At 34.5% G+C, this 461,373-nt stretch carries 393 protein-coding genes, 4 tRNA genes, 2 pseudogenes and 2 riboswitches (2 of these 401 running past the window's edge); of the genes and pseudogenes, 201 read left to right on the plus strand and 198 right to left on the minus strand.

Annotated elements, in window-relative coordinates; all coding sequences use genetic code 11:
• The 3 genes from ACFSTE_RS16260 to ACFSTE_RS16270 form a co-directional block, all read left to right on the plus strand.
• A protein-coding gene (locus tag ACFSTE_RS16260; RefSeq protein WP_378254376.1) for an InlB B-repeat-containing protein crosses the window boundary here: on the plus strand, nt 1-1,909 show its 3' portion. It extends 980 nt beyond the left edge of the window; only the last 1,909 of its 2,889 coding nucleotides appear in the window; the start codon falls outside the window, past its left edge; it ends in the stop codon at nt 1,907-1,909.
• Nucleotides 1,910-2,202: 293 nt separating this feature from the next.
• Nucleotides 2,203-2,721 (plus strand): GNAT family N-acetyltransferase, encoded by a 519-nt coding sequence (locus tag ACFSTE_RS16265; protein WP_378254378.1) that lies wholly within the window; start codon nt 2,203-2,205, stop codon nt 2,719-2,721.
• A gap of 85 nt (nt 2,722-2,806) precedes the next feature.
• On the plus strand, nt 2,807-3,310 hold the full coding sequence (locus ACFSTE_RS16270) for a MepB family protein (protein WP_176030599.1): 504 nt from the start codon (nt 2,807-2,809) through the stop codon (nt 3,308-3,310).
• A 94-nt stretch (nt 3,311-3,404) separates the two neighbouring features.
• Here ACFSTE_RS16270 and ACFSTE_RS16275 read toward each other — a convergent pair whose 3' ends face one another.
• Both ACFSTE_RS16275 and ACFSTE_RS16280 read right to left on the minus strand, forming a co-directional pair.
• Complete coding sequence (locus ACFSTE_RS16275) at nt 3,405-4,028, minus strand: hypothetical protein (RefSeq protein WP_378254380.1); 624 nt, start codon at nt 4,026-4,028, stop codon at nt 3,405-3,407.
• A 242-nt stretch (nt 4,029-4,270) separates the two neighbouring features.
• Nucleotides 4,271-4,693, minus strand: coding sequence for a hypothetical protein (locus tag ACFSTE_RS16280; RefSeq protein ID WP_176030597.1), 423 nt, complete (start codon nt 4,691-4,693; stop codon nt 4,271-4,273).
• Nucleotides 4,694-5,451: 758 nt separating this feature from the next.
• Here ACFSTE_RS16280 and ACFSTE_RS16285 point away from each other — a divergent pair.
• The 11 genes from ACFSTE_RS16285 (at nt 5,452) to cobN (ending at nt 21,999) form a co-directional block, all read left to right on the plus strand.
• The gene (locus ACFSTE_RS16285; protein WP_176030596.1) at nt 5,452-7,281 is read left to right on the plus strand and encodes an IucA/IucC family protein; all 1,830 of its coding nucleotides are present in this window, start codon (nt 5,452-5,454) and stop codon (nt 7,279-7,281) included.
• A gap of 35 nt (nt 7,282-7,316) precedes the next feature.
• Nucleotides 7,317-9,131: an IucA/IucC family protein gene (locus ACFSTE_RS16290; protein WP_378254382.1), complete on the plus strand. Its 1,815-nt coding sequence runs from the start codon at nt 7,317-7,319 to the stop codon at nt 9,129-9,131.
• 564 nt (nt 9,132-9,695) lie between these two features.
• Nucleotides 9,696-10,853 (plus strand): hypothetical protein, encoded by a 1,158-nt coding sequence (locus ACFSTE_RS16295; protein WP_378254384.1) that lies wholly within the window; start codon nt 9,696-9,698, stop codon nt 10,851-10,853.
• 529 nt (nt 10,854-11,382) lie between these two features.
• A complete protein-coding gene (gene tssD, locus ACFSTE_RS16300) occupies nt 11,383-13,476 on the plus strand; it encodes a type VI secretion system tube protein TssD (RefSeq protein WP_378254386.1) in 2,094 nt (697 codons plus the stop codon).
• 86 nt (nt 13,477-13,562) lie between these two features.
• Nucleotides 13,563-14,072 carry a hypothetical protein gene (locus ACFSTE_RS16305; RefSeq protein WP_378298294.1) on the plus strand — a complete coding sequence of 170 codons (510 nt, stop codon included), beginning with the start codon at nt 13,563-13,565 and terminating at the stop codon, nt 14,070-14,072.
• A gap of 73 nt (nt 14,073-14,145) precedes the next feature.
• On the plus strand, nt 14,146-14,391 hold the full coding sequence (locus ACFSTE_RS16310; RefSeq protein ID WP_378254398.1) for a hypothetical protein: 246 nt from the start codon (nt 14,146-14,148) through the stop codon (nt 14,389-14,391).
• Nucleotides 14,392-14,481: 90 nt separating this feature from the next.
• Nucleotides 14,482-14,679 carry a hypothetical protein gene (locus ACFSTE_RS16315; protein ID WP_378254400.1) on the plus strand — a complete coding sequence of 66 codons (198 nt, stop codon included), beginning with the start codon at nt 14,482-14,484 and terminating at the stop codon, nt 14,677-14,679.
• A gap of 280 nt (nt 14,680-14,959) precedes the next feature.
• Entirely contained in the window at nt 14,960-15,190 is a 231-nt protein-coding gene (locus ACFSTE_RS16320) for a hypothetical protein (RefSeq protein WP_378254402.1), read from the plus strand.
• Between the two features lie 101 nt (nt 15,191-15,291).
• A complete protein-coding gene (locus tag ACFSTE_RS16325) occupies nt 15,292-16,953 on the plus strand; it encodes a VWA domain-containing protein (RefSeq protein ID WP_378254404.1) in 1,662 nt (553 codons plus the stop codon).
• 10 nt (nt 16,954-16,963) lie between these two features.
• Nucleotides 16,964-18,262, plus strand: coding sequence for a cobyrinate a,c-diamide synthase (locus ACFSTE_RS16330; protein ID WP_378254406.1), 1,299 nt, complete (start codon nt 16,964-16,966; stop codon nt 18,260-18,262).
• On the plus strand, nt 18,253-21,999 hold the full coding sequence (gene cobN / locus ACFSTE_RS16335; protein ID WP_176030583.1) for a cobaltochelatase subunit CobN: 3,747 nt from the start codon (nt 18,253-18,255) through the stop codon (nt 21,997-21,999). The genes ACFSTE_RS16330 and cobN overlap by 10 nt, the downstream gene beginning before the upstream one ends.
• A gap of 25 nt (nt 22,000-22,024) precedes the next feature.
• Here the strand turns inward: cobN and ACFSTE_RS16340 are convergent, their stop codons facing one another.
• The 11 genes from ACFSTE_RS16340 to ACFSTE_RS16390 all read right to left on the minus strand — a co-directional run bounded on the left by ACFSTE_RS16340 (nt 22,025) and on the right by ACFSTE_RS16390 (nt 34,859).
• Nucleotides 22,025-22,966: a sirohydrochlorin chelatase gene (locus ACFSTE_RS16340; protein ID WP_378254408.1), complete on the minus strand. Its 942-nt coding sequence runs from the start codon at nt 22,964-22,966 to the stop codon at nt 22,025-22,027.
• Between the two features lie 165 nt (nt 22,967-23,131).
• Nucleotides 23,132-23,860 (minus strand): uroporphyrinogen-III C-methyltransferase, encoded by a 729-nt coding sequence (gene cobA, locus ACFSTE_RS16345; RefSeq protein ID WP_176030581.1) that lies wholly within the window; start codon nt 23,858-23,860, stop codon nt 23,132-23,134.
• Nucleotides 23,860-24,672: an SDR family oxidoreductase gene (locus ACFSTE_RS16350; RefSeq protein WP_176030580.1), complete on the minus strand. Its 813-nt coding sequence runs from the start codon at nt 24,670-24,672 to the stop codon at nt 23,860-23,862. The genes cobA and ACFSTE_RS16350 overlap by 1 nt, the downstream gene beginning before the upstream one ends.
• Nucleotides 24,662-25,486 carry a (2Fe-2S) ferredoxin domain-containing protein gene (locus ACFSTE_RS16355; RefSeq protein WP_378254410.1) on the minus strand — a complete coding sequence of 275 codons (825 nt, stop codon included), beginning with the start codon at nt 25,484-25,486 and terminating at the stop codon, nt 24,662-24,664. The genes ACFSTE_RS16350 and ACFSTE_RS16355 overlap by 11 nt, the downstream gene beginning before the upstream one ends.
• Nucleotides 25,487-25,764: 278 nt before the next feature.
• Nucleotides 25,765-25,957: riboswitch (cobalamin riboswitch) on the minus strand.
• Nucleotides 25,958-25,966: 9 nt separating this feature from the next.
• Nucleotides 25,967-27,421, minus strand: coding sequence for a PepSY domain-containing protein (locus ACFSTE_RS16360; RefSeq protein ID WP_378254412.1), 1,455 nt, complete (start codon nt 27,419-27,421; stop codon nt 25,967-25,969).
• Nucleotides 27,422-27,517: 96 nt separating this feature from the next.
• Nucleotides 27,518-29,845 (minus strand): TonB-dependent siderophore receptor, encoded by a 2,328-nt coding sequence (locus ACFSTE_RS16365; RefSeq protein ID WP_378254414.1) that lies wholly within the window; start codon nt 29,843-29,845, stop codon nt 27,518-27,520.
• A gap of 107 nt (nt 29,846-29,952) precedes the next feature.
• Nucleotides 29,953-30,163: riboswitch (cobalamin riboswitch) on the minus strand.
• 12 nt (nt 30,164-30,175) lie between these two features.
• Complete coding sequence (locus tag ACFSTE_RS16370; protein WP_378254416.1) at nt 30,176-30,700, minus strand: AAA family ATPase; 525 nt, start codon at nt 30,698-30,700, stop codon at nt 30,176-30,178.
• A 4-nt stretch (nt 30,701-30,704) separates the two neighbouring features.
• Nucleotides 30,705-31,631 (minus strand): adenosylcobinamide-phosphate synthase CbiB, encoded by a 927-nt coding sequence (gene cbiB / locus ACFSTE_RS16375; protein WP_378254418.1) that lies wholly within the window; start codon nt 31,629-31,631, stop codon nt 30,705-30,707.
• On the minus strand, nt 31,610-32,635 hold the full coding sequence (locus ACFSTE_RS16380; protein ID WP_378254420.1) for a pyridoxal phosphate-dependent aminotransferase: 1,026 nt from the start codon (nt 32,633-32,635) through the stop codon (nt 31,610-31,612). Before ACFSTE_RS16380 ends, cbiB begins: the two co-directional genes overlap by 22 nt.
• Nucleotides 32,632-34,098, minus strand: coding sequence for a cobyric acid synthase (locus tag ACFSTE_RS16385; protein ID WP_378254422.1), 1,467 nt, complete (start codon nt 34,096-34,098; stop codon nt 32,632-32,634). Before ACFSTE_RS16385 ends, ACFSTE_RS16380 begins: the two co-directional genes overlap by 4 nt.
• Nucleotides 34,099-34,433: 335 nt before the next feature.
• Complete coding sequence (locus tag ACFSTE_RS16390) at nt 34,434-34,859, minus strand: hypothetical protein (protein ID WP_176030572.1); 426 nt, start codon at nt 34,857-34,859, stop codon at nt 34,434-34,436.
• Between the two features lie 301 nt (nt 34,860-35,160).
• On the opposite strand from ACFSTE_RS16390, the gene ACFSTE_RS16395 reads away from it, so the two are divergent.
• Nucleotides 35,161-35,388 carry a hypothetical protein gene (locus ACFSTE_RS16395; protein WP_176030571.1) on the plus strand — a complete coding sequence of 76 codons (228 nt, stop codon included), beginning with the start codon at nt 35,161-35,163 and terminating at the stop codon, nt 35,386-35,388.
• Nucleotides 35,389-35,469: 81 nt separating this feature from the next.
• Here the strand turns inward: ACFSTE_RS16395 and ACFSTE_RS16400 are convergent, their stop codons facing one another.
• From ACFSTE_RS16400 to ACFSTE_RS16410, 3 genes are read right to left on the minus strand one after another with little or no spacing between them, the layout of a single operon-like run.
• Complete coding sequence (locus tag ACFSTE_RS16400; protein WP_176030570.1) at nt 35,470-35,700, minus strand: ferredoxin; 231 nt, start codon at nt 35,698-35,700, stop codon at nt 35,470-35,472.
• Nucleotides 35,700-36,944, minus strand: coding sequence for a peptidase U32 family protein (locus tag ACFSTE_RS16405; RefSeq protein WP_378254425.1), 1,245 nt, complete (start codon nt 36,942-36,944; stop codon nt 35,700-35,702). The genes ACFSTE_RS16400 and ACFSTE_RS16405 overlap by 1 nt, the downstream gene beginning before the upstream one ends.
• Before the next feature lie 44 nt (nt 36,945-36,988).
• Complete coding sequence (locus ACFSTE_RS16410; protein ID WP_378254426.1) at nt 36,989-39,136, minus strand: acetate--CoA ligase family protein; 2,148 nt, start codon at nt 39,134-39,136, stop codon at nt 36,989-36,991.
• A 125-nt stretch (nt 39,137-39,261) separates the two neighbouring features.
• Between ACFSTE_RS16410 and nadA the strand changes: the two genes are divergently transcribed.
• Nucleotides 39,262-40,200 carry a quinolinate synthase NadA gene (gene nadA / locus ACFSTE_RS16415; protein ID WP_378254428.1) on the plus strand — a complete coding sequence of 313 codons (939 nt, stop codon included), beginning with the start codon at nt 39,262-39,264 and terminating at the stop codon, nt 40,198-40,200.
• Nucleotides 40,201-40,206: 6 nt separating this feature from the next.
• Complete coding sequence (gene nadB, locus ACFSTE_RS16420; protein ID WP_378254430.1) at nt 40,207-41,781, plus strand: L-aspartate oxidase; 1,575 nt, start codon at nt 40,207-40,209, stop codon at nt 41,779-41,781.
• Here nadB and ACFSTE_RS16425 read toward each other — a convergent pair.
• The 3 genes from ACFSTE_RS16425 to ACFSTE_RS16435 all read right to left on the minus strand — a co-directional run bounded on the left by ACFSTE_RS16425 (nt 41,771) and on the right by ACFSTE_RS16435 (nt 45,224).
• Nucleotides 41,771-42,472, minus strand: coding sequence for a hypothetical protein (locus ACFSTE_RS16425; protein WP_378254432.1), 702 nt, complete (start codon nt 42,470-42,472; stop codon nt 41,771-41,773). The genes nadB and ACFSTE_RS16425 overlap by 11 nt on opposite strands.
• 121 nt (nt 42,473-42,593) lie before the next feature.
• Nucleotides 42,594-44,399 (minus strand): hypothetical protein, encoded by a 1,806-nt coding sequence (locus ACFSTE_RS16430; protein WP_254884047.1) that lies wholly within the window; start codon nt 44,397-44,399, stop codon nt 42,594-42,596.
• Between the two features lie 270 nt (nt 44,400-44,669).
• The gene (locus ACFSTE_RS16435) at nt 44,670-45,224 is read right to left on the minus strand and encodes a hypothetical protein (RefSeq protein WP_176030564.1); all 555 of its coding nucleotides are present in this window, start codon (nt 45,222-45,224) and stop codon (nt 44,670-44,672) included.
• Nucleotides 45,225-45,550: 326 nt separating this feature from the next.
• Here ACFSTE_RS16435 and ACFSTE_RS16440 point away from each other — a divergent pair, with 326 nt between their 5' ends.
• Nucleotides 45,551-46,222, plus strand: coding sequence for a DUF4377 domain-containing protein (locus ACFSTE_RS16440; protein WP_378254434.1), 672 nt, complete (start codon nt 45,551-45,553; stop codon nt 46,220-46,222).
• An 83-nt stretch (nt 46,223-46,305) separates the two neighbouring features.
• Here ACFSTE_RS16440 and ACFSTE_RS16445 read toward each other — a convergent pair whose 3' ends face one another.
• The 8 genes from ACFSTE_RS16445 to ACFSTE_RS16480 all read right to left on the minus strand — a co-directional run bounded on the left by ACFSTE_RS16445 (nt 46,306) and on the right by ACFSTE_RS16480 (nt 59,453).
• Nucleotides 46,306-47,556 (minus strand): phosphatidylserine decarboxylase, encoded by a 1,251-nt coding sequence (locus tag ACFSTE_RS16445; protein WP_378254436.1) that lies wholly within the window; start codon nt 47,554-47,556, stop codon nt 46,306-46,308.
• Between the two features lie 300 nt (nt 47,557-47,856).
• Nucleotides 47,857-48,813, minus strand: coding sequence for an FHA domain-containing protein (locus ACFSTE_RS16450; protein ID WP_176030561.1), 957 nt, complete (start codon nt 48,811-48,813; stop codon nt 47,857-47,859).
• 253 nt (nt 48,814-49,066) lie between these two features.
• On the minus strand, nt 49,067-50,347 hold the full coding sequence (locus tag ACFSTE_RS16455) for a hypothetical protein (protein ID WP_378254439.1): 1,281 nt from the start codon (nt 50,345-50,347) through the stop codon (nt 49,067-49,069).
• A gap of 47 nt (nt 50,348-50,394) precedes the next feature.
• A complete protein-coding gene (locus ACFSTE_RS16460; RefSeq protein WP_378254441.1) occupies nt 50,395-52,527 on the minus strand; it encodes a TOMM precursor leader peptide-binding protein in 2,133 nt (710 codons plus the stop codon).
• Nucleotides 52,520-53,326 (minus strand): phytanoyl-CoA dioxygenase family protein, encoded by an 807-nt coding sequence (locus tag ACFSTE_RS16465; RefSeq protein ID WP_176030558.1) that lies wholly within the window; start codon nt 53,324-53,326, stop codon nt 52,520-52,522. Before ACFSTE_RS16465 ends, ACFSTE_RS16460 begins: the two co-directional genes overlap by 8 nt.
• 11 nt (nt 53,327-53,337) lie before the next feature.
• On the minus strand, nt 53,338-53,775 hold the full coding sequence (locus tag ACFSTE_RS16470; RefSeq protein WP_176030557.1) for a hypothetical protein: 438 nt from the start codon (nt 53,773-53,775) through the stop codon (nt 53,338-53,340).
• A 5-nt stretch (nt 53,776-53,780) separates the two neighbouring features.
• Nucleotides 53,781-57,863 carry a TOMM system kinase/cyclase fusion protein gene (locus ACFSTE_RS16475; protein ID WP_378254443.1) on the minus strand — a complete coding sequence of 1,361 codons (4,083 nt, stop codon included), beginning with the start codon at nt 57,861-57,863 and terminating at the stop codon, nt 53,781-53,783.
• A gap of 645 nt (nt 57,864-58,508) precedes the next feature.
• On the minus strand, nt 58,509-59,453 hold the full coding sequence (locus ACFSTE_RS16480; protein WP_176030555.1) for an FHA domain-containing protein: 945 nt from the start codon (nt 59,451-59,453) through the stop codon (nt 58,509-58,511).
• A 561-nt stretch (nt 59,454-60,014) separates the two neighbouring features.
• On the opposite strand from ACFSTE_RS16480, the gene ACFSTE_RS16485 reads away from it, so the two are divergent.
• Entirely contained in the window at nt 60,015-60,317 is a 303-nt protein-coding gene (locus ACFSTE_RS16485) for a hypothetical protein (protein WP_176030554.1), read from the plus strand.
• Nucleotides 60,318-60,325: 8 nt separating this feature from the next.
• On the opposite strand, the gene ACFSTE_RS16490 is transcribed toward ACFSTE_RS16485, so the two are convergent.
• A complete protein-coding gene (locus ACFSTE_RS16490) occupies nt 60,326-60,523 on the minus strand; it encodes a hypothetical protein (RefSeq protein ID WP_378254446.1) in 198 nt (65 codons plus the stop codon).
• Nucleotides 60,524-61,663: 1,140 nt separating this feature from the next.
• Here ACFSTE_RS16490 and ACFSTE_RS16495 point away from each other — a divergent pair.
• The 3 genes from ACFSTE_RS16495 to ACFSTE_RS16505 all read left to right on the plus strand — a co-directional run bounded on the left by ACFSTE_RS16495 (nt 61,664) and on the right by ACFSTE_RS16505 (nt 63,528).
• Nucleotides 61,664-62,191, plus strand: a complete 528-nt coding sequence (locus ACFSTE_RS16495; protein ID WP_378254448.1) for a UpxY family transcription antiterminator — start codon at nt 61,664-61,666, stop codon at nt 62,189-62,191.
• A gap of 333 nt (nt 62,192-62,524) precedes the next feature.
• Nucleotides 62,525-63,067, plus strand: a complete 543-nt coding sequence (locus ACFSTE_RS16500) for a glutathione peroxidase (RefSeq protein ID WP_378254450.1) — start codon at nt 62,525-62,527, stop codon at nt 63,065-63,067.
• On the plus strand, nt 63,067-63,528 hold the full coding sequence (locus tag ACFSTE_RS16505) for a tryptophan-rich sensory protein (protein ID WP_176030550.1): 462 nt from the start codon (nt 63,067-63,069) through the stop codon (nt 63,526-63,528). The genes ACFSTE_RS16500 and ACFSTE_RS16505 overlap by 1 nt, the downstream gene beginning before the upstream one ends.
• A 154-nt stretch (nt 63,529-63,682) precedes the next feature.
• Here the strand turns inward: ACFSTE_RS16505 and ACFSTE_RS16510 are convergent, their stop codons facing one another.
• Entirely contained in the window at nt 63,683-64,330 is a 648-nt protein-coding gene (locus ACFSTE_RS16510) for a transglutaminase-like domain-containing protein (RefSeq protein WP_378254452.1), read from the minus strand.
• Entirely contained in the window at nt 64,323-65,321 is a 999-nt protein-coding gene (locus ACFSTE_RS16515; RefSeq protein WP_378254454.1) for a D-cysteine desulfhydrase family protein, read from the minus strand. Before ACFSTE_RS16515 ends, ACFSTE_RS16510 begins: the two co-directional genes overlap by 8 nt.
• A gap of 416 nt (nt 65,322-65,737) precedes the next feature.
• Between ACFSTE_RS16515 and ACFSTE_RS16520 the strand changes: the two genes are divergently transcribed.
• The 4 genes from ACFSTE_RS16520 (at nt 65,738) to ACFSTE_RS16535 (ending at nt 72,185) form a co-directional block, all read left to right on the plus strand.
• Nucleotides 65,738-68,419 carry a S8 family serine peptidase gene (locus ACFSTE_RS16520; protein ID WP_378254456.1) on the plus strand — a complete coding sequence of 894 codons (2,682 nt, stop codon included), beginning with the start codon at nt 65,738-65,740 and terminating at the stop codon, nt 68,417-68,419.
• Between the two features lie 248 nt (nt 68,420-68,667).
• On the plus strand, nt 68,668-69,300 hold the full coding sequence (locus tag ACFSTE_RS16525; protein WP_378254460.1) for a Crp/Fnr family transcriptional regulator: 633 nt from the start codon (nt 68,668-68,670) through the stop codon (nt 69,298-69,300).
• A 909-nt stretch (nt 69,301-70,209) separates the two neighbouring features.
• Nucleotides 70,210-70,935, plus strand: coding sequence for a M949_RS01915 family surface polysaccharide biosynthesis protein (locus ACFSTE_RS16530; RefSeq protein WP_378254462.1), 726 nt, complete (start codon nt 70,210-70,212; stop codon nt 70,933-70,935).
• Nucleotides 70,936-71,291: 356 nt separating this feature from the next.
• The gene (locus ACFSTE_RS16535; protein WP_378254464.1) at nt 71,292-72,185 is read left to right on the plus strand and encodes an alpha/beta hydrolase; all 894 of its coding nucleotides are present in this window, start codon (nt 71,292-71,294) and stop codon (nt 72,183-72,185) included.
• Between the two features lie 13 nt (nt 72,186-72,198).
• Here the strand turns inward: ACFSTE_RS16535 and ACFSTE_RS16540 are convergent, their stop codons facing one another.
• Entirely contained in the window at nt 72,199-72,762 is a 564-nt protein-coding gene (locus ACFSTE_RS16540) for a hypothetical protein (RefSeq protein WP_378254466.1), read from the minus strand.
• 387 nt (nt 72,763-73,149) lie between these two features.
• Between ACFSTE_RS16540 and ACFSTE_RS16545 the strand changes: the two genes are divergently transcribed.
• The 4 genes from ACFSTE_RS16545 (at nt 73,150) to ACFSTE_RS16560 (ending at nt 79,902) form a co-directional block, all read left to right on the plus strand.
• The gene (locus ACFSTE_RS16545) at nt 73,150-76,992 is read left to right on the plus strand and encodes a hybrid sensor histidine kinase/response regulator transcription factor (protein ID WP_378254468.1); all 3,843 of its coding nucleotides are present in this window, start codon (nt 73,150-73,152) and stop codon (nt 76,990-76,992) included.
• A gap of 101 nt (nt 76,993-77,093) precedes the next feature.
• Nucleotides 77,094-78,047, plus strand: a complete 954-nt coding sequence (locus ACFSTE_RS16550; RefSeq protein WP_176030541.1) for a helix-turn-helix domain-containing protein — start codon at nt 77,094-77,096, stop codon at nt 78,045-78,047.
• 224 nt (nt 78,048-78,271) lie between these two features.
• Entirely contained in the window at nt 78,272-78,808 is a 537-nt protein-coding gene (locus ACFSTE_RS16555; RefSeq protein ID WP_378254470.1) for a hypothetical protein, read from the plus strand.
• A 224-nt stretch (nt 78,809-79,032) separates the two neighbouring features.
• On the plus strand, nt 79,033-79,902 hold the full coding sequence (locus ACFSTE_RS16560) for a type IV pili methyl-accepting chemotaxis transducer N-terminal domain-containing protein (protein ID WP_378254472.1): 870 nt from the start codon (nt 79,033-79,035) through the stop codon (nt 79,900-79,902).
• A gap of 88 nt (nt 79,903-79,990) precedes the next feature.
• Here ACFSTE_RS16560 and ACFSTE_RS16565 read toward each other — a convergent pair whose 3' ends face one another.
• Both ACFSTE_RS16565 and ACFSTE_RS16570 read right to left on the minus strand, forming a co-directional pair.
• Nucleotides 79,991-80,479, minus strand: coding sequence for a hypothetical protein (locus ACFSTE_RS16565; RefSeq protein ID WP_378254474.1), 489 nt, complete (start codon nt 80,477-80,479; stop codon nt 79,991-79,993).
• Nucleotides 80,480-80,757: 278 nt separating this feature from the next.
• A complete protein-coding gene (locus ACFSTE_RS16570; RefSeq protein WP_176030537.1) occupies nt 80,758-81,456 on the minus strand; it encodes a TapB family protein in 699 nt (232 codons plus the stop codon).
• 589 nt (nt 81,457-82,045) lie between these two features.
• On the opposite strand from ACFSTE_RS16570, the gene ACFSTE_RS16575 reads away from it, so the two are divergent.
• Genes ACFSTE_RS16575 through ACFSTE_RS16585 form a run of 3 tightly spaced genes read left to right on the plus strand, consistent with a single transcriptional unit; the run spans nt 82,046 to nt 84,649 of the window.
• On the plus strand, nt 82,046-82,705 hold the full coding sequence (locus ACFSTE_RS16575; protein ID WP_378254476.1) for a TetR family transcriptional regulator C-terminal domain-containing protein: 660 nt from the start codon (nt 82,046-82,048) through the stop codon (nt 82,703-82,705).
• Nucleotides 82,706-84,016 carry an ABC1 kinase family protein gene (locus ACFSTE_RS16580; protein WP_378254478.1) on the plus strand — a complete coding sequence of 437 codons (1,311 nt, stop codon included), beginning with the start codon at nt 82,706-82,708 and terminating at the stop codon, nt 84,014-84,016. It begins immediately after the preceding gene.
• A gap of 9 nt (nt 84,017-84,025) precedes the next feature.
• The gene (locus tag ACFSTE_RS16585) at nt 84,026-84,649 is read left to right on the plus strand and encodes a flavin reductase family protein (RefSeq protein ID WP_176030534.1); all 624 of its coding nucleotides are present in this window, start codon (nt 84,026-84,028) and stop codon (nt 84,647-84,649) included.
• 6 nt (nt 84,650-84,655) lie between these two features.
• Here the strand turns inward: ACFSTE_RS16585 and ACFSTE_RS16590 are convergent, their stop codons facing one another.
• The 4 genes from ACFSTE_RS16590 to folE all read right to left on the minus strand — a co-directional run bounded on the left by ACFSTE_RS16590 (nt 84,656) and on the right by folE (nt 87,654).
• Nucleotides 84,656-85,090, minus strand: a complete 435-nt coding sequence (locus tag ACFSTE_RS16590; protein ID WP_378254480.1) for a hypothetical protein — start codon at nt 85,088-85,090, stop codon at nt 84,656-84,658.
• Nucleotides 85,080-86,324, minus strand: a complete 1,245-nt coding sequence (locus tag ACFSTE_RS16595) for an ABC transporter permease (protein ID WP_378254482.1) — start codon at nt 86,322-86,324, stop codon at nt 85,080-85,082. Before ACFSTE_RS16595 ends, ACFSTE_RS16590 begins: the two co-directional genes overlap by 11 nt.
• Entirely contained in the window at nt 86,321-86,902 is a 582-nt protein-coding gene (locus ACFSTE_RS16600; protein WP_254884046.1) for an ABC transporter ATP-binding protein, read from the minus strand. The genes ACFSTE_RS16595 and ACFSTE_RS16600 overlap by 4 nt, the downstream gene beginning before the upstream one ends.
• Nucleotides 86,903-86,991: 89 nt before the next feature.
• Nucleotides 86,992-87,654: a GTP cyclohydrolase I FolE gene (folE, locus tag ACFSTE_RS16605; protein ID WP_378254484.1), complete on the minus strand. Its 663-nt coding sequence runs from the start codon at nt 87,652-87,654 to the stop codon at nt 86,992-86,994.
• Between the two features lie 504 nt (nt 87,655-88,158).
• Here folE and ACFSTE_RS16610 point away from each other — a divergent pair.
• Nucleotides 88,159-88,893, plus strand: coding sequence for a hypothetical protein (locus ACFSTE_RS16610; RefSeq protein ID WP_176030529.1), 735 nt, complete (start codon nt 88,159-88,161; stop codon nt 88,891-88,893).
• A gap of 213 nt (nt 88,894-89,106) precedes the next feature.
• Here the strand turns inward: ACFSTE_RS16610 and ACFSTE_RS16615 are convergent, their stop codons facing one another.
• Both ACFSTE_RS16615 and ACFSTE_RS16620 read right to left on the minus strand, forming a co-directional pair.
• Nucleotides 89,107-89,943, minus strand: a complete 837-nt coding sequence (locus ACFSTE_RS16615; protein ID WP_176030528.1) for a hypothetical protein — start codon at nt 89,941-89,943, stop codon at nt 89,107-89,109.
• A 19-nt stretch (nt 89,944-89,962) separates the two neighbouring features.
• On the minus strand, nt 89,963-91,513 hold the full coding sequence (locus ACFSTE_RS16620) for an FAD-dependent oxidoreductase (protein WP_378254487.1): 1,551 nt from the start codon (nt 91,511-91,513) through the stop codon (nt 89,963-89,965).
• Between the two features lie 617 nt (nt 91,514-92,130).
• Between ACFSTE_RS16620 and ACFSTE_RS16625 the strand changes: the two genes are divergently transcribed.
• From ACFSTE_RS16625 to ACFSTE_RS16650, 6 genes are all read left to right on the plus strand, one after another.
• Nucleotides 92,131-93,636: a GH3 family domain-containing protein gene (locus ACFSTE_RS16625; protein WP_176030526.1), complete on the plus strand. Its 1,506-nt coding sequence runs from the start codon at nt 92,131-92,133 to the stop codon at nt 93,634-93,636.
• Nucleotides 93,637-94,112: 476 nt separating this feature from the next.
• Nucleotides 94,113-94,604, plus strand: a complete 492-nt coding sequence (locus tag ACFSTE_RS16630) for a TlpA family protein disulfide reductase (RefSeq protein WP_378254491.1) — start codon at nt 94,113-94,115, stop codon at nt 94,602-94,604.
• 333 nt (nt 94,605-94,937) lie between these two features.
• Nucleotides 94,938-96,077: an amidohydrolase gene (locus ACFSTE_RS16635; RefSeq protein ID WP_254884045.1), complete on the plus strand. Its 1,140-nt coding sequence runs from the start codon at nt 94,938-94,940 to the stop codon at nt 96,075-96,077.
• 104 nt (nt 96,078-96,181) lie between these two features.
• Nucleotides 96,182-96,976: an HNH endonuclease gene (locus tag ACFSTE_RS16640; protein WP_378254493.1), complete on the plus strand. Its 795-nt coding sequence runs from the start codon at nt 96,182-96,184 to the stop codon at nt 96,974-96,976.
• A gap of 184 nt (nt 96,977-97,160) precedes the next feature.
• A complete protein-coding gene (locus tag ACFSTE_RS16645) occupies nt 97,161-98,837 on the plus strand; it encodes an amidohydrolase (protein WP_378254495.1) in 1,677 nt (558 codons plus the stop codon).
• A 50-nt stretch (nt 98,838-98,887) separates the two neighbouring features.
• The gene (locus tag ACFSTE_RS16650; protein ID WP_378254497.1) at nt 98,888-99,328 is read left to right on the plus strand and encodes a DUF4952 domain-containing protein; all 441 of its coding nucleotides are present in this window, start codon (nt 98,888-98,890) and stop codon (nt 99,326-99,328) included.
• A gap of 178 nt (nt 99,329-99,506) precedes the next feature.
• Here ACFSTE_RS16650 and ACFSTE_RS16655 read toward each other — a convergent pair.
• From ACFSTE_RS16655 to ACFSTE_RS16665, 3 genes are all read right to left on the minus strand, one after another.
• Nucleotides 99,507-99,580 (minus strand) — tRNA-Arg (locus ACFSTE_RS16655).
• 23 nt (nt 99,581-99,603) lie between these two features.
• A tRNA-Pro gene (locus ACFSTE_RS16660) sits at nt 99,604-99,678 on the minus strand.
• Between the two features lie 23 nt (nt 99,679-99,701).
• Nucleotides 99,702-99,785, minus strand: a tRNA-Ser gene (locus ACFSTE_RS16665).
• A gap of 251 nt (nt 99,786-100,036) precedes the next feature.
• Here ACFSTE_RS16665 and ACFSTE_RS16670 point away from each other — a divergent pair.
• The 3 genes from ACFSTE_RS16670 to ACFSTE_RS16680 all read left to right on the plus strand — a co-directional run bounded on the left by ACFSTE_RS16670 (nt 100,037) and on the right by ACFSTE_RS16680 (nt 103,993).
• Nucleotides 100,037-101,662 (plus strand): hypothetical protein, encoded by a 1,626-nt coding sequence (locus ACFSTE_RS16670; RefSeq protein WP_176030521.1) that lies wholly within the window; start codon nt 100,037-100,039, stop codon nt 101,660-101,662.
• Between the two features lie 286 nt (nt 101,663-101,948).
• Nucleotides 101,949-102,665, plus strand: a complete 717-nt coding sequence (locus ACFSTE_RS16675; RefSeq protein ID WP_176030520.1) for a hypothetical protein — start codon at nt 101,949-101,951, stop codon at nt 102,663-102,665.
• Between the two features lie 566 nt (nt 102,666-103,231).
• A complete protein-coding gene (locus ACFSTE_RS16680; RefSeq protein ID WP_378254499.1) occupies nt 103,232-103,993 on the plus strand; it encodes a hypothetical protein in 762 nt (253 codons plus the stop codon).
• A 710-nt stretch (nt 103,994-104,703) separates the two neighbouring features.
• Here the strand turns inward: ACFSTE_RS16680 and ACFSTE_RS16685 are convergent.
• On the minus strand, nt 104,704-104,835 hold the full coding sequence (locus tag ACFSTE_RS16685) for a hypothetical protein (RefSeq protein WP_303246385.1): 132 nt from the start codon (nt 104,833-104,835) through the stop codon (nt 104,704-104,706).
• 24 nt (nt 104,836-104,859) lie between these two features.
• Between ACFSTE_RS16685 and ACFSTE_RS16690 the strand changes: the two genes are divergently transcribed.
• Both ACFSTE_RS16690 and ACFSTE_RS16695 read left to right on the plus strand, forming a co-directional pair.
• Nucleotides 104,860-105,660 (plus strand): sensor histidine kinase, encoded by an 801-nt coding sequence (locus ACFSTE_RS16690; protein WP_176030518.1) that lies wholly within the window; start codon nt 104,860-104,862, stop codon nt 105,658-105,660.
• Between the two features lie 30 nt (nt 105,661-105,690).
• Nucleotides 105,691-106,362, plus strand: a complete 672-nt coding sequence (locus ACFSTE_RS16695) for a response regulator transcription factor (protein ID WP_176030517.1) — start codon at nt 105,691-105,693, stop codon at nt 106,360-106,362.
• Nucleotides 106,363-106,370: 8 nt separating this feature from the next.
• Here the strand turns inward: ACFSTE_RS16695 and ACFSTE_RS16700 are convergent, their stop codons facing one another.
• The 5 genes from ACFSTE_RS16700 to ACFSTE_RS16720 form a co-directional block, all read right to left on the minus strand.
• Nucleotides 106,371-107,555: a THUMP-like domain-containing protein gene (locus tag ACFSTE_RS16700; RefSeq protein WP_378254503.1), complete on the minus strand. Its 1,185-nt coding sequence runs from the start codon at nt 107,553-107,555 to the stop codon at nt 106,371-106,373.
• A gap of 41 nt (nt 107,556-107,596) precedes the next feature.
• Nucleotides 107,597-108,685, minus strand: coding sequence for an AI-2E family transporter (locus ACFSTE_RS16705; protein ID WP_176030515.1), 1,089 nt, complete (start codon nt 108,683-108,685; stop codon nt 107,597-107,599).
• 386 nt (nt 108,686-109,071) lie between these two features.
• Entirely contained in the window at nt 109,072-109,464 is a 393-nt protein-coding gene (locus ACFSTE_RS16710; protein ID WP_378254506.1) for a rhodanese-like domain-containing protein, read from the minus strand.
• An 89-nt stretch (nt 109,465-109,553) separates the two neighbouring features.
• Nucleotides 109,554-110,078 (minus strand): TrmH family RNA methyltransferase, encoded by a 525-nt coding sequence (locus ACFSTE_RS16715; protein ID WP_176030514.1) that lies wholly within the window; start codon nt 110,076-110,078, stop codon nt 109,554-109,556.
• A 41-nt stretch (nt 110,079-110,119) separates the two neighbouring features.
• A complete protein-coding gene (locus ACFSTE_RS16720; RefSeq protein WP_176030513.1) occupies nt 110,120-110,764 on the minus strand; it encodes a DUF4159 domain-containing protein in 645 nt (214 codons plus the stop codon).
• Nucleotides 110,765-110,830: 66 nt separating this feature from the next.
• Here ACFSTE_RS16720 and ACFSTE_RS16725 point away from each other — a divergent pair, with 66 nt between their 5' ends.
• A complete protein-coding gene (locus ACFSTE_RS16725) occupies nt 110,831-111,562 on the plus strand; it encodes a DUF1223 domain-containing protein (protein ID WP_378254508.1) in 732 nt (243 codons plus the stop codon).
• Here ACFSTE_RS16725 and ACFSTE_RS16730 read toward each other — a convergent pair.
• From ACFSTE_RS16730 to tsaD, 3 genes are read right to left on the minus strand one after another with little or no spacing between them, the layout of a single operon-like run.
• Entirely contained in the window at nt 111,554-112,261 is a 708-nt protein-coding gene (locus ACFSTE_RS16730) for a 16S rRNA (uracil(1498)-N(3))-methyltransferase (RefSeq protein WP_378254510.1), read from the minus strand. The two genes, ACFSTE_RS16725 and ACFSTE_RS16730, sit on opposite strands and share 9 nt — an antisense overlap.
• A gap of 20 nt (nt 112,262-112,281) precedes the next feature.
• Nucleotides 112,282-112,608 carry a TfoX/Sxy family protein gene (locus tag ACFSTE_RS16735; RefSeq protein WP_176030510.1) on the minus strand — a complete coding sequence of 109 codons (327 nt, stop codon included), beginning with the start codon at nt 112,606-112,608 and terminating at the stop codon, nt 112,282-112,284.
• Nucleotides 112,609-112,612: 4 nt separating this feature from the next.
• Entirely contained in the window at nt 112,613-113,635 is a 1,023-nt protein-coding gene (gene tsaD / locus ACFSTE_RS16740; RefSeq protein WP_176030509.1) for a tRNA (adenosine(37)-N6)-threonylcarbamoyltransferase complex transferase subunit TsaD, read from the minus strand.
• A 131-nt stretch (nt 113,636-113,766) separates the two neighbouring features.
• On the opposite strand from tsaD, the gene ACFSTE_RS16745 reads away from it, so the two are divergent.
• From ACFSTE_RS16745 to ACFSTE_RS16775, 7 genes are all read left to right on the plus strand, one after another.
• Nucleotides 113,767-118,155: a translocation/assembly module TamB domain-containing protein gene (locus tag ACFSTE_RS16745; protein ID WP_378254512.1), complete on the plus strand. Its 4,389-nt coding sequence runs from the start codon at nt 113,767-113,769 to the stop codon at nt 118,153-118,155.
• Nucleotides 118,156-118,211: 56 nt separating this feature from the next.
• The gene (pfkA, locus tag ACFSTE_RS16750) at nt 118,212-119,198 is read left to right on the plus strand and encodes a 6-phosphofructokinase (RefSeq protein WP_176030508.1); all 987 of its coding nucleotides are present in this window, start codon (nt 118,212-118,214) and stop codon (nt 119,196-119,198) included.
• A gap of 165 nt (nt 119,199-119,363) precedes the next feature.
• Nucleotides 119,364-121,586: a nitric-oxide reductase large subunit gene (locus tag ACFSTE_RS16755; protein WP_378254515.1), complete on the plus strand. Its 2,223-nt coding sequence runs from the start codon at nt 119,364-119,366 to the stop codon at nt 121,584-121,586.
• A 60-nt stretch (nt 121,587-121,646) separates the two neighbouring features.
• Nucleotides 121,647-122,111 (plus strand): hypothetical protein, encoded by a 465-nt coding sequence (locus ACFSTE_RS16760; protein ID WP_176030506.1) that lies wholly within the window; start codon nt 121,647-121,649, stop codon nt 122,109-122,111.
• Nucleotides 122,112-122,358: 247 nt separating this feature from the next.
• Nucleotides 122,359-124,461, plus strand: coding sequence for an alkaline phosphatase D family protein (locus tag ACFSTE_RS16765; protein ID WP_378298298.1), 2,103 nt, complete (start codon nt 122,359-122,361; stop codon nt 124,459-124,461).
• Between the two features lie 432 nt (nt 124,462-124,893).
• Nucleotides 124,894-126,342: a catalase gene (locus ACFSTE_RS16770; RefSeq protein WP_176030504.1), complete on the plus strand. Its 1,449-nt coding sequence runs from the start codon at nt 124,894-124,896 to the stop codon at nt 126,340-126,342.
• Between the two features lie 118 nt (nt 126,343-126,460).
• The gene (locus tag ACFSTE_RS16775) at nt 126,461-127,000 is read left to right on the plus strand and encodes an ankyrin repeat domain-containing protein (protein WP_176030503.1); all 540 of its coding nucleotides are present in this window, start codon (nt 126,461-126,463) and stop codon (nt 126,998-127,000) included.
• An 89-nt stretch (nt 127,001-127,089) separates the two neighbouring features.
• On the opposite strand, the gene ACFSTE_RS16780 is transcribed toward ACFSTE_RS16775, so the two are convergent.
• Both ACFSTE_RS16780 and ACFSTE_RS16785 read right to left on the minus strand, forming a co-directional pair.
• Entirely contained in the window at nt 127,090-127,470 is a 381-nt protein-coding gene (locus ACFSTE_RS16780; protein ID WP_176030502.1) for a RidA family protein, read from the minus strand.
• 80 nt (nt 127,471-127,550) lie between these two features.
• Complete coding sequence (locus ACFSTE_RS16785) at nt 127,551-130,340, minus strand: putative LPS assembly protein LptD (RefSeq protein WP_378254520.1); 2,790 nt, start codon at nt 130,338-130,340, stop codon at nt 127,551-127,553.
• A gap of 185 nt (nt 130,341-130,525) precedes the next feature.
• On the opposite strand from ACFSTE_RS16785, the gene ACFSTE_RS16790 reads away from it, so the two are divergent.
• From ACFSTE_RS16790 to ACFSTE_RS16820, 7 genes are all read left to right on the plus strand, one after another.
• A complete protein-coding gene (locus tag ACFSTE_RS16790) occupies nt 130,526-131,632 on the plus strand; it encodes an N-acetylmuramoyl-L-alanine amidase family protein (protein ID WP_176030500.1) in 1,107 nt (368 codons plus the stop codon).
• 85 nt (nt 131,633-131,717) lie between these two features.
• The gene (locus ACFSTE_RS16795) at nt 131,718-132,668 is read left to right on the plus strand and encodes an MlaD family protein (RefSeq protein WP_378254524.1); all 951 of its coding nucleotides are present in this window, start codon (nt 131,718-131,720) and stop codon (nt 132,666-132,668) included.
• A 12-nt stretch (nt 132,669-132,680) separates the two neighbouring features.
• Entirely contained in the window at nt 132,681-134,024 is a 1,344-nt protein-coding gene (locus ACFSTE_RS16800) for a 4Fe-4S dicluster domain-containing protein (RefSeq protein WP_378254528.1), read from the plus strand.
• A 78-nt stretch (nt 134,025-134,102) separates the two neighbouring features.
• Complete coding sequence (locus ACFSTE_RS16805; RefSeq protein WP_176030497.1) at nt 134,103-134,549, plus strand: LNS2 domain-containing protein; 447 nt, start codon at nt 134,103-134,105, stop codon at nt 134,547-134,549.
• A 66-nt stretch (nt 134,550-134,615) separates the two neighbouring features.
• Entirely contained in the window at nt 134,616-135,407 is a 792-nt protein-coding gene (locus ACFSTE_RS16810; RefSeq protein ID WP_176030496.1) for a (Fe-S)-binding protein, read from the plus strand.
• 108 nt (nt 135,408-135,515) lie between these two features.
• Nucleotides 135,516-136,001 (plus strand): ABC transporter ATPase, encoded by a 486-nt coding sequence (locus ACFSTE_RS16815; protein ID WP_176030495.1) that lies wholly within the window; start codon nt 135,516-135,518, stop codon nt 135,999-136,001.
• Between the two features lie 6 nt (nt 136,002-136,007).
• The gene (locus ACFSTE_RS16820; protein ID WP_378254531.1) at nt 136,008-138,932 is read left to right on the plus strand and encodes a glycoside hydrolase family 3 N-terminal domain-containing protein; all 2,925 of its coding nucleotides are present in this window, start codon (nt 136,008-136,010) and stop codon (nt 138,930-138,932) included.
• A gap of 60 nt (nt 138,933-138,992) precedes the next feature.
• Here the strand turns inward: ACFSTE_RS16820 and ACFSTE_RS16825 are convergent, their stop codons facing one another.
• Both ACFSTE_RS16825 and ACFSTE_RS16830 read right to left on the minus strand, forming a co-directional pair.
• The gene (locus ACFSTE_RS16825; RefSeq protein WP_378254533.1) at nt 138,993-139,826 is read right to left on the minus strand and encodes a hypothetical protein; all 834 of its coding nucleotides are present in this window, start codon (nt 139,824-139,826) and stop codon (nt 138,993-138,995) included.
• Nucleotides 139,827-139,966: 140 nt separating this feature from the next.
• Nucleotides 139,967-143,077 (minus strand): CHAT domain-containing protein, encoded by a 3,111-nt coding sequence (locus ACFSTE_RS16830; RefSeq protein ID WP_378254535.1) that lies wholly within the window; start codon nt 143,075-143,077, stop codon nt 139,967-139,969.
• Between the two features lie 156 nt (nt 143,078-143,233).
• Between ACFSTE_RS16830 and ACFSTE_RS16835 the strand changes: the two genes are divergently transcribed.
• A complete protein-coding gene (locus tag ACFSTE_RS16835; protein WP_176030492.1) occupies nt 143,234-143,818 on the plus strand; it encodes an RNA polymerase sigma factor in 585 nt (194 codons plus the stop codon).
• Between the two features lie 6 nt (nt 143,819-143,824).
• Complete coding sequence (locus tag ACFSTE_RS16840; protein WP_378254537.1) at nt 143,825-144,571, plus strand: tetratricopeptide repeat protein; 747 nt, start codon at nt 143,825-143,827, stop codon at nt 144,569-144,571.
• Between the two features lie 327 nt (nt 144,572-144,898).
• Here ACFSTE_RS16840 and ACFSTE_RS16845 read toward each other — a convergent pair whose 3' ends face one another.
• The 3 genes from ACFSTE_RS16845 to ACFSTE_RS16855 are packed head-to-tail and all read right to left on the minus strand — an operon-like array spanning nt 144,899 to nt 146,893.
• Complete coding sequence (locus ACFSTE_RS16845) at nt 144,899-145,441, minus strand: RsmD family RNA methyltransferase (RefSeq protein ID WP_176030490.1); 543 nt, start codon at nt 145,439-145,441, stop codon at nt 144,899-144,901.
• 2 nt (nt 145,442-145,443) lie between these two features.
• A complete protein-coding gene (locus tag ACFSTE_RS16850) occupies nt 145,444-146,268 on the minus strand; it encodes a DUF3822 family protein (protein WP_378254540.1) in 825 nt (274 codons plus the stop codon).
• Entirely contained in the window at nt 146,249-146,893 is a 645-nt protein-coding gene (locus ACFSTE_RS16855; RefSeq protein WP_176030488.1) for a hypothetical protein, read from the minus strand. The genes ACFSTE_RS16850 and ACFSTE_RS16855 overlap by 20 nt, the downstream gene beginning before the upstream one ends.
• 138 nt (nt 146,894-147,031) lie before the next feature.
• Between ACFSTE_RS16855 and ACFSTE_RS16860 the strand changes: the two genes are divergently transcribed.
• The 5 genes and pseudogenes from ACFSTE_RS16860 to ACFSTE_RS16880 all read left to right on the plus strand — a co-directional run bounded on the left by ACFSTE_RS16860 (nt 147,032) and on the right by ACFSTE_RS16880 (nt 151,553).
• Nucleotides 147,032-148,459: an ATP-dependent DNA helicase gene (locus ACFSTE_RS16860; RefSeq protein ID WP_378254542.1), complete on the plus strand. Its 1,428-nt coding sequence runs from the start codon at nt 147,032-147,034 to the stop codon at nt 148,457-148,459.
• Nucleotides 148,460-148,471: 12 nt separating this feature from the next.
• A complete protein-coding gene (locus ACFSTE_RS16865; protein WP_378254544.1) occupies nt 148,472-149,041 on the plus strand; it encodes a DUF4126 domain-containing protein in 570 nt (189 codons plus the stop codon).
• Nucleotides 149,042-149,115: 74 nt separating this feature from the next.
• Nucleotides 149,116-149,838: pseudogene (gene kdsB, locus ACFSTE_RS16870) on the plus strand (3-deoxy-manno-octulosonate cytidylyltransferase); the annotation flags it as partial.
• Nucleotides 149,839-149,907: 69 nt separating this feature from the next.
• Nucleotides 149,908-150,969: an iron-containing alcohol dehydrogenase family protein gene (locus tag ACFSTE_RS16875; protein WP_254884149.1), complete on the plus strand. Its 1,062-nt coding sequence runs from the start codon at nt 149,908-149,910 to the stop codon at nt 150,967-150,969.
• A gap of 29 nt (nt 150,970-150,998) precedes the next feature.
• Entirely contained in the window at nt 150,999-151,553 is a 555-nt protein-coding gene (locus tag ACFSTE_RS16880; RefSeq protein WP_176030485.1) for a 1-acyl-sn-glycerol-3-phosphate acyltransferase, read from the plus strand.
• On the opposite strand, the gene ACFSTE_RS16885 is transcribed toward ACFSTE_RS16880, so the two are convergent.
• Nucleotides 151,540-152,040: a hypothetical protein gene (locus tag ACFSTE_RS16885; RefSeq protein ID WP_378298300.1), complete on the minus strand. Its 501-nt coding sequence runs from the start codon at nt 152,038-152,040 to the stop codon at nt 151,540-151,542. The genes ACFSTE_RS16880 and ACFSTE_RS16885 overlap by 14 nt on opposite strands.
• Nucleotides 152,041-152,752: 712 nt before the next feature.
• On the opposite strand from ACFSTE_RS16885, the gene ACFSTE_RS16890 reads away from it, so the two are divergent.
• From ACFSTE_RS16890 to ACFSTE_RS16915, 6 genes are all read left to right on the plus strand, one after another.
• On the plus strand, nt 152,753-153,298 hold the full coding sequence (locus ACFSTE_RS16890) for a YybH family protein (RefSeq protein WP_176030484.1): 546 nt from the start codon (nt 152,753-152,755) through the stop codon (nt 153,296-153,298).
• 406 nt (nt 153,299-153,704) lie between these two features.
• Nucleotides 153,705-154,976 (plus strand): diaminopimelate decarboxylase, encoded by a 1,272-nt coding sequence (lysA, locus tag ACFSTE_RS16895; RefSeq protein ID WP_176030483.1) that lies wholly within the window; start codon nt 153,705-153,707, stop codon nt 154,974-154,976.
• 117 nt (nt 154,977-155,093) lie between these two features.
• On the plus strand, nt 155,094-155,357 hold the full coding sequence (locus ACFSTE_RS16900; protein WP_176030482.1) for an acyl carrier protein: 264 nt from the start codon (nt 155,094-155,096) through the stop codon (nt 155,355-155,357).
• A 298-nt stretch (nt 155,358-155,655) separates the two neighbouring features.
• Complete coding sequence (locus tag ACFSTE_RS16905) at nt 155,656-157,230, plus strand: class I adenylate-forming enzyme family protein (RefSeq protein WP_378254551.1); 1,575 nt, start codon at nt 155,656-155,658, stop codon at nt 157,228-157,230.
• Between the two features lie 2 nt (nt 157,231-157,232).
• A complete protein-coding gene (locus ACFSTE_RS16910; protein WP_378254553.1) occupies nt 157,233-158,129 on the plus strand; it encodes an alpha/beta hydrolase in 897 nt (298 codons plus the stop codon).
• A 3-nt stretch (nt 158,130-158,132) separates the two neighbouring features.
• Complete coding sequence (locus tag ACFSTE_RS16915; protein WP_176030479.1) at nt 158,133-158,855, plus strand: DUF6733 family protein; 723 nt, start codon at nt 158,133-158,135, stop codon at nt 158,853-158,855.
• A 6-nt stretch (nt 158,856-158,861) separates the two neighbouring features.
• Here the strand turns inward: ACFSTE_RS16915 and ACFSTE_RS16920 are convergent, their stop codons facing one another.
• Nucleotides 158,862-158,984, minus strand: coding sequence for a hypothetical protein (locus ACFSTE_RS16920; protein ID WP_378254555.1), 123 nt, complete (start codon nt 158,982-158,984; stop codon nt 158,862-158,864).
• 161 nt (nt 158,985-159,145) lie between these two features.
• Between ACFSTE_RS16920 and ACFSTE_RS16925 the strand changes: the two genes are divergently transcribed.
• Entirely contained in the window at nt 159,146-160,615 is a 1,470-nt protein-coding gene (locus tag ACFSTE_RS16925) for a CoA-acylating methylmalonate-semialdehyde dehydrogenase (RefSeq protein ID WP_378254557.1), read from the plus strand.
• Nucleotides 160,616-160,942: 327 nt separating this feature from the next.
• Here ACFSTE_RS16925 and ACFSTE_RS16930 read toward each other — a convergent pair whose 3' ends face one another.
• The 8 genes from ACFSTE_RS16930 to rlmH form a co-directional block, all read right to left on the minus strand.
• Nucleotides 160,943-161,200 (minus strand): hypothetical protein, encoded by a 258-nt coding sequence (locus ACFSTE_RS16930; RefSeq protein WP_176030478.1) that lies wholly within the window; start codon nt 161,198-161,200, stop codon nt 160,943-160,945.
• Nucleotides 161,201-161,511: 311 nt separating this feature from the next.
• Entirely contained in the window at nt 161,512-162,183 is a 672-nt protein-coding gene (locus tag ACFSTE_RS16935) for an acyloxyacyl hydrolase (protein WP_378254560.1), read from the minus strand.
• A gap of 813 nt (nt 162,184-162,996) precedes the next feature.
• Nucleotides 162,997-163,719, minus strand: coding sequence for a YebC/PmpR family DNA-binding transcriptional regulator (locus ACFSTE_RS16940; RefSeq protein ID WP_176030476.1), 723 nt, complete (start codon nt 163,717-163,719; stop codon nt 162,997-162,999).
• Nucleotides 163,720-163,791: 72 nt separating this feature from the next.
• A complete protein-coding gene (locus tag ACFSTE_RS16945; protein ID WP_378258891.1) occupies nt 163,792-164,082 on the minus strand; it encodes a 4a-hydroxytetrahydrobiopterin dehydratase in 291 nt (96 codons plus the stop codon).
• Nucleotides 164,083-164,124: 42 nt separating this feature from the next.
• Complete coding sequence (locus ACFSTE_RS16950) at nt 164,125-165,081, minus strand: septum formation inhibitor Maf (RefSeq protein WP_378254562.1); 957 nt, start codon at nt 165,079-165,081, stop codon at nt 164,125-164,127.
• A 39-nt stretch (nt 165,082-165,120) separates the two neighbouring features.
• Entirely contained in the window at nt 165,121-165,708 is a 588-nt protein-coding gene (locus ACFSTE_RS16955; RefSeq protein WP_378254564.1) for a Maf-like protein, read from the minus strand.
• Between the two features lie 6 nt (nt 165,709-165,714).
• Nucleotides 165,715-166,605 (minus strand): geranylgeranylglycerol-phosphate geranylgeranyltransferase, encoded by an 891-nt coding sequence (locus ACFSTE_RS16960; RefSeq protein ID WP_378254566.1) that lies wholly within the window; start codon nt 166,603-166,605, stop codon nt 165,715-165,717.
• Nucleotides 166,606-166,731: 126 nt separating this feature from the next.
• Nucleotides 166,732-167,205, minus strand: a complete 474-nt coding sequence (rlmH, locus tag ACFSTE_RS16965) for a 23S rRNA (pseudouridine(1915)-N(3))-methyltransferase RlmH (protein ID WP_176030472.1) — start codon at nt 167,203-167,205, stop codon at nt 166,732-166,734.
• 51 nt (nt 167,206-167,256) lie between these two features.
• Between rlmH and nadC the strand changes: the two genes are divergently transcribed.
• From nadC to ACFSTE_RS16990, 5 genes are all read left to right on the plus strand, one after another.
• Entirely contained in the window at nt 167,257-168,114 is an 858-nt protein-coding gene (nadC, locus tag ACFSTE_RS16970; protein ID WP_176030471.1) for a carboxylating nicotinate-nucleotide diphosphorylase, read from the plus strand.
• 4 nt (nt 168,115-168,118) lie between these two features.
• Nucleotides 168,119-169,042 carry a YihY/virulence factor BrkB family protein gene (locus tag ACFSTE_RS16975; protein WP_176030470.1) on the plus strand — a complete coding sequence of 308 codons (924 nt, stop codon included), beginning with the start codon at nt 168,119-168,121 and terminating at the stop codon, nt 169,040-169,042.
• Between the two features lie 27 nt (nt 169,043-169,069).
• Nucleotides 169,070-169,630: a chalcone isomerase family protein gene (locus ACFSTE_RS16980; RefSeq protein ID WP_176030469.1), complete on the plus strand. Its 561-nt coding sequence runs from the start codon at nt 169,070-169,072 to the stop codon at nt 169,628-169,630.
• A 140-nt stretch (nt 169,631-169,770) separates the two neighbouring features.
• On the plus strand, nt 169,771-170,331 hold the full coding sequence (locus ACFSTE_RS16985) for a chalcone isomerase family protein (RefSeq protein WP_378254570.1): 561 nt from the start codon (nt 169,771-169,773) through the stop codon (nt 170,329-170,331).
• 230 nt (nt 170,332-170,561) lie between these two features.
• Nucleotides 170,562-171,131, plus strand: coding sequence for a chalcone isomerase family protein (locus ACFSTE_RS16990; protein WP_378254572.1), 570 nt, complete (start codon nt 170,562-170,564; stop codon nt 171,129-171,131).
• Between the two features lie 97 nt (nt 171,132-171,228).
• On the opposite strand, the gene ACFSTE_RS16995 is transcribed toward ACFSTE_RS16990, so the two are convergent.
• Complete coding sequence (locus ACFSTE_RS16995) at nt 171,229-172,758, minus strand: DUF3472 domain-containing protein (RefSeq protein WP_378254574.1); 1,530 nt, start codon at nt 172,756-172,758, stop codon at nt 171,229-171,231.
• A 259-nt stretch (nt 172,759-173,017) separates the two neighbouring features.
• Between ACFSTE_RS16995 and priA the strand changes: the two genes are divergently transcribed.
• Entirely contained in the window at nt 173,018-175,471 is a 2,454-nt protein-coding gene (priA, locus tag ACFSTE_RS17000; RefSeq protein ID WP_378254576.1) for a replication restart helicase PriA, read from the plus strand.
• 18 nt (nt 175,472-175,489) lie between these two features.
• On the opposite strand, the gene ACFSTE_RS17005 is transcribed toward priA, so the two are convergent.
• Entirely contained in the window at nt 175,490-176,209 is a 720-nt protein-coding gene (locus ACFSTE_RS17005; RefSeq protein ID WP_176030464.1) for a LytR/AlgR family response regulator transcription factor, read from the minus strand.
• A 171-nt stretch (nt 176,210-176,380) separates the two neighbouring features.
• On the opposite strand from ACFSTE_RS17005, the gene rpsF reads away from it, so the two are divergent.
• The 5 genes from rpsF to ACFSTE_RS17030 all read left to right on the plus strand — a co-directional run bounded on the left by rpsF (nt 176,381) and on the right by ACFSTE_RS17030 (nt 181,378).
• Nucleotides 176,381-176,719, plus strand: a complete 339-nt coding sequence (gene rpsF / locus ACFSTE_RS17010; protein ID WP_176030463.1) for a 30S ribosomal protein S6 — start codon at nt 176,381-176,383, stop codon at nt 176,717-176,719.
• Nucleotides 176,719-177,018, plus strand: coding sequence for a 30S ribosomal protein S18 (gene rpsR, locus ACFSTE_RS17015; RefSeq protein WP_176031169.1), 300 nt, complete (start codon nt 176,719-176,721; stop codon nt 177,016-177,018). Before rpsF ends, rpsR begins: the two co-directional genes overlap by 1 nt.
• 16 nt (nt 177,019-177,034) lie before the next feature.
• Nucleotides 177,035-177,484: a 50S ribosomal protein L9 gene (gene rplI / locus ACFSTE_RS17020; protein ID WP_378254578.1), complete on the plus strand. Its 450-nt coding sequence runs from the start codon at nt 177,035-177,037 to the stop codon at nt 177,482-177,484.
• A gap of 111 nt (nt 177,485-177,595) precedes the next feature.
• Entirely contained in the window at nt 177,596-180,811 is a 3,216-nt protein-coding gene (locus tag ACFSTE_RS17025; RefSeq protein WP_378254580.1) for a TonB-dependent receptor, read from the plus strand.
• A gap of 87 nt (nt 180,812-180,898) precedes the next feature.
• Complete coding sequence (locus ACFSTE_RS17030) at nt 180,899-181,378, plus strand: DUF6495 family protein (protein WP_176031168.1); 480 nt, start codon at nt 180,899-180,901, stop codon at nt 181,376-181,378.
• A 10-nt stretch (nt 181,379-181,388) separates the two neighbouring features.
• Here the strand turns inward: ACFSTE_RS17030 and ACFSTE_RS17035 are convergent, their stop codons facing one another.
• A complete protein-coding gene (locus ACFSTE_RS17035) occupies nt 181,389-182,624 on the minus strand; it encodes an ABC transporter permease (RefSeq protein WP_176030460.1) in 1,236 nt (411 codons plus the stop codon).
• Between the two features lie 154 nt (nt 182,625-182,778).
• Between ACFSTE_RS17035 and hisS the strand changes: the two genes are divergently transcribed.
• The 14 genes from hisS to ACFSTE_RS17105 all read left to right on the plus strand — a co-directional run bounded on the left by hisS (nt 182,779) and on the right by ACFSTE_RS17105 (nt 195,570).
• A complete protein-coding gene (hisS, locus tag ACFSTE_RS17040) occupies nt 182,779-184,158 on the plus strand; it encodes a histidine--tRNA ligase (protein WP_378254582.1) in 1,380 nt (459 codons plus the stop codon).
• A gap of 97 nt (nt 184,159-184,255) precedes the next feature.
• Nucleotides 184,256-184,738, plus strand: coding sequence for a hypothetical protein (locus tag ACFSTE_RS17045; RefSeq protein ID WP_176030458.1), 483 nt, complete (start codon nt 184,256-184,258; stop codon nt 184,736-184,738).
• Between the two features lie 263 nt (nt 184,739-185,001).
• Entirely contained in the window at nt 185,002-186,906 is a 1,905-nt protein-coding gene (locus tag ACFSTE_RS17050; RefSeq protein WP_176030457.1) for a tetratricopeptide repeat-containing sensor histidine kinase, read from the plus strand.
• A gap of 99 nt (nt 186,907-187,005) precedes the next feature.
• Nucleotides 187,006-187,635 (plus strand): hypothetical protein, encoded by a 630-nt coding sequence (locus tag ACFSTE_RS17055; RefSeq protein ID WP_378254585.1) that lies wholly within the window; start codon nt 187,006-187,008, stop codon nt 187,633-187,635.
• Between the two features lie 398 nt (nt 187,636-188,033).
• Nucleotides 188,034-188,894 carry a helix-turn-helix domain-containing protein gene (locus ACFSTE_RS17060; protein WP_176030455.1) on the plus strand — a complete coding sequence of 287 codons (861 nt, stop codon included), beginning with the start codon at nt 188,034-188,036 and terminating at the stop codon, nt 188,892-188,894.
• Nucleotides 188,895-189,145: 251 nt separating this feature from the next.
• A complete protein-coding gene (locus ACFSTE_RS17065) occupies nt 189,146-189,634 on the plus strand; it encodes a peroxiredoxin family protein (RefSeq protein WP_378254587.1) in 489 nt (162 codons plus the stop codon).
• On the plus strand, nt 189,631-190,146 hold the full coding sequence (locus ACFSTE_RS17070) for an N-acetyltransferase (protein WP_254884042.1): 516 nt from the start codon (nt 189,631-189,633) through the stop codon (nt 190,144-190,146). The genes ACFSTE_RS17065 and ACFSTE_RS17070 overlap by 4 nt, the downstream gene beginning before the upstream one ends.
• Before the next feature lie 38 nt (nt 190,147-190,184).
• Complete coding sequence (locus ACFSTE_RS17075; RefSeq protein WP_378254589.1) at nt 190,185-190,442, plus strand: peptide methionine sulfoxide reductase; 258 nt, start codon at nt 190,185-190,187, stop codon at nt 190,440-190,442.
• On the plus strand, nt 190,439-190,906 hold the full coding sequence (locus ACFSTE_RS17080; protein WP_176030452.1) for a carboxymuconolactone decarboxylase family protein: 468 nt from the start codon (nt 190,439-190,441) through the stop codon (nt 190,904-190,906). The genes ACFSTE_RS17075 and ACFSTE_RS17080 overlap by 4 nt, the downstream gene beginning before the upstream one ends.
• Before the next feature lies 1 nt (nt 190,907).
• A complete protein-coding gene (locus ACFSTE_RS17085) occupies nt 190,908-191,852 on the plus strand; it encodes an aldo/keto reductase (protein ID WP_378254591.1) in 945 nt (314 codons plus the stop codon).
• A 10-nt stretch (nt 191,853-191,862) separates the two neighbouring features.
• Nucleotides 191,863-192,147: a DUF427 domain-containing protein gene (locus tag ACFSTE_RS17090; protein ID WP_176030450.1), complete on the plus strand. Its 285-nt coding sequence runs from the start codon at nt 191,863-191,865 to the stop codon at nt 192,145-192,147.
• A 100-nt stretch (nt 192,148-192,247) separates the two neighbouring features.
• Entirely contained in the window at nt 192,248-193,468 is a 1,221-nt protein-coding gene (locus tag ACFSTE_RS17095) for a bifunctional alpha/beta hydrolase/OsmC family protein (RefSeq protein ID WP_176030449.1), read from the plus strand.
• Between the two features lie 3 nt (nt 193,469-193,471).
• Entirely contained in the window at nt 193,472-194,626 is a 1,155-nt protein-coding gene (gene egtB / locus ACFSTE_RS17100) for an ergothioneine biosynthesis protein EgtB (RefSeq protein WP_378254594.1), read from the plus strand.
• Nucleotides 194,627-194,628: 2 nt separating this feature from the next.
• Nucleotides 194,629-195,570, plus strand: a complete 942-nt coding sequence (locus tag ACFSTE_RS17105) for an L-histidine N(alpha)-methyltransferase (protein WP_378254596.1) — start codon at nt 194,629-194,631, stop codon at nt 195,568-195,570.
• A gap of 80 nt (nt 195,571-195,650) precedes the next feature.
• Here the strand turns inward: ACFSTE_RS17105 and ACFSTE_RS17110 are convergent, their stop codons facing one another.
• From ACFSTE_RS17110 to ACFSTE_RS17120, 3 genes are all read right to left on the minus strand, one after another.
• Entirely contained in the window at nt 195,651-196,964 is a 1,314-nt protein-coding gene (locus ACFSTE_RS17110; RefSeq protein WP_378254597.1) for a sensor histidine kinase, read from the minus strand.
• A 119-nt stretch (nt 196,965-197,083) separates the two neighbouring features.
• Entirely contained in the window at nt 197,084-199,993 is a 2,910-nt protein-coding gene (locus tag ACFSTE_RS17115; RefSeq protein ID WP_378298302.1) for a sensor histidine kinase, read from the minus strand.
• A complete protein-coding gene (locus tag ACFSTE_RS17120) occupies nt 199,990-200,736 on the minus strand; it encodes a LytR/AlgR family response regulator transcription factor (RefSeq protein ID WP_176030445.1) in 747 nt (248 codons plus the stop codon). Before ACFSTE_RS17120 ends, ACFSTE_RS17115 begins: the two co-directional genes overlap by 4 nt.
• Before the next feature lie 295 nt (nt 200,737-201,031).
• Here ACFSTE_RS17120 and ACFSTE_RS17125 point away from each other — a divergent pair, with 295 nt between their 5' ends.
• From ACFSTE_RS17125 to ACFSTE_RS17170, 10 genes are all read left to right on the plus strand, one after another.
• Nucleotides 201,032-201,619 (plus strand): hypothetical protein, encoded by a 588-nt coding sequence (locus ACFSTE_RS17125; protein ID WP_176030444.1) that lies wholly within the window; start codon nt 201,032-201,034, stop codon nt 201,617-201,619.
• 329 nt (nt 201,620-201,948) lie between these two features.
• Nucleotides 201,949-202,605, plus strand: a complete 657-nt coding sequence (locus tag ACFSTE_RS17130; RefSeq protein WP_176030443.1) for a DUF2589 domain-containing protein — start codon at nt 201,949-201,951, stop codon at nt 202,603-202,605.
• Nucleotides 202,606-202,674: 69 nt separating this feature from the next.
• Nucleotides 202,675-203,289, plus strand: a complete 615-nt coding sequence (locus tag ACFSTE_RS17135; protein ID WP_176030442.1) for a DUF2589 domain-containing protein — start codon at nt 202,675-202,677, stop codon at nt 203,287-203,289.
• 14 nt (nt 203,290-203,303) lie between these two features.
• Complete coding sequence (locus ACFSTE_RS17140) at nt 203,304-203,504, plus strand: hypothetical protein (RefSeq protein ID WP_176030441.1); 201 nt, start codon at nt 203,304-203,306, stop codon at nt 203,502-203,504.
• Nucleotides 203,501-203,965, plus strand: a complete 465-nt coding sequence (locus ACFSTE_RS17145) for a DUF2589 domain-containing protein (protein ID WP_176030440.1) — start codon at nt 203,501-203,503, stop codon at nt 203,963-203,965. The genes ACFSTE_RS17140 and ACFSTE_RS17145 overlap by 4 nt, the downstream gene beginning before the upstream one ends.
• Before the next feature lie 215 nt (nt 203,966-204,180).
• Nucleotides 204,181-204,960 carry a hypothetical protein gene (locus ACFSTE_RS17150; RefSeq protein WP_378254606.1) on the plus strand — a complete coding sequence of 260 codons (780 nt, stop codon included), beginning with the start codon at nt 204,181-204,183 and terminating at the stop codon, nt 204,958-204,960.
• A gap of 35 nt (nt 204,961-204,995) precedes the next feature.
• A complete protein-coding gene (locus tag ACFSTE_RS17155) occupies nt 204,996-206,267 on the plus strand; it encodes a glutamate decarboxylase (protein WP_176030438.1) in 1,272 nt (423 codons plus the stop codon).
• Nucleotides 206,251-207,333 carry a hypothetical protein gene (locus ACFSTE_RS17160; RefSeq protein ID WP_378254608.1) on the plus strand — a complete coding sequence of 361 codons (1,083 nt, stop codon included), beginning with the start codon at nt 206,251-206,253 and terminating at the stop codon, nt 207,331-207,333. The genes ACFSTE_RS17155 and ACFSTE_RS17160 overlap by 17 nt, the downstream gene beginning before the upstream one ends.
• Before the next feature lie 12 nt (nt 207,334-207,345).
• Nucleotides 207,346-208,725, plus strand: a complete 1,380-nt coding sequence (locus tag ACFSTE_RS17165; protein WP_378254610.1) for a PDC sensor domain-containing protein — start codon at nt 207,346-207,348, stop codon at nt 208,723-208,725.
• A gap of 22 nt (nt 208,726-208,747) precedes the next feature.
• Entirely contained in the window at nt 208,748-209,878 is a 1,131-nt protein-coding gene (locus ACFSTE_RS17170; protein WP_378254612.1) for an MFS transporter, read from the plus strand.
• A gap of 492 nt (nt 209,879-210,370) precedes the next feature.
• On the opposite strand, the gene ACFSTE_RS17175 is transcribed toward ACFSTE_RS17170, so the two are convergent.
• The 4 genes from ACFSTE_RS17175 to ACFSTE_RS17190 form a co-directional block, all read right to left on the minus strand.
• Nucleotides 210,371-211,120 carry a LytR/AlgR family response regulator transcription factor gene (locus ACFSTE_RS17175; RefSeq protein WP_176030434.1) on the minus strand — a complete coding sequence of 250 codons (750 nt, stop codon included), beginning with the start codon at nt 211,118-211,120 and terminating at the stop codon, nt 210,371-210,373.
• Entirely contained in the window at nt 211,107-211,802 is a 696-nt protein-coding gene (locus tag ACFSTE_RS17180) for a sensor histidine kinase (protein WP_176030433.1), read from the minus strand. Before ACFSTE_RS17180 ends, ACFSTE_RS17175 begins: the two co-directional genes overlap by 14 nt.
• Nucleotides 211,803-212,410: 608 nt before the next feature.
• Entirely contained in the window at nt 212,411-213,859 is a 1,449-nt protein-coding gene (locus tag ACFSTE_RS17185; RefSeq protein ID WP_378254614.1) for a GH25 family lysozyme, read from the minus strand.
• Between the two features lie 1,270 nt (nt 213,860-215,129).
• Nucleotides 215,130-215,657: a hypothetical protein gene (locus ACFSTE_RS17190; protein WP_378254616.1), complete on the minus strand. Its 528-nt coding sequence runs from the start codon at nt 215,655-215,657 to the stop codon at nt 215,130-215,132.
• A gap of 370 nt (nt 215,658-216,027) precedes the next feature.
• On the opposite strand from ACFSTE_RS17190, the gene ACFSTE_RS17195 reads away from it, so the two are divergent.
• The 3 genes from ACFSTE_RS17195 (at nt 216,028) to ACFSTE_RS17205 (ending at nt 218,747) form a co-directional block, all read left to right on the plus strand.
• Nucleotides 216,028-217,245, plus strand: coding sequence for a DUF418 domain-containing protein (locus ACFSTE_RS17195; RefSeq protein ID WP_378254618.1), 1,218 nt, complete (start codon nt 216,028-216,030; stop codon nt 217,243-217,245).
• A 242-nt stretch (nt 217,246-217,487) separates the two neighbouring features.
• Nucleotides 217,488-218,066 carry a Crp/Fnr family transcriptional regulator gene (locus tag ACFSTE_RS17200; RefSeq protein ID WP_378254620.1) on the plus strand — a complete coding sequence of 193 codons (579 nt, stop codon included), beginning with the start codon at nt 217,488-217,490 and terminating at the stop codon, nt 218,064-218,066.
• A gap of 78 nt (nt 218,067-218,144) precedes the next feature.
• Nucleotides 218,145-218,747 (plus strand): hypothetical protein, encoded by a 603-nt coding sequence (locus tag ACFSTE_RS17205; protein WP_176030428.1) that lies wholly within the window; start codon nt 218,145-218,147, stop codon nt 218,745-218,747.
• 173 nt (nt 218,748-218,920) lie between these two features.
• Here ACFSTE_RS17205 and ACFSTE_RS17210 read toward each other — a convergent pair whose 3' ends face one another.
• The 7 genes from ACFSTE_RS17210 to ACFSTE_RS17240 form a co-directional block, all read right to left on the minus strand.
• Nucleotides 218,921-220,201: a hypothetical protein gene (locus tag ACFSTE_RS17210; RefSeq protein ID WP_378254622.1), complete on the minus strand. Its 1,281-nt coding sequence runs from the start codon at nt 220,199-220,201 to the stop codon at nt 218,921-218,923.
• A gap of 110 nt (nt 220,202-220,311) precedes the next feature.
• Nucleotides 220,312-221,022 (minus strand): hypothetical protein, encoded by a 711-nt coding sequence (locus tag ACFSTE_RS17215; protein ID WP_176030426.1) that lies wholly within the window; start codon nt 221,020-221,022, stop codon nt 220,312-220,314.
• A gap of 3 nt (nt 221,023-221,025) precedes the next feature.
• The gene (locus tag ACFSTE_RS17220; protein WP_378254624.1) at nt 221,026-221,634 is read right to left on the minus strand and encodes a hypothetical protein; all 609 of its coding nucleotides are present in this window, start codon (nt 221,632-221,634) and stop codon (nt 221,026-221,028) included.
• Nucleotides 221,635-221,650: 16 nt separating this feature from the next.
• Complete coding sequence (locus tag ACFSTE_RS17225; RefSeq protein ID WP_378254626.1) at nt 221,651-222,685, minus strand: hypothetical protein; 1,035 nt, start codon at nt 222,683-222,685, stop codon at nt 221,651-221,653.
• Between the two features lie 48 nt (nt 222,686-222,733).
• Nucleotides 222,734-223,651, minus strand: a complete 918-nt coding sequence (locus ACFSTE_RS17230; protein WP_378254628.1) for a hypothetical protein — start codon at nt 223,649-223,651, stop codon at nt 222,734-222,736.
• Between the two features lie 139 nt (nt 223,652-223,790).
• Nucleotides 223,791-224,813 (minus strand): kelch repeat-containing protein, encoded by a 1,023-nt coding sequence (locus ACFSTE_RS17235; protein WP_378254630.1) that lies wholly within the window; start codon nt 224,811-224,813, stop codon nt 223,791-223,793.
• 367 nt (nt 224,814-225,180) lie between these two features.
• On the minus strand, nt 225,181-228,228 hold the full coding sequence (locus tag ACFSTE_RS17240) for a hybrid sensor histidine kinase/response regulator transcription factor (protein WP_378254632.1): 3,048 nt from the start codon (nt 228,226-228,228) through the stop codon (nt 225,181-225,183).
• A 330-nt stretch (nt 228,229-228,558) separates the two neighbouring features.
• On the opposite strand from ACFSTE_RS17240, the gene ACFSTE_RS17245 reads away from it, so the two are divergent.
• Nucleotides 228,559-230,109, plus strand: a complete 1,551-nt coding sequence (locus tag ACFSTE_RS17245; protein WP_378298305.1) for a hypothetical protein — start codon at nt 228,559-228,561, stop codon at nt 230,107-230,109.
• A 76-nt stretch (nt 230,110-230,185) separates the two neighbouring features.
• On the opposite strand, the gene ACFSTE_RS17250 is transcribed toward ACFSTE_RS17245, so the two are convergent.
• Together ACFSTE_RS17250 and ACFSTE_RS17255 are read right to left on the minus strand one after the other, a co-directional pair.
• On the minus strand, nt 230,186-231,121 hold the full coding sequence (locus ACFSTE_RS17250; RefSeq protein WP_176030419.1) for a hypothetical protein: 936 nt from the start codon (nt 231,119-231,121) through the stop codon (nt 230,186-230,188).
• Nucleotides 231,122-231,370: 249 nt separating this feature from the next.
• A tRNA-Met gene (locus ACFSTE_RS17255) sits at nt 231,371-231,444 on the minus strand.
• A gap of 151 nt (nt 231,445-231,595) precedes the next feature.
• On the opposite strand from ACFSTE_RS17255, the gene ACFSTE_RS17260 reads away from it, so the two are divergent.
• Entirely contained in the window at nt 231,596-231,988 is a 393-nt protein-coding gene (locus tag ACFSTE_RS17260) for an START-like domain-containing protein (protein ID WP_176030418.1), read from the plus strand.
• 66 nt (nt 231,989-232,054) lie between these two features.
• Nucleotides 232,055-232,903, plus strand: a complete 849-nt coding sequence (locus ACFSTE_RS17265; RefSeq protein WP_378254634.1) for an aminotransferase class IV — start codon at nt 232,055-232,057, stop codon at nt 232,901-232,903.
• On the opposite strand, the gene ACFSTE_RS17270 is transcribed toward ACFSTE_RS17265, so the two are convergent.
• The 5 genes from ACFSTE_RS17270 to ACFSTE_RS17290 all read right to left on the minus strand — a co-directional run bounded on the left by ACFSTE_RS17270 (nt 232,900) and on the right by ACFSTE_RS17290 (nt 237,449).
• Nucleotides 232,900-233,460, minus strand: a complete 561-nt coding sequence (locus ACFSTE_RS17270; RefSeq protein WP_378254636.1) for a YqgE/AlgH family protein — start codon at nt 233,458-233,460, stop codon at nt 232,900-232,902. The genes ACFSTE_RS17265 and ACFSTE_RS17270 overlap by 4 nt on opposite strands.
• A gap of 134 nt (nt 233,461-233,594) precedes the next feature.
• On the minus strand, nt 233,595-233,867 hold the full coding sequence (locus ACFSTE_RS17275; RefSeq protein WP_176030415.1) for an HU family DNA-binding protein: 273 nt from the start codon (nt 233,865-233,867) through the stop codon (nt 233,595-233,597).
• 185 nt (nt 233,868-234,052) lie between these two features.
• A complete protein-coding gene (fmt, locus tag ACFSTE_RS17280) occupies nt 234,053-235,000 on the minus strand; it encodes a methionyl-tRNA formyltransferase (RefSeq protein WP_378254638.1) in 948 nt (315 codons plus the stop codon).
• A gap of 7 nt (nt 235,001-235,007) precedes the next feature.
• Entirely contained in the window at nt 235,008-236,900 is a 1,893-nt protein-coding gene (locus ACFSTE_RS17285) for a RecQ family ATP-dependent DNA helicase (RefSeq protein ID WP_176030413.1), read from the minus strand.
• Between the two features lie 12 nt (nt 236,901-236,912).
• On the minus strand, nt 236,913-237,449 hold the full coding sequence (locus tag ACFSTE_RS17290) for an AAA family ATPase (protein WP_176030412.1): 537 nt from the start codon (nt 237,447-237,449) through the stop codon (nt 236,913-236,915).
• A gap of 133 nt (nt 237,450-237,582) precedes the next feature.
• Between ACFSTE_RS17290 and ACFSTE_RS17295 the strand changes: the two genes are divergently transcribed.
• From ACFSTE_RS17295 to murA, 3 genes are all read left to right on the plus strand, one after another.
• On the plus strand, nt 237,583-237,876 hold the full coding sequence (locus ACFSTE_RS17295) for a DUF493 family protein (RefSeq protein ID WP_176030411.1): 294 nt from the start codon (nt 237,583-237,585) through the stop codon (nt 237,874-237,876).
• Nucleotides 237,877-238,002: 126 nt separating this feature from the next.
• Nucleotides 238,003-238,641 (plus strand): DUF4290 domain-containing protein, encoded by a 639-nt coding sequence (locus ACFSTE_RS17300; RefSeq protein WP_176030410.1) that lies wholly within the window; start codon nt 238,003-238,005, stop codon nt 238,639-238,641.
• A 23-nt stretch (nt 238,642-238,664) separates the two neighbouring features.
• Nucleotides 238,665-239,978: a UDP-N-acetylglucosamine 1-carboxyvinyltransferase gene (gene murA, locus ACFSTE_RS17305; RefSeq protein ID WP_176030409.1), complete on the plus strand. Its 1,314-nt coding sequence runs from the start codon at nt 238,665-238,667 to the stop codon at nt 239,976-239,978.
• Nucleotides 239,979-239,995: 17 nt separating this feature from the next.
• Here the strand turns inward: murA and ACFSTE_RS17310 are convergent, their stop codons facing one another.
• On the minus strand, nt 239,996-240,289 hold the full coding sequence (locus ACFSTE_RS17310) for a hypothetical protein (RefSeq protein WP_378254641.1): 294 nt from the start codon (nt 240,287-240,289) through the stop codon (nt 239,996-239,998).
• A 229-nt stretch (nt 240,290-240,518) separates the two neighbouring features.
• Here ACFSTE_RS17310 and ACFSTE_RS17315 point away from each other — a divergent pair, with 229 nt between their 5' ends.
• Entirely contained in the window at nt 240,519-241,163 is a 645-nt protein-coding gene (locus tag ACFSTE_RS17315) for a hypothetical protein (protein WP_378298307.1), read from the plus strand.
• A gap of 99 nt (nt 241,164-241,262) precedes the next feature.
• Here the strand turns inward: ACFSTE_RS17315 and hutG are convergent, their stop codons facing one another.
• From hutG to hutH, 4 genes are all read right to left on the minus strand, one after another.
• The gene (gene hutG, locus ACFSTE_RS17320) at nt 241,263-242,207 is read right to left on the minus strand and encodes a formimidoylglutamase (protein ID WP_176030405.1); all 945 of its coding nucleotides are present in this window, start codon (nt 242,205-242,207) and stop codon (nt 241,263-241,265) included.
• A 120-nt stretch (nt 242,208-242,327) separates the two neighbouring features.
• Complete coding sequence (locus ACFSTE_RS17325) at nt 242,328-244,328, minus strand: urocanate hydratase (protein WP_176030404.1); 2,001 nt, start codon at nt 244,326-244,328, stop codon at nt 242,328-242,330.
• 62 nt (nt 244,329-244,390) lie between these two features.
• On the minus strand, nt 244,391-245,641 hold the full coding sequence (gene hutI / locus ACFSTE_RS17330) for an imidazolonepropionase (protein ID WP_378254645.1): 1,251 nt from the start codon (nt 245,639-245,641) through the stop codon (nt 244,391-244,393).
• A gap of 60 nt (nt 245,642-245,701) precedes the next feature.
• Complete coding sequence (gene hutH / locus ACFSTE_RS17335) at nt 245,702-247,282, minus strand: histidine ammonia-lyase (protein WP_378254647.1); 1,581 nt, start codon at nt 247,280-247,282, stop codon at nt 245,702-245,704.
• Nucleotides 247,283-247,366: 84 nt separating this feature from the next.
• Here hutH and ACFSTE_RS17340 point away from each other — a divergent pair, with 84 nt between their 5' ends.
• Complete coding sequence (locus ACFSTE_RS17340) at nt 247,367-248,245, plus strand: LysR family transcriptional regulator (protein WP_378254648.1); 879 nt, start codon at nt 247,367-247,369, stop codon at nt 248,243-248,245.
• Nucleotides 248,246-248,274: 29 nt separating this feature from the next.
• Here ACFSTE_RS17340 and ACFSTE_RS17345 read toward each other — a convergent pair whose 3' ends face one another.
• The 4 genes from ACFSTE_RS17345 to ACFSTE_RS17360 all read right to left on the minus strand — a co-directional run bounded on the left by ACFSTE_RS17345 (nt 248,275) and on the right by ACFSTE_RS17360 (nt 251,754).
• Complete coding sequence (locus tag ACFSTE_RS17345) at nt 248,275-249,573, minus strand: cryptochrome/photolyase family protein (protein WP_378254650.1); 1,299 nt, start codon at nt 249,571-249,573, stop codon at nt 248,275-248,277.
• A 42-nt stretch (nt 249,574-249,615) separates the two neighbouring features.
• Complete coding sequence (locus tag ACFSTE_RS17350) at nt 249,616-250,311, minus strand: SDR family NAD(P)-dependent oxidoreductase (protein ID WP_176030399.1); 696 nt, start codon at nt 250,309-250,311, stop codon at nt 249,616-249,618.
• Between the two features lie 112 nt (nt 250,312-250,423).
• Entirely contained in the window at nt 250,424-250,888 is a 465-nt protein-coding gene (locus ACFSTE_RS17355; protein WP_176030398.1) for an SRPBCC family protein, read from the minus strand.
• A 200-nt stretch (nt 250,889-251,088) separates the two neighbouring features.
• Nucleotides 251,089-251,754 carry an MIP/aquaporin family protein gene (locus ACFSTE_RS17360; RefSeq protein WP_176030397.1) on the minus strand — a complete coding sequence of 222 codons (666 nt, stop codon included), beginning with the start codon at nt 251,752-251,754 and terminating at the stop codon, nt 251,089-251,091.
• 121 nt (nt 251,755-251,875) lie between these two features.
• On the opposite strand from ACFSTE_RS17360, the gene ACFSTE_RS17365 reads away from it, so the two are divergent.
• Nucleotides 251,876-252,718: a DUF2911 domain-containing protein gene (locus tag ACFSTE_RS17365; RefSeq protein ID WP_176030396.1), complete on the plus strand. Its 843-nt coding sequence runs from the start codon at nt 251,876-251,878 to the stop codon at nt 252,716-252,718.
• Nucleotides 252,719-252,818: 100 nt separating this feature from the next.
• Here the strand turns inward: ACFSTE_RS17365 and ACFSTE_RS17370 are convergent, their stop codons facing one another.
• From ACFSTE_RS17370 to ACFSTE_RS17400, 7 genes are all read right to left on the minus strand, one after another.
• Nucleotides 252,819-253,790, minus strand: coding sequence for a Gfo/Idh/MocA family protein (locus ACFSTE_RS17370; protein WP_378254653.1), 972 nt, complete (start codon nt 253,788-253,790; stop codon nt 252,819-252,821).
• A complete protein-coding gene (locus tag ACFSTE_RS17375) occupies nt 253,783-255,483 on the minus strand; it encodes a sodium:solute symporter (RefSeq protein ID WP_378254655.1) in 1,701 nt (566 codons plus the stop codon). Before ACFSTE_RS17375 ends, ACFSTE_RS17370 begins: the two co-directional genes overlap by 8 nt.
• A gap of 236 nt (nt 255,484-255,719) precedes the next feature.
• The gene (locus ACFSTE_RS17380; RefSeq protein ID WP_378258894.1) at nt 255,720-258,218 is read right to left on the minus strand and encodes a PIG-L family deacetylase; all 2,499 of its coding nucleotides are present in this window, start codon (nt 258,216-258,218) and stop codon (nt 255,720-255,722) included.
• A gap of 290 nt (nt 258,219-258,508) precedes the next feature.
• Nucleotides 258,509-259,030: a hypothetical protein gene (locus ACFSTE_RS17385; RefSeq protein ID WP_378254657.1), complete on the minus strand. Its 522-nt coding sequence runs from the start codon at nt 259,028-259,030 to the stop codon at nt 258,509-258,511.
• A gap of 399 nt (nt 259,031-259,429) precedes the next feature.
• Nucleotides 259,430-259,951 (minus strand): phosphoribosyl-AMP cyclohydrolase, encoded by a 522-nt coding sequence (locus tag ACFSTE_RS17390; protein WP_176030392.1) that lies wholly within the window; start codon nt 259,949-259,951, stop codon nt 259,430-259,432.
• Between the two features lie 229 nt (nt 259,952-260,180).
• On the minus strand, nt 260,181-260,747 hold the full coding sequence (locus tag ACFSTE_RS17395) for a uracil-DNA glycosylase family protein (RefSeq protein WP_176030391.1): 567 nt from the start codon (nt 260,745-260,747) through the stop codon (nt 260,181-260,183).
• A 389-nt stretch (nt 260,748-261,136) separates the two neighbouring features.
• On the minus strand, nt 261,137-263,914 hold the full coding sequence (locus ACFSTE_RS17400; protein WP_378254661.1) for a S8 family serine peptidase: 2,778 nt from the start codon (nt 263,912-263,914) through the stop codon (nt 261,137-261,139).
• An 852-nt stretch (nt 263,915-264,766) separates the two neighbouring features.
• Between ACFSTE_RS17400 and ACFSTE_RS17405 the strand changes: the two are divergent.
• Nucleotides 264,767-264,960: pseudogene (locus tag ACFSTE_RS17405) on the plus strand (IS1595 family transposase); the annotation flags it as partial.
• A 287-nt stretch (nt 264,961-265,247) separates the two neighbouring features.
• On the opposite strand, the gene ACFSTE_RS17410 reads toward ACFSTE_RS17405, so the two are convergent.
• A complete protein-coding gene (locus tag ACFSTE_RS17410; protein ID WP_378254663.1) occupies nt 265,248-267,419 on the minus strand; it encodes an endonuclease MutS2 in 2,172 nt (723 codons plus the stop codon).
• 92 nt (nt 267,420-267,511) lie between these two features.
• Here ACFSTE_RS17410 and ung point away from each other — a divergent pair, with 92 nt between their 5' ends.
• Nucleotides 267,512-268,177 carry a uracil-DNA glycosylase gene (gene ung / locus ACFSTE_RS17415; RefSeq protein WP_176030388.1) on the plus strand — a complete coding sequence of 222 codons (666 nt, stop codon included), beginning with the start codon at nt 267,512-267,514 and terminating at the stop codon, nt 268,175-268,177.
• A 24-nt stretch (nt 268,178-268,201) separates the two neighbouring features.
• On the opposite strand, the gene ACFSTE_RS17420 is transcribed toward ung, so the two are convergent.
• Together ACFSTE_RS17420 and ACFSTE_RS17425 are read right to left on the minus strand one after the other, a co-directional pair.
• Complete coding sequence (locus ACFSTE_RS17420) at nt 268,202-268,363, minus strand: hypothetical protein (RefSeq protein WP_176030387.1); 162 nt, start codon at nt 268,361-268,363, stop codon at nt 268,202-268,204.
• A gap of 409 nt (nt 268,364-268,772) precedes the next feature.
• The gene (locus tag ACFSTE_RS17425; protein ID WP_378254665.1) at nt 268,773-269,624 is read right to left on the minus strand and encodes a substrate-binding domain-containing protein; all 852 of its coding nucleotides are present in this window, start codon (nt 269,622-269,624) and stop codon (nt 268,773-268,775) included.
• Nucleotides 269,625-269,788: 164 nt separating this feature from the next.
• Here ACFSTE_RS17425 and ACFSTE_RS17430 point away from each other — a divergent pair, with 164 nt between their 5' ends.
• Nucleotides 269,789-269,932, plus strand: coding sequence for a hypothetical protein (locus tag ACFSTE_RS17430; RefSeq protein WP_176030385.1), 144 nt, complete (start codon nt 269,789-269,791; stop codon nt 269,930-269,932).
• A 23-nt stretch (nt 269,933-269,955) separates the two neighbouring features.
• Here ACFSTE_RS17430 and ACFSTE_RS17435 read toward each other — a convergent pair whose 3' ends face one another.
• From ACFSTE_RS17435 to ACFSTE_RS17450, 4 genes are read right to left on the minus strand one after another with little or no spacing between them, the layout of a single operon-like run.
• A complete protein-coding gene (locus tag ACFSTE_RS17435) occupies nt 269,956-270,831 on the minus strand; it encodes a nucleoside phosphorylase (protein ID WP_378254667.1) in 876 nt (291 codons plus the stop codon).
• A gap of 1 nt (nt 270,832) precedes the next feature.
• The gene (locus ACFSTE_RS17440) at nt 270,833-271,771 is read right to left on the minus strand and encodes a DUF1835 domain-containing protein (RefSeq protein ID WP_176030383.1); all 939 of its coding nucleotides are present in this window, start codon (nt 271,769-271,771) and stop codon (nt 270,833-270,835) included.
• 10 nt (nt 271,772-271,781) lie between these two features.
• Complete coding sequence (locus ACFSTE_RS17445) at nt 271,782-272,111, minus strand: translation initiation factor (RefSeq protein ID WP_176030382.1); 330 nt, start codon at nt 272,109-272,111, stop codon at nt 271,782-271,784.
• A 9-nt stretch (nt 272,112-272,120) separates the two neighbouring features.
• Entirely contained in the window at nt 272,121-273,071 is a 951-nt protein-coding gene (locus ACFSTE_RS17450; protein WP_378254670.1) for an isopenicillin N synthase family dioxygenase, read from the minus strand.
• 263 nt (nt 273,072-273,334) lie between these two features.
• On the opposite strand from ACFSTE_RS17450, the gene ACFSTE_RS17455 reads away from it, so the two are divergent.
• The 11 genes from ACFSTE_RS17455 to asnB all read left to right on the plus strand — a co-directional run bounded on the left by ACFSTE_RS17455 (nt 273,335) and on the right by asnB (nt 288,138).
• Nucleotides 273,335-275,347, plus strand: coding sequence for an alpha-ketoacid dehydrogenase subunit alpha/beta (locus ACFSTE_RS17455; protein WP_378254671.1), 2,013 nt, complete (start codon nt 273,335-273,337; stop codon nt 275,345-275,347).
• Between the two features lie 236 nt (nt 275,348-275,583).
• Entirely contained in the window at nt 275,584-276,582 is a 999-nt protein-coding gene (locus ACFSTE_RS17460) for an SDR family oxidoreductase (RefSeq protein WP_176030379.1), read from the plus strand.
• A gap of 30 nt (nt 276,583-276,612) precedes the next feature.
• Entirely contained in the window at nt 276,613-277,896 is a 1,284-nt protein-coding gene (locus tag ACFSTE_RS17465) for a nucleotide sugar dehydrogenase (RefSeq protein WP_378254673.1), read from the plus strand.
• Between the two features lie 51 nt (nt 277,897-277,947).
• On the plus strand, nt 277,948-279,453 hold the full coding sequence (locus tag ACFSTE_RS17470) for a lipopolysaccharide biosynthesis protein (RefSeq protein ID WP_378254675.1): 1,506 nt from the start codon (nt 277,948-277,950) through the stop codon (nt 279,451-279,453).
• A 10-nt stretch (nt 279,454-279,463) separates the two neighbouring features.
• Nucleotides 279,464-280,741, plus strand: coding sequence for a hypothetical protein (locus ACFSTE_RS17475; protein ID WP_176030376.1), 1,278 nt, complete (start codon nt 279,464-279,466; stop codon nt 280,739-280,741).
• A gap of 47 nt (nt 280,742-280,788) precedes the next feature.
• Nucleotides 280,789-281,769, plus strand: a complete 981-nt coding sequence (locus ACFSTE_RS17480; protein WP_176030375.1) for a polysaccharide pyruvyl transferase family protein — start codon at nt 280,789-280,791, stop codon at nt 281,767-281,769.
• A gap of 3 nt (nt 281,770-281,772) precedes the next feature.
• The gene (locus ACFSTE_RS17485) at nt 281,773-282,876 is read left to right on the plus strand and encodes a glycosyltransferase family 4 protein (protein WP_378254677.1); all 1,104 of its coding nucleotides are present in this window, start codon (nt 281,773-281,775) and stop codon (nt 282,874-282,876) included.
• Nucleotides 282,876-284,087: a glycosyltransferase gene (locus ACFSTE_RS17490; RefSeq protein WP_176030373.1), complete on the plus strand. Its 1,212-nt coding sequence runs from the start codon at nt 282,876-282,878 to the stop codon at nt 284,085-284,087. The genes ACFSTE_RS17485 and ACFSTE_RS17490 overlap by 1 nt, the downstream gene beginning before the upstream one ends.
• 22 nt (nt 284,088-284,109) lie before the next feature.
• The gene (locus tag ACFSTE_RS17495) at nt 284,110-285,204 is read left to right on the plus strand and encodes an EpsG family protein (RefSeq protein ID WP_378254679.1); all 1,095 of its coding nucleotides are present in this window, start codon (nt 284,110-284,112) and stop codon (nt 285,202-285,204) included.
• Nucleotides 285,197-286,210, plus strand: coding sequence for a glycosyltransferase family 2 protein (locus tag ACFSTE_RS17500; RefSeq protein ID WP_378254681.1), 1,014 nt, complete (start codon nt 285,197-285,199; stop codon nt 286,208-286,210). The genes ACFSTE_RS17495 and ACFSTE_RS17500 overlap by 8 nt, the downstream gene beginning before the upstream one ends.
• A gap of 29 nt (nt 286,211-286,239) precedes the next feature.
• Entirely contained in the window at nt 286,240-288,138 is a 1,899-nt protein-coding gene (asnB, locus tag ACFSTE_RS17505) for an asparagine synthase (glutamine-hydrolyzing) (RefSeq protein WP_176030370.1), read from the plus strand.
• A gap of 92 nt (nt 288,139-288,230) precedes the next feature.
• On the opposite strand, the gene ACFSTE_RS17510 is transcribed toward asnB, so the two are convergent.
• Nucleotides 288,231-290,171 (minus strand): hypothetical protein, encoded by a 1,941-nt coding sequence (locus ACFSTE_RS17510; protein ID WP_378254683.1) that lies wholly within the window; start codon nt 290,169-290,171, stop codon nt 288,231-288,233.
• A gap of 456 nt (nt 290,172-290,627) precedes the next feature.
• Here ACFSTE_RS17510 and ACFSTE_RS17515 point away from each other — a divergent pair, with 456 nt between their 5' ends.
• The 10 genes from ACFSTE_RS17515 (at nt 290,628) to ACFSTE_RS17560 (ending at nt 300,825) form a co-directional block, all read left to right on the plus strand.
• Nucleotides 290,628-291,788, plus strand: coding sequence for a glycosyltransferase family 4 protein (locus ACFSTE_RS17515; RefSeq protein ID WP_378254685.1), 1,161 nt, complete (start codon nt 290,628-290,630; stop codon nt 291,786-291,788).
• Between the two features lie 23 nt (nt 291,789-291,811).
• Nucleotides 291,812-292,843 (plus strand): sugar-transfer associated ATP-grasp domain-containing protein, encoded by a 1,032-nt coding sequence (locus ACFSTE_RS17520; protein ID WP_176030368.1) that lies wholly within the window; start codon nt 291,812-291,814, stop codon nt 292,841-292,843.
• Between the two features lie 62 nt (nt 292,844-292,905).
• Nucleotides 292,906-294,165: a CoF synthetase gene (locus ACFSTE_RS17525; protein WP_378298309.1), complete on the plus strand. Its 1,260-nt coding sequence runs from the start codon at nt 292,906-292,908 to the stop codon at nt 294,163-294,165.
• 173 nt (nt 294,166-294,338) lie between these two features.
• Nucleotides 294,339-294,953, plus strand: a complete 615-nt coding sequence (locus ACFSTE_RS17530) for a sugar transferase (RefSeq protein ID WP_378254688.1) — start codon at nt 294,339-294,341, stop codon at nt 294,951-294,953.
• Complete coding sequence (locus tag ACFSTE_RS17535; RefSeq protein ID WP_378254690.1) at nt 294,931-295,527, plus strand: formyltransferase family protein; 597 nt, start codon at nt 294,931-294,933, stop codon at nt 295,525-295,527. The genes ACFSTE_RS17530 and ACFSTE_RS17535 overlap by 23 nt, the downstream gene beginning before the upstream one ends.
• Nucleotides 295,528-295,536: 9 nt before the next feature.
• Entirely contained in the window at nt 295,537-296,634 is a 1,098-nt protein-coding gene (locus ACFSTE_RS17540; protein ID WP_378254692.1) for a hypothetical protein, read from the plus strand.
• Nucleotides 296,635-296,676: 42 nt separating this feature from the next.
• Nucleotides 296,677-298,173 carry an AMP-binding protein gene (locus tag ACFSTE_RS17545; protein WP_378254693.1) on the plus strand — a complete coding sequence of 499 codons (1,497 nt, stop codon included), beginning with the start codon at nt 296,677-296,679 and terminating at the stop codon, nt 298,171-298,173.
• A 22-nt stretch (nt 298,174-298,195) separates the two neighbouring features.
• A complete protein-coding gene (locus ACFSTE_RS17550; RefSeq protein ID WP_176030362.1) occupies nt 298,196-298,438 on the plus strand; it encodes an acyl carrier protein in 243 nt (80 codons plus the stop codon).
• A gap of 24 nt (nt 298,439-298,462) precedes the next feature.
• Nucleotides 298,463-299,074, plus strand: a complete 612-nt coding sequence (locus ACFSTE_RS17555; protein ID WP_176030361.1) for a sugar transferase — start codon at nt 298,463-298,465, stop codon at nt 299,072-299,074.
• Between the two features lie 5 nt (nt 299,075-299,079).
• Nucleotides 299,080-300,825, plus strand: coding sequence for a NeuD/PglB/VioB family sugar acetyltransferase (locus tag ACFSTE_RS17560; RefSeq protein WP_176030360.1), 1,746 nt, complete (start codon nt 299,080-299,082; stop codon nt 300,823-300,825).
• Nucleotide 300,826: 1 nt separating this feature from the next.
• Here ACFSTE_RS17560 and ACFSTE_RS17565 read toward each other — a convergent pair whose 3' ends face one another.
• Nucleotides 300,827-301,771 carry a hypothetical protein gene (locus tag ACFSTE_RS17565; protein WP_378254696.1) on the minus strand — a complete coding sequence of 315 codons (945 nt, stop codon included), beginning with the start codon at nt 301,769-301,771 and terminating at the stop codon, nt 300,827-300,829.
• A 4-nt stretch (nt 301,772-301,775) separates the two neighbouring features.
• Entirely contained in the window at nt 301,776-303,224 is a 1,449-nt protein-coding gene (locus ACFSTE_RS17570) for an MBOAT family O-acyltransferase (protein WP_378298311.1), read from the minus strand.
• A gap of 605 nt (nt 303,225-303,829) precedes the next feature.
• On the opposite strand from ACFSTE_RS17570, the gene ACFSTE_RS17575 reads away from it, so the two are divergent.
• From ACFSTE_RS17575 to ACFSTE_RS17590, 4 genes are all read left to right on the plus strand, one after another.
• A complete protein-coding gene (locus tag ACFSTE_RS17575; protein ID WP_378254699.1) occupies nt 303,830-304,963 on the plus strand; it encodes a DegT/DnrJ/EryC1/StrS family aminotransferase in 1,134 nt (377 codons plus the stop codon).
• Complete coding sequence (locus ACFSTE_RS17580) at nt 304,960-306,885, plus strand: polysaccharide biosynthesis protein (protein ID WP_176030356.1); 1,926 nt, start codon at nt 304,960-304,962, stop codon at nt 306,883-306,885. Before ACFSTE_RS17575 ends, ACFSTE_RS17580 begins: the two co-directional genes overlap by 4 nt.
• 124 nt (nt 306,886-307,009) lie before the next feature.
• The gene (locus ACFSTE_RS17585; RefSeq protein WP_378254701.1) at nt 307,010-307,798 is read left to right on the plus strand and encodes a polysaccharide biosynthesis/export family protein; all 789 of its coding nucleotides are present in this window, start codon (nt 307,010-307,012) and stop codon (nt 307,796-307,798) included.
• Nucleotides 307,799-307,806: 8 nt separating this feature from the next.
• The gene (locus ACFSTE_RS17590; RefSeq protein WP_176030354.1) at nt 307,807-310,182 is read left to right on the plus strand and encodes a GumC family protein; all 2,376 of its coding nucleotides are present in this window, start codon (nt 307,807-307,809) and stop codon (nt 310,180-310,182) included.
• A 79-nt stretch (nt 310,183-310,261) separates the two neighbouring features.
• Here ACFSTE_RS17590 and ACFSTE_RS17595 read toward each other — a convergent pair whose 3' ends face one another.
• The 5 genes from ACFSTE_RS17595 to ACFSTE_RS17615 all read right to left on the minus strand — a co-directional run bounded on the left by ACFSTE_RS17595 (nt 310,262) and on the right by ACFSTE_RS17615 (nt 314,021).
• Complete coding sequence (locus tag ACFSTE_RS17595; RefSeq protein ID WP_176030353.1) at nt 310,262-310,999, minus strand: tyrosine-protein phosphatase; 738 nt, start codon at nt 310,997-310,999, stop codon at nt 310,262-310,264.
• A gap of 122 nt (nt 311,000-311,121) precedes the next feature.
• Nucleotides 311,122-311,856, minus strand: coding sequence for a head GIN domain-containing protein (locus tag ACFSTE_RS17600; protein WP_378254704.1), 735 nt, complete (start codon nt 311,854-311,856; stop codon nt 311,122-311,124).
• Nucleotides 311,857-311,888: 32 nt separating this feature from the next.
• Nucleotides 311,889-312,992, minus strand: a complete 1,104-nt coding sequence (locus tag ACFSTE_RS17605; RefSeq protein WP_378254706.1) for a hypothetical protein — start codon at nt 312,990-312,992, stop codon at nt 311,889-311,891.
• Entirely contained in the window at nt 312,973-313,539 is a 567-nt protein-coding gene (locus ACFSTE_RS17610; RefSeq protein ID WP_176030350.1) for a hypothetical protein, read from the minus strand. The genes ACFSTE_RS17605 and ACFSTE_RS17610 overlap by 20 nt, the downstream gene beginning before the upstream one ends.
• Entirely contained in the window at nt 313,536-314,021 is a 486-nt protein-coding gene (locus ACFSTE_RS17615) for an RNA polymerase sigma factor (protein ID WP_378298313.1), read from the minus strand. Before ACFSTE_RS17615 ends, ACFSTE_RS17610 begins: the two co-directional genes overlap by 4 nt.
• 291 nt (nt 314,022-314,312) lie before the next feature.
• Between ACFSTE_RS17615 and lon the strand changes: the two genes are divergently transcribed.
• Nucleotides 314,313-316,763 carry an endopeptidase La gene (gene lon, locus ACFSTE_RS17620; protein ID WP_378254708.1) on the plus strand — a complete coding sequence of 817 codons (2,451 nt, stop codon included), beginning with the start codon at nt 314,313-314,315 and terminating at the stop codon, nt 316,761-316,763.
• A gap of 234 nt (nt 316,764-316,997) precedes the next feature.
• Nucleotides 316,998-317,705: a (d)CMP kinase gene (gene cmk / locus ACFSTE_RS17625; protein ID WP_176030347.1), complete on the plus strand. Its 708-nt coding sequence runs from the start codon at nt 316,998-317,000 to the stop codon at nt 317,703-317,705.
• Between the two features lie 81 nt (nt 317,706-317,786).
• Here the strand turns inward: cmk and ACFSTE_RS17630 are convergent, their stop codons facing one another.
• The 4 genes from ACFSTE_RS17630 to ACFSTE_RS17645 all read right to left on the minus strand — a co-directional run bounded on the left by ACFSTE_RS17630 (nt 317,787) and on the right by ACFSTE_RS17645 (nt 325,924).
• On the minus strand, nt 317,787-318,152 hold the full coding sequence (locus tag ACFSTE_RS17630; RefSeq protein ID WP_378254711.1) for a hypothetical protein: 366 nt from the start codon (nt 318,150-318,152) through the stop codon (nt 317,787-317,789).
• A 225-nt stretch (nt 318,153-318,377) separates the two neighbouring features.
• Nucleotides 318,378-321,698, minus strand: a complete 3,321-nt coding sequence (locus ACFSTE_RS17635; protein ID WP_378254713.1) for a reprolysin-like metallopeptidase — start codon at nt 321,696-321,698, stop codon at nt 318,378-318,380.
• A gap of 242 nt (nt 321,699-321,940) precedes the next feature.
• Complete coding sequence (locus ACFSTE_RS17640; protein WP_378254715.1) at nt 321,941-325,291, minus strand: reprolysin-like metallopeptidase; 3,351 nt, start codon at nt 325,289-325,291, stop codon at nt 321,941-321,943.
• A gap of 252 nt (nt 325,292-325,543) precedes the next feature.
• Nucleotides 325,544-325,924, minus strand: coding sequence for a LysM peptidoglycan-binding domain-containing protein (locus ACFSTE_RS17645; RefSeq protein ID WP_176031163.1), 381 nt, complete (start codon nt 325,922-325,924; stop codon nt 325,544-325,546).
• 148 nt (nt 325,925-326,072) lie between these two features.
• On the opposite strand from ACFSTE_RS17645, the gene ACFSTE_RS17650 reads away from it, so the two are divergent.
• Entirely contained in the window at nt 326,073-326,861 is a 789-nt protein-coding gene (locus tag ACFSTE_RS17650; RefSeq protein ID WP_176030343.1) for a tRNA pseudouridine synthase A, read from the plus strand.
• 139 nt (nt 326,862-327,000) lie between these two features.
• The gene (locus tag ACFSTE_RS17655; RefSeq protein WP_378254717.1) at nt 327,001-327,807 is read left to right on the plus strand and encodes an aldose epimerase family protein; all 807 of its coding nucleotides are present in this window, start codon (nt 327,001-327,003) and stop codon (nt 327,805-327,807) included.
• 10 nt (nt 327,808-327,817) lie between these two features.
• Here ACFSTE_RS17655 and recQ read toward each other — a convergent pair whose 3' ends face one another.
• The 3 genes from recQ to epsC form a co-directional block, all read right to left on the minus strand.
• A complete protein-coding gene (gene recQ / locus ACFSTE_RS17660; RefSeq protein ID WP_378254719.1) occupies nt 327,818-329,926 on the minus strand; it encodes a DNA helicase RecQ in 2,109 nt (702 codons plus the stop codon).
• Nucleotides 329,927-330,018: 92 nt separating this feature from the next.
• A complete protein-coding gene (cysM, locus tag ACFSTE_RS17665) occupies nt 330,019-330,903 on the minus strand; it encodes a cysteine synthase CysM (protein ID WP_378254721.1) in 885 nt (294 codons plus the stop codon).
• Complete coding sequence (epsC, locus tag ACFSTE_RS17670; RefSeq protein ID WP_176030339.1) at nt 330,903-331,694, minus strand: serine O-acetyltransferase EpsC; 792 nt, start codon at nt 331,692-331,694, stop codon at nt 330,903-330,905. The genes cysM and epsC overlap by 1 nt, the downstream gene beginning before the upstream one ends.
• A 290-nt stretch (nt 331,695-331,984) precedes the next feature.
• Between epsC and ACFSTE_RS17675 the strand changes: the two genes are divergently transcribed.
• Nucleotides 331,985-332,665: a DUF2461 domain-containing protein gene (locus tag ACFSTE_RS17675; protein ID WP_378254724.1), complete on the plus strand. Its 681-nt coding sequence runs from the start codon at nt 331,985-331,987 to the stop codon at nt 332,663-332,665.
• A 106-nt stretch (nt 332,666-332,771) separates the two neighbouring features.
• Entirely contained in the window at nt 332,772-333,773 is a 1,002-nt protein-coding gene (gap, locus tag ACFSTE_RS17680) for a type I glyceraldehyde-3-phosphate dehydrogenase (protein WP_378254726.1), read from the plus strand.
• A 57-nt stretch (nt 333,774-333,830) separates the two neighbouring features.
• On the opposite strand, the gene ACFSTE_RS17685 is transcribed toward gap, so the two are convergent.
• Together ACFSTE_RS17685 and ACFSTE_RS17690 are read right to left on the minus strand one after the other, a co-directional pair.
• Nucleotides 333,831-334,703 carry a sugar phosphate nucleotidyltransferase gene (locus ACFSTE_RS17685; protein WP_378254728.1) on the minus strand — a complete coding sequence of 291 codons (873 nt, stop codon included), beginning with the start codon at nt 334,701-334,703 and terminating at the stop codon, nt 333,831-333,833.
• A gap of 12 nt (nt 334,704-334,715) precedes the next feature.
• Nucleotides 334,716-335,801: a mevalonate kinase family protein gene (locus tag ACFSTE_RS17690; protein WP_176030335.1), complete on the minus strand. Its 1,086-nt coding sequence runs from the start codon at nt 335,799-335,801 to the stop codon at nt 334,716-334,718.
• Between the two features lie 174 nt (nt 335,802-335,975).
• On the opposite strand from ACFSTE_RS17690, the gene ACFSTE_RS17695 reads away from it, so the two are divergent.
• Nucleotides 335,976-337,010 (plus strand): LacI family DNA-binding transcriptional regulator, encoded by a 1,035-nt coding sequence (locus ACFSTE_RS17695; protein ID WP_378254730.1) that lies wholly within the window; start codon nt 335,976-335,978, stop codon nt 337,008-337,010.
• 62 nt (nt 337,011-337,072) lie between these two features.
• On the opposite strand, the gene ACFSTE_RS17700 is transcribed toward ACFSTE_RS17695, so the two are convergent.
• The 3 genes from ACFSTE_RS17700 to ACFSTE_RS17710 all read right to left on the minus strand — a co-directional run bounded on the left by ACFSTE_RS17700 (nt 337,073) and on the right by ACFSTE_RS17710 (nt 341,046).
• Complete coding sequence (locus ACFSTE_RS17700) at nt 337,073-338,794, minus strand: DUF3472 domain-containing protein (RefSeq protein ID WP_378254732.1); 1,722 nt, start codon at nt 338,792-338,794, stop codon at nt 337,073-337,075.
• Between the two features lie 289 nt (nt 338,795-339,083).
• Nucleotides 339,084-339,833 carry a C40 family peptidase gene (locus ACFSTE_RS17705; protein ID WP_176030332.1) on the minus strand — a complete coding sequence of 250 codons (750 nt, stop codon included), beginning with the start codon at nt 339,831-339,833 and terminating at the stop codon, nt 339,084-339,086.
• Nucleotides 339,834-339,867: 34 nt separating this feature from the next.
• Complete coding sequence (locus ACFSTE_RS17710; RefSeq protein WP_176030331.1) at nt 339,868-341,046, minus strand: acetyl-CoA C-acyltransferase; 1,179 nt, start codon at nt 341,044-341,046, stop codon at nt 339,868-339,870.
• A gap of 145 nt (nt 341,047-341,191) precedes the next feature.
• On the opposite strand from ACFSTE_RS17710, the gene ACFSTE_RS17715 reads away from it, so the two are divergent.
• Nucleotides 341,192-343,243, plus strand: a complete 2,052-nt coding sequence (locus ACFSTE_RS17715) for an HD family phosphohydrolase (protein ID WP_176030330.1) — start codon at nt 341,192-341,194, stop codon at nt 343,241-343,243.
• Nucleotides 343,244-343,345: 102 nt separating this feature from the next.
• On the opposite strand, the gene ACFSTE_RS17720 is transcribed toward ACFSTE_RS17715, so the two are convergent.
• The 5 genes from ACFSTE_RS17720 to ACFSTE_RS17740 form a co-directional block, all read right to left on the minus strand.
• On the minus strand, nt 343,346-343,618 hold the full coding sequence (locus tag ACFSTE_RS17720; RefSeq protein ID WP_176030329.1) for a DUF3817 domain-containing protein: 273 nt from the start codon (nt 343,616-343,618) through the stop codon (nt 343,346-343,348).
• A 68-nt stretch (nt 343,619-343,686) separates the two neighbouring features.
• A complete protein-coding gene (locus ACFSTE_RS17725) occupies nt 343,687-344,925 on the minus strand; it encodes a mechanosensitive ion channel family protein (RefSeq protein WP_378254735.1) in 1,239 nt (412 codons plus the stop codon).
• An 18-nt stretch (nt 344,926-344,943) separates the two neighbouring features.
• Nucleotides 344,944-345,561: a YqaA family protein gene (locus tag ACFSTE_RS17730; protein WP_176030327.1), complete on the minus strand. Its 618-nt coding sequence runs from the start codon at nt 345,559-345,561 to the stop codon at nt 344,944-344,946.
• A gap of 217 nt (nt 345,562-345,778) precedes the next feature.
• Complete coding sequence (locus tag ACFSTE_RS17735; RefSeq protein WP_378254737.1) at nt 345,779-348,430, minus strand: hypothetical protein; 2,652 nt, start codon at nt 348,428-348,430, stop codon at nt 345,779-345,781.
• A 496-nt stretch (nt 348,431-348,926) separates the two neighbouring features.
• Complete coding sequence (locus ACFSTE_RS17740) at nt 348,927-349,310, minus strand: hypothetical protein (RefSeq protein ID WP_176030325.1); 384 nt, start codon at nt 349,308-349,310, stop codon at nt 348,927-348,929.
• A gap of 436 nt (nt 349,311-349,746) precedes the next feature.
• Here ACFSTE_RS17740 and menA point away from each other — a divergent pair, with 436 nt between their 5' ends.
• The 5 genes from menA (at nt 349,747) to ACFSTE_RS17765 (ending at nt 354,504) form a co-directional block, all read left to right on the plus strand.
• On the plus strand, nt 349,747-350,676 hold the full coding sequence (gene menA / locus ACFSTE_RS17745; RefSeq protein WP_176030324.1) for a 1,4-dihydroxy-2-naphthoate octaprenyltransferase: 930 nt from the start codon (nt 349,747-349,749) through the stop codon (nt 350,674-350,676).
• A 30-nt stretch (nt 350,677-350,706) separates the two neighbouring features.
• On the plus strand, nt 350,707-351,384 hold the full coding sequence (locus ACFSTE_RS17750) for a metal-dependent hydrolase (RefSeq protein ID WP_176030323.1): 678 nt from the start codon (nt 350,707-350,709) through the stop codon (nt 351,382-351,384).
• Entirely contained in the window at nt 351,381-352,433 is a 1,053-nt protein-coding gene (locus tag ACFSTE_RS17755) for an o-succinylbenzoate synthase (RefSeq protein ID WP_378254740.1), read from the plus strand. The genes ACFSTE_RS17750 and ACFSTE_RS17755 overlap by 4 nt, the downstream gene beginning before the upstream one ends.
• Complete coding sequence (locus ACFSTE_RS17760; protein ID WP_378254742.1) at nt 352,434-353,324, plus strand: CPBP family intramembrane glutamic endopeptidase; 891 nt, start codon at nt 352,434-352,436, stop codon at nt 353,322-353,324.
• Between the two features lie 73 nt (nt 353,325-353,397).
• A complete protein-coding gene (locus ACFSTE_RS17765) occupies nt 353,398-354,504 on the plus strand; it encodes an AMP-binding protein (protein ID WP_378254744.1) in 1,107 nt (368 codons plus the stop codon).
• A gap of 333 nt (nt 354,505-354,837) precedes the next feature.
• On the opposite strand, the gene ACFSTE_RS17770 is transcribed toward ACFSTE_RS17765, so the two are convergent.
• From ACFSTE_RS17770 to ACFSTE_RS17800, 7 genes are all read right to left on the minus strand, one after another.
• Nucleotides 354,838-355,275 (minus strand): thiol-disulfide oxidoreductase DCC family protein, encoded by a 438-nt coding sequence (locus tag ACFSTE_RS17770; protein WP_176030319.1) that lies wholly within the window; start codon nt 355,273-355,275, stop codon nt 354,838-354,840.
• A gap of 394 nt (nt 355,276-355,669) precedes the next feature.
• Entirely contained in the window at nt 355,670-356,557 is an 888-nt protein-coding gene (locus ACFSTE_RS17775) for a sterol desaturase family protein (RefSeq protein WP_378254747.1), read from the minus strand.
• 2 nt (nt 356,558-356,559) lie between these two features.
• Nucleotides 356,560-357,084 carry a hypothetical protein gene (locus ACFSTE_RS17780; RefSeq protein WP_378254749.1) on the minus strand — a complete coding sequence of 175 codons (525 nt, stop codon included), beginning with the start codon at nt 357,082-357,084 and terminating at the stop codon, nt 356,560-356,562.
• A gap of 64 nt (nt 357,085-357,148) precedes the next feature.
• On the minus strand, nt 357,149-357,712 hold the full coding sequence (locus ACFSTE_RS17785; RefSeq protein ID WP_378254751.1) for a Crp/Fnr family transcriptional regulator: 564 nt from the start codon (nt 357,710-357,712) through the stop codon (nt 357,149-357,151).
• A gap of 2 nt (nt 357,713-357,714) precedes the next feature.
• On the minus strand, nt 357,715-358,110 hold the full coding sequence (locus tag ACFSTE_RS17790) for a hypothetical protein (RefSeq protein ID WP_254884039.1): 396 nt from the start codon (nt 358,108-358,110) through the stop codon (nt 357,715-357,717).
• A 110-nt stretch (nt 358,111-358,220) separates the two neighbouring features.
• The gene (locus ACFSTE_RS17795; protein ID WP_378254753.1) at nt 358,221-358,961 is read right to left on the minus strand and encodes a hypothetical protein; all 741 of its coding nucleotides are present in this window, start codon (nt 358,959-358,961) and stop codon (nt 358,221-358,223) included.
• Nucleotides 358,962-359,215: 254 nt separating this feature from the next.
• On the minus strand, nt 359,216-359,716 hold the full coding sequence (locus ACFSTE_RS17800) for a hypothetical protein (RefSeq protein WP_176030313.1): 501 nt from the start codon (nt 359,714-359,716) through the stop codon (nt 359,216-359,218).
• Nucleotides 359,717-359,936: 220 nt separating this feature from the next.
• Here ACFSTE_RS17800 and ACFSTE_RS17805 point away from each other — a divergent pair, with 220 nt between their 5' ends.
• The 4 genes from ACFSTE_RS17805 to ACFSTE_RS17820 all read left to right on the plus strand — a co-directional run bounded on the left by ACFSTE_RS17805 (nt 359,937) and on the right by ACFSTE_RS17820 (nt 363,326).
• The gene (locus ACFSTE_RS17805; protein WP_378254755.1) at nt 359,937-361,283 is read left to right on the plus strand and encodes an NAD(P)-binding domain-containing protein; all 1,347 of its coding nucleotides are present in this window, start codon (nt 359,937-359,939) and stop codon (nt 361,281-361,283) included.
• Nucleotides 361,284-361,361: 78 nt separating this feature from the next.
• A complete protein-coding gene (locus ACFSTE_RS17810; protein WP_176030312.1) occupies nt 361,362-361,532 on the plus strand; it encodes a hypothetical protein in 171 nt (56 codons plus the stop codon).
• 193 nt (nt 361,533-361,725) lie between these two features.
• The gene (locus ACFSTE_RS17815) at nt 361,726-362,268 is read left to right on the plus strand and encodes a sigma-70 family RNA polymerase sigma factor (protein ID WP_378254757.1); all 543 of its coding nucleotides are present in this window, start codon (nt 361,726-361,728) and stop codon (nt 362,266-362,268) included.
• Between the two features lie 2 nt (nt 362,269-362,270).
• Nucleotides 362,271-363,326 (plus strand): ArsO family NAD(P)H-dependent flavin-containing monooxygenase, encoded by a 1,056-nt coding sequence (locus tag ACFSTE_RS17820; RefSeq protein ID WP_378254759.1) that lies wholly within the window; start codon nt 362,271-362,273, stop codon nt 363,324-363,326.
• Between the two features lie 94 nt (nt 363,327-363,420).
• Here the strand turns inward: ACFSTE_RS17820 and ACFSTE_RS17825 are convergent, their stop codons facing one another.
• From ACFSTE_RS17825 to ACFSTE_RS17905, 17 genes are all read right to left on the minus strand, one after another.
• Nucleotides 363,421-364,584, minus strand: coding sequence for a DUF3179 domain-containing (seleno)protein (locus tag ACFSTE_RS17825; RefSeq protein WP_378254761.1), 1,164 nt, complete (start codon nt 364,582-364,584; stop codon nt 363,421-363,423).
• 68 nt (nt 364,585-364,652) lie between these two features.
• Nucleotides 364,653-365,216 carry a Crp/Fnr family transcriptional regulator gene (locus ACFSTE_RS17830; protein ID WP_378254763.1) on the minus strand — a complete coding sequence of 188 codons (564 nt, stop codon included), beginning with the start codon at nt 365,214-365,216 and terminating at the stop codon, nt 364,653-364,655.
• Between the two features lie 77 nt (nt 365,217-365,293).
• A complete protein-coding gene (locus ACFSTE_RS17835) occupies nt 365,294-365,977 on the minus strand; it encodes a DUF3592 domain-containing protein (protein ID WP_378254765.1) in 684 nt (227 codons plus the stop codon).
• Between the two features lie 411 nt (nt 365,978-366,388).
• Nucleotides 366,389-367,534: a helix-turn-helix domain-containing protein gene (locus ACFSTE_RS17840; RefSeq protein WP_176030303.1), complete on the minus strand. Its 1,146-nt coding sequence runs from the start codon at nt 367,532-367,534 to the stop codon at nt 366,389-366,391.
• A 237-nt stretch (nt 367,535-367,771) separates the two neighbouring features.
• Nucleotides 367,772-368,905 carry a DUF6688 domain-containing protein gene (locus ACFSTE_RS17845; RefSeq protein WP_378254767.1) on the minus strand — a complete coding sequence of 378 codons (1,134 nt, stop codon included), beginning with the start codon at nt 368,903-368,905 and terminating at the stop codon, nt 367,772-367,774.
• Between the two features lie 69 nt (nt 368,906-368,974).
• Complete coding sequence (locus ACFSTE_RS17850) at nt 368,975-370,012, minus strand: fumarylacetoacetate hydrolase family protein (RefSeq protein ID WP_378298315.1); 1,038 nt, start codon at nt 370,010-370,012, stop codon at nt 368,975-368,977.
• 140 nt (nt 370,013-370,152) lie between these two features.
• Complete coding sequence (locus ACFSTE_RS17855) at nt 370,153-370,968, minus strand: hypothetical protein (RefSeq protein ID WP_378254769.1); 816 nt, start codon at nt 370,966-370,968, stop codon at nt 370,153-370,155.
• 45 nt (nt 370,969-371,013) lie between these two features.
• Nucleotides 371,014-371,385 (minus strand): hypothetical protein, encoded by a 372-nt coding sequence (locus ACFSTE_RS17860; protein ID WP_378254771.1) that lies wholly within the window; start codon nt 371,383-371,385, stop codon nt 371,014-371,016.
• Nucleotides 371,386-371,658: 273 nt separating this feature from the next.
• The gene (locus ACFSTE_RS17865) at nt 371,659-371,874 is read right to left on the minus strand and encodes a hypothetical protein (RefSeq protein WP_378254773.1); all 216 of its coding nucleotides are present in this window, start codon (nt 371,872-371,874) and stop codon (nt 371,659-371,661) included.
• Nucleotides 371,864-372,703: a class I SAM-dependent methyltransferase gene (locus ACFSTE_RS17870; protein WP_378254775.1), complete on the minus strand. Its 840-nt coding sequence runs from the start codon at nt 372,701-372,703 to the stop codon at nt 371,864-371,866. Before ACFSTE_RS17870 ends, ACFSTE_RS17865 begins: the two co-directional genes overlap by 11 nt.
• A gap of 290 nt (nt 372,704-372,993) precedes the next feature.
• Nucleotides 372,994-373,728 carry a YqjF family protein gene (locus ACFSTE_RS17875; protein ID WP_378254777.1) on the minus strand — a complete coding sequence of 245 codons (735 nt, stop codon included), beginning with the start codon at nt 373,726-373,728 and terminating at the stop codon, nt 372,994-372,996.
• A gap of 47 nt (nt 373,729-373,775) precedes the next feature.
• Entirely contained in the window at nt 373,776-374,552 is a 777-nt protein-coding gene (locus tag ACFSTE_RS17880) for a DUF6090 family protein (RefSeq protein WP_176030296.1), read from the minus strand.
• Nucleotides 374,553-374,762: 210 nt separating this feature from the next.
• The gene (locus tag ACFSTE_RS17885; protein WP_378254779.1) at nt 374,763-375,692 is read right to left on the minus strand and encodes an alpha/beta hydrolase family protein; all 930 of its coding nucleotides are present in this window, start codon (nt 375,690-375,692) and stop codon (nt 374,763-374,765) included.
• A gap of 152 nt (nt 375,693-375,844) precedes the next feature.
• Nucleotides 375,845-377,263: a glycosyl hydrolase family 28-related protein gene (locus ACFSTE_RS17890; RefSeq protein ID WP_378254781.1), complete on the minus strand. Its 1,419-nt coding sequence runs from the start codon at nt 377,261-377,263 to the stop codon at nt 375,845-375,847.
• A 435-nt stretch (nt 377,264-377,698) separates the two neighbouring features.
• A complete protein-coding gene (locus tag ACFSTE_RS17895) occupies nt 377,699-377,851 on the minus strand; it encodes a hypothetical protein (RefSeq protein ID WP_176030294.1) in 153 nt (50 codons plus the stop codon).
• Nucleotides 377,852-377,943: 92 nt separating this feature from the next.
• Complete coding sequence (locus ACFSTE_RS17900) at nt 377,944-378,414, minus strand: hypothetical protein (RefSeq protein WP_378254783.1); 471 nt, start codon at nt 378,412-378,414, stop codon at nt 377,944-377,946.
• A 99-nt stretch (nt 378,415-378,513) separates the two neighbouring features.
• A complete protein-coding gene (locus ACFSTE_RS17905; protein ID WP_378254785.1) occupies nt 378,514-380,028 on the minus strand; it encodes a S41 family peptidase in 1,515 nt (504 codons plus the stop codon).
• Between the two features lie 309 nt (nt 380,029-380,337).
• On the opposite strand from ACFSTE_RS17905, the gene ACFSTE_RS17910 reads away from it, so the two are divergent.
• From ACFSTE_RS17910 to ACFSTE_RS17920, 3 genes are all read left to right on the plus strand, one after another.
• Nucleotides 380,338-382,245 (plus strand): T9SS type A sorting domain-containing protein, encoded by a 1,908-nt coding sequence (locus tag ACFSTE_RS17910; RefSeq protein ID WP_378254787.1) that lies wholly within the window; start codon nt 380,338-380,340, stop codon nt 382,243-382,245.
• A gap of 243 nt (nt 382,246-382,488) precedes the next feature.
• Nucleotides 382,489-384,537 carry a vWA domain-containing protein gene (locus ACFSTE_RS17915; RefSeq protein ID WP_378254789.1) on the plus strand — a complete coding sequence of 683 codons (2,049 nt, stop codon included), beginning with the start codon at nt 382,489-382,491 and terminating at the stop codon, nt 384,535-384,537.
• 167 nt (nt 384,538-384,704) lie between these two features.
• Nucleotides 384,705-385,784 (plus strand): M12 family metallopeptidase, encoded by a 1,080-nt coding sequence (locus ACFSTE_RS17920; RefSeq protein ID WP_378254791.1) that lies wholly within the window; start codon nt 384,705-384,707, stop codon nt 385,782-385,784.
• A gap of 175 nt (nt 385,785-385,959) precedes the next feature.
• Here the strand turns inward: ACFSTE_RS17920 and ACFSTE_RS17925 are convergent, their stop codons facing one another.
• A complete protein-coding gene (locus ACFSTE_RS17925) occupies nt 385,960-387,588 on the minus strand; it encodes an acyl-CoA carboxylase subunit beta (RefSeq protein WP_176030288.1) in 1,629 nt (542 codons plus the stop codon).
• Between the two features lie 487 nt (nt 387,589-388,075).
• Here ACFSTE_RS17925 and ACFSTE_RS17930 point away from each other — a divergent pair, with 487 nt between their 5' ends.
• The 4 genes from ACFSTE_RS17930 (at nt 388,076) to ACFSTE_RS17945 (ending at nt 392,009) form a co-directional block, all read left to right on the plus strand.
• The gene (locus tag ACFSTE_RS17930; protein ID WP_176030287.1) at nt 388,076-388,258 is read left to right on the plus strand and encodes a CAL67264 family membrane protein; all 183 of its coding nucleotides are present in this window, start codon (nt 388,076-388,078) and stop codon (nt 388,256-388,258) included.
• 54 nt (nt 388,259-388,312) lie between these two features.
• Nucleotides 388,313-390,004 (plus strand): energy-dependent translational throttle protein EttA, encoded by a 1,692-nt coding sequence (gene ettA, locus ACFSTE_RS17935; RefSeq protein WP_176030286.1) that lies wholly within the window; start codon nt 388,313-388,315, stop codon nt 390,002-390,004.
• Complete coding sequence (locus tag ACFSTE_RS17940) at nt 390,004-390,696, plus strand: HAD family hydrolase (protein ID WP_378254794.1); 693 nt, start codon at nt 390,004-390,006, stop codon at nt 390,694-390,696. Before ettA ends, ACFSTE_RS17940 begins: the two co-directional genes overlap by 1 nt.
• A gap of 488 nt (nt 390,697-391,184) precedes the next feature.
• Entirely contained in the window at nt 391,185-392,009 is an 825-nt protein-coding gene (locus ACFSTE_RS17945) for a M12 family metallopeptidase (protein ID WP_176030284.1), read from the plus strand.
• A gap of 278 nt (nt 392,010-392,287) precedes the next feature.
• Here ACFSTE_RS17945 and ACFSTE_RS17950 read toward each other — a convergent pair whose 3' ends face one another.
• Together ACFSTE_RS17950 and ACFSTE_RS17955 are read right to left on the minus strand one after the other, a co-directional pair.
• Nucleotides 392,288-393,412: a histidine decarboxylase gene (locus ACFSTE_RS17950; RefSeq protein ID WP_378254796.1), complete on the minus strand. Its 1,125-nt coding sequence runs from the start codon at nt 393,410-393,412 to the stop codon at nt 392,288-392,290.
• 329 nt (nt 393,413-393,741) lie between these two features.
• A complete protein-coding gene (locus tag ACFSTE_RS17955; RefSeq protein ID WP_378298317.1) occupies nt 393,742-394,533 on the minus strand; it encodes an MBL fold metallo-hydrolase in 792 nt (263 codons plus the stop codon).
• A gap of 366 nt (nt 394,534-394,899) precedes the next feature.
• Here ACFSTE_RS17955 and ACFSTE_RS17960 point away from each other — a divergent pair, with 366 nt between their 5' ends.
• Nucleotides 394,900-396,615 (plus strand): SulP family inorganic anion transporter, encoded by a 1,716-nt coding sequence (locus ACFSTE_RS17960; protein WP_378258896.1) that lies wholly within the window; start codon nt 394,900-394,902, stop codon nt 396,613-396,615.
• A 46-nt stretch (nt 396,616-396,661) separates the two neighbouring features.
• Here the strand turns inward: ACFSTE_RS17960 and ACFSTE_RS17965 are convergent, their stop codons facing one another.
• Nucleotides 396,662-397,636 carry a carboxypeptidase-like regulatory domain-containing protein gene (locus tag ACFSTE_RS17965; protein WP_378254800.1) on the minus strand — a complete coding sequence of 325 codons (975 nt, stop codon included), beginning with the start codon at nt 397,634-397,636 and terminating at the stop codon, nt 396,662-396,664.
• 237 nt (nt 397,637-397,873) lie between these two features.
• Nucleotides 397,874-398,125: a hypothetical protein gene (locus ACFSTE_RS17970; RefSeq protein WP_176030280.1), complete on the minus strand. Its 252-nt coding sequence runs from the start codon at nt 398,123-398,125 to the stop codon at nt 397,874-397,876.
• Nucleotides 398,126-398,401: 276 nt separating this feature from the next.
• Between ACFSTE_RS17970 and ACFSTE_RS17975 the strand changes: the two genes are divergently transcribed.
• The 10 genes from ACFSTE_RS17975 to ACFSTE_RS18020 all read left to right on the plus strand — a co-directional run bounded on the left by ACFSTE_RS17975 (nt 398,402) and on the right by ACFSTE_RS18020 (nt 407,230).
• Nucleotides 398,402-398,974 (plus strand): hypothetical protein, encoded by a 573-nt coding sequence (locus tag ACFSTE_RS17975; RefSeq protein WP_176030279.1) that lies wholly within the window; start codon nt 398,402-398,404, stop codon nt 398,972-398,974.
• Between the two features lie 99 nt (nt 398,975-399,073).
• Complete coding sequence (locus ACFSTE_RS17980) at nt 399,074-399,778, plus strand: hypothetical protein (protein WP_378254804.1); 705 nt, start codon at nt 399,074-399,076, stop codon at nt 399,776-399,778.
• A gap of 113 nt (nt 399,779-399,891) precedes the next feature.
• A complete protein-coding gene (locus ACFSTE_RS17985; protein ID WP_176030277.1) occupies nt 399,892-401,181 on the plus strand; it encodes a cation:proton antiporter domain-containing protein in 1,290 nt (429 codons plus the stop codon).
• A 161-nt stretch (nt 401,182-401,342) separates the two neighbouring features.
• On the plus strand, nt 401,343-402,167 hold the full coding sequence (locus tag ACFSTE_RS17990) for a M48 family metallopeptidase (RefSeq protein ID WP_176030276.1): 825 nt from the start codon (nt 401,343-401,345) through the stop codon (nt 402,165-402,167).
• An 87-nt stretch (nt 402,168-402,254) separates the two neighbouring features.
• Nucleotides 402,255-403,547, plus strand: coding sequence for an MFS transporter (locus tag ACFSTE_RS17995; protein ID WP_176030275.1), 1,293 nt, complete (start codon nt 402,255-402,257; stop codon nt 403,545-403,547).
• Between the two features lie 168 nt (nt 403,548-403,715).
• Nucleotides 403,716-404,408, plus strand: coding sequence for an OmpA family protein (locus tag ACFSTE_RS18000; protein ID WP_378254807.1), 693 nt, complete (start codon nt 403,716-403,718; stop codon nt 404,406-404,408).
• 43 nt (nt 404,409-404,451) lie between these two features.
• The gene (locus ACFSTE_RS18005) at nt 404,452-404,934 is read left to right on the plus strand and encodes a lipocalin (RefSeq protein WP_378254809.1); all 483 of its coding nucleotides are present in this window, start codon (nt 404,452-404,454) and stop codon (nt 404,932-404,934) included.
• Between the two features lie 177 nt (nt 404,935-405,111).
• Nucleotides 405,112-405,816 (plus strand): OmpA family protein, encoded by a 705-nt coding sequence (locus ACFSTE_RS18010; protein WP_378254811.1) that lies wholly within the window; start codon nt 405,112-405,114, stop codon nt 405,814-405,816.
• A gap of 344 nt (nt 405,817-406,160) precedes the next feature.
• Nucleotides 406,161-406,595: a 3-hydroxyacyl-ACP dehydratase FabZ family protein gene (locus ACFSTE_RS18015; RefSeq protein ID WP_378254813.1), complete on the plus strand. Its 435-nt coding sequence runs from the start codon at nt 406,161-406,163 to the stop codon at nt 406,593-406,595.
• A gap of 257 nt (nt 406,596-406,852) precedes the next feature.
• The gene (locus ACFSTE_RS18020) at nt 406,853-407,230 is read left to right on the plus strand and encodes a hypothetical protein (RefSeq protein ID WP_378254815.1); all 378 of its coding nucleotides are present in this window, start codon (nt 406,853-406,855) and stop codon (nt 407,228-407,230) included.
• A gap of 4 nt (nt 407,231-407,234) precedes the next feature.
• Here ACFSTE_RS18020 and ACFSTE_RS18025 read toward each other — a convergent pair whose 3' ends face one another.
• A complete protein-coding gene (locus ACFSTE_RS18025) occupies nt 407,235-407,810 on the minus strand; it encodes a YceI family protein (protein WP_378298319.1) in 576 nt (191 codons plus the stop codon).
• Nucleotides 407,811-408,011: 201 nt separating this feature from the next.
• Here ACFSTE_RS18025 and ACFSTE_RS18030 point away from each other — a divergent pair, with 201 nt between their 5' ends.
• On the plus strand, nt 408,012-408,893 hold the full coding sequence (locus ACFSTE_RS18030; RefSeq protein ID WP_378254819.1) for a hypothetical protein: 882 nt from the start codon (nt 408,012-408,014) through the stop codon (nt 408,891-408,893).
• 678 nt (nt 408,894-409,571) lie between these two features.
• On the opposite strand, the gene ACFSTE_RS18035 is transcribed toward ACFSTE_RS18030, so the two are convergent.
• From ACFSTE_RS18035 to ACFSTE_RS18050, 4 genes are read right to left on the minus strand one after another with little or no spacing between them, the layout of a single operon-like run.
• The gene (locus ACFSTE_RS18035; protein ID WP_378254821.1) at nt 409,572-409,742 is read right to left on the minus strand and encodes a hypothetical protein; all 171 of its coding nucleotides are present in this window, start codon (nt 409,740-409,742) and stop codon (nt 409,572-409,574) included.
• Nucleotides 409,739-411,406, minus strand: coding sequence for an N-6 DNA methylase (locus ACFSTE_RS18040; protein WP_378254823.1), 1,668 nt, complete (start codon nt 411,404-411,406; stop codon nt 409,739-409,741). The genes ACFSTE_RS18035 and ACFSTE_RS18040 overlap by 4 nt, the downstream gene beginning before the upstream one ends.
• A 1-nt stretch (nt 411,407) precedes the next feature.
• Nucleotides 411,408-414,476, minus strand: a complete 3,069-nt coding sequence (locus ACFSTE_RS18045) for an Eco57I restriction-modification methylase domain-containing protein (RefSeq protein WP_378254825.1) — start codon at nt 414,474-414,476, stop codon at nt 411,408-411,410.
• 7 nt (nt 414,477-414,483) lie between these two features.
• Nucleotides 414,484-414,690, minus strand: a complete 207-nt coding sequence (locus tag ACFSTE_RS18050; protein WP_378254827.1) for a helix-turn-helix transcriptional regulator — start codon at nt 414,688-414,690, stop codon at nt 414,484-414,486.
• Nucleotides 414,691-414,880: 190 nt separating this feature from the next.
• Here ACFSTE_RS18050 and ACFSTE_RS18055 point away from each other — a divergent pair, with 190 nt between their 5' ends.
• Nucleotides 414,881-415,075, plus strand: coding sequence for a hypothetical protein (locus tag ACFSTE_RS18055; protein WP_378254829.1), 195 nt, complete (start codon nt 414,881-414,883; stop codon nt 415,073-415,075).
• Between the two features lie 237 nt (nt 415,076-415,312).
• Here the strand turns inward: ACFSTE_RS18055 and ACFSTE_RS18060 are convergent, their stop codons facing one another.
• Entirely contained in the window at nt 415,313-415,774 is a 462-nt protein-coding gene (locus ACFSTE_RS18060; RefSeq protein ID WP_176030263.1) for an Lrp/AsnC family transcriptional regulator, read from the minus strand.
• Between the two features lie 157 nt (nt 415,775-415,931).
• Between ACFSTE_RS18060 and ACFSTE_RS18065 the strand changes: the two genes are divergently transcribed.
• The 4 genes from ACFSTE_RS18065 to ACFSTE_RS18080 all read left to right on the plus strand — a co-directional run bounded on the left by ACFSTE_RS18065 (nt 415,932) and on the right by ACFSTE_RS18080 (nt 420,679).
• Entirely contained in the window at nt 415,932-416,954 is a 1,023-nt protein-coding gene (locus ACFSTE_RS18065) for a DUF1852 domain-containing protein (RefSeq protein WP_378254831.1), read from the plus strand.
• 28 nt (nt 416,955-416,982) lie between these two features.
• On the plus strand, nt 416,983-418,011 hold the full coding sequence (locus ACFSTE_RS18070) for a methionine synthase (RefSeq protein ID WP_378254833.1): 1,029 nt from the start codon (nt 416,983-416,985) through the stop codon (nt 418,009-418,011).
• Nucleotides 418,012-418,157: 146 nt separating this feature from the next.
• A complete protein-coding gene (locus tag ACFSTE_RS18075) occupies nt 418,158-418,994 on the plus strand; it encodes a sulfite exporter TauE/SafE family protein (RefSeq protein WP_176030261.1) in 837 nt (278 codons plus the stop codon).
• Between the two features lie 359 nt (nt 418,995-419,353).
• Nucleotides 419,354-420,679 carry a serine hydrolase domain-containing protein gene (locus tag ACFSTE_RS18080; RefSeq protein WP_378254836.1) on the plus strand — a complete coding sequence of 442 codons (1,326 nt, stop codon included), beginning with the start codon at nt 419,354-419,356 and terminating at the stop codon, nt 420,677-420,679.
• Nucleotides 420,680-420,799: 120 nt separating this feature from the next.
• Here the strand turns inward: ACFSTE_RS18080 and ACFSTE_RS18085 are convergent, their stop codons facing one another.
• Nucleotides 420,800-422,185 carry an RtcB family protein gene (locus ACFSTE_RS18085; protein WP_378254838.1) on the minus strand — a complete coding sequence of 462 codons (1,386 nt, stop codon included), beginning with the start codon at nt 422,183-422,185 and terminating at the stop codon, nt 420,800-420,802.
• A 164-nt stretch (nt 422,186-422,349) separates the two neighbouring features.
• Here ACFSTE_RS18085 and ACFSTE_RS18090 point away from each other — a divergent pair, with 164 nt between their 5' ends.
• A complete protein-coding gene (locus ACFSTE_RS18090) occupies nt 422,350-423,360 on the plus strand; it encodes a helix-turn-helix transcriptional regulator (protein WP_378254840.1) in 1,011 nt (336 codons plus the stop codon).
• Nucleotides 423,361-423,650: 290 nt separating this feature from the next.
• Here the strand turns inward: ACFSTE_RS18090 and ACFSTE_RS18095 are convergent, their stop codons facing one another.
• Nucleotides 423,651-425,306 (minus strand): hypothetical protein, encoded by a 1,656-nt coding sequence (locus tag ACFSTE_RS18095; RefSeq protein WP_378254842.1) that lies wholly within the window; start codon nt 425,304-425,306, stop codon nt 423,651-423,653.
• Nucleotides 425,307-425,711: 405 nt separating this feature from the next.
• Here ACFSTE_RS18095 and ACFSTE_RS18100 point away from each other — a divergent pair, with 405 nt between their 5' ends.
• Nucleotides 425,712-426,851 carry an MBL fold metallo-hydrolase gene (locus ACFSTE_RS18100; RefSeq protein ID WP_378254846.1) on the plus strand — a complete coding sequence of 380 codons (1,140 nt, stop codon included), beginning with the start codon at nt 425,712-425,714 and terminating at the stop codon, nt 426,849-426,851.
• 31 nt (nt 426,852-426,882) lie between these two features.
• Complete coding sequence (locus tag ACFSTE_RS18105; RefSeq protein ID WP_176030259.1) at nt 426,883-427,818, plus strand: helix-turn-helix domain-containing protein; 936 nt, start codon at nt 426,883-426,885, stop codon at nt 427,816-427,818.
• Nucleotides 427,819-428,069: 251 nt separating this feature from the next.
• Here ACFSTE_RS18105 and ACFSTE_RS18110 read toward each other — a convergent pair whose 3' ends face one another.
• Entirely contained in the window at nt 428,070-428,477 is a 408-nt protein-coding gene (locus ACFSTE_RS18110; RefSeq protein ID WP_378254850.1) for a hypothetical protein, read from the minus strand.
• A gap of 174 nt (nt 428,478-428,651) precedes the next feature.
• Between ACFSTE_RS18110 and ACFSTE_RS18115 the strand changes: the two genes are divergently transcribed.
• The gene (locus tag ACFSTE_RS18115) at nt 428,652-429,410 is read left to right on the plus strand and encodes a helix-turn-helix transcriptional regulator (RefSeq protein WP_378258898.1); all 759 of its coding nucleotides are present in this window, start codon (nt 428,652-428,654) and stop codon (nt 429,408-429,410) included.
• A gap of 95 nt (nt 429,411-429,505) precedes the next feature.
• Here ACFSTE_RS18115 and ACFSTE_RS18120 read toward each other — a convergent pair whose 3' ends face one another.
• The 6 genes from ACFSTE_RS18120 to ACFSTE_RS18145 form a co-directional block, all read right to left on the minus strand.
• A complete protein-coding gene (locus tag ACFSTE_RS18120; protein WP_378298321.1) occupies nt 429,506-432,733 on the minus strand; it encodes a WD40/YVTN/BNR-like repeat-containing protein in 3,228 nt (1,075 codons plus the stop codon).
• A 455-nt stretch (nt 432,734-433,188) separates the two neighbouring features.
• Complete coding sequence (locus ACFSTE_RS18125) at nt 433,189-434,853, minus strand: S41 family peptidase (RefSeq protein ID WP_378298323.1); 1,665 nt, start codon at nt 434,851-434,853, stop codon at nt 433,189-433,191.
• A 138-nt stretch (nt 434,854-434,991) separates the two neighbouring features.
• Nucleotides 434,992-436,050: an AraC family transcriptional regulator gene (locus ACFSTE_RS18130; RefSeq protein ID WP_378298325.1), complete on the minus strand. Its 1,059-nt coding sequence runs from the start codon at nt 436,048-436,050 to the stop codon at nt 434,992-434,994.
• Nucleotides 436,051-436,154: 104 nt separating this feature from the next.
• The gene (locus tag ACFSTE_RS18135; protein WP_176030253.1) at nt 436,155-436,559 is read right to left on the minus strand and encodes a hypothetical protein; all 405 of its coding nucleotides are present in this window, start codon (nt 436,557-436,559) and stop codon (nt 436,155-436,157) included.
• A 231-nt stretch (nt 436,560-436,790) separates the two neighbouring features.
• Nucleotides 436,791-438,719 carry a hypothetical protein gene (locus ACFSTE_RS18140; protein ID WP_176030252.1) on the minus strand — a complete coding sequence of 643 codons (1,929 nt, stop codon included), beginning with the start codon at nt 438,717-438,719 and terminating at the stop codon, nt 436,791-436,793.
• A 221-nt stretch (nt 438,720-438,940) separates the two neighbouring features.
• Nucleotides 438,941-439,657, minus strand: a complete 717-nt coding sequence (locus tag ACFSTE_RS18145) for a sugar isomerase domain-containing protein (protein WP_378254860.1) — start codon at nt 439,655-439,657, stop codon at nt 438,941-438,943.
• Nucleotides 439,658-439,771: 114 nt separating this feature from the next.
• Between ACFSTE_RS18145 and ACFSTE_RS18150 the strand changes: the two genes are divergently transcribed.
• Complete coding sequence (locus tag ACFSTE_RS18150) at nt 439,772-440,620, plus strand: AraC family transcriptional regulator (protein WP_176030250.1); 849 nt, start codon at nt 439,772-439,774, stop codon at nt 440,618-440,620.
• A 4-nt stretch (nt 440,621-440,624) separates the two neighbouring features.
• Here the strand turns inward: ACFSTE_RS18150 and ACFSTE_RS18155 are convergent, their stop codons facing one another.
• A complete protein-coding gene (locus ACFSTE_RS18155) occupies nt 440,625-441,896 on the minus strand; it encodes an NAD(P)/FAD-dependent oxidoreductase (protein WP_378254862.1) in 1,272 nt (423 codons plus the stop codon).
• 200 nt (nt 441,897-442,096) lie between these two features.
• On the opposite strand from ACFSTE_RS18155, the gene ACFSTE_RS18160 reads away from it, so the two are divergent.
• Nucleotides 442,097-443,068: a helix-turn-helix domain-containing protein gene (locus ACFSTE_RS18160; protein ID WP_378254864.1), complete on the plus strand. Its 972-nt coding sequence runs from the start codon at nt 442,097-442,099 to the stop codon at nt 443,066-443,068.
• Here ACFSTE_RS18160 and ACFSTE_RS18165 read toward each other — a convergent pair.
• The 3 genes from ACFSTE_RS18165 to ACFSTE_RS18175 form a co-directional block, all read right to left on the minus strand.
• A complete protein-coding gene (locus ACFSTE_RS18165) occupies nt 443,050-443,955 on the minus strand; it encodes a hypothetical protein (RefSeq protein WP_378254866.1) in 906 nt (301 codons plus the stop codon). The two genes, ACFSTE_RS18160 and ACFSTE_RS18165, sit on opposite strands and share 19 nt — an antisense overlap.
• A 6-nt stretch (nt 443,956-443,961) precedes the next feature.
• The gene (locus ACFSTE_RS18170) at nt 443,962-445,008 is read right to left on the minus strand and encodes a hypothetical protein (protein ID WP_378254868.1); all 1,047 of its coding nucleotides are present in this window, start codon (nt 445,006-445,008) and stop codon (nt 443,962-443,964) included.
• Nucleotides 445,009-445,095: 87 nt separating this feature from the next.
• A complete protein-coding gene (locus tag ACFSTE_RS18175) occupies nt 445,096-447,276 on the minus strand; it encodes a DUF5916 domain-containing protein (RefSeq protein ID WP_378254870.1) in 2,181 nt (726 codons plus the stop codon).
• A 236-nt stretch (nt 447,277-447,512) separates the two neighbouring features.
• Between ACFSTE_RS18175 and ACFSTE_RS18180 the strand changes: the two genes are divergently transcribed.
• The 5 genes from ACFSTE_RS18180 (at nt 447,513) to ACFSTE_RS18200 (ending at nt 452,228) form a co-directional block, all read left to right on the plus strand.
• Nucleotides 447,513-448,586, plus strand: a complete 1,074-nt coding sequence (locus ACFSTE_RS18180; protein ID WP_176030244.1) for a sensor histidine kinase — start codon at nt 447,513-447,515, stop codon at nt 448,584-448,586.
• Nucleotides 448,583-449,284 carry a LytR/AlgR family response regulator transcription factor gene (locus tag ACFSTE_RS18185; protein ID WP_378254872.1) on the plus strand — a complete coding sequence of 234 codons (702 nt, stop codon included), beginning with the start codon at nt 448,583-448,585 and terminating at the stop codon, nt 449,282-449,284. Before ACFSTE_RS18180 ends, ACFSTE_RS18185 begins: the two co-directional genes overlap by 4 nt.
• 80 nt (nt 449,285-449,364) lie before the next feature.
• On the plus strand, nt 449,365-450,264 hold the full coding sequence (locus ACFSTE_RS18190; RefSeq protein ID WP_378254874.1) for an EamA family transporter: 900 nt from the start codon (nt 449,365-449,367) through the stop codon (nt 450,262-450,264).
• Between the two features lie 115 nt (nt 450,265-450,379).
• Nucleotides 450,380-451,216 (plus strand): hypothetical protein, encoded by an 837-nt coding sequence (locus ACFSTE_RS18195; RefSeq protein WP_378298329.1) that lies wholly within the window; start codon nt 450,380-450,382, stop codon nt 451,214-451,216.
• 10 nt (nt 451,217-451,226) lie between these two features.
• A complete protein-coding gene (locus ACFSTE_RS18200; RefSeq protein WP_378254880.1) occupies nt 451,227-452,228 on the plus strand; it encodes a S41 family peptidase in 1,002 nt (333 codons plus the stop codon).
• A gap of 100 nt (nt 452,229-452,328) precedes the next feature.
• Here the strand turns inward: ACFSTE_RS18200 and ACFSTE_RS18205 are convergent, their stop codons facing one another.
• From ACFSTE_RS18205 to ACFSTE_RS18250, 10 genes are all read right to left on the minus strand, one after another.
• Nucleotides 452,329-452,547, minus strand: coding sequence for a VF530 family protein (locus ACFSTE_RS18205; RefSeq protein ID WP_176030239.1), 219 nt, complete (start codon nt 452,545-452,547; stop codon nt 452,329-452,331).
• An 11-nt stretch (nt 452,548-452,558) separates the two neighbouring features.
• A complete protein-coding gene (locus tag ACFSTE_RS18210) occupies nt 452,559-453,866 on the minus strand; it encodes a DEAD/DEAH box helicase (RefSeq protein ID WP_378254883.1) in 1,308 nt (435 codons plus the stop codon).
• A 228-nt stretch (nt 453,867-454,094) separates the two neighbouring features.
• Complete coding sequence (locus tag ACFSTE_RS18215; RefSeq protein WP_378254885.1) at nt 454,095-455,141, minus strand: Rieske 2Fe-2S domain-containing protein; 1,047 nt, start codon at nt 455,139-455,141, stop codon at nt 454,095-454,097.
• Between the two features lie 17 nt (nt 455,142-455,158).
• Entirely contained in the window at nt 455,159-456,037 is an 879-nt protein-coding gene (locus ACFSTE_RS18220) for a class I SAM-dependent methyltransferase (protein WP_378298331.1), read from the minus strand.
• Nucleotides 456,030-456,623, minus strand: coding sequence for an FcoT family thioesterase (locus ACFSTE_RS18225; protein WP_378254889.1), 594 nt, complete (start codon nt 456,621-456,623; stop codon nt 456,030-456,032). The genes ACFSTE_RS18220 and ACFSTE_RS18225 overlap by 8 nt, the downstream gene beginning before the upstream one ends.
• Before the next feature lie 28 nt (nt 456,624-456,651).
• Entirely contained in the window at nt 456,652-457,572 is a 921-nt protein-coding gene (locus tag ACFSTE_RS18230) for a TauD/TfdA dioxygenase family protein (protein ID WP_176030234.1), read from the minus strand.
• Between the two features lie 354 nt (nt 457,573-457,926).
• Nucleotides 457,927-458,688 carry a LytR/AlgR family response regulator transcription factor gene (locus ACFSTE_RS18235; protein WP_378254891.1) on the minus strand — a complete coding sequence of 254 codons (762 nt, stop codon included), beginning with the start codon at nt 458,686-458,688 and terminating at the stop codon, nt 457,927-457,929.
• A 6-nt stretch (nt 458,689-458,694) separates the two neighbouring features.
• Entirely contained in the window at nt 458,695-459,717 is a 1,023-nt protein-coding gene (locus ACFSTE_RS18240) for a sensor histidine kinase (protein WP_378254893.1), read from the minus strand.
• Between the two features lie 237 nt (nt 459,718-459,954).
• Complete coding sequence (locus ACFSTE_RS18245) at nt 459,955-460,617, minus strand: hypothetical protein (RefSeq protein ID WP_176030231.1); 663 nt, start codon at nt 460,615-460,617, stop codon at nt 459,955-459,957.
• 355 nt (nt 460,618-460,972) lie between these two features.
• Nucleotides 460,973-461,373, minus strand: partial view of a hypothetical protein gene (locus tag ACFSTE_RS18250; RefSeq protein WP_378254895.1) — the 3' portion only. Its footprint extends 328 nt past the window's final position; the window shows 401 of its 729 coding nt (coding positions 329-729); its start codon lies off the right edge, out of view; it ends in the stop codon at nt 460,973-460,975.

The raw sequence follows: 461,373 nt of genomic DNA on the forward strand, positions 1-461,373 counted from the left end.
AGGGGAAGGATGCTGGGGAGCACCGCTTAGATCAAATAATGATAGCAAAAGCTGGACGAGAAATTCATCGAGATTCAATCAGTTTAAATGGATATTTGTTGATGAAAATAAAATAGAAACGCGAACGATTAAGGTTGATAATGCATCTCAGGTAGGAGAAGTGTCTAATTCTGATGTTTTTCAAATACCAGCAAATTTGGATATTTGGAATCCTTCTAATGGAAGTGTGATTACAATTAGTGCAAGTTCAGTACCTTCTTATACTGTAACTACAAATACAACAGGAGAAGGAAGTGTTGATGGAGGAGGAGTCTATAAAGAAGGAGAACAGATTACATTAACCGCAACACCACAAGCCGGTTGGGAATTCGAAAAATGGACAGGAGGAGCGACAGGAACAACAAATCCAATACAATTGACTGTAACAAGTGATCTTACAGTAACTGCAGTGTTTAAAAAAATTAATGGGGGAAATACGGGTACCCTAGGAATCATAACAATCGGAGATAAAAACTCAAGACATGCTACCCGAAGAGCGATGCCCTATACAATGACTGAATCAGGAACACTAAAAAGTGTAGCCCTTCATGTAGAAGGTGGTGTCGGAAGTGTTCAGGTAGGAGTGTATAGAGATCAAAATGGAGTTCCTGGGGACCGAATAGGAAAAACAGCTGTAACTGCAGTACGGTCTGCTAGGGGGTGGCAACATATTCCATTAGAAACTTCTGTACGTATTACTTCAGGAACAACCGTTTGGTTAGCATGGATTTTTTCTGATAATCCAGGGATTGCATATGTCAGTGGAACTCCGGGAAGATATCAAGCGACAAACTCTTCATGGTCTTCTAGTGGTAATAATATGCCGACATCTTATGGAAATGGATCACAGAGTAATTACCGATATTCGATCTATGCAGTATATGAGAAGTCAAGTGTGTCAGAATACACTGTAAGTACTTCTGTATCGGGACAAGGAACTGTTGATGGAGCTGGGGTATATGCTTCAGGGACACAGCTGAGCCTGAAGGCAACTCCCCAACCAGGTTGGAAGTTTGATTCCTGGAGTGGAGGAGCTTCAGGAACAGAAAATCCATTGACGATTACGGTAGATTCAGATGTTTCTGTGACAGCTGTTTTTAAGGAAAATACAGGAGGAACAACCGCTACTTTAGGAATCACTACAGTAGGAGATAGAACCTCAAAACATGCTACCAGAAGAGCAATGCCATATACGATGTCAGAGTCCGGAATTTTGAAAAGTGTTTCCCTACATGTAGAAGGAGGAAGTGGAAGCGTACAAGTAGGTGTATATGAAGATGTGAACGGAGTGCCAGGAAACCTATTGGGTAAGACAAGTATGACTGCTGTGCAGGGAACCAGAGGGTGGCAAACAATTTCCTTGATCAATCCGGTTACTGTTTCTTCGGGATCTACGGTATGGTTAGCATGGATATTTTCTAACAACCCGGGAATTGCATACATAACAGGAAGTCCGGGAAGGTATCAGGCTACAAATTCTCAGTGGGTAGCCGGACAGGATAACATGCCGACAGCATATGGTAGTGGTTCTCAAAGTGATTATAAATATTCAATTTATGCTACCTATGAGGTAAGTAATAATCTCACAACTTCATCGGTTGAAAGGAACGAAGATACTCCATCAGAAATAGCACTGTATCCCAATCCGTTTACGGCAGATTTATATCTAGATATTCCTTCTGATGCCGTAAAAAAGGTGTTTATTGAAGTGAGAAACCTAAATGGCAAAACAGTGTATCATACTGTAGTAACCAAGGTATCTGATAGAGTCGAATTACCAGTACAAAACCTAAAAAAAGGAGTGTATTTTATCGTATTAAAAAGCCAAACAGGGAATACACTTTTATCAGATAAAATCATAAAAAGATAAGAAGTATTCTTATTGACAGATAAATAATAAAAATAAGCAGAACAATTTTGTTCTGCTTATTTTTATGATGTCTATTGATGAAGTGGTTTAAACTTTTTTGATTTAAATGAAAAAGTTTAAACCACTTCGATAAATGCTATCAGTAATTTTGTTTTGTACATTGTAGATTCAAGCTATTTTCTCTCTCATAGAATGAGTGAGAGACTTAGTAACAAATTGCTTTTGAATAAAAGCAATGTCTTCTTCATTTGTTTTAAAAGTAAGTTAATGGAAAATAATAAGTTTAGATCCTCATGCGAATTCGATCTGTAGAGAAAAAAGAAGCTGAACAATTAAGGGTAATTGGTATTGCAACCTTTGAAGATACATATGGGAGTTTGAATACTCCGGAGAATATGAAAATTTATCTGGAAAAAAACTTCTCGAAAAAGCAACTATTGAAAGAGTTAGATAACCCGGATTCAAAATTTTATTTTTTGGAAGAGCAAGAGAAGGTGCTCGGTTATCTGAAAATAAATGTAGGAAGTTCTCAGACTGAATACTGCCTGGATGAGGCATTAGAAGTAGAGCGTATTTATATTTTATCTATATATCAGGGAAGAGGGTATGGAAGTAAATTATTGGATAAAGCTGTAGAAATAGCAAAGACAGCAGGAGTAAAAAACATTTGGTTAGGCGTTTGGGAAAAAAATCTCAAAGCGATTAATTTTTACCAGAAAAATGGGTTTGTAGTATTTCATACTCATATATTCAAATTAGGAGATGAAGAACAAACTGATCTTTTGATGAAAAAAGTAATTTTAGACGAATAGGGTAAAATGGAATTTTGTACCCTATGGCTGTATAAAGTACTTTTTATTTATATGTTTGCTTTCCGAATAAAGAAACATTTGTATTTTGACGATATCTGACCCCACTGTTTTATGGCTAAAAGAACAGGTATATGATTCCTGTGGTTTTGAGCTTACCGCGTATCAGGAAGAAGAAGAAAGTAGTGCCTATTGTGCAGCACGTTTTAAGTTAAATGGAAAAACAACTATTTTTAGAAAAGCAAAAATTACTCCTAAAAAAACAGGTCAGTTTGTAACTGTTTGGAAAAGAAATGAAAAAGGGGTTACGGTCCCTTTTCAGGAAACGGATCAGATTGATTTGGTCGTAATATTTGTAGCGAGTGGTCATCAAAAAGGAACGTTTATTTTTCCAGGTCGGATACTCATAGAAAAAAAGATTATTTCATCAGCTCATATAGAAGGAAAAAGAGGAATACGTGTTTACCCACCATGGGATGCTCCAAAAAGCAAACAGGCAATACAAACACAAAAATGGCAATGTCTTTATTTCGTTTCTTTGGATTCCCTTTTGACGACAGAAATAGAACAATTAAAAAAGAAGTATAAATAAATCATTTCGGTCGCAAGTATGCGCGGTATTATTAAGAAAATGGATGATATTTAAGCTAAGGATGTACGTTACAACTATTTAATAAATAAAGTTGCTATTGTATTCTTTCATATTCATAAGAAGCATTGTATTGATATCCAGCAGCAAGTATTAATAATATGGCTCCTTCGTTTCCAATAGCTTCATTCACAATTAGATTGTTGTCTTTGGTCATTCCGATTCTTCTCTTGTCACTTCGATAGCCTCCAAAAAGAAAAGGAATCCCATGTATGCTAATATCTTTGTTATCCAGATAAAACATTCCATTTTTGTACTTTCCGGATAATGTGGTGTCTCTTATGATAGTTGTGTTTTCGATCAGCTTGATACGTAAGTTTTTATTGTCTTTAAAAGTTAAAGCTACGCTATACGTATTGTTATGAGTACATAAAGAGTCCGCTTTTCTCTCAGAGTTCCAGTTTTCATCAACTATGTTTTGATAGAGGTTGGTGTACCGTATGCAATTGTCAGTGCTTGTTTCTTTTTGAAATCGCTTGATAGGATATAGTTTAAATTTTCCGTTAAGCATATGAAGAGTATGTTCATTTAACTTTATATACTCCTTTCTAAACTCTTTTTTAGAATAGGAGACACATCCATATAATGAACAATAGAGCAGGGCTATCAGGAAATAGTTACGAATCAACTTGGCTTTTTTCAAAATTATAAACAAACTCATGTATATATGTTTTGAAGATGTTAAATGTTACCTGTTTTTATTGACACTGCTAAACAGGTATAATATCCTCAAGACTTCCCTTTAAATCGAAAGTTTGACTCCAGCGAATGCCTCGTGAGTTTGCCCCACGGTGGTTTACAGGACCATTGGGACCCGAATGTGTTTTGAATTATACCATTTATGTATGGATAAAAAGAACCGCTAAATAGTTGTTTAGTGAATCTAATCTCGAAGACTGTACATTATGTAATAACCTTAGTATTTTTAGATGCAATTTTCCCACCGATCCATGCCATTGGAATATATGCACAAGCAAGATCAGTAATTATAAACCAGGTTGGTGCTGGTAACATATAACTGGCTAATATACCGCCAATAAGAAAGAGTACTCCAATCCCTAGTGCAATTTTCATTTTGTGAGTAGCAGCGATTAATGCAGCGACCAAAGCTCCTCCTAAAGTACCTAGAGCATGTGCTACGAATGGAAAGATAAAATGTTTAGCATCCAGAGTAGGCATAATAGTCGCTAATTCTTTCAGATTATTTGTGTCGATATTCTCGATAGGGAGTAGTGTATGACCAATTTTTACGATGCTCATATTGACAATACTACCCACTAACCATCCGGCGATAATAGCTAGGATATTTCTTATAATAGGATTCATATATGATGTTTTTAGTAATTATTCTTAAGTGTTGATTTATTGATGGTTGCATAAAAATACCTATTTAATTGTGGAAAACCTTTCTCATAAGATAAATTCTGGCTTATTCCCGTTTTTGATTCTTGCTCAAATTATTTTTTAATAATCGATATGTAAGCTGTGTTACGAAAGAGAAAACTAGCTGAAGTTTATCGTTTTTTGATTAAACAGCGAGGTAGATAAAAACGAGTTAAAGTTTTGTTAAAAATTAAATCGGTTTTACCTCGATAAACCCCTGTTTTTTCGTTGATTCACCAAGTTAACAGCTTGTTTTATATGACTTTAAAATTTTGTTAATCTTTTGGTTGATGACTTTGCCTCACTAAAATTGAGTTAAAATTATTTAGAAGAAGAAGGATTATTGGTTAAGTTTTTTATCTTTATTTAGAATAAATTAAAATTAATTTAAAAATATATACTAAAAACACGAGATCTTCTGTGCTTTTTATAATGAAAAACGAAAGAAATTATAAATAGCTAACAGGAGAATTTTACGTGTGTACTATTACTCCATATATTATTTTACCTAGCTGTGATATGAAATGTAAGTTGTTTGTAATTAGGATGTTTGATTCTTTTTTGTTAGAGGGGATAATGAACCCATTTGTTTTCTTTTAGCACGGTAAATTAATTGATTGAGATAATGAGTAGCGTATAAAACATAAGTTCTGAACAATCGATTTTTAATATAAATATATTCAAATATTACTCAGGTAAAAATGATAACAACCAACGTGAATAATTATGAACAGGAGAATTATAAAAATACTGTTCCACATCTAGAACCAGAAGTTTGGGAAAGGGTCAACAGACTACATATTCGAAAAATTATTTCAGAATTTGCTCATGAACTTCTACTCACTCCGGAATTACAGTCCAAAGAAGGGGATTGGGGAGTGTACACATTGCCGATTTCGGATACAGCGATTACTTATCATTTTAGAGCTCAGGTATTGAGTTTAGATCATTGGCATATCGAAACTACCTCTATAGAAAAGTATGAAGAGGGAAAAAAAGTTCCTTTAGACTCATTAAGCTTTATTATAGAAGTTAAGGATATTGTAGGTATAAATGAAGATATTCTTCCATTGTATATGGAAGAAATCAATAGTACTTTATGCGGAAGAGCCTATGTGTATTCTCAAAAAAAGACCACATCAGAGGACTTGGTTCATGCTGATTACCAGGATATAGAACATGCTATGATTGAAGGGCACCCTTGTTTTGTAGCGAATAATGGTCGAATTGGATTTGATTTGGTAGATTATAAAAAATATGTACCGGAGGCAGCGGCTCCTTTTTCTTTATTATGGGTTGCCGGTCATAAGGATAATACAGGCTTTACTACCGTGAAAGGAGTGGATTATGAACAGATAATGAGCTCGGAATTGAGTGAGGAAACTCGTACTGCTTTTGAAACGATCTTACATAATAAAGGAGTTAAATCATCTGATTATTTTTTCATTCCAATACATCCCTGGCAATGGCATAATAAACTAGCTATGATATTCGCTCCGGATATTGCTAATAAAAAATTAGTACTACTAGGATATAGTGAAGATAAATATAGACCTCAGCAGTCTATTCGTACATTCTTTAATATCAGTAATCCGACAAAGCACTATGTCAAAACAGCACTTTCCATACTTAATATGGGATTTATGAGGGGATTGCCTCCTTCATATATGATTACTACTCCTCCAATAAATGATTGGGTATCTGAGATTGTGACAAATGATGCTTATTTAGAGAAAAAAGGATTTACAATTTTACGAGAAACGGCAACAGTAGGATATACCAATACATATTATTACAATGCCGGGAAAGATACAGATTATAACAGAATGCTTTCTTCATTATGGAGAGAAAGCCCTATGACTAAATTGCGTTCCGGAGAAAAGCTAATGACAATGGCTGCTCTGTTGCATATTGATAAAAATGGAACAGCTCTTTTACCCTTATTGATTAGAGATTCAGGATTAGATACAACTAACTGGTTGAGAAAATACCTGGATGCTTACTTAAGTCCGTTGCTTCACTGTTTCTATCATCATGATATCAGGTTTACACCTCATGGAGAGAACCTTATTTTAATTATGAAAAATAATGTCCCGGTACGAGTTATTATGAAAGATATAGGAGAAGAAGTGGGATTTGTTAATAACGATGTAGCACTACCTGAAGCAGTACAGCAAATGAGAGTTCCGGTATCAAAAGAACTAAAGATATTATCGATCTTTACGCAGATATTTGATTGTTATTTCCGTTTCCTTTCTCACATCCTTGTAGAACACGATAATTACCCTCAAGAAAAATTCTGGGAACTGGCTGCTGATTGTATTACCACATACCAGCAAGAAAATCCTCAATTAGAAAAGAAATTTGAAGAGTGTGATCTGTTTGCAGATGAGATTATCAAAACATGTCTTAATAGATTACAATTGCGAAATAATAAAAAAATGGTTGATTTAAGTGATCCGTTTAAAACTCAGCAATTTGCAGGAACCTTTAAAAACCCTTTAGCGGCTTATAAAAAAGTAGCACTTTAATTCACTTTATTTACTATCATCTACGATAACAAAACATGGAAGCAATTCAAGAAATAGCACCAGAAGAAGCTATATCACATATAAAATCAACTGTTTGGGAAAAAGTTAACCGAATACACATAAAAAAAATCCTTTCGGAATTTTCTCATGAACGTATTATAACCCCGGAACTTACAGGACAACATGGCGAATGGGGGCAATATGTAGTAAAAGAAGAGCACTCAGATGTCGCATATCATTTCGAAGCAAAGGTATTACACTTAAATCACTGGTACATATCAGAAGAGAGTATCAGAAAATACAAAGGAGGAAACCCGGAAGTACTAGATTCTTTAAACTTTATTGTAGAGTTTAATAAACAGCTGGGAATCGATGAAAAATCTCTTTTAGTATATATGGAAGAGGTAGGGAATACCCTCTATGGAATGGCTTATATGCATGAAAAACATAAAAACTATACTACAGAGTTAACTGCCATTGATTATCAGAAAATCGAAGGTGCTATGACCGGACATCCCAGGTTTATAGCCAATAATGGCAGAATTGGATTTAATGTTACGGACTATATAGCCTATGCTCCGGAAACAGCAAAACCCTTTTCTCTTGTTTGGCTGGCTGCACATAAAGAAAGAGCAAAATTTACGACAGTTCCTTCATTAGATTATAATAAACTGATGAAGCAAGAACTGGGAGAAGAAGCAATACATCATTTTAATACAATTGTAGAACAACGAGGAGTGGCTTCAGATGATTATTATTTTATCCCAATTCACCCCTGGCAATGGACGAATAAGTTATCTCATGTTTTTGCAGCAGATTTAGCATTAAATTACTTAATCTTTTTGGGAGAAAGTGAAGATAAATACTTGCCACAACAATCAATCCGAACATTCTACAATGTTTCGAATCCAGATAAATTTTATGTCAAAACGGCTTTGTCTATTTTAAACATGGGGTATGTGAGAGGATTATCTCCTTATTACATGCAGACAAATCCAGCTATTAATGATTGGTTAAAAAACCTTCTTGAGAGCGATGCTTATTTGAGTGAAAATGGGTTTAGTGTACTCAGGGAAATAGCGACTATAGGGTATGGGCATTCTCACTATGAGAAAGCGATAAAAAATGGAAGTCATTATAAAAAGATGCTTGCCAGTCTATGGAGAGAAAGCCCGGCAGATAAACTAGATGAAGGGCAGGAGCCAATGACTATGGCGGCTTTATTACATATAGATCCGGATGGGAAAGCATTATTACCAGCTTTTATAAAAGCTTCTGGTCTGGATACAGATACCTGGCTGAAACATTATTTCAAAGCATACCTATCACCTCTTATTCATTGTTTTTATACCTATGATCTTGTGTTTATGCCACATGGAGAAAACCTGATTTTGGTCATGGAAAATAATATTCCTGTCAAAGCAATAATGAAAGATATCGGAGAAGAAATATCTTTAATAAATACGGACATGGAAGTACCAGAGGTGGTCAATAGAGTCTTGACGACAGTAGAGGAAGCGGCAAAAACCCTTCCTATATTTACGCAGCTGTTTGATTCATTTTTCAGGTTTATGTCAGCTATTTTGGTAGAACATACTGAATATTCAGAAGAAAATTTCTGGGCTTTAGTCGCAGAAACCATAATAGCATATCAGGAAGCTCATCCGAATCTTCAGGCAAAGTTTGATACCTATGATCTCTTTGCTCCGAGTTTTGATCCTGATGCTTTGAATCGTTTACAATTGAGAAATAATCGTCAGCTAAGAAATTTGGAAAACCCTTTTGGAGATTTGAAAACAGTAGGAGTTTTAACCAATCCAATTGCTAAGTACGCTCCTAAAAAATCATAATATTTATCATCAGAGAGATCTTTTTGATTACTCGACTATAATAAAAACACCATTGACTGTATAATGTCAATGGTGTTTTGTAATACCATTTCTGCTTTGAGAGCACCCAAATAGAAAGAAGATATTTTTTGTTTAGGTAATTAAGAAATAGAAATGGTATAAATGAAGAGGTTTAAACTTTTTTGAGTTAAGTGAAAAATAGTGGTTTTGTGTTCAGGTGAAATATTTTTTAGTTGCATAGCAAGGCTACGGAAGTCAAAAATTGTGAAACATGAGCGCAAGGAGACATTTTTTAAACAAATTGGAAAAAGTTTAAACCACTTTCAATATCTCCAATGTAAAACCAATGCGATTTATCAGATGTTTTTTTACAATGAAGAGATTTAGACTTTTTTGATTTAAGTGAAAAATAGTGGATTTGTGTTCAGATGAAGTATTTTTTTAGTCGCATAGCAAGGCTACGGAAGTCAAAAATTGAGAAATATGAGCACAAAAAGACATTTTTTTAGCAAATTGAAAAAAATTAAATCACTTCAATAAATCGCTTAAAAATAATACTCGATAATGAGTTATATTATTACCTCTCCGGCAGTACGATCCAGAAGGATTTTGTTCGGAATTGTTCTATCATTAGCTGTTTTAAGTCATACCAGGATATTTTTTTATCAGTGGTATACCGATCCTACCAATCTGGAAACCACCAATATTGGATTGTTTTTTGTTCAATTTATAGCGTATACATTTGCACCGGCTACTTATATTCTTTGCGGGATTCATTTATATCTCAAGAATCAACATAAAGAAAAAACAGCCATAGCCGGATCTATTGCTAAGAAAGGATTAATTCTTATTGTTTTAGAACTTACGCTAAATAGTTTTTTGTGGAATTTTGACCCGTATTTTAGGACGATAGGAGTGCTGATTTTAGGGAGTTTGGGAATTGCATTTTTGGTTCTTGCATTCTTGCAGTTCTTGCCTAAAAAGTTTTTAGCAGTATTGGGGGTTCTTATTATTACAGCACATCATTTTTTGGATGGAATTGTAATGAAAGGACACTCACTTTTATCGATCATTTGGTATATAATTTATCAGAAACAATTTATTGTCATAGAAGAGCAGTTGTTTATTTTTAGTTATACATTGCTCCCCTGGTTGGGATTACTATTACTGGGGTATGCTTTTGGAAACTATTTCAATACGGGATTTCCGGCTCATATACGAAGAAAAAGAATGCTAATTACCGCAGGAATATTGATCACTCTTTTTTTTGTAATTAGAACTATTAACGGGTATGGAGAAGTACCCTGGAAATATCAGAAAGACACAATTACAACTGTAATAGACTTTTTTAATATAACCAAATATCCCGCTTCTTTAGCATTTATAACCATAACAACAGGAATCGTACTTCTCTTATTGTATAGTGCTGAAAGGTGGAGATTTAGGGGGTTTCATTTTTTTGAAACACTGGGTAGGTTTCCATTGTTTACTTATTTGTTAAGTACCTTTGTTATACATTTTACAGCGATGCTTTTTTATCGGATTATGAACGGTTCCTGGGATTTGATGACCATTACCGTTACTTCATATGCTCCTACCAGTCCATTAATGTCTTATGGATATCCATTATGGGTTGTATATATGTTTTGGGGGGTATTTATGGGAGTATTATACGGTTGCTGTCGGGTCTGTAACAAGAAAATCCACAGTTGTATACAGTAAACAAGGGAGCTCCCCCCTCCAGGCATGGGGTCTAGCCCAGTAAAAAGTATTTCGAAGTATTAATTTAATACTTCGAAGGCTTCCGAAACGGGTTCTGAGCCTTTCTATTAATAGCTGTTTGCCCAAAATAATAGAAAAAAGGGCTTTCGTTAAGGGGTTTCTGTCCAAAAATGTGGATAGGCAAGAAATAAATGAATGCTTTGATTGATTAAAAGCATTCTTCGAAGCAGTTCAGGAATCCTTAGAACGGGTCTTATAGGAGGCTTTATGCGGTGTAAGAAGCCATCGAGCCTCTATGAGATGGGCTATAAGGGGCAGCGATGAGGGAGTCTCTCCCTGTCTAAGTGTGTATTTTATTCTTTTTTACATAAAATACTGTTTTTATTCCCTTACGTACTACTTCTTCTTAATAAATAGCTATTAACCAGCATCATTTATAAAAATCACAATGCGCTTTATATACGGGGTATCTGCTAATAATTTACTGAAACTACTGCAAAAAGATGGATAATATTATATATAGTATTGTATGATTAGTTATATTGTGCTATCAATAGAATCACAAACACAAATCATCAATAGTATGGGCTTTAAAGCAGAACTAACTATAGACAATAACGTATATCCGCTATTGTTCTGTCATTATGAAGTCTCACAGACAGCAGATCATACAGGTCGTCCCAATCCCTATATCACAGCAGGGATTATCGATATTCGGCTTCCTATGACCCGGGACGATCTATTAGTAGATTGGGTATTGCAACCTTCTCTAATGAAGAAGGGAACCATCACCATTTATAGATATGATATGAGCGCCGTAGAAACCACTATTCATTTCTATAATGCTTATGGGTTACATTATCACCTGGAGTTTGATGCCGAATCAGCACAAACTGCTTATATTGATTTTAGAATTGGTGCAGGAGAATTACACCTTAATGAGCTGATCCATGAGAATAGATGGAATCCGGAGAGATATGAAGCTCCGATAGCACAAAACACTACAACCATGCTCACTCCTGTAATCAATACCGTACAATGGGTACATCCGGAAACACAGGAATCTATAGAACAAACCACGTATAATGAGACCGTCTCACTAAGTGGTAGCATCCAACACCCGGAGGGGAATGCTTTCCAAATACATATTCGCAAAAAAGACGGAAGCCTAATAGAAGAAGGCAGAGAAGAACTGGTATTTAGTGAGACCTTAGATAGTGACGGAACTTTTGAACTCACCGCCATAGAAATCAAAGAACAATGGGCGGATTTTAAACAGGGGGAAATAGATGAACTTATCGCCAGGGTAACCCATGGAGGAATTACTAAGAAAAGTGCCCCTCTGCAACTTACACCTCCTCCCAAAGTTATTGTAGATTTTAGACCAGGTAAAAAATACAACGGGGAGTATGGTTTTGACTATATGCGGGATAAAAAGACTAAAGACGACCTCCTTACTTATAAAGATATTCTAGGTACAAACAAATCTATTAATGGTGTAAATAAATTCACAAAATATACTACAGATACAAAATACAACGATTTAAAAGACAACCACTACAAAACTATTACTTTTCCTTGGCACAAAGATAGCAAGGGTAAAGAAATAGAATATATACAAAGTTGGTTAACTGTATACCCAAAACAAACCGTAACATTGAGTTTACAGGTAGATACTATCGAAAATCTTAACGAAGTAACTATGTGTTTAGAATACGATACCGACTTATTTACCTTAAGTACAGATACCATACCCGCACAAGGCAAAAAGAATACTAAAAAACGACTAAAAGACTTTTTAACCTTAGAGTGTAAAAAAGAATTTGATACCGACCAAATTATAAAAGTAACGTATGGCAACCGCCAACTAGGGCAACTAAACATACTAGCCAATGCTAAAGCAAAACGTAAAAAAGCGCAAGTAGTATTTGTTAAAGTTACAACAGAAATAGTTGCTGGAAATGACTTAACAGGTAATACAACCAACAAAACAGGAAAATCTGAAAAGGAAATGTTAGAGCGCTTTTTAAAACAAGCGTACACAAAACTAGAGTTAAAAGAAGTTGAGTTTGATATGACTATTCTAGACTCCAACACTAAAAAACCTAAGTACTCTAATTTTAATAAAGATTATACTTTGCTGGATACTGTGACTAATCCTATTTCACCTCCTAAAATACTCAATAAATATCATAATACTCAAGGCGGGGATAATTTAGCCGCTTACATGGAAGATATTTTTAATAGAGAAAAGCCAGAATATAAAGATTATTTTAAAGTGTTTTTCTTTGGTGATAGGGGTGGAAGGAAAATATATAAAATAACAAAAGATACTAGAGGTAGAAGAATTGTTACAGATACAGGAAAAATAAAAGAATTGGCAGGCTACGCTAAAGACTTTAATACACAATCTGCCATTATGTTTACCAGAAAACGCAAAGCAACCGTAACCCACGAATTATTACATTGTATGGGCTTACACCATAGTTTCGATAATAGTGCAACTTATGAATATGAAATGAAAGCCACCCAAAATATCATGGATTATGCTACCACAAGAAAGCATATATGGCTATGGCAATGGAAGAAATTGTGGACGAATAATGATCTTAAAAATGAATAAAAATGAAGATAAAATTTATATATACATTACTACTAGTAGTATGTGTTAGTTGTAAGGCTCAAAAAAAAAACGAAGAAAAAAGTACAATGAAAACATTTGATATAAAAACTTTTGAAAAGAACAAAAATCATTTGAATGAATATATATTTCTTGAAAAAGACAGTACAAAAATTTTTCAAAAAAAGAGGCATTCAGAGTTCAAAGAAGTTATAATCTCTTCCAATTCTTATTTTCAAACTATCAACAGATATTACCTTTCGGGAAAATTCAAGTCTTCTGTAAAGTATTTCCCTAACCAATTTCTAAAAGGCTTACTTAAAGAATATGACGAACAAGGTAACTTAATAAAAGAAACTAATTATGATGCTCCCTATAAATTTACTTGGGAAGATATTTTAAAACTTATTAAAGAGAGAAAATTAGATATGGATGCCTATGGTTTTTTGATTACAAGAGGAACTAGTGACAATGGAACTGCTTGGTCTATAACCTATAATAAAAGTGAAGAAGATATGCTTTTAGGGGTTATCATAATAGATGGTATTACGGGTAAAATTATTAAAGAATTTGATGAACCTTATCCATCTGAAGAATAAAATGAGACATTTAATTCTATTCTTGTTTTCTTTTCTAGTTGTTACATCGTGTATAGCACAAAAACAAAACACTATGAAAACTTTTGATGTAGAGCAATTTAACAAAAACAAGATAAATAACCGATATACTTATATTTCTAAAGATAGTACTAAAGTAGAACAAAGTACTTGGCAATTTGGTTATGAAGAAACTATAACGAAGCAAAATGATTTTTTTCAAGTATATAACAAATATTTTAAAGACGGTACGTTAAAAATTACGGGGAAATTTTTCCCAGATGATTTTTTAAAAGGAGTTTGGAAAGAATATGATGAATAGGGTAGTTTAGTAAAAGAAACTGATTATGATGCACCTTATAAGTTTACTTGGGAAGATGTTTTAAAACTAATTAAAGAAAGGAAAATTGATATGTCTCATGAACAGTTTCAGGTAAATAGAAGTTTTGGTTTTGGTACTGAAAATATCGGAAAGAAAACAGGAAGACCTTTTTGGGCAGTAACCTATCATAAAAGTGAAGAGAATATGCTGTTAGGGGTTATCATAATAGATGGTATTACAGGTAAAATTATTAAAGAATTTGATGAACCTTATCCTATAGAAGAATAAAGTTTGATGGGTAAGCCTAAACGCCCAAATACCCAATAAACATCATAATACTACAAAAAAACAAAACGTTAGTTACTGTTGCAGAAAGTGAATTTAAACAAAGCTGCCCTCATTTATACCACCATTTTAAAGTATTCATTTTTGGAGTGACCTTCTCCCATTTTTAAGACGGCAAGTTTAGGTGTAACGTTAACGCTGTACTTATGAAAAAACGGAAAGAACATATTATTCCGGTAGATGTAAAGTGTAAATGGTATAACCTTGCAGTATTCGCGTTCCTATGACCCGAGACGATCTATTCGTAGCTAGGGCATTGCAGCTCTCCCTAATGAAAAAGGGAACCATCACCATGTATAGATATGATATGAAGACCGTAGAAATCACTATAAATTTCTATAATGGGTATGGATTATATTATTATCCGGAGTTTGATGTCGAATCGGCACAGACTGCTTATATCGATTTTAGAATTGGCACAGGAGCATTACATCTACAAGAAAGTACAGGGTAAAAAAGAACATTACGATATTTTCTTTTGGTAATATTTTGTCCGGTGATAAATCCTTATTTTAGCGATATTATTACAATTACTAGAAGATATAGATTATCGTAATGAAATCCACCATATACAAGTATCCTTTTACGGCAATTTTGGCCCAGGAGGATTTGAAGTTATGTTTGTTACTTAACTTAGTTGATCCGTCAATCGGAGGAGTATTAGCTACAGGAGATAAAGGGACTGCAAAAACAACCACTGTACGGGCACTAAGTCAATTAATGGGCGAGGAATTCCCCTTTGTTAATCTTCCTATCGGAGCGACAGAAGATCGAGTTTTGGGAAGTATTAATTTAGAAGCACTAATTAATCAAAAACAGACGGTTATTGATAAAGGATTATTGGCAAAAGCAAATAGTGGCTTTCTGTATATTGATGAGGTAAATTTGCTCAATGATTATTTGATGGATGTATTATTAGATGCATCAGCAAGTGGAGGATATAACCTGGAGCGGGAAGGAATTTCTCAATGGCAGGAGAGCAGGTTTTGTTTGGTCGGTACTATGAACCCTGAAGAAGGGGCTTTACGACCACAGTTATTGGATCGTTTCGGACTAAGTGTAACGGTTAATACCCCTGATCAAATAGCCATACGCAAAAAAATAGCGATGCTTCGATTGACATACGATAGTGATCCTACTCTTTTTTATAAACAATACGAAGCAGAAGAGCAAGATATCAGAGATCAGGTCCTGAGAGCTAAAAAGCGCTTACATGCAATAAAGATTCCTGATGAAGTACAGGAAATTTGTGCCAGATTAACGCTAAAATATCAGGTAGAAGGAATGAGAGCAGATATTCTTTTGCTTAAAACAGTAAGAGCGTATGCTGCTTTTATGAATGAATCCCAGATCACAGAAGAGATGGTACATATAATAGCTCCGTATGTATTGGCGCATAGGAGTAAAGAATATACTCCCCAAAAAGAAGAAGAAACGCCACCTGATGATTCTTCTTCAGAGCAAACAAGCAATGAGCAACAACAAACGACAGCTAATAAAGACGCATTTCAATTGCCACAATCGGTACAAAGCGGACTGAAGTTTATGACCAGGCATACAGCCAAAAAGAAAGAAGTTTCTTTGGATATGTTGGATCAGTATATTGACGGGAGAAATTATGAAACTTTTGTAGAAGAGATTGCGGTAAGCTCAAGTGTTAAAAAATATATGGCCACAGGAACCTTTGAAGCCATACGCAAGCGAATTACAAAAAGAACACAAACCAATGTAGTGTTTTTGGTAGATACTAGTAGCTCAATGACAAAAAATACCCAGATTGCTTTTATCAAAGGAATCATTGAGCGAACACTGATGCAATATCCGGGAAAGAAAATACAATATGCTATTGTAGGGTTATATCAGCATACAGCCAGAATTATTCAAGGTTTTACAACTGATTCCAAGCAAATACTAAAAGAAGTGTATTCCCTGAGAACAGGAGGAAAAACAAATCTGGGAGCGGCTTTTTTTAAAGTATATGAATTATTAAAATCGATTTCCTTTAAAACAGTCCAGCTTTTTGTCTTTACAGATGGAAAGATTAATACAGGTTCAGGGAGTCCTTTTTCATATGCTATAGAAACCTACAAAAAATATTTGTCCAAAATACCTCAGGCAACCATAGTCGATACAGAAAATGGTTTCGTAAAATTAGGACGTTCAAAAGAAATAGCTGCTCAGCTGCAACTGAAGTATCTTTCAATAAGCGACTTATAATTAACTACATATGTCCAAAGCTTTTTTAATTGCAGCTCCCTGGAGTAACTCAGGAAAAACTACTGTCACACTTGGAGTATCTCGTTGGTTTAGTAATCAGGGGTATAAAGTACAGGCTTTTAAATGTGGTCCTGATTATATTGATACAATTCATCATACAACAGCTTCTAGACGACCCGCTGTCAATCTGGATATGATGATGATGCCTCCTTCACACCTGAAGCAAGTATTTGAATCATATAGCAAAGATGCAGATGTTTCCATTGTAGAAGGAGTTATGGGGCTTTTCGACGGTGCAGTAAAAGACAAAGGAAGTTCTGCTGCCATTGCCAAAGCGCTTGATATTCCGGTAATATTAATAGTGAATGCATCAGCAATGGCATATACAATTGCTCCTATTTTGTATGGGTTAAAGAGTTTTGATCCTGATGTGAAAATAGCGGGAGTGATTTTTAATTTTGTAAACAAACCAACGCATTACGCATTGTTAAAAGAAGCATGTGAGTCTGTTGAAATTCCGTGCCTAGGGTATATTCCTTCCAATGAAGATATTAAAATTCCCTCAAGACATTTGGGATTGCAAATCAATGGCTCTTATGAAGAAGTTATAGAAAAGGCTGCCGTTCATGTAATGTCACACCTCCCTTTAGTGTCTATTTTAGAATGTGCAAAGAAAGTAGAGGTAGATCATCAGGAAATAGAAGATACAAGCGATGTCAAAAAGAAAAACTATAAGATTTTAGTGGCTAAAGATGAGGTGTTTTCTTTTACCTATCTGGAGAATATTAAGTGGCTGGAACAGCTAGGAACGATTCATTATTTTAGCCCTCTTCAGGATACAGAATTACCTGTTGCAGATATTATTTATTTAGCAGGAGGCTATCCAGAACTATATTTAGAGCAGTTGTCAGGAAATACAGCAATGTTAAAACAATTAAGAGAAGCCTCAGAAAAAGGAATACGGATTATTGCCGAATGTGGGGGGATGATGTATTTGGGAAATGAGATTATTGATGAAAATGGTATTGCGTATCCAATGGTAGGGATTTTTCCTTTTAGAACTTCTATGAAACATAAAAAACTAACTTTAGGATATAGAAGAGTACTAATAGAGGGAATAGAGATATGGGGTCATGAATTTCATTATTCCAAGGTAGAAAAAGATGAGGGATTAGAAAGTATTGCCCAGGTTTTTTCAGCCAGAGAAATAGAAGTTCCGGTAAAAGTATATAAACATAAAAACGTATATGCCAGTTATATTCATTTATACTGGGCAGCGTTATCAGAATCAGTTTTTCAATGCATTTAATAGCGACGATACCCGGAGGATGGAATCCGGATGATGATGGAATATTTTATATTGATCAACAACCCGGAGATATTGTATTTCTCAGTGCGGGAGATACGGAGATTCATTCTATGAATGAAGCATATAAAGTATTGCATAACCGAGAGAGAGGAAAGTTACCAAGCTTGAGAATGACCAATCTGGTGTATCTGAAACAAGAATTAACTATAGATACCTATTTAGAGGAAGTTGTAGAAAAGGCAAAGGTAGTCATATGTAGTATGTTGGGGGGATTGAGCTATTATAAATATCTGGTGGAATCACTAGTGGCGCTTCAGAAACATGTAGGAAATACACTGATTTTGATTCCTTCTCATGAACCAGATGTAGAATTAATGAAATTATCTTCTGTTTCTCTGGATAAAGTACATCAGTGTCGTCAATATCTGCAAGAAGGAGGAAAAGAAAATTCAATAGCTTTATTACAATATATACAGGCGATTAGTTTTGAACAGTCGGGGAAAATAATTGCACCAAAAACGGTTTCAGATGTGTTTCTGTATATTCCGGAAAAAGGAATTGTTACACAGGAGACACTGGATTTGCATAGTACAGATGATCGCCCGATAGCATTTATATTGGCCTATAGAGCACATTATTTAGCGAATAATATGGAACCCTTGGAGGTACTTAGTACTTCACTTAAGAAACAAGGAATAAATGTTTGTATTGCCTTTGCTCATAATCTAAGAGATACTAGGTTAGTAGAAACACTTTATGATATGATAATAGATGAGGGAAGGCGAAGCATACATGCTATTATTAATACGACAGGTTTTACGATTAAACCAATGGATGGGACCTCTTTTATTTTCGAAAAATTAGGAGTTCCTGTTTTTCAGGCGATATTGTCGACTACCAATAAAACCGTTTGGGAAGAAGGATTGTTCGGACTTCCTCCGACCGATATAGCAATGAATATTGCACTTCCGGAGATTGATGGTCGAATTATCGGCAGAGCTATTTCTTTCAAAAAAGAAATCGAAAAAGACCCGTTGACAGATAGTGCAATTGTAAAATACGAAGCCTATCAACCTGCCTGTGATTTTACAGCTGCGTTGACTAAAAATTGGATTCGTTTACAGCAAATTTCAAATGCAGATAAAAAAGTAGCGATTATTCTTCCTAATTATCCGAATAAAGATAGTCGTTTAGCTAATGGAGTAGGGTTGGACACTCCGCAAAGTTGCGTAGAAGTATTAAATAAATTAAAAAGAGAAGGATATACTGTTGGATCAGCTGTACCAGAAACAGGAACAGCATTAATGCACTGGATAACGCAGGTGACGACTAATGATGTTACAACGCTCGAAACCAGACCGCATGCAATAAGGTATGCAAAACCAGATTTTGACAAAAGATTTTCTTCTTTGTCGGATCAGCTCAAAAAAGATATTTTGGAGCAATGGGGACCAGCTGAAGACGATCCGTATTTTGTAGGAGATGGTTTTGTAGTATCGGGATTTTTACTGGAAAATATTTTTGTGAGTATTCAGCCTTCAAGAGGATATAATCAAGACCCGCAGGCAATTTATCATTCACCGGATCTACCTCCTACCTATCAGTATCTGGCATACTATTTTTGGTTACAAGATGTATATCGGGCAGATGCCGTTATTCATTTAGGAAAACATGGAAACCTGGAATGGCTTCCGGGAAAGAGTGTGTCTCTTGACGAAACAAGCTGTTATCCGGCAGCAATTTTTGGTCCGTTGCCTCACTTTTACCCATTTATTATTAATGATCCAGGAGAAGGAACACAGGCTAAAAGAAGAAATCAGGCAGTGATTCTGGATCACCTCATTCCTCCTATGACCAGAGCGGAAACATATGGGAGTTTGATAAAACTGGAACATCTTGTTGATGAATATTATGAAGCCTCTTCTGTAGATCCTAAAAGAAGTAGGGTGTTAGAAGGAGAAATAGCGGCTTTGGTCAAAGAAACAAAGCTTCATGTTGATCTTGGGATCGCTACAGATGATGTAGATGAATTACTGGTAAAACTTGACGGGTATCTATGTGAATTAAAAGAAGCGCAAATTCGGGATGGGTTACATATTTTTGGGAAAGCTCCGATAGCAGAACAATATATTGATTTATTAATAGCACTTCACAGAGTTCCTGTGTATGGAAAAATGGGAATTACGCAGGCATTAGCAACCGATTTAGGGATTACACAAAATATTCTGGAGATTCCTTATGAAGAAGTATTAGAGGTGGTTATTGATGAGGTACGCTATAGATCTGCTGGTGCTGTCATTGCTAGATTAGAAGAAAAGGTCAAAACATATGTTATTGCTTATCTGGAAGAAGGAGTTTTACCCACAGCACTTCCTAATACAATATCCGTATTAGAATATATTAAAAATGAGACAGCACAAGCTGTAGCAAAAACAACAGATGAATTAGATTTCTTAATCGATGGATTAAACGGGAAATATATTCCATCTGGTCCTTCAGGAGCTCCGACAAGAGGGAGAGTAGATCTGTTGCCGACCGGTAGAAACTTTTATTCGGTAGATGTTAGAACCATTCCGACAGAAACGGCATACCGATTGGGAGAAAAGAGTGCTTTATTGTTAATAGAACGGTATTTACAGGAGAATGGGGACTATCCGGAAACGATAGGGATTTCTGTATGGGGGACGTCTACCATGAGAACTGGAGGAGATGATATTGCACAGGCATTTGCTTTGATGGGAGTACGTCCCATCTGGAAAAATGCAAATAGGAGAGTCAGTGATTTTGAGATCATTCCTTTGTTTATGTTAGGAAGACCGAGAGTAGATGTTACTTTGCGTATTTCCGGTTTTTTTAGAGATGCATTTCCCGATGTGATTAATTTGTTTAATAAGGTGGTAGCTAAAGTAGCCTCGCTGGAAGAGCCTTTGGAGGAAAATCCTATTCGCAAAAGGGTTTTAGAAGAAAGTGCTTATTGGAAAAAACAGGGACTGTCTGAAGAAGTGGCAAATGACCGTGCTTTATACAGGGTCTTTGGTTCTAAACCGGGAGCTTATGGAGCAGGATTACAGGCTGTCATAGATGAAAAGAACTGGAAAACACAAGAAGATCTTGCAAAGGTCTATATAAACTGGAGTGGATATGCATATGGAAGTGCCAGAAAAGGAGTGTCGGCACATGAAGCGTTTCGCAATCGTCTGAATGCTATGCAGATTGTTTTGCAAAATCAGGATAACAGGGAACATGATATTCTGGATAGTGATGATTATTACCAGTTTCAAGGAGGGCTGGCAAATGCCGTAAAAACTACAAAAGGAGAAGAGGCGACAATCTATTTTGGGGATCATTCCCGACCAGAAACCCCAAAGATAAAATCATTAAAAGAAGAATTGCATAAAGTATACCGATCAAGAGTTGTAAATCCGAAATGGATTTCGGGAGTACAGCGGCATGGGTATAAAGGAGCCTTTGAAATGGCAGCTACACTGGATTATTTATTTGCATATGATGCAACTACTAATCTGGTTGATGATTTTATGTATGAAGGGATAACTGCTTCTTATTTATTGGATCCTGAAAATAAAAAATTCATCAAAGAAAATAATCCATGGGCATTACGGGATATGAGTGAACGTCTGCTGGAAGCTATTCAGCGTGGGATGTGGGAACATCCATCTGATGAAATTAAAAATCAGTTAGAAGAATTGTATATAGAAGGAGAGGGGCAGGTAGAGTAAAAGAACACCGGACCCTCAGAACAAACTATATTCCCAGAACCTTTTTTATTTTATGACCTAGCGTATTTTTCTTTTCTCCGGGCTTTTCATCTTCTTCAAATAAAATTCCTTTGACATTGAGATGATGACCGATTTGTTCTTTTCCATAATCAGATTCAAAACCTATTACTTGTTTCCTGTATTTGCACAATTGGCAGTTCATATTGGCAGTTCCGGTTTTGGCTTCTTCCAGTCGCTCATCAAAAGCTTTAAGGAGGAGCTCATCCGTTCCAAAAGGATCTGTATAGATAAATTCCTGATCCGCAACCTTGTCATCCATAGCTGTTACCTGACTGTATATTCGTTCTAGTAGTACCCCCGTAAAGAAAAAGAATGGGATGACAATAGTTCTTTTAAAACCTAATTTTTCTGTAAGAAGGAGAGATTCTTTTACAGAAGGGTAGGCAGTTCCACTATAGGCAGTAGTAGCAAATCCGTACCCCAAACCTTCCCAGAGCATACTGGTTAATTTGCAGACATCACTATTCGCATCAGGGTCAGTTGTTCCACGTCCTACGACTACCAGGCAACTTTCTTTTCTGTTGAAACCAGGGATGGTAGCTTCAGTTTCTTTAATTCGTTTTGCAGCAAGGTCCAGTAAAAAAGAATTAACACCAATGTGTTTTGCCATGGCAATATGAAGATCCTCATAATATGATTGTATTGTATTTAGCTCATACGGGATATCATTCTTGGCATGAGAACCGGCAAATAAGATAACGGGGAGTGCATAGATTTTTCGGATACCATTGAGGTACATCCGCTCTACAGCTGCTTCATAAGTAGGATGGTTAAACTCTAAAAAACCATAATCCACTTCATAACTGTCCTGATAACGATCTTTTAAAATTGTAACCAAACGTTTGAAGGATGCGACAGCAGCTTCCCTTCTGCTTCCATGACCACATAGTAAAATGCCTTCTTTCAATTTCGAATTTACTTTGATATTGCCATCTCTGACAAATGATTTATAACGTAGCGCAAAAATACATTAAAACTGTATTTTATGCCACACTAGTTGTACAAAAGAAATAAGGAAGTAGTAAAATATATACCTCACTTCATAAACTGAAGTAAGGTATATAGGGTATTTTTATAGATGATTAATAGATGTTGCTCCTATGATAAGAACTACCGGCATCTCTGGTTGTTGTTCTTCAATTAGTTGCTCGATAGTTCCAAGAGTGCCTATTATGATTTGCTGATTGGATCTCGATGCATTAGAAACAGCATTTACTGGGATGGTATCATCATTACAGGCTTCCATTAATTTAGGAACTATCCGATGAAGGCTTTTAAGTCCCATGTAGATAGAAATAGTGTTTCCTGCTTTGAGCATATGGGCAATGCCATTTAATTGCTCAAAAGAATAATCAGCAGTATGAGCGGTACAAATCAGATTAGCATTTGATTTGTTTCTTTCTGTTATCGGAATATTGAAAATACTTGCTGCAGCTAAGGAAGCGGTTATTCCGGGAACCACTTCAAAAGGAATATTGTGTTCTGTCAGATAACGGGCTTCCTCGGCAGCCCGACCATATATATATGGATCACCTGATTTTAATCGAACTACCTTTTTTCCATCTTGCTGAAACTTGCAAAGTAATTTATTAATCATCAGTTGTCGTTCTATTTGATCTGTATTATCTCCGAACTTTCGACCAACATATATTTTTTTGCAATAATTGTTGATGGTCATAATGGCATCGGAAATCAGGTTGTCATGAAGAATGACATCTGCTTGTTCAATTAGATGATGTGCTTTTACTGTCAGTAACTCCGGATCTCCAGGTCCGGCTCCTACGATTGCTATGGGGTACATTATAGTAGTTTTAAAGGATCGGGGTGAAGGTATTCATAGGCGAGTACTTCCTTGCTTTTTGCATTGGATATTAGCTTGTATGCAGTGTCTTTATGATTAGAAAAAGTAGGTGGAGTTAAGCCTATTTTTTCTGCTGCCAAGGTATAATATTCTTTGCGCAGCGGATGTTTATCGGCACAGCCGTTAAATATTTCGCCCCAATTGTTAGTATTAATTACAGATTTGATAATGCCTAAACAATCATCTCGATGTATCACATTAATAGGAGCATCTCCATTGGGAACTTCTTTTTTATTAGCAAGAAACCTTCCCGGAAGACGATCATAGCCTATTAAACCAGATAATCGAATAATTGTAAGATGATGTTGAAGTTGAGTATGCAATATCTGTTCTACCGCAGCTACTGCCTTTCCGGATTCTTTTTCCGGTTGTGTATGTCGTATTTCCGTAACCCAGTCATTTGTGTTTTCGTACACAGAGGTTGAACTAATGAAAATCACCTTTTGGTTGTTGCCAATATAAGGTAAAATACTTCGAATTTGTTGTTGGTATACTTCTGTGATGTTTGGAATTCTCCTGGGTGGGAAATTGATAATAAGTAGTTCACTTTCAGATAAAAAATCTAAATAAGTTGCAGAGGAAGCTTCCCCTAAGGTCAGTAGGTAAGGAGTTATTCCACTTTGTGTTAATATGTCGATTTTATCAGGAGAAGTAGTGGACCCCTTAACAGAGATCCCTTCTTTTATAAAATCTTTAGCTAGTGGAAGTCCTAACCATCCGCAACCTAAAATACTTATTTGTTTAAGGTTCATTTTTTATTCTTATATGTTCTGGGTTCATTCCCAGATAAATAGATAGGATATGATGCCATGAAGCAATATCTTCCTCTTTTATCCAGCAGGTTACCAGATGATTACCTTTTTTATTTTTTAGCCTAATTGCTTTGGTAAAGATAGCTGTTTTTTTCAACCAGATTACTTCTGCCGAAGTAACTTTTCTTTCTACAAGGTTATCATCAGCATCTTTTGGGATACCTGCAATTGCTAATTTTATATTGATTTGATCTCCTGTTATAGAGAGATCGTATTTTTCATGATATGATATTACATGAGGAGTTTTTATATCAAAAAACATGCCATCATTGAGTTTTATTGCGATTTTTTTATCTTTTTGAAACAAATATTGAAATAATGGATATAAATGCTGGTCAGAGGCAAATGCTTTGGCAATGAGAGCATCTCCTAAATGAGGATCTGTCTTATGCGCAAATGAAGTCAGGGTAACTTTACGTTCTTTATCTGTTTTAATAGTATCCCATCCTTCTTTGTATAATAGATGTTCTTCAACTTTTTCCGGAGTATTATTCAAATGGCAGGATACGATATCGATTGCCTTTTCAGGACTAAGGTTTTTATACCAGAAATTACCAGGTTGTACAATCCATGTAGGAGCATTTTCACATCGTCCGTTGCATCGGGTTTTAATCGTGTGTATATCATTCCATGCTCCTTCATTACGCAAGTATGCTCTTGCTTCTCGTATTGCAATTTCGCTATTGGCACGCTGGCAAGATCCTCCGTCACAAAACTGAAAAGTAGTTTTTACGTTTGTTAAGTTTTTTCCCATGATGATTAAGAGTTAATAAATAGAAAATGGATAAAAATAAAAGCAGAAAAGCATGCTTTTATAGATGCTCTAGTACGACTTTCAGAAGAGGATATGAAATGTATTGACCGATTGAAGTTATAGCAGAATTTCATACCACATAACATTAGTTTTTTCATATAAAAATTAGTGTTAGGTGGGAAAAAGTTATAGAAATAAAAAGATAGTATGTATACTACCATACGTCTCCTATGTCTAACCCTTTACCCGAGAGTTATTAAATAGTACCAAATTCATTTGGTATCATAATTTTGGTGGCAGGTCTCCTGACTTAGCTATGCATATAATACCTTCCCATATCATAGAATTGTATACAGTGGTTTATGGATATATACATTGATCTGAGCTTCACAGTTGCGGGAACAGTTTTGGAATCACACCAAATTCCCTTTTCATCTTAGTAGAATAAGAACCACAAAATCAGCGCAAATATAAGCGATTTTATTTTTTCCTTTTTTTTCGGCGCTTTTTGAGCTTTCTTTTATAAAACTTCCATCCCAGAACAACTCCTGTACCACTGATTATTGTTCCTCCTAGTAATAAAAAGATTAGGGTTATATCCCATAATGGGCGGTTCCATGCTAAAAAAGAAAAATCCAGACTGTGCAATCCATGGTACAACCAGCGTTCTATTTTGTTTTTAGTAGATGATTTAAATAAGAAACTGGCAGTGTCAGGATCTATATAATATGTAATATCTTGCTCGGTGTTGATTCTCAAAACAGGAAGTTTCCTCGTATTGTGCCTGCTATAATAGTAAGCATCATATTCGGTTAACAAAGAAATATCCTCAATTTTATTTTTTAGAGAAAAGAGTTGAATAATAGCAGCAAAATTCTCTTTGGTATACGAGAAATCAGTAGTATTCAAGAAAGATGTATGTGTATTGGAAGCTGTAATAAAATGAGTTAGTATGTCCCCCTGAAATTTAGAAAATACAATTTCTCTAGCGGTATTTACTTTGGAGGATTGACCAAAAAGTTGCCAAGTGATATCTTCAAAGTCTGTTAGTACGAATGGGTGTTTTTTCCATAATTGTTGCTCTGTTTTAGAAAGAGAGGTACTGGGAGTCCAATTTAAGGGAGTCATGCTCATCATTCCGCTAAATGTCCATGTACAAACAAACACTCCAAAAATAAGCCCGAAATAATAATGTAGGTTATACCATTTGTTTTTGAAACGTTGGAATCGTTTTTTAGGCTTTTTTTTGTATCGGATAATTCCGGTATACATCCCGGAAATGGTCATGATAAGTCCAAAAAAAGCTAACCAGGTTACCAATTGATACCATAAGGTATTGTGCACTCTTAGATCTCTGAAATAAATCCAATGAGGGATGGCTCCTAACCACGTCCAAAAACGTTCTTTCTGAGTTGTTTTTTGTAGTAATTCACCCGTTAGAGAAGATACATACACATGCGTTTTTGAAGGATCTTCAAAGGTAATTTTATAAATAGGCAGATGTGACAGGAAATGAGTCCTTGGAATCCATTGATCCAGTTTTGTCAAGGAAGTAATTTCAGATACAGCAATTATTTGTGTGGCAGCTGTTGCTATATCTAACGCCCTTTTAGATGAGATGTCTAGGAGGGCTCCAGTGTCCGCATATCTGGAAATTGTTTTTCCGGTTGTTGTTTTTAGGTGAAAAACCGGACGATGTAATTGTTGCTGTAATCGCAGTGAAGTGATTTCCTGTACACTGTCTTTTTGAAAAATATGAAACGGAGATAGTAGTGTTCCTGTAATTCCTTTCTCTTGTAAGGAAATCCGTTCTTTTCCTGATAGTTTAGGAAAGCTTTGATACATCATAACAAAGCCTGATAAAAACCAGCAAAGAAATAAAACACAAAAAAAAGAACCTAACCAGTGGTGTATATTGATGATCAGTTTTTTCATTACATAGGAGTTTGTTTATGAAGAGAAAGTTATGCTCTTCCTTAAAATACAAAGACCAGTATTATTGCGATATACTGGTCTTTGATGTTATTTATTCTAAAAAGAATACGATAAACTTATCTTATAGTTGCGTTCCTGCCCCACAAAGTATTGATTGGCATATATAGCATCTGTAAAATATAATTCATCTGTGATATTATTGAGATTAAAAGCGATTCGTGCATTCTTTATTTCATAAAAAAGAGTCCCGTCTAATGTAGTATATGCGGGTAATTCATAGGTGTTATCTGAATTGGTGTAATTAGCAGAAGTATGGTTCATCCCGAATCCAATTCCCAATCCTTTGAATTTTGTAGTAGGCAATTTATAACTTACCCAGGCATTGGCGAGATGTTTTGGAGCAAAAGGAAGTTGATTTCCCTCTGGGGTGGTTTGCAATTCTCTATTATAATCACTGATAGACGCATCAGCAAATGCATATCCCGCTTTAATAAATAATCCATTAATAGGATGAGCTTGAATATCGAATTCTATCCCTTTAGAGTCCGCTTCACCAATCTGTCTGTAATCTTCAACACTTGTTTTTTCTACAATATTGTTTTTTAGCATGTAAAAGGCAGAGAAAGTGGCAGCAAGTACTTTGTTTTGATATTTAATTCCGGCTTCTGTCTGATATCCGGTTTCAGGATCAAAAACTTGTCCATTAGGAGCGATTCTTCGGGTTGGCTTAAAATAATCAGAATAAGAAGAGAATATACTAATATGTTTGGTTGGCTGATAAACTAATCCGGAACGAAGTGTAAAAGCAGTCGAAGGAATTTTTGTTTTTTCACCGTATTCCAAAACGTTTCTGTTATTATCGATTTCATCTCGGTAGTAGGTACCATTAAAAATGTCATACCTCATACCGATCATTACTTTTACCTTGGGAAGTAGGTGGATTAAATCCTGAATAAAGAAAGAATTGACAAATTCTTCTTTGACATCTACTCTTTTGTCTACAGCTTCAATATGTCCCTGGTTTAATATAGGGTTTTGAACTGCAATCGTGCTAAAAGTTCCTTCTCCGATAACCTCACCTCTAAATGTTTTTCGATCCAGATAACTAAGGCTATACCCAGCAACTGAGGTATGAGATATTTTTCCTGTTTTGAATATATATGAAAGGTCTAGTTGATTTTGTAGTGTTTTGGTCGTATGATTAAAATAGAAAGGAAATGCTCTGGTGATAGAGTCTTTGGTCTCGTTTACTTCTAAAAATTCTGTCGAAAGATAATCAATATCATCGTCAGAATAAGAGAGGTGATTCGAAAGCTTTAGATCATCTGAAAAAGTGTGTGTGTATTTTAATTGATAATCAAAACGCTTGTGCCTCAGATAATCCTGGGGATCATTGTATCGGGTTTCAGGATCCATTCCTTTTATAAGAGATCCGTCTTTATCGACAGGAATTCCCGTATCGGTGTCATAAACATCATTATTTGCCTGAATATAAAATTCAAAAGCATCTTTTTGAGTAGGAGTGAACTCTAGCATAAGAGCTCCGTTATTGGTTTCTACTCCATAATCTCTCCAGCCATTTGTTCGGGTAATTCCAAAATCAGCTCTGTACTTTAATGTTTTACTAATCGGACCTCCAATACCAAAAGAAGCGTTATAGGTATCAAAACTTCCGTATGTAGCTGTAACATTTCCGGTTTGTTGATCCGTAGGTCTTTTTCGTACCAGATTAATGATTCCTCCTAGAGCAGAGTGTCCGTATAAGACTCCTGCGGGTCCTTTTAGTACTTCTATATAATCTACATTTGCCAAATTGGTAGAAGGGGCACTGGTAGATAGGTTATGACGTTCATCCCGTACTCCGTCAATTAATAAAACAAAGTTGTTAAACCCTCTTATTCTAAAAGTTTGAAATCCTCCGTACCGGTTGATTGGTCTAACTCCTGTCACACTTTTGACAGCATCTCCTAAATCGGTAACATTACGTTGTTCCATTACTTTAGGAGAGAGGGTATTAATTACGATAGGGTTGTCTAAGTTTTCAATATTTAATTTTCCGACTTTAGGGCGATTGTGTCGGTTTGTTGAATGACCAATTACTACCTGAGATAGAGAGGTTACACTTTTTTGTAAACTGATATTAAGTGTTTTTGAAGCAGATGAAATATTTGTTTGTAGTGTTTTATCCTCATAGCCAATAGCTGTAATTACTAATGAGATTTCTCCCGTAGGAACGGTGATCGAATAATAACCTTGTTGATTTGTAGCAGTACCTTTTTGAGCATTTAAAATACTGATAGAAACATTAGGGATTCCTTTAGACGAATCCACATCGGTAATTATTCCTTTTAGTGTTGCATTTTGTTGAGCATAGCCAATGAGGTGTAACAAGATCAATGCACCACATAACATAATTTTTTTCATTATTAAAAATTAAAGTTAGGTGGGAAAAGTTGTAGAAATAATAAGACTACCTATTTCTCTATTCATAGGAGCTTTGTTATATCTAACCCTTTACCCGAGAGTTAATACTGTTATGATGAGATATGGCAGGTCTCCTGACTTTACACTTTAGCTATCACCTTCCCATATTTAAATACAGTGGTTATATCGATAGTAATTTTTAGCATGTATTACAGTTGCGGGAACAGTTTTGGATTTGCACCAAATTCCCTTTTAATTTTTACTAAAGCGAAATATTTTTCACTTTATGTGTAAAAAACCATAAATCGGCTGCGAATATACTCGTTTTGTTTATATGAGTGAGAGGATAATCTCTTTTCTTTTTGTTAATGTAGTTTTAGGAAGTGTTTCTATGTTGAAAGACAGGTTTTTATAAGTTTTTATAAGATGCTCATGTATTTGCATTGCTTCCTTGAAAGTTTGCGGACGTTGCGGATCATTTACATAAATTTCTTTCCAAGGAGGAAGTAGAAATACCGTGTTTTTATAATATTTCTTATAAGGAAAATGTTGTAGATATCCCGGGATGAAATAAGATTGCGATGTCAGATAGGCGGTCATATCTGCGAGCCCTCTGTCTACAAAAGATATTTCATTAACAGGGGATTTTAATTCTTCTATCGTTTTTTGATAGATCAATTCTGCAAAACCGAGAATATCTCCCCAGGGAGTTTTATTTCCTTTTAGTTTTTGTTGATGCTGTATCACTTTCCGGGATAATTCAGAAAAGCAATGAATTCCTTCTTTCTGTAATTGAAGAAGTAAACTGCTTTTACCGGTACCGGGAGCTCCTGTTATAATATACCTTTTACTCACTAGGTTATAGGAAATAATGTAAACTACAAATTAAAACGACAAAAGTAAGGGTTACTTTTTGATTTATGGCCGCTACCTTTTTTATTTCATAATCTTTAATATCTCTAGGATTAGTGCCGATATAGGGTTTCTCTACTAATTGTCCGTGATAATAATTTGGTCCACCAAAACGGCAATCTAATACGGCTGCAAGTGCTGCTTCAGGGTACCCTGCATTCGGACTGGAATGTTGTTTCCCATAGGTAATTACAAATGGAAGTTTATGTAGTTTAAACGACACCAGAAGAATTAAAAAAGCTGTTATCCTAGCGGGGATATAATTAACGACATCATCTGTATAGGCTGCAAATTTTCCAAACAAAAAATAACGTTCATTTTTATAACCAATCATGGAGTCCAGTGTATTGATCATTTTATAAGTCATGGCCCCGGGGATTCCCAAAATAGCATAGTAAAATAAAGGGGCAATAACTCCATCACTTAGGTTTTCGGACAAAGTCTCAAAAACGGCAGTTTTTATTTCTTGTGGAGAAAGTTTATCGGTTTGTCGACCAACAATCCATGAGAGTCGTTTTCGTCCTTCTTCCAGACTAGAAGCCAGTGCTCTGAAAACAGCCTTTCCTTCCTGAATCAAGCTCATATTGGCAATACTGTAGAAAACAAAAACCGCAATAAATGGATACTGTAGTATCGGATAAGTACTCAAAAAAGATGCTGTAAAGAAAAAGAAAGCAAATACTCCAGTTGATAAGGTTATGGTAAGGAACATTCCTTTGAAAAAACGTGCCGGAGCGGTATTCAGGTTACGTTCTGCTTTATAGATCAAGGTTCCAAAGGTACGAATGGGGTGAGGAAGCCATCTGGGATCTCCTAATAATAAATCTAAGAGGTATCCGGCTATCAAGGGAATTATGAGGTATAACTTATCCACTGTCGTAATGCGTTAATGAGTAGTTGATTTTTGGAGGTATCCTGACTGGCAACTCTAAAATAGTGAGCATCCAATCCTTTAAAATTAGAGGCATCTCGTATAAGAATCTGATGCTTAAAAATTAAATATTCCTTTAGCGCTTTTACCTGCGGGGTATTCATCTTTACTAAAAAATAATTAGTTGAAGAAGGGTGTACAGAGAAACCATTGAGTTGCTGTATTTGTCTTTGTAAATCAAGACAGTTATCTAGTACATCAGATATGGGAGGGTACAAAGTATTGTAATTTGCATAGATGTACTTTCCTGCTTCAATTGCAATAGTATTGACACTCCATGGCATTTTAACTTGTTCTATCTTGTTTTTTAAAGAAGAGGAACTAAGTAAATACCCTAATCGGATTCCTGGGATAGAGAATACCTTGGTCAAGGAGCGTACAATAATCAGATTATCATATTTTTCTATTAGCGATATACATGATTGTATAGATAGTGAAAAATCGATATAGGCTTCGTCAATGACGAAAGTAGTGGCAGGGTATTTTTCGAGAAGGGTTGCAATTTCTGCCGGAGTATTGCTATATCCGTCTGGATTATTAGGATTGCAGATGAAAGCAATTTCTTCATTGAAACTTTCCTGAAGAATAGCAGATCTTAGATAATGGCGTACAGTTACTTTATTCGCCTGGCATGCATCCTCATACTCAGAAAAAGTAGGGGATAGTATTGCAGCATGCATTCCGGAAAAGGCATTAGCTATCAGGTAAAATGCTTCTGTTGCTCCATTAGTAATGAGTACCTGGTCAGAAGTAACCTCATGGTGCTTTGCGATTATAGTTGCTAACTCATCTGCTCCTGGAGAAGGATAGTTTCCTATAGACGGAAGTTGAAGCGAGAGATAAGTTAATAAAGCTTTGGAGGTTCCAGCATGCCATACATTAGAACTAAAGTTTGCTTTAAAATTTATATTGTAACGATATCGGTCGTCCCCGTGCCCATAAATCATATCTCTACTTGCATTTCTTTTATAATACGATCAATATCCATTGTTTTCTCTAGTAAATCAGCTAATTTATCATAATTTTCCTGCTTGTATTCTTCATAATCAAATGCTACTTTTTCTTGAGAAAAATCCTGTAGTAGATCATCGATCACAATTTGGTTGTCCAAAATTCCATGAATGTATGTCCCCCAGCAATTATCTAGAATCACTCCTTCATGGGTTTGGTTGAGTTGGTTTAGAAAAGGAATACCTTTATCTGTAGTCGTATTTCCCATATGAATTTCATATCCTTTACAGGCTTCTTTATATTGTTTGAATGTAAACTCACATTGGGTCGTTACTTTTTCTCTGGTCAGCACTGTTTGGATAGGAAGTATTCCGAGACCGGGTATTGTTTTGATGCTACTCTCTACATGGTACGGATCTGTAATTACTGTCCCAAGCATCTGATATCCTCCACAAATCCCAATAATTTTTTTCCCGTTTTCATGTGCGAAAAGAATTTCTTTAGCCAGTGTTTTGTCTCGCATAAATTGTAAATCTCTGATCGTGTTCTTACTACCAGGAATAATGATAATATCTGCATTTTTAATCCCTTCAGGGGAGTCTGTATAATACAAATGTGTTCTGGGATCTTTCTCCAATACATTAAAATCTGTATAATTAGAAAGATAAGGAAGCAGCACAACCGCTATATTAATGGTTCCGTCTTTTGCCGTGGTATTTTTTTGAAGTAACCCTACAGAGTCCTCCTCTTCTATATAGATATCACTGGCATAGGGAACGATTCCGATAACGGGGATTCCTGTTAGTTTTTGAAGTATTTGTTTCCCTTCTTCGAAGAGTGAAATATCTCCTCTGAATTTATTGATTACAATACCTTTAACCAATTCTTTTTCCCAGGGTTCTAATAAAGCAATACTACCATATACACTGGCAAAAACACCTCCTTTGTCAATATCAGCAACCAGATATACATTGGCATTAGCCGCTTTGGCCATCCTCATATTCACAATATCCCTGTTTTTTAGGTTTAATTCACTAATGCTTCCAGCCCCTTCTAATACAATAGGAGAGTACATTTTTGCTAAGGATAGAAAAGCTGTCGTAGCTTCTGAGAATAATTGTTCTTTGTTATTGCCTAAAAAATACTCTTTAATGGTCTGATCTCCGATTGGTTTTCCATGCAGTACTACCTGTGAGGTATTAGAACCAGATGGTTTTAGTAATACGGGATTCATATTAGTAGAGCAAGGGATACCACAAGCTTCTGCCTGTACAGCCTGAGCACGTCCTATTTCCAGTCCTTCGGGAGTAGCATAGCTATTCAAAGACATGTTTTGAGCTTTGAAAGGGGCAGGAGTATATCCTCTGTTTTTTAGAACTCTGCATATTCCGGTAACTAATATACTTTTACCCACATCAGAGCCTGTACCCACAAACATAATAGGTCGTGATTTTTTCATGTATTTATTCCTGTACAGTTATACATATCATTTCTCTATACGATGGAAACAAAATATTTCCTGTTTAAAGAATTTCAAAATTAATTATTTTGAATTGTTATTTTACATTTTGAAAATATAATCCCGCAATAAAATAGGATCAGTTCGTTTTTGAGACGATATAATTTCCTCGATCATAGAAGGGTAGAAGCCTTAAGGAGAATTGTATAGAATATCTGATTGTTTGATTTGCTATTTCGTATAGATATACAGAAAAGTGTATCCGTTGCTCAATACGGATTAAGTTACTATAGCATTAGAAAGAAGATTGAGAGAACTGATTATTTGTGCAGGAATTAGTGTGTTCTTACAATGTTATTCTGCTTCATAAATCCGACTTTTCTAAATCGCATTCCCATCCAGGTATTATTGATGGATAGGTGATCCACCGGACGCAAATTATAATCGCCTAGCACGCCCCATCCGGTTTCTTTGGAAACTTGATAAGGTCCTTTTGTCGAATATTTTTTGGGATAAGCAAACCACAAAATGGCGTCACCTACTAATTTCGGGTAAATAGTCTCTATTCGGTTCTCTATTTGTTGCTTATGAGTAACAAAAACCAACGCAAAATCTACTTCAGAAACCTGGATTAAGGATTCTTTTATAGTAATGTTTTGTAATTTCTCTAATTCCTGATTAAACCCTTCAGGTTCATTCAGAATTAAAATTTCATCAAAGTTTTTTGGTAGCTGTAATTTTTGAAAAAGAGGAGTTGTCATAATCAAGTATTTTAAAGGAAAGAAGTCTCTTAAAGATACTAAAAAAAAGTGTAAATACCTATCGGTATATACTAGATTAGGTGGTTTTTAAAGGAAAGAAGGAAGGAGTAAGCAGATTTTAATTTATTAAAATTAACAATTTTAGTTAGAAATAAATAATAGATGGGCGCTTTTTGTTTTAAATCGACAAAAAGTGTCATTAATCGAGGAATATGTGTTTTGTATAGCGGTTATTTTGCCGGTTAGAATCCTAATTTGGTACATTCATTATTTCATAGCAAAAGGTATAAAATAAGATGTGATGAAAAATGATGAATTAGAAATTACTGATTTAAAAGAAATTATACGGAAATTGATTTCTTTTATAGTTGTTGACGGAAAAAAGTATATTAGTGATGATGCCCAAAAGAGGGCGTATGTATTAGGGTATTTACATTTATTAGCCAAAGTCATTAATTTTATAGAAGAGGAAGACGAATTCACAGCGGTAGAAAACATAGCTGATGATATTTCAACATATATAGAATAGTGAGAAATAGCGATACTTTTCTAAACTTATCTTTTCGTCCTGAGAGCAGCGCAGCGTTAAGGGGGAGCGCTTTACTATCGGCTACACTATTTTTGTTGATATAATCTTTACAGGACATGCTTTTGCTGCAAGATCACAACCTTCATAGATTTCATTATCTTCTGATTTTATTGTGTAGAACCCTTTTTTTTCTACTGATTTTAGCAATACAGATTTCCCGTCTTTCTTAGACATTTGGAATTGTTCCGGGGCGAATTCTACACAATAATTACACCCGATACATTTTTTTCTTTGTAGTGTGACTACTACCATTATTTGTTTTTAACGATTTTGTATAATTTATCTGAAAGTCGGATTCTAAAATCCAAAGGAATGGTACAAGAATCTCCTTTTTTTGCTGTTTGATGAGGTTCATCATTAACGAGCATTTCTGTAAGTGTAAACTCTTTAACTCCTGTAGTAGGACCAGTGATGAGGAGCGTATCTCCTATGGTAAGATCGTAGGCTTCTATCTTGAATTCTCCAATTTTATTTTTAGGAAAATAATGCTGACCTTTTCCAATATAGACTTTCTTTTGAGTAGCTTTAGAACCGTCTATATTACTCCATTCTCCTAGTTTTTGACCTAAGTAATATCCGCTCCAGAATCCTCTGTTGTACACTTTACGTAAGCTATCCATCCATATGGAAACTTTTGCTTTTGTAAAATGCCCTTCATAATATGCATCAATAGCTTCTCTATAGGTAGCGATTACCTGAGCAACATATTCGGGAGCCCGTCCTCTTCCTTCAATTTTTAAGACTTTAATTCCAGTATCAATAACCTGATCCAGAAAATCGATAGTGCATAGGTCTTTTGGAGACATCATGTATTCATTATCCAATTCTATTTCTAATCCGCTATCCTGATCAATCACCGTATATTTTTTTCTGCAGTTTTGCTTACAGGCACCTCTGTTGGCAGAAGCGTTGTGTGAATGAAGACTGAGATAACATTTTCCGGAGACGGCCATACATAATGCACCATGACCAAATATTTCGATTTCTATCAGGTTGCCCGAAGGTCCGGTGATTTGTTCTTTTTCTATCAGAGAAACTATTTTTCGAACTTGTCGCAGGCTTAATTCCCGGCTTAAAACCATAGTATCGGCAAACATGGCATAAAACCGGACGGTCTCAATATTGGTTATATTAATTTGAGTAGAAATATGGACTTCCATGTCAATCTGTCTGGCATAGGAAATAACTGCTTGATCCATTGCAATTACTGCTGTCACTCCAGCTACTTTTGCAGCATTGAGTACTGTTTTTATAATAGACAAATCATGATCGTATATAATCGTATTAAGGGTAAGGTATGTTCGGATGTTTTTACTATAGCATCTTCGGGTGATTTCTTCTAAGTCGTCTATTGTAAAGTTGATACTGGCACGAGCTCGCATATTTAATTGTTCAACTCCAAAGTATATGGAATCAGCCCCGTTATCAATAGCTGCTTGCAATGATTCAAAATTACCGGCAGGTGCCATTAGTTCTATTTTACCAGATGATGTCATGATACGTTTGTTTAAAATCTTTTAGTTTTTTGAAGAAAGGGAATTTATGTTATAATAAGGGATGATGGTTCATCTATTGTTTTGCAAATTTTAATGCGAACATCAACAGCTGTAATTCCTTTAGAATTCCCTATTAACGGATTGATATCCATTTCTGAAATCTCGGGAGCTATTGATACTAATGCTGAAATACGTTGGATGATATCTATAAAGTAGGTTTCGTTGATTCCTTTTTTTCCTCGGGTTCCTTGTAGTATTTTATATCCTTTGAGTGATTGAATCATACGAGAAGCTTCTGTCTTAGAGATTGGACTAAGTCCGGCGGCTACATCGTTTAGGATTTCGATAAAGATTCCTCCCAGACCACATAAGATTGTATGAGTAAATCCTGTTTCTTTTTTAACCCCCACAAAAAGTTCTATTCCTGAGATCATAGGTTGTGCCATCACAGCGATTGCTCCTTTAATTGACATTAATTGATCGAAGGCAGTCTCCGCTTCTGTTGCGGTATTGATATTAAGAAGCACGCCTTGATGATCAGATTTATGGATTGGTCCTACTACTTTCATTACCATAGGAAATCCAATTTCCTTACTTTTTTTTAGAAACTCTTTTTTGGATGCATCTATAATTTCAGGAACTCGTGGAATTCCTGTTGCATCAATTAGGGAAATGGTTCTTTCCGGAGAGAGGTAACCGTCATCAGAAGCATCAATGAGATGTCGAATCGTTTCTTTGTCTATTTCGGGTAATGTGACTTCAGAAGGAGTAGGGGCTGGAGTTTTGTATACTTGTGCTAATGCTTTTCCGAGAACGACTTCATCCGGGAAATTGATATTTCCTTTGGCTAAAAAGGTTTGGATTTCTTTTTGAGCATTGACAATAGAAGGAAGCACAGGGAAAATAGGCTTCTTACAGATGTCAAGTTTTACACTTAATACATTGTATACGTTTTCCACATCAAATAAGCCAGGACTGCCAAAAACGACAACCATAGCGTCGATATGGTCAAATTTATGCTCACAATAATCAATAATAATTCCGAGTTGTTCTGCCGTACCTGTTGCTAAAAAATCAATGGGATTATTAACAGAAGACCCTGGATGCAAAAAATGCTGCAATGCTGTTGCCTCTTCTCCTGTAATCGGTGGAATTTGTAACCCTCCTTTGGAGAGTACATCGGTGAGCATCACTGCAGAGCCACCTGCATGCGTTATAATCGCTATATTTTTTCCTTTTAGCTCTTTATAATTAAAAATAGAGGCAACACTTATCAATTCTTCTCTACTGCTACAATATACAATTCCTGCTTTTTTAAACAAGGCTCTAATCGTCATATCAGAACTGGCAATTGCTCCTGTATGAGATGTTGCCGCTCTGCTTCCTTCAGATGTGCTTCCTGCCTTGATTGCCGCTATTTTGGCTCCTTTATTGATTAAAGAAGAAGCGTGTTTCAAAAATTTTCCAGGATTTTTAATCGTTTCCAGGTAGAGAAGCTTTACAGGAGGAGATACAGTATGTACATAGTGCATATCCATATATTCTAGTATTTCTTCTGCTCCGATTTGCGCTCCATTGCCAATAGAATACATAGAAGCAAATTTTACCCCAAGGGGAATTCCAGCTTCCATAATAAATACCGCTGTGGCTCCAGAACTGGAAATAAGGTCACAGCCACCCGCGTCAAAAGGAGGAATGGGAGTAGTGAACACACCTTTGTAATGGTTATTGGAAACACCAATACAATTAGGTCCTATAAGGCAGGCATTATGCTTGTGAATTAAGGTACTAATTTTCTGTTCTAAGACAGCCCCCTCTTCATCAGCTTCCGAAAAACCAGCAGATATGATGATAAATGCTTTTGTGTTTTTTTCTTCGAGGAGCATTTGTACACTGCTCAGACAGTATTTTGCAGGAATTGCCAATATAGCTAACTCTGTGTCAGGAATATCTTTTATATTTTGATATGAAGGTATTCCCTGTACCTTGTTTTCTTTAGGATTGACAATAGATAGTGTCCCCTGATATCCACCATCAATACAGTTTTTTACAATTTTACCTCCTGGTTTTTTAATATCGTTAGATCCACCAACAATAACAATGCTTGCCGGATTGATGAGTTGCTCGTTTACCATAAGTTGATTTATACAGCCGGTAAAAGTAGGTTTGACAATAAAGGTAATAAATGACAAAAGTCATGTTTGTATGAAAAAGAAAAATGTAGTAAAGATCAGATATAAATTCTTTTGAATACTATGATTTAAATCATATGTAAAGGAAATTGCTTCTTATAATTTTGTTTTTATAAAACAAAAGATTGGTTTATAACGTGGGGATTAAAGAAAAGATAGCGCGATTAAAAAAACAAAAGAATGCAGTTATTTTAGCGCATTATTATCAGGATGAAGCTATTCAGGAAATAGCAGATTATGTAGGAGATAGTCTGGGATTATCTCAAAAAGCGGCAGCAACAAAAGCTGATATTATTGTTTTTGCCGGGGTACATTTTATGGCAGAGACTGCAAAAATATTAAATCCAGAAAAAAAGGTGGTATTGCCAGATATGACAGCGGGTTGTTCTCTGGCAGACTCATGTCCTCCTGATGCTTTTAGGAAACTAAAAGAGGCACATCCGGATCATACTGTAATTACCTATGTAAATTGCAGTGCAGAAATTAAAGCAATGACGGATATTGTGTGTACTTCATCCAATGCACTGAAAATAGTTAATTCGATTCCTGAAAATCAACCGATTCTTTTTGCACCCGATAAGAACTTAGGAAAATACATTATAAAGGAAACAGGAAGAGACATGGTATTATGGGATGGGAGCTGCATTGTACATGAAGCTTTTTGTATCGATAAGTTATTGGATCTGTACAAAAAACATCCGGGTGCAGTTATTATAGCGCATCCTGAGTCTGAAGAACATATACTGAAAACAGCAAGGTATATTGGTTCTACCGCAGGAATGATTCAGTATGTAAAAGATCATCCTGATAGTACATTTATTGTAGCGACTGAAGTTGGGATTTTGCATAAAATGAAAGAAGAAGTTCCGGAAGCAGTTCTTATTCCTGCTCCTGTAGAAGAAGATAATACCTGTGCATGTAGTGAGTGTGGTTATATGAAAGTCAATACGCTACAGAAGCTATACAATTGTCTGGAGAAAGAAAGCCCATCGATAGAAGTTGATCCGGTTATTAGAGAAAGAGCATTACTTCCGATTCAAAGAATGTTAACACTATCTAAATAGTTCCTTATGATATATACAGATTATTTGGTCATAGGTTCTGGAATAGCGGGGCTTACTTATGCGATTAAAATTGCCTCGAGATTCCCTACGCGGAATGTAACAATTATAACAAAAATGAGCGAGGAGGAATCAAATACTAAATATGCACAAGGAGGCGTCGCGGTTGTTCTTAATAGAACAACAGATTCTTTTGAAAAACATATTTCTGATACCTTGATAGCAGGGGATGGGTTGTGTGATGCGTCAATTGTAAAATTAGTTGTAAAAGAAGGTCCCGAATTATTGCAGGAACTAATCAATTGGGGAGCATCGTTTGATACGGGAGAAAATGGAGAATTTGATTTGGGAAGAGAAGGAGGGCATTCTGAGTATCGAGTACTACATCACAAAGACAGTACTGGTTATGAAATAGAAAAAACATTGTTGCAACAAATAGATGTGCTACCTAATATAACATTACTAACACATCACTTTGCAATTGATCTTATCACAGCGCATCAGGTGTATTCAACAGCCAAAAATATCCAGAAATGCTTCGGAGTCTATGTTTTTGACCAGAAAACCAACACGGTAAAAACGATAAAAGCTGGGAATACATTATTGGCATCAGGAGGGATTGGTCAGGTATATGGGCATACGACTAACCCTGCAATTGCTACCGGGGATGGAATTGCAATGGCATATAGGGCAAAGGCGAATATACAAGATATGGAATTTATTCAGTTTCATCCAACTGCGATGTATTCTAAAAATAAAGGAGCCTCTTTTTTAATATCGGAAGCTGTTAGAGGATTTGGTGCTTTTTTAAGAAATGTAAAAGGAGAACGTTTTATGCTGCAATATGATACCAGAGGAGAGTTAGCTTCCAGGGATATCGTATCTCAATGCATTGATAAAGAGCTTAAAAAAACGGCAACTACATACGTGTTTTTAGACTGCACTCACTTGGAGGTCTCTGCTTTTAAAAAGCATTTTCCTATGATTTATGAAAAATGTATTGAGTGTGGTATTGATATTAAGAATGATTGGATTCCTGTTATTCCAGCGTCTCATTATGTTTGTGGAGGAATTGTAGTGGATGAAAACGGGAAGACTTCTTTAGATAATTTGTATGCCTGTGGAGAATGCTCGAGAACAGGACTGCATGGAGCAAATCGTTTAGCATCAAATTCTCTATTAGAGGCATTGGTATTTGCAGATAGGGTTTATAAGCATCATACTACTTTACTTCCTGAAACTATGGAGAACATAGATATTCCTGATTGGGTAGAGATAGAAATACCTACATTGTTGGATATAAGAATTATAGAAGTATATAGAAAGAACTTGCAAAAATTGATGAGACAATATGCAGGAATTGTTCGCAGTAATAAGGAGTTAGAAATAGCAGTGTATTCCCTTGCTGAAATTTATAAAAAAGTAGAAAAATTATACAAGCAAAATAGCATCCATGTTGAGTTATGCGAACTACGAAATATGATTAATGTAGCACATATGATCATTACGCAATCGATTGCCAGAAAAGAGAACAGGGGAGGGTATTATAATAAAGATCTCGTCACAGAGAAAATCACCAGGTAAGCTTTTTTTCCAAATCAATTGTTTTTGGATGTAATATATTTTGTTCTACAAAAGCATAGTGCTGTATAACTGCCTCAATTTCGCGGCTTTTTGTTAGTAAATACAAAGCCGGTTTAGCAAATGCCGGAGTATTGGAAAGCGATTGCAATAAAAGATCGATTTTCTCTAGAGAACTCTTTATGGCTGTGTATTCCTTTTCTATATTGAATATAGGGTTTGTAACAGTGGCAAATTTAGGAAAGGTTAATAACATTCCTGATTTCTGAACACTAACCATTTCTTTTATAAAAGGATAGAGGATGAGTTCTTTTTTTTCGATATGAGTTGCTAATTGATTAGCGAGATCGTAACATATATTTTCGGTTTCTATTAAAGTTTCTGAATCAAAACCTACGTTTTTTTTATTGAATAGTCTTAATAATCGGATAATTTGTTGGGTGAGATGAAGGTGATGATGATGTATGATGTGTTCTACCAATGCATCTAATGACCATTGATCGTATTCCAAGCTCTTATGTCTATTGATGAAATCCTGTTGTATTTTCTCAAAAACAATTCCATTACGATCACAAATAGTTCCGATTGGTATATGTTTGGAAGAAGAGTAATCAATTTTATAAGTATTGAGAATATCAAGCGTATATCGATATTCTTTAATAAGTTCTAAAATGATTTTTTCTTTTTCTATCATTAAGGGGATTTTCTACTAAGGGTTTATTTTGTGTTAAAATTACAAAAGTATAATAAGGATAATAATAGGAGCTGTTATTATCCTTAAAATATTTTAAAAAGTATTGAAAAAACAAAAAACTTTAAGAGGTTGCGCTTGTGTTCGTGATATCGATAAGGATTTTCTGTAATTTTTTTTGATTTTCTTCTAATGCTTTCAGAATTTCCTTTTTAGAGGAAGTAAAATACGATTCGATATTCGTAAATAATGCTTGATAATAGGAAATTCCTTCTTTTAGGTTATTACTAAACGTACACAGATACTTTTGTTGTTTTTGATCCATTTGATGTTTAGAGTTGTCAAATGTTTTTTTGAGGTAATTGATATAAATTCCTAGTTCTTTGATAAACAGGTTGGGACGATCTGTTCGGGAAATCATATTATCACGACCATAGATGTGATCTGTCATTTCCCGTAATTTCATAACTTTTGAAAAGTAGGCCATATTAGGACCGGGACAAACAGAAACTCCGGTTCCCTCTTTTTTAGTATCAAGGTTATATTTTAAAAGGGCAGAGGTTCCCAAGCCGACACAGGTACAGGATTTTTCTGTGATTTTAGCAAGTTCTTTTTGATAGGTCTGCTCAGAAAGTCTAGCACCTTGTAGTTCCTTTATCTTTAGATATTGATATTGTCTGGAAGCAGTACAGAGTCCTTTATCATTATGCTCTTTATTAAGTGCAACAAATTTTTTGGGACATGAACTTCCCGGTCGTCCTTTTTTTATGTTGTTTTCTTTTTCTTCGTCTTTGGTGTTTCCTTTGAGATTATTAAAAGGAACTCCAAGAGGAGAAATATCACTGAGATATAAGTCTTTTTCTCTGGCAGCTGCTAATTGGTTCATTGTTTTCTCATCTACGGTTGTCGATTCAGGAACCAATAAGAAAGGGGAACCCCAGCCTACAGAATCTACCTGGTAATGATCCAGAATAAAGTGATGTTCCTCGGAGGTACCTACTCCTCCTTGAGCAGTAATTTTTACAGCAAATGGTTTTTGAGGAGGAGAGAATCCTTTTTGTTCCAGTGCAGGAACCAATGTTTGATACACCGTTTGAATCAATGCTTCACGTTTTTCTTTGAATTGCTCGAGAATAGGTCCCATTAAATATCCATCTGTGGCAAAGGCATGACCCCCACAATTAAGCCCTGATTCTATTCGATATTCAGATACCCATAATCCCTTTTTGGCTAAAAAACGTCCTTGAATTAAAGCTGAACGATAATCACTGACCTTGAGGACTAATTTTTTCTTTAATACCCCGTTTTTATCGGGATAAAAATCTTCAAAATTCTCAATATAACTATACAATCTGGGATTCATTCCTGCTGATAAGATTAAAGAGGAGTGAAGGGTACTGTTAGCATAGCCCCTTAGTGCTGCATGAGCATCATTGTATGCAGTAGGTAGTTTCTCTTTCTTGTTATAATTATCCTTATCCACTTTAGTCATGATATTCACATCAATACTACCTAACGAAAGATGCTCCTTAAACCATGTTTTTATATCTGCCTGAGAGAAATATTGATGGGTCAGCTGATTGAATTCTTTTTTTATCTCAGAAGAATCAGGAAGCATCTGGATATACTCTTTTATTTCTTTTGTTGTTTCGAAAGTTGCATTTTTGATTTTTTCGAATTTTTCTTCAGCCAGTTTGTGGATTAAATTCAGATAAGAAGTAATTCGTTTTGCTCTAAAATCATCAATTTTATCTGTAATTTCTTTATATGGAATTTCGAATTTAGAACAGTACATTTTTCTGAGCTTTTCTATGAGGATATCATCTACCAGCGATATGGCAGAATCAATACCTAGTGGAGCAACTTTGAGGGGAGTGTCAATGGTAAAACCAATACCCATCACAGGAATATGAAAGGTGTGTGTCTTCATGCGTATGATCTGAATTAAATTAATTTTAAAAGGTTGATATCAGATGAGAGATAGGTGTTTTGAATAGCTCTCCATACATTTTAGAGAAACTACATAACCATAAAATGGTACTAAACTCGTAGTATACCTGATATAAACGATGCAAGGTAGGGGATGAAGGGGAGGCAAAATATGATAAAAATCATATTTAGGGTGTTGTTTAGAGGAAAGAAAGAATAAAAAAAGCCATACCAATTGCGATGATATGGCCGTATTTTATTATAAATGAGGTTATTTTATTATTGTTTCGATTCCTTGAATTAAAGGAGAACCACTAATAGATTCATGAATGGTAATAAGTGTAATATGGGTATGGGTATTTTCATATAACCCTTTACTATAGCATAAAAATTTATAGAAAAATCCCTGATTTACCAGGATAGATACAGCAATAGGTTTATAGTGAACCCCAGGAAGTTCTTCAGTTGCTTCTTCAAATATTTTCCCGGTGATAGAAGTTATCGGTTCATAATATGACCATCCTGTAGAAAGGTTTGTTCCGTCGAATGTTTTTTTCTCAGTAATATAGGAATAACCATGTAATGGTTCATGAATAGAAAGCAATGAATAGAAGGTATGACTATCTTTTGAAGCGGTTTCTACTTCACAAAAGAATTTATAATTAATTCCTGCCAGAACCTGCCTGGTTACGTATAAGGGTTTGTAATAGACTCCTGACAGATTTTTGGTAATGGTGTGTATGACATTTTTAGAATCACTATCCGCCGGGGTACAAGTAGACCACATCCCCCATGCGGTTCCTTGTGGTTGATCTAATACTTTCATGTTCTTGTTGTTTATTTTGTTTAAAATGTATTCAATACTCAAATATATCGCTTGTAAAGTGATAAAATATTTCATGATATTTCAATACAGTTTTGGGGTGTTTATTGCTGAGATAGTTGACTTATAAAATGATATTAATCAGTAAGTTTTGAAAGTAAACAAATATCTTTGCAAAATATAATACAGCATGTTTGTAGAATGATGAGCAGGGGATACCCTGCGAATGGATTATTATTCCAGAAAGGAGTTGTTATGTTGGCAGATTTAGCTTTTACAAGTTGTTGAATTAGAGTTTGATAAATAACTATTAACTAAAGAATAATCATATGAATAAGGTATTAACAATACTGTTTGTGTTTGTATTTTTGGGATGTGCATCTTCTAAAAAAGTTGGAAAAGAAGAAATATTATGGATACATAGTGCTAAAGTTCCTTGTATGGGAGTTGCACCTATGAGCTGTTTTTCTGTTAAGAAAGAAGGAACAGGAGTATCTCAGGACTGGGAGTTATTTTATGATACGATAGAAGGGTTTTCATATGAACCGGGATATTTATATAAGATTAAAGTAGGAGTAACAGATATTCCTGCAGAAATGGTTCCTGCAGATGCCTCTTCTGTAAAATATAAATTAATACGGGTGATTTCTAAAGAAAAAGAAGAGGGATTACGATTGTCTGATAGCTGGAAGTTGATAAAACTAAAAGAAACTAGTATCCCTAAAAATGCCAAACCTTATATGGAAATAAATATCGCAGAAAATAAAGTGTTTGGTATGGGAGGATGTAACCGATTCTCGGGAAGTATCCAAAAAGCTACTAAAACTCAATTGCAATTGGGACCTATGATGAGTACAAAAATGTTATGCGAACAGGCGGATATGGAGCATCAGTTTTTCAAAGCTTTAGAAGAAGTGATGTCGTATCGTATCGAAAACAACAAATTATACTTATTAGATGCGAATCAAAAAGAAATATTAATTCTGGCGAAGTTATTATAATAGAAAGAGGCTCTTTTTAGAGCCTCTTTCCGTTCTTAGGTTGTTAGTTGACATGTGTTAGGAAATGAGAAAATAGTAAATAACTAGCTGGTTTGGAAAACTCCGATTTTGTTTCCTGCAAGTTTTTTCTTTTCATTACCAATTTCTAATTTAAAATTACTTTTTTCCTGGTATAGAAGAATAATATCAGATCCTCCGAATAAGAAATATCCAAATTCTTGTCCTTTGAATAGATGTACCCCGGCAGTAGCATTCATATTTACGGAAGACACCTGTGCCATTCCAACAGGTATTACAGCTACTAGTCCGTTTTTCTCTCCGGTATCTAAAATTAATACGCCACGAGTTTGCTTAAACTCATACCCATTACTTGCATTATCAGGTGCATCGAATTCTCCATCATCAGTAATTGTTACTTCCAGAAACACCTTTCCCTGAATCGCTTTGGAATACTTTACTTCTCCTGCTACTGGGGCACAAAAACGATGCAAATCATATGGAGATAAAAAAGAATGCATATAAGTTCCATTGGCAAAAGCATCTTCATATCCACTTCCGGCAATTAATTCTTTGATTGAATAGGCGTGTGTCCCTTTAATACGCTTGGTTTTTAGGGAGGCTTTTCCATCGATGATAATTTCGGAATTTTCATTAATTGGGAATTCTTCTTTGAATTCGGCATCAGCTGGGGATACTACTACCTGATCATTCCTCATCTCATCAACAGGTCTCTTTCCAGGGAGTGCTTCTCTGGCAAAAAATTGATTAAATGTTAGCCATCCGCTAGCGTTATTAGGAATCGCTCCTTTACCTTCTGGAGTATATGCTCCTGGAGGGATCATATAGTCTTCCATTTTAAATAACGGCTGGTTGATAAAAGACTGTAAACTTTCTGGGGTAATGGATTCTGGTGTATTCAGGAAACTTCCCCAGTCATTGGCAAAGGTGACCAGCCACTCGGAGAAAACAGGAATATTTTGTACATGATTGATTAACCAGTAAAAATGACATAGCTTATTCATAATTTCCTGATCGTAATTTTCTTTAGAACTGATATCGGCTTCAGTAGGAATCCATCTTACAAACCGGTCCAGATAGCTGTAATATTCATTAAGGGTCTGAGGCCATTCAAACTTATCCATGTTCTTTAATTTTTTTTCGACAGCAATTTTTTTTGCTGCGATAAGAGAAGCAGTGATCGCATCTCCAAGCATCGGATGGTTATGAACTATTTCCTGTAATTCTACAACGACTTCTTCGTGTCTGTAGATGATTGCTTTTTTAGGTTTTTTAGCAACTCCTTTTTGTAGTACATCAATAAATGTGCTTTCCATTTTTTTTGGTTTTGGTTTTAAGATTTATGTGTTGTTGTATTGGCAGAGGGTACTGCCTACACCTTACTAAGGTATTTAATAAATCATTATTGAGGTTGAGGGGAAATCATAAATAAAGTATTGGTTTTTAATAGTTTAAAAAGAGTTGTTTCGTTCAAATGATTAAGGCTGAGGGGATCGGTGTTATTTTTTATCAAATTGAATCATTAAAAAGAAATAGACGTAGCACTTGCAGGAAGATATTAGCCATAAAAAAGCCTGCTATTGCAGGCTTTTTCTACTTGTTTTTTTATGCTTTTGTTATACTGATAGGATTTCTCCTATAGCTTGTCCTTCTTTGATGATTTTGAAATAGCGATGTACAAATCGTATTTTTCCATTTTTTCGTTCTATAACATTAGAGAAAAGGTAGCCATAAGGTTCCAGTTTTATTAAAAACTTTCTCAGACGATGAATCTGAAGATTTACATAATAAATATCAATTTCTTTTCCGAATTCTTTCGTTAAATCAATGGTTAGATCTGTTAAGGATACCCACCCTTGATCATCGAATACATAACCTAAGTTAGCATCAGATAATCGTTGTCTGGCGAGGGTAAGTAGTAAATAATTATGAACTCGGGTTCCAAGATCTAACTCCAGCTCATTCATCACTATTTTGATATGGCTATTTTCTTCATCGGCACTCAGTGTGAATACAAAATATGCACGATCAATAATCTGCCTATAGTCAATAGTTTCGTCGAGACTACTATTTTCTATAAACATCCATTCTTCATTATTAAATTCTAAGGTTATCCCCTGAAAAAGCTCAATAGTTTTACCCCCTTTTTCTGCTTTCCATTTCATGTCCTGTGTACAATAGAATGTAATTTCAGGATCTTCTTCATTGCATAATTCCAGGCAAGAGGACAACGATAGAATTTTATTTTCATAGGTCAATGATTTTAGATAACAGCTAGGTGTATCGTCATCGACCATTTCCCATTTAGTGGTATTGCTTCTACCGTATTGTACAGTATCTCCTTTAGACAATTTTACAGTAGTATGTGTAATGTATTTTCCATTAATTAACGTACCGTTTCTGCTATGATCTTTGATATACCAAATCCCACATTTCCAGAAAATAGTTGCATGAGACTTGGAAACGTCATTTTCCTGAATATGTGTATTAGCAGTAAATTGATTTCTACCAAATACATGATGTGTATTTAATACTACAATGTCTCCTAAGGTATTATTTTTTAGAACTGCCATGGTTAAGAGATTTTAATTGTATAACTAATTGTATTACAGGTTTTTTCGTTTGACAACTTAAAGTAATACAATTCTGAACAGACTGTTTTTTAGTTCTTGTAAACCAAAAATACTTGTATTAATGTTTAAGATATACAAATAAAAACTAAAAATGTAATAATTGTACTACAAATTTAAAATTAATTTTTTCAGCTTTAAATAAGTAAAAATACCTGATAATTTCACTTCTTTAATAAGATACGTATTTTGTAGTTTATAAAGAAATTGTATCTATTTGTTTTTCCTCAAACAATTCAAAAAGATTTTCAGGACCCTTCGTGTCTTTATCATATTGCAATAATTTGATACTACCTTCTCCATCTGTATAGGGAGGAGCTTGTAAAGATTTTAATACAAAATATTTTTGATCATTTATATCAATAGTTCCATCAATTAAGATTTTGTGTACGTCATTAACAAATACAGGACCTCTAGCTGTACGACTCATACTTGAAGTTTGTTTTTGTGCCTCTTCAAATATATGGAGTGCTTTATCTAAAGGAATTTTAAAACAACTTTCTTTATTGTGATCTGCTTCCATAAGCATATAAAAAGGAATTAATCCCAACTCTATTTGTTTGGTCCATAAGTTGACCCAAGCCCCTGTTGAGTCATTTATATCTCTAACTAATGGTCCTTGACATCGTATAATAGCCCCAGTTCTTTTTATACGTTGAGTGGCTTCTTTGATTATTTCTCCTTCTAATTCCTGGGAGTGTGTAAAATGAGCTAATATATTAAGATGTTTTCCCTTAGAAATAATATATTCAAATAAATTAAGGAGCTCATAAGAATCAACATCTGTAATGAATCGATAGGGCCACCACGCCAAAGATTTGGACGTTATATTAATTACTTTAACAGATTCAATATCTAAAATCGGATCTATATATTTTTTTAAAGTATCAGCTTTTATAATTAAAGGATCAGCTCCGGTGAATACAACATCTGTAATTTCCTTATGTTCTTTTAAATAAGATACGGGAGCTAAAGGGAAATCATATGAAGAAGCATTTTGCATTTCGTAATCGTTAAAAGTTACCCATCTAAAACAATAAGAACAATAACTATGGCATGTTTTTACCATTGGATTAGGGTAAAGAGCTAAAGTTGTTTTAAAAGACCGGTAAGCTCCTTTTAGTAAACTTCCATTATGGATAGGAACACAATTCTCATTGTAATTGATTTTCGGAAACATTTTATTTTTTACATGATTTATAAAAATCAATAACTCAGTTTCAGAACCACTTTCCTGTATTTCTATGAGTTTCAAATAATCATTTATATGTAACATTTCTTTTCTAGGAAAGACAAGCTTATATATTGGATCATTTGGTACTTTTTGCCAATTGATTAATGTATCAATAACATAATTATTAATCTTGAAATGAAAAACTCGAGTTAATACATCAAATACTTTGCGTTCTTCCACAGGTAAATTTGAGTAATAAGTAGTTTTTTTAAAGGTTTTACTTGTATAGGATTTAAATTTCATTTTGACGTTGTTCCTTGATCTATTATATTTTAATAAGTGGGGTATGATTACACATATAACCCCATTTCATTTAATTCACATTCTTGTAACTTTTGTTTTGACCAACCAAGTTTTATAGGCAGATTGTAAAGCCTTTCATTTCCCAATTGAGGCCAAATAAAACATAATCCAGGAATAGTAACTTTGACTGTTTTGATAGGTAAATCAGGTCTGCTGTAGTTTGTGACTAGTAGTTCAAAACCAAGTGTTTTAGCCTTGTTTATTCCCCATATAATATCATTTTTGATATCTTTACTTTCATTATTTTGATAGCTAGAAAGTTTCTTTTTATTTCCATTTCCTTTAAGAAATTGTTCTTCTTCGATAGCATTAAAGTCAAAGGGTGCATTTTTCTGTTCTCGAACAGGTATTAATTGGCATAATTCTGTTAATGCTCGTGTACATGCTGTTTCTATATTTAAGTGGCACCCAAAGCCAAAACAAAATACTCCAGTTTTCTTGTGTTGAGCAATAGCTGCAATTGTAGGAATATCAAAATCATTTGTAATATCAAGTGCCCAGTAATCCCATTCATCTTTAAGTGTTTCATGAATTTTGAACACCTTACCTTCTTGTATAGTCGATAAATCAATTAGTGGTCGTTCTATTTTATTATACCACCATATAGCAGAAGCATCTCTTTCTATAAGTTCATAGAATCCTTGAATGATCGCTTCTTCTATTGAGTTTCCGGCAGCGCATCCATTGGAACTCCAATGTATATATTGTTTATCATGATCAAAAGGTGTATTTGAAAAGCAATGATTAAATGGTAGGTAGACAAACTCTTCTTTTGTTAAAGACCAAGTGAGGGTCCAATGCAAAGGAATGGTTGTATCATATATATTCACTAAATGATTAAGGATATTAGAAGGTAACTTGTTATCTATATAATCTTGATATTGGTTTTTACTGAATTTGGCTAATTGAGAAGGTAAGTAGTACCTTTTATTTAGGTTGTCAGGAGCTGATTTTATATAGAATTCATCACCTTGATAGAGTGCAGCATATCGCTCAATAGATTCACACAAAGCACTGACTTTTGATTGGTCATTAACAATTCCTTTACCTAATGAAATTTGTCTAAACGATGAATTATTAATTATTTCTTGAGGACTAGGGGTTTTAAAATACACACTTTTATAGATAGTAATTGTATTTTGTTTTTTCTCTGATATAAAACTTAAACCAGAAATAACACCGGTTATTGGACTTATGTATTTATCTAGTTTTTCTAAAGTTTCATCAGGACTCATTGAACGCGATCCTCCATCCATTTTTTCTTTCTTCAAACAACTATGCAGATTTACTGGGGATTGAAGTTGTTTTTTTAGAAGTAGTCTATCTCCGCAAATTGAGCATTGGGGTTTATTATGAACAATGTGTTTTTTTAGAATAATATTGTTTTGTAAGTTGATTTCAAAGCAGGTATTTTCATTTTTAATTGTATCATTTATTACTGTTGTAACCCATTTTAAATCTATTTCTACATTCTGAAGATATATTGGGTGAGAGATATAGTTTTCTACATTTTTTTTTAATAGAAAATTGAGGATCGGACGATTTTGAAGTAGTTGATTAGATAAACATTTCCAACATGGTTGTTTTTTTTTCATAGATAGAAATGGACCTATCATTGGTTTTGAACCTGTCAATTTAATAAGCACATATGGGCGTTGAGAGTGAACATGCTTTTTATTAATCAGATGTAATCTTGGGTCTAAATAATTATCAATAAATATAAGTGAGATATTTTTTTTTGATATTGAAATATTTTGAAGAAGTGTACTACTTATATGTGATAAGTTATAGATAGTTACATCATCATGTATTTCTATATCTTTTGTTTTTTTTGGAAGATGGTAGAGCGTTTCTTTTTCGCTTTGTAAAGGAGCTAAAATTTCTTTATCAATAAGGGTTTTAATAGAGTAGAGGAAGGAGGCTTTTTCTATAAAGCTTGGAATTTCATCAATAAATTGAGAAACTTTTTTACTTCCATTAGCAAGATTAATTATTCTTTTGTGTTTGTCATTTGTAAATAGGTGGTCATTATTTTCGCCAATCAAAATAATTTCATTCCTAGAAATAACTTTTTTGGTAAATTTTGGGTGCCAGCCAATTTTTCTATCAAGATCAATCATTTAGTGGGGTTTGTGTTCTGTCATATATTACTATAGGGGAGTTATTACTTTCTGAAATAGGCCATAATTTATTTGTTATAGATGTAAGTTTCTCTAATTGATTGTCTTCTTCTATAAAAAGAGCTATCGAAATACTCATTCTATCCTCGGAAGAAGTATTTTCTTGACTATAATGCCAGACATTGTTATGATGAAAACTCAATCCACCAGACTTAGAGATCATAGGAGTTTCTTCCCATTTATAATTAACAGGAGCTTCTTTTTGTATTATAGTAGCTTGCTTTTTAAGGTTTCTTTCCATTCCATCGTTAGCAGGAGATATATTATTCTGTTTCCAAAAGTGAGATTTTTTTAAAAAGGTTAGAGTCCCGGAGTCATCAGAGACATCACTTATAGGTATCCATGCGCCTAGTAATGTTCCATTTTCGAAATCAACATATTTAGAGTCAGTATGCCATCCTATATTACCTAACATACTTCCATTACAAGGCTTAAAAAAGAAATGGGTAGCACAGATTGATATTCGAGTTGCATTTGTAATCTCCGCAGCTTTTTTACCAAAAACATTACTTTTTAACAAGTTTAGTATTAATGGATCATAGAGATGAGATTGATCTATTTTTTGAATTAAATCGAGATTTCCAATATTCCAACAATTCTTTAAAGGAAAAGAATGATTTTCCTTTCCTTTAAAGATGTTTGTATACTTATGACGAATTAACTCCAAACTTTTTTTATCAAATAAAGGGTCAGAAAAAATAATAAACCCATCTTCATTGAATTGTTTTTTAAGAGTCATTTCGATAAAATTTAGGCAATTGTGAAAGGATATGCTTTTCCAGCAGCCATATAATCAGTTACAGCAGCAGCAAGGTCCTCATCGTTTTCAGGTTTGGGAGGTACCATCATTTGGACAGTTGAAAAATAAGCATTTTCTGAATTATTATCCTTCAATACTTCATACCATCCATTAACCTTCTTTTCTTCTAAATTTCTTTTATACGATTTTTGTCCTTTGTATTCTGTAAGTGTAATACGAAGATTAGATGGAGGAGTGTAGTTATATCGATTAATAAAAAGTTCCCGAATCTCTTTAAAATCCATTTCATAGACATCTTTTCCATTTATGTTTTTATTACTCCAAATATCACAGACTAAACGAAGAAATGCAGTTTTCCATTCATCATTGTCTTTGATTCCAATTAATATATTTTCATCACCTTCGTACTCATCTTTGCTATTGATCATAGTGTTTAATTTTTGTTGTTTATAATTAATTTTAATGAATGTTTATATAAAGGAGCTTCCGTTGTTTGGGGAAACTCATTGACTAAAGGAGTTAATAATTCTAAAGCTTCTTCTTTTTTATTTTCTTTAATTAAAAGATCACAATAAGAATAAGTTATATTTAATTCAATCCATTTAGCTCCTTGATTTTTAGCTTCTTGTATTCCAAGTAAGAAATGTTTTTTACATTCTTCAGAAATGTACCCCTTTTCTTTAAAAAAAGCTTGACTTAAAGATTTATGAACAAATGGAAGTCCCCATTTTTCATTTAATTCTTTTGCTCTGACTAATGTGCTTTTCATTCGTTTAATGGCATATTGATGCGCCCCAATATTTGAATGAATCTCTCCTAGTAAGGACTCCCATATAGATAATCCTCCAACTCTTTTTTGAAGTATAATATTATCTATAAATGATTCTGAATATTTATTAGAGTTTTTTGCCCATTCATATAGTAAAATTCCATAAGAACCAGCCCATTCTTTCTCACTCTTATTAGTCTTTATAAAATAAGAAGAGATTGTCTCATCAATTTTTTCTTTATCATTACATACATAAGCAATCCAACATGAGAATACTTTTCCAAAATCACTGAACATTGAGCACCCTATTTTTTCTGACCATTCATACCCTTCATTACATAATTTGTATGCATTATCAATTTCACCTAAACAACATTTTAAAAAACCTAAGATATATAAGCTATTAGCTTTAGCCTCTATACCAAAAGTTTTCCATAGTTCTTTATCTTCATTATCATTGTATAGTTTTAATCCTGTATTTAAAAGTTGTTCAGCCTTTGTTAAGTTTCCTTTAATGTGATATGTCTGAGCAAGACTAGGTAGGACTAATATTTTATAATGTCTATTTTTCAAAACTTCTGATTCAGCTAAAATTTCTTCTCCTATTTCTATAGCAGCGTCATAATTACCTGTATATAATTCATTTTGTAATAAAGTAAAAGAATTAAGAAATCTCGTATTAAATTGATCTTTCTTATGCTCAAAATAATTTTTCGAAGTTAGAAAATTATCAATTTCATTATTCCTAGTACTAAGATTGGTTAATTCTTCATGACCTATTCCATGTATTGCTGTGATCGATGGGTATCTTAAAAAATTGACTTTGAATTCAATAGCGTTTTTTACTATTTCGTCATTTATTTGTGGAACCCAATTAAGTAAAGAATTAGTTATTGATTTTATTTCTAAATTAGAAGAATGTTCTAGAGAATTTTTGGCTGCTTTAATCCCATATTCACAAGCTTCTTCATATTTTTCGGCTTCAGCAAGGTGCGTCGCAATTAAGAAAGCATCTATAAACGTTTGTGTTTCGAATTCATTTTTTAAGGCATCGGCAATTCTCAGATGGACTTCTTTTTTATAAGAAGAAACCATCCCGTCATAAGCGGCATCACGAATTAATGCGTGTCTGAAAATATAACTTTCTCCTTCTACTTTTCGTTGACGATAAATTAAATCGGCACTGACCAGAATATCCAAATCATTTTGTACCAGTCCTTCATCTCGTAAGGAAGATTTTATCAGAATGTCATAGGAGAATTCTCTTCCGATTGCAGCAGCTAATTGTGCAGTTTCTTTGGCAAACCCAAGAGTATCTAAGCGAGCATTTAATAAATCTTTTAAGGTAACCGGAATATTCTTGATTGCTTCTTTTTTGATTAGTTGGTATAAGTTATCTTCCTGAGTCAAATAACCTTGATCATGAAGCATTTTAGTAAGTTCTTCTATATAAAGAGGAATTCCATCTGTTCTTTGTGCGATATAGTTCAAAGTTTCCTGATCGAGTTCTCCTCCTTCTAATACACCGAGTATCAGATTACGGGTGTATGTTTTAGAGAGTGTTTTTAATGAAATATCTCGATGGTATGTTTGCTTCCATTCATGAGTAAATTCCAGCCTGGCTGTCATGATCATCAATAATGAATGATCGGAGAGATCACTTAGTAAGAATTCTATAAATTCCTTACTGGTGGGATCAGTCCAATGAAGGTCTTCTATAATAAGAAGAAAAGGAAGATCGTTTCCTAAAGAGAGGATATAATTTTTTAATATCGAAAACAGGATGTTTTTTTGTTGTTCAGGCGGACTGGGAGTAATCGTATAAGAGTCCGGTAATGGAATGGAAAGCCAGGAGCAGAGGATAGGCATACTCTCGGTTAATTCACAACCTATTTTTTCTAATTCCTTTTCGAGTATAGCAATGGTTTCTACCACTGTTTGTATGGTGTCAATTTCCCAATGATTACGAAGCATATAAAAGAAAGGATATAAGGCATTATTTTGGTGCTCCGGGAGACACCTGCACTCTTTTATAGCGTATTGTTGTTGATGGATTTCTTTTTTTATCTCATAAATCAACTTGGATTTTCCGATACCAGCTCTCCCTTTTATCAATATAGAGGAACCGTTTCCTGTGATTGTATCTTTCCATGCAGATAGAATTGTGTTTTTTTCTTTAATACGACCGATCATTGCTCTATTAGCACTCCATGGACGTAAGAATGAAGAAGCTTCCATTTGGTGTTCCCCAACCAGTTCATAAATAGGGATGGCTTCATGAGAAAAAGCTAATTGTATATGGGTAGGTTTTTTAAAAACAAGATACGGGTCTAATAATTTTTTGGAAGTTTCAGTAACCTGAACGGAATTATCACGTGTTTGATATAAAAGATCAAATGCGGTTCCAGGGACTTTTCCGTCAGGAGTTGCATTGGGGTTGATCATTACATCTCCAGAGTGAATAGCGATTCTAATATGAAATTCCAGACCTTGTTGCTGTAGCAAGGTTTCTCCTCTTCGCTTTATCTGAGATATGATTTCCAGAGCAGTTCTTCCTGCTCTTCGCGCATCATTATCACTTACTTGAGGATATCCGAAATAAATAAGCAGGTTATTCGTAATTTTTCCGGCAGTATATCCTCCATAGCGAATAGCAATATCTTCACAATTGCGAAGTTGATCTTGGTGAATTGTCTCTATAGTTTCTGTGTCAAGTGCACATTGTTTGGTTACTGTCATCCCGAGCTTAATCGCCAGAACGTTGATTTGTCGTTTTTCATTAGCAGTTGGAGTCCAAACCATTTCATTGACCTCGGTATCACTATCAATAGCGTGTGTTACTTTTTTCTCACTGAGGTTACCAACCAGTGATTGGAAATTTATTTTGATAAAATCATTGTACAATCGGGTTGCATCTCCAATTCGGGTACGGGATTTTTTGTCAAGTACTTTTCTTAATATATCAGCTATTTCATGACCTGCCAGCGATGCGGGCAATACAATATTACTGGGATGTAATTGTTGTTGGAAAATTTCTGCAACTGAGTTTCCGTGGATTACCGGCTGCCCGGTAAGGCACTCTATTAATACCAATCCCCAGGCATATAAATCGGATTTTACGGTAGGTGCTTCTCCCCGTAATTGCTCAGGAGCACTATAAGCAGGAGTCCCTACCATTTCTTTAGTTAGAGTAAGGCTCATATAATCTTTGGATCGAACCTCATGAGTAATCGCTCCAATACCAAAATCCAATACTTTTGCCACTGGGGCAGCTCCTGTATTGGTTACCATGATATTTTGAGGTTTTAGATCCCGGTGTACAATTCCTTTCTTATGAGCACTGACCAATGCATCCAGAACTTGCCCCATAAGAAGTGCTGCTTTTTGAGGAGCAAGACCATTGTTTTTTATAATTAAATCTTTTAGGGTAACTCCTGAAATATATTCAAATACGGCAAAAGGCTCTCCAGTAGTTGTATAGCCCTTATCTAACATTTTTACAATATTAGGATGACTGATTTCAGCACAGAGTTTAGTTTCTCTTTCGAAACGATGTATCTGCTGTTTCTTTTTATTTTCGTCTAGTGTTAGACTAAACTTAAGTAGTTTGATAGCTACGGTCTGTTCTGTACTTTTCTGAAGTGCTTTATATACTTTTCCATAACCACCTTCCCCAATAAGTTCAATAATGGTATAGTTCTTTATTTCTAGGTCCGAATCAGCCTTTTGATTGTTAGATGTATTCATTGTGAAAAATTATTAGCAAGATTTTTTAGTATCGTTGTGAGAATTGCTCAAAAACAATTCGTTAGGATGCAGTAGTACTACCTTATAGCGACAATAGATTGTAACCAAAACCTTAAAAAAGAGATTCTTATAGAAAATAGAGGTATGAATGTGCTTGAAAAATGCTCCCGAAGATTGAAGCCCTGCTTTCTGAAAATTCTTTTTTTTGCTAATACAATCACTGTTTTTTTACAGGGAATAGTATTGAGTAAAGATAAAAAGCAAGTACTTTTTCTTTTTTGATAATAAGTAACATTGTTTTTATAGTTCATCATTTCAAAAAAATGAAATGATATAATACCAGTTACTGAAAGTAAATTGTTGTGTAAAGTACTCATTTTTAGGGTAGGTTTATTAATAGGTTTTATATTACATTTTATTTTTAAAAAGGATAAAAATGGCTACAAAACCGCATACAATTTACTATTTTTTTAGATTATCAAAATTTTATTTTAAGATTTTTTATGTAATATAATTACTACATTTTTTATTTTTATGAAAGTTAATTCTTACTTTTTTGTTATAAATTGTCAGATATACAGAAATATAGGGTGTGATAGTTCATTGTTATTTTTTTATAATATGAGTTTGTTGTTTTTTACTTGTTTAATCTATTTTTAATGATGTTGATGATTCTGTAATAGCAATGCGAGAATGATTAAAGCGAATTCGTGCATTTTTCTTTTCGATTAGACTACCTAATAGATGACCATAGTTCTCAATCTCGTATAATTCTTTTCTTACTTGATATAGCTGTTCATTGATGAAATGACTATCAATATGTCCAGAGATAGATTCATTGAGAACATCGATGAGCGTTTCGGTTTTTATCCATCCGATATGGGATGAAGGGATTTCCAGAGACATATCTTCCTGTACTTTTTTAGCTAATAAAAGTAAAATAAGGTGAGATGAAGATGCGCCTAATACGATTTTATAATCATTGATTAAAACCGTAATAATAACTTCATTATAAGAGGGGCATACTTCGAATAAGAATGTGATATTTTTTAGGATGTTTTTAGAGCGTACTGTATCTTCAAGGTCTTCATTTTTATGAAATATCCAATGTTGATTTTGAAAACGGATAAAGTCCCCATCATTAATGATCATAGATCGTTCATCATTTTCTAAAATCCATTTTTTGTCCTCATTAATGTATAACATACAATCTTTTACATCATTATTAATTAATAATACTCCGAGATCTAATTCTATATAAGAAGCATCAAAAATATTTTGAATATAACTACAGGGTTTGTTGAGATTTGTAATTTTCCAAAAAGAGTCATTTCGTTGGGTGAATTTTATTTTTTGACCAACTTTTAATTGAATAATATCATTGTGAATAAATTTGTTATCTACAAGTGTTCCATTTTTGCTTTGATCTTGTAAATACCAGGAATCCCCTTTCCAAAATATAATAGCATGACTTTTTGAAACATCATTTTCCGGTAAAAAAGTGTTTACTACGGCTTTATTTCTACCAAATAGATGCTGGGTGCTTAGCACAATAACTTTACCAAGTTGATTATCTTTTAGGGTTGCCATTTTTGGGGTTGTTAATAATAATTGAACCTATATAACTTGAGAATGGGAGTAGGTTTCTTATCAAGTTTATAAAATATTTTATGTTTTCAAACGCAGGTGTTTTTATAAAATGATTGATTAAAAATACGTACGAACAGGTATAGGTTTAAAAGTAAAACAAATCTAATTTGAAAAGTATCATGTTCCAATAGGTGAAAATACCTGTTGTATATCTAATAATGATGGTTTTTAGGAAAAGTAGTGTAGCGGTAGTATATAAAAGTCTCTGTCTTAATTTTATTAGTATACGGTTACTTCGTAGTAATTACAATAGTGTGTAATATTATACTATTGTGTATAATATTGTGGTTGAATATTCTTTTTTTATGTAAATTTGTAAAAAATATAATGTAAGGAGTTTCACACTGTTTTTTTAAGGTAAAAGTATCCTTTATAAATATTAGTTATATAAATAAAGTATGCACATTGATTAATTTAAAAAAAGTAAAAAGCATAAAACAAGCAATAGATGTAGATTGTTTTGTATAGTAAATAACAACCATCTTAGAAAAAATAGAACACATGAGAGACAAAGAACTGATCATTGAGCTGATACGTCAGGATTTAAAACACAATCAATTGGTATACGGATTAGAGAGAATAGGATTGGAAGGAGCCAGGCTTCACCATCTGGAGATCTATGATATGATTCACCGTTTTATGGAAGTGCCAGAAGGCTTAGTCGGAAATCGATGGGGGATGACGTATGCTAATTTTATGAAGGATGCCGTAAATTACCCCATAACACCTAAGGGAGATTCACTTACACCTTTAGCGTATGCTTGTTATACACAGTTAAAAGAAGTGTTGGAGGAGTCGAAGTAGTGTGTGTGCTACCTCATGTAGAGAAAGCCTCTGTGATATATATCAGAGGCTTTGTTTTGAACAGGATTAATACCAGAAGCAGTAGCGACCGTTGATGCACCTTCCTGCATCACAAAATTCACCCCATTGTGTTTGAACGCAGCATCTGGATCCAGAACCGGTACATCCACCTCTTCCGAAACCACCACTGATTTTCTTTTGCTCATTTTTATTGATTTCTTGAGCTCCTGATAAATTTAAGATGTTTTTTAGCATGATAAAATGATTTATTGTTAAACACTAACTACTCAAATATAAGTAGATTGTTAATCAAATAGTTACGCTTTTTCATCAGTATTGTTATGGTAATTATTTTAATTATTTATGTTTATAACTCACTAAACTCTCTGGTTATTAGCTGTTTTTTTTTAGTTTATGTGCTGATTATTAATGGTTTATTGGTTTTGGTGAGAAATGTAAATAATGCCCTTATTCAGTAATCAAATCTTACTTTTGTAGATTAACACCTTTGCTGTTTTTTACTTAAAAAATGTTAAAATTTAGAATCATATAAAAATATCCGTGTGTTTAAATTGTTGTTAAACAGTTGTTTAAATATGTTTTTTTGTTAGGATTAAATGTTACCGTATTTTTTTTGTGTTTTTACCGTAAACTTAGTTTTTCCCAAAACATTACATTTGAAACGTATAATATAGAAAAAGTAATTTTTCATTTCTTTTATATCGAGCCCCTCAAGATTATGTAAAGAATTAATTGATTGACAAACATTCATTTCAATATTATGTAGAAATGATGGGACTCAAAGTAGCGGAGCTTTGCTTTTAAATAAAAGAATACTTCTCTTACTCATCTTTCCTTTTCATTTCTAAGAAAAAGAGAATACAATAAATATATGTTACATCCGTATTAAATAAGGTAATAACTTAATATTTATTTTACATTTTAGTTGTATACTAATTACTTTTTTTTCTGAAGTTTGCATTGAATGTTTGCTCATTCTGTCTTTTTTCAAAGATATTATGCAGTACGTATAGTGATTAGTAGTATGAATTAATTGTTTGTGTCTCTACACTATAAGAATTTAAATTTACTTTGATTAGTTGATGTTTTGAGAAATGACATTTTCTTAAAAGAGAAATATACCAACCCCACTTTCTATCAAAGCATCAGCGATATTTTATAAATGTATAACCTTTAATAGTAACTGTATAGCTGTATTAAGTGAATACCCCCTACCGTCACAGAATATGGTTTTATGTAAAAACAAAAAAATTAAAAAACAATCATTTTATAACGTCAGTTTAATTACACACATTGATTATTACCCTTAAAACACAATGTCATTTATGAATAAACCTATAAAGAGCGGTTGGTATGTCCTCTATGTAAGATCAAGACATGAAAAAAAAGTAGAAAAACTCCTAAAAGAAAATCAAATAAAAGCGTATTTACCTCTGATTAAAACGATTAGAAAATGGAGTGACCGGACGAAAACAGTAGAATTGCCATTATTCCCATCGTATGTATTTGTATATATTAATTCTTCGATGGATTTTTATAAAACACTGTCCATAGAAGGTACGGGGGCTTGTATTCGATTTGGATCAGATTATGCAATTGTAAAAGAAAATGAGATAAAAAAAATAAAATTATTAACCAGTACTGAAGAGATTACTAATATTGAAAAAAAACTGGATATGCCCAAAGTAGGGGAAATCAAAACAATAGAACAAGGACCTCTGTGTGGTTTGGAATGTGAAATAGTAAAAACAAATAATGAAAATAAAATTGTAGTAAGGATAGATTCTATTCAGCAAAATATCACTGCGACAATACCTTCATACTATTTGTCAAGTTCATTATGTGTTAATTAGTTTTTAGGTATCAAAATATACACAATCAATCAAAAATAAAACATATTTATACAAAAGGAGCAATAGCTCCTTTTTTGCTACTTAGAGGTTTTGTCGAGTTATACAAAATGATTTTTATAACGCTTTTTTTAGGGAATATTAACTGCTTTTATAAAAATTAAAAATGATAAAAAAAACGTCTAAATTTAACGGATATACAATGAGGTTATTTAACAGAAAAGTTATAATATCACTGAATCATAATTGTAGCTGTTAAAGCAGTCATTCTAAACTTTAGATACGAATTCAATAGCTACATTTGAATAATAAGATAACTTTAATCAACCACCACTAATGAAATATTTTTATAAGCTATTACTATGTATTGTGGTAACAATTAGCTGTAATCAAAAAAAAGAAGCTAAAAACCCCAGTATATATGATATAGAGATTCAATCTATTACAGGAGAAACAATGAAGCTTTCCGATTATAAAGGAAAAAAAATACTGATTGTCAATGTAGCATCAAAATGTGGTTTTACTAAACAGTACAAAGGATTACAGGCTCTATACGAAAAACACCAGGATTCTCTTGTTATTATAGGAGTACCCTGTAATCAATTTGGACAACAGGAACCAGGAACCAAAACTGAAATACAATCTTTTTGTAAGTTAAATTATGGTGTTACATTTCCATTAACAGAAAAACTAAACGTACAAGGAGAGGAGCAACACCATTTGTATCAGTGGTTAACAGATAAAACCTATAATAAAAGTAAAAACTCTAAGGTAAAATGGAATTTTCAAAAATACTTGATAAGTGAACAAGGAACATTACTAGATGTTTTTTCCTCAGAAATTCCTCCACTAAGTAATCAAATAACAAAATACTTATAATGAAGTACCTTTTTTTTCTGATCATCTTTTTGATCATAAACTTTGCAGCGCTGGGAATAGGAGTCTATTTAATGAATAATGGACCAGTATCAGAATGGTATATATCACTAAATAAAGCACCTTGGTCTCCACCAAATTGGTTATTCGGAGTTGCCTGGTCTTTTATAATGGTATGTTTTTCTTTTTATATGGCAAATCTCGTTGTTGTTCGAATAAATAAACAAATAATAGTGCTGTTTTTTGCACAATTCTTTTTGAATTTTTTCTGGAATTTTGCCTTTTTTAATCAGCACTGGGTCATGGAAGCTTTTATTATATTACTAGTACTGACAGCTATTTTAGGATTTTTCCTAATCAGATATGCACGGGATGTAAAACAATTTTCTTTATTGGCATTACCCTATTTTGTATGGTTGTTATTGGCGTGTTCCCTAAATGGATATGTAGTGTTTAATAATTAATGAGCGCTTAACAAAGTTGTTATTAGAGTTATGTTATTTCGATAAAGGGAAGTAACTTTAGCTGGTACCCTAGACCTAGGTGTTTTGAGAATTGTCTCGAAATTGCAATGTATCCTCATTAGAATCCTTATGTATTCGTCTTTAGGACATATATCTATAGTTGTATTTCATTCGAGCCTTCGAAGATTTTATATATGTGAGGATAATTTGCTTTGAAATTTTCAAAAATGAATTCTGTTGGAATATCTTCAAAATGACCGTAATCATCTAAATATTCCATGAATAGATTCCCTGTATTATCATATTGTTGAAAGATCGCATCCTTTTTTCCATCAAAATCTAGTGGAGGGACATTGCATTTATAACAGAGTTCTTTATTAAATGCAGGGGATACTTTAACCCATGAACCCTCTAAAAAAAGATTCACCATTCCATGTGGTGTAATTTCATTGGTACCGAATTTCTCTGTAAGACGCTCCACTGCGATATGATTTTTTACTTTGGCAAGATGAATTCTGGCGGGAATGCCAACAGCCCGAAGACATGCAATAAGTAGTATAGATTTATCAACACAATGTCCTTCCTTTTTGACAGCTATTGTACTTGCTTTATATGCATTCTTAGTAAAGCTGAGATGATAGGGATTGTACCTCCATTGATCTCTGACTGTTAGATATAACTGTATAGCTATTTCTTTTTGAGAATAGGATTGGTTGAGAAATGCACCTACGATTTGTTGGATTTCATCAGTGCGATAATCAATATATCGGGTTGGCTGTAAGTAAACTTCTATATTATTCATAAGCAGCTTTCGTTTGTGGGCTTAATGCTTCCGTAAATTTAAAAATTGCAGGAAATCCTCCTGTATGCCAAAACAGTACCTTAGAATTTACCGGTATCTTTTTCTTTTCCAGGTGATCGATCATTCCATAAAATGCTCGTCCAGTATATACAGGATCCAAAAGAATCCCTTCTTTTTGTGCCAGGGTAGTGATGGCCTTATTTTCTTGGTGCGTAAATACACCATAACCAGCCTCATCATATTCTTTATTTAGTGGAATATCGTCAATAGTATAGCTGCGATTAATAGGCAGTGTCTTGCTGCCTTCTCGAATAATGTCCAATACCACTTGCTCTAAAGCTGTTCCATGAGTTTCATCTTTATCGATATTAATAGGGATTAAGGTTGTATTTAGATCGTATATTTCACACCCCATTGTTACCCCGGCCTGCATTCCTCCAGAACTGGAGGCAAAAAAGATGTAATCTATTTGTACCTGTTGAGAGGAAAGCTGTGCTTTTAGTTCTTTTATAGCGTGGACAAATCCCATTGCCCCAATACTATTAGATCCTCCATATGGAATTATATAGGGTTTTTTCCCTTGTTGTTCTAATTGTTTTTTTAAGGAAATAATATCTTCTCCTTTTCTATTGTCTCCTGTAAAATGAATGGTAGCTCCAAGAATCGAGGATAGCAATAAATTCCCATCAAATTGATCCGGGCGTGTACCTCCGAGCATTAAATGACATTCTAGATTAGCTATAGCACAGGCAGCAGCCGTTTGACGACAGTGATTAGATTGTTGCGCCCCTGCAGTAATTATCGCATCACACCCTTGATGCAAAGCTTCTTGTAATAAGTATTCAAGTTTTCTGGTCTTATTTCCTCCAGTAGCCAAACCTGTTTGATCATCACGTTTTATATAGATAGTATAATTGTCGTATAACGTAGAAAGTGTTTTTAATTCATGAAGAGGTGTCGGAAAAAAACCGAGATTATATTTTGAAGTCATTTCAGTCATGTGTATCTATAATAATTGGTTTGCACCCTCTAAAATAATGTAATCTATAGCATAGAGATGTTAATTTTTCGTAAAAAAAGATGATATGATCATGTGCATATCAATGATATGTCGAAAATTAGAATACGAAGAAAAGAAAAATAAAAAATGCTAGCACTCTGGTTTTTTGAATTGTGAGAAAAGAATATTCAAAGCATTGGGGAATATATTTTAAAAAAAGCATTAGGGATTGTTTAACATTTTTAACGTTAAAAGCACTTAATAACAGTAGGAGTTTGTAGTTCTTTTTTGATAATCGTATTAATACTTCTTAATGAAATAACAATTAATCGTTAATCTTATTTTTCACAGGACTAAAGAGTATCTGAGCGACTAATTTTGAGGTATTAACTAATTTAAATATAACGATGAAACAAACTCAAAAAAATCGCTTCTCTAGGTATAGAGAACTTTTTAGAAAAAGAAAAAACATCAACAAGTTAGCATGCTCATCCTTATTCATTTTTTCGATGGGAATGTATGCTCAGACACCTGCTCAGCGATCAGTCATTACACAAAAGAGTAATATGAGTGTATTGCATCAATTGCAAACGGGACTTGATCAGCAGGAATCTACAGAAAAAAAAGAAGCCTTACGTCTGGCCCGAAAAAATCATTGGGAAGTAGAAATGTATTTGGAAGATGGGAGTTACGCCGAGCTTCAAAAAATAGGAAAAAACGGTACTCCTTTGTACTATACAACCTATAACACAGATGCAGCAAAATCAACAAGAACGGATCACTTAAATACAGGAGGAACTTTAGGACTTCAATTAGATGGACAGGGCATGACCGCATATGTTTGGGATGGAGGACATGCGAGAATAACACACCAGGAATATGATGGAGCAGGAGGAAATGACAGAGTAAGTATAGAAGATGCAGCTTCAGAAGGAGGAGTAAAGTTAGACTATCATGCAGCACATGTGACAGGAACTATTATAGCTTCTGGAGTAGTTGCTAAAGCAAAAGGAATGGCTCCTATGGCAAAAGTAAAAGGCTACAAATGGAATAAGGATAAGTCAGAAGCAACAGCAGCAGCAGCTAATGGAATGTTAGTATCCAATCACTCTTATGGGTGGAAAGTGCGCGATCGAGACGGGACTCCATTATTACCTGATTTTTATTTTGGAGCATATGTAGATGAATCGAGAGCCTGGGACGAGATTATGTATAATGCCCCTTATTATTTGATGGTCTCAGCAGCTGGAAATAGTGGACGAGATAATACCGTAAACAGTAAGCCTTTAGGAAATAATACATTTTATGATAAACTTCATGGTCATGGAACTTCTAAAAATAATCTGGTGGTTGCTAATGCCCAAGATGCTGCAATTACTCCTGATGGAACATTAACAAATGTAGTTATAAACGAAGGGAGTAGTGAAGGTCCCACAGATGACCTGAGAATCAAGCCGGATATAGCTGGAAATGGTACAGGAGTGTATTCAACCTTTGAAAACAGTGATACTGCTTACAGAAGCATTGGAGGAACTTCTATGGCTTCGCCCAATGTAGCAGGTACATTATTGTTATTACAGCAACATCATAACAATGTGTATGGAAGTTTTATGAAAGCGGCTACGCTAAAAGGATTGGCACTACATACAGCCAGCGATGTGGGGGATAAAGGACCCGATGCTATTTTTGGCTGGGGGTTGTTAAATGCGAAACGAGCAGCTACAGTAGTATCAGAAAAGGGAAAAACGACTAAAATAGAAGAACATACCTTAACCAATAATCAGACTTATACGATTACAGTAGAATCTGATGGAGTATCCCCGTTGATGGCATCCATATCATGGACCGATCGACCAGGAACACCTACTACAGAATTAAATTCCCCAACAGCAAAATTGGTTCAGGATTTAGATATTCGGATAACACAAGGAACAACTACCTATAATCCGTATAAATTGATTAGTATAACAGCAAATGGGACAGGAGATAATACGGTAGATCCTTATGAAAGAATCGATGTAGTAAACGCTTCGGGAGTATATACGATAACAGTAACTCATAAAGGAACTCTCGTAGGAGGAAGTCAGGATTATTCTCTTATTATTTCTGGTATTAAGGGAACAGCAGCTACTTGTACAGCAGGCACCCCTGAGAATATAAACTTTACGGATGTAACAGAAACTTCAGCAGTGGTTTCCTGGAATGAAGTCCCTAATACCACATATGAGTTGCAATACAGAAAGAAAGGAGCTTCTCAGTGGACAGAAGTAACATCAGCCAAAACAACATATTCTTTGCAAAACTTAGCATCTTCTTCAGTATATGAGCTACGATTGAGAAGTCTTTGTACAGATGGAAGTATGTCTTCATATAGTGAAATGCGAACGTTTACCACCAATGGAGGACAAGTAGTTTATTGTGCGACCCAAGGTAATGATGCTAGTTATGAGTATATAGGAAATGTAATTATTGGGAAAATAGACAATACCTCACAGGGAAAAGGGTACAGTGATTTTACATCCATATCTACAGCGGTGACCAGAGGAAGTACTCAGGAAGTTCAGCTTACTCCCGTGTGGACATCGGGGAGGTATAACGAAGCATATAGTATCTGGATAGATTATAATCACGATGGAGATTTTGAAGATCCGGGAGAACAGGTTTGGACTCAGGCAGCAACAAAAGTTACTCCTGTAAAAGGAAGTTTTACGATTCCTGAATCTGCCAGATTAGGAGCTACCAGAATGCGTGTAGCAATGGCTTTTAGAACCGTATCAAGTCCATGTGGAGTATTTGATTTTGGAGAAGTCGAAGATTATACAGTTACCATTGAAGCACCAGCGACAACTGATGAAGATGAAGAAGATAATGAAGAAGAAGCTTTTACGATATTTCCTAACCCTGTTATCAATAATAAGCTTCATGTTCAGCAATATGAGAAGAAGCATGATACCTTTGCTATTTATAATAGCCATGGATATAAGGTGATATGGGGTAAATTTATAGACGCAATCGATGTCAGTAAACTGGATCCAGGGATGTATCTTATTAACATAGATGGACACCTAAAACGTTTTATAAAACAATAAAGAAGTCAGTGTAGTAATAAAAATCCCTAAAACACCTGTTTTAGGGATTTTTTTGTGCGTCCTTTTTTATCCAAGGAAATAGATGAAGAAATCATCATCATTTCATTTTTTGTAAAAAGTAAATTGTTGAAGAGAAAATGAAAATCTTATCGTAAATTTATAATAAACAAAATGTTAGTTTTCTACCCGGAAAATTGAGAAACCCCATTTCAATGCATGAGCAATATTAACAAATTAAAAATAAGCCTATGGAATTAGAGTTAAGAAGGGAGTATGGGAATATTTTCGAAGAGGAATTAATACGTGAAATTATTCAGGTAAGTGTTTATAAAGAAGTCCCGGCAGGGGTTACTATGATGGAAATAGGACAGTATGTGAAGGTAATGCCTTTGATACTTCAGGGAGCTATTAAGATTTTGAGAAATGATAAAGATGGTGATGAATTGCTTTTGTATTTTTTAGAAAAAGGAGATACCTGTGCAATGACATTGAATTGCTGTCTTGGAGAAACTAAAAGTGAAATAAGAGCCATCACAGAAAAAAAGACACAACTACTTATGATTCCTATTGAAAAAATGGAAGAATGGACATCTCGGTTTAAGAGTTGGCGTACTTTTGTTTTCCAAAGCTATCATACTAGGTTAATGGAAATGCTAGAAGCAATAGACAATATTGCTTTTTATAAAATGGATGAACGTTTATTAAAATATTTAAAAGAAAGTTCTAAAGTACATGATAGTACTATAGTACATCATACACATCAAGAAATAGCATATGATCTTCATACATCCAGAGTGGTTGTTTCTAGAATTCTTAAAAAACTGGAAAATCAGGGAAAAATTTTTTTAAATAGAAATAGTATTCAACTCCTCTTTAATTAAAGTAGTATTAAAAACTCATTCATTAATGGATAAAAGTACATTTCAACTGAAAATATAAGAAGTGTAACTAATGTTACTGTATATTTCATCGATTGTATATATCTTTAGAATAAGTTAATGAAATATTGAGGGATTGATCATTTAACAAGGTCATTAAAAGCAGAACGAAGAAAAAAGCAATACAACCAGAAAATTTTATGAAAAACTAATGATTGCGGGAACATTCGTTTTTTTAAAGAATCAAAAATGGGGTAAGATTGACTTTTAGGATACATTTTTCGTTCTGCTTTTTTATTGTAGGCTATTTATGATCTACAAAAATCATAACAAAAAGTTAGAAGTTATCCTATAAACAAATGCAATACCTAAAAGAATAGTTAAAGAATACTAATGATCGTTAAACCCTTATTCTATAAGGATAAAACAATTTACTTTTGTCCCTGTTAAGGTAGACGATTTTATTTGATTGATTAGGTTTATTGCGAAATAGTAAAATTGTAAAAAAAACTACCAAAGACACTTACATAGGAGTTGTAAAGAGCTGTTTTATACAGCTCTTTATTTTTTTATACCTGTATATTTTTAATTGCTAAAAAATGACAGTTTTTTACACAATATACTATTTGGTAGACCGCATTCCATATCAAGAGGGCAAAGTTCCTCTTATTTTTTATCTACAGCTGTGGAGATAGTGAGGTGAACTATAAAAAAAACTGTAGTAGCTGAGTATAATAAATGAAGTAAGTATCTTATAGACAGTATGCTATATGATAGGTGTTAATTGTTGTTTCAAGAAGAGGATACATTTTTTGTACAAAATATTAACAAATTTTATCAAAATCAGATTAGGAAGACACTTTATTCTCGGATACTTTTACACCAGATAAACTAATACCTAATCCGTTAAAAATGAAACATATCTATTTTCTTATCTGTTTACTTTGTACCTCTGTTTTTTCTCAAACAGTCATACAGGAAGATATGCTACAACCCTATTTGCACATACCGATTCTGGATGAAGTGCATTCAGAGTCTTCTCTAAAATTAAAAAAGATAGGGTATGATGAAATCCCTTTGCATATTGAATTTAGAGGAACTTTGTTGGAAGCAGTAGCATGGGAAGATAAAGAAGGAGCGCATATTCTTCTTTTTTCAAAAACGGGAACGTTCGCTTACAAAGCTTATGAAGATATATCCAAAACCAGATATACTTTTCAGGATAAGGCAGCATTATATGTCTACATGTTTACGAAGACAAAAGGAGATGATATCTATAAAAGACAATGGAGAGTGTATGATTATGCCAAAAACTATGGAGTAGATATGTATGTAGGATTTATAAAAAAAGCAACAACGATTACAGATGTTGATCAAGATGGGACAGTAGAAGTAAGTATCCCATATCGATTAATTGTTCGAGGGGGGATTGATCCAGGAGTGATGAAAATTATTGTATATGAAGGGACGAATAAATATGCTCTCAGAGGAGAAACAGCTATTTGTTTGACGAAAAAGAAACAGGAAACACAAGAGTTCGGAGGAACGTTTAAAGCTGATAAAAAAATACAACAGCATAAGAAACTGTTTAAATTTTTAACAGAGCGGTGGGAACAACATAAATGTGAGGCATTTTGAATGTATTGTCAAAATAACCATAGATTGATAATGCATTATCGGTATAATCATAAACATTACAAAGACTCATAATTAAAAAGCCTCTAAACAAAAACGTTTAAAGGCTTACTAACTTATTAAAGAGAATGAGAGATGAGTTGGCTTTACTTAATTAAAATCAATTCCCTGTCCATAAAACAAGCACAAGATAGTTACGAATCTGTTTAACGATGTAAGATGTATATTAAGGAATTATCAAAAAATGATTGACAAAAATTAATATCTCTTTTTCCTGAATGTCTTTAGTAGCTATAACATCATATTTTGATTAAACGATTCGAAATGTAAGCAGTCTAATTAGGTAAAAACAGTATCATATGAGATATATCTTCCATATCATTTTCTACTTTTTTATCAGTTGCGATTCAGGAGAAAGTCAAAACGAATCCTTTATAGAAAACAAGGAAATAACCATTCAGTATAAGCAGCTCCCAGAGGAGGACCCTAATCTATTGAGTTTAGATATATATTATACCACAGCAGTATCAGAGAAGAAACCGGTAGTAATATATGTGCATGGTGGAGGATGGAGTTTAGGGGATAAAAGAAATCAATTAAAAAACAAAATAGCACTGTTTCGATCACTGGGGTATGTTTTTGTGAGTATTAACTATCGATTAAGTCCTTTTCCTTTTAATATTACTAACCCTGATCGAATTAAATACCCTACGCACAATAGAGACTTGGCAGATGCTATCGTATGGACATATCATAAAATTGGAGTTTATGGAGGAGATAAAAATAATATAGTGTTGATAGGACATAGCGCTGGGGCTCATCTCGTAGCACTAACGGCAATAAATCAACATTTTATTACAGAATCAGGAGGAAATCCAGCGATGATTAAAGGAGTCGCAGTTATTGATACAGAAGGGTATGATGTGGGAGAACAGGTAAAAAACGGTGTATTAAAGAAAATGTATCTAAATGCGTTTGGAGGGGATGAACAACTGTATAAAGAAGCTTCTCCATTGCATATGATAAAAAAAGAAAATAGACACCCCAGATTCTTTATCGCGAAAAGAGGAAATTCCAGCAGGTTAGAGATCGCGGAGAAATTTATAAATAGATTGCAATCCAATGGAATAACAGTTGATCAGGTAGATGGAAGTATATATGATCATGAAAGAATTAATACAGCAATAGGAGCGGCTGGAGAGGAAGTCATTACAAAACCGCTAACATTGTTTTTGTCTTCTTGTTTTGAGTAGTGGGTGGTATTTTCTATTTAGGGGTTAGTTCAAAACAATGAATCATTTGTGTTATTTTAGGAGATAAGCCGTATGGCTCCCAGATAAGCTTATCATTTTTGAGTATGGAGGGATTCTGACCAGATGTGATATATTCTTTTACAGAGGTAATAATTGCATCATCATTCCTATGAATAGGTAATATAGACCCTGCACCGGGAATACAATAGGCATCCTCATAGGCATAACAAAAAACAAGCACGGCATCAGCTTCATTCAGATGACTGCCATAAAAGCAATCTGAAACAAATACTTTTTCACCCTGGTACTTCTGTTTTGCTAATGTTGTACTGTAAAGAACCTCTTCTATTGAGATACTACCTTTCTGAGAGGTATATGTATTAGTATGAATAGGAGTTTCTTTGATGCTTTTTATATGCCCTTTGAATACTAAAGCATAGGGCTCTCCACACAAACCAATAAAGGGACCTGATTCACTCCACCAATATGTATATCCAACTGTCAGCGTATCTGATTGCTGTCCATGAATCAATAGGAAAGTGAAGTAGCTGAATATAAAAAAGAGAATACGTTTCATAAATGATAAGATGTTTTCTGTTTTTTTATAGGTGTTCTCGATACAGATCTCGGAGTATTCATATCTCAGTGATCGAATAAACGTTTGTTTAAATATATTGTTTTAATAAGAAAACGATCCAAAAGGGTGAACATTGTGCATAAGAAGTAATAATCATCTTATAAAGGGGATATTCCTTGTTTTAGTAAGGGGGATTTCCCTGGTGCTAAAAAAATAAGAGCGTTTTAATGTGTGTTTACTATTTGTGAAAAAATGTTGAAATAAAGGGAAGAATCAGTGCTATTCCCATGTATGATGTAATCTATAAGAAAGGATATTGGATAAATATACTAGAACGATACATAGAGAAAAGAAATTTAGTAGATTAGAGTGTCAAATAAATCAAAAATGATTGAAAAATTTCTGTTGTGGATTCTTTTTTTGGGTGTGCTGTGGAAAGCAAAAGCTCAGGAAATGCTCTTTTTTAATCAGATAGAAACATTATCTAATGAGTGGATTACGGATATCGCTCAGGATGAAAAAGGATTTATTTGGATTGGTACTGAAGATGGGATAAACCGGTATGATGGTTATAAATTGCAGTTGATTCGTCATGTAATAGAAGATAAGAATTCGATGGCAGCTAATGCGATTCATGAAATAGCCATGATTAAAGATACTGCATATTGGATAGGGACACAGGGAGGAGGGATTTCTGTTTTTTATCCAAAAGAAAGACGATTTGAAAACCATAGAAAACACCCGAAAGGAATATTTTCTTTTGTATATAAAATTATTCAGGTAGCTTCTGATACACTGGCAATAGTAACGGATGAAGGAGTATTTCTGTATACGATGAGTACAGGAGAGACCCATCAGATAGAAGAAGGAAGTACCACTAGCAAAATAGCAACAAGTAATGGAGTACTATGGATAAGTACCAATAATGTTTTATACGGCTATGATGTGCGTAAAAATACCATAGTAACAAAACAGGTTTTTGAGCAGAATATAAGAATGATTTCCGTACTCCAGAAAAAGGTACTTCTCTCTTTTACAGATCACATATTATTGCTGGATAAAACTAAAGAAGAGAAAAAAATACCGGTTACAGATGCGATACGGTACATGACCAAAAATGGAGATATCGTATTCCTGGCGTCTGAAAAAAAGATATATACTTTTGATCCTGATCAGGAAAATATTAGGATGATAAACACTGCTCTTCCACTGCATCAGGCAGATATAACCAGTCTTTTTTTAGATCAACAACAGTTGTTATGGGTCGGGACATCCAAAGGATTGTACAAAGAAAAAAATAAGGTTGCTATTTTTAAAAACCCCAGCATATCATTACATGCACGACGTATCATCAAGTATAAAGGAGCAATTTATATAGCAGGAGAAACTGGATTATACAAGATCGATAAAAATAAAGAGATGCAGAAATTGTTGGCTGGTGATATGCTGGCATTGCACGCATCAGAAGAACAGTTGTTCGTAACGAACCGAAAGGGAACACTTTTTACTATTAGGGATGACCAAATAGAAAAAGAACAACAAATACAGCGTAGTGATTTCAAAAGATTTAGTGCTTATGGAATCGCACAAGATGCACAACATAGAATTTGGGTAGGAAGCTGGGCTTCCGGAATTTTTGTGTTCGATGCGTCAGGTAATTTTTTGCAGGAAATCAAACTGGATACAAATTCGGATAAGGGAGAATCAAAAATATTGCAGATGTACCTGGATCATAAGGATCGCTTGTGGATAACAACTGCGGCTTATGGGCTTTATATGCTTGCCAATGCTTCTTCTACAGACCTTACTACTCCTGTCCCTTTTCAGCAGTATACCAGTACCAGAAGTGATACGACTTCCTTGACATCTAATGTTTTGTTTTCCGTTGCAGAGGATCAGAAGGGAACGATTTGGATAGGATCTGATATGGGAATAGTTGCCTATCAGGAAAAAAATAACGCTTTTTTGAGATTAAAAAAAGACGCAAAGCTATTCGATAAAAAAGTAATGGCTTTAGAAGCTGATACATTGAATAATTTATGGATTACGACAATTAATAGTGGTGTATATGTATACAACCTGATATCGAAGGAATGGATGCATTATACTACAAAAGATGGGTTGATTTCAGATGCGTTTTTATTTACATCAATGTATTATGACCAGAAAGAAGAACGATTGCTAGCAGGAACCAATAACGGGATACAAACAATAACAGTTGATACCGAAGTAAAAGTTCCTGACTTTCCTCCTGTAATAGTTACTGCTGTCAGGGTTCATGGAGAGCCTTCTGATTATTTGGCAGATTTTAAAACTCCTTTTGATCAAGATATTCAGTTATCGTACTTGCAAAATGATTTTTCAGTCCGCTTTTCTAACCTGGATTACAAACATATCCCTAACATACGATATGCATATTCCATGGATGGGGGAAAGTGGAAAGAAACTGATGTAGAAACGGCGTATTTTTCTAATATTGCTTATGGAGTACATGAACTTAAAGTAAAACCAGTGTACAATTCTTACCCAGCAGAGACGGTACCTGTAAGTATTCTAAGCATACGAATACATCCTCCCTGGTATCAGACTATAGTAGCTTATGTAGGGTATGGACTTTTGTTTATCCTCATCGGAACACTAATTATTTACTATTTTCTGAAAAGCAAATTAGCTACCCTTAGAGCAGAAAAAACAAAGGAGGTTAATGAATTGCAATCCAGGATGTTTGCTAATATATCTCATGAGTTCAGAACCCCTGTAACTATTATAAAAGGATTCGCTAATACAATATTGAAACAAGAAAAAAAAGAAGAGCTGGAAGAAAAAGTAATGGGGATTACAAAATCAAGTGATCAGATATTAAATTTAGTCAATCAGATGTTGGATTTGGCCGCATTAGATGAAAAGAAAGTAGCACTGAATTATATAAATACGAATATTATCGCATTTATAGAAAAATGTGTGAAACTATACACTCCCTTGGCAACTTCCAAAGGAATTGCAATGAATTTTCAAGCAGAATTTCCAGAAGTATGTATGGATTTTGATGATGATAAAATTCAAAAAATTATCAATAATCTATTGTCTAATGCCATTAAATTCACTCCGGAAAAAGGAACTATTAAAATAGAGGTAAAAGTAAGAGAAAATCAATTAGTACTAATCGTATCAGACACAGGTATTGGCATTAAAAAAGGACAATTACCTTTTGTTTTTGATCGGTATTATCGGGCAAATCAATTTACAGAAACCATGGGAAGTGGAATCGGCATGGCATTGACCAAAGAATTGGTGGTTTTATTAGAAGGAATAATTGAGGTACAAAGTGAGCTGGGACAAGGAACTACTTTTGTGATTTATCTGCCGATACGAAATGCATACCCCTCAGCGAAGGAAGCAGTACATACAATGCCGTTTATCAGTCGGCAAATGAAAGCAAAGGAAGAAGAGCCTTCTAATACTATCCGGTCAGAAGTATGCATTCTGGTAGTAGAAGACAGTGATGAGATCAGATCGTATATGAAAGAACTATTGGGAGCAAAGTATACCATATTAACAGCGAATAATGGAAAGGAAGGACTCATAATTGCTCAAAAAAGAGCAATAGATTTTATCATTAGTGATATTATGATGCCGGTTATGGATGGTTTTGAGTTCTGTAAGCAATTAAAAAGCGATGTAGGAACCTCTCATATTCCTTTTGTTATTCTCAGCGCCAGAACAGAAGCATCGGACAAAGTGAAGGCATATCAGTATGGTATTGATGCCTATTTGCCAAAGCCTTTTGACGAGGAGGAACTAATGGCGATTATTGCTAACCTGATCAAAAAGCAAGAAGAAAGGAATCGTTATTTTGGAAAATTATTACAACTGAAAGAAACTGCTATTGAAGAGAAAGACATAAAAAAACAAGAACTTGATTTTATTAAAAAGGTACAGGAATATGCCTTGCAAAAAGATCAAAAACTAAGTATTGACCAGTTGGCTAAAGAATTGTATACCAGCCGTACCCAATTGCATCGAAAAGTTAAAGGGCTAACAGGAAAGTCAACCACACATTATATCAATCATATTCGCATAGAAAAAGCCAAAGAATTATTACTGACTACTTCTTTGCATATTGCGGAAATCTCATTTGAGGTAGGTTTTGATACCCCAGCATATTTTTCAAAAATATTTAAGAAGATAGAAGGAAGGTCCCCATCGGAGTATAGAAAAACGAAAGAATAACCCATCAGAAACAATAGTACTACTCATTGGAACAATAGCTATAGTAAAAAAAAAGGCAGTAATATAGGTTTGTATGGTACAATCAAAACTATGCAAGCTATATGTATTTTGACACAGATAACAAGCAAGGGTTACTTCAGTTTTTTGAGGAAGAAATAGTAAAGACAATAGGGAAGGAGCATATACAAGCATTATCCATACTTAATTATTTTGCCACTTCCTTATTTGATAAACATTCGGTACATGAGGTATTGTGGAGCATTACAGAAAACTGTATCTCCCAACTCAATCTGGAAGACTGTGTTATTTATATATTGGATCATAAGTCGAATACATTGGTACAGAAAGCAGCCTATGGCAAAAAAAACAAAAAGGAAAGAAAGGTAGTAAGCCCAATTGTAATCCCGTTACGTCAGGGAATTGTGGGACATGTTGCGACGAGTGGAGTTCCAGAGATTGTAGATGATACAGAAGATGATGAAAGATATATTATTGATGATAAGCCCCGAAGTTCAGAATTAACGGTTCCTATTTTTTGTAATAACCAAGTGATAGGAGTGATTGATTCAGAACATTCTGAAATAGGTTTTTTTACCAAACACCATCTACAGATGTTTCAACTGATAGCACAGTTATTAGAAAAAAAAATGACCCACCTATTCGCACGTAAAAAAAACGTTTATACAGATGATAATTCTTATTTCCAGGCTTTTTTAACGCTTGTGGAAACAAAAAAAATATATAAAAATCAAGATGTGAGTTTATCCATGGTAGCAAATATGCTGGGAATCAGTGCTAATTACTTATCTCAGCTGATTAATAAGCTTACTCATGAGAATTTTACCCGATGTATTAATACTTATAGAGTAGAAGAAACATGTAAAATGCTTAGAAGAAAGGAATATGCACATTATTCTATTACGGGGATTGGTTTGGAGTCCGGATTTAAATCCAAATCTACTTTTTATAAAGCATTTAAAAGAATTAAAGGAATCACCCCCCGGGATTATAAGAACAAAAGTGCCATACGATCCTCTCATTTTTTAGAAGTATAACTTCAGCATGCTTTTTTATATAAAGAATACCAGTAAATATTGAATCTGATATTTCTACATATATATTATAGGATAGGTTTCACAGGGAGGTGACACATTTATTTTTTTATGACGTCTTTGTAGTATTAGTTAAAGGGAAAATCTATATATGAAATAAGATGAAATATTTCTTTTAGACCACTTTCGTAGTTTTATTCCCGAATCACAAATCAATCAATGGCCGTATGAAGGTTTACACTACATTTTTTATAGGATTAATCTGGGTATTTTTTTTAGGTTGTGACCGAATACATACGACTATGTTATTAGACTATGCTGAATATGCTGAACATACAATGCCAATTGCACCACTAAAAGAAGGAAGACATACAAGAATACTCAATACTACGATAGAACAATATGGTGAATCCATACGATTAGATAAGAAAACAGGCATTATATCGCTATCACCAGGATCCTATAATATTAGTGTTAGCTCAACACTTACAGATTCTTCAATGCCAGCCATAGTATTAAAGAAAGGAGGATATTGTTTATTGCGGTATGTAGGAGTAAGCGATGATGAGCCTATTGCAATTGGATCGATATCAAAAACCACTAAAGAAGCGAGTACGATTGATACCTATTTTAATACAGATGTACCGGTTCGAATCTTTTTGTCATATGAAGTAGAAGATTCATTAGAAAAAATAAAAGAACAAGTAAAAAGAGAAAAGGAGCAAAAGATGACATTTTCTCATATAAATATTCAGCAATTATAGTTCTTTATCATCAGTATGACCTAGATACTTAACTTTTTCTTTCCTAATTTTTATGACATGTTATTTTTTCTAGTTTCCACATGATATTTATCATATCTGAAATGTAAGAGAGATATTACTTTTGTTTATATATAATGGCTAAATAACCCCACTCTTTTCCTGACATGATTTCTAAGTCAAAAATAGCTAAGTAAACAAATTGTAAATCTTAAAACTTATATTAAATGAAATTAACACTCGCCCCAAACAAAAAAATACAATACCTGCTGATCATTAGCTTGGTGTTTTTAGGAACCAGTATTTCAGCTCAATTAAACACCAAATATGGTTCTTTAACATATAATAATGCAGTAAATGTAGCAGGAAAACAACGGATGTTAAGTCAAAAAATGTCTAAAGCATATTTATTTTTATTAAGTAAGCCGAATGCGCAACAAGCAAAAAAGGATCTACTTTCTAGTCAGATCATATTTGAAGAGCAAAATCGTGTATTATTACAAAATGCAAGATCTAAAAGAACTAAAGATCGAATAGAAGTAGTTAATCAGATGTGGACAGATTTTAAGAAGTTAATAGAATCTACCCCTAATTATGAAAATGCAAAAAAGATAATAGATACAAATACAGACTTATTACAGGCATCTAATGCAGTAGTGTTATCAATTATATCAGACGCTAAAGAGTCTCATAAAAATATTTCTAATGAATTAGAAAAAACATATTCTGTAGAAGATGAATTGGAACTAAATATGATTATAGATATATCGGGAAGACAGCGAATGTTATCCCAGCGCTTAGCTTTTTATTATTATGCAAATCAAATAGCTCTGAAAGATAAAAACTCCAATCAAATGCTTACCAATGTTTTCCATGAATTAGATGGCTCAATTAATAAGTTATTAATTTCGAAATTTAATACTCCACAAATAGATGAAAAGATAGGTTTAGCTTTTTCTAAATGGAATTCAATAAAAAAGAATAGATTAAAATTGATGGATCATGGTTTTGATGTGAATGATATATATAAAATTAGTAATGAATTAACCAGTGTATTTAATGAAATCACAGTTTTATATGAGAAAGTAAAACTGTAAACTTTTAAAAAAGGATACAGATTTAAACAAACATTTTTTAAGCTTAACAAAAAGAGCGCATTACATGCGCTCTTTTATTTCTATGTTTCTAATTGTTTATTACAGTAACCTTCTTTTTAAAAGAGTAGGTAAAGAATGAATTATTTTTGTGATACATCGAATAAATAATTCTCCATTTTGCTTTATTATTAGTTCCGAATTTTGGAAATTTTAAGGTGGTAATATTCGAATCGACTTCAAAAGAAGCAACAGGATCCCATTCTACGTCCGGTTTTGCAGGGTTTTTTACCTGAAAATAAATCTTATACCGTCTTTTATTAGGAGGAATATTATTCAATGCTGTTGGATGTCCGTGATATGCATACGTCACGTTTTCCAATGCTTTAACCTTTTTGGGACCATATAAACCCGGGGCAATTCCAATCACCAGATTTTTATTTTCTTTGCTATCTATGATTTCTACCTGTCCGGTTTTTTCATCTTGTTGGAAATCCATAGACTCGTTTACTTCATCCTTATTACAGGCGGTTAATGCCATGATTACGGATACTACGGATAGATACATTAATTTTTTCATTTTAGTTCGTTTTTTAAATAATGATTTGCCTCTGTGTGTTTTTATACAGATAACAGAAGATAATCTGTTTTTAGAACCACTGATTCTAAACAAGTGTTGAGACAAATGTATATATGCCGTATAGATTGAGATTCCAGCATTATTGAACTTCAATATAATGGGAATCGTTAGCGTCTTTTTCCTCTAAAATACAGGGGGAAATCCCCTATATACGATATAAAAAAAGAGCATGATACATGCTCTGATATAGGAAGGAGGGTAGTAAGATTTGTTTTTTATTAGATCGTATTCATTTTTGTTAATTCACGAACCCATTTTAATTTTCCTTTTTTCGAATAACTCTCTGTACGAATGATACCGATGCCTTCTACGTACCATTCTACACCAGATCCTCGAAACTTAATAAAGCCCATTTCGAACAGGTAATCAAATTTCATTTTATATCCTTTAAAAGTTCCTGCGGGAGTTGTAAGGTCACTTCGTTCTATTACTTTTCTGTTTAGGACCTTCATTTCGGAAATAGAGAGAGAAGCATCGCTATCTCCAATTTGTAAAGAAATAGTCCCGTCTTTTAGTACTGTTTCTGTAGTCATATTAGGAGGAAATTCTAAAAAATCTCCCTTAGCATTGATACTAAATGATCCCTTCTGTCCGTTTTGGTTATGAGAGATATAATTAGCCATATCGATAAAAAAATTTCCATCTTCACATCGCAGAATATAGGTATTATTCCCCGCTTTATTTTTTCCTTTAAGCATGGAAGTTTCTATATGAATAGCTAGATTTCCACTAGTATGATTGACTTCTTTTATAAAATGTTTTTCGACAGAGGTAACTTTACCTTTTTTATTGTAATTCGTGTACTCTAATGACATCCCCTTTTTATAAGGAGAAATGGCTTCGCAGTTTTGAGAAAAAGAAAATTGGATACAGAACAATAGTAATACTGCAAGAAGAGAAGCTCTCTTTTTTTTCATAAAAGTTCGTTTTGTGATGTTTTGTTTTCCTTTGAATTGATTAAAGATAAAGATACATTAAAAATGAGTATTCAAAACAACAGATGTGAATTCACTATTAGAAGGTTAGGAATTACATGAATTTACATGGAATTTCATTTTATGTTTAAACAAGAAAATACTTAAAATTATCTAAGGTATTGGAAATTAGTCTTGTGTTGGTTTTGCGCTGATAAGAAACAAGTATTACACATAAAAATTGTATGGATAAACTATTTTTGAGTCAGGATGAATATTAATACCTTAGAAGTATCATAAATGAAATCCTTTAAATGATACGTTTTTTACTTCTTTTGTTAGTGTCATTTAACTAAAAGAACATCACCGTAAAAAGTGGTGTTTTTTTGCTTTATAGCATACTAGAACTGTCAGTACACAGGGGCAGTGTTTATCGATTGTATCACGCGTAATTATATAAGAACCTGGTAGGGCAATAAATATGTACATGATAAGGTATTTATTCTTTGAATGATATGTTTTGTTTAATGTTTTTTTAAAAAGATTAAACAATTTTTGTAACTTTGTAATGAACGATTTAAAATAAAAAATTATGAGTCAGCATGTTGAGGTGTCGGATAAAATGAAAATAATGGAGCATTATATGGAATATGTGCTTACAAATGGGAAAGCTCCTGATAATGTATTTGTATTTGCAGCTCATTGTGATATTTCAGAAGCCACATTCTATGCTTCATATACTTCTTTTGAATCGATTGAAAAAAGTGCATTTTCTGCATTTTTAGAACATACGTTACAATTATTATCAGAAAATGAAGCATACAAAGATTTTCAGCTAAAGGATAAGTTACTCAGTTTTTTCTATACTTTTTTTGAAATTTTGACGGCTAACAGAAGCTTTGTGCTTTTTGTTTTAGACAAGCAAAAGACCCCGTTAAAAAGCATTCATTTTTTCTCGCAATTAAAAGAAGAAGTGAAAGCATATTCAAAAGACTTAGCGTTTAGAAAAATAGATTTCAAGAATAACAGACTCAATACGTTTCAGGATAAAGGCTTTGATGAAATGGTGTGGGGGAAGCTGGTTATGTTTATCAATTTTTGGAAAAACGACACTTCTCCTGGTTTTGAGAAAACAGATCTTTTTATAGAAAAGTTGCTAGTTGCTTATTTTGATTTGGTTCGTATAGAACCTGTTAAAAGTATTGTAGACTTAGGGAAGTTTTTATGGAAAGAAACATTAAAAAAGTATTAGATGAAGACAATTAATTCTATTCCGATAGGGAAAATACAACGAGCTTCAAAATTACTTCAAACAGGCGCAAAAGTTGGTGTTAATTACATTAAGTATTATGGAGATCGCTTTGCTGGTGATGAAGACAAGGCAAAACAAAAGTTGGATAATGCAAATGCAGAAGATATTTATGATAGTCTGAAAAACTTAAAAGGAAGTGCATTAAAGGTAGCTCAAATGCTAAGCATGGAAAAAAACTTACTACCAGGTGCTTATGTAGAGAAGTTTTCATTATCTCAATTTTCTGTTCCTCCGTTATCCCCTCCATTGGTTATAAAAACGTTTAAAAAATATTTTGGAAAATCCCCCCAAGAGCTGTTCGATAGGTTTGATACTAATGCTATTAATGCCGCAAGTATAGGCCAAGTCCACCTGGCAGAAAAAAATGGAAAAAAACTTGCTGTGAAAATTCAATATCCAGGTGTGGCACAAAGTATTGTATCTGATTTAGCATTAGTCAAACCTATTGCTATTAAAATGTTTAATATTCAGGGGAAGGGGTCTGATCAATATTTCAAAGAAGTTAGAGAAAAACTAGAAGAAGAAACGGATTATATTTTAGAGGTTTCCCAAAGTGAAGAACTAGCCAAAGCATGTGGCCACATTCCCAACATTTCTTTTCCTACATATTACCCTGAATTATCCGGGAAGCAGATTATAACCATGGATTGGATGGAAGGAGTGCACCTGTCAGAGTATACTGCATCAAATGTGTCTAGAGAAAAAGCTAATATTATAGGACAGGCGTTGTGGGATTTTTATATGTTTCAAATTCATGAAGTCAAAAAAGTTCACGCAGATCCTCATCCCGGGAATTTTCTGGTGACAAAGAATACAGAACTGGTGGTATTGGATTTTGGATGTGTTAAGGTTATACCAGATACTTTTTATGTGCCTTATTTTGAGTTAGCTAAAAAAGAAAATCTCAATAATGCTGATTTTTTTAGAAAAAAACTATTCGAACTGGAAATTCTAAAAGAAGAAGATAGCCAGGAAGAAGAACAATTTTTTATATCGATGTTTCATGATATGCTCAGCTTATTTACACAACCCTTTCATGTTTCGCATTTTGATTTTTCTGACCCTGTTTTTTTTGAAAAAATAGCTTCTCTGGGAGAACGTTTTTCAAAAGATACCACACTTCGTAAAATGAATGGAAATAGAGGATCAAGACATTTTATTTATATGAATAGAACCTTTTTTGGGTTGTATAACCTGATGCATGATCTGAAGGCAGACAACATAGAGATCAATCGTTTCTCACAATTATAAATTTACAGGATGAAAAAAAAGATATCAAGAGCGGAAATCGATGCAATGGAACATCTGTATAAGATTAATCTGATTAATAGTTGTTCAGGTTTTAAATCAGCAAACCTTATCGGATCTGTTGCAGCAAATGGAGATACGAATGTTGCTGTTTTTAGCTCTGTTGTCCATTTAGGATCTAATCCCCCTTTATTAGGAATGATATTTCGCCCCTTAACGGTTCCGAGAAATACCTATGACAATATAAAAGAAGGGAGCTACTATACGATAAACCATATACATAAACCGTTGATTGAAGCAGCGCATCATACATCTGCTAAATACCCAAAGGAGATTTCTGAATTCGACAAAACAAACTTAACTCCTGAATATAAAAGTGGATGTATGTTGCCTTTTGTAGCAGGAGCTCCAGTACAAATGTTGATGAAGTATGTCGAAGAGTATACGATAAAAAGTAATGATACAATTTTATTAGTAGGAGAAATAAAAGAATTATTTGTCAATGAAGAATTGCTTACCGATGAAGGGTTTATTGATTTGTCTAAAGCGCAAGTAGCAACCATTAATGGACTGGATGGATATGCGATACCCGAAAAGAGCAAAAGATTACCGTATCAGCGTGTTAAGGTAAACTAGAGGAATTTATTTGCGAACCACCTTGCAATCAGTAAGGATGTAATTAAAATGTTCTATATCATCTGCATTTAATTTTAGTGTGCCAGATATGGATAGGATATCGTCTGTTTTGAAGGATTGCTTTTTTTTGAATTGTACTTCTATAGCAGTCTCAGGACCTGCCATTCCACAAAAAAAACAAGAGGCCATTGGTTTTTGCGATAATATATACAAGTTTTCTTCTGGTACTATATTGAGAAAATATCCTCTGATAACGACCTGTTTGTTTTCTAATTTCTTCACGCTTTCCCCATAGGAGGGGTATAAAAAATATTCTCCATAAGCTGGGAAAAATTTTTCGGTAAAAGTAACATCAGCAAGATCTTTCCAGGTAATTTTTTGTTGACCGAAAAGCGTTGTGTGGCATAGGAAGGCTCCTAGAATAAATAAACTAATTCTCATTATTTAAAATTTTAGAGATGTTCATCTTGAAAATCGGAAGAATTGAAAACAAACATGCAATTAGGATGACCAAAAGAATCATTCCTGTTATTAAAGCAATTTCTGTAATAGGAAGTGAAAATTCAATATGTTGTTTGTATGCTTGTTCTATGCTGTTTTGCAGGTAATATATCCCAATTTGAGAAATAAGTACGCCTATCATAGTAGCTGCAAGTGCTAGTATGATTCCTTCTAATAAAATTAATTGGATTAACTGCCAATGACCAGCTCCATAGGTTCTAAAGAGGGCAAGCTCAAAAGAACGGTCTTTCACCATTCTATACAGGTTGACAAATATGATAAGACATGAAATACCTAAAATACCATAAGCAATAAGGGTAATTGTCTTAATTCCGGTGCCTGTGTACTGATAGAGTTTCTCTAATTCATATTTAGGAATAGCAGCTTGCATATTCGTTTTTTTATTGATGTTTCGCGGAAGTGTCAAAAAAGCTCTTGGGTTTCTGAAGGTGATAAGCAAAGAAGTAATTTCTTGAGGTTCCTCAGTTGTAATAGAATCGTTTTGATGAGAGGGAAGATGTGCCTCTTTCTTATGAGGAGTATGTGAGTGATGACCTTTATGATCATGAATATCCCAGATGGTTTCTAAATTAGTAAGAATAAGACGATCTATGACATTATTAGTAGGAGCATAAATGCCGGTAATCGTCAGTGGGGTAGCGTGTATGTCTATTGAATTTTCTAATAATCCATGACTGCTAAAAAAAGTATCTCCTACCTGAAGCTGTAGTTCTGTTGCTACAGTATGTCCGAGTATTACTTGCATAGGCTTTTCTATGCGATTTCCTTCCTGTAGATGCGCATTGAACAGTTTTGCATAGTCCTCCGTAGTTCCTAAAATTCGATACCCTTTATAATTATCACCATAAGAGATAGGGATGGCAGTGGAAATCATAGGGTTTTTAGCAATTTTTTTAGCTTTGTTATAGGGGATATTCCCGGTAGGAGTATCTATATGCAAAACAGAGGATAAAACAAGCTGTAAAGGGCTCCCTTTAGCACCTACAACAAGATCAACCCCGTAAGAAGTATTGAGCAATTGATGCTGTAAAGAAACATGTATTTGCTGAATCCATATAATGAGTGCAATACTCATAGAAAAAACAAAAACACTTAAAAAACTATGTAATGGTTTATCCGTAATTGAAGCCCATACTATTCTTAATAGATTCATAGGGTAATTGATTTGGTAAATAAGGGCTTAATCCGATCATCATGCGTGATTACAATTAGATTGGCATTATGTTCTTTAGCTTCTTCCAGTAAAAGTTGCATCATATTATTGCAGTTTTCAGTATCCAGACTAGAGGTCGGTTCATCGGCTAAAATTAATGTTGGTTGATGTATGACAGCTAATGCAATACTCAGTCGCTGTAATTGCCCCTGACTAAGTTGTCTGATTTTTTTGTGTTTATAAGGATATAACTGCACGCGTTTTAATAAAGCATTAATACGTTTTGAATCTATGGGTTTTTTAGAAAAAAAGAGACGAGCTTTAAGACTATCTAATAGAGATAAAGAGGGAATCGCCAGATTTTTTTGAAAAACCAGCCCTATTGAACTGCCTCGAAAGGTATCCAAAGCACGATTGGATAATAAAGAGATGTCAATATTCCCGATTTTTACAGATCCCTTGTTAGGTTTTAAAATACCAGCAAGAATATGAAGAAAAGTTGTTTTTCCAATACCGGATACTCCTAAAATGAGTAGGTGTTCTTGCCTTTCTAAATGGATATCAGGGAATCGAAACATTTTTTTTTCCTTTTTATATTGGAAGTGTATGTTTTGTGTTTGAATCATAAATTCAGATGTCAAATTTTGTTTTTAGAAAAAGAAATACACTATATATCAGGGCATTTTAGAATGGTAAAGAATTCATTTCTTTCATTTTGATTTTGGAAGACGCCACCATATTCTATAGAAGTTGTAAAGCTTTCCTTGTCTTTAATTCCCCGGGAAGATACGCATAGGTGTTTCGCTGTGATTACTACAATGACATCCTGGGTGTTTAAAGTGTTTTGAAGATCCTCTAATATCTGAGTACATAAACGTTCCTGAACCTGAGGTCTGTGCGCATAATAGTCAACCAGCCGATTGATCTTGGATAATCCAATAACCCGTTCTTTGGGGATATACCCTATATGAGCCTTTCCTACTATAGGTAAGAAGTGATGTTCACATGAAGAGTTAATTTCAATATCTTGTTCTACGAGTATTTTTTTGTAATTATATTTATTAGAAAAAGTCGAGATAGTTGGTCTGGCAATAGGATTTAGCCCATAGAACAATTCCTTAACGTACATTTTGGCAACCCGGTAAGGAGTACCCGATAGGCTGTCATCAGTAATATCTAATCCAAGCTCTTCCATTATCTTAGCAAAATGCTGTTGAATATTTTTAATTTTTTCATCATCCGATTTATCAAAAGCATCTTTTCGAAGAGGAGTTTGCGAGTTACTTGATATATGGTGTTCCCCTATAAATTCTATAGCATTTTTATCCATTGGTATTCATCTAATTTATTAATGCGACTTTGTTGCAAATATAGATAATATTTTAATCCCATGGGTGTAGGGAAATCCTAAAATAATTGGAGAGTTGGGTGTATATGGATCAGGATAGGAAGTATATACCAGAAGAGGAAAGGGAATAAAAGAGGAGAAAATAACCTATAGTGTATTCTCATATTACTTAATTGAGAGAGGAAGAGATGAGATAGGGCATAAAGTGTTATGAAACATAGAAACTTCAATTATAGAATGAACTTACGTATAAGAATGACTGACAGCCGTATAAATAATTTTAAAAAAGCGACAGGCAGAAACCTATACTAAATTGGTATCCAAAAGATGATTACTTTCGACAAGGGATTACAATAAGATTTCTTGGACAAGTTACAGATCGTTTAAAACATCCTTCTTTTAGATAGTTTTATCGAAACTAAAATATTTTGTTAAATTCAATAGCATGGTGTTATATTGTTAGCGGTAAAGAAAACAAAAAAATCGATGAAATTAATTCGAAAAATAAGACAAGAAATAATCGAAAATGGAAGTTTAAAAAATTACATAGTTTTTGCAATTGGGGAAATTCCTCTCGTGATGTTAGGAATACTATTGGCTTTACAAGTAAACAATTGGAATCAACATCGAATTGAAAGTAAAAAAGAAGAGAAAATTTTAATAGATTTACAGAAAGAGTTTACATTAAATAAGGAACGAATAAGAGAAAAACAGTTATTAAGAACTTCAATAGCGCCGAAATTAAAAAAATATATCGAACAAATTATCACAGGAAAAGCAGGCTATAGCTCCTTTGAGGAATTTCATTCGAATCAATTTATGTTTGGAATGACCAATCCTTCCAAAGGAGTCATTAACACATTAATATCTTCTGGTGAAATCGCATTAATATCAAATGATTCATTAAAATATTTTATAGCAGATTGGAAAAATCAGACTGAAAACCTCTATGAAAATGAGCAAATACTTTGGAATTCTGGACTTGAATATATTCAATCTTATTCAAATAAGATACCTATCCCAACTCACCAATGGCATGACTGGAACGATAAGAAATTAGCAGTAGCTTTTGGTCACTTAATTTCAGACATAGCATACAAAAACCACTTAATTGGTTTTGAAGGAGTTAATACCATTGTTGTTGAGGAGTGTAATGCAGTGATAAAATTACTGGAAAGGATTTTATCGCTTTTAGAAAATGAAATAAAGAAAAACAGATAATCGCCATAAACAAAGTACTAAATATCTTATTTCTTGATGGAAAAAGTAGTCTTATTAGATAATAGAATTCGTGTGGTGGCTCTGATAGAATCAGAAGGGGAAAAAGGAATAGAAAAGTATAGACAAGGTAATACCTATTGATTTTCAGTAGGTATTACCTTGTTTACTAATTTTAAGTGTTTTGCTTTCTAAGCTTTTATTCAAAGATAAAAATCAGCTTAGAAATTTATGTATTAGATGAATTACTAATATACTAAGAGCTAATATATTTAGGATTATTGATAACCCCATATAATACGTAGAATTCTGTTTAAACTTCTCTAAATAGGAAATACTAGCATAAGAAGTTCCTCCCCAATGTTGATTTTTATAAACAAATATGCAATTAAGAACAAACAGATGACTTGCTGTTAAAATCCTAGCGTGAAAGAACTCTTCAGAATTGTACGCGACTATAAAGGAAGCAATATGAGCTAGTACAACGGTTAATTTAGGAAGTAAAGCACGATACTCCACCAGTAAAATGTTTAGTAACCATAAGAAATAAATCAATTGTAAATGTTTAGGAGCATTTCCGCCCCAAAACTGGATTTCATTATTTGCAGTGATTAGCACCCCGCTTCCGCTTAAGTTCCATAAAATAATTGAAATAGCTAATGCTATAGAAGCAGGAATACTGGTCCAGGTCTTTTTCTTAATTTGAGAAACGATAAACCCCATTATTTGTAATAGAAAAAAAACAGAAAAAGCAATGTCAAGCGTTTTTGACCATATAGGGATATCAAGAGGTGAAAATTTAGTAATTAAGCATAAAACATTAAATGTGGTTTCTAAAATTAACAACCTCCTGATCTCCGCAAAATTATCTGTTTTTTGAAAGAAAGGAAGTCCAATTAGAAGTATGAGAATCGTTATCGATAATTCAAACCATACACTTGCTTTAGCTAGAGATACAATCCCATGGCAATAGATAAAAGCCATAGAAAAGAAAAGTAAAGATGTTATGAGTGGATAATAACTGTTTTTTTGAAGGGTTATTTTTGTAATCATATAAGGTACAAGAATTAATTTATACTAGTGTTGCTTCTTTCATGACATCATTTACACAAAGTTGTGCGTTTTCCATACTCCTTTCTATTGTAGAAGGGACAGTCCATTTTTGCTGAGGATGATTAAGCCATTCTCCAGCAATAAAAACATTGGAAGCTAAACAAGAGTCGGTAGATACACCATTGGAACAAGTTGGGTTTTCTAACTGGTTTTGCACTAACCAATGAGCAGCATTTCCATAAGGGTCTATAATTTCAGGTCCTTTAAACCAATTTTTATATTTTGGGTTATTGGCTTCTTGTTTTCTGACAATTAATGCTCCTGGTCCGGCTTGTATTGTATTAAAAAAACAATCGTTAAATTCAGGAGAGAATAATCCCAATTGGGCTAAGATTTCATCATGTATTTCCTGTTGGTTACACTCTAGAAGTGTTTTGTGATACAAAATCCCTTTTGCGTGTTCCATTCTGGTAGCAGTTATAGAAAGTGTTGCCTGTATGTTTTCTGCAAAGACAGTATTATTGTATTTTCCGCTATGATATAGCTTGTAGCTAAGTCCCCACGCCGAATCAATTATGATCCCAATTGATTTATTTTTGAAGGTACTAGGAATTTTTTTTAGATGCAGTTGAAAACCGTGACTTTTTACACTTTCAACCTTTAAAAGAGGTTTTAATTCCGGAAGGATATTTAATGTTTGATATGGAGGGATAGCAATAATAAAAAAGTCAGCCTGTACTGTGACTCCATTGTCTAGAATAGCATACTGACATTTTGAATTTGACAATTTTATATCTTTTAATGCCGTATTAAAATGAAAGTTTACTCCTTGTTCTTTTAAATATTGATACCAGGGAATAATTAGTGTGTCATTGATAGGTCCGTTTAGGGTGACACTATATGTTGCAGGAGATAAGGAGGAGGGAGGTATTTTTTTGTTTAAAAGTAATTGTAGAATATCTCCTGTTCTTGTATTGTCCGTTGCTGCAATCCAGGAAGAAAGCACCTTCCGTAAGAAAGAAGCTAATAAAGGGCGCTTGTCATACTCTAAATAGCTGGAAACTGGAGAATTCATGTCAGATTTCTGGATGACTTTAGCTGATAATCGAGTACGAAACCAATAAACATCTTTTATAGGGACCCCATCAACAAGCATGGACCATGCAGATTTTAAATTATAAATAAGCTCCGTAAATACATTAAAATGTTTTTGAGAAAAATGAACAGTTTTGTTTTTTTGAGCCCATACAAATTGAGCCTTAGGAAGTGGCTCGATTTTAGTCATTAAGTTGTCTCCTTCTGAAGTCGATATTTCTTTTAATGTATTTAATAGAACCGGGTTTGACGAAAACATTTGACGATGTGTCAATTCGTATGGTAATCCCGAATTCATAAAACCGATACACTTTCCTCCGGGTTGTTCTCTGGCTTCATATATTGAAACACGAAAGCCTTTTTTTATACATTCATGAGCAGTTTTTAATCCAGAAATACCTGCTCCGAATATAGCGACATGAGGTATAGGGTTACTGTTTGAATCGGTGTTTGTTTTAGGTAATGGTGTTAACATTTTTTGGTTTTTTGAGTAGAAGCATTCCTTAAAATGAGTTCAGGGAATACTTTTTAATTAGTCTTAAGATTGTAAATTATCTGATGATAAAACCTGTTAGATTTGATTTTGGGGATTGTATTAATAAGCCTGTTTGAGATTGAGTAACTCCGTAAAAAATAGCTTATAGATAATAAGTAGAAAAAAGATAGTAATTCATGGTTCTGTCAGGTTTTTTTAGAGTGAATAAGAAGGCTAATATAGAAGGCTTTTTTGTTTTGAAATACCTAATAAGAATAGTTAACAATTAATTATATTTTTTTGCTATCCTTTAAGATATATGCAAATTGAATACTTCTGTCTAAAACTAACTGTGATACTCCAGATCGGGAGAAGGTAATCCAGCCTGTTTCTGTTTAACTAAAAATTAACAATAAGTAACAGGAACTCCGGAACTCTCTGAATACTAATGACTGTAATTATGGTCAATTCCTAATAAAATACTAATTTTTTAGGATAGGTCTTTATTTGATTTGAAAAGCTTTATTTTGGCACTACTTCATTAAAAAGCAATGATAAACCTGATGCAAACAGTAGTTTATCAAGAACTAAAATTCACACATAACATAAAAAATATAATGGGTATACTTAATGTCATTTTTAGATATAAAGAAATTACGTATGAAAAAAATGAAATTACTAAACAACAGTGGAAAACGTTAAAAAAGATATTGAACCTTTCCGATAAATCAGAATTTGGAAAGAGATATGATTTTGAATCAATTGATTCAATTGAAGAATATCAAAAGCGGGTTCCTGTGATGCATTATGAAGATATTGCTCCCTATTGGGATCGGGAAGGAGCCGGAGAAAAAAAAGTGATATTTAATAAAAGACCAGCATATTTTGTCGAATCATCCGGTACTACAGGTGTTAAAAAATTAATTCCAATAACGAAACATCTGATAGGAGCTATCCAGAAGTGCAAAAAGACGATGATAAGTATTGCTATGCAAAAAAGACGGCAATACAATTTTATCGCCAAGAAACATTTAATTATATGTTCTCGTATAGAAACAGGAAAAACCTCAGGAGGTATTCCTATTGGAATGATATCAGGTCTTATCACTCATAAAAAGACTCCTAAACTTATCAAAAAATTATTGATCCCTTCAGAGGAAACGGTGAATTGTATCGATTTAAAAGAAAAGTTTTTTCGATATAAACAAGAGGTGATTGGTCATAAGTTTGGTACAGTTGCCGGGATACCTGCTTCTGTTGTTGAACTTTTTACCTATTTAAAAGAAAACCTCTCGAAAGAGGAATATGCATATTGTTTTGATGATGTTGACCTCTTAATGACTTCGGGAGTTAATTATCGACCCTATAAGAAAAAGCTTGAAGAGTTATTGGGTAAAAACTTTTCTTACCTGGACTCATATGTTAGTAGTGAAGGTTTTTATGGAGGAGAAGCTGTAGAGAATCCAGATGTTTTTCAGTTTTTTCCAACAGTAGTATTTTTTGAATTTATTCCGGTTAAAAACTATTGGAATAATGATTATTCAAAACGATTACTTATGCATGAGCTTGAAGTTGAAGAAAAATACGTTATAGCTGTGACCACAGGAAATGGAACTTTTAGTTACGTCTTAGGAGATGTTGTGCAATTGTATTCTAAAAAGCCACTTCGTTTTAAAATTGCCGGACGTACTTTATTAACACTAAACCTTGTTTCTGAAAAAACGTCAATTACACAGGTAGAAAACGCTATTGCACAGTTTACGGCTGTGCACGGGATAGTTTTTAAGGAGTTTTTCTTAGCAGAGAATTATGATAGTGATAAACCTTCATATTGCTGGTATTTCGAGGAAACAGACTTTTTATCTAAACTCGACAAGTCTTCTGAAAAAGAGTTATGCATGGCACTTGATAAGGCATTATGCGAAGCAAACCCTCTTTATGACTATTTTTTAAATGAAATTCAAACAATGAACTCAAGTAGCCTTCATGTTGTTCCTGGTGCCGATATAGATCAGTGGTTTAAAGAAAAAAACAGTGATCCAATCCATAAAAAACTACCGAGAATTATTTTAGATAAAGAAATTGTTTATGCAATTGTCAAAAACAAAAAAACTATAGTTTAGAAGGGATTAGATTTTTGTTAGAGCACCGTATTAAAACCGTTTTAAACAGCTCTTTATTTTTTTAGATTCATACAGGTTTTTACCTAAATATAGCATTGATACATGATCCATTATAAACGATGCATAGGACGTATAACCTACCAAAGACTTACTTTTTGGGTAAGTCTTTGTGATGAAATAGACTGTATTTTTATTCATTTCTAATGTAATCAAAGAAATAGCTCTTTTTTGATTTGTAAATTCTCATAGATGGGAGATATATACTTTTTTTTGTTGTTAGAAGTAATTAAATTATAAAAGGAAGCTGTTACATTTATTGGTATTAAACGTCTGATAGATATTAAGAATACAAAAACGATAAGAAAATGAATAAAAAAACAAGTTTCGTAGTTGGATTGTTAGTTGGTTTTATATGCCTTTTAGTAGTAACGGTTTTTGTATTCCTAATTTTTGGTAATCTCTCAATAAAATAAATTATGAATAAAAAATCATTTTGGATAGGGTTTACAGTTGGAGGGTTTTTGTTTGTACTTACGGTCATCGTTCTTTATTTCAAATTCGTTACTCAACCCGATATTTCTTTAAACCAAGTTGAAGTCTCAAACTTAAACGGAACCAAAGTTGAATTAAATGAATATTTGGGAAAACCTTTAGTTGTAAATTATTGGGCGACTTGGTGTGTTCCTTGCATTAAAGAATTTTCATATTTTGAAGAGGTAAAAAAACAAGTAGGAGAAAATGTGAATTTCATAATGATTTCAGATGAGTCTCTTGCTAAAATTACTAAATTTTCTGAATCGAAACCTTATAACTTTAAGTACCTAAAAAGTATTAAAAAATTGTCTGAATACGGTATAAATACAAGACCAACTACTTATTTTTATAACGCTCAAGGAAAACTAATTACTAAACACACGAGTAATTTGGATAGTGAATCTTTAAAAAAAATAATTAAAAAAATAGAATAACTACTGGCAACGCGGCGTATAAGTAATAGCGATTTAAGTGATAAAAACGTACTTATAAACTAAGACAAAAGCCATTGAAAAACAGAAAGGTTGGGGAGTGAAATTTCTCAACTACTGATAGCTGATATCGTTAGCAATAAGAAGAACCCATCTATAAAACAACTAAATAACCGCTTAAGCAACTCATTGTAAGTTAATTTTTTAATCGTATTCATTGCAATTCATTATCTTTAGATAACGGCAGAAAATCAGCTATGATTTTCCGAAACGAGTCATACACAAAATCGTTGTGCCCAATTTCAGATAAAGATTCAAGCAAAAGAATAAATACAATTGAATAATAAAGAAATAATAGGATTACGAAGAGAACTTCACTCAAAAGCAGAGTTGTCTAATGTAGAGTATACCACAGCATCGATAATTAAAAATTTTATAAAAGGGCATAATCCAACCAAAATAATAGAGGGTATTGGAGGAACTGGTTTAGCGGTGGTGTATGAATATCCTGAAAAAGGGAAAACGATAACGATTCGTTGCGAACTAGATGCGCTTCCAATCCAGGAAGATACCCCGATGGATTACAAATCAATCTACAAAGGAGTTTCTCATAAATGTGGACATGATGGTCATATGGCAATTGTGACTAGTTTGGTGTATTGGTTAAAGAATAGTGAATTGAATAGGGGAAAAGTAATCTTATTATTTCAGCCAGCAGAAGAAACAGGAGAAGGAGCAGCGAAAATAATGAGTGATGAAAATTATAAAAAGCTTAAAACAGATTATGTATTCGCCCTTCATAATATCCCTAAAGAACCACTTCATAGTATTATACTATTAGAAAGCGGTTTTTCTGCAGAAGTACAAAGTTTTATAGTAAAAGTAAAAGGAAAGGAATCACATGCATCGGAACCAGAAAATGGGATAAATCCAGCATTATGTATGTCGGAGATGGTGCGTTTAATTTCAAAACTCAATGTTACGAATCCGGAAGAAAGTTCTTTTGCCATATTGACACCTGTTCATATCATTATGGGGCAAGAGTCTTATGGGATATCACCAGGAAGAGGAGAATTGCATTATACAATACGTACTTGGAGTAGTGAAAAAATGGATAGCTTAAAATCAACAATTAAAAAGATATTAGATGAGACAAGTGAGGATCATGGGATAGAATATGAGTTAAAATGGTTAGAATATTTTCCAGCCAGTAAGAATGATCAGGAAAGTAACATCTACGTAAGAAGAGCAGCTATAGAAAATGAATATAAAATAACAGAGAGAAAATACCCTTTTAAATTTGGAGAAGATTTTGGCTGGTATTCACAGTCAACTAAAACAGCTATGTTTGGTTTGGGGGCAGGGATATCAACTCCGGCATTGCATAATGCGGACTATGATTTTCCTGATGAATTAATTCGTACAGGATATTCGATGTTTAAATCAATAATTCTAAATATTTTAGAGGAAAAATAAAAAACACACATAGTAAAAATTAAGATGTCAATGCTGCTATAACAGTTATTGCGTTTAGCAAATTCCTGATATAAATAGTCTAAAACCAAATTCTCTAAAACTAAATGACCGCATTAACCCCGAACAGAATAATATTCAATACGGCTAAAAAAGTTTATGAAGGAGAATTGTCTAAATCTGAAGGTATAAATATGCTTGTTGGAGAATTGAATATCAATAAAGGCTCTGCACAAATGATAATTGTACAGATTTTCCCAAAACTTCTAGACGGGGAGCAGTTTACAAGGACTTTAAGTGTCGATTTATTCAATAGTTTTTTAAAATTCATCCTTGAAGATTATGGAGAGGATAGATTGAGAAACTCACTATCCGCTCTGAAAATGCATATCGATTACATTAAAGAAAAAGGAGATGCTAAAATAACTTTGCGTAAAATTTATCAAGGGTATTTAGATAGTTTAAAGACCGGTGGTACTTCTTCATTACAGGATGAAATTGAACAATCGGAAATAGTAAATCAACTTAAAGACAAAACCAAAAATGAACTAGCAAGCGAATTGGAAAATTCAGAAAATGATACTTCAGAAAAGGTTACTATTAATCATAAAAGTTATAAGAGAAACAATAAAATAATTGCATTAATAAAAATACTTAGGAATTTCGAGTGTCAAATTTGCGGAAAATATATTTTGAAAAAAGATGGTTTAAAATACGTTGAGGCAGCTCATATTATTCCAAAACATAAACAAGGTAATGAACACCCTAAAAACATACTATTACTTTGTCCGAATCATCATAAGGAATTTGATCTCGGGAATCGTGAAGTAATAAATCATACAGAAAAAGAAATTGAGTTTAAGCTCAACGGAGTTAGATATTTAATATCCCTGGAAATTTAATAAAATAAAAAAAGCAATTGTATTTAATACATAATTAGGTTGGATTCGATTACATTCGGATTCCCTCTGGAATTGTTAAAGTCAGTTCTAAACCAAAAATAATCGCTAATTTAACCTGTAACAGACCATTGTATCAGGTTGTTAGCGAACTATTAAAATGATCACCAAAATATATGAATAATATATGAAGTTAATACTTCTGTCAATACTTATTAGTTTATCATCTTGTAAAAAGGACGATAACAGAACCGGACCGAATCAAAACAACGAACAATTGTACACAAATGGGCAGATTTACACCGTAAACCCAAATCAAGAATGGGCAGATACGATGTTGGTTCGTGATGGAATAATTATCGCAATAGGAACAAATAAAGAAGTAGAAAATCAAGCCTCAGAAAATGCAGAAATCATAGACTTGGAAGGTTTAATGGTAATGCCAGGAATCCACGATGTACACTTGCATCCCTTGGAAGCAGCTTCAGATAATTTTCTATTTGTCTTAGATGCTCAGGAAACAGCCCCTGAAAACTATGCCACTGATATCATACAAGCAATAAACCAGAACCCTGACTCAGAATGGATTTTGGGATGGGGTTTTGACATTTATACACTTTTTGATGCAAGCCGAGAACCGATTAAAATTTTGGATGATATATCAACTACCAAACCAATTGCGATAATGGAACAAACGTCGCATTCTGTTTGGGTAAATTCTAAAGCCTTAGAACTTGCTGGAATTAATAAAAACTCTGCTAATCCAGTTGGCGGAATCATTATGAAAGATGATAATGGAGTACCCAACGGATTGTTAATTGACAATGCAGGAAATTTAATTATCGATTTAGCGATAGCGTCCATTCCTAATAATGAACAAAACGATTATGCTGGATTGGTAAATTATGCTTTACCTGAATTAGGAAAAAACGGAATTACTTCCGTTTGTGATGCGAGAACGTATTGGAAACGAAATCATCATAAAACTTGGCAACAGGCAGAAAGTGAAGGCAAGCTAACAGTAAGAGCAAATCTTGGGCTTTGGTTATATCCAACAGAGGATGATGCAGCACAAATTAGCAGGATTCGATCATTATATTCAAACGATCCAAACAGTTTCCTGAAAATCAATCAAATCAAACTGTATTCGGATGGAATAGTCATTAATACCACATCAGCAATGGAGGGTGATTATCTTATCGACTTGTTTAACTTACCTACGAACAATGGTTTAAATTATGTCTCCCAAAATAGAATTTCTAAATATATTGCTGCATTAGAACCCATAGGTTTTGATTTTCATATTCATGCTATAGGTAATCGGGGTGTTAATGAAGCTCTTAATGCAATAGAGCAAAGTAGTAATGGAAATGGGAGGCATAGGTTGACACATGTAGAATATGTTTTGCCATCTGATTATTCAAGATTTAGTCAATTAAATGTAACAGCAGATGCGCAAGTTGCCGGTGATTTTACACATCCAGAAAATTGGCACGAAACTGATTCTCTAATTAACTCATCACTGAACAATGCTAATATTCCGATTAAGAGTTTGGTAGCAGCTAATGCAAGATTAACATTAAGTAGTGATTGGGATGTAAGTAAATTAAATCCTTTTATTGGAATACAAAATGCAGTAACCCGCGCACCTCAAAATATATCACTGAACGAAGCTATTAAGGCATATACCATAAATGCAGCTTACATAATGAGACAGGAGCATAAAGTTGGAACACTGGAAGTTGGTAAAGAAGCAGATTTTATAGTTTTAAGTCAGAATTTATTTGATATTCAGCCTAACCAGATTAAGCAAACTCAGGTATTAAAAACATATTTGAAAGGAGAGTTAGTGTATAAACGATAATATTAATAATGACTTCCTAACGATGTCTATAGATAATTAAAACTCAAAAAATGAAATATCTGCAATTACTGGTATTGTTTTTTCTATCGAATTTTTGTTTTTCTCAAAATTTGGAATGTGGAGATTTGCTGGAGCAATATGGAATAGAACTCAATAAAGTTGAATTCACTGGATGTACGCCCGGAACTGGGCAAATTATTTTAGAAGCTGATTATAAAGTTCTAGGAAAAGATTCCGGAGAAATTGAAAGAATTCTAATTGAGAAATTTGGAATGGGCAAACTGAAATTTGTTTGTTGTGGTTGGGAACCTGAAAACGGAAAGAGGGGGTATGTTGATAATAAACAGTTAAAAGCAATAAATCAAGATTACTTTTTTGAGATTTCAATGTTTGCCAATGCAGAAAAGAAAAGTAAAAAAGGTGGAATTGAAATAGAATTTGACAGAAGTAAAATTGATTTCAATTTAAAAGTTAGCATATTAGAAATATAAAACACCCCAAATATTCCAGGGAGTAAAATAGTTTGTCTTTTATGATCGCTTTGTAAAGGATCGTATCTAAACAAGACGTACGTATTGATATCGATGTGATTAAATCAAGTAAGGGTAAAAGGAATAAAAAGCCTATAAACAAAGAAACCTACTGAAAAAATCAGTAGGTTTTGCCTTGTGATCGCGACAGGATTCGAACCTGTGACCGTCTGCTTAGAAGGCAGATGCTCTATCCAGCTGAGCTACGCGACCAGAATATATTTTTAATCTTATTGTCGGGGTGGCAGGATTCGAACCTGCGACCTCCGCGTCCCAAACGCGGCGCGATAACCGGGCTACGCTACACCCCGAATTTTAGATTAAATAAACACTGCGGAGAGACAGGGATTCGAACCCTGGCAACACTTACGCGTTGACAGATTAGCAATCTGCTCCATTACCACTCTGGCACCTCTCCAAACAATTATTTTCTTAAGAACGGCTGCATTACTGTTTCAAATGCGGATGCAAATGTATAGGATATTAGGGTATGAAACAACATTTTTCAGGAATTATTTTTAAAAAAATGTGATCTTTTTTTTAAAAGATTGAAAATCAGTTTTTTTTAATGCAAGCTTTTTATCCTTTTTTTTAATTGAAATTTCATTAGAACCTAAATACTCCCAGAAGTATTATATATTTGTGTAATCTTGACCTAATTATAATATTATGAATAGCCCTAATAAGCAGTTTAAATTTGTAAAAGTTCTGGTAGTTATCGGTACTACTTTATTTGGAGGAACTTTGTTTGCACAAAAACCGGTATTGTCAGAAGATTTTGATTTTTCTATTGGAGAAAAATACAAACACATAAAAAACTATACGACCTACTACGTAGGGAATGGAAGCCGGTTTATGTCAATTAAAAAAGGAAGAAAAGACATCACTATTCAGCGTTTTTCTTTAAAAGACATGAAAGAAGATGTAAAAAAACGACAGGTAATAGAAGATAAAGGGGATTTTAATGGCGCGATGAATCTGGATGGAAAAGCGGTTGTTTTCTATAGTAAAAAAAATAAAGCCTTTGCACAGGTAATCTCCCTTACAGGAATTGTAGCAGGAAAACCAGTGCAATTAGTAAGCGAAAAAGAAAATATTAGCGACGATTTTGGTTTTAAAAGTACTTATGGTTTTGATGCAGGAGGACGTATCAATAAGTTTGTTTTTAAAAAATCTCCGAATGGAGAAAAGTTATTGGTGCTATTTAGAGTAAAAACCCCATCTGATGAAGGAGATAAAATAGGGATTAGTGTTTTTGATTCTGAGCTGACCCGACTCTGGACAAGAAAAGTGACATTGCCCTATCCAACAAAGAAGATCAGAGCAGAAGACTTTCTTATTAATAATGAAGGAACGTTTTTTATGACTGCTTCGATTTTTGCAGAAGAGTCATCTGATAAAGATAAGCTGAAAGAAACATATAGAACAGAGTTCTTTAAAATAACAGCAGATGATAAAGAAGTTGTAAAAGCATCAATAGGAGTTCCTAATAGAGCAATTGCTGATGCAGTATTAGGTATTGATGCAGCCGGATTAATACGAGTTACCGGTTTTTATACAACCAAAGATAATAAGGCAATAGCTACGGGACTTTTTTCTACAAAAATAGATAGCCTGGGGAAAGTGGTAGAAACTATTTCCAGTGATATTCCTGGAGAGTTGAAGGAGCAATTTGCAGCTGCCAGAGAAACAAGAATTAATGAAGGTACCCAAAAGAAAACAGATAAAGATGATTTTGAAGACCTACATGTCAATTCATTGTCCTTTAATGCCGATGGAAGTGTTGTTATTCTTGCAGAACAACGATATGTTACTTCGCAGACGACATCGAGTTCTTCTGGATCAAGAACAATATATAAGTATTATTACAGGAATATAGTGGCTTCTAAATTGATGACTTCTGGTAAAATAGAATGGATGCATATTCTGCCTAAATATCAAATGGGAACAAGAGGAAAATCAAGTATGTCCTATTTTACATTCAAAGAGTACGGAAAACATTATCTGTTTTATATAGATGATTTTACAAATCTAAAAAGAGGGTTTGAAGAGTTTCCGGCAAAATATTACGATCGAAAAAAAGAGTTTTTATACCTGACAGCATTTGTGATTAATGATGGGACAGGAGAGGTTGTTAAAGAACCGATTCTTACCGGAAGCGATATTAGAAATTCACGCCTTGATTTCCTGAGAGTTAGTCAGGCGGTACGTTTAAGAAATCGAGATATCATTTTTGAAGCTTTTGATGGAAAAAAGAATAATTTATTATTAAAAATCTCTGATACAAAAGAGTAATTTCGTTCTCCAGTCATCCGAGGTTTAAATACCTCGTGTATTTGTATCTGGGAAGTATACTTATACAAACATAAAAAAGCATTTTATAAGGCCTTATAAAATGCTTTTTTATGTATTTCTAAAAAGTGTTAAATATAGCTAAATTTTAAAATCTTCTTGTTTTTTACGGAATAACAGTAATGTTTTGATGTTAAGTTATTTATTGTTTAAATTTTAATATTAAAGATGTGTTTTTATAGGTATAAAATGTTAAATTTATCAAGACTTTTATCTAACTGGCATATCAATGAATATTAAAACTACACGATTAACAAGTGTACTATTATGTACCTATCTTTTTATTTCATGCAAACCAAGTAATTCCGTAGCTGTAGAATCTGAAATAGACAATATTTTTTCTAATAATTGGCAAAATGCCGATTTGACAAATTATTTTTTAGAGGAAGAAATAACATATCAACTAACACCAGAACAACTTTTGACACTGATTCACGCCAATGGGAAAAAAGAATTTAGAATTGTTCCGGGTATCCTGGATGAAGATATTTATCTAAAATTTCACGCAATTGATAAAAAAGGAGCTATTACAGAAGAAGAATGGGCTAAGAATACTATTGAGGTTTCTCCTATAGCGTACCTGAATCTTTTACAACAAAAAGAAAGAGATACAATTGTAGAAAATATGACCGATACACCATATAGGATAACAATAGAAGAAGCCAGAAAGTACAAAGATGCCTGGTATAGAAAGAAGAAAGAAGAAATCAATGAAATAACAAAAGTAAATGGAGAAAGAGTAGCGTACTTTACCTTATCCGAAGAACTCGTTCTGCACCTTTCTAATTTAGAAATTGATCATATCAATATATCATGGGGAATAAATAATACTAATACATTAGTAGGGGTTCTTATTCCTATCGGAAAAGATAAAATAATGAATCGAGAAGATGTATACATCATCAATACCCCTACCTCCTCAAGATACGCAAGTAAAAAAATATAGAAAATAATAGTTTATCATACTCAATAGAGAGTAAGCTATTCATAAAATTTTAAAAAGATCACACTACTAGGTGTGATCTTTTTTAGTTTATACAAATCCCCTTTGACTCTAACAGGAAAGCTTTGTTATGAAATATAATGAAATATTTTTGTTGGTTTAGCTACTTACCTTTGTAATATCAAAATAGAATAGACAAACTGTAAAATTTCAAGACGTATAGATTTTTCATTTCTTTTTTGACTCGAAATCTTCGGCCGAAGATGAGATATCACGAATGCTTACTAAGCATTATTAGATCGCATTAAAAGAACATGGGGGGCATTTTCTTTTACTACGCTGTAATGTAAAAAAACATCCGGGATCTCTTTTTTTAAACATGTTTACATACCGATGTGGCCCATAAACATGGGTACATAGTTAGCTGCCTTTTTTAGTGAAAAAGGGAAAGGGGCTTCTTTCTAGTGCTAACATCTTAAGTAGTATTAACCAATTTGTTGTTAAAGGGCTTATTAATGCATCTAAGGTTGATTTAGGGTCCATAACATCAAATTAAAAATTAGCAGATTATGGATAAGGTTATAAAAACAATAATTATTTTATTCAGTACACTTTTTATTTCATGTAGTAATGATGAAACAGTAGTAATTGATTCAGAAAACAACAAAGAACAAACCACCGATTTTGGATGGAATTATAATGATATTTCAACAGTATTTGATCCGCAAAAAGGATACTATATACCTACTAAAAAACTACAAGAAATTGTAGCTTCAGACCAGGTAGTACAAGTTCGGTTTATTCCGGGAGTAATAGAAAATAAGTTGTGGGTCAAAATAGTTAGTTTAAACAGTAAAGAAGAAATTATAGGTCAGTTTTTGGTAGCTCCAAAAGGAACCGATGATATAAAATCAAAATTAGTAAGTATACAGTCCAAACGCTTTAATAAAAATAGTGAAGCAAATAAAATTGTAGCAAGTCATATCTTACAACCTAATGAAGCGATTGATTACCTGAATTCCTGGGGAAGAAAATCTACAACAGATATTGATGATGTAACCATATTAAATGGAGAAAGAATACGGCATTATAGTTTGTCTCCTGTAGTCGTACGACATATGGCAAATCAACCAGTATCCACAATTTATCTGTCGTGGGGAATTAACTACGAGAATAAATTAACTACTGTATTTACTCCCATTGAGAATCATAAAATAAATCTATTTTCAAAAGGGAGTAATAGAGAAAGAGAAAATGCATATATCTATGATTTTTCCCGTCCGTGTCCAACCATGTGTGACATCGGAGGAGATGATAGAATAGGAGGGTAGTGGGCTCCTTTGTATCAATAGATATTGTATTGTATTAAATTGATCAAAAAGGCTTTTATCTCTTGTTTGAATAGGAGCCTTTTTTTTATGTAATGAAGTACTTTTTTGCCAATACATAAATACAATCATAAATAATTATTATACATTAGTAGTAACATAACCCCTAAAAATTGCATATGTTTAAAAGATTGAGAAATTCTTTAGAATTCCCTTTAGAGATTGATAATGTATTAATACTTACTAGCAGTGATTCTCTAAAAATAGAAATTGATGTTTGAGAATTTAGTTGTCTATTTTGGGTATTTGTTATTGATTAGTAATATCTGCCTGTTTTCCTTAAAAATATCAAAGTTAAAAACGGTTTATAAAATTTTTTATGCGTACTTACTTCTCACATTTATAATTCAACTGAGTACCGAAATTTTATTTTTAAATGGAAAAAACAACCTGTTTTTATCACACTTTTATTTAGTAGGACAATTTGTATTACTGAGTTTATGTTATAAAATGCTATTTATACGAAAAAGATTAAAACAATGGGTTTTTTGGACCACACTACTTGTTTTGATAATATTATTTATACAATATATACTGAATCCTGAACTATTTAAGGTTTTTAACCTTACTGAGGTTCTAATTACTGCGTTGGTATTGACTACCTATGCAATCTTATTTTTGTTTAGAAGCCTGGATAGTTCTACTGAATTTATTTATATTAATATAGGCACCCTGATATACATACTTTGTAGTGCCTTGATATTTGCTTCAGGAAATTTAATGACAGAATTAGACCCGATGGTCAATAAGGTAGTTTGGGTGGTTAATGGAGTCTTATATATCATATTTCAAATTTTTATTTTTATAGAATGGAGAAAAAACTGTTAGCAGAAGATTCACAGATTATTGTCATCATTTTGGTGGCTATTACAGTACTATTATTAATGGCTGTAGCATTGATTATTTTCTTTTTCTTTTCAAGAAAGAAAATTGTAGCTGTAGAATTGGATAAAGCTAATCTGCTAATATCCTATCAGAAAGATGTACTTCATGCTACCTTAGAAACCCAGGAAGAAGAACGAAAGCGAATTGCACAAGATTTGCATGATGCAATTAGTGCAAAACTCAATGTAGTTAGTCTAAGTACGAATATGTTAATTGATGGGAGCTTGAACGAACAAGAACAAAAAGATATGATGGAACATATTCTTACTGTGACGACCAATACCCTTGAGAGCTCCAGAAGACTAGCTCATAACTTATTACCTCCAATATTAGAGAACTTTGGATTACAAGCAGCTTTAGAAGAGTTATGTGATGAATTTATACAGAGTAAGCAACTAAAAGTAGATTATAAAATCACGTATAATAACTCGTTGGAAAAGAAGGAAGAACTCCATATATTTCGGATTGTTCAGGAGTTTTTGAATAATGCCGTTCGTCATGGAGAAGCTACAGAAGTCTCATTGATAATGGAAGATGGCAAAGAGGGAATCAAAATCAAGTTTACGGATAACGGAAAAGGTTTTGACCTAAAAGAAATAAAAAAGAGAAAAGGAATAGGGCTTAAAAATATAGAAAGCCGCATTGAAATATTAAAAGGCGCTATCGAATACTTTAGTGAAAAAGGAGAAGGAGTCACTTTTAATATTACAATCAAAAAAATATAGATCAGAATAACCAACTTATATTGATACACGATGAAAAAGGAAAATATACGATTAGCCATTGCAGATGATGAGACGTTGTTTAGACAAGGAATCGCTTTTATTTTAGATAAAGAAACCAATATAGATATTTGTTTACAGGCAGAAAATGGAAATGATCTTATCCAGCAACTTAATGATATGAGAGAATTGCCGGAAATAATCCTGATGGATTTAAAAATGCCTTATTTAAATGGGGTAGAAACGACTAAAGAAGTACGAAAAAAATTCCCGGATATTAAAATTATCGCCTTGACGAGTTACTATTCAAAACCATTTATCAGTAATATGATCCGTCAGGGAGCCGTTGCGTATTTAGCCAAAAATGCATCACCAACAAAAGTAATAGATACAATTAATCAGGTGGCTTTAAAAGGCTTTTATTACGATGATAATGTGATGAGCATTATACAGGAAGCATCGCTAAAAGCAGATAAAAGCAAAAAGTATGATGAAGAATTTCTGACCAAAAGGGAACGAGAGGTATTAAAACTAATTTGTGAGCAGAAAACAACTATAGAAATAGGAGAACAGCTTTTTATTAGCCCGAGAACAGTAGATGGACATCGCAATAATCTTATGATAAAGACAGGATCTAAAAATATAGCAGGTTTGGTTATTCACGCAATAGAACATCAGATTTTTATGAGTAATCTGGAGTTGTAAACAGCTAATTACGCTTTTTTGCAATGAATACTAATTTTTGCTCCGGTAGCATCTGTGGTAAAAAATAAATAATCTGTTCCTCCGTCTTTTATTTTTAATTTTTTACGAAGGTTAGCCACTGTTTCATTAAAATTCCGCACAGTAATATTTGCTTTGGTAATGGCATTAGCTTTTAAATTTTTCTTATGATAGGGAGCATGTGATATAATTTCAAAACGCCTTCCTGGAAAATCAATGAGCATGTCAGATGTATACAAGTGAGAATGCGGATGAAGTTTATCCAGTCCATAACGAGTTGCAACACATTTAAATGCCCCGCTTTTTAAGATTGCAGCATTAGGCTCATATAAGTATTTTTTAGGAGAACTAAAGGAGCAAGAAGCAGTGACTTCTTCCTCTATGGAAAAAGAAAATAATTTCTGTTGGTCATTAGTAATATTGCAACTCGTAATGTGTACTTTTCCTATATAATCTTTGGACAATACCCATATTAACTCCTTGACTTCATTCTTAACAGCAACACAGTGAATTTCTTTTACGAATTGTAGTGACTTAATTCCGGTTTGAATATCCAGCAGAGGAGATGTTTTTATTAAAACGTTGGTACTTCGCGAAAATAACAAATCAATATGTTTAGGAACATCTGGTAAACAATCTTCCAGAAAAAAAACCTTTCCTTTGATATCATTTCTTCTCGAGGGATCAATATAAATCCAGTCATATTGATATTCCTGATTTTGCAAATAGGAAATAGCATCTCCTGTATGAGTAACAATATTTGAAGCACCTAAAGCACTAAAATTATGAGTGGCGATAAGACTTAGTGATTCATTGAGTTCACAATGGGTTACTTTATTAATGACTTTAGAAAAATAATAATCATCAATACCCAACCCCCCTGTAAGATCAATTAATCGCTCCCCGGAAACTAATTTGCTCTTATACAGCCCTGTCAGTTCTGAAGAAGTTTGTTCCATATTAATGGAAGGGGGATAATAAATCCCCTTTGTATGATACCAAAGCGAAAGCTTATCCTTCGCCTTTAAACGCCCTTTTATCTGTTGTGCTAACTCTTGACTGGAAATGTCTGAGAAGGGACTACCGGAAAGAATAAGTTTACTAATATCAATCGGCTTAGAAGATTTTTCATGTATAAAATCTTGCACTTCTCGTCGTAGAATAGCAGCATTCACTGGCGTTTTATTTTTTGATTAGAGGAAATTACTGATTAGGATTATAGTCCTTTTGTTAGTTGCTTAACGATTTTGTATTCGGATAAGAATTCTTTAGAAATAACCTTAATAGCAGTATAAAAAGGAACAGCGACAATTAAACCGCTGATCCCGAATAAGGATCCGAATATGAGTATAGCAATAAAAATTTCCAAAGGATGTGATTTAACACTGTTTCCGAATATAAGAGGTTGATTGGCAAAATTATCGATCAGTTGAATGATAAGATACCCGATAAGAATGTATGTTAGTTTAGGAAGAATCACTGTAGAAAAATCCATACCCAGATTACTTGTTGTAGCAAGGATTAACACCAATATACCGCCAAATAAAGGACCTATATATGGTATTAAATTAAAAATGGCAGCTATAAGTGCTACAGCAATAGGATTGTGTACTCCAAATATCAAAAACAGAATTGTATATAGGGTGAATAATATCAATACTTGTAATAACAGTCCGACAAAATAACGAGATAATAAATCTTTAATCTTGGTAAAGGCTCGCATAAATTTTGTTTCGTCTTCTTTTTTAGCAAAAACCAATAAACTATTTTCTAGCAATTGGCTGTCTTTTAATAGAAAAAAAGAAATGAATAGTATGGAGAAAAGACCTATTAAAACAGCTCCAAACCCACTTAAGAAAGAATTGATAAGATTAGGAATGATTTTTAAATCCAAATATTTCATCAAATCAGTCTGCTTCAGTACTTCTAATAAATTAAGTTTATTTATGTTGAAATAATTACTCACTTCCTCATTTAGTCTGTCGAGATCATCTCCGATTTTATTAATATTTATTTCACCTATCAATTGTCCTTGTTCCGTAATGATAGGAACAAATAGTAAAAATATACTTAGAAACAGGGCAATAGTAATAAATAGGGTAAAAACTACAGCAAGTGTATTATTAAACTTTAATTTTCTTTTGAGAAATAATACCAAAGGTCGCCCCATTAGAGAAATTACAGCAGCAAAAGCGATATATACGAGTATGGATTGTATTTTATAAAGAAACCAGAGAAGCAATAGAATCCCTATAAGTATGCTTACTGCTCTAAGGATACCATACGCAATCGTTTTTGAATTCATAAGTAAGGAGTTATTTACTTTTTAATAGTATTAGTAAGGATAAAAATACAAAAATGTAGGAGATGTCGGTAAGAAAAAAAGATTCCGAAATATCATGGTACTGTAGATTTGATATTTCGGAATCAGAACTCTAATAAACCGTTTTAGTGGTTTATTAGTCGTAAGTGTAAGTGAAAACTTTCTTTTTGTTTCATTTATATATAGATTTTTTTATAAAAAAATAAAGAAAACCCATTGTTTGCAGGGGATGGCAGCTTAATAATGAGCTGTTTTTTTCTGGGATTTTTTTTGATATGTTCCAAAGAACCGATGCCAGAACCTTTTTTCTAACTTAGTATGCTGATCAAATTAGGAAAAGTTCTTACTAAATGCTCAATATAATAGTTTTAGCATGTGCAATGGATTGTTGTTCTTTCCTGTTTTCGGGTGCCTTCTGTAGCATATCCGTCAAATTTCCACCATTCTATACCTCCTAGAAGTTCTTTTACAGTAAAACCTAATTGTGCCATTTTTAAAGCCCCTTTTGTAGAGGCATTACACCCAATTCCATCACAATAGCAAATGTAAGTTGTTTTTTTATCCAGATGGCGCGTTGTTATTTCATTCATTTCTGCATGAGGAATATTAATAGAATTAGGGAGGTGTTCCTGAGTGTAACCAGAAGCCTTTCGAGTATCAATGATGATTATATTATCTTTATTCTCAATAGCGAGAAATAAATCAGCAGCATCTATTTCATATGCAAGTTTGTCCTGATAGTATTTAATTTGTTCTTTCATGATAATTATGTATTGAATGTGTAGTAAAACTACAATCAGTAGATCGGTCTGTCTAGAAAGAACGATGAATTAAAATACACCTAAGCTGATTATTTTTCAGGCATCAGTTTTTTAGTAATTTCATGAAGGGCAATTGCTGTGGCAGTTGCTACATTCATACTACTGTTATTGCCATACATGTTGATATGAATACTGCTATCAGAGATATTGAGTACGCTTGGAGATACTCCCATGTTTTCCTCTCCGATCACTAACGCAATTTTTTGATTTTTTTGGATAGAGCAGGTTTGAACAGGGATGCTGTTTTCTGTAATTTCTAAGGATAAAATCGTATATGCCTGTTCTAATAAGGTATCAATAACTTCTGTGATAGTATCTGCTTGTTCATATGCTATATATTCATGGGTGGATCTGGCTGTTCGTTGCATCCGTTTACTGATAATAGTAATATCTTCTCCACAGAAATATATTTTTTCGATACCAAAACTATCTGCAATTCTGAATAAACTTCCAATATTAGCTGGAGAATTTACAGCATCACAAACAAGAACAATTGGAAACCTTTTTTTGATGAAGGTAGTTTCTGCACGATGGTGTTGTAGCTGAGAATTCATAGGGAGGTACTTTTGTTTAAATAATAAAAAAAGAGGAATGCTTAGTTTTCAAAAGCATATTTAATGATATTAGCACCCATTTGTAGGGCTTTTAACCGTACTTCCTCTGGGTCATTATGAATCTCCGGATTTTCCCAGCCATCTCCCAGATCACTCTCGTAAGTAAATAAGAGAATTAATCGATTTTCATGTATAATTCCGAATGCCTGCGGTCGTTTTCCATCGTGTTCATGAATTTTAGGGAGTCCTTTCGGGAAGGTATAAACGGTAGAGAATATAGGATGTGTATTAGGAATCTCTACCAATTCCTTATCTGGGAATACCTTGACTAATTCTTTTCGGATGTATGGATTCATCCCGTAGTTATCGTCAATATGTAAAAAACCACCACTGAGTAAATATTTTCTAAGGTTTTCAGCATCATTTTCTGAAAAGAAAACATTACCATGTCCTGTCATATGTAAATAGGGGTACTGAAAAATATCAACACTCTCCGGTTTTACAGTTTTAGGCTTAGAGGCAATGGTTGTTTGTATCTGTCTGTTACAAAAAGTAATTAGATTAGGTAAAGCAGTAGGATTGCTATACCAGTCTCCACCTCCTTTGTATTGTAATATGGCAATATCCTGACCAAAAGAAAGAAACGAACATAAAAAAACAATAAAAAGAGCTGTAAGTTTAGTCATTGTTGACGTCTAAATTTATAGAAATAAAAGTAGTAAAATTAAATAAATACTGCGAAAAAACGGAATATGTATATAAAGAAGTTGTTGATTTGTATAGGAAGTATTGTTTTGATGAGTTATCAAAGTGTTGCACAGGAAGAAAAACCATTTGTTTTGTTAGAGTTATTCACTTCTCAGGGGTGTAGTAGCTGTCCCCCTGCAGATGACCTGCTTAAACAAATAACCAAAGTCTACAAAAATGAAAATGTATACGCATTATCATATCATGTAGATTATTGGAATCGATTGGGGTGGAAAGACCCTTTTAGTAAAGAAGTGTATACTGATTATCAACGGGAATATGCATATGAATGGAATAGTCGATCCGTGTATACTCCGCAATTGGTTGTCAATGGAACAGCGCATTTTGTCGGGTCTGATAGTAAAAAGGCAGAACAGTCTATAGCACAATTTTTATCCAGAAAACCGGATACTGGGATAGACTTAAAAGTTACAAAGTTATCAGATGAGGAAATTAAAGTTACTTATTCTACAGTTAATACTACTGATAAAGATAAAATAGCTATCGTATTAGTGGTAGAAAATAGAACAACAACTGTAGTTCGCGGAGAAAACAGAAATAGAACATTGGAAAACAGCAATATTGTAGCTTATAAAAAAACAACTTCAGAGTTAGAAGGAGAATGTATAATAGTGATTCCAGATTGGGTGACAACAAAAGATAAACTGGCTATTGTCGGGTTTACTCAGAATCCGAAGCTGAAGATTACTGCTGCTGCCAGAGAACAATTACAATAGGTTCAGGAATGAAACTGTATGAGTAGCCACAATGGCAGCAGTTTCAGTTCGCAATCGTGTTTCACCAAGTGTAATAGGAGTAAAGTTATTTGTAAGCGCAAGGTCAATCTCTCTGGGAGAGAAATCTCCTTCCGGGCCAATAAGTATTAAAGTGTTTTTACCGGATTTTAAGGTATCTTTTAAAGATTGTTTATTCGTTTCCTCGCAATGAGCAATAAATAATTGATCTTCATCTTTAGAACGGGTTATAAAATCAGTAAGTGAAATTGCAGGATTTAATGTAGGAAGATGCATCTGTAGGGATTGTTTCATAGCACTCTGAATAATGCGTTCAAATCGTTCAGACTTGATCACTTTTCTTTCACTGTGATCACAAATAATAGGGGTGATTTCATCAATACCAATTTCAGTAGCTTTTTCTAAAAACCATTCATAGCGATCGTTCATTTTTGTAGGGGCTACAGCCAGGTGTAATCGATAGGGTTTTGAAGGATATTTTGTTTCTTCAGAAATCTGAACAACACATTTATTGGGAGTACAGAAAGTGATTTCTCCGGTAAATAAAGATCCTTTTCCATTAGTGATTTGTAATATATCTCCTTCTTTTTTTCGCAAGACTTTGGTAATATGTTTGCTTTCTTCTCTAGAAAAAGTGTATGTCGAAGAAGCTAAAATATCTGCACTAAAAAATAATTGCATAAAATAATAATAAAAAAGTGTTACAGTTTGCTTTTGGCATGTTCTAATCCCAATTCAATCCATTCCTGAAGTTGCATTTCTGTAATGAACCCTTCTTTAGCGACATAAACAAATTCTTTCATAGGTCGTTTAGTAAAGTCCATTGGTCTTACGAATGGAAGAGATAGTTGTTTTTCCATTTTATCAGCTAAAACCCTCACAGCGAGCTCTTCTTTAATAATTCCCAGAGTCATTTTTCCTTTGTATAAAAAAGCGAGTCCTCCAAACATTTTCTTCTCACTGAATTCTTCAGGGAATATAGATAAGGCAGTTCGAATGCGAGTTGCTAAATGTTCGTTGTAGCTCATAGAGTTATATTTTTATACGGGCTTGTGCAATAGCACTCATATCAGTAAAATCCTTCTTCAGGTATTTCAGGTACCCCACAATTGCGATCATAGCCGCATTGTCTGTAGTGTATTCAAATTTAGGGATATATGTTTTCCACCCGAATTTATGTTCTCCGCTTTTTAGCGCAGCTCGTATTCCGGAGTTAGCAGAAACACCTCCACCAATTGCTATTCTTTTAATTCCGGTTTCTTTAGAAGCTTTTTTTAATTTATCAATTAGGATATTAATAATAGTATATTGGATAGAAGCACAAATGTCTTCCAGGTTTTTCTCAATAAAATCAGGGTCATTTTTTGTTTCCTTTTGAATGAAATAGAGGATGGCTGTTTTTAGCCCGCTAAAACTGAAGTTGAGACCATCTACTCTGGGTTTGGTAAAAGAAAATGCCTTAGGGTTTCCTTGCTGTGCGTGTTTATCAATCAAAGGTCCTCCCGGATAAGGAAGTCCGAGAATTTTAGCACTCTTGTCAAAAGCTTCTCCTACGGCATCGTCAATAGTTTCCCCGATAACCTCCATATCAAAATGGCTGTTCACTTGTACGATTTGTGTATGCCCTCCACTAATGGTCATGGCGATAAATGGGAATTCAGGAATGTCATATCCCTCTTCTTTTATGAAATGAGCTAAAATATGTGCCTGCATATGATTAACATCAATTAATGGGACATCTAAAGCTAATGCCAAAGATTTAGCAAAAGAAGTTCCGACAAGTAAAGACCCCATTAACCCGGGACCTCTGGTAAATGCAATTGCATCGATTTGCTCTTTGTTAATATTTGCTTGCTTGATCGCCTGATCAATTACGGGAACGATATTTTGCTGATGTGCTCTTGAGGCCAGTTCTGGAACAACCCCACCATATTGTTCGTGTATTTTTTGAGATGCAACAACATTAGATAATATCTCGTCATTATGAAGTACAGCAGCTGATGTATCATCACAAGAAGATTCTATTCCTAGAATATAAATATTTTGTCTGTCCATTATGAGGAAAAGGGCATAGAAATTGTTAATATTGTCAGCAAAGTTAAAAAATAATACGGATCAGAAAATCAGGGAAAATATTGATCAGGGTCTTTTTAGGCCTATTACTGTTTTTTATAGCAATAATTATATTGTTTTCTATTCCCCGTGTCCAAACTTTTATAGCAAAAAAAGCGACAAATTACCTTAAGGATACGTATGATGTAGAGCTGGAAATTGGGCGAATCGGTATTGGGTATTTAGGGAGTGTTGATCTAAAGGAAGTTCTGGCATTGGATCATCATGGCGATACATTGCTTTATGCCGGAAGCATACAAACCTCTATTCTCAATCTAAGGGAGATCAGTAAAGGACAACCCGAATTAGGAGAAGTCGCTATAAAAGATTTATTTTTTAACATGAAAATTTACAAAGGGGAGGATAGCGATAATCTCATGACCTATATACGTAAATTTAATACCGGGAAAAAGAAAACATCCAATGCTAAATTTATATTGACCTCTGGTCGTGTCACTATCCAGAATGGACGATATTATTATACGGATGAAGATTTACGATCCCCAGAGGTAATACGATATGATGATATTATATTAGATTCGGAAGGGATTCGGATAGATGACGGAGATTTTTATATCACTACCAATGTATTGTCTTTTAAGGATAGGAGGGGACTTGTTGTATCTAACTTGCAAACGTCATTTTCTATCAAACCAGATCAGATGCATTTTGAAAACCTGATACTGGAAACCCCTGACTCAAAAGTAAAAGCCGAAATTGATTTTTCTTACCAACCAGAAGACTTGATTGATTTCGAAAACAAGGTACAAATTAAGGCAGATTTTAAAGAAGGAACAGTGTCGACTAATGATTTGATTCCTTTTTATGGAGAGTTTGGCAAGAATCAGATGCTGAATATCAAAAAGACAAGATTAACAGGAACTCTAAATGATTTTAGATTACATAAGGCATTTATAAAAGGATTGGACCGATCAGTCATTAAAGGAGATATCCATATAGAAAACGCACTATCTGATGATGTTAGTAAATTTAAATTAGAAGGAGAATTTACAGAACTCACCACGAATTATTATGATTTAATAAACCTATTGCCGGAACTACTGGGAACTTCACTTCCCAAAGAGCTATACAAGTTTGGGAATGTACGGGCAGAAGGGAATGCTATTGTTACCAGAAATGTAGTCGATGTAGATATGGATCTGTTTTCTCATTTGGGGAAAGTCAATGCTTTTGTATTATTAGGAAAACTAAATGATGTAAAGAATGCTACATATAATGGAAATATAATCTCTTCTAATTTTAATATAGGAAAACTAATCGGTAGAGAAACAGTAGGGAAAGCTGCTTTTAATATCCATGTCGATGGAAGTGGATTCGAAATGGCAACAGTAAATACCAAAGTAGAAGGAGATATAAATTCTTTAGTAATAAACGGATATGGATATTCCAATATCAAAATATTAGGAAGCCTGAGAGATCCGGTTTTTGATGGTAAATTAACGTCTAATGATCCGAATGCAAATTTTAGATTTAATGGGATTATAGATTTTTCTGAAACGATTAACACCTATGATTTTGTAGCCAATGTAGACCATCTTGATTTGCATAAACTTGGTTTTATCAAAAAAGATTCAACTTCTATTCTCAAAGGGGACGTGATCATGGATGTCAAAGGGACAGGGATTGATGATGCTTTTGGAACGATCTCCTTTGCACAGACCTCATATGAAAATAAAAATGGGGCGTATTATTTTGAAGATTTTGATATCACTTCTAAATTTGATGAAGAAGGAGTGAGAACAATTTCTATGAATAGTCCGGATATTATTGAAGGAAATGTAAAAGGCGTTTTTAGAATAGAAAATGTGTATGATTTATTCCGTAACTCTATCGGAAGTTTATATACGAATTTTGAAGCAAATGAGATAACAGACAATGAATTCATGGAATTCAATTTTAATATCTATAATAAAATCATAGATGTTTTTATTCCCGAAATAGAATTTGCCCCCAATACATTTATAAAAGGAAAAGTAGAAAGTGACGATGCTGAATTTAAACTCACTTTTAAGTCTCCCTCGATACAACTATATGATAATACGATGCATATGGTCGATATTCAGGTAGATAATAAAAACCCGATATTTAATACGTTTGTATCTATCGATAGTGTTGACTCAAAGCATTATAAAGCCTCTGAATTTAATTTGGTGAATGTAACTCTGAATGATACACTCTTTATTCGTTCTGAATTTAAAGGAGGAAAAGGAAATGAAGATAGCTTTAATCTCGAATTGTATCATACGATTAATGAAGATAATAAATCTGTTGTAGGATTTAGAAAATCAGATCTAACATTTAAAGGTTATACCTGGTATGTCAATGAGCGAAAAAGCAAGCGGGGTAATAATGTAATCTTTGATAATAAATTTACAAAGGTGGATATTAACTCTATTGTCTTAACTCATAAAGATGAGCAGATACGTGTCAATGGAGTTATTGATGGAAAAGACGATAAAAATGTAGAAGCGTCTTTTATCAAAGTTGATCTCAATAAAATTATACCTGATATAGAAAATCTATTACTTAATGGAGAAGTCAATGGGAATGTGACGATTTTTCAGGAAGGCGGAAAGTATTTTCCTTCTTCTACCATTAAGATTGATAGCCTGGAAGTAAATAAACATTCTCTAGGAGAGCTGAGAATGAATATTGCGGGAAATGAATCACTAACCCAGTATAGAATCAATAGTAGATTACTCGATAAAAGTCATAAAAAGACATTCTCAGCCTTAGGGATGGTAGATGTACAGGAATCAGGTTCTGATATGAAGATAAATGTTGATCTTAATGAGTTTGATATCTCGTGTTTTAGCCAATTAGGAGGGATTGTTTTTGAAGATTTAAGAGGATTGGTTTCAGGAAAAGCAACCATTAATGGAAGTTATAAAGATCCTGCGATTGATGGCATGGTTACACTTAAAAAGGCAGGATTAAAAATTCCGTATCTCAATGTGGATTTTGATTTTGAAGAAAATGCAAGAATGCTCCTTCAAAAGCAACGTTTTGTTTTTGATGAGATTAATATCATGGATACCAAGTATAAAACCAGAGGTATTTTAGGAGGCTATATTGAACATAAACAATTTTCTGATTGGTATTTAGGGTTAAATATTTTAGCAGATAGGATGGTTGCGCTGGATACAGAAGAGGAAGAAGAATCCTTGTACTTTGGAACAGCTTTTATTAGTGGAGATGCTTCTATAAAAGGACCAATTAATGGATTAGTTATCGATGTTAATGCCCGGTCAGAAAAAGGAACTATCTTCAAAATTCCATTAAAAGACTCAGAGTCATTAGGAGATAACTCCTATATCCACTTTCTCAGTCACGAAGAGAAAAAAGCACGATTAGAAGGCAAAGATATCATTGTTGAAGACCTGAATGGATTAGCGATTAATTTTGATCTTGATGTAAATGATAACGCCGAGGTAGAAATCGTAATTGATAAAAAGAATGGAAGTTCTCTAAAGGGGAGAGGTGCAGGAAACTTATTGATTGAATTAAATACAAATGGGAAATTCAATATGTGGGGAGATTTCCACGTATATGAAGGAACTTATAACTTTAGATATGGCGCTTTAATAGAAAAAGTATTTACAGTTAGTAAAGAGAGTGATAATAACAGTATCAACTGGGATGGGAGTCCTACACGTGCGATTCTGGATCTGAATGCTATTTATAAAACAGAAGCCAATCCCGTAGCATTGCTGGAAAATTCAACGATTAACAGAAAAGTACCTGTTGAGGTAGTTGTTTATCTAAAAGGAGAATTGATACAACCAGAATTGAATTTTGATATCCGTTTTCCGAATTTGAGTTCTGTTATAAAAAGTGAATTAGAATATAAATTAGAAGATAAATCTACAAGAGATTTTCAGGCACTGTCACTTCTTACACAGGGGCAGTTTTATAACGAGTTAAACCTGGGACAAAACTTAATTACAGGAAACCTGGTAGAACGCGCATCCAGTTTAGTAAACGATATTTTTGCAGGCGAGGATGATAAGTTCAAAGTGGGACTAAATTATGTGCAGGGAAATAGGGGGATCGATAGTGAAACTTCTGATAAGTTTGGAGTTACCTTATCTACTAAAATAAGTGATCGAATCTTGATTAATGGTCGTGTTGGGGTTTTAGTAGGAGGAGTAGACGAATCTGTAGTGGTTGGTAATGTAGAAGCCGAGTATTTGTTTAATGAAGAAGGAACTCTGAGAGGAAAGATATTTAATCGGGAGAACGAAGTACAATATGTAGGAACTCCACAAGGGCATAAACAAGGGATAGGACTTTCTTATTCTGTAGACTTTGATAATTTCAATGAATTGTGGAGAAAAATTTTTAAAAATAAAAAACAACGGGATTCTATTCCTAAAATTAAAGACTCTACAAAGATAAAAGCCCCAGATTTTATTAATTTTACTAAAAAAGACGAAAAGTAGAACGAGATAGTAACTGTTTTTTTAGAAGACAGATGCATATTGACGAAATATAATATATGGCTAAAAGTATTAAGACAATTGGAGTAATGACATCGGGAGGAGATTCTCCCGGAATGAATGCGGCGATACGTGCAGTAGTGAGAGCATGTGCCTATTATGGGATTAGGTGTGTAGGGTTTTATAGAGGATATCAGGGAATGATCGAAGGAGACTACACAGAAATGACTGCCAGAAGTGTTCAGAATATTATTAGCAAAGGAGGAACCATATTAAAATCAGCACGTTCGGAAGAATTCAGAACCAAAAAAGGGAGAGAAAAAGCAGCAGCACAATTAAAAGAAATTGAAGTAGATGCAATGGTGTTGATTGGAGGAGATGGGACCTTTACTGGAGGGCGAATTTTTAGTAAGGAATATGAAATACCTGTAATAGGTGTACCAGGTACAATTGATAATGATATTGCCGGAACCAATTTTACGATAGGATATGATACAGCCTTAAATACGGTGGTTGATGCAATTGATAAGATCCGAGATACTGCGAGCTCTCATAATCGATTATTTTTTGTAGAAGTAATGGGGAGAGATGCCGGCTTTATAGCATTAAATAGTGGAGTAGGAGCAGGCGCAGAAGAAATTTTGATACCAGAAGAAGACTTGGGACTCGAACGCTTGTTAGAATCTTTAAAAAGAAGTAAGCGCTCAGGGAAATCTTCAAGTATTGTAGTAGTAAGTGAAGGAGATAAAACCGGGAAAAATGTGTATGAACTGGCAGATTATGTGACAGAACATCTTCCAGATTACGATGTAAGGGTAACTGTATTAGGGCATATGCAGCGAGGAGGAAAACCATCTTGTTTTGACAGAACCTTAGCAAGTAGATTGTGTGTCAAAGCAGTAGAATTACTCTTGGATGGTAAAGAAAACCTGATGGTTGGGTTGGTCAATAATCAGGTAACTACAAGTGAATTTGATAAAGATTTCAAAGAAGGTCATGGGATTAATAAAGAATTATTGAGGATATCAGATATTCTATCCGTATAGGAACCCCTTCATAAGAATTTTTTTTAAAAAAAGTGGTAAAGGAGCAATCTTTTATCACTTTTTTTGATTCCTGTAAGTGTCCGTACCTTCCATATGATTTAGATCATAAATACATGGTGTTTTCAGCATATAATTTTGTGATATAACATAAAAACAAAAATGATTATGAAGAAAATATGGATAGGATTTATAGCCGTTGTAGCACTATCTTTTATGATATTGATATGGGTGGGCGTTAAGATTTATCAGGAACAACCACCAATACCAGAACAAGTCATAGTAGAACAAACAGAAGAGGTGCTTTTTACGAAAGCACATATTATGAGAGGACAAAACGTATGGGAGTCCATTGGGGGAATGGAAGTAGGTTCCATATGGGGGCATGGGAGTTATGTAGCTCCGGATTGGAATGCAGATTGGATTCATAGAGAAGCTGAATTTTTATTAGAGCGATGGGCAAGACCGTTAGGAAAACCATATAAAGAATTATCTGAGGAAAAAAAAGGAATGCTCAAAGGGAGGTTAGTGTCTCAGATAAAAACCAATACCTATGATACCATAAGTAAGACGATCTCTATATCCCAGGATAGAAAAGAAGCTATTGTAGCTAATATGCAGCATTATTCGTCTATTTTTTCAAAAGGGCATGAGGAATATGCAATCCCCAAAGAAATGCTTACGGATGCCTCTAAATTACATGATTTGAACGCTTTCTTTTTCTGGACCTCTTGGGCGGCATCTACAAATCGAATGGAGGATGTTATCACGTATACTTCTAACTGGCCATATGAACCACTCATCAATAATACAGTATCCGATGATTCATTAATATGGTCCGGTTTTTCAGTTATATTACTCTTATTGTGTATTTCTCTTATGGTGTGGTATCATATAAAAAGTCAACATGCCAATGAAGAACAAGTAGAAGTTCCGTCAATTAATCCTTTAAGCTCCATTGTTTTAGTCAGGTCCCAAAAAGCAGTATTGAAATATTTCTTTATTGTTACACTTTTAATTGTTTTACAAGTAGTATTAGGAATCGTAACCGTGCATTATGCTGTAGAAGGACAAGCATTTTTTGGTTTCGAATTATCTAAATTTTTGCCCTATACAATCAGTAGAACCTGGCATACACAATTAGCTATTTTCTGGATTGCTACCGCCTGGTTAGCAACAGGGTTGTTTATCGCTCCTATTATAAGTGGAAAAGAGATGAAATTTCAGGTTTTTGGAATTAATTTTCTGTTTATAGCATTACTTATCATCGTAGTAGGATCCATGATAGGAGAGTGGCTTGGAGTAAAACAATATTTAGACTTGACACTTAATTTCTTCTTTGGTCATCAGGGATATGAGTACATGGATCTGGGACGATTTTGGCAAATATTTTTGGCAATAGGTTTGATCTTGTGGATGTTTTTAGTCGGGAGACATATTGTGGTTGGAATTAAACGTAGAGATGACTCCAGAAACTTATTGATTCTTTTTCTTATTTCAGTAATTGCGATTGGTTCCTTTTTCTTCTCAGGTTTGATGTATGGAGAAAACTCTTCTTTATCAGTGATTAATTATTGGAGATGGTGGTTAGTACATCTCTGGGTAGAAGGTTTTTTCGAAGTATTTGCCACAGCTGTGATTGCATTATTATTCACTAAAATGAAATTGTTACATGAAAAAACAGCGGGACGGGTAACAGTCTTATCAGCCATTATATTTTTGGCAGGAGGGATTATAGGAACCCTACATCACATTTATTTTTCAGGAACACCAGTACATGCAATCGCTTTTGGAGCAACTTTTAGTGCCTTAGAAGTAGTACCTCTGACACTTGTAGGGTATGAAATTTGGGAAAACTGGAGCTTGTTAAAATTAAAAGATTGGGTAAGACAGTATAAATGGCCTATTTATTTCTTTCTATCGGTATCATTCTGGAATATGCTGGGAGCGGGGATTTTCGGTTTCTTGATTAATCCCCCGGTAGCGTTATATTACATTCAGGGATTGAATACAACGGCAGTTCATGCACATACAGCTTTATTTGGGGTGTATGGAATGTTGGGAATGGGATTGGTCTTATTCTGTGTGCGAATCGTCTCAAAGACCGTATGGGATGATAGATTATTGAAAATAGGATTCTGGTCATTAAACATAGGATTATTGGCAATGATGGTTTTTAGTGTACTACCACAAGGGATTATACAAGCCATTGCTTCTATGAAACACGGATATTGGTATGCCAGAAGCTCAGAATTATTATACTCACCATCAGTTCAGATAATTAAATGGTTGCGAATGATAGGAGATATTATTTTCTCTGTCGGAATAGGGTGTTTTTGTTGGTTTGTAGCAAAAGAAACACTATTTAGTATGTTAGGAAGAAAATCATAAATATAATGAAAAGAGCATCGCTGTATTTTTAGACAGTGGTGCTCTCTAAATAAGTTAACAATGAAAAGAATTATTCCCTATTTAGTAATTATCACTTTTATTTGGTTAGGATTTGTACTGGCCATTAGTTTTATGGAAGCTCCACTGAAGTTTAAAGCTCCTTCTGTTACTATGGCAATAGGAGTAGATATTGGTCGCTTGGTATTCGGAGCATTAAATAAGGTAGAAATCGTATTTAGTTTGGCATATCTTTTTGGAATTAGGTACTATTATATCATAGAGAAAAGAATAGGATATATTATGCTTGTAATACTTGTAATTGTACTAATTCAAACAGTTTACTTACTCCCGGTTTTAGACAAGTATGCCTTGTTAGTTATATCAGGAAAAGAATCTCCTTCTTCAATACCTCATATTGTATATGTGGTTTTCGAAATAGGGAAGATAGTATTACTAGCACTGATAGGATATAAACAATTACTAGTATTTAGAAATGTTGGAAAGAAGAGGATCTATCAGCATTAAGATATAAAATAATATCTATATAAAAATGAAAAAGCAGTTATGATTTTACTAGCTAAATGAAAAGAAAAATCTGGAATATTAAGCTTGTATTAAGAACAGAAGTAGTCGTTTTTTAATTGATGAATTCCTATAGTTTCGCGGAATTATTAATTAAAAATTTAATAAAATGAAACAAAACTTCACACTAATTGTTTTTTTATTGTTAAATATGTGTTTTGGGTATTCCCAGGATATGAACACATTTCTGATGAAAATCGAACGAGATAATTCAGACCAGTTAGAAACTTATTTTGATACTCGTTTAGCTCCTTTTTATCATGGGGTAGCTTCTGGAGACCCACTAGAAAATGCAGTAATAATTTGGACTAGAATTACTACGAATAAAGAAGCGGTTTCGGTAGGTTGGAAAGTAGCTACAGATCCTGAAATGAAGCAAATCGTTAAGAAAGGAGAAATTGTCACAAATCAGGAAAAAGATTATACGGTTAAGATAGATGTAACAGGTTTATCTTCATATACAACTTATTATTATCAGTTCGAAGCGATGGGAGTGTCGTCAATTATAGGAAAAACAAGAACCACTCCAGCAGCAAATGAATTAGTCGATAACGTAAGATTTGCAGTGGTATCTTGTTCTAATTATCAGAATGGGTACTTTAATGCATATGATAAGATTGCCGATAGAAGTGATATTGATGCAGTGATACATTTAGGTGACTATATTTATGAATATGAATCAGGAGGGTATGGATACAACAGCAATTTAGGTAGAGGACATCTGCCTAAACACGAAATTATAAGCTTGCAAGATTACAGAGTGAGATATTCGTATTACCGATTAGATCCAATGCTCAGAAATATTCATCAGCAACACCCATTTATCAATATTTGGGATGATCATGAGTTTGCCAACGATGCAAATAAATATGGAGCACAGAACCATAGCCCGCTGACAGAAGGAGACTGGGAAATAAGAAAAAATAATGCATATAAAGCATACTTTGAATGGATGCCAATACGTGCGAATTCAATAGATCAGTACAGATTATATAGAAAAATTTCATATGGTAAGTTGATGGATCTCATCATGCTGGATACAAGAATTGAAGGAAGAGATACACAGATTAGTAGTTCCAAAAATTTAATCAGTGCAGCAAGCTCAAATAAAGAGTTTAAATCATATGCCAAGAATGTCATAGCTGCCAAGGATATTACGAATGAATCAGATGTTAGAGAGATTTTGTCTAATGTACTTCCTTTACTATTAGAAATCTCAGATGTGCCATCTAAAAAAAACGGTCTGTCAGAAGAGGAATTCGAGAGAGTAGTAACACTGTTTACAAAAACAATTCTCCAGCGTAAAAAATTAGACAGATCCGATAGAGAAGTAATAGAATTAGATGGTTTGCTTAAAAAAGGTATTAAATATGATACATCATATAATACCGATAAAAACACTAGAAATTATAAGTCAATCTTAGGGAAAGAGCAATTTGATTGGTTAGTAGAAGAATTAACCGCATCTAAGGCAAAATGGAGAATAATAGGAAACCAAGTAATGGTGATGCCATGGAAAGGAGTTCCTTCTAATGATGCATGGGATGGCTATAAAGAAGAAAGGAACCGGTTGCTAAAAAAACTTAAGGAACATCAGGTGGATAATACAGTAGTCCTGACAGGTGATATTCACAGTACGTTTGTTGGAGAAATAGCTTATGAAGGAGAATGTCAATTATGTGAATTTGTCGTTCCTAGTGTAACTTCTCAAAATCTGGATTTTCTGGGAAATATTATTAGTGCAGCTGCAGAATATTATACCAAATTAATAAACAAACATATCAAAGATGTAGATATGGACAATCATGGATATTTTATTTTGGACGTAAAGGAAGATAAGGTACAGGCAGATTGGTATGATATTGAGGAATTGAAAAAGCCGGTATCAAAAGAAAAAAGATCCAGAAGTTGGTATGTAATAGATGGAGTGTGCAAATTACAGGAAGCAAGGACTTCAGCAGTTGCTATAAATGGGGTAAAGAGGTATCCGGATATTTTGGAAAATAAAATAGAAAAAAATCATAAGCAAGAAGAAGATTTTACGGTCATTGGCGTATATCCTAACCCGATGTATCGCGAAGGAAATATCCATTATATCGTACATAAAGAAGGGCAGGTGAAAATTTCTTTGTATGACACTTCAGGAAGGTTACTGCAACTATTATCCGATAGAAGAACAGTGGCAGGAATTTATAATTTATCTGTTGATATCAATGCAATTCAATCAGGACAATATATTCTCAAATTCGAATCGGGAAAAAATACTGCTCAAAGAAAAATCATTATAAAATAAATTTGCAGTATATGAATTACTTCAGAAAAGGAGATTAAATATCATATATGGAAGAGAATTTTAATTTTGAGACTCATTCCGGTGTATGTAGCTCTCAATTATCTAAAAAAAATATAATTAAAAAGGTTTTTTATTTATAAAGATAAAAAACCTTTTTAGCTCTGTTATGTAAGTTATTGATATGTAGTAATATAAAATACATAGAAAAAGTATGTTAAAACCTCAATAATAGATTTTTCTTATCATGGTATTTGTAATTAATAGTATTAAGCAATTGTCGGGCGAAGTGATTATGTAATTTTGTAATGTAAAATGATCATTTACATTATTTATTAACCCTTATTAATAATATTACTTATGTTTTCACACTCTAAGATTTATGTACTAATATTTCTTGGTTATTTAGGATTTTTTCAGGGCGTTTCTCAAACAATGACAACAAATGGGGGAGTTCCGGTAGGAGATAATCAAAATTCACAGACTTTAGGACATAACGGTCCTGTATTACTTCAGGATATTCACCTGATAGAAAAATTAGCAGCTTTTGACAGGGAACGCATCCCGGAAAGAGTTGTACATGCAAGAGGAACCGGAGCTTTTGGGTATTTTGAAGCGACAGCCGATATGTCTGCATATACCAAGGCAGCTCCATTTCAAAAAGTAGGAAAAAAAACAGATTTGGCAGTTCGTTTCTCTACGGTAGCTCATGGAAAAGGATCTTCTGAGACAGCGAGAGACCCTAGAGGTTTTGCTGTGAAATTTTATACAGAAGAAGGGAACTATGATATTGTAGGAAATAATCTTCCGATCTTTTTTATCAGAGATGCAATTAAATTTCCAGATTTTATTCATACAGTAAAGCCTTCTCCGGTAACAAATAAACAAGATCCGAATCGCTTTTTTGATTTCTGGAGTTTATCTCCCGAGGCAACTCATATGGTAACTCGTCTATATACGGATTTAGGAATTCCTAAAGGCTATCAGTATATGGATGGAAGTAGTGTTCATGGATTTAAATGGGTAAATAAAAAAGGAGAAGTTGTTTATGTCAAATATACCTGGAAAACAAAACAAGGCATTAAAACAATGACTCCCGAAGAAGCTTCTATGGTACAAGCTAAAAATGTAGGACATGCTACAGAAGATCTTCGTAATGCTATAGAAAGTAAGAACTATCCGAAATGGGATTTATATGTACAATTTATAAAACCAGAAGATTTGGATAAGTATGATTTTTGGCCTTTGGATGCGACAAAACACTGGTTTGAAGATGAATTTCCTTTGGTAAAAATAGGAACGATGACACTCAACAGAAATCCGAGAAACTTTTTTGAAGAAGTGGAGTCAATAGCAATGGCGCCGGGTAACCTGATTCCAGGTGTAGAAGCTTCAGAAGATAAAATGTTACAAGGTAGATTATTCTCATATTTTGATACACAGCGACATAGACTGGGGGGGAATTTCCAGCAATTACCAGTGAATCAACCTAAAAACAAACCAGTAAACTACAATTCTGATAGTTGGGGAAGTCAGGGTAATGACAGGTACGCTAGTGCAGAAATTAATTATGAACCGAGTAATCACGTAGATGTAAAAGAAGATAATGAGTTTAGAATGGCTCCTTTTACAGCCTCTAAAGAAATGAAAATTGTACAGGCACCGATTAATAAAACGAATAATTATGGACAGGCAGGGCAATTTTATAATTCACTCACCGAAACAGAAAAAAAACATTTGATTGCTAACCTGGTAGGAGATCTTAGTCAGGTGAAAAATCAACGAATTCAAAAAAGAATGATTACACATTTTTATAGAGCAGACAGAGACTATGGAATGCGTGTAGCAAAAGCATTGGGTTATTCAGCAAAAGATTTTATGTGATAGTAAAATCTCTTCCCCCAATTTGAGTATTGTTTTAAATTGAAAATAGGAAATTATGAATTAAACATTCATAATTCCTATTTTCATATATGTGTAATCATCTTATAAATAAATCAGTATGAGATTATTTAGAGTAGCAATAATTGTATTGATCTGTGGTCTGGGATACGGGCAACAAAATTTTGAACTTTTAGAAAATGTTGTCAGAACAGGAAAACTAGAGGTTTTAAAACAGGCAATTGATAAAAATCCTGATTTATTGACCTACGAAAATCATCACGGATACACTTTATTGATTTTAGCAGCTTATAACGATCAACCGGAGATTGCCACCTATCTACTGAGCAAAGGAGTAAATGTAGATGAGGCAGATACATCTGGAAATACAGCATTAATGGGAGCCGCTTTTTTGGGAAATACAGCAATGGTTGCACTATTACTAAATGCAAAAGCGAATGTAAACTTGCAAAATTATAATGGAGCAACTGCTTTGCATTTTGCTTCTACTTTTGGGAAAGTAGATGTCGTCAATACATTGCTGGCAGTAAAAGCAAATCCGTTTTTAAAAAATAACCTGGGTGATACGCCTTCAATGTCTGCTATAAAACAAGGAAATAAAGAAATGGCGGATTATATAGAGAATTATAAAGTAGAGTAGTTTAGTTTGTGTAATTTTTTTTACATGGATTACTAAAAAAAGCCCTGAATTCTTAAATTCAGGGCTTTTACTATTTATTTTTATGACTCTTATTTAATGGCAATAGTCGATATTTCTACGTTTACTGATTTTGGTAATGTTTTTACGGCAACAGTTTCTCTGGCAGGTGCAGTATCCTCATTTAAATAACTACCATACACTTCATTAACTTGTGCGAAATTATCCATGTCACTTAAAAATATAGTTGTTTTAACAACGTTTTCAAAAGTCATACCAGCGGCAGCCAATACTTCTTTTAGATTCTCCATAACTTGTTTCGTTTCCGTTTTAATATCATCTAAAACCAATTCACCAGTTTCAGGATGCAAAGCGATTTGCCCTGAAGTATATAAAGTATTACCATGCAAGATAGCCTGATTGTATGGTCCGATTGGAGCAGGAGCTTTTTTTGTCGTTATGATTTGTTTCATTTGAAGAAGTTTTTGTTTTTTCTAAAAAAAATTATAGCGTAAAAATAGTGTAAATTAATGGAGAACTAAAAGGCACTATTTTATAAGTTCCTATCCGGTTGGCTTCGCTTATCATATTTAATGTCGCTAAGAACAGAAGATTTAATTCCAATAAAGAAACTCCAGGAAGCTTGTTGGCTAAATGGAATCCAGTTAAAACTCATTCGCCAGCTTTCCAGATCTCGTTGAAACCTGAGATTGGTGTATGTAAATCCGGGATTTTTAAAATCATATCCAGAAGAAACACCGACAGACCATTTTGGAGAGAATTCCACATCTCCGGAAAACATAAGGGAGTGCGAAGATATCTCATTTTGCCTTCTGTTATTAGAATAGTTTACGGTATAAGATAAGCGCAAATTCCAGGGGATTTTATAATTGTAATTTTCAAAATCACTATTGGAAGAACTTTTCCGTTCCCGGTGAACATCCTCATCGTTGACAATGTCTAGCGTACTACCAAATAAATTATCAGAACGCCCTCCATTCCTCAGGGTTTCGTTTTGGAATGGGTCATCATTTTTCTTTGTTCGTTTAAAATCCTTACTGGAAAAAGAATATCCAAAGTTGGCACTGGCACGAGTTAAACGAAATAAACTTCCTCCGTTATCAATATTCCAGACATCAATTTTAGTGTTGTTATTATCCAGAGCGTAGGGATCTAGTTCCGCGTTAAAGTTAATATCTAACTTATTTTGAATAATAGGGATATTACCACTAACAGCTAATGGACTTAGCTTAAGAGAATCTCCCGCAAGATTATAAGCAGTTCTAAACGATAAGTTATTTAATATTTTAATTTTTTTGGCCTCTGTAGCAGTAGAGTCTTTACTTTTTACTTTGGCTTCCAGATTATTACTCAATGAAAAACCAATACTACTCGAAAAGGTGTTATTAGGAGCTCCAAAGTAGCCACCTGTGAATCTGGAGTACGAAACTTCTTTAGCTTCGTCTTCCGGAGTCTCTGGATTATCAGGGATTGTATAAGAATCGTAATATTGATCAAAAGCCGGATTGATATTATAACTTATAGAAGGGCGCATGGTATGCCGTATCGCTTCAATTTTACTTCCTTTTTTGAATTTAAAAGTACCGTATATTGTCGTTCCTACACTTGATGAGAAATTGTAAGTTCTAAATGCATCAAAGCCTTTAATTGTATCATTCACAACATCTCCGGCTCCATTATTAGCATCCTGATCATAGCTTTGCCTAATCGTTTCAAAAACCCAGTTCTCCTGAAAGTTCGTTCCTGCTGTAACACTTAAATATTTAAGTATTTTGAAATTGGTTGTCAATGGAATGGTATGCTGCATTCCCATTCTACTGTTTTCAAACATTCTGGAAGTAAATAAATCATCATCAGTAGTTTCGATTTTATTTTCCCCTCTGAAAGTGTATTGCGTATTAATATTGTGAATAATTCCTTTTTTAACACCAACTTTTGGAGCAAAAGGAAAAATTCTTGCCACATTGATATTAGCGTTAGGAAGTGATAAATTAACCACCCCAGTATTGGTATTGGAGTTATGAGTAGCAGCTAAACTAATATTTACCTGTGGATCCCCTGGAATCGTTTTTGAATATGATACAGAAGAACTCAATTGGTTGTTCAGGAAATTTCCAGTATTATTCTGGTTTGTAGATTCTTTGTAGTAATTACTACTACCAAAATTTACAGATGCAGAAAACCTGGAATTAGGATTAGCTTTTGCATCCTGGCTATGCGACCATTGTATATTATAGGTAGTAGAACGAGAGTAGTCAGGGAAACCTCGCTCACTCTGTAAGTTGTTCTGATACCTGAATCGCAAAGAACCTCTATAGCGATATCGAAGTGCATAAGCAGACTCCAAAGCAAGATTGTAACTACCATTGGTATAATAATCTCCCAGAACCGTTAAGTCGATATAATCACTGATGGCAAAATAATATCCTCCGTTTTGTAGAAAATATCCACGATTACTATCTTCTCCGGGATTAGGTATGATAAAACCAGAAGTTCTGTCTTCCGTTAATGGGAAATATCCAAAAGGAAGCCCTAGGGGAGTAGGAACATCCGCAATATACATATTTACCAATCCTGTAATGATCTTTTTTTCGGGAACAAGCTTAATTCTTCTGGCATAAAAATAATAGTCTGGATTATCAATATCTTCAGAAGTAGTGAACTTTACATTACGCATGTAGATTACCGAGTCATTTACCCGTTTAGAAACCTCATTCTTAATTTTGATTTCTCCCTGTTCTGTTCGGGAATTATAAATTAAAGCTTTTTCTGTATCGAAATTAAAACGTATGGAGTCCGGCTCTACAACATTTTGTCCTTGTTTAAAAATAGGAGTCTGCACATATTCTCCGAGAGAATCCTTAATACCGTAAGCATATACTTCACTTTTATTATTATCCAGAATAATAAGACCGGCATTAATTGTCATATCTCCATAAATAACTTCTGCTTCATCGTGCAGATACATCTTGTTTTCCTTTCTGCTAAGGCGCATATAGTCCGTAGCCTTATAGGTCACTTTATCTGTCAGGAAAGAAGATTCGGCAACAACGGAATCCTTTTTAGTGGTGTCTTGTGCTTTTTCAGATAAGAGCTCTTCGGGAGAGATTGTAATCTGATCCTTATTTTGTTTTTGAGAAATAGAAGTGGAGTCCTTTTCTGCAGGAATTGGAATACCTGAAGTTTTGATCGTTTCTTGTGCTGTCGTAAAACAAATACAAAAAAGTGAAAAACTTAGCGAATAAAGTATGTTTCGTACCGTTGTTTGCAATGGTTTATATCCTATTTTTGTGTAACTATGGCTTAGTTTTTGAAGTGCCAAAATTACATATATTTTTTATCTAGAGATTAGTATTATCAAAAAAATAAAAAATTATAATACATACTGCTCTCTTTTTAATTAGTATTGCACTAAGAATTAGTGTTATTTTTACAGTTATCAAAAACTATACTAAATACGGTGGTGAAGGGACAATGTTTCAAATTATAGAAATTTTATTAGTGTTAATGAAAAGAATAAATAGGTATATTGTTGTTTTGGGAGTGATACTTTCTTTCATTTTATGCTCACAAACAACCGCTCAGGAGAGCAAGAAAAAATTTGTAGTAGTTTTAGACGCAGGGCATGGGGGACATGACTCTGGGAATAGGGGAAATGGATACATAGAAAAAAATATTGCTTTGAAAGTTGTATTGGGAATCGGAAAAGAATTAGAAAAAGATCCTCATTTTAAAGTAGTGTATACCCGAAAGACAGATAAATTTATAGAACTTCACGAAAGAGGGAAGATAGCGAATAAGGCAAAAGCAGATCTGTTTGTATCCATTCACTGTAATGCACATCACTCTCAGGCATCAGGTACAGAAACCTTTGTATTAGGACTTCATGCAAATGATGAAAACTTTAATGTGGCAAAAAATGAAAACTCTGTAATTTTATTAGAAGATAATTACGAAGCAAATTATGACGGTTTCGACCCTAATTCCCCCGAGTCGATTATCGGATTAACCTTGATGCAGGAAGAATACCTCGATCAAAGTCTCACATTAGCGAGTTATGTACAAAGCAGATTTAAGAAATCATTAAAAAAGAAAAGCAGAGGAGTAAAACAGGCAGGTTTTGTCGTACTTCATCAAACATATATGCCCAGTGTATTAATAGAATTAGGTTTTCTTACTAACATAAAAGAGGGGAAATACCTGAATTCCAAAATCGGGCAAAAAGAAATGTCAGCTTCTATTATTAAATCGATAAAAGATTATAAGAAAAGCCTGGATGCGGTTTATTTTGTAGAAGACCCCGTTAGTGATACACCGGAAACAACTACAGCAAGTTCTGCAAACGGGATTGCCTTCAAAGTTCAGATTGCAGCAGGTACAACAGCCATTGCATTACAGCCGCAAAATTTTAAAGGATTAAAAGAAATATCCAAAATTAAAAATGATCGACTGTATAAATATTACTATGGAAATACGCCCGATTATAATGAGGCTCAGGAACTTCGTAAAAAAGCAGTAGAAAAAGGGTATGACTCTAGTTTTATTGTCGCTTTTAAAGGAGAACAAATAATTTCCATTAAAGAAGCTTTAAAAGCTAATTCTTCTTCGAATTAGTCTAAATAAAATCTGATAGTTCATTGAATAATTATCAGTAAAAATGTATTTTTTATCATAAATTTGTCATTAAAACCTCAATATTTTGAAATTTACTCGAGAAGTCAAGACAGGAATCTTAGCAGTTTGCGCGATTGCTCTTCTTATTTTTGGATATAGTTTTTTAAAAGGAAAGAATCTTTTTGAAAATAATAGAACTTTATACGCTATCTACGATAATGTAGAAGGGTTGATACCTTCCTCACCAGTAACAATTAATGGATTGGTAGTAGGAAAAGTGGTAGCCATCGATTTTTTTGATGCTTCGGGAAAACTAATTGTTAAGTTTAGTGTAAACAACGATTTTAAATTTTCTAAAAACAGTTTGGCTAAAATATCAGGGAGTGGACTTATTGGGGGAAAATCATTAGCAATTATCCCCACCTATCAACAGGGACTGGAAGCAAAAAATAAGGATACGCTAAACGGAAAAGTAGAAGGAGGAATTATAGATCTAATGACTTCTAAGTTAACGCCTCTTCAGCAAAAAATAGAATTAGCAGTAATGAATGCGGATTCATTGTTAGTATCAATTAATAAAGTACTATCAGAAGACACGCAAAATAACATTAATACTATTTTTAGTGATTTAAGTACTACTGTACGAAATTTTAAACAAGCCTCAGGTTCTTTGAATGCTATGTTAAGTGGTAACGAACAGAAATTGAATAATACATTTACGAATTTAGATCAGATGTCTACTAACCTAAATAAGTTTTCGGGTTCATTATCGCAGGTAGATGCGGCTAAATTGAGTAGAGAATTAGAAGCGGTGCTAGTGAATTTTAATAAAATTTCCAGTGATATCAATGCAGGGAAAGGAACCGTAGGAAAACTGCTGAAAGACAAGAAATTGTATACGAATTTAGAACAGGCCAGTAAGCAACTGGAGACATTGTTAGAAGACCTGAGACTAAATCCAAAAAGATATGTTCATATTTCCGTATTTGGAAAAAAGAACACTCCTTATGTAAAACCAACAGATTCAATACAGTAAACTAAATAACACATGCAATATATACCGAACATACTTTTTGTACTTGTTTTAGTAGCAGGGATAGGATATTTTACTATGAATATCCGAAAAGTTATTAGAAATGTACGATTAGGAAGAAGTGTAGATCGATCTGACAATAAAAAGGAACGATTTAAACAAATGGCGATGGTGGCGATGGGGCAGACCAAAATGGTAAGACGCCCGGTAGCCGGAATATTGCATTTGGTGGTATATATCGGATTTATCATTATTAATATAGAAGTACTGGAAATTATTATAGATGGTATTTTCGGGACTCATCGTATTTTTAGCTTTTTAGGAGGATTGTACGATTTTCTGATTGGGTCTTTTGAAATTCTTGCATTTCTGGTCTTGGTAGGGGTTATCGTTTTTTGGATTCGAAGAAATGTGATCAAACTAAAACGTTTTTGGAATCCGGAAATGAAAGGATGGCCCAAAAACGATGGGAACCTTATTTTGTATTTCGAAATGGTTCTTATGACATTGTTTTTAGTAATGAATGCAGCGGATTTACAATTGCAAGCACTAGATGCAGCGCATTACGTAAAAGCCGGAGCATATCCAATAAGTCAGTTTATCAGCCCGTTATTTAGTGGGATGTCAGAAACAGCATTAATTGTTTTGGAAAGAGGAGCCTGGTGGTTGCATATTGTAGGGATACTAATCTTTCTGAATTATTTGTACTACTCAAAACACCTGCATATAATGTTGGCATTTCCTAATACCTACTATGCCGACCTAAATCCCAAGGGACAATTAGATAATTTAAAAGCGGTAACAGATGAAGTAATGCTGATGATGGACCCTAATGCAGATCCGTTTGCAGCACCGGCAGAAAATGAGGGAGAAGAAGGAGAAGAGGCTGTTCCCGAAAAATTTGGAGCCTCTGATGTTGCAGATTTAAACTGGGTACAATTATTAAACTCGTATACATGTACGGAATGTGGACGTTGTACAAGTGAATGCCCTGCCAATCAAACAGGAAAAAAATTATCTCCTCGTAAGATTATGATGGATACCAGAGATCGATTAAAAGAAGTAGGAGATAATATTGATAAAAATGGAGGAACTTTTGTAGATGATGGAAAGCAGTTGTTAAATGATTATATCTCTACAGAAGAATTATGGGCATGTACAAGTTGTAATGCCTGTGTAGAAGCTTGCCCAATAGGAATAAGTCCCTTGTCAATTATTATCGATATGAGACGATATCTGGTGATGGAACAGAGTGCAGCACCTTCAGATCTTAATAATATGATGTCTAATATAGAGAATAACGGAGCTCCATGGCCATTTAACCAGATGGATAGATTAAATTGGAGTGAGGAATCTTAAAAAATAACCAGTAACTTGCTAACCATAAGTTATAAATATAGTTAACCGACAATTTTTTAAAAAAGAAAACTAAAAGTTATGAAAAAAGAAGAAGTAGAGAAGCTCTTACACGATAAGATAGAAGAAGGACAGCATATCAGTCCTGTATTGCCGGAAGGTATTAAAAACTATTTAATCGATATCGATGGAACCATTACAGAAGATGTTCCTAATGAAGAGCCAGAACGAATGGGAACTTGTAAACCCTTTCCAGATGCCCTGGCGACTTTAAACAAATGGTATGATGAAGGTCATATAATTTGCTTTTTTACTTCCAGAACAGAAGAACATAGAGAAGTGACCGAAAACTGGCTGAAAGAGCATGGATTTAAATATCACAGTATGTTAATGGGGAAGCCAAGAGGAGGAAACTATCATTGGATAGATAATCATTTAGTCAAAGCGACGCGATATACTGGTAAATTTACAGAACTGGTAGAAAGAGTGGTGACGATAGAGGTATTCGATGACGGAAAACACGATTAATAAAATGATGTACTCATCCTAATCTTTCTCCAGGATGAGTACTTCTTTAAGAAATAAAATAAAAGTATGAGTGAAGCAGTAAAAGTGTCAACAATGGCAGAGTATATGGCAGCAGGAAAAATGCCAGAGGTATTGTTTTGGGTTGGATGTGCTGGAAGTTTTGATGATCGAGCCAAAAAAATAACAAAAGCCTTTGTCAAACTCCTACATAATGCTCAGGTTGATTATGCTGTTTTAGGAACAGAAGAAAGTTGCACCGGAGATCCTGCCAAAAGAGCAGGGAATGAATTTTTGTTTCAGATGCAGGCAGTTACGAATATAGAAGTAATGAATGCATATGAGATAAAGAAAGTGGTAACAACCTGTCCTCATTGCTTTAATACATTAAAAAATGAATATCCGGCATTGGGAGGAAACTATGAAGTAATGCATCATACGGAATTCTTAAAGTCACTTTTGGAAGAAGGTAGATTAAAAGTAGAAGGAGGAAAGTTTAAAGGAAAGAGAATTACATTTCACGATCCTTGCTACTTAGGAAGAGCTAATAACGTCTATGAAGCGCCAAGAGATTTACTTCGTAAGTTAGAGGTGGAATTGATAGAAATGAAACGATGTAAACGAAATGGTTTATGCTGTGGAGCTGGAGGTGCACAAATGTTTAAAGAACCCGAACCAGGAAATAAAGATGTTAATGTAGAGCGAACAGAAGATGCTTTGCAGACTAAACCTGATATTATCGCAGCAGGCTGTCCGTTTTGTAATACCATGATGACAGACGGAGTAAAAAGTAAAGAGAAAGAAGATAGCATTGATGTATTAGATATAGCAGAACTAATAGCTTCTGCCCAGGATTTATAGTAGGTGATTCCTGTATTAGAGCTGTTAAAAAGATATATTATATTAACATTTTATTATGATATATATTAGGAATAGTTTTTGTTACTTTCCATTATAAAAAGTTAGCTGATGATAGTAGATTTTAAAGAACTACCTGATGAGTCCAGAATATGGATATATCAGGCTAATAGATCATTTTCCGCAGAAGAATTAGAAGAAATAAATAAAAAAGCAAACTCTTTCCTGGAACAATGGACTGCTCATGGTGCAGACCTAAAAGCTGGATTCGAAATAAAATACAAACGATTTATCGTAATAGGGCTGGATCAAAAAGTAAATCAAGCTACAGGGTGTTCTATTGATGCTTCCGTACGTTTTATTCAAGATTTAGAAGCAGATTATAATGTGGATCTTATGGATAAGATGAATGTTTCCTTTAAACAAGGCGAGTTCGTAGCGTATAAGCCATTAGTAGATTTTAAGAAAATGGCTAAAAACAAATCTGTTTCACCTAATACGATTGTTTTTAATAACCTGGTAACGAATATAGCAGAGTATAAAACTAGTTGGGAAGTTCCGGCAAAAGACAGCTGGCACAATCGATTCATTAAATAAAGTCCTGTGAAAAATATAATTGTCCCTACTCTATATTGCATAGCTTTTCTGCTACCATATGCTATTTTTTCTCAGGAAGTAAACCCTTTATATACCGCAGATAGAGAAGCTCAGGAAAATTGGGTGAATACGATCTATAACACCATGACCCTACAAGAGAAAGTTGGGCAGTTGTTTATGGTGGATGTATTTTCTTCCAAATCCAAAAAAGAAACTGATAAAATCAAAACTCTTATAAAAGAATATCACATAGGTGGTATTATTTTCTCTAAGGGAGGACCACAAAGACAAGCCAAGTTGAGTAATGAGTATCAGGAAATTTCCAAAGTTCCGCTCATGATGGCTATGGATGCAGAATGGGGATTATCAATGCGTTTGGATTCAACACATGCATTTCCCTGGAATATGACCTTGGGAGCAATAAAAGACACTTTGCTGATAGAGGAAACAGGAAAGGCAATAGGGAGGCATTGTAAGCGTCTAGGGGTGCATATGAATTTTGCACCAGTGGTCGATATTAATACCAATCCTAAAAATCCTATTATAGGGAATCGATCCTTCGGGGAAGAAAAAGAAAATGTAACTCAAAAGGCAGCAGCTTTTATGAGGGGAATGCAGCAGGCAGGAGTTTTGGCCAGTGCGAAACACTTTCCTGGGCATGGTGATACAGATCAGGATTCTCATAAAACATTGCCGACTGTAGAGTTTGATGCAAAACGGATTGATAGCATAGAATTATATCCGTATAGAAAGCTAATAAAAGAAGGAGTAGCAAGTGTTATGGTAGCACACCTTAATATTCCTAGTCTGGAAACACGATCTAATTACCCTTCTTCTATTTCAGAAAAAATAGTGACAGGGTTGCTTAAGGATAGTTTAGGGTATAAAGGACTTATTTTTACCGATGCGCTGAATATGAAAGGAGCTTCTAATTTTAGTGAACCAGGCGATATTGATTTAGCAGCTTTTAAAGCAGGAAATGATATACTACTTATTTCTGAAGATGTGCCAAAGGCGACTCAGAAAATTATAGCCTCATATTATGCAGGAGAGATAACAGAAAAACGTTTGTCTCATTCTGTAAAAAAGATTTTACTGGCTAAATATAAGGCAGGATTACATCAGTATAAACCAATTGATACAACAAATTTATACGAGGATCTCAATGACTTAAAGACACAATTATTGCAGCATAAACTGGTAGAGAATTCCCTGACGGTTGTAAAAAATGACAGAGCTGTTCTACCGGTAAAGAATTTGGATATCAAAAATGTAGCCTATGTGTCATTAGGAGATGATGACGGAACTCCATTTTATCAAACATTACAAAAATACACCAAAGTAGACTGGGTAAAAGCTGATAATCTGGCGGATATGATAGAAAAGCTAAAACAATATAATTATGTGATTGTAGGTTTTCATAAATCAAATGCACATCCGTGGAAAGGCTATAAATTCAAAGATAAAGAATTGGTTTGGTTGTATGAGATTGCTCGTTTGAATACTACAATTTTAAATGTTTTTGCCAGACCTTATGCGATGCTAGATCTCAAAACAACAACCAATTTGGATGGGATTATTATGGCGTACCAGAATAGTGAGGTAGCTCAGGAGAAAACTGCTCAATTATTATTCGGAGCAATAGAAGCAAAAGGAACATTACCGGTGAGTATTGGAGAGGGATTTCCAGTTAATACGGGGATAAAAATGCGCTCATTACACAGGTTGTCATATGGTATTCCAGAGAGTGTAGGAGTGAATTCAGAAAAACTGAAGAAAATTGATTCAGTAGTAGCTGTTACATTACGAGAAAAAATGGCACCAGGTTTACAGTTGATTGTAGCCAGAAAAGGAAAGGTCATTTTTGATAAAAACTACGGATACCATACTTATGCTAAAAAACAAGAAGTAAAAGGGACTGATATCTATGATTTGGCATCATTGACTAAAATTTTGTCAACACTGCCTTTGACAATGGAACTTAAAGATAAAGGATTGGTTTCTTTGCAAACAACTGTTGGAGAGATGCTTCCGGATTTTAAAGGTTCAAATAAAGAAAACACTTCTATAAAATCAATGCTTTCTCATTATGCGAGGTTTAGATCGTGGATTCCATTTTACCTAAAAACATTGGATACAGTAACAGGTAAACCTGATACAAAGTATTATAGAAAAAAGGAATCAGATGAATTTTCGATTCAGGTAGCTAATAATTTATATCTGAGAAGTGATATGAAAGATTCATTATTGCTGAGAATCAAAGAAAGTCCTTTGAGAAATCGCTTGCGATATAAGTATAGTGATCTGCCATATTATTTATTGAAAACCTATTTAGAGAATCATTATGGGAGTTCGTTGGATGAGCTGACACAACAACATTTTTATAAATCATTGGGAGCGAATAATACCGGCTATCTTCCGATACATAAGTTTGGTAAAAAGAGAATTATACCAACAGAAAATGACCAGGCATTTCGGGGACAGGTGATTCACGGATATGTACATGATCAGGGAGCTGCAATGTTTGGAGGTATAGGTGGTCATGCAGGGTTGTTTTCCAATGCCAATGATGTAGCCAAAATAATGCAAATGTATCTCAACGGGGGAACGTACGGAGGAAAGAAATATATTACTTCAGAAACCTTGGCGGAATTTAATAAATGTCATTTTTGTCATAAAGACGTACGTAGAGGTGTAGGATTTGATAAACCACAATTAGGAGAAGTGGGACCTACCTGCGGGTGTATTTCTATGACTAGTTTTGGACATAGTGGTTTTACCGGGACATTCACCTGGGCAGACCCTAAAGAGGAAATTGTATATGTATTCCTTAGTAACAGAACATTTCCGGATGCTGCTAATAGAAAATTAATTTCTAATGATATTCGATCTGAGATTCAACGAATTATTTATGAGGCAATAAAAAAATAAATTTTATAAAAAAAATCAAAGAAGCGTCATCAAATTTTTGGTGACGCTTTTTATTTGCAATTATAGTTTTAATTCTAATCCCAGATGAATTCCTGGCATATTATGAGAACCAATTTCATAATAGTTAAAACCGGTACTGATGGCAGTGTTTTTTAAGTAATATTTTAGGTGGAGTTTATATTCGTCGATACTACTGTGATTAATAAAGCTTTGTTTCCAGGATGTAAATAAACTAATTGGTTTTATGGGGAAAATTTCTATCCCCAGTTGATAAGCAAAACCAAAATGATGTACTTCATTAGCTACATAACTAGCACCAACTCCCCACCAGGCAGATATATGTTTTTCTCGTACTCTGTGATAGTTGATAAGCAAGCTGGAAATATCCAGGTTTTCATTGGCAATAACATCTCGTTCAAAAAAGTGAAGATGACTTCCTTCAACACTAATTAACGGATGGAATTTATACTGAAGTTGAAGAGCAGTAGCACTGGTGGACTGGTCATTAGCAAAAAAAGAACTCTTTATATGAAGGTTGTACGAAGCACCAGTTGCTGTGCTATCGAACAGATAATGACCATAGCTGTGTTCTCTGTATGGGTAGTGATTCATAGTTCTGGGAGCCCCTTCACCGATTAAAGTTCCATATGTAACCATACCCGCTACATAAGCAATGCCTAAAAAAATACCTTCTGCAATAGAATTAGCTATATAGCTATCAAAACTATCATCATAGGAAGTGTAGGTTTCATAAGCTTGGTCTGTGTTGCCAGATCGGCTACCGGACTGCTTTTCTTTTCTTAATTCATTTTTTGCTTTAGAAAGTTTTCCTTGAGCCAATCCATTTGAATATCCCAATAATAGGGATATAAAGATTAGAAATACTTTTTTCATTCGTTAGGTTTATTGTATTATATGAATATGTCGAATAAAAAGTACACTTCCCCTATATAGAGAAGCTATTTTTGTTTTTTTTTAAACAAGAGTTAATGGTGTTTAAGAAATAAGATAATGCCTTAATAGTTCGAATTGTGTTAGCTGTTTTTCTTTCTTCTGTATATATATAGACCTGCTAGCCCTAGTAATAGAACTGTTGCTAATAAATACCAGGTATTAATAGGATGGTCAAAAGGGATGGGGGTACTATCACCTACCAGATAAAAACCTCCCCAGTAAAAAGGATGAATACTGTGAATATCTGAGGTTTTTAGATAAGCTAATTTGGCTTTTTGGAGTGCTTTAGCTTTGTTCATACCAGAAGATAGGTTTTTGTAAAATTGCTGCATGATAAAAGGAGAAGCCTTATCAGAAACCTCCCAGTGACTTAGCAATAAACTTTTAGTTCCAGCATATTGAAAAGCATTTCCAAGACTCATGACTCCTTCTCCTTTAGCTATTTTTCCAGTTCCGGTATTACATGCGCTTAGAACTGTTAGTTTTGATGGAATGTTCATGGCGAACAGTTCATGACTGTATAAGATATTGTCTTCTATAGAGTCTTTGTTTTTTGTAAATAATAATCTGGAGTTTTCTGGATTGTTGTTGTCGACTTCTCCGTGTAATGCGAGATGCAAAATAGCATAGGTATTTGCATTTTTTTTGAAGTTTTTTTCATTGGCATCTTTCCCATAAAAATAATTTCCTCCAATAATATTAGAAATGGCTTTAATTTCTTTTCTCGTACCAGGTAAATCATCTCCTGAATCTCTTAAAGTAGCCAGTTTTATAGTAGTAGGATTCTCCGAGATACTAGTCGTGTCAGAAAAAGAAAAAGCAAGGCATTCTTGTTTTATATCAGGAGTTGTTTTTTTTGTAGAATTAGTAAATAACATACTTGCAGCATTTGCATAAGAAATGGCATACTCCTCCAGAAGATAAGGGAAATCCTTTTGGTTATTTGATTCGGGAACCATTGTTAATAACAGCTCGAAAGGAACATGCCACAAATATTCATCAGGGATAATAATTAATTGGTCTCCGGTTAGTTGGTTTTTTATAGGAGCAATTAGCTGTGTATACAATGAATGTGCTAGTGATATGTAGGTAGTGTGTTCTTTATTTGATATCGCATGTTGTAATTGTGCAATTTGTTCTTTAAGAGAGGATATGTTTAACTGTTGTGCATAAACCTGTTTTTTATTGATTGTAAATGCATATAAAATACTATCGTTGGTAAAATATTCCAATAAAGTGGTTCGGGAATCTAATCGTTGTTGAATTTCTTCAATACTACTAGTGGTTGTATTGTATTTTAACTGATGGTATTGAGGATATTTTTTCTCAATGACAGTAGTTAAAGAGTCCTGTATTTTTGTAATATCAAGTAAAGAACTTTCCAATGACATGATTTGTAGAGAATCCTCCTTTTTTTTGCTGTCAAGTTTTTCAATTTTAGAAGTGTATTCGGCATATTTCTTCTTGTAATGCTCCTCAGCAGAAGTGATTGTTTCCGGTAACTCTAAAAATTGCTTGGCATTACTGATACTTAGTAGTTCCCTGAGTGTGTTGTATTTGGATTTTTCAGAAATGTAAAAAGCATTATGTATAGCACTATTGTTATGAGGGTTCTGAAGAGAACTAAGAATTGATTTGGTATAGATACTTTTTACTCTTTTAGAAAAAACTATCTTATCTTTATAAGAAGTCAGTAATTGCCTGCAATCTGTAATCAGGTCACCTACTTGTTGATGATAGAGGTTACTTTCTTCTAATAATGATGCATTTTTAGTAGTGATATATTGTTGGTATTTTATATCTGCCATCCCTTCTAAAGAGATAAGTAGTTGGTTGGGATTAAAATAGAGCGTAGGAGAGAAGCTGGTTGTTTGAACCGCTTTATTGTGTTCTAATGCAATATGAAAATGTTTTGAAGCTCTTTTGAAATCCTTCATTTTCAGATAGATCAATGCCAGGTCATTATGAGCTTCTATAAAATCAATCAGGCGTTCATTCATATGGGAAGTAAAAATCTCCCGTACCTTATGTTGATATTCCAGAGCTAGGGTATAATTTTGTTGTTGTAATGCTATTTTTGATAGATTTTTATAGGTATATGCATAACTGGGATGGGATGTATCTGTAAATATTTTATGTAATATATCTAAAGATTTAGTACAGTTTTTTATAGCATTATCTACTTGTTTTTTTTTGAAATATGCATATCCGATATTGTTATAAAAAGTGGCGTAATCAGGCTTATCTTTCATACCTCCATCTTTTTTAATCATATAATGAATAGCTTTGTTATAATAAGATATCGCTTTATCATATTCACCCATTTCCTTATAAAGTGTTCCAATGGAATTACTAATAACAGGAACATATTGTTCTGATTTTTCACTTAAGATATCCAGTGTTTTATTGAAGGAGAGTAAGGCCTTATTATATTGCCCCATTCTTTTTAGAAGAATTCCTATATCGTGATATTGATAAGCAACTTGATGATGATCTTTACCCAGCACCTTTTTTTTAATTTCTAAAGATTTTTCCTGTAAGTCAAGAGCCTTACTATATTCTCCCTGAAGCTGGTATGTAAGCCCTATGTTAGCATATACATATGCGATACTGATGGGTTCAGTGTCTTTATGGGATAAATACATTTTAAGGGAAGATCTGAAATAGTTACTGGATTTCTCATAAGAAGCCATATTTCGGCATGTAATTCCCATATTATTATATAAACTTGCTATTTTTAAAGCGTTTTTCTCAGGATCATTCTTTACTACTTCTAATGCTTTGTCAAAATAATCAAGCGCTGTAGGATAATCGTATAATACTTCATCGTAATAAAAAGCGAGATTGAGGTATGTAGAATATCGTTCAATATGATTAGGTAAATACGTTTGTAATATAGTCAGTGCTTTGTTTGCATGCAGTAATGAAAGATCCCCCTTTTCTAAATAGGAGTAGTTTTCGGATAAAAGATTATGGCATTTGGCAATTTTTTCCCAATGGTTGATTTTTTGATAGATAGCTAAAGCCTTTTGAGTATAGTCAACTGAGGGAGCGCATTGATATTTATTAATTAGTGAATCTGCTTTTTTGAGATATATGTTAGCACTAATAGTGTCTTGCTGGGCATAAGTAAAAGTTGTAAAACAAATAAAAATTAAAAAAATATTTATAATTTTTAAAAAATAGTTCATTTATACTGTCAATTTGATATTAGTAGTTAGAGAAGGTTTCCTTTTTTTTAATAGAAGAAAAGAATACCTGAGTGTTTAAAAATACTATTTTTGTAAATATTGACATATACTCCCTATATTAAAAAGTAACATTTGGCTTAGTTGTAACATTAATCTATGATAGAAACCGAAGATAAAAAGATTTTGACAGGTATTATTGCGGGAGATGAAACCGTTATTAAATCCTTCTACAAGAATAATATCCCGTACATTAAGGGGTATGTGCTAAAAAATTCTGGGAATGAACAGGATGTAGAAGATGTTTTTCAAGATGCAATTGTATTTGTCTATCAAAAATTTAAAACGGACCCCTTAGATATTCGATATTCTTTGAAAACTTATTTTTATGCAGTTTGCAAGAATATATGGAGAAATCGATTGAGAAAAAATAAGCGGTTACAATTTAAAGAAGAACCATTGATGATATCTGAAATAACTGAGCAATCAATTCAAGAAGAATTAGAAAAGAAGGAGCAGGAAAGTCTATATAGAAAGTACTTTTTGCAATTAGGGGATCGTTGCCTTGAAGTTTTAAATCTCGTTTTTGAAGGAAAAAGTATGCGAGAAATTTCAACGATTACAGGATATTCAGAAGGGTATGCCAGAAAAAAGAAATTCGAATGTAAAAAACGATTATTGGAGATGATAGAAAATGACCCAATGTATGATGAATTAAGATATAGTAATACGGAAAGGAGTTAGAAGATAATGGAAAGGACACAAGAACTTTTTGAAAGAATTGAAGCATATCTGGAGCATGATATGTCAGATCAGGAAAAAATACAGTTTGAACATGAGATGACGAATGATCAGGCATTGCAAATTGAAGTAGAGAAACATCGTTATTTACATACAGTATTAAAAGACAGGGATACAATAGATTATACGAGAAAAATAAAAAAAATAATTTCTGAGTCAGAAGAAAGTCATGCGGATACAAATAAGAAGACACTCTTTTCGGAAAAGAAATGGTTTTTCTTGAAGATAGCTGCTTCTGTTCTTTTGGTTATCGGATTAGGAGTTGCTAGTTGGAATATCTTTGGAAAACAAGAGACGCCGGAGGAAATATTTGCTTCTGTATATGTACCCTATCCGGTAGAAAGTGTAACAAGAGGAGAGGAGCACGATAAAGAATTACATCGACTATATCAGTATTATGCTCACGAGAATTATGGTCGGGTAGTTTCATCTGTTACAGATAGAATTCCCCGTACAGCTTTATTGTATATGTATATGGGAAATAGTTATTTGAATACCGGAGAGATACAAAAAGCAATAGAGCAGTTTTCTGCTATAAAAAAGAAAGACTCTTTATACGAAGCAGCTTTATGGTATCTGTCATTAAGCTATATAAAAGATCGTAAGCTTTCGTTGTCTAAAGAAACGTTGGAGAAACTAATCAAATATGACGGAGTTTATAAAGAAAAAGCAAAATATTTACTAAGAAGATTATAGAAAGAAGGCTTCTTTTTCTTAATCTAAAAACGAATAAAAATGCAGGAAATAAACTTTTCTGCATTTTTTATTGAAAATTAGGGTAACAAATCGGTGATTAATGTCATTAATAGATATAAGGGTATCCAATGTGTAATGCTATATTACATAATTGATACGATACGTAAACCTGAGCTACAGTGCGCGTGGGGTACGCTGTGGCTGGGTTTATTTATAATAATAAAAAACCTCAGGCGGTAATAACTACGCTGAAGTAAGTACGAAACATATGATAAAAGGGGACCTGAAATGAGTACTTCTTTTCTAAAAGTGACACAGGAATTCTATTTAACTTGTTTTTTCGAAGAAACTAAATACAGAACCTCCATATCCTCTGGCATAAGAAAAGTGAGGAGTAGTTTCTAATGATGTATGTTTGGAGTGCTCTATAATTAAAACACCATCATCCTCTAGTAATTCATGTGTAAATACTAATGAAGCAATCGTTTCAAATTGTTCTTGTGTAAAATCATATGGAGGATCAGCAAAAATAATATCAGCCGTTTTTTTAACTTTCTCTAGATAGGAGTATACATCACTTTTGATGGTATCAATAGAAAAATCCAGCGATTGAGCAGTGTTTTTTATAAATCCCACACATCCGTAATGAGCGTCAACAGCTGTAATATGCTCAGTTCCTCGAGATGCAAACTCAAAACTGATATTACCTGTACCAGCAAATAAATCAATAACGTTGATTTCTGTAAAAGAATACTGGTTATTCAATATATTGAATAAGGATTCTTTTGCCATATCAGTTGTTGGACGAACGGGGAGCTTTTTTGGAGCTTGTAATCGTTTTCCTTTATGAGATCCCGAAATAATACGCATATCTAGAAATGATTTAGTAAAGTATAATGTTGATGTGGTTCAAATGTAGGGAACATTCCAGGGTTCTTTAAGCGAATGTTACTTTCTCCAAAGCGAATATTCCGAATGTAAGTGTAGGCAATGTTGTATAGTTCACTGTCTTTGGTAATGGCTCCTAGAAACACCAGTTCAAATTCTTCAGGGTTTAACTGTAGTTGTTCTGCCGTAAAAAGAAGGTAATACAAAAAATCTTCTTTAGTTTGATATATATATGTATTTCCTAAAACAAACTTCCCTTTGTTGATAACGATGATTTCAAATGTTTTTTTCGAAACATGTACAAACATTTTTACGGTTTCACTATGTTTTTCCTGTGTGAGTAACCGGTCAGCTAATACAGTGCTTATATGTTTGTAAGTAAAAGATCCATAGGTGTCAAAAAAGAAATTATTGATATTGGCATATGGCACATATACAGTGATGAGCTCGTGTTGTTCTAAAGCATCATATGTAATAAAATCCGTAGCCAGTATTTTTACGTTATAACGCAGGTATTCTTTTAATAAAACTTCTGAAAATAAGGCTTTAGGAACAAAAGTATATAAGTCATTAGCATAGAGAACTTCTACGGTAGAACACGCCTTATGTAATACCGTTTGTGTGTTAAAAGTATCTTTTATGACTTTTAAGGTTTGTTCGGGCGATAAGTATGTCCCAAAATCTTTTTCGTATAAATACAAGATTTCATTATCCTCATTTGCCGTACAAAAAGAAAGTCCATTCAAGCTTACTTGAATGGACAGTCGATGTATTGTATTATCTGTAGTATTACTGATCGTTTGATCCATAAGATTTTGGCCAGTTACCAGAAGTGTTTACTTCAGTCATTGATCCTACGGAAAGGTGAGTACCATTAACACCATCTACAGAACGTACTTCTTTTTCCTGTGCTAATAAATCAGAATCTTGATCATGTAATAAGATGTCTTTAGCAACTTTTGCTTCAAAAACAGCAATCTTAAGATCGTTTTTCTCTATGAAACCAGAATTCAGTTCAAAATTAGCATCTTTTCCTTCCACAGGAACTTTAAACATATTTTTATAATTATCATTTTTGAATAAAGAATCTTTTACAGATGCATATCCAAGAGTATCTATAACAACTGTATCTCTTGGCTCATCAATTTTAAGAATTTTATTAAAACGAATAAAACTAGAATCTCTTCTCTGTGTAAGTGTAAACTTAGCAGTGTCTATAAACGCAATTAATTTCGCCGGATCTTTTTCGAATTTCCCTGTCACTGTTTTATAAGCTAATTCAGCCTTTCTGATATCCTTTAAGTTTTCAATAGCTTTAGCATAACGTACTTTCTTAACCTGATTGAATTTAACGGGACCGTTGATAGAATTGAATACTAGGTAACCTAGAAAAGCGATAACTACCCACAGAACTAATTGAAGAACAATTTTCATTTTATAATTTAGCTTTTAAACATTAGTGTATACGCAAATCTACAATTTTTTTTTAATCGTAAAAGTTTATTCACAAAAAATCATTATTATCTTTGATTTATTAACAACATATATGTACAAAAAGATTAATATTTTTTTATGAGGGAAACAGAATTTTACACACTATTAAAAAATGATTTTCCCTTCCAACCTACTATAAAACAGGATGTCGTTCTGCAAAAAATAGCACAATTTGTGTTGTCAGATGATAAAGATGGTCTTTTTTTGCTAAAAGGATATGCAGGAACAGGAAAAACGACATTGATAGGAACCTTGGTCAAGAATTTGTGGAAAGCAAAATTAAGTCCGGTATTATTAGCACCTACAGGTAGAGCTGCTAAGGTGATCAGTAATTACTCGGGAAAACAAGCACAAACAATTCACAGAAATATCTATTACCCCAAAAAAAACGGATCAGGAGGTATGGCTTTTCAGCTAAAACAAAATAAAAAAAGAAATGCCATTTTTATTGTGGATGAAGCCTCCATGATATCTGACGCGCCAAGTGAAAGTAAATTATTTGAGAATGGATCCTTATTGGATGACCTGATGATGCACGTGTATTCTGGTCATAGATGTAAGATTCTTTTTATAGGGGATACTGCTCAGTTGCCACCAGTAAAATTAGAAGTAAGCCCTGCATTAGAAGTAGATACTTTATCATTAGGTTTTAATAAAGAAGTGACAGCAATAGAACTAGATGAAGTAGTACGACAAGCAGAAGATAGTGGGATTCTAATGAATGCTACCCGACTAAGAGAATTGCTTAATGAAGGGGTTTATGATCATTTTCAGTTTGACATACAAGGATATCCGGATGTGATTCGACTTATAGATGGACATGAGATTATGGATGCTTTAAATGATTCATATGCCAATGCCGGACATGAAGAATCCGTAATTGTAGTTCGCTCCAATAAAAGAGCTAATATTTATAATAAACAGATTAGATCCAGAATTTTATTTCAGGAAGAAGAGTTATCCGCAGGAGATTACTTAATGGTCGTAAAAAATAACTATTATTGGTTGGATACCAAGAGTGAAGCAGGTTTTATAGCTAATGGAGATACGATTAAAGTATTAGAAATTTATGGAATAAAAGAGTTGTATGGTTTTCGTTTTGCAGAAGTGAAGATCAGTATGGTTGATTACCCGAATCAAAAACCATTTGACACAGTATTGGTATTAGATACTTTAGAAGCAGAAACTCCCTCATTGACATATGAAGACTCCAATCGGTTATATCAGGAAGTGATGAAGGATTATGAAAATGAAACTTCTAAATATAAAAAGTTTATGAAGGTTAAAAACAATAAGTATTTCAATGCACTACAGGTCAAGTTTTCTTATGCGATTACATGTCATAAATCTCAGGGAGGACAATGGGATACGATCTTTATAGAGCAACCCTATCTGCCAGATGGAATATCAAAAGATTACCTAAGATGGTTGTATACAGCTGTAACAAGAGCGAAAGAGAAGTTATACCTCATAGGGTTTAAAGATGATTTTTTTATAGAGAATTAGTATTTTTAGAAAATGCAAGAAACAATTATAAGTATCTGTCTGGGAATAGGATTGGCAGTTTCTGTTGGGTTCAGGGTGTTTTTACCCTTATTAGCAGTAAGTTTAGCTGGTTATTTTCAGATTATACCATTAAACGAAGAATGGCAGTGGGTAGGGAGTAATGCTGCTATTATTACATTGTCAGTAGCTACTATCGTAGAGATCTTCGCCTATTACATTCCCTGGTTTGATAATTTATTAGATTCCATTGCGATCCCATTAGCAGCAATTGCAGGAACCGCTGTAATGGTATCTACAGTAGCAAATTTGGATCCCTTTCTTACATGGTCGCTTGCGATTATCGCAGGAGGGGGGACTGCAGCTTCTGTGAAGAGTACGATGGGAGCCTCCCGCTTAACATCGACGGCAACCACAGGAGGATTGGCAAACCCTGTAGTTGCGACCGTAGAAACAGGAACTGCGACTGTTATGTCAGTAGCTTCTGTATTTGCACCTCTTATTGCTATCGTATTGGTTATCGGATTATTTTTTCTCTTTAGAAAGATGTACAAAAAACTATTTAAAGGTTCAAAAGAAAAATAATGATAAAAAAAAGTATTTTTGACGCTGAGAAAAAGCAAACCATTTTGAATAAAGTTAAGTTGAGGACCATTGCTATGATTCCGGCGCGCTACGCTGCATCCCGTTTTCCTGGAAAGTTAATGCAAGATCTGGAAGGAAAAACAGTGATTAGAAGAACCTATGAAGCAGCAGTAGAAACAAAGTTGTTTGATGATGTATTTGTAGTGACTGATAGTGATATTATTTATACAGAAATTACATCGCATGGAGGAAAAGCAATCATGAGTAAAGAAGAACATGATTGTGGAAGTGATCGGATTGCAGAAGCCGTAAAAGATATGGACATCGATATTGTAGTGAATGTCCAGGGAGATGAGCCCTTTACAGAACGAGAAAGTTTAGAGAAAGTACTGGATGTTTTTTACGGAGAAGATGCAGCACGTATTGACTTGGCTAGTCTGATGATCCCAATGAATGATTGGGATGAGATCGTAAATCCGAATAGCGTCAAAGTAATAGTTGATAAAAATGACTATGCATTATACTTCTCCAGAGCACCTATTCCATATCCAAGAGACAAAGAAATAAACCACACCTATTATAAGCATAAAGGAATTTATGCCTTTCGAAAAGAAGCTATTTTAAATTTTTATCAGTTGCCTATGAGGACACTAGAGGCATCAGAAAAGATAGAGTGTATTCGCTATCTGGAATACGGTAAGAATATAAAAATGGTAGTGACGCACCAAGAAGGTGTAGAAATTGATACCCCTGAAGATTTAGAAAAAGCAAAAAAACTACTTAACAAAAAGAATCTTTTGAGTACTGAAGCTAACACTATTGAAAAAAAAGAAGTATCGAATACTTCCGGGTATAAAAATTTTCCGATGGTCCCCAGAGTGATATTTGGGGCAGGATCTTTTAATCAGTTACATGAGATTATAAGACCGGAAAGAAAAGAAGGAGCACCATTTATTTATTTAATAGATGATGTTTTCGAAAATAAACCATCCGTTATAGCAGAACGATTGCCTATAGAAGGTCAGGATACAATTATTTATATATCCACTAAAGAAGAACCAAAAACCAGTCAGGTAGATGCTTTAGTAGAAAAATTAAAAGTCGACTACCCATATATTCCCAGCGGTATTATTGGAATAGGAGGTGGATCTGTATTGGATTTAGCCAAAGCTGTATCAATTATGTTGACGAATCATGGGAAAGCTTCTGATTATCAAGGCTGGGACCTGGTTACAAATAAAGCGGTGTACCATATGGGAATCCCGACTATTTCAGGAACAGGAGCAGAGGTGTCCAGAACGACTGTGCTTACAGGACCGGAAAGAAAATTGGGAATAAATTCTGATTATACTCCTTTTGATCAGGTCGTATTAGATCCGGAATTATTATCAGGAGTTCCGGCAGATCAATGGTTTTATACCGGAATGGATTGTTATATCCATTGTGTAGAATCATTAAATGGAACCTATTTAAACGCTTTTAGTCAAAGTTATGGAGAAAAAGCATTGGATTTGTGCAAGGAAGTTTTTCTGAAAAACGAGTTGACTACAGAAGAAATGAACGCCAAATTGATGATGGCATCTTGGCACGGAGGAATGAGTATTGCGTATTCTCAGGTAGGAGTTGCACATGCTATGAGTTATGGATTGGCGTATGTACTGGGTACAAAACATGGATTAGGTAATTGTCTGGTTTTTGATAAACTAGAAGCCTATTACCCGGAAGGAGTCGCTTTGTTTAAAAAAATGAAAGAAGCACACCGTATTACATTGCCAACAGGGATCTGCAAAGATGTTACAGAAGCACAATTGGATACAATGGCCTCTATTGCATTGGGATTAGTACCTTTATGGGAAAATGCTTTGGGAAAAGATTGGAAAGAAAAGATTAATGCGGATAAGCTCAAAGAGATCTACAGAAGCTTATAAAGCACAACTACGTACTTATTGAAAAAAATATGAAAACCCTATCATCTTTTATTTACTATCGTTTGATGAAATGGAAAATGATAGGTTCTTTTAAGGAAGATACGATCAAAAAATGTATAATAATTGTTGTACCACATACTAGTTGGCATGACTTTTATATCGGTTTGTTAGTTCGAAAAATAGCAGGAATCAAAATTAGTTTTATAGGAAAAAAAGAACTGTTTAGATGGCCTTTTGGATGGTATTTTAAGAAAGTGGGAGGGATTCCTATTGATCGAACCCGTGGACAGAATAAGGTAGAACTCATTGCAGAGGAGTTTGCAAAGAGAAAAGAACTTAGAATCGCATTAGCCCCAGAAGGAACCAGAAAAAAAGTGTCTTCATGGAAAACGGGTTTCTATTATATCGCTCAGAAGGCTCAGATACCGATTATCATGGTTACTTTTGATTTTGGAAAAAAACAAAATGTAATATCAGCACCTTTTTATCCAACTGATGATATAGAAAGTGATTTAGCGTATATGTATCAATTTTTTGATGGTGTCAAGGGGAAAGTTCCTGAATATAGTTTTACAATCGATTGATGTGTGGCTGCTTTTGAGATGGAGCATTTTTTTTAAGAATACTTTTTCCTCCGAATAAAAAGCGAGTGCTGGAAAATGTAGTCCCAAAAGTCACAGCTGCCTGATAGACCTGATCTATAGCACTTACTAAAAGTTGTGTATTGGTTTCTCTTAATGGATGAATGTATACAGACCAAACAATTCCATTAGAAATAGCATATCTGACATCCAGCGCAGAATGAAAATTTGCAGTCATGGCATCTAATAATAACTCTTTATTTAGTTGAGATGACTCAGTAATAGGACTCATAAAACGCAAACGATTGCTATTAATATCTGTAATACATATCATCATTACATTCTGATATTTGAATTGCCAATTTCCCGTAGATCCATGAACCGTATCCGTATGTGCTTTTATAATTTCCAGTAATTTTTCATTGGTCATGTCTTGCGAATGAACAGTAAGTAACATAAGAGAAAGAAATAAAAACAACAGATTTTTCATAAGCACTTTGGTTTTATCCATTAGTCGCTATATAGAAACAAACATAACAACTGTAGCTTAGGTAAATTATCTATGTATAAGAGTAGAAGATAATTCTACAGAAAATAAAGGCTATTTCCTATTGGTATATAGTGTAGATGCCAAAAAGAAGTTTTATGAAAACATTATAAAAAAAGCAATTAATAGTTAAAATATAGATAAATTTTATTCTATTAGATTATAAAACAAATAAAATATGGAATAACCACACTATTAAATATAGTTATTAAGTAATTTTTTTGCGGAGTAAATATCAAAACCTCTTATTTATACAAAAAAATAACAATATAATCTGTTAGATCCCTTAAAGTGAAGCTGATGATAGTGAATTAATATTGTACCAACCATATCACACAAATTTATTAATTAAAAAACTCAGCAAATATGAAATTTACTCATTTAACCTATTTCTTACTGTGATTTCGATCAGAAATTAAAAAACCACCAATTTTTTATCAATAATAACCACAGGAGAAACTTCAAATGAAGTATTCTTTCTGGATCAACTATACAATACTGTTCTCATTGCACCTTCAATTAAGAACAGGAGCATTAGTAGAGTATCTATATAATCTAGTAGCATATTATATAAGGTAGCCATACATCTATTAATGACACTCAGTATTGTTGAGATCCATCATCTAAAATGTTTAACTAAAATTATAATCAAGTTATGAAAACAGTAAATTTTAAACTTGTAATGGCAGTAGCGATCGTTCTGATAGCCGTTACAACTGTAGTTTCTTTTACTACATATGAAAAATCAAAAACAATAAAGATAGAGTATAAGAGCTCTGTAGTCAGCTATTTTGGAACAAAAACAGTCAGTAAAGCAGATCTATTAAAAAATGCAAAGCTTATTGATATAGCAGATCGTCGTTTCGAAACGAAATGGAAAAATAAAGATCCAAAAGGAATTTCTGAAGAATATACCGTAGAAGGATCTGTTTTTATGAAACCAGGAGTGAAGCCTAGACTGGGAAGAGCTGAAATAGAAAGAGAATTTACAGAAAGTGTAAAGGGAGTTGATAGAGTAGAATTTTTTCAGGATGAGTTAGAATTTTATGGAGAAATGGATGTAGCATTTCAGCGCTGCCATATGCTTGGATATGTAAATAGTAAAAAAGAGCACATTTTTGAAGGTTCTTACATTATTTTATGGAAAAAAGTAAATGGAAACTGGCTTATTCAATACGATATGTTTAATGCCGATAAATAAGATCAAAGCACTCACTCAAATAAATAATCATAATTGAAAGTTCATAAAGTATTGTTAATGAATAGGTTTTTAACTAAAAACTAACGTTTTCGAATATAATAGTTGTCCATGTATGTTTTACCTTTGAATAACTTCTTATAAAATTCCTTCGAAGTGAAAACCATCATCTATTAAGAAGAATACCCCATATACATAATTAACATGAAGTGTTTTATTTATCCGGATTTAAATAACTAGGATAGGGTATACTATGGAGTATTCACAGAAAACAATTCAATAAATACCATCATTAAAATAATAACATTTATGAACCTGCTTCTTTATGAAAAGACAGCTGATATACTCTGTATGGCGAGTATTCATCTGGTCATAAAGAAATGAAAAAGAAAAATTAAAAAACAAAATCATGCAAACACACAAATCAAAAATTTTAAAAGCTGTAGAAGCTCATGGAACCCCTTCTTATGTATATGATGGAGAGCAACTAGTACATAACTATCATAATTTAGTCAATGCACTTCCAGACTGCGTCGATGTTTTTTATGCGCTAAAAGTAAACCCAAATGTGTCTTTAGTCAAGTTGTTGAGATCAGAAGGAGCCTGTACAGAAGTATGCTCGGTAACTGAGATGGAAATAGCATTAAAAGCAGGATCAACTCCTCAGGATATTGTATATCTGGGACCTTGTAAAAAGGATTATGAGTTGAAACGAGCAATTGAACTAGGAGTTTTTGCGATCGTTATAGAATCGGAAACTGAATTATATAGAGTTTCTAAGTTTGCAGAAGCAGCAGGGAAAGTGGTAGAGGTAGCAATTCGAATAAACCCTGATTTTTCAGCAAAAGGTTCTCCGTGGAAAATGGGAGGAAGACCTACTCAATTTGGGATAGACGAAAAACATGCAGTAAAAAATTTCGGATCGTATCTAAAAGTTCCTCATGTTCATATAAAAGGAATCCATGTTTACAACGGTACTAATATCCTGGATGCCCAGTCAGTATATGAAAATTCAAAATACATTTTAGGATTATACGAACAAATAAGTGAAAAATACCAGGTAACGTTTTCTATGGTAGATGTTGGAGGAGGAATGGGAATCCCTTATTTTCCGAATCAGGTAGCATTAGATATAGATGAATTCAGAAGTTTGATGGTTCCTTTATTTAGTGATTTTCATAAAAAATATCCAAATACCAGAATCATTATGGAGTCTGGGAGATTTATCATAGGTACTGCAGGCTATTTTGGAGTTACAGTGAACAATATTAAAGTAAATCACGGAAAAACATTTGTAGTAACAGATGGAGGAACGAATTGTCATTCTGCCTCTGCAGGAGCAGGAAGAGTGGTGAAAAGAAATTTCCCAATGGAAAATATTAGTTCAGACAGCGAAAAAACAAAGGAATATCAAGTAGCGGGACCACTTTGTAGCCCTGATGATATTATCGGTAGAAATATGATGCTAAAAGAAACCAGAGAAGGAGATGTATTGGTCATATCAGGTTCTGGAGCATATGGACCAAGTTCTTCCCCAGGGCTTTTCCATAGCCACGGATTTCCGGCAGAAGTATTAGTATATCAGGATAAGGTACACCTGATAAGAAAAAGAGATACTTCTGCAAGTATTATAAGTCAACAAGTGGAAGTAGATTTTTCAAAAGAAGTAGTATTACAGTAAACTACCTCGGGGTAACCCCATGAGGCATTAGCCGGGAAAAAATAAATTTCAAAGCAAGCCTCAGGGTATTACGTCCTTTAGAGGTGCCAAAACATAAAAAATAAAAAAGAAAAAGACATGAAAACAGCAATTTTAGAAACGATAAAAGACGGATTAGTAGATAGTATTGCGAATCTTACAAAAGAACAAATCCAATTAGAATCTCATTTAAAAAATGATTTAGGGATAGATTCCCTTTCTTCTATGTTTTTTCTAACCTATTTAGAAGATAATATAGAAGGTTTTGAAGTCAATGCAGATACAATAGAAGCCAGACATTTTAATACATTACAGAGTATATATGACTATGTACAGTCTGAGTTAGGTGTATTAGCTTCATAAAAAATCTAAACATAGCAAATTTTACGAATTTTATGTTTTCTGTTCATAAAAGATATTGATCAATAGAAATTTGCTGAGAGTTTGAGAAGGCGTCAATAGCTACGTTGATGCCTCTCAAATAATCAATTGACCGGGAAGCTTTCTTTCGGTCTCTATTCCCTAAAAAAACAGAGCTCTTCATTTACTTTTTTAGACGATAACAGGCAATTATCCAGATAAACTGCCCAGCGTACCTATGCATAAAAAATCGTAAAAAAAGAAGAGGAAAATCATTTAATAATTACATAAAAAATAAAAAATGAGACCATTACTTCATAATTTTCTAAAAGAAAACGTGCAGTGTCATCCGGCTAAAGTAGCTGTGACAATGGCAAAAAAAGAATATACATTTAACGATATTAATACACAGTCTGATCAGATAGCAGCTTACCTGCAGAAAGCAGGTGTTAAAAGAGGAGATAGAGTCGTGATTTTATTAGGAAATACAGTGTATACTGTAACCTCTTTCTGGGCAATACTAAAAGCAGGAGCTGTGGTTATTCCGGTAGGAATGGAGTTAAAGCCCGAGAAAATAGAATACATTTTACAAGATTCGGGGGCTACAGTTTTAATAACCAATAAAGAAGTGGTAGCTCAAAACAAAGAGATGTTAGAAAGCACTCCATTATTTAAGGTAATTATGGTAGATGAGACAAAAACTTATAAAGAAAACCTCTATGCCAATATGGAGACTGTTCTGGCAGATAAAGAATATGAACTTTCTCCTGTAGATACGATAAGTATTGACCTGTCTGCAATCATTTATACATCAGGATCAACAGGAGAACCCAAAGGAGTAATGCTTACCCATGAAAATATGGTAACAGCAACAAATTCTCTCAATGCATATTTGGGATACACGGTAGAAGATAAAGTGCTATGTGCGTTGCCTTTATCATTTGATTACGGACTGTATCAGATGATTATGTGTATTTCTACAGGAGCGACATTAGTGTTAGAAAAAGAATTCACTTGGCCTATTTTCTTATTGAAGAGTATAATAGCACATCAGGTAACAATTTTACCCGCAGTACCAACGATGGTTATGTTATTACATGAACAAAACAAAAAGTCAAAATTAGATCTGTCCAGTGTCAGAGCCGTGACCAATACAGGAGCAGCATTAACAGAGACGAATATCGGAATGGTTAAAAACTTATTTTCCCAAGCAAAAATATTCTCAATGTATGGACTTACAGAATGTAAACGATGCACCTATCTCCCACCTGAGGATATCGATAAAAAACCAAATAGTGTAGGAATTGCAATCCCTAATACAGAGTTATGGTTAGTCGATGACGATGGGTTCGTTATTAAAGAACCAAACCAAATAGGTCAGTTGGTTATCCGTGGAGCTACAGTCATGAGGGGATATTGGAATAAACCTGAAAAAACAGCAGAAAAACTGAAAGAAGGGCTTTTCCCAGGAGAAAAGGTATTGTATACAGGTGACTATTGTTCATTAGATGAAGACGGATATCTTTATTTCAAGGGGAGAATGGATCATATGATTAAATCCAGAGGAATAAAAGTAAGTCCAAAAGAAGTAGAAGACTACATAAGTAATATTCCTGAAATAAATTCGGTATTAGTTACAGGAGTACCTGATGAAGATTATGGAGAAGTATTGTTTGCTTTTGTTGTATTAGAAGAAGGAAAACAACTTTCTAAGGAAACCATTATAGCATTGTGCAAACAAGATCTGGAAGCTTATAAAGTCCCTGAGTATGTTAGCATTATCACTTCGATGCCTAAGACTCCAAATGGAAAATTTGATGTTATAAAATTAAAAAATCAAGCATTAGAAGAAGTGAAAAATAATGTAAAAGCTTGATTATGGAAGTAGCAGATTGTATCGAAAAAAAGATCCGGATAGGAACATTTTCAATAGCTGCCAAAATCTGGGGAAATGAAAACGGAATCCCCGTATTAGCACTGCATGGGTGGTTAGACAATGCGAATACTTTTGATAAGATAGCCCCAGAATTAGCTTCGGATTTGTATATCGTAGCCATTGATTTGGCAGGTCACGGTTTATCTGATCACAGAAGTGATGATAGCGCCTATTATCTGTGGGATTATGCTATGGATGTACTAAAGGTAGTAGATCAGCTAGGCTGGAAAAAATATAACATTATTGCACATTCAATGGGAACAGGAGTTGCCTCAATTATTGCAGGAGCTATGCCTAAAACGATTGATAAATTAGTGTTTATAGATGGGCTTGGAGCTCCTTTTGTAATCAAAGAAGAAGATATTGTTTCAGGATTTCGGAAATCAGTTCAGCAATTAAAAATGGCTAAAAAAACCAAATTGTTTGGTTTTTCTGAAGAAACAGTGCCTTATTTCAAAACTAAAGAAGCAGCTGTAAAGGATAGAGTAGATAATGTTATAGGTCCTATTTCTGAAGCTGCAGCATCTATATTAGTAGAAAGATCTCTAAAAACAATACCAGGAGGTTTTCGTTGGATGTATGATCCTAGAATTGTCCTTCCCGAAGGCTATAGAATGACAGAGTCACAAGCACAGTTGTTTATAAAAAAAATAAGTAGTAAGACTCTGATATTATTAGGAAAACAAGGGTTGTTTGGTACAGGAATGTACGAAGGGCGATTGGCGTCATTTCATTCGGCAGATATACACTGGCTCCCGGGAGGGCATCACTTACATATGGAAACGGCAAGTGAAAAAATAACAAAACTTATACATCAATTTTTTAAGAATTCACATTAAATCATGAAAAAAATCATTCTAACGATAGGGGTTGTATTGCTCGCTTTTGGCAGTGTACAATCACAAGAAAAAAAGGAAAAGAAAGCAACTTTTGCAACACAAATATTGCATAACAGTGTAGCCGGATTTTATCCTATATTTTTCGGAAACTTTGAAACAAATAAAAACTATGATATTACCATCTATAGTATTTTTTGGACAAATCCGTCTTTTGGGAATTTAGCATCAGGAAGTGATTTGTTATTAGAAACCGGAGTTGGTTTGGGGTTTAAGTTATTAGATAAAAGTCTGTATGTAAATCCTTCATTAGGAATTTCTCATGGAAAGTTTTCTTCCGATAGTAAAGGAACGAAAATAGGAGAAGGATTAGTACCTAATCTATTTGTAGCCTATAATAAAGGATTGTTTGATTTTGAAGGATATATAGCGTATTACAAGTCGCTAAGAGAAGATGATGATATCAAAACAAAAGACTTTTTGCTCAACTGGGCAGCACCTGGGATTAATGTAAGCAAACGAGTAGTGTTAGGAGCATATTATGAGTCTTTTGGTATCACCAGACAAGAATCAGGAGACCCGCTACTTATTTATAGATGGTTGGGAGGCTCGCTAAAATTACGCTTTGATAAAGGAATTTCTTTTAGGGTATCAGCAGGAGCAACCTTAAAAACAGAAGCAGGAACTGCAGATGACTTCTATAAAGTAGCTGCATTTATCCCTTTGTAATATGAATTACCTGATAAAATATGCCTCTACAAGGTATTTGTATTTTGAAACTACCTGCCCATTGTAATTTGTAAAAGGAGTTTCAGAATAAAAAGTAACCAGAAGAATTCCCGGAGAATGAATTACCATGATAACCTATTTTGTTAAATTCATGCTGGGGTAGGGATTTCATTATAAATGAAATCCCTTATTTCTTTTATATACTAGAATTGAATAAATAGTGTTATCAAAAAAAGCGGAAGGGAAAAAAATTGTAATGGACACTAAACGAATAGCGAAAAAAAATATAAATGATGAATGTATTACAAGAACAACTGGAAGTTAAAAACTTTATAGGCGGAGTATTTCATAATGAATCTTCCGAATTTTTAAGTGTTATTAGTCCGTTGGATGGAAAAGAAATAGGAAAAGTTCCTATGTCTGATGGCAAGATATTGGATAAAGCTGTGAATGCAGCAAAAAAAGCCTTTGTTTCCTGGTCAGCAAAAACAATAAAAGAACGAGTACAGGTTTTTTTTAGATATAGAAGTCTACTAGAAGCCCATATAGAAGAATTATCAGATCTGGTACGATTAGAAGGAGGTAAAACCTATCAAGAAGCAAAAGCAGAAGTAGAAAAAGCTATTGAACTGTGTGAATTTGCGGTTTCATTGCCACAGATTGTACAACATGAAATTCAGGAAGTAAGTAGGGGAGTAGAGTGTAGGGTAGAAAAGAAACCTCTCGGAGTGGTGGCTTCAATTTCTCCTTTCAATTTTCCAAGTATGGTACCCCATTGGACGATTCCTAACGCAATCGTTTTGGGAAATACAATGATTGTGAAACCCTCAGAAAAAGTTCCTCTGAGTTTAATGAGAGTGGCTGAATTATTAAAGGAAGCAGGGTTGCCAGATGGAGTCTTTAATGTTGTTAATGGAGGAAAAGAAATCGTAGAGGAAATTTGCGATCATCCAGCTATAGAAGCAGTTTCTTTTGTAGGGTCTACTACTGTGGCAAAAATAGTCTATCAAAGAGCCACAAATTCACTAAAGCGCTGTTTGGCATTAGGAGGGGCTAAAAACCACCTTATTGTACTTCCAGACGCAGATGTAGAAATGACAGCTTCCAATGTAGTGGCGTCAATGTCAGGATGTGCCGGGCAAAGATGTATGGCAGCATCAGTTATGGTAGGAGTAGATCAGGTAGACCATATTATAAATAAAATGGTAGCAGTAGCCCGTGATATCATTCCGGGGGATGGAGTAGGAGCAGTTATAAGTGAAGAGGCAAAGAAAAGAATTGAAACATATATAACAAATGCAGAAAAAAATGGAGCGAAAATTTTACTAGATGGGAGGAATACAATTGTAAAAGGAAAAGAAAAAGGGTTTTATGTAGGTCCCACTATTATTGATTATGTGACTCCTGATATGGAAATTGCTAAGGAAGAAATCTTTGGTCCGGTAATTAGTATTATAAGAACTAATGATCTGCAAGAAGCAATTAAAGTAGAGAATACATCCAATTATGGGAATGCGGCAGCAGTTTTTACACAGAGTGGCGCTTTGGCAAAGGAGGTAATGGAACAAGCGAGTGCCGGGATGATCGGAGTCAATATTGGAGTCCCTGTACCGAGAGAGCCTTTTCCCTTTGGAGGATGGAATGAATCCAAATTCGGAGTAGGTGATATAACAGGAAGAAGTTCAATTGAGTTCTGGACAAAAAATAAAAAGACAACCACGAAGTGGCACAAACAAGCACAGGTAAATTGGATGAGCTAATGTTTATTAACAGTTGTACCTTTTGATACCCAAATCAAAAAAACAAATGCGGATATAATTTATAGAAATAATAAAACCAATAATAGACGTAAAAAATACGCGGTTATTCCACTAATGTATTTTAAAACAATGTATTAACTTAGTATTGGATGATTTTGAACAATATCCGTTTTTCTTTAAATGATTTATTTATTAACCACAGAAAAAGACAATCGTACTGATTGTCTTTTTTTATATAAAATTAGGGGGGAATTTATAAAGTAATTTATACTAATAAAGTGTTTAGATTATTGCGCAGAAGTACTTTGCTATACGTAAGAAATTTTGCTACGATGCACGTTCAATCCATCTGGAACCTTCCCGGACGAATCTTTTGTTATCTAGATGTAATACTCTGGTAAGTTTAAACGCTTCCAGAAAAATAGTCTCGATACTATCGATAGTTTTAGGTTGTTTACAACCATTAAAGGTAAAAATTCCGTTGTCTAAAACGATATTATTACCCCTGTGGTCTTTAATCTTTAGAAAGCCATTTTGAGCCGCTTTCTTTATAAATTCTTTTATTAGGCATTTATCAATCTTCATACGGCTAAGTTAAAAAATGTTGTAAAAAATAAAAAAGTGTTTCTACGCTAAGTTTTTATGCTAAAACCTTTAATAATACTAGGAAAAACCAAAAAGGATCTCATTTTACACGATGAGATCCTTTTTACACACACAAACAAAAAATTCAATGAATATATTTACTACTAATTTTTAAAACTTTTCCTTAATTCTTATACTCAAAGGTACTATTATTACCTCCTGATTATAGGGTTTTTAGATAAGTAAAAGGATTGTATAGGTGAATAGCAGTATTCATACGTTGAGCAGTATTTTTTGTGTTGTGTCGTATTTTATAATGCAAGCATTAGTCCTCCACTAATAAAAAAATCGTTGACACCTCCATTAGGATACTTTAATCCGGCATTACTGATATGCCTAAATCCAGGACGGATATCAATGTATGCATCTTTAAGAATTTTGATAGTAAGCCCAGCTACAAAATTATCAGAAAATATAAACCCATCAGATTGTCTGGCAGGAGTTCCCTTTACATAATGAGGACCAGAGCTAATAAGCGCATAGAAACTCAGCAGATCATTTATAAAGTTTTTTCGAATTAAAATTCCGACGTTTAATCCTACTTCGTATCCATCAATTGTTGCTACCGCTTTATCCAGATGCTTGTACTTTGTCAAGTTGTATTGTGGTTGTGAAAGTAAATCTATCCCCCAGGAACTTTTACGTAGTAATGAATAATAGTATTGTGCCTGAAAATAAGTAACTTCATAACTATACGTTACATCTAAACCAGCTTCGTCTGGCTTGATTTTATTTTTAATCAGGAACTCCTTAATAGAATTCGCATCTTTTTCGTTGATGTTGGATAATAACTGATTGAGATGTTGTGCCCCGTACCCAACAATAAAACCTAGTTTATGTTTTTTTCCTTTGAAAATTAAATCTTCTTGCGAAAAAGAAAATTGTACCACAATAAACAGGGTAATAATACTTAATTTTTTCATAGCTTTTTTTGTTTAAGGGCGGCAAAATTAGCAGATGAAATAAAGGAGATGTGACTAAAAAATGGTAAAATAAAACTATTGTTTTGTTAAAGTAACTCCAACTCGAATGATAAGATGGAAAAAGTTTATTAAGGAGGACCTATTTATATCATAAGCAGGAAATAGAAGAAGAGGACAATGATTTTTCGGAGCAAACCAAAGAGCATTTACATCTTATTTATTGGACAAAAAAAGAAAGGAGAAATAAGTTTTTGAATCAAATTTTCTGATTATACAAATATGATTAATAAAAAGTTATCATTAATTTTATCCCGAAAAATAGTTTCCAACACTATTAGCAACTCTTAAGTAGCCTAAAAAACCTTTGTAACTCAATTACTGTTTAATTTTTACAAATAAGAAGACTGCATAAGAAGCTTATCTGCCCAAAAGGTAGCAGGCATAAAAAAAGCTGATAGTTGGCGCTATCAGCTTGATAAGTTTCTATGTTCAACAAGAATGTGCTACCGCCAAGATGAAATGAGCCTGGAAAACTTAATTTCATTAGCTAGTCTTGTACTAGCAGCTGTAGGAGTAGTCATAAAATGGCTGAACTACAGAAAAAAATAATATGTTATTTTCCACCTCTTTATAGGGGTGGTTTTTTATTATCTTATAATTCTTATACAAAGATAATTAGATTTATCTGTATTACGGTCGAATTTACTTAAAATATTTATTTCCAGTATGGGAATATGTTTCATTTATGCCCAAAAAAAAGTAAAAGCCACTAAATATATAGCAGCTTTTTATATAAAAAAAGGGATTTCTAATTTATTCGGCGTTCGATTCTTCCATGGTATGGTATACATTTTGAACGTCATCATCTTCCTCTATTTTTTCTAATAACTTCTCTACATCAGCAGCTTGTTCAGGAGTTAGTTTTTTGGTTACCTGAGGAATACGCTCAAAACCGGAAGATAAAATTTCGATATTTCTGTTTTCCAATTCTTTTTGGATTGTACCAAAGCTACCAAAAGGAGCATAGATTAAGATACCATCCTCATCAAGGAAAACTTCTTCTGCACCAAAATCAATAAATTCCAGTTCTAGTTCTTCATGATCAATACCTTCAGAATTAATTCTGAAATTACAAGTGTGATCAAACATAAATTCTACAGAACCCGAAGTCCCTAAGTTCCCATCACATTTATTAAAATAAGAACGAATATTCGCTACGGTACGATTGTTATTATCAGTAGCAGTCTCTACCAGGATAGCAATACCATGAGGAGCATACCCTTCAAACAAAACTTCTTTATAGTCCCCAAGATTTTTGTCGCTGGCCCTTTTAATGGCTCTTTCGATATTGTCTTTAGGCATATTTGCAGATTTCGCATTTTGGATAACAGCACGTAATCTGGAGTTAGAGTCAGGATCCGGTCCTCCTTCTTTTACAGCCATTACAATATCTTTACCAATACGAGTAAATGCTTTAGCCATTGCTGACCAACGTTTCATTTTTCGTGCTTTTCTAAATTCAAAAGCTCTTCCCATGTTCTAGTTTTAAAAAATCGTTATACAAACATAAGTAGAATGCAAATTTTTCGCAAACTCTCTTTGTGGAATTTATTCATCTCCTTGTATGATAGATTCTATTGTAGTTGCAAGTAAAAAATCTTTATCAGTTACTCCTCCTGCATCATGAGTAGATAAAGAGATATTCAGTGTATTATAAATATTAGTCCAATCAGGGTGATGATTCTGGATTTCTGCTTCAAAAGCAATGCGCCTCATGACAGAAAAAGCGTCTTTAAAATCTTTGAATTCAAAAGAAGTGTGAATTGCATTGTCGTTATATTCCCATCCATCTAGCTTATGGAGACGTGTTGTAATTTCGTTTTCAGTAAGTTTTGTCATATTGTTGTTAGTAATAGAAATAATTTTATTCATTCGGGTTGTTTAATTATAGTTATAAGAACGTAACTTCAAACTATCTCTTAGAAACACGTCTTTGTTTGTGTTTTTTGACCAATAGTCAGAAGTAATTGTCTTTATTTTCTTTGCGGTAGTGGTTAGTGGTGTCGCATTGCTGCCAAATCCACTTAAGGTTGTTTCTGACCACTGCTCAATTGTATGTGGAAAAGAAGTAGTAAACGTAATATTTACTTCCCTTCGTAAATCAGGATACGATAATGTATAGGTAGTGGTAGTAGCATTTTTTTGCAATGATGCAGTAACGGGATATGCTTTTATTTCTTTGTGTCTAAGTCTGCAAAATTCTAATGAAGGGATCATAGTAAGGTTCCCGGTTGGCAATTCGGTAGGACGAATTCTGATTTTTGTCCAGATTTCATTTTCCAAAATATCTTTATCCAGAGAGAACTGTTGATCCGCTTCTCCCTGGAAATAAGAGTGAGAAGTAATGTCGAATTGCTTTCTGTTATTGATTTGTGCATATACATGACCACACCATTCCTGCATAGAACTGGAAATCTTCAGAGCGTGCTGGTGGTCTCCAACAGGGTAAAAAACACTTTGCATAATGGAGTACGGGTAAATCCCTGTGACAAACTTTTTTGTACTGTTTAGCTTAAGCACGGGAATGTTATCTGGATGCTGTTGGTCTGCTTTGACCTGTTCTCTGGGTAAAAAATCTTCCGTTACATAAATTAATGCGGCGGTTCCTTTTCTGAGTTCTCCGTATCGTGCTTGTGCTAACTCATAAGAAGATATCTCTGCTTTCCCGGCATACCAGTAATTTTTAAAATCTTTAGTAAGTTCCTTGGGAGGTTCACTCTTGGGCTGTAGTTGGGCAATAGTGTCCGCTGAAATATCAGCGGTGTTTTTCACTTGCGTATTGCAGGCTATAATAATTGCAATAAGCAGAATAGGAAAGGAATACCATATTTTTTTCATGAGAATATTTTTTTACTCCTATCACAAAGTACAATAAAGCTATGAATTAACCATACTCATTAACGTTTCATAAACAAGATGAGTAGGTAGTCCCATCACTGTAAAAAAACTTCCTTCAATATGAGTGATTCCAATAAAACCAATCCATTCCTGTATCCCATATGCTCCAGCTTTATCCATTGGCTGATACGTTTTTACATAATGTGTAATTTCTGCTATGGATAAATCTTTAAATGTTACTCGTGTTGTGTGATTAATAGTTATAGAAGCCGTTGTTGTTTTGAAGCAAACAGAAGTGATTACTTCATGTTGCTTTCCAGAAAGAGATTGAATCATTTTTATTGCTTCCTCTTCGTTTTTGGGCTTTCCTAATGCTTTGTGATTATGCCACACAATAGTGTCACTGGTAATTAATATGTCATTAGGTTCAAGCTGCTCAAAAGCAGCAGATTTTAATTCACATAAAAAATCAGAAATGGCAGCTCCCTGTAAGTGGTCAGGATAAACTTCATCCACTTCTTTGACATCGATGTGAACATCAATACCCATATCCTTGAAAAACTGTTGCCTTCTGGGAGAACCCGATGCGAGAACAATACGGTGGTTTTTTAAGAGTTCATTTATCATAATCGATTATTGAAAAATAAGTGTTTTATATAAGGCAAATGAAATAGCGGCTATTACCATTACAATTTTGATCAAGATACTTAATAATTTAAAGTCCTTTATTGTTTCTGCGGTCCAGCTCTTAAAAGAAATAATTAGCAGGGGAGCGATTAACCCTAGGAGTACAAAAAGAGTAGCCTTTGTATTTGCAAAAAGATAGGTATAAGTATAGTAAAATAATAATGCACTAATCAGAAGTGATAAAGCCATTATGAGTTTAGCCGTTCTCGATTTTCCCAGTGCTATAGGAATTGTTTTTATTCCGTGATTATAGTCGGTGTCTAAGGAGTAACAATCCTTTGCAATTTCCCGTACAAAAGTTAATAAAAAAGCGAGGATAGCATAATCTTTTACGATAGAAAATATAAAAGAAACAGCTTCTCTGTTTAGAGGAGTAATTGTAGGAACCAGATCAAAAATAGCAATAGCCAAAATACTTACCGAAACCAAAATAGCCATGGTTATATTTTTGACAACCAATATTTCCTTAAGATATGTGGCGTATATATAATATATAGCAGAAGTAAGGATGAAAATAGTGACAAAACCGGGTTTTCCAATAATATTAGACAAGTAAAAACCAATAAGTACCCCAATTGTACTAAGAATAATAAAAAGTGTATTAGCTGTTTTTTCTCTAATTTTTGAAGGAATTATAGCAGCAGCAGCATGTGTTTCCAAAATAATGTTTCCTGCAGCACCAATACAAAAGGTAGCAATAATAAGTAATAAAATCCCCAGATCACTAAGAAGGAGATCTATATCTAATGAATTGAGAAGACCGTATCTAAGACATAATTGAGCCAGGATAATAAAGAGTAGATTTTCGATTTTTATAAGTTTAAAAAAAGAAAGCATAGGGTATTTTTAGTTAGAGATAATAATTGGTGGTAAATGTACTAATTAAGGATTGAACTCATCTTGACTTTTTCTATTTCCTAAAAAATGACCGAAAAGAGATGATATGCTGTTCTGTTCTGTGGTTTATCTATGGTGATAAGGTTCGTTTTTTAAAATTGTAAATCCTCTATACAATTGTTCGACAAAAAACAGACGTATCATTTGATGTGAAAAAGTCATTTTGGACAAGGACAATTTGCCATTACTACGTTGGTAAACTTCCTCAGAAAACCCATAGGGACCCCCAATAACAAAAATCAGTTGTTTGATACCGCTATTCATGTGTTTTTGGAGGAGTTCTGAAAAGGAGACAGAATCGTACTGTTTTCCGTTTTCATCTAATAAGATCAATGTGTCAGAAGTAGCAACTTTGGAAAGAATTAGTTGTCCTTCCCGCTCTTTTTGTTGAGAAGTTCGTAAGTTTTTGGCATTCTTAATATCAGGGATGATTTCTATAGAGAATTTGATATAATGCCCCAATCTTTTAATGTATTGCTCGATAAGATGTGCTAATTGCTTGTCATCTGTTTTTCCTATTGCCAGTAATTTTATTGTCATTTTTTACAATTCGCATTTACTTTGCTACATTAGCAAAAATAACGATTCAATATGATTAGTGAAGCGCAATTTAATAAAGAAATTGATTTAATTATAGCCAATGCAATTCGGGAAGATGTGGGAGATGGAGACCATAGTTCATTGGCCTGTATTCCTGCAGAAGTAACCGGAAAAGCAAAACTGTTGGTAAAAGACGAAGGAGTTTTGGCAGGAGTAGAGTTCGCCAAAAAAGTTTTTGCTTATGTAGACCCAGAAATGAAAGTAGAAACTCTGTTAGAAGATGGGGCTAGTGTAAAATATGGAGATATTGCTTTTTATGTAGAGGGCGCATCTCAATCAATCCTAAAAGCAGAACGCCTGGTATTAAATGCAATGCAGCGAATGAGTGCGATTGCAACAAAGACTAAGAAGTTTGTTTCTTTATTAGAAGGTACAGGGACAAAGATATTAGATACCAGAAAAACGACTCCTGGGATTAGAGCTTTAGAGAAATGGGCAGTAAAGATCGGAGGAGGAGAGAACCACCGTTTTGCACTATACGATATGGTCATGCTAAAAGACAATCATATTGATTTTGCAGGAGGGATTACTAAAGCAATCGAAAAGACAAAAAAATATTTAGATACCAATAATTTGGATCTGAAAATTATTGTTGAAGCCAGAAATCTACAGGAAATCGAAGAAATTTTAAAAACCCCGGGAGTTTATAGGATATTAATTGATAACTTTAATTATGAAGATACAAAAAAGGCAGTAACCTTAATCGGAGATACATGTCTTACAGAATCTAGTGGGGGAATTAATGAAAAAACCGTACGAAAATATGCAGAATGTGGGGTTGATTATATTAGTAGCGGAGCATTAACACATTCGGTTTATAACTTGGATTTAAGTTTGAAAGCAGTGTAGATATATGTCAAAGGCAATAGAAGATAAACTGGATAAAATTCCTGTCATTAACATATTAGTTCGTGTAGGGAAAAAAATCATTTTACCAGGGTTTGAAGGTTTATCACTCTATGATCTCATAGAAATCTACACAATTGGGATTATTAAAGGAACTTTTTCGGCAAGAGCCAGCGCCATTTCTTGGAGTTTTTTTCTATCGTTATTTCCATTTTTATTATTCCTGTTGAATCTGATTCCTTATGTGCCAATAGAGAATTTTCAAGTCAATTTTTTTGAATTTATCAGTGAATTATTACCCAAACAATCCTCTGGTTTTTTTAAAGAGATTTTTGATGATATTGCATCTAATCCCAGAGGGGGATTATTGTCTACAGTATTTGTGCTTTCCATTGTTTTAATGACCAATGGAGTAAATGCGGTTTTTTCCGGATTTGAATATTCGTATCATGTGACTCTAAATAGAAACTTTATAAAACAATATATTGTAGCATTAGGAGTATCTATTATTGTGGCATCTTTATTGTTATTAACCGTAATAGTAACTCTGTATTTTAATTACCTTGTATCAGAATTAAATACAATAGGAGTAGTAGACGATACTGTTTTTTGGTTAACTGTTGGAAAATATGGGATTTTTGTTTTAATGATTTTTTTGATAATTGCCATTCTTTTCTACTTTGGGACTACAGAAGGAAAAATGAATCGTTTTTTCTCTCCTGGAGCAGTTATGACAACCTTGTTGTTTATCGTAACCACATATTTATTTGGAATTTATATTGATAATTTTTCAAATTATAATAAATTGTATGGGTCGATTGGAGCAATGCTTATTTTAATGTTGTACATATGGCTTAATGCAAACCTATTACTATTAGGGTTTGAGCTGAATGCTTCATTAAATCAATTGAGAAGAAAAAGTAATAATTAAAAAGAGTAAATCAAATTAATTAAGGGTATGAAAAAAATGTTTTTTTTATTTGTGGTAGTAAGTGTAATGACCTCAGGAATTGCACAAACAAAAGTTGGAGATGCAGTATTGCCTAATGAAGTAACTTTTAATAGCGAAAGTCTGGAATTAAATGGAGCTGGAATTCGAGAAAAGTTCTTTTTTGATATATATGCCGGAGGATTGTATTTAAAAAGTAAAAGTACTAATGCAGCTCAAATAGCAGCAGCAAATGAAACGATGGCAATTAAGCTACATATATTATCAGGAATGATGTCCAGAAATAAAATGGCGAATGCATTAAGGGATGGATTTAAAAAAGCAACCAATGGTAATATAAAACCGCTACAGGATCGTATTGAAAAGTTTATCGGATTTATCAATAACGAAATTGAAGTAGGGCAAGTTTATGACATTGTATACGAAAAAGGAAAAGGGAGTGTGATTTATAAAGACGGAAAAGAAAAAGGGTTTGTAACTGGAATGGATTTTAAAAAAGCACTATTTAATATATGGCTGGGAAAACAACCAGCGGATAAAGGATTAAAGTCCGAATTATTAGGAAAATAACGTTCACACAATTTATCGGTCTTTTCTAAAATTAAATAGTTGTTTGTTAAAAAAATTAACAAAAAAACTGTGCGTGCATAATATTTTTATATTTTTGCGCGGATGATCAAAGTTAGAGTATAAACCTATTTAATTACAAAATGAATAAATTATTGCTAATAATTGCTTTCTTATCTTTTGCAACCTCTACCGCTCAGATAAGGATTGGTAAAGCTATATTACCCTATGAAGAGACAATAGATGGGATCGATTTAACGATGAATGGAGCTGGAATGCGATCTGTATTGTGGATTGATATGTATGCAGGAGCTTTGTATCTGCAGAAAAAAAGTAAAGATCCGAAAGAAATATTAGATTCTAATCAGTCGATGTCAATCAAGTTGGATATTGTATCCGGATTTGTAACCCAGCAGAAAATGATAAAAGCCGTTAAAGAAGGTTTTGAGAAAGCCACTTTCGGAAACACTAAGATGTTAGACGAACGAATTAATAAGTTTATAGGATTCTTTTCAGAGCCTATTGTCAAAAATGATGTATATGATCTGGTGTATATAAAGGATGTAGGAGTAAAGGCTTTTAAAAACGGGAAAGAACTAGGAATGATCAAAGGATTGGATTTTAAATACGCTCTTTTCAAGATATGGTTAGGAGAAGAACCCGCTAGTGAGAGTGTTAAAAAAGGTATGTTAGGCTTGCAGTAACATTCACATTCATATAACAAACAACAAGTGTATAAGGTCTGGAAACAATGTGTTTCCAGACTTTTTTTGTTTTCAAAAAAAACAATAAATATATAAGTGTCTGATTGTCTATTATTCCCATGCCTTTTTATTCAGAAATAAATTTTTAACAAAATTTAACGATAGGTTTTAGATGTATTACTGACTAACCCTCAGAAAGCATTATAAAGAACAATAAACTATTATAACATATGAATAAGATAATTACACTAGTATTTACGGCAGTTTTGATAAGTACGGCAGCAATCGCCCAAGTTCGGGTTGGTGATATAGTACTACCTTATAAGGTGAATTTTGACGGAGAAGATTTGACATTAAATGGAGCAGGGATTAGAAGTGTTTTAGGGTTCAAAACCTATTCGGGAGGTTTGTATACCAAACAAAAGTACAGTGATCCTAAAATAGTTCTGGAATCAGATGAAAGCATGTCGATTCGACTTAATATCATATCAAAAAAAGTTACCAATACGCGAATGATCAAAGTATTCAGAAAAGGTTTTGACGATGCAATGTTTGGGAATACCGAAAGTATTCAGGATAGAATTGAAGACTTTCTAAAATTATTCGCTTCTCCTACACAAATCAATGACTTTTATGAAATGGCGTATATTAAAGGAAAAGGTGTAAAAACCTATAAAAACGGAGAAGAAATCGGTTTTATCAAAGGAAGAGATTTTAAATATGCATTGTTTAAGATCTGGTTAGGAAATGAGCCGGCCTGTGAATTAATCAAAGGAGGGATGCTGGGACTAAGTAAATAAAAGTAATAATTACCCTAGGAAAAGAAGCTGAACTCTGGATTAACCTCAGTAGAATTCAGCTTCTTTATTTTTTAAAATTTGGATATTAAAAACAGGATTATTCTAGTGTAGAAAAATCAATTTTTGGAATATTATTACCTGTACTGTTTCGCTCTAGCGTTGTGTTTTTTGAGATGTTACCATTAAAAAAACCACAGTTTTTTAAGAAAAACCCTGAGCCATGTACTCCACCAGAGTAGTCAAAACGAAATTCATTTTCTGCTGTTGCATCATATGTAAATTTAGCTTGTGTAATTTCATGCCAGGTATTGTTGGTATCATATACCCACTGGTTATAAAAAGCACCACTTCTTTCAATAGCTCCGGTGCTAGTATTAAAGTTCTCCAGAAAAGAATACTGATTAGTAATATATGAATTTGTTTTAGGTCTTCTAAAACTAGCAATCAAATCCCATGTTCCTATAGTAGGATCCATAAAGTAAGCTGTAAAATCCGTGTGATTATTTCCTGCTGGTTTTCCTACTAATAAAAACTTATATCGCACACCAGCGTTCCAGTTATATACCTTATAACTTTGACCTCCGGATCCTTCACCTCCAAACTGCTGAGTGATAACATTTGCACCTTTTTTTAGTAATTTTATCCTGTATTCTTCAGGAATACTTCCGGGATTATCCGTGGAATATGGACTCCATACAGAAAATAGGATTCTTCTTTCGGTATTTGAGTTGACCTGAATACCAAAATAACCATGCTGAAAGCCATTAACCATATAAAAAGAACCAACGGCATCCTGACCTGGTTGTACTTCAACTTCGTTATAAAATGCTTGTGTAGCACCAGAAGTAGGAATAACATATCCTAAATGTACCGACGGACCTCTTCTTCCAAAATGAATGTCATTTTTTACAAACTTAATATTTCGATCGGTAGCATTCCCACCCAACATTACAGCTTTAACATCAGCATAACTGTAAGATGTTTTTGTAATTCCTTTTAGGTCGAGATAATAATATCCTTTTGTGAGTACTTCAAGTTCTCCGATATATATGTCCTTAAAAGTTGTATTGTTAAGTGTTATTGTTTTTGATTGATTACCAAAAGAAGCTTCTATTTGAGAAGTGCCAGATTGTACTCTCGCGTTAATTCCTATTGCATAAGTACCTGGTTCTTTAATATAGAAATATGTTCTTGCTGTAGTATTTTTATTATTCCAGTTTGTAATTCCATTAGAACCTACAATTCTAAGTGTTTCAGTTGGATTATTAACTACCCATGTATTTCCTTGAGTTGCTACAGAAATAGTAAAATTTATATCCGGGTTTACTGGATTTTCAGAACACTTTCCGAGATTAGTCCAGCTTAATGTTGTCTTTTGATATACGTTATATGGTATGGAACTGTTTTGGCGATATTTTACTATATCACCAACTACATAATGATTAAATCTGTCATATATATCGATCAGGTTGCAATCACCTATGTACTCTTTGGGGTTTTTGCTAAGAGATGAATTAGGAGCTGTTTGCTCTTCATTGTTAATAGGATCATTATCATTTGAACATGATACGGCAAGCATATAGCAGGTAAGTGCTATAATAGCAAAGTTGAGTTTTAAGAATTTCATTTGTTTATATTTTAATTTGAGAGCAGAACTTCTTTTTTGATCAAAAAGTATGGGTGCAATGTTAATTTTTTGATAATAAAAAATAGGGTTCATGATATGATCGCACAGCCTTTTTTAATTGAAAAAACAAGAGTTTTTGATTCTTTGTATATTACACTTTTTACTGTAAGATATTCTTGTATTTTTGTTTACTTGTTTATATTGCATAATGATATAACCATATTTAACTAACTTATAGATCACTAGATACCTGCTGTTAATGTCGTATTTTATAGATGTAATTCTTCCAATTCCTCTTCAAAAATCGTTTACGTATCAAATTAATAAAGAAGAAGCAGTTTTTTTGCAACCAGGAATGCGTGTTGCTGTGCAGTTTGGAAAAACAAAAGTGTATGCAGCCTTGGTGGAAAGGGTTCATAGAGAAGCACCAGTGGTATATGAAGCAAAAGATATCGAACATATCCTGGATGAAGAACCGATTGTTACAGCTGAGCAATTAGCATTATGGGATTGGATTGCAGCGTATTATATGTGTGCTAAGGGAGAAGTAATGAGAGCTGCATTGCCAAGCGCCTTTTTGTTGGAAAGTGAAACAATAGTTCATAAAAAAGAAAATTCTGAAATCATAGAAACTACACTAAAGGATGATGAGTTTTTAGTATTTGAAGCCCTGCAATACCAAAGTGTTTTAAGAATTCATGAAATAGCTAAGATCGTAGGAAAGAAAACAGTTTTGCCACTTATAAAGCGACTGCTAGAGAAAGAGGTTATAACTGTAGAAGAAGAAATTTACGAACAATACAAACCAAAAATAGTACGTTGTGTTTCGATTCATGAGCAGTATCAAGAAGAAACTGCATTACAAGAATTATTAACCTCACTCACCAGAGCTCCCAAGCAAAAGGAGGTATTAATGCATGTTTTCATGCTACAGTCAAAATCCCAAAAAGAAATTAGAGTTTCTGATTTGATCAAAATTTCAGGAACCAGTACTGTAGTTGTAAACTCTTTAATAGCTAAAGAGATCTTAGTAGCATATGAGTTGCAATCCGATCGGATACAGTATAATGGAGGAGAGGTAGCAACAAGTAAAAAACTAAATGAATTTCAAGAAAAAGCGTTGGCAGAAATAAAACATGTTTTTGAAGAAAAAGATGTTTGTCTGCTTCATGGGGTAACATCTTCAGGAAAAACAGAGATTTATGTAAAATTAATAGAAGCAACGCTTGCGCAAAACAAACAAGTGCTGTACTTGCTACCGGAGATTGCACTGACGACACAGTTGATTGTCAGATTGCAAGCCTATTTTGGGGAGCGGTTAACAGTCTATCATTCTAAGTATTCTGTTAATGAACGGGTGGAAGCCTGGAATAATGTAAAAGCAAATAAGGAGAAAGCTCAAATCGTTATAGGAGCACGGTCCTCAATTTTTCTTCCGTTTACAGATTTAGGGTTGGTCATTGTAGATGAAGAACACGAAGGAAGTTTTAAGCAGTATGACCCTGCACCCAGATATCATGCTAGAGATACTGCTATTGTATTGTCTAAATTGTTCAGAGGGAAAGTCTTGTTAGGATCTGCGACCCCAGCAATAGAAAGCTATTTCAATGCCCGTAATGGGAAATATGGTTTAGTAGAGCTAATGAGAAGACATGGGAATGTATTGATGCCGGAAATTAATTTGGTGGATTTAAAAACAAAATACAAAAGAAAAGAAGTAACAGGTCATTTTAGTGATACCTTATTGCAAAGCATACGCGAAGCTTTGAAGGAAGAAGAACAGGTAATTTTATTTCAGAACAGAAGAGGGTACTCTCCTGTGGTAGAATGTAATACATGTGGGCATGCTCCTCAGTGTACAAACTGCGATGTGAGTTTGACATATCACGAAAGAAAAAACCAATTGAGATGCCATTATTGTGGATATGCTATAGCTATGTTGCATAAGTGTATGGCATGTGGAAGTACAGAATTGTCAACCAAGGGGTTTGGAACTGAGCAAATAGAAAAGGAATTAAAAGAGCTCTTTCCGGATAAAAATATCGGACGGATGGATCAGGATACAACCCGGGGTAAACACGGGTATGAAAAAATTATTACCAAGTTTGAGAATGGTGATATTGATATTCTGGTAGGAACCCAAATGTTGTCCAAGGGATTAGACTTTAGAAATGTTACACTGGTAGGTGTGATGAATGCAGATAATCTGTTGAATTTTCCAGACTTTAGAGCGCATGAACGCAGTTATCAATTAATTCAGCAAGTTGCTGGGAGGGCTGGTAGAACGCAGAAACGAGGAAAAGTACTGATACAAACGTATAATCCATATCATCAGATATTGCAACAAGTTACTGTAAATGATTATTTAGCAATGTTTAAAGATCAGATAGAAGAAAGAAAACAGTATAAATACCCTCCTTTCTATAGATTGATTAAATTTACAGGAAAGCACAAGGATTATAATAGAGTTGATGAGGCTGTAAACTGGCTAGCTACATCATTTCGCAATGTTTTTAAGCAGCATGTGTTGGGACCAGAATTCCCTCCGGTATCAAGAATAAGAAACCAATATCATAAAAACATATTGATTAAAATACCTCAGGGACAATCGCTTGATAAAACTAAAGAAGTATTAGGTAAAATATTGACCTCTTTTAGTAGTATAAAAGAATTCTCAGGGGTTAGAATTCTCATTAATGTAGATAATTATTAAAATTATCGTTTCCGTTAATTAGTTGCTGCTATTGTTGTTGTCCAGCGCTTCGATAAGCGAATGTTTTTTATGTCTGCTCAATGGTATTTTCTCATCCTCTATCTCAATATTTCTACTGTTATATCGGTCTACCTTATCTAGATTGACAATATAAGACTTATGAATTCTCAGAAAACGATCACTAGGTAATTCAGCCTCAAAAGATTTCATAGTTGCTAATACAACAATCGGATCTCCTTCCGCCATAATTAACTTTACATAATCTCCTAAAGCCTCCACGTATTTTAAGTTGCTTAGATAGATTTTTCGCTTTTTAAGATTACTTTTCACAAAAATATAATCATCGTCTTCTACGCCATGCTCAGAGGTTAATCTAGACATGCTTAGCGCTTTGTCTACTGCAGCATTAAAACGTTCTCTTTTCAATGGTTTTCTTAAGTAATCTATAGCGTCATAATCGAATGCCTTAAAAGCATATTTCGTTTTTCCGGTAACGAAAATAATATGCGGCTTGTTTTCCAGATCATCCAGTAGGTCAAATCCAGTGAGTATCGGCATTTCTATATCTAAGAACAAAAGATCAACAGGAGTATCCAGTAAACCATTTTTAGTCTCAATAGCATTATTCCACTCCGCCACTAGCTCCAATGACGGGTGTTCATCTATCAATTTTACAATTGCTAGTCTCTGAAGGCGGGAGTCATCTACTACCGCACATTTTAATTGAAATTGTTCCACTATAGAATATTAATATATAAAGTACAATATTAAGGAATATATCTTTCTTTAACAAATGAAATGGTTCTTGATCGATAAAAAAAGGTGTTTCATCGAGGTATTCAAAAGAGGTTGTGAAATTGAAAAAAAAGAACTAATTTTGCAGCCAATTTTAAATTAAAAATAGATTTTATGAATCATTATGAAACTGTTTTCATCTTGAATCCCGTTTTATCTGAAGATCAGATAAAGGAAACAGTTAAGAAATACGAAGACATTCTTGTTTCTAACGGTGCCAAGATGATTGCTAAAGAAGACTGGGGTCTTAAGAAGTTAGCGTACGAAATCCAACACAAGAAAAGCGGATTTTATCATTTATTCGAATACACAGTGCCAGGAGAGGCTATCAACGCTTTAGAGTTGGAATTCAGAAGAGATGAGCGCGTGATGAGATATCTTACCGTTCGTTTAGATAAGCATGCAATTGCTTGGGCTGAAAAAAGAAGAAATAGAAACAAACAAAAAGCTTAATTATGTCATCGATAGAACAACAAGCTAAAGGAAAAAAAGACGGAGAGATCAGATATCTTACTCCGCTTAATATAGATACTACTAAGAATAAAAAGTATTGTCGTTTCAAAAAATCTGGTATCAAGTATATCGATTATAAAGATCCTGACTTTTTATTGTCTTTTGTAAACGAGCAAGGAAAATTATTACCACGTCGTCTTACAGGAACATCATTAAAGTACCAAAGAAAAGTAAGTGTAGCTGTAAAAAGAGCACGTCACCTGGCACTAATGCCATATGTAGGTGATTTATTAAAATAAAATTCGTCATAACATTATGGAACTTATATTAAAGAAAGACGTTGAGAATCTAGGATTCGCAGACGATATAGTGGAAGTGAAAAATGGGTATGGACGTAACTATTTAATTCCTCAGGGATATGCAGTATTGGCAACACCTTCTGCAAAGAAAGTATTATCTGTAACTTTAGAGCAGCGCGCTTTTAAAGAAAAGAAAATAGTTGAGGAAGCACAAAAACTATCTGCTAAAGTTACTGCTTTAGAAATCAAAATACCAGCAAAAGCTGGGGTAGCTGATAAGTTATTCGGTTCTGTATCTAATGCAGATTTAGCTGAAGCAATTAGCAAAGAAGGTATCGAAATGGACAAAAAGTTTATTACAATACCAGGAGGAACAATCAAGCGTCTTGGACAGTACGAAGCAAAAGTACGTTTCCATAGAGAAGTGATAACTCCAGTTTCTTTTGAAGTAATCGCTCAGGCGTAGCTAGAAGATATCAGTTAGTTAATAACTGACATATAAAAATGTAAAAAACCGCTCATTTGAGCGGTTTTTTTGTGTACCTTAATAATAAGTAATTAACACAAAGCATTTTATATGAGAAAAACTATCTTACTGATAATGTTACTGGGAGTGTTTAGTATAACCAAAGCTCAGGTAACCACCTCTAATATATCAGGAATTGTATATGATGGAGCAAATGTGCCTCTTATGGGGGCAAATATTAAAGCAGTTCATGGACCTACTGGTACTACTTATGGAGGAGTCACTAATTTTGATGGACGTTTTAATTTGATAAACCTGAGAATTGGAGGTCCCTATAGAGTGATGATAAGCTATGTAGGATTTAAGAAAAAAATATTTGATAATGTCTATCTGCAATTAGGACAAACCCACAATATCAGTGCTGTTCTGGTAGAAGATAGTAGTGAATTAGAAGAAGTAATTATTACTACTTCTAACAGTGCTACATTTAGCAGGGAGCGAACAGGCGCAGAAACCAGTATTGGGAATAGAGAGTTAAAAACTTTACCGACGATTACAAGATCAGCGGCAGATTTTTATCGCTTAGAACCTACTGCTTCTAGTAATGGTTCTTTTGGTGGGCGAAATGATCAATTTAATAATTTTAGCCTGGATGGCTCTATATTTAATAACCCATTTGGACTGGATGCAGCCACACCAGGAGGACAAACAAATGCGCAACCTATTTCATTAGATGCTATTGAGCAAATTCAGGTATCCACAGCTCCTTATGATGTAACACAAGCTGGTTTTACCGGGGCTTCTGTCAATGCTGTTACCAAAAGTGGAACCAATAACTGGAAAGGAACTGTATATGGTTTTTATAGGAATCAGGATATGACGGGAGATAAGGTAGGAGGAGATGATATTATTGTCCCAGATTTATCACAGGCACAATATGGAGTTAGTATCGGAGGACCAATTATAAAGAATACGCTTTTTATTTTTGGAAATTTTGAAAAAGATGATAGGGAAGACCTGGGGTCTAATTTTTTAGCCTCCAGAGCAGGTCTTACAGGTGCTAATGTGTCGAGAGTCACCGCAGAAGATTTGGATTTTGTGTCAGAACAATTGGCACAATTAGGTTATGATACAGGAGGATATGAAGGATATACGCATGATACAGAATCAGTAAAAGGGATTCTAAAACTAGATTGGAATATCAATGATAATCACAGGCTTGCTTTTATTTATAATTTCCTGGATGCCTCCAGAGATTTACCAGCACATCCAGAAGCAGGAGGAAGAAGAGGACCGGATTTGACAACCCTACAATTTAGAAATTCTGGATATAGAATTAATAACAAAATAAGCTCTGCCTTATTAGAACTTAACTCTGATTTTTCGCAAAAAGTGTCTAATAAGTTTCAAGTTGGGTATACATTTTTTGACGATTCAAGAGATCCATTTTCAGTACCCGCACCTCCTATAAATATATTAAAAGATGGAGTTCGTTATATTGTGGCAGGTCATGAGCCTTTTTCTATTCACAATCGCCTGGAGCAAAAGGTAATTCAGTTAACGAATAATTTGAATTTGGTAGCAGGAGATCACACGCTGACTTTTGGAGGAAGTCTGGAGAAATTCGAATTTGATAACTCATTTAATTTGGGGTTGTATTCTTATTTTGGAGCCAATGGAGGTGTTGGTTTTTTTGCTCCGGACTTTAACAGAGTACGAATTGATCCAACTGACCCGAATGACAATAGTTTCGAACGAGCAATTACCAATGGAACAATAGCGGCTGCCCTGGCAAGTGCCCGTACTGTTTTTGATACCAATAATAATGCCGGTAGTTGGGCTTTGGCAGAAACCAATGTCGGACAATTAGCTTTTTATGCTCAGGATAAATGGAAAGTTGATGATCAATTGACACTGACTTATGGAATCAGGATTGATAAACCGTTATTTTTTGATACCAAAGAAAAAATAGAAGAAAATATAGAAAGAGCAGCAGGAGGAACCTTTCCTGATGGAAATTATCAACCCAATATTACTTATTTTGATGAAAATGGAGATCCTGTAAAATTAAACAGTTTAGACTTACCATCAGAAGATATTTTGTTTTCCCCACGTTTTGGGTTTAATTACGATGTTAGAAGTGATAAAACTATTCAATTACGAGGAGGGACAGGAATTTTTACAGGAAGATTGCCTTTTGTATGGATAGGAAATCAGGTGGCTAACCCGAATTTTTTCTTTTATACTACCTCTCATCCGGATTTTAAATTTCCTCAGGTATGGAGAAGTAATTTTGGAGTGGATTATAAAATGGAGAATGGAATTGTCGCTTCAACTGATTTTATTTACACCAAAGACATTAATGCACAAATGGTTCGTAATTATGGATTGTCAACACCCAAAGGAACCTTGAGTGGAGCAGATAACAGACCGATCTATCTGAATTCGGATCGCGCCGTTAATGAATTTGGAGATGCGACAAATGCGTATGTTTTTACGAATACAGATGTAGGATATTCATTTAATTGGTCGCTAAAGTTACAGAAACGTTTTGAGAATGGGATTTTTGCCAGTATCGCCTACAATTTTTTAGAAGCGGAAGATGCCAGTTCGTTAGAAGCAGAGATATCCAGTGATGCATATAATAGAAATCCTGCTTTAGGGCATGTTAATGAAGCAATCAGTTCAGCTTCGAGATACGGAGATAAACACCGGATCGTGGGGCAGATAAATAAAGTTTTTCATTATGGAGGGAAAAAACAATGGAGAACTTCTATTGGAGCCTTTTATGAATACGCAAAAGGTGGGCGGTATTCATACACGTATTCCGGAGATATAAATAACGATGGATCTGATTTGAATGATTTGTTGTATATCCCTACAGCAAATGAGTTAACATCGTATCGTTTTAGCGGAGCAACCACAGCAGAACAAGAAGCACAGCGACAAGCTTTAGAACTATTTATTCAACAAGATGAATACCTGAGAGATAGGAGAGGACGATACGCAGGGAAATATGCGATAGTAAGCCCCTGGAGAAGCAGATGGGATGTGAAATTTTTACAGGATTATGACCTTACTGTAGGAAAGAATCAAACAAATACAATTCAGTTAAGTCTTGATATTTTGAATTTTGGAAACTTGATTAGCTCCGATTGGGGTGTTATTGAATTACCGGTTAACCAACAACCTGTAGGGGTAGTTGTAGACGAGGCAACTCGTATTCCTACATATACTTTTGATACTACGCAAACTAAAACATATGGAAATGATTTTAGTTTGAATTCTAGATGGCAAGCTCAAATCGGTCTCAGGTACATATTTTAATATTTTATATATAAATAATAGAAAACTGTTCTCATCATGAGAACAGTTTTCTATTTATTACTATTTTTGCCACCAATTTTACAGAAAATGAAATATATCAGGCTTACGAAAGAGCAATTGGAAGAAATGCATCAGGAGTTTATTAACTTTTTGGCAACTCAGTCTATTACAGCAGAAGAGTGGGAAAAAATCAAAAAGGAAACCCCCGAAGTAGCAGAAGAAGAGATTGATATTTTTAGTGATATGATCTGGGAGGGTGTGTTGAATAATGTTCAGTATTTAGAGCACTTTTCTAAAGATCAGATTCATTTATTTCACACGGCAGAGGATCAGATGTATTTAATCGCCATAAAAGTAGATATTCCTATTGTTGATTTAACTACACGAGAAGGGTATGATTGGTTGCGGGAGAACTTGTTAAATGATAAGGTAACGTTCTACGACGCATCTAAACCATACAGTGCAGATCAGAATCTGGATAAGTTCAAATTGATTTCCGAAGGAGCTCAGATAACCAAGGGAGCGCTTTTCAGGTATTTTGATAAATTAATTCACTCCAGAGCGTAAGATCATTCTCCTATTCGTACCTCAAAGATTCGATAGGATCTTGCTTTGCTGCCTTTATTGCTGGATATAGACCGGATATTACTGCAATAATAAACGATATGGTTGCTGCAGATATAATAGCGATCCAGGGAGTAGAGAAGGTAAAACTGGCAAGCATGGCAATCCCTCCACCAATAGCAATACCCAGAATAATACCAATTACTCCTCCAAGCTGACCGATAATAATAGTTTCCATAAAAAATTGCTCAGCGATAGTGCTTTTCTTGGCGCCTAATGCTTTTCTAACCCCAATTTCGCGAGTTCGTTCTGTTACAGAAACCAACATAATATTCATCAGTGCTATCGAAGACCCAAAAATGGTAATAATACTAATAATCCAGGCAGCGTAATACAGATAAGACGTGATACTTGCAATTCTATTGATAAGATCATCACTTCTTTCGAGACCAAAATTATTTTCTTCTACAGGACTTAACCCTCTGATATTTCTAAAAGTAAGAATAGCATGGTCTTGAGCTCCTTCCATAAATTGTTTATCATCAACTTTGATATTGAGGTTGTAGTTGATATTGGGAAGTGTAAAAATAGAACGTCCTACTTGTAGCGGAATCAATACTCGCAGATCCTGATTATTTCGAAAGGTAGCTCCTTTGCTTTCCAGAATACCAATAACTTTAAACTTCACTCCCCGGATACTGATAGTTTTTCCGATAGGACTTACATTTTTAAAGAGCTCTTTCTTAAAATCAGAACCAATAATACAAACATGATTATTGTTGTTGATATCAAAAATGGTAAAATTCCTTCCTTTGTCTATTTTGGTTCCGGTATTTTCTAAATAATTCTCATTAACTCCGAGTACTGCAACTTCCGGATCTGTTTTTTTACTTTCATATTTTACTTCAGCTTTTCGGGTTCCTGTAAAAGCGATCGATGTTTTGGAAAAAGGAAAACTAAATGTCTCATTAAATTCCTTTACATTTCTGTAGCTGATAATTGGATTTATTTTTTCCCTTTGACCATTATTAACTGTAGAAAATTCATACTGTCTGATACTAAAAGTGTTGGATCCCATAGAAGCAAAATCTCCAGAAATTGTATTTTCCAAAGCACCAACCAGGGTCAAAATACCTACCAGGGCAGTAATTCCTATCGCTATGATTAATATGGTAAGAATGGTACGTAATAATTGACCTTTTATAGAATCTAAAGCAATACGGATATTCTCTCTGAATAATGTAAACATATACCTGGTAAATTAACTTCTGTATGATAAGACTACAAAATGACTATAAAGTTACTTAAATGTGTAAAAAATATTTAATTCTCTTAGAATCTCTTTTATATTTTATTCGGTATGATCCTCTATTTTTTTCATATTTGCAGTATTAATTTAGATTATGGCACAAAAACCAACAATACCAAAAGGAACCAGAGATTTTACTCCTATAGAAGTTGCAAAAAGAGAGTATGTTATAGAAACGATCCGGCAACAGTTTAAACGTTATGGTTTTAATCCTATTCAGACACCTAGTTTTGAGAATAGTGAGACCTTGATGGGTAAGTATGGAGAAGAAGGAGATCGTCTTATTTTCAAAATCCTCAATAGTGGAGATTATCTAAATCCTAAAAAAGGTGCGGTTAGCGAAGAAGATTATACTAAAAGAGATAGTACTGTATTGACTAAGTACATTTCAGAAAAAGCATTGCGCTATGATCTGACAGTACCTTTTGCACGGTATGTGGTGCAACATAGAAATGAGATAGAATTCCCTTTCAAAAGATATCAGATACAACCTGTATGGAGAGCTGATAGACCACAAAAAGGTCGTTTCAGAGAGTTTTATCAATGTGATGCAGATGTTGTGGGAAGTGATTCGTTATGGCAGGAAGTAAATTTTATTAAGCTTTATGATGCGGCTTTTACAGCTTTGAATTTACAGGGAGTCACTATAAAAATAAACAACCGTAAGATATTATCAGGTATTGCAGAAGTTATAGGAGCCAGTGATAAGTTAATCGATTTTACGGTAGCATTGGATAAGTTGGATAAAATAGGAGAAGATGGAGTAAAAGAAGAAATGCTGAGCAAAGGAATAACTCCGGAAGCCATTGAGAAAATCACACCATTGTTTAGCTTACAAGGAGATGCTTCTGATAAAATAACAAAACTAAGAGAATTACTAGCTACCTCCGAAGAAGGAATTAAGGGAGTAGAAGAATTAGAGTTTATACTGGAGGCAATCAAAGAACTGCCATTAGAAACAAGCTTGTTAGATCTGGATGTGACATTAGCAAGAGGACTTAATTATTATACAGGAGCTATTTTCGAAGTGGCAGCACCGGATACCGTAAAGATGGGATCTATTGGAGGAGGAGGTAGATATGATGATCTGACAGGAATTTTTGGATTAAAAGGTGTTAGTGGAGTAGGAATCTCTTTTGGTCTTGATAGGATTTATTTGGTATTAGAAGAATTAGGGTTGTTTCCTGATACAGTAGCATCTACTTCTACTGTATTGTTTATTAATTTTGGAGATAAAGAAGCTTTGTATTGTTTAAAAGCAGTTACCGCATTAAGAAAAAAAGGAGTAATCGCAGAACTATATCCGGATAATGCCAAGATGAAAAAGCAAATGACCTATGCTAATCGACGAGAAATCCCTTATGTAGTATTAGCAGGAACAGCGGAAATGGAAAGCAATACTTTTAAAATTAAAAATATGGAGGAAGGTACTCAAAATGAGATCAGTTTTGATGAATTAACAGAATTTTTCTAGAAAAGTTTTTAGCAAATACAACAATTTCTATTTAAAAATGTTAATTTGGTACTTTATTGAGTAATTAAAACCGTATAACTACCCTAAATTTATTTATATGAAAACTAGTATTTCAAGTATTGCTTTATGTTTAATCTTATTAGTAGCTTTTTCTTGTAAAAAAGACCCTAAAACAGATAAGGTAGAGCAAATAGAAACTACTCAAGACACTACAGCGGTTGCGGAGGAAGAAGTTGTTGAAAAAAAGAAAACCCCAAAACCTAGAAAGGTCACAAAAAAGAAAAAGGCAGTTAAAAAAGAAGAAAAAGAAGAAGTAAAAATAGCAGGAGTTCCTACATTTACGGATAGTCAGGCAAAAAAATATGTACGAGATTATGAAGCGTATATTGCCAATTACAAAAAAGCAGTAGAAGCACACGATATGGACTCCTTTCTAAAGCTAAATGAAGCAAGTAGCAATCTTTCAAGACAATATAGTCAGTTAATAACAAAACTTTCCGGAGAGGATATAGAAAAACTAAGCAGATATGTTCAGGCAAAATCTGCTCAGGTAGCAAAACTGGCAGAAAAAATGAACTAAAATTTCATTAAAATATTCGTACAAACCACCTTACTAGTTTTAGTAAGGTGGTTTTTTATTGGAATAAATTACCCCGGGGCTAGTCCACGAGGCATTTAAAGAGAACCCTCGAGATAGTATATCCTTTAGTGATGTCATAATAAAATAAGAAAAATATTGGGCTTTGTTTAACATTATAAAGCCTTGGATTTCTTGTGATTGTTTAAAATTAAAGTATTTTTACACCCCTCTTTTGATGAATCCAATTACAGTTTTGTTTATAGATGAGAATTGCATTGTCTTTTAGAATTTTACTAGTCTCCATATACGTATTGTCTTTTATGCAATTAAGAGGGCAGACAATAGGGTTTAAAGCTTTCGGAAAACTTCCTAACCAAATAGATGCTAAGCTGTATAAGAAGTTGAAAAAGAGCAATAATAAAGAAGAAACCTTAGAAGTATTGTTTCAAATTGCCGAGGGACATATTCGATTTGGACAACCTGATTCTACTGTTTATTATGGCAATCTGGCAAAACAGGAAATCAAAGAATGGGAGATAGATACAGTAAAGCGTAATGTATTTTTAGCAAAAGCATATAATTTTATAGGAATAGGGAATTTAGAAAAAGGAATGCATGAAGAGGGGATGAAATTTCATTTAGAAGGAATCAGCTTGTCTCCGGTCGCTACCATGAATACAATGCACTATACTCATAAAATGGGATTAGGACGTATTTATATGCATAAGGAACAATATGAAAAAGCCCTGTTTCTGTTTGAAGAATGCCTGAAAAATGCAAAAGATAAAAAAGTAAAAATCCATTCAGAAAAATACAAAGCAGATGTAGCCTTTCTTACCAATAAGTTTGATGAAGCCAAATTTCTGTACTACAGTGTTTTGGACAAAATAGAAAATAATCCATCATTTGATAAATTAGAGCTCGAATTAAAATTTAACCTGGCTAAAATAGATGTACTAAACGGTCACCTGGAAAAACTGTTGTTGTATCTGAATGAAATAAAAGAGGTTTCTCATCAAAAAGGTTTTTTTGATATCTATATAGAAGCTGTTTTAGAGATTGGGAATTATTATTATTATCACAAAGAATACGAAGCAGCAGCTTTGATTTTGAACACAGCATATGTCAATGCAGTCCAATGGAATCGTCTGGAGTTACAGCAAAAACTAATAAATAGATTGCGGTCGATATATGTGTTGCAGGGAGATTTTAAGAATGCACACAATTTAATGACGCAGTATGTCAAAAACTCAAAAATAATCTTAAAGAAGCAGAATAAAGAGCTTATTAAGGAATTAGAAGTTAAGTACGAAACCCTTCAAAAAGAAAAGGAAATTTTCGAGTTAAAAGAAGAGCAGCTACTAAAAGAAACAGAAATTCAACGACAGCGAACCATTAAAAATGCATTTCTCATCGGTTTCTTTATCATTCTGATTCCAATTATTATTTCATTGATAGCATATTATCAAAAATTACAAACGCAAATTGAACTCAATAAATCACAGGAAGAGGTCAGCAAACAGAAACTAAATGGATTGATCAAAGATCAGGAACTAAAATTAATCAAAGCATCCATAGAAGGTCAGGATAAAGAAAGACAACGATTAGCCAGAGAACTTCATGATGGCATTGGAGGAAATTTAGCAAGTATAAAACTGCAATTGTCCAATGTCACAGAAAAAGGAAGTCGTTATGAGGGAATTGTCAAGCAAATAGACGAAACATATCATCAGGTACGGGATTTTTCGCATAATTTAATCCCTAAAAAATTCTTGCGTAACTCATTAATCGTTTTAATAGAAGAATACATAAAGAATGTAACCGCAGGAGTGGCTATAAATATAGAGTTTAATCCGTATCCCGAAGAATTGATTAATAAGATAGACGGAACGTTAAAAGAGGAATTGTTCAAGATTATTCAGGAGCTTTTGACCAATTGTCTAAAACACGCCAAGGCATCCAATATTTATATCTATCTTAATCAATACGAAGATTCAGTAAAATTGCTTTTTGAAGATGATGGGGTTGGTTTTGATACAGAAGGCATGAAAAAAGGAATTGGGTTTAAAAATATACAAAACCGTCTGTCTGATTTATCCGGTACCATTTTTATTGATTCTACGCCGGGCAGAGGTACCGTGATCGATATAGAACTTCCGGTAAAATAGACTTAGATAAACAACTGATAAGCAGTGAATCATCCGTTCGTAGCTTATTTTTTTGGATAGGGGTGTAATGTTATCCAACATCGCCCTACTAAGATATTAATGGAAATTGTAATTTATTTGGGAATAGGAATAGTAGTCACAATCCTTGGTGCTATCCCATTGGGAACTGTAAACCTGTCAGTTATACATACAACTATTGAAAAAGGAAAAAAAGAAGCGTTCAAAATTATTATAGCAGCAGGTGTTGCCGAACTATTATTAGCCTTCTATGCCATTTATTGTAATATAACGATTGATCGGTTTATTCATCAGAATAGATGGATACATTACCTGTTGGTATTTGTTTTCTTAGTTGTAGGTCTTTTGTTTATGGCAAAAAAAACGAAACAGCATACCAAAAGAAGGAATCTCTCTTTTACTAAAAACAAGTATTTAATAGGTTTTCTTTTGGGGGTATTTAACCCTCCCGTTTTATTTTTCTGGATACTTACTATTAGCTCTATGAAGACATTTTCTATCGAATTGAATAAGATGACTGCAAGTTTACTGTTGTTATTTTTTGGTCTTGGAGTATATATAGGAAAAACAGGAACACTTTATATGTATAGTAAAATGGCCTTGTACTTTGGAGAAAGAATTTCTTTCTCCCAACACTTGAATAAAGTAATAGGAATTCTGTTGTTATTTATAGCATTTTTTCAGGGAAGTAAGATTTTTTTGTTTGATTAAAAGATAAATAGCTTTTTTTTTCTTAAAAAATTGATGTTTTTTTAATCCTTAAAAACAAGCATTTGGAATACTTATGTTATAGATTTTTAGTTTGTTATAAAAAAAACAAGCCTTTTTATTGAACGTAACAGTAAAAGAATCAAGGTTTAACCGCATCCGAGTTAGGTAAAGAAAGAGCTATCTTAGCCCATGGATAGAGGGGTTTATCCATTTTTCATAAAATAACTTAATGTTTGAACTAGTAGAAGTTCAAAAGAAGGCTGCAACTTAGCAGCCTTTTTTTATGAGTTGTTTTTTATAAAAGAGAGTTGTAAAAAAAGAACTATTTTTAGAAAGCTATTGCGGAAGCCCCCCGATGCCTTTAGCGACTCCAAACCAACAGGGAAAGACGTATAAAAATGAATTATACATACACAAATTTTTTTGATAAAGGAAGATTCACAATCACTGATTTTAATTGCGGAACCTTAGAAGAGCGTCTGGATAAAGAAGCTTATTATAAAATCATATGGGCTAGAGAAGGAGAAGTAAATATGATGATTGATGGTTATATGATGACCATTAAAAAAAATCAAATCATGTTTTGTACGCCTCTTAATAAGATTACAATAGAACCATATACCAAAGGCGTTATTGTTTATGTATTTAACAGAGAGTTTTATTGTATTCGTGATCATGATCAGGAAGTCTCATGCAATGGTTTTTTATTTTTTGGTTCTTCTTTGCCCTTGATCGTATCACTGGATAAAAAAGAAGAAAAAAGCTTTCAGGCATTGCAGGTAATTCTGGAAGAAGAATTCGAGACAAAAGATCATATTCAGGGAGAAATGCTTTTGGTATTATTAAAACGATTGCTAATTAAGGCGACCAGGTTAGCTCGAAAAACAATGATGGCTCCGGCATTAAAACAAGAAAAACTGGATACTATTCGAGCTTTTAATATCTTGGTAGAAAAGCACTTTAGAGAAAAACATAAAGTATCGGAATATGCTTCTTTAATGAATAAATCTCCCAAATCACTCTCTAATTTGTTTCTCAAGTATAATGATAAGTCTCCTCTAAAAGTGATTAGTGAGCGAATCTGCCTCGAAGCACAGCGATTACTTATGTATTCAGATAAAACACTTTCTGTTATTGCAGAAGAACTGGGATTTATAGATGTATCCCATTTTTCTAAGTTCTTTAAAAAACATACAGGAGTCTCTCCTTTAAAATATAAGAAAGAATACAAGAAGTTTATCACTGCGCAAAGAACTTGATGTTTTATCGCATAAGCGAACGGTGGATGGAAAAATATACCATAAGTAGTGAAATATGTCCATTGTATTAAGAGAGCTAAGCAGGTATTTTTGTGTAGTAACTATCTCGATCTAAAACTACCAGAGATATTAAGTAGAAAATGAATTTGTAATATCCAGGGGTCCCTCGAAGTATTTATACTCGTTTATCGAAGATGATAATGAGTGTTAATAAACCTTCATCTTCCCCTAATAAAAAATAGATGTGTACTATGAATAATACATATGGTATTGCAGGAAAGACAGCACCGGGATTACATGCTACCCGCTGGGTTGATGCCAATGGAAAACCTATAGATAAACCGGATGCCAATGCATTTAAAAACCGGTTTATAGTCCTGTATTGTTTCCAAAGCTGGTGTCCGGGGTGTCATAGTAGTGGATTGCCAGCATTACAGAAAATGACAAATGCTTTAAAAGAGAATGATAACATAGCTTTTATTGCCATTCAAACTGTTTTTGAAGGGTTTGAAGAGAATACTTATGAAAAAATGCTGGAGGTAAAAGAGCAGTATAAATTATCCATCCCATTTGGGCATGATGCAGGGGCAGATGGGCATTCCACGTCTGATATGATGCGGACATATAAGACAGGAGGAACTCCCTGGTTTATTTTTATAGATCAACAAAACAAAGTAGTGTTTAATGACTTTCATTTAAATGTAGATGCAGCCATTAGTTTTCTAAAAACCATACAATGAAAGCCATACCTCTAATAAAATTATTTGGGGCGGCTCACTGCCATAAAACACATTATTATAAATTAATATTAGAAGAATTAAAACTACCTTATCTGTTCCTGGATGTAGAGGAAGATGAACATGCCGCTAAGGAACTCAGGCTACTATATGAAAATAAAAAACTTAATTATCCGACAATTACAATTGGAAGTAAAAAATTACGAAACCCATATAAAGACGAATTAATTAAATGGATTTATAAATTAATACCACAGTTGATTCCGATACAGCACGATCAGGAAAATGAGGAGTTTTTATTGCCTATTAATGAAGAAATAGCCAGGATAACGTATTACACTAAAGAGAATAAGCTGTATTTAACACATTCAGAAGTTCCGTATAACCTTAGAGGTCGTGGTATAGGTAGTGTTTTAGTAGAAAAAACACTTAAGAAAATAGAAGAGGAAGGTCTCTGTGCCATAGCAGTATGTCCTTTTATAAAAAAGATACAACGAGTTGTGATGAATAAGTAATTCCTGAGAATAGTAAAGTTTTAATAATGCGAATCCCTATGAATAATAGTATATTAGATAAAATTCAAGACATCCCGATAGGATACTCTGTCGGGATGTATAAGAATCGTAAATACAGTATTATTCGTACAGATTTTAACGATGGAAGAAGTAGTAAAATATATGCGAGAGAATTAAAGGGGAATGATTTTATAAGTCTTAATTATTATCAAACAACGAAAAGAGACCTGATAAAACCCTGTGAAATGCCTTTGGAAAAAGTCCTTTTATTTCTAAAAAATATACAAATAGTATGAGTGAAATTTCATTTAAGAATATTCGTTTTGATCCGGATATCACTCCATTTCATGCATTAGCAAAAGAAATGGCAAAAGCAGTGGGATATACCGCTAACATAACCGTAGAAAAAAAACTGGCACAATTGCTTAGACTACGGGTAGCACAAAAAAATGAATGTGCATATTGTAGTATTTTACACGCCAAAACAGCCCGGTCTATTGGTATTTCAGAAGAGAAAACAGACCAAATCTCATCCTGGTGGAATAGTGAGTTATTTACAGAAAAAGAAAAAACAGCACTAAGGTACTGTGATGTATTAACTAAAGGAACAGCCGTTGACTTTCAAAAATATCACGATGCATTAACAGGGTATTTTAGTGAAGTAGAAATAGCAGAGATTGCTGCAATTGTGATTAATATGAATCTGTGGACACGACTAAAATTAGCGCAAGGAGCTGTCCCATATAGAAAAGCACAGTAGTATGGAAATCGGACTAGGTACAGCAGCGTTAGGAAGACCAGAGTACATAAATATACGACAAGAAGAAAAAGAGCACCTTACGCTTGGTCATTTTAAAAAACACGCCTTTTCTGTTTTAGATGCTGCTTATAAAGAAGGCATACGTTATTTTGATACGGCTCCAGGATACGGTATGGCAGAACAATTATTAATCGATTGGTTGCAAGAGAAGAATGATCCAGGGATTGAGGTAGCGACCAAATGGGGATATACTTATACCGCGAATTTTGATCCTAATGCTTTAATTCACGAAGTAAAAGAGCATAGCCTCAATAAATTAAATGAGCAGTGGAATAAATCAAAAGAATTGTTCCCTTTTTTATCGGTGTATCAGATTCATTCGGCAACTTTTGAATCACAGGTATTAGAAAATAAGGAGATATTAAATCGCCTGGCTATGCTGAAAAAAGAACACGATATTCGAATTGGATTGACGACTACTGGAGAAAATCAGGTAGCTGTTATTACACAAGCACTAGCGATAGAAGTAAACGGAATTCCTTTATTTGATGTTTTTCAATCCACATATAACATTTTAGATCAAAGCATTGGTACAATTGCAAAAACACTGGAAAGAGAAAATAAACAATTAGTAATCAAAGAAGCACTGGCAAATGGGCGCTTGTTTCCTAATAATAAATATACTGCGTATCAAGATTTATATAAAAAATTAGAAAGCATCGCATTAAACTATAAAGTAGGGATTGATGCCGTAGCGATTCAGTTTTGTATGCAAATGCTCACTCCATATAAAGTATTAAGTGGCGCAAGTATGAAAAAACATGTATCTCAAAACTTAATGGCAGAGACATTTAATCTGACCGATGAAGAAATTCACACCCTATTAGAAGCTAAAGTTTCTCCTCAATTTTATTGGAAGGAACGAAAAAATATGAAATGGAATTAAAAAGAATAGTATGAAAGCAATTTGGAATAATCAAGTAATAGCAGAAAGCGATACAACCATCGTTATAGAAGGAAATCATTACTTCCCTGAAGAAAGTATAAAAAAAGAATTTTTTAAAGAAAGTACTTTACATACAGTTTGTCCCTGGAAGGGGCAAGCATCGTATTATACCATAGAAGTAGATGGTAAGATTAATAAAGATGCAGCCTGGTATTATCGCGAACCATCAGAACTAGCCAGAACCATAAAAAATCACATTGCCTTTTGGCGGGGAGTAGCGGTTGTGGAAAGTTAAAAAAATAAACAGTTATAGGTAAAAATACAGAACAAACCTCAGCGTATTTAAAGCTCGATGATCGAGTAATCACACAATGTAAAAAAACAAGTTCATTACTATGAAAAACACCAAATTAAAAATATCCAATGCCCAGGGGTATGAGTTACATGCTTATTTAGAACTGCCGGCAAATCAAAAACCGAATCAGTATGCCATTTTTGCACATTGTTTTACCTGTAGTAGCAATTTAAGCGCGGTAAAACATATAAGCAGAGCCTTAACCACGCATGGATTTGGAGTAGTGCGCTTTGATTTTACAGGATTAGGAAGAAGTGAAGGAACCTTTTCCGAAAGTCATTTTTCAGCTAATGTTAGTGACCTTATTGCTGTTCATCAATATATGAGTATGCAGTATGAAGCCCCTTCTTTATTAATTGGGCACTCACTGGGAGGAGCAGCAGTAATAGAAGCTGCTTCCCGATTAGATGCTGTAAAAGCAGTTGCGACTATCGGAGCTCCGGCTTCTGTAGCACATACTAAAAAGCATTTTTCGCATCAATTAGAGGATATCAAAGAAAAAGGAGCGATAGAAGTCAATATTGGAGGAAGACCATTTGTGATTAATGAGGAATTTGTAACAAATTTTGAAAATACAGATTTGCTAAACACAGTCAGTACTTTACGAAAACCACTGTTGATTTTGCATTCTCCAAATGATCTGATCGTTAGTGCAGAAAATGCACATGAATTGTTCGTTAATGCCTTTCACCCTAAAAGTTTTGTCTCTTTGGATAAAGCCGACCATTTACTAACTAATCAGGAAGATAGTATATATGTAGGAGATGTAATAGGAGCGTGGGTACAACGATATTTTCCTAAGCAGGATAATACAATCTTAGACGCCAAAGGAGAGCAATTAGTTGGGTACTTGAATCTCAAAGAAAATAATTTTACCACTCAGATCCAGACTAAAAATCATAGCTTTATCGCGGATGAACCCGCCACTGTTGGAGGAGATGATTTTGGAGCCTCTCCTTATGAATATCTCGCTGCCGGACTTGCCGCCTGTACTGTTATGACGTTAAAATTATATGCAGAGCGAAAGAAATGGGATCTACAGGAAGTATTTGTATATATAACGCATTCCAAAAAGCATAGTGATGAATTAGGGATCGATGTAGACCAGGCAGGATATCTTGATCATATAGCTAAAAAATTAAAATTTATTGGTAACTTAGATGAGCAACAGCAGCAAAAATTGAAAGAGATTGCTTCTAAATGCCCGGTACATAAAACCCTGCAAAAAGAGGTAATTATAGAAACTGATATTCAGAAATAAATAGTGAGATCAAAAGAAATAAAACGTTTTTTTTCTGAAGTGAGAAAAAAAACAGAAGCAATATGCCGTCCATTAGCTATCGAAGACTATTCTGTACAACCTGTTGTAGATGTTTCACCTCCGAAATGGCATTTGGCACATACTACCTGGTTTTTTGAACAATTTATATTGGTACCCTATAAAAAGGAATATTCACTGTATAACGAAGACTATTCGTACCTGTTTAACAGTTACTACAATAATGCAGGAGAGCGGGTGTTGCGTCCAAATAGGGGATTGATGACCCGACCCACTGTCGAAGAGGTGTATTCATACAGAGGATATGTTACGACAGCAGTAGAAATGTTATTAGAGGAAGCACCCGATGATACAATAATCAACCTTGTAGAAATAGGGATTCATCATGAGCAACAACATCAGGAATTACTACATTATGATATAAAGTATATATTGGGAAATCAGCCAACTTTCCCTTCATATGAGACAGCTGAAATATTAACAGAGGTAGAGAGACAAAAAAAACTAATTGCTATAGAAGAAGGAGTCTATACGATTGGGCATCGAGAATCCACATTTTGTTTTGACAATGAATTAGGAGTTCATAAAACCTACATACAACCTTTTTTAATTTCGGAAACAGTAGTGACGAATGGAGAGTATTTGGAGTTTATAGAAGATGGGGGATATGAGGATTTTAATCTATGGCATGCCGATGGCTGGGACTTTATCAGAAAAAATAAAATTACAGCACCCCTGTATTGGTATAAAACCAAAGGAACATGGCATTATTATAATGGAAAGGGATTAGAAAAAATTAATAAGAACCTTCCGGTAATGCATGTGAGTTATTACGAAGCATTTGCTTTTGCAGAATGGAAGCAAATGCGATTACCTACTGAGTTTGAATGGGAGGTCGCTGCATCAAAATTGCAATATGGTCAAGTATGGGAGTGGACAGCGAGTGCTTATTTACCCTATCCAAATTTCAAAAAAGCAGCTGGTGCATTAGGCGAATATAATGGTAAATTCATGGTGAACCAACATGTACTTAGAGGAGCCTCTGTAGCCACCTCCGATAATCATAGCAGAATAACATATAGAAACTTTTTCAACCCCCAATTACGATGGATGTTTTCCGGAATAAGGTTAGCAAAATAGAGATGGATAATACGTTTGCAAAAGAAGTCATAGAAGGGCTTTCAGCTAGGAAGAAATACCTTTCCTCCAAATATTTTTACGACGATCAGGGAAGCCGCATTTTTCAGGAAATAATGAAGATGCCCGAATACTACCTTACTGATAGTGAATTCGAGATACTATCATTACAAGCGGCAAAAATAATGGAAGCAGTGAATTTTAAAGAACCTTTTAATATCGTAGAGCTGGGAGCAGGAGATGGTTTTAAAACGTTTAAACTGTTGGAATATCTGATGGCTAATAAAATAGACTTTTATTACGTGCCTATTGATATTTCAGAAGAAGCAATTCATTTGCTTACAGATAAATTGACCAAGAAATTACCCGGACTGTCAATTCACCCCAGAGTAGGAGATTATTTTGATATCTTACGACGAGAAAATGTACAAACTTCCATCCCCAGTTTGTTATTGTTTTTAGGGAGTAATATCGGAAACTACTCACGAGAAGGCGCTGTGGATTTACTACAGTTGTTTCACGAAAACATGAAAGCGCAGGACGCATTGCTACTCGGAGTAGATATAAAGAAGAATCCAGTTACAATCCATAAGGCTTATTATGATTCCTACGGAATCACCAGACGTTTTAATATTAATTTATTACTCAGAATTAATAGAGAATTCGATGGGGATTTTAAGGTAGATGATTTTGATTTTTATTGTCATTATAATCCGGTAACAGGAGAAGTTAGAAGCTATTTAGTCAGCTTGAGAAAGCAACTCGTATACCTCAGAAAACTAGATAAAACGTTTGAGTTTGGTTATAATGAGTTGATTTACACAGAACTATCCAAGAAATATGATCTTCAGGAAATTGAAGCCCTGGCATCAGATGGAGGGTTTAAGGTAGGAACCCATTTTTTGGATTGTAAACATTATTTTTCAGATTCGCTACTGATTAAATGATAAATGGTATCTCGAGCTTAGTATAGGAGGTATTGTACAAGAAATGAAACGTAGTTGGAAATCTATTTTTATGTGTTTTTCTAAAAAATACGATTAAACGGAAGAATGACTTCCACCTTCGTTCCGATAGCCTGTTGCTTATCATCATACAGGTCAATAATCGTATAGCCTATAGTATCTCCATATTGATCTTGTAGTAAGTGTAATCGCTTTTTGATAGCTTCCAACGCAAAAGAAGTGTATGTTTTAGCTCCTTGTCTTTTCTGAATTTTTTTTGCTTTTGTTCTGCCGACACCATTGTCCGTAATAAAACACTTTAGTTGTGTGGTCAGTTCAAAATGGACATGCAACTTTTTATTCCCTTTTTTATGAAACAATCCATGTATTAATGCATTTTCTACAAAGGGTTGTATGAGTAATGAGGGAATTTCCACTTCCTGACTTTCTTGGGTGAATGTAATATCATAAGATAAGAGCTCCCCAAAACGAAGTTTTTCCAATTCTAGATATACTTCCAGAAATTCAATCTCCTTTTCTATAGAAATAAAACTTTCATTCGAATAATGTAATGTATTTCTCACTAATTGAGCAAATAATACAATGTAATCATAAGAAGCTTCGGTATCTTGTTGTAATACCAAATCTTGAATCGAATTAAGTGAATTAAATATGAAATGAGGATTCATTTGGGATCGAAGGGATTTCAATTGCAGGAAAGCCAACTCATTTTTTTTGCTTATTTCCAGATCATTATATGCTTTTTCTAAAAGTAATTTTTGAGAAGCAATTGTTTTGTTTTGTATGACCAACGATTGATTACTTCGAAATAAAGAGGCTTCATTTTTTTGATTTAGCCGTTTGAAAAAGTCGACAATAAAGAAGACTCCTATAAATATAAAAGCAACATTCAAATAACCAAAATACGGATCGGGGTAATTCTGATACCAGGTATTAGGGAAGTAATAAAGCACAATAGATAGTGCTAAAATAAAGTAATGAATATACTTTTTATCAAAAAAGAAAAGTGATAGTAATGGGATGATTATATATTGATACTCTGCATAAAACCCTCTAAAACTATAATTGGCATGAATAAAAATAATGATTGTTACCATAAGTAAGAACAGCAGCCTGGAAAGAAAAAAGAACTTTTTTTTGTGTAGGTATAGTATGCTGGAAAAAACAATAAATTCGGTAATAAGCAGGTATGTTCTAAAAGAACTGAGGTTTTGAGTAAAGTAATCAAAACAGAAAAAAAACAGTACAGTAAATAAAGAAATGAATGTGCATAGATTGAGAACTTTGGAACGTTTTTTCTCCAGGGCAGAAGAAGTACTACTGATTCCTATATTCAGCAATGTGGAGTATTTCTCTGATATGAATTTAATTATCATAGGTATTGATCAGTAGTTTTATAGACACCACCAAAAGGCACAATAGCTCGATGCTTGTCTTGAAATTGAAAATTTGTTTCTAATAAAACCCTCGTAGCTTCCCCCGAGGTAATTTACTGCTAATATCTTTTTTTATAAGGCATTCTAATAATTATTTGCGTTCCGGTAGGCAATTCGCCTTTATAGAGATCAGTAATTGTATATCCGACTCCCATATCGTGTTGTTTATTAAGAATCTGAAGTCGTTTTTTTATAGCATTCAATGCAAAAGACTCATGATGATTCCCCCGGCGATCTAAAATCTCTTTTGCCTTTTTTCTTCCGATCCCATTATCTGTAATGGTACATAGCAATTGATCAGAAAAAGAAAAGATTATGGATAACTTCTTTAATCCGTTTTTATGTAATAATCCATGTAATAAGGCATTTTCTATAAAAGGCTGAATAAGTAAAGAAGGAATACTGAATGCATTTTCTCCTATATCAGCTTTTATTTGATACGCAAAGGTTTCACCAAACCGTAATTTCTCCAGTTTTAAATAGATTTCCAAAAACTCCAGTTCTTTGTCTAGCTCGATAAAATCCTGATTTGAATAATTCAGAGTTCTACGGACTAATTCAGAGAATAACACAATGTAATCATAAGAGTTTTCCGTATCCTCATTGAGAATAAGGTCTTGAATCGAATTCAGCGCATTAAAGATAAAATGAGGATTCATCTGAGATCGTAAGGCGATTAATTGTGTGTCCAATAAGTCTGTTTGCAGAATTTGTTTTTCTAATTTCTCCTGATTTTTTTTCTTCAATAATGAGATGCGATACTTAAAAAAAAGAAAAAATACCAGGCAAAAAAGAAGACTCATACCAGTATAGAACCACCAGGTATTCCAATACGGAGGAGCAATACGAAAAGAGTAGGTAAGTGGGGTACCTGTTGTAATCCCATATTGTGGCTTTATTTCGAAACGATACTTTCCGGGAGGAAGTGATTTATAAGTGATTTTTTTAGAAAGGGCAGCTGTTGTACTCCACTTTTGTTCGAAACCCTCCAGTCTATAAGTAAATGTTCCTTCAGAATGATATGAAACCCCCTTATATGAAGGATAAAACGACAGGTGATTCTTATCATAGCTAAATGTTTCAGAAAGTGTATTGGAGATTTTCTTTCCTGATACAATAATAGAATCTAAGGAAACGGCTATATTGGGGGGTGCTACAGGAAGTTTTTTCAATTCGATAGAGGAAATACTCGAATTGTTACTTAATACCCACAATCGGTCATCACTGACGTTAATATCATTAATATGACCCGTAAGACCTTCTCCTATCCCTATATACGAAAATGTGTGATCAGATAGCGAAATGCGCAGGAGTCCCTCTTCTGTCAGGGCATAGAGTACGTTGTTTTTTATTTTTAGCGTAGATACAGTATTACTGATGAATCCATTTGCTGTTGAATAGGAGTGGATTAGTTTGTTATGCTCAAAAACTAATATCCCATGATCCTGAGTTGCTACCCAGATTTTCCCATCATAAAAAGCAAGTTTATTCGCATTGATACTTTTGTTTTTGTATAGTAATTCTTTGATTTGATGGTGGTCTTCAATGGTAAAGAGTTGAGAAACCGTAGCCAACGCAATCTGTTTGTGGATAGTGTCGTATACCACAGATTTGCATCGGGTGGAAATGGGCATGTATCTGGAAAATATACGATCAGTCTCTTGCCAATCGATATTGTTAAACATCTTTTTTTTACCAAAGATAAGCAAGCCGGAGGAGGATACTACAAGAGCAGTTTGTGGATCGACCCGAAACATATCTTTAATATTGAAGGCACCTAATTTTTTATTTTTGGTAAAAGGAGCATCATAGAGGAGACCCGGATGTTGTTTGTTAATCGAAAAATCAATTACAGGATCGTAGAATATACGATGATAATTTCTTTGGGTACTGGTATCAAGTACAGTAGTTTTATCGTGATGATACAAAACAATTCCCCGATCTCTCTCTGTAGTATAAATGGCATTTTGGGGACTAACAGCGAATCCTCGTATACTGTTATAACGAGCAGTAATAGGGGATGTAATAAAATGTTGGTTTGGAATAACAATAAGCCCTTCTCTGAAGGTTCCTAAGAAAAGTGTTTGGTTTGTCCCTTTGGCTATCGTAGAAATAAAGGTTTTTTTAAAAAAGTGATTCGCAACTACCAGACTGTCATTTCTGAGAAGGATTCTTTGTATACCACTGGTAGCACCTAATGACCAAACGTCTTTGTCATGATATTGAAAACAGAGCTTGGTCGTTTTTTTAGGCAGTATATTGTGTATCGAAGTATCGGATAAGGAAATAATTCCTTTATCCATTGTTTGATTAAACAATCGCCCATTGAGCATAAAAAAATTCCGAAAGTGATTGTTTTTTATTTGGGAATATAGATGAGAGAAATCCCTATAGTGAATTGTACCATCTTTAATGATGAGTGCTTTCTTTTTTGTACTGAGAATATACAAGTCTCCATTGGGAAGCGAATTCATAAGCACTGTATCGTCATTTGATATGTTGAGCACCTCTTTCTTTTCAGAAAGTATAAGCGCTTTTTTAGATACAATCACCAGATTGTTTTGGGAATCAAAAGCGATATGAACCCCATAGGGACCTACATATTCTTTGGGGAGCGAATAATATAGTTCGAGAGAATCATTAACAATCTTAAAAACCTGTCCGCTTAGGTTATTACAAAATACTGCCCCCTGTTTATCTTCAAGCAAATTAAAAAAGGAATTCCCATTTTGATGCATGGCTCTTTTTAGTATGTCGAACTGACCATTCGTATACCTGTAAATCCCCTGGTTCGTAGCGACGTATAATTGTTGGTTACGCGTGTGCAATACAGAATATATATCTGCATTACCGAGTTCTTTTTTTCCAATAATAAAATGATAAGGGTCCTGTCCGAAAATAGTACTGCTTATCAATAAACAGTATATCAGCATACAATAAAAAGAGGGAGTAACTTGTGTTGATGTCATTGTATAACCTCTTGGAATTCAGTAAGCTTAGCTCTTGATACTTTAACCTGTAAATCACTGTTTAGTAATGAAATAATAAGTTTACTTTTATGTAAGGATACTACATGCTTTAAGTGCACAATCCAGGTTCGGTGAGATCGAAAAAAACAATGATCATCAGGGAATAGAGAATCGAAATACTTTAGGTTTTTACTGGTAGTGATTACCTTATCCTGCACCAAATGAATTTTGCTATAAGCTCCATCTGCTTCTATTGCCAGAATATCTTCAATAGGAATGACACGTCTGTTTCCTAATTCGGGAATAATAATTTGTTTAAATTCTTTTTTCTTAATGGTGCTTAATAATAATTGATAATCAGCCAGTTTTTTTCGAATACTAATTTTAGCTTCTAATTTTTGTACAGCCGTTATTAATCGGTTTCTGTCAATTGGTTTTACCAGATAGTCTATCGCATTTAGTTCGAATGCTTTGATCGCGTATTGATCATAAGCGGTTACAAAAATAATTTCAAAATCAATGGTATCAAAAAAGGAAGCGATCTCATACCCGGCATAATTAGGCATTTGTACATCTAGGAATACAACATCAGGTGACTTATCATTGATTTCCTGTATCGCCTCTGTAAGCGAAGCACATTGGGCGACTATTTTAATAGTCGTTGTATATCGTTTTAGTAGCTGTGTCAGCACATTGCGTGCTCTTTCTTCATCATCTACAACAATTGCATTAAAAGATCCCATAAAAGTAAATATACGGAGATCCTTTCGGATGCAAAAAAAGAGTTTGTGAATACGAAAAAGAGCTCGTGAACAGCAAGTACTTAGGTCGATTTTTATGGGGACTGTTAATAAGGAGGGTACCCGAAACTTGCCTTGAAATTGAAAATTTGTTTCCGGAGAATACCTCGGGGTAGTTTCTTTATAGCAGCAAATAGGTTGTTTATATCCATCGCTATTCGGTTCATACCATTTCAGCCATAATCCGCCTGGGCTTGCCACTACATTCGTAAGTGTAAAACCATAAAACGATATAGAAATGCAATTTGCCTTAGAACGAATACAAGAAGTACTGGATATCAAAGGATATCAGTTTTTTGACGACGGGAAACCATTCACAGTAAACATCATCGGCGTGCGTAGCGAGCAGTTAATCGCTAATTCATTTGATGACTGGTTATATCTGATTTACAAAGACGAAAATGGAGCAGCACAAATACATGAATTTCCAATCACTACAGATCCGGGAACTTATTGGTTACAACACCCTATGAATGTAAATGGAACCGCTATCGTTGTTCCGGGGCAATATATCAATATCTATGAGGTAGGGTTGCATCAGGGAAAATACGAAGCCCTGAAACAAAAACGACCTATAAAGATTTGGAGAGATAATACCAAAGACAATAAGATAGATCAAGGCGGAACGATTTATGAAGGAGTTTTTGGGATTAATATTCACCGTAGTAATGCTAAAACAGCCTCTACAGTCGTAGAAAAATGGTCTGCTGGTTGTCAGGTATTTAAAAAGGCATCAGATTTTAATTTCTTCATGGAAATTTGCAAAAAATCTGCTCATAAGCAATACTCATACACTCTGTTAGAAGAAAGTGATTTTTCACATTAAGATAAAGGGGGATTTTTGCAACTATCATTTGTTTTCTGAAATATGCTGGAAATTGTTAAGAAGCTATTAGTCTAACTTGGCAGAAGTTTTCTGGATATTATTTATAGAGATTAATAGCGTAGTAACAATATAGCTAACAGTTACGAATATAGTAAAGCAACAGTCTATCCCCCCTTTTTTCTATAGCGATACGCTCAGACTTTTCGATGTTGTACCATTCTGTAGATGGAATCGTACCGGTCTGTACTTTTTAATCCAGCATCGAATGTAGAGAATATAGCTATCAGAAAGGATTCAATTATTTCACAAATTAATTAAAACAAAAAATTATGTCGAAGAACTTAGTCTCTATGGCGCAGCAATTTTCCGGGTTACCTATGGATTCCTTAATAGGAGGACCGTTGAATGCAGCTGCAAAAGCAAATGCGAACATGGCATTAACACAAACCAAATTTTTATTGGATACGTGTTTCTCAAAAGAAAAAGATGGGGATAATTACAAGCCCATTATGATCAGTATGGAATTGGAACGAGGGGTATTAACTCCTGCTGTATTAAAGGAAGATGGTACAGTAGATACGCCGGCACAAGTTGATACTGTGGTAACCAAGTTCAATTTGCCAATACTAACGATTATTCCATTAAACTCATTAGCAGTGGAAACGGTAGATATAGGGTTCGAAATGGAAGTGAAATCTAGTTATGGAGAAGAAGAGTCAGAGTCTTCTACTCAGAAAAAATCAGGAGAAGTAAGTTTCGAAGCTAAAGTAGGATATGGATGTTTCTCTGCTACAATTCAGGGATCTGCCAGTTACTCTAGTGAAGATACCAAATCCAGAAACTCTCACTACGAGAAGAGCAACTCTGCCAAGTATACAGTAGGCGTACATGCAGGTCAGTTGCCATTACCTAAAGGGGTTACGACCATCATTCAGGCGTTTTCTAATGCTATTGAACCAATTGAATTACCTGCTACTAAAGCATAATCATAGCTGTGTAAAAGAGGTTCGGTGGGAACCGTGCCTCTTTTCTCAACATATTAACACATAAATCATATGGCAAAGAAAACACCAAATAATAGTCAGGGGATTGCAATAGAGCAATTATTAGCGGCTCCATTTGTAGCTGCAGCCAGTGCTAATGCTGCTATGGCTAAAAAACAAACTGCTTTTTTGATGGATACTTGTTTTGATGTGGAGAATGATGATGGGTTTGGAGAAGATGTATATCATCCCAAAATGATTAGCATGACCATCACTAAGAATACACTTTTGTCAGATAAGGAAGAGAAAGGAACGCCCAAAATGGAACAAGTTACCTCTACATTTCAGGTTCCATTACTGACATTGATTCCGTTTAATTCATTGTCGGTAAAAGAAGTCAATGTAAAATTTGATTTGGAAATCATATCCCAAAATGATGAATCTGTTACGACTACTAAAAAAGGGGAAAAGGGGAAAGATGAAGCACAGCTAAAAGGTGCTGTGAGCTATGACTCGAGTACTAAAGAACAAAATCAATATCAAAGGCGCAATGCATCAAAGTTGTCTGTAGAGATGAATGCAGGAACCTTACCCTTACCAGTAGGATTTACAGCATTATTAGACTTATATACCAAGAATATCAGCTCGAGTTCATTGGAGCGAAAAGCAATAACAGCCAATAAATAAAACCAAGAAATATCATGTTTGAACAACGTATCAATTGTCCGAATTGCGGAACCCCTATACCCTTTGATGTACACATCCTGTTGCAGGGGAAAGGATTTACCTGTAGTGGGTGTAATGCAAGTATAAAGTTATCCCGGGAGAGTAAGGATACTGTAGCCTCCTCCATGGAAGAATTCGATAAAATAAAGAAAAACTCATTTAAAACTGCACCATGATTAAATTAAAGAAACTAGTAGAAGCTATCAATGATGCAGCTGAGATCGCCAATGCGACCTTAGCAAACTCTCAGGATCAGGTCATCAATGATTTTTTTGATCAGGATGAAGAAACAGAACGATATACCGCCAAAACAGTAAGTATTAATTACCCCAGGACAACCACAGACGGTACCGTATCCGAGCATATTGTAGAAGTTCCTTTGCTGACAGTGGTGCCTATTTCATCTGCCAGAATTGAAGAATTAAGATTCACGACCAACTTAGATATTGCTATTGAGAATGATGAGCTCCTGGTAAGCTTTAGTAATAAATCAGCAGAAAATTCAGAGTGGAATACCAGTACCAAACAACCTTCAGCAAAATTAGATTTAGTCATCAAACCTCAGGAAAATACAGAAGGGTTGAATAAGTTGATCGAGGGGTATGAGAAAGCCCTGCGAGCTCAGATACCTGGTTAGAAAAGAGATTGTATATCTTTTGAAAATCAACAAAATATCCTTTGTTTCTTACAGTATCACTTCATTGTTGTCTATCCGTAACAGTATGTATACACACCATGTATTTCGCTGAGTAGTGTACCTGTGTATGATATGAAATTGCTACAGTAAAAGAAGCATGTTCCCAACTCCACAACCGCAAAAAAACAACGAAATAAACGATTAAAACCATGGTCATGAATAAACCAACCTACCTAAGTTATTTTCTTTTGTGGGTAGCTTGTCCTTCCGTATTGATGGGGCAGGACACTATCCCTATTGAAATCCCAAAAGAAACCCCCATGATATCAAAAATATCAGATACCCCGACAAAAGAACCCCCCAGTGTATTGGATTTTCAGCTATATGTAACGTCTAATTATATATGGAGGGATATTGTAACAGATTATGAAGCCATACAGCCCAGTACTACCTATACATTATATGATACCGGATTGTCACTTAATATCTGGACGAGTTTTGGAATAAAGTCTACTACCCATAATCTGGAAACCTCAGTTACGATGAGTTATCAAAATGAAATCGCCAGAAACATTTCTTTTTCCATCGGTGGGGTGTATTATTATGCGCCTGCTGATAGTGCTTTGGGAGTGGAGTACAATACCAATTTTTATGAAGTTACAGCAGGGATCGGTTATACGAAATACCTCAATCCATACCTACAGATTTATGTTAATAATAAAGAAGAGATCTATACCATTCTTACGGTAAACGAAACACTCTTCAAAAAGAAAGGGAAATATATAGATTTGAGTGGAAGTGTAGCCTATCGCAGTAATACTGTATCTATTGAGGGGATACCAGCTACTGATGGGTTTAGAGATGCTACGCTGAGATTAGCAGCACATACAACATTGCATAAAAAGGCAGTTGTTTCTTTTTCTTTAGGAACCACCTATATCATTGCAGAAAAGACCACTCATTATCAGGCAGGATGCAACCTGAGTTTACAGTAATTAACATCATAACCTAACTTAACCTTGTTTGATCTATGCAAAATAATAACACGCCGTATGAAAAAATACATGTGCTTCAGGAAGGAATCCCTGCCTATGAAGCACTGGAACGAATATCAAAAGAATTAGAAAAAGATGGATTACCTAATTATGATCTGGGAAGTTATACAGCTATAGAAATGCCTGCTGAGGCAAAGTTACTTATACAACTCACTCTGGGAAAGAATATGATTAATAAAAATGAGTATTCACAAACGACCATTATTCATGAACGTCTGGTTAAAATTATAGGGAATTTATTACATGTACCCGATGAGAATGATATTTGCGGAAGTTCTACCACAGGCTCTTCTGAAGCGATTTTTATGGCGTTACTGGCTGCTAAATGGAGATGGAAACAAAATGGAAATCAAGGAGATCCTAATTTGGTACTCTGTAGCAATGCACATATATCTTGGCATAAATCTGCCCGGTTTTTAGATATCCAGGTTAGGGAAGTCCCCCTTCATATTGTTAATGAATATCCGATAGAAGCCGTGAGAGCCTCTATTGATGAAAATACCATAGGAGTAGTGGCAGTTCTGGGATGCACCTATGTAGGATTTTGTGACCCGATTGTGCAAATCAATGAGATGCTGGAGGCAGTTAATACGCAATACGGATGGGATGTAGGAATTCATGTAGATGCAGCCATCGGAGGGTTTGTATATCCATTTGTAGCACATTTACAAAAAGTACGATGGGACTTCAGGTTACCCCTTGTAAAGTCGATAAACCTTTCCGGACATAAGTACGGTTTGGTATATCCCGGCTTGGGATGGCTTTTGTTTAGAGACCAAAACTGTTTCCCCGAAGAACTAAAAACTACTGCAGAATACCTCTATGGGGTATCAAAATCTTTTACGGTAAGCTTTTCCCGTTCATCTTCCCTGATTATAGCCCAGCAATTCTGCTTTTTGCATTATGGAATGAATGGGTATAAGAATATTATAGAAAACTGTTTGTGGAATGCCGAGATTCTGACAGAAGCCATTCAAAAATGCAATTTCCTGCAACTGGTGTCAGAAAGTACCTTACCCATAGTAGCATTTAAGTTTACAGAAGAACCCTCTTTCCCTTTAGTGATCTATACTGAGTTATTAAGAAAGCGAAAGTGGATGTTACCCTATTATAAACTCTCTGGGGAATTAGAAGATACGGTGATGCGAATTGTCATCAGAAAAGATATGACACTGGAGATGATTTTTCGATTAGTAGAAGATCTGGAAGAATGTTATAAAATCGTAAAAAATGAATACACTACTTGATCATATAGTACGGAGCTGTTTCGTATGGTTTTCGGTTTTATTGTTTGGTATATTGACTGTTTATGGAAATGATAAGCCGGATGATGCAGACGGATTAATAACGCATCCTGAGTTAGCGGGTATTCCAAAAACGCCGGTAGCGATGGATGTCAAGATACAGGTGAATAAGATTTATGGGATTAATACCGTAGACGAAACCTATAGTGTTGATGGATATTTTGTAGCAAGCTGGTATAATGATGCTTTTGATAAAGCTGCTCAGGATATACGAATTTATGAAAATAACAATGCTGATGAGATTATTGGAAAGTTGATATGGATCCCTGCATTTGAGTTTATTAATGTAATCGGAAACCGCAATGTATCCAACAAACAGATTATCATTCATCCCAATGGGAAAATCACATATAATGAACGGTTTAATGCGGTTTTTACGACAGAGATGAACTTTAGGAAATTTCCTTTTGACAGCCAGAAATTTGTCGTACAGTTAGAGGGCTTCTCTTATGATACCAATACTCTTTTCTTTTCAGAAGTAACCCCGGAGCTGTATTATACGCAAGGTGAGATCACCGAAGAATGGAAGATCACAGGTAAAAAAGCATTTATCAGTGCTCATAAATATTCTCATTTAAATGAAAAAGATCCTATTAGTTTTTCCAGATATAATATAGAAATTACAGCTACGCGCTCGGTAGTCTATTATTTTTGGCAGTTCATTTTTCCATTATTTCTTATTATCAGTATATCGTGGTCTGTTTTCTGGATTAAAAGTATGTCTGATCAACTAGCGACCAGTTTTACCCTGATGTTAACTCTGGTAGCTTTTAACTTCAATGCCTCGAGCATACTGCCTAATTTGCCGTATAGAACCTTTATAGAATCACTGATTACTCTGGGGTATCTGAGCATATTCATCAATCTGGTAATGATTGTCATAGGGAACTCTATCCTGAAGAAAAAATCCAAGGCATCGTATAAAAATCTGATGCGCTACTGTCGCTATATATTCCCCATTGCATTTTTTGTGCTTACGATACTACAAGCTATTGCATTTTTATATTAAAAAACGAATCCTATGAATACGCATAAAATAATGGCCCATATCAGACCCAAAACAGAAGCAATTACAACTGCTTTTATCGTAGTAGTACTCATCTTTTTCTCTACTTACCTTACCTACCTGAAATCTATTGAAGCTTTAGAAGCAGAGATCAAAATCGGGCTAAAATCAAATGTAGAAGCAGCAGCTACTACCATTGACGGAGATAAACACCAATTATTTAATAAACACACTGACAGAAGCGATAGTCTGTTTATAGCACATAATGATCCGCTGGAAAAGATTCGAGCAGCGTCTAAAGACATCCGCTATATATATACCACGGTACTTAAGGATGATGAGGTGTATTTTGTACTGAACCCCAGTCCACAGGATGATAATGATAATGATGGGGTACCGGATCAGGCACCAGCTCTAATGGACCCGTATACAGATCCTGCTCCGGAGTTATTGACAGCCCTAAAAGAACAAACCACAACTGTTTCGAATGCCTATCAGGATGAATGGGGGATTTTTATCAGTGGATACGCGCCATTTTATGATTCTAAAGGCACTTTTGTAGGTGTATTGGGAATGGATCTGGAATTAAATAACTTTTACAAGCGTTTGGAACCTATTAATATTGCATTCGAAAAGTCTGCAGTCATTATTCTTTTTATAGGATTAATCATAGGGTTGTTAATCTTGTATATTCGTAAGCATACACAGAAAACTCTTGATAATAGTCAACTGTATATTCAGACAGTGGACCAGTTACATCATACGATACGAGAAGTGAACTCAGAAAGTATAGCAGTACTAAAGAAAATCAATAATAGGTTGTTGTATAGAGGAGCCCAAAAGGAGAAGTATCAAAAACAATTGTACAACTGGATTACCCATGTAATAGCCTATAAAGAGAGTAAGCAGGAGCAAGCCGCTGTATTAATCGGGTATGAGAATTTTGATCTCGATGACTTGTTTTCAGGTCTTGTATTAGAAATGAGTACACGACAGATAGTATTAGAGATCAGTCAGGAAACAAAAATGCCGAGTAGGGTATACGGTCCTTCCGTTATCTATTGCCAGGAATTAGTAGCGAAGCTCATTGCCTTTGTAGCCGATAATGGCTGTTCTAATACGATACGGATGAAAATAGGTATGATAGAAGAAGATATTACCCATATCAAGCTAAACTGTCGTATTGAAGGAAGGTATACAGAAAACTTTGCGGCATATTTTAGAAATTACCATCACCCCGCTATTGATAGCAACAGTCATAGCAATGCCCGGGAGTTTGATCTAGCCACCCTAATAAATCAACTAGGACGATATCATATGGTCGTCATTCCATTAACAACATCTGATGTTTCGGGAATCGTACTGCAAATGCATTTGGAAAAACACAAAGAATAACCCTTTTTTTAAAAATAATCTTATGTCTGGTAGAATTATTCCTGTAATTATTATCATATCCACCTTCTGTGTTCAGGTAAGCTCGGGTATAAACTATATTATTTTTCCTTTGACCATGCAGGCACAAAACTATACGACCACATGGATAGGAATTGTGATGTCTTTTGAGATTTTAGCCACCCTCCTTTTGTTTAAGCATGTGTCTCTGGCTGTACGAAAATTAGGGATTACTCAAACAATTGTTGGCGCCTCTATGATTCGGATGTTTTGTATCTATTTTCTGGGAATGAATGAAAGCTTTATAGGATGGTTGTTAGGGGTTTTTATGTATGGATTGGCAACTAGTATGTTGTTAGTTGTAATACAGACCTGGTTAAACCTGATGGCAAAAGGAAAGTTAAAAGGACTTTTTCTGGGACTTTATTCAGCATCCTTATCATTAGGGATAGCCTCTGGTCCGGTAGTATTACAATTTATAGATGATATGAATGTACGTTTCCTTCTCAATAGCATGCTTCCGGTTATTCCGATTTTTTTGCTGATTGGGATTCGGCAAAAACCAAGCATTCATACCGATACCACGATCCGTCTCGGATTTATTTTTAAATATGCCAAAATCGTAATGCTGTCAGCACTTTTGGGGGGCGTTTGCTTTTTTGGATTGCCTTCTTTTTTAACCATCTATGGTGTAGCGAATGGTTTATCTTACAGCGAGTCCTCCTTATTAGTGACCATGTTTATGATTGGGAGTGTCAGTATTGGAACTTTAGTCAGTTCCTTATCTGTATTTATCGATCGTATTCGCATTATATATGCTTGTGTATTTATCTCCGTAATCTGTGCGGTGTTTCTGGCTCTGGCTGTATATGCCAGTTTGGGAGTGGCACTGATTATGCTGATTATCTGGGGAGGATGTATGGGAGGAATTTACGCCACCGGTTTAGGTTATATCGGTAAGGTCTTTAGGAAAGAAGATCAGATATCAGCCAATGCTTCCTTTGTTTTTATGGATGCACTGGGAGGATTTTTAGGGGTTTGTATTATAGGAAGCAGTATGGATCTTATAGGAAAAGAAGGATTGACATATACGATTGTCATTGCAGCCACTCTGTATTTGATCTTTATCACCAAGCGCTCAATTAGTAATTTATAGATGGAATCAATACGATGACACATAACATATAAAAACGGGAAGAAAACCTTCCCGTTTCTTATGTAATATCCTAGCTTCATATAGCTCAGAACCTATTCTGATTAAACCTTTAGAGGGCTGCCAGAAGGAATAAATAACCAGATACGTATAGAAATATCTCGTGGTCTTTTTCCGAGAGAGGATACTTCTTAGTATAGGAACTCATATCCTTAAACCGAGGGGGGGTCAATAATGGTAACCCGGATTCTGTATTAGAAAATATAGTACGGACCTAAACTATTTCAAAATAGGTGACTGTATAATGTATCATATGATCGAACTTCATAACGAAGTGCTAATGCATAATCCGGGTTTACAATGCGGAGCACTGCGGAGGTTGTGTTACAGATAAAAGGGATAAGAATGAGAAAAAGTAATTTATTCAGTCAGTTTACTAAAACAGAAAAATTAGTTTTCTTAGCCAGGACATTCAAAATATAAATGATATTGTCATTATGTTAGGATTTCATAATGCCGAACAAACTCCTGCCGATATTGCCTGCCCAGAGTAATATTTGCTTTGTTTTGCAATACGATGAGGTTGTCCGATAAAAATACCCGCTCGATTTTATCCATATTAATTACGTAATTGCGATGTACCCTGATAAAATTAGGGGTGTTTATTTTGGCAAGAAATTGTTTTAATGACAGTTGAATAATAAATCGTTCCTGGGCGGTTTTAATACTGCTATATCGATCTTCTACTTCGATACAGTAAATATCAGATAATTTTACTTTGATCAGAATGTTGTTTTTTTTGATAAAAAAAGTTTTATCAATTAATAAAGAAGCATACGGTGCTGTTATAAATGTATTAGGAGTGTTGGCGAATTTTTCCAATGCTAACTCCAATGCGTATTGTAACTGTAGTTCATTGAATGGTTTTAGAAGGTAGCCATATGGGTGGGTTAGTTTGGCAGTATCAAATACCAGCTTAGAAGTAGAACTGGTCAAAAAGACAAAAGGTTTAATCGCTTCCGGGTGCTTGGAAATGATTTCAGCAAATTTGATGCCTTTAGGCTTTCCTCCCAGAAAAATATCAATAATAACCAGATCGATTTCTGAAGAAAAATACAAATGAGTAGCTTCTTGTAATGAAGAGGTAATGGCTACCACATTGTATTGTAGTTGTACTAAGCATGTTTCCAGAATTTCTGCCTCAAAAGGGTCGTCTTCAATGATGAGAATATTAATTTTTGACATGATTGTGTGATTTTAATGTTGGTATCGTTAGTATGATGGTGGTTCCGATATGTTTCTTGCTTTCTATTGTAATAGAAGCTCCGTTTTTGTGTAATAACTGTTTGCATAACTGAAACCCGATCCCCATACTATTTTTCTTTTCAGGATGTTCTTGTACGCGTTCCTGAGTATGTAATAGTTTGTGTACGGTATCTGATTCCATGCCTTCTCCGTAGTCTCGGATCGTGAACTTGCAATACTCCATAGTACTGATATAGGAAGCTACAATCCGGATGGTTCCTTTCTGAAAAGAATACTTGAGGGCATTGTCTATAAAGTTTTGAAAAATAACTTTATAAGAATGCAGATCTCCATGGATATAGATGTCTTTAGGGATATTTTTATGAATGCGAATCTCTTTGTTTGTGATTTTCATCCGGAAATCATGAAGTACCTGATCAATAAGGGCATTGCCATGAATATGTTCTTTTTGAAACAGTAGCTGATTACTTTGCAGCATTGTCCAGTTGAGCATATTATCCATAAACTGATAGGTGTGCTGATTCATAGTGATTCCCTGGTGTAGGGTATCAGTAAGTTTGTTGTATTCTTTGTGATCTGCCAGTTGTATGGCACGCCTCCAGAGATGGGTTAACTGGTATAGAGGGGATCTCAGGTCATGAGCCACCATCATCAGCATCATATCTTTTTGTTGATTCGCTTCTGCCAGGGCTTTATTCTTTTTATATAAAGCTCTTCTTTGCTGTAGCAGTTTATAGCAATAACAAAAATTGATAAGACTAAGAAAGGAGAGTATTATAAAACCGATAAGAATATAAATTAGAATTAATCAACTACATCTTTTATATATCCCTTATACAATTTTCCCAGTTGTATGTTTTCAGAAGGGTATTGATTACTAAAAAGTACCGTGACCCGTTTGCAGATCTCGATATTCGTTGTATCCTTTATCCCCTGGCTATTGTTTGTACATTACTTAGGAATATCTTTTGGGGAGTATTCCCTCAGACAGAGGCTAAAACTTAGCACCCTTCTGTTTCATTGTAAGCAAACATTAAAAAGTCAGGGGTCTCGGGCTAAGCACTCAAGGTGTCCCAAGAAAACCACTATAGAATATTTCAATACCAGTGTCGGAGCATTTACATCTTACTTAGTGAGTAAAAATATGGATAAAACGTAGAGTGTATATGGGTGAAAATACCTAAAAGAGCATTTTTGTAAAACCGCAACATAGTGGTTATCTGTTCAGTAATAAGAAGTAACACCATTATCATTTCTACAGACAGAGATTTAGTATGAATAGGATAGTTTTCTCATATTCTCAGTACTAATGTCCAGTTCTTTACTTGTTCCTTTTGGTTTTCGATAATCACTTCTTTGCCAAACTACATAGCCTTTTTTCTTCCATGCCTCAGGGAGTTGAGGAGTCGTTGTTTGGGTCGTGTCAATAAGCCATAAGGGATAATTGCCAAAAGGAGCATTCGCATCCGATAGGTAGGTGTTGGCAGTACCTGTATCTGTATAAACGATAGGGGTTTTCTTTGTTTTTTGCTTAAGTTGTTTCAGAAAATGAATAAATTCTTTTTGGAATTCCGGTACTGTTTTTTTCAATTTTTTAGAAAAACTCTTTTGAGAAAGATATACGATAGGAGGTAATTCCAGAGAATCAATCCTTTGCAAAGCCTTATAATAATTAGTTGCTTGTCTTGCCGGGGTTTTGTTAGCAAGATACATATGGTAGGCACCTTTTAACCAGTTATGCTCCGCCGCAAAAGCGTACTGTTTTTTTAAGCGGGCATTTTTATACCAGGTACCTCTCGAAGCCTGAAAAATAGCAAAAGACATCGCCTCGTTTTTAGCCAGTTGCTTTAAGGATTTAGACGGGTATAAAGAGAGGTTTGCTCCGTAATACTCGTCAGAAGCAGGGGAGGTAGGTTGTTTATCTGTTACCAGGCGTTTTTTTCTTCCGGATTGTTGCTGCACGTTTAGTTCTGTTGTCATTACTTCTTTTTCTACAGTATCAGATGTTTTTGGTGTAGTGGATTCGTGTGATGTAGGGCGGTAATAGGTGTATCCCAAAAATACGACAGTACCTATGAGGAGGAGCATCATTATATGGATGATGAGGTTTAGTTTGCTAAAAAATGAAAGAGATGCAAGGGAAGGAGTATGGTTGGGTATGGGGGGAGCTTCTTTTGTATCAGCAGAAGGGGGAATCAACTGTTTGATCGCTGGGGATATGCATAAGGTTCCGGTGAACAATTGACTCATCCGGTAAAAAGCATTTGTAGTAAAAATAACCCCTTTGTAGATCACTTTGCCATCCTTATCCCGGATGATTTCTGATTGAGAGGTGTTGTCCCCCCGGGCGTTGAGAATTATTTTCCCATCTACTGTTTTAGGGGCGATAAACTGATCATTGAGGAATATCATCGTTCGTTCCTTCAAGATATTTTTGCTGTGTAAGGTGATATAAGATGCTGTTTCCAGGAATTGCAATAATTCGATAAGGGCTACTAATTGTTGAATCTCCTGATGTTTTTTGAGAGGATTCGAAAATGTCAATACAGGCATGTAATAAATGGCTTGTTTTGCCTGTAGTTGTAAGATCATGGAGCGCCCAGCTGCTGCTTTAAAAAAGACCTCTTCCAGAAAATCAATCATCTGGATTTCTGTATCCTCACTACGCTGTGCCAGACGTTCCAGTAGTTGCTTTTGTACTTCATTAAATTGTTTCATGATGTGTGTTATTATATAACCGAAAGCTATCAGAAAATGGGTAGCTTATAAGGAAGAGATGGTATAAAGTGTTGATTTTTGGTTGTAAACTGCACATGGGATGATATAGAAACCGGAACCGTGGATAAGCAAACTTCCTTAGGTAAGGGAATCATATTATTAAGCAGCTAAATTCCTGTTTCTACAGTTGTAGATACCAAACAAGGGGGAGGCTCCCTTTGAGGATGGGGACAAGCCCATCAGGAAGTATTTCGAAGCGTTAATTTACTATTTCGAAGGCTTCCGAAACGGGTTCTGAGCCTTTCTATTAATAGCTGTTTGCCCAAAATAATAGAAAAAAGGGCTTGGCTTATGGGGAGGTTGCCCAAAAAATAGGATAGATGAGTGCTACAGTAATGTCTCGATTGATTAAAAGCATTCTTCGAAGCAGTTTGAGAATACCTGGAACGCGTCTTATAGGGGATATCAGTAAGTGTATGTATCCATAGTGTACTTATAAGATACGCTAAGGGGATATTCTACGGGGGAATCCTTATAAGAGGATGCTACTGCTAGGCGTGCCTTGAAATTAAAATTTGTTTCTAACGAATAGCTCGTGGAATTGTCTCGAGGTAGTTTACCCGAGCAATTTCAAAGCAAAATAATATAAGACAAAAAAAGCGATATCCTTTGGATATCGCTTTTTGCCCATTACCCGGTAATCGAGATATAACTGCTAGAAGGTACCCCTACGAATAAAGAGGTACTTCTGATACAGTTTTATCTGTTTACACCGAGTTTATTTAACGAATACCATTTATACTTTAAAGCTACTGGAATAAAATGTTCTTTTTTCATCTTAGTTTCAGAATAGAAATAAACCGTAACGCTCTATGCTTGATTTTTTTCTTTACTGAAACAAAAAAATAATAATTTTCTTTATCAGTACTTTCAAAATACAAATGGTACAACTAAAATTAGTATATCACGATGTATCTTACGGAACTTGTTTCAACAAATTCATTATACATATTGATATGAACCCGCTACAGTGCGTGGATATTCTCCTCGTCTGTCTGACGAGGAGAATCATACGATTCGTACCTTACATTTACCGGAATGAAATGTTCTTTTTCGTTTCAGTGTTATAAAAACAGTGTAGCGCTGCTATGCTTGATATATTGGCATCGCCAAAAGATATATTACCACAAGGTTTGTCCCGGGGTAGTATACTGAAAAAAACATATTTTTTTTGCCGGTATATGTAAAATACAAATGGTACAAGAGTTTTCTACTTGTTATAGGTTGCCAGTCCTTTCCAGCGGTCACTATAACACCAGGCGAGAATTACAATCGCCTTAGAGGCACCGAAATACTTTTTCCAGGTATTTGGAGGGGTATCCTGATTGACATTGACCGCTTTTACGGTTTGTAGTTCAAGGGTTTTATCCTCTGCAAAAAACACTTTTTCTCCTACAAGGTCTCCCTGGGTATTCCCGTGTGTCCCGGAAAGGATGTAGATGATTACTTTATTCATTTCTGCAGTACCCAGATCTTTTCTGATCTTGGTAACCAGCGCGCTAACTTCAGATGCATTAGTTACCTTGTCAGAAGCATAAACAGGTCGTTCGCGACCTGATGCTGCGATATTTCTATATCCCATGTTTATAAAGATTATGATTCTTACTCTATTTAATAAAGGCTTTTCAGATTCCGCCCGGGGAATCAATACGAGAAGGAGGTAGCTACTTTTTCGAATCTCCTGCTCTTTGATTCGTTGGTATGAAATCACAGGAAATAGTAGCTTCCTGATATTCATATTGAGGGTTCAAAAATGCCTGATTAGAAAGAGAAAAATCGAGAGGAATGGTATAGAACCACAGTTTTTGGCTATAAACTTCGTGTTTTTAGGGATGGAAATTAGAAAATATTTAAAATTTAGAAAGAAGATAAAAATGATGTAAAGTACAGAAAAAGACTTTTCAGTATGATATTTTTTTGGTTTTGACAAGGGTGTTAATAAACAAAATATTAACGAATTTAATGCGGTAGCCTATGGAAATAGACCTACTTTAGGAGAGCGTGTTCATTTAGCTATTGACGACATTATCTCAGGGCAATATAGGGAAAAGTGAAGCGTATTTTAGGGAGGATTCCCTGTGTATGATATTTTTTTATTATTGAATTTTATGGCTGTTGTAACACCGACCCATTCATCAGAGCGATTACAGCTTCTGGACGCATTAAGAGGATTTGCTCTTTTTGGAATATTATTAGCCAATCTGTGTAGTTTTATGGGGCTTTATACTTATACCCCCGAAGAGGTAGTGGAATTACCGGTACCCGACAGAATTGTTTTGTTTTTTATCGATTGGTTTGTGGAGGGGAAGTTCTATGGGATATTTTCTATACTTTTTGGCGTAGGTTTTGCCCTTCAGGCATCGCGTTTTCATAGTGCTTCCGGGAATTTTAAGGCATTCTGGTGGAGACGTATGGGGATTCTTTTTGGAATTGGACTGTTGCATATGTATCTGGTATGGCACGGAGATATTCTGATGCTCTACAGTATACTGGGAGCCTTCTTACCGTTATTTATGAAATGTTCCCGTGCTACTTTGCTGCGATGGATTGTAGTTTTATTAGCCCTTCCGTTACTGATTCACGGTCTTTTGTATATGACACAGGAAGCAACTTTTTGGGGAGTACTGCGGCAGTTTTCGGGAGTGCTGAAAACCCGGTGGGGGTTCGGGGAATATTCGGTATTAGAGATGCGTACAGCGGATAACGCACGAACAGTGTTTTCTGTCAATGTTCTAAAAGCCATTCCAAGACCGATGAGTTACTTAATGTCCGGGCGGTATTTTCAGGTTTTAGGCTTATTCTTGATCGGGATCGTACTCGCACGAGATTGGTTACCAAAAATACAAAATAATGAACGATCAGTACCCACTACAGCCATTTGGATTGGAGGAATTGGACTGTTGCTGTCTTTGGTATATGCTATTATCAAAGCCATTATAGGAACGCCTTTTGACTTGAGCATTACAGGGCTCATTCAGGGAGTTATTTATCACAGTGGTTCTACTGCATTGGCACTTGGAATTTCCACATTTTTTATGGTTATATGGAACAGAGGTAGGCTAAGGAGTATTTTTCGTAACCTGGCAATATTGGGGCGCATGGCCCTGACTAATTATATCGTACAGAATGTAACTGCCGTGCTCTTATTTTTTGGGTATGGAGCGGCATTAATGCGAAAAATTCCTTTTGTATATATTCCTTTACTGGCTATTGGAATTGTGTGTATACAATGGGGAATTAGCCGGTACTGGCTTAGCAAATTCAAACAAGGACCACTGGAATATATATGGCGCACATTAACATATCGCGCTAAAACATCTTCATGAGCAGATACGTTTTTTGGATTGTATTTAATTGATTTATTAGAGAATACCTTGAGTAATTTTTTCCCAATTTAAAATGCGTTTCTATCGGAGGTGTTTATTGCGTATATATTGTAACAAATCGTATGAGGTTTTGTCTGTAAGGTAGTGAACTGTTCAGGAAATTTCTTAAAGGATTTTTACTCGATAACCGAGATTGATATGTTCTTTGAGGTGGTTTACTGATAAATTATGCGATATATTATATGATTGAAAAAAAGTTAAAAGAAGCATTTGATCCCTATTATAATGCTCCGCTAGAGGTATGGAGTCACTTTTATACCTTATGTGACGAGGTGAGCTATACAAAGAATGAAAAAATTAAAGAGAGCGGTTTTAGAGCTAAGTATGGATATTTTTTACTGGAAGGAGTGGTGGGGTCTTTTGTCTGGAAGAAAAATAACTATGCGTGTCTGGACTTTTTCTTTGAGGGAGATTTCTTTGCAGATGATTACTCATTAACGACAGGACTCCCTTCTGACCTGGAGCTAATCGCTTTGGAAAATGTAGTAGCTTTGCAAATTTCAAAAAAGAACATCAATATACTCAAAGAAACTCCTATTGGCAAAACATTGTTTTTAGTTGGGGAAGAACAAGACAATGCAAAAAGAGAAAAACAACGGATGGATCTAATGACACAAACAGCAGAAGAACGCTATCTGCATGTATTGCATACCAGAAAAGATATTCTAAAACGAATTCCTCAAAAGCATATCGCCTCATATTTAGGAATTACTAAACAAAGTTTAAGCCGGATTCGACGAAAAATCAGTTGCCCGGATTAGTTACCATAGGATAACTCCCTGCGGAAAAAGAAGCCATAATTTGCGCTCATTATTGTTTAAAATCAATTCGTAATTACCATGAGAGTTATTCTATTTATAATTATTATTTTCACATCTATTGGAGTTAATCGCTGTTGGACTCAACAGAATACATCAGTAAAAAAAACTAAAATCAAACCTTTTGCAGCCTTGGAATTAGGACAGGCAGTGTTCAATGACTTTAAGTCTTATTCCGGGGAGATAGGAGTGAAGTTCCCTAACAGTCATATGATGCGGGTATTATACATGAATACAACTATGTCTGAGGCTCATTTATCTTCGGATTTTGTGATTGTGGTAGACGGGGATCACGTCCAGGGAAAACAAGTTGGTTTTGAGACTTTTTATGACATTCCTGTTTATAAAAAAATGCTGTATGTAAGTCCTTCTTTTGGATGGTATACTAATGAATATGAACATACCATCCTGGCAGAACGCTTTCAAAAAAAATCAGCGACCGTAGGAGTTGCAATTAGTTATAGAGAGGAGGATGTTTTTGGTCTCAAAGGACTTTATTATACAGTATCATTTCCGATGCGAACCCCATTTGAACCTATCAAAAAAACAACATTAGGTGACACGGTTATTAAAAATAATACGTTTGATAATAACCTTTTCTTTTTTGTAGGATTTCAATTTTGAAAGGTTCAGGTCGTATCGTATATAGTTTACTTAACAAAGCTGCTATATGTATATAGCAGCTTCTTTACTAACTGATTGATTGATGCATATTTCTTAGGGGACAAAAAAAGGAATGCAATAGTAACATTTTATCTTGTATAAGAGTTTCTATCTCATTAGCTTACAGGTTGCTTTTATGATCTGTGATACCGTAATTCCATAAAATTATAATAGAGTACACCAAACCTGTCATACCAATCTTCTAATCCGTATTGTCGCTCACAGACATCTAATTCTAACAACGTATTATTAAGCTTGTTTAGCAATTCTATTCGTTTTTTATCATACGATGTATCTAAGGACGCGATACTTTTCATGATTTTTCTTCTTTCTGATTGCCATACAATGCCTACAACTCCATGATAACCGGATGCGTTATCACCAAAAGCAATGGCTGATTTAGTATAGGTGGTAGTACAGTTATAGATAGCTTGTAACTTTTCTAATTTGTACCTGATCTGATTAAATTTTTCGCGCGCATTTCTGAAACAAGGGGCACAACCTTCTTTATCGGCGCAGAAAGAAGGAATTTTAGGGGAGTTCGCTGGAGGAACCGTACTGATACAACTATCTAAGTTTTGATAAGCACCGATAAGGCTTTCCAGGGCAGAAGCCGTTTTGAAAGCCTTATTTATAGAACCTATACGATCTTTTATATATTGATTTCTTTTTTTATTTAATTCGGTTCTTTGTCGCTCTCTTTCTAATTGCTCTTCGGTACGCTGCTGTATATCTTCACCAATCGTTGTTTGACTGGATAGGGAAGGATGAAAACTTACTATCGTGATTAACAGAAGTATTGTTTTATTTTTTTTAGACCACCTTCCGGCTAATAACCCAACTAGTAACACCAGAATTCCTATGATACTATACAACCAGGGAATACCAGATGAAGTACTATCATGCTCTTTTGCCTGGGAAGGGTTCGGGGCTGTATTTTCTTTTATAGCCTTTACAAAGGGGGATGTTAGATGGTTCTGAATAGGAGTGCTTGCATTGATAATAATGCCAAATGGAACAGGATGCTTATCTGTTGTTGTAATTTTTATGCCAATATCGTTAAAACTTCTCACCTTAAAATTAATAACTCCTTCTTCAGAAGATGAAGTGTTTTTTGTAATTATAGCGTCTCGCCAGTTCTCAACAGCTAATGCTGCTTTTAGGTTGGGGTGCCCTTCTTGAGCGTAAATAAAAATATCGACATATTGATACATATCGTGTCCTTTGACATAGTAATACTGTACAGTATCTGTCGGAATAGTGTTGTAATATTCTAAATAACCGGCACCTGGATGTTTAGGGTTCCCCTGTAAGGTTAGCTGTTTAGCTTTGATATCTTTATTTAGGGTATAAGGTTGTGCGTACAGCGTTGTTTTTACACAAAAAAACAAGATAATAACGATTGAGTACTTCATAAACGATTACTTTATTGGCACCGTCAAAGGGGGATCTCTCCAATACGAGCCTTGAAATTGAAAATTTGTTTCTAACGAATGTTTCGGACGTGTCCGAGGTAGTTTACTGATTAAACGAGTTCTATTCCTACAGCGTTAATGATTAAAAATAAATTAGGATCGACACGTTCTCCTTTTATCTTTATGGATATGTTTAAGGGACCGTCCAGTGGAATAGGGGATACCTCAAATACATGATGATTTGTCGGTCCCCATAGTTTTAGGTTATCTTTATTGAAAATTCGTTTTTCAGCATCGTGTACCCATATAGAAGAGATGTAAAATAACGCTTCACTAGAACTACTTTTAATACGTACCTTTTTAAACCTCTGGCGTTTATTATTGAGAATAACCGGAGTTGTAATGGCGTAATGCACCCAAAATTCGCCACTTTTATTTTTATTTTCTGTTCCTCTGTCCCAAATAAAAAAAGCCATTCCTTTTTCTGTTGATAGTGCTGTAGCAGCAGCTTTCCCTTTTAGCGCTATGGAGTTTCCAGGCATAGTACTGCCACTACCAAACGTATGGAACCCTGCTGTGCCAATTTCATGTGCTATATCAAATACTTTGTCAAAAAAGCGTTTTTCACTTTTTCCGTTATGAGGGATTCCTTCTATGCGCCCCTGACTACCATGTATGTGGAGTACCTGGACGATATTAGGAGCGGTCTCTTCTTCTTTTTTATAAGCGAAACTTACACTGGGAAGTAGTGTAAGCCCTGTTATTGCTACTGTCTTGTTACTTAGTTTTTTTAAAAAATTTCGTCTTGTATTTTTCATCATTTTCTAAAATTTTAACCCATTAGACAGATCACTATACCCTACATTAGAAAATTGTAAATCAGTGATATGAAGTATTTCATCATGTTTGTTTTTAATGAGGTGTTTCTGATTGTAATTAATTATAGCATTAGCATTTCCTGATAAGGTATTAGCTCCCGAAGTATCTATAGTTCCTGCCATGCTTTCGTTTGAATCTTTTTTATCAGTACTAAATAATTCATAGGTAGTTCTTTGCATGCCGCCAGCAAGCCCTGTATGTTTATTTTGTTCTACATAAATACTTACACTTATATTTTTTAATTTTTTAGTGATAGCATCGTAATAGAGTTGTACGCTTTCTGTTTTTTTATTGATTTTTTGTTTAAAAGTAACAGTAGCTAATGTCTCATTCGTTCTTTTGTTTTTGGTAATAATCCCGGATGCTTCGGTATAGGACCAGTTTTTACCATTTATTAGACATAAAAGCGTGCCTTGAGAAGTTGTTTTATCCGTGTTTTTAGCAAGACTTTTTTTATTGTTTTTGACTGTTGTTTCCAGTGTGCCCGGAGTTTCTTTTTCATTTTTGCAGGCTATAAAAAAGAATACGAGGATGATATAGATGGATAGTTTCATAATGCTTACTTATTTGTTAAAAAGTGATATCGGTTTTTATAAGTTTGTCATCTTTTCCGGAATGTTGTGTATTTATCCAGAGATTGTTTCCATCAGAAGTCAATCCATAGACACCTCCTGAGTCAGATATCTCGTAGGTTTCTATAGCTTGTAATTGATTTTCGATGCGTTGACATTTATGGATGTAATCCAGTGTACTTATATATAGATGACCGTTGGTGTACTCGATTCCATAGGGACGTTTGTTCAGAACATATTGTTCTTGTCCCAAATCGTTGTGAAAAATTATAGTGTTTGCGGCGGTGCTTGCTATCCAGATGTTATCATTATGATAGGATAGGTAGTTGATAGGCATATCGAGGAGTAAGTCTGCAAAGTTTATTTCGGTACCGTCCGTTTCTGTGGCATATAACAATTGATCATTGGCATTTGAGTGTAGAAATAAATCTCCTCCTAAGTCATATGTTACTGCGCGTGCCTCCCTGTTTATCCGAACTCCTCCATCAGTGCTAAGAGTGACTGTATTAAGAGAGGATAAAAAACCGGAGGAATCATCATAGCCTATTATTAGCCTATTACTATCAAAATTTATAAACTCTATATCTGTAGCATGTGCCCACGGGGTTGCTGTTTCTATTTCTCTGTTTATTGTTTGTATCCAATTGTCATAAATAGAAGCATCGTCATTTCTTGTAAAAGTAGCGGTGGTATTGAGTGTGCTTTCTGAGACAGTTAACGTATTTCCACTAATTGTGTATGTATAGACAGTAGGTCCCTGGGCATTATAGGTAAATGTTGTTTCGGTTATGTTTTCTATTACATTGTGATCAAAACGACTTTTAAACCCTAATTCGTCTTGAAAAAGAAGCTTGATGTTGTTACCATTAAAGATGGCATATTTGGTTTGGTTCCCATTAAAATTACCACTGGTAAGTTTCCAGCTTCCCTTTAATTGTTCTGCATTAGTCGGTTGTACTGTAGTATCGTCATTACTACAGTTAAGCAGCAGTGCTGTAAGTAGTACAAAAGAGATGGCTTTTATTGTATTCATTTCGAGTTATATGTTTTTAATAGTTATTGAATTTTTTGTGAAGCAGGATTATAGGCAACTGGTTTTAAAACTTACTGTAGTATCATATACCCAACCATCTGTGTTAGAAGGAGGGACTTCGAATTCAGCATCGATTTGAATACAGCTTAAATTGGGATTTCCATTAAAAAAGGCATTTGAGAAATTGTGATTATTTCCATTGGCAATATTTAAGTTGCTTAGGCTGTTATTATATGAACAAGTAATTTTTTTTAATAATTTATTGGAACTTACATCTAGTTTCTCCAGTTGATTAGAAGAACAGGCTAGGACAATCAATTCTGTATTGAATTGTACATCGAGCTCCTTGAGATTATTTGTAAAACAAGAAAGAAGTGTTAATGCATTATTGTTACTGATATCTATATTGCTAATATTATTTTTAGCACAGTACAGTTTTTCCAAAGAAGAAAATGCTTCAATGCCAGTAAGGTCAGCAATTGATTTATTCTCAGCATCTAATACTTTGATGTCTTTTACTCTGAAGTAAGAAATTTTTTGATCCAAATCTCCATTATCAATTCCATTATCTATGAGCGATTGTTCAAAATTAGAATCCGGAATGTAAACCATATCAGAAGATGTGATGGAAAAATCGGATGTTGTTTTGTTTCCACTTTCATCTTTTGCTACAATTTTTCCGGTAAGGATAATGCCATATGAACCGGCATCGAAAGAATACGTTAAACTTGTAGTGTTTTCTTCTACGGTTTCGTCATTAACGATAATATCGTATATCACTTTTTCATTTTCAGGGTCAATAGAAGCTTCCCAGCTAAGGGTGATTCCTAATCCTATATCGGCAGCTTTAGGTGTAACATTAAAGTCTTTTGGAGCTAAATTTAATGCTACTGTTGCGTCATCATTTCTACTACAGCTATATATAAATAATACTGTTATTAATGGAATGTATTTTAGTGTTTTCACGATTGATATTTTTTGTTAGATTGTGTATAGTAAACTACTTACTTAATAAAATGTTAATATTCCGGCACTGGTGTCTAAATAGTGTCTCGTAGTTTCCCGGCAATGCTTTGTGGCTGATCCTGAAGAAACCCTGATTATGCTAATCCTCTTTAATACGAATTATTTGCCCTGTTACTGCAGTAGTGCCTCCGGGTACTGTCTCCAGGTATCCCCCAAATAACCATATGGCATCTTTGTAATTTAGTGCAGCATGATGTGATAATCCTAGCGCATCTGCTGTGAATCCGTCATATAAGTTCCAGTTGATCATATCATTGCTATACCATATGTCTGTAAGTGCTATAGAGGTGGTGTTTTGCCCTCCGATAAGCCAGACTTTATTATTGTATACGGTTGCTGTATGGTTCCACCTTCCTGAAAAGACAGAGGAGCTTGTATTGACTTCACTCCAGGAGATTCCATCAGTACTTTCATAGATACTATTATAGAAGGTAGGTCCTGTAGTAACACCTCCAATAGCATATAATTTGTTATGGAATAATACGATATCACAATCCTCTCTATAGGGAAATGCGTTAAGGGTAACAGTACTCCAATTAGCACCATTTGGGGAATTAAAAACAGCTACGACATCAGTACCGTCATGATGTAAGGTGGTTACTATGTATAACATATCGTTAAAGACAAATGATCGATGCTTATATCCTATCGTAAACTCTGTACTGGAACCTGCCGTATCTACTTCACTCCAGGTAATCCCGTCAGAAGTTTTTAAAATTGTATTATATAGCGCTCCACTTTCATTCGATCCTCCTATTAAAAACAGCTCATTATTAAAAACAGTAAGGGTTGATTTTCTACGTTTAAAAGCATCATTACTAATGACAGAAGACCAGGTTACTCCGTCGTTACTGTTCCAGATCATTGGTGTCAAATGACCAGCCGCATAGGAGGATACTCCGCCAACAGACCATACTTTATCGTCGAATATTACCATCGTGTTTTCGGCAAAATCTCCTATCTGATCTTGCTGCGTTTCTTTTGTGATTGTCAATGAAATATCGACTGTCTTATTAGTTTTATCACGGTCGTCATCATTCGTACACGCAATAAAAAAATGAATTGTCAGTGCCAGTATGAATAGTGGTTTGATTGTGTGCATCTCCTTAAAATTTAATTATTCCCCTTATGTTTTATGAACACTCTTAGAATTACTTCTTAATGAATGTCGTTTTTTTTATCACTTTGTTTTTATGGACGATTTTTAGAACGTATTTACCAGCCTTCAAATAGTTTATATTGAGATAAATTTTTGTCGAGGGGATTCTATCTAATTTTCCTTCATATGTATCTATACTCATTTGTTGATTTTAAGTGTAAATGATTTTTGAACTAAAAAATCTAGGGTAAAAGTAAATTGCAGGAAATGAAATACTTATGATCAATGTAACATTGATTATAAAAATTGTAACATACATATAGAAAGGCGGTAACAGGAGACAGCTACAAGAAAAATTGAATATAAAAGATCAACCAGTGCGGTGTTTTTTCTGGTATTCAGAAGGGGTACAATGGTACATTTTTTTAAAGCATTTACTAAAATATGCATGATCATTAAAACCGACACTATATCCAACTTGCGAAATGTTAATATCGGATTTTTTGAGTAATTCTGATGCCAATTTTAAGCGTTGTGAACGAATGAACTCTGAAGCAGATAATCCTGTCAAAGCTTTTAGCTTTCTGTGTAATTGCATTCTGCTCATTCCTAATAATTGGCAAAGGTCTTCTATAGTGAAAGAAGATTTTTCTAGCTGATCGTCTAAAATACGTTGAAGGTTATCTAAAAATTGTTCATCTACAGAGGTTATAGCAATGCCTTTGGGCTGTAAAACTACTTCTTGACGATAACGGACTTGAAGTTTTCTTCGAATTTCTATCAGTTTTTCGACTTTTACGATCAAAAGTTCTTTTCTAAAAGGTTTATTGATATAATCGTCTGCTCCTGTTTTTACCCCTTCTAGTTTATTTTTTTCGCCGACTTTGGCAGTAAGTAAAATAATAGGGATATGGCTGGTGCGTTCATCATTTTTTAACGCATTACATAATGCAATTCCATCTTTTACAGGCATCATTACATCACTAATAATAATATCGGGAATATGTTCAATCGCAAAATCAATTCCTTCTTGACCATTTTTGGCTTTTAATACATGATAGTGTTCTGTAAAGAAAGTACTTATGTAACTTCGTATGTCTTTATTGTCATCAACAATCAAAAGGATAGGTTTGTTATAGGTCATGACTGGGGTTTCCTCTTCATTTTCTACATAAACAGAGGAAGAAAGTGGTGGGGCTTTTGAGATGCTGGGCAGAGAAGGATGTATTTCTTCTCTGGAAAAACTATGTTTAGAAATAGGTATGATTACTAAAAATCTGGTCCATGCATTTGGGATGCTTTCTAAGGTAATTGTACCATTATGAAGCGTTATAAGCTCTTTAATTAATGCTAAACCAATACCAATACCTTCTTTATGTGGGTTGGTTTGATAAAAGCGGTCAAATATTTTTGATTGTTCTTTTTTTGAAATACCCTTCCCTGTATTTTTTACTGAAAAATACAATTCTCCTGATTTTATATGTACATTACAAATGACAGAACCGCTTTCGGGAGTATATTTTATAGCATTAGAGAGCAAATTAGCAACCACCTTCTCGATAATATCAGCATCAAACCAGGTTTCTTGATCTGTTGGGTGTATGTATATCAGGTAATTAAGATCCTTCTGTTGTGCTAAATAGTGAAAACTATCTGCAATACTACCAATAAATGGAATAATATTTTGCTGTGTTACTGAGAGTTGAGTTGCTCCTGTTTCTGCTTTGGAAATGGTCAATAGCTGGTCGACCAGAGATAATAACCGATTCGTATTCCTTTGGATCATTTCAAAATTTCTTCGCGCATCATCAGTCAGATCTTCACGTTGTATTTCATTCTCGATTGGTCCGGAAATAAGTGTAAGGGGTGTTCTGAATTCATGAGAAATATTAGTGATTAAATCTGTTTTTATACGATCAATTTCCCGAAGTTTTTTGGTGGTTTTTCTCAATACGCTATACCTTCCCAGCAAGTAAATGATGGAAAATATAAACAATATACAGACTGTGATAAATACGGATGTTTTATAGAATGGCTGGTGTATTGTAAAAGAGAGTTTTCTATTCGCTAAAACGTTTCCTTTTTTATCAGTTGCCCGGATCAATACTTCATTCTTTCCTGTGCTTAGGTCGTTTAATAGCAATGTGTTGTTAGTGTTTATCTCTTCCCATTTTTTTGAATTTAATTGGTATTGATAAACAATAGAGTCTATAGCGCTGCTTTTAGATAATGAAAATTTGAGTAACACATTTCGTTCATTCTCGCTAAGTTTTATGTGGGGATAATTATCAATGGATGGACGACTTTTTAATTCATTATTGGCGATGAAATCGGTAACATCAATAATCTGTTTATGTGATTGTTTTCTCTTGGTAATCGGTTTTATTGATTTAAAGATTCTACCTCGTTTTGAAGCCCAGACATACCCACTTCTGTCCGGATCTAAAAAAACGCCATCTTTCATAGGTTGTGGTGTTTTTAACCACTGATACTGATGAGTGTATTTATTATATAAACCATTACCTAATTCAACTGCATTAATAAGAAAAATGCTATCAGTAATTGATACCATGGATCGAATGACATTAGGAGCTCTTCGGTATGCCTTATTTTTTTGTGTTAGGTGAGTGGAGAATTGTTTGGCAATGGTATCAAATCTGACAACACCTAACCCATGAGTGGGAAATATAAAACCGTTATCATCTGGAATAATTCGATGAAAATTATGAGGATAACGATATGGAGCATCTTTTATCTCGAAGTGAGTAATTGCATCCGTTTTGGTATTAATTTTATAAAACCCATCCGGCATTGCTGTCCAAATAGTATTTTTTTCTTTTTCGATATAAAAAGATTCTACAGCATGGGCACTATTCCGGTGTCTAATATCTGCTCCATTGGTGAGATACTTTTTTATGATTTGATTATTGTGTTTATTAACGAGGTATAATCCGTTAGAAGTACCTACATATAATATAGTATCGATGAGCTGTAATTTTAAAATATAATTTCTCCAATTGGGAGGGTGAAGCGGGGTGTCTAAAACTATTTTATGTGCTGTTTTTTTTTGCAGGTTTATCTTGTACAGACCTTTGCGTTCTCCATACCAAATTATTCCATTTTGTTCAATAAAAAAAGTAACCCCTGCCTGTTCTCCAACATCCAGATTGTAAAATGTCGATAAATAATTATTGATATTTATAGCAGAAAATCCATTGAATCGATATAGTCCGTCATCAATGATACACCATAGAATACCGTTTTTATCTTCATAAAACTGTTCAATGTTTTCCCAGGCTTGTAGTCCGTTATCTTCAGCAATTATGACTTCTTCAAATAAAAAAGTATCTGATTGTTGAGAAAAATTTTCCAAAGAAAAAGTAAGAAAAATCAACAATAGGAACCCACTGTTTTTCATTTAGTATAGAATTTGAGTACAATTATATACGCTCACGGACATAATAGCTATAACCATTGTAACAAAGGTTCGTACAATACTTATAATTGTTATAAAGATACTAAAATATAAGAGTTTTTTTATCTACACGCACGCTGAGTAATGTACATTCAGAAAGCTTATTAGGTAATTGTAACTTTAATACGACCGTTGATAAAACTTCTTTGTTAATTGGTTGATTAATGTATCTTTAGCTCGTTAAAAAAGGAATGCTATAGTAACATTTTGTTTTGTTGTGACAATTATACTATAGATTGTAATTAAAAAAATATGTTGGAAAAAAAAATACATTTGTGGGGCCTGTTGATAGGGTTGCTGGTAGTGGTTTCGTGTAGTGATGATAATTCAGTAGAAGATCAGGAGGTTTCGATTACAGTAACGACAGAGGACATGTCTTTTTCGATTAAAGAGAATCCGGAGGAAGGAGCATTGATCGGAATGGTTACAGGAAGTACAAATCAGGGAAAAGTAAAATTCTCGATCATTTCTCAAAGCATAACAGATGCTTTTACAATTGAAGAAAGTACCGGAAAGATATATGTAAAAAACAAAACCATATATGATTATGAGGTGACTACTACGATTACAGGAGTTGTAAAAGTAGCTAACGGAACAGCACAAAAGGAAAGTAAGATCAATATACAGATCAAGGATGAAGAAGAGGTGTTCTCAGGAGAAGTAAATCTGAAGACTCAGGAAGAAGTAGATGCATTTGCAGCGAATAAATACAATACGATTGCCGGAAATTTACATATCGGATATACAGAGGAAGGGGATAAGATTACGGATATAGCTGCTTTATCAAGTTTGAAAACAATCACCGGGAATTTGCAGGTAGTAAAAAATGATGCCTTAAAGACGCTGGAAGGGCTACAGAATGTCACTACAGTAAAGGTTTGTGTAGTATATGATAATGCGATGCTGGAAGATATTTCTGCCCTGGCGAATCTCAACTCAATAGAATCGATACGAGTGTCTTCCAATCCGCTGCTTACCAATGTTAATTGTTTCTCCAAGATTACTTCTTTGCGAGGGTTTATAGAAATAGGTAGTAATAGCGCATTGATAGATCTGCAGGGATTGCATAATATTACCACAACAGGGCGCAGTGTTCAGGTTTTTGGGAACCCCCAGTTAAAAAACTTAAAAGGGTTAGAAGGCTTAAAAGAAATTGATCGCCTTCTGGTTAATAGTAACCAATCAATGATGAGCTTAGAAGGGATTGAGAATTTAGAAACCATAGAAGAGGGAATACAGATATGGAGTAACGAAAACCTTCTAGAAATAGATGCATTAAATAAAATTACTTCCCTGACGTATGTTGATATTAATGAGAATCCCGCGTTGAACTCCCTGAATGGATTGCGCAATGTAACTACTTTATCAGCTTTCTCGAAAGAGTCAACTGTGGTCAATATTCGTAAGAACCCGTCATTACCTAATTTAGAAGGCTTACATAATGTTACACAAATTAATGGGAAAGTAGTTATAGAACAGAATGAAAAATTAGAAAAGATAGATGGGTTTGGGAAGGTTATCTCTGTATCAGGACTGGAAATAGGAGAGAATCCAGCACTATACTCTTTATCAGGTTTATCAAAGCTGGAAGAAGTAACGGAAACACTGATTATCGATAGAAATACTTCCTTACAATCATTAGATGGGCTCAATCGGTTAACCACTGTAGGGAAGGCTGTATATATACAATATAATGATCAATTGAGTGATTTTTGTGGTGTAACGACCTTAGCAGCAAATAACTTCCCTTCGGATCATATTATAACTGCGAATCAGTTTGATCCGTCTTTAGATGATTTAAAGAATGGAAATTGTAGTATGTAATCGGCTACTAATAAAATACGCCCCTATATTTCATAGGGATTATAAACTATGAAATATAGGTGTGTTAGTACCGCGATTATTGCTTTTTCTTTTGAAAAGCTTTATACTCCTGTATAAGTGCTTTTAGTTTTATTCTGGCAATAAAACGAGTAGGAATCCCCAGATTTTTGACAATGTGAAATGGATTTTGTCTACGAACATAAGCTACTTGTATAATCGCTTCTAGTAAGACCTTAGCATCTACATAGCCAACCTTATTATATTGATCTGCGGTCTTTACATAATCATACCCATCCAACATGATAAAACCAAATCCTACATAAACAGCACAGATTTCTGTAAGAAATTCATTTTCGTTGGTATTTGCCATTCTGATATTGTGATGTTCTAAGTAGTAATGAGTAATTTCATGCGCCAGGATGGCGTATTTTTGGTGGATATTATGCTTTGATTGGTCTCCATTGATAAAAATACAATTCATCCCATTGATATGCTCAAATTTTCCGGCATCAACAGTATTAATTGTCATTACCTTGATGGGTTTATCTAGTAATAAATGTACACACATCTTATCTGCGATAAGCTGTAACTGCTGATTTAATGTAGTGTTAGGTGGTATTCCTTCTAATAGTTTATCAAGGGGAATCTGATAATTGTATTGTGTAGCCTTGGGAAGACTTTCTTTGAGATGCTGTACAAAAAGAAGAATCTTATCTTTTTGAACATTACTAAAATAATCGGTGCCTGACTTAGTGCTAAACAGGTATTTTCTAAAAAAAATGACAGGACTGATAATGAGATAAGCGATTAATGCGATGACGAGTCCTATAATGGTACTGTAGATAGACCTGGCATGTACATTGGCTTTTTTGACATCACTCCAGTAATGTGCTACCGAATTAATTTTAAAACAAAAAGAAATAATAGAGAAAAGATTCGCACTGGTCACAAATAAATTATAAAGAATGATGATTACAAATGCGACAATAGAGATGATGTAGATTACTTCCATATAGTATTAAAGTTAGTGAAATAGTACAGTATACAATGTATCAAAAGGTACAAATGTTACTATATCCGAATACTTGACATGATCTAAACCTACATAAAATAGATGACAAAAGGATGTAAAAAGCAATTATTGATAATGATTTAGTAAGGTGGAATATTGTTTAAATACTTGTTGTGTAAGATGTTATCAGAGGAGGAGGAAGGTTATGTATAGATATAAAAAAACCTCTTGATTTCAAGAGGTTTTTAGTAGCGAGAACGGGAGTTGAACCCGTGACCTCCGGGTTATGAATCCGACGCTCTAACCAACTGAGCTATCTCGCCATTTCCGTTTGTTTGCCGTTGTTTCGGTAACGCGGGTGCAAATATAAAAACAAAAAACAATCGTGCAAATAATAATTGAAAAATTATTTTGTTTTAAATACTTTTAAAGTCGGTAATTAATGTATATATTGGCATTCTAACAAATTATAATATGGCTGAAAAGATTAAATATGAGCTTGAATTTGTGGTGCATTCTTCGCCGCAATTATTATTTCAATATATTTCTACACCATCCGGGCTTTCGGAATGGTTTGCAGATAATGTAAATTCTCGTGGAGAGCTATTTACTTTTATATGGGATGATTCTGAAGAAGCAGCTAAATTATTGAGTAAGAAAGCAGGAGAGAAGGTGAAATTTAAGTGGGTTGAGGATGAAGAAGAAGGAAATGATTATTTTTTCGAAATGAGGATTCAGGTTGATGAAATTACAAAAGATGTTTCTCTGATGATTACTGATCATACCGAAGAGGATGAAATGGAAGAAAATAAAATGCTATGGGAAAACATGATTAGTAACTTAAAACATGTTTTAGGTTCAGCCTAATTTCTATGCTATAAAAAAATGTATATTTGCCCCCGATAATTATTAAACTAATTAAGGGGTTTTTTTATGATCAATATTAACGGAACATTATGGAATGATCATGAGGCATCATTAACGGTAGATAATCGCGGATATGCCTATGGAGATGCTGTTTTTGAAACCATACGTGTAAATGCAGGAAAAATTCTTTTTTGGGAGGATCATTACTTTAGGCTAATGGCTTCTATGAGAATTATGAGAATGCAAATCCCTATGAGTTTTACTCCTGAGTTTCTACAGGAAGAAATTACCAAGCTTATCACTGAGAATGAACACCATACGGCTGCTGCCCGCGTGAAGATTATTGTAAGCAGAAAAGCCGGAGGTTTATATACGCCCGCTTCTAATGAAATCGAATATGTGATGACGAGTGCTGCAGTGACCACTCCTTTTTATACAATTACCAATGAAGCATATGAGGTAGCTTTATTTAAAGATCATTATGTCATTGCAGATATCTTATCAACCCTGAAATCAAATAATAAAATTGTCAATGTATTAGGAGGAGTTTTTGCCCAGGAAAATGGTTTTGATAATTGTTTGTTACTGAATCATCATAAAATGGTGATCGAAGCTCTGAATGGGAATTTATTTGTAGTAAAAGGCAATGTTATCAAAACACCTCCGATTGCAGATGGTTGTTTAAAAGGAATACTGAGAACACAGTTGTTACGCATTCTGGAAAAATTACCGGAATATCAGCTGGAAGAAGCTTCTGTTTCTCCTTTTGAGTTACAGAAAGCAGATGAGTTGTTTATTACCAATGTGATTCAGGGAATCAGACCAATTACCAAGTTCAGGAAGAAAGAATTCGAAGTAAAGGTAAGTAAACGCTTGTTAGGAATTCTGAATACGAAAATACGATTGGGGAATTAATTAAAACTGGGATCTTCGGGAGAATTGGACCAAATAAGATATTCTCCGCCAAGTTCTACCATCTTTTCTTTCCAGAAGGTTTCATAGGATTTTCCTATAATATTCATTTTATAGTTGTTTTCTACAATAACCCAGGAATTTGCCTCTAATTCTTCACTTAACTGATGCGCATCCCATCCGGAATATCCCAGAAAAAACTGAATTTCATTAGGGGTTATTTTACCTTCAATAATAAGCTTAGAAACAATAGTAAAGTCTCCACCCCAGTAGATACCACAGGAAATCTCGACACTATTGGGAATCAAGTCAGGAATTTTATGTATAAAGTATAGGTTGTCCTGCTCTACAGGACCACCTTTGTATACAGTAAATTCTTTTTCTATTTCAGGAATCAGGTCTGATAAGAAATATCCCATGGGTTTATTCATAATAAAACCAATAGATCCCTGATTCCCATGATCCGCTAATAGCACCACAGACCTGTTAAAGGAAGCGTCTCCTAAAATGGAAGGTTCTGCGATTAATAAATGGCCTTTTTGTGGTTGGAGGGATATCATATGAGGTCAATGTTTATTCTAAACTAGTTAATTATTTCTAAAAATCAAAGAAGTTGTTATATTTTTTTGTATAGTTTTGAATAAAAAAAAGCCCCTTTGGAGGGGCTTTTTCTATAATATCATAAATTAACTGACTAGTTTACTGAATTTTGTAAATCTGCACCAGCTTTGAACTTCACAACGTTTTTAGCAGCTATCTTGATAGTTTTCCCAGTCTGAGGGTTTCTTCCTTCTCTTGCAGCTCTTTTAGAAACTGACCAAGATCCGAATCCAACTAAAGAAACACGATCACCTTTTTTTAGAGATCCTTCTACATTACCTAAGAAAGATTCTAAAGCTTTTTTAGCTGCTGCTTTAGTAATTCCAGCGTCAGCTGCCATTGCATCGATTAATTCTGTTTTGTTCATAATTCTATTTTTAAATTAATTGTTGGTTAAACCAATTTTTATTAAATGCTCTACAAATTTATACGGAATTCTCATTTGTGCAAGGATTACCCCAGTAAATACAAGGTTTTGTTGATAACTAGGATAGATTGTTAATAAACAATTAAGGTTTTTAGTAATTTCCTAATAAACTTGTAATATAGGCTTTATATCATTTTGGCATTTTCATCAAAATGATATCCATTTAATAATGCTTTTGATTCCATGGCTTTTTTTCCAGGAAGTTGTAAGATGTTGATAATTATATACCCTCCTGTGACGGCAACCTTGATTTTGTTATTGGCTACAATAATGATTCCATTGGTGTGTGTATGGTCTGCATATTCTTTGGTTACCTGACGTATCTTAACAGCTACTTCTGTTTCTTTATTAGATAATAAAGTCCAGGCAGAAGGGTAAGGACTGAGTCCTCTGATTAGATTGTAGATGACGTCTATTGGTTGCTCCCAGTTTATTCGGGTATTATCCCGATGTAGTTTATACGCTGTTTTTGGGTTTTCATTCATGGGTTGTGGGGTGGTAGTTACTGTACCTCTTTCTATAGCCTGAAGAGTTTTGATAACCAGTCCTGCTCCCTGTACCATTAATGTATCGTGTAAATCCCCTGCGGTATCAGTTTCCTGAATAGAGACTGCTTCTTGAAGGATAATATGACCAGTATCGATTTTCTCGTCTATAAAAAAGGTCGTATTTCCTGTGGTTGTTTCTCCATTGATGATCGCCCAGTTGATAGGAGCGGCACCTCTGTAATCGGGAAGCAAAGAAGCATGGAGATTAAAGGTTCCGTATGCCGGCATATCCCAAACTACTTTGGGGAGCATTCTGAAAGCGACAACGACAGCAAGGTTGGCATCTAGCTCACGAAGCTCCTGAATAAAGTGCTCGTCTTTTAGATTGGTAGGTTGTAATACCTTAAGCGATTGTGACTGGGCGTATTTCTTAACAGCAGATGCGTTGAGTTTTCTTCCTCTTCCTGCAGGTTTGTCAGGTGCGGTGATAACTCCCACAACCTCATACTGGTGAGCGATAATCGTTTTGAGTGTTTCCACTGCAAAATCAGGAGTTCCCATGAATAAAATACGTAATGTGTTCATAGATGCTTTATGCTAATTGATATTTGTTGTTAGAATTGATAATAAGTACCCCTTCTGAAACCAGTTCCTGAATACAATTCAGGATTTCCGAAGTTTCGATTCCTAATTGATCGGTCAGTTCCCGGGAAGAGCGTTCTTTTTCCTGAAGTAAAAATAGGATTTGTTCCTTAATTTCTTTCGTGTTTTTGGAAATTGTGTGTTTGGCTAGACAGTTGCTACATATACCACAGTGTTGGGAGTCGTCTTCTCCAAAGTAAGCTAATAGTTGCTGACTTCTGCAAATAGAATCATTCTGAATATATTGAATGATGGATTGTACTTTTTTAATTTTGGCAGCTGTTTGTTCGGAGATGTAGGAGCTGACTCTGTTGATGGTACGGTCATCTTCTCTGGGAACTAAAAAAATGATTTCGGCATCGGTCTCATTATAGCTAAAATGAATAAGCGCTGCTTTTTCCAAATGTTGCAAGGTGTGTACTACCTCTTGTTCTGTTTTATGGGTACGAGATGCAATATGCGAAATATTGATGGGTACTTCTCCTTCAAAAACACCGGTATAGGTTCTTAGAATTGCCTTGGTGATAAGTGCATGTTCAGCATTTGTGTGTAGGTAACTTAATAACTGATTCCCGGTAACAGTAATGTGGATTGCTGTTTTCTTGGAGTAGTGCTGCGTAAACCGAAGAATTCCACATCGATCCAGTGATTGCAGGGTATTAAAGACTAGTAGCGGGTTTAATTGATAGGTTTTGCAAAAGTTAGTATAATAGAAATTATGTTTTGTCTGTTCTCCTTCTCCATAGGAAACCTGAAAATAATTACAGAGTTTTCTGTATACATGTTTTACAAAGCTGATATCAGGCAATACATTGATAAATTGATCTTTGACCCGTGCGATGTCATGGTCACTTTTTAGCAAATATGCATATGCTTTTTTTTGATCTCTTCCAGCTCTTCCGGCTTCCTGAAAATAACTTTCGATACTTTCCGGAAGATGACAGTGAATAACGGTTCGGACATTGGCTTTGTCAATTCCCATTCCAAATGCATTGGTGGCAACCATTATCGGGATTTCTTCCTGCATCCATTGGGCAAAGCGTTTGTTTTTTTCGGCAGTTTCAATCCCTCCGTGATAATATGTACTTAGAAGCCCTGCCTGATTGAGGTGATCAGAAAATTCTTTTACAGCTTTTCTGTTTCTCAAATAAATAATAGAAGGACCTGGATGTTTCCGTAATATTTTTTCTACAGAATATTTCTTATCCAGTGAATTGTATACTAAATAAGACAGGTTTTCTCTAAAAAAGGATTTTTTAAAAACTTTGGGATCGAACAAATCCAGTTCTTTAATAATATCAGTACGTACAGAAGGAGTTGCGGATGCAGTCAGTGCTATAATTGGAGTGGTAGGGTGTAATATTCTGAGAAGCTTAATTTTTAAGTAAGCAGGTCTGAAATCATGTCCCCATTGAGAGATACAATGTGCCTCGTCAATCGCAATCAGGTTGACATTCATGAGTTTGATACGTTCCTGGACAATATCTTGCTGTAATCTCTCCGGAGAAAGGTATAGGAATTTATAATTCCCATAGATGCAATTGTCCAGTGCGGTGTCCAGTTCCTCGTATTTTATCCCACTGGGAAGTGCCAGGGCTTTAATGCCTTTTTTACGCAACTGAGCTACCTGATCCTGCATTAAAGCAATCAGTGGTGAAATGACAATACAGATTCCCTCTTTTTGCATAGCAGGTACCTGAAAGCAAATAGATTTTCCTCCCCCTGTAGGCATGAGCGCAAATGTGTCATTCCCTTCTAAAACAGCTGTAATAATAGCTTCTTGTAACGGTCTGAAACGGTCGTATTCCCAAAACTCTTGCAATATTTTTAAGGAAGTACTCATCGTTTTCAGGAATTACATAGACTTGTTTAAAATAAAATCACATCGTTCTTCGACAGTCCCTGTAGGAACTTCTATACAATCGTAGGATAAAGAATTGTAGGTTTCTAATAAGTGTTCGTGAATTTCGATTGCCTGATCAAAATTTTCATATCGCTCATTATCTGTGATGTGAATTTCTTTCCATGGAGGTAATAGAAAAATCATATCGTATTTATATAAGTCGCAAGCTTCTATAAACTTTTTAGGGTTTGACTGGTTGATATAATTCATGTAGGCGATGACATCCGGAATTCCCCGATCCATAAAAATGCAGGAAGTTTCTTTTTGTGCAGCGTCCAGGAATTGATCAATTCTGCCTTCGAGTAGTTTTTGACTAAAAAGCGTAGGATCCTCCAGGAATAATTGCTCAATATTTTGCTTTTGAGCTTCCAGGGTAATAGCTCTGGAGATCTCATGATAGCAGGTCTTACCTTTGGTTTCCAGATGATTAATAATAGTAGTCTTACCGGTAGATGGACCTCCGGTTATTACAATTTTCTTCGTAATCAAGGGTTTCAATTTGTGCAAATTTCGCAATTTAAAAGTGATTTTAAAAATATTCCCTTATTCATTATACCAATTAGTATATTTTGTATTCTGTAAATACGTTAAGAACACGTATATTTGACAAAAAAAAGAGTGCATGAGCAATACCCCGAACAGCGAGGAGTTTTACAAAAAATTAAAGGCACAGCTAGAAGATACTTCTGAGTGGCCCAGTGTATATCTATATAAGTTTATCGTTCCTACTACAACTGATAAGATCAAGCAAGTAGAGCATATTTTTGATAATATGGGGGCTATTATCTCTACTAAAAAGTCAAAGAACGGAAAGTATACAAGTGTATCAATCCAGGTAAAGCTGAAAGATGCAGATCACGTTATATCAAAATACAAAGAAGTGACTTCAAAAGTAGAGGGGGTTATTTCACTTTAATCTGCTAAGTGACATTAACTTCAGAAATCTTAATCAATACTTGTTTTATTTTAGTATTTTGCAATTCGAATAGAAATTATTCCTGTACACCTCTTAGGCAGGAATGTCTCACATATAAATAATTAAATGATTAACAGCAATTTAGAGTATAATACTCAAAGAGAAAAACTGATCATACCGGAATATGGGCGTCATTTGCAGAAAATGGTAAATCATGCCTTGTCTATTAAGGATAGAGAAGAGAGAAATAAAGTAGCGAAGTCTATTATTGATGTGATGGGAAATTTGCAACCTCATTTAAGAGATGTTCCTGATTTTCAGCACAAATTATGGGATCAGTTATTTATTATGAGTAATTTCCAGTTGGATGTGGATACACCATTTCCTGTACTGACGAAAGAAAAATTAGAAGAACGTCCAGAACCTTTGGAGTATCCTCAGAATTTCCCGAAATATAGATTCTATGGTAATAATATCAAGAGAATGATTGATGTTGCCTGTAGTTGGGAAGAAGGAAAGCTAAAAGAATCGTTGGTGTATACGATTGCCAATCATATGAAAAAGTGCTATTTGAGCTGGAATAAAGATGTAGTGGATGATGAAACTATTTTTTCTCACTTATTCGAACTTAGTGATGCAAAACTGAACCTGATGGGTAAAAATGAGGTATTGAGTGATGCAAATGATCTGCTAAAAGGGAAAAAGAAATTTAATAACAACAAGAAGAACTACAAGAATAACAATAATCGTAAAAAGCGTTATTAACCTAACCAAGTCTAACCAAATTTATGAGTACTTTTCAGATAGAAGGAGGGTATCAGCTCAAAGGAGATATTACTCCTCAAGGAGCTAAAAATGAAGCCCTACAAATACTTTGTGCCGTTTTACTAACCCCCGAAAAAGTTACGATATCTAATATCCCCGACATTCGTGATGTCAATAAACTGATAGAGATATTGCGTAATCTCGGAGTGAAAATTCAAAAACTGGGAAAAGGATCGTATTCTTTTAAAAGTGATGATCTGAACCTTTCTTATTTGGAGAGTGAACAGTTTAAGAAAGAGGGAAGCGGTTTGAGAGGTTCTATTATGATTGTAGGACCACTGTTAGGTAGATTTGGAAAAGGATATATTCCTCGACCGGGAGGAGATAAGATTGGAAGACGAAGGTTGGATACCCATTTTGAAGGGTTTATAAAACTGGGAGCTACTTTTCGATATAATAAAGAAGAACGCTTCTATGGAGTAGAAGCACCTGATGGTTTAACAGGGACATACATGTTACTGGATGAAGCTTCTGTAACAGGAACAGCAAATATTGTGATGGCCGCAGCATTGGCCAAAGGAACAACTACGATCTATAATGCTGCCTGTGAACCTTATCTACAGCAGTTGTGCAAAATGCTCAATGCTATGGGGGCTAATATTAAAGGTATCGGGTCTAATTTACTTACTATTGAAGGAGTAACTTCACTTAATGGATGCGAACATAGGGTGTTGCCAGATATGATCGAAATTGGATCGTGGATTGGGTTGGCAGCGATGACAAAAAGTGAAATTACAATTAAAAATGTAAGTTGGAAAGATTTGGGGATTATCCCTAATACATTTAGAAAGTTAGGGATTACCCTGGAGAAGAAAGGAGATGATATTTATATTCCCTCTCATAAAGATGGGTATGAAATAGAGAGTTTTATCGATGGTTCATTTATGACGATTTCGGATGCTCCTTGGCCGGGATTCACTCCGGATTTGTTAAGTATTATTTTAGTGGTGGCTACACAGGCTAGAGGAGAGGTGATGGTACATCAAAAGATGTTTGAAAGCCGACTTTTCTTCGTAGATAAATTAATTGACATGGGCGCAAAAATTATTTTATGCGATCCACATAGAGCGACAATTATAGGACATGACTTTAAATCTCAGTTAAAAGCAACTACCATGGTTTCTCCTGATATCAGAGCAGGAATCTCACTTTTGATTGCAGCATTAAGTGCCAAAGGAACTTCTACTATTCATAACATAGAACAAATAGATAGGGGGTATGAGAATATAGATGAACGTCTGCGGGCTATTGGAGCTAAGATAATCAGAGTAGATTGATTATTTTTCTATAATATTTAAAAAAAGACTGCCTGAAAAATGATTTTAGGCAGTCTTTTTTTGTTATAATTTTCTTCGTTTATAATTTTTAATTTTAGAAAACTTATTTTGATTGTTAAATGATAGATATTCCATCCTGATTTACTACACTCATCTTTTTTTTTAAAATTATGTACCATAGCAATAAGTGCTATTTCGGTTTCTGCTTTCTGTAAGTAGTGTCTGCTGTAGTTTGTGCTAGGGTATAATTGATAATAAACAGGTTTGTAGGTTATAGTTTGGTTTGAGTTGCTCATTATGCGTGTAATCATCTTCCATGCGTATAAAAGTGACGTCTGAAGCAGTTTTATTCATACTACCGCGATCTTTGTCTCAATAAATTTATAAAACGAATGCTGTTTTATATTCTAATAATTGCTGTTGTGTAGAGATTATAAAGCTTTATACAAACAGAAAACTTCTTCATACAAATAAGAGAAATAGAATAAGTGTTTAATAATAATTTTGATTCGAATATTAATATTAAAACCATTTAAATTAATGAAAACACAAAAATTTATTTATGCAATTATGGCTGTTACTCTTTTCTTTGTAACCTCATGTTCTAAAGATTCAATAGTTGATCACAATTCAGAGGTAAATGAGGCTAACTCAGAAACTGCGTTTTTGGAAAACCTAGAATCAGAATCGTCTTCCAAAAGCGGTATTGTTTTTCCAGATTCACATCAAGATTCTCTAGATTCAAACCAAGAATTTATTGATTTTCTGGAAGGGGATTGGAAGGTTATACGAACTACAGATGAAGATTCACAGGATCGAATCAATGCTATTTTACATTTAAGAAATCAGAGTGGTGATAACATTATAAATGGGGAATTAGAAGAATGTAATGGTCAAGAAGGTAATCCAATGTTTTTTGCTTTTAAAACACGTAGTTTAAAAAAAATAGCTTCTGGAGTTAGAGGAGTGTTTGATGGTGTAGAAAATAGTTTTTTTGAAAATAGTGTCTTTCTCGGCTGTGGACTTCGCTCATCACCTATAGGTAAAGTATTAGGGTATTCTCATGATCGATTTGGTGTTTATACAAAAGAGAAAAACAAAGAGGTTGCTATAAGTATAAAAAACAGTTTATTGGTAATAGGTGATTTTTCAAAAAACGAAGTTATTGTATTTAAAAAAATGTAGTTATATGATGAACACATTTTTTTAGAATTACAATCAAGAAAAAAGAGGCTGTCTGAAATCACTTTTCAGATAGCCTCTTTTATGGTGTTAAGGTTTTTGTTACAGTGTTTCTATAATGTTATATATCAGTCGGGCAGCCAGACGTGCTGTACTGTTATCAATGTCATAGGTAGGGTTTAATTCTACCAGGTCCACACTGATTAGTTTTTTTGAATCACATATGCACTTAATGGTTTCTGAAGCTATAGCAACTCCAAACCCAAAAGGAGAAGGGGCGCTTACTCCGGGTGCAATGGCAGAAGAAAAACCATCCAAGTCAATGGTTAGATACACGTAATCCACCTCGTTGATAAAGTCATTGATCGTTTGTAGCACATGAGCCTTATTCTCCAGAGTGTATTCAGTATTTTCTAGGTGTTGAACGTTTAATGCTTTTGCAGTTTCGAAAAGTTCCCGGTTATTGGAGGCTTTTTGAATACCAAGACATAGATAGTGAATATTACCATTTTCCTTGGCAATTTGATAAAAGGGAGTTCCGGAGTTAGGTTTGTCGGTAACGGTTCTCAAATCAAAATGGGCATCCAGATTAATGACTCCGATTTTTTTATTAGTAGAGCATTTCTTAATTCCATTATAATGTGCGTATGCCAGATCGTGACCTCCTCCCAGTACGATTGGAAAAGATTTATTTTCTATCAGGTAACTGATAATATCAGAAGCACTTCTTTGTGATCTTTCTAAATCATTATTCTGGCAGATAATATTTCCGACATCAAATATTTGGGTGTCCTTTTTAAAGTGATTCGATAAAGGAGCTAACATTTTCCTGATAGCATTAGGACCGGCAACTGCACCAACCCTTCCTTTGTTTCTGGCAACGCCTTCATCACATTCATATCCCAATATACTGATTACTTTTTCATCAGTCTTAGGAAGTGTCTCTTCGCTTAGATCAAAACATTTTATTTTTTCATGGAAGTACAAAGTTGATTCAGAGGTTCTTCCATTCCAAATAGTTTGATCAGGTTGCCTGTAGTTTTTCATCGATAGGGTCTTATGTGTGAAAAGTATGCTGAACATGTTCAGCATACTTTTTATTAGTAATTATATGTGATTTATCTAGGGCAAGATAGAATCTATTCTTCAATAAATAAAGTCATTTGGCTAAAATAAATCATTTAACAGCTTGTCTTCTACAATGATTGGCAAGGTTACTTTGAGTTCTGGAGTTCTTTCCATTTCTCTTTTGATAGCGAAGAGCGCTTCTTCATTTCTGGCCCAACTTCTTCTGGAAATTCCATTGTTTACATCGTAGAACAGCATATTCTTTAATTTTCGGGATGCCTCAGGGCTTCCGTCTAATAGAAGTCCGAAGCCACCATTGACTACTTCTCCCCATCCAACACCACCACCATTGTGAATCGATACCCAGGTAGCTCCTCTAAAACTATCACCAATGACATTGTGGATTGCCATATCAGCAGTGTATTTACTACCGTCATAGATATTACTGGTTTCTCTATATGGAGAATCCGTTCCGCTGACATCGTGATGATCTCTTCCAAGTACAACCGGAGCAGCTAACACTCCTGAAGCGATTGCCTTGTTAAATGCTTCTGCTATCTTGGCTCTTCCTTCTGCATCAGCATATAATATTCTGGCTTGCGATCCTACTACTAGTTTATTGGTTTTTGCTTCTTGTATCCATGTGATGTTGTCCTGCATTTGCTGTTGAATTTCCTCAGGAGCATTTGCTTTGATTTCAGACATAATATCAATAGCAATTTGATCGGTTTTATCTAAATCTTCTGGTTTTCCGGAAGTACATACCCATCTAAACGGACCAAATCCATAATCAAAACACATAGGACCTAATATGTCCTGTACATAGGACGGATACTTGAAATCAATTCCGTTATCAGCCATCACATCGGCTCCAGCTCTGGAAGCTTCTAATAAGAATGCATTTCCATAATCAAAGAAATAGGTTCCTCTTGCAGTGTGTTTGTTAACAGCAGCAGCATGTCTTCTAAGAGAGTCTTCTACTTTTTCTTTGAATATTTCCGGCTGATTGGTAATTAGTTCGTTTGCTTCTTCAAAACTTACTCCCGCTGGGTAGTACCCTCCAGACCACGGGTTGTGAAGTGATGTTTGGTCTGATCCCAGGTGAATATATATGTTTTCGTCATAAAAACGCTCCCATATATCTACTACGTTTCCTTTATACGCAATGGAGACAACTTCTTCTTTATCAATGGCAATTTTTACTCTGTTTACCAGTTCGTCAATGGTATCAACAAGTTCATCTACCCATCCTTGTTCATGTCTTTTAATAGCTGCATTAGGGTTTACTTCGGCACAAATGGTAATACATCCGGCGATGTTTCCTGCTTTGGGTTGTGCTCCGCTCATTCCTCCTAAACCAGCTGTTAAGAATATTTTACCAGCAGGAGTTTCAGATGGTTTTAGGGTTTTTCTGAATGCATTCATCACAGTGATGGTTGTTCCATGCACAATTCCCTGTGGTCCGATATACATATAGCTTCCGGCAGTCATCTGTCCGTACTGCGTTACTCCTAGGGCATTGTATTTCTCCCAGTCATCCGGTTTGGAATAGTTAGGAATCATCATTCCATTAGTAACAATAACTCTGGGGGCATCTTTGGATGAAGGGAATAATCCCATTGGGTGACCAGAATACATATGCAGGGTCTGCTCATCTGTCATTGTTGCCAGATACTGCATGGTTAATAGGTATTGTGCCCAATTCTGAAATACTGCTCCATTTCCTCCGTAAGTAATTAGTTCGTATGGATGTTGTGCTACTGCATGATCTAAGTTGTTTTGAATCATTAACATGATTCCTGCCGCCTGAGAACTTATTGCCGGATAGTCTGTTATTGGTCTGGCGTATAAATCGTACTCAGGCATAAAACGATACATGTAGATCCTTCCGTATTCGTTCAGCTCTTCTTTGAATTCCTGAGCTAATTCCTGATGCCAGTCTTTTGGGAAGTAGCGCAGGGCATTTCTGATAGCAAGTTTCTTTTCTTCTTCCGTTAGAATTTGCTTTCGTTTAGGTGCTCTATTTACAGTAACATCTAATTCTTTTTTCTGAGGTAATTCAGAAGGAATTCCTTGTAATATTTGTTCTTTAAATGTCATTTTCTTCTGTTGTATTGTTTTATAACCGCTTTTTTTTGAAAGCTTTTATAGGGATTGATTGCTTACTTTTTTGTTAAGATTTGCGCTCCGTTTTTCCAAACCATATCAGGTGTTAGTTTCCCTTGATGGTAGCATATTTCGTTGTAGTTATCTGTAGGGAATAGGCAAAAATCGGCTAAGAATCCTTCCTGTAGCCTTCCTCTGTCAGATACATTTAATGCGGCAGCAGCTCTAAAGGTAATTCCAGCTAATACTTCTGTATTAGATAGTTTTTGAAAGGTTCCTAATATTGTTGCCTGAGTTAATAAATCACCCATTGGAGCAGATCCAGGGTTCCAGTCACTTGCGATGGCTAGTGCTCCACCGGCATCGAGGATAGCACGGGCAGGTGTAAAAGCACATCCTAAACCTATAGAAGCTCCTGGTAGTGCAACAGCGATTACCTCGCTATTTGCTAAATGTTTGATTTCTTCTTCGGTACTTGCTTCCAGGTGATCTGCGCTAATCGCATTAAAATCAATAGCTACTTTACTTCCTCCCGGTGTAAACTGATCTGCATGCACTGTAATATCAAACCCCATTTCTCTGGCAATACTAAAATATTCGTGGATATGATCTGCAGAAAAGGCGCTTTGTTCTATAAAAGCATCTATTCTGTTTGCTAGTCCTTCTTCTCTAAGAATTGGGAATAGAGTAGTACTGATCTCTTGTAAATATTCGGTATGTGTTCCTTCGTAGTCTTTGGGAAGCATATGTGCAGCCAGACAAGTTCCAATCAGATCTATAGTTGTTTTGGAAGCTGCGTTTTTGATAGCACGCAACATTTTTAATTCTTCCTCAATAGAAAGTCCGTATCCGCTTTTGACTTCGGCAGTAGTTACTCCTGTTTGTATCAGACGTTGAGTTCTGTGGATAATACCTTGTTCTAGTTCCTGAGGGCTTGATTTTCGTGTTTGGGTAACAGTATCCCAAATACCACCTCCTGCTTTTGCGATCTCCAAATACGATTTCCCTGCATTACGCATAGCATAGTCATTAGCTCTGGATCCTCCAAAACAGATGTGTGTATGTGCGTCTATAAAACCGGGAAGACATACATAAGAACCTTCGATGGGAATGATTTCTGCATTCACCTCAGCGGCGACCTCTTTTATTGCTTCATGAGGACCAACACTGTGAATGTAATTGTCCTGTATTAAAATACCTGCATTATGGATGATGTCTAATTCTTCATCTTTTAGAGCGCCTTTTACAGGTAGTTTCTGCATGCTGATTAACTGAGAAATCGGACCTATATATGTGTATGATGCCATTTTTATTTTTTTAAATGTATTGTTTAAATAAAAGTCTTTAATTATTTAAAATACATGGTTTTAATACTTGTCCAATTCGTTAGAAAATTGTGTTTTTAAAGTGTTGCTTACTGTTTCGTCAAGTCCGTCGATTACTCGTAAGATAGTTTGGTCTTTGATTAATGAAATAGCTTTTTCTATATCAATAGCAAATACACGATCTTTATCAGCAAAGCTGACATGTTCTCTTACTTTTTCATGAACCGCATTGAGAATAGTTCCTGATTTTAATGGTTTTCTATAATCAAAAGCCTGTGCTGCTGTTAGTAATTCAATGGCTAATATTTTTTCTAGATTGTTAATAACACGAAGGGCTTTTCTACCTCCAATAGATCCCATACTTACATGGTCTTCTTGTCCTAAAGAAGTAGGAATACTATCCGCACTGGAAGGGAAACACAGACCTTTATTTTCACTAGCTAAAGCAGCAGTAGTATATTGGAGGATCATATATCCTGAATTGATTCCTGTGTTCTCCAATAATAATTTTGGAACTCCGGGAGAAGTTCCTTCTAAAGCGAGGTAAATTCTTCTATCTGAAATATTTCCTAATTCTGAAGCTGCTAAACAAGCATAGTCTATAGCCATAGCTAAGGGTTGCCCATGGAAACTTCCTCCACTAATCGTAAGCTCTTCACTTATTACTATAGGGTTGTCAGTTACTGAATTAAGTTCGACTTCGAGTAACTCTTTAAGGTGTAACCAGGCATTTCTGGAGGCCCCGTGAACTTGTGGCATACAACGCAATGAATAAGGATCTTGTACACGTTCACATGCTGCATGATCTTCCATGATCTCCGAACCTTCTAATAAGGCTTTGATTCTTGCTGCTACATGAATATTTCCTTTATAGGCTCTTAGCTGATGTAATTCCGAAAAGAAAGGTTTGATGGAACCTTGTAAGCCTTCGATCATTAAAGCTCCGATAATATCAGCCTGTGATAAACAGCTTTGTAATTTGGCAACTACCTGTACAGCATGTGCTGCAATGAATTGCGTTCCGTTTATGAGTGCTAACCCTTCTTTTGGTCCCAGGTCAATAGGAGATAGGTTGTGTGCTTCAAATAGTTCTGAAGTAGGGATTCTTTTTCCCTCGTATACAACTTCTCCAAGTCCTAATAATGGCAAGAATAAGTGGGATAAAGGAGCCAGATCTCCTGAAGCACCTACTGATCCCTGACAAGGGACTATCGGAATCGCATCATTGTCGATATGCCATAAGATTCTGTCCAATGTAGTTTCTGCAATTCCAGAATATCCTTTGGATAAAGATTGTACTTTAAGAATCAGCATTAGCTTGGCTAATTCCGTATCTATTGGTTCCCCGACACCAACACTGTGACTCTGTAATATATTACTTTGTAAAATTCTGGTTTCTTCTTTAGAAATCATAGTGGTGCATAAAGGACCGAATCCTGTATTAATTCCGTATACAGCCTCTCCTTTTGCTACTATGTTTTCTACTACTTGTCGATTGTCTTTTATTTTGGTTCTAGATGCTTCTGAAATAATTCCTTTTACTTCATTTCTAGCTATTTGCAAAGCTATTCCTGCGGTTAGATATCCTTCTCCGTATAAAAATTGATTCGATATAGTTGCCATTATGTTTTATTAATATTTGAAAACACTAAATTAATGTTTACTTTTAATAATTAGAAATACCAATAATATCAATTATTAATAACTATGGGTTATCAGTTAGAGTTGCGTCATTTTACGTATTTTCTGGCAGTAGCAGAAGAATTGCATTTTAGGAAAGCGGCGGAACGCCTTTTTATTTCTCAACCTGGACTTAGTAGGCAGATTAAGCAAATGGAAGAAATAATGGGGGCAGCTTTGTTTATAAGAAATAAGCGTAATGTAACCTTGACAGCTGCGGGAGTTTATCTCAAAAAGGAAATAGAATTTATTTTTAATCACATAGATTTCACAATTCGACAAACTTCATTGATTGACAAGGGAAGTGAAGGGGAGGTACGAATTGGTTTTCTTGGTTCGGCAATGCAGACAGTTATTCCCGATTTATTGGTGAAAGCAAATCATGCCTATCCAGATATACAGTTTAGTCTGGAGGAAACAACCAACCACGATCAGGTAGAAGGAATCCTAAAAGATCACCTGGATATAGGTTTTGTTCGGTTGGACAGAGTACCTGAAGGAATTGCTAAAAAAACGGTACATATGGACACTTTTTCTTTGGTGCTGCCTCAGGATCACGAATTAGATGTAGCTTCTTTTCAAAGTATTGATCAGGTAGCAGGAGAGAACTTTATTCTTTTTTCATCGGATTATAGTCCGTTGTATTACGATAAAATTATGAGTATCTGTGAGGATAAAGGATTTCATCCCAAAGTAACGCATAAATCAGTGCATGCGCAGACCATTTTTAGACTAGTAGAGAATAAATTGGGCGTGGCTATTATTCCTACTTCATTGCAACATGGTTTTGATATGAATATTAAATTCATAGAGATTCCTGCTATCAGACAACAGGCAATCCTTTCGGTAATTTGGAAAAAGGATAATAGAAATCCAGCATTAAAAATGATTCAGCCATTTTTGTAACAATGGATGTTTGTAAAGAGGAGATTTCCTTAGAGTAATGCTTTTTTGTAGGTTTCTAGACAGCGTTCTCTGGCAGTTTTATGATCTACTATTGGAGTAGGATAGCTCAGTTCTTGCAGATCTTTTACCCAGGTTTTGATGTAGCTATGTGATTTGTCAAATTTTGTGATTTGAGTAGTAGGGTTAAATATTCTGAAATACGGAGCTGCATCTACTCCCGATCCGGAAGCCCATTGCCAGTTCCCTACATTAGCTGCTAATTCATAATCGAGTAGGGTTTCTGCAAAATATGCTTCACCCCATCTCCAATCGATTAAGAGATGTTTGCAGAGAAAACTTGCTACTACCATACGCACCCGATTGTGCATATATCCCGTTTGCTGTAATTGCCTCATTCCTGCATCAACTAATGGGTATCCTGTAAGCCCTTTTTTCCATTTTTCAAATTCAATTTCATTATTTCTCCATGGTATCCGATCATATTTTGGTTTAAATGCGCTATGAGGAGTGTGTGGAAAATGCCAAAGGATTTGCATAAAAAATTCTCTCCAGATTAATTCGGACAAGAATGTTTTGTTAGGTTGTTCTATTGCTTTTTGAACTACTTCTCTTATACTGAGAACGCCAAAACGCAGATAAGGACCTAACCTGGATGTACCAGAGGCAATTGCAGGAAAATTTCTTGTCTCTTCATAATTGTTGATGCGTATCGATGAGAGGTCATACGGAGTAACGGTTTTGTCAGATACCTTGAATCCGATTTCTGTCAGTGTAGGGAACTTTTTTTTGATAGAAGCAAAATTGTTCCCTTTAATAGAAAATGGCACTAGTAACGAAGAATCAAATTTCTCTAACCATTTGTTCTTATAAGGGGTATAGACAATATAGGGAGAATTGTCTTTTTTTACGATATCCTCTTTCTCAAAAATAACCTGATCTTTATATGTATGCCAGGAAATATTTTTACTTTTCAGAAAGTTTCCTATGCAGGTATCTCTTTCTGTGGCATATGGTTCATAGTCATGATTAGTGTAGACTGCCTGAACGTCATAGTCGTTGCAAATTTGTATAAAAGCAGTTTCCGGATTAGTATGATAAAGATGTATTGATGAACTAAAGGTGTTTTCTAATGTATCCTGAATGTTTTTTAATAAGGAGTATATAAATGATATTCTTGCATCGTCTTCAGGAAGACCAGATATAATGTCAGTATCAAATATAAAGACAGGGATCACAGGAAGCCCACTTGATAATGCATGATGCAAAGCGGTATTGTCGTATAATCTCAGGTCTCTTCGAAACCAATGGATGGCTACTTTTTGTTTCATTAAATTAAAGGTAATTTGTTTTTAGAAAATACTGTACAGGTATTAGTGGGTGTGTAAGGTCGACATTCCTCCGTCAACACCAATAACTTGACCTGTAATCCAACTGCTGTCATCACTTAATAAGAATTTGGAAATATTAGCGATGTCAGTAGTTTGACCAATACGTCCTAAAGGATGCCTGTCATTCATTTTTTGTTTTTTGAGGTCTGTGCTCAATAATTGATTGGCTAATGGGGTATTGGTTAGGGATGGGGCGATAACGTTTACTCTGAATTTAGGAGCGTATTCTGCGGCTAAGGCTCGTGCAAAACCTTCGATGGCTCCCTTGGCAGCAGCAACACTGGTGTGATAAGGCATTCCTAGTTTTACAGCTACCGTACTAAAAAAGATAAGACTGGCTTGCGTGGCATTTTTTAATCTGGGAAGAATAGTATGGATTACTTTAATTAAGAAGGTAAAATTAATCTGAAGGTCTTTTTCAAAAGCTTCATGTGATAATTGTTCGAAGGGTTTTAGTGTAATGCTTCCCGGGCAATACACAAATCCATCAATGGTTTCTGGTAGCAAAGAGATATCTATTTCATCTTTAGTCGCATCATAAGGGATGTGTGTTACTTCTAAATTTCCTAAATTCTCTGCTGTTCTGGAAGCGATAAAGATATTGTATTCTCTGTGTAGTTTTAATGCTATTTCAAAACCAATACCATAGCTTCCACCAATGAGGAGTATATTTTTCATTTGCTTATTTTTATCGTTTAAAAGGTTAGATAGCGGCTTTGATAGTTGTTTTAATCAAGCCGGTTTCATTATTGAATAATACGTTCACATATATGTTCGTAATGAAACGAAGTTAGTCAAATGTACCAAATAAATCAATTAGCTTTTTTCTTCGATACTTGAATATTTCTTCCAATTTTGGTTTGACAATAAAAGGATGTATACAACGCCCCAGAATTCCAAATGGTAGTTTATAATCTATGATATCCTCCATTTCTACACCTCCGGGAATTTCTTTGATAAAATGTTTGTGATGCCATAGTGCATATGGTCCGAATCGCTGCTCATCAACAAAATAATGCTGATCTACAACATGTGTGATTTCTGTTACCCAGGTGTTTTTTATTCCCAATACTGGAGTAACAATATATTGAATGATTTGTCCTGGGTACATTTTTCTATCAGCTCCGGATACAATAGTAAACCCCATATAATCAGGAGTTATTACGGATAGGTTTTTAGGATCGGATAAGAAGTTCCATGCAGCTTCTACAGAGAGGGGTAATCTCTGTTTTTGAGATAAACGATATAACTTCATCGTAGTGTATTTTTGATATGCTTTCTATTCTGGGAATAGAAATTTAGATGTTTAGATACGTTCAGGAGATACGTATTATCTCCTATGTAAAAAAATGCTTACAATCTTGAGATAAGACAGTCGGTCTTATTTAGACATGCATAAGTACATACAAATATACAACTAAATTGTTTAATTATTTCGTTTATTTGTTAAACAAACTATGAGCAGTCAACGCAACAGTTGTCTGGTTTAGTCAGTTTGCACGTTCCGACAGCTAATAGTGCTCCGATACAAGGAGCGATAAAATATAACCATTGGTGTTCCCAATGTTCTGATAATAGAGCAGGGGCAAATGAACGAGCCGGATTCATAGAAGCATTGGTAACTGGTCCTGCAAAAATAGCTTCTAAGGCTACGGTTCCTCCGATAGCGATACCGGCCATAATTCCAATTTCCTTGGAACCGGTAGACACATTTATAATAACCAGCATTAGAAAATAAGTTAGTATTAATTCCATTATAAATGCTCTAAAAGGTGTAATACTCGGAATGGTACCTCCCAGAAATTCACTTTCGGGGAATAGTAATAAAAGGATTGTACTGGCCAGAATAGCACCTGTAGTTTGTGCTATGATAAAAATAGGGACTTCTCTCCATTCAAATTTTTTGGCAAAAGCGAATGCGATTGTTACAGCGGGATTGAGATGGGCTCCTGAAATCTCTCCAAATGCATAGATCATTGCCATTACAATTAATCCCCAGGTAATCCCGATACCGACATGGGTAACATCACCACCGGTAACTTCGTTGATAGTCATTGCGCCTGTACCACAGAATATTAATGCAAAGGTACCAATGAACTCGGATATGTATTTTCTTCTCATATCTAAAGATAAAATGTCAGCAAATATAACATTCCTTAATTTAAGGTTTTGTTAACTTTTAGTTCAGCCGAGACCAATTACTTACTTTTATAAAAATCATTTAATTTTAATATTTGACACGATGAAAAAAATTGTCTTATTTTTAAGCACATCACTATTTTGCTTAGGGGCTACTGCACAGGTTGAAACGCCACAACCTAGCCCGAATTCTAAGATAGAACAGGTAGTGGGATTAACAGATGTTACCGTTTCTTATTCTAGACCCAGTAAGAAAGGTCGTACTATATTCGGAGGATTGGTTCCTTATGATAAATTATGGAGAACTGGTGCTAATGCGAATACTAAAATATCGTTTAGCGATGATGTTAAAATAGGAGGGAAAGAACTAAAAAAAGGAGAGTATGCGGTTTTTACAAAACCTGGAAAAGAGAATTGGGAGGTTATATTCTATTCTGATGCTTCTAACTGGGGTACTCCTAGAAATTGGGATGATAGTAAGGTAGCACTGAAAACAACTGTTAAGGCTAGTGCATTACCAATGAGTGTGGAGACCTTCACGATTTTATTTAGTGATTTTACAATGGATAGCGCGAAACTTAATTTTGTATGGGATACTACAGAAGTAGCTTTTAAAATTGAGGTTCCTTCTAAGAAAAAAGCAATAGCAAGTATTGAGAAAGTATTAGCAGGACCTAGTGCTAATGATTACTATCAAGCAGCTGTTTTTTATAAGAATACAAAAGATTTTGCAAAAGCAAAACAATATATAGACAAAGCGGTTACTTTGAGAAAAGAGCCTGCTTTTTGGCACCTGAGACAACAATCTCTTATTTATGCTGCTAGCGGAGATAAAGCAGGAGCGATTAAAGCTGCAAAATCATCGCTAGAACTTGCTAAAAAAGCTGGAAATGATGATTATGTAAAACTAAATCAAGATTCCTTAAAAGAATGGGGGGCGAAGTAACAGATACCCTTATACATTCATAAATAGTAAACTACCTTAGGGATTATACCCTTTGGCAGTGCCAATAAAAAAAGCCGGTATGTATGCATACCGGCTTTTTTTAATAGATAAGGTTTATTTGTTGTCGTACCTGATCTAATAATTGTATCAATTGCAGACTTTTATCAAAAGACATTATTGGGCTTTCGGTTTTTTCTGCCAAAAGCATTTCTTGAGCATGTGCTGCCTCAAAATTATAACCGAAGGTGGTTACAGGAAATTTTCTTGTTTCTTTTTTACCATTTTTTTCTATAGTAAAACTGGTTGGTTTATGAAATTGTGAATGTATATGTATGGTTCCTTCTTCAAAAACAAGGATAGCTTCTGTCTTTGTTTTTTTAGTAATCGTACTATATAAACTGGCAGAAACTCCACTTTTGTATTGTAATTTAATGTGGCAATTCTCATCTACTCCGGTTGAAGTCATGTTCGCGGAAGCTTGTATGTCATCAGGGTAACCAATCATGCTTAGCGCAGCAAAAAGAGGATAAATACCAATATCGAGAAGACTACCACCTCCTAACGCTTTGTTGTAGACTCTGCTATCAGGATCAAAAGTACTGTAATATCCAAAATCAGCCGTTAAAGATCGGATTGCTCCTAATTCTTTATTGTTAATAATAGACAACAGCTCTTGATAGTGTGGTAAAAAATAGGTCCATAATGCTTCCATTAAGAACAATTTATTCTTTTGAGCAAGTGTAATCATCTCCTGAACTTGCTCTTTGTTCATCGCAAATGGTTTTTCACATAGCACTGCTTTTTTATGATGTAAACAAAGAAGTGTCTGCTCATGATGGAAAACATGAGGAGTAGCAATATAAATAATATCGATATTGTCATCCTTACACAATGTTTCGTAAGATGTGTAATAGGTTCGGGCATTGTATTGATTAGCAAAGTTTTGAGCATTTTCTGTACTCCTGCTTGCTACAGCAGTTAATTGAGCATTAGGAACTGTTTGTAAGTCTTGTGCAAATTTTCGCGCAATAGATCCACATCCTAATATGCCCCAATGTATTGTTTTATCCATTTATTCCAGCCTTTGATTTTGATGGAGTTATTGATTGAATTAGCAATGCCAGAATGAATACTAATATACAACCGAACAGATTTAACCATAAATATGGCATCCAATCATAATACCAGCCGATAATTACGATAATCTGTGTAATGATAGCAGCAGTAAATGTAGCGTTGCTTTTTACATATTTGATAAAGAAAGCTAATAAGAAAATTCCAAGAACATTCCCATAAAAAATAGAACCTATAATATTGACTAATTGAATTAGATTATCAAATAAATTAGCAACACAAGCGACCAAAATTGCCAGAATACCCCATAACAAAGTAAAAAGCTTAGACATTTTTACATAATGAGTCTCCTCTCTGGGAGTTGTAACATTACGTTTATACAGATCTATGGCTGTAGTAGAAGCCAGGGCGTTTAATTCCGAAGCTGTAGAAGACATGGCAGCAGATAATATAACCGCTAGTAATAAACCAATTAATCCCCGTGGAAGATTCGTAAGGATAAAGTGAATGAATACGTAATCTTTATCATTGGTTTCGATATCTTTATCTGCATTCTTAATGAATACTTTAGCTACTTCTCGGACAATTTTTTCTGAAGCATCTAAGTTAGCGATACGATATTTGGCAATATTTTTAGCAGAACTATTTTCCTCGGCATTATTGAAGGTGTGAATTGCTTCCTGTTTTAAAGTTTGAAAAGCAATTTGATTTTTTTCCAATTGTTGATATTCATCGCTATATGCTGATGATACAACGGCAGTTTTAGCAACAGGGTTAAAATTGAGAGGCGAAGTATTGAACTGGTAAAAAACAAATACCATCACTCCTACCAGAAGGATAAAAAACTGCATAGGGACTTTTAATAAGCCATTGAATATCAATCCCATTTGGCTTTCCCTGATTGATTTTCCAGAGAGGTATCGCTGTACCTGACTTTGATCAGTTCCAAAATAGGAGAGGGCTAAAAATGTACCTCCTATTATCCCACTCCAGAACGTATATCGATTATTAAAATCAAAAGAAAAATCCAATACTTCCATTTTGCCACTGGCTCCTGCAATTTTTAAGGCTTTGTTAAACGTGATATCTTCAGGTAAATAGCTTACAATAAGAAAAAAAGCAATAAACATTCCTGTGAATATAATTGCCATTTGTTGTTTTTGGGTGACACTAACGGCTTTTGTTCCGCCTGATACGGTATACATAATAACAAGTACTCCGATAACAATATTTAAGAGTGTTAGGTTCCATCCTAATACTGCTGATAAGATGATTGCCGGGGCAAAGATGGTAATTCCAGCTGCTAATCCTCTTTGAACAAGAAAAAGAATGGCTGTTAGTGTTCTTGTTTTTAAGTCAAATCTCCCTTCGAGAAATTCATAGGCTGTATAGACCTTCATTTTGTGATATAAAGGAATAAATATCATACAGATGACAACCATAGCTATGGGGAGTCCGAAATAAAATTGTACAAATCCCATCCCACTATGAAAGGCTTGTCCGGGTGTAGATAAGAAAGTAATCGCACTTGCCTGAGTAGCCATTACAGAAAGTCCAATAGTCCACCACTTGGCCTCACTACCTCCTTTGATATATTCTTGTACGGTAGTACTTCCTTTTGTTTTCCATGCCCCGTATAAAACGATAAATAATAATGTTCCTATAAGAACGATCCAGTCTATTGTATGCATAAATGTTTCTTTTTACTCAATAATATCGAGATGTAAATGCTTCAGGACTTGCTCCGAAACTAGCATTCATTTTCTAAATAGTGTTCGGTATGCTTGTACCGAACTGGTTTGCTAAACATTAATTTATGATAATCCCTGTGTGATCCAATAGAACAACAGGATGTATATCGCATTGGCTATCAGTACAAGTGTATAATGTTTTTTCCAGATGAATTTTTGTTCCATATGTATATGTATTATTTTCCTAGAGAAAGTAAGTTGGCAAAAAGGCGATATGCTCCTGATACACCGGCAGGAAATTCTCTAAAGAAACTAAGTCCTGTGTATACGTAATATCCTTTCCCGTATTTAGCAACGAGCAGCGAGCCTTTTTTTTCTGTTTCTCCTTTGTCATGCATCGCAAAAATTGGCTGGTATTCTTTGGCCCATTGATTGGGGAAATACAGCCCTCGTTCCTGTACCCATCCTTCAAAGTCTTTTTGAGTGATTTTATTGGGTTGCATCAGTACCGGATGGTCTGTAGCCAAAAAAGAAACTGTGGCATTTTCATCGGTAACCCGATCCCGGGATAATGCTAATTTATAAGGACCTAATTTGTCTGTTACTTTTAATCGGTGACTCGTATTGTATTGTACGATCAGGTTTCCTCCATTTTCTACATAGCGTAATAAATGTTCTTGTTTTTGTACCAATGCTTCTATGGTATTATAAGCTCTGATTCCAATAACAATGGCATCGTATTGTGCTAGGTTATTTTTGGTAATGGTCTGTGGGTCTATTACCTGAACAGAATATCCTATTTGCTCTAAGCTTTCCGGGACAATATCTCCGGCACCTTCTATATATCCGATATGCTGCCCCTTTTTCTTAATGTCTAACCGAACAACTTTTGTCTCAGATGGGAGTACAACAGTTTGATAGGGGATATGATCGTAATCGATGGTAACGATTTCTTTATCAAATTTTTTAGTATTTATCTGTACTTCTGGGACTAAATACCCTTCGTGTTGTTCTGCAGGTGGAGTTACCGTAAAAGTGATGTTTTTTTCTTCTCCTTTTCGCTTAAAACTCAAAGGAACATTTTCAGGAGTGATCGTCCATCCTTGTGGGTGCGATAAGCGCAGTGTTCCAGTAAGGTTGTTTTTACTAGCTGCAATTTTTACAGGAATTTGCTTAGAAGATCCATCTGCGAAGATGATGACTTTGTCTTTAATACTGACAGAAATTTCAGGGACAATCTCTAATGGTCGATAGACTTCACCTTTTACAGGGTCATTTCGTTTAAAAACCACTTCTTTTATAAACGGAATTTGATAAGTTCCTGTAGTTAGTATAAAGTTAGCTTGTATAATTCGTGATGTTCTTGGATTTCCGATATGATTCTGATCAGCAACTTGATACATTCCTAGTGTTCCTTTGTTTTCTAACCAGTAAGGGCTTGTATATTTTTCGGTATTGGATACAGTTCCGGTTTCTTTGTAGCTGTATTTATTATTGTCGATTAACTCTTTTTGAATAGGATGAGAAATTCCTAAAGCAGGAATGTCTATTTGCGCAAGTGTAAATGGAGCAGTACTTCTGTTAATTGCTTCGATATTAATTTCTAATTGACTTCCAGGAGTAGCGGTAGAGGTATTGGCAACTGCTTCCAGGTATATTCCTGCTGCTGCTGCGATAATATTTTTTATTTCGGTTGTTTTGACCTGTTTCCAATGCGTATCTTCTAATGACTGAATTAATTGATATGCCTTAAGTAATTGTGGAATTGATTTTTCTGGTTGTTTAAAATCGTATGTTTTTTCTACCTGATGAAGGATTGTACCAATGACTTTCCCTCCTTTAATGCGATTCCAGCTGGTATCGATTCCTTCGAATATATTTTTTGAATCCTTAGGGAATGTTCCTTTTATAAGTTCTATATATTCTAATTGGGTTCCTCTTGTTCCTGTACTACCAAACCCTTGAGATTTGTGTTGACTTCTGCTTAATGATGCAATTTCAGTATTAGATAATCCAGAGGTTGGGTAATAGATTCCTGTATCAAAGGAAATCAGGTTTGACTTATCAGCGTTTTTAAACTTTTCTCTACTTCCATAAAACCACCATGAAGTATTGAAAAACAACCGTTTAGGTTGCCAAGGTGTTACCTTATCTAATTGTTCCGGATATTGGTCTTTTTTATTGACAATATCGAAAGCTTCTACACTTAGCATAGCAGAAGTAGTATGATGACCATGAGTAGTTCCAGGGGTTCTATGGTTAAACCGGTTAATAATTACATCGGGTTTGAATTTTCTAATTGCCCAAACAACATCTGCCAAAACTTCTTTCTTATCCCATATATCTAAGGTTTCATCAGGATGTTTGGAATAGCCAAAATCATTAGCTCTGGTGAATAACTGTTCCCCTCCATCAGTAGCTCTGGCAGCCATTAACTCTTCTGTTCTGATAACTCCTAATAATTCTCTGATTTCGGGACCAATTAAATTTTGTCCACCATCTCCTCGAGTAAGAGAGAGGTATGCGGTTCTGGCTTTTACTTTATTAGCCATATAAGAAATCAAACGGGTATTTTCATCATCAGGATGTGCTGCAACATATAATACAGAACCCAAAAAATTTAATTTTTTAATGGCTTCGTGAATTTCTACAGCATTGGGTTTTTTAGGTTGTTGGGCATATACTGATAAAGTACCTATAAGAATAGCTATAGGAAAAATAAATAATTTTCGCATCATTAGTAAGACAGATAAGTTATTGATATATCTCAAATATAAAAAGATAAAATTCGTACGATTTATGTTTAAGGTTACTTTAACAAGATAGTTTTTCCTGTTTAAAGAAATTTTAAAGTAAGAGTACCTGCACAAAAGTGGTTTCAGCAGTGATCAGAATATTGATAGAATGAGATGGGTTTCTCTGCTGAAAAAAGATGTTTACTCGAGTTTAAGTAGGGAGACGATACTTCTGTCTTCCAGTAATGAATGATTAAGATTTTAGTAATGAATACTTGTTGTAAAAGATTCTATTTCGGCATGAACTTAGTATGGTCAGAAGGTTTGAATTCTTTTTTTACAGTACTTTCTTTTTTTAAGTCCGAAACAACTTCTGTGGTGGTCGTATTCTTTTTGGTAGAAGTGGTAGTTTCTTTTTTTTCAGTGTTTGTTTTCGGTTTTTTAAGATAGGTTATAACAACTAATGAAATAAGAATAAAGCTAGCGATCCCTGCATAAAGTACAGCAGCGTTCTGAATGAGAATAATAATTCCCAAAATAGAAAAAAGAGCACCCCAGTATTGCATGGGAATCCAAAATAAGGTGTGCTGATTTTTGATGGTAAATAGCTTCCCCGTTGTTTTATCTTTAATAATTTTTGCATTGTCGATATTCCATTTTTTTCCGAAATACCAACTAAAAAGAGCTGCTGAAAAAGCTGCAATGACAAATCCATAGTCATCATACTCTTTAGGTAATATGTATAAACTTCCTACTAGTGTTAGTATAAATAATATTGCTGAAAAAATACCTCTTCCTGACCAAACAATCATATCAAATTAATTTTAAAAATTAGTATTTACTATCGTGTCTTTTAATCCGTACAAACGTTATCATGGTTGTTTGTCCTTCCAGATAGTTGTTATTAGTTCTAAACTATGCTAAAATCATGTGAGAGGTGATAAGAGTGCTATGCTAAAATAATTGATTTTATGGGGAGATCAAAATAAAAGTGTTTTTAATAATTTTTTGATTTGTGTATAGCTGTTTGCTATCTTAATTCATAAAACAATGAATGATACTTAATAGATATTATCAGGTCGTTGATTTTTTATTCCATAGGAGGGGGTAATAAAGCTGTTATTATGTATGATGTAATTATTGTTGTATTTACTGTGGTCATATAATTCATACTAATTACATACTGCATGATGTATTGAATAGTAACTTCATTAGCTTGCGGCAACTGGCGAATAAGGAATATGAGAGTCATGAAGAATAATTTTTAATTCTCCTTGACTATTTTTAGTATAGGCAAATGAGTATTCCACTTTTACATCATCTCCTCCTGCCACAGGAGTAAAATAATAATTTCCCATTGCAACAGCCATATTACCAATAATTTTGGTTCCAATATTTTCCCATCGAACAGCTGACCATGGTTTTATTGCGAATCCGTGATCTTCTGAAAAACTTTTATTCCCTCCGATAAAATAAGATAAAGCACCTTCAAAGTTTTTTCGGAATTGTTTAGCTGACACAAGAGTTGGTTTAAATAAAACTTCTCCTTCTTTATAGTTGTAAAACTCATTAATATGCTCGGTTGCAGCTGCTTGATAATCTCCATTTTCCTGAAAAACAGTACCAATTTTTACAATGCCTTCTCCCCATGCTTTTTGAGCGGCTAGAATTTCTTTTTCTGTAATAGTAGCTAGAGTCTCTGAGTTTGTCATAACATTTTTTTGATGTTCCATATTGATGTAATTAAAAATTTAATAGACTAATTGAGTTAATTGTGATTTTATATAGTGCTAATTATATTCGTTTTTGTGAGATAAAAATCACAAAACACTCTTGTTAATGCAACTAAGTTACAAAAAGACTTTGATTTCTGATAACAAAAATTACATAGCCTTTTATTTTTAATAACATGTGTATGTGCCAATATGGACTTAGTAAAGAGGGAATTTTATGAGGTCTATATTATATCTGAGCCGTTATTTTTTGAACTTCCGGCAATACCTCTTTTTCAAACCATTGATTTTTTTTAAGCCAGATATTATTGCGGGGTGAGGGGTGGGGAAGAGGTAGGTAGGTTGGTAAATACGTTCTGAAATTTTTTACGGTATCGGTGAGTGTACTTTTCTTGAGATCTTTGAGATAATAAGACTGTGCATATGTACCAATGAGTATGATTAGTTTTTTATCAGGGATAGCAGATAGTACTTTTTTATGCCATAGTGGGGCGCATTCTTTTCTTGGAGGAAGGTCTCCGGTTTTTCCTTTACCCGGGTAGCAAAACCCCATAGGGACAAGCGCAAATTTTTCTGGAGTGTAAAACGTCTCTTTATCAACAGCCAGCCATTGTCGCAATCGTTCACCACTTTTATCGTCCCACGGAATCCCTGTTTTATGTACAATACTGCCAGGAGCTTGTCCTATTATAATAATACTACTTTTAGGGTGAGCAGTAACAACCGGATTTACTCCATTTGGTAAATTAGATAAACAGTAGTTACATTTTTTTATTTCTTCTAATAGGGTATCCATACTTTTTTTAAAGAGAAATTAAGGTTTGTTGCAGGACTAACTATAATTCCTGACTGATCCTGTAATTGGTCTTTTAATATACTGATTCCTAACTAAAAAAATGATTTGATTACTGTAGATTTATTAAGAGATACTGCTATTGTCCAAACGTTTATTTTTTTCGTTGTACAAATTCGAGTGATTCCAGAGAAACATTCGTTGTAAATATACCAAACCAAATGATATAAAAACAAAGAAACATTATGACTTTTATATATGTGGGTGCTTGAGCTAACACTCAAGATTACTAGTTTTTTCCGTTCGAGGCAAGCCCAGGGGTATTAAACCCTCCTAGAATAAAAAAGCGCCTTTTTTTAAGGCGCTTTTTGGTTTTTTATATGGCTAGATTATTAATGTTTCACGAAACGTTTTACATAACTGTTCTTTCCGGATGAGATTTTTAAAATATACATTCCGTTCTCTATCGTTCCTACATCTATTTTCTTAGCTTTTTCTCCGCTCATAATAACTTTTCCTGTTACATCAAATATGCGATATGATGATGATTTAAGTAGTGCTTCTGGCAGAGAAATTGATAACGTACCAGAGAATGGTTCCTGATAAATCGCTAGTTCTGTGGTTAATGGAGGGGATGATGTCATAGAGGTTAGCATCTTACTTCCATTACATGAACCTAGGTTATCCCAACCTCCTGAAGCATTTTTTTGATACAAGGTATCATTATATACTACCTTATCCCCAGGTTGATATCTCACGCCTGACCTCCATGGTGCTACTCCATCACAAATTCCTCCTCCGGGAGTTTTCTTGGTTGTAAATGTTATTATATCTGAATACGGAGCATCTGTTCCTTGTGCATTTCCTGTAGTACCACATCTTCCTAAGTTTTCCCAACTATTACTGGTTTTTCGATATAAGGTGTTCAGATATACTACCTTGTCTCCAGGCTGATAATTTACTCCTGATCTCCATGGAGCAACCCCTTCACAGATATCTCCAGTAGTTCCTGTACAGGTATATTTTATACGTAACTGATAGGTTGTTTCCGGACTAAGATTTTTCAACCCTAAAGTGTTTGATGTAGCTTCAACTATTGTATAAGCATTAGCAGTAGTCTTTTTATATTCCACAATATAAGTAGTCGTTCCATCTGCAACATTCCAATTAATAGTAGCCGACACATCTTTTATATCAGTAGCTGTTACCCCTGTTACTTTCTGGCAATCACCTCCTGTATCTTCTAATGTTTTAACAGAAATGATATTAGAAAATGCCGAATAGTTTCCTGCTGCATCTTTTGCTCTGACTTTAAAACGATATGTAGTATTTGCTGTGAGTCCATTAATTGTTTCGCTAGTTGTTACTACTGTCGCAACTACAACATCATCTTGATAAATTTCATATCCAGTTACTCCTACATTGTCTGTTGAGGCTGTCCAACTTAAACTTACACTAGTTTTAGTTTTTCCAGTAGAGACCAGATTAGATGGTGCAGTTGGAGCTTGAGAATCAGAATTACCTTGAGCTAATAAGACTGCTTGATGTGCATCAACCAAACCATACCCCATTTGGTTATTCCAAGTTCCATTTGGACGCCCTCCTGTAGTAGCATATCTATATGTTCCTACTTTCTGAGCAGATTGCTCGATAATTGTATTTACCTCACTAAATGTTAAGTTTGGATTAACGCTTAATATTAGTGCTGCAACTCCTGCTACTACTGGACATGCCGATGAAGTTCCGTTAAAAGTTTGCGTATAATCTGTTGAAGAATATCCATTTCTCCCCTGATTGTCTGTAGTAGGCATTTTTACTCCAGGAGCTACAATATCCAATTGGGTTCCAAAACAACTCCCCCAATTACTCTCTCCATCACAAGAGTTTGGATTTTTACGCTCTGCACAAGGACTCATTGCTCCTACTATTAATAAATCTGGATTACTATTTCCTGGGTATCGAATATTTGTGTTATTCTCATTACCTGCAGCAAAAACAATGACACAACCTTTTCCTTCTCTACCTTTAGTTAATGTATTTTTGATAGCATTATCTATAATGCTTGATGGGGCATATCCTCCCCAAGAATTACTAATCACATCTGCTCCATTTTGCCATGCCCAATTAAAACCACTTGCTAATTGAGACGGAGTATCTGAATTTTTAAGATTTATACTAATAGACATTAATTTTGAAGTAGGTGCAACACCCGAAATTCCTAAATTATTGTCTTTAACAGCTCCTATAATACCAGCACAAGCAGTTCCATGACTTCCTCTTACTGTAGCTGGGGATGTTCCGTTATTAGCGTCAAACCCTGTTCCGTAAACATTAGCCTGTAAATCTGGATGATTCATTTCTAATCCATGATCATACACAGCTGTTTTGATACTTGGATTTCCAGTAGTTATGCTCCAAGCTTCCTCTATTTTGATATCAATTCCTGCGGTTCCTCCATTCTGCCCTGTATTATTTAAAGACCATTGGTTATTGAAATAAGTATCATTCGAAGTTTCTATATTGTGATACCTGAAAGCAGGTTCTGTACTCTCAAATAAACCTGTTTCGTAAAAAATGTTAGCAAGCTGTATTGAATTTAATTTATTTTTGGATGTTACAGAAAGCGTAAACCAAAGCGGCATGAACTTATCATGACCTAATACTTCTAGATCCATCTCTTTTGCTTTTTTATAGAGAATATCAATGTCGTTTTTATCTTTAAGTTTTACATAGAAATTATTTGATAACCCTAATTCTCCTCCACTCTTTGTTGTATATGTTGGAGAAACCATTAAAATATTAGGTAATTTCTTATAAGATTCGATCTCTTTATAATAATCTGCTATAGTTATATTTTTGCTTGTAGACACTTCCATATAATAGCTTTTTACAGCTTTCTTAGAATTTGCGTTAGCATCTAATGAAACTAAAGTAGCTCTCGAATTATCTTCAACTATTTCTTTTATTTTTATTGAATTACTACGCAAAGATTTAAAAGAGTTAATAGAATTTTCTCCCTCAAATGAAATAGAAATAGTTTTAGTATCTATATCTAAAAAGAATTTTTCTCCTTTGTAGTAATAGAAAGTATCTGATTGTTTTTGCCCAAAGACATTTACTGCAAAAAACAGTAACATCAATGGTGCTATTTTATATATTATGTTTTGCATGATGTTTGTTTGTAAAATTGTTATAGAAGTAGTTTAAACTTTTTTAATTCAATATAAAAAACGGTGCTTTTAACACTTCATAGCACTGCTATAAAGTAGGAAAAAGACAGAAATTAGGTAAAAAAGATATTTTTTACAGCGAATAGAAAAACTCAAATCACTTCATTCAAAAATAGATGCCTATTTTTAAATAAATATGTTTTATTTTTTTGGCAAGATGGGAATTCAACGTACTGATAAGCTTATCTAAATTATCTATGAAGTTAATTCCACTATTTTTAAAAGTAGTTTTATACTTTTTTCAGCCAAATGTATATGGTGTTTATCGATTTCTTATTCACCACTATAAAAGAAGACAGAAAAGACTGTTCGTGTAGTTAAAATTTTCAGTTGAGTTTGCATTATTGTTTGATTTTTTGTGTTTAAAGTTAATTTGTTTATTTTAATGTTGAGCTCTTATTAAAATTTGTTAGTCAAAAGTAAAGATTAATTCAAATAAATAAATATGGTAAAAACGTAACAACAAGATGGTTATAGCTTAATTTTTATTATAGGATCTGTTATGTTACCTCTTGATTTTCAATAATGCAACACTGTTGCGTTATTGAAAATAAAAGGATTTTACTAAAAATAAGAATGTCGAAATCGAAGAAAATTTTAGAAGAAAATACCAATATATGTTTAATTAAATTAAGCCCTAATTATCTATTAATTAACAGTTAATTAACAAAATATTAACACTTATTTAGTAAATTAATAAATATAATTTGGGATAAATCAGTACTATTTTTGGATATCCATAATTACCTCTATATCAATTATACTGCTGTATCAAACAAAGACTTAGGTTTTATGACTATTTTCAGTTTTACGGCGGAGTTAGGTAGCGAAGAAGCTTGTAGATTACGTTTTAAAGAAGAAAGAGATAGGTAAGGTGTTATTTGCAAGAGGTGTCCATGTAAAAATTATTATTGGCTGAAAGGCAAATGGAGTTATGAATGTAAATCTTACTGAGCTGTACTTTTTTGCGAAGAGGTACTATTATGGTACAATACTACCTGGAGCTTGTCCTATTATAATAATACTACTTTTAGGGTGAGCAGTAATAACCGGATTTACTCCATTTGGTAAATTTAGATAAACAATAGTTGCATTTTTTTATTTCTTCTAATAGGGTATCCATATTTTTTTAAAGAGAAATTAAGGTTTGTTGCAGGACTAACTATAATTCCTGACTGATCCTGTAATTGGTCTTTTGATATACTGATTTCTAACTAAAAAAATGATTTGATTACTGTAGATTTATTAAGGAATACTGCTACTGTCTAAACGCTTATTTTTTTCGTTGCACAAATTCGAGTTGTTCCAGAGAAACATTCGTTGTAAATATACCATAGTTCACTACTGCTTTTTCTTTTTCAATACTATCGATGGTTCCTACAGATTTTCCATCTATCATTCGAACCCGGTCACCAATTTTAAGTACTACTTTTGGTTTTTGTTCCGCAATTTTTTCTTCTTTCTTCTTTTCTTCCTTTTTCTTTTCCCGAATAACGGCTACTTTCTTTTCAACTTCTTTGACAATTTTTTCTTTTTTGACCTTTTCAGCTTTTTTTTGTTTGGGATGTTGCTTCTTTCTTTTAGAGTTTTCTACTTGTATAATTTTAAAAAATTCAGCAAAGAGCTCTTTTTTCTTTTTATTATTAAAATAAGTCTCTCCCAGGTCATTTATTTTTTGTCCCAGATAGATCATCCGCTGGTTACTGTCATATAATTCTTGATAGCTTTCCAATTTCTCCTGTATACGTTGATTGGTTTTTTCTAACTGTTCTTTTTCAGTAATTGCTTCTAGCTCTTTTTTCTTTAGGTTATCTGTAGTTTTTTGTAGTTTGGAGCGTTCTTTTTGTAAATCAGCAATACTCTTATCAAAACGAATTTTTCCACGCTGAACCTTCTTTTTAGCCTTATTAATCAAATTGTATGGTATTCCATTTTTTTGTGCTACCTCAAACGTAAAAGAACTTCCGGCTTCTCCTAGGTGTAATTTAAAAAGAGGCTCTAATGTTTTGGCATTAAAAAGCATATTAGCATTGGTCATATGCGGTAATTCATTAGCCAACATTTTCAGGTTCGCATAATGTGTAGTGATAATTCCATAAGACTCTTTATCATAGAAATATTCTAAGAAAGCTTCTGCTAACGCTCCTCCTAATTCCGGATCACTTCCGGTACCAAATTCATCGATAAGGAATAAGGTACTGTCGTTACACTTTCTTAGAAAGTAATTCATGTTTTTTAATCGGTAACTGTATGTACTAAGATGATTTTCTATAGATTGATTATCTCCAATATCCGTTAATATCCGATCAAAAATACACATACGGCTATATTCATGGACAGGAATCAATATTCCACTTTGTAACATAAGCTGTAAGAGTCCCACTGTTTTTAGTGTAATACTTTTTCCTCCGGCATTTGGTCCTGAGATGACAATAATTCTATTCGTAGGATCCAAAGAAATGCTTTGAGGATACGTTTTTTCACCTTTTTCTTTATTCGTTAGGTATAGAAGTGGGTGGTAAGCATCTTTCAGAGTAACCTCCTTGGCTTCGGTTATTTTGGGAAGTACTCCATTAATCAGATATGCATATTTTGTTTTTGCAGCGATTAGATCAACATTGCTAAGGTATTCTTGATACTCCTGAAGTAAGTCGGTAAACGGTCGTAACTTATTGGTTAGCTCTTTAAGAATCTTAACAACCTCTTCACGCTCTTCATATTTGAGGTTTGCTAATTCCCGACTATATTGTAGCGTAGCTTCAGGTTCGATATATACAATGCTACCAGTTTTGGAATTTCCCATGATAGCTCCTTTTACCTTTCGCCTATGCATAGCTTTTACGGCTAATACTCTGCGATTATCAACTACACTCTCTTTAATATCATCTAAATAACCAAAACTGTTATAACGAGCCAGATCTTTTCCAAAGCTGCCGTTAAGTTTCCCTTGTACACTGTTAATTTCTCTGCGAAGTCCTTGTAGAGTAGCAGAGGCATTATCTTTGATTTCTCCAAACTTATCAATAATTGCCTCTATTAATACGATAATTTCCTTTGTAAAAGGAAGTGCAGAAGACGTCTGATGCAGAATAGGGTAGAGTTCCTTGTATTTTCTAAAAAAATAAAGTAATTCATTCGCAGTAATACTAATGGAAACTATTTTTTTGAGATTAGAAGCCTCCAGAAAGGTATTTTCTATTTTGAGAAGCTGTATTTCTTTATTGATAGCATCAAACCCATGATTCGGTATTCTGGCATCTTGCAGACTGGAAGATTTATACTCAGCTACTTGCTGTAAAGAAATGTGTAAACTCTCCTTATCAGGTAACGGAGTGATTTGTGCTACTTTTTGTTTTCCATAGTCAGTAGTACATAATTCTGTTATCTGAGAAAGAATTATATCAAATTCAAGATCTTTTAATGTTTTATCTGAAATACGAATCATACTTTTATTTACCCTTTTTTTGAGGTATCTTCCGGCTTATTTTTTTGAATCAAGCAAAAGTAAACAATTACAGAATTTTTTTATAAAGAATTATGGAGGTAAATATAGCCGATAGCTGGAAAAAACAATTGGGAGACGAATTTAAAAAGCCTTATTTCGGAGAACTTGTTTCTTTTGTTAAGAATGAATATTCATCGACAAACTGTTATCCAAAAGGGAAGGAGATTTTTGCAGCATTTGATCATTGTTCTTTTGAGAATGTCAAAGTAGTGATTATAGGGCAAGATCCATATCATGGAGTAGGACAGGCACATGGATTGTGTTTTTCTGTAAATGAAGGTATTGCTATGCCTCCTTCTTTAATTAATATTTTTAAAGAAATAGAAACAGATCTGCAGCGACCATTTCCATCGCATGGAAGCTTGATTCGTTGGGCAGAGCAAGGAGTGTTATTATTAAATGCTACCTTAACGGTTAGAGCGCATCAGGCTGGTTCCCATCAAGGAAAAGGGTGGGAAGTTTTTACAGATTCTGTTATTCAAACAATATCAAATCATAGAGAAGGCGTTGTTTTTATGCTATGGGGAGGGTATGCAAAGAAGAAAGGAGCAAAAATTAATAGTGCAAAACACAAAATTTTGACAAGTGGTCATCCATCTCCATTGAGTGCTAACAGAGGCTACTGGTTTGGAAATAAACACTTTAGTAAAGCAAATGAATATTTAGCTTCGATTGGAAAATCGAAAATAGATTGGTAAAATAAAAAAGTGGGGTAAAATTAATTATGCTGCTTCAGAGATAGATTCTTTATCACTGGCTGTAGATCTAACTTCTTTAAGGTTCTTTTTGTTTTTCTTACCAGCATCTACAGAGTGTACACTGAATTTTAATAAAACAAAATTTAGAACTACGAGTCCTGCTAATATTAATAGAAATGTTACCATAAATAGATTGTTAGTTACTTACTAGATACATTATTTCATAAATGGTTGCGTCATAGACGCACTTAAATCATATTCAGTGGGGTAATTCGGGTCAAATGTACAAAATAAATAGGGGTTGTGTTTGTGGTTATACCATATAAATGTTACGTAACCCCTCATTTTTCACAATTAATTAAGATATTAACGGAATAGTGCTTCTTTTTTTTACTTTTAAGTGTATTTTGTTGTATTATTTAGTTTTTTGATAATGTTTTTTTGTGTTTTATTTAACACAATCACCGATTAAGGGGGCTTTTTTATCTATAAAAAGCAGATTTTTATGCATTTAGTCAATAATCAAACGATTACTATTCTTAAAAATATAGTTTACGTTACTATTCTGTAGTGTTTGTATCACAAAGTAGTTTCTTTAAAAAGAATGAACTAATGTATCATAGGAGATCTTTGTTTCAATGATTTGTAAAGATAATAGTTGCTCTTGTACTTTTTCTATCGTTTCAGGAGCGATATTTTTCTGACTCCATTCTGTTATTTGAAGCCATTTTTGAATGTCTTCTATTTGCTGTTCATATCGGATAGCCAATGTGTTATCTATACTAGGTATACTTTTGAAATCAGCTGTTGTTGTATTGATTATTTCTAATATATTGAGAAGTTCATCCGGATAAGTATCTATAATTTCCTGTCTGGCAGCAATTACAAAACAGGGCCATGGGGTTGGACAATCTGCAATTCTTCTAAAGATTCCTTTATCGACTAATGGTTTGGTAGTGAAGTGTTCCCACATAAAGTAGTCCGCCTGATGATCGGTTAAAGCTTCAATCGCTCCATCTAGATTTTTTATAACCTCAAAAGAAAGTAGATTGGTATCCCATCCGTTTTGCTGTGCATTGACGTATGCCATAAGATGTGATCCAGAACCATACCGGCTAATTGCTGCCTTTGTATTTTCTATTTGAGAAATTTGCGTGTACTCGGTATCAGCTGCTACATGAATACCCCATATGAGAGGGGTCTCTATATAGGTTTGTATTATTTTAGAGGGGTTTCCTTCTGTTATGTCTTTTACAATCCCCTCAGTAAGGATGATTGCAATGTCAATTTCTTTTTCTCGTAAGGCGTTACACATAGCTCCGGTACCTCCAGGAAAATCGGTCCACTCTAAGGAAATATTATTTTTTTCATATGAACCCTCTTCAATTGTTAGATGCCAGGGTAAATTAAAGTGCTCTGGAACACCGCCTATTTTGATTTTTTTCATTCTTTGTCTAGTTCTTTTTTTTGTAAAAACAAGATTTTTGTGTTTTTTATCGTGTTTTTGTGTATTTAAACGATGTTTTTGAAAAATTAAAAGAAGTAGATTTCTTATTTACTTAACAAGTATCGTATCTTTATAATATCTTAAAAACCAAAAAAATACTTGCTATGAAAAAGAACTTTTTTAACTCGAAAAAAACATATGTTAAAGTTGCTAAAATAACAAATAATCAAGTAGATTACGAAAAAGCAATTTTAGTATTTGTAGCTGTATCGATTTTAGCCTTGATGTTAGCGGCTATTGCAGTGTAAATTCAACTCTCTTTTTTATCTTCTTATCTTATCTCTGTAATTTTTTCTAAGGTATATGCTATCAATTTGTTAACGGTCTCTAGTGGGTTGTTACTAAATTTTTTCGTGACTCTATTAGCCAAAATAGCATTCATGGAGATTGCTTTATGCCCTAATAATTTAGAAAGACCGTAAATTCCAGCAGTTTCCATTTCCAGATTAGTTATCCTTTTATTTTTAAAAGTGAAGCATTGTAGTAAATCGTTGATGCGATTGTTTGCTGTTGGTAGTCTCAATATTCGTCCTTGAGGACCATAAAAACCAGAATTAGTAATTGTAATACCGTTAATTATTTCATCATTTTTCAAAAGATTCCCTAAGCTTTTGTCGTAAGAAACAGCATATGGATCAGATTTTTTTGAACCCCATTGAAGATGTTCTTTTAATCGGTCTGTAATTTCAGTATTGGTTACATGTTCTGATTTATAGAATTGCAGTAAGTTATCAAATCCAATAGCCATTTCGGAGATCAAAAAGCTATCAATAGGTATATCTTCTTGTATAGCTCCAGAGGTTCCAATCCGAATAATGTTTAAAGACGTATGTTGTTTTTTAATGGTTCGGGTATTCAGATCAATATTTACTAAAGCATCTAATTCATTTAATACAATGTCAATATTATCTGTACCAATTCCAGTAGAAATTACCGTAATTTTCTTTCCTTTATATATTCCGGTCTGCGTATGGAATTCTCTTTTTTGAGCAGTGTATGTTATTGTATCAAAATACTTGGTAACCTGATGTACTCTTTCTGGGTCCCCTACAGTAATAATTGTTGGTGCGATATGTTCTGGTTTTATACCCAGGTGGTAAATGCTTCCATCTTCGTTTAAGATTAGTTCTGAAGCAGGTATAATCATATTATAATTTTAATAGTCGATTAGTTTCGTTATTGTACAGATATTGATATTTAAGAACTCCCCCGTAATACCATTGAGTAGTCATGGTATTATAAAAATTTTTGTTTTTTTCGATGGCTAATATACCTCTGTCAGATAATTGGAGTCGGTTAGGAGTCTGGTTCAGGAATTGAAAAAGTTTAGCAATAATCCGTTTTAATTGCATGTCTCCATATCCGTAATATCCCTGATATTCCAAACAATATCCCATTAATTGCTTGAGATTTTTGATTTGATGTGTATGAATTAATTCTAAAATATTATTTTCCAGAATATTTAAGCCTGTATCAATACTGGGGAATCTATGGAGATGAGCTCTTAGACAAATGGATAAGTATTCAAAAGAAGATTCCGTTTTTATGTAACCAGTAATTCGTTTGGGATTAGGTTCGCAATATAGGGTCCAGATATGAGAAGCGAATTCTAAATCATCTATAGAAAGTAATACTTTATTAGCGTAGTGTGCTTTTAATTGTGCTTCAGAAATTTCGCATAATCCCATTAGCTTTTTCTGCCCTTCAATTCGTCCGCTACAAACTAAGTAAATAGGGATTTCTTTCTTTTTTAATCGTAGAATAGTGCTAATAGCGGCAATCATATTAATATGGCAAAACAGGTCATATTCAAACCACAGTACGATTGTATCATACGTATTTATTTGTTCTAATTTTTGTAATTCCTGTATGAATTTACTATCGTATCCATTTGTCGGGATACGATAGTATTTGTTTAGGAATTGTTTTCTAAGCTGCAGTGATTCTTCTGTTTCAAGTTTAATTTGAGTAGGTCCCTCACAAAGCATTTCTCTCCAAACTAAGATGTCTCCATCTATTAGTTGTAGTTTTTCGAGACGTTCAGTAAGGCTGTCTCCATTGGTAATATGAAGTGTTTTTTCTTTCAAATTATTTTAGTTATCCACCAACTCTTTTTGTTTTGAAACCTTTGTCTTTCAGGATTTGCATAATTCGATCCCTATAGTCACCTTGAATAATAATGGCATCATTTTTAAAGCTTCCTCCAACTCCTAAGGTGGTTTTTAATTCTTTTGCCAGTTTTTTAAAATCACTATCAGCGCCGGTATATCCTTCTATAATTGTAATAGGTTTACCTTTTCTTTTCTCGTATTTGCATATCATGGGATCATCCTGCATCCATATCGTATCTTCTTCTTCATTAGTGTTTTCATCTTCTGATGATTGGTGGTCAGGAAATAAATTTTTTAACTGATCCTGTAAGTCCATAATCGTCTTTTATTTTTTAATTAATCCTATTTCGACCAGACGTTGGTGAAGAAATTCTCCTGCGGTAATATCATCGTATTGTTTAGGGGTTCCTTCGGTAATACATTCTTTAAGACAGTCAAGTTTCATGTCACTTCTTGGATGCATAAAGAAAGGAATCGAATATCTGGGTTCACTCCATTGTTCTTTGGGAGGGTTTACTACTCGGTGTATAGTAGATCGTAATTTATTATTGGTATGGCGTTCTAGCATATCTCCGACATTGATAACAAGTTCATCTTCTGCAGGAACTGCATCAATCCATGCTCCATCTTTTCTTTTTACCTGTAGTCCTCCTGTTGATGCTCCCATAAGCAAGGTGATCAGGTTGATGTCCCCATGTTCTCCAGCTCTAACAGCTCCTTTTGGCTCATCTGTAATAGGGGGATAGTGAATAGGGCGTAAGATACTATTTCCATTTGTCGCCCAATGATCAAAATAATTTTCTTCTAATCCTATGTATATGGCTAAGGCTCGTAAAACATAAATACCCGTTTTTTCCAGCATTTTATAAGCTTTCATTCCTGTGGTATTAAAGTTGTTGAGTTCTTCTACAAGTACATTAGGAGGATATTGTTCAATTAGGTTTGCATCAGGAGCAGCCTCCTGACCAAAGTGCCAAAATTCTTTCAAGTCTCCTTCTTTTTTTCCTTTGGCATGTTCTTTTCCAAAAGAAATGTATCCTCTCTGACCTCCTAAGCCTTCTATTTCATATTTTCTCTTGGTTGCTACAGGAAGGGCAAAGAAATCCTTTACTTCTTTATATAAACTAGCTACTAATGCATCATCTAAAAAATGATTCTTTAATGAAACAAATCCGATTTCTTCATATGCACTACCGATTTCGTTTACAAACTTTTGTTTTCTAGCTGGGTCGTCAGACAAAAAATCAGCTAAATCAACACTTGGGATATTGTTCATATGTAATTTAATTAAAATTAGGTTAGAAAAACGAAAATAACTTCTATTTTAAATAAACCAGCAAAATGGGAGTTTGATTTTTGTCTTTTCCTTACTAATTGATCAATTTGACTATTTTGTAGCTGGAAAAATAAGGATTTACAGTGAATTTAACTAATAATATATGCTCTTTTATGCGGGTAGATTTCTATTCTATGTATGGTAAAAAAGTAGAAGAAGGCTAGTTTAAAATTAAGTATATTTACTAGATAAATGTTTTTTATATGAGAGAAACACCACAGGATTTCGAACTACAGATTACTTTTGAAAAAAGAGAATATTCGAATGATACGTTGCTAGACATGTATCTCAAAATGCTAAAGCCTAGATTGATTGAAGAAAAAATGCTCCTGTTATTACGTCAGGGTAAAATCTCAAAATGGTTTAGTGGTATTGGGCAGGAGGCCGTATCTGTTGGTGTAACCGCTGCAATGGATATGTCAGAATACATTCTTCCTATGCATAGGAATCTGGGGGTGTTTACAACAAGAAATATTCCTTTATACCGGCTTTTTGCACAATGGCAGGGAAAAAAAAGTGGTTTTACTAAAGGAAGGGACCGCTCTTTTCATTTTGGGAGTCAGGAATATAAAATTGTTGGAATGATTTCTCATTTGGGGCCTCAGATGGGAGTGGCGTGTGGGATTGCTCTAGGACATAAATTACAGAAAAAAAGAGATGTTACGGCAGTGTTTACGGGAGACGGGGGAACCAGTGAAGGAGATTTTCATGAAGCAATGAATATCGCTTCTGTATGGAAACTTCCTGTTTTGTTTTGCGTAGAAAACAATGGGTATGGATTATCAACACCTACGGATCAGCAATATAACTGTAAGCACATTGCTGATAGAGGGATTGGGTATGGAATGGAGTCTCATATTATCGATGGAAATAATGTATTGGAAGTATATCATCAGGTGAAACGAATTGCGGATTCTGTGAGGTATAATCCGCGACCAGTATTGATAGAATTTAAAACCTTTAGAGTTCGGGGACACGAAGAAGCTAGTGGAACAAAATATGTACCAGAGGAATTGATTTCTCATTGGGAATCAAAAGATCCTTTAATGAATTATCGTCAGTTTTTGATTGATCAGGGAATACTGTCTATTGGAGAAGATGTAAAGAAAAAAGCGATTATTAAAACGGAAATCGATACGCATTGGAGGCGCGCTAATGAGGAAGAGGCAATAGTACCGGATATGGAAGGAGAATTGAATGATGTGTTTATGGGGTATAAAGAAACAATTGATCTTCCGGGGGTAACTTCAGGAAAAGAACTTCGGTTTATTGATGCTGTTTCTCAAGCCTTATTTCAGGGAATGGAGAAATTTGAAACCTTGGTATTGATGGGGCAAGATATAGCGGCTTATGGAGGGGTTTTTAAAATTACAGAAGGTTTTGTAGCAACATTTGGAGAAGATAGAGTTCGAAATACACCGATATGTGAATCCGCAGTTATTTCTGCTGGCTATGGGGTCGCTGTTACCGGAGGGAAATCAGTGGTAGAAATGCAGTTTGCAGACTTTGTATCTTCGGGATTTAATCCAATTGTTAATTTATTAGCCAAGTCTCACTACCGATGGGGACAATGTGCAGATGTTGTAATACGGATGCCTTGCGGAGCAGGAGTAGGAGCAGGACCATTTCATAGTCAGACGAATGAATCTTGGTTTGTAACAACTCCCGGTTTAAAAGTGGTTTATCCGGCATTTCCTGTAGATGCTAAAGGCTTGTTATTATCAGCTATAGAAGATCCTAATCCTGTATTGTATTTTGAACATAAAGCATTATACAGGAATATTAGACAAGAAGTACCAGAAGAATATTATCTGACTCCCATAGGAAAAGCAGCCGTATTATCAGAAGGGAATGCTGTAACTATTATTAGTTATGGAGCAGGTGTTCACTGGGTATTAGAAGTGTTGGCATCAAATCCTGAAATTGCTGCTGATGTAATTGATTTGAGGACACTTCAGCCCTTAGATGAAGAAACGATATATGCTTCTGTCAGGAAAACAGCCAAAGTAATTATTCTACAAGAAGATTCTTTGTTTGGAGGAATTGCTTCTGAAATTTCAGCTAAGATTACAGAAAATTGTTTTCAGTATTTAGATGCCCCTGTAAAGAGAGTGGGTAGTTTAGATACGCCAATTCCATTCGATTTGGAGCTTGAAAAGCAATATTTGCCTCAAAAACGATTCGAAAAGGAATTATTTTCACTTCTTCAATTTTGATATTGACAAAAAAAGATGTGATTTCTGTACTATTTGTTAACAAACTGTGAATGTTTTATTGAAAAATCTTTAGGATATTGCGAATATGATATTCGCAAATAATAGGGATGTAAAATAGGGGGAAAATCCCCTGATTATTAGTTGGATGTTCTACTGTTATACCTTAATTTCGCACTGTCTAAAATTGGAAATTTGACCAATTAATTAAAAAATTAAGGGGCTAAAAAATTAAATTCATGAATACACATCAACTGAAACTACTCAGTTCGTCAAAAATATTAGTTACCGGTGCTGCCGGATTTATAGGATCTAATCTTTGTGAAAAATTACTAGAAGTAGGAAGTACTGTAGTAGGATTAGATAATTTTGCTACAGGTCATAAAAAGAATATCTCAGAACTACAGGAACATCCTAAATTCAGTTTTATAGAAGGAGATATTAGAAATCTGGAAGATTGTCATAAAGCTTGCGAAGGAGTAGATTATGTATTACACGAAGCAGCCCTAGGTTCTGTTCCCAGGTCGATTAATGATCCTATTACCAGTAATGATGTTAATGTAGGAGGGTTTCTGAATATGCTGGTAGCTTCCAGAGATGCAGGGGTAAAACGCTTTATTTACGCAGCCAGTTCTTCTACGTATGGAGATTCTGAATCTTTGCCAAAAGTAGAAGATAAAATAGGGAAACCATTATCACCTTATGCAATTACCAAATATGTGAATGAGTTATATGCGGACAATTTTAAGAAAACATATAATCTAGATACTGTTGGTCTTAGGTATTTCAATGTGTTCGGAAGAAGACAAGATCCTAATGGAGCATATGCAGCAGTTATTCCTAAATTTGTTCAGTTATTTATGAAATACGAATCTCCTGTAATCAATGGGGATGGAAGTTTTTCCAGAGATTTTACATATATAGATAATGTGGTGCAAATGAATCTAAAGGCAATTGTTTCTGAAAATGAAACAGCTCTTAATGAGGTTTATAATACGGCATTTGGAGAACGAACAACACTTAATGAGCTGGTGGTATTGCTCAAAGAATACTTATCTGATTACGATGCAAAAATAGGAGCGGTTGAAGTAGCATATGGACCAGAAAGAAAAGGAGATGTTCCTCATTCGTTAGCATCAATTAACAAAGCAAAAGATTTATTGGATTACCAGCCTGAATTCGATATGAAAAAAGGGTTAAAGGAAGCTGTAAAGTGGTACTGGGAAAACTTGAAATAAACACACTCATCTTAATTAACTAAAAAACTCATGCAAAACATCAAAATAGCAGTCATTGGACTGGGATATGTAGGGCTGCCATTGGCACGATTATTCGCTACTAAATTTTCGGTAGTAGGATTTGATATCAATGCTAATAGAATTAAAGAGCTTCAATCGGGTGTTGATAGTACTTTAGAAGTTGATAATACGGTATTACAATCTGTGCTAAAGCAAGAAGCTTCTGACGTTCAAGGCTTATTTTGTTCTGATGATTTGAACGACATAGCAACATGTAATTATTATATAGTAACAGTGCCAACTCCTGTTGATAAAAATAACAGACCAGATCTTACTCCTTTATATAAATCAAGTGAAACCGTAGGAAAGGTATTGAGTAAGGATGATATCGTGATTTACGAATCAACTGTGTATCCTGGCGTTACAGAAGAAGAATGTGTACCTGTATTAGAAAAAATAAGCGGTCTTACGTTTAATAAAGATTTTTATGTAGGGTATTCTCCAGAACGAATCAATCCAGGAGATAAAGAACATACCGTAGAAAAAATATTAAAAGTTACTGCTGGTTCTACACCAGAGATAGGAGAGAAGGTAGATGCATTATATGCGTCTGTAATTACTGCGGGAACGCATTTAGCTCCTACAATTAAAGTAGCAGAAGCAGCAAAGGTTATAGAAAATTCTCAACGGGATATCAATATCGCTTTTGTGAATGAATTGGCTAAGATTTTTAATCTAATGGGGATTGATACCAATGATGTGTTAAAGGCAGCAGGAACAAAATGGAACTTTTTACCCTTTAAACCTGGATTGGTTGGAGGTCATTGTATCGGTGTTGATCCATATTATTTAGCACAAAGAGCTCAGGAATTTGGATATCATCCGGAAATTATACTGGCAGGAAGAAGACTTAATGATAGTATGGGGCAATATGTAGCCTCTGAGGTTATTAAGTTGATGGTACAAAAGGATATCAAAATTAAAAATGCTAAAGTTTTAGTACTAGGAATTACATTTAAAGAAAATTGCCCGGATGTAAGAAATACAAGAGCAGTTGATGTAATTAATAATTTAAAAAGCTTCGGAACAGATATTACTATTTATGATCCTTGGGCGAACCCTGAAGAAGTAGCACATGAATATGAACTGGAAACAGTAACAGAGTTACCGGAAGAAACGTTTGATGCTGTCGTATTAGCAGTAGCTCATAAAGAATTCCTTTCTTTGGATCTACAGAAATTATTAAATAAAAACGGAGTGTTATACGATGTCAAAGGGATCTTGGATACATCTCTGGTGAATGGTAGATTGTAACCAAGAACCATATAACCTATATTATAATATTCACACAAAAATAGTATTACATTGAGTCAATTAAAAAAGGGGGCTTTTCTCAATTATCTGACCATTGTATTAACCAATGTCATTGGATTGGTTCTTACACCGTTTATCATTTCCAAAATTGGAGATGCTGAATATGGAGTGTATACAGCTATTGGTGCCTTAATAGGCTCTATTTCTGTTCTGGATTTTGGGCTTACGAATACCATTGTCAGGTTTGTAGCAAAATATCAAGCAGAAAAAGATAAAAAAGGAGAAGAAAATTTTTTAGCGACAGTATTGCTTATTTATGTTTTTATAGCACTGCTTATTGCCAGTGTTGGAACAGTCTTTTATTTTTATTTAGAAGACTATTTTACAAAAATGTCCGAAGAGGAAATAGCATTGTCTAAAAAGATGTTTTTGATTCTTATTTTTAATTTAACGATTTCATTACCAGGAGGGTCTTTTACAGGAATTTGTTCTGGATATGAAATGTTCGTTTTTCCCAAGACGTTAAATATTATCAGGTATTTAGTAAGGTCTGTCATGATTGTAGCCTTATTATATATGGGAGGAAATGCACTTTCAATTGTAATATTAGATACTGTTCTGAATGTATTTATTATTCTATCGTCTATATATTTTGTATTCAGAAAACTGAATGTCAAAATTAAACTGCATCGATGGAGTAATGATTTTGTCATAGAGATACTAGGTTACTCTGTATGGGTATTTGTATTTGCATTAGTAGGGATGTTTCAATGGAAAGCAGGACATATTGTTTTGGGAGGAATTAGTATTCCCGAAGTATTAGCCATATACGGAGTAGGAATTATGTTGGGGAGTTATTATGGAGCGTTTTCTACGGCTATTTCTGGAGTATTTTTACCCAGAGCGACCAAAATGTCTGTTGGAAATGCTTCTGGAGAAGAATTGACATCTATGATGATTAAGGTAGGGCGTTTATCATTTATGGTATTATTATTCATATTAACTGCTTTTTCGTTGTTTGGTAAGCAATTCGTGTTTTTATGGGTAGGAGAAAATTACTATGATTCATGGGTAATTGCATTACTAATAATGGTTGCTTATACGGTTCCGTTGGTTCAGGCATTTGGAAATTCTATTTTAGAAGCAAAAAATAAACTTTCTTTCAAGGCTGTTTTATACTTAACTTTTATGCTTGTTGGAACAGGAATAGGAGCTCTTTTAGCAAAAGAAAAAGGAGCGTTAGGGATGATAACCGGTTCTCTAATAGGATGGGTAGTTGTTCAAAATGTAATGAATATTTATTACCATAAAGTAATAAAATTAAATATTTTTCGATTCTTTAAAGAGTTGATAAATAAGATACTACCCGTAGCGATATTGGTTTTTATAATAGGATGGTTTATAAATTACCTGCCGGGAGAAGGATGGTTTAATTTTATCCTTAAAGGGGTGTTATATAGCTTGTGTTATGCAAGTTTAATGTATCTGTTAGGAATGGTTTCCTATGAAAAAGATATTTTTAAAAACGCAATAGGTTCAATTCTATCAAAATTTTAAAAAATAAGAAATGAAAACATGTAAGCTAGATAGTATTAGCTTTGAAGAAAATGGACAGAAAATAGCATATCATTATACGGTAAGTAACGATATAAAAGAATATTTTCGTTTGGACAACTTATATTATGTCTTGTATGATAAGGATGTAAGTGCTGTGCCAAAAAGTTTGGCTGTAATCCCATTGCTATCTAATATAATGCCTATTTCTTGGTTTGTAGGATTTGATGTATATATCGATGAGCTGGATGAGACATTCTATAATTCATTAAAGATATTAAAAGAACAGTTCATTAAATTTCATCCGGAAAAAGAAATTAAGGGGACATTGCATGTTAATAATATCGTAAAGAATCAGATAGACGGAACGAATACATCTCTTCTATTCAGTGGAGGGTTAGATTCTTATGATTCATTGACTAGGAATTACCATAGAAATCCATATTTGATTTCTATTCATGGAGCAGATGTTGCTATTGATGATACTGTGCGATGGAAGGAATTCAAAAAGTTTAATGAAGAAGAAGAAATATTAGATTTGTCCAGGTTGTTTTATGTAGAGTCTAACCTTAGAGAGTTTTATACATATAAAGTAGAGCTACTGGCAGATTTAGGTTGGTGGGGAGCAGTACAACACGGAATGGCACTGCTGGGAGTATTGGCGCCTTTGAGTTACTTATACAAATTTACAGATATCAATATTGCGGCTTCTGCTACTAATGAAATTAGTTACAGTTGGGGGTCTTCACCATTGATTGATGAAAATATGAAGTGGGCGAATACAAAAGTCACACATGATGGATACCATTTAAAAAGAACTGATAAAGTAGATGGGGTTGTTGATTTTATTCAAAATTCTGATTTTGAAATAAAATTACGGGTGTGTTATGCAGATGAACGAAAAGGATACAATTGTAATGTATGTCATAAATGTCAGCGCACTATTTTGAGTTTGATTTTATCCGGTGCAGATCCTAAGCCTTATGGCTTTGATGTTCCTGATAATTTTTATGAATTGATTTTTAAGAATTTTGGAGAAGATTGCGTGATGACTAAAGGACTTAAATATCAATGGACCTGTATACAGGATAAAGCAGCTGCTGTTGATACCTTTTTTGTACTGAAGGACAAGGATAAAGAACAAGCATATCTCGATAAGTTTATCTCATTAGACCTGGACGAGATTGTCAATAAAAATGAGAAAAAAGTAAAGAGAAACCAGAGAAGAAAATATATACTAAGACAGAAATTCCCTGGATTATATAAAGTTTACAGATATTTGAGAAACTGATTATACACAATAAAAATAAAAATTAATACTCTGAAATTATTACAAAGATGAAATACGGGCTTTTAACGTATCCGGAAGGACCAAAAACATATAATGTAGGTGATTATGTCCAAAGTTTGGCAGCAAGACAATTCTTGCCAAATGTAGATACTTTTATGAATAGAGAGAAATTAGGTGAATATAATGATGAAACCATTAAGTTGATTATGAACGGTTGGTTTACGCATAACATTCATCACTGGGTGCCAACGGATAAAATTGATCCATTATTGGTTTCTTTTCATATGAATTCTACAGCGGCACCATACATGCTAACAGAAAAAGGAATCGCATACCTGAAAAAACATGAACCTATTGGGTGTAGAGATAAGTTTACAGTTCAGATTCTAAAAGAAAAAGGGATTGATGCGTATTTTACAGGGTGTTTAACATTAACATTGGATAATTACAAAGTGGATGATGCTGAGAGAGGAGATGATATCTATATAGTAGATCCTTTTTATAACTATCCGACTTCTGAAAAGTTATTTTTGACATCTAAGCATTTTGTAAAAGGAGTATTGAATGGAGATGCTTTTAAGCTGAGTAAAATCCAAAATCACCTGAAAAAAATAGTCGATCAGGAATTGTTAGAAAGTGCCCATTATGTAACTCAGGTTCTTCCATCCGGAAAACAAACCGAAGAAGAAAAATTTGCATATGCAGAAGAATGCCTGAAAAAATATGCTAAGGCAAAATTTGTGGTGACATCCAGAATACACTGTGCATTACCGTGTCTGGCAATGGGAACTCCTGTAATTTTTGTGAATGGGTTTAATACTTTCGTAGATACCTGTAGATTTGATGGGATTTTAGAATTGTTTAACCGAGTAGACGTAAAAGATGATGGAAGTTTTACCTCTAATTTTGGTCTGGAAGGACAAATTACAAAAGATACAAAAGTAACCAACCTGGGATTACATCATAAATTAGCAGAACCTTTGAAGGAAAAATGTAAGACCTTCATCGGTAATGCAGTATCAATCTAATTTATGAAACTATTATACATTACAAATCAGGTTTGTGGTTCAGGAGGATTGGAAAGGGTATTGGCTATAAAAGCCAATTACCTGATTCAGCATTATGATTATGAAATTCATATGATTACCCTGAATCAGGGCAAGGAAAAACTTTTTTATGATTTTTCGGATCAAATAGTTTTTCATGATTTGAATGTATCGGGTAATCCTGTTGCTTATTTTAAGCAATATAAACGTCAAATAAATGAAGTAGTAGATCTAGTGTCACCGGATGTTATTTCTGTTTGTGATGATGGGTTAAAAGGTTTCTTTGTTCCTAAAATTCTGAAAAAGAAAATCCCAATACTGTATGAGCGCCATGCTTCTAAAAACATTTTTAAAAATGTAGATCATCCCGGACTACTTACGAGATGTAAGTATGCTGTCATGAGCAGTTTGATGGATATAGGCGCACGTTCATATGATGCGTTTATAGTACTCACTAATTATAACCTCACTGAATGGACGAATGAAAATATTCATGTGATTCCAAATCCATTATCATTTGAGGTTAATAAAGAGCTAAATCACAATGAACAAAATAAACTCATTTTTGTAGGAAGTCATGTATTTCAGAAAGGAATTGATCGTTTGCTGAAGATCTGGGAGACAATACATACTGATTTTCCGGATTGGTCCCTGGAGATATATGGAAAAATGGATGAAGCCAAAACGTATAGCAGTATGGCAGCTTCTATGGAACTGGGAGAAAGTGTACGTTTTTTTAATCCGGTTAGAGATATAAAACAAAAATACGAAGAAGCATCAATCTATGTTATGACTTCCAGATCCGAAGGTTTTGGAATGGTGTTAATAGAGGCAATGTCAGTAGGAGTACCGTGTGTTGCTTTTGATTGCCCATGTGGACCGACTGATATTATTACACATGGCGAGGATGGGTTTTTAATTGAAAATGGAGCCATTGAAACCTTTGCAGAAACTCTTTCGGGTTTAATGAAGAATAAAACACAAAGATTACAAATGGGAGAGAAGGCTTTGCAACATGTAAAGCGATATGAAGTAGCACATGTAATGCCAATTTGGGATCATCTATTTAACACATTAATCAAAAAATAATGAAAAAGGTTTTATTGATAATGCCATATGGTAGTGTGGGAGGAATGGAACGCTTGGCACTGTATTTCTATAATTATTTTAAAGCACATGATATCTATGTAAAAGGTCTGAAAATAATACGATTGGAGAATGATATTATTAATTTTAATGAAGATGAGCTGTTTCTGTCTGATAAGGATTTTTCTGAGATGTCAGCTAAAAACCGAATGCTATTTTATTTAAAATGCCCTTTTGCAATTCGAAAAATAATTAAAAATCACCAAATTACTCATAGTATTTCCTTTGGGGATATGTCCAATGTTTTTAATAGCCTGACCTTTACTAAAAACTATAAAATTGGAAGTATTCACTCCTATAAAAGCAAGGAATTAATCAGTAAAAACTTGTGGAATACGATTAGTAAGGTTGCTTATAAAACCTCTTATAAGTACCTGGATAAATGTGTATGTATCAGTCAGGCAGTAAAAGATGATCTGATCGAAAATTGCGGATATCGATTTAAGCATAACTTATCAGTTATTTACAATCCTCACAATATTGATAAAATTCGAAGCATGGGGAAAGAGCCCATTGATGAAATATCAGAAGAGGTAAAGGAACGTTTTATTGTTTTTGTAGGGAGAATTTCACTGGTTAAAGCACCATGGCATCTTATTAAAGCTTTTAAGTTACATCTGGAAAAATTTCCTCAGACTAAATTGGTGTTTTTGGGCGATGGAGCAGGAGAGTGTCAGGAGTATATTCAGGAGCTAATTACGACTTTGGGAATTGAGGACAGTATTCTTTTTTTAGGAAGACATAACAACCCTTTTAAGTTTATCAAAGCAGCAAAGTTGTTAGCATTATCTTCCTACTATGAAGGAACGCCTAATGTCATCATAGAAGCATTGGCATTGGGGACACCGGTTGTGACGTCGAATTGTACTAAAGGACTGCTGGAAATTATGGATGTAGGTAAAACAGATGGGGAAATCAATCATAATCTTATGACTGCTTATGGAATTATTACGCCAACTTTTTTCAAAGGTTCGTTGAGTTTTCCTGATATGACGAAAGATTTCATAACAGAAGAAGTGCAGTTTTCAGAAGCATTAAACACTGTTTTTGAAACGGATCAATTCTATAAAGATGCTGATAGACTTAAAAAACATCTGGAACTTTTCGAAGTATCTCATACGATAAGCAATTATTTAGATACCAAAGCCGTTTAATCTATTTTGAGAAAGAAATTACATGATTGATTTTATCCCATTAGAGTATTATTATGAAGTGTATTTATACTATTGTATGATTACAGTACTATTTATCTTGCTTCATAGTGTTGTACTACAGATAAATGATATTAAAAATATTTTTTTCTTAAAAGGAATCGGTATTATTACACTTCTGTTATTGACGGTTTATATAGGATATAGACCAGTAAGTGGGAAGTATTTTATCGATATGAGTACCTATGCCTTGCATTTTGACCATTATGCAAATGGAGGTAGTGTCTATGTTACAGAAGATGTTTTCTTTCATAATTTTATGAGATTGTGTGCATTAGTAGTCGATGTTAATACGTTCTTTTTTATCTGTGCTATCATTTATATTATTCCGATGTATATCGTGTCCAAAAAGTACTTTAAAGAATATTGGTTCTATTCTTTCTTTATGTTTATCATTGCTTTTTCTTTTTGGACATATGGTACCAATGGAATTAGAAATGGTTTGGCTACCTCTATATTCCTCTTAGCAGTTTCTTTTTACAATAAAAAAATCATAATGTATACATTGTTATTTATGTCTACATTGTTTCATAAATCCTTGGTACTGCCGGTTTCTGCATTTCTGATCACCGTGTTTTATAATAACCCGAAACACTTTTTATACGCCTGGCTTTTGGCAACTCCTATTTCGATAGCTACAGGAAGTTTTTGGGTAGGATTGTTTACAAGTATTGGATTTGGAGATGATCGTTTATCAGGATATCTGACGAGTGAACTGGATGAGTCTATAAAAAGTTCGGGATTCCGATTTGATTTCTTGTTTTATAGTAGTTTTCCGGTGTTGGCAGGATGGTATTTTATATTTAAAAGAAAGTTTGAAGATAAGATATACAATCAATTATTTAATACCTATTTAATAGCCAATACATTTTGGGTACTGGTGATTACCGCGAATTTCTCCAATCGATTTGCGTATCTATCCTGGTTTTTAATGTCATTAATCATTGTTTATCCTTTCTTAAAAAAACAGTTTTTTAAAAATCAACAGTTAAACATCGCTTTGGTAACTGTAGCCTATTTCGGTTTTACTTATTTAATGTTTACAATATATTATGGTTAAAGATATTATTGATTCGAAAAAATTAAGCATTATCATTCCGATGTATAATGTAGCACAATATTTAGAAACCTGCGTAGCTTCTGTACAGCGACAAGGCTTAGATGAAGCGGATTATGAAATTTTGATGATCAATGATGGTTCTCCTGATAATTGTGAGCAAAAGGCAAAACAGCTATCGTCCCGATACTCGGTAATTAAAGTGATTTCTCAGGAAAATAAAGGTTTGGGAGGAGCTAGGAATACTGGAATAGAACATGCTATCGGGACCTATTTGCTTTTTCTTGATGCGGATGATATTTACATAGATGGAGTGATTCCTTCTTTAATAAATATAGCTACAGCAAATCAATTAGATATTCTAGAATATGGAGCACAAGGAGTTGATGAACAGGGAAATGTGATCTATGAAGTAGCTTATGATGGAGGAGGAGAAGTAAAATCTGGAGTTCTGTATTACCGTGATATGAAATATATGAACTCTGCCTGTAATAAATTGTATCGCAGAAGTTTTCTTGTAGACAATAAACTGGTTTTTTTAGAGAAAATCTATGGAGAAGATTTTGAATTCAATACACGTGCCTTGTATTTTGCAGAACGATGCATGGCTATTGATACGATTGTTGCAAAATTCCTACAGACAGCAGGCTCTATAACGAGATCTACCGATATTAATAAGAAAAGAAAATATGTAGAAGATCTTATATTGATATTGCAAAATATCAAAAACTTTAGAGAAAAAAATGAAATAAAAAATAAGGAAAATACTGCTTTTTTTGATGAGAGAATGACAATGACCAATATTGATCTGTTCTTTCAGATGTTTAAGTATAATTTCCCTTTTAAAGAAGTTACATCAGTTAAACAACGATTAGAAAAAGAAAACCTCTTGTATATAAATCATAAGGTAACTGATAGAAATAAAAATTTATTTAGAAAATATTTACTTGGGTATAACCTCTTCTTTTTTAAACAAGCATCAATGCTCAAGAAGATGTTAGGAAAGTAGTAATAAACCAAATTAAGAAATTTAACTATATGTGTGGTATAAACGGCTTTATCAATTTTTCTTCAAAAGATGATTTAGAACTGAAAAGAGATATTTCATTGATGAATGATTGTATTATTCACAGAGGACCGGATAGTGATGGAGTTTTTCATGATTCGAATGATTCCTACGCAATTGCTATGGGAATGAGAAGGTTGTCGATTATTGATTTAGATACAGGGAATCAACCGATATTTTCTGAGGATAAGCAGATTTGTATTGTTTTTAACGGAGAAATCTATAACTATAGAACGCTTAGAAAAGAGCTGGAATCAAATGGAGTTCATTTTACCACTAAAGGAGATACAGAAGTAATCTTAAAGTTGTATGAAACAGAAGGGGTGGCAGGATTCAAAAAACTTGATGGAATGTTTGGTTTTAGTATTTATGACAAAAGCATTCATAAAGTTTTTATCGGAAGAGATTATTTTGGAGAAAAACCCATGTATTATACGCAGCAACAGAATAAATTTATCTGGGCTTCGGAATTAAAATCAATTATTTCTACACTACCGACCATACCTCCCATTAATAAGCAAGGGCTTAATTTGTTTTTTAGACTTACCTACATTCCATCACCTTATACAATATACGAAGGTGTATATAAGTTAAAACCTAATCATTATTTGGTATATGACCTGACCAAAAATGAGTTTGAAATAGAAGAAATCGAAAAAGATACACCGGCAACTACTTCGTCTGTCTCTTTCGAAAATGCAAGAGAAGAAGTCAAAAAATTAGTAGAAGAGAGTGTAGAAAGCCGATCAGTATCAGATGTATCTTTGGGGACATTTTTATCCGGAGGAGTTGACTCTTCGATTGTTTCCTTGTGTTTATCGCAGATCAGCTCAAAAAAAATCAACACTTTTTCTATTGGTTTTGAAAAGAAATCATACGACGAAACTGATAAGTCCAGAGTTGTTGCCAAAATGATCAATAGTGATCATCATGAGTTTATTATTAATGAAAAAGACCTGGAGAATAATGTTAGTGAAATTCTTTTGAATTTTGATGAACCATTTTCTGATTCTTCCTCTCTGCCGAGTTATCTCGTGGCTAATAAAACAAGTGAACATGTAAAAGTAGCATTAACAGGGGATGGAGGAGATGAAGTATTTGGAGGGTATAACAAGTATTATATGGGAAGTATAAATCAACGATATACAAAGTTGGTACCACAAGCTGCGCATAAATTGCTTCTAAACACATCAGAATCCCTGTTTAAGACTAAAGATGATAAAAGAGGAAAACGATTTAAAATAAAGAGGTTGTTGAATGCGATAGATTATACAGATAATTATTATTGGGACATTATTTCGTTAGGATATGCATCAGATAGTCTATCAGAATATCTATCTCCAGAGTATTTAGAAAATAGTGTGTTTGATTATTATAAGAATGCCACAGGAATATCTTCTCCAAAAAACCTTACTGAATATCGTACCATAGATAAACATATGAGTTTAGAGGGGGATATGCTGGTCAAGGTGGATAGAACCAGTATGTTGACTTCTTTGGAATGTAGAGCTCCATTTTTAAACAAAAAAATATGGAAGTATACGAATTCTTTGCCTGCAGAATATTTAATGAAAGGATGGGATAAAAAATTTATTCTCAAAGAAGCGTTTAAAGATCAGTTTCCAGATGGTTTTTTAGATAAATCAAAAGCAGGTTTTGGAGTTCCTGTCGGAGATTGGTTACGCTCGTCATTAAAGAAAGAGTTAGAGAGTTTTATAGCTCCTTCTTTTCTTAAAGAGCAGCATATCTTCAAGGAAGATAAAATAACTAAATTGGTAAAAGATCATATAAACGGAAGGGATAATACCTTTAAGGTATGGACTTTTTTCTGTTTTCAGAAATGGTATAAAAACATATACATGAATCATTAAAAAAAGCCCTCGTTTCGAGGGCTTTTTTTAATGATTTTTTAAGTCTTCAATGTACTAACATAAATTGAAGCTTGTTATATAGAGGGGTTCGATTATTGTACGCAGGTATTGTTAGAGATAAGTACTTCTCCATCATTAGTCGTTGATTGTACGATAATACATTCTTTAGTAGGATCTATATTGATATGATTGTCCTTGATGCCAATACTGAGATTGGTGTTTTTTAAATGAATTCCATCTCTGTTAGTATCGATTCTATTCTTGGATAATTCAATACTCTTAGAGTCGTATATTTCAAAACTCTGAAAGAAGTGATTATCAATCACATCGATATTGTGCGACATAGTGATAAGGTTATGAACAGGAGATCGGGTAGTGTTTTTAGTTACTGTTACTTTCCAGTTCTGTGCTTCTGGCTCAAGATTGACACTGGCAAATTTTATAGGATTGGACGTAACGGTAATATCATTGTCCCTAAGTGTAATATTATTTACACTCGTCATAAAAACAAATATCCCTCGACTGTCCTTTCTGGAACTGTTTAGTGTATTAGAATAGATCTCAGAATTTTCTAGTTGACTAGGGAAGATAGCCGTAGTAAAATCAGTAATTACATTTTTATATACTTTGGTATCTCTGTTTTTGACATTAATACCTACATTATATCCGATAATTTCATTCTCAGAGATATCGTTATTATAGATTGTCTCACTATTGGCAGTTCTTCCTGCAAGAATTGCTGTCCCTTCAGTTTTATCAGACCCAACAGCTGTAATTTTATTTTTTCTGATTTTTATTCCATTTCCAAAAGAATACCCTATCGAATTTTCAGTTTGGTTTCCTTCAATAAGAATATCGTATCCGATAAAAACAAGAAACGCTCCTTTTCTTCCTCCTCTTTCTATGTTATTGACAATCTGGATGTCTCTAGCCATTTCATCATAAATTAGTTCTCCATCATCACCTCTTTCCCGTTCTGCTTCAATATCAATTCCAAATCCGGGAGCTATTCCTGTAGAATGTGCTGTATTAATACTGGCATTTAGAAATTGATTGTTTTCAATTCTGATATCCCTACCATCACTGACGGTTAGGTTGTTTCTTCTGTTACTATCGAGAATACAGTTTTTAATAATAATATTATTAGAAGGTTTGTAACCTTCTGGTGTGTGGGTAAAACCGATACTATTAATATCGATTCCATCTCCCGCACCATTTACAGCGCGTACTCCATCAATAACAACATTAACAGCAGATCTTAATGCCAGTACATGTCCCCATTCATGAGTTCCTCCACCGGCATAATTATGTTCATCTCTATCTCCGTATAGATTTCCTCCTTTAATAGTAATATTCTCAGCATCGTGTACTGCTAATAAACTGTATTTAGAACTGCTATTAGGAAAAGTACGTATATGCGTATCATTACTCATAATCAAAGTAAAGTTGGAAGGCACATTAATTGCTTCCAAAGTCGGATAATAATTTCCTTCTACATACTCCTCCGCAATATAAAAATAGGCATCCATAGCACCTATAGAAAAACTTTCAGCTTTAAGTGCCTGTGCCATTTCAAAATTATCTTCCAGGATTTTTTTATTTCTCAGTGCGTTTTCTTGGGTAGTTTTTCCTTGCACAATCTCCCATCTCGAAGGAAGAAATTGATAAGCTGGATTTTTTAGTTTGGTAGAGCCTTCTATTTTCAATTTAGAATTTAGAAGTCTTCCGTCAATATAACCGCCGTTAAATTTTAAGGTTCCGTTAGTAATAATACCTCCATCAAAATCAAATTTAAAATTCTCAGGAAGTTCAATTGTTTTTCCGTCTAGGTCTAAAATACAATCAATAACCATCACTCCATTAACAGGTAGGTCTCCATTTAAGTTAAACTTACATGGAGCATCAGAGATAGGTTCTTCGACACCTGGAGGGGGAACAACAACAGGATCTTCTATGACTTCATTGTCGCTGCTGCACGCAAGAAAGAAAAAACAGCAACATAGAATCAGGGAATAGGTTTTGGTAGTTTTCATTAGTAATATATTTAATAGATTTAAGGTGCTAATAAATAACGTGATTATTTGGTATATATTATATTATTACGTGTTAAAATTAAGTTAAAGTTAACATTTAACTAATTGTAAATCAGTAAGTTAATTATTGTTAATTTATATAAACTTTATGGTTTTTCCTTAATAGGTAATAATACCTGTTTGAGAATCAAATATTTAATAATATAGGAGAAGGAGCTTTTTTGATTACGGTTTTGTAATAAAAATTAACAAGAAAATACAAAAGGTAAAAATCAAAATAGCAAAGAAAATAAAATCATCTTTTTTTTATGCATTTTTATAAGAAAAATGGTTTTTGTTTTTCAGAATTATCTTTGGAGAATATCAACAGGATTTCCATATAAATATGAAAATTAAGATATATCTTTGTCGTATCACAAAAACATCATATTTCACACAATAACGATTTAAAACACAGTGAAAAAAATTATAAGGGTAACAACTGTTCCTTTGTCTTTAGGGGGATTACTAAAAGGGCAGTTAAAATTCATGTCTCAGTATTTTGATATAAAAGGAATATCGAGTTCAGGTGGGGATAAGCTTCAAAAGGTTTCAGAAGAAGAACAAATACCAGTCATTGGGGTAGAAATGACCAGAAAAATTACCCCATTACAGGATTTAAAGGCGGTTTATCAATTGTATAAAATTTTCAGGAAAGAAAAACCTGATATTGTACATAGCCATACTCCAAAAGCAGGGACTTTGTCAATGATCGCTGCAAAATTAGCAGGAGTACCGATACGGTTACACACCATTGCAGGGCTCCCTTTATTGGTAGCTACTGGAAGTAAAAGAAAATTGCTGGATAGAGTAGAGAAAATTACGTATCGCTGTGCAAGCAAAATATACCCAAACTCTTATGGCTTAAAGGATATTATAGAACAGAATAAGTATACAAAACCAAACAAGTTAAAAGTAATTGGAAAAGGTAGTTCTAATGGGATTGATACTGCTCATTTTGATCCTGCTATATATACTGAAAACGAGAAAGATGCTTTTAGAAAAGATTTAGGAATTACTCCTTCGGATTTTGTTTTTCTGTTTGTAGGACGTTTAGTAACAGATAAAGGAATTAATGAATTAATTCATGCATTCCGAAAAATAAATGAAGAGAATGATTCAGTGAAACTTCTGTTGGTAGGTCCTTTTGAAAAAGAGTTGGATCCGGTAACAAAAGAAACCGAAGACGAAATTGAGACCAATAAGAATATTATATCTCTAGGGTGGCAGGATGATGTCAGACCTTATTTCGCAATAGCTAATGTACTTACATTTCCTAGTTATAGAGAAGGATTTCCTAATGTGGTGATGCAATCAGGGGCTATGGGACTACCGAGTATTGTTACTGATATTAATGGGTGTAATGAGATCGTAAAAGAGGGGGTAAATGGCATGATTATTCCTGTAAAAGACGCCAATTCTCTACACGATAAAATGAAAGAAATATTGACAAATGGTATTTTGTATACCCGTCTGGCTAAAAATGCCAGAGCAGTAATCGTCAAAGATTATGAAAGACAATTTATATGGGATTCATTACTGGAAGAGTATACGAAGCTTTTGGAACAACAACATTAATTTTTTTTAAGTAGCGCTTCGTAATGAAACAGCGAATTTCAGTTTTTTTAAATGATAAGGAAAGAAAACCTATCTTAAAAATAATAAAGGAAGCTATTGTCTTTTGGTTTGTAAAAAAAGAACTTCCTTTTTTCTATTTCGGAAAATTTTTATATCGAAAAAATGTAACAAACTATACCGATTATCTCAGTAGCAAAGAGGTGGATGAAATAACTTTATCTAAGAAGATGCATCAATATCAGTATGCTTCGATTCTTAGAAATAAATTGTCATTTGCTGTGTATATGGAATATAATGGATTACCAGTTCCAAAACTCATAGGATATAATCTAAACAATACATTTTTTTATAAAAAAAAGGGAGTGTCTGTTACTGATACAAAAGAGTTGCATTCTTTTTTTAGTACCTTGTTTGAAACAGAAATGAAGGATGAGATTTTTATAAAATCTATCAAAGACATGGGAGGGAATGGTTGTTTTTTGGTTCGGAAAGATACCTTGAAAAAACAGCTGGAAAAGTATGGAGATTATCTATTGTCTAATGATTGTATTTATCAGGAAGTAGTCATACAGCATGACGATATAAATAAAATTTATCCGCATAGTATCAATACACTTCGATTTGATTCGTATATTGATAAAAAAGGAACCATTCATATTTTATCCGCTTTTATGCGATTTGGAGCAGGAGGTAGTGTAATCGATAATGGAAGTTCGGGAGGGTATTATCTTTCGGTAAATATGGAAAAAGGAGTACTGTCAGGAGAAACCCATCAATTGATGAAATATGGAGGGAATAAGTTAAAAGCCCATCCGGATACAGAAGTGGTATTTGACGAATATAAAATACCTTTTTTTGAAGAAGCATGCGAATTGATAAAAAAAGCAGTTATTTATATTCCAGACCGGATTATAGGATGGGATATAGCAATTAGTAACAAAGGTCCTGTTATTATAGAAGGAAATGATAACAATTCTTTTATTACACCGGATATTGCTTATGGAGGATACTTAAAACATCCTTTGTTTAAGGAAATTATGAACGAGGTAAAATAGTGATATAGAATTACGCCCTAATGAGAAATGCAGAACTATTAAGACGGAACTTTTTTTGGTTTATGGATAAAGTAAAAAAAGGTAAGGTCAAAAATCATTATCAAGATATAAAATACATTATAGAGAACCCGTTACACCCTAAAGTAATGGCAAAAAAAGATGATAGCTTGATCAATATTCTAGACCATGCAGTTCATAGTACTGATTTTTACAAAAAATACAGGGAATACTCATCTATACACGATTTTCCGATTATCGATAAAAATATAATCAGAGACCAATTTAATAGTTTTCAGGCAGCATCCTATATAGGTGAACCCAAGCAGGAGGTGTTTACCAGTGGATCAACAGGGACTCCATTTAGGTTGTTCCATGATATGTCTAAAAGAGATAGAAATACAGCTGATAATATTTACTTTTCTGAAAGAGGTGGTTATACCCTGGGAAATGAATTGACCTATTTTAGGTTATGGAAGACATATGGTAAAAAGTCATTTCTAACCAATAAAATTAAAAATATCATTCCGGTTGATGTTTTTAGTTTAAAAGAAAATCATGTTATAGAAGACATTCTGGACAAACTGAGAAAAAATAAATCAACGATGAGTTGGTTAGGGTATGTGTCTGCTATAGAAAAGATTTGTAGGTATATGGATGAAAAAAACAGTAGTCCGTTACCTGGTAAGCTGGTTTCTGTTATTACGATCTCAGAAAAGTTAAATGATTATACCAGAGATGCTATGAAGAAATATTTCGGGATTAATCCGATATCGAGATATTCTAATACAGAAAATGGAATCATAGCGCAGGAAATTCATACTGAAGAAGATGGTTTTATCATCAATACAGCCAGTTATTACGTAGAAATACTCGATATAGAAACTAATACTCCTGTAGAAAATGGAGCTATAGGAAAAATTGTGGTGACAGACCTTTATAATTACTGCATGCCGGTTATACGATATGATACAGGAGATATAGGAGCTAAACATATGATTGATGGAAAAGAAATCTTATGTCGTATAGAAGGTAGAAAGATGGACGTACTTACGGATACAAAAGGAGAAGCTATATACTCTAATATTATGTATGTAGCGAATCATTACCAGGAGCTGAAACAATGTCAGTTGATTCAAAAAGATCATGGCGTTTATCTTTTTAAAATTAATATTGAAGGAGTTTTTCAGAGAGAAGTAGAATTTATCAAAAAATACAGAGACTTTTTAGGAGCTGATGCGACCATATCTGTAGAGTATGTAGATGAAATTCCTCTTCTGGATTCTGGTAAGCGGCGTTTTATGGTTAATGAGATGAAAAACTAATAGTTTTTTCTGCACTGTAGGAAAAAACATAGAAATATCTTACTTTAAAAAAGTAAAAAAAGGGTATTTTTCCCCTTACAAGGAATATTTCAATGTCTTATTTTTGATGTATCTTAAAGGAGTGAAATAAGACATTATTTTTATCAAATGGAATACTTTTTAATAACAGATTAGTGTATAAATTTTATGTAAAAAGGGGGATTGATTTTGTTTTTGCATTCGTACTTATCCTGTTGTTATTTCCTGTTTTTTTAGTTGTATTTATATTATTGTCTATAGCTAATAAAGGCTATCCTTTTTTTGTTCAGAGACGACCGGGAAAAGGAGAGAAGATCTTTAGTATTATAAAGTTCAGGACAATGAATAATAAAAAAGATGCGGAAGGCAACCTGCTTCCGGATAAAGACAGGCTGACAACTATAGGTAAGTTCGTAAGAAAAACCTCATTAGACGAAATCCCACAACTATTTAATGTGTTAAAAGGCGATATGAGTTTTATAGGACCAAGACCCCTGTTGATTCGGTATTTGCCGTATTATCACGAAAACGAAAGAAAAAGGCATGCAGTATTACCGGGAATAACAGGTCTGGCACAAGTTTCAGGAAGAAATGTGTTAGCCTGGGATAAAAGACTGGCGTTAGATGTAACCTATGTAGAGAACATCTCTTTTTTATTGGATGTGAAAATAATAATAAGTACCGTGGTTAAGGTAATTGCATCAAAAGATGTAGTAGTAGACCCTAATTCGGTAATAGTAGATTTAGATGAGTACAGAAAAGAAAATTAATTGGGCGATTTTAGTGACAGGTTGGGGTAGAAATGCCAAAGATACATTAGAAGCTTTTGATAATAAGAAATTCGATAAAAGTAAAATAAGACTTGTTGTTTATCAGGAAGAACCATGTGGAGCTGCTGAAAAAGCCAGAGAGATGGGGGTGGAAACACTACAGTTGGTTAGAAAAGAATTTGACAGTGCAGTAGCCTACCAAGAGAAGCTGATTCAGGTGTTAAAGGAGCGGGAAATTGATTTTATTTTTATGCTTAATTATAAGTATATTATTAGAGAGGCAATGCTAAAAGCATTTCCGGATAGAATACTCAATATCCACCCGTCTCTTTTTCCTAGCTTTTTGGGAACTAAAACAGCCATTCAGGATGCGTTGGCATATGGAGTAAAAATAACAGGAATTACTACTCATATAATTGATGATAAGGTAGATGAAGGGAAAATATTATGTCAGAAAGCCATTGAGGTAAAAGAAGGGGACACTTTTGATACCTTATATCCAAAGTTTGCCAAGCAGGGAAGAAAAATTATTATTAAAACAATTCAAGAAATCGAACGATCACATATTTTGTAAATTAAACCAATGGGGGAAGATCTGGAAATAATTCCAATAACAAAATCAACGTTAAGAGAAGCTGTAAAATCAAATAAATTCTGGAACGATGAAGTAGCACCTTTACCGAAAAGTAAAGCGACTTGGTTGCTACAGAACAATCGAATTGAAGAAGATGATTATTGCGGTATTATAGCTGTAGAAAAAGGAAAAATAATGGCTTACATCCTATTATTTCCTGATTTGATTAATACAGTAGAAAAAACAGTAGAGAAAGTATATTGGATGCTATTGTGGTGGGTGCATAAAAAATATAAGGATACAGTATTAGGAACGTATTTTTATAGAGAAGCTTTAGGGTTGACTAAAAGCAGGGTCATTATCAAATCATTTGCAGAAGAAGTCAATGAGTTTTATAAAAAACAACCTTTTGATGTTTTGTTAGCCAGAGAGCGATTTACACTTTTTTTTAGTGTAGAACCCTCTATTCTCGTTGGGAGATTTCCGAAGTTAACACCGTTTAAACCGGTGTTAAAAGTACTTGATAAAACAGTCGCTTTCTTAGTAAGGAATAAAAATAACTGGGGAATTAAAAAAAGAACTGCTATATTATCTTATGAATACCCTCAATCCATTGACGATAAACTCTGGGCGTTTATAGCGCCTTTGTGCAAGGATGATCTGATTCTGAAGACGCAAGAGTATGTTAATTGGCAATTAGATCATAAACAATATACACAGGTAAACCCAGGAGATACGTTTCCTTATAAGTCATTACTCGCAGGATTGAGTAGTAAGGTGTATATAACCAATGTTGCGGTGAAGGAAGGTGAAAAAATTATTGGTTTTTTCTCTTATGTGGTTAATAATAAAGAGTTTAATGTAAAATACTTTTTGGTAGAAGAAGAAAAGAAATTAGCAGTTATTGTAGATGCACTAATGGAGCATTTTATAAAAGAAAAAACCAGTTTTATATTTACAGATGATGCCATCCTGGCTAAAAAAATCACTGAAAAGTACTCAGCAATATTTGTTTACAAAAAAATTAAGAAAGCTTTAGCACATAAAACGCTTTCTTTGACGTTAGGGCATTTGAGTTTTCATAACAGAGATGGACATTTCTTTTAAAAAGAGAGAGTTTAGAGGTAAAGTTTATAATTAATAGAATTGATGAATTACATAACCAACTTATATAAAGTTATTACATCCAGTCGGGAGGATACGGCATTTTGTATTAAGGATACTTTTTATAGCTATAAGCAATTAGGGAAAGAGATAGCCAGGATTCGAAATGTAATTAATGATACCATTCCTGAAAATGATAAACTTATAGGGTTGGTTACGAATGATGATATATATACATATGCCAGTATATTGGCACTTTGGTTTGAAGGGAAAGCCTATGTTCCGGTAAATCCTTTGACGCCGAAGGAGCGAAATGTTCACGTTTTTGAATTGACGAATTCTATATATGTGTTAGATTCTTCAGAAAAAAGTATCTATGAAGATTCTTTTACTGTAATTACTACAGCTACTCTTCAGAATAACGGAAGTGCATCCAAGCCAAAACCAGTAAATAAAGAGGATATTGCTTATATCCTTTTTACATCAGGGACTACAGGAGTGCCAAAAGGAGTGCCTATAACATTTCATAATGTCGAGAGTTTGGTGAATGCAGTTGATGCAGATTCAGAGTTTAATTTAGTTTCTTCAGATCGATGTCTTCAAATGTTTGAATTGACATTTGATTTCTCGGTAGTGACCTACTTGTTTCCTTTGCTTAAAGGAGCAAGTATATATACGATACCTTCTAATGCTATTAAATATTTACAGGTTTTCAGGTTGATGGAGACATATAAATTAACAGTACTGACAATGGTTCCCTCTATCATTAATTATTTGCGACCATATTATAGTGAGATCATAGCTCCCGAAGTACGATATTGTAGTTTTGGAGGAGGAGCATTGCATGCAGATATTGCAGCAGAATGGAGTGAGTGTATTTCCAATGCGCGGATATTTAATTATTATGGTCCGACAGAATTTACTGTGTATAGTGGGTATTACCCTTATGATGCGGTATCAGCTACCAAAGCCCATAATGGAATTATTTCCATTGGTAGAGAATTAGCAGGAGTACGATATATGATTGTCGATGCAGATAATAATGAGGTAGCTGTAGGAGAAACAGGAGAACTCTGTTTAATAGGAGATCAATTAACTGCAGGATATTGGAAAAATAAAGAACGAAATGAAGTTTCTTTTTTTAATTTTGATGAAAAAGGAAAGCAGTTACGTGCTTATAAGACAGGAGATTTGTGTTTTGTGGATGAAGAAGGAGATTTTATGTATGTAGGGCGTGCTGATTTTCAGGTAAAAATACGAGGATATCGTGTAGAACTGGCAGAAATAGAATATCATGCTAAAACGGTGGTTCAGAAAAAAGTCAATATAGTAGCATTGGACATTACCAATTCATTGGGAAATGCAGAATTAGGGCTGGCAATCGAGTCAGAAGTGTTTGAACTCGATGCAATGATAGCTTATATGAAGAAAAAAATGCCCCCGTATATGATTCCGACGCATTATAAGTTTGTAGACGAATTTCCGCATAGTATTAATGGCAAAATAAATAGAAAAGAACTTAGAACATTTTTTACACAATAAAATACACAAAAAATATAGATTCATGACAGTAGAAAATATATTAACCGGCATTAAAGAATCGTTTGTTATTATTTTGGAACACGATGATTTTGAATTGACAACAGAGACCGTTGCGGATGATGTAGAAGGATGGGAGTCGATTACCCATATGATGTTAATAGGAGAAGTAGAGAAAAAATTCAACGTTAAGTTTAAATTAATGGACTTGATGAAAATGGAAAATGTAGGAGATCTCGTAGCAGCTATAAAAAAAGAATTAAACTAATAATATTATATATCTGTACATAAAATGTATCGTTTAGTTTTTAAGAGATTACTTGATTTTTTAGCCGCATTTTTTGGGCTGTTGATTTTGTCACCGGTTTTGATAATAGTCATCATCGTTTTATTGTTCTCGAATAAAGGAAAACCTTTTTTCTTTCAAACCAGACCTGGTAAAGATGGAAAGCTCTTTAGGATTATCAAGTTAAAATCCATGAATGATAAAAAAGATGCCAATGGGGAATTATTACCATATAAAGATCGAATTACTAAAACAGGAGCATTTGTTCGTAAGTATTCGTTGGATGAAATTCCGCAGCTGATTAATGTATTGAAGGGCGATATGAGTTTAATAGGTCCGAGGCCTTTATTAGAGCAATACCTTCCGTTATACAATGAACGGCAGAAAAAAAGACATTTGGTGCGCCCAGGGATAACAGGATGGGCACAGGTAAATGGGCGAAATGCAATCAGCTGGTCTCAAAAATTTGAATACGATGTCTGGTATGTAGAAAACCTAAGCCTCTTATTAGATATTAGAATAATATTCAAAACCATTAAGAAGGTTTTGATAAAGGAAGGAGTGAATAATCAAGAAAATCTAAACATGCCGGTATTTACAGGTAATGATAACGAATAATCGAGATGGAAAAAGTTTTAATTATTGGAGCCTCCGGACATGGTAAAGTGATAGCAGAAGCTATAGAACTGGAAGATAAGTATGAAATATACGGGTTTATAGATTCATATAAACCAAAGGGACAGAAGATTATGGGATATGATATTCTTGGTTCGGAGAATATCATACCAGCTCTAATGAAAAAAGGAATTACCAAGGGAATTATTTCTATTGGCGATAACTGGATTCGGTATAAGTTGTATAAAAAAGTCTTGGAAGTCGCTCCTGATTTTGAATTTATAACAGTGATTCATCCATCGGCAATTGTAAGCGAAAAAACCAATATTGGTAGAGGAACCGTAATTCTGGCTTCAGGTACAGTCAATGCCGATGCCGTAGTCGGAGAGTTTTGTATCATTAATACGAATGCCAATTTCGGTCATGATGGAATTATGGAAGATTTCTCGAGCTTGGCTCCCGGGGTAACCACGGGAGGAACTGTTATTATAGGTGAGTTTACAGCAATTTCTATTGCAGTGACGATTCTACAGAACACAACTATAGGGGCTCATACTGTAATAGGAGCAGGAGCTGTTGTAACAAAAGATATACGAAGAAACGTGGTAGCATATGGAATTCCTGCAAAAAAAGTTAGAGAAAGAGAAAACGGAGATGGATATCTCGGAAAATCTACTCAAAAGTTAACCTTCAGTTGTTATACAATTGATTCAGAAAAAGCATTAAAAAAGTATAAAAAGATATTGAATTCAGTAGGAAACGAAAACCCCTTTTATACCTTAGAATATATAGGGATTACCGGGATGCGGGAGCATCGCCTGAGTTATTTTGTACTAGAGCGAAATTCGAGACCTATTGTCGTTATGCCATTTTACCTGAGAGATATAAAAGAAACAGACGGAAAATATAAAGATGTTGTTTCTCCTTATGGTTATGGAGGTCCTTTGCTGGATATTGAACATGTAGAATGTAAAGATCTGGAATATTTCTGGAGAGAGGTAGATGCATGGTATAAAAAAGAAAATATTGTAAGTGAGTTTATTCGGTTTAGCCTCAATAATAACCACTGTCGTTATAATGGCGAATTAATCCCTACATTAACCAATGTAAAAGGAGAAATCGTAGATGAAGAAACTCAATGGAGCCAGTTCAAAGCCAAAGTCAGAAACAATTATAGAAAAGCAACTCAGCAATCCCTGACATTAAAAGTATATAGCAACCCGATCTCACCAGCTATAATCAAAGACTTTTATGATATCTATATCAGTACAATGCAGCGAAATAATGCCGACTCATTGTATTATCACAAAATAGATTACTTTATCGATTTCATAAAAAACAATCCTAAGAATGCTATTATAGGAATGGTATATAAAGATGATAAACCAATTTCTACAGAATTGATTTTGGTGAATGATAATACATTGTACTCATACCTGGGAGGAACTTTATCAGATTACTTTTATACACGCCCTAATGATTTTCTAAAAATAGAGGTTATGAACTGGGCGAGAAAACACCATTATAAATATTATATTCTGGGAGGAGGAAGGTCTGATGGGGATAGTTTGTATAAGTATAAAAAATCATTCTTTCCTAATGATCAGGACGTTACTTACTATACAGGAAGAAAGATTATTAATCCGGAGCAGTATATGAAACTTGTGTTACAGAAGTGTAATATGACAGAGAATATGACCTGTGAGACAGATATTAAGAAAGGTTTTTTTCCATTGTATAGATTAGAGAGTTAAGTTAGGACTTCTTTTTTATATAATCAACGATGACTTTTGCGATAAGATCTCTTCCGTGATTGTTCCAATGTTTGTCATAAATAAGTGTTTTAGGTTTCTTGGAACGGGAGAATTCTGACGAAAAATCGAGATACTTATATTCGTTTTTTTCAAGATGTTCTATAAACAATGGACTTGTGTTTTCTTTATCAAGAAGAAAAGTAAAACGCTTTTTATCAAAACCATAACGTTTGATTAATTTTTCAAAGTTAGCGAGGTAAATTACTTCAGTATCTTTCTGAGTACGTTTTTTAGAAGTCGTTTGCTGCGAAGGGAAAACAAAAGCTTTGAGGGAATTGATAAGCCTTTTTGGGGCATCCAATATCCCGATGTTTTGAGCGTAAACCAATAATTTACTTTTCTTAAATAAACGATTGGTCGGAGAGTCAAGATTCAATCGGTATTGTACAACCTTGTACCGATCCCGGGTCAGGTCATTTGAAAATTTAACTCCTAAAAATACCTGATCGATTTTATCAAAATCTTTCTTATATGCATGAATAAGGTGCAGTTGATCTGCCAGATCGTATCCTGCATAACCATATTCGTATACTTCGGTATCAGTTAACTGTTGTTCTATTTTTTTTCCTATAGAGTTTTGGTAGTGTTGATGAAACCCTTCGATAAAAGAGTCTCCTACAAGAGCTATTTCTTTTTGAGAATATGAAGGAGAGAATTCTCTGTAGGAGTTAAAACCGGAATTGTTGATACGGTATTCGGAAAAATTTTGTCTTCTGTTACCGGTTACTGCATACCCTTTCTGATTTGGTTTCCACTTTTCTACTTTATTATGATCCAGATATCGGAGTGGGGTATCTTTCCCCAGATGAAATACTCTAACCATTAGTTCTAAAGAAATCAAGATTAAAAAACTATAGATTGTAATTGTGTATAAAAGCTTTTTCATAGGATTAGAATTGAAAGTAAATAAAAGATCGATCTACGTGATCATCATAGAATAACAGTATGAAAAATATCAGTAGCAGATAGGTGATAAAACGGAGGGTTTTGGAATTAAAAGGGATTGGAGATCTTTCATTTCTGCGAATGATGTACTCATAGCAGATGAAGAGTAATAATACGATGAAGTAGTCAATCATCCTGTACCCCAGTGGATGTTGATAGTGTTCATAATAAAAATGAGTACAAAATTGTTTTATAAAAGCAAAAGCATCTGTCACAGAAGCAGACCTGAAAAATATACGGGAAAAAGTGACGAGAGAAAAGGTAAGCAAAAGCTGTAAAACCTCTATAAACGAAGGGAATACTTTGTTTTCGGCAATAACAGTATTCATATAAATCCGGTTTCTTCCCATTAAGAATACAGGAATGTATAAGATTGCATGAATGGCTCCCCATACAATAAAAGTCCAATTAGCGCCATGCCAGAATCCGCTAACCAGAAAAATAATGATGATATTTCGGACCGATTTTGATTTGGTTACACGGCTGCCTCCTAAGGGTATATAAACATAATGTCTAAACCATGTCGATAGAGAAACATGCCATCGCTGCCAGTATTCTGCTACATTTCGTGAAAAATTAGGGAATTTAAAATTAGACCTTAGTTCGATTCCAAATAATTTGGAAGTTCCAATAGCGATATCAGAGTAGCCGCTAAAATCACCATAAACCTGAAAACTGAATAGACAAACACCTAGTAGCAATGTAGAAGCACTATGTGTACTGTAATGAGCAAATATGTCGTCAACAATAGGTGCAACCCCATCAGCAATGACTATTTTTTTAAACAATCCCCATAAAATTAGTTTTAGCCCATCAGTACATTGAGTGTAATTAAAACTTCTTTTATCAGTTATTTGGTGAAGCAGGTTGGAAGCTCGTTCTATAGGACCAGCAACTAGCTGAGGAAAAAAACCGACGAAGGTTGCAAATGAAATAAAATCCCGGGTAGGGCGTAGCCTTTTGTAATAAATATCCAGAGAATAGGACATTGTCTGGAAAGTGTAAAAGGAAATACCGACCGGAAGAATGATTTGCAAGGTCCAGGAGCTTTGAGTACTAAATCCCAATAAAGAGGTGAGATCACTCCACGATTCAATAAAAAAATTGTAATACTTGAAGAATCCCAATAAACTCATATTAAAGAATACACTGGTTAGTAACCAGTACTTTCTAAGATGAGGATGTGTAGCAGTAGCAATCTTAATACCCACTACGTAATCTACAGCAGTACTGGCAAGGATTAAAAATAAAAAGCGCCAATCCCACAATCCGTAAAAGAAGTAACTGGCAGCTAATAAGAAAATGTTTTGTTTTGTATAACTTCTCCTAAGAAACCAATACACAACAAATACAATGGGTAAAAAAATAAAATAGGGTAGCGAGTTAAATAACATAAATTATCAACTAAATGACTAAAGTTTATTAGTATGCCTAGTCAATAAGGAAGGTCGAAAAAAGGGTAGATTTATTAGGTCCGGTAAAAATTGTTCTTTTAAATAAAATAATCAAGAAATACTTACTTTTTTTTATATATCTAAAAAATAATGTTAAAAAAGTTGTATTTCTTATGTACTTAAAAATTAATGATTCCATAGTGATAAGATAACCTGTATCTAAAAGATATCATCGTACTTGCTTATAATAAAACGAAGTATTATAAATAATGATTATATGTCTGATATTCAATGCGTATTCCCCTTATATTATAGGGGATATACCCCTAATTTTTTTCGTACATAACCTGTATGAATTGTAAGAGGGTTTTAACATTTTGCGTTGTTGGACGAGATTTTGAGTATTCTGTCCAATATATTGATGTAAGCGCTATTTTTTAAGATTACTGAGCTATTTTTACAATGGAAAAACAACTAGAGTTACATCATACTAGAAAAGTCTACCCCCTTTTCTTTCAGTTAATTTAGATTGTTATTAAAGAACTAAAAACGATTATATATATAATTCGTTGTTACTGTTTTGTTTCATTTTTAATGGGAAAACTATGAAAGCAATTGATTCTAAGAAAATATGGTTATCGTCTCCACACATGGGAGGAAACGAACAAATGTACGTTAAACAAGCATTTGATTCTAACTGGGTTGCCCCCTTAGGACCTAATGTAAATGGGTTTGAAGATGATATCGCTACCTATTTAGAAAATGAATCGTATGTCGCTGCACTTAGTTCAGGAACAGCGGCCTTGCATTTGGGATTACAGCTTTTGGGAGTAACCCATGGAGATGAAGTACTCTGTCAGAGTTTTACATTTGCAGCTTCTGCGAATCCAATTACTTACTTAGGAGCGAAACCTGTTTTTATAGATAGTGAAGAATCAACGTGGAATATATGTCCTGAACAATTGGAAGTAGCTATTAAAGACCGATTGAAAAATGGTGTAAAACCTAAGGCGATTATAGCAGTACACCTATATGGAATGCCATATAAGGTTCAGGAAATTCACGATATAGCTGCCGCTTATGAAATTCCGGTATTAGAAGATAGTGCAGAAGCATTAGGAAGTAGTTTCTTTGATGTGAAATGTGGTACGTTTGGGGATTTAGCAATCCTCTCATTTAACGGAAACAAAATTATTACCACTTCGGGAGGAGGCGCCTTAGTAGCTAAAAAACAAGAAATAAAAGACAAAGCAATATTTCTTTCTACACAAGCCAGAGATAATGCTCCGCATTATCAGCATTCTGAGATCGGTTATAATTACCGTATGAGTAATATCGTAGCGGGAATAGGAAGAGGACAGATGGAGGTATTGGACAAGCATATAGGTTTGAGAAGAAGAAATTACGAATTTTATTATACACATTTAAATCAGTTAGCAGGAATATCTTTTGTCGAAGAGCCTAACGGATATTATTCAAACAGATGGTTAACTACGATTAAGACCTCGTCTTATGAAGTAAGAGAAGAAATCAGACTTGCGCTGGCAGCGCAAAATATCGAATCAAGACCCCTTTGGAAACCAATGCATAAACAGCCTGTTTTTTCGGATTGTAAGTCATATGTAAATGGCGTATCAGAATCTCTTTTTGAGAAAGGACTTTGCTTACCAAGTGGATCGAATTTAGAAGAAGAAGATTTACAAAAAATTGTTTTTGTAATAAAAAATATAGTACAATGAAACTCAAAGAACTTATCCTGAATTATTCAAATAGACATGCCTCCAAGTGGCTTGTTTTGGGAATTGATCTTTTTATCATAGTAGTGAATTTCTTTTTGGCGTACATCGTGCGTTTTGGAATTGTATTAAACTTTGATATTGCTGAACTTGGCTATCGATTACCGATCATCGTATTAATGGCTGCTATAAGTTTTTTATTAGTAGGTTCTTATAAAGGGGTGGTCAGACATACCGGAATGAAAGATGCCTATAATTTGTTTTTGGCTGTAACAATTTTATTTACCATGAGTGGAATACTGATGGTTTTTAGTCGCCTGGGAGTAATTCCTGAATTACTTAATATACCGATTTCTATTCTATGTGTATTTTATTTGCTTAATATTATTACATTGACATTAAGTCGATTAGTTTTTAAATACGGGTACCAAAGTATCAAATCCAGGTTGGGACAAGCTTCCCGTATACTTATTTACGGAGCAGGAGATTCAGGATTAATTACACAAGCAGCAGTAACAAATGATTCTAAAAAATCTATTACTGTAGTTGGGTTTATTGATGATAATCCTCAGAAAATAGGAAAAACAATTAATGGAATTACTGTTTTCAATCCAGATGTAATTACAGAAAAGTTTATAGCAAAAAATAATATTAAAGAGGTAATCGTTTCGATGCCACAAATAAGTAAGAAACGTTTGTCTAAAATTTCAGATCGATTTTTAAAATTGAGAGTAAAATTGAGAATCGTTCCAGCTGTAGAGGATTGGATTGATGGAAGATTAGAAGCTTCTCAGATTAAACAAATTCAAATTGAAGATTTATTGGAGAGAAATCCAATTTCTTTAGAAAATCAAAATATCAAGAGAGAATTAGAAGGAAAAGTTATTTTGATTACCGGAGCTGCAGGTTCTATAGGAAGTGAAATTGTACGTCAGGCATCTTATTATAACTATAAGCATTTGGTTTTGGTAGATCAGGCAGAATCTCCTTTATATGATTTACAGCAAGAACTCTTAAGAAAAGGAACGACTAATTTTACACCAATAGTAGCCGATATCAGAGATTATCATCGTACAGAAGCTATTTTTGAAAAATACAAACCTAATATGGTATTTCATGCAGCAGCATATAAGCATGTGCCATTAATGGAAGCAAATCCATGCGAGGCGTTGAAAATAAATGTATTGGGAACAAGAAGTGTTGCCAATCTGGCATCTAAGTATAATGTAGGTAAATTTGTTTTTGTTTCGACAGACAAGGCAGTTAATCCTACCAATGTAATGGGAGCTACTAAAAGAGTAGCTGAGATGTATATTAAGTGCTTACAAAAAACGAGTAAAACTAAGTTTATAACCACGCGTTTTGGAAATGTCCTTGGATCTAATGGATCTGTAATTCCTTTATTCAAAAAACAAATAGAAAGAGGAGGACCGTTAACTGTAACACATAAAGATGTTACGCGATTCTTTATGACGATCCCTGAAGCTTCTCAATTAGTGATTGAAGCAGGAACGATGGGGAATGGAGGAGAGATCTTTATTTTTGATATGGGAGAGTCCGTAAAAATATTTGATCTAGCTAAGAAAATGATTCGATTATCAGGCCTGCAATATCCGGATGATATCGATATTGAGATCACTGGATTACGACCAGGAGAAAAACTATATGAAGAGTTATTGGCGGATACTGAGAATACATTGCCTACCTATCATAAGAAAATAATGATTAGTAGATTAGCGGATCACAATAGTGAGAACCTAAAGGAAAAAATAGATGATTTAAGTATTTTGAATTTAATTAATCAAGATCATTTGATTGTGAGTAAGATTAAAGAGATTGTTCCTGAATATATCTCTAATAATTCTACTTTTGAAAGTATCGATAAAGAAAACGAAAAAAGTAAACCATTAGTACAGGTTAACTAATATATTCTTAGGTATACATTCATCTGTAATATCACTTTTATATTGATTTTAAAAACAAATTACAATTTAGTATAATATTATATATTTTTGTACTTGTTAGTAATTTCACAAAAGCATCTATTTTATGCCACATTTAAGGTTATTCGCCCTCATATCTATTGTAGTATCAGTTTTTTCTTGTAAAACACCTACAGATGTAGTCTATTTCCAAAATTCTGATAATCTCGAAGAAATTGTTTCTAAAAATTCATTCACTCCAGTTTTTAAGGTAGATGATATTATCAGTGTATTGGTTTCGGCTACGGATATGGAAGCAGCAAGACCTTTTAATATGACACAGGGGACTTCCACTGGTGCTTCGGGACAGCCACCTGCTGTAGGAGGACAAGCAGCGAATCCTACCTATCTTATTGACGAGAATGGTTTAATTGATTTCCCGGTACTGGGAGAATTAAAAGTAGCAGGACTAACCAGAATCCAGGTAAAAGAATTAATAAAAGAAAAACTTCGTATCTATATAAAAGAACCGATTGTTAATGTTCGTTTAATGAATTTTAAAATTACGGTTATAGGAGAAGTAAACAGACCAGGATCGTATACGATACCAAATGAGCGAATTACAATAATAGAAGCATTAGGACTCGCAGGTGATTTGACTATCTTAGGAAAAAGGGAAAATATTAGTGTGATAAGAGAAAAAGATGGTGTAAATGTGTATCACAAAGTGAATTTAACTTCCAAAGAGCTCTTTAATTCACCAGTTTATTATTTGGCACAAAATGATGTGCTGTATGTAGAACCTAATAAGGCCAGAGTAAGAAGTTCAAAAGCAAACAGAGATACAAATACATTTGGAATTATTATGAGTATTGTCGGGGTAGCACTATCCGGTTTGGCGATACTTTTAAGATAGAATAAGTTATGTTTTCTAATATAGAAAAAACAGAGGATAATGATGCATTGAAGAATGCGTTCAACACTAATGGGAAAAGTACTACTTCTATAACAGGGTATTACATACGAGAGCAAATCATTAGGTATTTAAAAAAATGGTATTGGTTCTTATTAGGAGCAGTAATTTGTGTATCTATTGCTTTTTTGAAAATACGTTATACAATTCCTCAGTATAGTGTGTCTTCTACAGTATTGATCTCCCAGGATGATAATATTGGACAATCAGAATTATCAGCGTTCAAAGACTTAGGGATTCTTGATGACACTAGAAATGCTATTGAAAACGAACTGCAAATTATAAAATCCCGAAGAATTATTTCCAACGTTGTAGATAATCTGAAATTAAATGTTCAGTATTTTACAGATGGGAGAATTCTGGAAGTTGAAAGCTATCCCAAAGCTGCAGTAGAGATTAATTTTTTATCGGAGGATTCGATTGTTAAAAACAGGTTTAAACATTTTAATGTACTCGTTAATTCAGAGACTTCTTTTTCATTAGTTGATAAGGATGGTAATGTTATCAACGAACATTCCTTTGGAAAGACAATTAATACATCAATAGGGGATGTGGTAATTACTCCTAATGTGGATGTAATCAAAGCCAATATTGGTAAAATTATTAAAATTAAAATCTCTCCCGTAGCGAATACGGTAGAACGATATAGAGAAAAAATATCTGTAGGGATTGCCAGAAGAGGATCTTCTATCGTCAGAATATCACTAAGTGATGGTGTAAAGCAAAAAGCAACTGATATTCTGAATAATTTAGTAGAAGAATACAATAAATTTACTATTGGTAATAAAAAAACAGTTTCTGCAAGAACAGCTGATTTCATCAATAATCGATTGGATCTAATCTCAGGAGACTTATCAGAAGTAGATGACGAAGCTGCAGGGTATAAGTCAAAATTTGGGTTAACTAATAATATTGAAACTCAGACTGAGCGTGTTGCAGACATTGATTCCAGAAATGTACAGGAAATTTCGCGTTTGAATACCAAATTAAGTTTGATAGAATCCATGAGACGATTCATATTAAGTCAGGAAGGAAGATATGATTTAATTCCATCTAATCTAGGGTTTGATGATATAACAATTACCAATAATGTAGGAAAGTATAATGCATTGACATTACAGAGGAAACGATTGTTAAAAACATCCAGTGTTCAGAACCCTGTAGTTGTTAATATTGATGAGCAGATTGATGGACTACGGCAAGTACTTATCGGTAGTTTGAACAGTCTTAAAAGCACCATTAAAATTCAATTAGGAAGTCTTCAGACGCAAGATCGATATTTTAGTGGGAAACTATACAATGCGCCAAAAAGGCAAAAGGATCTTAGAGTCATAGAAAGAGAGCAAACCATAAAAGAACAATTGTATCTCTATTTATTGCAAAAGAGAGAAGAAGCAGAAATAACCAGTCATATTACTTTATCAAATACCAAGGTAATTGACAAGGCTTCTGTATTGAGTGCCAGATTAGTATCCCCTAATAAAAAGATGACATATCTCGTTGCATTATTAGCAGGGTTATTAATTCCGTTTGTGATTATTTATTTATCCGATTTACTAAACATTAGAGTAAGTTCTAAAGAAGAGCTGGAGAAGAATACTTCTATGCCGATGTTAGGAACGATACCCATTATAAAAAATAAAGCAAAGATTGTTATCTCCAGAACAAGTAGATCCGGTATTTCTGAGGCATTCAGAATATTGAGAACCAATCTGGATTTCCTGATGGCTGGAAATGCAAAGAAAACAGGAAAAGTTGTTTTTGTAACGTCTACAATTTCTGGAGAAGGAAAGACATTGATTTCTTGTAACCTGGCAAAAACATTAGCGATTTCCGGAAAGAAAGTAATCTTTGTAGGAACTGACTTTAGAGATCCTAAGTTTCATGAATTTGTAAAGCTTCCCAATGGAAAAGAAACGGTAGGATTTACGAATTATATAATGACACCTGACCTGAGTCCTGAGGATGTTATTCTACATCAGGAAACTGAAGATCCATTTGATATTTTATGCTCAGGAGTGATCCCTCCAAACCCTGCAGAATTACTTATGCAAGACAAAGTAAAAGTAATGTTTGAGTATTTGGAGAAAAACTATGATTATGTGGTAGTAGATACTGCACCAGTGAGTTTAGTTACAGATACCTTACTCATCAGTGCGCTTGCAGATATATGTATCTATGTTGTAAGAGAAAATTACTCAGACAAACGTATTTTAGAAATTCCAGAAAACCTGTACCAGAATAAAAGGTTGCCTAATATGGCTGTATTATTGAATGCTTCCAGAAATAAACTGGGCTATAGTTATGGATATGGATATGGAAAGTAATCGAAGTTAAGCGCTTTTTTATAATTCGAGCAAAGAATTCTTTTGGGATGTATAAAAGGATAGGTAGAGAAATCGTACTTTATCGATTAAAGAATCGATTTCGTTGCATAATAGGAAGCAATTTCTTGATTAACTTGGATGGAAACCCTTTTTCTAATGTCTCGAACTGATGATTGTTATGAATATCGGATCCGGTAAAATCCATAAATCCGGCATTCATCAATTTGATAGCTGTTTCCTTTACTTTTGCCCCGTAATACCCGGATAATGAAAGTAAGTTCATTTGGAATAATACCCCTTGTCTTTTTAATGCTTCGAATTCTTTTATAGAGTTATAAAAAGTATAACGTTCTGGGTGTGCCAATAAAGGGGTGTAACCAGCAAGTTTAATTTCGAACAATAACTCATTAAGGTTTAGAGGAGCACTAAATGTAGACATCTCTATAAGAACGTAGGTATTTGCTATGGGGAGAATATCTTTGTTTTTTAACCGTTGCTGAAATAAATCATCCAGCATATATTCAGCTCCTGCGAGTATTTCTATTGATGGGATGTCGAGTGTATTGACCAGAGCCTGAATCTCTGATAATTTTTGAGTTATAATTTCACTGGTATTTGGCCATACCTGCTGCATGATATGTGGAGTAGTGATTATTTTTTTGATTCCTAAACTTGCGAATTTTTCAATTAAGAAAGCAGCTTCATAAATTGTTTTGACACCATCGTCTATTCCAGGTAGAATATGCGAATGTATGTCGATATAATTATGAGGAATAAAATCCCTCAATGGTATTTCTTTTTTAGGTAAAAATAACACAGTTATGTATTTTGGGGTAAATAATAGTCTTTAATTTACGATTAATTCGAAAATTATATAAATAAAAACAAAAAAAAGCGCATTATATGATATACAATGCGCTTTTTTAGACGAAAAGACGATTATTTCGACCTGATGCTTCCAGATCCGGATACTTTAGTATCTCTCTTCTGTGGTGAACCTGAATAAGTTATATCTCCAGACCCCATTACTTTGCCATTAATCAGATTCGTGGCATTCGCACTGATGTCTCCTGATCCGGATACAGCAGCATACACTTCTTTTGCTTTTAGACTATCCGCTTCTACATCTCCAGATCCAGATACTTTGGCTTTGAAGATAGTAGTCGTTCCTGTCAGTGAAATATCTCCTGATCCTGATACAGCTGCTTCTACTACATTGGCATTTATCGATAGGATAACATCTCCAGATCCAGAAACTTTAGTTTTAAAAGTATCACTTTTGATAGCACTTTCTCCTTCAACTTTTCCGGAACCAGATACTGATACTGCTGTAATGTCCCTGTATGGAACAGTAACTTCAATGTTCTTGTTTCTGGAAGGTCTTAAAGAAACCCCATTCTTTACCTTTATAACCAATGTGTTTTCACGAGTTTCGGTAACGATATATTCCATAAAATTACTTTCGGCTTTGATCGTGATATCACCTTCTTTCCCTTCGATGAGTAATACGTCAATATTTCCTCTTGCACTGATTTTATCGTAGGAACCCGTTGTTCGGTGAGTAGTGGTAATATCTCTGTTTCCTTTTACTTTTTTATTCCCAAAAAACTGAGCATTGGCAGATGTAAACACTGTTAACAGTGTTAATGTGATTATGGTTGTTACTGTTCGCATGATTGATGATGAATATTATAATTAGTTATTGTTTATTTTTTCTTTAAGCTTACTCCACCATAACTGGAAGTAATGGTGATGTTGTTATTAGTATCCGATGTCCCATAGAATCCCTGATAGTGTTTGGAATGTGAGCTTCGATCTTTGACGTTGAGTGTAATATCTTCATCTAATTTGATACCGCCATAGGATGTTTTGATCGAAAAGTCAAAATTACAAGTTGGATCAAAACCAACATCTACTCCTACATAACTCGTTTTGATAGCTACTTCATTAATCGTTGGTTCCAGGTTATATATTTTTAGAGATCCGTAGTCAGAGTTAATCTTAAGACTATTGCTCACACTGGTTATTTTTGTATTTAGATAATCTCCGTTTCCGTTTATAGTATTTCCTTTTTTTATTTTCAGACTTCCATAATCGCAACTGTATGTCAGGTCGTCAATTGTGGTTATATGAGATTGAGAATAATCAGCAACAAGCTTTACGGTTCCGGCTTTTTCTAAATCAAAATCAGAATAATCGGCATTGATAGTTCCATTTTTCATGTATTTTATGACGCTGTTATGCGTATAATCTATATTGATAGTGTTGTTATCTCCCAGAAGATTGTTTAGTAATACCTGACCGTAATCACAATTTATTTTGGCATCTCCTTCAATGGTATCCAGTGTGATTGTTCCATAGTCATTGGTCAGATTAACACTATTAGTAGCAGGGATTTTTACAACATAGTTAATTTGCATGTTCACCTGACTATTTTTCCAGTTTGTCATGAGTTTACTCCACCAAGAAGAAGTATTCTTTTTGAAAATGGTTCTTGCTTTTACCTGACTTTTATTATAACTCTCAAAAGAAATGCTAATGTTATCTAGTTTTTCAAGCACTTTTTCTTTGTCATTTCCGCTAACCTTGACAACGACATCGATAACGATTTTATCCTGATCCCAGGATGTGATGTCAAGATTTCCATAAGAGTTGTTTATTACTAATAAGGCGTCATTAGAAACTGAGAACTCTTTTTTTATTGCTTTTTCTTTGGTGTATTTCCCGTTTTTAAACGTAGGACCATTCGCGAGTAATAGGGTAGGGATACAGAATAATACCCAGAGGATTTTAGAGAATATCAGTTTCATTTTCTTGCAATTTTAATTCGTTAATTTCTTCTATTTTTTCTAGAACTTGTTCTAATAGTGAGCTTCTTTTTTGAAAGTTTTTAATCATAGCGCTAATCACTTTTTTATTATAGCCGCTTTGAACAAGATCAATTTTTAATTTATCGTAATTTTTTTCCAGTTTACGCAGTTGACTCATGGCATCTTTGACAAGGTCTTCTGTGTTTTCTGAGCTCAGTTGTTCTATTTCTTCTAATTGATAAGCAATTGCTTTGGTAAAGAAATCTTGCGTTTCTTCCATTTTGGGAGAAATAGTTGCTAAATCAGCAGTTTCTTCTTCTGTCGTCATCATTTTGGGGATAAAAATTCCCATAAGAATGGCGATAGAAGCGGCAATACTGACTATAGATACCCAGTTTCTTTTTTTAGGAGCAATAGGTACTACTTTGACGTCGGATTGCTGTTTTAATTTTTTCAAAAATTTAGCTTCGTGATTCTCAGAAGGCTCATAGATATCAAAGGAATCTTCTATAGAGTCAAAAAGCTTGTCTAATTCATCTTCTTTCATGCGATTTCAATTTTTTTTCGTAAACTTTCTTTAGCTCTGGAGATCATTGTTCTACAATTAGCAGGAGTAATATCCATAATATCACAGATCTCGTCATAATCATATCCCTCGATAAGATGTAAAGATAAAATAGTACTATAGTTCTGTTTTAGGGTATGCAGGGTCTGTACTATTTTAGATGTAATAGAAGTAGTTGATGTGTCTTCTTCCGATACACCTTGATCATCATCGTGTAAAGTATGTTCTACACGATCCCAATCTAATTCGTCATTCGGTTTACTTTTTTTAATATGTGACAGGCTTAAATTAATTACAATTCTTTTTAGCCAGGGTCCAAATAATTTATCATTTTCTAATTTTTCTAGTTTCGTAAATGCATTTAAAAATGCCTCTTGCATGATGTCTTCCGCGTCCATACCATTTTTTAGAATTCTATATGCAGTATTATACATTGCTTTATAATATCGCCTATAGATCTCCATCTGAGCATGTTGATCTTTATTCCGACATTTATTTACAAGTTGTTCTGTATTTAGTTGGGTTAGTTTCAAAAAATCAGGTTATTTTTACATTAAAGATATGTAATGTCACTTTTTGTTACAGTTTAGGAAATTTTTTTTTTATTTTCTGGCATAACAATTGACTTACACGGATAAAGGAAGTTAAATAATTGATATGATTATTTTGTATGTTCCTTATTATGAGCTTTAAACAAAAAAATAAATAGAAGTCTTATTTTGTTTTTGTGACAAAATGGCTTTTGATATATACATATGACTAAATCCAAATTTATAACAGTTGACAGTTTGTCATTTCAAGGAATTAATGAAGATGCAGAATTGATCCCTTTAATGACACCTGAGGATGAAGAGGAAATTAATAAAGAAGACTTACCAGATTGTATTCCTATTTTACCATTGCGAAATACTGTATTATTTCCCGGAGTAGTTATTCCTATAACTGCAGGAAGGGATAAGTCGATCAAGCTAATTAATGAAGCTAATAACGGAGATAAAACTATTGGGGTAGTTTCTCAAAAAGAAGAAGAGATTGAAAATCCTTCAGTAAATGATATAAATAGGATAGGAGTTGTCGCAAGAATTCTAAGGGTTTTAAAAATGCCTGATGGAAATACGACAGTTATTCTTCAGGGGAAAAAGAGATTTGAGATTGATGAGTTTGTAGAGGAAGAACCATATATCAAAGCTAAGATTAAGGAGGTAGCCGAAGAAAGACCTGCAAATGATAATCAGGAATTCAAGGCAATTATAGACTCAATTAAAGATCTGGCATTAGAAATTATCAAAGAGAGTCCCAATATTCCTTCTGAAGCATCATTTGCGATTAAAAATATAGAGAGTAGCTCATTTCTAATAAATTTTGTATCATCAAACCTCAATTTGCCAGTTGATGAAAAACAAAAAATACTAGAAATTAATGACTTAAGTGAACGAGCGCTGGTTACCCTTCGTTATATGAATGTAGAGTTTCAGAAATTAGAACTTAGAAATGACATTCAGAATAAGGTTCAACATGATATGAGCCAGCAGCAACGAGAGTATTTTCTACATCAACAAATGAAAACCATTCAGGAAGAGCTAGGAGGGGTTTCTCATGAAGATGAAATAGAGGAAATGCGCCAGCGTAGTAAAGATAAAAAATGGAATGAGGATGTAAAAAAACACTTTGACAAAGAATTGTCAAAAATCCAGCGAATGAATCCTCAGGTGGCGGAATATTCTATTCAGCGAAATTACCTCGATTTGTTTCTGGACCTTCCGTGGGAAGAGTATAGTACTGATAAATTTGACCTGAAGAAAGCAAAAGAAATTTTGGATCGGGATCACTATGGACTTGATAAAGTAAAAGAACGAATTATAGAGTATCTGGCCGTATTAAAACTGCGCAATGATATGAAATCTCCTATTTTATGTCTGTATGGACCTCCGGGAGTAGGAAAAACTTCTTTAGGGAAATCGATAGCAGAAGCCTTAGGGAGAGAGTACGTAAGAATTTCTCTGGGAGGGCTTAGAGATGAAGCAGAGATCAGAGGACATAGAAAGACCTATATAGGAGCTATGCCAGGAAGAATTATTCAGAGTCTTAAGAAAGCAGGAACTAGTAATCCGGTATTTGTGCTGGATGAAATTGATAAGCTATCCGTGGGGAATCAGGGAGACCCGTCTTCTGCCTTGTTAGAAGTATTGGATCCTGAGCAAAATTCAGAGTTTTATGACAATTTCTTAGAAGTAGGATTTGACCTGTCCAAGGTAATGTTTGTTGCGACATCTAATAGTCTAAATACCATACAACCAGCACTAAGAGATCGTATGGAGATTATTAATGTGACAGGGTATACCATAGAAGAAAAGGTAGAAATTGCTAAACAGCACTTATTGCCAAAACAGTTAGTAGAGCATGGGCTAGATACTAAACATCTAAAAATAGGAAAAGTACAGTTAGAAAAAATTGTAGAAGGCTATACCAGAGAATCCGGAGTAAGAGGGTTGGAAAAACAAATAGCAAAAGTAGTCCGTTATGCGGCTAAAAATATTGCGATGGAGGAGGAGTATAATGTCAAAATTACCAATGAAGACATCGTCGAGATATTGGGAGCTCCTAAATTAGAACGGGATAAATATGAGAATAATGATGTAGCTGGAGTTGTAACCGGTTTAGCGTGGACTAGTGTAGGAGGAGATATCTTATTCATAGAATCAATTATATCCAAAGGAAAAGGAAACCTGACAATTACGGGTAACTTGGGGAAGGTAATGAAAGAATCTTCTACCATTGCTATGGAATATATCAAAGCAAATGCAGAAGAACTAGGAATTAATCCTACTATTTTTGAAAAATACAATGTTCATATTCATGTACCGGAAGGAGCTACTCCTAAAGACGGTCCTAGTGCCGGGGTAACGATGCTTACTTCTTTGGTTTCTTTGTTTACACAGCAAAAAGTGAAAAAAGGAATAGCTATGACCGGGGAAATTACCCTTAGAGGAAAAGTACTACCAGTTGGTGGAATTAAAGAGAAAATTTTAGCTGCTAAAAGAGCTAGTATAAAAGAAATTTTACTTTGTGCAGAAAACAAAAGAGATATTGATGAGATTAAGCAGGAATATCTCAAAGGTTTAAAATTTCATTACGTAACAGAAATGAGTGAAGTTTTGGATATTGCGCTGACAAAAAGTAAAGTAAAAAACGCTAAAAAGTTTTAAGGCAAAGCCTAGCTGTAAGCAAGCAGGGAAAACATGATATAGAAAATAGCTCTTAATTCGGGATGTCCCGAGATAGATAGTTTGATCATAAAGTAATCAAAGAGATTCAATGAATAAAAACCGGAGTACTCTTGGAGTATTCCGGTTTTTTTATGTAAAATCTGTGATGGATTTGGTATCTAATACGTAAATTAGCCTGTTTTTAGTTTCTACTATTTAAATAATAAACAAAGCGTGTCTGATAAGAAAATAATTATAGCTATTGATGGATTTTCATCAACAGGGAAAAGCACTGTAGCAAAGCAATTAGCAAAAACCTTGGGGTACATTTATGTAGATACTGGCGCCATGTACCGATCGGTAACCTTATATGCAATGAGAAATAAAATAATAGATCAAACACATTTTGATGTAGATCGTCTCATTAATTCTTTACCGGATATACATATAAAATTCGAAGTAAATCAAACCACTAGGTTAGCTGAAGTTTTATTGAATGAAGAAAATGTAGAAAAAGAAATTAGAAACCTATCAGTATCTAGGCATGTGAGTCAGGTTGCCGCTATATCTGAAGTTCGAAAAAAACTTGTAGAGCAGCAGCAATTAATGGGAAGAGATAAAGGTGTAGTTATGGATGGAAGGGATATTGGAACTGTTGTATTTCCGGATGCTGAATTAAAATTGTTTATGACAGCAACAGCTAAAGATCGAGCAGAACGCAGGTATAAAGAATTGATAAAAAGAGGAGATCAGGTTACCTATGAAGATGTGTTGAAAAATGTAGTGAATAGAGATCATATCGATAGTACCAGAAAAGATTCTCCCTTAAAGAAAGCAGAAGGGGCTATTGAAATAGATAACTCTAATTTGACCTTGGAAGATCAGTTTAATCAAATCCTTACATTATCACGCAGTACGATCAATAGATATAATAAAGAATAGGGAGTATTAAGCAACTTATTCAGAAATTAAGTTTCATTTCTTAGAATTATAACAATTTCTCGTATATTCTTTTTGAGATTGTTATTCCATCATGGAATCTAAATTGGTAATCTTATTCTCTTTATAAAGTGAACTGTCTATTTTTCGCAATTCATAAAAAGTCATTTGATGCTTTACCCATTCGATCAGCTTTTTATAAGTTCCTTCATCGTCCCTCATAACAATAACTCTGTTAAGGCGTAATACATGATCCTGTAATTCATATAATTGAGGGATAGAATTGTCGTGAACTTCATAAAAAGGAGTTTCATTAACAATGGTAAATTTTTGCCCGTTATCCATTATGATAATGTTTTTATAACCATATATAATATGTGTTTCTGACAAGGTCTGACCATAATGGGAAAGGGTAGAAAATAAAATAAGTACAAGTAAAATTTTCTTCATAGTGCTAAATTAGACTGCAAATTTACGGTTTAACCGTATTCTGATCTAGCTTTATTTTAAATTTTATTCTCTTTAATCGATGAAACGCATTGTTTTTTTATAAAATGGTTTTTGATCATTTTTTAGAGGAAGATTATTTGGTTCCAGAGCGGTTTTTTACATTAAAAAACCACTAGATAGTTATACTATCTAGTGGCTTTAACACAAAAACGTTATATTTTATTTTTAGTTGTTTTGGATAATAAGTCTGTGATTAGATATTTTATTATTCACATTAAGCTTTACAATGTAATATCCTGATTTTAAACTTTTTAATTGTATTGATTTTTCTAAAACAACTCCGGAGTCTACTTTTCTACCTAATAGATCACGGATTTCATAGTTTACATTTTTATAAGGAGTGATAACTGATAGCATGCTATGACTGGCAGAAGGATTCGGTAATATTGATATTTTAGGAGCTTCTGTTGTTTTAAAGTCATCAATGCTAATACCTCTCGCAGTACTGCTGATAGTAAAAGAAGTAGACTCTGAGGCACCAAATGATCCTCCAGAAGCTAATGTTGTTGATCCAGAAGTTAATGAATAAGAACCGTTTCCATAGCTACAGCAGATACCATCTCCATAGCTGTCAAGAATCTTGAATGTATAAGAACCAGGTTCTAAACAAGCTGTTTCTGTAACAGTAGATCCATCAGGTTGCGAACCATAAGTTCCTCCTGAAGCTACTACCTGATTGTTACTATTTAGTATTTCCCAGCTAGTTTCTTCTGGATAATTGTCTAATTTGATTGATAAGTTAACATCTGTACATGGATTTGTAATAGTTCCTGTAGAGAGTTTTACATCATCCACTGCGATATCACTTCTCCAGGTTGTACCTGTTACTCCATTTAACCTTAGTTGTAGAGCTCCTCCGGTATAAGAGGATAGGTCTATAGTAGCAGACTGCCATGAATTTCCTTGGTTTCCTGATTTGGACCAAACTGATGTCCAGCTAGCACCATTATCACTACTGGCTTCAATTGCAAGACTTCCCATAGAAGAGGCTCCATACATATGATACTGAAAGGTAAAAGTCGCTTGTGTTGTAGCGGATAAATCAAAACATGGAGAGGTCAGGATGGCTCTTTTGTTAGGGTATCCTGTTCCATTCCCAGAAGCTTCGATATATACATAATAAGTCCCTTGTGCAGCACTGGCAGGTCCTGTATTATTAGATGGTGTTCCATTAGCATCTACAGTCCAGTTGCGATTATCATCTGTGTTTTGAGTCCATGCTCCGATTGTGTTTTCAAAGCCTTCGTTATAAGGGAATGAAGACACTCCTCCATCACATGTACCTGTATTACCAGGAAGAGTTGATAGAGTAGCAGTATTACTAAAACCAGAAGTATTTCCAGCCGCATCTTTTGCTTTTATTTTGAACGAATAAGAAGTGTCAGGAGATAAACCAGTTGCCGTATATGAAGTACCAGTAACAGTTTCTATCAGCGTATTTCCCTGGTAGATTTCATAACCTGTTACACCTACGTTATCGGTTGAAGCATCCCAGCTTAAATCAATTGTAGTTTGTGTCGCGTTTGATGCAGTCAAATTACCAGGTACTGTAGGAGCTTGTGTATCTCCTCCAGTACTACCTGTTATCGTAAAATTAGCATTAGAAATATCAAAAAAGATATGAGCTGTTCCTTTTACCATAATTCGGTTTTGTGTTCCCGGTTGATTCGGCACTGTAATTGAATGTGATCCGTCATTGGTTACTCCGCTGGCTAGTGAAATAGGGTAGGTATCACCTCCATCGGTAGATAGTAAAATATCTACAGTAGCTGCATTTACTCCATTTCCAGTTGTTCCTGCTACATCCCAGGTAACGTTTTGAGATGTTCCAGCCTGCCAAGATACATTGGTATTGGGAGCATTTACAACAAATGGTCCTGCTGTTCCATTAACGGTAACTCTCATATCATCACTGTTATTAGCCGCTCCACCAGCTTTATTATCTCGTACAGTTAATCTGAAATTAAGTGTTCTAGCTACAGTAGGCACTGCTTCCCATTGCCAGGAAGTAGCTCCTGTTTTGATCGTTTCTAATCTTGGGAAATATCGTTTGTTATCTGTAGTAGGGTTATAGGACCTAAAAGTTACTCCAGAGGTTCCTGTAGCACTTGGATATGTAGATGAAGCGTCATTTTCATCCGCTTGTTCCCAGCAGTATGTTAATGTATCTCCGTCTGTATCATTTGCCTGCCCTGTAAGTACGAATGGAGTTCCTTTCGGAATGGTGTAGTCCGCTCCTGCATTTACTGTAGGAACAGCATTCCCTGTATTTGTATTTGTCTGACAGTTGGTAGATTTTACATAATTGGTTACCTGCTGAATTGAGAAAAAGTGAAAGTACGGATCACTGTTTTGCTGTACATCAGTGGCTCCTGTAATTCCTGCATATCCCATAATAGTACTACCACTACCAGGTTCATAATGAGCATTCGTTCCTTCGTTTCTAATGGTAAAAGTGTGATTTGCTCCAAATTGATGTCCTAATTCGTGTGCTACATAATCGATATCAAAAGCATCTCCTTCAGGAGTTCCTCTGGAAGTAAAAGCACTCCCTTTACGGTTATTGACACATACACAACCGATACATCCTGCATTTCCGTTGTCTCCTGCTTTTGCAAACAAATGCCCAACATCGTAATTAGCCTCTCCAATTACACTGGTTAAGGTAGACTGTAATTGGCTGTTAAAACTTCCATTAGAGTAAGGGTCTGTACTAGCATTGGTATAAATAACATCATCATTATTAGCAATTAATACCATAGTAATTCCAAAATCATTTTCATAGACTCCATTTACACGTGTCATGGTTGCATTGATAGCAGCCATTGCTCCTGCTTTTGTTCCTCCATGAAACTGCGTATACTCTCCGTTGGTAGAAACTGCAAGCCTAAAAGTGCGAAGAATACCATCATCAGCATTTCTTTTGGTTGTACCAGAAAAGTTCTTATGTGAAGTTTTCTCTTCTACTAAACAACGTAATTTACTTTCTGTAGCGGTCTTTTCTGACCTTTTATAGATTGTATAACTTCCATCTGTAGTATAAGGCTCAATAAATACCGAACCTTCAGAAGCAGATAGTTTCATACTTTGTAAGCCTGATGGAGCAATACTAAACCTGATGATTGCGGTAGGATCATCGATACCTTGTCCTGCATATGATTTGATAGATGGATATTTGGCAGCCAGATCAGGATGCATTACAGGGGCTTCAAAAATTTTGAAAGATTCCATATCTCCATTAGCATTCGGGAATTGAACTATGACGTTCGATTTTCCAGCAGATTTTTCTCTTGACGGAGAGCCTTTCAAAACTTTTTTCAAGCCTTCTATATCTAATCCAAATACTGTTTTATTAGGTAGATTTCTCTTAGTTGTAATGATACTAGTTTGGGATTTGACCGTGGTCTTTTTCCAGTAGTTATTGGTTTGTGAGTACCCAATACCAATACAACATAGGCATAGAAGCCATGATAATTGTTTTTTCATAATTTTTGGTTTGTTTTAAATTTGTGTTAATCAAATGTAGAAATTCTTAGGTTTTTTTGAAATATTTTTAACATAAATGTTAATTAATTGAATAAAATTTATTATTTATGTGGTTAGTCTATTGTTTTATTACGGTTTTTCAGTAATATTTTACAGGAATAGATGGTACTAAGAAGCAGGGCAGTTGGATATAAAAAAAGCAGGTACCGATCGATACCTGCTTTTTCCCACAAAACGGGGTATTACTTTTTTATAACCCGATGGGTTGAGTGTTTTTCATCTATAATTAATGACAATAGATATGCACCGCTATTAACCTCTTTGAAGGATATCGTATTATTGTTGATAGTTCCTTTTTTAATCGTTCTGCCAACAATATCTCTAAGGATAAAAGATGCCTTTTTTCCAGAGTGGATAACCGTTAACATTTCATTTCCTTTTATAGGATTAGGAAACAACTCAAGACTGTTTTGAGTAGTAGTTTCAAAAGAATCAACTTCAACTCCTTTGGCAAAATTCCCTATGGTAAAGGTGGTGGATTCACTTCCGGCAAATTGCCCTCCAGAAGCCAAAGTGGTTGTTCCGGCAGTTAACTTGTAATTACCATTTCCATAGCTACAGCAAATCCCATCACCATAAGTGTCTTTAATAGTAAACGTATAAGACCCCGCAGCTAAACATTTAGTAGCGGTTACAGTAGCTCCCCTTGGTTCAGATGTATAAGGACCTCCGCTGGCAACTGTCTGATTATTCGTGTCTTTGATCTCCCAGGAGGTTTCACGAGGGTAATTGTCTAACTTAATCGTTAGATTAACATCTGTACATGTTGGGTCAGTAGTATTAGAACTGAGTACTACATCATCTATTGCAATGTCACTTTGCCAGGTATTTCCTGTTAACCCATTAAATCGTAATTGAACTCCACTGCCAATATAGGAGCCTAGATCAATAGTAGCGGATTTCCATGAATTTCCTTGATTACCTGATTTATTCCAGATAGAAGTCCATGTGGTTCCTCCGTCCTTACTAATTTCTAAATGGAGACTTCCCATAGAGCTTGCTCCGTACATATGATATTTAAAGGCAAAACTTGCTTGATTTATATTGGTAAGATCAAGGCAAGGAGAAGTAATAATAGCTCTTTTTCTAGGGAATCCAGATCCAGAAGCTTCTATATATAAGTAATACGTTCCTTGTGCTGCATTTGAAGGACCTGTATTTCTAGAAGGGGTTCCGTTAGCATCCACTGTCCAATTTAGGTTGTCATTCGTTGACTGTATCCAGTTACCTATTGTATTTTCAAAACCTTGTTTATAAGGGAAAGAAGAAATACCATTAGTACAACCGTCTCCTCCAGTACCAGGTAATGTAGATAAAGTGGCAGTATTACTGAATTGTGACATATTACCGGCAGCATCTTTTGCTTTAACTTTAAAAGTATACGAAGTATCCGGAGTTAATCCTGTAGCTGTATAAGATGTAGCGGTAGCAGTCCCAATCATTGTATTTCCTGCATAGACGTCATAACCCGTTACTCCTACATTATCTGTTGAAGCAGTCCAGTTCAAATCAATAGTGGTTTGAGTAGCGTTAGAAGCTGCTAATGCAGTTGGTGTACTAGGAGCTTGTGTATCGCCGGAACCACCTCCTGTGATGGTAAAGTTGGCGTTAGATATATCATAGAATATATGGTTACTTCCTCTAACCATGATTCGGTTTTGACTTCCCTGATTATTAGGTACTGTTATCGTATGTGATCCATCGTTTGTAACATTACTAGCTAATGTAATAGGGTAGGTGTTTCCTCCATCAGTAGATAATAGAATATCTACATTAGCAGCATTAATACCATTAGCTGTAGTTCCAGCTACATTCCATGTTACCGTCTGAGAAGAGTTGGCAGACCAGCTGACATTGGTATTAGGGCTATTGATCACAAAAGGACCAGCATTACCACTTACGCTAACCGTCATGTTATCAGATGCCGAATTTCCTCCACCGGCATGATTATCCCTTACAGTAAGTCTGAATTTCATTGTTCGGGCAACAGAAGGAACAACTTCCCAGGTAGAAGAAGTACTTCCGCCGATTACAGTTGATAATTTAGGCATATAGCGATCCGGAGAACTGCTTGATGGATAAGAACGAAAAGCAGGTCCAGAAGAAGAGGAACTATTAGGAGGCATGGTTGCTATTTGATTATCCATTTGTTCCCAGTTATAGGTAAGAGCATCTCCATCTGCATCAGTAGCACTACCTTTCAGGATAAAGGGAGTTGATTTTGGGATTGTATAATTAGCACCTGCATTGGCTGTTGGAGCATTGTTTCCTGTATTGCTACTTACTGCACAGGAAGTGCTGGATACATGATTCCACATCTCTTGAATACTAATTGCATGAAAGTGATCATCACTATTATTACGAACGTTTGGAGAACAGATTCCCGCATAACTCATAATTGTATTTCCACTACCTGGTTCCATGGCAGTAGAGCTATTTCTATTTCCTCCACAAGCATTATTAAAAGTGTGATTGGCACCAAATTGATGTCCTATTTCATGTGCGACATAGTCAATATCATATGGATCAGAAATCGGGTTACTCGAACCGGTGATTCCTCTTCCTTTACTACCGTTACGGCATACAACACCAAGTCCAGCAAGACCACCTCCACCAGTACTAAATGTGTGTCCAATGTCGTAATTACTACTTCCAATTTCTCTGTCGCATACTCGCTGACTTTCTCCGATAAGCGCTCCGGCATTATTATTAGACAGACCATCAGTACTAGCATTTAAGTATATGATTTTTGTGTTATTGGGTACCAATTGCATGGTTACACCAAGATCTCTTTCATAAATACCATTTACACGGGTCATTGTTGTATTCATGGCAGAAAGAACTGCTGCCTTTTTTGTTGCATCAGAAGCACTGGAAGGAACTCCTTGATTATTTAGGTGAAATTGTGAATATTCCCCAGTACAGGCAATTGCCAGACGGTAGGTTCTTAATTTACCATCATTTGCATTTTTAAGAAGTGGGTTGCTTACTTGTTTTGTAGACACTTGATCCTCTACTGCGCAGGCAAAATTACTTCTTGCAGATAAATCACTTTTTGAATAAAGAACATACGAAGCATTGTTTTTTGTGTATGGATCAATATAAGTAGCAATTTTGTTTGGGGAAGTTATCATTCCGTGGAAACCATCCGAAGCGATACTAAAATGTATTAGTGTTGCCTTATCATTCACATTGATACCTGTATACGATTTTATATCAGGAAATTCTTTAGCGAGCTCCGGGTGCAAAACTGTTCTTTCGAAAATACGATACGTTTTTAATTCCCCGTTTTTATCAGGAAATTGAATGGTTAATGAAGAAGCTGTTGTTTTGCTTTTAAGCGGAGCCTTTTGCAAGGCTTTTTTTATTCCCTCCAGATTGAGACCTAAAATAGTGTTGTTGGACAATTCTTTTTTAGAGGGCTGTACAATATTACTTTTTGAAATTGTAGCTGGGGTCCAGTAGTTATTAGTTTGAGAATAACTGATGCCAATAAAGAATAGGCATGCTAACCATAAAAAATGAGTTTTCATGTTATATTAAGTTTGAGTTTGTGTGCTGTAAAAATACTCAAAACCTATCTTAAATATGAAATATATTGTTATAAAACAGTCTTTTATGAATGTTTTAAGAGAGAAATAAGGTAAAACAGTTGTTTATTTATGTGTAAAAAGTAATGTTTGGAAGTGAAAAAGTTTTTCTTCTGAAAGGGAAGGGCATAATAACAAAAAACGCCTTAAACTAATAAAGCATAAGACGTTTTTAATTAAAATGTATTAAACCAATTACAAATTTGGGATAACCAATTCTTGATCTGGGTGTATTACGTCTGGATTAGACAAAATATTTGTGTTAGCTTCAAAGATTTGTTTGTACTTCATTGGATCTCCATAATAATGCTTAGCAATTTTACTTAGAGATTCTCCCCCCTTAACCACATGTCTGTGGTATACTGAAGTATCAGAAACTTTGATATCTGCTTCTAGATCAGCAGGTGAATCACCACCGATTTCTTTGATTTTATCCCATAATAAGTTTTTTTCATATTGTGTATTCGTTGTTCCAGCTATTTTCAGTATTCCATTTTCCTCTGTTACATCTCCATTCTGCACATTTAATTGTTCTCCTAAGTCTAAAACTTCCTGATATTTTGCTCTAACCATAATTTAATTTCTTTTTAATTGTGTAAAATCATTTGCTACTCAAATATATAACTTAAAAGAGTGGATTAAAATTTTTTTTACCTTAAATATTGAAAAAATATCGGTGAAATGCATAATTTATCTATATTCGGTAAATAAATATACAAGTTAAATGTTTCGGAAAAGGTACTATTATATCATCCAGTTACAATATTTAGGCTTTCGGTTTCACGGATGGCAGAAACAACCTGACGTAAATACATTACAGCGCATGACAGAACGTACCATAGCCTATGTTTTAGGACATAAAGATTTTAAAATATTAGCCAGTGGGCGTACCGATGCAAAGGTATCTGCTAATGAAACATATATAGAGTTATTTGTAGAAAATACGCCTTTGGATCTAGATGATTTTTTTTATTTATTTAACAAGAATTTACCTCAGGATATTCGAGGGTTAAAAATAGAAGAAACAGATGAAAAGTTTAATATAATCCAACATCCTAAAATAAAGGAATACGTTTATTTGTTTTCATTCGGGGCAAAGTTTCATCCATTTTGTGCACCTTTTATGTATAATATCTCAGAAGAACTGGATATTGAAGCTATGAAAAAAGCAGCTTCTCTTTTCGAAGGAAAACACAATTTTCGTTCCTATTGTCATCGCCCTACAGAAAAAACAATTGTAGAAGGAGAAATTTTTTGTTGTGAGATAGTAAAAAATGAGTTGTATACAGCTAATTTTTTTCCAAAAGATAGTTATCTTTTACGAGTGAAAGGCGCAGGGTTTAAAAGAAACCAGATACGGTTAATGATGGGGGCACTATTAGATGTAGGAAAGGGGAATATCGATATTGATTTTATAAAAAAAACCTTAGATCCTAGTTTAGAGAAAATAACATTAGAGCATATTGTCCCGGGGTCTGGCTTAATTTTGAATGCTGTAGCATTTACAGATTGAGATAGCTATTACTTAAGGGACTCTTTAAAAAATTAAAAGATACCTATAGGCACCTTCTAAATACATTTTGAAGGAATCTATCGATGAAAGCGAAATATGCTCCGGAATTTGATTCGGAGTTTACTTAATTCTTATAACATTGGAAGCAGCAAAGCATATATTATATAGTAAAGATGGAAAGTCATCAGTTACAGTATTAGACGGAGAAATTATTAGTTATTCTTATGATAATCATGAGTTAATGCACCAAAAAGGAGAACCGGGTTGGGGAAGTACTGAAATAGAAATGTTTCCGGTGATTGGAGCTACAAAAATGAATAATTATGCTGTGTTAACTCCTAAAGGAGTTGCCAAAATGGATCAGCATGGCATTCTTAGAACATTAGCTTATACCATGGTGACTGTTAATAAAAACAGGCTTGTTTTAACAAAGAAATATACGGCAGGAGAACAGATTATAAATCCTAAGTTTCCGAATCGATCTGCACAAGAGTTTCTCTATTGGCCGTATGATTTTGAATTCGAAAAAACGATTCAGCTACAGGACGATGCCGTGGTGGTTTCATTTCAGATTAAAGGAGAAAAAGCAATGCCGTATATGCTGGGGTTTCATCCGGCATTTAAGACTTATGGGGACAACCAACGTTTTTTGGCAGGAGGGCAAGAATATTCATTGGAACAGGTTATAGAAGCAGGAGGTCCAGCATTACCTATTTATAATTGTAATGAAGTAATATTAAAGAATTCAGCTGCTGTTGGAGTACGAGTTCAAACGACAGGGTTCAGACACATGATGTTATGGACAGAAGTTCGTGAAATGGTATGTATAGAACCGATAACATTTTATCCGCTAAGTGTTGCCTCTGATGCGTTACATAAAGGATTTGATACCATAGAACAACAGAACCGTTTTGAAGTGACAATCAGCCCGGTTATAGATCAATAAGTTCCCTTATTTATTCTTTGTTTAGAATTGCTAATCCTATTTTGATGTGATTATAACTAATCGCCTCTTCAAAGTATTCATAATAGACTTTTAGACCATCAGGGGTATTTAAGGTTTCTTTTGCCTTTTTGATCGCTTCGAGGTCATTTTTGTCTATAAATTGATGAAGATCTATTGAGGCTCCTTCTTCATGGAGTTTTAATAAGTGAGACATAATAGTAGCTTCGGCTAATTGTCTTTCTATAGCAATCTCTGCTATGGAAAGCCCTCTTTCATATGCTTCTAAAGTAACCTTATGGGTATTTCCCTTGTTTTTTGATGTCTTCTTTTTTACAGGCTTTTCATTTACAAAATTCCGGATCTCCTTAATAAAGACATATCCATAATCTTTCATTTTTTGTTTACCGACACCGTTGATCTGCATAAACATTTCATCAGTGGTTGGTTTTTCTTTTTCCATTTCTTTAAGCGTAGCATCATTAAAGATCTGGTAGGCTGGAATGCCTGCTTCTTTGGCAAGTGATAGTCGTAATTGGCGTAGTTTTTCGAATAAGGTACGAGCTGTTTGCAGAGGAGTAACCGGGAGTTTTTCTTTTGCTTTTTCCAGTTCTTGGAGATGCGCTAGCAGTACTGTTTCTTTCTCGAATAGTACTTTACGGGATCGCGCTGTTAGCCTTAATTTATTATGCTGGTCAAAAGCTATTTCTATATACCCTTGATTAATCAATTGTATAAGGTATTGTTGCCAGTCTTTCCAAGAAATATCCCTGGCAATTCCATAGGTTTTTAGTTGCTGATAATTTTTATCATATACTGAAGCATTTTGCGCTCCCCTCATAATATCTATTATCGTACCAATAGGCTCTTGTTCTTTGACCCGATATATGGTAGAAAGGGCTTTTTGAGCGATAATGGTTCCATCTATAAATTGCGGTGGGTTCTTACATACATCACAGTTGCCACAGTCTTCTTCTATAATTTCTCCAAAATAACTCAATAATATTTTTCTTCGGCAGCTCAGCGCATCTGCATATTGCTTCATTCGCTCCAGTTTGGCCAGTTGTACCTCTTTATTACCTGATTGATCTGCGAATTTTTGGAGCTGAATGACATCTGAGTAGCTATGAAACAAGAGGGTGGTAGAGGGAAGTCCGTCTCTTCCGGCTCTTCCGATTTCCTGATAATAACTTTCTATGTTTTTCGGTAAGTTATAGTGAATAACCCATCGTACATTTGATTTATCTATCCCCATTCCAAAAGCAATGGTGGCACAAACAATCTGAATAGTATCATTGATAAACTGTTCTTGGATCTTTGAACGTTGATCATGGGCTAAACCAGCATGATATGCAGCAACAGAAAAACCAGTACTTGTCAGACGATCAGCGATGGCTTCTGTGGTTTTTCTACTTAAACAATAAATGATACCACTCTCTTCAGGATGTTGATTCAGAAAACGAATGATCTGTTCGATTCTTTTGGTTCCGGCTCGTACTTCCAGGCTTAGATTTTCTCTATCGAACGAAGCCAGGTGTACTGTAGCCTCAGGAATGCGTAATTGATCACATATATCTTTTCGGGTAGCTTTATCTGCGGTTGCGGTAAGCGCAATCATAGGAGTAGAAGGGAAGCGTTCTTTTAGATACCCGAGTCGGGTATATGCAGGTCGAAAATCATGCCCCCATGAAGAGATACAATGCGCTTCATCAATAGCGATTAAACTAATAGAGAGTGTAGATAGTGCTCCTTCAAATAACGATAGGCTCTCAGGTGCCAGATAAAGAATTTTTATAGCGCCCTCTGCCAGTTGTCCGAAGAGTTCCTGTTGTTCTTCAACTGTTTGACTACTGTTAAAAAAAGAAGCGGGAATCCCATTTGCATTCAGACCGTCTACTTGATCTTTCATTAATGCAATTAGTGGGGAAATGACTAATGTTATTCCCTCTAATAATAAAGCGGGAAGTTGATAACATATTGATTTTCCCCCGCCAGTCGGCATAATAACCAGGTTATCATGTCCATTTAATACAGAGGTTACGATTTTTTCCTGTAAGGGTCTGAATGTGTCGTATCCAAAATACTCTTTGAGAGTAGCGGCTATTTTTTTTGTATCCTGCATCACACAAAAAAACAAAATAATGCTTGTATTGCATAAAAAAAGAGAGATGAATTTTCACCTCTCTCAGACTCGTTTTTTATATATTTTTATTCTTATTCAAATAGTTCGGAACTCAGGTATCGATCACCTCGGTCACAGATAATTGCTACGATTACTCCTTTTTTGATTGTTTTAGACAATTTTAGTGCTGCTGTTACAGCACCTCCACTACTCATTCCACAAAAAATTCCCTCTTCTTTAGCTAATCGTTTTGTCATATTGGTAGCCTCTTCCTGGCTAACTTCTATGACTTGATCTACTTTGTCCGGATTAAAGATTTTGGGTAAGTACTCTTTAGGCCATTTTCTGATTCCCGGAATTCTGGATTCATCCGTAGGTTGTACTCCTACAATCTGTACTTCAGAGGATTGTTCTTTCAGAAAAGTAGAAGTTCCCATAATGGTACCGGTGGTTCCCATTGAAGAAACAAAATGAGTAATGGATTTTTCGGTATCTCTCCATATTTCGGGACCAGTAGTGGTATAGTGTGCTTTCCAATTATCTTCATTTGCAAATTGATTCAGCATAAAGAAACCTTCTTCAGCAACTTTTTTTTCTGCATAATCTCTGGCACCTTCAATTCCGCTATCAGCAGGAGTGAGTGTAACTTTTGCGCCATAGGCGCGCATAGTCTGTACACGTTCTTTGGTGGAGTTTTCCGGCATTACCAATTCTATAGAAAGTCCGAAAATACCTGCAATCATAGCTAATGCAATACCTGTATTACCACTGGTTGCTTCGATTAACTTAGCATCTTGATCGATTGTTCCTCTATCCAGAGCGGATCGGATCATATTATATGCTGCACGGTCTTTGACACTTCCTCCTGGATTATTTCCTTCCAGTTTTAGAAATAAGGTGATATCTGGGTTATCTATAATAGAAGTAGCCTTCACCAGAGGCGTATTTCCTATAAGTTCTAAAATATGATGTGACATCAGACCACTTTTTTTATTTTAATTTCAGAAGTATTTGAGATGATGGAGTTTTTAGGAACAGAAGAGGTGATCCATGTATTTCCCCCAATAGTACTATTGGCACCAATCACAGTACTCCCTCCCAAAATAGTAGCATTAGCATATATGGTTACATTATCTTCTACGGTTGGGTGACGTTTTACACTTCTCAGTTTTCGATCTACATACAATCCTCCCAGGGTAACTCCCTGATACATTTTGACATTGTTTTTTATAATCACTGTTTCACCGATAACAATTCCCGTAGCGTGATCAATAAAGAAAGATTCTCCTATTTCTGCACCAGGGTTGATGTCTGTACCGGTTAATCTATGCGAGTATTCCGTCATCAATCGGGGAACCAGTGGCAAGCCGAATTTTAGTAATTCGTGACTTAGGCGGTAAATAGCAATGGCATAAAAGCCGGGATATGCCATATATACTTCTTCAATAGAATTAGCAGCAGGATCACTTTTTATAAATGCCTGTGCATCCAGATTTAGTTTTTGTAATATTTCTGGTAATTTCTCTAAATAAGATTGCCAAACTTTAGAGCAGGGTTTTTCAGTTTCCCAGCAGGCCAGATCGACTAACTCCTGAAAAAGTTCTTCTAATTTGTCAATGTTTTTGGCAACTTCTGTATCCGAATCAAATAATGTATAAAACAAAAGATTCGTAAAGTACTCTGTTTTTTCCTTTAATTTCAGTCTAAGATTGGGATTTTTCTTTTGTTCCTCAATCTTAGAAATGATCAATTCTTTCTCTTTATCCATAGCTAATTATAAAAAGTCCAGTAAATATATAGAATAATATGAGATTAGTCCTGAATAGAATGAAATACTTCCTTTTTTTATAAAAAAAATAGCATTTCAAATAGATTTAGTTATGATTTTGTACCCAATCGACCAACGTGCACGAACTAATTTATCAGATTCGAGTAAGTTGTGAAATAAAAGGCTGCTGCGGTAAACAACAATAAAAAGATTAACATAACTCTCGTTTTTAATAGCCACATGATTTAATAGATTTTAGTATTTTTAGGGACTAAGAATACAACGTACGTATGAGCAAGCTATCAAAAGATATATTTGGTTTTTTAGATGATTTAAAAGTAAATAATAACAGAGATTGGATGCAGGAGCATAAAAAAAGATATCAGGAAAATGAAAAAAAACTGAAGCTTTTTTATTCATCAGTTGCAGAGAGACTCAACGAATCAGATGAAATTGATAACACTAAAATATATAGAATCAATAGAGATATTCGATTTAGCAAAGATAAGACCCCGTATAACATACACAGAAGTGTAGGTTTTAGTAGAGCAGGAGCTCATAGAAGAGGAGGGTATTATTTGAGGATAGAATCAGGAAATTCAAAACTGGCCGGAGGTTTTTTTAGTCCTAATCCTACAGATTTATTACGGATAAGGAAAGAGTTTGAAATGGATGATCAGGAAATAAGAGATATTTTGGATACCCCTGATTTTAAAAAAGCATTTGGTGGTTTCACTACTGATAATCAGGTAAAAACAGCTCCAAAAGGTTTTAGTAAAGAACATTCTGCTATAGATTTAATTAAAAACAAATCTTTTATTGTGGTGCATTCTTTTACTAATAAAGAAGTTTGTGCTCCTGATTTTCTGGATAAGGTTGTGTTTCACTTTGAATTGTTAAGACCATTTTTTGATTACATGAGTGATGTGCTTACAACAGACCTTAACGGGGTATCACTATTAGAAGATTGATTTTTATTTAGGCGAATACTTTTTGGGGTAATTTCTATATAAAGTATACAAGTGCCGATTATCAAATAACACTATATAAACAGAATAAAATTTTTAATAAAATTATATGAAAAGAATAGCTATAAACGGGTTCGGAAGAATAGGAAGGGCTGCATTAAAGTTGATTATGGAAGAATCTGATTTGGAGATAGTTGCTATTAATGACTTAATGCCATTGTCTAATATAGAATACTTGCTGAAATACGACAGTGTATATGGTATATATGAGAAAGAAGTTAGTACGGAGGAAGGTTATTTATTAGTAGGAGGAAAGCGAATAAAGTACTTTACGCAGAGAGATCCTGAGGAGCTACCATGGAAAGAAGAGCGGGTAGATATTGTGGTGGAGAGCACAGGTTTTTTTACCAAAAGAGAAGATGCAGAAAAACACATCAAAGCAGGTGCCAAAACAGTTGTAATTTCCGGACCTACAAAAAGCCCGGATGCTCCTACGGTTGTACATGGTGTAAATACAGAAGATGGTCATGCGGCCATATTTTCATGTGCTAGTTGTACTACTAATAATATCAGCCCTGTAGTAGAAATATTAGGACGTACTATCGGTATAAAGAAGGCGATTCTCAATACAATTCATGCGTATACAGCCTCTCAGCAATTAGTAGATGCCCCTTCTAAGAAAAACTTTAGAATGGGAAGAGCTGCTGCCATAAACCTGACACCAACCAGTACCGGAGCAGCTATTGCTACGACAAAAGTATTGCCACAGTACGAAGGTAAGTTTGATGGAATTGCAGTGAGAACACCGGTACCTGTAGGCTCCTTGAGTGATGTTACTTTTATTGCAGAAAGAGCAACTACTCCCGAAGAGATTAATGAAATCTTAGAGAAAGAAGCTCAGACAACTCGTTATAATAAAGTTATTAAAGTAACACATGATCCTATTGTGTCTTCTGATATTCAGATGAATTCATATGCATCTACAGTGGATGCTTCCATGACTAGAGTAGTAGATGGAGATTTAGTGAAAATTATGATATGGTATGATAATGAATGGGGATTCACGAATCAAATGATACGGCAAATAAAAGAAATAAAAGAAATAAAATAAACTATTTCATACCATAATGATTTAAAAGAAAAAGGCAGGATATCATCCTGCCTTTTTTTACCACTCTAAGGTGGTTGGATAATTTTTGGCTAAAAATTGTTTGACAGTATGAATATCATCTTTAGCAGTTAGATCCGGAACATGTTCTGAAAAAGGAATTCCAATAGCTGTTTTAGGGTGTGTTTTCAGCATGTTAAGAAAAACAGTTGGCAACTCTTTTTCGTTTCTTTCCGGATGAATAGGACATTCTTTTAATGGCGTAGCAAGCGTTTCTCCTTTGAACTTAAAAGCATTCATACTCACCCGTAATATTCCATTTTGATCCTTACAATTTTCAATATCTTGCTCAGTAGGCTTTTCTATGATATCTAATAAAAAGTTTTGTGAATCTAATTTAGCAACTGCAAAGCGAGCAATTCGTTCTTTGGGAAAATCCAGTGCATTGCGGTCATAGCTGATAAAAGCATTTGGTGCTGTTGTTTCTCTGAGTGCTTTCAGTGCTGCTACAGAGTATAGGTTGTCACTATTACAAACGGTATAGTAAGCAGTCGAAAGTTCAGGGTATTGTTCTATTGCCTGGTATAATGCATCTGCTGTTCCCAAAGGTTTTATCCGACCTTTTTCTATATACTGAACTGCATAATTAATCGTAAGACCGTGAAAGTCATTTCCTGTATCATCAGGTCCGTAACACTCTTTGAAAAGCGCTCCTTTTTCACTGATTATCAAATAAACAGTTTTATATCCTGCTTTTTTTGCGTTAAAAAGCAAATAGTCGAGTAGGGGTCTTCCTTCTCCTCCCAGACCTATGAGACCTTTACTTCTCTCATTAGCTTGATTGATCTCTTCCTGATTCAAGTGTTTTGAGGAGGATGGTTTCTTCATTCTGGAAGAAGCACCCCCTGCTAAAATAACCAAATTCTCATGCATAGTATAGTTGTGTTAATTTTGTAGTATTCTGGCACCGGGATCTACAGACACCTGATATGCATCTTTAGCACCAGCATTTTTAATTGCTTCTATGATTGCTGTTTCCTTTCCTTTGGGAGCCAAAACAACAATACTACCACCTCCTCCTGAACCTACTATTTTAGCTCCATATGCTCCGGCTTGTTTAGCAGCTGTAATCATATCGTCAATTCTCGGAATGGTAATCCCTAAGGTGTCTTTGAGTATTTCGTGATGCTGATCCATCAGCACTCCAATTTCTTTTAAATCAATTTTTTTCTTTCTGAATGCTCTGATTGCCTTTTGGGTAATGTCGTGATTGACAATTGCAGCATACAGATACGGGTGTAATGTATCCGGAATATAGTTCAGATATTTTTTGATGTCCTCACGTTTTGCTTCTTTAATCTCAAAATCATGAAGCTTTTCTTTTACAGAGTGTATTGCTAAAAGTGCTTTCTCTTTGAGTTGGCTTAATACTCCTATTGTTTTTTTAGGAACTCCTGATTCTCCGATAATAATAGAATCCAGCGGGGTATGAATAATGTCAAAAGTATAAGGAGTACCGGTTTCCAGATAGATGATGTTCCCCAAACCGATACTGAATTGATCCATTCTGCCACCAGGAGCTCCGTGAGCGACTACTTCTGCTTCATAAGCAATCTGAGCGATATATTCTTTATTTATTGTAATAGAAGCTCCAAATGCCTCTAGTAAAAATTGAACCCAGGCAACCACTACAGCAGAAGAGCTGGAAGTTCCTGCATTGATAGGGATATTACCGGTAATTTTTATATCATAGCCACTGTTAGGAACACAACCGTATTGTTTTAATACTTTAATAGCAGATAAGAAATGATCGTCACTGGCAATGTTATCCAGGGGAGTATCCAGCGGAATACTTCGTTGTTGCTGGATATCTGGCATAAATAAATGTAAAGTTTCTGTGTCGTTTTCCTCTGCTTCTAATCGAATGTGTCTGTTAATCGCACAAGCTATAATGGGTAACTCTAAATAATCCTGATGATCCCCGAATAAACAGGTGCGGGCAGGAGCAATGGATATAATTTTGTTTTTCAAAATGTAAACGTTTGTGTATAAGGTGTTTAGTGTTGTTTTGTTTGCATGTGTAACTGTGTCTATTTACGTAATGCTGAGGCGAATATATTCATTTAATTCAATAAAAAGAAGTTTTAAGTGTTAAAATGTGCTCGAGCACACTGTAAAAAAAATTAAGTATTATATTTGTTTGCGATGAAAAAGAAATATACAATAAAGGATATAGCCAAACTGGCTAATGTTTCTAAAGGAACTGTTGATAGAGTATTGCATAATAGGGGAAAAGTGTCTCAGGCTTCACTGGATAAAGTAAATGAGGTATTGCAGAAAATAGATTATCAACCGAACTTGATTGCCAGAAATCTAAAAAATAATAAAGTATATCATATTTGTATTTTGCTTCCTGATCCCGAAATAGATCCGTATTGGTCTCCATGTGTTCCTGGAATTGAGACTGCTATCATGGAATTTAAATCGTTTGGTTTTGCGATAGAGCCTTTTTACTTTGATCCTAATAAAACTGCTTCTTTTTTGGAAATACATGCTCAGGTGTTATCATTAAAACCAGATGCTGTTCTGTTAGCTTCATTATTTTATAAAGAAAGTATTCAGGCTGTTGAAGAATATCCTGATACGACGGTTATTAGCGTCTTTAATACTTTTATAGACAATCCTAAAGTGAAGAATTTTGTAGGACAGGATTTATACCAGAGTGGACGGGTAGGAGCTAAACTAATGCATATGGTAACAAAAGGCGAAGGAGTGCCTCTTGTTGTTCATGTAGATGAGCAGTTTAGTAATGCAATACATATGCAAGAAAAAGAAAAGGGGTTTAGAACTTATTATAAGGAATACGTTGCTTCGGAAGATGTTAAAACCATCACAGTTTCTAAAAGCGAGGTTAGAAAAGAACTTGTCGAAATTTTAACCGATAATAAAGATATAAATGGGTGTTTTATCACAACTTCAAAAGTATTTCAAGTGGCTGATATTATTAGAGATGTCAATAAAGAAATAGCGATTATCGGATACGATTTACTTAAAGAAAATGTTTCTTTACTAGAAAAAGATTTTGTTGATTTCCTTATTCATCAGAATCCGGAACGTCAGGTGTATCTGGGGGTATCTAAGTTGGTTGAGTTTTTCTTATTCAAAAAAGAAATGAGGTATAAAAGGTTACTTCCTATTGATATTGTGACTTCGGAAAATGTATCATCTTATCTTTCATAGCATAATAACAAAGGAGAATAAAGTTGTATTCTCCTTTGTTATATCCTAATAAGTTTTTGTACTTATTGTACAGTAATCTTTTTTACCAGATTTCCATCTGTTTTTAAAATGTAAAGTCCTTTCGCTAAATTTATTAGGTTTATTTGTTGTGGTTTTCCTGTGTAGATTTCTTTCTTGATTACCTCTGATCCCTGGATAGAGAAGACAGAAACTTTCGCTTTTTTTCTCGTTGCGTCATTGATATTGATATATAAGACACCTGCATTTTGATAGATGTATGAAGAAAGGTCTGATGTGATCTCTTTGCTATTTTTTCTTGTCGACACCAGTGTGAATCGTATGTTTTGGTTACTTCCTCCATGACACTCGTATAATCCTATATTCGATCCATTACTTGTACCAAATGCGTCTATACATTTTTTACTTCGGTAATCAGTTACCTGATAGACTCCATTGCTTACGATATTAATTTCCCATTTTTGATTAGGACCTCCGTGATATTCATACGATCCAATATTGTCTCCGTTGTTTTGTCCAAAAGCATCAATGCTTTTTCCATTTTTAATATTCGTAATTTTATAGATGTTGTTTCCCAGATTGATTACTTCCCATTGTTGATTAGGACCACCATGGGATTCATATAGACCAATATTCGATCCATTATTCATCCCGAAAGCATCTAACGATTTTTGACTATTTTCAAAAGTTACTTTATATACCCCATTAGGAAGTACGCTATTAGTAGTGATTGTTTTGGTTTGTGTTGTAGTTCTTCCAAGAATATCCTCAAGCGTTAACTCTACAATACTGCCAGGAGTTGCGCTTATCGCAGCGGTTCTTGTTTCCGGAGCAATTTTAGATTGTACTGTGTTATTATTGATCTTAATAGTGTATTTAAACTGAGGAGTGGCGGAAGTAGGGACTTCCCAAGTTATTTTTGAAGAGGAAAGTGTACTTATAGAAAAGGAAATTGCTGGATTTGATGGCTGAGCATTCGTATTAGTACGTAATGTAATAGGTGGAGTTCCGGGGAAACTAGGAGAGGAGTTTCCTCCGGATTGCATAAAATAAACGCCGTTACTTACACCTGCATCTACGGCATTTGTGTAATTTTCTGACCTGGGTTCATCATTTCTTTTGTATACAGCTTCATTCATGGATACCCAGTTTCCATCCAATTTTCTTTTGAACCCATCTTTCATCTCAAAACGCCTTTTCTTTGAACCGGTACTGAGCCAATCTTCTAAGAATGCATTGGTATCACTGTTAAAGGTAACATTCGCGACCGGATAATTCATTGTTACCATATGATACCATTTGTTTTGAGAATCTCTTCGAACCCAAAATCCGAAATAAGAATGAGTTCCAACATCCCAACGACGTGTTACTACAGTATTCCATTCATTAAGGCTCCAGCCAATCGTATTATTCATGGATTTGAGACCGGTTCCTTCTCCACCGAAGTTTTCTACTTTGGTTCCCTCTCCAACAAAATCAGCTGTAATGGTTTTCCCATTGCTGGGATCCCATATCGAATAGATAAATGTATGTCCCTTATCCGGAGAGTCCTGGAAACCACAGTAGGCACCTCCTTCAGCTCCACCATTCCATTGCATTGTACAGTAATAGGTAGCATCGGTAGTAATAGTAGAACGAACTGTTTTCATAAGAATATCTCCAGCTACTTTGTCCTTGGCTGTAAGATGAGATGATGGTGCAGAGTTCTGAGCAAAAGTTATATTACAGAGCGTAATTATAACTAAGTTGAGTATTGTGTTTTTCATAATAATGTTATTTTGTTGATCCAAAGATGCGGATGTTTGCCTGATTACAGGTGTACATTTTTGTCAAAAGCCACCTATATTTTCTGCACAACTTCTTCTAATTATATATAAAAACAATTGGTGCGATATCGTTTGTAGAGGAGGGTGTTTTATTGTAATGTTTTTGTTTTTAGGTGTTTGTGTATGTGATAAAAGTTTCTTTTTATAAAAAACGAAGTATAAAAAAAGGACAAATACCCTCTATCGGAATTTGTCCTTTTTTTAGTCTGTTAGATAAGAATCTAAACTCTTATATAATTCGTTTGATTACTCTGAGCTTATGTGTATGTGTTCTTTTTTCAGCATTAAAAATACCTGTGTGATCAATTCTGTCTACTCGTACTTTTCCATGTGCATGAATGATATAATTATCTTTCATTATGATTCCAACATGCGTTATAAGCCCTTCTTCATTATCAAAAAAAGCCAAGTCTCCAGGTTCACTTTCTTCTATAAAACTTAGCGGATCTCCCTGTGTAGCTTGTTGTGAAGCATCTCTCTTTAGTTTATACCCATTAATTTTATAAACCATTTGAGTAAAACCACTACAGTCAATTCCAAAATTGGTTTTCCCTCCCCACATATAAGGAGCGTTAAGAAATAAGAAAGCAGTTTCGATCAATTTGCTCTTTTCTTGTTTATCTTCAATTCTTTGACCTTCGAAAGAATGACCAAAGTACTCAAGAGCGGTTAACGAGGCCCCCATTGGCACTGGGGTTAATTGATTTTCGTCAGAACATACAAATTCGATAAGATCTCCTACAAGAGCAGGAGATTTTTGATCAAAGTCTTTATAATCGTCCTCGGTAATTTCTAAATACTGCTTATTATCAATCCAGCCTTCATACTTATCAAAAGCCAGACGGATACGACTCCATTTTTTTCGCTGTTCTAATACTTTGAAATGTTCTCCATAAAGTACTTGTGAGGTTAATTCACTAGTATCCTTTGGTTCAGCTCGAAGTGGAACAATACTTAAATTACAAATACCGTATTGCATGCAAAGATTTTAATTACTACTGGATTATTATTACTTACAGACGTTCAATGACCATCGCTGAGGCACCACCACCACCATTACATATGGCTGCAGCTCCAGTTTTTGCATTATTTTGTTCTAAAACGTTTATTAAAGTTATTATAATTCGGACTCCTGAGCATCCCAGTGGATGTCCTAATGAAACGGCTCCTCCGTTAACGTTAGTATTCTCGTCGCTAAGTCCTAATATTTTTAGATTGGCTAAGCCTACTACAGAAAAAGCTTCATTAAACTCAAAAAAGTCTACATCTTCTATGGCTACTCCAGCTTTAGATAGGGCTTTAGGCAACGCTTTTGCTGGTGCAGTGGTGAACCATTGTGGTTCTTGTGCAGCATCTGCATACCCTGTAATTTTTACCAGTGGTTGTAATCCTAATTCTTTAGCTTTATCAGCACTCATAACAATAACAGCACCCGCTCCGTCATTAATAGTCGAAGCATTCGCGGCAGTTACGGTACCTTCTTTTGTAAAAGCAGGACGCAATGCTGGAATCTTCTCCATTTTTACATTGGTATATTCTTCATCTTTTGTAACCATAACAGGTTCCCCTCTTCGTTGTGGAACTGCTACAGGCACTACCTCATTATCAAACTTTCCACTTTCCCATGCTGCTGCCGAACGCTCATATGATTGTATAGCGAAAGCATCCTGGTCTTCTCGGCTAAATTCGTATTCTTTAGCGCATAGATCCGCACATACTCCCATTGCATTATTATCATAGGCATCTACCAGTCCATCTTTTTGCATTCCATCTTCAAAAGTTTGAGGTCCAAACTTATGTCCTGATCTCAATCGAACATAATGTGGGATCAAGCTCATATTTTCCATTCCTCCTGCAACAACAATATCAGCATCTCCCAAAGCAATTGTTTGCGCAGCCTGCATGACAGCTTTCATTCCACTGGCACACACTTTATTGATAGTTGTGCAAGGTACATTTTGATCAATCCCAGCAGCCAGAGCAGCTTGTCGGGCAGGTGCCTGACCGTTTCCTGCCTGTACTACGTTACCCATGATCACTTCTTCAACCAGTTTTGGATCTAAATTGATTTTATCTAAGGCTCCTTTGATCGCTGTCGCCCCTAATTGTACTGCCGGGACAGTAGATAAACTTCCCATAAAACTTCCAATTGGTGTGCGCGCAGCTGATACGATGACAACTTCTTTACTCATTTATATATGTATTTAAAAATGTGTGTATAGTTTTTTGCGAATTTAAGGATTTTTAAAGGAAATATATAAGGAAGTTACCAACAGTATTAAGATGTCTTAGTCTCTTATTTTTTAGTACTTTTGAGATATCAATAAAACTATATTTGTGAAAAAGTTTTTAGATAGCCTATATCGTAACCAATCATTTATTTACAAGGTTTTTCTCTTTGCGATAACGACTTTTCTTATCGTTTACTTATTTCCTAAGGGAGGTTTGTTTAAATACGAATTTACAAAAGGAAAACCATGGCAGTATGAAAACCTGTATGCGCCTTTTGATTTTGCTATTTCCAAAACAGCAGAGGAAATAAAGAAAGAGAAAAAAACAATAGAAGATAATCTGATTCCTTATTTTCAGTACGATACGATCATCTCTCAAAATGTCAGGAAAAACTATTTAACTAATTTTTCTTCCTATTTCAGTAAAGAAAATGAAAGCTCGAAAGAAGATCGTAGAGGCATTTTGAAATTTGGGAAGACATTGTTGGATGAAATATATAAATATGGAGTATTAGAGGAGAATTACGGCTATTCGAATAAAAAGCAAATCTTTTTAAATAAAGGAAATAAAGCTGAAGCAATTACCTATGGACAATTGCTGAACAATAGAGAACTGGCTAATTTTATTAACTCTTCGATTAGCAATAGCGAATTTACCGACTATAGAAGTCAGTTGGTTTCATTGTTTTACGATCTGGTAAAATCCAATGTTCGTCTCAATACGGATTTTACCGAACGAATTTTGGAAGAAGAATTAAACCAGGTGTTGACCACTCGTGGAAGTGTATCCAAAGATAGCAGGATTATTGCCAAAGGAGAAGTGGTGGAAGGAGATACGCTACAGATATTGAATTCATTAAAGGCAGAATATGAATCACAGGTATGGAGTGACAAGAATTTTTACTGGATTGTATTTGGTTATACCCTGTTAATTGGATTGGTACTGTTAATGTTGTTGTTGTTTATAAAAAAATATCGAGCAGATATCTTTGACAATAACACACAATTAACCTTTATTGCGTTTAATATATTTATCATGGTACTTATAACCACTTTGGTGGTCAAGTATAAATCAGAATATATCTATGTGGTTCCTATGTGTATTCTCCCATTGGTGTTAAAGGCGTTTTTTGATTCTCGTTTGGGGTTATTCACGCATATTGTGACGGTTTTGATTTTGGGATTTATTGTTCCTAATAGTTATGAGTATACCTTTTCGCAGATTATTATAGGGATTGTAACTATTCTGACTGTTTCTGAATCATTTAAGCGGGCCAATCTTTTTATCACGGTTATGAAAATAACCTTTATTTATATTTTGGTGTATATTGCTTTTCATATCATACATGAAGGAATTGTAACGAATATTGACTGGTCCACTATTTCATTGTTTATCTTAAGTGGTTTAGCAGCTTTAATTGTACATCCTCTTATTTATGTATATGAAAAAGTATTTGGTTTAATCTCTGATGTATCACTCTTAGAGTTAAGTGATACGAATTCTTTTTTGCTAAAAGAGTTATCTGACCGAGCTCCGGGAACTTTTCATCATTCTCTCAATGTAGCTAATATTGCAGAAGCAGCAGCAAATGAAATTGGAGCAAATGCGATGTTAGTGCGGGTAGGGGCTTTATATCACGATATAGGAAAGATGGCAAATCCAACTTTTTTTACTGAAAACCAAACCAGTTCCGGAAATGCACATGATACCTTATCGCCCAAAGAAAGTGCCACTGTAATAATCAATCATGTAATCAGAGGAGTAGAGATTGCTAAAAAACATAAATTACCAGATCGGGTTATTGATTTTATCAGAACCCATCATGGTACTAATGTAGTCTATTATTTTTATGCCAAAGAAAAAGAAAACAATGAAAATGTAGCCATTGAAGATTTTCAATATCCGGGACCGAAACCTTTTTCTAAAGAAACTGCTATCCTTATGATGAGCGATAGTGTAGAAGCTGCTTCCAAGAGTTTGAAAAACCCGACCAGTAGCCTGATTGATTCTTTTGTAGAGAAAATTATCAATAAGCAAATGGAAAACGGTCAGTTTCTAAATGCTAATATTACTTTCAAAGAAATTCAGCAGATCAAAAAAGTATTCAAACGAAAACTTACTAATATCTATCATCTAAGGATAGAGTATCCGGAATAAACTATTTTATTGGCATGGCCAAAGAGTGTAATACCTAAAGGCTTGCCTTGAAATTGAAAATTTATTTCCAATGAGTATCTCGCGGACTCGTCACGAGGTAGTTTATTTCAGGTATTTTTTGTCCATCCAGAAAGTTCCGAAAGGAATAATGGAACATATAAGAACGATGAATAAGGTTTTTCCATTCCATTTTCTTTCTTCTTTCATCATAATGGCAAAAACCACATAAAGGAGAAATAATAACCCATGTGCCATTCCGATCACTTGATTGGGTTGCGGAGAATCAAAGAGATACTTAAGTGGCATGGTCACAAACAATATCAATAAAAAGGAAATACCTTCTAGATAACTTATAATTTTAAATGCTTTTAGCATACGACAGTAATTTATAGTTTAGCTAGCTGCAAAGGTACGTACTGGGCATAAAATAGCACTAGAATTAATCAGGAATTAACAGAAAATTGTAGCTCGAATGTTTCCAGGTCAAAGTATGGGATAGCCGCTAGAAAATGGTCAAACATATCAGCTACGATAATTTCATAATTTTTCCACACTTTATCATTGCTAAATGCATAGATTTCAATAGGAGTACCTTGAGCAGTTGGGGCTAACTGGCGACTCATAATTGTCATCTCTTTATTAATATATGAGTGGTTTTCCAGGTATTTTTCTACATATTTTCTGTAGACCCCCAGATTGGATAAGTTTCGACCGTTGATAAGAAGCTTCTTGTTGACCGCGTGTTTCTTATTGAATTCGTTAATTTCTTTTCTGGAGGTATCGATATAATCACTAAGCAATTCGATATCTGCCAGTTTTTTCAGGTCCTCATCAGAAAGAAATTTAATAGAAGATGTTTTGATAAGGATAGAACGTTTAATTCTTCTTCCACCAGAGTCAAGCATCCCCCTCCAGTTTTTAAAAGATTCAGAGGTTAGGTGATAGGTTGGTATAGTGGTGATGGTTTTATCAAAGTTCTGGACCTTTACTGAGGATAGATTGATTTCTATAACATCTCCGTCAGCTCCGTATTTGCTCATTGTAATCCAGTCACCAATACGAACGGTATCATTAACAGCTACTTGTATACTGGCGACAAACCCGAGGATGGTATCTTTGAATATTAACAATATCACCGCTGACATAGCTCCTAATGCGGTTAGAAATGTCCAGATGGATTTACCGGTAATAGATGAAAAAATAAGAATAGCTCCAATGGACCAGGCAAATATCATAAATACCTGAATATAACTATCAATAGGTTTGTCCTTAAAAGATGGGAGTGTTTTTAAAAAATCCCGAAAGGTTCTGAGGACACTACGTACAATCCATATGGTCAGTACGATAACAAGCATATCGAATAGTACTTCCAACACTTTTTCTGCTTTTGGAAAGGCTATAAATAATTTGGGGACTACCCAGATTATAATCGATAGAGGACCTATATGTGCTAAATAGTTAAAGGTTTTATTCTTAACCAAGAAGTCATCAAAAATATTTTTGGAGCGTTTGGCATAATTCTGAAATATGCCCAGAATAACTCTGCGTAAGATCAGGTCTATGATAAAAATAGCAAGTAAAAGAACAATAACACCGATAATAACATTGAGATATTCTGCCAATTCCGGCGAGACGTTATTTTTGATAAGTAACTTATAAAAATACCGAGTTAGTTCTTTCATTATGTATAAGTAGTATATCTATATTAAACTAAAAATAGCAGCTGCATAGAGATAAAATCTAAGAAAACGCAATAAACCAAACAGTAGGTAATTAGTAAGTGGATATCCTATAATCCCTGCTGCAATACTGGTAATAGCAAATGGAATAGGAAGTAATGCTCCTACAATAATTAAAAATCCTCCCCATTTTCTGGTATTTTTAATATGTTTTGCCATTTTTACTTCCAGGTAATTCTTCATCGTAGGGATTTTGGCTATAGCAATTCCCGAAAAATAAGAAACCACCCCACCCAGATAAGACAATAGTGCCAAAATAGAAAGATAGGTTATAGGGCTGGATGCTTTATCACTCCAGGCAATAAATATTTCTGGGGGAATCAATCCCAAAATTGATTCCGAAGCAAAGAAGATACCAAAAACAGTATAGTCAGAATAATTCTCAGTTACATAAATAAGTAAATCATTAATATTGACAACAAAGTAATTTATAAATAACAGCGCTGCAATAAATAGTAGAATAGGAGGAAGGGCTTTTTTTAAACTCTTTCCCAAAAACTTATAAAAACCTGTATAACTATAGTACTGATGTAATAGTTGTAGCCTTGTCTTTTTAACAGATTTTGAATTACTCTTCATTCGCGTTCTTTAAATAAAAGTTCGTAAAAATACTATTTTTGAAACTACGTCAGGATTAAAAAATCATAAAATTTCAATAATTTTTTCTGACTATAAATTAGGACGTTTTAATCCCAAAATCATTACAAATTATAAACGCTTTTATTTACAGATACGTATAAAAAACCCTGCAAGATTTACTCTTGCAGGGTTTATATTTATAGGTTTTTTAAAAAAACTACTGTTTTGTCATGAACTGAATTGATTCTGTCCAGTTTCCACCAGTAATTTTTAAGATATATGTTGTACCTGGTAAGAAGTTACAATGCTTATCTAGGTCGATAGTAAATGTATTACAACCTCTGTTTATTTGCTTCTTCACAGCAGGTCCGGTTCTGTTACCATCCATTTTAAAGGTTTCATAAGTAACTTCCTGATCCTGATCTACAGCGATGTCCACTGTTAGAATTCCCGTTGCTTCTACTGGAATAGGATATGCTTTAACATCGTATTCCTTAGTTGTACAAGGATCTGGCTCTACTGTTACTACTACAGTATCCGTAGCAGTACATCCGTTTGCATTGGTAGCAGTCACTGTATATGTAGTGGTAGTTGTTGGAGAAACATCAATAGATGCTGTAGTAGCTCCATTAGACCACTCATAGCTTACAGCATTATCGCTGGTAGCAGTTAAGGTAGTAGATTCTCCCTCGATAATATTTGCATCATCCCCAGCACTTACGTTTGTATCAGATACAAATACAGTAACAGAATCCTCTGTAGTACAATCTCCACAGTTATTAACAGTTACTGTATATGTAGTATCTTCAGATGGAGATACTACAATACTTGGTGTTGTTTCTCCTGTAGACCACTGATACTGTACTCCATTAGTATTGTTAGTGATACATTCTCCGAAGTTGAAGTTAAAGTCACCAAATGAATCTGGTGCTCCGTCTATTGTAAACCATCCAGATCCACCGTTTGTACCTGGAGTAGCTTCGAAGTTATTAGCGTCGATACCTAATTGGAAAGAAGGTCCTCTTCTTCCGATAGAGTAGCTTAATCCACCACCAACTTGTGTGATAGTACCAGTTAACTGTGTATAATATGCCCACCCAGAAGAATCTTCTTCCTGATGACAGTCATTTCCTTTAGGACTTCCGTCAGGAGCAGTTGTTGTATACCCAGAGTAGGTAGCATCTACTTCAAATTCAGTATTTGGAGTATTGTTATATTCTAACACAGTCCCTTTTACAGTTGCAGTTCCATCTGCATTAAGAGTCCATGTCATATCAACATTTCTAAACCATCTTCTGGTTCCGTTGTCGTTAATAAATACAACAAACTGATGTTGTGATCCTCTACAGTAATCAGTGTTTAGTAATTCATACTCAACACACTCTTCACACTGTCCTTCTCCTGTTACAGAAGCGGTAAGAACTACTTCATCACCTTTGCATACTGTTTGATCATCTCCTGCATCCACAGTAATTACTTCTTTTTCGATAATAGTTACAGAATCCAGCTCGATAGGACAATCGTCATTCCCCCATCTTACTACGATATCATACGTATCAGGAGCAAGGTTATCAAAAGTATAAGAACCAGAATCGTCTTTTACATTTGTAAAGTTGTTTCCTCCATCAATAGAAAGTTCAATGTTTGTTCTGTTTGGTGTATCTTCATATGTAAATGTGATAGAACCAGTAGCATTTTCGCAAGTAGCATCTACAGACGTTACCTGTACGTCAGGAGAGTTGTTGATTTTTACTTTTACAGTATCAGTTGCTTCACATCCGTCACAGCTTTTTACTTTTACGGTATAGTTTCCAGCTTTATTTACAGTGATATCTTTTGTATTATTTGCTCCAACGATACCAGGTCCTGACCATTCGTACTCTACAGTATCATTAGTAGTTGCTTCGATTTCATAACGCACGTAGTCAACTAGGAAAGAACATTGTCCATTATCTTTTACTTTTATGTATCTCGCTGGTGCATCTAATGTATATGTGTACTCAGCATAATATTGAGAAGAGAACTTAACGGTTCCAAGAGAAGTAAATCCATTATCTCCGTTTAAGGAAGCCTTGATAGTAGCACTTGCTTTATTAGAATATGTATTAGAACAGTGCTTTAATTTCATTTTGGTATGGATTTTTGTTCCTGCAGGAACTACCTTACCAAAATCTATTGTTACAAAAGAAGTACCATATCCTCCGGCAGTCCATAGCTTAGCACCATGTCCACTACCACAGTATGCTGCATTAGAAGGAGGGTAGTACCAGCTACAGTATCCTCCGTGCTTATATAACGTATGATTACAGTCAGACTCTGCATCTGTAGTACATGTAGTAGTACCTGCTACTGTTGCAGAAAGAGTTACTTCTTCTTCGTTACAAACTTCTACATCCTCTCCTGCATCTACTGTAAGATCATCACATGGATCTATACAGTACTCAGGACATAAGTGCACTACTTGATAATTGGAATAAGTAACCTTGTATCTTTTGTCATACTTCAGGTTATTAAAACTTCCGGCATCAGCTTCAACAGCTCTAAATACATTTCCTGCATATGCATATGTAGTCCATGTTTGTCCTGGAGCCAATCTTTTTTTGAATCGGCAGTACCAACCGTCGTATATGTAAATGTCGGTAGCACATTTTCCTGTGTTTTTGAAAGTTACACATTTTCTGGACCAAGCGTAATCTTCACTGTTATTTTCAGAAGTTAGTGCAATTTCTTCAGTAGTGCTTGTTGGAATAGCACTTTTAGCGCTCATAACAGCTCCTGAAAACATGAACAAGCATGTCAGGAGTAAGATGAATTTGTTTGAAAATAAAAACGACCCATTGCCATTTTTATTAAAAGTAGTTTTAATCATAAAGATTGGTTTTGAAAAATTAAAAAATTATTAAACTGATTCATATAAAATGGATTAGCAAAATGACTAATCACTTTCTTTAAAATTTAATAGTATTTAATATTAGGGTATGATTAAAAAAAATGGGTTAATGAACATGTAGGTTTAAGAGTATCGTTCATAATTGACAAGTACAAAGATTAATAAAGAAATTAAACTGTTAAAATTTATATCTTAAAAAACGTTAAAATGAAGAGTTTTCTCTGTAAAGAGTGCGTTTGAAAGAGGAGAAGTTGATATAAATACAAAAATTGTAGGTAAATACTGCTATTGAGTAGGAAAATTACGGTTTTTTTATGTGTATACTGCTGTTTGTCAGTACTTTGTGTTTTTAGTGTTTTTTTATTTTAGTGGAAAAAAGGCGGATTGATAATCAATTAATTATGTATGCATAATAAAAAATCCCTTTATAAAAATTACTTTATAAAGGGAACTATTGCTATTTTATGCTAGATACTTAGTTAGAGAAATCGCGTAATGCTTTGCTGTATTCTCTAAGGTCTGCAATATTCATTTTATTATCCAGATCTTTCATTAAAGCTATTAGGTATTGTAAACTTTCGACGGGATTTACTTCTGTTTCTACCGTTGTATTGTTTTCTGATACCAGCTCATCTTCCTCAATAGGATCATCATCAGGGATTGGTATTAAAAAAGTGTCATTCTCCTCTATGTGTTCATACGTAAGACGTAAGGTTTTTACAACCAACGGAACTTCTTCTTCAATTGCAAAGGGACGAAGTGTTTTTAAATCTTCTATAAGTGTATTGGTTATAATTCCAACTCTTTCAAGATCTCCCAGAATTTTATCGATTAATTTGACAGCCTTTTTACTTTTCAAGGAATATAAATTTTAGGGTTTACATTTAAATTCTGACAAATTTAGTCGTTTTAATTGTTCTATAAAATCTTTTTTTGGCGATACTGAAGTATTTTTTAAAAAAAACACACTTTTCAGCACTTTAATAATAGGTGTATTTTTATAATAAATAACTGTATAACAATAGTGTATATGCATGGTGCAAGATGATTTACCCGTATTCCTGCTAAAGTTTGAGGTTTAACCGTAACCTACTTATCTACAAAGCGTTTTATATTTGTCATGTATTCCAATTACAATTTTTCCCTTACTTTTTTTGTTTTCCCCAACACTTACCTCCTCGGATACAGGAGGTAAGTTCTTTTTTATACCTATGTGATTATATCTGGATGTGAATTTTATTTTTTTTTTGATGAATTTACTGTTCCTTTGAATGATAATTAGAATGCGATATACGATGTCAAAAGTAAAAGCCTGGGTTATGGCAGCCAGATTGAGAACGTTGCCACTTTCTGTTTCTGGTATTATAGTAGGAGCCTCTTTGGGGTTTAAAGAACTCAACACCATAAGAGAAGTGGATGGAGGTCTATTTCAATCACCTGTCTTTTGGTTTGCGATATTGACTACTTTGGGATTACAGATTTTATCCAATTTTGCCAATGATTATGGAGATGGTGTGAAAGGAACAGATAATGAATCAAGAATTGGTCCGGCCAGAGCTTTACAATCTGGAATGCTTAGTAAAAAAGAACTTCTTAATGGTATCATTCTTACTGCTATTATTTCATTTTTATTAGCCACGTACCTTATTTATCTTTCATTTGGAAGTAAGCACCTGATCTTCTCTGTCTTTTATTTGATTTTAGGTGTTTTTTGTATAGCAGCAGCGATGAAGTATACTATGGGGAGTTCTGCATATGGGTATAAAGGCTTAGGAGATGTATTTGTATTTATTTTTTTTGGGCTGGTTAGTGTGGTAGGATGTTATTTTTTATATACTAAGTCGTTATCCCTGCATATTTTTCTGCCAGCCATTAGTATAGGAGCATTAAGTACTGCGGTACTGAATCTAAACAACCTCAGAGATCACGATGGAGATAAAACCGCAGGAAAGAATACATTAGTGGTTAAAATGGGATTTTCTAAAGGAAAAAAATACCATTATGGCTTACTCATCTTAGCAACAGGTACGTTATTGTTATTTTTAGGATTGACTTATGAACGGTGGATACATGCGCTTTTCCTGATTGCTTTTATTCCGTTAGGAATTCATTTTAATACAGTAAGGAACACTTCAATACCTCAGCAATTAGATCCCGAATTAAAAAAAGTCGCTTTAAGTACTTTTTTATTAGCTATATTAATTAGTTTAGGGTATGCTATATAAGTTTTTGAAATAATTAAAATACTATTCGACATGAATATTACTTTTTACGGACAAAATACGTTACTTATAGAGACAAATGGAAAGACGATTGTTGTCGATCCATTTATTTCAGGAAACCCTTTATCAAAAGATGCCATTGCAATTGATGCTATAAAAGCAGATTACATTTTATTGACACACGCTCATCAAGATCATGTATTGGATGCAGAGGCTATTGCCAAAAACACTAATGCTATCATTGTTTCTAATTATGAGATTGCGATGCATTATCAAAGCAAAGGAATCGAAGTGCATCCGATGAATCATGGAGGGAGCTGGACATTTGATTTTGGAAAGGTAAAATACGTACATGCGATTCATACCAGTAGTTTTGCCGATGGAAGCAATGGAGGACAACCAGGAGGATTTGTTATAGAAGCAGATAAAAACATTTATATCGCAGGAGATACAGCCCTGACCATGGATATGAAATTGATTCCACTGCATACGCAGTTAGACCTGGCAATCCTTCCAATTGGGGATAATTTTACGATGGGAATAGATGATGCTGTTATTGCCAGTGATTTTGTAGCCTGTGATCGTGTATTAGGAGTACATTATGATACTTTTGGGTATATAGAAATTGATCATGAAAAAGCACGTGAAGCATTTGTAACAAAAGATAAAGAATTGCTACTATTAGAAATAGGAGGAACTCTTAACGTATGACAGCTTCTTATCAACAGTATATTTTAGAATTTAAACGACCTAGTGGTACCTCTAGAGGAGTATTGACTACTAAGGAAACCTGGTTTTTGCTATTACAGGACGGTACTGCCATTGGTATTGGAGAGTGTGGTATTCTCAGAACCCTCAGCATAGATGACCGACCAGATTATGAGCAAAAATTACAATGGGTATGTGAGCACATCCATCTGGGAGAAGAAGCCCTTTATAATGAGCTGACAGCATTTCCCAGTATTCAATTTGGTGTAGAAATGGCTTTTAAGTCATTGCGAGCAAGAGATCCGTTTATTTTATTTCCTTCTGATTTTACCAAAGGCATTCAGGATATTCCTATTAATGGTTTGATCTGGATGGGGGAGAAAGATTTTATGAAGGAGCAGATCACTCAAAAACTGGCAGCAGGTTTTCAGTGTATCAAAATGAAAATAGGAGCGATAGATTTTGATACCGAGTTATCGCTATTAGCGTATATCAGATCGCAGTTTTCTAGTGACGTGATTACATTACGAGTAGATGCTAACGGTGCTTTTTCTCCTTCAGAAGCCCTGACCAAGCTAACTCAGTTACAGGAATTCTCGCTTCATAGTATAGAGCAACCGATTAAGCAGGGACAGACGACAGAAATGAAATCGCTATGTAAACAGACTCCATTACCAATTGCATTAGACGAGGAACTTATAGGGATTTTTGCTTATGAAGAAAAGAAGAAACTATTAGAAACGATTCGACCTCAATATATAATACTAAAACCGAGTCTTATAGGAGGGTTTAGAGGAAGTATGGAATGGATTCGTCTTGCTGAATCCATGAATATCGGCTGGTGGATTACCAGCGCATTAGAGAGTAATATCGGATTAAATGCGATTAGTCAGTTTACATATACCTTGGAAAATGACTTGCCTCAGGGACTTGGAACAGGAGGTTTATATACGAATAATATACCGTCTCCTCTAGTTGTAAGTGAGGGAGGGCTGCGGTATGATCCGGAACAACATTGGGAATTTGATCAATTAATACACACACAATTATAAATGTATATAGAAAAAGGAAAAGAAGGAAGTTTGGGAATGTGGAAATATATTCCACTACCACTTGCATTTTTAGGTTTAATGGCGGCTAATTATTGGTTTGTAACTACATTTGATGTCGATGTAGCAGCCATGTTCGAACAACAAATCACCGAGAAAGGAAAGAATCGTTTTTTTGCAGAAAACCTCCTCACATTTGTCATCTTTTTAGGGGGATTGTTCTTTTGGGTCAAATTTGTTCACCGTCAGGGAATCAGATCTTTAACGACCAGCAGAAAAAAAATTGACTGGAAGCGTATTCTTTTCATGTTTATCCTCATGGGACTTTTTGTGGTTGTATCCGTAACGATTAGTTATTTTATTGACCCATCGCAGTTTATTTGGAATTTCGATGCAGAAAAATTCGCAATCCTATTTTTACTGAGTGTATTGTTAATTCCTTTTCAAACCAGTTTTGAAGAATACCTGTTTAGAGGGTATATGATGCAGGGGATTGGATTGGCAGCCAGAAATCGATGGGTGCCATTGGTGGTGACTTCTGTATTATTTGGGTTAATGCATCTGGCAAACCCAGAAGTTGATAAAATAGGACTTATTATTTTAGTGTACTACATCGGAACCGGATTCTTTTTAGGTATTATTACGTTGATGGATGAAGGACTAGAATTGGCTTTAGGATTTCATCTGGCTAATAATCTGGTTACGGCCTTATTAATTACAGCCAATTGGACTGCTTTTCAAACCGATTCTTTGTTTATAGATATGTCAGAACCTGATAAGAGTTTTGAAGTATTATTGCCTGTTTTTGTGGTCTTTCCTATTTTTATAGGGATTTTAGCAAAAAAATACCAATGGACAGGATGGAAAGAGAAACTTATGGGAAAAGTTTCATAAAAGGTATTAGAAACATAATAATCTTTTCATACTGTCATAACATAAACCTGTATAATAATATTGACATTTGATTATGGAGACAGTGAATTATTTTTCTACCCCCCAAATCCATAAAGAATTTTCCATTAATAAACAGTTATTTACTAATGACAGTTTAAAAGAACAAGCGCATTTGTTCATAAAGGAAGGAGAAGTGTATGAACAGGAGGTTGGTAAGTTCTTATTAGAATGGCTGGACAGCAATGAATACATCATAGTATACACTTCGGGTTCTACCGGTACTCCCAAGGCTATCAAAGTATTTAAACTACACATGATCCAAAGTGCATTAGCTACGGGGAAGTTTTTTAAGGTAGGTGAGGGAACTACTGCTTTACTGTGTTTATCGGCTACTTATATTGCAGGTAAGATGATGTTGGTTCGCGCTATGGTATTGGGATGGAAACTTGATATTGTTCCTCCAAAGACCAACCCATTAGATACGGTATACAAGCAATATGACTTTTGTGCAATGGTGCCCTTACAGCTCGATAACTCCTTAAACAGACTTCATTTAGTAAAAAAGTTAATTGTCGGAGGAGGAGCCATCTCAGAGAACCTCAAAGAATTAATTCAGGGAGTTAAAACAAAAATTTATGAGACCTATGGAATGACAGAAACAGTGTCTCATATCGCAGCCAGACGTGTGAATCCAAAAAAGAAGAAAGATGTTGCCCGTTTTTTTAAAGCATTGCCAGGAATAACACTGGGAATAGATGATCGTAACTGCCTGACAATTAAAGCTCCTAGATTAAGTAATGAGGCAGTAATTATTACGAATGATGTCATCGAACTAAACAGTTATAAGAAATTCACCTGGAAAGGTCGTTATGACAATGTCATTAACAGCGGAGGCATCAAGTTGTATCCTGAAGAGATAGAAACTAAATTACAATTATTGATCACCAAGCGATTCTTTGTCTCTTCTGTTCCGGATGATGCATTGGGAGATAAGGTTGTTCTTGTGGTGGAGCAAACCTATGATGAAACTATAGAGGAATTTCTGAAAGAAGCTATTGTCAACCTAAAGATTCTTTCCAAATACGAAGTTCCCAAAGAAATTTATTTTGTAACTACTTTTGAAGAAACTCCTACCGGTAAAGTACAGCGCACCAAAACCTTGGATAAAGTCATTGTGTAAATCATCAGATTATTCGAGATGAGTAATCTGTTTTTATTAGAAAATAAGAGAATACTAAGAAAAAAATATCAGTCATTCTTTCTTTTGTTAAATCTTGAACAGGGGATAAAGTAGTTGTTTGCAGGAGTAAGAGGCGTACTACCTCAAAGCAGATTAAATAATCTCGAAAAAGGCATATAATTTAATGGTAGTAAAATAAACCTCCATCCAGCTATCCATTTCTTTTGTTTGTACCAAAATGATATTCCTGCAGAAAAAGAAAATCATGAGAACAGAAGTGAAGTAAGTCATTAGTCTTGTATATATTTTTTTCATTGTTCTAACAGTGTAGGATTAGTATAAAAATTGAGATTGTTCTTTTACCGATGGGATACGGCACGTGTTTTTCTTACCTAAAAAGAAGTATCTGTTTTTAGCTATTAAATGATAGCAGCGATCTCTTATCACGGGAGGAATGTATAGTAGTACGGAACTTATAAACCTATATTTAGGCAATTCCTGTAGAATTTTTAAGATTGCCGTTGATTTACTATACAGTTGGTCCTGATCATAATAATAAATAGTAGAAAAAGGATGATTAATCAGTTGTTCCTTATGCGCTACTATTTCTTTAGCTGTAACTGATTGCAATGAACAATAGTAAATTCTTTTTTGTAAATCTCTTACAATTACAAAATCAATAAAGCCATTACATAAGTTACACACCCCATCAAAAAAAATAACTTTTTTGCTCTTTTTGGTGTTGATTTCAGTTCTTGAATTCGAATTCATACATCATAATTGTTTAATCGTTATATATTCTTTTAAATATTAATTGTGTACAGAAAAGTGATTGCTTGATCCTAAGAGGGGTGGGAGTACAAAATTATATGAAATATCTTTCTTGTCAATCGGGAATTTTCCCCTATTTACTGTAGTAGTTTCAGTAAAATGAATTTTTCTTTGGTGTAGACTACTATCCGTTAAATCTGATTTATTCGAAATTAACGGATGTAGGATAAGTTTTTTTATTAAAATAAAAAGGAATGGGAGAAAGGTATAATTAAAGTGATTTCAGGGAACGTTTTAATAAAACGATAATGCAAGAACAAAATAAAGCCCCTAGGTTGTATTTTTGTATGGTACATCAGACTTATCTGATGATTGATTGTGTGAAGCGAGAATTCTAATCCTGGTGATTCGGTAGCCAGTCAGGTGGTTTGACAAAAGCCAGAAATTTATTTCTACATCCTTTGATTTTTTTTAGTTTGTTGATGAAACGGTTTAATCCATGGAAAAAAACAATCACAGGATTGACACTATTGAGTGGTTCTGAAATACCGTATACTACTTTTTCTTGTTCTGGTTCAAAAGTTCCCAGCATTCGATCCCATATAATGAGGATTCCTCCATAGTTTTTATCCCAATATTGTCGATTTGATCCATGATGTACCCGATGATGAGAAGGAGTGTTACAGATAAATTCTATCGGTTTGGTTAGTTTTCCAACAATTTCAGTATGTAATAAGGTTTGGAATACCTGTACAAATACCTCAGACAACAACACCAATACAGGATCATATCCCAGCATTACCAATGGTAGGGAAAATACGATAGGTAGTATAGCATCCAGAGGACCAAAACGATAAGCGACTGACATGTTGAAATGAGGAGAGCTATGGTGTACTGTATGAGTAGCCCATCCAATTCCAATACGATGCATCATGCGATGTTCCCAATAATATGCAAAATCAGCAAGGAGTATGCAGCTAATTACCGTTATCCAATTCAGTTCGAGATGAGGGAGGCTATAATTCGTATACACCCAGAAGTAAACTTTGGTAATAGCTAGTACCCCTAGCACCATCTCGATCAAATAAAAAGCTCCGAATGTAATTACATTGGCAATGCTGTCCAGTACTAAAGTTTTATTGAGTCGCTTTTGATATGCATACCGAATAAGTTCCACTATAAAAAAAGGAACAATAATATATACAAAACTGAGATCATTGAAGATATAAAACCAATATTGAAGATCTATCCAGTCTATTTTTTTTGATAATAAAGAAATCATATTTACAGTTTTTTCCAGGTTTCTACATCACTATATCCATAGTAGTCATAACTCAGTTGTAAGGTGGTTTTGTCCACCATATGTATTTGACAATCTATTGTATAGGTTTTTTCTTGGTACGTTAGGGTATAACGCCCGCTACCTTTATAGCCATCAAAAACAGTAATTACCAGAGTTTTTACCTTTGGTGCTTTTTGTGTATTTCCATGCTTGTCCTCATAGCGGTCGGTATATGCATGGAATTCACTACCTTCTTTTGTCAGCAGGTATTGTATTGCTCCGGTAAAGTCTTTACTGTTGTATTGTACTCTCCATCGTCCCAGTATATAATCTGTTAATGAAGTTTCAGGTAGTTCTTCTGTAAATGTAGAAGAGGTTCTGCTTTCTGATACAGAAGATGGTACCTCTGTTAGAGTAGTTACAGTCTTTTTTACAGGAAGGTCTGTCGCATAACTAACTAAGTGTGCGCCTCCGGCTATTAGAGTAATAAAGAAGAGGCTTCTGAACAATAGGGTTGAATTTTTCATACTTTTTTATTTGTATCAAAGATCTATCGTCGTCAGAGCTATTCTTTTGATCTGGATCAAAAAATCACTGTTTGGCCCGTAATCTGCTCAGAGTTTCCTGAGAAATCCCCAGAAATGAAGCAATAAATCCTAGTTTTACCCGTAGTTCTATATCGGGAAAATAGGAGGTAAGTAGTTGATATTTCTCTCTGGCAGTCAGAAAAGACCAGCCTTTAGAAAATTGATCCAGAAATCCGAGCATTTCTTCTGCTAGCAAACGGGCAAAATTCCCAAAAGAAGCAAAATCAGTGATCAACTCTTGATACTGATGATAACTGATCTGATATACGATGCAGTCCTCCAGGCTTTCGATAGCTTCATAACTGTATTTGCGAGTGTAAAAGCTATACCAGGAAGTAGCAAATTGTCCTTCTTTATAAAACCAGGAAGATATTTGTTTTCCATCGTGGTAATAATAATTATGAAGCATGCCTTTTTCTATAAAATAGAGGTAATTCGCCCGGGTTTCCTGAGGGAGTAAAATAGTTCCTTTGGGGATTTCTTTTATTTTAAAATCAGTTTTAATTCGTTGTTCCAGCTCTGGAGCCACAAATGATCGACTTGCTATTTCCTGAAGTAAATTTTGCATGATCAATCTTTATTCTTGTCTTTTCTATGATGTTCAAACATCTCTACAGCTGCTTTTAAAAGCCCTAGCATTCCCAAGCCTAAGACAATGGTTCCAATTGAAATATCTTTGATGACTCCCTGTGTTGCTTTGTAATATCCAATAAGCCCGAAAAGAAGGAGAAACACAATCATAAAACACATAAATAGAATCATCATCTTCCCTTTTACAGGATGTTCCCAGATTTTTTTGGAGAGTTTATTTTGTGTTTTAGTCGTATCCTGTAAGGAGGAGAAACTAATTCCTAATCCCATAAATATAAGAGTAGAATTCACACTTTTAAAAAACAATTCCGGATTTTCTTTTACGTTTTCTATTCCCTGAAAATAAGGAGTAAAAGCAAAATATAGTGCTATCATCAGTAACGGGTATTGTAAATAGCTTATATAATGAAAAAAGTTTTTAAAATTCATAATAGGAGTTCTTTACTAGATGCTGGTATCACAAATATAGGATAACTAATGGGATATTATTTAAGGGCAGTTTTGTCTGGAAAGTTTTTTTTCTGTAGTAATAATTGTCGTAAAGCAATAAGGTGCATTAGAAGAACGACAGGAACAATAAAAGTGGGTAACCAGCTAAATGGAAAGTTTAACACAGCAATATTAGGCTGTTCAAAAGCAAATTGCTGTAATGGAAAAGGAGCAGATAATAAGGCATTGATTACAATATTGATCAAAAGAGCCAGACATATCAGGTTCCAGATTACGATCAGAGATCGGGGTAACTTATTTTTGTGTACCCCATAATAGGCTATAAAAGGGGCGGTGATTCCTGCCAGAATATCAAAATTTCGTCCTTCAAAGGTCATGAGTTCAGGAATAGTTCCATAGATAAAAAGCCCGTATAAAATAAGTTCTACAGGGATTCGTACCAAATGAAGGTATGTTATGTTTTTTAAAGGTAGATTGTCAGTAAACCACCGACCACGGGGGGTAACAAACAGGAGAAGTATCCCCAATATTGCAGGAAACAGTCCATACAACATAATATTGGGAGGAAATGATTCGCGGTCTGTGTTATATATACCTTGTAGCATCAATACGGCTTGCAGAAGTAACCAAAACAGTAAGCCTATGGCGATGGGGATCGCTTTTTTTCGGATACCTTCTTGTGATGCCCTTCGTATAACCCGTATAAACAGTAGAAAGGTGAGGAGCGTAGTCACCCCAAAAAACAAGGAAATGGAAATTGGCAAGTCGGAGATCATATTTTGTTTTCTATAAAGATACAGGATATTTTGACTAAAATATATCGTAGGAGGATCTCTCTTATTTTTTTATAGATTCAAGGTTTTAGATGTTTTAAAGCGTACCTCGAACCCTTCACTCACTTCGTTAGCTAATATCTGTTGTGCTAGCATGATGACTCCGAACTTCTTAATTCTATAGGAATATACACAAACGCTTCAGAGATTGATTATAGGTGGGGCTTTGTCATCTAAAGGAAGATCGTTTGTAGGGATTAGTTTAGCGTTTGTTGTTGTATCATTTTCTCATTTAGTTTTTTTAAATATACTTTTTGAAGTTTACTCCAAAAGCTAGAAGTAATGCGGCTTTTATATATTTTTTGTGTTTTTCTATCCAGAATAGAGAATCTTTTGACACTATACAGATAATTACGTTCTTTAGCATGATTATATCCAACCGGGCGATAACTATAATCAAAAATAAATCGGTAAGTGTCTATATCTTTGTACTTATCATTTGTAGTAAATTCTTTTTCTGAAACGAATTCATAAGTCCCCGTAAACTTCTTTTTCACATTTCTTTTTAAATATCTATTGTAGCTACGATGATGTGTAATAAACAATAATATATTGTTTGCATTTCCAAACTCAGGAGGTATCGCTCCTCTTTCTTCGGTTAAATATTTATTTCCTTTTAATTTTATAATAGCGCCACAGGATGTTACAAGGGTGAATGTTAAAAATAAAACGGGTAATAGAAAGTACTTTCGTATCATGATATTTTAAATGTTTATTGTGAGTACCCTGCTAAACAAAAATGTTACCCTGTATAATGCATTATTTTCTATAACCTGAGCAACCTTAATATTTTTTATGATTATGGCTATGAGATTAGAAACAGAATGTTATATCAAATAGATATGGTAATTAATTTTTGTTTACCTGCATCATTTTTAAAACACTCCGTCTTAACAGGAGAAAATTAAACGTTGAAAAATGATGGAAAATACTAAGTTACCCATAGCAATTATTGGAGGAGGTCCTATAGGTCTTGCCGCTGCTGCTCATCTAACAAAAAAAGAACTCCCGTTTATTTTGTTTGAAGCAGGAAGTTCTGTAGGACAGAATATATTGTCCTGGAGTCATGTTCGTGTCTTTTCTCCTTGGCGTTACAATATAGATATAATAGCCAAAGAACTCCTATTACAAATTAATTGGATAGCTCCAGATGAAGAAGCACTACCGACGGGAAAAGAACTGGTAGAAAAGTACTTTGTTCCCCTGGCAAGCCTTCCACAAATAAAACCTCATATTCACTTACATGCTAGGGTGATTTCTATGGGGAGAAAAGGCTTAGATAAAATGAAAACACGAGGGCGTGAAGAGAAACCGTTTCAAATAAAAGTTGAGGAAAATGGAATCATTCGTTATTACCAGGCAAAAGCAATAATTGATGCAACAGGAACCTGGAATCAACAAAATCCAATTGGTTCCGGAGGCGTTTTTGCAGAAGGAGAACAAGCATTGACCGATCATATTTTTTATGGAATTCCTAATGTTAGATCAAATCATTTAGAACGTTATAAAAACAAGAATATCGCAGTTGTCGGAGGAGGACACTCAGCTATTAATGTATTATTGGATTTGGCAGAAATTCAAAAAAAGTATCCTGATACGAAACTCAATTGGATATTGCGAAAAGACACTATAGAAAAAGTGTATGGAGGCAGGAAAGATGATGCTTTGACAGCTCGGGGCGCTTTAGGTATTCGTATCGAGGAATTAGTTAATAGTGGAAAATTAAATGTGTATACTCCTTTTCATGTTTTAAAACTTCAAAAAAAAGAAACAGGACTTCAAATTATTGGGGATTTAAACGGGAATTTCAAAACGATTTCCGGGATTGATGAAATTATCAGTAATACGGGTTCTCGCCCCAATTTAGATATAATTCGGGAGGTTCGGGTAGATTTAGACTCGTCATTAGAGGCTGTTTTTGATTTAGCAGAACTCATAGATCCGAATATTCATAGTTGTGGAACAGTACGACCTCACGGAGAAAAAGAATTGCGTCATCCAGAAAAAGATTTTTATATAGTAGGCTCCAAAAGTTATGGTAGAGTCCCCACTTTTTTAATGGCAACAGGCTATGAGCAGGTACGCTCAGTTATAGCCTACTTAGCAGGGGATAAAGAAGCCGCCAAACGAGTGGAACTCAAACTCCCAGAAACAGGTGTTTGTAGTTCAGGGATTGAGAATACCCAAAGTTCAGAATGTTGTGCAAATGTATCTGAAACGGCTAAAGTGAATAGTTCAGAGTGCAGTACTGTGGAATGTAGATAAAAAGTGCATCATTTTTTTTAATGCGCGTCTTACAAGGTAGCCGTAACAAACGAATTAGTAATTTTAAAAACAGATAAAATGAAAACACCTAACAACCTTACTATCAAAAATAATCAGCTACAAGAAGCAGCTGGTGGATGTTGTGGTTCAATACCAGTGATCCCGATCAAAACAGAAAGAATACAGAGTTCTTGTTGTGGAGAATCCTCACAGGAAGAATCAGCTCAAACAGGAAGCGGATGTTGTTAGTAATCACTCTAAGCACTAAGAATGAGCACCTCGTTTAGGGGTGCTCTTATTGCACCGTAGCTGTGATGACTTTTGCCGGAAGATCAGTGAATGTTTTTTTAAAACTAGCGTACTGTTTTTTGTGTTTTAAATTCAGTTAACTTTGTAAGCGTTGCAGCATTATTTATTATACTAACTTAGGATAATGATTTTTATGGATGTACAAATAACTCAATTATATAATCCACTTTTAGGGTATATTAAAAAACGTGTAAGAAATATTGAAGATGCCGAAGACCTGACACAAGATGTGTTTTTTAAATTGGCTAAATCTAATAATGATGGGATTGATAACCTCAAAAGTTGGGTATATACAATTGCCAAAAATACTATCACCGACTATTATAGGAAGAAACACTTACGAACTGATCGTATTGAAGAAGCTTCCTTTTTTAAGGAAGAGACTACAGAAAATCCCGGACAAGAACTGAGTAATTGTATAGGAGCATTTGTACAGCAATTACCAGAAGAGTATAGAGAGTTATTGATATTATCTGAACTTAAAGAGGTTCCGCAAAAGGAAATTGCAGCACAGCTCAACATGAACTATGTTACGGTTCGCTCTAAAGTACAGCGTGGGCGAAAAAAACTAAAACAGCTTTTTGAAGGCTGTTGTGTAGTGCTCCAGGGAGGAAAAGGTAGTATTATGGATGTTACATCCAAATCTGGTTGTGAGAAAAAAACATCTTGTGATTAATAATGAAGATATATGATACACTTATAATTGGCGGAGGACAAGCAGGGGTATCCGTTGCGTATTTTTTACGACGTCGGAAATTAGACTATGTAATCTTGGATGATCAGGATCAGGCAGGAGGTTCCTGGTTACAGACATGGGATAGCTTACGCTTATTTTCCCCTACACAATTTAGTTCTCTATCTGGATGGATGATGTCTAAAAGTCAAGAAGAATACCCGACAAAAACAGAATTTATACGCTATTTACAGGCATATGAGAAACGCTATAATTTTCCTGTAAGAAGAAACACTAAAGTCATTTCTGTAACAAAAGAGAGGGGTATTTTTAAAGTAGAAACGAATCAAGCTATTTGGTATAGTAAGACCTTAGTCAGTGCAACAGGAACAGCCGGACAACCATTTGTTCCAAATTATCCCAACCAAGAGCTATTTCAGGGCAATCAATTACATTCTTTAGATTATCGAAATGCCGATGAGCTGATTCATAAAAAAGTATTAATTGTAGGAGGAGGAAATTCAGGGGCACAAATTTTGGCAGAAGTTTCTAAGGTAGCTCAAACTGAATGGGTCACTTTAGATGCGCCTCAGTTTTTACCCGATGATATCGATGGTCGTTATTTGTTTAATGCTGCTACGCAAAAATTCCTGGATAAACCAGTCAATACTTCTTCAGGGGTAAAAACATCGTTACGCAATATCGTAATGGTGAACAGCGTAAAAGATGCCAGAGATAGAAATGTATTGCATGCCAAACGTCCTTTTATCTCCTTTTATGAAAAGGGGGTCATATGGCGAGATAACATCCAAGAAGAATTCGACCTCGTGATATGGTGTACTGGTTTTAAAGCAAATCTGGAACACCTCCAATCACTGGGTATTATTAAAAATAACCGGATAGAAACAAATTATACCCGATCTGTACAAGAACCCAATTTATGGCTAGTAGGATATGGGAGTTGGACTGGTTTTGCTTCAGCGACTATTTATGGTGTTGGTAAAACAGCCCGACAAACCGTTAAGGAAATTTCGGAAGTATTCAATGTGGGTTCCGATTAAAGTTCGTTGACCAACTTAAAGTCTTTTACCGTCTGTATTGAGTTGTTTATAAAGAAGTAAAACATTTTTTACACACGTTCAGTATATATATTACTTATAAGCGAATAAGGCTTGATTGTTTATGGAATTTAATCCACGAAAACCAGTATTCATCTGAGATAGCAATGATTTCTAAATCCCTTATGATCTCTCCTGAGAGGTATTTGCCTCTGCGATCCCATCGGGTATTGTTTTTTGAATCATATAATGTATCCATCGAGAATTCTAGTGTTATGGGGGTTGTTCCTATTGTATTTCTAAAAGCTGTCACCGTTTTTCCTGTACCGATAAGGATAATTCCATGTTCTTTATTCACTACCACTTTTGCAGCCAGGATTTCCTTTTTTAAGTAAACTATTGAATAGGGGGGTGTAGCATCAATGATGCCAATAACACGCGTACGGGAAGGAAAAGTTTTATCGCGATTTTTACCAGAAAGACCAGGAGTCGTTTCGGAGTTGCTAATTTTTTTCCAAAGACCGGGAACAGGTAATTCAAAGGATTTACAATCTTTTTCCGTTATGGAAACCACCGTAGGAGCAGAGATGGTTTGTTTCACTTCTTTCCAGGAGAGTATTTGAAAAGGAATCATAGTTAATTCATAAGGATGTAATGGACCAATAACAGATTGAAAAGTCGCCTGTTGAAAAAATGTTTTGGTTCGTTTATCTGCTACGATCATATTAGCATTTTTAAAGGAGCCCACGAATAAAGGACCTATTTCTGTTACATCAAAAGGGATAATGCTTCTACACATGGCACAATAGGTTAAGGCGACAGTTTTGGAATGAAAGTGATCATTGATAATATGATGATGGATCACATAATCGAGGGGGTATGATTTCGTAATTCCATTGTATTCGATGACTGCCATTTCCATATCGTCTTTTAATGGTAAACGATCAATATTGTTGGTTATATCAGGAAAAAAGACGGCAGGAAAGGCATGCTCCTGGTGCATTTTATACGAGAGCACCAATGCCAATACTGATATCAGTGTAGGGATCGTATAGCTGATTGGAAATATACCTGTCTGTATATATGTATAAGTGGTCCATCCTAAAATACTGATCATAAAAAGCCAGTTTATGGGCTTTCTGATAAAGTAATGATAGTAGATCCAGCGGATAGAAACCCCTTCAATTAATGTCATGTAAATTGCTGCGGTTCCTATAAGTAGTGCAATCCCGCTGATCACGTATAAAAGTAGTAATTCCATGGTAACTATTCTTTTCTACAAAGGTCTTGATAGAGGGCATATTTCTTTTTTACATTTGTTAAAAAAGATTATTTTTTTGCACGGATCCTGCTCAATGATACTTGAGAGATTCCCAGATAACCTGATAAATCCCCTAAGCGAATCCGGTTGATCAAGGGAGAATTTTCTTTTAAGAATTTTTCATAACGCTCTGTTCCATTGGTTTCCAGCATTTCACTAATTCTGTGCATCATATTAACCGTAGCCATAGAAACAATTTTTCTAAAAACCCTTTCTATTGCATGGTATTTCTTTGCTAATACGTCTAGTTGCTGATAGTCTACAGCCAATAAATGTGTTTCTTCAATAGCGGTAATAGAATAAAGAGAAGGGGTTTGGGTAACATAACTATCAAGTGCCGCACAAAAATTACCTTCACTAAAGAATTTAAGGATAAATTCTTTGTCTTCTTTATAAAAAGAAAGCTTGACCAACCCACTATTTATAAAATACAATTCCTTATTTATCTGATCTATTTTTAAAATAGTATCTCCTTTCGAAAAGGATTTTACATGCGTAATAGCGACCAGTTCAGAGGTTTCAGAGGTGTTTAGTTTGTTGATACTGTTGATCTTTTTTATAAAGTCATTCATGATGTTTCGAAGTTCAATATTAGGGGATAGTGTATGAATGTGGGCATTAAAATATATAAGATATTGTTTGTGACCTACTAAGGCTGTTGGTTTTCAAATAGTTTAATAGCATTCTCTATTTGTTGTTGTTTCATTTGTTCTATTTCTTCCTTCGTTTTTTGGGTGACAATTTTTATTTTTTCTTCGAAATCGGTGTGCAGCACTTGAGAAGATATCAATATAAAACCACTGATAAAAACAAAAATAAAAACCCAGGTATATATTATGTGGCTTTTGTGGTTTATAAAAAAACGAGCAACAAATATACCTAACATTCCATTCCACAAAATAGCAAATACCAATAATGAGATAGTGGATGAGTTGATACCTTTAGCAAGTATCGCATCCTGTGGGTTTTTGGGATTAATATAGGCAACTACTTCGGTAGTATATTTCAACATATCGTACAACTCTTCGTGGTTTTCGGTATTGTTATTCCCATAACCAAAAGAAATTGTTTGGTTGGTATACGTGTTGTGTTTATAGGTATATGTGTAATTACACTGAGTCTCGTAGGAATAGCCCGGACCATCACCATGTGGTGTTTTAATTAGCGTAACATCGATTAATTGAGCATTGACAGGAATCCAGTTTCTTGCCTTGAATTGAAAATAAATGGGACTCACACTGAGGTAGAGAGATACCATTCCTATGAGTAAAAAAGGAAGTACTAATAAACTAATACAGCCATTTGCCGGGAGATCACGTTTTTTTAAGAGCATTAGAATCGTTTATTTATTTGATTCAATACAGGAAGATACAATATCTCTGGCTACTAAAATAAGGAGAAGAGAGCCTGTAAATAATGCAAGTTGATTCCAGAATGTTGATTTCATAGTACTGTAGTTTATTCGTATATCTAGCTTTTCCTATTCTAAGGTAAGACTATTAGTTAGATAGTACCTCATCTATATTTCCCCGGAGAGCTCCTCGATTATCGTGATGGTTTGCCCAGCATCTGTTTATTATCTACACGATTATCGTAGTAAAATGTTACAGCCAACGGTAAAATAATGAAGGATGTATGCTATTACATATAAGGATTTATTATAAATGTTATAACAACTAGAAATGTTACAGGAAGAGCGATTTTTATATGCCATTCGGAGAAAAGAAACCAATAGGAACAATGCTTACCGATGTTTTTTCCGGTATGCATTTGGTGTGAGACCTGTAATTTTTTTGAAGGCACTGTGAAATGTAGTTTTTGAAGAAAATCCACATTCTAATCCAATAGCTAATAGACTATAATGATCAAATTGAGGGTCTAACATGATTTCTTTAACAGCTTCTACCCGGTAGTGATTGATATAGGAAGTAAAGTTTTTTCCTGTAACGGTATTTACCAATTGCGAAACATAGCCACTGCTAATACCCAGTTTTTCAGCTACTTTATCCCTGTCTAATGTAGGGTCTCTATACAGTTGTTGCTGTATACAAAGGATTTCTAATTTTTGGAAGTAGGGATTCTCTTTGGTAAGAGACGTATTTTTTTTCTCAATAGTATCCTTGGGGCTATGAACTGCCGCAATAATCGAATCTGTATGTTCTGTATGTGCAGGTTTTCGCTTATTGATAAGGGCATTAATTTCCTCTTGATCTTTTGCTAATCTAAACTTAAAAATACCAGAATAGGCTATCCAGTGGATTAAGAATGTTCCAAATAATGAAAGCATTCGCATTACCGGGGTTACATCATAGGAAAAAACAAGTGAAAATAAAATGATAACCACCCAGGATACAAACAATATAAAGGTTAACAGCCACAAATGGGTCAGCCATTTTTTCTCCTGTTTATTCTTGGAGTATGTAATAAATAGATAGGTACATACTAGAATAGTAGGAATAAAACATAAGGAAATAAAAAGCTGTATAAGATCGAAAACAACTCCCCACCATTGAAGCATTCCTGCCGATGGATATAAATCGATAAACTCATTAATAACGCTACTGACTACTTCACAGAGATAGGGAAGGAGTAACCACCACAATTTTTTTGAGTGTCGTATCGGGTGATGTACCTGATGCACTACGAATAGAAAAATAAAGATGGGAAAAATTACTCCGGAATCTATGATGTCAAAAATGCGTAGAAGTGGAATTTTATTTGTTAATTCGGTGATTTCCAGCACTAAACTCAATAATGAATTGGAAAGTGAAAAAATAGCAAAGGCCAGATAATTATTGGCACGACTCTTAAACAGAGGAGACTTTAGAATGATAATTCCCAGAACAATTCCCTGAAAAACAGCAATATTAAGAAGTGTTGTTAAAATCAATGTTAAGAGTCAAATGTTCGTTAAACGTATTCCTAGACCTAATATACTATTTATTCTCTAACTAAATGCTTCCATGAGCTAACATGGAATAATTTACTATACATGTCCTGGCAATGCAAAATGTTACCGGTTAATCAGAAGGAATTATCAGGTTCGCTTTACAGGTACTTTTTTACAGGAATCTATATGGGAGATTAATTAGTTATCCATTGTACCTATAGAAAGTTTTTTATCAACTCAATCATCAGTATTATTGTTAGGTGTTACCGGGGCAGATGGCTGATATTGTTGCTGAATTAGTTTTTCAGGTTTTTCAGTAGTTACATAAATACAACACAAAAAGAACCATTCCAGAGGTTTCATCATTATATACGTAACATTTGATCCAAATGTAGTATTGATATCTTTCGATATCGGGTAACCATATCGGTCATAATTTCTTCGAATATAGCGATGAAGAGCTGGGAATTTTTTCATGATAATATCCTCAAAAGCATTGGCGACTAATAACTGGCGGTTGACAATAATTTCCTGACCATTTCTGATTCCTAATCGTAATGGTTTAACGATAGTAGGAGAACCACATGCAGCCACAGTGCATAAGTAATGACCTCTGTGATCCAGATAGGGAGGATGCGTTTTTTGTGAAAAGTGCCAGGTGGTTGTTTCTGTAAATACCCTCGTTAATGAATCGTATTCTTGTCCGAATAACACTAATATAAGTGTAATTGTCAGATATATCGGAAGTAACATTATCAATGTCCAAAGAGGCAGTAATTTGGAATTTAGAAGCTTAGTATTGAGTTGGTGCAGGAATTTGTTTTTAAAAGTTCTTGTCTCAGCAACTCCTGCTTCTTCTTTGATAACCATTATTAATTGCCATACAGAATAGAGTATATGAAGTACAGGTGCTGCCATCATCATATATCCCGTCAACGGATCTATATAATTATTCCCATCTGATCTCGACGAAAGCTGTATCGCCAGAAATACATTAATCACCATACCAATTATAAGAAAGGACAGGTAGAGCACCAACAGTAGTGGTGGTTGTTTTTTACCATGTCTCCAAATCTGAAACATACCCCATAAACTGAGCACTAAAAATATGCAATAAGAAAGAAGATGGTTTGTAGACAGGGGAGTATACCCATCGTCAACCGGATCAATGGGAACATCATATTGATATGAATTTACCGAAAATCCGACAGCAAAAATTACCCAGGCAGTACTATATAAAAAAAAGAGGGAGGTATTGAGGATTCGCTTTCGTTTAGAGATATTTTTTTTAGCAAAGGAGACAAGCCCATAGGACACAGCCAACATGATACTTATATATCCTATAACAGATCCGATAATAATGATTCCCATATATAGGTGATTTGTTTTATGAAAAAGAAGAGAAAGGGGCATATTCTCTTCCCATTTATAATAATCTTGTTACGGTTGATACTCCGTAACGACCTGATTTATTTTTCCAAAAATGGTTTGACCTTCCTTGTCTTTCATTTCTATTTCGATTCTGTCCCCATATTTCATGAAGGGAGTACTTGCTTTTCCTTCTTTGATAATTTCTAAGCAGCGTACTTCTGCCAGGCAACTCGAACCATTTGGACTTCCCTGATTTGCAACAGTTCCTGAACCAATCACAGTTCCGGCCATAAGAGAACGGGTTTTTGCAGCATGAGCAACTAATTGCCCAAAATTAAAGGTCATATCAACTCCTGCATTCGGAGCACCTATTACTGTTCCGTTTAAGGTAGAGTACAAGGGTAAATGAAGCTTTCCATCTTTCCAATCCTCAGTTAATTCATCAGGAGTAACCACTACAGGAGCAAAAGAAGTCCAGGGTTTTGATTGATAAAAACCAAACTGTTTAGACAGTTCATTCGGAATTAGATTTCTTAAAGAAACATCATTAATAATTGATATTAGTTTAATATGCGATAAGGCCGTTTCAGCATTTACTCCGGCAGGAACATCATCGGTAAATACCACTACTTCAGATTCAAAATCTATTCCCCATTCTTCTTTTTCAATTTCAATGGGATCGTTTGCTCCAATAAAAGCATCAGAAGCTCCCATATACATTAAAGGATCTGTCCAAAAGGATTCCGGTAATTCGGCATTTCTGGCTTTTCGTACCAGTTCTACATGAGTGACATAAGCACTTCCATCAGCCCAGTGAAATGCTCTGGGAATAGGTGCTATTACTTTTACTTCTGAAAAATTAAAGGCCGATTCTAATTGATTTGCATTTAATGAAGTATATACTTCTTTTAATTTAGGTTCTGTTTCAGACCAGTTATCTAACGCTTGCTGAAGGGTTTCTGAGATATGAGGTACTTTGATGGCTTTGGTAAGTTCTTTATTGACTACTACTAATTGGCCGTCTCTTGTTTGATTGTCAATGGATGCTAATTTCATTTGATGTTTTGATTGTTGATTTCGTAATGTATACCCTGTGAACGGGTACATTTTGAGGGGTACTAAAAGTAGTGAATTTCTGATTAAGCAATGCGCTAAAGTGTGTTATTTTATCTAAGTGTTTTTATGTCAGATAATCAAGTGGTTACCGACAGAACTATGTAAAAAGATAATGTTAGTAGAGTTGTTTCTTAATTAAAGTAAACATCTGAATGGTCACCTTCCCAATTTCCGTCAGTATCAGTCGTACTATAGTCTTCTATTGAATCCAGGACATCAGATACCTCGGAGATGATATCGGAGAGTTTTGCCGTTGTATCATTCAAATAATCTGACCAATACCAATCCTGTTCGTATGTTATTTTATGTGCTTTGACAGATTTGTGAGGTGTTTTCAGTGTTTCTAAAAGCTCAAATTTTAGCGTATTAAGTAAAAAAATGTGCCCTTGAAGAAATCCAAGTATTTCAAGTGCTTTTTGCGGGGTATTTTTAATAAGAGCCTCTAGTTCTTCATCAATTTTATGTAAGTATTGAGTGATTTCAGATTTTAGTTTATCCCCTTTATGATTGGTTTTCAGAATAGATAAAATGCCTAAAAATAAGTTTTTATTAAAGAGATCGGTCATTTTTAAATCTACGATGATCTTTATTTTATACCGGTATACTGATGTGATCTCTTTATAAATTGCTCTAAAGAAGGATTTTAGAAGAAAGTAACTGTCTTTATCAATTCTATCTGTAAAATATGTTTCGAATCTATTGGGTTGATAGCTGAGAAAATTCTTTCCGGTTTCCACGATAAAATATGTTCTCAGATACGGATCTCTTGCGTGAGATGGTTGCATCACCTTTTTTAGGGTCAATACTTGTTTTATCAGTAAATCAAGTAGTGTTAGCTTGATAAGCTCTGATAAATCTGCTTTAGGATCTAAAATTAACTTGGTTGCTGCGGGTTTTAATATTAATAATCTGTCGATGCTTATTTCCCTGCTACTGGCTGTATCCATTATAGGTAATGTTTAATTTGTATCTTCCAAATAGAGAGAATAGACCTAGTCGAGACCAGGGGTGGTCTTTTTTGTTCTGTGATCCAGCTCTTTTTTTAATACTCTTGCTTTATCAGCCATATAAGGATCTGTTAACCACATTCCAAGTTTTGTATTTCTGAAATGAATAATAACAGTTGCTTTTTTACAGGATGCGGCATCCGGAAAAAAAGGAACCCCATTACACAGGGCTGTAACAATTCGCAACCATTTTGCCAGTTTTGGAAACCATACTTTATTCAAGCGTATCGATTCTATATCACGATATGAATAGAAACCTGAGTTTTGTACCGTTTGCTGGTCAATAAGCTGAAATCCATTGGTCTGAAACCGGAATTCAATTCTTGGATTTTTTTTGAAGATAATTTGTTCCTGCATACTATTCTTGATTATGGATTTCTGTCATATAAAATACAACATTTCAGTTGTTTGTCCAAAAGAGCTGCTTTTTTGTTTAAAGGGATCAAAATATTATCGGTAGTACCTGCTCATCATATACTGAGCTATTCTATCTATTTTAATATAAGTTATTTATGTTGTGTAAATGTTTCTTCCTTTTTTGTGAGAAACCAGCTCGAAACATAAACAGAAACCAGGACAGGAGAGACCTGTCCCAGGTTTTCTGTTTTGATTGCACCTCAAAAAGAACAATCAATAATCATTTTTCTTTTTCCTTGTTATCTTTTTTTTCACACTATAATGGCAACAGCTGCTTGCTACATAATTGATTTTATGTTCGGCTAATAGGATCGCAATAATGGTTCTTGTTTCATTGGCATCAAGTCCTATTGTCGCTCCCAGGTCAATTTCATTAAGCTGGTTTTTATTTTCTTTTAATGCGAGGTAATATCGATCTTTATTTTTCATAGGTTTTCTGTTTTTGAGTAGCAATCATCATGTGTGGACTAAACGATAAAAGATAAGGGTCGTTTTCGGTGATCGCTATTAGTGCTGATAATGTCTTTTTCCTTTTTTTATTGGATAGATTACTTAAGAAATCTTTATCTAACCAAGCCATTCCTTCAACGGCATAGGTATTCAGATATGTCAATTCTTGTTTTACAAATTCATTTTTTAACTCCTCTGGTTTATGATAATAGGCTTCGGCCAAAAGCCAGGGAAAATCATCGGGAGGGGTATGCACTCCTGTTGTTAATTCTCTTTGACACATTTCAAAAAATGATTTTTTATGAAGCAAGCCATGCAATAGACCTACCAAAGTAGAGGCGGTATAATTAATGGCAAAAGCCAGAATGATTCCATTATTTTTTACAACCCGTTTAGCTTCTATAATGGTAGCGATTCTGTCTTCTTTATTTTGTAAATGATACAAAGGACCATGAAGTATCACCAGATCAGCATAGTTGTTTGGCAATGTTAATTGTCTGGATTCTCCCAGATGAACGAAAAATTTGTTTTTTAGTTTGTTAGCTCTGTTTATAGCTATTTGTATGTGCTTGGGAACAGGCTCTACTAAGTGGACTGTATGTCCTTTCTGGGCAAGCCATGCTGAATATTTTCCTGTTCCTCCACCGACATCAATTATTTTTGAAGGGGTATTAGGAATATATTTATGGATAAGTGTTTTTACTCTTTCAAACTCAAAAACTCCCATACCTTTATCAAGTCGGGTTTCTTCAGATGCCTGATTATAAAAACGTTCTATGTTTCTGCTTATTAATTTTTTACGGTTCATTTTATATAAAATACGAATCCCATAGAGGTGTTAAGAAAGACCTCAAAGGCGATGTTCCAATTGATTTGAGGATCAATTGTCGTGTTGTTTAAAATTGAATAAAATATGGATGTAATTAATTACGCATTTAAAAATGAACTTATTTTAAATGCTGTAATTTCTCGTTTGGTCGAGACTGTCTTTTTATAAGAAAGACCGAGATTGATATGTTATAAATAGAGTAACAGACTACAAATATAAAAAAAACTAATATAAGTATGAGGAGCTATTAAAGTCACTCGAGACAGCTGTTACTTATTTTTGATATCCTGTTTTTTCTTTTTATTCCAGGCAATCACCTTAACGCCTTTTGAATAGTGAATTTTTGCAGGAGTATTGTTTATTAGTTTTTCAAATCTCGGGTACTTTACCTCTAATTTTTCTAAAGTAAGTTCATGGATGCACCATTCTAGATGATGAATATCGAATTCATTTATGGCTTGTTCTGAATCCTGAAAAAGGGCATATCTTTCAGTTAGCCATATATCCAGTCTTGTTTTTTTTCTTAATTTCTTTCCAATAGTAAATTCGATATTTAGAAGGTCATTAAATTTGGGGTTTTGTGCCTGATATTTTTGGTCAGTCCGTTCAATTTTAGAGAATCGATAAGGAAGTTCAGAAATTCTTCTGGCGATTGCACAGGACAGTTTTTTCCCTGCTTCAATACTCAAAAAATAGACACCTGTCTTGTTACCTGAACGGACATATGTACGAATATTGATTTCATCAAAATCTGATATAGGAGAGAAAGCAGGTACGTTTTTTGGACGTATTTTTTCCATTGTAAATGCAACGATAGAAACCCAAGGAGTTCCATCAAAAAGATCAATTTCTAATTCTTTTGGAACATGTTTTTTTAATTCGGTCAAGGTAACCGGATAATGAAGAAATACAACTTCATTCCACTCCTGATAGAATTTCCAACTTTCTGCAGGCAATTCCCAGGGTCTATGAGCTGTCGTATCTAAGATGTTTTTAAGAATCATTTGTGATCAACAAAAAGTTTTAGTTTAGCGAGTAGCTACGCGTTATATTATTGTTTGCTGGCAATGGCTTTTGGGTATTTATCTTCGATGAGTTTCAGTATTTTTTTTACATTGATTATAGCGATTTGATAATATCGGACTTTATATATCCTGTACCATAATACCTCGGATATCAGAAACCTGAATTCTTCGTCTTTTTTTAAGGAGTTTTCATCCAAAGGAATATATCCTATGATCTGTTTAATACCATTTCCAAAGTCTCTTGGGTAAGTGATTTTCAGGGAATCTCCCAGGTATAAGTCATAGGTTATTTCTGCATTTCTGTTTACCTTAAAGTTCTTTTTAAAATAGGGGATGAGATACTCATTAATATCCGGATTCAGGTTATTTCCTTTGGATATTCTTGGGAAATAATTATTATAAACCAATGTGATTAAATCCCTCAAAGAATCATTTTTAATGATACGCATGCCTGTGTTCTTCAGGTTTTCAAAAGCAGATGTGTTCGGAAAAATATATTCTTCCCTTGTAATCCAATAAAAATCCATTAACAGCGAATCACTCGTTATTGTATCAGTATTGATAAACTCCTGAACTTTTAATTGACTCGAAAGGGCATTTTTATGGATTTCGACATCATTCTTTAGATCCGCTAAATTGTCATTTAATTCAAAGTAGATTTGCGCAATAATCTCTTTTTCTGTTTTTCGTTCTTTAATTTCTTCGCCCCAGTTCGTTAAATAAAAAGCAATTAAAACCCCGATAACGATGATTACGATTTCAATCAAGTATGCATAAATGTCTTTCTTTTTTATTTTCCCCATTTTTCTTGTGACTAACAACATCTTGATTGTAAGTCGCTGTATTCGTTATTGATTTTATGCATAAATGTACCTAAACATTTGAGTAGTATGGATATTTTTTTAATGAGAAGGTACATTTGCTATGTTTTTCGGTTTTATCCGGTGACGTTTTATTGGCTTATATTTTATGTGTTTATTGATACCGTCAATGCATATACTACTGTTGGTAGTTTATTTCTGCAGTTTGGGTACTCCGGTTTTTTTAGTTTCTTTTTTTATCCATTGAAGAGCAATATCTACAGGTTCTGTGGTCTCTGCAAATGCTGTATTGTGTCCCAATGCAGAGAATATACAGTACTCGAATGGTTTCCCTTTGGCCTTAAAGGTATTAAGATGCTCTATCCCTAATTTTACAGGGATTTGTATGTCTTTCTCTCCAAAAATCCACAAGCCTGGGATAGAAAGTGTTTGTAATGCAACTTTTGGATCCGTGGCTGTAAACTGATAGCGGTCCGGATCATTCTTAATATGTGCACGCGCTTCTGCTTCTGTATGATTTTCCCAAAATTCAGTATTCCCATTGGTATAAAACTGAAACCGAAGTTGTTCTAGTGTAGTAATCGTAGGGCAGCTGAATAAGACCATAAATGATACGATCGGATTTTTGTTTGCAGCAATCGGTATAATCCATCCAGCCTGGCTAAAACCAATCAGACCTATGGGGATTTTTTGATGCTGTTCGTGCAAGGTGTTTACGGCAGCACTCACATCCTCGGCTAATAGAGTAAGGTTATCAGTACTAATATTGTTTGTTCCTACCTCAGGTCCCGCATATACGCCTTCGGATTCACCAACTCCTCGCTTATCATAGGTCAGTACAGAAATTCCACTCTTTGATAAACGTTTTGCAAATTCGGTCATTCGGGGAACCTGATCAGATCCGTGTACAATAACAAGACCTGCATAGGGATTTTGTGGCGTATAGATTGTTCCTGCCAATTGGATTCCTTTACTTTTAAAAGTAACATCCTTTGTTTTGATAGCCTCTGATGATTGCGCATCTAGTTGGTTTGATAGGAATACCAAAAAAATAATACTTAAGAAAACCGGGAGTTTTGTATTCCCTCTGAGATGCATTGAAATGTCATTTCTTCTCATCATAATATGCTTTTGAATGATTTTTACTCATTTGAATGATAATCTGTTTGGTAAAATACATAGTTTATCTGCTATATATGTATTAGGAATAAAAAATGTTACTATTGTTTACGTTTTTTAGTAACGATAGGGTTTTAACTTACAATTTAGATATATTATTGAATGTAAAATCTCAACCAAGCTGGGTTTTCAGGCTTGTTTACCAATCCAATAACAAAGTAATTGCTGTTAACTTCTTTAAGAAATGGTCCAGCAAGAGTTGTGTTTCCATGAGCTGGTTCCAGTCGTATATGTGATAAAGGACGAACATTTTTATTAAAGACTTTATAATATTGAAATCCAGTTAAATTGTCAACATATTTTTCTACAGGTTTATAACTATTTGCATGGTTCAAATCGATTAGGTTTATAGAAGAATTCATTAAATCAGATGATAATTTTACATTATCAAACTCGTATTGACTACCAAGTGTTCCTGTAAAAATTTTGAAAGGGACAGTATTTTCAATAAAATCAGCATTACTAACTTTTATAGTAGCTCCATAAATAGCCAAACCAAACCCACTTTTTTTTGCACTTATATTATTAAAAGTAATGTTTGTTGCTCCGTTTGAAACTAGGAAACCTGCTTTAGACGCATTATCTGAATGACTATTAATGATATAATTATCTTTTGAACTGAAACCAAATGTAAATCCATTTTCGGCTGAGTTTCTAGATACACAATTAATTATTTGGGTGTTTTCCGTGGGGATTCCTTTGTGCCCAAAATTGAATCCATGATAAAATCTATTGTTTTTAACTATGCAATTGCTTATCAAAGAATATTTAGAGTCAAAACTTATTCCGCTAGCTCCTGCATTTTCAACAATACTAGAGTTTATAGTATTGTTTTCTCCACTTACCTGGATTCCAGACCAAGAGTCTTTATCTCCTAAACATTGAATATTACTAATTATAGAATTATTTGTGTTTTTTAACCAGATTCCTTCTCTGCTCCAGTTAGAGAGTTGAATATCATTTATCTTAACATTTTCACATTTAACGAAGTAAAGACAACCTAAGGTAATATTACTCGGTTTAGCATTAGGAAGTCTATTGTTTTGAATTCTTTTTATTGAAACTTCAATATTGTTACTGTTTTCAAATTTAATTAAAGAAAAATAACCTTGTTGCAATAAATCTTTATTTCCGTCGATAATTCCATTACCAGAAATAATTATGTTTTCAACATTATTTCCATAGATTAAATTATTAAAACTAGAACTATATGTGTTTTTTTCATTAACTTTTAAAGTACCATCAATTATTAACGTTTTATTTGATGGAACTATTAATGATTTTACTAAAAAAGTATGATTTTCCTGTAAATATATAGTCTTGATAGATTTATCGTCAAGTAATTTCTGGATAGCTTCCGTATCATCATTAATCCCATTTCCTTTTGCTCCTTTTGATAATGCGTTAACATATTCATAATCATGTGCTTTAGTGTCATTATTAAAGCTAGTGTCATTTTCACAACCTAGAAGAACTACTATTGAAATTAATAAAGTAAATATGCTTTTTTTCATTTGTTTAATTTTTTATTTGAAAACTGAATAATAGTGGCTACAATTTTTATAATATATATTTACAAAATTAGCGTTTTTCAATATGAGTAAAAGTAAAATCTATTGCAACTACAGAAATTTGAAGTCATAATTTTATGCAATAAAAATCATATTATAAATAACTTTTTTCACAGCTATTTTAGCCCTAAAAAGGAAAATAAAATCATTGTTTTTTGTAGGTTACTTCTTGTTTTTTTGTTAGAAAAAGTGATGTACGGCAGTTGATCAAGTGTTGTATAACAAAAAAAAGTGTTCTTAGTTCATTTTTTTTGTTCTAGAGCAAATGAAAGTTTATTCTTAGAAGAAATTCGTCTTTTTTAGGAAAAAAAAAGCCTCAAATACTGAGTTTCTCAGTTTGAGGCTGGAAGTGGGTTTGTCCCATTTTTAGCTGGGTTGCTATTCGTTTTTATAGGTTACTAATCCATACCCAAAAGGTGTAGAAACATCATTTCTATATATTTCTCTCACAATTGCATACTCAATAGGTATAGCTTCAACTATATTAGTATTGGTAGGAGCAGTTTTTCGAGAAGAATATGTAGTTCTCATGATGTTTATTTTATAGGGTATAGTACAAGGAGTGTTCCAAACTCTTTTTTTGATCATAAATATTTGTTAAACAACGATTTATTGTGGTGTTCTTATGGAGAAGGAGGAAGGGAGTTGATTTTATCTTCAAGTATTTCTATAAAGTCAAAGAATATTTTTTTAGAGGCTTCTGAATGCTGATTGGTTGCTCCAAGGGCTATTTTCTTTCCATTTTCCAGTGTGATCATATATGAAGAATTTCCTCTACTGGTCAGGAGGCTACATTTTTTGATATCGGCATAATAGATTTTGTCTATTTTTTCTGAGGCGATATAATGCTCGGTAAACCATAATTCGTCTATAATATAGGTAACTCTGATAAAAAGAAAGAGTACTGCAATCATGGTTACTACCAATATAGGGATGATAAATTCTAAGGGAATGGAATTCAGGGATATCTCTGTTTTTTCCAGGAACACGACTATCGCGATTCCAATTAGTATAAAACATGCAATCAGCAATAGCAGTTGTACAATAACTTTGTGATAATTTGCTGTAATTGACAGCCTGAATTTATGTTCCATAATACCAAACATTATTTATAAATGATACTCCTGTTCACACTTGGTCAAACCTAAGAAAATATTACGGTTCCCACAGCAACGAATAAAAGCTGGTTGCTATCATTTAAAAACTGATTTGTTATTGTTGATTTTCTTTTTCTTTGCGATTAATTCCATTGCAAATTCCATTTCTACATCCTTTCCGTTTAATTTGTCTGTAATCGAAGGTTTGATATAGTAATCTGGAATGACCCCATGACCGGTATTTTTATGAGCAACTCGCAGACGAAATAATTCTACGGGAATCTGAATACGAATTTGGGAATATGGCAGGGTAAGGGTAAATGTGGTACCACTAACATGTTGCTTGGCATTACCACCAACTTCTTCACCTATAAAAGTAGCCCGCCGAGCATGTTTGATAAATGCGGTAATTTCTCCCGTAGCCGAAAATGAATAGCCATTGGTGAGAATATATACATCTCCGTTAAAAACTGTGGTGGCAGGAGGGAACTCTTTTAATCCGGGAATTCCCTTGATTTCATATACATCTCCTTTCCTTTTTAATTTAAAAGTAGGATATAAAAAGTTCATCAAAAAGCCTCCGTAATTATACAGTTTAGGATTCGGAACCCTGTTGGATTTGGTATACATAGTTTCATAAAAGGTAAAAGGAGTCTTGCTCAGATGGGCGAATAATTGTAGTGTAGGCATCTCATCGCCCCCTCCGTTATCCCGTAGGTCTATTATTAATTGTTGTACATTATTGGCTGCTATCTGATCAAAGGCATTCGAAAAGAATTTTCTGAAATTCTGTTTTGCTTTTTTTAGGTAATAGATAGAAAAGGTTTTGAGTTTCATAACGGCAATACTGTCTTTTATATCCAGAGTCATTAGGGGTTCACCGGTAAACCCCCACCATTGTTTGTTATCGCGATATCGTTCCCATTTTACTTTTTTGATTTCCTCTCCGCTTAGCCCCCGAATACGCAACTGCTGCTTTACTCCCTCTGGAGTTTTTAATTCTAGTTCATATACCTCGGGAATTCCTTTTAGGTAAGCATAATACCTACGAAAAGTATCTGTAATAACTTTTTCTGGAAAGGTAGTATTATAACCGTCTCTGGGTAATTGATTTCGTAAAGTAGTAAAAACGGCAGCCGCATTTTCTCCATTGATGGTATTGAGAATACTCCCTTCTTTTATGGCATCATTATGCGAATAGTTCTTTAGAATATATAATGTATCCCGATCAAAATACAGTTCCAAAGGGAATAAAGGAGCTTTCGTTTTTATATAGCGCTCATAGGCTACTTCGGGTTTGATAGCAGTATGTCCATTTTTGATATGCTGATTGAGTACTAAAAGTTTCCTATATAGTTCAATAGAAGAAAGGGGAGTAGTAATTGATGTTTCTAAGGCATCAAAAACAGTAGCAAAGCGCAATGAATCGGTATATGTATATAATCCTGTGTGGATTGTTTCCAGGTTTTTTCTCAGAAGCTGTATTTCTTCCTTTAGCTGGGCTACAGTATGTTTTTTCTCATTAGAAATAAAGGAGGTCTGCGTATATACTGTTTTTGCTCCTGTAATGCCAAGTAGTAATAATAACATATAACTTTTTAGACGTTTCATAATTGCAATGCTTTGTGTGATGTATACAAAACTATTAGGCTTGTTGTTGTAAAACAGCCTTGAATTCCTTAATTATATGTTAATCTGTGTTTTATGAAATGTAGCGTTCCTGTTTATTAAGAATATTGCTTGTTTTAGAGCAAACAATTTATAAACTCAATTCTTCCTTCGTAAAGTTCTTTAGAACTGTTTATTGATTAATCAGTACTCTTGTGTGTATAGCAATTGCTACAGGGCTGATCCCCCTCATTCTTATAGTTCGCGGAAACCGAAAAGCGTACGAGTAGGTAACTCTTAAAAACATATCAAATGAGAAATAAATATAAACTATTTACAATATTGCTTGCCTTCGTGGTTTATCACAGTACTGCTCAAAATCTGGTTCGAAATGGAGATTTCTCTAATTATAACACCAATTGCAGTTTGAGTTTTAGTGATGCTTTTACCAATAACTCATCCACCAGTTGTGTTGATGATTGGACGTCATATTCAGGGAGTCCATCATTACACGGAACCCCAACGAACCCGTATGCCTGGATGTGGTCACGTGGTAGATCGTTTGAATCAATTAGAACTTCTGTTGCTTTTAAGCAAGGAGTTTGTTATACGGTATCTTTTAGCGTAAGAACTAATGATCACGGGGATACCAATACCAATGCAGGAAGTACGATAAACTTACGAGCGGTAAACATACGATCTACAGGGGGAATACAGAATGAAGAGGACATCTTTACGGATAATATCGGAAATTACCTGAATAATTACAGAACGGTACAAGTTACATTTACTCCAACCAGAGATTATGAAACTCTACTGATTAATCCTTATTATGCCGGTTCAGGAAGACAGGCAGAAATGAGCATTGATGGTATCGTTATTGAGGAAAGAAATATTACGAATACATTCGGTTTTGAGGATGTTACAACTGCCAGCACACATCAGTTTTATTGTCAGGAAACTGTATTTCTTAATGGAACAGCCTCTGAAGGAGAGGATCGATACATCATTTATATCAGCAAAAGACCGTTGGGATCCACAGGAAGTTTTCAATGGGCAGGAACCACAGGATGGATTTCAGGACCAATAGGACGCGTCAACCTCACGAATGTTTTTCAGCATCAGGGAGTAGTTATTGAAAATGGGTATGAGTATGAAATCAAAGTGGCATTACAAAATGATTGTACCAACTGGGAACCTCTTATCAAGCGTTTTACTATGCAAGAAGAGAATAAGGTAGATACAGCATTTTCTGTACAGTATCACTGTGATAGTGATGGTACCATTACAGTTGTAGCCAATGCTGCTGACCCTAATGGTACACACTGGTGGGGACTTTATGAAACAACCCAGTCTGGGAGTATTTCTGATACGGATACAGTTGGTCTGATTGGAACAGTGCAGTCAGGAACTACTGTTACCTTCAGTGGGCTAAGTACTTATAAGAATTATTATATCAAACATGGAGTTTGGAATAGTTGTTATCCCTGGACCGAAGCAAGAAAAGCCACGGATGGAGATGTTAGCTGGTCTCCGAGAACCAGTGATTTTTCGATTACTTCTAGGAGTTTTAGTAATGGAACTATCCATATAAGTGCATTAGCGCAGTCGAATTCGGTATTTGTCAATCATTGGTGGGCAATCTATGATAGTGCGACAAATGCGCAGATAACACCTATAGAGTGTTGTGGAACGATAAAGCCTGGTTTCTCTTTTGCAGGACAACTTAATAAAAAATACTATATCAAACATGGAATTTGGAATGATTGTATGGGATGGAAAGAATCCAGAACAGAATTTTGGTTTGGTCAGGAGCCTTCTGGTCAGCATCCTTCTGAATATTATTCAGAAATTCATCCTCTTGATTTCTCTCCTTCTACTGCTTATTTAGCACAAATGAATGCTGCTATTATATCAGGAGCCATCATTGAAGATAATATTATGATGAGAAGAGATCAGGAAAGAAGAGCCTCCTCAATTAGTGTATATCCCAATCCGGCTTATGCTTATGAGACGATTCATATTGACAGTTCAGAAGATGTGCAGATCAAAAAAGTATATTTACTGGATATGTCCGGAGCTCATATTCCGTTAGAGGTCATACAGAATCGTACACAAACAAAACTTCATATAAAGACAGCACTCAAAAAAGGGGTGTATTTTATAAAAGTAATCGATACGGCTAATAAAGAAACTGTCAGACAACTACTGATACAATAATAAGTATCGAATAAGAGTAAGCAGCAAACACTCGCGCTCCAATAGTATAGATAACGTGAATAATGGAAAAGCTCCCTTATTCACGTTATCTTTTTATACGCCGTTTTAGAAATCAGATTGGTATGATTATCTATATGATAAAGCCTCTTGCCTCATCCAAAAAGGGTGTTTACTCATCATTGATTGCAAGACGCATAGAAGACCTATAACTTTAATGGTATACATCTATAAAATCGTACCATTATGAGATACTTATTACTATGCTTACTATACAGTTTTTGTTTTTTATTACAAGCTCAGACGCCTCGTTTAAACGGGATCGTTACAGATGAAAATGGCCTTCCATTACCGGGAGTTTCCATTATAAATACGCGTACCAATCAAGGAAGTACCACCGATTTTGACGGGTACTTCACAGCATTGGCATCTCTGGGGGATACTCTTTCTTTTTCATACATAGGATACGTTTATGAAGAGTTGATTGTGAGTGATTTATATAAAACTATTAATGTAATACTTAAAGAAGATAATGAGGAACTGGAAGAAGTGGTGATCACTGGATATGCTACAGGATCTTATCGCAATAGGGCACCATCTCGTGTCCAAAGAAAAAAACGAGTTAACAGTCGATTGACATTTCAAAAGAAAGAAAAGACAACTTCAAAAGGGGGGAATCCGGCAGTGTATCCCTCTAAAAAACAGCCGTTATATATTGTTGATGGAAATGTAATTCCTGCACAAGCTATTTCCTGTGTATTAGGAATGAATAAAAACAGGATTTCTAAACAAAAAAAGTACAAAAGAGGAGAAGCTCAAGCGATTTTTGGTAAGCAAGCCCGATATGGCTGCGTGGTGATTACGACTCATTCAGGGACATACCGAATCGAAGATGAAGAATCCTATCGAAAGATTACAGAAAATCAATTTCTACAGACAGTGTATGATCCGTTATCTACTTTTTCTATCGATGTAGATAAGGCTTCCTATAGTAACATCCGAAAAAAGATCAATGCGGGGATTCCCATCCCCAGAGACGCGGTAAAAATCGAGGAAATGGTGAATTATTTTGCGTATGATTACCCACAACCAACAGGAGTACACCCTTTTGGAATTCATACGGAATATGGAAGAACCCCCTGGAATCCGGAAAGTCAATTGGTAAAAATAGGGATTAAAGGAAAAGAAATGACCAAAGCGGCAATACCGGCGTCTAATCTGGTCTTCTTATTGGATGTCTCCGGTTCTATGGATAGCCCGGATAAGCTGCAATTGCTAAAAAAAGCCTTTTCATTACTGGTACAACAGTTGCGGGAGAAAGATGTGATTTCTATCGTGGTATATGCCGGGGCTGCAGGTCTTGTACTACCGCCAACTTCTGGAGCATATAAACAACAGATTATTCAGGCATTGGATGGATTAGAAGCAGGAGGGTCAACTGCCGGGGGAGAAGGAATAGAATTAGCATATCGCATAGCAGAGGAGAATTTTATCAAAGGAGGAAATAATCGGGTTATTCTGGCTACCGATGGCGATTTTAATGTAGGGATGCACAGTGATCAGGCTATGGAAACATTAATTACAGAAAAAAGAAACAGTGGTGTATTTCTTACCTGCCTTGGATTTGGGATGGGAAACTATAAGGATAGCAAACTGGAGATCCTGGCGGACACAGGAAATGGGAATCACGCATATATAGATAGCATGCAGGAAGCCAGAAAAGTTCTGGGAGATGAATTTGGAAGTACTTTATATACAATCGCCAAGGATGTAAAAATTCAGGTAGAATTTAATCCAGAACATGTGCAGGCATACCGGCTTATCGGTTATGAAAACAGATTACTGGCTGATGAGGATTTTATAGATGATACTAAAGACGCCGGGGAGTTGGGAAGTGGTCATACCGTTACAGCACTTTATGAGATTATCCCCAAAGGAGAGCAGCATCCTTGGGTACGACCTGTTCCCGAATTAAAGTATCGAAAAGAGGAAGGGATAACAAATTCCACAGATGAACTGCTTACGATTAGATTCAGATATAAAAACCCTTCCGAACACAAAAGTCGTGAATTGACGCATGTGGTTCAGCTATCGGAAACCAGTACTCCCTCAGTAGATTTTCATTTTGCAGCTTCTGTAGCTTGGTATGGAATGCTTCTCAGAAAATCTATGCTGCTTCCTAATAAAAACCTGGATGCAATTGCATCCCTGGCAGCTGCTAACAGAGGAGAAGACCGATTGGGATATCGGGCAGAGTTTATCCGCTTGGTCAGAAGTTATCCTGTGATTCATTGAGAATGGGAGTGAGGGGTAGCAGCTGTTATCACTAAAAGGGTCCGTACATAGAATAGACTGTTTTTTACATATTTAAGGAATCATTAATACGATATTAACGAAGCTTTAATAGTGGGAAATTTGTTTTTAATTCGACTTATAGAGAACCGCATAAAATAAATAAGTTTATGAAAAAACAAAATATCGTATACCCCTCAAATCAGTTGTTATTATTGCTATTAGCAATGGTTCTCCTATGTAGTTGTGAAAAAGACACAGTGCATGCTCCTACAAGTCCCCCGGAAGAATCAGCTGTAGATACTATGGAAAAACCATGTCCTGAAGGGAACAAAAAAAGTATTATATATGAGGGAAAACTATGTCATGGATTTCGAATCTCACAGTTCCCAGTTGCCAAATCGGCTTCGTTATTAGTTACAAATCAAACCAATTCAGTACTATGGGCTCCGGGGCAAACTATTCGTGTAAAATTTATCGATCCGGAAGATAAGTATCAACTACATGCATTGGTAAAAGAATATGCCAAGCAATGGGAAGCTTATGCCAGTATCAGATTTAAGTTTGTATCGAGTACAGAAACTGCTCAGATAAAAGTTGGTTTTAAAGAAGGAGCTGGGCATTGGTCTTTATTAGGGAGAGGTGCTCACCTGAGGACGCAAAGTATGAATCTGGATCCTAAATATAAAGATAATCTCAGGGGGATTAAAAGTACAATTCTTCATGAATTTGGTCATGCACTGGGACTGATACATGAACATCAGCATCCCGAAGCGAATATCAACTGGAATAAAGATGCCGTATACCGTTTTTATATGGATGAACAAGAATGGAGTAAAAAAGAGATTGAAGAAAATTTGTTTGAAAAAAATCCTGTAGACCGAGTATTTTATACGAGTTATGATCCTACTTCTATTATGCACTATCCCGTACGACAAGCTCATACGACAGATTGTTTTTCTATAGCATATAATTATGTACTGTCTGATATGGATAAACTTCATATTAGTAAAATATACCCTCCTGTTGATGATATTAAAGCGTATACCGCTACCAGAAATTATCAGCGGGGAGATTATATGGTTTATAAAGGGAGAATATACAGGGCTTTGCAAGATGGGCTACGCAATAGTACTCCGGAGACTCAGGGAAGCCGAAACAAATGGAAGGATATTACCAGAGTTACAGAAGAAGAAGCTGCTTTTTTAAGTAGAAAAAACAGCAATGATATACCACTAATAACCCTATGAGATAGTTGATTACTTACTACATCAGTAAAGGCTTTGCTATATGCAAAGCCTTTTTTATATGATACCTTACTAAGGTGAGATGTAAATGTTCTATTGGGGTATAGATAGTCGTTTCCTCTGTATATCTTATGAATGTTTCTCAGGTGATGACTACTATTTCATTAGTTATCTTTGTTTATACCTGAATAACTCCAAGGTTAAATGGTTTTTCAATCGGAGCGTGATCTGCAGCTTCGATCCCCATAGATATCCAGGTTCGCGTATCCAATGGATCAATAATTCCATCTGTCCATATTCTGGCGGCAGCATAGTAAGGAGAAATTTGCGCATCGTATTTGGCTTTGATCTTATCAAATAATGCCTTTTCATCCGCTTCACTAATTTCTTCTCCTTTTTTCTTTAGGGAAGCAGTTTCGATTTGCAATAATACCTTGGCTGCTTGTGCTCCTCCCATAACGGCGAGTTCGGCACTTGGCCAGGCACAAATCAGTCGCGGATCATAAGCTTTTCCGCACATAGCATAATTTCCGGCTCCATAGGAGTTTCCTATAACTACCGTAAATTTAGGAACAACACTGTTGCTTACGGCATTCACCATCTTGGCTCCGTCTTTTATAATTCCTCCATGTTCACTTTTACTTCCTACCATAAACCCAGTGACATCCTGTAAGAATACCAGAGGAATTTTCTTTTGATTACAATTGGCAATAAATCGAGTAGCTTTATCAGCAGAATCCGAATAAATCACTCCTCCAAACTGCATTTCTCCTTTTTTGGTTTTGACAATGGTACGTTGATTAGCTACAATCCCTACAGCCCAGCCATCGATACGTGCATATCCGGTAATAATGGTCTGACCATATCCAGCTTTGTACTCTTCAAAATCAGAATCATCTACCAGACGCTTGATGATTTCCATCATATCGTATTGTTCATTTCTGGCTTTTGGAAGAATTCCATAAATCTCCTCAGGGTTTTCTTTGGGAAGGGCAGGAGTACTTCGGTTATACCCAGCTTTGGTATAGGCTCCGATTTTTGAAACTATATTTTTAATAGTATCCAGCGCTTCCTTATCATCTTTGGATTTATAGTCGGTAACCCCTGATATTTCGCAATGTGTAGTTGCTCCTCCCAGCGTTTCATTATCAATAGTTTCTCCGATAGCAGCTTTTACCAGATAACTCCCCGCTAAAAAGATACTTCCTGTTTTATCTACAATTAATGCCTCATCACTCATAATAGGCAGATAGGCTCCTCCGGCGACACAGCTACCCATTACTGCGGCAATTTGAGTAATTCCCATACTACTCATTACGGCATTGTTTCTGAAAATTCTTCCGAAATGCTCTTTATCAGGGAATATTTCATCCTGCATAGGCAGGTATACCCCGGCACTATCCACCAAATATATAATTGGCAGGCGATTCTCAATAGCGATTTCCTGAGCTCTTAGATTTTTCTTTCCGGTAATCGGAAACCAGGCTCCCGCTTTTACCGTAGCGTCATTCGCTACAACAATGCATTGTTTTCCTTCAATATATCCGATTTTTACAACCACTCCACCACTGGGACACCCTCCATGTTCTTCATACATTCCCTCACCGGCAAAGGCTCCAATCTCAATAACAGGGGCATTGTCATCCAATAAATACGAAATCCGCTCCCGAGCCGATAATTTGCCTTTGGCATGTAGTTTATCAATTCTTTTTTGACCTCCTCCTAATTTTACTTTCGCCAGTTTATGACGGAGGGACGAAACCAGGAGCTTATTGTGATCTTCGTTTTTATTGAAGTTTATATCCATGTGTGTTATTTGTTTGCACGAAAATAACAAAATTCAACGATATTTTTACCGCCTTTACAGAAGCAGGTCAAAGCTGTTTTTGATTGAAGGAAAAATGGACTAAGGCTGAACTTTCGATTACATCATTTCGAAATAGAATGCTAACTATACGTTCTCTTAGAGAGTTTACAAGATCCATATTACGATTCAAAAACTAACGGCATGTATCGCAAAGAATATTTTTGAAGATTAAAAATCTGATAGAGGGGGCAAATAGAAATTTTAGCGAAGCGAAATGTTAAATACTCATAAAGTTTAAGAGCATTACTATCCCAAAAATAATCAGGGATACCTCCCGCTTTGTCGCCAAAGCACTACAAGAGAAACTGCTCATATATACACTTTATTTGAGAGCGTCTTCAGCTACTTACAGCATTAAAAAGTGTATTTTATCGATAAAAAACCGATATTTGCAAATCAAAGTTAACAAACAGACTAAACTACACATATGGGAATGAATAAAAACACGGTTTTAGCGTGGGCGACATTTATAATGATTATTGTTGGATTATTACTGATAGGATTAGGGGTGTTTAGATATCGCGATGTATCAGGATATGGTTTTGCAGCAGTAGGCGCTGGTTTTTTTGCTATTGCATGGGTTTTTAATGCTTTAAAAGGAAGAGTCTAGTAGGCTTTATTAAAACAATTATCTAAAAATAAATCACAAAATAGTTAGTTTTTTATGTCAGACGATAAAAAAGTAATTTTTTCGATGTCCGGGGTGACTAAAACGTATAAAAGCGCGAATACTCCGGTATTAAAAAATATATATCTCAGTTTTTTCTACGGGGCTAAAATCGGTATTCTCGGATTAAATGGTTCTGGAAAATCAACCTTATTAAAAATCATTGCTGGAGTTGATAAAAACTATCAGGGTGATGTGGTATTTTCTTCTGGATACTCTGTTGGATATCTGGAACAAGAACCACAATTAGATCCTGATAAAACCGTGTTAGAAGTGGTTAAGGAAGGTGTTGCAGAGACCGTAGCGATATTGGATGAATACAATAAAATCAACGATATGTTTGGGTTGCCAGAGGTCTATGAAGATGCTGATAAGATGCAGCAACTGATGGATAAGCAGGCCAAGTTACAGGATCAGATTGATGCCAGTAATGCCTGGGAATTGGATACCAAATTAGAAATCGCCATGGATGCCTTACGTACTCCGGATTCTGATAAAAAGATTGGTGTCCTATCAGGAGGGGAACGCAGAAGAGTTGCCTTATGTCGCTTGTTATTACAGGAACCGGATGTATTACTACTGGACGAGCCAACCAACCACCTGGATGCAGAATCAGTACACTGGTTAGAACATCATTTACAGCAGTATAAAGGAACGGTGATTGCCGTAACGCACGACCGTTATTTCCTGGATAATGTTGCGGGATGGATTTTGGAGCTGGACAGAGGAGAAGGAATTCCATGGAAAGGAAATTATTCTTCCTGGTTGGATCAGAAAGCCAAACGATTGGCACAGGAACAAAAACAAGCTTCTAAGCGACAAAAAACACTCGAGCGAGAGCTGGAATGGGTGAAGATGGCACCTAAAGGAAGACAGGCCAAACAAAAAGCACGTTTGAATAATTATGACAAATTATTGAATCAGGATTCGAAACAGGTAGATGAGAAACTGGAAATCTATATCCCCAATGGTCCCCGATTAGGAACCAATGTGATTGAAGCAGCGGGAGTAAGCAAGGCTTTTGGAGATAAACTCTTATATGAAGACCTGAATTTTAAACTTCCACAAGCAGGTATTGTGGGGATTATTGGTCCTAATGGGGCTGGAAAAACGACCATTTTCAAAATGATTATGGGAGAAGAAACTCCGGATGCCGGAACATTTACGGTAGGAGAGACGGCCAAGCTTGCATATGTAGACCAAAGCCATAGCAATATCGATCCCGAAAAATCGATTTGGGAAAACTTTAGTGAAGGTCAGGAATTGGTTATGATGGGAGGAAGACAGGTGAATTCCCGAGCTTATCTAAGTCGTTTTAACTTTGGAGGAAGTGAACAGAATAAAAAAGTGTCTACCCTATCAGGAGGAGAACGCAACCGACTGCATCTGGCCATGACATTGAAGGAAGAAGGAAACGTACTACTTCTGGATGAGCCGACCAACGATCTGGATGTGAATACTCTTAGAGCCTTGGAAGAAGGGTTAGAGAATTTCGCAGGTTGTGCCGTGGTGATTTCTCACGACCGCTGGTTCTTAGACAGAATCTGTACCCATATCCTGGCTTTTGAGGGAGATTCTCAGGTATATTTCTTCGAAGGTAGTTTCTCTGATTATGAAGAAAACAAGAAAAAACGATTAGGAGGTGACTTAATGCCAAAACGTATTAAGTATAAAAAATTAATTCGCTAATGGGATTGGAGCACATCAAAGTAATTGCTTTTGATGCAGATGATACCCTGTGGGTTAATGAACCTTTTTTTAGGAAAGCAGAACAAGATTTTTGCGATATATTTGCATCTCATTTACCTAAAGATCAGGTAAATGAGATGCTCTTTTCTACGCAGATGAAAAACCTCCCCTTATATGGTTATGGGATTAAACCGTTTACTTTATCACTGATAGAAACGGCCATGGATATTACCGGAGGGCAGTTAGATGGCGACATTGTTGCTCAACTATTGCAGAAAGGAAAAGAAATGTTAGAAACCCCTGTGGTATTGTTAGAAGGGATAGAAGAAACCCTGGCAGTATTGGCAACAAAGTATCGGCTGGTCATGGCTACAAAGGGGGATTTATTGGATCAGGAACGCAAACTGATCAAATCAGGTTTACAGCACTTTTTTCACCATATAGAAATTGTATCTGATAAAACCGAAAAACAATATACACAACTGGTACGGCATCTAGACATCCAGCCTCATGAATTTCTGATGGTAGGGAACTCCCTGAAATCTGATATTGTACCGGTACTCGCTATGGGCGGCCATGCATTTCACATTCCGTATGAGACCACCTGGGTGCATGAAATGATCGAAGAGGAAATTACACATCCATCTTTTAAAACCTTTGCACAAGCAAGGGAAATTTTAGCCTATTTATAACCCTTTTTATATACTGGCAGGCGGAAAGCTACGGAATTTCAATTGGAATTACTGTCCATTATTGCTACGCTATACAGTACTTGTCACCCGCAATTTACAAATCAATCATTAAGGTTTTACCCTTTATATAATAGGTGTATTGTCGTTTTTAGTCCTTTTATGTACTATTTTGTGCTGATGACGCCGTAAGAAAAGATTACTTTTTCTTAACTATTTGTTAATATATTATTTACACACGCTTATTTCTATTCCTACGCTAGTGTGTTGATTATGAGCAGAATCTCTTGTATGATCTATCGGTTTTTTGATACAAACAGATAGAAATGATGTATAAACTGTTTGTTTTTGATGAAAAACCATATGTTTTAAATTGAAAGCTATATTTCTTACAACACCGATAAATAGTTGTTAAAAATAATTATACTTGATTTTAATGTTATTAAGTGAGATAATTTTGCTTACACACAAATCATTTTAATTTAAGTAACATGAAAAGAAAATTTAAGAGCCTGTTGGCAATTAGTTTAACAATTGTAAGCAGTAGTATGTACGTGTCATGCGAAAATGAGGGAGATTTCCAAAAAGAGGAAACTCATTTATCTGATGAAATTGTAAGTGCTCCAAAAGAAGTACTGATGATTAACGGGCAGAAAATCCATGTAAAGAAAACAGCCACAGAAGGAAAGTATCTGGTAGAGAATGATATTCTGATGGATATATCTCAAATGGAACAATATTATAAACCAGATGCGCATAAGGCCAATATCGGGCAGATCCAATGGCGTAATATTTGGCCTAATAAAACGGTCTATTATCAAATCAATCCGAGATTGCGTCATCGTGGAATTATAAACAATGCCATGCAGATTATAACACAACAGACAGGGATTCGTTTTGTAAACTCTACAGGGACTGGAAATTACATCGACATCACTTCTAATATTTACGGGGATAATAGTTCTGATATTGGAATGACAGGAGGAAGACAAGAGTTATCACTATCCTCTGCCAGTTTAGGAATTGCGATTCATGAGTTTGGGCATGCGCTGGGGTTAGCACATGAACACAGTAGAAGTGATCGGGATCAGTACCTGGTGGTAGATGATAAATTTTGGGACAAACCTTTCTACGGATATAGCTATGGAGCTTTTGACTTTAACTCTATTATGTTATATGGTTCCATAAAACTAAGCAATGGGAACTGGTCTTTTGTCAGACGATCTGATGGACAGCCTTTTAGATCTGCTACGGATAGTCGTTCTCCCCGATTTAGTCATGGTGATCTTGCAGTATTGCGCGCTTTATACCGATAAAAAATGAACATCTTGATCGCAGGTATGTCGAGATGAGTAAGATATAATGCCTGTTTTTTGATGGATAGGTGAGGGTATGTGATATATAACTCTTTAGATATATTTTTAGCCTCTTGTCATCATACCTTCACCTATATTTACGATATTATTTATTTTTTAAATCATTATTAGCTCATAATTGCTGCCATTGCCCATCTTAATACGTATCTATGCGTTTATATAAGAAACAAGGTCCTCATAAAATGAAGAGCTTGTCTAAAGCTAATTAATACGTATTCTTATGCGGGTATGATCATGGTTTCTTTTAGATCTTGTATTAGTAGGTCGATCTGATCAAAACTTACATTAGGCATACAAATAATATGTGATTGTCCGTTTTCTGTGGCCAATTGCCATTTGTCAATAATGGCTACAGGAGGAGCCGGAAACACAACGGTAATAGCATTGGGATTCCTCCAGGCATCTATCCCCAGTGTCTGTAATTTCTTGAGGGTATAAGCGGCTACAGCAAGACTGTGACGCGTACGTTGTGTAAAACCTTCCACTCCCAATTTCTTGATAGCATACCATAAAAATAAAGGACTATGTCCGTTTCTGGAACCGGTGATAGTCGCATCGGCACTACCAATATAGGCGATATTCCTGGCAATACGATCCCGGTTATCTTTCTTGACAATCACAACTCCTGATGGCATAGGAGATCCAATAAACTTATGACCACTGACCGAAATACTATCTACTCCATCCTGAAAATCAAAGATTGGTCGTGGATCGATAAAAGGAGCAAACCCTCCTGCTAATGCAGCATCTGCATGAATGTAATGACCACTTATTGCCATATCTTGTATTATAGACGCTATCCTGGCAGGGTTATCTTTGGCCTCGGTCATGGTGGTTCCTATATTGGCTATAACAATCACAGGACGATGTCTGTTATAACCAATAGCTTCGCGAAGATCCTGATAATCAAGCTCTCCATTTTCCTGTGCCCGCACTTTGACAAAATCCATATTGAGTAAAGTAATATTCTTTTGTACACTATAATGGGTAGCCTCAGAAAAATATACCATCCCCTTAGGGTACAGTTCTCTGGCAAGATATAACCCATACAGGTTTCCTTCTGATCCTCCATTAGTAACATACCCCCAGAAATTATCCGGATCTGCTCTGAACTGTTCTGCAAAAAAATGAACTACTTCTCGTTCCATCGCCCGGGAATCTACCCGATAGGTAGATTCTCCAAAAGGATCTCCAAGGTTATTGAGTGGAAATTTTAAAAAAGGTAAAAGATCGGAATAGTCAAAATCTTTAGATACCGGATATCCTAGAAAATTCTGCGTGGTTTCCTCTATATTTTTGTATAATGCTTCGAGCTGATTTTGTTCTAATGTATGTAATTTCATCAGTATATGTTTAGGGTTCTAGTTAGGGAAGACAAGTGACATCCTTGACGTTTCACATCGTTATTTCATTGTGTATGCGTTGATTCCGTCACACGTTTCGTTTTCACTTTATTGATACATATCAAGAAAGCTGCATACATTCCTGGTTTTACAGTACAAGTTTCCCTGCTCAAAGATAAGAAGTAAGGATTATAATTCTTTTTATTTAAATAAAATTAGATTTTAATTCTATATTTTAATTTAATAAAGAAAAATAATCTATATGTGTGTTATTAGATGGATTGAAAAGAAAAATAGTCTGTATAGCCAAAACGATGGCTTAAAAAGGCCTAGGAATTCGGGTACCAATCCAATAGAACTACGTTAATTTCCGGATTTTTTTGTTGCAATTTATTTTTAAAGCGGACCACATCACTATCTTTTTCTTTACCCCGGTAATGATAGGGGTATACCAGTTTTGGTTTAAAACTCATCACTGCGGGTATGGCGCGATCCACTGTCATGGTCCAGGGTTGATTCATACATACAAAAGCAATATCTATATCAGTAAGTGCTTTCATTTCGGGAATGTCTTCGGTATCTCCAGAAATATAGATCTTTTTGGACCCCAGAGTAAGCACATACCCATTTCCTCTTCCTTTAGGGTGATATTGCAGCGCTTCTTCTCTTAGGTTATACATAGGGATTCCCTCGACAATAACTGGACCGACTTCTTTTTTTTCTCCATTATTTAACACAACCAGATAATCCGTATATGCGGCAGGGAGTTTTTCTGCCACGGCTTGAGGTGCGATCAGTTGTGTTTTTTCCAGGTGTAAACTATCCAGTGTTTCTATATGCATATGATCTCCATGAATATCCGTAATGAGAATGATATCCGGATCAAGATGTTGATTAAAAGCAGCTGCATTGACCGGATCGATAAAAATAGTGGTCTCTTTCCATTGAATGATAAAGGAAGCATGATGAATGGGGGTAATGTGTAGATCGGTCAATAGTTGTGCAATGACTGTATCCGTAGTCTCAGTGGAAGGGTTTATAGTAGTCACAGGGGATTTCTTTGTTTGCTGACAGCCAATCAGGCATCCTAATAGTATAAGCAGGGGTAGTATATATCGCATTTTGGTTTCGTATTGGATCACTAAGATAATTAATATTCTTTTGTAATAGCTTCCTGTCTGAGGTTCCTTTTGATACGGTTCTTTAACCAGATCAGGTTTCTAGGATACTGCTGAGTGCTAATAAAATTAAAATTCCGATTCCAGTCTGAATAAAACCTCTGTAAAAGTGCTGATGTAGGTAATAAATCCCTCGGATTTGTTTAAAAAACATAGGAATTTACAGCTATAATAGTAACAATCAATCGTGTATATATGAGATTTGTTTAGAAGCGATACAGTCTTTATTTTTGAAAGTATTATTGTAATTTTACACGTATAAACCTAAAAAAACGATTAGCCGTCAAAAAACTACATAAAATACTTCCGATCCTCGCCTCTTTAGAAACCTACACATCCGCCACTTTTAAAGCGGATATTATTGCCGGTATTACTGTTGGGGTGATCTTAATTCCTCAGGGAATGGCCTATGCTTTGTTAATGGGTGTTCCTTCTATTTACGGGCTCTATGCTTGTCTGATTCCTCTTTTATTATATGCTGTCTTCGGAACTTCCAGACAATTGAGTATCGGTCCGGTGGCAGTAACGGCTATTTTGGTAAATAGTGGGGTGAGTAGTATCGCGACTCCTTTTACAGAAGAATACATACAGTTGGTTGTTTTTTGTGGTTTGTTGATCGGAATTTTTCAATTGCTGCTCAGTGCCCTGCGAATGGGATTTTTGGTCAATCTGATCTCACAACCGGTTATTGCCGGGTTTATATCAGCGGCTGCTATCATTATTATTATTTCTCAGTTTGAAGAAGCCTTGGGATTAGCAATTCCTTCCTTCGAATATCCACATGACAAAATATGGTATATCCTTACCCATATAAGTGATATTAATGGGATTACTTTTTTGATGTGTATCTTTTCGATTGTTGCCATTCTATTGCTTAAAAAATGGAAGCGTTCCTTTCCCGGAGCGTTGTTTGTAATGGTAATTACTACCTTGTGTACTTACTTTTTTGATTTCAGGACCCATGGAATTTCTGTAATTGCGGATGTTCCCAGTGGATTGCCATCAATGATAGTTCCTCCCATGAGTTTTGCTTCATTAGAAGCCTTATTCCCATCTGTATTGACTATTTCATTTATAGGATATGTAGGAAGTATCGGGATTGCAAAGTCTCTGGAAATGAAGAATAGAGATCATGTAGTGCGACCGAATCAAGAATTGTTTGCATTGGGAATAGGAAAGATAATCGGAGCATTTTTTCAGGCAGTACCTTCTTCCGGGAGTTATAGCCGTTCTGCGATTAATGATGAAGCAGGAGGGAAGACCACTATTTCATCATTGATTTCTGTGGTTATGATTGTTTGCTCTCTGCTGTTTTTGACATCTTTGTTTTACTATATTCCCAAGGCTGTATTAGCGGCTATTATTTTAGTTTCTGTGTTGGGTCTGATTGATTTTAAAGAGGCTAAATACCTGATGGCAGTACGACGAAGGGATTTTATTGTGATGCTGATTACCTTTTTTAGTACCTTGATCGTAGGGGTAGAAAAAGGAATTTTTATAGGAGTGGTCTTATCTTTTATCTTTTTGCAATATTACAGTTCCAGACCGCATGTGGCTGAATTGGTACGTATTCCTGATACCGTATACTATCGGAATATTAACCGATTTCCGAATGCGGTTCGGTCAGAAGATTATCTGATCATTCGTTTTGATGATCAGCTGTATTTCGGGAATGCAGGCTATTTCAAGGATGAAATTCTCGGATATCTCAATAAGCGGACTGTAATGCCTAAGTTTTTAATTCTGGATACGACGAATATGCACGATATCGATAGTACAGGAATTCACGTTTTGGAGGATATTCACTTGTATCTGGAAGAACTCCGAATTCAATTACTGATCTCAGGAACTATAGGACCTGTCCGGGATTTTCTGCAACGTTCTCACTTTATGGATAAAATGGGAAAAGAGCATTATTTTATGAGTATTACAGATGCCGTTACTTATGCGGAAAAAGGTACAAATCACAAGCATCTTCATACTGCAGCCATTCAGTATAATACCAGAAGATCGTTTCTGGATTAATAATGTAGTGATTGAGACTTTTTTCACTTCAATGAATTATATGCTGCTATAAAGGCTCCATTACATGTAATTTGAGCCCCATTCCGTAATTCATAAAGCCTTTATTGATTAAGCCGTTCGTATCACTATAGTTTTTGTCAAAACGCTGCCAGGTTTTGTTTTTATAAAAGATACGACGAGTAAAGGTCGTATGACCTGCTATTTTATTAGTAAAGGGGAGTAGTGGTCGGAAGGTGGTCGATATTTTTACCAGGCCTTTTCGGGTTTCTACTTCATGGTATTTTTTCGTGTGTTGCAACCCTCCTTTTTTATCAGTATATCCTAATACCTGTATAGCAATAAAGAACCCATTAGGAGGCATAAATACTTTGTGTTCTTCTATATTGAGCTCAAAGGTAGCTTTGTCATCATGAGTCACTCTGAAAATAATGTCGTCATAAAATAGTCGTTTTCCCGGAGCACCCTTCAGGTTTTCGTAAAATTGCATTTTAAAAAGGGTGGAGAATTGTGTTTTTTTCCCTCCTTTTCTGGCTTCATCTAATAAGAGCGGAAGATATACGGCTGCTATTTTGGTCGGTTTGTTATATTCTTTAGCGAAGAATACGGCTATTTCTGATTCTACCGTAGGCAACCAGGAAGTAAAATAGTTATCATGAAGGATAGCTCCTTTTTTTCTCACCTTATATTTTCTGTATTTTTCGGTAGTGACAATCACCTCTTGTAATTGTGCAATATCCTTTTGGATTACCAAAGAAGCGGGAATGTTTTGCGTACTTATTTTTAAATCTTTATAACCAATAGCTGATATATAGAGAGAATCAATGTCTTTATATATTTTTTTGGAAAATATAAAGCGTCCCTGCGCATCGGCAAAAATACCATTTCCATTTCCAAAAGAAATAGTAGCATAAGATACGGCTGTCTTATCATCAGCGTCTTTTATGGTGTAATATTGTTGCCCCCAGTGTAATTGTACACAGAGTAGGGCGATAAGTAAAAGTAGGTCAGAGCGTTTTTTCATTTTTAGGAGCTTGGGGCTTTTGAAATATCAAAATACTAAAATAATACATCTTATGTATTCAGTAACCCTGTTTATACCAAAAATATTGTTTGGTACACGGGTAAATCCCTCAATAATAACAAGGTATTTGTTTTATTTCAAAAAAAATACTCTCAAAAGTAAATCCAATGGTAGGTCTCGATTAACTTTTGAGAGTATATAGTAAAACGTTCGGTAATTATCTACACATTTCCTGATTTATGAGAAATCCTCCCATAAATAAAACATGAGCTTGTCTCTGTCTTTAAAGCTTTTAATGGCAATTACTTCTCCATTTAGTTTGTTATAGACTACTTCGGCAAATAAGAAATCTACATAGAAAATACTATAATAGAAATCCCTATTCCTGTCATTTTTGGTAAAGAGGTGAATTCCTCTGTTCCATACGTCATTATATTTCTGAGACAAGTCCTGAGCATTGAACTGCTCTAAGGTTATATTTTCTTGCATAAGTATTTATTTTAAAATTTGAGGCACCCTAAAATTACGGAAAAACCATAATATTCCAAAAATAGTGATCTATAATCTCTTTAAAACCCGTTATTTATTATTAATTTATATTGATTCTTAATTAGAAGGCTAATTCCGCTGATATGAAATAATTGCTGCTGGTTTATGAGATCAGTAGAATCAAAGGAGGTCTTCGGTGTTAAAAACTTGTTTTCTTTTTTAAAACAAATAATGATTTCTTTGCCCCAGAGGAAAAAGCGTAAATATCACAAATCATTGGAAACACTAGTCTTAGAGCAAAAGAAAAAAAAGACATATAACAGAAATAATTTTTATAAAAGTACCTACTGTGTATTTCAAGGGGCACCTTTGTATAAAATAGCCAAGCGAAAACCCCATTATCGAAGTGAATCGGGTAGTACTTATTATTATACCACTAAAGGTGTATATCGTTTGTCCAATCACTGGGGAAGAGCAGCCAAATGCCAATGGCGTTTGATTTCGGATTTTCCGGCAGAAATTGATGATCTGCGACTGGGGTTTGCAGAATGGGTAGACTTTAGAGAAAATCTGGCTGAACACGTAGATGCTTATTATATTAGTGTAGATTTTGAAACAAAAAAGGTAAGTTATAATCACAAGGATGACCCTTCTTATGATCAGGTAGCTGTTTTGCGATCTGCTGATGCTACCAGAAAACTAATCAAACAGATAAAAAATCTACTCGATACGTATAAATGGGCCAAGTATTACGAACACGATGATATTGATGAATTCAGAAAAGAAGTAGTGACCCGGTTAATCAATTCAGATATTAGCCTTAATGAGTTGAGAAAAGAACTGGCTTAAGAATCAGCTACGTACAATTTTCTTAGACTTTTTAATGGTCTTTCAGATATATTTCTAGTATTTTTAACGTTGTATATGCTAAAATATAGAAGTATGTCGATGAAGTATTTTATTTGTGGATTTGTATTTAGCATGATTTGTAATTTCCAGGGAATTGCTCAGATAGATGCGAATTCTCTTTTGGTGATTCCATCTGCTACTACGGCAGAACGAAAAGGTATTACAGGAGTGCAGGAGGGAGCCATCGTATATGATACGGATGAGAACCGCTTATTCGAATTTACGGATACAGGTTGGGTAGAGATGTTGACCTCTCGCAATGTATTTACAGGAGTATTTCGTATTACTACCGCAGGGGTTGTTACGATTACGGATGTTCCTTTCAGACCTACCTCTATTACTTTAGTGGCACATGCGAATGTAGAAGATTTTACGATCAATGCAGATAACGGCAGTACTAATAATGACCGGGGCATCAGGAATTCATTTGGTACGATGAATGGATTTGCCCGAGATGATGGTGGTGCTATTGCACAGCAATGTATTTATGTAGGAGGTCATGGGAACTCGATTAATGATATTTCCCGTTTTGCTTCTAATACACAGGCTATAGGTGTTCGCTACGGGGATCAAAACGGAAACTCACTGGGAATCATTACCGGAGCTGTTACTGCTTTTACAGCCAATGGATTTACACTGAATGTCACCTATACAAACGGAACCATTACCAATGCCGCTCAAAATGTATTGCCTACAGATATCAATAATGAAGGACTCGTAGTACTGTATACAGCCTATAGATAACTACAAATTCACAGAATTTATCATTTTATTATGAATTAGAGGTATGGGGAGTCGGCTATAATTCCTATCTTTCATTTATTTTAACCAGTAAGACCCATTTCAAACCGACCCCCATGGATATATTTACTTCCTATAATCTGATCATCGGTATTTCTCTGATTATCATTCTCTCTTTTATATTTAATGGTATTGCCAAAAAAACAAGTATTCCGGCTGTGTTACTCCTCATTGTACTAGGTGTTTTTATTCAGTATGGAATGAAGTTTATTGGCGCTAGTGATAGCATCAACTTTTTTCCAATTCTGGAGGTGCTGGGCATTGTGGGATTGATTATGATTGTATTGGAGGCTGCCCTGGAATTGGAACTCAAACAGGAAAAACTGATTCCTATTCTCAAATCTTTTGTCATTGCATTAGTAGGACTTGTCGCTTCTACATATGTGGCGGCACTGATACTAAACACTTTGATTGATGGTATGAGTATGCAATCGGCCTGGTTGTATGCTACTCCTTTATCAATCCTTTCCAGTGCGATTATTATTCCGAGTGTAACAGGGTTAAAAAATGAAAAAAAGGAATTTCATATCTACGAGAGTACATTTTCGGATATTTTGGGAATTATGATGTTTTACTTTCTTACAGGACGTCTAAACCCGGCAGAAGATTCCGGAGTTGTTGGATTTAGTATTAACCTGATTCTTACGATCGTCATCTCATTAGTTGTCAGTTACGGGATCATTCTTATTTTTCAGAAAATTAAAAGCTCGGTAAAACTATTCCTTTTAATAGCGGTATTGTTACTGTTGTATGCATTGGGAAAAAAGATGCACCTATCCTCCTTGATTATAATATTGATTTTCGGATTGGTGATCGCGAACATGAAATTGTTTTTTCAGGGAAAACTCAAAGGGTTACTCCATTTTGAAAAAGCAAAATCTATCTATCACGAGTTGCACGTAATTACAGCAGAAACAGCCTTTGTGGTACGTACATTATTTTTCGTCATTTTTGGAATTACGATCACACTCTCTTCCTTACTGAATCTAAAAGTGGCCTTGATCAGTATTCTGATTATTGTATCAATTTATGTAATTCGCTATGCCTTGCTAAAAATATTTATGGGAAAAGATATTCTCCCGCAATTATTCATTGCTCCAAGAGGGCTGATCACGGTATTATTATTTTATGCCATTCCCGAAGCAGTTACTGTAGCAGGTTTTGAACCGGGAATTCTTCTCTTTGTAATCATAGGTACCAGCTTGATAATGACTGGAGGAATGATTAATAATAAAAAGATAGAACGTCTGGCGGCTACGGTTATGGAAGAAGAAATAGATGAAGAAATACTTCCTGAAACGGAAGAGGAGGCACCCGAAGAAGATCAAAGCGATTCAGAAGAGTAGGCGGTAATTCGTCTAAAAAAAAAGAATCATATCTACCCTCTGTAAAACACTTTAGCTATACTTTTGTGCTTTTTATCGACATATTTGATAAAAAAGGCAGGAGTAGCGAGGTTTTCCTTCAAAGTTTTTGGTAACTTTATAAATAAAATAAGTAAACCATTATGAATACGAGAAAAAGAGTACTGGCATGGGGTGCCGCAATACTTTTATTAGCCTCTTGTGCTACCAATCCTTTTACAGGAAAAAAAACACTGGCATTAGTTCCGAATTCTCAAATTTTGCCAATGGCATTTCAGCAATACAATCAGTTTTTGGGGGATAATAAAGTAGTGACAGGAACCAGAGATGCACAATTGATAAAGACAGTAGGGCAGCGTATTGCCAAAGCATCTGAGCGATGGTTAAACGCCAATGGGTATTCCGGTTATTTAAAAGATTATAAATGGGAATATAACTTAGTAGAAGATAAAACCGTAAATGCCTGGTGTATGCCAGGAGGAAAGATTGTTTTTTATACAGGAATCCTTCCGATTGCACAAAATGAAACAGGAATAGCTGCTATCATGGGACATGAGGTAGCACATGCATTAGCGAATCACGGACAGCAACGTATGAGTGCCGGGCAAATTCAGCAAGTAGCTGGGGTTGCTACATCGGTGGCTATGAGTGGAAAAAGTCAGGAGACACAACAAATTATAGGAACTGCTTTTGGATTAGGAACACAGTTCGGAGTAATGCTTCCATTTAGTAGAAGCCACGAAACAGAAGCAGATAAAATAGGATTACAATTAATGGCGATAGCAGGGTATAACCCGGATGAAGCCGCTAATTTATGGAGACGTATGAAGGCTAATAGCGGAGGACAGGCACCACCGGAGTTTATGAGTACACACCCCTCTAATGATACGCGAATTGCCAATCTGACAAAATGGGCTCCTTCAGCAAAAGCAGAGGCAAGAAAATTTGGTGTTACAACATTTAAATAACAAAAAAATAGTCTCATTAAAAAAGATAATACTTACATTAGAAGCTGTTCTGAAATTCCTCAGGGCAGCTTTTTTTAATTGAGACAAATGCAAACACTACCAAAAGGACATAAGAAATTACTAAATGCCTGGGCTTTTTATGATTGGGCAAATTCCGTATATAGCCTTACAATTGTTTCGGCTGTATTTCCTATTTTTTACGGCACCCTGTTTGAAGCAGATGAGACTATTTCCATCTTTGGCGGGGAGATCCGAAGTACCCCTTTGATTAATTACGCTACAGCAATTGGTTTTATTATCGTAGCCGTCTGTTCTCCCATCTTATCCGGAGTGGCTGATTATATCGGTAACAAGAAAATATTCATGAAATTTTTTAACTATATCGGGGCGCTTTCATGTATAGGGCTTTACTGGTTTAGCAAAGAAACCATTTACCTCAGTTTGTTCTGTTATATTACGGCATTGGTTGGTTTTTGGGGGAGTATTGTTTTTTACAATTCTTACTTGCCGGATATTGCCTATCCGGAGCAACACGATAAGATTAGTGCCAAAGGGTATTCCATGGGATATATAGGAAGTGTTATTCTATTAGTTGTTAATCTGGCAATGATTATGGGGGCTCCGTCAGGAGCTGAAAAAGTCGCTTCAATGAAGTTTTCTTTTATTTTGGTAGGAATCTGGTGGATAGGATTTAGTCAATACTCTTATTATTTCTTACCCAAAGGAACCAGTACCGGGCATAAAATTACAAAAGGAGTATTGTTTAAAGGATTTAAAGAGCTTCATGGAGTGTGGAAGGGCATGACAGAAAACATACGCCTGAAACGGTATTTAGGAGCTTTCTTTATTTATAGTATGGCGGTACAAACTGTTATGCTGGTCGCTACTTATTTTGGAGAACAGGAAATCAACTGGGGAACCGATGGAGAAAAAACCATGGGATTAATTATCAGTATTCTCATCATTCAGCTGGTAGCGGTAGGAGGAGCAATTATCACCTCCAGGTGCTCTGATAAGTATGGCAATGTATACACCCTTATCGGGATTAATATCATTTGGGTTGGGATCTGTGTATATGCATATTTTATTACCGAATCTATTCAGTTTTATGGGACGGCAGCTGTGGTAGGATTAGTCATGGGAGGAATTCAGGCATTGTCCCGATCTACCTACTCCAAGTTTTTGCCCGAAACAGAAGATACAACTTCTTATTTTAGTTTTTATGACGTCGCAGAGAAAGTTGGAATAGTTATTGGTATGGGGATATACGCAACGGTTGATTTAATAACCGGAAGTATGAGAAATGCTGTACTTTTTTTAGTAGTGTTTTTCGTATTAGGAATTCTCCTTTTATGTAGAGTTCCTAAAAAAGAGAAATAAATTTAGTGCCTATGCTGTTAATTTTTTAGCAGGTATTGTATAAAAGGCAGGGTAAATAATGATATTCTCAAAAATGGGCAGAAAGATACTAGGGGCATGCAACACCCGTTATATACTATTGTCTTTCTTATATAGAAAAGTAACGTAACTAAAATATATTTTAGAATCATGATAACACATTTAAAAAAAGGAATCATTTTATTAGTAGCAGTAGGTGTAGTATCCAGTTTATCCAGTTGTGATGCTATCAAAAATGCAAATAACACACAAAAAGGAGCGGTTATTGGTACGACTACCGGAGCTGTTCTGGGAGGGATTATCGGAAATAATGTAGGGAGTAAAAAGAACTCTGCATTGGGAGCGATTATTGGTGGTGTTGTTGGTGGTGTTGCCGGAGGTGTTATAGGAAAACAAATGGATAAGCAGGCCGAGCGTATCGAATCAGAAATACCGGGAGCAGAAGTAACGCGGGTAGGAGAAGGAATTGATGTAGTATTCGACGAAACCAGTGGTGTGTATTTTGATACCAATAAGCATAATATCAACGCGAAGTCTAAAGAGACCCTTAATAAACTGATAGGTATCTTTAAGGAATATCCAGATACAAATATTGTGGTAGAAGGTCATACAGATAGTTCAGGAAATGATGCTTATAACATGACCCTGTCAGAAAAAAGAGCGAAGTCTGTAACAAATTATTTAATCTCTCAGGGATTAAGCGCCGGAAGATTTACTACCTACTGGCATGGAGAAACACAACCAAAATACGATAATGCAACAGCAGAAGGAAGAGCAAAAAACAGACGCGTAGAACTGGGGATTGTTGCTAATGAAAAAATGATTGAAGACGCAAAACAATAAGGTTGTCCTTATACAAGTATATATATTATAGAAATAAACACGAATGAGATTATTATTTTTTATAGCGGTAAGCGCTATGGTATTAACCTCCTGTAAAGGAACGAGTATTGCTGTTCAGCAAACCACCAAAGCAATTAATGGGCAATGGACGTTGAATCAATTAGATTACGATGCTGAGGGGACGTATAATATTACGTTATTTGGAGGAATTCCTGCTAAATGTGTAGAAGGTTCTCAATGGACATTTGTATCCAATAACAATAGAGGAAACTATCTTATTACCGATGGGAGCTGTGCTAATGTTGCCGGACCAAATAATTTTATCTGGACGGTGCCAGATGAGATGTATGGATACGATTACAGTATTATGGTCAAACCTGTAAATGCTAAATACAAAAGCGAAATCAATAATAAAGCATATCGAATGTCACTTACCGAAGTAAAGGAAAATGCAATGTTATGGACCTATGAAGTACCAGGTGATGGAGAAAAAGTAACGATAAAATTACATTTCACAAGAAGATAATTTGTTGATATACTTATAGATTGAAACAGCTTCTAAAAACTAGAAGCTGTTTTTTTATGCGCTAACCTGAAAAAGGGAATGAAGATTTCCCTGTTTTCAGGGATTCTTACAGACTGCTTGGATAATACCTTTGTAAACGAATACTTACTATAAGAACATAAACAAAATAACAAACGTATGAATTCACACAAATTAAAATATCTAAGCGTAGTAGTAGCGCTTTTTGTATCGGTACAGTTCACCAGTTGTAATGCCATTAAAAATGCCAGTAACTCTCAGTTAGGAGGAATCATTGGTGCCGCAGGGGGAGCAGTCATCGGAGGCGTTATCGGAAACAATATCGGTGATGACGGAGGTGAACTAGGCGCCGTATTAGGAGGGATGATTGGAGGAGCTGTAGGAGGTTTTATAGGAAATCAAATGGATAAGCAGGCAAAAAAAATCCAGGAAGAAATTCCAACGGTTCATGTAGAACGTGTAGCACAGGATATCCATATTGTATTTGACGAGAATAGCGGGGTGTATTTTAAGACGAATCAATACAGTCTTAATGAAAGCTCCAGAGAAACTATTGATAAGCTTATAGCTGTTTTGCAGGAGTATCCAAAATCGAATATTCTCGTAGCCGGGCATACTGATAGTGTGGGGAATGAAAACAGCAATTATATATTGTCCAAAAACAGGGCAGAGTCTGTGGCCAAATACATCATCTCACAAGGTGTCCGTAAAGAACGATTCACTGTACAATGGCATGGGGAAGCCGTTCCAAAATTTGACAATGACACTCCAGAAGGACGTGCCAAAAACAGACGGGTAGAGGTAACTATCTCACCTAGTAAAGAATTAGTAGAAGAAGCAAAAACAAGTACACGTGATTTTTAACGGGGGCAAATAATAATCTTTGTTGATAACAGACAAATTATTATAAAAATCCGTGTACTATATGAGGGGGATCCTGGTCTAACGACCAGGATTTTTGTGTATACAATGCTCCTCGATACCATCGATTCTTACTAAGGATGTTATAAATTACTTAAAAACTACATGGAAACTCATGTATTCGTTATTTTTAACATCTTCAAAAAATACACGAATGTATTAATATCTCAAAAAAGTGTTATATTTTAGAGCTTTTTAATAAAAGTACAGGCATTTTTTTTGAATTAATTGTCGTATTACTAATAACGAGAGGAGGAAAGATCATCAACTAAAAGCATAATAAACCATTGACCACATTATCTATACTTAAGGAATTACCCTACCAAAAACCGTTTTTATTTGTAGACAGAATCATTCATGTCAATGAACAACAAATAACAGGGACCTATACTTTTTTGGAAGATGAATATTTTTATAAAGGACATCAAAAAAAAGAACCGGTAACTCCTGGCTTTATTCTGATAGAATGTATGTCTCAGATTGGTTTGGTATCATTAGGAATTTATTTGTTTAGGAATGAATTGAGAGATGAACCTCTGGAAGTAGCGATAACAGATACGAATATTCATTTTTATACATCGGTACTTCCTGGTGAAAAAGTAACTGTAATATCTGATAAGGAATATTTTAAATTTAATATTCTCAAGTGCAAAATGGTGATGTATGATAGCAAACAAAATCTAATTGCCAAAGGAACCATTACCGCTAAGCTAACCCCTTAAACATGCATTCAAACATATTACAGAACAAAATAATAAACATCTTGTTTTTAATAATTTACAATAAACATATAAAGTAAAGCTTTAATCATTTTTGTTTTGATAATACCTACTGTAATTCAGCAATATGAATAGAATATAGGGGAAAACCCCCTGAAGTAAATACCGTTTTTAGCCTCTGTTTTACTCTTAAAACAGACACTATATTGTCCCCTTAATTTCGACACAGGTCTTCCTGTTGATGACAAGTATAGGGGAAAATGAAACACATATTTACGAAGTGCATTCTTATTAGCATAGGGATGTCCTTTTTTTCATGCAATCAAACGACATCAAAAGAAGAAAGAATGGGATGTATTCAAGGCTTAATCACAGATATGATCTATGAAACGCCTATTCATGATGCTACTATTACGATCAGTAGCAAGGACATGGAATTGGCTGATATTGTTCAATACCCGGACGATCAGGGACATTTTATCTGGAAAGGGTTGCCCGTAGGAACCTTTGATATATTGATCATGGCGACTTCTTATTATCCCAAAGAAGTTTCAGTAACTATTACTTCTGTATATGAGGAGCAGTACGCCCATGTGCAGTTGATACGGTTGCCATCAGGGGTTACTACAGACGATTAATCTTCTATCGGGGAAAGGAAATAAACGGAAAAGAAAAGGTGAGGAGGAGCTTATTTTTTTCCCGGGTATCATGTATGCTTATATTGTAATCACTGGTATAGATCACCGTTTTGCCTTCCAGGGAGTGCTCTTGCAGAGTACAGTGAAAAATCACTTCTTTGGTAATTCCCTTTATGGTTAACCATCCAATAACCTTATAAACTTGCGATCCAAAATCAATAATCTGACTACTGTTGAAAGTTATATAGGGGTGTTTTCGTTTATAAAAATAAGATTCCCACATTAAATGATGATCTCTTAATATATTTTGAGTCGTCAGGCTGGCAACTGAAGCTGTACCACGGATATATGAATTTTCCGGAGCAGTCGGTTGAAAAGAGATATCGTATTCAAAATTTTTGATACGTCCGTAGATAGAATCATTTTCAAAAAAGAACCTAACTGAGGACTTTTCTCTATCAAATTCCAATTTACTGATATCATTAATAAGATCTGTCCCATTAAAATGATCTACCTCAAACTGTGCATACGCAGAAGAAAGAGAGAAAAAGACGAACATGTATAACAATCTGTAAATCATAGGAATGAATATACTAAAAAAGGCACATAAAACAACTGTTTACAATTGTAAACATACCATGTATGATAAGAAAGACGCCTAAGAATAATAGCTGTGACAATATTCGGAAAGCGAATAATAAATTATAAGACACATTTAACAAATAGATTTTATATAAAAAACCAGAAGCTTTTATTTTATACCTTAAAATAAAAACACATTATGAGGAATATCAGTCTAATTATTCTGATGCTATTACTATTAAAAGGGAGCCTTACTATAGCTCAGGAAACCAGATCTTATACCTTTACGTATCAACATACCTATGTAGAAAAACGAAAAGACAGAGAAAAATTATTACATCTTTTTATTGGGGATAATGTATTTTCTATAATCGGCAGTAATGCTGAAACAATTTTTGATCTGAACAGGAAAGAAATTATACACAGCGATGGCCAATATTATAAGAAAGATACTGTGATGATCAGAAAAATATATAAAACATTTAGAAAAGAGATCACTACCAATGCGATTACAACTGCGGGGGGAACGACTCAAAAAGTTTCCTTAACGATGGATAATGGTTATAAGAAAGAAGACTTTAGTTTGGTGATTGATAAAGAACAACGAAACATCATGCCTTTGCTGGAATTTTTAGGCTATCCGAATCCTAAAAAGTTACAGGGAGGAATAGTCACTATAGAATTAAGTAAAAAATCATTTGTCAAATTACGTGAAGTAGCAGTAACGCGAAGTCTTTCTTTATTGACATTAGTACCGTCAGAAGAAGAAAAGTTTAGAAAAAATGCGCGATTACACTGTGATAGAATGCATATAAGCCATGAAATAGCGACCTATAAAGAAGTAGATTTTGAATCAGAAGACACAGCACTTACTGAAATGATTAAAAAATTAAAAAAAGAAATGCTCGCATGTGCACAGTGTTATGTAGACACTGGTGAAATGGAAGTATGCGAAATGAAAATGCGTTCGAGTCTAATGATACAGGCCATGGATAAAAAAAGCAAAGAATTAGATGCAACCACGAGAAATGAGGTGATAAATCATTTAAAGCCGCTACAAAAAAAATTGGGATTGTATTAAAATAAGAAAGAAATCTATTTATCATTGCTAATATCAGGACAATAGTAAATAAGTTGTATTGATGATGATATAAGGATTTAAAAATTATAAGACATAAAGTTATATGGAACAAAAGAAAAGCATCCTGTACGTATAGGATGCTTTTTTATGGGATATTATTTTTAGTCACAATTGTAGTAATCGGGTAGTTCTTAAAATATTCTATTTTACATAATATAAATTATAGTACAAATATATTTATGAAAGCAAAACGGCGAATACCACGTATTTGATATAATATCAGATATAACTACGCACCAGCGTATTATATCGATAGATATTATGTCACAGCCGTTTTACGACACGCAAAGTTATAATGTGTAATACTATTAAAATTTATTTTTTTAATACACGATTGTCAGGTATCGACTTAAACTTTTAAAAAATAACAGGTGTTTTATAAATTGAATATTCTGTACCAAGGCACAGAAATTTTTAAATATGCTATTCTCAGCGATTGGGATTTATGGCTATGATATCATGTTGCACAAAATTATTGGACCAAATTTCTGAAACGCCAAAAAAGCAAACACTTTATAAAAGTTTTTACGCGATTTTTCGCAAGGTTATTATTCTTTTAGATGAGCTCAAGATTGCTATCGCAGTTCTCGTGGCGTTGCCGCATAAGCATACGCATAATTATGTTTTCAGGTATTCTTCTTTATATTCTAAAAAATGCCTATAATCATTAGATGTTGAAGTTTGTTGATACTGATTTTTTAAAAAAGCTTCTGCATTTTTCCACGCATTAATCTCTCTATTAAATTTTATTTGGTTTTCCATCCAATATTCGTTAATTATAGATTTCAACTTGATATTTTTTTCTTTGATTTGTTTCTTGTTAGCCTTCTTTGAGAGAGTTTCTTCCATATACTTCTTAGTAAACTAACTTCTTCTCTTGAAAAACCGTGTCCTTGAATTAAGAATGCTTCATCAATAATATCCAGCACTTCTTCAATTCTTTTTTCTCTTATTAATTCATCTATATTATCGAAATCAACATCTAAATCTAATAGAGTTGGAATTTGAATTTCTTCAATTTCTGTTGGTTCAAATGTCATTACACCACCTCCATAACTTCTGCCAGTAATTTCAGAGAAAGCGAACGATAATGAATTAAGAAAAGAAATAGTAGCTGTTCTATAATCTACACCTTCTTTAAAACGAACTCTATGAATAGTATCTGTTGAAGAAGCTCCCGAATTATTTAAAATAATTTTTGGATAACCTGCTACTTGTCTTAATGCAAAGGCATCAGGAGTCCATAGTGATGGTGTAATATACCACCTCTTCCTAATTCTACATTTATAACCGGTGTGGTAATTTTGTTCTTCTCCATATTTGATATAATTCTTTGCCTCTGTAGATAATTCATCAAACTCTACATTAGGAGGAATGAACAAGTTCACAGCATAACCACTTGCCCCATTTTCTCGATAATCTTCCTCGGAGAACGAAACACCCTTTAGTTGGTTAGATTTACTGGTAACAGGTTGTATATGTTTCGTTACTTTCCATTCTCGTACTTGAGAATCTTTCATCATGAAAAAATCATTTCTTCCAGTAACAATTCCCACATCAACATCAAAATATTCTTGACATTTGGTAATTCTTTCATCCCGCCTAAGGTTTCGCATGAATTGTATTTCATCTTCAGTTAAAAAATACTTCGTCCATTTCTCTGTTGAATGATCAACAGTTCTTAATTCTTCTTGATTAACACGCTCAAAGTTTATTTCCTCAAGCTCCTCCATGTTTTCGCATTCGATCACTCTAATCCCTTCTGATTCATCTACTTGCTTTTCACATAATAGGATTACTACTTCTTGTTGTATGCCTTTAAAAACGAGCTTTTTGAAGGTTATTATTGTTATTCTTTGAAAAAAATTGGATAAAAACACTCTCGTTTCTGCTGCATATTTAACCTGAAATAATTCAGCGGGAATAACCATCCCCAATTTTCCATTCTCGTTCAGTAAAGAAGCTGAAATGACAAGAAAGGGCACCCATATATTTGTTAGCTTATTTGGCTTTAGCCCCATTTCCTGCATCATTTTTATAGCAATCGATCTATGCTCTTCAGGAAAACTCTGATACCTTATAAATGGCGGATTTCCAAGTATAACATCATAATTTGTAGCCTCATTCGATTGAACATAATGGAAGAAATCTGAGTTTATAATTGTTCTCCCATTTAATCCCAAATTAGCTGCTCTTTCTCGTGCTTTTTGAGCTTCTTCTTGCATAAGCTCTACTCCCCTGATTCGTCCTGCAAGTTCTGTTTCATCGACACCTAATTCATTAAACCTAAGGATAGCTGATTCAATAAAATTCCCATCACCACAACTTGGTTCCAAAACATTCTCAGTACCATTTTGAATCGCCCAATCACTAATAAATTTAGCTATCTCTTTAGGAGTATAATATCCACCTCTAAATTTTTGAGAATCTATTTTTTCTTTAGTCGTTCCCATATTATTCTTCTGCTATTAATTCATTACTAAACATCTCATCATTAATAACAGTGTCATAGTCTGAAGATGAAATCCCATAAAGCTCGTTTATAATAGTAATCAGTTTACTATTCAGTGTATCCAACTTTCTTTGGTAAACTATCCTTTTCGCTCCATAGAGAGAATTGAATTTACTCTTAGCTTTTATCAACTCTTTTACTGTTTTAATTATTTCTTCATACTTCTCCTTGTCTGTATCTGAACTGATTAACTTAATAGGAATTCTTTCCAGAAATTGTTTCCCATGAGAATAATAGTTTCCTTGAAATTCACTTGCACCAGCTTGAACCATACGTTCAACTATCGGATGTCCCAAAATAGCTAGGAAGTACAATATTGATAGGTCAGATTGATTTATTAAGGAATAATAAGGTCCATTACCTCCACCTGTGAATTGTAAATTTTGATTGTCTAACACATATGTAGGTTGATTAGCTATTACAGACCAAATTAATTTTTCTCCACTATGGAACTTTGTCAAACTCTGAGATCTTCCAAATTGATACCATTTTGGATCTTTGGAACCATTAATACTACGTTGTTCTAATTTCGCTTTATGATGATTTAAATATTTCCAAGCTAGAGGGAAATTCTCTTGTAATACTTCCTCCTGGATTATTTCTGCTTTACCATCAGAAATGGAATATGGAAATATCATTTTTGCATTCTCGCTAATCGTATCAAAAAGTCTAAGAGTTAATCCATAGATACATGATTGACAAATATCTTTTTCAATTTCCCAAACTTGTCCGGTTTGTTCAAATTTATAAGTGCTTTCGGTTTCTTCTGTTGGTTTAAATATGTATATTTTATCAGCGCTGGTTTGTAATCCCACTGTTAAATCGGCTAATGAACCTAATTCAGCAGTATCATCAGAATACATTTTTTTTAAAACAACTTCTGTTTCTTCAGATAAAAACACCCATGGTTCTTGGCTAAACTCGGCTTGTTCATATTTTCTAACTCCAACATCTGATGTAAGAGAACTTGAACTAATATGTTGTACTCTTTTAAAATCGAACTGATCCAATTCCTCTTTCTGCAATATTAATATCGCTGTGTAGGTTAGCTTATCAGGAAATACTTGAGTGACACCAAAATGAACAATTTTTGATAAATAAGAATTCTCTTTTATAAACTTTCTAAGAGCCTTTCCTGCTTTAATTATGAAGAATTTATTAGGGATTATATACCCTAAATAACCCTTAGGATTGAGTAATTCAATAGCTCTCTGTATGAAAACGTAATATTTATCAATGGAATCTTTTTTTGCTACACTATAATCTGAAGTAGTAGATTGATAATATAGAACTTCTTCTGGAGAGTATTTAACAAGGTTTTGAATTCGAACATAAGGTGGATTTCCAATAATAGCATCAAACCCATTAGATTCATTTAAAAAAGGAAATTCGGTATTCCAATCAAACGGCTTAACCCGGAAAAGTATATTATCATCTTCTAGTGCAGAAGGTAAAAACTCATAAAACTTTTCATCAACAAGAGAGTTTCCACATTTCAAATTATTGGATAAACTAGGTAATATTTTTTCTTTATAAGTTGAAATAAAATCATCAATTGATTTCTCATTTTCTCCTTCTAGTAATTTAAGTAATAAACTAAACTCAGTTACTTCAACAGCATAAGGATTGACATCTACACCGTGAATATTATTAGTGAGAATTTCTCTTTTTGTTTTAAGTGTTAATATGTGAGTGCCATCACTTAATTTGTGTGTTAGTTCATTATTTTCAATACCTTCTTCTTCAACTCTATTACTATATTGTTGTATAAAAAAATCAAAGACAGAAATTAAAAACGTTCCTGATCCACAACAGATATCCGCAACCTTCAAGTTTTTAAGTTCATCCAAACTTTTGTCCTCGAAAAGTGGTAGTAATGTCTCAGTTACTATATTTTCAACTATTATTTTAGGAGTAGGAACTACACCATTTGAAGCACTAACTTCTGGTTCAGAGACAATCGATAGTTGCCTAGTATTCGTAATTTCAACTCTGCTCCCCAAAAAACGCTCATATATCTGACTCAATATTGTAGGGTCAACTACTGAAAAATTGAAGGGGCTTTGTGGAAAATATAGTTCATTAAATATTTTTAACAACGTTTCTGTTTCTATATCTATGACCAGAGATAGACTATCCTCAATGAAATCAAAAAGCCCTGAATTATATTTCTTATCAGATTGAATAAATAATTCTTTGAGCTCTTCGTAGTCACTTATATTCTTAAGCGTTTCAAATTTTTCTATTGTTCTATCCTCACATATTCTCAAAAAAACGATCCTATTCAATAATCGTTGAATTAGAAAATTTATGTCCTCACTGGTTAATTCATTATTCTTCTTAATTGCTGATTCAGCTAGTTCTGAACGCCAATTTTCAATCTGCTGTAAGAAGTAATCATCAAATGCCTCTCCAGTTCGTTCGTATGTAGAGAAAAGCTCATCAATTCTACCATTACAAGCTGAATCAAATGAAATTAAATCATATAATTCATCAAAAGCAGATATGAATTCCGAGTATTTAAAAACTCGTACTCTACCTACATGTTCATTATCCTCATTGTTAGGTTTATTTCTACAATCATAAATTATTAGCTCGTCAAAATTTGACAACACAGAAATACCAAGGTTTCCATTCCAACCATAGCGTTTTGTTTGAAATGCAGCTTTAGAAGATTCTGAAATTTTTACGGATGGTTTTTTTGCTTCAACAAATAATTTCCTCTCCCCTCTTTCTACTCTTAAAGTGTAATCTGGACTCTTTTTTGAATCTGAATCATCAACTTCAATTGACTCTTCTTGAATTACATATCTTAAAAATTGAGATTTTCCTTCTTGATTAAATACATCCCAACCTAAAGACATTAACAATGGGTCTAAGAAGTCACTTCTTAAAAGAGTTTCATTATATTTTGCTTCCTTAAAATCTTTAATTCCATCATGAAACTTGCGAACTAATTTCTTAATTTGAGCTAGTCCTTCCTCTTTTGTATGTGTAATGATGTATGCCAATTTAATTCTATTTCTTGGTTGAAACTAAGAGCTCTCTAATATCAACATCTAAATATTCTGCCATCTTTTTTAAATCTTTTAAGTGTGGTTGTGATTTGTTATTGCAAATTGCAGTTATAGATGTTGTACTTTTTCCAAGCTGCTCTGCAAGCCAAACTTGTGATTTGCCCTGGATTACTAATACTTCTTTTATTCTATTAATTCTGTCTGCCATAATGCTGATTTATAATCGCTAATATATAATTCATACTTATTAAAATGTAATTTGAACTTTTGTTTAATTAACTCTAACTTGTGTTTTGAAAATATTTTATTTAAGTTTAAATTGATTTTATGTAAGTTTTAATTATGTAAAGTTAATTTAAACTTATGTTTTTATTGTTGATAACTTTAATACATATTCTATGCTAAGTCCAAAATATACCAAAGCAGATTTAGAACAAGTAGTATATACACAACTTGACAATTTAAATGCAATCCACGATTTACTAAGAGTTATGAAACTTCAAAATGAATTAATCGAGAACGCTAATAAGAAATTAAAAGATGAGATTATTGATTTTAAAAAGAGAGTTAATTATTCAACTGGTAAGAAATAAAGCCATTCCATACACATTTTGCCTCCACTACTCTACCCCTTCAGCAAAAAGAGTATTCCATTACATTTTTAAAGAAACTTTTGAGAAGAAAAAAATTAAAGAAAGTTTGAGGTAACAACTTTCGCTTTTCACCAAAGTAAAATCACATAACGAAGGGGCATTATATAAAACAGCGCTTTTACTTAGAAAAATTATGACTTTCTATACATTGAATATTCCCTAGCCAGATATTACAATTTATATCGGTACAGCATAGTCATGTTTTATAACTCCCATAACAAATGTACTATGAGCACTCCCAATATTTTTAATTGAACCTAAACTATTGAGAACAAAATCTTGATAATGTTTCATATCCCTTACCATCACCTTTAATCTAAAATCATAATCCCCCGAAATATTATAACACTCGCAGACATACTCAGAAGACATAATATCCTGTACAAATTGATGACCTATTTCTTTAGTATGCTCTTTTAACGTAATATCACAGAAAACGATAAGCCCCTTCCCTACTTTTTCGGCTTCAACCAATGCGACGTATTTTTTGATGATGCCTTCCTTTTCCAAACGCCTGATTCTTTCATAAACAGGAGTTGGCGATAGATTAACCTGTTGCGCAATTTCTTTTGTGGTTAATTTTCCGCTTTGTTGAAGCAACTTTAATAATTTCAAATCAGTTTGGTCTAAATCGGACATAGATAAATTTTCTTTTGGTGAATTAAATCTCTACAAAGAAAAGATATTTTATCTAATAGTTTCCAATATAAAGATATTTTATCCTATTTATAATCTAATTGTAATTAAATAATCTTTTATTTTGATATTTGCAGGGTATAAAAACTATATGAATAAGATGAAATCGATGATACAGGAAGCTATTGAAACTATCGGGAATACAATGAAGAATGATATTAGGTTCACACTAAAGAGTATTTGTTTTGATGAAAACTATATTCCGTCCAACAGCACTCGTACAACCACCAACTTTGCGAACCTGGCAAGAGGAGCAAGTCGTCAAGAAAACTTACACAACACGATTAATATGATTAACAATCGTTTTAATACCCTGGCGAACTGGGACAATCCTGATAAAGATCGCTACTCGGTTGAATTAGAAATTGTTTCTGTCGACTTAGATATTAATGGTAATGGTAAGACATTCCCAGCGATTGAGATTTTAAAAACACATATTATCGATCATAAAACAAGCAAATGCATTGAAGGCATTGTGGGGAATAACTTTTCTTCATATGTCCGCGATTATGATTTTAGCGTGTTGCTTTTAGAACATAACAAGTATACAGATGGTTTTAGTACCCCTGATAATTTTGGAGCATTGCACGGTAATATATTTAAGTGTTTTATAAATTCAGAAAATTACAAAAAACACTTTGTGAAACTACCTGTCATATGCTTGAGTGTATCAGACAATAAAACGTATCACCGAACAGGAAACCACCACCCAATAGTAGGTTTTGAATACGAACCCAACAAATCTTCTTTAACAGAACAATACTTCAAAAAAATGGGCTTGCAGGTTCGTTATTTTATGCCACCTAATAGTGTTGCTCCTCTGGCGTTTTATTTCTTTGGCGACTTACTAGCTGATTATACAAATCTGGAACTAATAAGTACCATTAGTACAATGGAAACGTTCCAAAAGATTTATAGGCCTGAAATTTATAATGCAAATGCTGTCGCAGGTCATTGCTATAAACCTAGTTTGAAAAATCAAGATCATTCTTTAACAAAAATTGTATACGATCGGGAAGAACGTACTCAATTAGCAATTGAGCAAGGTAAATTTGCCGAAAAACATTTTATTAAGCCCTACCAAAGTATCCTGGAGCGGTGGTCTTCTAATCTCACTATTTAATTAACACAACCTATTAAAATATTTTACAATGAAGAAATTATTACCAACCTCTACTGTTGGGAGTTTACCCAAGCCTGCTTGGCTTGCACCCCCCGAAAAACTTTGGTCACCTTGGAAATTGGAAGGTGATCATTTACTTGAAGGGAAACAAGATGCATTACGAATTTCTTTACATGAACAACAATTAGCAGGAGTCGATATAATTAGTGATGGTGAGCAAACACGTCAACATTTTGTAACGACTTTTATTGAGCATTTGAGTGGTGTAGATTTTGAAAACCGTAAAATTGTAAAAATTCGTGACCGTTATGATGCGAGTGTTCCTGTTGTGATAGATGAGATTGCACGTCAAAAAGCAGTTTTTGTTGATGATGCTAAATTTTTACGTACACAAACTGATAAGCCTATAAAATGGGCATTACCCGGACCGATGACAATGGTAGATACACTGTATGATAACCATTACAAAAGTCGAGAAAAATTAGCATGGGAATTTGCGAAAGTACTCAATGAAGAAGCAAGGGAATTGCAAGATGCAGGAGTAGATATTATCCAGTTTGATGAACCCGCATTTAATGTTTTCTTTGAAGAAGTAAACGATTGGGGAATGGCAACCCTAGAAAGAGCCATCGAAGGGGTAGAGTGTGAAACTGGGGTACATATTTGTTACGGTTATGGAATAAAAGCCAATAATGATTGGAAAAAAACATTGGGATCAGAGTGGCGTCAATACGAAGAAATTCTTCCTAGAATTCAAAATTCTACTATTGATATGGTGTCATTAGAATGTCATGGCTCACGTGTACCGTTTAATTTAATTGAACTTGTTCGTGGTAAAAAAGTAATGGTCGGAGCAATTGATGTGGCTACCAATATTATTGAAACACCAGAAGAAGTAGCTGATACGCTACGTAAAGCTCTTGAATTTGTAGATGTCGAAAATCTTTACCCTTGTACAAACTGTGGGATGGCTCCTTTATCTCGAAACGTAGCAAGAGATAAGTTAAGTGCCCTAAGTGCAGGAGCAGAAATTATACGCAAAGAATTTGGAATTTAGCCCCCTTGATATATTAATTAGAAAATGGTTTCTATTTTTGATATTTAGTTTGATGATTTTACTTCATTAAACGTAGATTTGATGAAATAAAATCATAGGAGATCTGCATTCATACAAATGAACCTATTAAAAAATTTAATTTATTTATGAATATATTTATTCTTTACTATCTCGCTGCAGGTGCATTTGCTGGCATACTTGCAGGCTTGTTTGGTATCGGTGGTGGAATGATAATTGTATCCGCATTAATTTACATTTTTGCAGCACAAGGCATCCCAGAAGCTGCACTTACACATGTTGGTATTGGGACATCTCTTGCTACTATTATTGTTACCTCTATTAGTTCACTTCGGGCGCACAATAGTGAAGGTGCAGTAAATTGGAGTGTGTGGAAGCGTATGGCGCCGGGATTAGTAATTGGTTCATTGATCGGTGCAGGTGTTGCATCTATTATTAATGGTAAATCACTTCAGGCAATAATTGGAGTAGGTGCGTTTTTGGTAGGAATAAAAATGTTGTTTATGAAAAATAAAGCCTTAGAAGAAAATGATTTTAGCAAACTTCCATCGCCTATTGGGCAAACTGGTTTAGGAGGTTTTATCGGTCTTGTTTCTGCTATTTTTGGTATTGGTGGAGGTACATTAACTGTTCCGTTTTTGAGTTATTACGGTTTAAAAATTCAAAATGCAGTGGGTACATCGGCTGCCTGTGGCTTACCTATTGCTGTTGCTGGGGCTGTCGGATTTCTTTTTTTTGGGCAATTTGTTGATGCCGATGTAAAAGAAGCATTACCTAATGGGGTATTGGGTTTTGTGCACATTTATGCATTTATTTGTGTGAGTTTGGCTAGCTTTTTTACCGCTCGTATCGGAGCAAAACTAGCCCATACATTACCCGCAGCAACATTAAAAAAAGCATTCGCAGTATTATTGCTGGTTGTGGGGGTTAGATTATTATTGGATTCTGACGTTTTTATAATTTAACGCTTGTCATAATCGCTTATTAATATCTTGATTATGGTAAAGTTTTCCGCAGTATTTCCATTATCATTAGAACATAAACAGAAATAGAGTTTTTGTCTTTTATAGATAAAATAATACTGCATAAACTCTTACAGCGCACTCATAATTTTTAAGATTATGTCCAACTTTTACTTTCTACCAAAGAAACCTATTTTTCGATTTTACGGATAAGGATGCTTGAGTTGGGGTTCAACATGCTTTTTTTAATGATAATACGACCTTTTTACAGTTATCACTTTATTCTGGTTGTTTGTCATTCTTATTTTGTAATACTTATTTATTGAGAGAGTTTTGGAAGGTCATTTAAAAACAATCTCATCATGAAAATAGGAAAGTACACTATAATTACGCTACTATTATTAATACAGAGTCTATCATTTGCACAAGACAGTACACTAAATCGTATTAAGCAAAAATTTGATGCTTTATTAAAAGAACAAAACAAAGGGATTGCTGTCCTTGTTAAAAAGAATGAGAAAATAAAAACGATCAGTCTAGGTAATTTTGATCTACACGAAAACAATGTTTTTAATATTGGAAGTGCTACTAAAACTTTTACGGCTGTTCTTTTATTACAGGAAGTCGAAAAAGGAAATCTAACATTAACCGATACTATTGGAAAATATGTAAAACCAATACAAAACGTAGATGCTTCTTTGACAATTAAACAATTATTAACGCATGAAAGCGGGTTAGATGAAGTTATTGGCAAAAACATCTATACTATTTTTTATGCAAAAAAAGATTCCCTCTATAACGAAAACCTGTTAAACCTGGTTAAAAAGAATACTCCTGATATGGTAGGTAAGTTTGATTATTGTAATACCAACTATTTTTTACTCGGAAGAATTCTGGAAAAAATAACGGATAAAAGTTATTTTGATTTAGTTAGAGAACGTATTATTGAACCTTTACAGATGAAACATTCTTATCCTTATGTACATAAGAATTTACCAAATCTGGCTCCGCCATATCACAAAGAAAAAGACGTTACAGAATATTTGGATTATAAATTTTATGCGAATATAGCTTATTCGGCAGGAAGTATTGCTTCTACCTTATCTGATATGGCCGTTTTTTACAACGCTCTTTTTGAAACTGAAAAACTACTCAAAAAAGAAACGGTTACCCTTATGATGGAATCTGGAAATGAAATATATGGGTTAGGTTTATTTAAGTCTGAGTATAAAGGGATCCCCTATGTTAGTCATGGAGGAAACAATGTTGGATATGCTTTTAGAAATGCCTATATCCCTGAAACTAATAATCTATTTCTATTATTTACAAACTCTCATAGAATACCTTTTGAGAAATCATTAAAAAACGACTTGTTTGCTTATTTAAATAATGAAAACATTGAAGATTTTAAGGTAATAAACATTGCAGACTTCAAAGAAATACCAGGGAAATACGTATTAAAAGAGGCTAACTTAACATTTGAAATTAAGCGAGAAAAGAATAAACTATTTTTGATTGTTGAAGCTCAGGGAATAAAAAGTGAATTGATGCAAAAAGACAAAAACACGCTTTATGATACGGCAGTTGGAGCTACATTAACCAAAATTGAAGATAATAGTAGTGGCTTAACTTTTAGTCAAAATGGATTTACCACGATCATACATAAAATAAGTTCTAAAAATCAGTAGTATCAAATAGGTCTAGGTGTAACAATAAATACATATGGATTGAAAAGTTCTTCAATCCATATGTATACTACGTGATTTTTTGTGATTGTATATCAATATATGCAAAAAGTTTTTCGTGTTTTATCTCCTTTTTTTCCTCCTCCAAGGAGCATTCTTCTTCCAATCACCCGCCATAACACACCCATAAGGGAGCACTTCATCAATTACTTTACCTAGACCATATTCATCCATTTGCTTTCTTACTGTTTCAGCATTTTTATAAGCGCTCGGTAGCTCAGTAACATCAATTTCATTAGAAAAGAAACGAATATCCAAACCATTAGTTTCTTCCTGAAACACTTCTTCATTAGTTCTCCCCTCTTTACTTCTTCTGTGCTGGGTTCTACTCACATTACGTCCTGCTCCATGAGGAGCAAAACCAAGGTTACTTGCTGTAGTCTCTCCACTAACAATTAAAACTGGTTCAGACATATTTAATGGAATTAATCTTGGTCCTGTAATATCTGGCATAAACTTAGCATCAAGAGGGGTCGCTCCTTTTGCATGATAGAATAAATCTTTATCTTTAAATACAAAGTTATGCTCATTCCAATATCGATCTTGAGCTTCAACTTGTAAAGCATCTAGTGTTGCGTTATGAATTACTTCATGATTTGTTTTTGTCCACTTTCTTATGATTTGTAATGCTTCCCAATACATTTGCCCTTCTTCAGTATCAAAAGGTATCCAGGCATTTTGTTTTAATGTTTCTGGAGATAACTCTTTTCTGAAACGTTCTGCAATTTTCATCCCCTTGGTATACAAATTAGCCCCAGGACCTCTGGATCCGTGATGCGTAATCATCATCGTATTACCTGTCTTTCTAGATTTACCAACAAAGAGGAAGTGATTTCCATCTCCTTGCGTTCCTAAATGAGATCTAGCTGCCTGAATCATCTTTTCATTATTCAACAGATAATTTCCTTGAAAATCTTTTAATAATTCCTCTGGAAACCTATATTGTGTATTTCTATCTCTACCGCCAGGTCCAAAATGGGTATTTTGATGTGCAGCGTCTAAAACTTTTTTAGGATTCATTGTTCCAAAATCTGTTAGCATTACAGAACAACAAATATCTGCACTATGCATTCCCGGATGAATAGCATTTTTAGCTACTACTACCCCTCCTACAGGGATAGTTCCATTAGGCCCTGTGGGACAAGCATCTGGCATTATAGCTCCATTCACCAGTGTTGGTGTTTTCATTAATGTATTCATTGATTCTACAACCGAATTCACATTGGTTTTCTCTGACTCATTTTCAGCTTTTATGTTAATAGCAAATGGAGCAGCTTCAGTATGTAAATCTACCATAGGTGGAGATTTAAACTGTTCCAGATAGTTATGCATGGCTGCTCCTTCTAATTTATTCGTATTGATATGATCAATTGCTTCTGGAAACCATTTACCGGATCTAAAACCTAATTCGATTAATGTTTTCCCTGTTATGTTTGTTTTATTTTTCATAATTCTTTTTTCTGAAACTCCGCCGACTCCCTGTTCGACGGAGCGTTACTTTAAGCCAATGTTTAATAGCTTATTTATGATTCTGGTACAAATATCTTTTTTAAGTACGCAATCAATTTGCGTAGAAAAAAGATAATATGTATTTTTTCGAAAAATATTCCAATATGGCACAGAATAAGAATGCACTAATACGATATAAAACCATTGATAAATGCTTACAAAACAACAATCGACAATGGACGCTTGATGATCTAATTGAAGCTTGTTCTGATGCTTTGTACGAATATGAAGGTAGAGATGTTAACGTTGGTAAACGAACTGTGCAGCTGGATATTCAAATGATGCGTAGTGATAAATTGGGGTATAATGCACCTATTGAAGTTTATGATAAGAAGTATTATAGATATGCTAACGAGGACTATTCCATTACAGATATCCCTTTGACAGAAAATGATATGAATGTACTTTCTGAAACCGTAGAAATGTTGAAACAATTTAAAGATTTCTCTTTATTCACTGAGCTTGGCGGTATCATTCAGCGGTTGGAAGATAAAATCTATACAGAAAAAACACAACAAGCTTCTATAATTCATCTAGATAAAAATGAAAAATTAAAAGGATTAGAACATCTAGATATTTTATACCAAGCTATTCTGAAGAAGCTCGTTTTAAAAATAAAATATCAGTCTTTCAAAGCGCAACAAGCATCAGAAATTGTTTTTCATCCATTTATTCTAAAAGAATTTAATAATCGTTGGTTTTTAGTAGGTAAATCTTCTGCAAAGAAAGCTGTTGTAAATTTGGCATTAGATAGAATTATCGACATTGATTTTGACACTACTATTCCTTACATGAATGAGAAATTTGATGGAGATACATATTACAAAGATATTATTGGTGTAACAGTAGCTAATTCTAGAGCCCAACGCATTCAATTTTGGATAGATAAACAAAATGCGCCTTATGTCATTACCAAGCCTTTTCATAGTTCACAACGGATTATAAAAACAACTGAAAATGGTGTTATTTTTAATATTCTTGTCCAGATCAATTTTGAACTAGAACGTATGATTTTGGGATTTGGAGACTCAATTGAAGTCCTTAAACCAGAAAAACTAAGAAAAAGAATCGCTCTAAAATTAGAAAGAGCATCTCGATTATATAATGAACTTTAATTTTTTCTTATTTAAAAATAATAGATCGTAGAACTAATACCTTGTGGGATTCCACAATTGAATAAAAATTATACAAAATAATTCCATGAATCGAAGTACTTTACTTCTGATTCGAAATTCTAAATAAGAGAATAAACTATAACACAAAACAGGCTGCTTCTAATCAAAGCAACCTGATATCATTCAACAGTATACGCTAAAACTAACAGTATCTAAACGATTCCCGTTTTTAATGTTGGAATGCCTGGGGAAACATTCCAACCTAATTATAAAAACATCAAAATGCTATGTTAGTCATTGGAGAGTTCGGATAAAAGAGTTGTAGCCACCTTCCTGATTTCTCCATCAGTATCTAGAGAAATTGCTTTATGAAGTACTGCTGCTGCTTTTTCGGGTTGTCCCAAGGCTATATAGGAGCGTCCTAGATAAGTATGTGCACTTGCAGAATCTGGAAACAACCCTAACACCATAGAAAATACTTGAATAGATGCCTGAATTTGTGGAGCACGGCCACTCTGCAGCAAAATGTTTCCTACCTTGAGTAATCCGTTTTCAAAATCAAAAAATGCATAAAGTGGGTCCTGGATCATTTTAGGAAGTTCTTCTGCTAGTTTTTGTGTTTGTCCGGATAAGTATAAATGGATAACATAGTCCATCGGCTTCGGTTTAAAATCTGCTACCTCAAATCGTAATGCGGCTTCCAGCACAGGATCCTGATTATGGGCATACTCCTCAAAACTCATGGTCACCGGAATACTAGGAGCTATCCAGGGAGCATTCTCTAATGCTGGTTTATCCTGCCACCACAAATATGATAAGGAGACATTAATCCCACTGTTAGGCAATGATACAGGGCGATTATCTCCCCAGAAATTGATGTTCTCTGCTGTGGGTTCTCCTACGAAAATAACATTGGTATAATTGTCAATCTCATTAACTAGATTCTGACAGGCAGAAAAGGTTCGTTTTCCAATAATAACAAACAACTTTCCTATTGTATTGATTTTTTCAGCTTTAATAAGTGTTTTTATAACCTCTTTGTTCAAATAGTTGTTTCCTCCCCCGTTTAAACGCAGATCAATGATTAATTTCTCTGCCCCCTTTGTTACTACTTCATTAAGAACGCGGGTATAAAAATCCTTGGTACTCTCTTCGGCTTCATCTTTAATTCGGCTATGTCGAACATACATCGCCTTTTCTTTGGTTAAATATTCAGAGAAATAGACCTTATCCAGCTGTTGCAGGTATAAAGGTGTGGTAGATTGATCCCTGGAATCTAACCAATCGCCTTTTTGATGCACATAACCCCGGTGGGTAGGTACCCGCTCTCCTTTGGGCAATGTGGTAAAAGATTGTGTGAATTCCTTCCCATTTTTTTCTAACGTGAATGTAATCGTATTTTGTAGGGTTTTGGTAATTTTTTGAGCATGTAAGATTTCAGGATAACGCATATTATTAATTCCATAAGCTTTAAAGTACTGCGAATTCTCTACTTCTACAGTCGGTTCAATTGCTTTTAGAACTGCTGCGATTGGCTTCCCTTCTATTGCAATGACTTTGGCACCAACTGCTTTGGAGTAGTTCTTATGTGCTCCCTGAATATAAATTCCATCGTTAAATGCATATAAATTAAACGGGAGTTGTGAAAATTCATATGGTTTTTGATGAAAACTAACATAGGTATGTCCGTATTTGAATAAAGATATGATTCGGGACATTCCCACAATAATTTCGTGTGTTTGTAAATTCGGAATGTCATTGTATAAGGTGGTTACTGCTGCATCAAAATCTTCTTTGGTGGTTTTTACAAAAAGAAAGGGATAGTCCTTATGAATGGTATTTTGCAAAAAACGAAGGTCTTCCTGCCACTGAGTAGCTTCTAGAGGTTCTTGTGCTGATACGTGAAGAAACAGCAACATCGATAGTATAAAAAGTATGTTTTTCATGAGAATGATTTAGCATGTAAAAAGAAGTAGTATACCAATTTTTCCATTTATTAATATTTGTTTTCTACTGTCAAAACTAAGGGTATCTCAATGTTTTTATGCTACCCGCAAGAGTAGTTTCAAAACTGTAAGCTCTCTGACACATAAAAACATACCTCCAAAATGTATACGTTTCTTACGAAAATGTATACGTTTGTGAGGAGATGATTGCTGTAATTTTGTAATCAAAGTATAAAACTTATACACATAGTAATGAACGGCTTTTTTGAGAAACGGGAATCCAGGGAACTGGTTAATAGAAATTCTCTTCTGACAATAGGTACTTTTGGGTAAATGGTTTCTCCTCAATATTAGTCTTTGCTATATTGAGCTTATAAAGGCGTTGAAAATGATTTGTAATAATTAATGAAAAGAATTGTAAAAATTATAAAAAAGATGTTAATAACCATAGGAATTGTAATGGGTGTTATGACCATTGTAGGGCTGTTATTTGTAACGATGAGTCCACAGTTTGGTGGAAAAGCGACAAAAGAACAGCAAAAAGAATATGCAAAATCAGAAAATTATAAAGATGGAAAATTCAGTAATTTAGGTGGTGTCAAAATGGATATGAGCGGAAAAGATATGCTGAAAGCAATTGGAGGAATGTTTAAAAGCATTCCGGAATCACGCCCAGCCTCTGATCTTATGGTACAAAAGGTGGATTCTATAAATATAGCGGCATATGCACATGAAAAAACTCGTTTTATGTGGTTTGGACATTCTGCTTTTTTAATGCAGACACAGGGTCAAAATATCCTTATCGATCCGATGTTGAGTGAGGTGCCAGCTCCACATCCCTGGTTAGGAGGTAAACGTTTTAGCGATAGCTTACCAATCGAAATAGCACAAATCCCTCAGATTGATGCAGTTTTGATCTCTCATGATCACTACGATCATCTGGATTATGAATCTATTATTCAATTAAAAGATAAGGTCCGCCGTTTTTTTACCCCTTTAGGGATTGGAAAACATCTGATAGCATGGGGAGTTCCAAAGGAAAAAATCGTGGAATTAGATTGGGGACAAAAGGCTTCATTCAATGAGCTGACTTTTATCAGCACTCCTGCACAACATTTTTCTGGTCGTGGTGTATCTGATAGAGATACGACACTTTGGTGTTCCTGGATCATACAATCGCCAACGGAAAAGATATTTTTTAGCGGAGATAGCGGATATGCATCGCATTTTAAAACTATTGGAGATACATATGGACCATTTGATATTGCCTTTATGGAATGTGGGCAATACAATACACTATGGCCTAGTGTTCATATGTTTCCGGAAGAAACAGCACAGGCTGGAGTAGATGTAAAAGCTAAAAAGATTATGCCTATTCATTGGGGAGCTTTTAAATTAGCACAACACAGCTGGACAGACCCGGTACAACGAGTGCTGAAAAAGGCCGAAGAAATAAATATAGATGTTCTTATTCCTGAAATCGGAAAATTAACATATATTGACCAGGAAGATTCAACTTCAAATCAATGGTGGAAAGCCATGTAATAAATAAAGGGTTCAATAATGCATTTGACTAATGAAAACATCCAATTTTACGTTTAGCAATATATCCGAATTTCATGATCACTTTAACTTAGGAAAGCCAGAAAACCCTTTGTTTAGTGTAGTCCATAACGAATTAGAGGAAGATGAACAGGCTAGTTGTGAGACCTATACCTTTGATGGACCTATAGTATTGAATTGCCAGTTTTATACGATCAGTTTTAAGAACATTATCGCTGGAGAACTGATATACGGGCGTACCAAATATGATTGTACCAACGGAACTCTCCTATTCACAGCCCCCAATCAGACATTATCATTCAAAGAAATGGTGTTTAGCTCAGAAAGCTATCACATAGCACTTCATAAAGATTACATTCGTTCCTCAGATATATATAACAAAATTAAAAAGTACAATTTCTTTAATTATAATGTGAATGAAGCATTGCACTTATCACCAAAAGAAGAACAGATTATAAAAAGTATTTTCGAAAATATAAAAGTAGAATATCACAACAATCAAGATGAGTTTAGCAAAGAAATTATCATTTCTCAATTAGATACCTTATTGAAATATGCAGATAGGTTCTACAAAAGACAATTTATCAATAGAACAGATGATAATAAGATTTTGATTACCCGATTCAAGGATGTTCTCAATGCATATTTCGAGCAAAATTTATTTGCTAAAGAAGGAATTCCAACAGTAGATTGGATGGCTGCTCAATTACAGGTAAGTCATCGCTATATGAGTGATACGATCAAGGCAGAAACTGGCAAAACAGCCATTGATCAAATCAATTTATTTATTGTCGAAGAGGCCAAGAGTATGCTATTAAACCCTAATGCATCCATCTCTGAAACTGCGTATAAATTAGGGTTTGAATATCCACAATATTTTACCCGGGTTTTTAAAAAGAAAGTAGGCATGAGTCCCAAAGCCTATATTAAAGAACATTCCTTGAATTAATTTTTGAGATTTTTAGTGTATGTTATATTGAATACTCCTCTCCTGCTGTGTTTTTAATTACAAAACAAAGTCGACCGTACTGCCGACTTTGTAGTATAACCCAATGAATGGGGTAAAATAACCAGAATAGGCTTGGATCTTGCGTATGATCTATGATTAGGTGTTCGGAATTTGATTGATGATCTTGATCTTGATCTTGATGTTTTCGACTATACGCACAATATCTTTTGTTAGGTGTATACGGTTCATTTTTAGCAGATAATGGTTTGTTTATAAAGTAAAGACGTGACATAGTGTACACCCCCCAGAAAATAATAAACCTCAGAAGCTTGTTTCTGAAAATAATCAAGAATTCTTCCATGTCCATTTGTAGTTCCTGTTAAGATTTCAATAATGCCAGATGTATCAATTTTTTTACTGATTTTTGAGCCGAGGGTTAACAGATACTCCTGTGTTTTCTGAAAAGCTGATTGTTGTTGTTTTGTTACGTAGAGATGTTTGTGGAGATCCTTTTGGAACCGTTCCGAATTACCACAAATTTTATCCGTTTTTTGCGCTATCGTTATATGAATAGAAACAATTTCCTTGGTTGTTTGACCAAAGATAGTTGATAGACAAAAAAATAAAAATGTAATAAGTGTCAATACTAATTTTACCATCTTTTTTTGTTTTAGTGTTTTTACCGAGAACAAAATTATAGTTCGTAAACAACTGATACACTACACTACAGCGTAGTTTTGTTATTCCTATACAACTTCTTTTTGTACATATAACTACCCGATCGGGTAGTTTTTTTTAAATCTTATATTTGTATGGGATTTATTTTACTTTGTATGACTGACATCAACTCTTTTTTTTCATTAAAAAATACAATTAGAGACCTAACCGCTAAGGATATTCATCAAACAACAAATTATCTGGAGGTTATAGAAGCGTTTACAAGAACTACCTACAAGAGTGTATATGTAATTGATTATAATACAAAAGGCTTTGAGTACGTTTCGGATAATCCTTTGTTCTTATGTGGAAACTCTGCCACCGAAGTCAAAGAAATGGGGTATGATTTTTATTTTAAATACGTCCCTAAAGAAGATTTGGAATTACTCGTAAAAATAAATACTGTCGGATTTGATTTTTATGAACAAACCCCCTTGGAAGAGCGAAAAGAATATAGTATTTCGTATGATTTTCACTTAAAAAATGAAGAAGGAAAAACAATTCTGATCAACCAAAAGCTTACGCCTTTATTTCTAAATGAAAAAGGAAAAATCTGGAAGGCCATTTGTTTTGTATCATTATCCACACAGCAACAATCAGGAAATATTATTATCTCTAAAAAAGACGGCAGTAAAAAGATCACCTATGATCTCGCAAATGATTGCTGGAAACCTATGGAAAAAATAGAGCTATCCACCAGGGAAAAAGAAATTCTGCAATATTCAATTCGCGGCTATACCATACATGAAATTTCAGAAAAGATTTATATCTCTCCGGATACGATAAAATTTCACAGAAAAAAACTTTTTGAAAAACTGGGAGTCTCTAATATATATGAAGCCATTTCGTATGCGACTATTCATAAACTTTTATAGCAGAGACAGAGGATATCAGAATAAGAATATAACTATTATAAAAAAGGTGACTGCAATCATGCAGTCACCTTTTTTATCGTTAAGAAATACAGGGATTAATTTTTGATAAGCCCTTGCCCTTCTATCCATGGAGCACCAGCTTGTCTTAGCTTGTTTTCAATATCAGGAAAGGTATTTTCTATCACTTTTGTCAAGCTTGCTTTTACTTGCTGCAATTGCTTTTTTGAACGATTTAAGAATGCCTTATGAGTTCCGGTAGGTCCGTACGTATTGGTGAAAGCACTCCAGGAAATGCGATTTCCATCATTAGCTGTAGGGTTCGAACGCTCTCCTATTTCACCTTTTATCGGGTTCCCGCTCAATTCTTTTTCAATGGTCAACAGCTGTAATCTGGTATCATTTATCTGCTGTACCAATCCATCATTGGGAGCTGTTGTTTTATTAGCAGCTCGCTTCATCACTGCAATTTTTTGTACCATTTGTTTCATCATCATATTGGTAGCCGTAAGATCTTGCTGGAAGTCCACCACTTCTTTTCTAAACTGGTTCATCTCATCAAATGATTTTCTTGGTAAAGCTCCGTCGTATAAAGGAACTACCTTAAATTGCGTTGGTCCCTGTAAGATACTGGTTACTCCATCGATGCGCTTTGCCAAGGTTATAGAATATACCCCCGGAGTCACTAACATATTACTCCCATCAAAACCATTCCCTTTATCCTCAAGTCTTTCTCCTCGTTTGCTCGGGTAATTCAATCCCCAGTTTACTCGGTTAAATCCTTTTTTGTTGGTTCCTAATACGGTATTTACTGTATGCCCATTTGCATCTTTTATGATGAGTAAGATAGCTGGTTTTTCCTGGTTTTTCTCTTTTTCCAGTGCTTCCCATCCGGGAAAATCAGTATTGTCTTTTTCTTTCTTTTTACGGGTATCTGCTAAGGATTTTATATTATCAGCTAAGAAATACGTAAACCGGGCACCAAAAGGAGCATTCGGAGCCGTGTACTCTGCATCTCCCTGACTCCCCACTCTGCTGTAGCGGCGATACCAATACGCGTCTTTTATAGGGAATAAAGTAGCTTCCTCTGTAAGCATGGATGTTTTAAAATTACGTAAAGGAGTAATATCATCCAATATGAAAAAACCTCGCCCAAAAGAAGCACCTACCAGGTCATTTTCTCTACGCTGAATGGTAATGTCTCTAAAAGAGATGGTAGGTACCCCCCCTTTTAATTGTACCCAATTCGTACCTCCGTTATATGTGAAATAAATTCCATATTCAGTAGCGGCAAATAACAAATTTGGATTGACGTGATCCTGAACTAATCTCCATATCAAAAGGCGATTCGGTAAATCTCCATTGATAACAGACCAGTTTCTTCCTTTATCAGTACTTTTGAGTATATAAGGTTTATAATCTCCATATTTATGATTATCTACTGCCGCATAGACCGTATTAGCATCGAATAGATCCGCCCGTACATCATTGACAAAAGGCACATGATCAAGCCCTTTTATAGAGCTCAATGTATATTTACGCCATGTTTTTCCTCCATCTTCAGTTACCTGAATTAATCCATCATCTGTTCCTGCATATAGAAGACCTTCTTGTTTAGGAGATTCCGCCAAAGAGGTAATGGTATTATAATTAGACATAGCAAATACATCCCAGGCATTGTCCCAGCTTTGCTGTTTTCCATATACAGGAAGGGTAATACGTTCCTGATTGAGTGTTAAATCATTAGAAATTGGCTGCCAGTCATCACCTCTGTTTTCTGAACGCCATACACGTTGCGACGCAAAATACAAGCGTTTCGGATTATGGGGGCTGATTAAAATTGGAGCATCCCAGTTAAAACGTTCGTACGGCTCCCCTTCTCTTGCTTGTGGTTGGATAAATACGGTTTCTCTGGTGGTCTGATCGATCCGCCATAATGCTCCTTGCTGAAATTCTCCATATGTGATATTAGGATTTCCTGGTTCCGTTGCGGATTGATGCCCATCTGCTCCTAAGGTTTTCCACCAATCGGAATTTGATATTCCACTATATGCTGTTGTTTGTGAAGGCCCGCCATGAGATCCATTATCCTGAGTCCCTCCATAAATTTTATAAAAAGGTTTGGAATCATCTACTGCTACTTTAAAGTATTGTGTAATAGGTAAATTCCTAACAAACTTCCAGCTTTTGGTCAAATCAAAACTTTCATAGAGTCCTCCATCAGTACCGAATAATACATAATTAGGATCAGAGGCTTTGAATGCCATCGCATGACTATCTACATGCTTATTACGTTCATTCATAGTATAGAAGGTTTTTCCATGATCATCAGAGATTAATACCCGATTATTCATAAAAAATAATTTCCCTTCATGATGAGGAGATGCATAAAGTTCCTGATAGTAATGAGGACCGGTTCCTCCAGAAATAGCATCGGATTGTTTTTTCCAGGAAGCCCCTCTGTTTGCTGACATAAAAACTCCTCCCTTTCTACGATCCAATTCAATAGCTGCATAAATAATATCCGGGTTAAAAGGAGAAATTGCCAATCCTATTTTTCCCATATTAGATCCGGGAAGTCCGCTGGTTAATTTCGTCCAGGTTTCTCCTCCATCAGTACTCTTATGAATTCCTGAACCGGGACCTCCCCCGACATAAGCAGCTACAGTACGATGTCGCTGCCAGGTAGCAGCATATAAAACATCTGGATTTCTTGGGTCTATTACCATATCAGTAGCGCCAATCCATTCGTCATCTCCCAGGGTTCGTTTCCATGACCCTCCTCCATCGGTAGATTTATACACACCTCGTTCTCCTCCGGAATTCCATAAAGGCCCCTGAGAAACGACCCAAATGATATTAGAGTCCTTTGGATGAACAATGATCTTTGATAAGTGTTCCGATTTTTTGAGACCGCTATTTTTCCAGGTAGCGCCATCATCGTGACTGACGTAAATCCCATCTCCTATAGCTACATGACGTCCTCCTACATTTTCTCCGGTACCTACCCATATCGTATGTGGATTGGAAGGGTCAATTGCAATAGCCCCTATAGAAAAAGATGGCTGACTGTCAAAAATTGGTTTCCAGGTGGTTCCAGAATTTGTAGTTTTCCAGACGCCTCCTGAACCGACAGCCACATACCAGACATTTTCATTCTTTGGGTGAATGGCAATATCTGCTATTCTTCCAGATGTAAATGCCGGTCCAACATTTCTAAGTTTTAACCCTGTAAAGGTGTCACTGTTCATTTTTTGAGCTTGTAGAGAAGTACTTAGAATCATCAGAACACTCCACAAGACTCCTAGTCTTAAAATTAATTTCATGTTAACATTACTATTATTAAGTTGATTTGTAATTATGACCTGCTATTTCCTCTAAATAATGTATTCTATAGTGTATGATGGGTATTGTTTTCATCATATATGCCCCTAATTGTTCAATGGTCATTCCCTCATTATCTATTACAGATAAAGAATTGATTATGTGATTCTTACTGATTCGGTTTTTTGAACAATTGAATACTGAACTAATAGAAAAGTATAGCAAAAGCCACGAAAAAAGACGCTTATGTTCGATTTTCGGATGTTTCTAAAGTACAAAAAATAAAAAAAGAAATAGCATCTCTGAACTCGCATTAACTATTTGACCCCACCAATTAGGAAAAAAAGACAAGGTTACAATATTACATATTGTACATAAGAATAAGCATAACTGTCAGTAATCAAAAAAAGATGCCCTCTAAGATTGAGAGGACATCAGATCATATGGTCTTGATATGTTAGTTGGATTTTCTGATCAGTTCTAATGTATATTCCATAACAGTATCTTTATTATCTAAATAATCTTCAATAGACTGAAATACCGGATAATCCGGAAGAATGCCTTTATCATCGGGATACGAAGTAGCCGTAGTAACATAGGTATTTCTGGCGACCGAAAATTGAATTCCAGTATTGGATAATCGCAATCGTTTTTGCCCCCCGGTACAAAATTGGTTAGCTCCTAACTCCTCTCCTACCAATGTGGCCAATTTCAACTTTTTGACCAAAGAGATCACATGTCCTGTGGTAGAGTTTCCATTCCCATCCATTGTTATATATATACGACCTGAGAATGCATTCTCTTTTAGCTGATTCTCCTCTAATTTTTCATTGAACTGAGATTTAGAGAAATAGGTAAAAGGTTGCTTGGATATATATTGTAAAAAAAGAATCCCAGCATCAGAAGGTCCTCCTCCATTTCCTCTAAGATCAATAATTAAATCACTACTATTTTTTTCTTTTAATTCCTTAAAACTAGTATCCATAAAGGTTTTGAATTCCGGAAATTTATTTCCATAATAAGCAAAACTGCGAATACGCATTCTGGCTACTTTTCCTCCTTCAATATATTCCAGACAAAGAGGGGCTGAACATGATGCATTCACCATAGAGGATTCAAAGTTATTGGTGTATTCTTCTAATGGAACTAATGCAATTGGTGTTTTACTACCTTTAACCGTTACCTGATATGTTTTTGGAAAGGATAATGCATATGCTATGATGGCTGTAGAATGGGCATTAAAAAAGTTCTTTTTATACGTTTGAATTGCTCCCTGAGAAGAAATATGCTTATATATCTTTTCTTTAATCGTATCAAAAGGAATACCATTAATACGTACTATTTCTTGTTTGACTTCAATCTTATCTTTGTTAGCCAACGGATTTGAAACATAGGCTTTGTCATCAATGATTCTTAGTTCCATAGGAAAACGAAGCTCCATGGGAATCATATTTCGTTCTTGATGAAAGTATCCCATTGAAGTATGACCACAATTAATACTGGCTATAATCTCACTGCACAGCCAAATGAATTCACTAAAAGTTGTCTGTGGTGTAATAGTCTTTTTCTGAGCCTCTACTCCCTCCCAAAATGCTTGTTTACTGATAAATTTATATACATTCGGATGTATTTCGGTTAAACGACGGGCTAATTCATCAAGATCATTGATATATTGAGTAACCGAATAAGTTTTATGAAATCGGGTCGCATCATAATCTGCATATTTGGTTTTATTAATGACATCTTCTGCATGAATATTCTTAGGGTTTAATGCCAGAGATTTTTCGTAATTCTTAATTCCCAAAAGAATATTACCATCTGCTAAATAGGCTTCCCCTAAGCTGTCATAAGGATTATAGGCGTCCGGAAATTCTGCTACCAAAAGTTTAAAAATTTCTATAGCTTCTTTTATTTTTCCGTTATTCAAAAACTGATACCCTAATTTATTGAGCTCCATCTCATCATCAAAATTATATGCTTCTGGATGTTGCTCTTTAAGGGTATGATACTGCGTGATCATTTCTGAAACTGAAGCATTGGGTAAAATGGCTAATGCTTCGGCAATAGATTTTTTAGTTTCCTGAGGAGTTGCTTTCTTGTTTTGAGAAATACAACTACTCATACAAATGAATAAACATATACTCAAAAATGATCGGATCTTGTTGTATCGATTCATAACTGTTGTTTTAAAATTGATACTGCAAAAAAACAAGGCTTTTGCTAAAAAAGACTCACAAATACCCCTCGTTTTTGTTCAGATTTATAATTCTGAACGCAAAAACTGATCCCTATATACAGAAGGTGTCATCCCTACAACTCGTTTAAAACTGTTGTAAAATGTTGATTTAGAATTAAAACCAGACTCCTTTCCGATGGCTTCCAGGGTATACTTGGTATTTTCTTTAATTAACCGCTTTGCTTCTTCAACTCTATAGGCATTGATAAAGGCAGCAAAACTTTTGTCTAGATTATCATTTAATAATTGTGAGAATTGATGTGTTGATATGCCTAATTGCATTGCAATATCCGAAGATTTTAACCCTGAATTCTTATATAATTGCTGATCGGTCATTATACTAGTAAGCGTGGTGATCAATGTGGATGCTGTTTCGTCTTCTATTTTCTTTTTGTTATACTTACTATTGGGTTCAAAAATATGATTGCGTTCCTTTTTCCTCTTTAAAAGAAATAGATAAAACATATAAAATAAAACTGAAAAAACAATTGAGCCAACTACAAAATAGGTATAACTAATAAAAAAATAAATGATCCATTGTATGTAAACAGCAATTAATAAGCTCCCCAGCCACCAGTGAATGCTACGGTTTTTTTCACGAGCTGCTTCAGTATCTTTCCGTAGGTGTTTTATATATGATATAGTGGCGATAAGTACATATATAGCCCACTGTATATTGATTGCTTTTAGAATGTATTTTTTATAAAAAATAGGATCGCTTCTAAAAGGAAAAATAATATGCATACTAATAGCCACGAGTACCCAACATAGAATATGATATTTCCAATAAGTAATGATAGAACTTTCGGGGCGTATCACAGATATGATGTATAGAAAGAAAAAGGGACCTATACATAAAAATGTAACGGGACCAAAGGTAGAATAGGCATTGGGACTAATCTCACTAAAAAAATAAATTAAAGAACGCAATGCACGCTCGCTGATAAATAATAGAAACCACCCAAATAAGACATTCGAAATTTGTTTTGGTTTTTTATACAATAAGAAATAGAAACTGATCAGGAAGCTATTAAAGATTCCGATAGCTCCAAAAAAAAATAAAAAAAGCGAAGAGAAAGCCATATTTCTTTTAGAAATTAAATATACGCCCAGAAGGTTAATAAATAAATTGTATTTAGGATTTTATCTTTGACAAAGCAAGTTCTCTAGATCTAGTACGTAACGAATTATACAATATCCGGAGCGACAAATTCTGTTCGTGCTTTCGCTACTGTAAAAATATCATTGGTATAATGACTCCGAACCAATGCCTTAAAATCTGTTTTTAATTGAGGCGATTCATTTATAAAATCCTGAAAATTATCAGTATTGGACTGTTTCATAAAGTGATCTACTGCCCGGATAGCCATAATTGTAATTGTAACATGGTATTTATCCATAGCCCCTACATATGCTACAAAGTCTTGTAGTTGTTTTTGGATATTTTCTTCTGCCTTTGCAAGACCATATTTTTTAATATGAATCCAAGCCAGTCTAAGATGTGCTTCATGACTAAACAATGAGGGATCTAAGGAACAAGTGGCAAACTGTCTTTCGAATTCTTGATTACTGAGGTGACTATGTGCTTCCATTCTTCTTATTTTCGGATCGATAATATAGTTATAAAAATTTGTTTTTTATATATCGATGGTCTTTGAGTATATCCATAAGGCATTCAAAGGAAATTATCATAAAATAATACGACACAAGTGCGGAGCATTTATACCTCAGTTCATGAGTATACATAAAAAGAGGGCGGTAACCGCCCTCTTTTTATATATGATCTGTATATCTTGTTCACAGCTATCTGAAGCTGATCTATTTTAAGATCGTATTTCTAAAGTAAACGGGATTTTATACCCATCAATGATTACATATCCATCTTTGTACTTAGTAGCCTTACTGGCATTATCATCCGATAATTGACCTGTGAGAATAGATGTCGGGTTCGTAAAATAATTTCCAACTTCTAATTGATCTACATGTAGTACCAAATTATCAATAGATACCGTTTCTATATTTTCACTAAAAGAAATTCTTACTTGCTTATGTAGCGGTTGAGAAGCATTATAATACAGTACTGCTTCTGTAATTGTAATAGAAGGGTGCTCAGAAGCTGGTTGTTCAATAGCTACATTAATGGAAGTAGGAAGTGATTGTCCGATATTATTTCTGAAACCTACTCTATAAGGGTCTCCACTCTGCATAGTAGCAGGAGTTGTAAAACTGATTTGCTGAGATGAAGTACTAGTAGCATGTAAAGAGTAATAAATACTAGGCTCTGAAATATTGAATAGGGATAAATTACTATCAATAGGAACAATATTACTGAATTCAGCATCTACATATAAGTTTTCTCCTTGCAGGGTGATTACTTCTCCTTTTATATAGCTTGCTTTATCAGTACTTGTAATTGACGGAGCCCCAGGAATAATTACCTCAATCGGATTTTTCTGATCATTTATAAACGGAAATTCATGTTTCACCCCATCTATTTCAATAACAAAGGTATAATCACTACCATCGGTTGCTCCCTGAGTACCTAAATCTTGTATCATTGTAAAATATGCTTCTGGAAAATGCATATCATGTCCTCTGGAAGTGATACTGTATTCGTTTCCGTTTTGCTTTAAATAAAACTTATAAGCATCAAATCGGGCCTCTTCTACATACAGTTGGGCGGTAAAATCATTTACCTGAACAGCTCCATTTTCTTCCATAGAAAATAACTTTTTAATCGTAAATGAATCTCCGTTGTTAAATTCTTGTTTTACATGTACAAAATTAGGAGTTCCTTTATCTAATCGGAATCCATCACTAAGATCACTGTTATCAGCCTCAATGGATATCTCTATTTGATAATTACTATTCGTGTACGTATCTGGTAATTGAGACGTAATGGTATATTTAGTATCATCGACTTCCTTGATATCTTGTATCGGCAATGCTATTTTAGATTGTGTAACCATATCTACAAGATATAATTGAATACGATCTTGTATTGGATTTACTTCATTGACATCAAACTGAATCAAATCTCCTGGTTTTTTATCTCTGAAAGAATCTATATGAAATCCTTCAATCTTTATTTTATCAAGACTGTTATCCACCATTACCAAATAATCTTTGGTTTCTCCATTCTGTGCAGTAACCGTATATTTTACAGGAGTAGAATAATCTAATTCCTCTCCAGAAGCAGGAACAATTGTTGCAGTCTCATTGATAGAAATTCGCGATTTTAATCCTTCTATTGGAGATAAATAGGGCACCTTAAAACTCAAAGTGTCGATATCTGAAGGGTCTTGCCCCCGGAACCCATATCCATTACTGGTGGTATTTCCTGCTAAATTGATAAATTCAAACAAATGGATTTTATTATCTGAGCTGGGATCCTCAAGGGAAACTCGAATTGTAAATTTTTTGGTATCTCCATTTTCTGCAGTCACAGTATAGGTTACCGGATTGGTGAAATCCTGAGGAGTTCCTGAAGCAGGCTTAACTGTAGCTTTATCAGATATCTCGATTGTTGGAGTCAACTTCGTAACATCCGTAAATGCCGGTAACAAAATAGAAGCCTCTCTATTTTCGAAAGATAGAGGAGTCGTTACCTCATTAATTGTAAATAAAAAAGAAATGATATCATTCTGATTACTTAAAGGGGGGTCTACAACAGTAGCATCATCTCCAGAACATGAAACATACCCCAGTACAGAAGTAAGGGTACATAAAAAGATAAAAATATTTTTTTTCATAAAAATGTTGATAGGGGTTTAAAAAAATCCTCGCGAAATTATAAAAAATCATTCGCTCGCCAAAACATACAGCATTATAACTCTCATTATAACAACTATATACTGTTTTTTTTTTAATCTATTATTCCCTATTTAATGTCATAACTATAACATATGTTACCAATATGTATTAAAAATATAATATAGATGTATGATTCCTCCCTTCATATTATTACAGTATTTTATAAATGTGGTATTCTTGATTCGAATTGTTTATAAATCCGATCATTATCAGTATGATCGATATTTTGACTCTGGTAGATCGTTACAGGAATATTTTGTCGATGGCATTCTTTGATCGCTTCAGTTACAATCGTATTAACGATCACCATTCCCATAATGGAAGACACTGGACCGAATAATTCATTATTCATATGCATAACTCCATCTCCAGAAGGAACGCAATTATCGATTACAATATCAGCCAATTGATATAATTTTTGCCCGCTCTTGTGCCTGGAATTATATTTTTTGGATTGTTCTAAGGAAGTAATTGCTATAATTTTTACGCCTGCAGCTTTTGCGATTTGTGCCATCTCTATTGGAATTGCATTTCTTCCTGAATTGGAAATAATAATCAACACATCTGAAGTCTCTATATTATACTTATCCCATAATATGGATGCCAGACCACTTACCTGCTCTATTGCTGCCGATCTTCTTGCTCCGTTACTTAATAATAGTAGCTCATCCAGCATTGCACTTACATTCGCAATACCAGAAGCCCTACCGAATAACTCCATAGCGATCATCTGAGAATGTCCAGTCCCCAGTGTATGGATAATTCGATCTTCTTTTATTGCTTTTGTTAATACAGTAGCTGCTGCTTTAATAGATTCTTCCTGATCTGATCTCAAATGGTCTATCAATCTTTGTACTTGATCAATGTATTCAAACATAGGTAGGTATTCATGGTTACTAATAATAACAAATATGCTGGGATTTTATTAATAAATTATATGCTTAATTGTCTTTTTTATTATCTGAATTGTCTTATTGCTTATATTTAGCTTATGAATAGAGCTTATCTAGAAAATATTACTCCTAATTTATCTTCTTCCATTTATTATACGCATCAAAAAGAAGAGGAGGCTCTCCCGGATAATTACTGGCATTTTCATGATATGTACGAATTGGTTTTTATCCCTTTCGGGACTGGCAAGCGATTTATCAATAATCATGTTAGCCATTATGAAAATGGGGATCTCGTTTTATTACCTCCTTATATTCCGCATAATACATTGTATAAGGAATATCAGGGAGCACGTAAATTTGAGCAATATGTCATTCTCTTTGATATTCGCAGTTTTCAGAAAATAGCGGCAGGATTTAAAGAGTTTGAGACGATCCACCGTTTTTTATATACAATTGATTCTGCCATCGTTTTTGACACAAGCACAAAACAAACGATTGGCTCATTAATGGAACAAATGAAATCGGTAACTCATTTTGAGCGCATCATATTTTTTTTCAAAATAATGCATATTCTTAGCGCATCAACTCATATTCCATTAGCGGGGGAATACAAAACTACTAGTTCTAAAAATGCTCCTATATTGCATCAAATCAAAAACTATATAGCTGTACATTATAAAAAGAACCTTTCTTCTTCGGCAATGGCATTGAAAATAGGAATGACTCCTTCTTCTTTTTGCAGGTATATCAAGAAAACAACCGGTAAAACATATAAAGAACTAATTCTGGAAGCACGACTACAACATGCTTGTTATTTATTAAAAGAATCTTCTATGACTATTGAGAACATTGCTACTGAAAGTGGATTTGTTTCAATCCCATTGTTTTATAAAAAATTTAAATCTTTACTACAGCTAACCCCTGCACAATACCGAAATGAGATTTAGTGTGTTATAATTGACCATCACTCATACTGAGTTTCATTTCTCTGATCATGGAAGAGTTATGATATCGACTGGGGTGAAAATAATCACTATATACTGGCAGTGATGTCTCACCTAACACATGATTGGCACATAACTCCCCTGCTCCACAGGCTGTCATGGTACCAAAACCTGCTAGTGCTCCTACTACAAATACATTGGTTCTCTCTGTTGGACCAATTAAGGGCCAGTTTTCCTCGGTTCGGGTATAATATCCGGAATATTGTGTCAGAGGTGTTGGTAATTGATTTTCATATTCGGATAATGCAGGTATAAAACGACTGGCTCCCTTTAGTACTACATTTGGAAAATGCGAAAATGTATACTGAGGAGTCCAATGAGGATGTTCTTTTCTCGTTTGGAATGCCCATCCCATTTTAATACGCCCTCCTCCATCTGGTTTGATATGTAGTCCTCCCGGAAATTTCTGCAATAACCACTTAAATTGTTCTTCAGCAGAGAAAAAACGTTTTTCTTCATCTGTCCAGCTAAGGTGTTGCGCGTCTGCATAAATAGTAAATGGCATATCTTCAGGAATGCAATGATATGGATCGGGAATCACAAACTTATGTTGCATTGTATTGGATATTGGAAAGCTCATGCCTAACATAGCTGCTATATGGTTGATAAATGGTCCTGCTGCAATGATAATTTTATCAGTTGCAATGACTTCATTTGTATCTAAATGGATATCATATGTTCCGCGTGTTTTAACGATACGCTGTATTTCGCCCGAATAAAATATCCCTCCCCTTTTGTTGATTTCTTTGATCAGCAGACTTCCCATCGCATATACATCTATAGCACCTGCATTGACAATAGTTACAACTTTTTCTATTCCGGAATCCAGATATGAGTGACGGTTCTTTATTTCTTTCTGATCGGTCAGCAATTGTACATGATTTTTCGCATGGTTCTTACCGCTAGCATCAAAAATCGGGGCATCTTGATGATGGGATACAAACTGATATCCCGTTTTTTTCATTTCAAATGAAGCTTCCCCATGGGTTTCTAACAATGATTCCATCAGTGCAATGCTCCTATTGCAGAGTAATCGCATGCATTCTTGTGGCCAATAATCCCGAAAGTTTTCTCCGGATTTACTGGTCGTAAAGGAAAGAGGTTGTTGTTTATCTATTAGTAAAACTTCCAGGTTTCTACTTTTTTGCAATAAATAATAAGCAGTGGCTACTCCTGCAATTCCTGCTCCGCAAATCGTTATTCGTTCTTTTTTTGTCATTGATATAATACGATTACATTTGGTTAATTTTCTTTGAAATAGGATACTTTTCTCTTACAAAGATATTGTTGAGATAAACTTATAGTATTTTATGAAATCGTATTGTGCACATCTTGCTAAATATCACCAATAGAACAGCTTTCTTATAGAAATCCTAAGAAACGTATTATATTTGATCGTATCTCAGTGTTATCAATACAATGAAAAAATCACGAGTACAAGTATGTCCTTTTTGTCAGAGCATGCATAGTGCCTTAGAGGATGAAGTATATTGTTCTAAGTCAAATCTAAATGCAGATATCATAAAAAGTAATGCTTTTTATTATAAAAGCAATAAGCTCTTTTCTGGAAAACATATAGGGAGACTTACTGTAAAAATGGTATTCAATGGTTATCAATACCTAAAACTCGGTAAACATGATACCATGCTTACCGATAGAAATTACCTGATCATTAATCCCGGACAAGAATGGAATAGTGAGATAGATTCAGAAAAAGAAGTAGAGGGATTGACCATAGCTTTTCACCCTACACTCTGTAAGCAATTTATATATGCTTCTAAGGCCAGTACCAGGGCATTACTCGATAACCCATATAATATGGCTGCTGAGTCTCTTACTTTTTTCGAACATACATATGAAAATGATCTCTTTCTCAGACAATTGTTTTTACAGTTTAAAAAAGGAATTCTTCGACAGACTAATGATGCATTGTTTTTTAAGGAACTAAAGTTTACATTGTTAGAAGCTCTTTTTCATAAACATTTACATACCGAACTAATACACAACAGGATTCCTGTCAAGAACAGCTCGCTACAAAAGGAATTATTCAGGCGACTAGGCATCGCTAAGGATTATATACTCGCTAATATAGAAAAAGACCTCTTACTGGATGATATTGGATACACAGCAGCCTTGTCTTCTTTTCATTTTTTGAGGTTATTTAAAGCTGTTTATAAGAAAACTCCCCATCAGTTTATTATGCAGGAACGGTTAAAAAAAGCTTGTTACTTATTAAAGAATTCTTCCAAAACAATTGATGAGATTTCCATAGCTATTGGGTATAAAAATCACAGTGCTTTTAGCCGAAATTTTAAACGACATACCGGACTAACACCTCTTTCTTTTCGTCTTTATGGTTCTTCTTATTCCTTTCAATCATCTAACCAGTGAATAATATTAAGTAGTAATTTGTAATTTTGATGTGCTGTTTCTGCATTCATTCCTATTTTTCTACGTTGAGGACCTGCCAATTGTGCAGTAAACATTGCAGCCTCACCAAAGACAACAATTTTTCCCTTTTTGAAATTCATATAGGCCCCCTGAGATAATTTTTCTGCAGAAAATTTCCGGGTTTGATCATTAAAAACCCACATTGTATCTGCCATAAATACTTGTTGTTCCTTTGTTAGATCTAAAATAGAAGTTGCATTTTGAGGTATTTTGAATCCTTGTCCTGTGAATGTCTGAATACTATCAATATGTGTATCAACAATAGAAGATAGTCTAAGCATTTTCTCTTTTTTTGTAAAATAAATACGCCCACTTCCCTCTTTATCAAAAACAAAACCGTCGTAAAACTGAAATCCAAATGCGCTGGCCAAATCTGCTGCAGCTCCGGCAAATGGCATATGATCAGCAATTAAAAACAGGTTTCCTCCAGCAGCTACCCATTTCTTTAAGGTTTTAATCTCTTTAGTCGAAAAGGCACTTTTAGTTGGACGAACAAATGGCGGATTTGCATCGTGATGTAGTGCATTGGAAATTACCAAAATATCGACATCAGATAATTTATCTATGGTAAATGTACCATCATAATCTGCTACCTGATAACCATCCTTTTTTAATATATGCGCAAAAGGGAGATATCTGTTGCTCCTCGTATGAAAATTGCGGTGTCCACGATCGATATAAATGGTAGGACCATCATCTTGCTCATATTTTTTTGAACTGATTACAGGATCATAACTGGTATCAGGAAGTTGCTGTGTACTTCCTGTTATCCCGGATAACAACATACTTATCAATACAGCATAGGATCTAATCTTTATGTATATCATATCTTACTATTGTTTATTCGTATTTTCAATAACAAAATGTCGTGTTTTAATAAACTTAGAGGGGTCATCCTTATCATATTCAAAAACAATTCTAGTTGCACCTCTTATTTCTACGAACTCATTATTAATTCCGTAATGAGCAATTTCTGTCAAACTTCCCTGTTTATTAAAGGTATAGGTGTCATATGCTCTTCCCCTATCATCTAACATAATACGCCCCTTCAGGTCAATAGTTGCGTATTTAATACAATTACCATTAGTGTCATATGTAACAACCCCTCCTGCACATGCTAAAAAAGAACCAATGACCGCTTCATTATTAGCGTTGTAAAATGTAAAACCAGTCAGGTTTAACGCTTCATCATAGACCGGTTTATCGATCGCAATTCCATTTTCTCCATTAAAATCATTAATCAATTGCCTCTTATCATTGATATGATTCATCGATTGCAATATTCCTTCTTTATTGAACTTATACAGAGTGATCAAAAAATGATAATATGGTCTCATGGTTACGTAGGTCCCTTTGGTATCTTTTCTTTTTTCTACAATCGTATGATCATCTACATGTTCCCACTCATAAGTAGCTATATTCCAAGTGTTATTAACAAGTATTCCTTCTTCATCATAAAAATGAACCCCTGTACGCTGCCCCAAATCGTTATAGGTATATACTTCTTCATATACATTCATACTATTGCGACATTGCTTTCCTTTGGGATTATAAAAGGTTCTGATTTCTTTATTATCCTCATAACGTATTTTAGTTCTGGAATGTATATTCCTGAAACCATCCAGTATTCCTACTCTCCTCCTACTGATTAATGTATTTCCTATTCGATATTCTATCAACGTTAAACGACCGCGATTGTCATATGACATCTTGTAATGATTTTCTTTCATTGCCCGTTCTTTACTAATTGGTATTCTGCCAATGGTTGCTGAATACGGAGTTTCTCTAAAGACAAGATGTTTGTAATACTTCTCTTGAGATTCCTGAGCATACAGAGTCATGGCTAACACTACGAATAATGTAGTAAGTATAAATTTCATAACTATTTGTTTTTTAATGATGAACAAATATAACTAATTAATTAGTTTTAACTAATAATTTAGTTATAAATATATTTTGATGTGGATTTATATGTCCAATCGATAATTAAGTTTTAATGCTACACCCCAGTTCTTTCTATGTATGTGTTTATCAAAATTATCTGTTATTACTAAGTACAGATATGATAATGGTTTGTATTCCCATTGTAAACGACTGTTAATGTTAAAGTTATTCAACTGTGTGTTGTACTGCACATAAGTTGTCCAATTAAATCGTTCTGAAAAGAAAACTTCTCCCGTAAATCTTGCCAAGTGGAAAGTTTGTTCTCCTAATGCCTTCAGGTCTATTTTATTGACTTCATATATCAACCTTAGTCTTGCTATAGGTAATAATCGGTATTCTATACGAGAAAATAAGCGGGATCGGGTTCCATTATAATACGATCCATGGCGTAATGATCCACCATATTGTACTTTTTTATTTCTTACAGAATTATATCCCGCTTGAAATGAAACATATCTATATACATCTGGCTGAATACTATTTCCATTTCGCAAAACATCAAATGCATATTTCAGATCATTATAATCATAAATCACGTTAAAATACATAGATGATAGATCTTTAAACCATAGTGCATTATTAAAAAAAGTAGAAGACTGAATCAATTTGCCATTTTCATTCCAATTCATCTCATTATCTAATAAGAGATAGCGATATGAATCAATGTGTTTTCTTTCTTTGGAGAAGTGTCGTAAGTCGGCTTTTACTCTCGCCTGTGTATAACCTTCCCTTACGACTACGTCATTGGTCGCATCATAATTAGTAAGCCTTGGTACAAATCCCACATCAGTGATGTAATTTCTACCAACTTTATGTACAGAAACATCAAAAGTAGTTTCTGCTGTACTATACCATACTCCCATATGATAGAATTCATTCTCCCCGGAGTACTCATTACCAAAACTCTTTCCATAATTGGCAAGTCCGGTCCACTTATTATTTGCAGACTTGTAATTAAGGTTAATTCCTGCTACTCTGTTATAATCATCTATTAGTCGCAAATTGTCCATTTCCTGCCGGTTGATGAGAAAGGCAGTACCTGTAAACGCATTAGAAATTTGATGCTGTGCTACAAAAGCACCATAATTTTGAGAGGGAGTGATACTATCTTCTTCTTTGGTAATAACATCTAATACACCTATTCTGGTCTTTTTGGTCAGATTTCCTGAGATTTTCATTCCTGCTATAATATCGCTTAAAGCACCTACCCTTCTTGAATAGAACGGATTTACCGAATTAATTCCCAATCCAGAAAACAAATCACTGTTTTCTAAAAAGAAATTACGGCGTTCGGGAAAATTAATTGCAAATCGCGTCAGATTAGTTACTTGCTGATCTACATCTATTTGAGAAAAATCAGGATGTATTGTTGCATCTAATTTTAAAGAAGATGAGATATTATACTGTAGATCCAGGCTTGGCGTTATAGTTGTCTCTTTTGTATCTGTTGTTGTTTTCTCATGATGATCGACAGTTATCGACGGGATTAAAGTAATTCGGGAAGCGGAAGCACTTGCCAACTGATCTATTGTTAGCTGTTTAGAAAACCGAAGGTCGAATATCCGATAATTTCGATCCATATGGGTATAGGTTGTCCACTCATTTCTTTTGATATCCCGAACATGAAACATCACCCCCCAATTCGTATTTTCTTTTTTATAACCTAATGATTTAAGGGGAATTTCGATTTCATATATTTTTTTATTCCCCTGTACACTGCTACTCCCCTTCCAGATGGTGTTCCAACTGGTATTCAGTCTAAAACTATCACCTGTTCTTTCAATCAAGGCATCAACCAATGCTCCTCCTCCATTTATAGCAAAATAATACCCACTTTGCTGTTGATTGTAAGTATCTAATGCCATTACGAAAGAATCACTCATGGCTATAGTATTCCAGTTGTCATCCCGTTTTAAAGAGCTTAATTGCACCTTAGGCGTTGTATCGTGGTATATCGCAGCTACAAAAAGAGAAGTTTCATTATAAAACATTTTTACTTCTGTTTGATTACTGGCAATCTTATTATTTTCTGGAAGGTAATTGGTAAAATTGGTATGAATGGGGAGCTTATTCCAAACTACTTCATCTAATTGCCCATCTATCGTTATTTCTTCCTCCAGAAAAGTAATCTGCGATTCCTGTGCAGATAGCCCATAACATATAAAAATACTGAATAAAAAAAATAGTGATCGTCTTGTATCCATTTAGTAAATATTATCGTTGTTTTATAAGGAACTCTTTCGTTTCTGTCGATAAATCTATACTGGATACTGACATGAAATTATAAAAATAGACCAATCGGGTTCTTTTGATATCAGAAGGTAAATTGACGTAGAAACCCTGTTTTGTCTACTATAAATCCCTATAAGGCATCGGGAAAACGAATTTAGGATACTAAACTGTCAAAGTCGATATTATAGTTGTAATTTAGCATGTCAATATGGACATTACTAAAAACTCTTTTTCCTTTTCAAATATTTCTTACCTGCGATATGCACTTTTCTGGGTATGTATTTTTTTGTATTTCTTTCTTACCACAGATATCATATATTATAATGCTGGGTACATTCAGATGTTTGAAAGTATTTTACTCATTGTAATAGGGCAATTTATGACGGCTCATATTACTCTTTTTATCCTAGCTCCTAAATTTCTGGATAAAAATAAATTACTTCATTTTTTTTGTTGGTTATTCGCTACACTTGTTGTAGTATTCGCTATATACGTGAGCATACGATCTTGTTATTACAACACTAAATACCTCGCTTTTTTTCCGGAAAGAAAACTAAAGTACATAACACAACCTTTATTAGAACAGCTGCTTAACTTTTCTACATTTATTAGTAAATGTATTAAGTTTATAACCCCAACCGCTATTTTACTAATGTATCGGTTTTATAAGAACCAACAGCAATTTCTAAAAATAAATGAGCAAAAGAAAATTGCGGAACTCGCTGTTTTAAAACAACAGTTAAACCCACATTTTTTATTTAATACATTAAATAATCTATATGCGTTGACGCTTAAGAAATCAGATCAGGCGCCTTTAATTATTGAAAAACTATCGAACATCCTGGACTATATGCTATATCGGTGCGGGGATAATTTTGTTCCTCTTCAAAAAGAAATTGAATTAATAGAGAATTATATTGTCCTGGAAAAAATACGGTATGGGAAGCGTGTTGAAATTTCTTTTGATAATCAGGTATCAGAAGCTGTAAAAATAGCGCCACTACTCCTTCTTACTTTCATTGAAAATGCGTTTAAACATGGGGTTACTCAAGAACTCAAACAGGCAGTAATCAAAATTGATTTGCGACTAGAAAACGATTTAATTGTATTTATTGTCAAAAACTCTAAACCATTAGAGAGTGTACAGAATACTGATAAGCAATCAATAGGTCTAAGTAATGTAAGGAAGCAATTAGAATTATTATATCCAGATGCGTATGAATTGGATATATCTAATGAAAAAGAACACTATACCATTATTCTAAAATTAGCCTCAAAATGAAATACAGCTGTATAATCGTTGATGATGAAGACTTAGCAAGAGAACTAATCGCTACTCACCTCGGACAATTGGATCAGTTCGAAATTATCGCCTCTTGCTCTAGTGCTATAGAAGCAAGTAAGGTATTACAGCAACATAATGTTGATCTTCTTTTTCTGGATATCGAAATGCCTGTATTAAAAGGTACCGATTTTTTCAAAAACTTACTTCATAAACCTAAAGTTATTTTTACCACTGCATATCGGGATTACGCCTTAGATGGTTTTGAACTAGATGCAATTGATTATCTACTAAAACCGATCGTGTTTCAACGTTTTTTCAAAGCAATAGAAAAGTTTTTGGCTACCCAACAATCTACCGCTGTTCCTGCTCCAACAGTAACTGCTTCTTCTCAACACACACATGTCTATGTGCGTAAAAACAGAAAGCAGCTCAAAGTCATGTTGGATAACATATTGTATATAGAAAGCCTAAAAGACTACATTAAAATTCATACCACAGAGGAAAATCATGTGGTCAAATACGGAATTTCTTCTTTTGAAAAAGAATTGGATGCGCGTTTTATAAGAACTCATCGCTCATATATTGTCAATAGAGATAAGGTCACTGCTTATACTAAAAATGATATCGAGATTGGTACAATTGAGCTTCCTATAGGTGAATATTACAAAAAGAATATTTGTGATCTATTACACTAATCCGCTACGATAATCACTATATATCTTTTTAAAAAAAAGAAAGATTTGTTCAGGTCTATTAAAAAAGTATCTTCGCGCCCATGTGGATGTATTTAGGCTTATTATCGGCGTTATTTTTAGGACTTCATAACTTGTGTAAAAAACACGCTGTCCAAGGAAATGAGGTGTTTCCTGTATTATTAGGAACTTCTGGGGCAGGACTTTTGCTACTCTTACCGGTATTTATTATCTCCCGAGTGTCTCCAGAAAACATGCAGCATATCAATCTCTATATAGCAGAGATTCCATGGGAAACACACTTTTATATTTTTATAAAATCTGCGATTATGGCGTCCTCTTGGGTTTTGGCATATCAAGCCCTGAAGCACTTGCCAATAACCATTGTTACTCCTATCAGGTCAGCAGGTCCTTTTTTTACTTTTATAGGAGCCATTCTACTCTATCAGGAACAGCCTAATTTCTGGCAATGGATCGGTTTTTTTCTTATTATTTTTTCTGTATTGCTTTATTCCAAAGTTGGAAAGAAAGAAGGAATTCATTTCAAGCGTAATAAATGGATATTTGCTATTATAGGTGCGACATTTCTAGGAGCTTCAAGTGGATTGTATGATAAGTTTTTGATTCAGTATCAAGCGCTTCCTCCTCAGACATTACAATTCTGGTTCTGCTGGTATGTAGTCCTTTTATTATTGATTATCTTAACCATTACCTGGTTTCCCTATAAAGAAAAAAGAACCGCCTTTATCTGGAAATGGAGTATTCCTGCAGTAGGGATTTTGCTTCAGACCGCTGATTATTTCTATTTCAGAGCCTTACAGGACCCAGAAGCATTAATCATGTTGCTATCCGCTATAAAACGGAGTCAAATATTGATTGCTGTTGTTATTGGAGGGCTTGTTTTTAAAGAAAAAAATAAGCGAAAAAAACTGATACCTCTCATCGGAATATTACTAGGGGTTGGTCTTATTCTATATGCTTAAAAAATACGATAAAAAAAGCCTTCGATTTATATAGGGGATTTGCAATTTTTATACGACATTCATTTGTAGAATAGATTCGTTTTTAAAAATCAATTCGAATTATAATCAATACCATATGAATAAAATAAGTATTGCATTCATTGCAGTCATTTTTTCTTTTTTAGGGAGTACTACCTCCTATGCCCAACTTACTAAAAAAGAATTGAGAAAAACACGACCTACCTATATAAAAATAGGAACGGGCATCCAACGGTCTAATTTTAGAGATTTTGCTACTTCTCCCCTGTTTTATGCTGGTGGAGGACTGGAATTATATATTTCGAGACTTCGTTTTGATGAGAAAAAAGAAGGAGAATATGGAATTCAATATTCCTTTGGATCTAATAGAGCTTCTTCTGGAACACATGAAACCTTTAGTAGTGTTAGAACGGTTTCTTTGTACTATCGCCAATTATACCAAATCCCATCTATTTCTAATGATTTATGGAATTTTAAAGCTGGGGCAAGCCTAATGGCAACAGGAAACTACAGGTATAATCCATCTTTACAGAATAATAGTACCGGTCTAGAAGGAATCATTAATCTCTTTGGTAGTGTCAAGGTAACTCGGGATATTTCCAGAAACAGAACTAAAAGCGGGAAATTTCTTTTTATCCCATATACATTACTCCCCCGAAAAAAAGAACTCTCTTTTTTATTAAATACAGGAATTATAAACAGTTCCTATAGAAACTCTTATATCTATACCTCATTTAAAACCTTCGATCATGAATTCTCTTTCTTTTCTGGTTTTAGAATGAACACAGCACTGACTTATACATCGTATTTAAAAAATAAGAATGCGCTTCAATTCTCATATGTATGGGATGCTTACAAAACCGGGGGAGATCTTGACTCCTTAGAAATGGCTACTCATAGTATTCGCTTTGCTTTTTTGTTTAACACTAAATAAACCTGATCTCATGAAAAATATATTAAGACTAATCGTATGCTTGCCCTTACTGTGTTCTTGTGAAAATGCCATCTTCGAAGAAGATATGGCAAGTACGAATCCTAGAGATAATTTTGATTATTTATGGAGAGAGTGTAACGAGAAATATGCTTATTTTGATTTAAAGCAAGTAGATTGGGATAACATTTATACTACATATGCTGCTCGAATTGATCCGAATATGTCAGATGATGCCCTGTTTACAGTAATGGGAGAAATGTTGACAGAATTAAAAGATGATCACACAAATTTGATTTCTAATTTTAATATCTCTTCGTTTGGTGTAGAATATTTAGGTCAGGATAATTATGATGAACGAATTATAAAAGAGCATTATTTAAGTGATAATTATTACCGGTCTGGTCCTTTTATTCATGATTTTATCGCCGACGGAACAATTGGATATGTTCGTTTTCCTTCATTTACCGGAACTGTAGATTATACTAATTTGGATTTTATTTTACAACGCTATCGAAATACCAAAGGGCTTATTATTGATCTGAGAGAAAATGGAGGGGGCGCTGTTAGTGATGTTTCTTCTTTACTGAGTAGATTTGTAACAAAAAAGACCCTGGTAGGCTACTCCCGTCTAAAAAATGGTCCGGGACATAATGATTTTTCGGATGATGAAGAAATGTATATCTCTCCAGGAGGTATTACGTATACTAAAAAAGTAATGATGTTAATTGATAGAGGAACATATAGTGCAGGGTCATTCACAGCATTAGCAACCAAAGCAATGCCTAACATACTACTAGTTGGTGATACTACAGGTGGTGGGTTAGGTCTTCCTAATGGAGGGCAATTACCTAATGGATGGCGTTATCGTTTTTCTGTTTCTCAAACTCTAGATCTTACTAAAGATAATCAATATGAAAATGGAGTACCTGCTGATATTCATGCTTTATTCAATTGGGAAGACAGAACGAAAGATGAAATTATAGAAAGAGCTATTCTGGAAATTTTAAATTAAAAGGAAACACAATCCGATTCGAATTGAATCGGATTGTTTGTATATCTTACATTACTTTAATTTTTTCTTTAAACAATACGCATAATATTCACAAAATAAATCACTTAACACTGTTCAAATACAACTTTTCGACTTTATCTCTAGCCCATTGATGTCTTCGTAAAAAAGTTAGGCTCGACTTGATAGATGGATTTGATCGGAAACAATTAATTGGAATTTTATCTCCTAATGTTTCCCAGCCATATTTAGCCACCAAAGTTTCTACTATATCGATTAATTTAATCCCGTGTAAAGGGTTATTAGGTTGTTCTAAACTCATATAATCAGAATTTATTTAGAGGAAACCTTTTCTTCATCAAAGGTATATGCTATTAATTTTTCGACAAGTTCTTCTTTTGTCAGATGATGAAATACAGTATGTACTTTTTCTTTAAACTCTGAAGAGAGTTCACGATTAGGTTTTGTTTTAAAAATTTTCTTAGCCCATAAAAACACATTATTCTCCTCAATTCCCTGAGCATCTGCTTTTTGAATCTCATTAAAAGTTATTCCTAGTTCTTCTTCAAAATCAGGAATCTCCTCCTTTTCTTCTTTAAGAAGAACTGTTAATGAAGTTCCTTTTCTTCCTGCTCTGGCCGTTCTTCCACTACGGTGCACATAGGTTTCATAATAATCTGGTAGGTGATAATGAACCACATAGGAAATTTCTTTAACATCAATTCCCCTGGCAGCCAGGTCAGTAGCTACTAATATATCAATATGTCCTTCTCTAAATTGCCCCATGATCCTGTCTCGAATGGGCTGAGATAGACTACCGTGTAAGGCTCCCGAAGAAAAACGATGAATAGCTAGTTTTTTAGCTAACTTATTCACTGCAGCTTTTGTTTTACAAAATATAATCCCTCGTTCTCCATATCTACTCGTTAGAAAATGCATTAAAACTTCCAGTTTCTCTATGGGATCTACCACTACATACTGATGATCTATTCCCTGATGCCCGATAGTCTCCATAGACACTGCAATTTCCACAACGTCTTTAGCCATGTAATTATGTACTAAATTCTTTATCGCTCCGGACATCGTAGCGGTAAATAAAATCGTTCTTCTTTTTTTGGGAAGTATTTCTATAATTTGATCTACTCCCTTTTTTTGAGCGCTTATCATTTCATCTGCTTCATCTAACACAAAATATGCTGTAGTGGTAATATCAATTGCCTTCCTTTTTTGTAAGTCAAGCAGTCTTCCCGGAGTAGCAATAACAATATGTGTTGTTTCCTTAAGAAGTTCTATTTGTGGTTTAATCGGTACTCCTCCGCAAATAACTGCCAGTGATACATCCGGAACACATGACTCTAGAGCTTTCAATTCCGTATAAATTTGCTGCCCTAATTCTCTGGTTGGCACCAAGATGATAGCTTGTATTTCTGACTTACCTGTATTAATCAACTGTAATAGAGGTAATCCAAAAGCTAGTGTTTTTCCTGTTCCGGTTTTTGCCAGTCCAACAATGTCATTTGTTTTTTCTAATACTACAGGAATTGCTTTTTCCTGAATAGCCGTGGGCTGTGAAATACGAAGTGCTGACAATCCTTTTTGTAGTGATTCCTGGATTCCTAAACTGGAAAATGATATGCTCATAAATAAAATTTGGACAAAGATAATCGTATAAATAAAACTTTGACCCATTATTGAGACTCAAATGCTTCGGGTTTATCACAAAATCAAGCTTTATAATTATTAATTATTCCTGATTTATTTCATAATTTTTCAGGTAGCTGTATAATCACTTATATTAAAAAAGGCAGTAGTATACTAAACTAGTACAGTCCTAAAGATGGTTTAGTATACTACTTTACATCTTATTGATTATTCTGTAAATTCATAAATAGCTTCTGTATACTCTTTTTTTCCATAATAGATAGTATCGGTTTTCTTTCTGTTATGAAAAATTTGTTTGTCGAGATTTGTCAACTTCCAATTGTTCCCATCTTCTGGATTTAACGGAGCAAATCTGGCTATTCTGGCATCTTCCCAGATTTCATATTTTGTAACTAATAAGGTAAAAAATCGAATGATCGGAGAAAACAGTCTCAGAATTCGATTTTTAATTTTCATCTGTACAAACACGTGAAGATCTACTTTAGTAGCTGTTATCGGAGTCATAAAAGTGGTAATAATAAACTCATTAGAACGCACCACTGTATTCGGTTTATCCGTCCAATAATTATGATACGATCCATGTAATGGTTTAAAACGAAAAACCCAGTCATTATGATAGTAGTCTCCTGACTTTAATCCATAACTCCACCTGAAGAAAAATGGTTGTTTTCTATATTCACAGGAACTAAATCCTCTGGTTTGTTCCTCTTCTATTTTAACAGAAAACGTAACAGTGTCTAATTTTGATTTTGAAGCACCTATAAATTTGTGTACCTGAAATGCGTGTTCGATCTCTCCAAAATTATCTAATACCACCTTTAGCGGGGCATTAAATTTCTGAGTAAAGCTCCCAATGAGATTAAACGCCTTGTTTGTAAAATCAGGAAATGCCTCATCCGGTACATCTTTATTTGCAATCCATATAAACCCGTGTTTTTCCCAGGTTTTTAGACTGTGCACTTTACATGTTCTTTTGGGAACTGACGGACTATACCCCTGCCCTTCTCCATTTATTGTCCATGCATGATATCCACAAACAATTTCTCTTTCCTTATTCAGTTTTCCTTTAATCAAATTAGCTCCTCGATGCGGACAAGCAGCCGGAACTGCTCTGGGAGTTTGGTTTTTATCTCTAAACAGAACAAATACTTTCCCGGACACAGTAATTTCTACAATTTTCCCTTTTCTTAATTTTGTTGATTTTAATACCGGATGAGGGAACCTAAGCACATCATTTTCTACTATATGTTTCATACAATTCGTTCTTATAATCAGACAATAGCATGTGCCATATGCACATGCCCTAATGTTTTTCCTGCTATTTCGCCACTTTGGGTTTTTAGGTATTTCTGTTCCAGTTCTTCGGGACTAAGATCAGAACATAACGTTAGGTTACATTCTGTCAAAAAAGTAGTTGTTTGTGTTGGTTCTAACCCAAATAAAAATGGTTCTTGAATCTTTTTTAGCCATTTTGCAATTTCCTCTCCTCCAAAGGTAGAATAGTCTCCTTTGACAAATTTCTCCAAAGCATAATCAAATACAATAGAACTTCCGTTTTTACAAGAACTAACAAAGCATAAAATATGTCTAACTACGGCCTCTGGCAAATAGTACGAAACTCCTTCCCATAAAAATAATGTCTTCTTATCGGTTTCAAATCCGTGAAATTCCAATGCTGCTTCAAAAGAATCTTTATTAAAGTCTACTGGTATGAAATGAATATTCTCTGGAATGTCTTTAACTTTTTTGTGTAAGATTTTCCGCTTGTTCTCTTGGGTTGCATAAAAGTCAACTTCATAGACATCAACTGATTTTAATAGATCCTGAAACCTAATCGCTCTGGTATCATATCCAGCACCTAAAATAACCAACTGTTCAATACCATTTAGTGCTTCTTTTTTTAATATTTCATCAAAGTGCTTGGTTCTGGTAATTGCAAAATGATAGCTTCCCGGAGACATCTTGTGCAGTATCTTTTTTAGAAGTCTATGTGGTCGTATAGATGTTAATAATCTATAGGGAGTGTTTAAAAAACAACTGGCCAAATCATCAGAACACCGCAGGTTTTTATCTTTTTCTTTATAAGCCGCTGCTCTGAGAGCAGCGACTGATTCTGCAGACTTTATCGCCTGCTGTTTTTTTCTATTCATGGTTAAAATTAGGGTTATATGCCAGAACGACTGATCCTTTGGATCTTCCTCCGTTTTTATCATAAAAAAAGATATCGGTATAGAAGAAAGTTACTTTACTTCTGGGGGTTACCTCTCTGAGAATAAGTTCTCCCCAAAATTGATCAGAGTCGATGGCATTCATAAACTTTCCTTCAATTTTCACGATTAGCATGGATGATAATTGATTGTTCATGAATGTTTCAAAACTAAGCCCTGTATCATCCCATTGCTGGAACATGGAATGCATCAATCTGTTTTTAAACGCATATGCAAACATTACATATGATAATTGATTAAAACAAATATTAAATTCCACAGCATTAAAATGCCCAGTATCATCTATATAGCAGCTGTTAGGAATTGTGAATTCTCCTTTTGCTACTAGTAAATTTTCGGAATTATCTTTAGAAACCGCTGTCTTTTTATGACTCAAAATTTCTGCAGATTTCAGATATGTTGTGGTTTCCATATAGGGTTTTAATACGGTTGCCACAAAAGAAGGGTCTATAGGTATACTATCTTGATCCACTCCTATTACATTATCGGGTGCGACGAGTTTACTCATTTTTGATAATAATTAATAAGTGAATGAATTATACAGCCTGAGTTTCCTCTTCTTTTATTTTTGAATGCTCTTCTGATAAAGGATATCCGTCTTTCAAAGTAATGCGATACATCATCGTTTCCTCTTCTTTGGTTACCTCTTGATGTATGTTTTCAGTTGGTGCTTTTTTTCTCCCGGAAGAATGCGCCAAAAATCGATTATCCCAGATGATAACATCTCCTTTTTCCCAACGAACTTCTTTTATAAATTCTTCTGTCTCTGCAAAATCGAAAATTTCTTGCAAGATTCGGGCAGAGTCATCCATTCCTCTGTCTTTAATTCCAATAGTAAAACCTCTGGTACCATAAATTGTTTTTTCTCCTGTATAAGGATGAGTCAATACGGCAGGATGCGCGACAGGTTCCTGAATATAATCGATCATCTCCAGAATTTCTGTAACATCCAGTCCTACATCATCCGGTCTTACCTTGTATCGATACCTTCCACTGTGCATAAACTCAGCATTTTCAATTTCATCCAGAAGATGCTTCGGTAGTTTATTATACACCTGTGACATATCTATAAATCGAGTTGTACGTGGAATACTTACAGGTAATATCTTAGGCATAAGCATTGTAATTGCTTTGGGATCTGGCTCAAAAGCTGTGTCTGAGTGCCAATAACCTCCTGTTCTAGGAACTCCGATTTTCTGAGTTTTTCCTTGTTTTACATTAGAAGAAACAAAGATTAATTCATGATCCGGATGATTATAATTTTCCTGAATGTATGGAATTGGCTCTCCCAGCTTATACGCTAAGTTGCAAAAATCTTCTTCTGAAAGTTCCTGATTTTTGATAACGATAATTCGGTTTTTGTACAAAGCGTCTTTCAGTTTATCAATCAAACTATCATCCGTTAAATTTAGATCTGTGTATACAGCAGATCCAATAGCTAATGGTTTTAAATCCATAAGAAATTTGTGTGTAATTAAAATTGGTTTATTAAACAATCTAAGTTGGTTACTTGTTGATTGTGCTAATTTTCACAATTTTATATACACTACAAAATCAGAAAAAAAGGAAGGTTAAAAAACGAATACTTTAAAACCGTAGTAAAGAAAAGCTTATGAATTTCTTTCAATTCATCTCATATAAGATGGTTTCTGCTCTTATCCGTTTTTTTCTTACAGATCAAAAAAGAACTATTTAAAACTTATATAAATTATGTATTACTGTATTAATATGATGTGCAACTATAAATTCTAAAAAAAAAGTTAATTTTTAACATAGTTTTGTAATCAATGCTAATTCCTGAAAAGACCACATTATAGATTCATCCAGTTTTTTACCTCATTTGCTTTGGCCTTACTTGAAACTATTCTTTCCTGAAACGGAGGATTTGTATTTATAATCAATTTACCATTGAAATAAAACTTAATATTGACAATTGCTTCCCTATTAACAATAAACTGCCTGTTTACTCTGTGAAAGATGGTAGGGTCTATTTCGTTCTCTACATCTTCGAGTTTTTTATTAACGATATGACTTTGATTAGAAAAAGTTACTGCTTTTACAATTCCTGTCTCTATATAAAAAAATGCTATATCCTGCACTTTTAGAGGAATGAGTTCATCTCTTTTTTGAATCAAATAGGTGTTTTTAAAACTTTTGTTTTTAGCCTGAATCAACTCTAACATTCCCTGTATGTGATCATCCAAAGGGGGCTGTTTTACTTGCATATTTCTATACTTGTCGATTCCTTCTTCTAATTCCTCTTCACTGATTGGTTTTAAGAGATAATCTATACTATTGACCTTAAACGCCTGTATGGCGTATTGGTCATAAGCTGTTGTAAAGATTACCGGAATTGTCAACTGCACCTGATCAAATATCTCGAAAGAAATCCCATCTGCCAGATGAATATCCATAAAGATCAATTCTGCGTCCGTAGGAGTTGAAAAATATGATACTGCAGCTGCTACAGAATCCAATACCTGAAGGACTTCTATACCATCATCAATACTTTCTAATAAATAAATTAAGTTTTCACTTGCTGCTATTTCATCTTCTACAATGACTACTTTCATGCGTTATTATTTTAAGGGTAGTTGTACCATAAAAACATCATCTCCATCACTAATCTTAATATGTTGATCTTTTAGTAACAGATATCGTTTATCTATATTGGCCAATCCCTGGCCGGTACTATCTACAAATGTGGTTCTAGGACGTATTTTATTTTCTACTACAATGTGGTTTTCTTTGATATAAATACTTACATGAAGAGGATTATTTTCTGATATTTCATTATGCTTTACAGCGTTTTCTACCAGTAACTGCAATACCATAGACGGAATCCCAATATGTAAATAAATAGCATCAATATCAATAGTAATACTGAAACGATTTCTATATCTCGTTTTTATCAAATAGATATAACTGTCTAAAAACTTTAATTCTTCTTTTAATGTTACCAAATCCTGCTGCCCGCTTTGCAGGATATACCGATACATAAACGATAGTTTATTGACAAATGTAGTTGCCTCCTTGTTATCCCTGATCAAAGAATTTAGCGAATTCAGAGAATTAAACAGGAAATGCGGATTAATTTGGTTCTTTAATGCTGATAATTCATTTTGCAAACTTTGCCTTTTCAACAATTCTTTTTCTACTAAATCCTGTTGGTGTACAATCTGATATCTCAAAATTCTGGAAATAAAAATGAGAATCAACAAAACAATACAATAGATAAAATACAAAAAGCCTCTTTCTATATCAGATAATATAATCTTGGTTATATATTGATATATCGGTATAAAAACAGAAATAATAATACTCAAAACAGCGATATTCCCAGCAATTAACACTAAAACCCTTACAATTCTATTAAGGTACTGATATCGGAGTTTCCAGTTCGTATTAAACTGTAATATCAAATAAGAGAAAACAAAGAAAAATAAAATACGGATCAGAACTCCTTGTATAGTAGGTGTACTAAAAGATTTTCCAAACGGATTTAAACCAAATAAAGATAATATTCTTAATAGATTAACTAGTAATGTTACTGATAATGCAATACTGAGAATGACAGATTGTTTAACTTTTTTAAACCACAAATTGAGTACGATTTTCCTTAGTATATATTTTTCTATTAAAAGCAAAATTAAACTAATTTATAACATTGGGAGCATATTTATTCAAACTTCTGATGTATTAATCATGATCTAATGCTAAGGTTCTGTTAGGGATTAATTGATTTTCTTTCTCATTGTCAAAAACCTAGAATCAAATAATAAAAAAACTGTTAAAGAGATAGGCTCCTTAACAGTTTCGGGGCTAACAAAACAATAAAACTAATCTAATAGTTCTTTTACGATCTTTTTTGAAAAATCAGTAGAAGTAGTTCCCAGAGTTTCTGGATTATCTAATTCTGTAGTGATTACTGAAATCAATTGATTTTTCTCTGGCTGTTTTAGATCATAAAACACTGTTTCCAGGATGTATTTTTTTCCTGAAGAGGTTGTATACATTACGGGAGCAGTATCTATATATACGGAACCATAATAACTGTAAAATCCTCTATAATATCCTCTTCTGTAAAAACCTGGATACGTGCTAACATAATATCCTGTACTTCCTGAAGCTGTAGTGGTTGTATATTTTTTTATGTCTTTTAATACCGTCATTACTACAACATCTACTCCTTCTCCCTTTAATTTTGTTTTTACATTTTCTATTTCCTCTGTTGTCAGATCATTTTTATCTGTACTTATGTCTGGAAATGTCTTATAACTAACATGGGCTGTATATCCGTTTTGATTCAACTCATCAGTAATATCATCCTCAAATTGTATTCTGGCAATATCATCTTTTGTCTTACACATCACCAAAATATTTTTTCCTTTCAGGTTTTCTGTTTTTATATCTTTCCATGAGTGTGTTACTTTTACTGATGAACATCCTACGAATGCAGTTATCATTATAACAAGTCCTAAAAATTTTCCTAGTTTTTTCATGGTTTCAAATTTTAAATTCACATTATCTATTTCATAAATCTCAATAGTAAATCACTGTTTTAGTTTGCTATTTTTGAATTATTTATAGTACAAATGTATGATGGTTCACAGCTGTGAAAATTGTATTTTTTAGTGAAGTGTCTAAATCAGATAGTGAAGTGTCCTAATAAGAAATTAAACTATTTCTGACCACGATCTAAAGCATAAAAAAACTCCTCTATTTTCATAAAGGAGCTCTGTGATATCTGGTATATTATATTTACTAACAGCTTAATTAATACTATGAATCCTGAATTTTACGCTTCTTGATTCATTAATAATATCCACTGATTCCGTACTGGGCAGTGAATGTTTCTTATCCTCGTCTTTTATAACGGTCATGTTCATTGCGTTCATTGCGATCATCTCTACGTTCTCTTTTATCTTCTCTTCGCTCCTGACGGTCTTCTCCTAATTCTATCTTGGTTGCCTCGATATCTTGTTGCATGGAATCAATAAACTCTAAAACTAGATTTTTATTGACCATTGCAGATTCAAAATCAGCATCGTCAAAGGTAAATTTATACGATTGTAAGTTTGTTAGAATCTGTTTTTGTCTTTCTGTTCTAGCTATTTGTTCTTTAAAATCTCTGACATCATCTCTTCGGTCCCGTTGATCATCTTTTAAATTAGCTCTGTCTCTTGCTAAATCTCTTTTATCATCTCTCCTATCGAATCTCCCTCTACTCGCATCTTTTTTATCTCTTTGGATCTCTC

This window comes from Aquimarina hainanensis, assembly GCF_042684685.1.
GTDB lineage: Bacteria > Bacteroidota > Bacteroidia > Flavobacteriales > Flavobacteriaceae > Aquimarina > Aquimarina hainanensis.

Coding starts and splice junctions, on each gene's coding strand:
- ACFSTE_RS18175 (WP_378254870.1), bottom strand. CDS start 447,276: ATGGATACAAGACGATCACTATTTTTTTTATTCAGTATTTTTATATGT.
- ACFSTE_RS16495 (WP_378254448.1), top strand. CDS start 61,664: ATGAATAAACCTATAAAGAGCGGTTGGTATGTCCTCTATGTAAGATCA.
- ACFSTE_RS17210 (WP_378254622.1), bottom strand. CDS start 220,201: ATGAAGTACTCAATCGTTATTATCTTGTTTTTTTGTGTAAAAACAACG.
- ACFSTE_RS17705 (WP_176030332.1), bottom strand. CDS start 339,833: ATGCAATACGGTATTTGTAATTTAAGTATTGTTCCACTTCGAGCTGAA.
- ACFSTE_RS17080 (WP_176030452.1), top strand. CDS start 190,439: ATGAGTGAAATTTCATTTAAGAATATTCGTTTTGATCCGGATATCACT.
- ACFSTE_RS16295 (WP_378254384.1), top strand. CDS start 9,696: ATGAGTTATATTATTACCTCTCCGGCAGTACGATCCAGAAGGATTTTG.
- ACFSTE_RS17060 (WP_176030455.1), top strand. CDS start 188,034: ATGAATTATACATACACAAATTTTTTTGATAAAGGAAGATTCACAATC.
- ACFSTE_RS17510 (WP_378254683.1), bottom strand. CDS start 290,171: ATGAAAACTACCAAAACCTATTCCCTGATTCTATGTTGCTGTTTTTTC.
- ACFSTE_RS17695 (WP_378254730.1), top strand. CDS start 335,976: ATGAAAAAGAAATATACAATAAAGGATATAGCCAAACTGGCTAATGTT.
- ACFSTE_RS16640 (WP_378254493.1), top strand. CDS start 96,182: ATGACCGCATTAACCCCGAACAGAATAATATTCAATACGGCTAAAAAA.
- ACFSTE_RS17170 (WP_378254612.1), top strand. CDS start 208,748: ATGTCTGGTAGAATTATTCCTGTAATTATTATCATATCCACCTTCTGT.
- ACFSTE_RS17150 (WP_378254606.1), top strand. CDS start 204,181: ATGAATAAACCAACCTACCTAAGTTATTTTCTTTTGTGGGTAGCTTGT.
- ACFSTE_RS17145 (WP_176030440.1), top strand. CDS start 203,501: ATGATTAAATTAAAGAAACTAGTAGAAGCTATCAATGATGCAGCTGAG.
- ACFSTE_RS17425 (WP_378254665.1), bottom strand. CDS start 269,624: ATGAAAAAAATCAAAATAGGCGGTGTTCCAGAGCACTTTAATTTACCC.
- ACFSTE_RS17140 (WP_176030441.1), top strand. CDS start 203,304: ATGTTTGAACAACGTATCAATTGTCCGAATTGCGGAACCCCTATACCC.
- ACFSTE_RS17920 (WP_378254791.1), top strand. CDS start 384,705: ATGAAAAAACAAAATATCGTATACCCCTCAAATCAGTTGTTATTATTG.
- ACFSTE_RS18080 (WP_378254836.1), top strand. CDS start 419,354: ATGAAAATAGGAAAGTACACTATAATTACGCTACTATTATTAATACAG.
- ACFSTE_RS16790 (WP_176030500.1), top strand. CDS start 130,526: ATGAAAAGAATAAATAGGTATATTGTTGTTTTGGGAGTGATACTTTCT.
- ACFSTE_RS17435 (WP_378254667.1), bottom strand. CDS start 270,831: ATGATTATACCTGCTTCAGAACTAATCTTAAACGAAGATGGAAGCATT.
- ACFSTE_RS17215 (WP_176030426.1), bottom strand. CDS start 221,022: ATGATGAAAAATACAAGACGAAATTTTTTAAAAAAACTAAGTAACAAG.
- ACFSTE_RS16925 (WP_378254557.1), top strand. CDS start 159,146: ATGATGAATGTATTACAAGAACAACTGGAAGTTAAAAACTTTATAGGC.
- ACFSTE_RS17295 (WP_176030411.1), top strand. CDS start 237,583: ATGAGCAATACCCCGAACAGCGAGGAGTTTTACAAAAAATTAAAGGCA.
- tssD (WP_378254386.1), top strand. CDS start 11,383: ATGATTAGTTATATTGTGCTATCAATAGAATCACAAACACAAATCATC.
- ACFSTE_RS17365 (WP_176030396.1), top strand. CDS start 251,876: ATGAAAAAAATTGTCTTATTTTTAAGCACATCACTATTTTGCTTAGGG.
- asnB (WP_176030370.1), top strand. CDS start 286,240: ATGTGTGGTATAAACGGCTTTATCAATTTTTCTTCAAAAGATGATTTA.
- ACFSTE_RS16850 (WP_378254540.1), bottom strand. CDS start 146,268: ATGGATCAAACGATCAGTAATACTACAGATAATACAATACATCGACTG.
- ACFSTE_RS16620 (WP_378254487.1), bottom strand. CDS start 91,513: ATGTTAACACCATTACCTAAAACAAACACCGATTCAAACAGTAACCCT.
- ACFSTE_RS17550 (WP_176030362.1), top strand. CDS start 298,196: ATGACAGTAGAAAATATATTAACCGGCATTAAAGAATCGTTTGTTATT.
- ACFSTE_RS17760 (WP_378254742.1), top strand. CDS start 352,434: ATGTATATAGAAAAAGGAAAAGAAGGAAGTTTGGGAATGTGGAAATAT.
- ACFSTE_RS18055 (WP_378254829.1), top strand. CDS start 414,881: ATGCTAAGTCCAAAATATACCAAAGCAGATTTAGAACAAGTAGTATAT.
- ACFSTE_RS16290 (WP_378254382.1), top strand. CDS start 7,317: ATGGAAGCAATTCAAGAAATAGCACCAGAAGAAGCTATATCACATATA.
- ACFSTE_RS16440 (WP_378254434.1), top strand. CDS start 45,551: ATGAATAAGGTATTAACAATACTGTTTGTGTTTGTATTTTTGGGATGT.
- cobN (WP_176030583.1), top strand. CDS start 18,253: ATGCATTTAATAGCGACGATACCCGGAGGATGGAATCCGGATGATGAT.
- ACFSTE_RS16365 (WP_378254414.1), bottom strand. CDS start 29,845: ATGAAAAAAATTATGTTATGTGGTGCATTGATCTTGTTACACCTCATT.
- ACFSTE_RS17795 (WP_378254753.1), bottom strand. CDS start 358,961: ATGATCTCCGACTTGCCAATTTCCATTTCCTTGTTTTTTGGGGTGACT.
- ACFSTE_RS16705 (WP_176030515.1), bottom strand. CDS start 108,685: ATGAATTCAAAAACGATTGCGTATGGTATCCTTAGAGCAGTAAGCATA.
- ACFSTE_RS18155 (WP_378254862.1), bottom strand. CDS start 441,896: ATGACAAAAAAAGAACGAATAACGATTTGCGGAGCAGGAATTGCAGGA.
- ACFSTE_RS17610 (WP_176030350.1), bottom strand. CDS start 313,539: ATGAAAGAAGATGAATTAGACAAGCTTTTTGACTCTATAGAAGATTCC.
- ACFSTE_RS16710 (WP_378254506.1), bottom strand. CDS start 109,464: ATGAAAGAACAAATTAAATACTATCAGGACAAACTTGCATATGAAATA.
- ACFSTE_RS17565 (WP_378254696.1), bottom strand. CDS start 301,771: ATGAAAAAGCTTTTATACACAATTACAATCTATAGTTTTTTAATCTTG.
- ACFSTE_RS16325 (WP_378254404.1), top strand. CDS start 15,292: ATGAAATCCACCATATACAAGTATCCTTTTACGGCAATTTTGGCCCAG.
- ACFSTE_RS17235 (WP_378254630.1), bottom strand. CDS start 224,813: ATGCACACAATCAAACCACTATTCATACTGGCACTGACAATTCATTTT.
- ACFSTE_RS16880 (WP_176030485.1), top strand. CDS start 150,999: ATGAAAACCCTATCATCTTTTATTTACTATCGTTTGATGAAATGGAAA.
- ACFSTE_RS17500 (WP_378254681.1), top strand. CDS start 285,197: ATGGTTAAAGATATTATTGATTCGAAAAAATTAAGCATTATCATTCCG.
- ACFSTE_RS17380 (WP_378258894.1), bottom strand. CDS start 258,218: ATGCGAAAATTATTTATTTTTCCTATAGCTATTCTTATAGGTACTTTA.
- ACFSTE_RS17400 (WP_378254661.1), bottom strand. CDS start 263,914: ATGCAAAACATAATATATAAAATAGCACCATTGATGTTACTGTTTTTT.
- ACFSTE_RS17350 (WP_176030399.1), bottom strand. CDS start 250,311: ATGAAAAATATACTCCTCATTGGTGGAAGCTATGGTATTGGTTTTGAA.
- gap (WP_378254726.1), top strand. CDS start 332,772: ATGAAAAGAATAGCTATAAACGGGTTCGGAAGAATAGGAAGGGCTGCA.
- priA (WP_378254576.1), top strand. CDS start 173,018: ATGTCGTATTTTATAGATGTAATTCTTCCAATTCCTCTTCAAAAATCG.
- ACFSTE_RS16275 (WP_378254380.1), bottom strand. CDS start 4,028: ATGAGTTTGTTTATAATTTTGAAAAAAGCCAAGTTGATTCGTAACTAT.
- ACFSTE_RS17995 (WP_176030275.1), top strand. CDS start 402,255: ATGCAAACACTACCAAAAGGACATAAGAAATTACTAAATGCCTGGGCT.
- ACFSTE_RS16475 (WP_378254443.1), bottom strand. CDS start 57,863: ATGAATACATCTAACAATCAAAAGGCTGATTCGGACCTAGAAATAAAG.
- ACFSTE_RS17750 (WP_176030323.1), top strand. CDS start 350,707: ATGAATATTACTTTTTACGGACAAAATACGTTACTTATAGAGACAAAT.
- ACFSTE_RS17545 (WP_378254693.1), top strand. CDS start 296,677: ATGAATTACATAACCAACTTATATAAAGTTATTACATCCAGTCGGGAG.
- ACFSTE_RS16425 (WP_378254432.1), bottom strand. CDS start 42,472: ATGATAGAAAAAGAAAAAATCATTTTAGAACTTATTAAAGAATATCGA.
- ACFSTE_RS16385 (WP_378254422.1), bottom strand. CDS start 34,098: ATGAAAAAATCACGACCTATTATGTTTGTGGGTACAGGCTCTGATGTG.
- ACFSTE_RS17860 (WP_378254771.1), bottom strand. CDS start 371,385: ATGCAGGAACAAATTATCTTCAAAAAAAATCCAAGAATTGAATTCCGG.
- ACFSTE_RS16735 (WP_176030510.1), bottom strand. CDS start 112,608: ATGAGCTACAACGAACATTTAGCAACTCGCATTCGAACTGCCTTATCT.
- ACFSTE_RS17175 (WP_176030434.1), bottom strand. CDS start 211,120: ATGTCAAAAATTAATATTCTCATCATTGAAGACGACCCTTTTGAGGCA.
- ACFSTE_RS16945 (WP_378258891.1), bottom strand. CDS start 164,082: ATGACAAAACTTACTGAAAACGAAATTACAACACGTCTCCATAAGCTA.
- ACFSTE_RS18135 (WP_176030253.1), bottom strand. CDS start 436,559: ATGGAAGCACATAGTCACCTCAGTAATCAAGAATTCGAAAGACAGTTT.
- ACFSTE_RS17355 (WP_176030398.1), bottom strand. CDS start 250,888: ATGAAGTTATATCGTTTATCTCAAAAACAGAGATTACCCCTCTCTGTA.
- ACFSTE_RS17220 (WP_378254624.1), bottom strand. CDS start 221,634: ATGAAACTATCCATCTATATCATCCTCGTATTCTTTTTTATAGCCTGC.
- ACFSTE_RS17370 (WP_378254653.1), bottom strand. CDS start 253,790: ATGGATAAAACAATACATTGGGGCATATTAGGATGTGGATCTATTGCG.
- ACFSTE_RS17190 (WP_378254616.1), bottom strand. CDS start 215,657: ATGAATATCAGGAAGCTACTATTTCCTGTGATTTCATACCAACGAATC.
- ACFSTE_RS17965 (WP_378254800.1), bottom strand. CDS start 397,636: ATGAAAAAACGCTCTGACCTACTTTTACTTATCGCCCTACTCTGTGTA.
- ACFSTE_RS17970 (WP_176030280.1), bottom strand. CDS start 398,125: ATGCAAGAAAATATAACCTTAGAGCAGTTCAATGCTCAGGACTTGTCT.
- cobA (WP_176030581.1), bottom strand. CDS start 23,860: ATGTACCCCATAGCAATCGTAGGAGCCGGACCTGGAGATCCGGAGTTA.
- ACFSTE_RS18095 (WP_378254842.1), bottom strand. CDS start 425,306: ATGAAAAACATACTTTTTATACTATCGATGTTGCTGTTTCTTCACGTA.
- ACFSTE_RS17075 (WP_378254589.1), top strand. CDS start 190,185: ATGAATAATAGTATATTAGATAAAATTCAAGACATCCCGATAGGATAC.
- ACFSTE_RS17940 (WP_378254794.1), top strand. CDS start 390,004: ATGGGATTGGAGCACATCAAAGTAATTGCTTTTGATGCAGATGATACC.
- ACFSTE_RS17820 (WP_378254759.1), top strand. CDS start 362,271: ATGAAGATATATGATACACTTATAATTGGCGGAGGACAAGCAGGGGTA.
- ACFSTE_RS16395 (WP_176030571.1), top strand. CDS start 35,161: ATGAAAAATGATGAATTAGAAATTACTGATTTAAAAGAAATTATACGG.
- ACFSTE_RS17185 (WP_378254614.1), bottom strand. CDS start 213,859: ATGAAACAATTTAATGAAGTACAAAAGCAACTACTGGAACGTCTGGCA.
- ung (WP_176030388.1), top strand. CDS start 267,512: ATGGAGGTAAATATAGCCGATAGCTGGAAAAAACAATTGGGAGACGAA.
- ACFSTE_RS17260 (WP_176030418.1), top strand. CDS start 231,596: ATGGCTGAAAAGATTAAATATGAGCTTGAATTTGTGGTGCATTCTTCG.
- ACFSTE_RS16530 (WP_378254462.1), top strand. CDS start 70,210: ATGAAACATATCTATTTTCTTATCTGTTTACTTTGTACCTCTGTTTTT.
- ACFSTE_RS17635 (WP_378254713.1), bottom strand. CDS start 321,698: ATGAAAAAACAATTATCATGGCTTCTATGCCTATGTTGTATTGGTATT.
- ACFSTE_RS17205 (WP_176030428.1), top strand. CDS start 218,145: ATGAGAGTTATTCTATTTATAATTATTATTTTCACATCTATTGGAGTT.
- ACFSTE_RS16885 (WP_378298300.1), bottom strand. CDS start 152,040: ATGAAAAATCTGTTGTTTTTATTTCTTTCTCTTATGTTACTTACTGTT.
- ACFSTE_RS18190 (WP_378254874.1), top strand. CDS start 449,365: ATGTGGATGTATTTAGGCTTATTATCGGCGTTATTTTTAGGACTTCAT.
- ACFSTE_RS17835 (WP_378254765.1), bottom strand. CDS start 365,977: ATGCTCTTAAAAAAACGTGATCTCCCGGCAAATGGCTGTATTAGTTTA.
- ACFSTE_RS17025 (WP_378254580.1), top strand. CDS start 177,596: ATGAGAAAAACTATCTTACTGATAATGTTACTGGGAGTGTTTAGTATA.
- ACFSTE_RS16975 (WP_176030470.1), top strand. CDS start 168,119: ATGTCAAAGGCAATAGAAGATAAACTGGATAAAATTCCTGTCATTAAC.
- ACFSTE_RS17120 (WP_176030445.1), bottom strand. CDS start 200,736: ATGGGATCTTTTAATGCAATTGTTGTAGATGATGAAGAAAGAGCACGC.
- ACFSTE_RS17945 (WP_176030284.1), top strand. CDS start 391,185: ATGAAAAGAAAATTTAAGAGCCTGTTGGCAATTAGTTTAACAATTGTA.
- ACFSTE_RS16845 (WP_176030490.1), bottom strand. CDS start 145,441: ATGCGTATTATTTCGGGATCTCATAAAGGAAAACGATTACAAGCTCCA.
- ACFSTE_RS17460 (WP_176030379.1), top strand. CDS start 275,584: ATGAATACACATCAACTGAAACTACTCAGTTCGTCAAAAATATTAGTT.
- ACFSTE_RS17030 (WP_176031168.1), top strand. CDS start 180,899: ATGAAATATATCAGGCTTACGAAAGAGCAATTGGAAGAAATGCATCAG.
- ACFSTE_RS16480 (WP_176030555.1), bottom strand. CDS start 59,453: ATGGCAACCCTAAAAGATAATCAACTTGGTAAAGTTATTGTGCTAAGC.
- ACFSTE_RS18020 (WP_378254815.1), top strand. CDS start 406,853: ATGAAACACATATTTACGAAGTGCATTCTTATTAGCATAGGGATGTCC.
- ACFSTE_RS17895 (WP_176030294.1), bottom strand. CDS start 377,851: ATGAGAACTACATATTCTTCTCGAAAAACTGCTCCTACCAATACTAAT.
- ACFSTE_RS18230 (WP_176030234.1), bottom strand. CDS start 457,572: ATGGATTTAAAACCATTAGCTATTGGATCTGCTGTATACACAGATCTA.
- ACFSTE_RS16860 (WP_378254542.1), top strand. CDS start 147,032: ATGAGGGAAACAGAATTTTACACACTATTAAAAAATGATTTTCCCTTC.
- ACFSTE_RS16565 (WP_378254474.1), bottom strand. CDS start 80,479: ATGAAAAAATTAATGTATCTATCCGTAGTATCCGTAATCATGGCATTA.
- ACFSTE_RS17725 (WP_378254735.1), bottom strand. CDS start 344,925: ATGAAAGAACTAACTCGGTATTTTTATAAGTTACTTATCAAAAATAAC.
- ACFSTE_RS17780 (WP_378254749.1), bottom strand. CDS start 357,084: ATGAAAAATTCAACCCTATTGTTCAGAAGCCTCTTCTTTATTACTCTA.
- ACFSTE_RS17685 (WP_378254728.1), bottom strand. CDS start 334,703: ATGCATGAGAATTTGGTTATTTTAGCAGGGGGTGCTTCTTCCAGAATG.
- ACFSTE_RS16450 (WP_176030561.1), bottom strand. CDS start 48,813: ATGGCAGTTCTAAAAAATAATACCTTAGGAGACATTGTAGTATTAAAT.
- ACFSTE_RS17465 (WP_378254673.1), top strand. CDS start 276,613: ATGCAAAACATCAAAATAGCAGTCATTGGACTGGGATATGTAGGGCTG.
- ACFSTE_RS17115 (WP_378298302.1), bottom strand. CDS start 199,993: ATGACATCAACACAAGTTACTCCCTCTTTTTATTGTATGCTGATATAC.
- ACFSTE_RS17870 (WP_378254775.1), bottom strand. CDS start 372,703: ATGAACCGTAAAAAATTAATAAGCAGAAACATAGAACGTTTTTATAAT.
- ACFSTE_RS18075 (WP_176030261.1), top strand. CDS start 418,158: ATGAATATATTTATTCTTTACTATCTCGCTGCAGGTGCATTTGCTGGC.
- ACFSTE_RS16455 (WP_378254439.1), bottom strand. CDS start 50,347: ATGAAATTTAAATCCTATACAAGTAAAACCTTTAAAAAAACTACTTAT.
- ACFSTE_RS16435 (WP_176030564.1), bottom strand. CDS start 45,224: ATGAAAGTATTAGATCAACCACAAGGAACCGCATGGGGGATGTGGTCT.
- ACFSTE_RS18030 (WP_378254819.1), top strand. CDS start 408,012: ATGAGGAATATCAGTCTAATTATTCTGATGCTATTACTATTAAAAGGG.
- ACFSTE_RS17395 (WP_176030391.1), bottom strand. CDS start 260,747: ATGGATACCCTATTAGAAGAAATAAAAAAATGTAACTACTGTTTATCT.
- ACFSTE_RS18145 (WP_378254860.1), bottom strand. CDS start 439,657: ATGTTTGAATACATTGATCAAGTACAAAGATTGATAGACCATTTGAGA.
- ACFSTE_RS17165 (WP_378254610.1), top strand. CDS start 207,346: ATGAATACGCATAAAATAATGGCCCATATCAGACCCAAAACAGAAGCA.
- ACFSTE_RS18165 (WP_378254866.1), bottom strand. CDS start 443,955: ATGATATACATAAAGATTAGATCCTATGCTGTATTGATAAGTATGTTG.
- ACFSTE_RS16570 (WP_176030537.1), bottom strand. CDS start 81,456: ATGAAAAAAAAGAGAGCTTCTCTTCTTGCAGTATTACTATTGTTCTGT.
- ACFSTE_RS17710 (WP_176030331.1), bottom strand. CDS start 341,046: ATGAGTAAAGAAGTTGTCATCGTATCAGCTGCGCGCACACCAATTGGA.
- ACFSTE_RS17910 (WP_378254787.1), top strand. CDS start 380,338: ATGAGAAATAAATATAAACTATTTACAATATTGCTTGCCTTCGTGGTT.
- ACFSTE_RS16780 (WP_176030502.1), bottom strand. CDS start 127,470: ATGAAACAAATCATAACGACAAAAAAAGCTCCTGCTCCAATCGGACCA.
- ACFSTE_RS17420 (WP_176030387.1), bottom strand. CDS start 268,363: ATGGTAACATTTCTATTAATATTAGCAGGACTCGTAGTTCTAAATTTT.
- ACFSTE_RS17865 (WP_378254773.1), bottom strand. CDS start 371,874: ATGAAAAATAAAGATCGATATTACCTCGCATTAAAAGAAAATAAAAAC.
- ACFSTE_RS16310 (WP_378254398.1), top strand. CDS start 14,146: ATGAAAACTTTTGATGTAGAGCAATTTAACAAAAACAAGATAAATAAC.
- ACFSTE_RS18170 (WP_378254868.1), bottom strand. CDS start 445,008: ATGAAATTTATACTTACTACATTATTCGTAGTGTTAGCCATGACTCTG.
- ACFSTE_RS17455 (WP_378254671.1), top strand. CDS start 273,335: ATGAGAGAAACACCACAGGATTTCGAACTACAGATTACTTTTGAAAAA.
- ACFSTE_RS17535 (WP_378254690.1), top strand. CDS start 294,931: ATGAGTACAGAAAAGAAAATTAATTGGGCGATTTTAGTGACAGGTTGG.
- ACFSTE_RS17385 (WP_378254657.1), bottom strand. CDS start 259,030: ATGATTGTTTGGTCAGGAAGAGGTATTTTTTCAGCAATATTATTTATA.
- ACFSTE_RS17160 (WP_378254608.1), top strand. CDS start 206,251: ATGAATACACTACTTGATCATATAGTACGGAGCTGTTTCGTATGGTTT.
- ACFSTE_RS16805 (WP_176030497.1), top strand. CDS start 134,103: ATGAAAAAAGAAGAAGTAGAGAAGCTCTTACACGATAAGATAGAAGAA.
- ACFSTE_RS16320 (WP_378254402.1), top strand. CDS start 14,960: ATGACCCGAGACGATCTATTCGTAGCTAGGGCATTGCAGCTCTCCCTA.
- ACFSTE_RS16305 (WP_378298294.1), top strand. CDS start 13,563: ATGAAAACATTTGATATAAAAACTTTTGAAAAGAACAAAAATCATTTG.
- ACFSTE_RS18125 (WP_378298323.1), bottom strand. CDS start 434,853: ATGAGTAGTTGTATTTCTCAAAACAAGAAAGCAACTCCTCAGGAAACT.
- ACFSTE_RS16730 (WP_378254510.1), bottom strand. CDS start 112,261: ATGCAATTATTTTTTAGTGCAGATATTTTAGCTTCTTCGACATACACT.
- ACFSTE_RS17250 (WP_176030419.1), bottom strand. CDS start 231,121: ATGGAAGTAATCTACATCATCTCTATTGTCGCATTTGTAATCATCATT.
- ACFSTE_RS17450 (WP_378254670.1), bottom strand. CDS start 273,071: ATGAACAATATCCCAAGTGTTGATTTAGCTGATTTTTTGTCTGACGAC.
- ACFSTE_RS16430 (WP_254884047.1), bottom strand. CDS start 44,399: ATGAAGACACACACCTTTCATATTCCTGTGATGGGTATTGGTTTTACC.
- ACFSTE_RS17605 (WP_378254706.1), bottom strand. CDS start 312,992: ATGAAACTGATATTCTCTAAAATCCTCTGGGTATTATTCTGTATCCCT.
- ACFSTE_RS17950 (WP_378254796.1), bottom strand. CDS start 393,412: ATGAAATTACATACATTAGAACAAAATCAGCTCGAAGCATTATACAAA.
- folE (WP_378254484.1), bottom strand. CDS start 87,654: ATGGATAAAAATGCTATAGAATTTATAGGGGAACACCATATATCAAGT.
- ACFSTE_RS16725 (WP_378254508.1), top strand. CDS start 110,831: ATGTATATAAAGAAGTTGTTGATTTGTATAGGAAGTATTGTTTTGATG.
- ACFSTE_RS17990 (WP_176030276.1), top strand. CDS start 401,343: ATGAATACGAGAAAAAGAGTACTGGCATGGGGTGCCGCAATACTTTTA.
- ACFSTE_RS16815 (WP_176030495.1), top strand. CDS start 135,516: ATGATAGTAGATTTTAAAGAACTACCTGATGAGTCCAGAATATGGATA.
- hisS (WP_378254582.1), top strand. CDS start 182,779: ATGGCACAAAAACCAACAATACCAAAAGGAACCAGAGATTTTACTCCT.
- ACFSTE_RS16695 (WP_176030517.1), top strand. CDS start 105,691: ATGAAAAAGGAAAATATACGATTAGCCATTGCAGATGATGAGACGTTG.
- ACFSTE_RS16920 (WP_378254555.1), bottom strand. CDS start 158,984: ATGGTAATTCATTCTCCGGGAATTCTTCTGGTTACTTTTTATTCTGAA.
- ACFSTE_RS16400 (WP_176030570.1), bottom strand. CDS start 35,700: ATGGTAGTAGTCACACTACAAAGAAAAAAATGTATCGGGTGTAATTAT.
- ACFSTE_RS18185 (WP_378254872.1), top strand. CDS start 448,583: ATGAAATACAGCTGTATAATCGTTGATGATGAAGACTTAGCAAGAGAA.
- ACFSTE_RS16360 (WP_378254412.1), bottom strand. CDS start 27,421: ATGAAAAAACTGATCATCAATATACACCACTGGTTAGGTTCTTTTTTT.
- ACFSTE_RS17700 (WP_378254732.1), bottom strand. CDS start 338,794: ATGAAAAACACAATACTCAACTTAGTTATAATTACGCTCTGTAATATA.
- ACFSTE_RS17810 (WP_176030312.1), top strand. CDS start 361,362: ATGAAAACACCTAACAACCTTACTATCAAAAATAATCAGCTACAAGAA.
- ACFSTE_RS18195 (WP_378298329.1), top strand. CDS start 450,380: ATGAATAAAATAAGTATTGCATTCATTGCAGTCATTTTTTCTTTTTTA.
- epsC (WP_176030339.1), bottom strand. CDS start 331,694: ATGGATAAAGAGAAAGAATTGATCATTTCTAAGATTGAGGAACAAAAG.
- ACFSTE_RS18220 (WP_378298331.1), bottom strand. CDS start 456,037: ATGAATAGAAAAAAACAGCAGGCGATAAAGTCTGCAGAATCAGTCGCT.
- rpsF (WP_176030463.1), top strand. CDS start 176,381: ATGAATCATTATGAAACTGTTTTCATCTTGAATCCCGTTTTATCTGAA.
- ACFSTE_RS16930 (WP_176030478.1), bottom strand. CDS start 161,200: ATGAAGATTGATAAATGCCTAATAAAAGAATTTATAAAGAAAGCGGCT.
- ACFSTE_RS17345 (WP_378254650.1), bottom strand. CDS start 249,573: ATGAAACAAAAAGTAGCCATCCATTGGTTTCGAAGAGACCTGAGATTA.
- ACFSTE_RS16600 (WP_254884046.1), bottom strand. CDS start 86,902: ATGTTTCGATTCCCTGATATCCATTTAGAAAGGCAAGAACACCTACTC.
- ACFSTE_RS16470 (WP_176030557.1), bottom strand. CDS start 53,775: ATGATCAATAGCAAAGATGAGTACGAAGGTGATGAAAATATATTAATT.
- ACFSTE_RS16755 (WP_378254515.1), top strand. CDS start 119,364: ATGAAGAAAATATGGATAGGATTTATAGCCGTTGTAGCACTATCTTTT.
- nadB (WP_378254430.1), top strand. CDS start 40,207: ATGATATATACAGATTATTTGGTCATAGGTTCTGGAATAGCGGGGCTT.
- ACFSTE_RS18040 (WP_378254823.1), bottom strand. CDS start 411,406: ATGGGAACGACTAAAGAAAAAATAGATTCTCAAAAATTTAGAGGTGGA.
- hutG (WP_176030405.1), bottom strand. CDS start 242,207: ATGAAAAACTACAGGCAACCTGATCAAACTATTTGGAATGGAAGAACC.
- ACFSTE_RS16720 (WP_176030513.1), bottom strand. CDS start 110,764: ATGACTAAACTTACAGCTCTTTTTATTGTTTTTTTATGTTCGTTTCTT.
- ACFSTE_RS17540 (WP_378254692.1), top strand. CDS start 295,537: ATGGGGGAAGATCTGGAAATAATTCCAATAACAAAATCAACGTTAAGA.
- ACFSTE_RS16525 (WP_378254460.1), top strand. CDS start 68,668: ATGGAATTAGAGTTAAGAAGGGAGTATGGGAATATTTTCGAAGAGGAA.
- ACFSTE_RS18070 (WP_378254833.1), top strand. CDS start 416,983: ATGAAGAAATTATTACCAACCTCTACTGTTGGGAGTTTACCCAAGCCT.
- ACFSTE_RS18065 (WP_378254831.1), top strand. CDS start 415,932: ATGAAATCGATGATACAGGAAGCTATTGAAACTATCGGGAATACAATG.
- ACFSTE_RS18085 (WP_378254838.1), bottom strand. CDS start 422,185: ATGAAAAATAAAACAAACATAACAGGGAAAACATTAATCGAATTAGGT.
- ACFSTE_RS18100 (WP_378254846.1), top strand. CDS start 425,712: ATGAAAAGAATTGTAAAAATTATAAAAAAGATGTTAATAACCATAGGA.
- ACFSTE_RS17805 (WP_378254755.1), top strand. CDS start 359,937: ATGATGGAAAATACTAAGTTACCCATAGCAATTATTGGAGGAGGTCCT.
- ACFSTE_RS16760 (WP_176030506.1), top strand. CDS start 121,647: ATGAAAAGAATTATTCCCTATTTAGTAATTATCACTTTTATTTGGTTA.
- cysM (WP_378254721.1), bottom strand. CDS start 330,903: ATGTCACATCATATTTTAGAACTTATAGGAAATACGCCTCTGGTGAAG.
- ACFSTE_RS16905 (WP_378254551.1), top strand. CDS start 155,656: ATGAGACCATTACTTCATAATTTTCTAAAAGAAAACGTGCAGTGTCAT.
- ACFSTE_RS17430 (WP_176030385.1), top strand. CDS start 269,789: ATGAAAAAGAACTTTTTTAACTCGAAAAAAACATATGTTAAAGTTGCT.
- ACFSTE_RS16810 (WP_176030496.1), top strand. CDS start 134,616: ATGAGTGAAGCAGTAAAAGTGTCAACAATGGCAGAGTATATGGCAGCA.
- ACFSTE_RS16985 (WP_378254570.1), top strand. CDS start 169,771: ATGAATAAATTATTGCTAATAATTGCTTTCTTATCTTTTGCAACCTCT.
- ACFSTE_RS16490 (WP_378254446.1), bottom strand. CDS start 60,523: ATGAGCAAAAGAAAATCAGTGGTGGTTTCGGAAGAGGTGGATGTACCG.
- ACFSTE_RS17585 (WP_378254701.1), top strand. CDS start 307,010: ATGCCACATTTAAGGTTATTCGCCCTCATATCTATTGTAGTATCAGTT.
- ACFSTE_RS17925 (WP_176030288.1), bottom strand. CDS start 387,588: ATGGATATAAACTTCAATAAAAACGAAGATCACAATAAGCTCCTGGTT.
- ACFSTE_RS18180 (WP_176030244.1), top strand. CDS start 447,513: ATGGACATTACTAAAAACTCTTTTTCCTTTTCAAATATTTCTTACCTG.
- ACFSTE_RS16520 (WP_378254456.1), top strand. CDS start 65,738: ATGAAACAAACTCAAAAAAATCGCTTCTCTAGGTATAGAGAACTTTTT.
- ACFSTE_RS17850 (WP_378298315.1), bottom strand. CDS start 370,012: ATGTACCCGTTCACAGGGTATACATTACGAAATCAACAATCAAAACAT.
- ACFSTE_RS17890 (WP_378254781.1), bottom strand. CDS start 377,263: ATGAAAAAAAGCATATTTACTTTATTAATTTCAATAGTAGTTCTTCTA.
- ACFSTE_RS17755 (WP_378254740.1), top strand. CDS start 351,381: ATGACAGCTTCTTATCAACAGTATATTTTAGAATTTAAACGACCTAGT.
- ACFSTE_RS17675 (WP_378254724.1), top strand. CDS start 331,985: ATGAGCAAGCTATCAAAAGATATATTTGGTTTTTTAGATGATTTAAAA.
- ACFSTE_RS16890 (WP_176030484.1), top strand. CDS start 152,753: ATGAAAACAGTAAATTTTAAACTTGTAATGGCAGTAGCGATCGTTCTG.
- ACFSTE_RS16380 (WP_378254420.1), bottom strand. CDS start 32,635: ATGATTTATGGGCACGGGGACGACCGATATCGTTACAATATAAATTTT.
- ACFSTE_RS16830 (WP_378254535.1), bottom strand. CDS start 143,077: ATGAACTATTTTTTAAAAATTATAAATATTTTTTTAATTTTTATTTGT.
- ACFSTE_RS17085 (WP_378254591.1), top strand. CDS start 190,908: ATGGAAATCGGACTAGGTACAGCAGCGTTAGGAAGACCAGAGTACATA.
- ACFSTE_RS17830 (WP_378254763.1), bottom strand. CDS start 365,216: ATGAATGACTTTATAAAAAAGATCAACAGTATCAACAAACTAAACACC.
- ACFSTE_RS17825 (WP_378254761.1), bottom strand. CDS start 364,584: ATGGAATTACTACTTTTATACGTGATCAGCGGGATTGCACTACTTATA.
- ACFSTE_RS17225 (WP_378254626.1), bottom strand. CDS start 222,685: ATGAATACAATAAAAGCCATCTCTTTTGTACTACTTACAGCACTGCTG.
- ACFSTE_RS16800 (WP_378254528.1), top strand. CDS start 132,681: ATGCAATATATACCGAACATACTTTTTGTACTTGTTTTAGTAGCAGGG.
- ACFSTE_RS16840 (WP_378254537.1), top strand. CDS start 143,825: ATGGAAAGGACACAAGAACTTTTTGAAAGAATTGAAGCATATCTGGAG.
- ACFSTE_RS17770 (WP_176030319.1), bottom strand. CDS start 355,275: ATGAATTCGAATTCAAGAACTGAAATCAACACCAAAAAGAGCAAAAAA.
- ACFSTE_RS17915 (WP_378254789.1), top strand. CDS start 382,489: ATGAGATACTTATTACTATGCTTACTATACAGTTTTTGTTTTTTATTA.
- ACFSTE_RS16505 (WP_176030550.1), top strand. CDS start 63,067: ATGAAGTACCTTTTTTTTCTGATCATCTTTTTGATCATAAACTTTGCA.
- ACFSTE_RS16935 (WP_378254560.1), bottom strand. CDS start 162,183: ATGAAAAAATTAAGTATTATTACCCTGTTTATTGTGGTACAATTTTCT.
- ACFSTE_RS17270 (WP_378254636.1), bottom strand. CDS start 233,460: ATGATATCCCTCCAACCACAAAAAGGCCATTTATTAATCGCAGAACCT.
- ACFSTE_RS16460 (WP_378254441.1), bottom strand. CDS start 52,527: ATGATTGATCTTGATAGAAAAATTGGCTGGCACCCAAAATTTACCAAA.
- ACFSTE_RS17845 (WP_378254767.1), bottom strand. CDS start 368,905: ATGGGAATCATTATTATCGGATCTGTTATAGGATATATAAGTATCATG.
- ACFSTE_RS16915 (WP_176030479.1), top strand. CDS start 158,133: ATGAAAAAAATCATTCTAACGATAGGGGTTGTATTGCTCGCTTTTGGC.
- ACFSTE_RS16955 (WP_378254564.1), bottom strand. CDS start 165,708: ATGATAAATGAACTCTTAAAAAACCACCGTATTGTTCTCGCATCGGGT.
- ACFSTE_RS17980 (WP_378254804.1), top strand. CDS start 399,074: ATGAAGTATTTTATTTGTGGATTTGTATTTAGCATGATTTGTAATTTC.
- ACFSTE_RS17375 (WP_378254655.1), bottom strand. CDS start 255,483: ATGCATACAATAGACTGGATCGTTCTTATAGGAACATTATTATTTATC.
- ACFSTE_RS16675 (WP_176030520.1), top strand. CDS start 101,949: ATGAATATTAAAACTACACGATTAACAAGTGTACTATTATGTACCTAT.
- ACFSTE_RS18120 (WP_378298321.1), bottom strand. CDS start 432,733: ATGAAATTAATTTTAAGACTAGGAGTCTTGTGGAGTGTTCTGATGATT.
- ACFSTE_RS16350 (WP_176030580.1), bottom strand. CDS start 24,672: ATGAACCTTAAACAAATAAGTATTTTAGGTTGCGGATGGTTAGGACTT.
- ACFSTE_RS17275 (WP_176030415.1), bottom strand. CDS start 233,867: ATGAACAAAACAGAATTAATCGATGCAATGGCAGCTGACGCTGGAATT.
- ACFSTE_RS17480 (WP_176030375.1), top strand. CDS start 280,789: ATGAAATACGGGCTTTTAACGTATCCGGAAGGACCAAAAACATATAAT.
- ACFSTE_RS17195 (WP_378254618.1), top strand. CDS start 216,028: ATGGCTGTTGTAACACCGACCCATTCATCAGAGCGATTACAGCTTCTG.
- pfkA (WP_176030508.1), top strand. CDS start 118,212: ATGGCTAAAAGTATTAAGACAATTGGAGTAATGACATCGGGAGGAGAT.
- ACFSTE_RS16390 (WP_176030572.1), bottom strand. CDS start 34,859: ATGACAACTCCTCTTTTTCAAAAATTACAGCTACCAAAAAACTTTGAT.
- ACFSTE_RS17390 (WP_176030392.1), bottom strand. CDS start 259,951: ATGGAACATCAAAAAAATGTTATGACAAACTCAGAGACTCTAGCTACT.
- ACFSTE_RS17325 (WP_176030404.1), bottom strand. CDS start 244,328: ATGACATTTAAAGAACAAATATTACAAGGAATTCCTTCTGAATTACCT.
- ACFSTE_RS17765 (WP_378254744.1), top strand. CDS start 353,398: ATGGAGACAGTGAATTATTTTTCTACCCCCCAAATCCATAAAGAATTT.
- ACFSTE_RS16900 (WP_176030482.1), top strand. CDS start 155,094: ATGAAAACAGCAATTTTAGAAACGATAAAAGACGGATTAGTAGATAGT.
- ACFSTE_RS17880 (WP_176030296.1), bottom strand. CDS start 374,552: ATGGGGAAAATAAAAAAGAAAGACATTTATGCATACTTGATTGAAATC.
- ACFSTE_RS16645 (WP_378254495.1), top strand. CDS start 97,161: ATGAAGTTAATACTTCTGTCAATACTTATTAGTTTATCATCTTGTAAA.
- ACFSTE_RS18115 (WP_378258898.1), top strand. CDS start 428,652: ATGACTGACATCAACTCTTTTTTTTCATTAAAAAATACAATTAGAGAC.
- ACFSTE_RS16765 (WP_378298298.1), top strand. CDS start 122,359: ATGAAAATCGAACGAGATAATTCAGACCAGTTAGAAACTTATTTTGAT.
- ACFSTE_RS17105 (WP_378254596.1), top strand. CDS start 194,629: ATGGATAATACGTTTGCAAAAGAAGTCATAGAAGGGCTTTCAGCTAGG.
- ACFSTE_RS16405 (WP_378254425.1), bottom strand. CDS start 36,944: ATGACATCATCTGGTAAAATAGAACTAATGGCACCTGCCGGTAATTTT.
- ACFSTE_RS18140 (WP_176030252.1), bottom strand. CDS start 438,719: ATGAAAAAAAATATTTTTATCTTTTTATGTACCCTTACTTCTGTACTG.
- ACFSTE_RS17955 (WP_378298317.1), bottom strand. CDS start 394,533: ATGCGATATATACTACCCCTGCTTATACTATTAGGATGCCTGATTGGC.
- ACFSTE_RS17790 (WP_254884039.1), bottom strand. CDS start 358,110: ATGATAGCACTATATTTTGCTTTTACTCCTTATTTTCAGGGAATAGAA.
- ACFSTE_RS17875 (WP_378254777.1), bottom strand. CDS start 373,728: ATGATTCTTAAAAACATCTTAGATACGACAGCTCATAGACCCTGGGAA.
- ACFSTE_RS17340 (WP_378254648.1), top strand. CDS start 247,367: ATGGGTTATCAGTTAGAGTTGCGTCATTTTACGTATTTTCTGGCAGTA.
- ACFSTE_RS17240 (WP_378254632.1), bottom strand. CDS start 228,228: ATGAAAAACAGTGGGTTCCTATTGTTGATTTTTCTTACTTTTTCTTTG.
- ACFSTE_RS17885 (WP_378254779.1), bottom strand. CDS start 375,692: ATGATGAGAAGAAATGACATTTCAATGCATCTCAGAGGGAATACAAAA.
- nadC (WP_176030471.1), top strand. CDS start 167,257: ATGATTAGTGAAGCGCAATTTAATAAAGAAATTGATTTAATTATAGCC.
- ACFSTE_RS17300 (WP_176030410.1), top strand. CDS start 238,003: ATGATTAACAGCAATTTAGAGTATAATACTCAAAGAGAAAAACTGATC.
- ACFSTE_RS17055 (WP_378254585.1), top strand. CDS start 187,006: ATGGAAATTGTAATTTATTTGGGAATAGGAATAGTAGTCACAATCCTT.
- ACFSTE_RS17735 (WP_378254737.1), bottom strand. CDS start 348,430: ATGATTAAAACTACTTTTAATAAAAATGGCAATGGGTCGTTTTTATTT.
- ACFSTE_RS17050 (WP_176030457.1), top strand. CDS start 185,002: ATGAGAATTGCATTGTCTTTTAGAATTTTACTAGTCTCCATATACGTA.
- ACFSTE_RS16510 (WP_378254452.1), bottom strand. CDS start 64,330: ATGAATAATATAGAAGTTTACTTACAGCCAACCCGATATATTGATTAT.
- ACFSTE_RS18160 (WP_378254864.1), top strand. CDS start 442,097: ATGAAAAAATCACGAGTACAAGTATGTCCTTTTTGTCAGAGCATGCAT.
- ACFSTE_RS17180 (WP_176030433.1), bottom strand. CDS start 211,802: ATGATGCTGATGATGGTGGCTCATGACCTGAGATCCCCTCTATACCAG.
- ACFSTE_RS16685 (WP_303246385.1), bottom strand. CDS start 104,835: ATGATATATAAGACTCCATTAACCACCCAAACTACCTTATTGACCATC.
- ACFSTE_RS17410 (WP_378254663.1), bottom strand. CDS start 267,419: ATGATTCGTATTTCAGATAAAACATTAAAAGATCTTGAATTTGATATA.
- ACFSTE_RS17125 (WP_176030444.1), top strand. CDS start 201,032: ATGCAATTTGCCTTAGAACGAATACAAGAAGTACTGGATATCAAAGGA.
- ACFSTE_RS16265 (WP_378254378.1), top strand. CDS start 2,203: ATGCGAATTCGATCTGTAGAGAAAAAAGAAGCTGAACAATTAAGGGTA.
- rlmH (WP_176030472.1), bottom strand. CDS start 167,205: ATGACAATAAAATTACTGGCAATAGGAAAAACAGATGACAAGCAATTA.
- menA (WP_176030324.1), top strand. CDS start 349,747: ATGTCAAAAGTAAAAGCCTGGGTTATGGCAGCCAGATTGAGAACGTTG.
- ACFSTE_RS16770 (WP_176030504.1), top strand. CDS start 124,894: ATGACAACAAATGGGGGAGTTCCGGTAGGAGATAATCAAAATTCACAG.
- ACFSTE_RS16825 (WP_378254533.1), bottom strand. CDS start 139,826: ATGAAAAAAGTATTTCTAATCTTTATATCCCTATTATTGGGATATTCA.
- ACFSTE_RS18010 (WP_378254811.1), top strand. CDS start 405,112: ATGAATTCACACAAATTAAAATATCTAAGCGTAGTAGTAGCGCTTTTT.
- ACFSTE_RS17135 (WP_176030442.1), top strand. CDS start 202,675: ATGGCAAAGAAAACACCAAATAATAGTCAGGGGATTGCAATAGAGCAA.
- lysA (WP_176030483.1), top strand. CDS start 153,705: ATGCAAACACACAAATCAAAAATTTTAAAAGCTGTAGAAGCTCATGGA.
- ACFSTE_RS16615 (WP_176030528.1), bottom strand. CDS start 89,943: ATGATTACAAAAATAACCCTTCAAAAAAACAGTTATTATCCACTCATA.
- ACFSTE_RS17155 (WP_176030438.1), top strand. CDS start 204,996: ATGCAAAATAATAACACGCCGTATGAAAAAATACATGTGCTTCAGGAA.
- ACFSTE_RS17285 (WP_176030413.1), bottom strand. CDS start 236,900: ATGAGTACTTCCTTAAAAATATTGCAAGAGTTTTGGGAATACGACCGT.
- ACFSTE_RS18025 (WP_378298319.1), bottom strand. CDS start 407,810: ATGATTTACAGATTGTTATACATGTTCGTCTTTTTCTCTCTTTCTTCT.
- ACFSTE_RS16950 (WP_378254562.1), bottom strand. CDS start 165,081: ATGAAAAAAATATGGTATTCCTTTCCTATTCTGCTTATTGCAATTATT.
- ACFSTE_RS16535 (WP_378254464.1), top strand. CDS start 71,292: ATGAGATATATCTTCCATATCATTTTCTACTTTTTTATCAGTTGCGAT.
- ACFSTE_RS17360 (WP_176030397.1), bottom strand. CDS start 251,754: ATGAGAAGAAAATACATATCCGAGTTCATTGGTACCTTTGCATTAATA.
- ACFSTE_RS17730 (WP_176030327.1), bottom strand. CDS start 345,561: ATGAAGAGTAATTCAAAATCTGTTAAAAAGACAAGGCTACAACTATTA.
- ACFSTE_RS17930 (WP_176030287.1), top strand. CDS start 388,076: ATGGGAATGAATAAAAACACGGTTTTAGCGTGGGCGACATTTATAATG.
- lon (WP_378254708.1), top strand. CDS start 314,313: ATGACTAAATCCAAATTTATAACAGTTGACAGTTTGTCATTTCAAGGA.
- ACFSTE_RS16625 (WP_176030526.1), top strand. CDS start 92,131: ATGGGTATACTTAATGTCATTTTTAGATATAAAGAAATTACGTATGAA.
- ACFSTE_RS16315 (WP_378254400.1), top strand. CDS start 14,482: ATGTCTCATGAACAGTTTCAGGTAAATAGAAGTTTTGGTTTTGGTACT.
- ACFSTE_RS18090 (WP_378254840.1), top strand. CDS start 422,350: ATGGCACAGAATAAGAATGCACTAATACGATATAAAACCATTGATAAA.
- ACFSTE_RS16330 (WP_378254406.1), top strand. CDS start 16,964: ATGTCCAAAGCTTTTTTAATTGCAGCTCCCTGGAGTAACTCAGGAAAA.
- ACFSTE_RS17815 (WP_378254757.1), top strand. CDS start 361,726: ATGGATGTACAAATAACTCAATTATATAATCCACTTTTAGGGTATATT.
- ACFSTE_RS16540 (WP_378254466.1), bottom strand. CDS start 72,762: ATGAAACGTATTCTCTTTTTTATATTCAGCTACTTCACTTTCCTATTG.
- ACFSTE_RS17575 (WP_378254699.1), top strand. CDS start 303,830: ATGAAAGCAATTGATTCTAAGAAAATATGGTTATCGTCTCCACACATG.
- ACFSTE_RS17640 (WP_378254715.1), bottom strand. CDS start 325,291: ATGAAAACTCATTTTTTATGGTTAGCATGCCTATTCTTTATTGGCATC.
- rplI (WP_378254578.1), top strand. CDS start 177,035: ATGGAACTTATATTAAAGAAAGACGTTGAGAATCTAGGATTCGCAGAC.
- ACFSTE_RS17785 (WP_378254751.1), bottom strand. CDS start 357,712: ATGCAAAATTTACTTCAGGAAATAGCAAGTCGATCATTTGTGGCTCCA.
- ettA (WP_176030286.1), top strand. CDS start 388,313: ATGTCAGACGATAAAAAAGTAATTTTTTCGATGTCCGGGGTGACTAAA.
- ACFSTE_RS17560 (WP_176030360.1), top strand. CDS start 299,080: ATGGAAAAAGTTTTAATTATTGGAGCCTCCGGACATGGTAAAGTGATA.
- ACFSTE_RS18235 (WP_378254891.1), bottom strand. CDS start 458,688: ATGAAAGTAGTCATTGTAGAAGATGAAATAGCAGCAAGTGAAAACTTA.
- ACFSTE_RS17600 (WP_378254704.1), bottom strand. CDS start 311,856: ATGCGAACAGTAACAACCATAATCACATTAACACTGTTAACAGTGTTT.
- ACFSTE_RS16940 (WP_176030476.1), bottom strand. CDS start 163,719: ATGGGAAGAGCTTTTGAATTTAGAAAAGCACGAAAAATGAAACGTTGG.
- ACFSTE_RS16485 (WP_176030554.1), top strand. CDS start 60,015: ATGAGAGACAAAGAACTGATCATTGAGCTGATACGTCAGGATTTAAAA.
- ACFSTE_RS16910 (WP_378254553.1), top strand. CDS start 157,233: ATGGAAGTAGCAGATTGTATCGAAAAAAAGATCCGGATAGGAACATTT.
- ACFSTE_RS17775 (WP_378254747.1), bottom strand. CDS start 356,557: ATGATTTCTTTATTATCAAAAAAAATAGACTGGATAGATCTTCAATAT.
- ACFSTE_RS16670 (WP_176030521.1), top strand. CDS start 100,037: ATGAATAGCCCTAATAAGCAGTTTAAATTTGTAAAAGTTCTGGTAGTT.
- ACFSTE_RS16610 (WP_176030529.1), top strand. CDS start 88,159: ATGAAATTAATTCGAAAAATAAGACAAGAAATAATCGAAAATGGAAGT.
- ACFSTE_RS17070 (WP_254884042.1), top strand. CDS start 189,631: ATGAAAGCCATACCTCTAATAAAATTATTTGGGGCGGCTCACTGCCAT.
- ACFSTE_RS16500 (WP_378254450.1), top strand. CDS start 62,525: ATGAAATATTTTTATAAGCTATTACTATGTATTGTGGTAACAATTAGC.
- ACFSTE_RS18205 (WP_176030239.1), bottom strand. CDS start 452,547: ATGAGTTTAGAACAACCTAATAACCCTTTACACGGGATTAAATTAATC.
- ACFSTE_RS18005 (WP_378254809.1), top strand. CDS start 404,452: ATGAGATTATTATTTTTTATAGCGGTAAGCGCTATGGTATTAACCTCC.
- ACFSTE_RS18110 (WP_378254850.1), bottom strand. CDS start 428,477: ATGGTAAAATTAGTATTGACACTTATTACATTTTTATTTTTTTGTCTA.
- ACFSTE_RS16630 (WP_378254491.1), top strand. CDS start 94,113: ATGAATAAAAAATCATTTTGGATAGGGTTTACAGTTGGAGGGTTTTTG.
- ACFSTE_RS18105 (WP_176030259.1), top strand. CDS start 426,883: ATGAAAACATCCAATTTTACGTTTAGCAATATATCCGAATTTCATGAT.
- ACFSTE_RS17650 (WP_176030343.1), top strand. CDS start 326,073: ATGTTTCGGAAAAGGTACTATTATATCATCCAGTTACAATATTTAGGC.
- ACFSTE_RS17900 (WP_378254783.1), bottom strand. CDS start 378,414: ATGGAACATAAATTCAGGCTGTCAATTACAGCAAATTATCACAAAGTT.
- ACFSTE_RS16835 (WP_176030492.1), top strand. CDS start 143,234: ATGATAGAAACCGAAGATAAAAAGATTTTGACAGGTATTATTGCGGGA.
- ACFSTE_RS18130 (WP_378298325.1), bottom strand. CDS start 436,050: ATGGCTTTCTCTTCGCTTTTTTTATTTTTTTTTGGAGCTATCGGAATC.
- ACFSTE_RS16855 (WP_176030488.1), bottom strand. CDS start 146,893: ATGAAAATTGTTCTTCAATTAGTTCTGTGGGTAGTTATCGCTTTTCTA.
- ACFSTE_RS16865 (WP_378254544.1), top strand. CDS start 148,472: ATGCAAGAAACAATTATAAGTATCTGTCTGGGAATAGGATTGGCAGTT.
- ACFSTE_RS16690 (WP_176030518.1), top strand. CDS start 104,860: ATGGAGAAAAAACTGTTAGCAGAAGATTCACAGATTATTGTCATCATT.
- ACFSTE_RS17580 (WP_176030356.1), top strand. CDS start 304,960: ATGAAACTCAAAGAACTTATCCTGAATTATTCAAATAGACATGCCTCC.
- ACFSTE_RS16580 (WP_378254478.1), top strand. CDS start 82,706: ATGAAGACAATTAATTCTATTCCGATAGGGAAAATACAACGAGCTTCA.
- hutI (WP_378254645.1), bottom strand. CDS start 245,641: ATGGCATCATACACATATATAGGTCCGATTTCTCAGTTAATCAGCATG.
- ACFSTE_RS17130 (WP_176030443.1), top strand. CDS start 201,949: ATGTCGAAGAACTTAGTCTCTATGGCGCAGCAATTTTCCGGGTTACCT.
- ACFSTE_RS16875 (WP_254884149.1), top strand. CDS start 149,908: ATGGTCCCCAGAGTGATATTTGGGGCAGGATCTTTTAATCAGTTACAT.
- ACFSTE_RS16355 (WP_378254410.1), bottom strand. CDS start 25,486: ATGGGAAAAAACTTAACAAACGTAAAAACTACTTTTCAGTTTTGTGAC.
- ACFSTE_RS17475 (WP_176030376.1), top strand. CDS start 279,464: ATGAAAACATGTAAGCTAGATAGTATTAGCTTTGAAGAAAATGGACAG.
- ACFSTE_RS16445 (WP_378254436.1), bottom strand. CDS start 47,556: ATGGAAAGCACATTTATTGATGTACTACAAAAAGGAGTTGCTAAAAAA.
- ACFSTE_RS18215 (WP_378254885.1), bottom strand. CDS start 455,141: ATGAAACATATAGTAGAAAATGATGTGCTTAGGTTCCCTCATCCGGTA.
- ACFSTE_RS16280 (WP_176030597.1), bottom strand. CDS start 4,693: ATGAATCCTATTATAAGAAATATCCTAGCTATTATCGCCGGATGGTTA.
- ACFSTE_RS16575 (WP_378254476.1), top strand. CDS start 82,046: ATGAGTCAGCATGTTGAGGTGTCGGATAAAATGAAAATAATGGAGCAT.
- murA (WP_176030409.1), top strand. CDS start 238,665: ATGAGTACTTTTCAGATAGAAGGAGGGTATCAGCTCAAAGGAGATATT.
- ACFSTE_RS17630 (WP_378254711.1), bottom strand. CDS start 318,152: ATGAAGAAAATTTTACTTGTACTTATTTTATTTTCTACCCTTTCCCAT.
- ACFSTE_RS17315 (WP_378298307.1), top strand. CDS start 240,519: ATGAAAACACAAAAATTTATTTATGCAATTATGGCTGTTACTCTTTTC.
- ACFSTE_RS16465 (WP_176030558.1), bottom strand. CDS start 53,326: ATGACTCTTAAAAAACAATTCAATGAAGATGGGTTTATTATTTTTTCT.
- ACFSTE_RS16995 (WP_378254574.1), bottom strand. CDS start 172,758: ATGAAATTCTTAAAACTCAACTTTGCTATTATAGCACTTACCTGCTAT.
- ACFSTE_RS18050 (WP_378254827.1), bottom strand. CDS start 414,690: ATGGCAGACAGAATTAATAGAATAAAAGAAGTATTAGTAATCCAGGGC.
- ACFSTE_RS17090 (WP_176030450.1), top strand. CDS start 191,863: ATGAAAGCAATTTGGAATAATCAAGTAATAGCAGAAAGCGATACAACC.
- ACFSTE_RS17200 (WP_378254620.1), top strand. CDS start 217,488: ATGATTGAAAAAAAGTTAAAAGAAGCATTTGATCCCTATTATAATGCT.
- ACFSTE_RS16515 (WP_378254454.1), bottom strand. CDS start 65,321: ATGACTTCAAAATATAATCTCGGTTTTTTTCCGACACCTCTTCATGAA.
- ACFSTE_RS16560 (WP_378254472.1), top strand. CDS start 79,033: ATGAAATTAACACTCGCCCCAAACAAAAAAATACAATACCTGCTGATC.
- recQ (WP_378254719.1), bottom strand. CDS start 329,926: ATGCAGGATACAAAAAAAATAGCCGCTACTCTCAAAGAGTATTTTGGA.
- ACFSTE_RS17265 (WP_378254634.1), top strand. CDS start 232,055: ATGATCAATATTAACGGAACATTATGGAATGATCATGAGGCATCATTA.
- ACFSTE_RS16715 (WP_176030514.1), bottom strand. CDS start 110,078: ATGAATTCTCAGCTACAACACCATCGTGCAGAAACTACCTTCATCAAA.
- ACFSTE_RS17310 (WP_378254641.1), bottom strand. CDS start 240,289: ATGATTACACGCATAATGAGCAACTCAAACCAAACTATAACCTACAAA.
- ACFSTE_RS16960 (WP_378254566.1), bottom strand. CDS start 166,605: ATGCTTTCTTTTTTTAAACTTATAAAAATCGAAAATCTACTCTTTATT.
- ACFSTE_RS17490 (WP_176030373.1), top strand. CDS start 282,876: ATGAAAAAGGTTTTATTGATAATGCCATATGGTAGTGTGGGAGGAATG.
- ACFSTE_RS18150 (WP_176030250.1), top strand. CDS start 439,772: ATGAATAGAGCTTATCTAGAAAATATTACTCCTAATTTATCTTCTTCC.
- ACFSTE_RS17985 (WP_176030277.1), top strand. CDS start 399,892: ATGGATATATTTACTTCCTATAATCTGATCATCGGTATTTCTCTGATT.
- ACFSTE_RS17525 (WP_378298309.1), top strand. CDS start 292,906: ATGGATAAAGTAAAAAAAGGTAAGGTCAAAAATCATTATCAAGATATA.
- fmt (WP_378254638.1), bottom strand. CDS start 235,000: ATGAACACATTACGTATTTTATTCATGGGAACTCCTGATTTTGCAGTG.
- ACFSTE_RS16650 (WP_378254497.1), top strand. CDS start 98,888: ATGAAATATCTGCAATTACTGGTATTGTTTTTTCTATCGAATTTTTGT.
- ACFSTE_RS17905 (WP_378254785.1), bottom strand. CDS start 380,028: ATGAAACGTCTAAAAAGTTATATGTTATTATTACTACTTGGCATTACA.
- ACFSTE_RS17045 (WP_176030458.1), top strand. CDS start 184,256: ATGAAAACTAGTATTTCAAGTATTGCTTTATGTTTAATCTTATTAGTA.
- ACFSTE_RS17520 (WP_176030368.1), top strand. CDS start 291,812: ATGAAACAGCGAATTTCAGTTTTTTTAAATGATAAGGAAAGAAAACCT.
- ACFSTE_RS18210 (WP_378254883.1), bottom strand. CDS start 453,866: ATGAGCATATCATTTTCCAGTTTAGGAATCCAGGAATCACTACAAAAA.
- ACFSTE_RS17110 (WP_378254597.1), bottom strand. CDS start 196,964: ATGATAATTAAATTCATATCAGAGAAATACTCCACATTGCTGAATATA.
- ACFSTE_RS16590 (WP_378254480.1), bottom strand. CDS start 85,090: ATGAGAATTAGTTTATTTATTCTAGGAGCCTTCCTATGCCACACAACG.
- ACFSTE_RS16990 (WP_378254572.1), top strand. CDS start 170,562: ATGAATAAGATAATTACACTAGTATTTACGGCAGTTTTGATAAGTACG.
- ACFSTE_RS17570 (WP_378298311.1), bottom strand. CDS start 303,224: ATGTTATTTAACTCGCTACCCTATTTTATTTTTTTACCCATTGTATTT.
- ACFSTE_RS18000 (WP_378254807.1), top strand. CDS start 403,716: ATGATAACACATTTAAAAAAAGGAATCATTTTATTAGTAGCAGTAGGT.
- ACFSTE_RS17590 (WP_176030354.1), top strand. CDS start 307,807: ATGTTTTCTAATATAGAAAAAACAGAGGATAATGATGCATTGAAGAAT.
- ACFSTE_RS18225 (WP_378254889.1), bottom strand. CDS start 456,623: ATGAGTAAACTCGTCGCACCCGATAATGTAATAGGAGTGGATCAAGAT.
- ACFSTE_RS17800 (WP_176030313.1), bottom strand. CDS start 359,716: ATGATACGAAAGTACTTTCTATTACCCGTTTTATTTTTAACATTCACC.
- ACFSTE_RS16775 (WP_176030503.1), top strand. CDS start 126,461: ATGAGATTATTTAGAGTAGCAATAATTGTATTGATCTGTGGTCTGGGA.
- ACFSTE_RS16585 (WP_176030534.1), top strand. CDS start 84,026: ATGAAAAAAAAGATATCAAGAGCGGAAATCGATGCAATGGAACATCTG.
- ACFSTE_RS17095 (WP_176030449.1), top strand. CDS start 192,248: ATGAAAAACACCAAATTAAAAATATCCAATGCCCAGGGGTATGAGTTA.
- ACFSTE_RS17035 (WP_176030460.1), bottom strand. CDS start 182,624: ATGTTTACATTATTCAGAGAGAATATCCGTATTGCTTTAGATTCTATA.
- ACFSTE_RS18200 (WP_378254880.1), top strand. CDS start 451,227: ATGAAAAATATATTAAGACTAATCGTATGCTTGCCCTTACTGTGTTCT.
- ACFSTE_RS17615 (WP_378298313.1), bottom strand. CDS start 314,021: ATGGAGATCTATAGGCGATATTATAAAGCAATGTATAATACTGCATAT.
- ACFSTE_RS17065 (WP_378254587.1), top strand. CDS start 189,146: ATGAATAATACATATGGTATTGCAGGAAAGACAGCACCGGGATTACAT.
- ACFSTE_RS17495 (WP_378254679.1), top strand. CDS start 284,110: ATGATTGATTTTATCCCATTAGAGTATTATTATGAAGTGTATTTATAC.
- ACFSTE_RS17720 (WP_176030329.1), bottom strand. CDS start 343,618: ATGCTAAAAGCATTTAAAATTATAAGTTATCTAGAAGGTATTTCCTTT.
- ACFSTE_RS18245 (WP_176030231.1), bottom strand. CDS start 460,617: ATGAAAAAACTAGGAAAATTTTTAGGACTTGTTATAATGATAACTGCA.
- ACFSTE_RS17555 (WP_176030361.1), top strand. CDS start 298,463: ATGTATCGTTTAGTTTTTAAGAGATTACTTGATTTTTTAGCCGCATTT.
- ACFSTE_RS16285 (WP_176030596.1), top strand. CDS start 5,452: ATGATAACAACCAACGTGAATAATTATGAACAGGAGAATTATAAAAAT.
- ACFSTE_RS18060 (WP_176030263.1), bottom strand. CDS start 415,774: ATGTCCGATTTAGACCAAACTGATTTGAAATTATTAAAGTTGCTTCAA.
- ACFSTE_RS16555 (WP_378254470.1), top strand. CDS start 78,272: ATGAAGGTTTACACTACATTTTTTATAGGATTAATCTGGGTATTTTTT.
- tsaD (WP_176030509.1), bottom strand. CDS start 113,635: ATGGACAGACAAAATATTTATATTCTAGGAATAGAATCTTCTTGTGAT.
- ACFSTE_RS17485 (WP_378254677.1), top strand. CDS start 281,773: ATGAAACTATTATACATTACAAATCAGGTTTGTGGTTCAGGAGGATTG.
- hutH (WP_378254647.1), bottom strand. CDS start 247,282: ATGGCAACTATATCGAATCAATTTTTATACGGAGAAGGATATCTAACC.
- ACFSTE_RS16980 (WP_176030469.1), top strand. CDS start 169,070: ATGAAAAAAATGTTTTTTTTATTTGTGGTAGTAAGTGTAATGACCTCA.
- ACFSTE_RS16545 (WP_378254468.1), top strand. CDS start 73,150: ATGATTGAAAAATTTCTGTTGTGGATTCTTTTTTTGGGTGTGCTGTGG.
- ACFSTE_RS16680 (WP_378254499.1), top strand. CDS start 103,232: ATGGATAAGGTTATAAAAACAATAATTATTTTATTCAGTACACTTTTT.
- ACFSTE_RS17445 (WP_176030382.1), bottom strand. CDS start 272,111: ATGGACTTACAGGATCAGTTAAAAAATTTATTTCCTGACCACCAATCA.
- ACFSTE_RS17855 (WP_378254769.1), bottom strand. CDS start 370,968: ATGGATACAGCCAGTAGCAGGGAAATAAGCATCGACAGATTATTAATA.
- ACFSTE_RS16595 (WP_378254482.1), bottom strand. CDS start 86,324: ATGAATCTATTAAGAATAGTATGGGCTTCAATTACGGATAAACCATTA.
- ACFSTE_RS16550 (WP_176030541.1), top strand. CDS start 77,094: ATGTATTTTGACACAGATAACAAGCAAGGGTTACTTCAGTTTTTTGAG.